Genomic DNA, 452,363 nt, shown 5'->3' with positions numbered 1-452,363 from the left:
GGTGAGGCGCGGTGCCGGCCGCGGTCGCGCGCGTTCGCCGAGCGCCGATCGTGGATGAAGTAGTCGTTACTTGGACCAACTAACTCTTAACACCTCGCCCGTAGTTTTCCTTGGACATCGTCGTTCACCTCCGGCGAGAGTCGTTCCCATCCGCTGAACCGGAATTCGCCGTGATCCCTTCCGTCAAGCCCACTGGCGTTGAAGTGTTCTTCGATGCCGACGATATCATCGTCTCCAAGACCGACCTGAAAGGGCGGATCACCTACGCCAACCGCGTATTCACCGACATCTGCGGCTACAGCGAAGCCGAACTGATCGGACAGCCGCACTCGATCGTGCGTCACCCGGATATGCCGCGCTGCGTGTTCAAGCTGCTGTGGGACACGCTCGCCGAGCGGCGAGAGATCTTCGCCTACGTCAAGAACATGACGAGGCACGGCGATCACTATTGGGTGTTTGCGCACGTCACGCCGTCGTTCGACGCCGCCGGAACGGTGATCGGCTATCATTCCAATCGCCGGGTGCCGGAGCGCCGGATCGTCGCTGCGCTGGAGCCGGTCTATGCCGAGCTGCTGGCGCAGGAGACTCGCCATCGCAACGGCAAGGACGCGCTGGCCGCCGGCTATCGGCATCTGATCGATTTCGTCAAAGCGAAGAACATTTCCTATGATCAGCTCGTCTTCTCTCTCTAAGGCCGGGATCTGCCTCGGCGTCGTCGTCGTCGGGACGTTCGCTGCGGTTGCGGGCCTGGCGCTCGGCGTGCCGCTGCTGCAGCAGATCGGCCTCGGCCTCGCGCTGCTCGGCGCCGCCGGCGCTGCCGCGATGCTGCTGCGGCTGAATCGGATGCTCACGCAGATCGACCAGGTTTGTGGCCGGATCGCCGACGGCGACTTCGAGGCTCGGCTGATCGGATATCGCGACGGCGGGCGCTTGCTCGAGCTGCAGTGCCGGTTCAACGACATGATCGACCGCTGCGACGCGTTCGTGCGCGAGTCCAGCGCCGCGATGGCGGCGATCCGCGACGACAAGTATTACCGCCACATTTTGCCGCAGGGGTTGCGCGGATCGCTGCTGATCGCCAGCCGCACCATCAACGAAGCGATGCAGGCGATCGAGACGCGGGTGGCGGCATTCAACGCCAACACCGCCGAATTCGAGACCGCGATCGGCACGGTGATCGACGCGGTCGGCGCCGCCTCCAGCAACATGGGCGAGACCGCTACCAGCCTCAACCGCGGCGTGATCGCGACGCGCGACCGCACCCTGGCGGTGTCGGCCGCCAGCGAACAGGCGTCGACCAACATGGAGACGGTGGCGGCGGCAACGGCCGAATTGACCGCGTCGGCCAACGAGATTCTCAGCAGCGTCAACAGATCGGCGACAATCGCCCAGGCCGCAGTCGCGGCTTCCGATCACGCCCGCGACACGGTCGGCAGCCTGTCGACCGCCACCGAACGGATCGGCGCGATTGTGCAGTTGATCGAAGAGATCGCCTCGCAGACCAATCTCTTGGCGCTCAACGCCACGATCGAGGCGGCCCGTGCCGGCGACGCCGGCCGCGGCTTCTCGGTGGTGGCGCAGGAGGTGAAGTCGCTCGCCGAGCAGACCGCCAATGCGACGCGCGACATCTCGCGCAGTATCGCCGAAGTGCAGGACACCACCCGTGCCGCGGTCGATGCGATCTCCGGCATCGGCCGCTCGATCGGCGAGGTCGACGACATCACCCATCAGGTGGCGCTTGCGGTCGAAGCGCAGACCGCGGCGACCGGTGAGGTGGCTCGCAACATCGAAGAGGCGTTCGCCGGCATCCGCGACATCTCGGGCAATATCCAGGGCGTCGGCAGCAACATCAGCGAGACCGAGCAACATGCCGAGGTGACGCTGTCGGCCTCGGGCACGCTGGCGCAGCAGGCGCGCACGCTCGGGGATGCGGTGCGCGGCTTCCTGCGCACGTTGCATCGCGACGGTTCCGAGGTGCGCCGCGCCGCCTGAGCGAATCCGGCTGCGCTCCGCGGCGAACCGATTTTGGCCGCACACATTAACGCGAGTTCATCTAGATGAACTCGCTCGTCAGCGCCTGTTCACCTGCAACTTCATAGGATCGAACCGGTTTTTGAGGTTCTCGATCCGAAGGAGGTTGTTCGATGAAGCTGAAACTCGCCGTCGCTGCCGCAGCCGCTCTGAGTGCCGTGGCGCTTGCGCCTGGCGTCGCGTCCGCGGCGATGCCGAACGGCCTTCCCGCCGCCGCGCAGGCGAGCGGCAGCCCGTCCGCGAACGTCGACCAAGTGCGTTACGTTTGTAACGAATGGGGCCGGTGCTGGTGGCGGCCGAACTACTATGGCGCTTACGGCTACTATGGGCCGCGCTTTTACGGCCCGCCTCCGCGCTACTATGGTCCCCGCCATTACGGCCCGCGCGGGTATCGCGGCTGGCACGGACGCCGCTGGTAGGCGACCTGGTTTTCTCCATTGCCTAACAAGCAGAGGGCGGCCTTCGCAGCGAGGCCGCCCTCGATCTTTCTGTGGGAGCAGGATTCAGAGCTGCGCTATTTCTTCACCCCGAAGGTCGCAGGGTCGAGCTTGGCGTAGACCTCGTCGTAGAACAGGTCGCTGAGCTTCTTCGGATCGTTCTCGATCGGAGCGATCAGCTTCTCGTATTTCGCCAGAAGTTCCCTGTACTTGTCGACGAACTCCTGGGCGTTCTCGATGCCTTTCTTCTTGGCGGCATCGACGATGCCGGGCAGATCCTTGTCGACGAAGTCCTTGCGCGCCGCGAGCAGCGCCGGGTCCGGCTGCACCACCGGCACTTTCTTCTCCTTGGCGAGCTCCAGCGCCGCCTTGTCGCCGGCGTGATACTCGTTGACGGTCTTGACCACCGCCACCGGGATCGCCTTGAGGATCCCGGCGCGCTGCGGCGTGGTCATCTTCGACCAGGTGTCGAGATTGAGCGAATACAGATTGCCGGAGCGGAACGAGCCGAGATTGAGCAGCACCACCTGGCCGGCGGTATCGGCGAGGCCGTGGGTCTTGAGCCCGCCGACCGCATAGACCGCGGCGTCGATGATGCCGCGCGACAGCGTCTCGTACATCTCCGAGGACGGCACGTTAACTCCGGTGGCGCCGACCGATTTGGCGAATCGGTCCCACAGTGCGCCGCCGGCGCGCAGCTTCTTGCCTTTGATCTTCTCCAGCGAATTGATGTCGCCCTTGGCGATCAGCACGTAGGGCGCGGTGCTCATGCCGCTGCCGAACAACTGGTTCTGCTTGGTGTATTCGGCGAGGCACGGCTTGCAGTGCAGGTTGAACAGCTCGGTGATGGCCATCGCGGCCGCCATGTCGTTCTCGCCGACCATCGCCAGGTCGTTGAGCATTGAGCCATAGGGATAGTACGACGGCGTGTAGCTCATGGTGGCGAAGCCGACGTCGGCGACCTGATCGCGGATGCCGTCGGAGATCGCCTTGGCGCCGAGCAGCGATTCGGCCGGGAAGATCCGGACGGTGACTTCGCCGTTGGTATTCTTCTTGACCTCTTCGGCGAAGGTCTCGTAGCCGAGTCCGACCGGATGCTTCGGCGACAGATAGTGCACCGCCTTGAGCGTCACCGCCGAAGCGCTGCCGGAGGCGCCGAGTGCGAACGCGAGCGCCAATGCGGTCGCGGCCATCCATTTTGCCTTCATGTCGTTTCTCCCTGTGGTTCAATGTGCGGCTTTTCGCCGTCCTCGGTACGTCCGTGAGCAGCTCCGGCTAGTTGATCAGCGTGGTCAAATAGGTGGCGATCTGCGGGAACGCGACCAGCAGCGCGACGCAGATCAGGTCGGCGACCAGAAACCAGAGAATCCCGCGGAAGATCGTCTCGATCGGAATCGTTTCGCCGACGATGCCCTTGATGACGAAGACGTTGAGCCCGACCGGCGGCGTGATCAGTCCGATCTCCAGCAGCTTGGTCAGCAGGATGCCGTACCAGATCAGGTCGACGTGCAGCTTCTCGACCGCGGGCAGGAACACCGGCAGCGTCAGCAGCATGATGCCGATCGGGTCGAGAAAACAGCCGAGGAACAGCAGCACCGCCATGGTGCCGAGCACCAGCATCATCGGCGAGACCTGGCCGTCGATGACGACGCTGGAAATGAAATCGGTGAAACCGGACAGCGCCAGAAATCGTGTCAGCAACAGGGCGCCGATCGCGATGATGAAGATCGAGCCGGTGGTCACCAGCGTTTCGGTGATCGCGAGTTTGACCTTGTCCCAGGTCAGCGTTCGCTTGGCGAAGCCGATCATGAAGGCCAGCAGCGCCCCGATGCCGCCGGCTTCGGTCGGGGTGAACACGCCGCCGAACAGCCCGCCGAACACGCCGAAGATCAGCACCAGCACCGGCCAGGTGCCGCGGAACGCACCGAAGCGGTCGCTCCAGGAGACGTTCTCGGTGACCCGCGGCGCCAGCGACGGGTTCAGCTTGACGCGGACCACGATCATCGCTGCGTAGAGCGCGGCGGTGAGCAGCCCAGGGCCGATGCCGGCGATGAACAGCTTGCTGATGGGCAACTCGGCGTAGATGCCGTAGATCAGCAGCAGGATGCTCGGCGGGATCATCGAGCCGATAGTGCCGGCGACCGCCACCGTGCCGGCGGCGAGGCCGGGATGATACCTGCTGCGCAGCATTTCCGGGATCGCGATCCGCCCCATCGCGGCCGCGCAGGCGAGCGACGAGCCGGTCACGGCCGAGAAACCGGCGGCAGCGCCGACCGACGCCACCGCGAGGCCGCCCGGCATCCACGACAGCCAGGCGCGGGCCATTCGGAACAGGCCGTCGGTGAGCTGGGAATGGTAGCAGACGTAGCCCATCAGCAGGAACATCGGCACCGAACTCAGGGTCCAGTGCGAGATGAAATCGTAGGGCATCGACGTCAGGGTGCCCCAGGCCACCCGCGGGCCGAGCATCGCCCAGATCCCGGCAAACGACAGTCCGCCGAGAGCGACGCCTACCGGTACCCGCATCAGCAGCGCAACGATCAGCAGGCCGAGCACGATCCCGCTCAGCGTCAGATCATCCATCCTCGGCGTCTCCCCTGCGCTCGGCTTGTTGTTATTCGATCGCTTCGCGCGCGACGTGAGGTTGCAGCACTTTGCGCTCGCCTCTGAACAGTCGGATCGCCTTGTAGACGAGAACCAGCGCGATCATGCCGCAGCCGACCGGCAGGAAGAATCGCGTCGGCCAAACCGTCACCGCGACGGTGCCGAGCGCCTGTTCGCCGATTTCGTACTTCTTGATGGCGTCGCCACCGGTCTGCCAGGCGAAGGCACCGAAATAGGCCGCGGACAGCAGCGCGACCACGCCGATCAGCACGTTCTGTACGGAGCCTGGGAGATGCCGAGTGGCGAGTTCGACGACGATGTGGCCGTTGGCGCGCTCGATCATCGCCAGCGGCAGAAACACCACGGCGACCATATAGTAGGAGGAGACGATCTCAACCGTTCCGTGCAGCGGCGCGTTGAAGACGTAGCGGGCAACGACGTCGGCTGCGATGTGCAGCATCATCATCACCAGCGCGATGCCGCCGATCCAGGCCAGCAACGCCGAAGCGTAACCGAGCAGTCTGCCCAGCATGTGTTTCCCCCGGATGGATCGTGCGGCCGCGGGTTTTCCCGTCTGTTGCGCCACGCGGTCCTTGATCTTGTTCGTTATCGACAGCGTCCAGCGTGCGGCGCTCGATGTCAAGCCTGTCCGCCGGGTGCTTTCACGGGAGGTGGGACGATCGAGCCCGCAACGACGTCGGCGCCGCTGCGCCCCGCGCACTACTCATCGGCGTTGCGCAAGCTGGTGGGGCGCCGAGTGCGCGATCAATCGCGCGCTTCGCAGACGTCGACCCATTCGGCGCCGACCAGTTCGGCCAGCCGCTGCGGTGCGATCCGCGCCGCGCTGTGCGTCGAGCCTGCGGCGGGCACCACGACGTCGAACTGGCGCAGCGACACGTCGCAATAGATCGGCAGCGGCTGCGTCAAGCCGAACGGACAGACGCCGCCGACCTCGTGGCCGGTGAGATCGGCGACTTCGTGAACGCCCAGCATCTTCGGCTTGCCGCCGAGCAGTGCCTTGGCCTTCTTGTTGTCGAGCCGCGTCGTGCCGCTGGTGACGATCAGCACGACCCGATCGCCGACTCGCAGCGACAGCGTCTTGGCGATCTGGGCCGGCGGCACGCCGTAGGCTTCGGCGGCGAGCGGCACCGTAGCCGAACTCATCGCCGATTCCTCGACGATGATGTCGGGGGCGTGTTGCGCGAACCAGGCGCGAACGGATTCCAGACTCATGCGGCTCCTCAGAAGCCGGCATCCCGCGCCGGCAATCCACGGCCGATATGCCGCAAAGGCCCCGCCTGCGCAAATCTCGGCGCTTCGCCGCGATCCCGAACTGCGCGCGATCACGTCGCCAGAGCGAAACCGCGCCGCCCGAATGCCACGGGATGACCGAGTCCTAGAGCCCCAGCAGCTTGCGGGCGTTGTGCTTCAGCACCTTGGGCCGGACTTCGTCGCGGATCTCGAGCTTGGCGAAGTCCGACAGCCAGCGGTCCGGCGTGATCACCGGCCAGTCGGAGCCGAACAGCATCTTGTCCTGCAGGATGGTGTTGATGTAGCGCACCAGGATCGGCGGAAAGTACTTCGGCGACCAGCCCGACAGGTCGATGTAGACGTTGGGCTTGTGGGTCGCGACCGACAGCGCCTCTTCCTGCCAGGGGAAGGACGGGTGCGCCAGAATGATCTTCATGTCGGGGAAGTCGGCGGCGACGTCGTCCATGTACATCGGGTTGGAGTATTTCAGCCGCATTCCCATGCCGCCCGGCATGCCGGAGCCGACGCCGGTCTGGCCGGTGTGAAACAGCGCGATTGCGCCGCCTTCCTGAATCGCCTCGTACAGCGGGTAGGCGAGCCGGTCGTTCGGATAGAACCCCTGCATCGTCGGGTGGAATTTGAATCCCTTGATGCCGTAGTCCTTGATCAGCCGCCGCGCCTCGCGCACGCCGAGCTTGCCCTTGTGCGGGTCGATCGAGGCGAACGGAATCAGCACGTCCGAGTTCTGCCGGGCGATCTCGATCATCTCGTCGTTGTTGTAACGGCGGAAGCCGGTCTCGCGCTCGGCGTCGACCGGGAAGATCACCGCGGCGATCTTCTTGGCCCGATAATACGCCGCTGTTTCGGGGACCGTCGGCGGATGCTTGTTGGGCGAGCCGAAATACTCGGCCATGCGCGCCTGGAAGTCGTCGTAGCCGTCGTCGGCATGGCAGCCGCACGGCTCTTCGGCATGGGTGTGGATATCGATGGCGACCAGATCGTCGGGATTGAGCATCGGGCGTTTCCTTCGGGCGTTGCTCGCCTTCTTGGCGGCGGAGAATTGATTATGGTCTATAATTATTTTGTTGCGCTGTGAAGCGTTGCGGCGTGTCTGCGCGTGCCGCCGGGTCGACCATTTCGGCGATTTCGGCCGCGCCGCCCGTGGATCGGGCCGAATCTCCCAAACAGCTCGGGATTGGTCGGGCGGATCGATTGACAGGCCGGGAGTCGCTGGATAGATAAATCCCCGTCCCGGGCGGTCCGCCGCCGGCGGGCTGTTTTTGTTTTGCATTCCGGCCAGTTGTCACGGCCTTTCAACCAGTCAGGATAGACCCATGAAGGTCCGTAACTCGCTGAAGTCGCTGCTCGCCCGCCACCGCGAAAATCGTCTGGTTCGTCGCAAGGGCCGGCTCTACGTCATCAACAAGACCCAGCGTCGGTTCAAGGCCCGTCAGGGCTGATTGCGACGGGCCGTTCGCGGCTCGCGCTCTATATCTCACGCCGGTGTGACGCGCGCGCTGCTTTGCAGCGCGCTTTGTCGTGTCTAGACTGTCCCGATGGCGTTCGTCCTTCGACATTCCTGCTTCGGCTTCTGCGCGTTGACGCTTGCCACGGTGTTTCTGGGCATGCCTGAGGGGGCGCGCGCCCAAGCCCCCGACGGGCCAAAGCACCCATTGGAGAAGCCGCTCGCTCAGCCGCCGGCGCCGCCGGAGAAGTTGCCGCGGGTGCCGACCGACCGCACCAAGGGGCTCGACTTTCTGTTCGGCGCTCTGAAGGCTGCTCCCGACGAGGCCAGCGCCAAGCACGTCGAGGGGCGGATCTGGGCGCTGTGGAACCAGACCGCCAGCGACACCACGGCGCTGCTGATGGCACGCTCCAAAGTCGCGATGGACGCCAAGAACTTCGACGTCGCGGTGAAACTGCTCGACGCCGTGATCAAGCTCAAGCCGGATTATGTCGAAGGCTGGAATCGGCGCGCCACGATTTATTATTTGCAGAACGACTACATGCACTCGCTCGAAGACATCGAGCAGGTGCTGGCGCGCGAGCCGCGCCATTTCGGTGCGCTGGCCGGCCTCGGCATGATCATGCAGGAACTCGGTGACGACAAACGCGCGCTCGACGCGTTCCGCAGGGCGCTCGCGCTCAATCCGCATCTCGACAAGGTGCCCGACCTCGTCAAGACGCTGTCCGAGAAGGTGGAAGGCCGCGATATCTGACGCGCTTCCGCCACCGTCGAGCTTTGAATCCGGCCGAACCACCCCACATCCAGGGTCCACCGCGAAGATCGCGCCGGCCGGGTGCCGCGCGGTCGATCATCGGCATCAGCACGGGAGATCCCAATGAGCACGACATCCGGTTCGGCGAAGTGGCAGGGCGGCATCAAGGACGGCAAGGGCGCGATCTCGACCAAGAGCGGCGCGCTGTCCGAATATCCCTATGGCTTCGCCAGCCGGTTCGAAGGCAAGCCCGGCTCCAACCCTGAGGAACTGATCGGCGCCGCCCACGCCGCCTGCTTCACCATGGCGTTGTCGCTGATCCTCGGCGAAGCCAAGCTCACCGCCGAGCAGATGGACACCAAGGCCGACGTCACGTTGGAGAAGCAGGGCGACGGTTTCGCTATCACTGCGATCCATCTGACGCTCACAGCCAAGATCCCCGGCGCCGACGACGCCACTTTCCAGGACTGCGCCGCCAAGGCGAAAGCCGGCTGCCCAGTGTCGAAGCTGCTGAATACCAAGATCACGCTGGATGCGAAGCTGGTGAGCTGACGCGCCAATAGACGCATCATTCCGGGGCGCCGCGGAGCGGCGAACCCGGAATCCAGAGGTTGTTGCACCTCAGGCCCACACCATCTCGAGGTTCCGGGTTCGCGCTTCGCGCGCCCCGGAACGACAAGGCTAGGCGGACTTTGACAATCGGACAAAAATGTCCGATATGTTGGTCCTGTCGAGGTTTCGACATGGACAAGCGTGATCGGTTCATCGCGGAATTGCGGGAAGAGGCCCAGGCTCGGGGGCTGCGCTTTCGCGTCGACTACCCAAGGGCAAAGGTGGTCACGCGATGGTGTTCGTCGGCGATCGCCTGACGACATTGCCGAGTCGAGAGATCGATCCCAAGACCGCGAGGAAGATACGAAAACATCTGGGTCTTGCAGACTAGTCGGCCGACGGTGGCCACCGAATGAGGATTTGCTGATGAAAACCTACGCCTACGCGGCAGAATTCGAGCCGGGCGATCGGCGCGGCGTCGTCGTGGTGAGTTTTCCTGATGTGCCCGAGGCGATCACTCAGGGTGACGACATGGCTGACGCCCGCGCGCAGGCGGAGGAAGCTCTCGGTCTGGCCCTTCTGAGCTATCCGCAGCGCGGCCTTCCGCTGCCGAAGGCAAAGACCAAGACCAAGGGGCTTATCATGATCGCAGTTGCCCCCGAGGTCGCTGCGAAACTGGCAGTCCTGGAGGCCTTCGCTGAGGCCGGTATCAACAAAAGCGAATTCGCGCGCCGGATGGGCAAAGACGAGAAGGAGGTTCGCCGAATCCTCGATCCACGGCATCCGACCAAGTTGCCGGCAATGGTCGAGGCGTTACGTGCGCTCGGCAAACGTCTCGTGATCGGAGTGGAAGAGGCGGCTTAAGCCGCCGCCTCACACGTCCGCGTCGCTCGGTCCGACATAGGCGATGCGGACCATGTTGGTCGCGCCGGGGGTGCCGAGCGGCACGCCGGCGACGATGATGACGCGCTGTCCGGACTTGGCGAAGCCGTCGCGGAACGCGATGCGGCCGGCGCGGTCGACCATGTCGTCCTGATCCTTGGCGTCCTCAGCCACCACGCAATGCACGCCCCACACCGCCGACAATTTGCGCCCGGTGTGAAGGCTCGGGGTGATCGCCACCACAGGCACCTTCGGCCGTTCGCGCGCCACCCGCAGCGCGGTCGAGCCCGACGAGGTCCAGCAGATGATCGCTGAGAGATCGAGCGTTTCGGCGATCTGCCGCGCCGCCCCCGCGATCGCGTCGCCCGCTGTCGCTTCCGGATCGGGGCGCTGCGACGTCACCACCGAGCGATAGGTGGCATCGCGCTCCACCTCTTCGCCGATCCGGTTCATCGTCGACACCGCTTCGACTGGATATTTGCCGGCGGCGGATTCGGCCGACAGCATGATCGCGTCGGCGCCTTCATAGACCGCGGTGGCGACGTCGGAGACCTCGGCACGGGTCGGCACCGGGCTCGAAATCATCGACTCCAGCATCTGGGTGGCGACCACCACCGGCTTTCCGGCGCGCCGCGCCATCCGCGTCATCTGCTTCTGCAGGCTCGGCACCCGTTCCAGCGGCATTTCGACTCCGAGGTCGCCACGGGCGACCATCAACGCGTCGGAGACGTCGAGGATGTCCTGCAGCCGGTCGATCGCCTGCGGCTTTTCGATCTTGGCCATCACCGCCGCGCGGCCGCGGATCATCCGCTTGGCCTCGACAACGTCTTCGGCGCGCTGCACGAAGCTCAGCGCCACCCAATCGATCCCGGTCTCGCATGCGGCTTCGAGGTCGGCGCGATCCTTGTTGGTCATCGCCGACATCGGCAGGTCGGTGTCGGGCAGACTGACGCCCTTGCGGTCGCTCATCTTGCCGCCGATCACCACGCGCGTGACCGCGCGGTCGCCTTCAGTCTCCTCGCAGATCAGCCTCACCTTGCCGTCGTCGAGCAGCAGCGCGTCGCCGACCTTGAGAGCCGAGAGGATCTCCGGATGCGGCAGATGCACCCGGGTCGCGTCCCCGGGCTCCTTGACCGAGTCGAGGACGAAGCTCGAGCCGTTGTTGAGCTGCACCGGTCCGTTTGCGAACGAGCCGAGCCGCAACTTCGGGCCCTGCAGGTCGACCAGGATGCCGATCGGCCGTCCGTAGCTGCTCTCGACATTGCGGATGGTCTTGACCAGATCCCGCATCTTGTCGTGCGAGGTGTGGCTCATGTTGATCCGGAACACGTCGGCGCCGGCCTCGAACAGCTTGCGGATCATTGCGCTGTCGGAGGAGGCGGGGCCGAGCGTGGCGAGGATCTTGATCCGTCGCAGCCGTCTCATGGCTTGGTCCCGGCCTCGCCTGGCGTTCCAGGCGTGGCGGGCGCGGTGCGGCCCTGGGACGGTGGGATACCCGGCAAACCGGGCCCCGGCGCACCGGGCAATCCGGGCAGTGTCTGCATGTTCTGTTCGTTGCTTTCGGTCAGTTGCACGGTCCAGGCCCGTTGCTCGCCGGTGTCGACCTCGAAGAAGCCGGTGCGGTCGAAGCCGCGCGCCAAGCAGTTCTCGGTGCCCTTGATGGTGAATTCCTTGTCGCGCGAGCACATGAAGGCCTGCCCCGACCATTCGCCGCCACGGTCGTAATCCAGCGCGTAGATGTAATAATAGCGAGCCACCAGCGCGCCGCGCAGCAGCGTCTCGCAGCTCCGCGACGACACGTTCCACCAGCCCTCGGTGGTCCAGCCGTCGACGTCCTTGTAGCCGAGCGCGATTCCCACCCGGCTCGAGGTGTTGTTGCACAGCCGGAAGTCGGCCGCAGCCGGTGCATGGCCGCAGATCAGCGCGCCGATGGCCAGCGCAGTCGTCGCGGCCACCTTGGACCGTGCCGACCGGGACCAGATACGCTGGAGGAGGGTGGAATCTGTGATGATCATGCAGCCAAGCTATACCAAATTGCTGATGATTTCGCGTGACGGAGCCGGCCTGTCAACGGCCCCGCCGGTCCGGCGCGACGCCGGCGGCATCCGGGATGGTGCGGAGCGGAGTCGGCTGTAGCCGCCAGATGTGGCAAAATCCCAGCCCGTCCCCATCTGGGGAAGATCCGACCAGCCATGGAAGACGAACGCATGGACGACAGCACCCGGACAGAACTGGAAGCGGCGGCGTTTCGCCGTCTGGTGGCGCATTTGCGCGAGCGCACCGACGTCCAGAATATCGACCTGATGAATCTCGCCGGGTTCTGTCGCAACTGCCTGTCGAACTGGCTGAAGGACGCCGCCGAGGCGCAAGGCGTGGCGATGAGCCGGGACGAGAGCCGCGAGGCGGTGTACGGCATGCCGTACGAGACCTGGAAGGCGAAGTACCAGAGCGCGGCGACGCCGGATCAGGTCGAAGCCTTTAAGAAATCGCACCCGCACAGCCACTGACGGGGGCGCCGTCAGGCCGCGCATCAAGGCGCAATTTCGGCGCCGGCGTTTTCCGCTGTGGGTCGCTGTGGATGGGCGCGATGCCCCTTGACGGGAGGCGTCGCGGCGAAGAGTGTCCGGCGCAGATGCGGCGCGCGAGGCGACCGCCCCGCCGCTTTTTCCCAATCATTATCTGCCAGGAGTGCACGATGGCCACCTCCGCTGCCGCCGTCCAGGACGATCCCGCGACCAATTTCGCCAAGGACCAGCTTCGGGCGATCATCGAGCGGATCGAACGTCTCGAGGAAGAGAAGAAGACGATCTCCGACGACATCCGCGACGTCTACGCCGAGGCCAAGGGCAACGGCTTCGACGTCAAGGCGCTGCGCACCATTGTGCGGATGCGCAAGCAGGACGCCAACGAGCGCGCCGAGCAGGAGACCATCCTGGAGACCTATATGCAGGCGCTCGGGATGCTCTGAGGCCGGCCCGGCCGAGGCCAACCAGAACCCTGCGCCGTGCCGGCTACGGTTCGGCGGGCCGGCGAAAGCTGGCTGGAAAAGCAAATGCCCGGGATCACCCCGGGCATCGACAAACTCGTCAGATTGAAGACGCGCTCAGCGCGACGCGTCGCCCGGAAATGCCGTGGTGGTCAGTGTGGCGACCGCCGTGCCGCTGAAGGCGTCGGCATAAAGGCCCGGCTGCGGGTCGTCGGCGAAACCCATTCCCAGAGTCGCGTCCGGCTTGACGAAATATCCCGTCAGCAGGGTCATGTCGGGGTCGCCGATCACGGTGGCGGCGGTGCCCATCGCCCGCGGCATCAGGATCATGGCGCGAATCCAGACGTCGTTGTCGCGGCTGCCCGCTGCGGCGAGTCGCGCAGAGGTCGCGATCACCGTCTTGCCCTGGGCCGACGACTTGCCGATCACGCTGTCGACCTTGTTCGATACCGCCGCATGGCGCGAAGTTTGCCCGCGAATGCTGTGGGGGATCGGTGCGCTTGCGGTCACCACCCGTGAATGCCGGCTCTGCGCGTGCTGCGAAGCGTTGTCCGGAGTCATCGGCGCATAGGCCAGTGCATTCATGGCCGCCTGATCGGATTTGTCGGCCGCGGCAAGAGCCTGGCGCGCGCTGATCGTGGCGACCTGCGCGGGGCTCGCCTGCTTCGGTGCCACCGGGATGTCGTCCCAGAAACCGCGGGCGTTGATGATATCGGCGGGGGTCTGCGGCTTCGGCTCGGCGGATTTGGCGTCGGCCGGTTTGGCTTCAACCTTCGCGGCCTGCGCCGGGCGCGGCGCCGGCAGCACGACGTCGCCGGCGGAAGCGATCTGGATCGCGGCGGCGGGCTTGGCGCGCGGCATCGGTACCGGATCGCTGCTGGTCGCCTCTGCCGGCTTGAGGCCGGCGGCGGCCGCGACGGCATCGGCGGCGGCGACCTTGATGTCGGCCATCGGCTTGGCGCCGGAGGGCTTGGTCTCGGTCGCAGCTTCATCCTCGTCGTCACGCGACTTGCCGCCGAACAGCGACGCGAGGAAATTGGTCTTGGCCGGCGCGGCGCTGCTGCCGTCGCGGCGGTTCTCGATGTCGGCCAGCGCCAGCTCGTAGCCGCGCAGCGGCTTGCCGTTGGACGGCAGGTGCACGGTGCGGCCGTCCGGGAACACGCGGGCGAGCTGGTCGGAGGTCATCCGCGGCCAGTGCCGGACTCCGCCGGTATCGAGGTGGACGAACGGCGACCCGGAGGTCGGATAAAATCCGACGCCGCCACGCTGCAGCCGCAGCCCGGCGAACCGGATTTGCTCCAGCGGAACGCCGGGGATGAAGAAGTCCATCGCGTGCCCCAGCGTATGCTGGCTGTGGCGCGCCACGCCGGAGGAGCGGCGGCGGAGCATGGCGTTGGTGGAGGGGGAGCGGTAGGCGGAAATGATCTGAATCGGCTGTTTGGCGTCGACGTCCCGGTACACTTCCCAAAGGATATCGAACAGACGGCGGTCCATCGTGGTCTTTTCCTGGGATCGCCAGTCGCGCAGGAAGTGGTTGAGCTGCCTCAGCGCGTCTTCGTCATAGCGGCCATTGCGCTTGAAGGTGACGGTGAGGCTCTCGCGGGAATGGGTGTGATGAAACGACAGGGTGCGGCTGTCGCCGACCGCGGACGCATCGTGGACCGAGCCGGCACCGGCGAGCAGCAGGGTCGTGGTCAGGACGGCGCCATAGCCGGCCCTCGACATCGACAGCGATTTGAGACGGCGCGAAAGTGCAGCCAGCACGAAAACAGCCCCACTATTTGTCGACCAACCAACCCTGGCCGCGAACCCCCAGTTCAGCGGGACAGGGTTAACGCGCCGTTGACCCGTACTCAGCGATCCAAAGTTAGCGATCCGGAAACGGCGCCCGTCACCCCAAGTCGATCGTCAACCCTAACCCTCTGACTATGGCGAAATCGAGCCCGTTGCCGCAAACTAGATGGAGGATGGTTAATCTCGGTTAACGCAAACGGCCCGCCTGACGACGGGCCGTGCGTCCATTCGTCGATATTCGGCCGCGCTGTTGCGGCCGAGGCCGGTTCAGCGGGCGTAGACCCGGCGCTGCTGAGCAGCGGCCGGCTGCTGTCGCGGCTGCGGGCCCCCGAACAGATTCTCGAGGAACGAGAACGGGTTCGACGAGGGGCCGGCGGAGCCGGTGTAGTCCCCGGCGATGCTGACGCCGTTGGGCAGTCGGGTCGGGCGGGCGTAGCTCGGCTGGGCGTGCGCCACCACGGCCTCGAGGTTCTTGCCCTTGCCGTTCTTCAGCAGCGCCAGCATGGCGGCGTCACGGCCGTAGATATCCTTGCGCAACTGCAGTTTGCCGTCGTCGTCGACGAATGCCGTCTGATACGTGATGTTGACCGGGATCGGCGTTGCGAATTTCAGGTCGACCTCGCTGCGGCCGTACATCGACCGAATCCTCGCCGGGGTGTAGTTCTTGTCCGGCATCGCGATGTTCAGTAGCGCCGCCGCGTACTGATCCGGGTTCTGCACCCGCATGCAACCGTGGCTGAAGGCACGCTCGTCGCGGCCGAACAGATTCTTGTCCGGCGTGTCGTGCTGATACACCAGGAATTTGTTCGGGAAGTTGAAGCGGATGCGGCCGAGCGCGTTGGCTTCACCCGGAGGCTGCGAGATGTGGATCGAGCCGTCGCGGTTGCGCGACAGCTTCAGGCCCATGCGGTCGAGCACGGTCGGATCCTGCTGCAGCGCCGGCAGATACTCGTTGTTGATGATCGACGGCGGCACGTTCCAGGTCGGATTGACGGTGATGTATTTCATCGTCTCCGTCAGCAGCGGGGTGGCATGCTTTCCGGGCTTGCCGACGACTACGCGGGTCGACCAGACTTGCTCGCCGTTCTGCATCAGCTTCAGCGTGTAGTCGGGGACATTGAGGATCACATAGGCGTCGTCCAGCGCCGGCGCGCCGAGTTGGCGCGGCAGCCAGCGCCAGCGTTCCATGTTGACCAGGATGGTGTCGATGGTGCGATCACGCTTCGGCGTGTTCAGCGCCTTGACGGTGCGGTCGTCGAGTACGCCCGTCGCCTTGAGATCGGCCGAGTGCTGGAATTTGCGCACGGCGGCGGCGACGGCGGCGTCGTAGGTGGCGCTGTCGGTGTTCTCGGTGACGCCGAGGCGGGCGCGGAGCTGCGGCACCCGCGGATCGTCGATCTTCACCTCGGCGCGCTTCTTGCCGGCCGGCTGATAGCGCAGCGTCTCGCCCTCGGCGATCTTGATCACCGGCTTGTCGCTTTCACCGCGCAGCTCGGCGAGCTTCTTCTTCAGCTCGCGATACAGCTTGTGCGGCGGATTATAGCTGTCCAGGGCCGCCGAGGCGTCGGCGGCGGTCGTGACCGTAACGAGTACCTGCGCCGGATCGATCGGGTGCTCCGGATACTGGATGTCGGCCGACACCTGCGACCAGTGCATCCGGCCGCTCTGCGCCTGACGCGCATAATCCATCATGCTCTCGGTGAGACGCAGTTCGGCTTCCGCGAGCGTCTCGGGCGAGGTTGCGGACGCGAAGTTCGGCACTGGATAGTCGTCGGGATCGAGACCGTCTGCGGCGGCGTCCTTCAGTCGGGCGATCACACCCTTGGCCGGCGCAGTGAGTGCACCAGCCTTGGTCCACACCGGCGCGTAGTCGCGCGTCTCGTAGAACTTCTCCACCGCGCTGCGTTCGACCTTGCGTTCGAAATAGCGCGACGCGCTCTTGGCGAGCAGATCGCGAAGCTGATCGGCCACCGGCTGATCGGCGACAGCGACCGTGCTTGCCGGCTGCTGCTGCGGTTCGGCCGGTTTGACGGTCGAAGCCTGATCGGCGGCGGGCTTGGCGGGCTCAGCCACGGGCGCGTTGGCGGTTGCGGCAGGAGCCTCGACCTTCGGTTCGCCGGCGGCGGCCGTCGCAGCGTCCTTCGTTTCAGTGTTCTTCGTTTCGGTGTCCTTCGCTTCAGTGCTCTTCGTCGCTACGTCCTTGGACGGCTCGGTGGAGGAGGGCACGGTTGCGCTCGTCTGGTTCTCGCCAGCTCGGGGCGCGGAAGCGGCCGCAGGCGTGGAATCGGGCTTGAAATCACCGATCGTGGGCGGCGGCAGATCGACCGGACTAGGGACGGGAACGGCGGCATCGATTGCGAGATCCGCAGGCGACCGCGCCGGCGACTGCGCCAGAACGGAGGTCGTCGATACGGTGAGGAAGGTCGCCGCGACGGCCATCAGCACGCCTTCGAAACCGCGGCGTCCAGTCGAGTGATCTCGCATTCGTCTACCTCTTGGGAAAGCTGTCCGGCCGACAGTTCTTGGCTTGCGGTTCGTTCTTCGAGGGGGCGGCCCTTCAACGCGCGAGGGCGTGAATGCCGATTCCTCATTCTCCGTGAAGATACACGGGCCCGGTTCGAGCGGCCAGCATCGGCCGGGCGGACTCACGACAAACTGACCTCGAACGCTCTGGTGGCGAACGCGGTTCTGGCTTGTGCCACGGGTCGCCATGGTTGTCTGTCACCATCGCGCCACGGTTCAAAGGTTCCGCGAATCAGCCGGCTGCAGGATCCCGTCCGGTGGCCGTCTTTCGTCCGCCGCCCCCTCAACACGGAGCGGGGCGGTCATCGGTGCGAGCTACCGCCCGTCGGCCTGGCCGGCGCGTTCGGCTTCGATCTCGTCGAGTTTCCGATACAGCGTCGAGCGGCCGATCTTCAGCCGTCGCGCCACTTCGGACATCTGGCCGCGATAATGCGAGATCGCGAACCGGATGATCTCGCGTTCCATCTCGTCGAGCGTCCGCACTTCATCGTCCGCTGTCAGCATCGACAGGTTGCCGGCGGTCGGCAGCGGCGCGATCGGCACTTCGTTTGCCGCGACGAATTGCGGCTCGCTGCGTTCGATTACCAGCGGCTCGCCGTCGATCCCGTCAGCGGGCACCACCGACGGCGCGCTCGCCAGCGGGAAATCGTCGAGGCCGAGCTGGTCGCCGTCGCTCATCACCACCGCGCGATAAACCGCGTTCTCGAGCTGCCGGATGTTGCCCGGCCAGTCGAGCTGCGCCAGCCGCGCCATCGCCTCGCCGGTGATGCCGCCTATGCTGCGCTTCTCTTCGGCGCAGAACCGCATCAGGAAGTGCCGCAGCAGCGGCGGAATGTCCTCGCGCCGCGCGCGCAGCGGCGGGATCGTGAGCGGCAGAACGTGCAACCGATAGAACAGATCTTCGCGGAATCGGCCGGCCTTCACCCGGTCCAGCAACCGGCGGTTGGTGGCCGAGATGATCCGGACATCGACCTTGACCGGCCGGCGTCCGCCGACCGCTTCGACCGCGCCTTCCTGCAGCGCGCGCAGCAGCTTGACCTGGGCGCTCAGCGGCAGCTCGCTGACCTCGTCGAGAAACAGCGTGCCGCCGGAAGCTTCGACGAACTTTCCGTCGTGGCGTTCGGTGGCGCCGGTGAACGCCCCCTTCTCGTGACCGAACAGAATCGATTCGACCAGATTGTCGGGGATCGCGCCGCAGTTGACGGCGACGAACGGCTTGGCGCGGCGGTCGCTGGAGCCGTGAATGGCGCGGGCGAACAGCTCCTTGCCGACGCCGGATTCGCCTTCGATCAGCACCGGGATCGCAGAGCCGGCGGCCTTCTCGGCGGCGCGCAGCACCGGCACCATCGCGTCGCTGCGGGTGATGATGTCGGAAAACGTCAGCCGGCCTTCGCGGGCATGGCGGATGCGCTGCAGCTCACCCTTCATCGCGCTGGCGTTGAGCGCGTTGCGCAGCGACACCTGCAGCCGTTCGATGCCGACCGGCTTGACGACGAAATCGTGGGCGCCGGCGCGCATCGCCGAAACGACATTGTCGATGCCGCCATGAGCGGTCTGCACGATCACCGGGACGTCGATGCCGCTGGCGCGAATCTTCGACAGAACGCCGAGGCCGTCGAGGCCCGGCATCACCAGATCGAGCACGACGGCGTCGATTGCCGGTGAGTCGGGAGCGGTCAGGGCATCCACCGCGGCGTCGCCGCTATCGACCGTGATCGTCTCGTAACCGCACTTCTGCACCATGTTCTCGACCAGCCGACGCTGCACTGCATCGTCGTCGGCGATCAGAATACGCTCGACCATTACTCGCTACTGCCCCAACCCAAACTGTCCCGAATTGGTGCAGGATTGCGACGAATGCGTTAACGCTTGGTGAAAGCGGCGGCAGTTATCCGCTGTTATCCGAACGCGTGCGGCCAGACCTCGAGCGCGCCGCGGTAGATCATGTCGAGCGATACATAGAGGATGATGGCGAGGCCGATATAGGCGATCCAGCGATGCTTGTGCAGGAGCCTCGCGATGAAGGTCGCCGCCATGCCCATCAGCGCGATCGACAGGCCGAGCCCGAACACCAGAATCACCGGGTGTTCGCGCGCAGCGCCGGCGACGGCGAGCACGTTGTCGAGCGACATCGACACGTCGGCCAGCGTGATCTGCCACACCGCTTGAGCCATCGTCTTGGTGGGGGCTCCGCTCGGCGCGCCGCCCTCGCCGTCGATCGCGTCGACGTCCTCCGGAGGGTTGCGCAGTTCCCGCCACATCTTCCAGCACACCCACAGCAGCAGCACGCCGCCGGCCAGCAGCAGTCCGATGATCTGCAAGAGCTGCACGGTGACGCTGGCGAACAGGATACGCAGCCCGGTGGCGACCAGGATGCCGATCAGGATTGCTTTGCCGCGTTGTTGCTGCGGCAGACCGGCGGCGGCCAGGCCGATCACCACGGCGTTGTCGCCGGCCAGCACCAGGTCAATCATCACGACCTGCGCCAAAGCGGCGAGGCCTTCGGGTGTGAAAATGCTGAGGATGTCAGCCATCGGGCGCTCCATGAGCGTCCAGTCCGACATCGCAGTTCTAACGAACTGCCAGAGGGGCCCGGTCCAGGACGAGGTAGGATAATAATGATGCACGGTCGCGATCGGCCGTGCTGGGTTTGCTTACACGGGACAACACCACTGCGACGCGCTGCGGTCAATTGCCGCTCTGCGTTTTTCAGGGCGGCGGCGGAACCCGTGCCGCGCCGAGGTGTCGTATTCCTGCCGCTCGCCTCGATCAAGCTGGCTGGAACGGTGGCGGAGCGCGCAGTCTTGCCGCGGCGCTATCCCGCCGTAGGAAACTGTGACTTGCGAAGGCGGTGACGGAGCTAGTAGCGTTTCGCAAGGCACATCGCACGCGATCTGAAAGCACCATGGCCAAATCTGCGACCTCCCGAACCGCGAAAACCTCCTCCCGCAAGTCCTCCTCCGCCAAATCAGCACCGCGCAAGGTCGTCCCAGGCAAGGCGAAAGCCGGCAAGACCGCGGCTACGGCGGGTCGGAAGGCGAGCGCCAAGCCGGCGAAGCTGCCGGAGTGGAATCTGACGGATCTGTATCCGGCGATCGATGCGCCGGAGGTCGCTGCCGATCTCGACCGGCTCGATGCCGAATGCACCTCGTTCGAAGCCGACTTCAAGGGGCGGCTCGCAGAAGAGACTGCGAAGGACGGCGGCGCGCTGTGGCTCGCCGGTGCGGTCAAGCGTTACGAGGCGATCGAGGATCTGGCCGGCAGGCTGGGCTCCTATGCCGGGCTGGTCCACGCCGGCGACAGCGTCGATCCGGTGAAGTCGAAATTCTACGGCGACGTTTCCGAGCGGCTGACCGCAGCCTCGGTGCATCTGTTGTTCTTCACCCTCGAACTCAACCGCGTCGACGATGCCGTGCTGGAGCGCGCGATGCAGACGCCGGAGCTCGGCCACTACCGGCCGTGGATCGAGGATCTGCGCAAGGACAAGCCGTATCAGCTCGAGGATCGCATCGAGCAACTGTTCCACGAGAAGTCGCAGACCGGCTACGGCGCCTTCAATCGCCTGTTCGACCAGACCATTTCGTCGCTCCGGTTCAAGGTCGGGGCTAAGGAACTGGCGATCGAGCCGACGCTGAATCTGATGCAGGACCGTGCGCCCGCAAAGCGCAAGGCGGCTGCCGAAGCCTTGGCCAAGACCTTCAAGGCCAACGAACGCACCTTCGCGCTGATCACCAACACGCTCGCCAAGGACAAGGAAATCTCTGACCGCTGGCGCGGCTTCGAGGATGTCGCCGACAGCCGCCACCTCGCCAACCGGGTCGAACGCGAAGTGGTCGATGCGCTGGTCGCCTCGGTGCGCGCGGCGTATCCGAAGCTGTCGCACCGCTACTACAAGCTCAAGGCCGGCTGGTTCAAAAAGAAGAAGCTGCCGTACTGGGATCGCAACGCGCCGCTGCCGTTCGCCGCGACCGGCACGATCGCCTGGCCGGAAGCCCGCAACATGGTGCTGACCGCCTACAAGGCGTTCTCGCCGGAGATGGCACAGATCGCCGAGCGGTTCTTCAACGATCGCTGGATCGATGCGCCGGTGCGGCCGGGCAAGGCGCCGGGCGCATTTTCGCATCCGACCACGCCGTCGGCGCACCCCTATGTGCTGATGAACTATCAGGGCAAGCCGCGGGACGTGATGACGCTCGCCCACGAGCTCGGTCACGGCGTGCACCAGGTGCTGGCCGCCAAGAACGGCGCGCTGATGGCGCCGACGCCGCTGACACTGGCCGAGACCGCCAGCGTGTTCGGCGAAATGCTCACCTTCCGGCGGCTGCTGGCGCAGACCAAGGACCGCAAGCAGCGTCAGGCGTTGCTTGCCGGCAAGGTCGAGGACATGATCAACACGGTGGTGCGGCAGATCGCGTTCTATTCTTTCGAGCGCGCGATCCACACCGAGCGGCGCAGCGGCGAGCTCACCGCGCAGCGGATCGGCGAAATCTGGCTGTCGGTGCAGGGCGAGAGCCTGGGGCCGGCGATCGAGATCAAGCCGGGCTACGAGTGCTTCTGGATGTACATCCCGCACTTCATCCATTCACCGTTCTACGTCTACGCCTACGCGTTCGGCGACTGCCTGGTGAACTCGCTGTATGCGGTCTACGAGCACGCCCAGGAAGGCTTCGCCGAGCGTTACCTCGCGATGCTGGCGGCCGGCGGAACCAAGCATTATTCGGAACTGCTGGCCCCGTTCGGTCTCGATGCCAAGAACCCCAGCTTCTGGGACGGCGGCCTGTCGGTGATCGCCGGCATGATCGACGAGCTGGAGGCGATGGGGTAGGGCGCGGACACGAATACCGTAAAACATCTGTTGAACGATGTGTGCGCCTCCGTTATACGTAGCGTATAACGGAGGCTTTGCCATGAACGACCAAACCAAGATCGATGTCGAATCCGGCCGAGTTCTCGCGACCGTCGAAGTGAAGAAGATCGGCAATTCGTCGGGGCTGATTTTTCCCAAAGAGCTGATGGCCCGACTGAATCTCAATGTCGGCGATCAGCTTTACGCGACCCTGACGCCGGATGGCGGCGTTCGATTTACGCCTTCGAATCCTGATTTCGAGAAAGCGATGGAAGTCGCCCGGCGCGGCATGAAGCGCTATCACAACGCTCTGGCTGAGCTTGCCAAATGACCGAGCCGTTCTGGCTCACGCGGCAAATGATCGTCGCCATACACGACGAGCAGCTTTCGATTCACGGTGGTGCCGCCGGGCTGCGCGACGAGGGCATGCTTGAATCAGCCCTGGATCGACCGCGTAACAAATGGACGTACGAGCAGGCTGAGCTGCCCGAACTCGCAGCCGCCTACGCCTTCGGCATTGCGCGAAACCATCCGTTCGTCGACGGCAACAAGCGAACCTCGCTGCTGGCGCTCTATACGTTCCTTGGCGTGAACGGCATCGACTTCATCGTCTCTGAGGCGGATGCGGCGGCGATGATTCTCTCCCTCGCCGCCGGCGAAGTCAGCGAGGCCAGCCTCACGCGCTGGATACGTGACAACTGGCCGGCCTGACGCGCTGTCGACGGTCGCGTCGCACTTCGATCGCGCGATCATTTCATCATATCGCGCGGCTGCTCCGCGATGCGGAATAATCAGCCAGCGGTTGTTGCAATCGCCTCGTAAGAGCTTGTTCTAATCGTCTGTTGCGATCACACTGCGCCGGCGATCGGTGACGGCGGGCCTAGACTTTGGAATGAACCCAAACTGGCTAGGCTGACAATTGCTGCAGTGCCGTTGCTCTCGCAATAAGATTGCGCTAAGTGCATCCCCCACTTCCCGAAGATGTCGGAGAGACGAATGGCAGAGCACCACGAGTTTGCCTACACGACTGCCGATGGCAACGACTACGCCGCGCATGAGCAGACCTATGAAGGGTTCATCAAGCTGGTGAAGTACGGCACCGCCGCCGTCATCGTGATCGTCGCCCTCATGGGCATTTTCCTGACTTGATCTGTGCTGGAGTGCGCCGTTACACGCGGCGCTCTCTCGGAGAACGTTCCGGCAAAGTGGAGTCCGGTTTGCCGCCTGGACGTTCTCCAAACAAATAAGTAAGCGCGCATCCCGGTCGCAAAACCGGTCCCACTTTTGCGGGGTGCGCGCATATCTCGCTCGCTCACGCGCGTGCTTCGCGCCGCCGGAGGCTCCATGAAGATTGCTGTTGCCAAAGAACAAGATCCCGCCGAGCCGCGCGTCGCGGCGACGCCCGACACGGTCAAGAAGCTGAAAGCTCTCGGCGCCGAAGTCGCGGTCGAGCCGGGCGCGGGCCTCAAGTCCGGCCTGCCGGATTCCGATTTCACTGCCGCCGGGGCCACCGTATCCGCCGACGCTCTGAAGGACGCCGATGTCGTCTTCAAGGTGAAGCGTCCGGAGGCGTCCGAACTCGCCAGCTATAAGCGCGGTGCGCTGGTGCTGGCGATCATGGACCCGTACGGCAATGACGCTGCGCTGAAGAGCATGGCCGATGCCGGCATCGCCGCCTTCGCGATGGAACTGATGCCGCGCATCACCCGCGCGCAGGTCATGGACGTGCTGTCGAGTCAGGCCAACCTCGCCGGCTATCGCGCCGTGATCGACGGCGCCGAAACGTTCGGCCGGGCCATGCCGATGATGATGACCGCGGCCGGCACCGTGCCCGCCGCCAAGGTGTTCATCATGGGCGTCGGCGTCGCCGGTCTGCAGGCGATCGCCACCGCGCGTCGTCTCGGCGCCATCGTCACCGCGACCGACGTGCGCCCCGCCACCAAGGAGCAGGTCGAGAGCTTGGGCGCCAAGTTCCTCGCGGTCGAGGACGAGGAGTTCAAGAACGCCCAGACGGCCGGCGGCTACGCCAAGGAAATGTCGAAAGAGTATCAGGCCAAGCAGGCCGCTCTGACCGCCGAACACATCAAGAAGCAGGACATCGTCATCACCACCGCGCTGATTCCGGGCCGGCCCGCGCCGCGCCTCGTCACCGCCGAGATGGTGAAGTCGATGAAGCCCGGCTCGGTGCTGGTCGACCTCGCGGTCGAACGCGGCGGCAACGTCGAGGGCGCGGTCCCCGGGCAAATCGTCGAGATCGATGGCGTCAAGATCGTCGGCTACACCAACGTCGCCGGCCGCGTCGCGGCGTCGGCTTCGGCCCTTTATGCGCGCAATCTGCTGAGCTTCTTCGAGACCATGGTCAACAAGGAGAAGGCGCTGGCGGTGAATTGGGACGACGAACTGGTGAAGGCCACCGCGCTGACGCGCGACGGCGCCGTCGTTCATCCGAACTTCCAGCCCAAGTCGGCGTGAGCGCGACCGCTTAAGGAGAGTTGCTATGGAGCATATGGTTCAAGCGGTCGATCCGTTCGTGTTTCGGCTGTCGATTTTCGTCCTCGCCGTGTTCGTCGGCTACTTCGTGGTGTGGTCGGTGACCCCCGCGCTGCACACGCCGCTGATGTCGGTGACCAACGCGATCTCGTCGGTGATCGTGGTCGGTGCGCTGCTCGCCGTCGGCGTGTCGCTGGTCGGCGACGACAACGGTCCGCTGTGGGCGCGCGGCTTCGGCTTCGTCGCGCTGATCTTCGCAAGTATCAACATCTTCGGCGGCTTCCTTGTCACCCAGCGCATGCTGGCGATGTACAAGAAGAAGCAGAAGTGAGTAGGGGCCGTCGATGAACGCCAATCTTTCCGCACTTCTGTATCTGATCGCCGGCGTCCTGTTCATTCTGTCGCTGCGCGGTCTGTCGTCCCCGGCCACCAGCCGTCAGGGCAACCTGATGGGCATGACCGGTATGGCGATCGCCATCGCCACCACGCTCGCCGGCCACCCGCCGGCCGACTTTATCGGCTGGATTCTCGTGATCGCGGGCGTCGCGATCGGCGGCGGCATCGGCGCGGTGATCGCCAAGCGCGTGCCGATGACCTCGATGCCCGAACTGGTCGCCGCCTTCCACTCGCTGGTCGGTATGGCCGCGGTGCTGGTCGCCGCCGGCGCGTTCTATGCGCCGGGTGCGTTCGACATCGGCACGCCGGGCAACATTCACGGCGCCAGCCTCGTGGAAATGTCGCTCGGCGTCGCGATCGGTGCTCTGACCTTCACCGGTTCGGTGATCGCGTTCATGAAGCTGTCCGGCCGCATGAGCGGCGCGCCTATCCTGCTGCCGGCTCGGCACGTGGTGAACATCGCGCTCGGCGTGTTGATGGTCGCGGCGATCGTGTATCTGGTCGCAACCGGCGATCCGATCGCGTTCTGGGTGATCACCGGCGTCGCGCTGCTGCTCGGCATCCTGATCATCATCCCGATCGGCGGCGCCGACATGCCGGTGGTGATTTCGATGCTCAACTCCTACTCGGGGTGGGCCGCGGCCGGCATCGGCTTCACGCTCGGCAATTCGGCGCTGATCATCACCGGCGCGCTGGTCGGCTCCTCCGGTGCGATCCTGTCCTACATCATGTGCAAGGGCATGAACCGGTCGTTCATCTCGGTGATCCTCGGCGGCTTCGGCGGCGAGACCGCCGCGGCCGGCGCCGGCGGCGGCGAACAGCGCCCGGCCAAGCTCGGCTCGGCGGACGATGCGGCCTTCATCATGAAGAACGCGCAGAAGGTCATCATCGTGCCGGGTTACGGCATGGCGGTGGCGCAGGCCCAGCACGCGCTGCGTGAAATGGCCGACTCGCTGAAGAAGGAAGGCGTCGAGGTGAAGTACGCAATTCACCCGGTCGCCGGTCGTATGCCTGGTCATATGAACGTGCTGCTCGCCGAAGCCAACGTGCCGTACGACGAGGTGTTCGAGCTCGAGGACATCAACTCGGAGTTCGCGCAGGCCGACGTCGCGTTCGTGATCGGCGCCAACGACGTCACCAACCCGGCGGCCGAAGAGGATCCGACTTCGCCGATCTACGGCATGCCGGTGCTGCAGGTCTGGAAGGCCGGCACCGTGATGTTCATCAAGCGGTCGCTCGCTTCCGGTTACGCCGGCATCGACAACCCGCTGTTCTATCGCGACAACACCATGATGCTGCTCGGCGACGCCAAGAAGATGACCGAGAACATCGTCAAGGCGATGGCGCACTAAGCGCCGACGCCCTGCCAGAAACGAAACGCCCGGCCGCAAGGCCGGGCGTTTTTGTTTGGTCCAGACCCACTATCCACGTCATGGCCGGGCTCGTCCCGGCCATCCACGTCTTGCTGCGCGTCGATGCCGAAAGACGTGGATGCCCGGCACAGGGCCGGGCATCACGGAGGTTGGTGTAAGCCTCACATCCGGTGCATCACGCAGAGCTTGTTGCCGTCCGGGTCGCGCAGGTAGGCGAGGTAGAGCTTCATGTCGCCCATCGCGCGGATGCCGGGCGGGTCTTCGCAACTCGTGGCGCCATTGGCGACGCCGGTGGCGTGCCAGGCGTCGGCCTCTTCCTGGGACTTCGCCACGAACCCGATCGTGCCGCCGTTGGCGGCGGTCGCCGGCTCGCCGTTGATCGGCTTGCTGACTGCGAAAGTGCCGGTCTTGGTGCGATAGAAGATGCGATGACGGTCGACCATCGCCGGCGCGATGCCGAGCGTGCCGAGCAGCTTGTCGTAGAAATCCTTCGCCGCTTCGAGATTGTTGGTGCCGATCATGACGTGTGAAAACATGGCGTTTCCCGTGTGCTCCTTGGCGTTTTCACCCTGAGGGTGCGCGCCGACTATACCGTCAGCCGCCCATCTGGCGATACCGTCCGCACATCGCCGCGCTGATCGTGCGCATGGCCCCGGCGTCGGATCGCCGGATGTCGGGCCGGCCGATCAGTGGTATCGGTCGATTGGTTGGCAGTGCTCTCGCCCGGAGAAAGAACGTCATGACGGTTGCGGCAAAATCCGAAATTCAGATCGATAACGCCGAAGTGCGGGTCACCGAGTGGCGGCTGCCGCCGGGGTCGGCGACTGGCCATCACACTCACGGCATGGACTACGTCGTGGTGCCGATGGCCGATGGCGAGATGACCATCGTGGCGCCGGATGGCACGCGGTCGATCGCTCAGCTCAAGGCCGGCCGGTCCTACGCTCGCAAGGCCGGTGTCGAGCACGACGTTCGCAACGAATCCGCCGCCGAAATCGTGTTTCTCGAGATCGAACTGAAAGCTTGAACTCTCGAAAAGTGGCCGCCCCCGCGGCCCCGTAAACCGCTTGGTGGCGCTCGAGTATACGCGCTCCGGTGCCACCGATCGGTCGCAGTTGATCCCTCAATCAGCCTCAAAGTTCCAGCATCACCTTTGCTGGTAAGAGGCCCGCCATGCTCAAATTCATCACCGAAAAACTTCTCGGGCAGATTCTGCCGTCGGTGGTCGCGACCGTGATCGCTGCTTACGTCGTCAATCAGTATATCGTCGCCAGGCCCGATGCGCCTCCTGCCGCCGCGCAGCAAGACGCCGCCAAGGCGGCCAAGCCGGCCGAGCCGGTCGCCGCCACGATGGCGCCGGAGCCCGCCAGGAGCGAGCCGGTGAAGAGCGAGCCGCTCAAGGTCAAGCTCGGCACCGACAAGGAGAAGCCCGCCAAGAGCGAGCCGGCCCGCGATCCCAATCAGGTGCTGCGCGCCGCTGTCGAGCGGCTGCGTGCGTCCGCCCCGGCCGAGGCCCCGCGCCTCAAGGAAGTGAGCGGTCGCGCCCCGGAGCCGTTGAAATCGCCGGAGCCGCCGCTACGGGCGCAGGAGCTGCCCCGGCTGCAGGAGACGACGCGCGTCGCCGCCCCGGCACTGCCGCCTGCGGTCAACGTCGCGCTCGGCAATTCGTCGATCGTGCCCAATGCCAATGTGTCGGCGACAGCCGCGTCGGTCCCGGTCAGCATCCGTCCGGCCGACGCCGCCGATCTGAGCGACGGCGATCAGCGCCGGCCGACCCCCCCGGCCGATATCCCGGCAGCTCGCGCGGAGTCGTCGGGTGAGGGCGCTGCCGCCCGCAAGCCATCGGTCGCCGAGGATGTGCTGTTCACCGCGAAGTCGGTGATCCACTCGGTGCTGCCGCGGTAAGGACGCAGGCGTTATCCACACCAGGAAATGCCCGGGCTCGTCTCGGGCATTTTGTTGTCTGCGGACCGCAAGATGCGGCGATCGGAGCAGCAACGAAAAACGCGAGCCCGGGGCCCGCGTTCTTCAAATTCAGTTCGGTTCGTCGCTGAAAGGCGCGATTAGCGCGCCGCCGCAGCCGGACGGCGATCCGCGCCGAAAGCCGGCTTCGGCTTGCTCGGCAGCAGGCCTTCGCGCTGCAGCTTCTTGCGGGCGAGCTTGCGGGCGCGGCGTACGGCTTCCGCCTTCTCGCGCGCCTTCTTCTCGGACGGCTTCTCGTAATGTCCGCGCAGCTTCATCTCGCGGAAAATCCCCTCGCGCTGCATCTTCTTCTTCAGCGCCTTGAGGGCTTGATCGACGTTGTTATCGCGAACGAGAACCTGCACGCGGCATCCTCTTCAGAGTGATCGGATCGGAATTTATCGGATTAGGCGGGGCCGACAACGGCCAGGCCCTCCACCTAGAGGGCGCCCATGTACCAGATCGGGCCGGCAATGTCCACCTGACACGACAATTAAGTTCTGCAACGTTGGTCGGTTCCGTCAGCGTTTCGGAGGCTCGACCACAGTGACGTGGCCCATCTTGCGACCGGGGAGCGCGTGACGCTTGCCGTACAAATGCACCGTCGCACCGGGAACTGTCAGCCAGCGACCATAGTCGTGGACGTCGTCGCCGATCAGGTTGGTCATGGTCACCGCACCGTGGCGCACCGGTTCGGCCAGCGGCCAGCCGGCGATCGCGCGGATATGCTGCTCGAACTGCGACACCGAGGCGCCGTCCAGCGTCCAATGGCCGGAATTGTGCACCCGGGGGGCAATCTCGTTGACCAGCACTTTCGTGCCGTCGGCGGCCGGCACCACGAACATCTCGACCCCGAGCACGCCGACATAACCGAGGGCGTCGGCGATCGTCTTGGCGATCTGGCGGGCCTCGTCGGCGACGGCGTCGGCGATTGCGGCCGGGACCTTGGAAACCTTCAGAATGTGGTCGCGGTGCTCGTTCTCGGTGACGTCGTAGCTCACCACCTGACCGTCCGCGCCGCGTGCCGCGATCACCGAGATCTCCCGCTCGAACGGGACAAAAGCTTCGAGAATCGCGGCGCGGGTTTCGAGGCTGGCCCAGGCGGCTTCCGGATCGTCGCCCGGGCGCAGCATCATCTGGCCCTTGCCGTCGTAACCGAACCGCCGCGTCTTCAGCACCGCAGGCAGGCCGAGCCGGGCCACTGCGTCGCGCAGCGTCTGCGGCGAAGTAACGTCGGCATAGGCGGCGGTGCCGATTCCCAGTCTGGTGACGAAGTCTTTCTCTGCCAGCCGGTCCTGGGTGGTCTCCAGGATGGTGTGGCTCGGCAGCACCGGCTTGCGCGCCGCCAGCACCAGCACGGCGGAGGCCGGGACGTTCTCGAATTCATAGGTGATGACGTCGACCTCGGAGGCGAACGCTTCCAGCGCCTCGACATCGGCATATTCGGCGCAGGTGGCGTTCTGCACCACGTCGAATGCCGGCGAATCCGGGTCGGGCGAGAACACCTGGCATTTCAGCCCGAGTCGCGCTGCGGCCAGCGCCAGCATCCGGCCGAGCTGACCGCCGCCGAGGATGCCGATGGTGTCGCCGGGCTTCAGCGGTTCGCGATGGGATTCGCTCACGCTGCGCCCTCCGGACGGGCGGCTACCGAGTCGGTCTGCGCCTTGCGCCAGGCCGCCAGCCGCGTCGCCAGCGCCGCATCGGTCAGCGCCAGCACGCTTGCCGCCAGCAGCGCTGCATTGACGGCACCGGCCCTGCCGATCGCCAAGGTGCCGACCGGGATGCCGGCCGGCATCTGCACGATCGAGTACAGCGAATCCAGTCCCGACATCGTCTTGGACTCCACCGGCACGCCGAACACCGGCAGTTCGGTCAGCGCTGCGGTCATCCCCGGCAGATGCGCGGCCCCGCCGGCGCCGGCGATGACGATGCGGTATCCGGATGCCTTGGCGCCTTTGGCAAAGGCGTAAAGGCGATCGGGTGTGCGGTGCGCGGAAACGATCTGGGCGTCATGGGCGATATCGAGCGCGGTCAGGGTGTCGGCGGCGTGCCGCATCGTCTCCCAGTCCGACTGGCTGCCCATGATGATCGCGACGGGAGCTGTCATTAAATCGAGTCTTTCGAGCGATTCTGTCGAGAATCCAGAAGTATAGGTGGGAATCGGCGAGCCGCCTGCGGATCGCGGCCAACGCGCCGGGAATGCACTATCCTTTCTTGGTGAACAGCGGCAAGTGTTGTGGCGAATCTTCGGCTGATTCTGATGAAAAAGAAGCCCGTTCGCCCTGCAAAGCCCCGCCGCCCCGCCGATCGGCCGGCCGCCAAACCGGTTGCCAAGAAGCGCAAGCTGCCGCCGGCCGGGCCGCGTCAGGCTTCAGCCTTGCCCCGGGCCCGGGTCGCGGAGGGGAGGCTCCCGGCCGATCCGCAGGCCAAGATCCGGCGCCTGAAGGCCCAGCTCGCCGCTGCGTTGGCGGAAATCGACCTGCTGCGCGCCTCGGCCGAAACCGACTTCCTGCTCGGCATCGCCAACCGCCGCGGCTTCGAGCGGGAGCTCGGCCGGGCGCTCGCCTATATCAAGCGCTATGGCGCCAGCGGCGCGCTGATCATGCTCGATGTCGACCGCCTCAAGCCGGTGAACGATTCGCTCGGCCATGCCGCCGGCGACGTGGTGCTGAAGGCGGTGACCGAGGCGCTGCTGAGCCACGTTCGCGCATCCGACCTGATCGGCCGGCTCGGCGGCGACGAGTTCGCCTTGCTGTTGTGGAATCTCGGCGAGGCGGACGCGCATGCGAAGGCGTCTGTGCTGGAGGCCGCGGTCGATGCGCTGGCGATCCGCTACGGCGACCGGACGATCGCGGTCGGGATTTCCGCAGGGGTGGCGATGCTGACGCCGGAGATGGACAGCGCCGCTGCGCTCGAGGCTGCCGACCGTGCGATGTATGCGCGCAAGGCTGAACGCCGGGCCGCCTCCGGCGCGCCGCTCAGGCGATGATGTCGGGCGTGATCTGATCTTCGATGAAGGAGATGCGATCGCGCAGTGCCAGCTTTCGCTTTTTCAATCGCTGCAGCCGCAACAGATCGGGTGCCGGCGAATGATGCAGCGCATCGATCGCGGCGTCGAGATCGCGATGCTCTTGTTGCAGTCTGGCCAGCTCGGCACCGAGGTCGCCCTCGTCTTCGTCGGTCATGATCAGTGTCGGCTTGAACCGGCTCACGAACTGAAGGCCGGTTGCGGAGGAATGTCGATCAGTTCGGCGTCATTATCGCCTTTGCGGCGTTGCGAGCAAGCGGCGCCGTTCCGCATTGCGCCGAGTACGACCTTCGTCAGGTGAATAATCCCGGGATGGGGTCGGTGAATTGCCGAATGCACGCGGTTTGCTCGCATCCTCGGGTGTTTCCGAGGCACATGGACGAGCTCGAATCATTTCAAGTCGGCCGCGAAATTATGACGCGCGTATTTCAAGACCTATCGACAGAAGCCACCAGAGATGTACACTTCTTCGTCCGGATGGAAACTCAGTCTCACCAATAGAGGAGGTTTCGTATGGCAATTCAGGCACATCTCGTCGAACTGGAACGCAAGCACAAGGTTCTGGAGAACGAATTGCACGACGCTCTCGCCCATCCCTCCACGGACGATACGCGTATCGCCGATCTGAAACGCCGCAAGCTGATGGTTCGGGATCAAATCGTGAAGCTGAAGCAGACCACCACCAGCCTCCACTGAACTTCCTCACCGCACTGCAACAAAGCTGAGCCGGCGCTCTTCGTGCGCGATGCACGTCAGGCGCAAGGTACAGCCTGCGGGATTCTCGTTCGCCTCTGACGCCGAAGAGCCTTCCGGGCGGCGCCAGAGGGACTTGAGCGATCCCGATCTGACTGCGATCTGCGCCGGTCATGCCGTCCCGATGAGGCGACGTGATCGGCAATCGCCGAGATGAAGGTCATCTCGTGGTCCAATGCCGCTGATGGACCGAACCCCAAAGCCTCAAAAGAAGCCGAATCCAAATAGGCCGAATGCCGAAAAGGGGGACTGATCACTCATCCCCTTGCGCGCAGGGCGTGGACCTCGCCCCGAAATCCTCACCCCGAAATCCTCATAGTGAAATCATGTATCGACTGAAGCCGATGCGGATCGCTTCGGACGGTCCGCGCCGCCGGTGGCAGACACGATGCCGGCGTCATTTGGTCGACAGCACGTCTTTGAACCGTTCCCACTGCTTGGCGGTGAAGCGCACGAACTGGACCTGCTCGATCGGAAGATGATCGCCCGCCGTGGTCGGACCTTGATGCCCGGCAGCAACATCGGCAGCTCCAGATCCTCGATCGAAAGCGCCAGCTTCATGATGTTGTCCCGACACAGATCGTCGCGCGGATCTCCGATCAGCCGGTGAGATCGGCGACATGGTCGGCAATCGCCAAAGAGGCGGTGAGGCCGGGCGATTCGATCCCGAACAGGTTGATCAGCCCGGCTACCCCGTGCTCGGCCGGGCTTTGCACCACGAAGTCCTGCACGGCGACCGCCGGCGGCACGATCTTCGGCCGGATGCCGGAGTAGCCCGGCGACAACGCGCCGTCCGGCAGATCCGGCCAGTATTTGCGGATCGCCGGATAGAACCGGGCCGCGCGCGCGGGGTCGACCACGTAGTCGACCTCGTCGATCCATTCGACATCGGGCCCGAACTTGGCCTGACCGCCCAGATCCAGCGTCAGATGCACGCCGAGCCCGCCCGGCTCCGGCACTGGATAGATCAGGTGCGTAAACGGCGCACGCGCGCTGCAGGTGAAGTAGTTGCCCTTCGCGAGATACGCCGTCGGCACCAGTTCCGGCGGCATCGTGGCGATCGTGCGCGCCACCGCGGGGGCACCGAGGCCGGCCGCATTGATCAGCAGTCGGCAGCCGAGGGTCATCGGCGTCTCGCCGCCGATCTCGAGCACCAGAGATCCACCTTCGCGGCGCGCCGACAGCAGCGGCGCGTGAAACGCGAACGCCGCGCCGGCCGCTTCGGCGTCGCCACGCAGCGACAGCATGTAACCGTGACTGTCGACGATCCCGGTCGACGGCGACAGCAGCGCCGCGACACAGGCGAGCGTCGGCTCGATCGCCTTCGCTTCGGTGCCGTCGAGCACGCGCATGTCGTCGACGCCGTTGGCGGCGGCGTGGGCGCGGATCGACTCCAATTTGTCGGCTTCCGCCGCGTTGGTGGCGACGATCAGCTTGCCGCAACGCCGGTAGGCGACGCCGTGGTCGGCGCAGTAATCGTACAGGGCGTGCCGGCCGGCGACGCAGAGCCGCGCCATCAGGCTGCCCGCCCGATAGTAAATCCCGGCATGGATCACTTCGCTGTTGCGGGACGAGGTGCCGGTGCCGATCGATTCCGCGGCCTCGACCACGATCACTTCGCGGCCCTGCTGCGCCAGCTTCCGCGCGATCGCCAGACCGACCACGCCCGCGCCGACCACGACGCAGTCAACTTCTTCCATCACTCGCACTCTTGGTTGGTGATCCTGTCCCGAGCGGAGCTTATGACGGGGTTAACCATCCCGGGTCAATTGATGAAAATTGCCGCGTTACCACCCCGCCCGGCCGATGGTGTTTACATGTTCCAAAGGTCTCTTGCATCACACTCCGATTGCAATTTCTGGGTGTTCTATGGTGGCGTGGATTGGGAAGGCGGGTAGGGGCGCAGGATTGGCTGCGGTGACGACCGGTCTTCCTTCGGGTGCGATCGCGGCAGAGAATCTTGCCCCGCCGAGCTATTTGGGGGGGAGCGAGCCGGAGGTCGTCTGGGGACTGCTGATCGGCGGCCTGGTCGTCGCGTCGTTCATGTGCGCGATCGCGCTGTGGGCGACCTCGATGCTGCGCAAGCAGCGCCGCGCCCAGCGCCGCAAGAACATGCTGGTCGATTCGGTGCTCAACAAGCTGCAGCAGGGCGTCGTGATCGCGGACGCATCCGGCCGCATCGTGTTCTGCAACGATCGCTACCTCGAGATGTATCGGCTGACTCGTGCCGAGGTGCCGCGCGGCCTGCACGGCCGCGAATTGCTGACGCTACGCCGCGCTCGCGGCATGCTCGATGTGTCCAACGACGACTTCTACCGGAACGCCGGATTGCCGGGCGGCTACGTGTCCGAGCTTCCCGACGGGCGCTGCATCCAGGTCAAATTCTCCCGGCTCGCCAACGGCGGCACGATCGCCACCCATGACGACTGCAGCGAACTGCGCCGGGTCACCAGGGAGCTCTCCACCACCAAGCAATTCCTGGAATCGGTGATCGACAACATTCCGGTTTGCGTCGCCGCCAAGACCATCGACGACGGTCGCTACATCCTGGCCAATCGCGCGTTCGAGACGTTGTCAGGCCTGAGCCGCGACCGAATCATCGGATCCACCGCCGACGATCTGTATCCGCCGCGTTCGGCCGCAAACATCCGCGAGGCGGACCGGAGCGCGCTGCAATCCAGCGCCGGCTCCGACACCTCCGAACTCACCGTCGAGATCGGGCAAGGCGAGCGCGTTCTCGCCAGCAACCGCGTGGTGGCCCGCAACGAACGCGGAGAGCCGGAATTCCTGATTGCGCTGTTCGAGGACGTCACCAACCGGCGCGCGCTGTCGATCGAACTGGAAAAGACCAAGCGGTTTCTCGAGCTGGTGATCGACAACATTCCGGTGGCGCTGACGGTGCAGAACACCGCGGACGGCCGCTACGTGCTCGCCAATCGCGGCGCGGAGATCATCTTCAATCGTCGCCGCGAAGACGCCACCGGGCTGACCACCGCTGAAATCTTCAACACCAAGGAAGCGCGACTGATCGCCGAGCGCGACGAACTGGCGATCCGCAAGGGCGGCCTGGTGGTCGAGGAGCATCCGATCTCGACCGCCGGCGGACTGCGCCTGTTCGTCACCCGGCGCATGACCGTCACCGACGAGGCCGATCAGGCGCACTATCTGATCAAGACCCATGTCGATGTCACCGACCGACGCCAGACCGAGGCGCGGATGGCCCACATGGCGTACCACGACGGCCTTACCGACTTGCCGAACCGTGATGCGTTCCTCAAGTCGCTGACCCAGATGATCGAGGCGTGCGACAATGCGGTCGACGAATTCGCCGTGCTCAGCGTCGACCTCGACGGTCTGAAGGAAATCAACGACGTGTTCGGCCACGCGATCGGCGACAAGCTGCTGGTCGAGGTGGCGCGGCGGATCGAATGGGCTGCGCGCGGCGGCGTGGTGGCGCGTCTGTCCGGCGACGAATTCGGCCTGATCATCGACGGCCCGCAGCCGGCCGCGGCCCGCGAACTGGCCAGCATGGTGGCGAAGGCGCTGGTCCCGGGCTTCGTCATCGACGGCAAGACGGTTCGGATCGGCGTCACCACCGGCATTGCGCTGTTCCCCGCCAACGGCACCGATGCGGCCTCGCTGCTCGCCAATGCCGGCGCCGCGCTGTTCCGCGCTAAGGCAAAAGCGCGCGGCTCGGTCACGGTGTTCGAGCCGGAGATGGACATGCAGATCCGCGACCGGCGGGTGCTGCATCAGGATCTGTCGAATGCCATCCGTAACGGCGAGATGTCGCTGTACTACCAGCCGCAGGCGTCGAGCACCAAGCGGGTCGGCAACAACGATATCGTCGGCTTCGAAGCGCTGACCCGGTGGCGGCATCCGACCCGCGGCTTCGTGCCGCCGAGCGAGTTCATTCCGCTCGCGGAGGAGAGCGGGCTGATCGTCGAGTTGGGCGAATGGATCCTGCGCGAGGCCTGCCGTCAGGCAGCGTCCTGGGCGCGTCCGTTGCAGGTCGCCGTCAACCTGTCGCCGGCGCAGTTCCTCAACACCGATCTGGTCGCCTTCGTCCATGGCGTGCTGTTGCAGACCGGGTTGGAGCCCGGGCGGCTGGAGCTGGAGATCACCGAAGGCGTGCTGATCGACGACTTTGATCGCGGCCTGTCGCTGCTGCGCCGGCTGAAGGCGCTCGGCGTCCGGGTGTCGATGGACGATTTCGGCAGCGGCTATTCCTCGCTGACCTATCTGCAAGCGTTCCCGTTCGACAAGATCAAGATCGATCGCGCCTTTATCATGAATCTCGGCCGCAATCCGCAATCGGCCGCGATCGTCCGCGCCGTGATCGGGCTCGGACACGGTCTCGGCGTGACGCTGGTGGCCGAGGGCGTCGAGACCCAGGATCAGCTCGACTTCCTGGTCGACGAGGCCTGCGACGCGGTGCAGGGCTATCTGATCGGCAAGCCGGCGCCGATCGATCAGTATCGCTGGCTGGTCGGGCTCGACCCGCTCGAAGACAGCGCTCCGGCGCGCGCACGCGAAGCGGGCTGATCGCCCGCCGTGTGCGGCGCGCTACGCTCGCTTGCCGCCGCTCAGGCGGCGCTGTCACCCGCGCCAGATTTGCCGCCGAACGCCACCGGGGTCTGCGGCCGTTCGTCGACCTGCAGGGTGAACAGATCCGGTCGCGAATAGTGACCGACCGCATCGAAGTCCAGCGTCGCTCCGAGAATGTCGTCGGTGTCGATGTCCGCGGTGAGGATGCCCTCCTCGTCGAGCAGCGGACCCGCCAGGATTTCGCCGAGCGGACCGACGATCACCGAGCGGCCGTGCATCATCCACTCGTCGGGACCGGCCTCGATCCGACTGGCATAGTCGGCCGGGAAGTCCGAGCGCCGCATCACCTGGCAGGCGCCGATCACGAAGCAGCGGCCTTCCAGCGCGATGTGGCGCATGGTGGCGATCCAGGTCTCGCGGTCGTCGGCGGTCGGTGCCGCCCAGATCTGCACGCCCTTGGCGTAGTAGGCGGCGCGCATCAGCGGCATGTAGTGCTCCCAGCAGATCGCGCCGCCGAGCCGGCCGTAGGGCGTATCGACCACCGTCAGGGTCGAGCCGTCGCCGAAGCCCCACACCAGCCGCTCCGAGCCTGTCGGCATGATCTTGCGATGGATGCCGAGCAGGCCGGTCGGGGCCAGATACAATGCCGTGCAATACAGCGTGCCGCCGTCGCGCTCGATCACGCCGACCACGGCGTGGATATCGTGCTCGGCGCAGGCGGCGACGAGCTGGTCGACCTCCGGGCCGGGGATGGTGATGGCGCCGCGGACGTAGCGGGCGAAATCCTCGCGGCCTTCCGGCGTGCGCCGGCCGATAGCGCAGCCGAAATCGAGGCCCTTCGGATAGCCGCCGATGAAGGCTTCCGGAAACACCACGATCTTCGCGCCTTTGGCGGCGGCGTCCCCGAGCAACGCGACGGTGCGGGCGGTCGCGGCCGCGGCGTCGAACGGAACGGTCGTCGCCTGAACTGCCGCGACTTTCAACTTGGCCATTTGATGAGTCCCTATGATGCGGTGGTGGAGATGATCTGCGCGTCCTGCCAGAGCGGACGGTCGAGATCGAACAGGTCGCGGGTGCGGGTGTAGGCGGAGGCGCCGTGCATCCGGCCGACCAGATCGAGCGCGGCGTGGTCGACGCGCGGGCGCTCCGGATCGCCGGTCAGGACGTGCTGAGCGTAGTGCGCGTGCAGCACCTCGCCGACCACCATCACCTGGCCGGGGCCGGTGTCGAGCCAGTGCGTCAGGCGACATTCGAATGCGACCGGAGAGGCGGCGATGCGCGGCGGGGCAATGGCGACGCTCGGCAGCGTCTCCAGCCCCGCGAGATCGAGCTCGTCGATCTCCGGCGGAGCTTCGACGCAGGTCGCGTTCATCGCCTCGACCAGATTGAATGGAACCAGATTGACGACGAATTCGCCGGTGGAGCGGATGTTGGCGGCGGTGTCCTTGGGAGAATCGGGCCGCGCCAGAATACCAAGCGCGACCACGGGGCGGTCGGCGCCGAACATGTTGAAGAACGAGTAGGGCGCGGCGTTGATGCAGCCGCCGGGCGCGCGCGTGACGACCCACGCGATCGGGCGAGGCATGATGGTGGAGGCGAGCAGGCGATAGCGATCAGCGCCGGACATCTGGGCGAAGTCGAAGTGGCGCTGCGGCTGTTCGACGCTGGCGAAGGGCTTGTCGCTCGGCCGATCTAACACATCGACCGGAGATGATATCAGCGTAGTACTCATCACGATCCTGCCACCGCGGCGCTGCGCGGGTGAAAGTCAGTTATCCGTCATGGCCGGGCTTGTCCCGGCCATCCACGTCTATCTTGCGGTCCAAGCTGCAAGGCGTGGATGGCCGGCACGAGGCCGGCCATGACGAGGTTGAGAGATGTACCAAAATCCATTGGCAGAAGGTTCGGACGTGATGTTCGTTCTCAGGCCCGGGTGATCTTCACGCTCTTCGGGTCGAAGCCCTGCGCCGCCGCTTCCTTGTCGACTGCGCTGGCGATCGTGGTGTCGACGAATTTGCTGACCTCCGGCACGCGCGGCAGCAGCTTGTTCTCGACGCCCCATTTGGCGAGCAAATCCATCTTGGCGATTTGCGCCGGAGTCAGCGTCGCCTTGATGTCGGTGAACGACTTGGCGCTCCACGCCGGATCGTAGCTCGACGCCTTCTCCAGCACTTCGACCGGAATGTTCTTGGCGGGCTCCAGGGTGCGGAACCAGCCGTTGACCAGATCGTGGTTCTGGCTGGCGAAGAACAGCGCCTCGGAGTTCGCCTTCAGCATCCGCTTCAGCACCGCGGGGCGATCCTTGAAGAAACGGTTGTTGGCGGCCAGCACGATCACCGGCGTCACGTTCTGCGACACCACCTGGGCGTGGCCGGCGTTTTCGAAGAACGACACGAACGGATCGTAGGTGAAGAACGCGTCGATCCGCTGCGCGCCGACGGCGTCGGCGAGTTCGGCCGGGCCGACATTGACGAAGGTGACGTCCTTGCCCGGGACCAGCCCGGCCTTCAGCACGGCTTCCTGCGCGTTCTGGAATGCGGTGATTCCGAAGGTGCCGTAGATCTGCTTGCCCTTGAGGCCGGCGAGATCGGTGATGCCGGACTTCTTGGTGGTCAGTACCGCGGAGCGGAAGATCGCCTGCGACGACACGGTGGTGACCGGCGCGCCGATCGCTATCGTGGTGACGGCGGCGAAATCGGACAGCGTGCCGATATCGCCGGCGCCGGAGACCAGCGCCTCGGTGATCGCCGGCGAGGCGGCGAGCTGGATCATCTCCATCTTCAGGCCGTTACGCTCCGCGATGTCGGTGCGCATCAGCACATGGGCGATCTGGGCCGAGACGGTGGTGGTGTTGAACCAGCACATCTTGACGACGTCGCCTGCCTGCGCGTGCAGGATCGACGGTGCCGCGAGCGGCATGGTGGCGGCGAAGCCGGCGGCGAGCTGTCCGAAGCGGCGTCGCGATACGATGGTTGTCACGGTCTATTCCCCCTTTTGCCATTCAGGCTTCAGTGTCTCCCAAAGGTCTTTCACGGTGGAGACGAACCATGGATCGGAACGCATTTCGGCGGTGCGCGGCCGCGGCAGCGGCACCAGCACTTCGTCGCGCACCCGGCCGGGGCGCGGGCTCATCACCACGACGCGGTCGGCGAGGAACACCGCCTCGTCGATGCCGTGGGTGACGAAGATCACCGTCTTGCCGGCCTCGGTGGAGATCCGGGCGATTTCTTCCTGCAGCAGCACGCGGGTCTGGGCGTCGAGCGCGCCGAACGGCTCGTCCATCAGCAGGATGTCGGGATCCGGCGCCAGCGCGCGGGCGATCGCGGCGCGCTGCTTCATGCCGCCGGACATCTGGTGCGGATATTTGTCTTCGAAGCCGGCGAGGTGAACGGTCTTGATCAGTGCGCGGGCGACTTCGGCGCGCTCGGCCTTCGGCATGCCCTTCGCCTTCAGGCCGAACTCGACATTCTGCTGCACCGTCATCCAGCCGAACAGCGCGTAGTCCTGGAACACGACAGTTCGCGAGGCGTCGGGTTTGCTGATCGGCTTGCCGTTCTGCAGGATCTGGCCGCTGGAGGCGGACTGGAAGCCGGCGATGATACCGAGCAGCGTCGACTTTCCGCAGCCCGACGGGCCGAGCAGCGAGATGAACTCGCCTTTCTTGATGCGCAGCGATACGCCGTCGAGTGCGATCACCGCCTGATGCGTCGTCTTCGAGTCATAGATTTTGCCGACGTTGCGGATGTCGATCTGGACATCGGCCGCTGCGGCGCGAGCGGCGGGCGCCGGCGCGGCGGCGGGGATGGCGGCGGTGGCCAATGCGATGTTTGCGCTCATGGTGATGCCCTCAGCTACGCTCGGAAGGAGCCCACGCATTCACGCGCCGCTCGATGCGTTCAAGGATCGCGGACATCGCAAATCCGATCAGTCCGATGGTCACCATGCCGGCGACGACGTTGTTGATCTGGAACAGCATGCGCGATTGCTGGATCAGATAGCCGAGCCCGGTCTGGGCGGCGATCAGCTCTGCGGTGACGACGCACATCCAGCCGACGCCCAGCGCGATGCGCAGGCCGGGCAGGATGATCGGCAGCGAGGCCGGGATCAGTACGTCGGTGAAAAGCTGCCAGGGCTTGGCGCCGAGGCAGAGCGCGGCGTTCATCTGGTTGCGGTCGAGGCCACGGATCGCCGTGTAGGTGGCGATGAACACCGGGAACACCGCGCCGAGAAAGACCAGGAAGTAAGAGGCCGCGTCGCCGAGGCCGAACCACAGGATGGTGATCGGGATCCAGGCCAGCGGCGGGATCGGCCGCAGCGCTTCGATCACCGGCCGCACATAGTCCGACACCGTGCGCCACCAGCCGCAGAGCAGACCGAGGGCGAGCCCGACCACGCAGGCGAACAGAAACCCGACCGCAACGCGCTGCAGGCTGGCGCCGAGGTGCACCCAAAGTGAGCCGTCGAGCGCAAGATCCCACAGCGCTTCGGCGATCGCGACCGGCGACGGCAACAGGAAGCCGTCGACCAGATTGAGCTGGGTGATCGCCTGCCAGATCACGAAGAACGCCGTGAGGCCGACTGCGGCCCGCATCGGCCGCCCCGCAAAGATGTCCTGAATCATCGCGTACCGCGGCCTCATCGGTTCGACCGGCAGGCGGCCCGCATCGGCTTCCGCTTCCATCTGCAATCCTCCTTTGGTCGCGCTCTGTCCCTCGCGTGACGATCTACCTTGGAATATGTCGGATAAATCCGTCAATCCAGAAACCGGGCTGTAGCGGTATATAAATCGAGCAGAACCGCAAATTATCAGCTTAACTTGGCGTCATATGCTGGCCGATTGTGCAATGCAGTAGATTTCAGGCCAAAATCATCGGATAAATCCGACAATAGACGTTGCGGCCGAGATCGGACATGGTCGGCGCGCTTCGGCGGTTGGGGGACAATGTTGGATATCGAAGGAAAACTGGCCCGGATCGGCATCACCGGGACGCTGTACAAGCTGTATCTGACCGCTGTCGGCCTTGGCGGTGCCTCGGTGACGGCGGTTGCGGCCAAGGCCGGGTTGCCGCGTACGACCGCACACGATGCGCTCGCCAAGCTGGAGGCCGAGGGGCTGGTCCGGTTCGTCGACCACGGTAAGCGGCGCTTCGTCGTCGCCCAAGAGCCCGGCATCCTGCTGGAGCGGCTGGAAGCGCGTCGGCAGATGCTGGAAGACGTGATGCCGGTGCTGCGCTCGATGTATCACCACGAGAGCGGCCAGCCCAACGTCCGCTTCCATCCCGGCCCCGACGGCATCCGCACCACGCTGTGGGACACGCTGTCCGGCGACGACAAGGTGCTGCGTGCCACGCTGTCGATGCGCGAACTGATGGCCGAGCCGGGGCTGGAGGAAATGGAGCACTATCTGCAGGAGCGCGCCCGCCGCGGCATCTGGCTGCGGGTGATCCGCTCGGTCGAGCGCGACATCGCGCCGATCTGGCCGTCCAGCCAGGAATTGCGCCGCGAGCTGCGCTACGCGCCGCACGAACATACCCTGGCGATGACCTGTTTCATCTATGGCAACAAGGTCTGCCTGATCTCGTCCGCCCGCGAGAGCTACGGGCTGATCATCGACAGTGCGGAATTCGCCGCGTTCCAGGCCTCGATGTTCGACGCGATGTGGAGTCTCAGTACGCCGGATACCCAGCCGGCGATCCTGACGCCCGACGGCGAAGGATGAGCGAAGTACCGGCGTTCGCGACGGTTGAGTAGCGTGCGATAGGCCGCTACAGCTTGCGGTTCTGATCGAACCGGCCCGGAGCTGCAGAGACGCTGAGGAAATGACGGAGCACGCAGGATATCCCGCGCCGGCCGAGGTTGCCGGCGAGCCGCTGTTGCGTATCGAAGCCGTGGAGAAACGGTTCGGCGGCTTCGTCGCCGTCGACCGGCTGTCGCTGGACATCAAGGCGGGCGAATTCTTCGCGCTGCTCGGCCCCAGCGGTTGCGGCAAGACGACGCTGCTGCGGATGCTGGCGGGCTTCGAGACGCCGGATGCCGGGCGTATCCTGCTGAATGGCGTGGATATCGCCGCAGTGCTGCCGCACGAGCGCCCGGTCAACATGATGTTCCAGAACTACGCGCTGTTTCCGCACCTCAACGTCGCGGCCAACATCGCGTTCGGGCTGAAGCGGGCGCGGCTGCCGCGCAAGGAGATCAAGGCGCGGGTCGCCGAGATGCTGGCGCTGGTCAGGCTCGATGGGCTGGGCAAGCGCAAGCCGGATCAGCTTTCCGGCGGCCAGCAGCAGCGCGTCGCGCTGGCGCGGGCGCTGGCGCTGCGGCCGAAGCTGCTGTTGCTCGACGAACCGATGGCGGCACTCGACAAGAAGCTGCGCGAAAGCACCCAGCTCGAACTGATCGCCCTGCAGAAGCGGCTCGGCATGACCTTCGTGATCGTCACCCACGATCAGCAGGAGGCGATGACGGTGGCCGACCGCATCGGCGTGATGCGCGCCGGCAAGCTCGATCAGGTCGCGGCGCCGCGGCAGCTCTACGAGGCGCCGGCCTCGCGCTGGGTCGCGGAGTTCGTCGGCGACGTCAACATGCTGGAAGGCAGCGTCGCCGGCCGCGATCACGGCCGCATCACCGTCGCGACCGGTGGGGCCGGCGAGGTTGTAGTGGCAGAGCCGCGCGAGGCGATCGAGGCCGAAGCGATCTGCGTGGCGATCCGGCCGGAGAAGATCAAGCTGTCGCTGCGCGGACCGGCCGCCGATGCCGGCCATGCCGACGCGATCAATCGGCTCGACGGTACCATCACCGACATCGGCTATGCCGGCGGCATGACCAGCTACAAGGTCCGGCTCGATCACGGCGCTACGCTGCTTGCCGCGATGGCCAACACCACGCGGCTCGACGTCGACGCCTATCATGCCGGCCAGCATGTGGTGGCGTGGTTCTCGCCCGACGATTGCGTGGTGCTGACGCGATGAGCGGTCGCCGGATCTTCACCAAGCCGGCGCGGCTCGCGGCTGTCGCGCCTTACGTTTGGATGCTGCTGTTCTTCCTGGTGCCGTTCGGCTTCGTGGTGAAGATCGGCCTGTCGCACACTGCGATCGCGCAGCCGCCCTATACGCCGGTGTTCGACCTCGCCGCCGGTTGGGCGGCGTTGAAGGCGGCGTTCGGGGCGCTGTCGCTCGACAATTTCAGGCTGATCTTCGGCGACGATCTGTACCTGCTGTCGTATTTGCGCAGCCTGACCGTGGCCGCGGTGTCGACCGCGATTCTGCTTCTGATCGGCTATCCGATCGCGTTTGCGATGGCGCGGCTGCCGCGCGGCTGGCAGCCGCTGGCGATGATGCTGGTGATCGTGCCGTTCTGGACTTCGTTCCTGATCCGGATCTACGCCTGGATCAACATCCTGCAGCACGACGGCCTGCTCAACCAACTCCTGCTGGCGCTGCACATCGTGTCGAAGCCGGTGGTGTGGCTGTCGACCGACACCGCGATGTACATCGGCCTCGTCTACTCCTACCTGCCGTTCATGGTGCTGCCGCTGTACGCGACGCTGGCGAAGCTGCCGCATTCGCTGTCGGAAGCGGCCGCCGATCTCGGCGCCTCGCCGCGCCAGGCATTCTGGCTGGTGACGTTCCCGCTGTCGCTGCCCGGCATCGGCGCGGGCGTGCTGCTGTGCTTCATCCCGATCGTCGGCGAGTTCGTGATCCCGGACCTGCTCGCCGGCTCGACATCGCCGATGATCGGCCAGACGCTGTGGCTGGAGTTCTTCACCAACCGCGACTGGCCGGTCGCCTCGGCCCTCGCGGTGCTGCTGCTCGGCGTGTTGCTGCTGCCGCTCCTGATCTACGAGCGGGCGCAGCGGCGTCAGCTCGAGGGGAGGTCGTGATGGCGTTGCTGATGACAGACCTCACCGCGAGCGTTGCCTTCTCCCTCCCCCCTTGCGGGGGAGGGTCGGGGTGGGGGGGAGCCACGAGGCGAGGCTTCCGTCTTGAACCCCCACCCCCGACCTCTCCCCGCAAGGGGGAGGGGAGCAGAGGGTGCATGCCATGAAGCTCTCCCGTTTCAACCTCGTCTCGCTGACGCTGGGGCTGGCGTTCCTGTATCTGCCGATCGTGATCCTGGTGGTGTATTCGTTCAACGACTCCCGCCTGGTCACGGTGTGGGGCGGCTGGTCGCTGCGCTGGTATCGCGAGTTCTTCCAGGATCAGCCGATGCTCGATGCCGCCTGGATGAGCCTGCGCGTGGCGCTGACGTCGGCCACGGCGGCGGCTGTGCTCGGCACGCTGGCGGCGGTGGCGCTGTCGCGGGCAGGGCATTTCAGGGGCCGCACCCTGTTCTCCGGGATGCTGTACGCGCCGCTGGTGATGCCCGAAGTGATCACCGGCCTGTCACTGCTGCTGTTGTTCGTCGCGATCAGCGCCGAGCGCGGGTTCTGGACGGTGGTGGTCGCCCATACCACGCTGACGATGTGCTTCGTCGCGGTGGTGGTGCAGTCGCGTCTGCATGCGCTCGACCGCAGCATCGAGGAGGCTGCGATGGATCTCGGCTGCTCTCCGGTGGAAGCATTCCTGCGCGCCACCGTGCCGCTGATCTGGCCGGCGATTGCGGCGGGCTGGATGCTGGCGTTTGCGCTGTCGCTCGACGATCTGGTGATCGCCAGCTTCACGACGGGCCCCGGCTCGACCACGCTGCCGATCCGGATCTATTCGGAAGTGCGACTCGGGGTGAAGCCGGAGATCAACGCGATCTGCACGCTCATCATCGCCGCCGTGACGGTGCTGATCGTGGTCGCCTCGCTGGCCGCGAAGCTGTCGAAGACCCAGGCCGACAACGCCGCGCCGATGTGAGGTGCGCAACACGCGCTCAGAATGATCGTCTGATCGTCGGGGGCGTGGCGCGAACTGATCAATTCGCCTTCGGTTCGGCCGGCGCGGCAGCCGGTGCTTCGGCCGGCGGCTCGGCGTCCTGCTTCTTGCCGGTGATGCGTTCGAGCACGGAACGCACTGTGTCGCGGGTCTTGCGGTCCTTCACCGCGTCGAGCAGCGGCGCGGACGCCGGCGAGCGGCGGATCAAGCTTTCCGGGTCGGGGAAAATCAGCGGGTCGTCCCACGGCCCCTGGACGATGAACGGCAGGTCGAAGCCGGGCTTGGCGCCGGAGCCGTTCGCCAGACTGGCGACGCCCTTGAGATCGTATTCCCGGGCAGGCACTGAGGCGGTGCCGCTCAGCGAGATCCGAGCGGTCGGTCCGTCGATCCGGATTTCGTCGGCAGTGGCGAGGCCGTCGGCGAACCGCACCGCCACGGTCAGTTTGTCGAACGGCGTCTTGCCGCTGCGGAAATTGCCGCCGCCGGACAGCGGCCGTCGCTCCAGCCGCTTCAGGAGCTGTTCGACGTTGAAGCCGCTGATCGCCCCGTCGTGGCCGGTCAGCAGCGCCGAGCCGTCGAGCGATTGCGCCAATCCGAACGGTGAGGCGCCCTCGGCTTCCAGCGAGACGCTGAGATTGCCGCGGCCGGACAGGTTGCGGACGCCGAGCAGGTCGGCGGCACATGTCTGCAGATCGACGTCGTTGAACTGGAATTGTGCCTTGACGCTGGCGGCACGGTCGGATCGTGCGATGCCGAACGTGCCCTGGGCGATGCCGCCATACACCTGGGCCTCGCCGACGCTGAGCGCCAGCGCGCCGCCGCGGAGGTTGGCGCTGATCGCGGTGCGGCCGAGCGCGGTGGTGCCGATCGTCACCTTGGCGGCCGACAGCCGCATGTCGAGATCGACCGGGTCGGTCGAGGACAGGTCGAACAATTGCCTGTTCCAGTCGCGCGCGCCGCTCGCCAGCAGGCGGATCGTCGACATATACGGCGTGACGTCGATGCTGCCGGCGGCGAGCGTCGCCTGCAGCCCCTGATGGCCGCCGGCGATGCTGTAGGTCATCACGCCTTCGGCGACGTTCTTGTCCAGTTCGACATTGACGTTGGTAAGGGCCACCGACGGACCCATCAGGTTGGCCCGTGCTTTCAGGGCGAACCGGCCGAACCCGCCGGCACCCGGCGGCTCCTGGCCGGCCCAGCGCAGCGCGTTACGCAGCGAGGCGCTGTCGGCGGTCACCGTTCCGGTCAGCGACAGGGCCGATTTGTTGGCGACAGTGCCGTCGAACGCGATCTTCATCGGCGCTCCGGCCAGACGCAGCTTGATGCCGGAACTGTCGCCGCGGAGCGCGGCGATGAAGTCCGCGATCGTGATCGAGCCGTCGATGCGCTCGCCGCGGAAGTCGAACTGTCCGGTCGCGGCGAAGGTGCGCGAGATCGACGGCCACGCCAGCGACAGGTCGATGTCGCCGATGTGTTCGTGAATCCCGGCAGTGTCGTCGCGATAGCTGAGCTCGCCGTCCTGCAACCGGATCTCGGAGAACGATACCTGGTCGTCGAGGCCTGGCTTCATCGTCCGGGTCAGGCTGGCGATGAACGGCGTCCAGTTGCTGCGGCCATCGGCGTTGCGCACCACGTGGATCGACGGTTGACCGAGCACCACGTCGGCGATCTCGAACCGCCGCAGCAACAGCGGCAGCAGCCGAAGGTTGGCGATCAGCGTCTTGACGCTGAGTGCGGCGTCGCCGCCGCCGTCCCCGTCGCTCGCGAGCCGCACGTCGCTGAACACCACCGTGCTGCGCGGAAAGATGGTGACGTCGATGGCGCCGTCGACCGCGAGCTGCAGGCCGGTGGCGGCGCGAAGCTGCTGCTCCACCGCCTGGCGCAACACGCCGCGATCGATCGTCAGCGACAGCGCGACCGCCCCCGTCAAGGCGGCGGCGACCAGCACCGCGACAGAGATCCCGAGGCGCTTAATTCCTAGGGCCATCGCCAACCAGTTTCCGGAACGTGAGCGTGAATGTCGTGCGCGAGAGGCGGCTCCCAGAGGGCCGGACCTGAAGCCGCAACTTGCTCGGTTTTCTTGGCGCTTTCAAGGCTTTCCGGGTATCGAGGGGGTGGTGCAATTGACGCGTTGCGGGGTTTTTGCCTAATAGTCCTAGTCGCAGCAAAGTCCCCTCACAGGTCCTGCACCATGAACAAGGTATACCCCGACGCCAAGACGGCACTCGACGGCATCTTGCGGGACGGCATGATGATCATGTCCGGCGGCTTTGGCCTGTGCGGCATCCCCGAGACATTGTCCGACGCGATCCGCGACTCCGGCGTCAAGGATCTGACTTTCGTCTCCAACAACGCGGGCGTCGACGGCATCGGCCTCAGCCGGTTGCTCGAGACCCGGCAGATCAAGAAAATGATCTCGTCCTATGTGGGCGAGAACAAGCTGTTCGCGCAGCAGTTCCTGGCGGGCGAACTGGAGCTGGAGTTCGCGCCGCAGGGCACGCTGGCCGAGCGTATCCGCGCCGGCGGCGCCGGCATCCCGGCGTTCTTCACCAAGACCGGCGTCGGCACCCTGGTGGCGGAGGGCAAGGAAGTACGCGAATTCGACGGCGAGAAGTACGTGATGGAACGCGGCCTGTTCGGCGACGTCGCGATCGTCCACGCCTGGAAGGGCGATACCGCCGGCAATCTCGTGTACCGAAAGACGGCGCGCAACTTCAATCCGATGATGGCCACCGCGGCGAAGATCACCATCGCCGAGGTCGAGCATCTGGTGCCGGCGGGCGAGATCGACCCGGATCATATCCACACCCCGGGCATCTTCGTGCAGCGCATCGTCCACGTGCCGAACGCCAAGAAGCACATCGAGCAGCGTACCACCCGCAAGCGCGCCGAATCGGCGGCGAGCTGAGGAGAACCCTGATGGCCTGGACCCGCGAACAGATGGCCGCGCGCGCCGCCAAGGAATTGCGCGACGGCTTCTACGTCAATCTCGGCATCGGCATTCCGACGCTGGTTTCGAACTACATCCCCGACGGCGTCGATGTGGTGCTGCAGAGCGAGAACGGCATGCTCGGCATGGGGCCGTTCCCCTACGAGGGCGAAGAAGATCCGGACCTGATCAACGCCGGCAAGCAGACCGTCACCGAGCTGCCCTCGACCAGTTACTTCTCGTCGGCGGATTCGTTCGCGATGGTTCGCGGCGGCCACATCGATCTCTCCATTCTCGGCGCCATGCAGGTGGCGCAGAACGGCGACCTCGCCAACTGGATGATCCCCGGCAAGATGGTCAAGGGCATGGGCGGCGCGATGGATCTCGTCGCCGGCGTCAAGCGTGTCGTCGTAGTGATGGAGCATTCCGCCAAGGACGGCCCGAAGCTCTTGAAGTCGTGCAATCTGCCGCTGACCGGCGAGCGCGTCGTCGACATGGTGGTAACCGATCTGGCGGTGTTCACCATCGACAAGCACGGCAACGACGGCATGGCGCTGATCGAACTCGCAGACGGCGTCACCCTCGACGAGGTCAAGGCCAAGACCGAAGCCGAATTCCGCGTCGCGCTGAAGAACGCCTGACGTTCGCCGCGACGCCGGCCGTCCCGGCCAGTGCGGCGGCACGCCGCGCTGTGTGCGATGATCTTGAAACCCGTTAGTGTTCCCCTAGATCGACTGGGGTCCGCCCTGTTTTGATGCAGGGCCGGAGCGCGGTTCGATTTGCCCGGCTCGTCAGGTGCATTCCGGCCTGTTCGGGTGTCGCTGCGATCGGCCCGAAGCGGCTGCGACTCCGATCTCAGCGCGTCGTAACGTAGGCGGTCAGGCTGCGAAAGCTGCCACGCGATCTGAGAGGAACGCGGCCGCCGGCTGGGGCGTCTTCAGTCGGACGACAAGGAGCAAGGCTCCCGTCGGGGAGCAAAGCGGGGAGACACCGTCGTGGAGCTCAACAAGAAGACCCAGTTCAATATCGGGTACTGGCTGATCGCGCTGTTCGTCTTGCTCGGCTTTCAATATCTGTTCACCACCGCGACGCTGGTCGCGCAGATCCCCTACAGCCAGTTCGAGACCTATCTGTCCGAGGGCAGGATCGCCGAAGCCGCGGTGTCCGATCGCTTCATCCAGGGGCGGTTCAAGGAGCCGATCGACGGCAAGCCGATGTTCATCACCACCCGGGTCGAACCGGATCTGGCGCGCCAGCTCCAGGACAAGGGCGTCGTCGTCACCGGCCGGATCGAAAGTACGTTCTTCCGCGATTTGTTGTCCTGGGTGGTGCCGGTGCTGCTGTTCGTCGGCGTCTGGGTGTTCATCATGCGCCGGATGGGCGGCGGCGTCGGTGGCGGCTTGATGCAGATCGGCAAGTCGAAGGCCAAGGTCTATGTCGAGTCCGACACCGGCGTGTCGTTCGCCGACGTCGCCGGCGTCGACGAGGCCAAGGACGAGCTGAAGGAGATCGTCGACTTCCTCAAAGACCCGGAGGGCTACGGCCGGCTCGGCGGGCGGATGCCGAAGGGCATCCTGCTGGTCGGACCGCCCGGCACCGGTAAGACCCTGCTGGCGAAAGCCGTGGCGGGCGAGGCCGGCGTGCCGTTCTTCTCGATCTCCGGCTCGGAATTCGTCGAGATGTTCGTCGGCGTCGGCGCCGCGCGGGTGCGCGATCTGTTCGAACAGGCCCGCGCCAAGGCCCCGGCGATCATCTTCATCGACGAGCTCGACGCGCTCGGCCGCGCCCGCGGCATCGGACCCTATGCGGGCGGCCACGACGAGAAGGAGCAGACGCTGAATCAGCTCCTGGTCGAGCTCGACGGCTTCGACTCCTCGACCGGCCTGGTGCTGCTCGCCGCCACCAACCGGCCCGAGATCCTCGATCCGGCACTGCTGCGCGCCGGCCGGTTCGACCGCCAGGTGCTGGTCGATCGTCCCGACAAGGCCGGCCGTATCCAGATCCTCGGCGTGCATCTGACCAAGGCCAGACTGGCGTCCGACGTCTCGCCCGAGCAGATCGCGGCGCTGACGCCGGGCTTCACCGGGGCCGATCTGGCCAATCTGGTCAACGAGGCGACGCTTCTGGCCACCCGTCGCAAGGCCGATGCGGTGACGATGCAGGACTTCAACAACGCGATCGAGCGCATCGTCGCCGGGCTCGAGAAGCGTAACCGTCTGCTCAACGCGAAGGAGCGGGAGATCGTCGCCTATCACGAGATGGGCCATGCGCTGGTGGCGATGGCGCTGCCCGGCGTCGACCCGGTGCACAAGGTCTCGATCATCCCGCGCGGCATCGGCGCGCTCGGCTACACCATCCAGCGGCCGACCGAGGATCGCTTCCTGATGACCCGCGACGAGCTGGAGAACAAGATGGCGGTGCTGCTCGGCGGTCGCGCCGCGGAGAAGATCGTGTTCGGTCATCTGTCGACCGGCGCCGCCGACGATCTGATGAAGGTCACCGACATCGCCCGTGCCATGGTCACCCGCTACGGCATGAGCGAGCGGCTCGGTCACGTCGCGCTGGAAAAGGACCGCCGCTCGTTCCTGGCGACCGACCAGCCATATTACGGGCCGCAGGAGCGTAGCTACTCGGACGAAACCGCGGCGGCCGTCGACGACGAGGTCAAGCGCATTGTCGACGCCACCTTCGACCGCACCGTCAAGCTGCTCGGCGAGCGCCGCGACCAGCTCGAGCGCTCGGCCCGCCGGCTGATGGAAAAGGAGACGCTCGACGAGCAGGATTTGCGGACGTTCGCTGAGCCGTCCACCACGGCGACACCGCGGACGGCGCAGGAGGCGGCGTCGTGAGCATCGCTGGTCCCCGCAGGGGAAGAGGGGGGCGATACCAGAGCGATGCACTGAGCGCAGTGCTCGGCGACCGCATAACGCCTCGGCTCGGCCCCAGAGCGTCTGGCGCCTTGCGCAACATGCGCTCAGCCTGAACAATGAGACGAGTATATGGAGAGATGAGCCCGCGTGCGCTTCCTGACCCTGCGCTATTTCAACGAAGTCGCAAGGCTCGGCTCGATCCGTAAGGCGGCCGATCGCTTGCACGTCGCACCGTCGGCAGTCAGCCGCCAGATCGCGCAGCTCGAACACGAACTCGACGCCGTGTTGTTCGAGCGCTCCAAGGTCGGGGTGCAGCTTACGCCGGCCGGCGAAGTCCTCGCCCGGCAGAGCAACCGGATCTTTCGCGACCTCGACCGCGCGCGCAACGAGATCGACGATCTGCGCGGCCTGCGCCGCGGCGAGGTCTCGCTGTTCGTGATCGAAGGGCTGGTGTCGGGGCTGCTACCCGATCTGCTCGCCAACTTCCACCATCGCTATCCGGCCGTCACCTTCCGAATTCAGACCGGATCGACCGATCGCATCATCGAGGCGCTGCTCGAGGACGAAGCCGATATCGGCATCACCTTCAACGCGACGCCGCGGCCAGAGATCGAAGTGATCGCCGAGCATGTCGAGCCGATCGCCTGTCTGGTGGCGCCGACGCATGAATTCGCCAATCGCGCGTCGCTGACGCTCGACGACATTTGCACACAGACGATCGCGCTGCCCGAGCACAGTTTCGGTCTGCGTCAGGTGTTCGAACGGGCGATCGCCAAGCGGCAGCGCGCGCCGCAGGTGCTGGTGACCACCAACTCGCTGGAGCTCACCAAGCGAATGGCGGCGACCGGACAGGTGATCGCCTTCATGCCGGCGCTGACGGTGATCACCGAGCTGCATTACGACGCGCTCCGGGCAATCCCGATTGCCGATCCGGCGTTCGCTGCCGCGCGCTCCAGCATCAGCATCCACCGTGACCGCCCGCTGCCGCACGCGCCTCAGGAGTTCCTGAAGGCCCTGGCGGAAGCGATCCGCGGCCTGTCGCGGACGAGGCGACCCGGCTGAGGTGTTGCCTTTTCGGCAAGATCACATGACCGAATCTCGACTTTTCGGGACAGTCTCTCCGTCTTTAGTCTGGCCTCCACAGGCCCCAACGGAGGACTCGTCGTGAAATCTGAGCGCAAAGGAACCAAGCTGTTCACCGGCGCCGCCTCACGGCGGACCGTCTTGCTGGGCGCGAGTGCAGCCACCATCGTTGCGGTGTTCGACCGGCTCGGTAGTCCGGCGGCCGCCCAGTCCCTGAATGCCATCAAGGTCTCCGAGGCCATCCACCTCGGCATGTATGTGTCGGTCTACGCAGCCAAGCACGGCGGCTTCTTCAAGAAGCACGGGCTCGACGTCGCCGTCAGCTCGGCGGGCGGCATCGCGCTGGCGCTGCCGGTGGTGCTGTCGGGCAATGCCAGCTTCGCGGTCACCGGCGCGGGCATGTCCGTCAACGCTGTCAACGAGGGCGCCAAGGTCAGCAACATCGCCAAGGTGGTCGGCGGCGTCGCGATGTGGGCGGTCGCCAAGCCTGGCACCAAGGTCGGCAGCATCGCCGACTTCAAGGGCAAGACCATCGCGAGTCTGCGCTTCCCGTCCTCCACCATCCAGACCCCGACCTTCGCCATGAAGGACCGCGGCGGGTTCGATCCGGAGGCTGCCGGCGTCAAATTCTTGCAGCTACCGCAGGGCGCGCAGGCCCAGGCCGTGCTCGACGGCCGCGCCGAGTTCGCCACGATGTTCGAATGGGACGTCTCGATCGCCAAGGAGAAGTTCGGCCTCGAGCCGGTGTTCGCCTTCGCCGACATCATCGGTCCGCTGTCCTGGACCACCGCGATGACGCAGAAGAGCGTGATCGAGAAGGACCCGGCGATGGTGCAGGCGTTCTGCGACGCGCTGGCCGAGGCCCAGGCGGCGCTACAGACCGATCGCGAGCTGTTCGTCAAAGCCTCGGTCGCCGAATTCCCGCAGGTCGGCGAGTCGGTGATCCGCTCCGCGGCCGACAATCTGCTCGGCAACTCCGCCGCCATTCCGAAGAACCCGACCATTTCCAAGGCCGAGTGGGACGCCGACATGGCGTTCGAACTCGCCGGCGGCTCGATCAAGTCCGCCCGGCCCTACGAAGAAATGGTCGACAACAGCTTCGCCGAAAAGGCGACCGCCAAGGTCGGCAAGGCCGGCTGAAAATCGAGAGCATCATGTCCAAGCAATTGTCCGCCCGTCCCGAATCCGTCGATTTCGACGCCGCCGCCACTGCGCTGATCGTCGTCGACATGCAGAACGGTTACTGTTCGCCGGGTGGTTACTTCTCGCATCTCGGCGTCGACCTGACGCCGACCCAGAAGGTCATTCCCGCCATCGCCAGGTTGATATCGATCGCCCGCGGCTCCGGCATCCAGGTGGTGTGGCTGCAGAACGGCTGGGATCCGGCGCTGAAGGAGGCCGGCGGTCCGAATTCGGTCAATCAGCGTAAGGGCAATTCGCTGAAGCTGATGCGCAGCCGGCCCGAACTGGCCGGCAAGCTGCTGACCCGCGGCGGCTGGGACTACGAGCTGGTCCAGGAGCTGAAGCCGCAGCCCGACGATCTGTTGGTGCCGAAGCCGCGCTACAGCGGCTTCGCCGGCACCGCACTCGACAGCCTGTTGCGCAGCCGAAGGATCGACACGGTGCTGGTGTGCGGCGTCGCCACCAATGTGTGCGTCGAGTCGACCATCCGCGACGCGTTCTTCAGGGAATACTTCCCAGTTCTGGTGCGCGACGCCTGCTACCAGGCCGGGCCGGAGTTCTGCCAGCAGGCGACGATCTACAATGTCGAGAGCTTCTTCGGCTGGAGCTCGACCGTCGACGACGTCGCCCAGGCGCTCGCTTCCAGCATCGCCGCCTGAATTTCGCCTTCGACAACCAAGGAGTGTCCGTGCCGTTCGAAGTCATCATTCCGCCGGGCTCGCCGCCGCCGCTCGCGCCCTATAGCCCCGGTACCAAGGCCGGCGGATTCATCTATGTTTCCGGTACGCTGGCGATCGGTCCCAACGGCGAGACCGTCGGCGCCGGCGACGCCACCGCGCAGACCCGGTTCGTGCTGGAGTCGATCAAGTCGGTGGTCGAGGCCGGCGGCGGCACGCTGAAGGACGTGGTGTTCAACCAGATCTTCCTGAAGGACCTCGCCGACTACGCGGCGATGAATGCCGTCTACAAGGAGTACTTCCCGGAGACTCCGCCGGCGCGATACTGCATCCAGAGCCCGTTGGTGCGCCCGGAATTCCTCGTCGAGATCGCCACCACCGCTTACGTCGGAACCTGACCATGGCCAATGCGGAGATCATGGGTCGCATGCCCGAGCAGACAGCCGATCGGAAGCCGGCCAAAGCCTCGCAACGCTCGATCTCCGCGCCGTGGCTTGCGCGGGGCAGGATCTTCTTTCTGCAATTGCTGCTGATCGGCGGCTTCCTGTTGCTGTGGGAGATTGCGATCCGCGCCGAGTGGATCAAGGTCTATCTCTACGGCCAGCCGACCGGTATCTGGCGAGAACTGGCCAAGGGGCTCACCACCGGCTCACTGCTCAACGACACCTGGGTCACCGCCAAGGAATCGATTCTCGGATTCCTGATCGGCAGCATCGCCGGCTCGGCCGCCGGCCTGCTGTTGTGGCTGTCACCGACCGCGGCCGCGGTGCTACGGCCACTCTTGATCGCACTCAACGGCCTGCCGAAGATCGCGCTGGCGCCGCTGATCGTGGTGTGGTTCGGCGTCGGCATCGAATCCAAGATCGCGGTCGCCGCCATCATCACTTTCATCGTTGCGATGATCACCAGCTATGCCGGCACGCAGGAAATCGATGGCGACTATCTGAAGATGCTCAAGGCGCTCGGCGCCAGCCGGTTTCAGATGTTTCGTATCGTGATCGCGCCCGGATCGCTGCCGTGGATCGCCTCCGCGTTTCGACTCAACATCGGCTTCGCGATGATCGGCGCGGTGGTCGGCGAATACATCTCGGCCGATCAGGGGCTTGGCTATCAGATCTACTACGCCGGTACGTTGTACAATCTCAACGCGGTGTGGGGCGGCATTCTCGCATTGATGCTGCTGGCGCTGCTGCTCGACGGCCTCGTCGGCTGGGTCGAGCGCCGGATGAAGTGGCGCTGAGGTTCTGAAGATGCCGATCGCTCAATTGTCGGACATTGCACTACGCTACGAGGTCGTCGGCTCCGGTGAGCCGGTGCTGCTGGTCGCCGGCCTCGGCGGATCCGCCGGTTACTGGGGGCCCAATGTGGACGCCTTCGCGGCGCGTCATCAGGTGGTGCTGCACGATCATCGCGGCACCGGTGGCAGCACCCGCTCCGAGATGGAATATTCGGTCGAGCTGCTCGCTGACGACTTGCTGCGGCTGATGGATCGCCTGGATATCGACAAGGCACATCTGGTCGGCCATTCGACCGGCGGCGCGATGGGTATCGTGCTCGGCGCCAAAGCGCCGGAGCGAATTGCCAGCCTGGTCCTGTACGCGACCTGGGCCGAGCTCGACGCGCAGATGGAGAGTTGCCTCAGTCTGCGCCGGCGCATCCTGAGCGGCATGGGCGAAGCGGAGTATCATCGCGCTACGCCGCTTTTCCTGTATCCGCCCTACTACGTGCGCGACCATCGGGCCGAGCTGGACCGCGAGATCGCGGTTGCCGTGGCCGCGACGCCGTCGCGCAGCATCATGGATGCGCGCGCTGCCGGCATCATGGCGTTCGACGGGCTGCGCTATCTGGACAAGATCCGCTGCCCCACGATGGTACTTGTCGCGCAGGACGACATCCTGACGCCGCCCTATTCGTCGGAACTGATTGCCGCGCGCATCGCGGGCGCCGAGCTCATCCAGGTGCCGCGCGGCGGCCACGCCTTCTCCCGCGTCGAGCCGGTTGCCTTCAACAACCTCACGCTCGACTTCCTGGCCGCCCATCCGATCGGAACCTACGCCCATGTCTGACGCCCATATCGTGCTCAACGCCGAGAACGTCGGCATGACCTTCGACGTCGCCAATGCGGCGCCGGTGACTGCGATCGCCAATATCGGATTTCAGGTCCATCGTGGCGAGATCGTCGCCATCGTCGGCCCGTCCGGTTGCGGTAAGACCACCCTGTTCAACATCATCGCCGGGCTGCTGGAACCGACCGGCGGCCGGGTCGAGGTCAACGGCGAGCCGGTCCACAGCGCCACCGGCCATGTCGGCTACATGCTGCAGAAGGATCTGCTGCTGCCCTGGCGTACCGTGATCGATAACGTGATCGTCGGGCTTCAGGTCCGCAACATGCCGCGCAAGAAGGCCGAGGCGATCGCCCACGAGCTGATCGAAAATTACGGCCTCAAGGGTTTCGAGCACAGTTATCCGTCGGAGCTGTCTGGCGGCATGCGCCAGCGGGTGGCGTTCATGCGCACGCTCGCCTTCAGCCCGGACGTGATCCTGCTCGACGAGCCGTTCTCGGCGCTCGACAGCCAGACCCGCCTGGTGCTGCAAAGCGACGTGTTGCGCATTATCCGCGAGCGGCAGTGCAGCGTCGTCCTGGTCACCCACGACGTCGGCGAGGCGATCACCATGGCGGACCGCATCGTCGTCATCACCAGCCGCCCGGGCCGGGTGAAATCGATCCATCCAGTGCACATCGCGCCGGAGCAGCGCCATCCGCTGAAGATCCGCAAGCTGCCGGAATTCACTGCGCTGTACGAGACGATCTGGTCCGAACTCGGCATCGATCTCGCGGCATGACCGGGCAGCAAGGTTCGATGCTGGCCGCGGAGATCGTCGGGCGCCCCGAGCCGGACGCCCCGACCATCGTGCTGTCGGCCGGGCTCGGCGGCGCTGGCGCTTTCTGGCTGCCACAGATCGAAGCGCTGGCGCAGCAGTATCGCGTCGTGTTGTACGATCATCGCGGCACCGGGCGCAATCCGGCGACACTGCCCGACGGCTACAGCATCGGCGACATGGCCGATGAAGTGATCGCGCTGTTGCAGGCGCAGCAGATCGAACGCTGTCACTTCATGGGCCACGCGCTCGGCGGGCTGGTCGGGCTCGAATTCGCTCTGCGCGCGCCGCAGATGCTTGATCGGCTCGTGCTGGTCAACGCCTGGGCCGCGCCCAATCCGCACACCAAGCGCTGCTTCGACGTGCGCCGAGACCTGCTGCGCGGTGTCGGCGTCGAAGCCTATGTTCGGGCGCAGCCGATCTTTCTGTATCCTCCGGCCTGGATGGTCGCGAACGCCGCGCGGGTGGCGGAAGAGGAAGCTCATGGGGTTCGCCACTTCCAGGGTGCCGACAATATCGAGCGGCGGATCGCGGCTTTGCTGGCTTTCGATGTCGCGGCCCGGCTCGACGAGATTCGTCATTCGACGCTGGTGCTGGCGAGCAAGGACGACACGCTGGTACCGTGGACGTGCTCGCAGCATCTCGCCGCCGGCCTGCCATCTGCTGAATTCGTGCTGATGCCGGAAGGCGGCCACGGCGTCACCGTGACCGAGGCGGATGCGTTCAACCGCGCAGTGCTGGATTTCCTAGCGCCGGCCGCCTGAGAACATCGGCGATTCGCCGGGCAGCAGGTTGGAGCGGATGTCGCTGTCGGTGGTGCCGTTGTACTGGGTGTAGCCGGCCGAGAACGACAGGCTGACATTGGAGGTCGGCTTGATCTCGATCCCGGCGTTGACGCTGGTGGCGGCGGTGTTGCTGCTGGCGAAGCCCGGCGAGGTCAGCGCCGTGAACACGTCCGGCTTGTACTTCAGACTGTCGACGCTGCCGAACAGCGTCACCGGCAGGTCGCCGACGCCTTTGAAGCGGTAACCGTATTGCGAGCCCTCTGCGGCGAGCGAGCCGAAATTGCCGAATGCGCCGGCGCCGCCCGGGCTGTTCCAGCCGAAGCCGCCGGTCAACGGCCCGACCGGGGCGCTGTAGCTGCGGGCAACGAAGCCGCTGCGCGGTTCGCCGTTCTCGTCGGTCTCGGCGGTGAACCCAGGGACGTCGCCCCAGCTCAGTGCGCGCCAGCTCTCGGTGGTGCCGCCGCCGAATCCGAACGGCCCACCGGGGATCCAGTAGCGGATCGGCGCCACCTGCGCCGACGCCGAAGCGGCAGCGCCGAGCGACAAGGCGAGAACGAGGCCGCATCGGGCGGCGGCAGAACAGATCCGAGCTTGCTTCATCGGGCGAATTATACGGTCGCGGACGGGGCAGGGCCAGCCGGTGCTGCGGTTCGCCGCAGCACCGGGGTTCCCGAGCCATGATCCCCGGGATGACGGCGGCAGCGTGGCGCTCCGCTCTTTCCGATAGGTTTCATTCCGGCAGGTCGGAGAACCGCGTCAGCCAGACCACCGGCGGAATGCTGGCGGCAACGATGATCAGGGCCGCCAGCGCGCCGTCCTCGAAGCTGCCGCGGCTGGCGTATTGATAGATCGAGGTCGACAGCGTCTCGACGTTCAGCGGCCGCAGCAGCAGCGTCGCCGGCAGCTCTTTCAGACAGTCGACGAACACCAGGATCGCAGCGCCGACCAGCGCCGGGCGCAGCAGCGGCAGGTCGATCTTCCACAGCGTGATCAGACGGCCGGCACCGGCGGCGCGGGCGGAGTCGTCATAGTCGCGCGGAATCCGATCGAATCCGGCCTTGACCAGTCCGGTCGGCACCGCGAGAAAGCGGATCACATAGGCGGCCACCACGGCGCCCCCGGTGCTCATCAGGATCAGGCCCGGCGACGGATAGCCGAACGCACGGAACAGATTGGCGATGGTGCCGTCGATCACCAGCACCGGCGTCAGCAGCCCGAGCGCCAGCACCAGGCCCGGAAGGGCGTAACCGAGCTGGGTGACTGTGACGGCCGCGCGGGTCGTTCGCTCCTCCCGCCAGCGCGCGGCCAGCACCACGATCAGCCCGAGCGCCAGCGCGATCACGGTCGCCAGAGCGGCCAGCGTCACCGTGTGCAGGGCGTCGCGCCACAGCGCAGGGTCGATCCCGATCGACAGGCTGCGGCGCACGCTCTCGCCGAGCAGAAAGCCGGCGGGCAGCACGAAGCCGAACAGCGGCGGCAACAGGCAGGCCGCGGTGGCGAGGCCGCCTTTCGCGCCGTCCAGCCGGGTGCGCGACCGCAGCCGCGGGCTTTCGGCCGACAGTTCGACGCTGGCGTTGCGTCGGCCGATCCGCTCGATCGCGATCAACAGCGCGGCGAAGCCGAGCAGCACCAGCGAGAGCTGCGCGGCGCCGGCGAGGCTGCCGCGATTCAGCCAGGTGGTGAACACCGAGACGGTGAGGGTGCGGACGCCGAGATATTCCGAGGCGCCGATGTCGTTCAGCGTCTCCAGCGCGGCGAGCGCGACGCCGACTGCAAGCGCAGGCCGCGCCATCGGCAGTACCACCCGGCACAGGATGGTGAAGCGGCCGGCGCCGAGCGTTCGCGCGGCTTCGATCGCGTCGGTGCCCTGGGCCTGAAACACCGCGCGGGCCGACAGATACACGTAAGGATACAGCACCAGCGCCAGCAGCAGCATCGCGCCGGGGAGCGAACGCATCTGCGGCAGCCACTGCACCGCCTCGGCCGGGGGCATCAGCGCCGACAGCGCGCGATGCACCAAGCCGAGCGGTTCGAACAGATCGACATAGACGTAGGCCGACAGATAGGTCGGCACCGAAAGCGGCAGCGGCAGCAGCCAGATCAGCGCCGCGCGGCCGGGAAAATCGTGCGACGACACCAGCCAGGCGGTGCCGGTGCCGATCAGCAGCGTCAGGGTGCCGACGCCGGCGATCAAGAGCGCGGTGTCGCCGACGGCGCGCGGCAGCACGTAGGCGATCAGATGCGACCACACCTCGCCTGCAGGCTGCAGTGCGATCAGCACCAGGCTGATCACGGGCGCGGCGACGAGAAGGGCGGTGAGGAGAGCGAGGACGAGGACGACGAGTTCGGTATCGGACGCACTGGGCGCCGTCCTCATGGTGAGGAGGCGCGCAGCGCCGTCTCGAACCATGAGGACGTGATCTTTGGCTCCATCCTTCGAGACGCCCGGCTTCGCCCTCTGGGCTTCGCCGGTCTCCTCAGGATGAGGGAAATCTGCCTGCGGTGGAGGTGTGATGACGTTCAGTTGTCGAACCCGACCTTGTCGACCAGTGTCGCGGCCGCCTTGCGGTTGGCGGCGATCTGGGCGATCGGCAGCGGATCGGGCTTCAGCTTGCCGTAGCCGGCGATCACCGGGTTCAGCGCGACGCCCGGGCGGATCGGGTATTCGTAGTTGGCGTCAGCGTAGATCTGCTGCGCCTTCTCGCCGGCGAGCCATTCGATCAGTTTCACCGCATTGGCCTTGTTCGGCGCGTTCTTGGTCAGCAGCACGCCAGACAGGTTGACGTGGGTGCCGCCGCCTTCGAACGTCGGCAGCACGACGCGGGTGGCGTCGGCCCAGGCCTTCTTGTCGGGGTCCTTCTGCATCAATGCCCAGTAGTAGGTATTGCCGATGCCGAGGTCGCATTTGCCGGCGGCGACGTCGCGCGCGGTCTCGCGGTCGCCGCCCGACGGCTTCTGCGCCAGATTGGCCTTCAGGCCGCGCAGCCATTCCTCCGCCTTGGCCTCGCCGTGCTTGGCCACATAGGCGGCGAACAGCGCGTTGTTGTAGATGTGCTGGCCGGAGCGGATGCAGATCTTGCCCTTCCACTTCGGATCGGCCAGTTCCTCGTAGGTGATCGTTTCCTGCTTGACGCGGTCCTTCGAGGCGTAGATCACCCGGGCCCGCATCGAGATCCCGGCCCAGTGGCCGTTTGGATCGCGGAACTGGGCCGGTACGATCTCGTCGATCACCGCCGAATTGATCGGCTGGCTGATGCCGGCCGCGACCGCATCGTCGATTCGGCCGATGTCGACCGTCAGCAGCACGTCGGCCGGGCTCTCGGCGCCCTCGGCCTTGATCCGCTGCTCCAGGCCGGAACTGGCCGAGATCACATTGACGGCGATCCCGGTGTCCTTGGTGAAGGCGTCGAACAGCGGCTGCACCAGTTTGGTTTCCCGATAGGTGTAGACATTCACCTGCTCGGCGGCTCCGGCGGCAAACGGCACGACAATGGCGGCAAATGCGAGGGCAGCGGCGCGCAAACGGCTCATACGGCAGGCTCCTGACGAAAATCGAGAACGCCTGTCAGTAGCCCAGCCCAAGGGGGCGGTGCAGCGGCTCAATGTCGCGATTAGAGCGATTCCAAATAGAGCTCTCGGGCTGCTACGAGCCCCGGCTGGAAGACCGCGTAGGGCTCCCGCCAACGGGTCAGATCAGATGATGGCCGTTGCCGCCCTGGCAGGCCGGACACTTGCAGTTGTGGAAATTGATCTCGGCGGCGACGTATTCGGTGCCGCAATGAATGCAGGCGATCTGCAGATGCGGACGTCTGTCGGCGCTGCAACTGGCGGTTCGGGCGACCAGATACTGACCGAGCGCATTCTGGTCGCCTTCGGCGACATGATAGTTCGCACTCACGAGCATCCCCCGGATTGTGCATCTGCGAGATAATCTAGCACACAGCCCATAGGGGATTGCAATTCGAATAGCTGCAATCGAATCGCGTATTTCGCAGGCGTAGCGGTGTTCCAATGCCGAGTGTGAATCAAACCTTGCACAAATGGTATTCAAACCATGGCACCGGGATCCGCGATGGCGTGGCTATCGCCGCGCCGCATGTGCGCCGTTGCCGTTCTCGTCGAGCGCACGGCGCAGGCGCCGAATGATCACGCTGCGCGCGCGTTCGTCGGCGGCGGCTTCGACGCTGGCGTTGATATCGAGCAGCAGCTTTGACATCTCGTTGTGCCAGTCGAGCCTGACGACCGACTCCGGCTCGAGCCGCCGGCGATGTTTGCCGTCGAGCACGGTCGGTACCGGTGCGGCGAGTTCGTAGACGTCGTCGAGCAGCGGCTGAATGATCTTCGCTGCCGGCAGTACGCCACTGCCGAGTCGCTCAGCCAGCGCTGCGATCGCTGTTTCTTCGCCGTGGCTGAGAAACAGCCCGCGGTCGATCGGCCGGCGCTCGGTGATCCAGCGTATCAGTTCGCCGGCATCGGCATGTCCGGAGTAATCGTCGATGCGGCGGATCTTGGCTTTGACGCGGACTTCCTCGCCCATGATCCGAACCGCCTTGGCGCCTTCCTCGAGGAAGCGGCCGAGCGTGCCGTTGGCCTGATAACCGACCAGCAGCACGGTGCCGGTCGAGCGGCACAGCCAGCGCTTGAGATGATGGCGGATGCGGCCGGCATCGCACATCCCGCTGGCGGCGATGATAATGTGGAAGCCGTTCAGCTTGGCGATCGATTTGCTCTCTTCCACCGTCTCGGTGAAGCGCAGATGCGGCGAGGCGAGCAGCCGCTCGACATCGACGTCTTCGTCGAGATCGGCGGCGTGGCGGCGGAATACTTCGGTGGCGCGGATTGCCAGCGGCGAATCCAGGAACACTGGTGCGCTCGGGATGCTGCCCTTCTCCATCAGGTCGATCAGGTCGACGATCAGCTCCTGGGTGCGCTCGACCGCGAACGCCGGAATCACCAGCGCGCCGCGCGCCGCGGCGGCGGCGTTGACTTCGGCGGCGAGCCGTTCGTGCCGGAGTTGCGGTGAAGTCGGCTCGCGCGTCCGGTCGCCATAGGTCGACTCGCAGAGCACGTAGTCGAAATGCGCCGGCGCTTCCGGGTCGGGTTGCAGCAGCTTGCCGTCGGGGCCGATGTCGCCGGAGGCGAGCAGCCGCAGCGCCGACGACGAGCGACCCTCGCCGTCGATCTCGATTTCGATCGAGGCCGAGCCGAGCAAGTGGCCGGCGTTCCAGAACCGCGCGCGCACGCCCGGAACAACGGTGATCCAGCTCTGGTAATCGACCGGATAGAACGACGACAGCGTCGCGATTGCGTCGGCCTGGGTGTAGATCGGGCTGACCTCCGGTCGCCCCCGCGCGGCGTTGCGGCGGTTCAGCATCATCACTTCGGACTCCTGGATGCTGCCCGCGTCGGGCAGCATGTAGGAGCACAGATCAATGGTGCCGCGGGTCGCCAGGATCCGCCCTTTGAATCCCTCGCGCACCAGCTTCGGCAGCAGGCCGCAGTGATCGATATGGGCATGCGTCAGCAGCACCGCGTCGATATCGGACGGGCGGAACGGAAACGCGCCGTAGTTCAGTTCCTTCAGCGTCTTCTGGCCCTGGAACAGGCCGCAATCGACCAGGAAGCGCTTGCCCTTGGTCTCGAACAGATAGCAGGAGCCGGTGACGGTGCGCGCGGCGCCGCAGAACCTGATGGTGACGCTCATGCGCGGGTCTCCTTGATCGTCCTGCCGATCTCGGTGTGCAGGGCGTCGACGAACAGTTCGTCGAGCGTAATCGCATTTGTCGGGTGCGGGACGGTGTGGGTGGAGCGGATGCTGCGGATTCCGGCGGAAGCGAAGTCGCGCAGCATTGCCGGTGGAAACAGCGCGTGGGTGATCACCGCGTCGACCGACGTTGCGCCGGCGCCGAGCAGCGCGCGCGTGCAGGCGATCAGCGTGCCGCCGGACGAGACGATGTCGTCGACCAGCAGCGCCGGCCGGCCCGCCACCGCGCTCGCATCAGTGAACGCGATTTCGACCGATCGGTCGCCATGGCGGATTTTCTGCGCCACTGCCGATCGGGTGCCGATCAGTTCGGCGAGCGCATCAACCCATTGTTGCGACTCGGAGTCCGGTCCGACCACCACGGTGTCAGGATCGAGCGTGCCGCGCAGCGCCGCGGCGATCGCCGGCATCGCCGACAATTCATCGGCTGTGATCCCCGGGAAGACGTCGCTGAGCCGCGGCGTGCGATGCAGATGCGGGTCGACGGTGATGACGCGGTCGACCAAGCCAGCCAGCAGCCGGCCCATCGCTCTCTGGCTGATCGCATCGCCGGGGCGGAACGCGACGTCCTGGCGCATGTAGCAGAGATACGGCGCCAGCAGCACCAGCCGGTTGCAGCCTTCGCGGCGCAGCGCTTCGGCGGCGAACAGGATGGTCACCAGCTTATCGTTGGGCTGGTCGAGCGGCAGATACAGGATGGTGGTCGCCGCCACCGGGCCGACATTGACGGCGAACTCGCCGTCGGGAAAACGGTGCTGCCTGATCAGATGCGCCGGCACGCCGAGCCGCGCTGCGAGCCGGATCGCGTCGTCGGCCGCCGAGGCCAGATAGTGCAGCGCGGCGCTCACGACACCAGGTCCACGTCTGCCGGGGTGTGATGATTGATCGAGAAGCCGGACTCCGCCTGCGCCGCGGCCAGCGCCAGATCGAATTCGGCGCTGTCGGACGCATACACCCGGTACAGTGGCTCGCCTTTTTCGACGCGGTCGCCGATCTTCTTGAACAGGTCGATTCCGGCACCCTTGGCCACCGGGGCGCCGGCGGTGCGGGCGAGGCGGTTGATGCGCAGGCAGTCGATCCCGTTGACCACGCCATCGGCGGAAGCCAGCACGTCGGCGGCGTGCGCGCCGAGGTCGACACGGCAGGGCGACGGCCCCTGCGCGTCGATGATCTGCTGCATCTTCTTCAGCGCAGCGCCGCTGTCGAGCAGCTCTTTGGCGCGGGCATAGCCGGCGCCTCCGCGCAACTTCGGATCATACTCCAAAAGATGCGCCGCGAGCCGCAGCGACTTCTCGCGCAAGTCCGCGGGCGCGTCCGGCTCGTTGCCCAGAACCGCCATCACGTCGCGGGCTTCCAGCACCGGCCCGATGCCGCGGCCGATCGGCTGGCGACCGTCGGTGGTGACCACCTCGACGCCGATGCCGAAATGATCGCCGACGAATTCGAACAGCTTGCGCAGCCGCATCGCCTCGTTGGCGTTCGCCACCTTCGCCGACGGGCCGACCGGGAAGTCGATCAGCAGCCGGGTCGAGCCGGCGGCGAGCTTCTTCGACATGATCGAGGCGACCATCTGCTCGGGTGTATCGAGACTCAGCGGACGTTCGACCGAGATCAGGATGTCGTCGGCGGGCGACAGGTTGACGTGGCCGCCCCACACCAGGCAGCCGCCGCAGGCGTGCACCACTTGTTTCATCTGCTCGACGTCGAGATCGACCCGCGCCAGCAGCTCCATGGTGTCGGCGGTGCCGGCCGGGGAGGTGATGGCGCGCGACGAGGTCTTAGGAATCATCAGCCCGTGCGCAGCGACGATCGGCACCACCACCATGGTGGTGCGGTTGCCGGGAATGCCGCCGATGCAGTGCTTGTCGACGACGATCGGGGTGTCCCATACCAGCTTGGTGCCGACCGAGGCCATCGCGCCGACCAGCGCCAGCAATTCGTCGGTCGAGGTGAACCGTGCGGCGCTGATCAGGAACGCGGCGATCTCCATGTCGGAGTAGCGGAAGTGCGCCAGGTCATCGACGATCGCGGTGATCTCCGTGGCCGACAGCGTGTGGCCCTGGATCTTGGCGCGGACCGCATCCAGGCTGGCCGGTGAGCGCGCCGGCGTCACCGACACCGCGGTGCCGACCGGCTCGTTGAAGCGGCGGAACGCCGGCTCGGACAGGCCGAGTTCGTCGGGGCCGATCAGCGCATCGTCGTCGGTGATCATCAGCGTCGCCAGCAGCACTTTGTCGCCGATCCGCAACTCGACGCGGCTGAAGCCGCGGAACACGTCGGGACGCAACGCATGGGAGCGGCGGGAGATCACCGCGACATTCTCGCGGCCGGTGTCGAGGCTGATCCGCCGGATGGTCAGCGGCGGGCGGGTGAGATCGGGAGCATTCAAGATCGCGCAACTCCGCGCAGCGGCCGGGCGGCCAGTCAGGAGCGCGTGTCGAGGCGCCTGCGGGGCGCGACACGCGATGCGCAAGGCTAGAAGCTCGTGCCTCCGGTCCGTTTGATGCGTGTCAATGTGGTGCGCGGCCTTGGGCCGCGCTCAGATGCCCACCGACGCCATGGCACGGCCCAACTGTTCGCGCAGCCATGCCAGCGGCGCATCCGGTTCGCGCACAAGGCGGAAACCGAGGTGGATTGGCGGTAGCCCGGCCGAGCAGCCGCCGGCCTTGGCGTCGCGGATGAAATCGGACACGTAGGCGCGGTGCCGGCCTTCGGCGACCCGCACCCCGCAATTGGCGGTCCGGGCCTGCGCCCGGCCATCGGCGTCGATCGCGGTGCGGTCGAAGCAGGTCGTGGTCCATTCCCAGACGTTACCGGCCAGATCGAGCAGGCCGCGTTCGTTGGCGCCGAAGCCGCCGAAGCTGCGCAGGCTGGTCGACAGATCGCCGCGATCGGATTCGCGCTCGTAGCGCGCGATCCAGCGCACCGCAGGATCTTCGGTTTCCGCCGCCAGCCCGTCGTCCCTGAACCGGCTGCCGGCCGCAAACGCCCACTCGGCATCGGTCGGCAGCCGGTAGTGTGCGCCTGTCTTGCGCGACAGCCAATCGGCATAGGTCGTCGCATCCTGCCACGACACCTGCACGGCGGGCCGATCGGCGCGGATCGCGGTGCCGGCGGGCACCGGATGGCAGGCGCGATCATCGACGCAGAGTTGGTAGTCGGCCGCGCTGACCTGATGCAGCATGATCGACAGCGGCCGGTCGAACCGCAGGTCGACATGCGGCGCTTCGATCTGGCGGCCGTCGCGGGTGAATTCGCCCGCAAGCCGGTAGCGCATCACGCCCGGCGCGACGTCGACCACCGCCTGCCGGCCGTCGAGCCCCGCATCGCCCTGACCGATCACCAGCGGCGTCACAGCCAAAGGCGTGGCGAACCCGACGAGGGCGGCGAGGGCGATCTTGGCTTTGAAGGCGAGCAGCATGGCGGTGGACCGGATCGTTTCGATCGAATCGAAAGCCGCTCTCCGTCATTGCGAGCCGAAGGCGAAGCAATCCAAAGCCCGCAACGTGGCGCTTCGGGATTGCTTCGTCGGCTTCGCCTCCTCGCAATGACGAAGGCGAGTTAGTTGGTCGGGCCGCCCGGGATCGGGCCGGGGGCGCTGACCTGCTTCATCAGGTCGTCGTTCCACTTGCCGTCGACCTTGAAGTGCGCGGTGGCGCCGAGTTCGACCGCTTCGATCAGGTTGTGGTTGACGTAGGCGTACACGCCCGGCTGCTTGAAGGTGTACAGCGCAGCTCCGGCCGAGCCGCCGCGGATGAACCAGGTTTCCAGATTGGTCTCCGGCGGATTGGCGAACTTGCCGGTCTCCCAGACATAATCGCCGTGGCCGCCGATGATGTGCGGGCGGGTGTCGCGGTTGGCCTGCGAATGCACGATCAACACGGTCTCGCCGACCTTGGCGGTCATCGCGTCCTTGCCGGTCAGCGCGCCCACCTTGCCGTTGAATACCACATGGGTCGGGATCAGCTTGCGCATCACCTCGACCGTGTCGACATAGGACTCGGCCGGTGAGGCGAAGGATTTGTATTTGCCGTGCTCGTCCTTCGGCACGTACATGTCCTGCTCACCGATGTAATAGATGCGGTCGTAGTGCAGCGGCTTGCCGTTCCGATCCTTCAGGCCGTCGCGCGGCAGCACCATCATGGCGCCGTTCATGCCGGAAACGACGTGCCACGGGATCATGTTGCCGCCCGGTGCGCAGTGATACACGAAGGTGCCGGCGCGGTCGGCCTTGAACCGCAGCACCACCTGTTCGCCGGGATTGATCAAGGTCAGCGCGCCGCCGCCGAGCGCGCCGGTCGAGGCGTGGAAGTCGATATTGTGTGGCATGGTGTTGGTGGCGGGATTGACCAGCGTCAGCTCGACGTAGTCGCCCTCGTGCACCACCATCAACGGTCCGGGCATCGAGCCGTTGAATGTCATCGCCTGGAATTTGGTGCCGTCCTCGTCGATCACCACTTCCTTTTCCTGGACAACCAGCTTGAACTCGACGACCTTCGGGCCGTCCTTGGTGGCCTGCTGATGCGCGTGCACGAACGGCGGCGCCACCAGCTCGATCTTCTGGCGCGGCAGTTTGGAGATTTCGTCCTCGGCGGCGAACGCCACGTTCGGCACGGTGCTGAGCAGCAGAGCGGTCGCGGCGGCGCCCAACAGAGTGTCTCGACGGGTCATCATGGTCATCGTCCTTGCGGCTGATTGATAGTCGGCTGGCGCAACCATGCTCCTGCCGTGCCGCTGCTGTTTGTCCCAGCACAAGCTCGGAGATGAATACCTTTCAACTACGGGGGCACCCGCATCCGTCATTCGTCGGATGCGACAACTACGAGGTGTGGGAACCTCCGAAACGTTGTCGCGCGACAAAGAACGCCGCCGCCCCGGGCCTCAGCATTTCGGGTCAACGGAGACAATAATGTCGATTGACCGCACCTTCGTAGTCGAAGACGTGATGCGCCGATGGCCGGCGACGATCCGGGTATTCCTGGATTTCAAGCTCGCCTGCGTCGGCTGCCCGATCGCGACGTTTCACACGATCGAGGATTCCTGTCATGAGCACGGCATTGCCGAGGTGTCGTTCCTGGCGGCGCTGCGCGAGGCTGTGGCGAAGTCTCAGGAGGTCTTGCCGTCGGGCGCCTGATCGGCCAGCACCACGAGCTGATGCGGCTCGCGCAGGACGATCTTCTGCCGGCCGCTTTCGATCAGGCCCTTCTGCTCCCAGCCCGACAGCAGCCGGCTGACGGTGTGCAGCGTGGTGCCGGTCATCTGCGCGATATCCTGACGGCTGATCGGGAAATCGATCTGCACCCCGTTCTCGACCTTGCGGCCGCTCTGCTTGGCGAGCCGCAGCAGCGCATGCGCGACCCGCTGTTCGACCTGCTGGGTCGACATCTCCACCACCCGGGAATGCGTCTCCTGCAGCCGGCCGCCGACGGTGCGCAGCGTGTTGGTGGCGAGCGCCGGATACTGCTCGACCAGCCGCGGCCAGGCCGCGGTCGGCCAGGCCAGCACGATCGAATCGTCGACTGCGGTGGCAGTCGCCGGATAGCGGTTGAGCCCGATCGCCATCGCGACGCCCAGCGTCTCCCCGGGCGCGACGTAGCGCACCACGATCTGCTCGCCGGCCGGCGTCACCTTGCTGGCGCGGACGTGGCCGTGCAGCAGCACGAAGAACGAATGGGCGTCCTCGCCCTGCTCGAACACATGGCCGTTCTTGGGAACCCGGATCGACCGCGCCTCAAGCAGCACGGCGTCGAGCTCCGCCGGGCTCAGCCCCGCAAACAGCGGCAGTTTCGCAACCAGGGAAGTGTCGATCGTCGCCATCGAGGCTCTCGCGCCAGGGTTCGGTCCGCGCCAGCTAAATCGCGATTGCAGGCGGGGAGCAAGGGGTAAGCCCAGGGAGAGATCTACGCGACAAGCGGAATATCGGTCAGCGGAAAGTCGTTGCCCTTGCACAGCAAGGGGGCATTCAGAGCTTTGGCCAGCGCGTAGGCGAAGCAATCTCCGTAGTTGAGAGCTGCTTTGTGGCCGGTCCCTTTCCCGAACCGCAAATGCGCCGAACGCGCGTATCCGGTCTGCTCGGTGGTCACGGGCTCGATCCGGATGCCGGCCGCCGCGATAAAGTCATCAAGCCATCGTTCGGCTTTGGCCGGCTGAACGTCCTTTAGTCCACGGAGAACGATCGCAATCTCCAGCAAATTGCCTGAGGATAGGACCGGTTGATCGTCGGAGGCGATCAGCCGCGCGAACTGGGCTGCCTCCTGCTCCTCGCGAAAGATCGCAATGATCGCCGACGTGTCGATGACGATCACGTGGGCAATCCATTCTCATCGTAGCCGAGAATCTCGTCTGGAGTTCGCCCGGTGTCAGGCAACGCGGCGTAACGGCCCCCGATCTTCAGCAGTCGTTGCGCGATCTGGTCGGTTTGCCGGCGACGATGCTCGCGTGCGAGCTGTTCGCGCAGCGCATTGGTCACCGCCGCAGTGAGGCTCTCCCCGGTCATGCGGGCCAGCTCTGTCGCTAACTGATGAGCTTCGTCGTTCTTGATGTTGAGATGCATGCGATCTCCGATTGGTAGAGAAATAGCATTTGTCTACCGCATCCTGTAATTTGGTCTCGCGGGAGGCGCTTGACAAGGGGGGTGTCCAAGGGACAATATTCCTAGTGTCGCATCCCGCGTCGAAACGCGTTCCGCGACGGTTCTCTCCGGCGATCCGGCGAGGACGGTCGCGGCCACTGATACCAAGGTCGCGCCTTTCGGCGCTCCGCCTCCCTCGGCCTGTTGGACGCCGGGAGGGCCCCCGGGCCGGTCTCTCACGCAATCACTTGCGTGGTAACGCCTACTCATGCCCGGAGCTCAGGCTTCGAGCGCGAGGCCAGATCCGCTCACACCGCCGCAGGTGCGTGGGCGAACACCACTTCGATCAGCGTGCCGGATTGCGGCGCGCTCTTGATGTGGAAGGTGGCGCGGTTGGCTTCGACCAGCGCCTTGGTCAGCGACAGGCTGACGCCGGCCGCTTCGGTGCGGTCACTCGGCGCCGGGGTGCGGAACGGTTGCAGCGCGGCTGCGAGTTCGTCGTCGTTGAGGCGGCTGCCGGTGTCGCGGATGCGGAGCATCACCTCGCCGACGTCGCTGAGCGCGGTCGAGACGATCACCTGGCCGCCGGCATTGGCCAGATGAATCGAGGTACCGATCAGGTTCATGATGATCTGGCGCAGCGCCTGGGCATCGGCCACGACCGCCGGCAGCAGATGCGCCAGCGAGGTACGGATGATGATGCGTTCGCGGTTGGCCCGCGGCTGCATCACTGCGACGCTCTGTTCGACCAGCTCGTTGAGATTGACGCTGGCGAAGGCGAGGTCGAGCTTGCCGGTCTCGATCCGCGACAGGTCGAGCAGGTCGTCGACGATGCCGATGACGCGTTCGCCCGAAGCGCGGATGTCTTTCATGTAGTCGACGTAACGCTCGTTGCCGAGCGGGCCGAACCGCTCCTCGATCATCACTTCGGCAAAGCCGATGATGGCGTTGAGCGGGGCGCGGATCTCGTGGCTGAGCCGCGCCAGCACGTCTGCCTTGGCGCCGGCGGCCCGTTCGGCGAGCCGCTTGGCCTGGCTCAGTTCGGTTTCGGTACGCTGCACCTGCGACAGGTCGCGGAATACGGCGAAGAAATTCGGCCCGTCGGCACGGGTCCGGCCGATCGTCATGGTGAGCGGAAACAGCCCGCCTTCGCGCACCTGGCCGAGCGCTTCGAGGCCGTGGTCGAGCACGCTCTGGGCGCGGCCCCTCTTGATGCTGTCCAAGTAATCGAGTACGGCGGCGCGGCTTTCCGGCGCGAACAGCTCGATCAGATTGTGCGCGACCAGCGCGTCGCCGTCGTAGCCGAACAGCGCTTCCGCGCTGCGGTTGGCGGCGCTGATCTGGCCGGCCTCGTCGAACATCAGTACGCCTTCGGCGGTGGTGTCGAGAATCGCGCCGAGCTCCTCGGCATTCGCGGCACCGACTGCCGAGGGCGCATCCTCGATCGCAGTCGTCGGCGCGAACGGCAATTCGGCCACGGCGGTTGGTGCGGTGGCGGCCGAGCAGATCAACGCCAGCGCCTGATCGCCGTCCCAGGCGATCGTGAACAGCCGCGCTTCTGTCGGCGCCGCGTCGCCGCCTTGCGCGGCGGTGATGGTAATCGGCGTGCCGGTCTCCGAACTGCTACTGGAATCGCCGACGCCGGAGTCGACATACAGCGCATCGAGGCCTCCGGCCTCTTCGAGCGCGGCGACGCTCGGAAAGCCCATCCGCGCCAGGAATGCGGAGTTTGCATAGAGCAGCCGGTCGAGCCGATAGATCAGCACGCCGACCGGCATCAGATCGAGCAGCAGGCGATCGCGCGCGCCGGCGCCGCTCGCCGGTGAAGACGTCGGCGCAACCCGGTCGGCGCTCGGGGCGTCGGGTACTTGGCTCGGCGCCATCTCTGGCTCAAGCGCGGTCTCGTCGTCGACGATGGACGGCGCTTCGGAAGTCGGCGGCGTCTCGCTTGCGAGCCGGGCTGCCAATTGCTGCGCCAGTTCGTGGAAGGCGCTGTTCTCGCCCGGGGTCAGCGACGGCGCGCGCGTGTCGTTGGCGGGCCGGAACGGCAGGACGTTTTTCGGGGTATCCACAGGCGTGTCCAAAGGGTTCAGGAGCGGGTCCAGAGCAGGGGCCTGATCTGACGCGTCGTCGTGCGAAGTGCGATCGGCCGACAGCGGCTGCGGCCGTGGCGACGGTTCGTGGGGAGCATGCCGGCGCAGTGCAGCGAGCTGATCGAGCGCAGCGAGATCGCGGCAGACGCCGAAGCCGCGATAGCCGGCGAAAGCGCCGCCCTGATCCTGCACGGGCAGGCCGGACATTTCGATCGGCAGCCGCAGCGCGGTGCCGTCGGCCGGCCATTGCAAGGTGATGCCGCTCCAGGTGTGACGGGTCGCGAGCGCTGCGGTGACGCGGTGGTCGGGATCAAGTCCGAGTCGGACGGCGGCCTCGCTCCAGCGTTCGCCGAGATTGGCGGCGGTATGCGGTCCGATCAGGCGGAGGAATTCGTCCGACGCGATCGCCAGCCGGCCGTCACGGTCGATCTGCCAGACGAACCGCAGCGGATGCCGTCGCGGCGCGGGCGGTTCTGGCATCGTGTCGACGGCTGATGGAGCTTCGGTTGCCGACGGCTCAGCAGCGGCCGGCTCGGGTGCTGCGGATTGTTCGGTGGCCGGCCGGTGTTCGTTCTCGGCCGCCTGCGGTGATGCCGGCTCGTCGGCAACGGCCTCGATGTAAGGTGAGGGCTCACCGATCGGACCGGGTGCGACAGGCTCATCGGTCGGAACCACCTCGGCGGCGGGCTCTTCGACAGGATCAGCCGGCTGCGATTGCGGTGCGTTCGTGTCGACCTCGTCCACCTGCGGTTCGGGCGGGGCGGGCCGCACTTCGACAGCGGGGGCGACGTCGCCAAGCAGCGTGAATTCGGCAGGCGCTTCGCTGAGGATCGCGAACGTCTCGTAGTCGGGCTCAGCCGATGCCGCCTCGGTTTTGGCCGGCTGCTGATCCGTTGCGGGCGCTGGAATGATCTCCGACTCCACGGACTGCTGCGATTCGCCGGACTCGTCTTTTGCTTCCGTCACAACCACCGTCAGTCGTGAAGCTTCTTCGGTTGCCTGCGGAGCTTCGACAGTCGGCTCGGACTGGGGGGGCGGCTCGACCGGCGTCTCAGCCGCAGCCGGGTGTTCGGTCTCCTGCTGTGGATATGAATCAGTCTGATGCTGCGGCTCTGGAGACTTGCCTTTTGGTTGCGGAGCAGGCTCGGTCGCCGTGCCCGGCGCCAGCAGCGCGATCAGTCCGACATCGGCGCCGCTGCCCACCCGTTGCAACACCAGATGGCCGAGCCCGATCGGGGTCTCGGCCCGGCCGAGCCGCAGCGCGTCGGCGCGGGCCTGGTCGAGTCCTGCCTCGCCCAGGTTGCGGAAGCCGAGCAGGGTTCGCGCGGCGGCGCTGGAGCCGACGAACAGACCATCGCTGGCGAACGCAGCGATCGGGGTGTCGACCCCCTCGACCAGGCCGCGCAGCCGGTCGATCAGCGGCATCGGACGGCCGATCGATTCGGTCGCCGCGACCAGGACGCCGGCGCTGCCGTCGGCGAAGCCGAGTCGGGTGCAGGCGCAGGTCACCAGGGCGCCGAGCGGGGCGCCGAAGCCGCGCAGCCGCTCCAGCCGGGTGGCGCCGTTCGGCGGGAGCTTGACGGCGAGCTGGGCGACCTGACGGCGGTGCGGATCGGCCGGCCGGAAACTGCGGCCGGCGAGCTCCGAGGCATTGGCGGCGCCGAACAGCCGGGCCGCGACCGGGTTCGCCCACAGTACCCGGCTGCCGTCGATCGACCACAGCCACGCCGGCAGCGTCCGGGTCGCGTGCACCGCGAGCCGGGGATCGTCGACCCCTCGCAATTGAAAGTCCCAGTTGCTCATCGCTACTCGTAACGCCGCGGTTCGGCTGCGGTGCGCCTGTGGCCGGATAGGGTGCGGGGCCTGTGAACCTTAACAATTCATTATCGCCAGCGGCCGTCGTTAGGTCCACGATCGAGACCGGCCTATCCCGTCTTAAGCGCGAATAACCTTAATTCGGCCGCTGCCCCGGGACCTGGAAAGCCTCGACGGCGTTGGAAGGTTGCAAAACCAGGACGATCGGTCACGATGCGCTAGTCGACATCCGCCGGTCACACCGGCGATGCGATTGGTCGCTAAGGTCCCGGATGCCGGCAGCGGTTGCAGTCGGGCATCGGCGTAACAGGCGGAAGGAGCTGACGATGGATCAGGAGCAGCGTGACCGGTTCGAGATTCCCCAGGAAATGCGCTCGATGGCAGAGGCCGGGTTCGATCAGGCCCGCAAGGCGTTCGAGCACATGCTGACCAGCGCCCAGCAGACCGCCGCCACCATCGAGGATCGCGGGGCCGCCGCCCGGGCCAACGCCAAGGAGATCACCGGCCGCGCCGTCGGTTTTGCCGAGCGCAACGTTCACGCTGCGCTGGACTACGCCCAGCAGCTCGTCCACGCCAAGGATCTCGGCGAGGTGATGCGGCTGCACACCGAATATGTCCAGGCGCAGATGAAGGCGTTCGCCGAACAGGCCAGCGAATTCGGTCAGGTCGTCACCAAAGCGGCGCAGGACGTCGCCAAGCCGAAGAACTAGATCCGGGGCCCTTCACCAGAATCTCGCGAATTTCAGCCGGGGCCCCAGCCTAACCCTTAGTGCTGCGGCAGATGCAGAATGCGGCAGTGCAATGCAATTTTATGTTGCATTGCACAATTTTTGTGATATCTTGTGGCAATTGGATGACCTTGGTCGTCCCCCTGGCTCGGCGTCCAGCCTGAAGACTGCGCAGGCCGCTCGCGCGGGTCACTTCGATATCCCCACCAGCGAAGGATGCCCTTATGGCCGACTCGAGCGATCCGTTTTCCACCGTGATGCCGTTCCAGCTCCCCGAACAGGTCCGCGCCTTCGCAGAAAAGGGCGTGTCGCAGGCCCGTGAGAGCTATGCCAAGCTGAAGGATGTCGCCGAGACCCAGAACGGCACGATCGAGGCGGTGTTCACCACCGCCAGCAAGGGCGCGACCGATTATTCCGCCAAGCTGTTCGACTTCGTGAAGACCAACACCAGCGCCAGCTTCGATTTCGCGCACAGCCTGATGGGCGCCAAGACCCTGCCGGACATGATGGAATTGTGGACCTCCCACGCCAAGAGCCAGATCGAGACGTTGACCGCGCAGACCAAGGAACTGACCGAGCTGACCCAGAAGGTCGCCGCCGACACGGTCGAGCCGATCAAGGCCAACGCGTCCAAGATCTTCAAGCCGGCCGCCTGATTCAGCACGGTTTTCAATGTTTTCAGGGCCCGGGCCGTGTGCCCGGGCTTTGTCGTCGGCAGGTTGTTGTCGACAGCACCCCCGACATTGGTCTTGCGGTCGATCACGGCCTTGCCAAAGCGCGGCGTTGCACCTAGTTTCCGCCCGTTCGCAGGCCACCTCGGCCGCGCCGGATGCAGTTGTAGCTCAGTTGGTTAGAGCGCCTGTCTGTGGAACAGGAGGTCGGTGGTTCGAGCCCACCCAACTGTACCACCCCTTGAATATTTCCCTCTTCGGAGCCGTTTCCGCCCGCCAACGCTGGCCGGCAGGCCAGTCGTACTGCGGGCCGGAAGCGAGACCGGTGCGGTTACGGTCCTGCGGTCACGGTCCTACAGGTCGCCTTCCCATTTCGTTCTTCTTATTGCGGTTCGCCTGCTGCTTGCGAATCCATCGCGGCTCCCTCACACTCGGTCGACGCAAAAGAGCAAGAATCGGGCGGCAGCGGGGAAACGCCAGCATAGAGGGGCTTCCATGATCTCGATCCATTCGATCTCAGGCGGTCGCCGTCATGCGGTTTTCGTAGCGGTCAGTCTTGGTGTGTCGCTATTGGCGACCGGTGCACTCGCCTATACGGCCGAGCAGCAGCAGGCCTGTACTGGCGACGCGATGCGCCTTTGCGGCGCGTTCGTTCCCGATGTCGACCGGATCACCGTCTGCATGATTCGGAACAAGGCCCAGCTCACCGCGGGATGTCGTGCTCATTTCGGAGCGACGCCGGTGGCGATGCGCTCCGGCAAAGCGGCGCGGTCCAAGCCGCAGTCCCACCGCAAGCCGCAGCAGCGGGCGCAGCGTTAATCTTTGTCTCCTCTCGGGTTTCGTGGATCCGCGCGACAGCTTGCCGCGTTGGTGTCGAAATCGACGCGCATATCTCGCGCCTTGAGGAGGATCTCGTGAACGTCACTGATCATCGCGCCGAGCTCGAACGCCATCTGGCGTGGTTCGAGTCCAAACTCCCGCCGCGCCCGGCGCATTTTGTCGGCTGGCTCCGCAAGCCGTCGTCGCGATACGTCAGGCTGCCGCTCGGCGTCGCACTGATCGGCGGCGGTGTCCTCAGTTTCCTGCCCGTGCTGGGTCTTTGGATGCTGCCGCTCGGCATGGTGCTGGTCGCACAGGATGTGCCGGCGCTGGAAAAACCGACCGCGCGCACGCTGAACTGGATCGAGCGCAAATGGCTCGAGCGGCAGCGGGCCCGCGGCGTCGATCTCACGCCGTTCGACCCGCGCCCGGACGCCGCAGCCGACTCCTCGGTCAAGCCCGCCGCATAGTTCCTTCGTATCAACGATCGGCGCGTTCGACGGGCGACTCAAAAACCGTCTTGGCGACTCAATTTGCGGCCACGGTGCAGCGCACGCAGAGGGCGCCGTGTGCCTCAAAAACACGTTGCTGGCGTAATTTGGCGAAGCAGCGATGATTGCTTGCAATTTTATCTTCCACGAATCAACGAGCTGATTCACCTTCGCCAGCAAGGTCAATCGGGAGGCCAGCGGATGAACGTAATCGTTTTTGCTTCGCGTAAAGGCGGGTCGGGCAAGAGTACGCTCACCGCTCACTTGGCAGCGCAGGTTCACAAATCATCGCGTCCATGCCTGCTGATCGATGCCGATCCGCAAGGCTCGCTGACGTTGTGGCACAAGCTTCGCGGAACTAACGAGCCGCCACTGCGCACCGCGACGCGGTCGGTAAGCGACATCGTCGCTGCTGCCAAGCGTGATGGCGTCGAGTGGGTTTTCGTCGACACGCCGCCAAATCTGTCTGCGGTCGTCGACGACGCGATCCGCAACGCCACCATGGTGATCATCCCGGCGCGGCCCGGCGTGTTCGACGTCAACGCGGTGCAGGACACCATCCAGACCTGCCGGTCGCATCGCAAGCCCTATGCGGTCGTGCTCAACGGCGCTCCGGCGCTGCGCGACGAGGTCGAGAGCCGCATCGTCACCATCGCGCGCGATGCGCTGGCCAAATTCCGCGCGCCGGTGTGGGGCGGGCAAATCACCAATCGCGCCGATCTGCTGATGGCGCTCGGTGAAGGGCAGGGCGCGCGCGAATACGCCGCCGAAGGTCGGGCGGCCTACGAGATCAGCCGGCTGTGGGCGGCGATCGAACGCTCGGTCAAGGCGATCCGAGGCGCCGGGAACTCCGGCATGCACAAGCAGGCGGCGTAGAGCAGACGCGCGTTTCGACGCGTGCGCCGATCGTCAACCTCACGCGCGGTCTCGCCGCGCGTTTCGTTCTGATTGGATGTGGGGCGATCGGCTCCAGAGCGTCGATTGCTCGCCCCTCGGTCAGAAAAAAACCGGGCTCACGCGGAGCCCGGCTAAAGGTCTTGGCCTGATAGGCCGACACAATCACCTTCCAAGAGGGATCACTGAGCCGCCGCGTTACTGGAGGAGGGGGACTGTTTGTAGCGCGGCCCCTCAGCATGGATCTGATTTGATCCGCGATCCGGTGGCGCAGCAAGCGGGGGCCTCGCATGTCAGACATGCGAAGCCACCGGGAGCGGCAAATCAGCCCGGCCAGCGCTGCGCCTTGTTGACGACGAAATCGCGGAACACCTGCACGCGCGCCACCGTCTTCAGCTCCTCCGGATAAACGAAGTAGGTATCGAGCTGGATCGAGTCCTCTTCGCCGAACAACTGCACCAGACGGTTGGTGTCCTCGATCAAATAGTCCGGCAGCGCGGCGATGCCGAGGCCCTGCTGGCAGGCACGCACCAGTCCGAGGATATTGTTGACCTTGAAGTAAGGCTCGCGCGGACCAACGCCGTTGCGGCCTGCCTCGATCAGCCAGCTCCGGTTCTGAAGATGCGGCGGCACCTGACTGTCGCTGAGCATGATCAGCCGATGATCGTCGAGCTCTTCCAGCGTTCGCGGCGTGCCGAAATTCTTGATGTATTCCGGCGAGCAGTAGGCGTGAAAGCCGATCGAGAACAGCTTGCGCTGGATCAGGTCGGGCTGGGTCGGCTTGCGGGTGCGGATCGCGACGTCTGCTTCCCGCATCGACAGGTCGAGCTCTTCGTCGGTCACGATCAGCGAAATCCGGATTTCCGGATACAGCGCGGTGAATTCGCCGAGCCGCGGCACCAGCCAGTGAATGCCGAGGCCCGGTGTGGTGGTGACCTTCAGGTCGCCGCTCGGCCGCTCGCGGCTGTCGGTGAGTTTGGCGCGTGCGGCCTGCAACTGCATGAACACGTCGTGCGCCGTGCGGAACAGCAGGTCGCCCTGTTCGGTGAGGATCAGGCCGCGGGCATGCCGGTGGAACAGCGAGACCGAGAGCTCCTGCTCCAGCGCGCTGACCTGCCGCGACACCGCGGACTGCGACAGCCCGAGCTGCTCGCCGGCATGGGTGAAACTTCCCGCTTCGGCAGCGGCGTGGAAGACCTTCAGCTTGTCCCAGTCCATATCGGTGAACCCGTCACGGTATCGCGCCATCAAAAACTCACTCCGCCGCCTGGCGGTCGCCGGCGCGCAGCGCCAGGAAGCGTTCGGCTTCGAGAGCCGCCATGCAGCCCATTCCGGCGGCGGTGACCGCCTGCCGGTAGGTCTCGTCCGCGACGTCCCCGGCGGCGAACACGCCGGGCACCGAGGTTGCGGTCGAATTCGCCGCCACCTCGACATAGCCCGACGGTTTCAGCTTGACCTGGTCCTTGAACAGTTCGGTCGCCGGGGCGTGGCCGATCGCGATGAACACGCCGTCGGCCTTGATCTCGCTAGTCGCACCGCTCCTGACGTTCTTCAGCCGGACGTGGGTGACCTTGGTCGGGTTCTCGGCGCCGCAGATTTCCTCTACCGCGACGTCCCAGATCACGTTGATCTTCGGATGCTTGAACAGCCGGTCCTGCAGGATTCGCTCGGCCCGGAAATGGTCGCGCCGGTGCACGACCGTGACGCTGGCGGCGAAGTTGGTCAGGAACAGCGCTTCCTCGACCGCGGTGTTGCCGCCGCCGACCACCACGACATCCTTGCCGCGATAGAAGAAGCCGTCACACGTCGCGCAGGCCGAAACGCCGAAGCCCTTGTAGGTCTGCTCGGACGGTATGCCGAGCCAGCGAGCCTGGGCGCCGGTGGCGAGAATCAGGGTATCGGCGAGATAGACGTCGCCACTGTCGCAAGTCAGTCGGAACGGCCGCTGGCTGAGATCCAGATGGACCACAAGGTCGGTCTTGATCTGGGTGCCGACATGGAGCGCCTGCTTCTCCATCTGCTCCATCAGCCACGGGCCTTGGATCACATCGGCGAAGCCTGGGTAATTCTCGACATCGGTGGTGATGGTGAGCTGGCCGCCGGGCTGCATGCCCTGGATCAGGATCGGCTCCAGCATCGCGCGGGAGGCGTAGATCGCGGCGGTGTAGCCAGCCGGCCCTGATCCGATGATGACGACCTTGGCTTGAACCGGACTCGACATGAATCAGTCCCCGAAACTGAGGGCGGCGCGACGCAGGAATTGGCCTGGCTGGGGCATCGCCGATGGGCGGAAGATCAGACAGAAGTCTATGTTATTTGGTGAGCTATGCAAGATTTGCAATACCTCCGTGCAGGATTTCCCACCAAGATTGGAAAACGAGTTGTGAGCATCGCGAAATAAAATTACCCAAATTCCGCGGGGTGCGCTAAGAGAGGCTGTTTGTAAGCCGAATCCGCCTTGCGGGAATAGCGCCAGCGTGACCAAGAGCCTCGACCAGATCGATCTCAAGATCCTGCAGGAAATCCAGGACGACGGCCGAATCACCAATGTCGAATTGGCCAAACGGGTCGGCATCTCGCCGCCGCCCTGTCTGCGGCGGGTGCGGACGCTGGAGGAGGAGGGCTACATCCTCGGCTATCGCGGCCTGCTCGATCCGGCCCATCTCGGTTTCGACGTGACGGTGTTCGCCTCGGTGCACCTGTCGAGCCAGGCAGAGGCCGACCTGCGCGGCTTCGAGGAATTCGTCCGCAACGAGCCGTTGGTTCGCGAGTGCTGGATGCTATCGGGTGAGGTCGACTTCATCCTGAAATGCGTCGCGCCCGATATGGCGACGTTTCAAAATTTCGTCGCCCATCTCACGGCGGCGCCGCACGTCCGCAACGTCCGCACCTCGCTGGTGCTGCGCAATTCGAAATACGCCGCGGCAGTGCCGCTGGAGCTGAAAGCGGCGACGCCCTGACGTCGCCGCACCGCATCAGCGATCGCGCCGCAGCACGCGGTCGAGGCTGACCGGGCCGCCGCCCGCCGTCGCCAGATACAGGCAGGCAAAACACAGTGCGATCGCCAGGGTGCCTCCATTGAGCAGCGGGAGCCACACCGGTGTCGCACCCTTGAAGACGTGGCCGAGGAAATAAGCGAACGCCATCTCGCCCGACAGGATGAACGCCACCGGGCGGGTGAAAAGGCCGAGCATCAGCAGCGCGCCGAGAATCAATTCCAGGCTTCCGGCCGCGCCGTGCAGCGAGAACAGCTCGACCTTGGCGAACATCGGCACCGGGGGGTACTTGAACAGTTTGGCAACGCCGTACTGAAACAGCAGCAAGCCGGTGATGAAGCGGAGCAGGCTCAAGGCGAGCGGTTGCCAGCGCGCAAACGACTGATTCATGAACGATCCGATCTCGAGGGTCAGGCAGTCGCGGCCGGGCAAAAACGTTGCCGACCCTCCGGAACTTTGCCGCAAGAGCGGAAATTCAGCGACTGAATTCGCCGTGAGAACCGTTACACGAGCGCGTTCACGCGAGGTCGACCAAACAGCTCAAGCTCCGGGTGCGGATCCCATCAAAATCGGAAAAAAGCTCCAGGCAACAAAAAGCCGCGGCGACCCCGCGGCTTTTCATTCCATTCGACGAGGCGCCCTGTCAGCGCCATTCGACCTTTTCGATCTCGTAGGCCTTTGCGCCGCCGGGGGCGACGACCTCGACCGAGGAGCCGGCTTTCTTGCCGATCAGCGCCCGCGCCAGCGGCGAGGTGATCGAGATCTTGCCCTTCTTGGCGTCGGCTTCGGCCTCACCGACGATCTGCCACACCGCCTTCTTCTCGGTGTCCTCGTCGATCAGGGTGACGGTCGCGCCGAACTTGACAGTGTCGCCAGACAGCTTGCTGACGTCGATGATGTCCGCGCGCGCCAGCTTGTCCTCGAGTTCGTTGATCCGGCCTTCGTTGTGGGACTGCTCTTCCTTGGCGGCGTGGTACTCGGCGTTTTCCGAGAGGTCGCCATGGGAGCGCGCTTCGGCGATGTGCTCGATGATGCGCGGACGATCCACCGACTGGCGATGCTTCAACTCGTCCGAAAGTGCGGCGTACCCGCTCGCAGTCATCGGTATCTTTTCGACCATCGTGTCTTCATCCTTCAAGAATACGTTGCGGATCGCCGAACCCTGCTCGCCCGCAACGTCGTCGGCTGTTTACGGCGGCGCCGCGCCTCTGCGGCCGCCGAAGTCGGTTCAAATCGGCCCTAGAGCTTTCCGGCAAACGCCGGAGAGAACATTTCCAATGCGGGCGGGTTCCCAGCCTTGCGGCCTGTAGTCGATAGCCGGCCGCGCAGGGCCGGACGACGATCAGCTTTCGGAAAAGTAGCTCTGCAGGGTCCGGACCTCAAGATCCCCATCCAAATAGGCCCGGATGCCCTTTGCGGCGGCGACCGCTCCCGAAAGAGTGGTGTAATAGGGAACTTTATGCAAGAGGGCAGCGCGCCGCAGCGACCGGCTGTCGGCCAGCGCCTGCGGGCCCTCGGTGGTGTTGAACACCAACTGCACTTCGCCGTTCATGATGGCGTCGACGATGTGCGGACGGCCTTCCAGCACCTTGTTGATCTTTTCCGCCGGCACGCCGTGGTCCGACAGATAGCGCTGGGTGCCGGAGGTAGCGATTACCTTGAAGCCGACCGAGTGCAAGAGCTTAACGGCGTCGAGGATTCGCGCCTTGTCGTTCTCGCGGACCGACACGAACACGGTCCCCTTTCGCGGCACACGGGTGCCGCCGCCGAGCTGGCTTTTGGCGAAGGCGATCTCGAACGACCGATCGAGGCCCATCACCTCGCCGGTCGAGCGCATCTCCGGGCCGAGCACGGTGTCGATGCCGGGGAAGCGGGCGAACGGGAACACCGATTCCTTGACGCCGACATGGTCGAGGCTGCGCTTCTTCAGGCCCAGATCGGCGATCTTCTCGCCGGCCATGATTCGCGCCGCCAGCTTGGCGACCGGCATGCCGATCACCTTGGCGACGAACGGCACCGTGCGCGAGGCGCGCGGATTGACTTCGAGCACGTAGATCTCGCCGTCCTTGATGGCGTATTGCACGTTCATCAGACCGACGACATCGAGGCCGAGAGCCAGTTCGCGAGTCTGTCGCTCCAGCTCGGCGATGGTGTTGGCATCGAGCGAATGCGGCGGCAACGAGCAGGCCGAGTCGCCGGAGTGAATGCCGGCCTCTTCGATGTGCTCCATGATGCCGACGATGAAGGTGTCCTTGCCGTCGGACAGGCAATCCACGTCCACTTCCGTAGCGTCCGACAGATAGCGGTCGAACAGCAGCGGATTAGTGCCGAGCACGGTGTTGATCTGCCCGGTCTTGTCGTTCGGATAGCGAGCTTTGACGTCGCCCGGCACCAGCTCCGGCAGAGTGCCGAGCAGGTAGTCGCTGAGCTGGTTGTCTTCACGGATGATCTGCATCGCGCGGCCGCCGAGCACATAAGACGGACGCACCACCAGCGGCAGGCCGAGCTCGGCTGCAACCAGCCGCGCCTGCTCCACCGAATAGGCGATGCCGTTCTTCGGCTGCTTGAGCCGCAGCTTGTCGAGGATGCGTTTGAAGCGGTCGCGGTCCTCGGCGAGGTCGATCGCGTCCGGCGAAGTGCCGAGGATCGGCACGTCGGCAGCTTCCAGCGCCCGCGCCAGCTTCAGCGGCGTCTGGCCGCCGAACTGCACGATCACGCCGCGCAGCGTGCCGTTGGAGCGTTCGGTGTCGATGATCTCGAGTACGTCCTCGGCGGTCAGGGGCTCGAAGTACAGCCGGTCCGCGGTGTCGTAGTCGGTCGACACGGTCTCCGGGTTGCAGTTGACCATGATCGATTCATAGCCAGCGTCGTGCAGCGCAAAGCACGCGTGGCAGCAGCAATAGTCGAACTCGATGCCCTGGCCGATCCGGTTGGGACCGCCGCCGAGAATGATCACCTTCTCCTTGTCCGACGGCCGGCTTTCGTCCGACGCGGGGCCGGCGAACGGCGCCTCGTAGGTCGAATACATATAGGCGGTCGGCGAGGCGAACTCGGCCGCGCAGGTGTCGATCCGCTTGAAGACGGGGCGGACGCCTAGCGCGCGGCGCTTGGCCTTGACCTCCGCCTCGGTGGTGTCGGCGAGAACGGCGAGGCGGGCGTCGGAGAAGCCCATCGCCTTCAGGGTGCGCATGCCGAAGGCATGGTCCGGCAGGCCAGCGTCGCGGACCCGGGCTTCCATGTCGACGATGCCGCGAAGCTGCGCCAGGAACCATGGATCGATCTTGCAGGAGTTGAAGATCTCCTCGTCCGACCAGCCGAGCCGCATCGCCTGCGCGACCTGCAGCAGCCGGCTCGGCGTCGGGGTGCCGAGCGCTGCGCGGATCGCATTCTTGTCGTCGCCGCGGCCGAGACCTTCGATCTCGATCTCGTCCAGGCCGGTGAGGCCGCTTTCGAGGCCGCGCAGCGCCTTTTGCAGGCTCTCCTGGAAGGTGCGGCCGATCGCCATCACCTCGCCGACCGATTTCATTGCGGTGGTCAGCGTGGGTGACGCGCCGGGGAATTTCTCGAAGGCGAAACGCGGGATTTTGGTGACGACGTAGTCGATCGTCGGCTCGAACGAAGCCGGCGTGGCGCCGCCGGTGATGTCGTTGGCGATTTCGTCCAGCGTGTAGCCGACAGCCAGCTTGGCGGCGACCTTGGCGATCGGGAAGCCGGTCGCCTTCGACGCCAGCGCGGAGGAGCGCGACACCCGCGGGTTCATTTCGATCACGACCAGCCGGCCGTCGGCCGGATTGACCGCGAACTGCACGTTGGAACCGCCGGTCTCCACCCCGATCTCGCGCAGCACCGCCAGCGAGGCGTCGCGCATGATCTGGTATTCCTTATCGGTCAGCGTCAGCGCCGGCGCCACGGTGATCGAATCGCCGGTGTGCACCCCCATCGGATCGAGGTTCTCGATCGAGCAAATGATGATGCAGTTGTCGTGCTTGTCGCGCACGACCTCCATCTCATACTCCTTCCAGCCGAGGATCGATTCTTCGATCAGCACCTCGTTGGTCGGGGAGGCGTCGATGCCGCGCTCGACGATCTCGATGAATTCGGCCTTGGTATAGGCGATGCCGCCGCCGGTGCCGCCCATCGTGAACGACGGCCGGATCAGCGCCGGGAAGCCGATCTCGTCGAGCGCACGCAGCGCATCGGGCAGGCTCTTGACCTGGCGCGAGTTCGGGGTCTCCAGGCCGATCTTGGTCATCGCCTCGCGGAACCGCTCGCGGTCCTCGGCCTTGTCGATGGCGTCGGCGGTGGCGCCGATCATCTCGACGTCGAATTTTTCCAGCGTCCCGAGCTTGCGCAAGGACAGCGCGCAGTTCAGCGCGGTCTGGCCGCCCATCGTCGGCAGCAGCGCGAAGCCGCCGGGGATGACGTAGCGCTCCTTCTCGATGATCTTGGCGACGATCTCGGGGGTGATCGGCTCGATATAGGTCGCATCCGCCAGCTCCGGATCGGTCATGATCGTCGCCGGATTGGAGTTGACCAGGACGACCCGATAGCCCTCCTGCTTCAGCGCCTTGACCGCCTGCGTGCCGGAATAGTCGAATTCGCAGGCCTGGCCGATCACGATAGGACCGGCCCCGATGATGAGGATGGTGGAGATGTCGGTTCGTTTGGGCATCAAATCTCGCTGACGCGGGCGGAAATCGCGGGCACAAAAAAAGGGCGCGCAGCCGCGCGTCCCTCAGGTCTTCAAGCGCCGGGCCGTCCCAGGCGCGCGGGAGGTGTCTTAGACCAGTTTCCCGGGCGGCGAAAGGCCTTCGAGTCGCCCGTCAACCGGCAATTTCGGCAAGATCTGGAGGCCCAGCCTGGACTTGAACCAGGAAAAGGAGCGTTGCACCGCTCCCGCGTTAATCTTCCGCCACCGGGCCACGCGCATCTTGGCACTTCACGAAGGGGTGATCCAGCCCGGAGAGCGGCTATCCTTAATGCAATACGGCCTTCCGGCCTTGTCGTTCAGGATTGGGCCGCGTCGATCGGCATGCGGTGGTGGCGTGCGGCCCGGCGCGGTGCAAAAATACCGGGCTGTCTTGCGCTCGCGACGTTGCGGACTCGCTCCTGACAAGAGGTGACAGTCACGAACTCGTGTCTGCGCCTGCGTAACAGCCCGGCGCGAGCCCCGTATCTTGAGCGCAACAGCCAGGACAACGGCCTCGGCTTCAACCTCGCGAGGACAGCTCATGCGCACTTCATTTGATCGTCTTGCTCTCTGCGCCGCCGTCGTGGGGGCGCTGGCGTGGTCCACGCTCGGACCGTCTCGGGCCGCCGAAGAGCCGGTGGTGATTCCGCCGCCGCAGCTCGATGCCAAAGAGGCCGGCGGGATTCAGACCGCTGTATTCGCCGGCGGTTGTTTCTGGGGCGTGCAGGGCGTGTTCCAGCATACGGCCGGCGTGGTGAACGCGTTGTCCGGGTATGCGGGCGGCAGCAAGGCGACTGCAAGCTATCCGCTGGTGTCGACCGGGACCACCAGCCACGCCGAGGCGGTCGAGATCAAATACGACCCGAAGCGTATCTCCTACGGCAAACTGCTGCAGATCTACTTCTCTGTCGCGCACGATCCGACCCAGCTCGACCGCCAGGGCCCGGATGTCGGGCCGCAGTATCGGTCGGCGATCTTCGCCACCAGCGACGAGCAGAAGAAGGTCGCCGAGGCCTATATCGCGCAGCTCGACGCCGCCAAAGTGTTCGGCTCGCCGATCGCCACCAAGGTCGGTCCGCTCGACGGCTTCTATGCGGCGGAGACCTATCACCAAGACTACCTGACGCTGCACCCCAATCAGCCCTATATTGTCTACAACGACCTGCCCAAGATCGAGGCCCTGAAGAAGCTGTTTCCGACGGAGTATCTCGACAAGCCGACGCTGGTGAGCAGCGTCAAGGCCACCAACTGAAGGCGGGGCCCGACGATTTCAGGAGGAACGATGTCCGACACCAAGACCTCTCCCGGCAAGATCGAGAAGAGTGAGGCCGAGTGGCGCAAGGAACTGACGCCGATGCAGTACGCCGTGCTGCGCGAGAAGGCGACCGAGCGGCCGTACACCGGCGAGTATGAATACGAGACCCGGCCCGGCACCTATGTGTGCGCCGGCTGCGGTCAGACGCTGTTCGAGTCCGATGCCAAGTTCGATTCCGGCTGCGGCTGGCCGAGCTTCACGACGCCGGCGCAGGCCGAGGCGATCGACGAAGAACGTGACGTCAGCCACGGCATGATCCGCACCGAGGTGCTGTGCTCGCGCTGCAGCGGCCATCTCGGTCATGTATTTCCCGACGGCCCTGGGCCGACCGGTCTGCGCTACTGCATCAACTCGGCGGCGCTCAAGCTCCAGCCGAAATAGCTGATCCATTCCGTCCGTCAGGATCATGAGCAGAAGCGGGTGCCCTTTGGGACCCGCTTTTCGCATCTTTGGAATCAAAAATATCAGCAGATTCATTCGGATAGCTTTGCAGCCGAGGGCGGCGGGTCGCAAATCCGTGCATCGTGCCTATATAGGGAGGATCGGAATTGAAGCCGCCGGCGCCGATCATGATCGTGTCCCCGTGTGGCGTATCCCCATCTCGAGGAGGCTATTTCGCCATGGCGTTCAGCTACGACACGTCCGCAGAACTGTTTCCCGCAGCGATCCGCAAGAAGCGCCGCACCGGTGTCGCCTATCGCCGCTTTAGCCGTGCGGCGGAAGCGGTGCGCTATGCGATGGAGGAGCTGCCGGCCGATTGTCTGAATGGCGCCTATCTGCAGGTCGACGAGGCCCGCTTCGACCACAAGGGCATCCGGACGCTGTACGAGAGCGAGGAGTATCCGCTCGAGCGCCGCGCTTCGTGATCCCGCGATTTTAAGCGAGTTGGTGCCGACTTCGGCGAACAGACGCGTCCAAACAAGGTTGCAAGTCCGGGTTCGGCCGATCCCGGTTTGACGAGCGCTGGTTCGATCGCGATCTAGAACGCTCTGAAACTCTGCTCGTCGCAGCGGTCGACGATCGCCGCGAACCGATAAGTTTCGAGCTTGCCGGCCTTGTAGAACAGCGCGTAGGTCTGCCGCGTCTGGTCCGGCGCCTTGCTGCGCAGGCAGACGATCCACGGCGTCACCGTGACCGGATCGGCCTCGATCGGCCCTGCGATCTCCCAGGGCTGCGGCAGCTTGGTTTCTTCCCCGACCCGCTTGAGATCGACCGCCGTCACAGTGGCTTTCGGCGCCTTGTCGCCACCATCCGGCAACGCATCGAGAATCGACGAGCAGCCGGTAAGGGCGAAGCCCGCCGCGATGGCTGTTGCGAAACGCAAGATGTAGCCAAGACGTCGAATGGGCCGGTCTCCGTCCGCTGAATCCAGAGCGCTTCCAGGCGGCTCAGGCTGCAGGTGTTCGCACCCTGTAGTCGATATCGGTCGCCAAATCAAAACGCCGGTTCGCAGCCGAGATCGTCAGATCGTCTGATTGTACGCGCCGACTTCGGGATGCTGGCGCAGCACGAGGTTCACGGCTTCGAACATGTCGTGCATCCGCTGCTCGGACACCGGGCTTTCGACCACCACCACCAGCTCGGGCTTGTTCGAGGATGCCCGCACCAGCCCCCAGCTTCCATCGGCGCAGGTGACCCGGACGCCGTTGACGGTGACGAGATCGCGGATCTTCTGCCCGGCGACGAGATCGCCGTTCGCCTGTGCGGCTTCGAAGTGCTTCACGACCTCGTCGATCACCCGATACTTCACCTCGTCGGCGCAATGCGGCGACATCGTCGGCGACGACCAGGTCTTCGGCAGCGCGTCCTTGAGCTGCGACATCGACTTGCCCGGCGCGCGGTCCAGCATCTCGCAGATCGCGATCGCCGAGACGAGGCCGTCGTCATAGCCGCGGCCGAGCGGCGCGTTGAAGAAGAAGTGGCCGGATTTTTCGAAGCCGGCGAGCGCGTTGCTCTCGTTGGTGCGGCGCTTCATGTAGGAGTGGCCGGTCTTCCAATATTCGGTCCTGGCGCCCTGCCGTTGCAGCACCGGATCGGTGGCGAACAGGCCGGTGGATTTGACGTCGACCACGAAGCGCGCGTTGGGGTGGATCGCCGACATGTCGCGCGCCAGCATCACCCCGACCTTGTCGGCGAAGATCTCCTCGCCGGTGTCGTCGACCACGCCGCAGCGGTCGCCGTCGCCGTCGAAGCCGAGGCCGAGATCGGCGTTGTGCTGCAGCACCGCGTCGCGGATCGCGTGCAGCATCTCCATGTCTTCGGGGTTCGGATTGTACTTCGGGAAGGTGTGGTCGAGTTCGGTGTCGAGCGGGATCACCTCGCAGCCGATCGCTTCCATCACCTGCGGCGCGAACGCGCCGGCGGTGCCGTTGCCGCAGGCGACCACCACCTTGAGCTTGCGCTTCAGCCTGGCGTGTTTGGTCAGGTCGGCGATGTAGCGCGCCGGATAGTTCGGGTGAAAGACGTAGGAGCCGCTGCCGGTCTTGAACGCCGCGCCGAGCACGATCTGCTTCAGCCGGTTCATCTCGTCGGGGCCGAAGGTCAGCGGCCGGTTGGCGCCCATCTTGACGCCGGTCCAGCCGTTGTCGTTGTGCGAGGCGGTGACCATCGCGACGCACGGCACGTCGAGATCGAACTGCGCGTAATACGCCATCGGCGTCACCGCCAGCCCGATGTCGTGCACCTTGCAGCCCGACGCCATCAGCCCGGCGATCAGCGCGTATTTGATCGACGCCGAATAGCCGCGGAAGTCGTGCCCGGTGACGATCTCCTGCGGCCGGCCGAGCTCGGCGATCAGCGTGCCGAGCCCCATGCCGAGCGCCTGAACGCCCATCAGGTTGATCTCCTGGCCGAACAGCCAGCGCGCGTCGTATTCGCGGAAGCCGGTGGGCTTGACCATCGGCTCGGATTCGTAGGCGTAGGTATTGGCCGTCAGAAGCGGCTGCGGCGTCGGAAACATCGGCGGACAACTCACACAACGATAGAACAGGGATGCGGGTTTGCGGAAAGCCCGCGCGACGCCGGCCGTCAGGCCCTCCGGTAGTCGTCCTCGATGCGAATGATGTCGTCTTCTCCGAGATAGCTGCCGGTCTGGACCTCGATCAGCTCCAGCGGGATCTTGCCCGGGTTCTCGAGCCGATGGGTCGCCCCGATCGGGATGTAGATCGACTCGTTCTCGTGAACGTTCTTGACCAGATCGTTGACCGTGACCAGCGCCGTGCCGCGCACCACGATCCAGTGCTCGGAACGGTGGTGATGCTTCTGCAGCGACAGCCGGCCGCCGGCCTTCACCACGATGCGCTTGACCTGATGCCGGTCGCCGGTGTCGAGCGACTGGTAGCTGCCCCAGGGACGATGCACCCGCAGATGCTGCTGGGTCACTTCCGGCGCCACCGTCTTGAGTTTGGCGACCAGGCGCTTCAGGCCGTTGGCATCCTTCTGGCGCGACACCAGGATCGCGTCCGTGGTCGCCACCACCACCAGATCGTCGACGCCCTCCAGCGCCACCAGCGCCTTGTCCGAGGTCACGTTGCAATTGCGGCTGTCCTCGAACACCGCCATGCCCTGCGCGGCATTGCCGTGGTCGTCCTTGTCGGACAGCTCCCACACCGCGTGCCACGAGCCGACATCGGACCAGCCGCAATCGACCGGCACCACGGCGGCGCGTGCGGTCTTTTCCATCACCGCGTAGTCGACCGAGATCGCCCTGGCCCGGCCGAACGCCTCCGGCGCGAGCGTCACAAAGCCGAGATCGCGGCCGGCGCCCGTCACCGCCTCGGTAATGCTGGCGATGCTGTCGGGATCATGCTGCCGGTACTCCTCCAGCAGCGAGGCCGCGCGGAACATGAAGTTGCCGCTGTTCCACAGATAGCCTTGCTCGACATAGGTCGCGGCCGTCGCCGCGTCGGGCTTCTCGACGAATGTCCCGACCTTGAACACGCCGTCGGTGATCCGGTCACCCGGGCGAATATAGCCGTAGTCGCTCGCGGGCCGTTCCGGCTTCACCCCGAAGGTCACGATGAAGCCCTCGTCGGCGGCGACCTTGCCGGCGCGGCAGGCCTCGACAAAGCTGCGCGTATCGCGGACCACATGATCCGCCGCCAGCGCCAGAACCACGGCATTCGCATCGCGCTGATCGGCCAGGACCGCACCGGCGGCGATCGCCGGGCCGGAATCCCGGCGCGCCGGCTCCAGCAGGATATCGGCCTCGATGCCCAGCTCGCTGAGCTGCTCCAGGACGATGAAGCGATAGCCCGTATTGGTCATCACGATCGGCCGACCGAACAGCGCAGGATCGGATACCCGCAGCAGCGTCTCCTGAAACGTCGAGCGCTTGCCGAACAGCGGCAGGAACTGCTTCGGACGCACCTCCCGCGACGCAGGCCAAAGCCGCGTCCCCGCGCCGCCGCACATGATCAGGGGAATGATACGGTTGTCCATCGAGTCCTCGTTGATCAAGGTTAGCCTCGGCATCGGGGCAGTGGCAAGAACAGCCGGCTTGCAGACGAGGTGCCCCGGATCGGGGTGGCATCGGCAGGACGGGATGGTCGTGTTACCCGGCCGGTTGCGCGCCGGCAGGGACGTGTCAATACTGAATCCTCATACCCCAGTGGCTGTGGCCGGACTGCCGCCGGGGCGATCGATGATGCGGCACTTGCCTGAACCGTGCATCGCGTTTCCCTTTCAGCCAGTCTGTCCACGCCAGTACTCGAGAACCGAGGCGATGGTGTCTGGCCAGTCGTGGGCCGGGCGCCAATCGAGCCACTCGGCTGCTCGCGCGGCGTTGCCGAAAGCGACCGGCGTATCGTTCGGCCGCAGCCGTTGCGGATCCACCGTCACCTCGATCTTCGACGACGTCAGCGACAGAAGGCTGTCGAGCGCTTCCTGCAGCGGCCGGGCGACGCCGGAGGCGATATTGATTGCCGCGCCGTTCGGCAGGTCGTCGAATCGCAGCAACGCTCGGAGATAGGCGTCGACCACGTCCCGTACATCGAGGAAATCGCGCTGGCTCGACAGGTCGCCGACGCTGATCACCGGCTCCTGCTCGCCGCGTTCGATCCTGGCGATCTGCGAGGCGAAAGCCGGAATGGCGAATTGCGGGGTCTGGCCGGGGCCGGTGTGATTGAACGGACGAAGCCGCAGCACCCGTAGTCCGCTGCGCGCCATCTGGCCCAACATGATGTCGGCGGCCGCTTTCGCTGCGCCATACGGATTGACCGGATCGAGCAAGGCGCTTTCATCGAGCGGCCGGCCAGACTTGAAGCTGGCACCATAGACTTCAGCGCTGCTGCAATAGAGCAGCCGGCAATCCGGCGCGAATGCGGACACCGCGAGCGCGAGATTCTGCGTTCCGCCGAAATTGATCGCCCAGGCGAGCCGTTGATCGGAATTCGCGGCGGTTACCGCAGCCACGGCGGCGAGGTGAACGATATGGGTGGGCTGCTCGGTCCGGATCAGCCGGTCGACCTCATCGGCGTCGCTGACGTCGAGACGCACGAAGCGACGCCGTGAACCGGCGTGGAGCGACGAAGTCTGACGATCGGCGAGCAGGATCTCGCTCTCCGGCAGACGCGCGCCCAATGTGTCGACCAGATGATGACCGACGAACCCCGTGGCGCCGGTGACCAACAGCCGCGCAGGCGTCGACGAGCTCATCGGCGCTAACCGATCTGCTGCCGAACCCGGCGAAGATCGGCTTCGACCATCTCCTGGATCATCTGCTCGAGTGTGATCGTGGGTTCCCAGCCGAGCTTGCTACGCGCCTTGGCCGGATTTCCGAGCAGCACGTCGACCTCCGCAGGCCGGAACAGGTCCGGATCGATCACCAGATGATCGTCGATGTTGAGGTCGACATGCGCGAATGCGATGCGGCACATGTCGCGCACCGTGGTGGTGCGGCCGGTGGCGATGACGTAGTCCTCCGGCTTGTCCTGTTGCAGCATCATCCACATCGCGCGGACGTAGTCCTTGGAGTGGCCCCAGTCACGTTTGGCGTCGATATTGCCGAGTCGCAGCTCGGTCTGCAGACCGAGCTTGATGCGGGCGACGCCGTCGGTGACCTTGCGAGTGACGAACTCGATGCCGCGGACCGGGGACTCGTGATTGAACAGGATGCCGTTGCTAGCGTGCAGACCGAAGCTCTCGCGATAGTTGACCGTCATGCCGTGGGCATAGACCTTGGCGACCGCATAGGGCGAGCGCGGATAGAACGGCGTGGTCTCGCTCTGCACCGGCTCCTGGATCAGGCCGTACATCTCCGAGGACGACGCCTGGTAGAACCGCGCCTGCGGCGCGTCGAGCCGTACCGCCTCGAGCACGTTCACCGCGCCCAGGCCGGTCACCTGGCCGGTCAGAATCGGCTGCATCCAGGACGATTTGACGAACGACTGCGCCGCCAGATTGTAGACTTCGTCCGGCTTGATGTCGCGCATCGCGCGGATCAGGGACGACAGGTCCAGCAGATTGCCGTCGACGAAGCGGACATCGTTGTGAACACCGAGCCAACGCAGCTTGGCGTCGATCACATCGGCCGAGCTCGACCGCCGCACCAGGCCGAAAACCTCGTAGCCTTTTTCCAGCAGCAGTGCGGCCAGATAAGCGCCGTCCTGTCCGGTCACGCCGGTGATCAAAGCCCGCTTCATCTTGCCACTTTCGAACGTTCAGAAAAGACCCGGGATTTCGGGCGCCTGGGCACGGTTAGAAGTCAGACCGGCCCGGAAAGTCAAGAGATGAGCCGGGCCGGGCGTTGCGGACCGGTCCGGATCGAAGCCCGGCGCCGGCCAACTACGTTCCGGCGCGATCACCGAAACGGCGTTTCGATGTCTTGCAGTCGCGGCAGCTTGGCATCCTTGGCCGACAGATGCGGGGCGCCCGGGGGCAGTTTCCACGGAAACCCGATGGTAGGATCGTCCCATCGAACGCCGCCGTCGGATTCCGGCGCATAAAAGCTGGTCACTTTGTAGAGCACTTCGGTATCGGGCTGGAGCGTGATGAAAGCATGCGCGAATCCGACCGGAACGAACAGTTGTTCGCCGTTCTCGGCGGACAGTTCCGCCGCGACCCATTTCGCATAGGTCGGCGAGCCGGCGCGCAGGTCCACCGCGATGTCGACGATGCTGCCACGGACGCAGCGGACCAGCTTGTCCTGGGCATGCGGCGGCGCCTGAAAATGAAACCCGCGGATCGTGCCGGCATGCTTCGAGTAGGAATGATTGTCCTGAACGAACTGCCAATGAATATCGAACTGAGCGAGCGTCTTCTGATTGTAGCTTTCCGAGAACCAGCCGCGATCATCCGAGAATCGTCTCGGCGACAGCAATTTGACGCCGGGGATGTCGAGTTCGCGAATTTGCATGAATAAAGCCTCGAAAATCGGCGCTTTGATGGTTGACCTAGGACGATTCTCACCATGAAAAACAATGTCCGTCTTATGCGCAAACGGCATTGATTGGCAAGGCGCCCTCAGCTTGTGCCAGTGGCTATCTGGTCGGCAACATGCTACGCGGGCGGAATTGTGGATTGGGTACCGTGGGGAGGAATCGCCCGTGAGCACTTATCGAAACCTCGCCGGGCTCGACATTCTCGTAACCGGACACACGGGGTTTACCGGGACTTGGGCTTGTCATTGGCTCCATCGGCTCGGCGCGCGCGTCCACGGGCTTGCTCTTTCCCCGACTACCAAGCCAAATCTTTTCGACGCGACCGATGCGGAAGCCATTCTGGTCAGCCATACGATAGGCGATATTGGCGATCTCGATACCGTACTTGCCTGTGTTGAGGCGTGTCGCCCCAAGCTAATCCTTCACCTTGCAGCTCAACCGCTCGTACTTGCTTCGTATTCGCATCCGGTCGAGACTTACCGGACTAATGTGCTTGGCACGGTTCACGTTCTCGAAGCAGCAAGGCGCAACGATTGTGTCGCGGGTGTTTTGTGTATCACGACCGATAAGGTCTATGAAAACCGCAACTGGATTCATCCCTATCGAGAGAATGATCGAATCGGCGGAGCGGATCCCTATAGCGCGTCGAAGTCGGCAGCCGAGATAGCGATCGCAAGCTATCGCGCTTCACTTCCATCGTGGGGGCGCGCGATGGCGATCGAATGTGCGAGGGGTGGTAACATCATCGGAGGCGGGGACTGGTCGGAGAATCGCCTGGTCCCGGACTATGTCCGAGCGGCAATCGCCGATACGCCGCTTGAAGTCCGAAATCCTTCCGCTACACGCCCTTGGCAGCACGTCCTTTGCCTCGTGGACGGCTATCTTGCTTTGTTGGATCGCATGACCAGTGGCAAGTCCGGGAGTGGCGAAGCTTGGAATTTGGGGCCGGACGTCGCAGATTGTGTGCCGGTGCGTACTCTTCTGGATACCCTTGCTTCGGAATGGAAGGCTGCCAACATCGTCTATGGCAAGGCGGTGCAGCATGAGGCCGAATTGCTCGTGCTCGACAGCACCAAGGCACGCCAAAGGCTGGACTGGCGGCCGCGCTGGGCGCTGGCTGAGACACTGCGCGCGACTGCGGAGTGGTATCGCGAGTTCTATGCAGATCCGAAGATCGCGTCGAAGATCACAATGGAGCAGATCGGTCGCTACTGTGGCGCCTGATCCCTTGTTTTCGACGATTTGGAGCTATGATTAATTCGGTCGAAACTTAGAGGCACGGGCTTGCCTTTGTTGCGTAGGGGCGCTGAACCTGATGAACGTGGTGAACAAAGCCGTCATTCTGGCGGGGGGCATGGGGACTAGGATCGCAGAGGAGACCTCTGTGCGACCAAAGCCGCTGGTCGAAATCGGCGGCCTGCCAATCCTGTGGCACATTATGAAGATATTCCATGCACACGGTATCAAAGAGTTCGTCGTGTGCCTTGGCTACAAGGGGTACCTGATCAAGGAGTATTTCTCGAATTACTTTCTGCATCAATCGGACGTCACATTCAATTTTGCCGACAACTCGATCATATATCAGAAAAAGCGCGCTGAAGACTGGACTATCACGTTGGTGGACACGGGTTCGGAGACGATGACCGGCGGTCGCATCAAACGTGTCGGTGACTATGTCGGCAATGCTCCTTTCTGTATGACCTATGGCGATGGCGTCGCCGACGTCGACATTACGGCATTGCTCAGCTTCCATCGTTCCCATGGCAAGCTCGCGACCATCACCGCGGTCAGCCCGCCGGGCCGATTTGGCGCCCTCAATTTCGACGACAACGACGGTGTCACCAGCTTCCAGGAAAAGCCCGACGGTGAGCTCGGCTGGATCAATGGCGGGTTCTTCGTGCTGTCTCCCGAAGTGTTCAAGTACATCGACGGCGACGCCACGATCTGGGAGCGCGAGCCGCTCGAAGGGTTGGCGCGCGACGGTCAGCTCAGCGCCTACAAGCACCACGGATTCTGGCATCCGATGGATACGCTGCGCGACAAGCAATATCTCGAGCAGCTCTGGACCTCGTCCAAGGCCCCGTGGAAGATCTGGTAGCAGCCGGCCGAGTTCGATCCGGCGGCACACCCCAAGGTATTTTGTTCATGACTGATACGGCAAGCCACGTTTGCAGACATTGCGGGACTCCGCTCCGGATTCTGGTCGCGGATCTCGGCAGCACGCCGATCTCCAACGACTACCTGACCGCATCCAGGGTCGATGGTCCGGAGCCGTTCTATCCGCTGCGCACGTTCGTCTGCGAATCGTGCCGGCTGGTGCAATTGCAGAACTTCTTCCGCTCGGACGACCTGTTCCGTGAGGACTACGCGTATTTCTCCTCGTATTCGACGTCGTGGCTCGCCCACGCCGAACGCTATACCGAGGACATGCGGCGGCGTTTCGCCATCGGCCCGTCCGATCTCGTCGTCGAGATCGCCAGCAACGACGGCTATCTGCTGCAGTACTTCGACAAGGCCGGCGTCCCGGTGCTCGGGATCGAGCCGAGCGCGTCGGTCGCCAAGGTTGCGCAGGAAGAGCGCGGTATTCCGACCATTGTGAAGTTCTTCGGCGCGGCGACCGCGCAGGAACTGGTCGCGAGCGGCAAGCGCGCACGGCTGACCGCCGCCAACAACGTGCTGGCCCACGTTCCGGACATCAACGATTTCGTCAAAGGCTTCTCGATCCTGCTCGCCGCCGAGGGCGTCGCCACCTTCGAATTCCCGCATGTCGCCAACATGCTCGCGCTCAATCAGTTCGACACGATCTATCACGAGCACTTCTCGTATCTGTCGCTGCTGGCTTGCGAGCGCATCTTCGCGGCGCAGGGTCTGCGCGTGTTCGACGTCCAGCAACTGCCGACCCACGGTGGATCACTGCGGCTGTTCGCCTGCCGCAAGGACGCCGGCCACATCGACGGTCCCGGTCTGGCGGAGGTCCGCGAGCTCGAGCGACGGCTCGGCCTCGACACCGACGCGCCGTATCTGGCGTTCGCCGAGAAGGTCCGCGAAACCAAGCGGGCCTTCCTCTCGCTGCTGATCGACCTCAAGCGCCAAGGCAAGACCATCGCCGCCTACGGCGCGCCGGCGAAAGGCAACACGCTGCTGAACTACTGCGGCGTCGGCGCCGACATGATCGACTTCACCGTCGACATGTCGCCGCACAAGCAGGGCATGTTCCTGCCCGGCACGCGTTTGCCGATCCTGGCGCCGCAGGCGATCACCGAGGCCAAGCCGGACTACCTGGTGATTCTACCGTGGAATCTGGAGAAGGAAATCACCGCGCAGATGGCGGCGATCGCCGACTGGGGCGGCAAGTTCATCATCCCGATCCCGACGCCGAAGATCGTCGACGCGGTCCGCGCATGAAGATCGTCCCGACTCCGCTCGACGGCTGCTTCGTGATCGAGCCCGAGCCGTTTCGCGACGAGCGCGGATTCTTCATGCGCACCTTCTGCGCCACGACGTTCCGCGAGCGAGGCCTCAATCCGGAGATCGATCAGTGCAGCTTTTCCTTCAACCAGCGCCGCCATACGCTGCGTGGGATGCATTTCCAGGCGGCGCCGCGGATGGAGGACAAGCTGGTCCGCGTCGTGCAGGGCGCGATCTATGACGTTGCGGTCGATATCCGCCCCGGATCGAAGACGTTCGGGCAATGGTTCGGCCAGGAACTGACCGCGGACAATCATCTGGCGCTGTACATCCCGCAGGGTTTCGCCCACGGCTTTCTGACGCTGAGCGACGAGGCCATGGTGGCGTATCAGATCGCACAGCCTTACCAGGCCGATCTTGCCCGCGGCTTGAACTGGAACGATGCGCAGGTCGGGATCGTCTGGCCGCACCCGCCGGAGGTGATCAGCGCGCGCGACGCGGTTCTGCCTGGCCTGGGCGATCTGGCGCTGACGCCGTAACAGGACGAAGGCTCGACATGCGTGTGCTGGTGACGGGAGCACGGGGGTTCATCGGGCGGCACCTGCTGACCCGTCTCGAGGCCGATGCGGCCGTCACCGAGATTCATGCGACTCATTCACCGGGCGGTGGGGAGCTGCCGCCGACCACTCGGACGAACTGGCACGGCCTCGACCTCACTGCCCCTGGCGCAGCGGGGGCGCTGGTCGCGACGGTGCGGCCCACCCATCTGATCCACGCCGCCTGGATCACCGCTCACAACGATTACTGGGAGAGCCCTGCCAACCTGCGCTGGCTGGCGGCGAGCTGCGATCTGCTCCAGGCCTTTCTGGCCGCGGGCGGCCAGCGTTTCGTCCAGATCGGCACCGCCGCCGAATACGACTGGTCGCACGGATATATGGTCGAAGGTGTCACGCCGGAGCGGCCATCGACGTTGTATGGCGTAGCCAAGAAGTCGTTTCACGACGTGCTTCAGACCGCCGCGGCCAAAGCGGGGTGCTCGGCCGCCACCGGCCGGGTGTTCTTCGGCTATGGGCCCTTCGAAAACGCCGGCCGGTTGATCCCCTATGCGTGCAGGCAACTCGCCTGCGGGGAGCCCGCGGCGTTTTCCTCCGGCTCGGCCTGGCGGGATTTCATGCATATCGACGATCTCGCCGATGCAGCGATCGCCTTGCTGCACGCCTCGTTGCAGGGCGCTGTGAATCTGTCGTCCGGCGTTCCCGTGCGACTCGCCGAGATCGTCACGAAGCTCGGCGAGATCAGCGGCCGCCCGGACCTGGTGCAACTCGGTGCTCGCCCCGATCGCGCCGGAGATCCGCCGCTGCTGGTCGGCGATTCGACGCAGCTCCGCTCCACCGGCTGGCGTCCGGCGCATGATCTGCTGAGCGGTCTGACGTCGACTTATGAATGGTGGGCCGAGCAGCGTGGCTGACGGCGGTCAGGCCGGACTGCCGTCCGGCGGCAGCAGTCGGCTCTGCCAGAACGTGCGGGCATCCTGGAAGCGATACCAGGCGTGACACCCGAACGGGATGCGCCCGCCGGATTGCTGCAGCAGGAAATTCGGATCGTATTCGAACGAGAACCGGTTCGCGACTTCGACCGGCGCGACCCGGAATGACGGGTCGATCAGCGGCGCGAAAACACCCCAATACACGTCTTCAGCCAGCATCTTGTGCTGGACGTAGTTCGACGGCGTCAAATGCTTGCGGTAGCGCAAGAGACGGTTTGCTGCGTCGAGATCGCCTTCCAGCAGCCGGTCGAGCGCGTGACGCAACGTCGGCCGTCGGTTCTCCAGATGGGACATGAAGGCGGATACGCGGCGCAGACTGAAACCGCCATTGCCCGCTCCGATCTTGGCGAATGGCCACGGTTCGCCGATGTATTTCTCGATCAGATGAGGGTACCAGCTTGCGCCGATATAGTCGTAGTCGCTCTCGCACCATTCGGTCAGCTCGTCGCGAAACGCCAGTGCGTCGAGCTGGTAGATCAGGATGTGACTGTGTTGGGCGAAGCGGCGATAGAACGACGGTGAAAGCAGCAGACGATTGTACCCGTGGAGGGATTGAAAGTTCTCATCGGGAAATACTTCGTTGTCCAGCCCTTCGACCGACCAGTCGAGATGTGCAGGTTTTGCCAGCACCAGCCGATAACGGCCGAGAAAGCGTCTCAGATGTCGAAGGGAGGTTCGCGCTTCGGGCTCGTTGTTCTCTTTGTATACGGGAACGACGACGACTGGAGTGACGGCCGGCATCTATTGCTGATTCCACACCGTCTGCATCAGCCAGGCCCGGCCGGTGATACCGGAGGACTTCTCCGACATCAGAAACCCCACCAGTTCGGCGACCTCTTCGGGACTGTTGAAGCGCTTCAGTTCGAGCGGATCGGCGATCTCGGCCTTGAACGCTGCCGCATCGCGTCCCTGCTCGGCGGCGAGGCGATCGATGTCGCTGTTGGTCATTTCGGTGTCGACCCAGCCCGGACATACGGCGTTGACGGTGACGCCGTCGCGGCCGAGCTCCTTGGCCCAGCACTTGGTGAGTCCGATCAGGCCGAATTTCGAGGCGCAATAGGCGCCGTAGCCGGCGCGGCCCTCGACCGAAAGCTGCGACCCGATGGTGACGATTCGGCCGGGCCGCGAAATCCGCGGTAACAGTCCGCGGGTCAGTCGGTAGGGCGCCTCAAGATTGACGGCGAGCACGTCCCGCCAGGGGTCGCGGTCAGAGTCGGCAATGCCCGCCGTTTCGCAGATGCCGGCATTGTGGACAACGCCCCAAAGCGGCTCCCGCCATTCCGCGACGAACGTGCCCAAAGCCGTGGGATCGGCAAGATCGAATGCGACGACGACAGCGTCCGCTTCCGCGACGAAGCGCTCTGCGCGCAGTTTCGAAGCCGAGGCCTCGGTTTTCGTCACCAGCGCCAGTGAAAAACCGTCCCGGGCCAGCACCTGCGCGATCGCGAACCCGATGCCTCGCCCTGCGCCCGTGATGAGAATCCGTCCGGTCAAAGATTTCCCAGCTATCTCAGTTGGATGATGCTGAAAATATATGAGGCAATCGATCCTGCGGCAATCGTCGATTGCGCCCGCGATCCAGACGGTATCCGGTGCGGGGAGCGATCCACCAGGTGAGATCGTCAGCCGGCGGTGTGCGTTCGCCAGATCTCGTCCAGCCGGGTGCGGACCGCCCGCGACGTGGCTTCGCGCGAAAACAGCGCCTCGGCGTGCGCCTTCCCCCGCTGACCGAGCGCACGGGCGGCGTCGGGAGCATCGGCCAGCTCGCGCATCGCGCGGCGGATGTCGGCCACGATCGGATCGGCCCAAACGCAGCCGCGTCGGTAGGGTTCGTCGGTGACCTCGATCTCGGTCAGCCGGTGGGCCAGCGGCCTCGCGACGCCATCGACGACAAAATCAGCCGCCCCGCCGTAAGGCGTGGCGATCACCGGGCAGCCGCTCAGCATCGCCTCGATGATCGTCAGTCCGAGCCCCTCGGAGCGATGCGGCGAAACGTAAGCGAACGTGTGATGCAGCAGGTCGGCCAGTTCCGGGTCTGTCAGCGTGCGGTCCATCAGGAGGATGTTGGTCGCACCGCCGGTGGCACTCGCCACCCGACGCGTGGAGTTGGGATGGCGGTCGGCCATGCCGATTTTCAGCACGAGCTGATAGCGCGGATCGTCGCCGAACTCCTCACGGAAGGCGCGCGCGAGCGCCTCCGGATTCTTGCGATCGATTCGGCTCGACAGATCGCAATTGTAGAAGAACACCAGGCTGTCTTCGTTCAGCCCGAAATGCGATCGGGAGAATTGGCCGGGCGCCACCGGCGGAACCACCGCAGGCCTGAGCAGATTCACCGGTCGCGCCGAGACGACATCGACGGAGCGGGCATTGAACGACGATGCGCACCAGATCTCGTCGAGCAGCGCGACCCACGGCATCCACTCGTGACGGAATGCGGCGAGCTCCCAATACCAGATCCCGATATTGTAGCGGTCGGGGCTGAGAACGCCCGTCTGTCTCAGCCCGTTCGACACCAGATGGAAGATGTCGGCGTTCATATGAATTAGGTTGATCGGCTGAAGCTCAGCGACGCCCTTCAGGCCGCTGTCGACAGTCTCCTGATGTTCGAAACCCTCGGTCCATTCGATCAGATGAACAGGGATATCGGCCGTCTGCAGGGCGTCGACGAAACCGCGTGCGCTGACGCCGAGCCCGGAAATCCGGGACAGCGGCGAGACGAAATTCACTCCCAATGGAACGGAGGTCGGGCGTGTCCATTTGCGCAGCGCCGGCTTCACCGGATCGATGCGGCGCGGCGGCGTGTAGCGCCGCGCCTCCATGTGATCCATCGAGCCGAAGTTCAGAAAATGCCAGAGCGGCGGAACCTTCGCCCCCGAGACCACCGGATAGAGCGTCTGGTAGCGTCGCGGGTCGAACTTCGGATGGGGCTTGAAACCGAGGCGCTCTCCCTCCTGCGCGTAGTGGAGCAGGGGATTCGTCGAGCGGGGGAAGTCGACAAACTGGGAGCGATAGTAGTTCGGATCGAACCATGGGTTGGGTGCGCGCATCTCGCGCGCGCCATACTCGACATAGTGCTGAAGCGGATCGATGCCGGCCGCCTTCACGTCGGAGTAGGCTGCAAGATAGAACTCGCCGTCGAACAGACCGGAACGCGCGATCGCCGACCGCTCGTCGCTGCCTTCTGCACAATTTCGGGTGTGATCGCTCCAGCGCTCCGCGACCTTGGCGATTTCGGCTTGGTCGGAAGCGGCGATATCCGTCTCAGGCATCTCTTTCCACTCTGAAACGCAGCTAGAAGATCAGATCGAGGTTGTCGGAGAGCTTTTCGCGATCGCCAACGAAATTCGGATTCATGTGGGGATCCCGCTGTAGCACCCCCTTCCACCTCGCAACGAAATTGGCGGTGTCGCTGTCATCCGGCGCGTTTCTGGCCGAAGAACTTCGCTCGAAATGGTAGAGCTCGGCATGGGGCGTATAGACGATACGGTATCCCTTCTCGCCGAGTCGAAGGCACAGATCGATATCGTTGTAGTCGATTCTCAGATTCTCGTCGAAACCGCCGACCTCGCGCAGCTTGGACATCGTGGTCGCAAGCACCGCGCCCGTCACGGCAGAGTAGTTTCTGACCAGATGAGTGAAGCCGAGATAGCCCGGCGCGTCGGCGGGACGGTTGTAGAAGATATGACCACAGGGCGAGGTCAATCCGAGCGCGATCCCGGCGTGCTGGATCCGATCGTCGGCGAAGCGCAGACGGCAGCCCACCGCACCGATCTCGGGCTGGCGTGAGAAGCCGAGCAGCGCCTCGATCCAATCCGGGCTGATCACTTCGAGATCGTCGTTCAGAATGATGACGTCCTCGGTCTCGACCTTGTCGATCGAGAAATTGGCCTTGTTGGAGAAGTTGAACGGCGGCTCGAATGCGTAGGAGTGGACACGTACGCCCAGCTTCTCGAACTTGGCGCGGATATCGGCGGGCAGATTGCCGTTGTCGACCACCACGATCTTGAATGCGCGGAAGGTGGATTTTTCGAAGATGCTGTCGATGAAGTGATCGACCATCAGAATGTCGCCGCGGCCAGGAACGTCGCGACGCCGCGAATCCGTCAGGATCAGCAATGTCACCGGATCGGGTCGGCGTCCCGCGCTCCAGTTGAGACGAAACAGTCCGTGCAGTTGGCCGAGGTCGACGGTGGCTTCGGGATCGCGCTGCCGCGCATAGTCCAGCAGCGCCGCCCGCGCGTTGATCAGCGCGGCCGGCTTGGCGTCGACCGCAGCTGCGGCCGAACCGGGGATCTTGCGCCAGTGATACAGAATCTTCGGAATATGCACGATCTTGCGGGCACGACCGCACACCCGAAGCGCGAGATCGTAGTCCTGCGCACCGGCGAATTCGTGCCGCAACATCCCGACGTCGAAGAACAGGCTCTTCCGGACGACGGTGAAATGCAGCACATACATCACCGAAGTCAGATGCTCGGGCGACCAGTCGGGCTTGAAGTAGGGCTCGGTCAGGCTGCCGTCGGGTTCTAGCTTGTCTTCGTCGGTGTAGAGCACGTCAACGTCCGCGTCGCGCTGAAGCACGGCCGCGACTTCCGCGAGCGCGTCAGGCTCCAGGACGTCGTCATGATCGAGGAATCCGACGAACTCGCCGGTCGCTATCTCGGCGCAGAGATTCGTCGCGCGGGAAATGTTGAGATTTGTCGGAGCCCGCACGATCTTGATCCGTCGGTCGGTGCCCTTGTAGCTGTCGAGCACAGACAGGGTTTGCGGGTCCGTCGAGCAGTCGTCGCAAATACAAAGTTCCCAGTCGGAAAAGGTCTGCGCGAGCACCGACTGGATCGTCGCGTCGAGGACGTCCGGTGGCGTGTTGTAGACGGGTACCAGAATGCTGATCAAACAGATGTACGGGTCAGATGCGTCGTGACGAGCGGTTGTCTTCGCGGTGGACATTTCTGACCAATTCAATGCGGCTGAAGGGCCGTCGAGGGGAGAATGAATTTCAACGCAGTGCTTATCACAGCCGGAATCAATGGTCCATCTGTCCTTTAATTAGTTCTAATATCAAGTCCAAAAAACGGGTGCGGATTCAGGGGGGCTCCGGCCAATGCGGTTACGTCGGCGCGTGACCGTCACAGTGCTGACGTAAAGTAGCGCCCGTTGTGACGGACGGCAGTTGACGTGCCGTGCGGGCCCTATGAAGCCGAGGCGCTAGGGCGTCTAGTAGGCGGATCGCAGGCCCGCGCGTCGATTGACTTCGATCGCTTCGAACAGCACCTCACGCGACACCCAGTGCCCGTGCAGTCCGTCCTCGCCGCTGTTGCTCGGAACTCCGACCGTCCGCAGCAGCCCGACATAGGCGCGGTCCCGGAAGAAGTGCTTGTCGTAGCGAACCTTTTCCCAGATGTCGCCGAGCGAGAATTCGTACGGGACCGTGGTCGGCAGGCCGAGCATCGCCAGCGAACGGTAGTGAATGTCGACGGTCTCTTCGTCGGTGACGCCCAGCAGCCGTCCGATCTCCGCCGAAACGCACATTCCGATCGAGATCGCTTCGCCGTGGTAGATTTCGCCTCCCGAGAGGTGTTCGACCGCATGCCCGACCGCATGTCCGTACTGCTTGACCACCTCTTCGCGATCGGAATGCAGGCTCGGCGCCATCATTTCGAGCTTGAGCTTCACCGAACGAACCACCGTCTCCGTCAAGAAGTCGAGTTCGCTCAGATGATTGTGGTGGGACATGATGTAGTTGAGGAAGTCGCTGTCCTGGCACAGCGCGTGCTTCATCGATTCCGCGAGCCCGCACCGGATCAGGCGCGGGTTCAGCGTCCGCAACGCGATCGGATCGATCAGCACGTTGGACGCGGGATAGAAGCTGCCGATCAGGTTCTTGCCGTGACTGAAGTTGAGAGCCTGCTTGAAATCGATCGCGGCGTCGACCTGGGCGAGCAGGCTCGTCGGCAGATGGATCAGTCCGATTCCGCGATACAAGGTCGAGGCGAGAAAGCCTGCGAGATTGTTCACCAATCCTCCGCCCAGGCTGAAGATCACGGAGTACTTGTCGATGCCGTAGTCGAGCGCGGTTTGTACCAGGCGTGCATACACCTCGAAGCTCTTCGACGATTCTTCCGGCGGCACGACGATCGTCCGGACGAGGCGCCCGCTCCGTTCGATGCTTTCCAGAACCGGACGTAGATAGAGCTTTTCGACGTTCTTGTCGGTAATCAGAAGGTGCTTGGAGTCCTTCCGCACATTGTCGAGAACGCCGAGACTATCGAGATTCCAGAGGCCGTTTTGTGCCACCAGAACCCGGGTGTTCATGTGATTGTCCGCACGGAAGCTCGATGCGAGCGAAACGTCGGAAGGCGGATGTTCCATTTTCATCGACTCGAGCTGGATTGAGAGGACGCTCGTGGGCGGCGATGCGGGAGGTTCATGAGCGCCCCCGGCCGCCGGCGAGCACTCGACCGAGAGGCTCCAGGTTCTCCGGAAGCAAATTCCGTAGATTGATGCGGCGCGTGCGGGCCGATGGTGAGTTCCCGCTCAACGCCCGCCTGACGCCCTCCGCAATCGCTTCCTCGGACTTCGGATCGATCGCGATCACCTCGTCGCCGAAATGCTCCGTGGTCCAGTCTCCCTCCGACACCACGATCGGCCGACCGGCCAGATAGGCTTCCATCGCCGACATTCCAGCCGGCTCGAGCGAAGCCTCGAGATAGACGTCGCAATTCTGCAACGCCGATCGCAGCATTTCGGATTTCGGCTGGATGTGCGGGATGAATCTGAAGTGCGACGGAGCGCTGCGCCGGCAGGCCTCGTAATAATGCCGGTCGCGATAGTCTCCGACCAGCACGAGCGGCACCTTGCTGTCACGCAGCGCATGAATGGCCGTCAACTGATTCTTGCGCTCCTCGATGATGCCCAGCCACAGGATGTATCGATCGAGTTGATGATGCGATTTGAACAACCCTGGGTCGGCGGGCTCGGCGTAGCAACGGTCGACGCCCCATGGACAGAGCACGGCCTTGTAATCCGGAAACCCTGCATAGCGGCTGACGTTGTCGCGCTCCGCCGTCGATTTGAAGACGATCTGGTCGGCGAGGCGGAAAAACTCTTCGGCATTCGCCCTGTCGTGGTCGCTCGGTTGCCCGATCCACCACAGGTTGGGGACCAGCACGATGCGCTTTGCGGAACTCTTGAGCGCCCGAAACAGGTTCATTCCGGATTCGACGACCGAGAAATGCAGGACCGTGTCGTAGAACGAGATCGGCTGCGAATTCGGACCGTAGAGATCGACCCTGAAGCCGAGCAGACGGAGATTGTTGGCAAGCTCGACGATTTCGAACTCACCGCCGCCGCGGTGCAGAAACGCCTCGGGATAAGTGGTGATCAATACCCGTGGGTCGCTCATCCGGGGTATCCTCGTGGGGCACTGGCGATGTGGAGGGCCCGTCATACGGATTTCGACCTGCGGGAGCAACCGCAATCGGTGCTTGGAAAGCTCGGTCCTCGTCCCGATCGGAGCGAAAAGTTTCATTTTTCCATATGGATGATCCATAGTGGATGCGAATCGGGGCCCCGGCCCGATCCGACGCCGCGCGCACGCGGCAGACCGGTGCGACGTCACCTCAGATCGCACATCGCCGGTTTGCCAAATACGCTGAACGTCTTTAGCAATGAAGCGCTGATGCTTTCGGATCAACCCGATGAATGTCGACCAACTGTCGGAAGAGCTGTCGCGGCCCGATAGCGCGTATCCGGATTGCTCTCTGGGGTTCGGGCTTCCTAAATCTCTGTTGCTGAAGTGGCAGTCGGCGGGGCCGGATTTTCATCAAAGAGTGCCGATGCGTTCGGCTGCGGACGCCGATGTCCTGCTCGCCTGGTGGTTGACCGCAATCGAGTCGAGTTCGACCGAAGTGGATGCGTTGACCGCCGCCTATCTGCTCGACCGCGGTCCTTTCTGCATCGATCAGGACATCGCAAATGAGGATCGTCTCCCTTACGACTGGCTCGTGCAGTTCTTCGTCTGCGAACGCGAATTCACAGCCGAACGTTTCCGGGTCGCCTTGCCGGCCTCGCTGGCGCTGAGCCGGAAACGTCCCGAGCATTTCCAGTACTGGATCGCGAATATCGAGCGTATCCTGGAAACTCATCCCGCGCTTGCTCCGGGATTGTTCGAACGCATCGCCGCCTACGCAACATCGGTTATTCCGGAATGGCCGCAGGATGGGGCGCTCCCGCCGTTGCGGCTGCTCGGCTTGATTTACGATGCCCGCGCCGAACTGCGGGCAACCTTCGATGTCGGAACAGACGAAGGGTATCTCAATTTCGTCTCCTGGTTCCTCAGATCCGGTTTGCTGGAATATCGTCTGGCATTGCGGATATTCCTGGGCTGGCTGCGGCCGACCGAGCTTGGTTCCGGGACGACCTATTGCGGTGAGAAGACCCTGCATCCGGCTATCGCGCAGGCGGCCATCGGCATCCGTTCGGAACTGGTCCTGATCGAAGACGACGAGGGGCTGCCCGACGCCACGGTGTTCGGCTGGTGGTTGCGGGCCGCGCGAAATTTGGCGGCGCGCCCTGGCTTGCTCGGCGCGAAGCTTCATCTCGTGCGGATAGTTCGAGCGTTCTGGTTCGAGGCGAATTTCGGAGCGCTGTCGGGCGCGGCGCCGGCAGAGATCCCGGGATATCTCGCCCGGCTCCACCGAACTGAGCCCCGGCTGGGCGAAGCCTTCGATCTGGCGACACCGCACGGCCGGTCGGCTTTTCTGTCCTGGTGGGACAAGGGCGGCCGCGTCGAACATGTCGCGTTCGCGATTCTCGAGCGGGAATATCTGTTCGCGCCGACGCTGGCCTATGTGCAGGATGTCGACGTTCCGATCACCAATGCGCTTCTACGGCTGCGCGATGAGCAGCCTGCGTTAGGCTATGACCTGTCTTCGTCTGCCGGGAGGCTGAACTTCTTCGAAAGCCTGTTGGGGCTGTGGTCGTCGGGGCGCCTGACCGGGTTCGAAGAGACCTTCCGCATCCACCGGGGTGAGGTGAAGGAGCTTGATGAAGAGCTGTGCAGGATCGCCCGGCAGATCCAGTCGGACGAGCCGCTCCCGCAATCGTCGTCGGGGCACGTGTCCTGGTGGTGGAGCGAGCAACGCCAGTACATCTACCGGGTCGGATACAAGGCGCAAAACCTGCGCGTGCACCCCGGGATCGAGTCGAGAGCAGCCACAGCCGGGCGTCAGCGGGTCGAGGTTGAAATCGTCGGCTTTCCGCGTGCGGAAAGCGGCCAGGGCGAAGACGCGCGAACTGTGTTCGAGAGTCTGCAGCAGGAAACCTCGCTGAGTCTCAGCCTGTTTCATACCAGGAGGTGGCTTCCGGGCCCGAATAAGGCGGCCGAGAAGTTCGAGCCCTATATTCGGCCCGATCTTCAGGACGCGCAAATCCGGATTTTCGCATTCTCGGCCTTCGACATGCTGGCCGAGCAGCAGTTCGAGGGGCTCGGAGGATTCGCCGCGGACCATGTGATCGGCTACTGGCCTTGGGAACTGCCGCGCTGGCCGCGACGGGTCTCGCTGCCACACCTGATCGTCGATGAAATCTGGTCCTCGACCCGCTTCATCGTCGACAGCCTGTTACCGGTGACCTCGAAGCCCGTCATTCACATGCCGCTCCCGGTGACGGTCGACGCCTCGACGCTGCCTGGGCGTGACGCTGTTCCGGAGCTTCCGCGCGACCGCTTCAACTTCGTCTTCGTGTTCGACGGGTTTTCGTATTTCGCACGAAAGAACCCGCTCGGCACCATACGGGCGTTTCAGCAGGCGTTCCCGAAGGGCGAGCGCCACGATGTCGGTCTGACCATCAAGGCGATGAATGCCGACCGCAACCCGATCCTGCTCGCGCTGAAGATGTTTGCGGCGGAAGATCCCCGGATCAATCTGATCTACGAGACCTGGGATCGGGCCCGGGTGATGCAACTGATCGAGTCCGCCGATGCGCTGGTCTCGTTGCACCGCTCCGAAGGGTTCGGCCGCATCATGGCCGAGGCGATGCTGCTGCGGACGCCGGTGATCGCGTCGAACTACAGCGGCAATCGCGACTTCTGCACCGAGGACACCGCCTTCATCGTTGATGGGCACGTCATCCCGGTGCTCGAAGATCAGTACATCTTCTGGAACGACCAGGAGTGGTTCGAGCCATCGACCGAAATCGCGGCCGCGCACATGAAGGCGCTGTTCGACGATCCGAACATTGCGGCCGCCAAGGTGGAGCGCGCGCGACAGAACATGCTCGATAATTACAGCCTGCAGGCGTGCGGCCGGCGCTATGCACGCCGCATCGACGAAATTCTCAGCCGGAAATAGACTCGGGCGCCGCTTCGCCTGGCCACAAAATGTAAGCTCACCAGATTCTCGATTGTCACCCAAACAAGCTGGCGGCGGCATCGGCGCAGAGCGTCGTGCGACGATTGACAAACGGTCGCCGCGAAAACGGTCGGGCCGCTCGAAAGAACTCAGCGGCCGTCTTTCGACCCGGTGCGCGCACGCCAGCGCTTCCGCGCCTCCGCTATCGCATTGATGATCCGGCGACCGTCGGCGGCCGAACGCAGCTCCTCGAGCTGCCTGGCGCGCCCGCCTGCGAGGTTCGCGCGGACCTGCTCGTCGTTCAGCGCAGCGCCCAGCGCGGCCGCCGTCGCCTCCGGTGTCGGTTCGGCGACGACAATCGCCGCATCGCCCGCCGTTTCGATCATTCCGGGTTCGGCGCGGATCACCAGCGGCTTGCCGAAGAACATCGCGTCGAGCAGCGGAACGCCGAAGCCTTCGTGCCGGCTCATCGAAGCGCACACCGCGGCCTGCTGATACAGCCGCTTCAAATCGTCTTCGCTAATGTCGTGATGGAAGGTGATGCGGCTCGCGATGCCGTGCTCGAGTTCGGCAACGCCGTGCTTCAGTCCCTGTGCGTAGTCCGATTGCGAGGGGCCGCCGACGATAGCGAGGCGGACGTGCTCGTCCGTGCTTGCGAGGCGTGCGAATCCCGCGATCAGATCCTCGATGCCCTTGTGCGGAACCAGCCGTCCGACGAACAGCACCAGGCGCTCGTCGGAGCCGGCGGGCGCATCGGCCGTGGCGATGCTGTCCCAGCGCGCGACGCCGATCACCGGCGGGCAGGGGACGATCTGCGCGAGGTCGATCCCGGCTGCCTGGTCCGCGGGCAGGCCTTCGACCAGCGCTGCCGCCGTCGCGCGCGAATTCGCCATCACGACGTCGAACCGGCTGCACAATCCGCGCTGCGCCAGTCCCTGTTTCACCAGATCGGCGGTGCGGTCGTCGGTCCCGCGAAAGAACCGCTCGGGCGTAATGTTCTGATAGAAGACGATCTTCGGGTTGGGCAGCGCGGCGACCGCCGGGAAGGCCGGATCCTCGGTCGAGAACTGAAAGATCACGATGTCTTCCGGCGCGATCTCCGCCAGCGCCGCCGGCATCGGCCGGATCCGCGCGCGGTCGTCCGGATGGCAGTTATCCGCCGCCAGAACAGCGTCGAAACCGTTGCGCCGAAGCAGCATGCCGACCTGCTCACAGAAGTTTCCGACCGCATCGTTGCGTTGGATGTCACGCGCGATGACGAAAACGCGCTGCGGAGTTGCGCCTGACTGTGATGTGGTGACTTGCATCGGCAACAGATCACATGCCGACCCCGGCATTGCAACCGTTTGGCGGCCGGTGGACCGGACGATGGCTCGCCGGCTTGAAGCGAATCCCGTTTCCAACTAGAACGCCAGCAGTGAAAATGTCGAAGGACGGTTCCTTCGGCGCGTTCAATTTATTGATTTTTTGATTGTTTTCGACGGCGCGCCGGAGCGTGCGAGAGCGAAGCAGGTGCGGGTGGACGCTGAATGACGACGGTTTTCGTGACGGGTGGCGCCGGGTTTATCGGGTCTGCGGTCTGCCGATATCTGATCGAGCGCACCGACGCACAGGTGGTCAATCTCGACAAGCTCACTTATGCCGGCAATCTCCAGTCGCTGAAAACCATCGAAGACAATCCGCGCTATCGCTTCGTTCAGGGCGACATCGGCGATCGTGAACTGGTGAGCGCGCTGCTGCGCGATGCCAGGCCGACGCATGTCATGCATCTGGCCGCCGAGTCCCATGTCGACCGTTCGATCCGCGGCGCCGGAGATTTCATCGATACCAATATCGTAGGCACCTTTCGGCTGCTGGAAGCTGCACGCGCCTATCGCGACGAACTGAGCGGCGAAGCGCGCGACCAGTTCCGGTTTCTGCACGTCTCGACCGACGAGGTCTACGGCACGCTGGGGGACACTGGCTACTTCGTCGAAACGACGCCCTACGCGCCGAATTCCCCCTATTCTGCCTCGAAGGCGGCATCCGATCATCTGGTCCGGGCCTGGTTTCACACCTACGGTTTTCCGGCGTTGATCTCGAACTGCTCGAACAATTACGGGCCGTATCAGTATCCGGAAAAGCTGGTCGGCCGCACCATCACCCGCGCGCTCGCGCGGCAGTCGCTGCCGGTTTTCGGGCAGGGCCTCAATATTCGCGATTGGCTGTATGTCGAGGATCACGCGCAGGCGCTTTGGCTCGTCGTCAGCCGCGGCCGGCTCGGCGAGCAGTACAACATCGGCGGCCGCAACGAGCGTCGGAACATCGATCTGGTCAAGCGCATCTGTACCCTGCTCGATGCCAAAACGTCCGATGCGCCGGCCGGCGGATACGCGTCGCTGATCGAGTTCGTGGTCGATCGTGCCGGCCATGATTTCCGCTATGCGATCGATGCGACCAAGATCGAAACCGAACTGGGGTGGAAAGCCGAACATGATTTCGACTCCGGCATCGAGGCGACCGTCGACTGGTATCTTACCAATGAATGGTGGTGGAAGCCGCTGTTGCACGGCGCGGCCTGAGCGGTCGCAGGCGATGCCGATTGTCTTCAAGCGGTGCACCCGATGACGGTGCTGGTATTCGGCCGCAGCGGTCAGGTCGCCACCGCGCTGGCACGCGAGGCGGCCGCGCGCGGCGTGGCGCTGCAGGCTCTCGGCCGCGCCGATATCGACGTGCTCGACGAGACGGCGCTGGTCGATGCCGTGACCCGGATCGGCGCCACTGCGATTGTCAACGCAGCAGCCTATACGGCGGTCGACAAGGCCGAGACCGACCGCGATGCGGCGTTTGCCCTGAACGCGCAAGCGCCGGGCCTGATGGCCAAGGTTTGCGCCGGACGTGGCCTGCCGTTCGTGCATCTGTCCACCGATTACGTATTCGACGGCACTGCGCATGGTCCCTATGGCGAGCGCGATCCATTGGCGCCGCTCGGCGCCTATGGCGCCTCGAAGGCGGAAGGCGAGCGCCTCGTGATGCAGCAGCATCCGCAGGCGGTCGTGCTGCGCACCGCCTGGGTGTATTACGAGCAGGGGCAGAATTTCGTCCGCACCATGCTGCGGCTCGGTCGCGAGCGCGACGAGGTGCGCGTCGTCGATGATCAGGTCGGCAATCCGACCTATGCGGCCGACATTGCCGAGACCTGTCTGGCGATCGTGGCACAGTTGGGAGCAGGCGCCCGGCACGCGGGGGTATTTCACTATGCCGGCAGCGGGGCCGTGAGCTGGTTCGGCTTCGCGCAGGCGATCTTCGCCGAGGCCGCCCGCGCCGGTCGCCGCGTCCCACGGTCCGTCGTTCCGATCACCACCGCGGAGTATCCGACCCCGGCGAAACGGCCCGCCAACTCGCAACTGTCGTGCGGCCGGCTGAACGACGCTTTCGGCATCGCGCCGAAGCCGTGGGGCGATCGGCTAAAAGTCTGTCTCGAGAGAATCGCCGACTGATTGCGCGGGCTCGCGTGCGATCAGTCGATGGGAGTGCCGGCCGATGCGGGTTCTGTTCAATACCTATCCCTGGGCCTTCGCAACGCCGGGTGGCGGCGAAATCCAGCTCCTCAAATACGCCGAGCATCTTCCGGCGCTCGGCGTCGAGGTGGTGCTGCACGACATCTGGAAGCCCGCCTTCGACCAGGCGTCGTTGGTGCATTTTTTCGGCTGTCTCGGCGGTTCAATCCAGTTTTGTGGCTATGCCAAGAGCCGGGGCATGCCGCTGGTGATCACTTCGTCGCTTTGGATCACCGAGGAGACTGCGCATCGCTATCCGATGGACGAGATCCGCGCGCAGCTCTCGCTCGCCGATCTCGTGATCACCAACTCGAATACTGAATCGGATACGCTAGCGCGGGTGTTCTCGTTGCCGCGCGAACGCTTCACCGCGGTGATGAACGGCGTCGAGCCGCGCTTCGCGGGGCCGCACGATCCGGCGCTGTTCCGCGAGCGTTTCGGGATCGACGGGCCGTTCGTGCTGAATGTCGGCAATGTCGAGGCGCGCAAGAATCAGCTCGGCCTGTTGCGTGCCATGGTGGGGCACGAGTTGCCCGTGGTGGTGATCGGGCATGTACGGGAACCGGACTACGGCAGGCAGATGCTGTCGGAGGGCGGCGACCGGCTGCGCTATCTTGGTCCGCTCGATCACGGCGATCCGCTGCTGGCGTCGGCCTACGCGGCGTGTTCGGCGTTCGTACTGCCGTCGACCTTGGAGACACCGGGCTTGGCCGCGCTCGAGGCCGCCGCCGTCGGCGCGCCGCTGGTCGTCACCTCGGAGGGATCGACCCGCGATTATTTCGGCGCTTATGCGCAATATGTCCGCCACGACGATCCGGCCGATATCCGGCGCGGCATTGATGCGGCCCTGGCAGCCGGGCCGGGGAGCGAACTGCAGTCTCATATTCTGAACAATTTTTCCTGGTCAGCGGTGACCGCAACGCTGGTCGATGTCTATCGCCGGGTAGTCGTCACCTAGCGGAGCGGGGCGCTTGATTGCCTCGCCTCTCCATCGGGTGTAATCAGCAGCGTTGCGGTCGCACCGGCCATTTCGGTTGTTGGGTTCGACGGGGCGCGCACGTTCCCGCCTGCTTGATGTTCGGTCGCAAGACGCGAAATGGGGTCGAGATGCTTCGTCTAGTCGTGAACGGCATGAAGGGGCTGGCTGCCGGTCTGGTCGCCTACCCGATCGCTGAGCGTCTCGAGGGGCGTGATATCAGGTCGAAGCGGCGGCTGTTTGCGGCGGAAATGGCGCTGCCGTTCGCGCAGCGGCGCGCCCACTCGTGGGCGGAGGCGGTCGACATGGTGCGGTTCGCCGCCGCCAACGTTCCGTATTATCGCGACCTGTTCTCCAACATCCGCTTCGATCCCGAGAATCTCCTGCGCGATCCGAAATACTGGATGGATATTCCGCATCTGACCAAGGACATCATTCGGTCGGAGGGCGAGCGGCTGTTGCGCAGCGACCACGCGGGTTTCAAGAAGTTCGACGCCAAGACCGGCGGCTCGACCGGTCCGTCGGCGCACATCTACTACGATCAGGACGGCGCCGACTGGACCTCCGCTGTGGTGCGCTACGCCCGCGCCCGTATCGGCAATCACCACATGCGCTCGGAGCTGCATTTCGCCAGCAAGTTTCCGGACGCGATTCCATGGAAGGCGAAGCTGCGCGAAGACTTCAAGTGCTTCGCGATGAACCGCTACAACATCTTCTTCTCGACCTTCGAGCCGGACGAGCTCGAAACAATCTGGCAGAAGATCCGGTCGATCCGGCCGCATCTGGTCCACGGCCATCCGTCGACGATCTATCAGCTCGCGCTGCACGTGGAGGCGCGGCACGGCGGCGGCAAGGCGTTCAGCATCTTCGAATCCTCTGGCGAGCTACTCGAGAAGAAGCAGCGTGAGACCATCGCGCGCGCGCTCCGCTGCCAGGTGATCGATCGCTACGGCCTCGCCGAAGCCGGCGTGGTCGCGTACCAGACCGACCCGGATCGCTCTGCGCTCGATGTGTTCGATCCCTTGTGCTGGCCTGAAGTGACGCCGGTCGAAGGCGGTGCCGAGCTTGAGGACGTGCCCGGCGCCAGCCGCGGCGAATTGATGATCACCACGCTGAAGAACCGGTTGATGCCGCTGATCCGCTATCGTACCGGCGATCTCGCGGTGCTGAGCGAGACCGCCGACGGTTTCTTCATTCACGAACTGATGGGCCGGGTGCACGACGTCATCCAGATCGCCGGCCGCCAGTTGCCCACCCACTACGTCCAGGACGTGCTCGACCGCGTCGGCGGCATCAAGGAGTTCCAGATCGTGATGCGTGACGGCAAGCCGGTATTCCGCATCGTGCCCGAAGACGGCGCCGACGTCGAAGGCATCCGCGGCCGGCTCAGCGGCTGGTGGGGCGATGCCACCGGCATCGAGTTCATCGCGCCGAGCGAGCTGAAGCTGCAGGGCTGGCGCGGCAAGTTCCGGCACTTCGTGCCGGAAGCGGCCGTATAGCGGCGACGCGCGCATGATCGCCATCATCGATCGATCGGACGACGCTGCCGCGCGCGAGGTCGTGCTCCGCGCCTTCGAGCGTTCGTTCACGCCGGGCCAGGTCCGACTGCTCGACGAGATCGCCGCAGCATCTCGCGCGCAAGCGGTGGTCGTGGTGGTCGCGCCGCGGGAGCAGGATGCGGACTGGATCGAGCCGCTGCTGCGACGGCCGGTGAAGCTGGTGCTCCTCGGCACCATCGGTCCGCGCATCGCCGGTCTCGCCGGCATCACGGTCACCCCCCTCGACGAGCCTGCCGCTGCGTCCGCGGCCTGCGATCCGGCGCCGACCTATGGGCTGACCGAGAGTGCCGCGAGGATCGTCTATGCCGATCAGGGGCTCGGCGCCGCATCGCCGCTGCGGCAGCGCTCGCTGTGCCGGTTCGACTTCACCAACGAATGGAACAATCTCGGCTACGGCCGCATCGGCATCTGCGACGAGGTCTGGTCGATCGCCGTGGCCGCGCGGCCGGTCGATGCCGGCGTAGTCGGCGAACTGCGGATCGGGCCGGACGCGTCCGCCGGCGCGGTGGTCACGCTGCGCGACCTGCCGCACGCATCCGTGCTGTGGTTCGCGCGGCCGGTGGGTCCGGTCGACGGCGCCGATTGGGCGATCGTCGAGCGCTTCGTCGCCGATCATCGCGCGGCGGAGCTGCCGTGCCGGCCGTATCTGCGCGACATCCCACACGGCGTCACCGCGGCGCTGACGATGCGGCTCGACTGCGACGAGGACATCGCCTCGTCGCGGCCGCTGTTCGAACTGTATCGCGGCCGCGGCCTGCCGCTGTCGGTGGCGATCAAGACCGATCAGCCGGACACCGCCGAGCATCTGGCTCTGCTGGCGGATCTCGATCAGGCCGGCGGCTCGATCCTGTCGCATTCGGTGACGCATGCGCCGAACTGGGGCGGCTCCGCCGAGGCCGCCGAGCGCGAGGCCCGTGACTCCAAGGCGTGGCTGGAGAGCCGGGTGCGCGGGCTGAATGTGCGCTATGCGGTGTCGCCGTTTCACCAGAACCCGACCTATGTGCCGGCTGCGCTGGCGCGCGCCGGCTATGACGGCTTCGTCGGCGGCATCATCGCCAACGATCCGGAATATCTGATGGCGCGCGGCGGCGCGGCGCCGTTCGGCCCCGCCGGCTTCGTCTCGCACAGCCAGGCCTGCATGCTGCACGGCGACTGCCTGCTCGCCGGCGACGATCCGACCCGGATCTACAAGCAGGCGTTCCGGCAGGCCAAGGCGTTCGGCCAGTTCTTCGGCTATCTCGATCACCCGTTCTCGCCGCGCTACGCCTATGGCTGGGCCAGCGAAGCCGACCGGGTCGCGATCCACGCCGCCTATCTCGATTTCATCGCCGCCGAATGCGCCGGCGAGGCGACCCTGTTCGTCAACGAGGAGACCTGCCTCGACTTCATGCGCGCCAAATCGACGACGCTGATCGACTACGATTCCACGCGGGACGCCTTCGCGGTGTCTCAGGGCAGTGCTGCCGGCCTGCCGCTGTCGGTCGGCTGGCGTGGACGCATCGAGGCGGCGGCCGACCATGCCTGAACGCGTCATGGTGGTGTTCGGCACCCGGCCGGAATGCATCAAGCTGGCGCCGGTGGTGGCCGAACTGAACCGGCGGCCGGGGGCTTTTTCGACCATCGTCTGCTCGACCGGCCAGCACCGCGAGATGCTGGATCAGGCGCTGGCGAGCTTCGACCTCGTCACCGACCTCGACCTCGGAGTCATGCAGCCCAACCAGACGCTGCCGGGCCTGACCGCCGCGCTGCTGACGGCGTTGTCGGCTGCGATTGCGCAGGCAAAGCCCGACCGCGTGGTGGTGCAGGGCGACACCACAACGGCGTTTGCGGCGGCGCTGGCAGCCTACTATGCGCGGCTCCCCGTCGCTCATGTCGAGGCCGGCCTTCGCTCCGGCGATCGCTACAACCCGTTTCCCGAGGAGATCAACCGCCGCATAGTCGCCTCGCTCGCCGAGCTGCATTTTGCGCCGACCGAGCGCGCCTTTCAGGCGCTGCGCCGCGAAGGCATCGCCGAGGCGACTATTCACCTGACCGGGAATACGATCGTCGATGCGCTGCATCTGCTGAAAGCGCGGCTCGACACGCCGGGCGGGCTCGACCGGATTTCCGCGCCGGTGAAGGCGTTCGGCGCCGACGGCCGCCGCCTGGTGCTCGTCACCTGCCACCGCCGCGAGAATTTCGGCGACGATCTCGCCGCGATCTGTCGCGCCGTGGCGCGGATCGCGAGGGCGCATCCGGACTGCCTGATCGTGTTTCCGGTGCATCTCAACCCGAACGTCCGCGCGCAGGTGATGCCGCTGTTGAGTGGGCTCGGCAACGTCGCGCTGTGCGAGCCGGTCGCCTATGACGATCTGATCTATCTGCTGTCGCGCGCCACGTTGGTTCTGTCGGATTCCGGCGGCATCCAGGAGGAGGCACCGTCGTTCGGCGTGCCGGTGCTGGTGCTGCGGCGGACCACCGAGCGGCCGGAAGGGGTTGACGCGGGCGTCGCCGAACTGGTCGGCGCCGATGAGAACCTGATCGTGGCACGCGCGGCGTTCCGGCTCGGCAGCGAGGCCGGTCTGCTGCCTGTCGGCACCAATCCATATGGCGACGGCCGAGCCGCTGTCGCCATCGCGGACATTCTGGAACGCACCCGATGACGCCTCGCGACGTGGTGATGCTGTCCACGGCTGACTGGAAGGACCGCTACTGGACCAACAAGCAGCACACCGCGAGCCGGCTCGGCGCGCGCGGCTATCGCGTGCTCTATGTCGAGAGCGTCGGCATCCGCCGGCCCGGACTCAACGCGCTCGATCTCGGCCGGATGGCGGCGCGGCTGCGCAGCGGGTTGGCGCCGATCCGCGAGGTGGCCGACAACGTCTGGGTGTTGTCGCCGCTGACGATCCCGCTCGGGCATCGCTACGCGCTGGTCGGCGAGTTCAATCGCTGGCAGTTGCAGAGCCGCATCCAGCGCTGGCTGCGGCGGCGCGGCAGCGCGCGACCGCTGCTGTGGACCTATCATCCCTACATGATGCCGCTGGTCGCCGCGCTCGATCCCGCAGCGCTGGTGTATCATTCCGTCGATGATCTCGGCGCGATTCCCGGCGTCGATCACGACGCCTATGGCCGAGCCGAGGCGCAGTTGCTGGCTCGCGCCGATCATGTGTTCGTCACGAGTCGGGCGCTGTACGATCGCTGCGTGCCGATCAGCGGCGCGCGAACCCACTATTTTGGCAACGTCGCCGACATCGAGCATTTCGCGCAGGCGCGCGGGCCGGGTCCGCTTCCGCCGGATCTGGCGGCGATCCCGTCGCCGCGGATGATCTATGTGGGCGCGCTGTCGGACTTCAAAATCGATTTCGGCCTGATCGGCCGTGTCGCCGCGACGCGGCCGGATTGGCATCTCGTCTTCATCGGCGACGAGCGAGAGGGCCAGCACAGCGAGGAGATCGCCGCGCTGAAGCAGCGGCCGAACGTGCACTTCCTCGGGTGGCGGGCCTATGCGGAGCTGCCTGCATATTTGCGCGGCTGCGAAGTCGCGCTGCTGCCGCAGCTCATCAACGACTACACCCGCTCGATGTTTCCGATGAAGTTCTTCGAGTATCTCGCGGCCGGTCTGAGTGTGGTGGCGACGCCGCTGCCGGCGCTAGCTGAATCCGCCGGCCTGCACCGCATCGCCTCCGGGGCCGATGCGTTCGCGGCGGAAATCCAGGCCGCGCTCGACGCCGGGCGCAGGCCGTTGCCGCTGGATCACCCGGCGCTGCGCGCCAACACCTGGGACGCGCGGCTCGATGCGATGCTGGCCGTGATCGGGACTCAGGCCGCCGGCGGCACCGCGGTCGGCAGCGGTACGTCGGGCTGATATTTCGCCATCACCTCGGCGGGCTTGCCGGAGAACACGATGCGGTGGTTCTCGATGAAGTGGGCCTGGTCGCACAGCGTGGTGACGTCGCCGGCGGAGTGCGACACCAGCACGATGGTGCCGCCGTCGGCGCGGAACCGCTTCATCACCTCGCCGCACTTCGCCTGAAATTTGTAGTCGCCGACCGCGAGCACTTCGTCGACCAGAAGGATCTCCGGATCGAGCTGCGACACCACAGCGAAGCCGAGCCGGGCCAGCATACCGCTCGAATAGAACCGGATCGGCGTGTCGATGTGTTCGGCCAGCTCGGCGAAGTCGATGATGCTGTCGAGCCGCTTGCGGATGTCGCGGCGCGAGAAGCCGAGCACCACGCCGTACAGTTCGATGTTCTCGCGGCCGGACAGATCCGGATGGAAACCGGCGCCGAGCTCGAGCAACGAGGAGACCCGGCCGTTGACCGTCACCTTGCCGCTGTTCGGCTTCATCACCCCGGCGATCAGGCCGAGCAGGGTACTCTTGCCGGCGCCGTTGCGGCCGACGAAGCCGGTGGTCGATCCGCGCTCGACCTCGAACGAGATGTCGTCGAGCACGAGGTGGCTGCGATTGTATTTCGAAGCCTGAAACCCGTTCAGGATGTAATTCTTCAGTCCGCCGGTCAGGAAGGTGTGGTCGGAAAAACTCTTGCTGACGTGTTCGAACTTGATCGCGATGCTCATGGCGCTCGACCTAGATGACTTCGGCGAAACGGTGGACCAGCCGGCGATACACGAACACGCCGATCGCCATCGCGACCGCCCCGTACACATAGGCGAGTCCGATATTGTGCCAGTCGATGATGCCCTTCATGAACAGCGCGCGCCACGCCTCGATCAGGGGCGTCATCGGATTGAGATGCAGCAGCGGCCGATATTGATCCGGCACGCGGTCGATCGGGTAGATCACCGGCGACAGATAGAACATCATGTTCAATCCGATCGCGAGAATCCGCTCCATGTCGCGGAAGAACAGATTCGCCGAGGAGATCGCCAGACCCAGGCCGAGCAGCAGCAGGAACTGCGCGGGAATGATCAGCAGCATTCCCGGTATGATGTCCCATCCGACCGGCAGGCTGTAGGCGAGCAGAAACCCGAGCGTCACGGGCACCGACATCACGTAGTGGAAGGTGTCTTGAAGGTTCAGCGCGATCGGCAGCACGAACCGCGGAAATACCGACTTCTTGATCAGGCTTCCGTTCGCCAGGAAGATGCCGCACGCCCCCATCAGATAGTTGCTGAACCATTGCCAGGCGAACAGCCCGATGGTCAGGAACACGACATAGTTCTCGACATTGGTCCGCATGATCACTTGCAGGGCGAAGTAGAACACCATCGCCGAGGCGAGCGGATTGGCGATCGACCACAGATAGCCGAGCACGTTGTTCTTGTACCGGACCTTCACTTCCTTGTGCGCGAGGGTCAGGATCAGGTCGAGATACTGCTTCAGCGTGAAGCCGCGTTGCAGATGTCTGGTGGGTTTCGGCGCGCCCGGGAGCGGCGCTGCGGCGCTGGAAATGGAATCGGTCATCGGTGCCCGCGCGAGGGATTGGAGCGATGCCGGGACGTGGCCGCTCGGAAAGGCCCGTGCCCGGCGGCATACTGGAGCCTATCGAAATTCAATGTCCGTTTTGGGCGTCGCAAGTCAAGTCTTAGTTTCCCCGCGCGGCGATCGGTTTCGCCTTGATTCGACCGCAAATTCATAGACTTGCCGAACGGAGGATTGGAATACGGATTGCTCGTAGTGGGTCGCGACGCGGCGTCGTCCGGCTTCGCCGAACGCGCCGGCGAGCGCCGGGTCGTCGAGCAGGCGATTGATCGCTGCGGCCAGTCGCGGAGCGTCATGTATTGGCACCGTCAGCCCTTCCTGCCCGTCGCGGGCGATGGTCGGCACGGCGGTCGGCAGCGCGGTATTGACGACGGGAAGCCCGACCGCCATCGCCTCGATCTGAACCAGCCCGAATGCCTCAGCGATAGTGACCGACGGTAGCGTGAACAGCTTGGCGGCGTGGAAGTAAGCCTTGACCTCGTCGCGCGGCAGGAAGCCGGGGAGCTGCAACCGGTCCGAGACGCCGAGCCGGGCGGCGAGACGCTGAAGATTGTCGCGCTCCGCGCCTTCGCCGATGATCACCAGTTCGCCGTCGATCTGCGTCAGGGCCTCCAGAAGGACCGCGAAGCCCTTGTACGGAACCAGACGGCCCATCGCCACGATCAGGCGCGGATGGCGCTGCTTCAACTCCTCGATCCGCCGTTGGAGCGCGGCATCGACATCGGTCCACTCGCTGGTGTCGACGCCGAACGGGATGCTCACGCATTTGGCCGCGAAGGGCTGCAACAGGCTCGAACCGTCGAAGATCGACTGATGCGAGATGATGATCCGATCGGCGCGATCGAGGGTACGGCGGATCAGCGGGGTCAGCAGCGGCATCACAGCGCCGCGGCCGATGATGTCGGCATGCCAGTGCACCACGACGGCGACCTCGTCGGGGATTCCCAAGGCGACGCCGAGGTCGTTGAGCGGAAACGGATAATGCAGCGCCAGCACATCGAACCGCCGTGCAGCGCGACGCAGCGCGAACGGAAAGCCGGGTGCGATCGGCATCGACGAGATCTGGCCGAACGAGCCGACGGCGCGCACCTCGCAGCCGTCGAACACATAGCGGCGTGGCAGACCGCGGTCGCGCGCGACCAGAATCTCGGCCCTGTCACCGCTGGCGTTCGGCCGGGTCAGCTTGGCGATCACCTCTGGGATACCGCCGTCGACGTCCGGGCGATAGACCTTGTAGGCGTGCAGGACGTTCATGGTGGTGCGCTCGGGCAAAGCCGATCGCCTGTCGACCGGCGGTATCGTTTGCGGCTGCTGTGCAGGGCAGGCAGCTCTCAATGCCGAAGCAGATTCAGGATGTATTTGCCGTAGCCGCTGGCGATCAACGGATGCGCCAGTTGCTCCAGTTCCTCGTCGTCAATAAACCCCATCCGCCACGCAATCTCTTCGATGCAGGCGATCTTCTGGCCCTGCCGCTTCTCGATGGTCTGGACGAAATGGCTGGCCTCAAGCAGCGTGTCGTGGGTGCCGGTGTCGAGCCAGGCGTCACCACGGCCGAGCTTCTCGACATTGAGCGCGCCGTTCGCCAGGTAGGTGTTGTTGACGGCGGTGATCTCGAGTTCGCCTCGCTCCGAGGGGCGGACGCCCTTGGCGATTTCGACCACGTCGTTGTCGTAGAAATACAGCCCGGTGACTGCGTAGTTGCTCTTGGGTTTCTCGGGCTTTTCCTCGATCGAGATCGACTTGCCGTTGTCGTCGAACTCGACCACGCCGTAGCGTTCCGGATCGTGAACCCAATAGGCGAATACCGACGCCCCGCGTTCGCGAGCCGAAGCCTTGCGGATGCCGTCGCCGACTCCAGAGCCGTGAAACACGTTGTCGCCGAGCGCCAGGGCCGCATTGGCGCGGCCGATGAATTTTTCGCCGATGATGAAAGCTTCGGCGAGGCCGCGCGCCTCGGCCTGCACAGCATATTCGAATTCCATGCCGATCTGATGACCGTCGCCGAGCAGTTCTTGATACAGCGGCAGCGCGCTCGGCGTGGAGATGATCATCACTTCGCGGATGCCAGCCAGCATCAGCGTCGACAGCGGATAGTAGACCATCGGCTTGTCGTACAGCGGGATGAGCTGCTTGCTGATCGAAATCGTCGCCGGAAACAGTCGAGTTCCCCGTCCACCGGCCAGGATGATACCCTTGTACTTAGGTTTCGCCATGTTCCGTCCGGTTGGTATGCCGCAACTCGCCGAAGAACCGCTTCTCGGTGTCGGCAATTCCGGAGCAGGAAAGCGCTCGGAGGCGACACGAAACTCGCGGGTCACCCGACACCGGCCGCGAACGACGCATGAGCCGGCGACGATGAGGGTGAAGTCGCCGCAACTCTTAGGCTTTTTTGCCGTATATCGTCAATCGGTCTCTTGGCAGTGGGCCGGAAAGCCGTCTAACCTCGACAGGCAGCAACGGAATGAACAGATGCGGTTATTGTTGACCACCTATCATCATGCCTTCCTGGCTCCGGGTGGGGGCGAGACCGAATTTCTGCAGCTCGCCGAGTACATGAACGAGAACGGCGTTCGTGCCGATTTCTACGGCCATGCCTCGCGGCCACTGCGATACTACGATGCCATCGTGCATTTCTCCGCCGTCGGCGGCGGGCAGATCCTGCTGCGCCATGTGCGCGAGCAGGGGAAGCCGATCATTCTGATTCCGAACTACAATTTCTTCAGCCCGTCGGCCGGATCGCTGCCGGTGGTGCAGGAGCATTTCGATCTGGCGGACGTGATCGTGCTGCGCACGCAGGTCGAAGCCGAATTGTGCAAGACTCTGTTTCAAGTCGCGCACGACAAGATCGTGGTGGTGCCGCCGGGGATCAGCGCCGCGTTCGCACGCCCGGTTCCGGATGACCTGTTTCGCTCCGCCTACGGCGTCGGCCGCTTCGTGCTCTGGGTCGGCGTGCTCGACGAGGCCAAGCAGCAATTGCAGGCGATCGAGGCGCTACACGATCTCGACGTCCCGCTGATCTTCATCGGCGGCTATCATGACCGCGCCTACTACGCCAAATGCAAAGCGACGGCGTCGGAAAAGGTGCGTTTCCTGCCCTACCTGCAGCCGGGCTCCGACATCATCCGCTCGGCGATGCAGAGCTGTTCGGTGTATCTCGAACTCGGCGAGGATTTCCCCGGGCATTCGGCGATCGAGGCCGGCCTCGCCGGCGCGCCGCTCGTGCTCCGCGATCATCCCTGGTCGCGCGAGCTGCTCGGCGACGACATCAGCTATGTGGCGTCGTCCGAGCCGGGTGCGATTGTTTCTGCGGTGTCTGCCGCCCTGGATAGCGGCAAGCGCGGCGCTCTGGTCGAGCGCATCAAGCAGCGGCTGGTGCAACCGCAGACGACGGCGCTGCTGATCGAGGACATCGAGCAATACCTCGCTCGCCGGCACGGCGGAGCGTAGCGCCGGCCGTCACAGCCACCGTTTCCGCCGCTTGAAGCTCTTCAGGTTCTTGAAGCTCTTCCTCTGGTTGCCGGCACCGCCGAGGTAGAATTCCTTGACGTCCTCGTTGTCGCGCAGCTCGTCGGCGGTGCCGTCGAGCACGACCTTGCCCTGTTCCATAATGTAGCCGTGGCTGGCGACCGAGAGGGCGGCGCGGGCGTTCTGTTCGACCAGGAGAATGGTGACGCCGAGGTCGCGATTGATCTTCTGAATGATCGAGAACACTTCCTTCACGAGCAGCGGCGACAGGCCCATCGACGGCTCGTCCATCAGGATCATCTTCGGCCGTGCCATCAGGGCGCGGCCGATCGCGAGCATCTGCTGCTCGCCGCCGGACAGGTAGCCGGCCAGCCCGGTTCGCTCCTTCAGCCGTGGGAAATAATCGTAGACCATCTCGATATCGCGACCGACCTCGCGGTCGCTGCGGGTGAAGGCGCCGAGCCGCAGGTTTTCCAGCGACGTCATGTCCGAGACGATGCGACGGCCCTCCATCACCTGGAAGATGCCGCGGCGGACGATCTTGTCGGGATCGACACCGTCGATGCGTTCGCCGTCGAACACGATCTCGCCGCGGGTGACCTCGCCATCCTCGGTCTTCAGCAGGCCGGAGATCGCCTTCAGTGTCGTCGACTTGCCGGCGCCGTTGGCCCCGAGCAACGCCACGATCGCGCCCTGCGGCACCTCGAGGCTGAGGCCGCGCAGCACCAGGATGACGTCGTCATAGACGACCTCGATGTTGCGGACGCTGAGCAGCGGGGCAGCAGCCGGCGACGCGCCGGGGTGCGGACGATGGAGTTCGGCGGTTTCGGTCATGGAGCGTCCTGACGTTGTCGAACCTGCTGCGTCCGGCGTGGGGACAAATCGCCCCGCACCGCCGTCATCACCCGCGTATGCGGGTGATCCAGTATTCCAGTGCACCAGACCTCGATCGCGACGCCGCGGCGTACTGGATCCCCGCCTGCGCGGGGATGACGGTCCTTGGAGCGGAGGCGCCGCGGCTCAAAGCGGATGCGGCGCCTCCAATCGCTCGCGGCTGAGGGCAGCCGTGCGCGGTTTCAGCTCACCAACCGGCCCATTCCGGCTTGCGCGGCAGGTCGACGGTCTTGACCTTTTCGAGCTTGATGGTCCCCTTGGCGATCAGGTCCTTGAGGTCGCCGTCGGTCGGGCCCGATACCTTGGCGCGGTACAGGTCGATCTTCATGGTGCCGCGATGGTCCTTTGCGGTCCAGGTCGACGGGTTGCAGACACCGTCCATGCCGGCCGGCACCCAGTCCTTCTTCTGGTAGAAGCCCTTGGCGACGTTCTCGCCGGTGGCGCCGCCGTTCTTGGCGGCCCAGTCGAGCGCTTCCTTCATGTACATCGCCGAGCACACCGCCGCGACGTAGTGCACCGGCCGATACACGTTGCCGGACGGATCGGACATCTTCGAGATCTCCTCGACCGTCTTCATGCCGGGCGCGTTGCCGCCCCAGGCCACAGCGGTGCGCAGCGGGAAGATCACGCCGTCGGCGGCATCGCCTGCGGTCTTGGCGGCGTTCTCGTCCATGCCCCAGACGTTGCTCATGAACTGCACGTCGACGCCGGCCGCCTTGCAGGCCTTCATCACCGAGATGTTGGAGGCCGCGGTGTTGCCGAGATAGGCGTAGTTGGCGCCCGAGCTCTTCAAGGATAGGCACTGCGCGCTGTAGTCGCCCGGCGCCAGCGCGAACACCAGCGGCGGCAGCACTTCGAAACCGAGCTCCTTGGCCATCGCTTCGCCGGCGGCCTTCGGGGCGTTGGGGTAGGGGTGATTGGCGCCCATATGGACAAATTTCGGTGCGCCCGGCTTACCCTTGGCCTTCCAGTCCTCCGCCGCCCACATCAGCTCGGCGCGCAGCGCGTCGGAGTAGGACGGACCGTAGAAGAAGTTGTAGGGCGCCGGTTTGGCCTTGCCGCTGCTGCCTTCGGGATCAGTCAATGCCGCGGCGTAGGAGCCGGACATATCGGGGATCTTGTCGTTGGCGAGGAAGCCGGTCAGCGCCTCGGTATCGGCCGTGCCCCAGCCCATGATCGCCGCGACCTTGTCGCCGCCGGACCACTTTTTGTAGAGCGCGATCGCGCGCGGCACCTGGTATCCGTAGTCGTTGGTGTCGACATTGAGCTGCTTGCCGCCGATGCCACCGTTCTTGTTGACCCAGGCGAAGGTGTCGGCGACGGCCTGGCCGTAGGGCGTGCCGACGTCCGAAGTGCCGCCGGAATAGTCGGCGAGGTGGCCGATCGCGATCTGCGCCTGGGCGGTCGCAGACGCTCCGGCGAGCATCAGCGCCAGCGAGGCGGTGCCGAGCAGTGTCTTGATGTTCATCTTGGTTGTCCTCCGATCGTTTTGGTCGAGGTCTTGTTGTTGTTCCCCTGCGCCAACCTCAATGCGAGAAGGGGTAGAGTTTCCAGTACGCCTTGATCTGCCGCCAGCGATGCGCCAGCCCATCGGGCTCGAACACCAGGAACGCGATGATGATCAGGCCGATCGCGATCTCGCGCAGGAAGGTCAGGTTGGTGTTGAGCTGCAGCGCGCGGTCGATCGCGCCGCCTTTCAGCGCCTCGCTGAGCCACTCCATCGTCTCCGGCAACAACACCACGAAGGCGGTGCCCATCAGCGTGCCCGAGATCGAGCCGATGCCGCCGATGATGATCATCGCCAGGAACAGAATCGAGCGTTCGATGCCGAAGCCTTCGTTGGACACCACCATCTGATAGTGGCCGTACAGCGCGCCACCGATCCCTGCGAAGAACGCGGCCAGCCCGAACGACAGCGTGCGATATTTGGTGAGATTGATCCCCATGATCTCGGCCGAGAGATAGTGGTCGCGCACCGCCACCAGCGCTCTTCCGTCGCGGCTGCGCATCAGATTGGTCACCAGGATATAGCTGACCAGCAGATACGCCAGCACGACGTAGAAATACTGCTTGTCGCCACGCAGCTCGTAGCCGAACAGCGAGAACGGATTGGCCATCGCCGGCACCGAGCCGCCGGTGAACCATTCGGCGCGGGAGAAGAAGTCGATCAGGATGTATTGCGCCGCCAGCGTCGCGATGACGAGATACAGCCCCTTCAGCCGGGCCGCCGGCAAGCCGAAGACGAGGCCGACCAGCGCGGTGATCACGCCGGCGAGCGGAATCGCGAAGAACACCGGAATCGGAAAGTGGTTGTTGAGATACGCCGAGGTGTAGGCCCCGAGCAGGAAGAACGCGGCGTGGCCGATCGAGATCTGGCCGGTGAATCCGACCAGAATGTTCAGTCCGAGCGCGGCGATGCCGAAGATGCCGATCTGGATCAGAATGCTGAGCCAGTAGCCGGTCAGCACGAACGGCGCGAAACACACCAGCACGATGCCGAGGATCGCGGCGTTGCGACTGGTGCGGGTCGGGAAGATCGTGGTGTCGGCCGCGTAGCTGGTGCGGAAATCGCCGGCGGGGATCAGTGACGGGCTTGCCATGTCAAATGCGCTCGATGTCCTTGGTGCCGAACAGGCCGTAGGGCTTGATCATCAGGATGATGATCAGCACGTAGAACGGCGCGATTTCGTAGAGATTGCCCCAGTGCAGATATTCGCTGTCGATGTACTGGGCGATGTTTTCCAGAAGGCCGATGATGATGCCGCCGAGCACGGCGCCGCCGATCGAATCGAGCCCGCCGAGGATCGCCGCCGGAAACACCTTGATGCCGTAGGCGGACAGGCCCGAGGACACGCCGTTGACCACGGCGACCACCACGCCGGCGACGGCCGAGACCGTCGCCGAGATCGCCCAGGCCATCGCGAACACGCTCTTGACCGAGATGCCGAGCGATTGCGCGACCTGCTGGTTGAACGCGGTGGCGCGCATCGCCAGGCCGTATTTCGACACTTTGAAGAACCACGCCATGCCGATCATCATCGCGACCGACACCACCAGGCTCATCACATAAACGGTCTGCAACTGGAAGCCGGCGAACGACACCGACTGGGTGGTGAACACTTGCGGGAACGGCTGCGGGCTGGTGCCGAAGATCCATTTCAGCGCCGCCTGGAACACGGTCGACAGCGCGATCGTCACCATGATCACCGAGATGATCGGCTCGCCGATCATCGGCCGCAGCACCACGATCTGGATCGCGATGCCGAACACGAACATGAATACCAGCGTCAGCGGCATGCCGAGCCAGAACGGGATCTGATACTTGGCGAGCAGCGCCCAGCACACCCAGGCGCCGATCAGCAGGAGTTCGCCCTGCGCGAAATTGACCACCTGTGTAGCCTTGTAGATCAGCACGAAGCTCATTGCGACGACGCCGTACAGCGTGCCGACGACGAGACCGTTGACGAGAAGCTGGATGAGGAGGTGAGAGTTCATGCGGCGTTACCACCAGCGAGGAATGCTATCTTTCCCTGTCCCCTTGTGGGAGAGGGTGCCCGAGCGCGGCGAGGGCGGGTGAGGGGATACTGCGCTCGATCCCTCACCCGGCTGATCGTGTGGCGGGCGCCTGCGCTGCCCTCTCCCACAAGGGGAGAGGGCGCAGTTATGGGCGCCTCAGCCCGCAATGAAGCGATGATCGCGCTGCGAGAGCGCGCGCTGGCTTTTTGGTCTGGCCTCACCCCGTCATGCCCGGGCTTGTCCCGGGTATCCACGTTTTGCTGCGCGGCCCAGGCGTGGATGGCCGGGACAAGCCCGGCCATGACGGCGGTGGGGGCGCGTGTCATTCCGCCGCCTCCGCATGCACAGTTGCGTGGCCCAGATCCACCACCTTCAGCGACGTCCGGATGCGCTGCGTCGTGCCGTCCTGGAACTGGATGGTGGTGTCGACCGGAATGTCGCTCCTGCCGCCGTAGATGCCGTCGATGATGTCGGCGTATTTGTCGTTGATCACGCTGCGGCGGACCTTGCGGGTGCGGGTCAGTTCGCCGTCGTCGGCGTCGAGCTCCTTGTAGAGCAGCAGGAACCGGGCGATCCGCTGCGCCGGCGGCAGCGTGGCGTTGACGGTTTCGACCTCGCGGCGCAGCAGCTCGTACACCTCGGGGCGGGAGGCGAGGTCGGAATAGGTGGTGAAGGCGATCCGCTTCTTCTCCGCCCATTTCGAGATGATCGAGTAGCGGATGCAGATCATCGCCGCCAGCATGTCGCGGCCGGCACCGAGGATCACCGCCTCGGCGACGTAGGGTGAGAACTTCAGCTTGTTCTCGATGTATTGCGGCGAGAACCTCTCGCCATGCGACAGTTCGGCGAGGTCCTTGATGCGGTCGATGATGACGAGCTGGCCGCTCGCGTTGAAATAGCCGGCGTCGCCGGACTGCATCCATCCGTTCTTGATGTCGGCGGTCGAGGCCTCCGGGTTCTTGTAGTAGCCGAGGAACATGTTGGGGTGGCGGACCACGACTTCGCCGATGCCCTGGACGTCCGGGTTCTCGATCTTGATCTCGATTTCCGCGCCCATCGGGACGCCGGTGGTGTCGGGATCGACCGCATCCGGCCTGTGCAGCGTGTAGGCGCCGAGCAGCTCGGTCTGGCCGTACAGCGTGCGCAGCGGCACGCCCATGGCGCGGAAGAACCGGAACGTGTCCGGTCCCAGCGCGGCGCCGCCGGTCGCGGCCGAGCGCAGCCGCGTGAAGCCGAGCCGGTCGCGCAGCGCGCGGAACAGCACGGCGTCGGCGAACGCCGAGTGCCGGCCGTTCTCCAGCGCCGCGAGGCCGGCTTTCATCCCGGCCTCGTAGAGCTTCTGCTTCAGCGGCGAGGCGTCCATCACCCGCGCCCGCACATCCGCCGCAATGCCTTCCCACACCCGCGGCGCGAACAGCACGAAGGTCGGCGCGATTTCGCGGAAATCGTTCATCATGGTGTCGGGCTCTTCGACGAAGTTGACCTTCATCCGGCACAGCAGCCCTTTGCCGAGCGCGTAGACCTGCTCCATGATCCACGGCAGCGGCAGCACCGAAACGTATTCGTCGTCCGGCCCCTTGGGGTCGAACGACAGATAGGTCGCGCAGTGCTTCAGCACCCGGCCCGCCGCCAGCATCGCCAGCTTGGGATGCGCGGTGGTGCCCGAAGTGGTGCACAGGATCGCGACGTCCTCGCCCTCGGTGGAGTCGACCAGCCGGTCGTACAGCCCGGGCTCGCGCCCGGCCCGGTCGCGGCCCAGCTCGGCGAGCTTGTCGGCCGACAGCAGTCGCGGATCGTCGTATTTCCGCATTCCCCGCGGATCGGAATAGACGATGTGCTTCAGATGCGGCGCGCGGTCGGCGAGGCCGAGCAGTTTGTCGACCTGCTCCTCGTCCTCGGCGAACACCAGCTTGGCCTCGCCGTAGTTGAGCAGGTATTCTGCCTCTTCATCGAGCACGTCGCGATACAGGCCGAGGCTCATCGCGCCGATCGCGTGGCTGGCGATTTCGGCGGCGACCCAGTCGGGCCGGTTGTCGCCGATGATGCCGATCACGTCGCCGCGGCCGAGCCCGAGCTCGACCATCCCGAGCGCGAAGTCGTGGACGCGTGACTGATAGTCGGACCAGGTGACCACCCGCCACAGCCCGAGATCCTTCTCGCGAAGCGCGATGTCGTCCCCGAACTGGCGGGCGTTGAGGCGGAGCAGTTTCGGAAAGGTGTCGGCGGAAGCGACGCGGCCGGCATAGTCCATCATGCCACGCGCTCCTTGGCAGGCGGATGGTCCGGGGCGTCGTCGGGATCGACCAGCACCTCGTCTTCTTCGCCGAGATAGGCGCGCCTGACGTGCGGATCGGCCAGCACCTCGGCGGGGTCGCCCTCGGCGATCTTGCGGCCGAAATCCAGCACAACGACGCGGTTGGAGATGTCCATCACCACGCCCATGTCGTGTTCGATCATCACCACCGTCATGCCGAACTCTTCGTTGAGGTCGACGATGTAGCGGGCCATGTCCTCCTTCTCTTCGAAGTTCATGCCGGCCATCGGCTCGTCGAGCAGGATCAGCTTCGGCTCCAGCGCCATCGCGCGGGCCAGCTCGACGCGCTTGCGCAGGCCATAAGAGAGCGTGCCGGCGGTCGCCTTGCGCACCGACTGCAGGTCGAGAAAGTCGATGATCTCCTCGACCTTTTCGCGGTGCGCGAGCTCCTCGCGGCGGGCGCCGAACCAGTACAGCGCGCCGGTGAGGAAGTTGTTCTTCAGAAGGTGGTGGCGCCCGACCATGATGTTGTCGAGCACGCTCATGTGGTGAAACAGCGCGAGATTCTGGAAGGTGCGCCCGATCCCGAGCGACGCGCGGGCGTTCGGCTTCAGGCCGGTTATGTCGCGGCCGTGATAGAAGAGCTGGCCTTCGCTCGGCTGATAGCGGCCCGAGATGCAATTGACCACGGAGGTCTTGCCGGCGCCGTTCGGTCCGATGATGGAGAACAGTTCGCCGTGATTGACCGCAAAGCTCACCTCGCTCAGCGCGCGGACGCCGCCGAAGCGCAAGGAGACATTGCGCACTTCTAATGCGTGTTCCAAGCCAGGTTTCCTCCCCGGCATCGGCCGGCGCGTTGCTCGCGCCTATTCCAGATACCGTAGCGTTCCTCGAGGCACGCCTTGTTGTCAGGCGTTGCTGCCGCTGGCCAAAGCCTAGCTTGGCCGGCACAGCGACGATATTCGACTATTTGAGTTTGGCAAGAGGGACTTGACGCAAGCCTGCGGACAAAACCGCCTATTGTTACCGTGCGAGCCCGATAACTGATCGGATCCGTCGCCCGAGACGGCTGTGAGACGATCCTTGTCGCACCGCAGCAATCCGGCGATGGCTCAGCGGCGGCGCCAGATCGTCGCCGTGGCTTCGCCGATCGGCAGTGCGTAGCTGTTGCCGCGGAGGTAGCGGGTCTGGTCGGCCATCGCGTCGACGATGCCGACCATCTTGGCGTGGACCCAGCCGAACGACGGGCTTTCGTCGCGGCTGCGGGGCGCATCGATGATCACGACGACATCGGCGGTCGACTGTGCGATCCGTTCGGCCATCGCGTCGCGGGCGGCTTCGTGCGAGGCGACGCCGGCCAGGAAAGGATCCGGCACCAGCATGTGGCAGCGGCAGCGCTCGCGCAGCACCCAGGCGAACAGCTTGCTCATTCCAAAAGTGGTGAACACCGCCACCTCATGGGCGCCGTCGAGTTCGGCCAGGTAGGGGCGGATCAGCTCGAGATCGCTGGGGCCGACGGCGTCCTGCAGCGCGTAGGCCGCGCCGGCCTTCGGCACCGGGGTCAGCAGATGCACGGTCAGCAGCCCGATCGTCAGCACGGCCGCAATTGCACCGCGCCGCAGCGGCGACAGCCAGCGGCCGGTCAGCGACAGCAGCACGCCCGCGCCGACGCCGGCACAGATCCACACTGCGAAAACCCAGGTCGACATGAACCGTCCCTGGTGCTGCGGATGGATGATGACGCCGATCCAGGCCAGCAGCGCGAACAGGAACACTGCACGGGTGCCGGGCGTCAGCCTCGGAATCGCGATCGTGCCGACCAGCGCCAGCACGACGGCCACGGCCGCGAGCCAGTGCGCTTGATGGAAGCCGTCGGCGAACACCGTCGCGTAGAATTGCAGACCCTGCCAGGGTCCGGAATTGGGATCGGTGTTGTTGGCGGGGCCGACGAACCACAGAAATTTCGACAGCCTGTGCGGCAGCAGGAACGAGATCGCGACCGGTGTCAGGTGCCAGTACAGCACCGCCCGCCCTGCCACACCGAGTGTCCGGTCGATCGCGGCGCGATGCCGCCACCAGGTGAGCGACCACCATAGGAACACCAGCGCATAGGCGGCGGTGAGGAGATTCTCCGGCGGATACAGCGACACCGAGCGGCCGAACAGCTCCAGCGTGGTCGGCCCGCGGGCGTACAGGAAAGCCACCAGGCCGGCGACCGCCGCGGCGAGGATCAGCAGCGGCGAGCCGGCAGTCGCCTTCAGCACCGCCCGGCCGCGGGTGGCCGCCCAGACCGGCCGCGCCGCAGCGACGATCCGCGACCAATGCTCGCTGGCATAGGCGATCGCCAGCGGTGCGATCAGCAGTCCCCAGTAATTGCCCTTGTGAAAGAACAGCAGAGTCAGGATCAGCGCCAGCAGCCGCCAGCGCCCGCGCGAATCCGGCTTCGCCTCGGCGCGCAGATACGCCCAAAGCCCGGCAGCAGACAGTCCGGCGCCCAGCCCCTCCAGCATGACGTCGGCACTGATCAGGCGGAACGTCGGGCTGGCGGCGGTGAAGATCGCCGCGATCATGGCGGCGAACAAGCCGCTGGTGCGGTCGGTGAACAGCCGCCGCGCGATCAGCCAGACGAAGGCGATCGTCATGACCCAGCCGATCAGGCTCGGCACGATGCCGAGCCTGTGGTCGATGCCGCCGATCAGCAGGACGGCGCTGAGCACCAGGCCGTGAAGCGGTGGCCACACCTTGGCCTTTTCGAGCTCGCCGAAGAACCAAGCCGGGTCGAAGCTGCGGACCGCCAGCGCCAGATCGAGCCCAAAGCTGTAGTGCGAATTGCGGTCGTGGTGGAAGCCGCGCCACAACAGGTCGGGTGCCGAATAGTACTGCGCGAACATCAGAGCGGCGATCCCGGCCGCCGCTGCCAGCACGATCAGGAACGTCGCGATATCCAGCCAGTCGCGCCCGGCGCGTGGGGCGTTGCCGGGCGCAGGGGGCTGCGCGTTGTCCGGACCCGGCATTGCCGCCGGGCGATCGGCTGTCCGTTTCTGCCCTACGGCATCGATCATCGAGACCTCCAGCGAGGTCTGGTGGTCATCCGAGCGAGTCCCGACCGCCTCGGTCACCCGATAGCATGGCCGCACCGGCAGCGATAAGGCAAAACGTCCCTCCGGTCTCCTCGACCGATCGAGCGACGTCAAACGTCGGATGGCGAGGTGGCCGGTTCTCTGAACAGTCGCGCGAACACCATGCCGATGAAAATCGAGATCATCGCGGCGCTGAACGCGTTCATCGAAAACAGCCCGGCGTATTCTGCGGCCTGATAGATGTGCGGTGGAGGGCCGTAGCGGTCGTGCAGCAGCAGGTAGGCTGCGACGGGAAGCCCGGCCAGCGGCAGCATGATCAGCCGCTCGTTGGGACGAAACAGTACGCTGGCGAGCATGGCGCACGGCAATAGAAACAGTTCGACGCCGGACGGAGCGCCGAGCAGCCAGGTGCAGAACACCGTGTTCCCGGTCGCGATCAGCGACAAGGTGATCCGACCGAGCTGCGAGTGGATGCGGGCGAGCGCCGGCACCGCCAGGAAGCACGGAAACGACAGCAGCGTCAGCAACAGCCACGGCATCCCGCGGCTGCCGGCGACGAGGGCGACGTAGAGCGGATAGAATGGCCCGTTGCTGGCCAGAACCAGCGCCACCAGATTGCCGGTAGCGGCGAGCGGATCGGGATTGTCGGCATAGGCGCGAAACCAGCCGGTGTTTCGCGTCAAAGGTGCGGGCAGCATTCAGGCTCACGGTCGGTGGATGGCGTAGCTTGCCTTCCATGATCGTAGTCCGGAAAGGATCGTTTTGGAAAGCGGATGACGCCCCTGCGCAGCCGTCCCTCGGGCAGGGCCGATTGCGAGCTCGCACCGCCAGCTCGCGGCGAGTCGCCGCTACTGCGAGCGGGCGGCGAACACTTCCTTGGCGGCGAACAGGCCGTTCAGCGCGGCCGGAAAGCCGGCATAGACCGCCATCTGCATGATGATCTCGGTGACCTCGTCGCGGCTCAGCCCGACATTCAGGCCGGCCTCGATGTGGACTTTGAGTTGTGGCACGGCATTGCCCATGGCGGTCAGCGCCGCGATGGTTGCGATCTCTCGGGCGCGCAGGTCGAGGCCGGGGCGGCTGTAGATGTCGCCGAACGGAAACTCGATCAGGTACCTGGCGAAGTCCGGTGCGATGTCGGCCAAAGCGTCGACCACCTTGTGGCCGGCCTCGCCGTCAATTGCCGCGAGCGCGCGCAGGCCGCGTTCGAACCGTTCGCGCGGGTCGGATAGCTGTTGCGTCATCGTCGATCTCCACCTTGCTGGCGCCGGCCGCATAGCCGGCGATCTTGGTGTCGAGGACGGTCAGGCAGGCCTGAAGTTCGGCGATATGCGCCTGCACCTTTTCGCGGTGCTGCTGTAACAGGACGCGACGCGCGTCTTCGGTGGCAGCCCCGCGGGAGCGGAGTTTGGCGTAGCGCAGCATATCCCGGATCGGCATCCCGGTGGTCTTCAGGCGACCGAGAAACGCGATCCATGTCAGGATCGAGGCGTCGTAGTCACGCTGCCCCGAGGTATCGCGCAATGCGCGCGGCAACAGCCCGATGCGCTCGTAATAGCGCAGCGTGTGAGCCGTCAGTCCGGTCCGCTTGGCGAGATCCCCGATCTTCATGGCCTGCTCTGTCCGTCACGACGCCCTGTTGCTACAGGTTAGAGCGCGCTCGAAGTCAAGCGCGATCTCGTGAGCAGATTCAGCGCCTCGGGGGTGGTCGGCGGCTCACACCTCCAGCCATTCCTTGCGGACGGCGGCGTTGCTCTTGAGGTCGTCGGGAGTGCCTTCGAATACGATCTTGCCGTGGCCCATCACATAGACCCGGTGCGAGATCCGCATTGCGATCGACAGCTTCTGCTCGACCAGCAGGATGGCGACGCCGCGGCGGGCGATTTCGGCGATCAGATCGCCGACCTGCTGCACGATCAGCGGCGCCAGCCCTTCGGTCGGCTCGTCGATCATCACCAGCTCGGGATCGCCCATCAGTGTGCGGCAGATCGTCAGCATCTGCTTCTCGCCGCCGGACAGCACGCCGGCCGGCGTGTCGGCGCGTTCCTTCAGGTTGGAGAACATGTCGAGCATGTCCTCGAGCCGCCATTTGCCCGGGTTGCGCGGGTTCTTGACGCCGAGCATCAAGTTCTGCCGGACGGTCAGGCCGGGGAAGATATCGCGATGCTCGGGCACGTAGCCGAGTCCGAGATGCGCGATCTTGTAGCTCGGCAGGCCGGCGATGTTCTTGCCTTTGAACAGGATGGTGCCGTGCGGCGGCACCTCGCCCATGATCGCCTTGACGGTAGTGGAGCGGCCGACGCCGTTGCGGCCGAGCAGGCTGACCACCTCGCCGGCGCCGATCTGCATCTCGACGCCTTGCAGGATGTGGCTCTTGCCGTAATAGGCGTGCAGATCCTTGACCTCGAGCATCAGGCCGCCTCCTCGCCGAGATAGGCTTCCTTGACCTTCGGATTACCGCGGATTTCGTCCGGCGTGCCCGAGGCGATCACCTGGCCGTACACCAGCACCGAAATGCGGTCGGCGAGGCCGAACACCACGCTCATGTCGTGTTCGACGATCAGCAACGTCCGGCCCTCGGTGAGGCGGCGGATCAGCATCACGGCGCGCTCGGTCTCGGCGTGGCTCATGCCTGCGGTCGGCTCGTCGAGCAGGATCACGTCGGCCCCTCCGGCGATGGTGATGCCGATCTCCAGCGCCCGCTGCTCGGCGTAGGTGAGAAGCCCCGCCGGCACGTCGCGGCGCGAGGTGAGGTGGATGTCCTCGAGGATCTGCGCGGTGCGCTCGCGCACCTCGGGCAGGTTGTCGACGTTCTTCCAGAACGCGTAGCGGTGCCCGGTCGCCCACAGCACCGCGCAGCGCAGATTCTCCCACACCGTCATGTTGGCGAACACGTTGGTGACCTGGAACGAGCGCGAAAGCCCGCGGCGATTGATCTGGAACGGCTTCATGCCGGCGATTTCCTCGCCGCGCAGCAGGATGCTGCCGGTGGTCGGGCGCATATAGCCGCTGATCAGGTTGAACGTGGTCGACTTGCCGGCGCCGTTAGGGCCGATCAGCGCGTGGCGTTCGCCCTGGGCGATGGTCAGGTTGATGTTCTGGATCACCTTGGTGACGCCGAAGCTCTTTTCGACGCCGCGGAGTTCGATCGCGGTGCTCATAGGGCGTGGACCTTGGCGCGGGCAGCGGTCAGCGTGGCGTCCCAGGTCTGCGCGACCCGGCTCCAAGCCATCCGTGCGAGAATGAAGCCGACGACGACCAGCACCGCCGAGGCGGCCCAGGTCAGCGGGCTGGCGGCATTGAACGGGATACCGAACGCAACCCGATTCGGATCCTCGTGCGGGTTGACGGTGTAGTGCACGGTGGTTTCGATCATCAGCATCAGGCCGATCAAAAGCGCCAGCGTGGGCAGTGCCGCAATCAGATAGCTCGGCAGCATCCGCATCAGCATTCCGGCGCGCAGCAGCGGCCGATGCATCATCAGCACCCCGGTGATCCCGCCGGGCGCGAACAGCACGACGATGATGAAGAACAGGCCGAAATACAGTTGCCAGACCTGGGTCAGGTCGCTCAGCGCCAGCGACAGCACGGTGACGAAGATCGCCCCCACGATCGGCCCGATGAAGAAGCCGATGCCGCCGATATAGGCCGCGAACAGCACCGTGCCGGACTGCACCGCGCCGAGATAAGCGGAGTTGGCGATCTCGAAATTGATCGCGGCGAGCGCACCCGCAATACCGGCGAAGAAGCCGGAGAAACAGAACGCCAGGTAGCGAACCACGTGCGGATCGTAACCGACGAACTGCACCCGCTCCGGATTGTCGCGCACCGCGTTGCACATCCGGCCCAGCGGGGTACGGGTGAGCGCGTACATCGCGATGATCGCGATCAGGGTCCAGGCGGCCACCAGATAATAGATTTGGATCTGCGGGCCGAACGACAGGTCAAACACCCTGAACAGCTTGGTGCGGTTGGCCGAGATGCCGGCTTCGCCCCCGAAGAAGCTGCGCAGGATCAGCGCCGAGGATGCGACCAGCTCGGCCAGACCCAGCGAGATCATCGCGAACGCGGTGCCGGAGCGCTGCGTCATCACCCAGCCGATCAGGGCTGCGAAGAACAACCCGGCGACGCCGCCGATCAGCGGCACCAGCGGCAGCGGGATCGGGAATTTGTTCCCGGCCAGGATGTTGATGATGTGGATCGCGAGGAAGCCGCCGAGACCGTAATACACCGCATGACCGAACGACAGCATGCCGGTCTGGCCGAGCAGGATGTTGTAGGACAACGCGAAGATGATCGAGATGCCGACCAGGCTGAACGTCGTCAGCGAGCCGCCGGAGGCAAACACCTTCGGCAACAGCAGCAACGCCAGCGCGGTGGCGATCCAGATGGCGTAAAATTTGGCACGGTCGGACAGCGTCGGCCGGGGCGGCGCGGCGCTGGAGGCGAGGTCGGTCATGTTTCTCGGGTTCCCAACAGCCCCATCGGCCGGAAGATCAGGATCAGCACCAGCAGCAGGTACGGCATGATCGGCGCGATCTGCGCGATCGTGACGTTCCAAATGTCGCTGAGCCAGGTTTGCGCCAGGTCGGGACCGAGCGGGCCGAACACCGAGGCGAGCGAGCCGTTCACCGACACCGCGAAAGTCTGCAGCAGGCCGATCAACAGCGAGGCGATGAACGCACCGGGGAGCGAGCCGAGGCCGCCGACCACGACGACGACGAACAGGATCGGGCCGAGCAGCGCAGCCATGTTGGATTGCGTGACCAGCGACGGTCCGGCGATCACGCCGGCGACGGCGGCGAGTGCGGTACCGACACCGAACACCAGCATGAAGATGCGTTCGACGTTATGGCCGAGATGCGCGACCATATGCGGGTGCGTGAGCGCCGCCTGCACGATCAGGCCGATCCGGGTCTTTTTCAGCACGACCAGGAGGCCGACGAAGATCACGATCGACACCGCCAGCATGAACATCTTGTAGGCGGGATAGTTGGTCGAGAAGATCGTGAAGGCCGGGAAGTCGAGCAGTGCCGGGACGCGGTAGTCGACCGGAACCTTGCCCCAGATGATCGACACTACCTCTTCGATCGCGAAGGCGAGGCCGAAGGTGAACAGTAGTTCGGCGACGTGGCCGTTGCGGTGGACGCGGCGCAGGCCGAAGCGTTCGACGGCGGCGCCGATCGCGCCGGCAAGCAGCGGTGCGACGATCAACGCCGGCCAGAATCCGGTCCAGCGGCTGATCTGATAGCCGAAGAACGCGCCGAGCATATAGAAGCTGGCATGGGCGAAATTCAGAACGCCGAGCATGCTGAAGATGACGGTCAGACCGCTCGCCATCAGAAACAGCAGCATTCCGTACAGAACACCATTGAGGGTGGAGATGACGATCAGTTCGAGCACTGTGACTGCCTGCGACTGAGGGGGAGGGCGTCTCGTCACCTCTCCCCGCTTGCGGGGAGAGGTCGGATTGCGCAACAATCCGGGTGAGGGGGCGTCTCGGCGGAACCGCGGATTCCACGTCTTGTGGAAGGCGCCCCCTTACCCCATCCCCTCTCCCCGCAGGCGGGAAGAGGGAGAAGTCGGCAGCGCGGCTTACGGCCGGTCCATCTTGCAGGTGGTCGGCAGCATGGTCTGGGCGGTTTCGATCTTGGCGACCTGCTTCCAGCCCCAGCCGGTCTTCTCTTCGTCGAACTGACCCGCAGCGATGTCGCCGAACGAGGAGATGTAGATCGGCTGGAAGAACTGGTGATCGTCCTTCCGCATTTCGCCTTCGCCGCCGCTGAACACCTCGAACTTCATGCCTTCGAGCGCCTGGGCGACCTTCACCGGATCGAGCGACTTGGCCTTCTCGGCGGCGGCCGCGAACATCCGCATCTCGTTCACGGCGCGCGGGTACCACAGACCGAGATCGACCTTGGCGCGGAACGCCTTTTCGAAGTCCTGGGACTGCTTGTGGTCGACGTTGGCGAAGCCCTCGGTGACCTGGAACACCTGGTGGTTCAGCCCGGTCTGCTTGATCGCGGTCGGGCCGCCGGCGCCGCCGGCATAATAAGTGTACCAGCTCACCTTGAGGCCGGCGTCGGCAGCGGCCTTCAGCAGCAGGGCGATGTCCTGGCCCCAGTTGCCGGTGACGACGGTGTCGGCGCCCGACGCCTTGATCTTAGCGACGTAGGGGGCGAAATCGCTGATCTTCAGCAGCGGATGCAGCTCGTCACCGACGATCTCGACGTCCGGACGCTTCTTGGACAGCATCGCCCGGGCCTGGGTGCGGACCGACTGGCCGAAGGAGTAGTCCTGGTTGATCAGATAGACCTTTTTGATCGCAGGCGTATCCTTCATGTAGTTGGTCAGCGCCTCCATCTTGATGTCGGAGTTCGCATCCCATCGGAAATGCCAGAAGCTGCACTTTTCGTTGGTCAGCACCGGATCGACCGCGGCGTAATTGAAGTACAGCACTTCCTTGCCGGGGTTGCGCTCGTTGTATTTGGTGAGGAAGTCCGACAGCGCGCCGGCGACCGAGGAGCCGTTGCCCTGGGTGACGTAGCGCACGCCGGAGTCGATCGCCTTCTGCGCCTGGATCAGACTCTCTTGCGGATTGGTCTTGTTGTCGAGCGGAACGATCTCGACCTTCTTGCCGAGGATGCCGCCCTTGGCGTTGAGCTCGTCGGCGAGATACTGGAAGGTCTTGAGTCCGCCTTCGCCGACACTGGCGCCGCCGCCCGACAACGGGTCGATGTAGCCGATCTTGACGGTCTCCTGCGCGATCGCTGTGGAACCGAACATCGGCAGCACGAGTGCGGCCGCTAGAAGTGCTTTACGCATATATCAGTCCTCCCTGAATCCTTGACCGGATCGTTTGTTGCTATGGTGTTAGCGCAGATCAGATGCGCGTTTCAACCGCCGTGTGATGATTACTTCGGATGTGGTGAACTTCTTTGCAGTCTGATCGTCTGTCGTGCGGACGTCGCGTCCGCATGTCGGACGTCGACAGATCGCAATTCCGTCAAATGGAATGATCTGCGGGTGTTTGCTTCGGTGCGTTGGGCTCGGAGGTCGTCCGCGCATCGAGCAGGTTCCGCATCACCGGACTCAAACGCCGCCGGAGTCGCATCGCGCCTGGCGTCGTCGTTCGAACGCACCGATCATCGCGACGATCAGGGGCTTCATGAAGAACGCATCGTTCGCCGGCATGATCGTCGGGGCGAAGCCGTGTGCGGCGAGTTCGTCGGTGACCACCGGGCCCACCGATGCGATCGGGGTCGCGCGCAGAGCGTCGCGCAGCCGCTGCTCGCAGCCGTGGGCGCGCGCCACGTCGAACAGCCGGCGCACCTGTCCGGAACTGGTGAGCGCCAGCGCATCGACGCGGCCTTGCGCCATCTCGTCGATCGCGTTGACCACGGTCTGTTCGGCCGCGCCGGCGTCGTAGGTGTAGGGCAGTACCGCATCGACCGTCGCGCCGCGCGACGTGATGGCGTCGATCAGCGCCGCGTGATCGCGCTCGGGATAGAGCTGCAGGCCGACGCGGCGACCGGCGAGATCGTAGCGTCGCAGCGTCGCGGCGATGCCGTCCGAGGTCGGTGCGTCGGCGGTCACGGCCGGCTCGAGTCCGATCTCGCGCAGCGCGCGGCCGGGCTTGGGACCGCGAATGAAGGTGCGCGCCTCACCGACCGCGGCGACGAAGGCCTGCTCGCACCCGGTGGCGCGGGCGAGCCTGGTCAGCCGGCGCAGCCCTTCCCCGGTCAGCAGCACCAGATCGTCGAACGGCGCAGCGATCAGCCGGTCGATCCAGGCCGAGACAGGTGCGGGATCCGGCGCGTCGCGGATCTCGAACATCGGACATTGCAGGACGTCCGCCCCCTGTTCGGCGAGCAGCCTGGCGAACTGGGCCTCCTCGCGGGTCTCCAAAATCAGAATCCGCGTGCCATCGAGCCGACCGGGCATCACCATGTTCCGCTATTCGTCCTTCGTCGGGGCATCTTGCGCCGGTGGGCGGGATTGGCGCAAGCGACCCGGCGGTGCTAGAGCAGGGCACCGCAACGAGTTCCAGCGCTCGGCGCTGCTATCAAGAACGCCATGCCCCATCATCAATACGTCCTGACCCTGTCCTGTCCGGATCGCGCCGGCATCGTCTCCGCCGTCAGCACGTTCCTGTACGAGAATGGTCAGAACATTCTCGACGCCCAGCAATACAACGATACCGAGAGCGGTCACTTCTTCATGCGGGTGGTGTTCAACGCCGCCGCAAAGGTGATTCCGCTGGCGTCGCTGCGCACCGGCTTCGGCGTCATCGCCGCCAAGTTCACGATGGGCTGGCACATGCGGGACCGCGAGACCCGGCGCAAGGTGATGCTGCTGGTGTCGCAGTCCGACCATTGCCTCGCCGATATCCTGTATCGCTGGCGGGTCGGCGACCTGCACATGATCCCGACCGCGATCGTCTCCAATCACCCGCGCGAGACCTTCAGCGGCTTCGATTTCGGCGACATCCCGTTCTTCCATTTCCCGGTGAACAAGGACACGCGGCGGCAGCAGGAGGCGGCGATCACCGCGCTGATCGCCCAGACCCACACCGATCTGGTGGTGCTGGCGCGCTATATGCAGATCCTGTCGGACGAGATGTCGGCGCGGCTGGCGGGGCGCTGCATCAATATTCACCACTCGTTCCTGCCCGGCTTCAAGGGTGCGAAACCTTACCACCAGGCGTTCGACCGCGGCGTCAAGCTGATCGGCGCTACTGCGCATTACGTCACCAGTGCGCTGGACGAAGGTCCGATCATCGATCAGGACGTCGAACGCATCAGCCATCGCGACACCCCGGCCGATCTGGTGCGCAAGGGGCGCGATATCGAGCGCCGCGTGCTGTCCCGGGCGCTGCATTATCACCTCGACGATCGGGTGATCCTCAACGGTCGCAAAACGGTGGTGTTCACCGACTGACCGCGCTCACAGCGCTCCGTCCGGCGGCCGCAGCGCTTCAGGTTCGTCCGGCTCCCGCCTAACGCGCCGGCCCGCCAGGGGCCGGCTGCCCGGTCTCCGCCGCCCGCGCCGCTTCGAGCTTCTGCCGCTCGGCTGCCGGCATCTTCCGCAGCCGTTCCTGCTCCTGCATGTAGGCGTCGTACCGGGCGGTACCGGGGCGCGGCGGGGCGTCCGCCGGCAGGCCGCCTGCCCATTGCGGCACATAGTCGGCCATGCCTGTGGTCAATGCGCTGTTGATGCTGCCGCAGCCCGTCAGCGCGCCCAACATCCCCACCGCGCCCGCCACCCGCAGCCCCCGAACCAACCAAACTCGCATCGACAGATCTCGCTTCGTCGCCACCGGCAGAAGACGCCGGAGCGGGTGTTTACCGCATCCGGGCGACCGCACCAAACCCGCGACGCTATCGGATAACAGCATACCTGATATCGCACCATCATTTCAGTTTCCGTGGCAATGATATGGTCGAGCCTGCCACGGAACCGAGGTCGGTGCGTCGGATCGTCGGCGAAGATCGCCGCCGTCGCCCGGGAATCTTGCCGAACCTTTGTTCGTTCCGCGCCTGTCGTGAGACAGCGCGGCGCCGCCCCGCTAACGTAGGACGGGCCATAAGCCTCGACCAAGAGGCAAGGGAAAAGGAAACGTTCATGCGGATACGCAGAAGAATGCTGATCCAGGCCGCCTGCATCGCTGTGGCGGTCGCGGCGCCGATGACGGTGGCGGGCGCCCAGGAGACCGTGAAGATCGGCCTGATCTTGCCGATGACCAGCGGGCAGGCCTCGACCGGCAAGCAGATCGACAACGCCATCAAGCTGTACATCAAGCAGAACGGCGACACCGTCGCCGGCAAGAAGATCGAAGTGATCCTGAAAGACGACGCCGCGGTCCCCGACAACACCAAGCGGTTCGCGCAGGAACTGATCGTCAACGACAAGGTGAGCGTGATTGCCGGCTTCGGCATCACCCCGGCGGCGTTGGCCGCGGCGCCGCTGGCGACCCAGGCGAAGGTGCCCGAAGTGGTGATGGCGGCCGGCACCTCGATCATTACCGAGCGTTCGCCCTACATCGTGCGCACCTCGTTCACTCTGCCGCAGTCCTCCACCGTGATCGGCGACTGGGCGGCGAAGAACGGCATCAAGAAAGTGGTGACGCTGACCTCCGACTACGCGCCCGGCAACGACGCGCTGGCGGCGTTCAAGCAGCACTTCACCGCCGGCGGCGGCCAGATCGTCGAGGAGGTCAAGGTGCCGCTGGCGAACCCGGACTTCGCCCCGTTCCTGCAGCGCGCCAAGGACTCCAAGCCGGATGCGATGTTCGTGTTCGTGCCGGCCGGGCAGGGCGGCAACTTCATGAAGCAGTTCGCCGAGCGCGGCCTCGACAAATCCGGCATCAAGGTGATCGGTCCCGGCGACGTGATGGATGACGACCTGTTGAACAGCATGGGCGATGCCGCGATCGGCGTGGTCACCGCGCACATCTATTCGGCGGCGCATCCGTCCGAGAAGAACAAGGCGTTCGTCGCCGCCTACAAGAAGGAATTCGGCCAGCGTCCCGGCTTCATGGCGGTCGGCGGCTATGACGGCATCCACCTGATCTACGAAGCGCTGAAGAAGACCGGCGGCAAGGCCGACGGCGATTCGCTTGTAGCCGCGATGAAGGGTATGGCCTGGGAGAGCCCGCGCGGCCCGATCTCGATCGATCCCGACACCCGTGACATCGTCCAGAACGTCTACATCCGCAAGGTCGAGAAGGTCGACGGCGAGCTCTACAACGTCGAGTTCGACAAGGTCGACGCGGTGAAGGATCCGGGCAAGACGAAGAAGTAAGCGACTGCGCGCTCCGATTTGGCTTTCGTCATTCCGGGGCGCGCGCAGCGCGAGCCCGGAATCTCGCTCAACAACCTCTGGATTTCGGGTTCGCTCGCTGGCGCGAGCGCCCCGGAATGATGACAGCGAAGTGATGCGAGCCCATGACCCTGCTCACCATTCTTTTCGACGGTGTCGCCTACGGCATGTTGCTGTTCGTGCTCGCGTGCGGGCTTGCGGTGACGCTCGGGCTGATGAATTTCGTCAATCTCGCGCACGGCGCATTCGCGATGGCCGGCGGCTATGTCTGCGCCGTGCTGGTCAATCAGGCCGGCTGGCCGTTCCTCGCCGCGCTGCCGCTCGCCTTCCTCGCCAGCGCAGCGATCGGCGCGGTGCTGGAGCGGCTGCTGTACCGGCACCTCTACGCCCGGTCGCATCTCGACCAGGTGCTGTTCAGCGTCGGGCTGGTGTTCATGTCGGTCGCCGCGGTCGATTACATCATGGGCTCGTCGCGGGTGTTCATGCAGTTGCCGGAAGCGCTGCAGGGCCAGATCGACCTGTTCGGCGTCGGCATCGGCCGCTACCGACTGATGATCATCGTGATCTGCGGTCTCCTGACCGTCGGCCTGCAACTGACCCTGGCGAAGACGCGGTTCGGCAGCCGGCTGCGCGCCGCGGTCGATGATCCGCGCGTCGCATCCGGCCTCGGCATCAACGTGCCGCAGGTATTCGCGCTGACCTTCGCGTTCGGCTGCGGGCTGGCCGGCTTCGGCGGCGCGCTGAGCGCCGAGATCCTCGGGCTCGATCCGTACTTTCCGCTGAAGTTCATGATCTACTTCCTGATCGTGGTCACGGTCGGCGGCTCGTCGTCGATCACCGGGCCATTCCTCGCCTCGCTGCTGCTCGGCATCGGCGACGTCGCCGGCAAATACTATCTGCCCAAGCTCGGTCCGTTCGTGATCTACACCATCATGATCGTGATCCTGATCTGGCGACCCAACGGCCTGTTCGGCCGCACCGCGGCGCGCTGATGACCATGTCGACTCCTCCCGAAATCGTCGGCTTCCACGCCCGCCGCACCGCACGCTGGCACTGGGCCGAATTCGTGTTCTGGGCCGTTCTGATCGGCTGCGGCCTGCTGTTTCCGTCGCGCTATCTGATCATGACCGAGATCGTCCGGCTCGGCCTGTTCGCGCTGTCGCTCGATCTGATCCTCGGCTATGCCGGCATCGTCTCGCTCGGCCACGCCGCGTTCTTCGGCGTCGGCGCTTATTGTGCCGGCCTGCTGGCGCTGCATGGCATCGTCGGCGAGCCAGTGCTGGCGCTGCTGGTCGCCGGTCTCGTCGCTGCGGTGCTCGGCTTCGCCACCAGCTTCCTCGTGATCCGCGGCGTTGACCTCACCCGGCTGATGGTGACGCTCGGCATCGCGCTGCTGCTCGAAGCGCTGGCGGAGCGGTTCTCCGACATCACCGGCGGCACCGACGGCCTGCAGGGCATCGTGATGCAACCGCTGCTCGGCATCTTCGAGTTCGACATCTTCGGCAAGGTCGGGTTCTGGTACACCGTCGCGGTACTGTTCGTGCTGTTCCTGCTGGCGCGCCGGGTGGTGCATTCGCCGTTCGGCCTGTCGTTGCGCGCAATCCGCAACAATCCACTGCGGGCCTCGGCGGTGGGCATCCCGGTCAACACCCGTCTGGTCGCGATCTACACCTTCGCGGCGTTCTACGCCGGCATCGCCGGCGCGCTGTTTACCCAGACCACCCAGCTCGCCTCGCTGGACGTGTTTTCGTTCGAACGCTCGGCCGATCTGATCCTGGTGCTGGTGCTGGGCGGCACCGGCTATCTGTACGGCGGGCTGATCGGCGCGGTGGTGTTCAAGTTGCTTCAGGAGACGTTCTCGATCCTCACGCCGCAATATTGGCTGTTCTGGATCGGCCTGGTGCTGGTAGTGATCGTGATGATCGGCCGCGAGCGGCTGCATCGCTGGGTGCTTTTCCTGCCGCGTGCGGTGATGCGCGCGCTGCGGGGGCGCAACACCAATGCGGGGGCCGCCGAATGACGTTTGCGCTGCAGACCATCGGTCTGGAAAAGCACTTCGGCGGGCTCAATGTCACCCGCAATCTCTCGCTGAGCGTCGAAGCCGGCGCACGCCACGCGTTGATCGGTCCGAACGGCGCCGGCAAGACCACGGTGATCAACCAGCTCACCGGTGTGCTCAAGCCGAACGGCGGCCGCATCCTGCTCGAAGGCAACGACATCACCCACATGCCGGTCCACAAGCGGGTGCTGCGCGGGTTGTCGCGTACTTTCCAGATCAATCAGCTCTATGCCGACCTGACGCCGCTCGAGACCATCGGTCTTGCGGTGTCGGAACGCTCCGGTCATGGCGGCGACTGGTGGCGGCGGATGGGCACCCGCGCCGACATCAATGCCGAGATCGCCGATAACCTCGAGCGCTTCAAGCTGCTCGACGTGATGAACGAGCCGACCGGCACGCTGCCCTATGGCAAGCAGCGCCTCTTGGAGATCGCGGTGGCGATCGCCACCAAGCCGCGCGTGCTGCTGCTCGACGAGCCGGCCGCCGGCGTGCCGGAGAGCGAGCGCCATGACATTCTCGCCGCGGTCGCCGGCCTGCCGCGCGAGGTGACGGTGCTGCTGATCGAGCACGACATGGACCTGGTGTTTTCGTTCGCCGACCGCATCTCGGTGCTGGTCTCCGGTGCGCTGCTGACAGAAGGTACGCCGGAAGAGGTGGCGCGCGACCCGCAGGTCAAGGCGGTGTATCTCGGCGAGGATGCCCATGTTTGAGCGTGTCAATGTCTGACTTGCTGACGATCGACAAGCTCCGCGCCGGCTACGGCGAGGCGGTGGTGATCCCCCAGATGTCGCTGCGCCTCACCGAAGGCGAGGTGCTGGCGCTGCTCGGCCGCAACGGCACCGGCAAGACCACGCTGATCAACTCGATCGTCGGCGTTACCCGCCGGTTCTCCGGCACGATCGCGGTCGGCGGCGTCGATGTCACCGCACTGCGGCCTGATCAGCGGGCGCGTGCCGGTATCGGCTGGGTGCCGCAGGAGCGCAACATCTTCAAGTCGCTCACCGTCGAGGAGAACTTGACTGCGGTAGCGCAGCCGGGACCGTGGACGGTGGCGCGGGTGTACGAGATGTTTCCGCGGCTCGAGGAGCGGCGCAGCAATTTCGGCAACCAGCTCTCCGGCGGCGAACAGCAGATGCTGGCGATCGGCCGCGCGCTGACCCTCAATCCCAAGGTGCTGCTGCTCGACGAGCCGACCGAGGGGCTGGCGCCGATCATCGTTGACGAATTGCTAACCGCGCTCGGCACCATCACCCGCTCCGGCGGCATCTGCTCGATCATCGTCGAGCAGAACGCGCGAAAAATCCTCCAGCTCGCCGATCGGGTTGTGATATTGGAACGCGGCGCGATCGTGCATGATGCGGCGAGCGCGGCGCTGAAGGACGATGCCGCGACGTTGGAGCGCTATCTGGGCGTCTCCGGCGGAGCCAAGAGCTGACCCTGGGGAGTTGAAATGACGCAAAGGACAAAGCCACCGTTCCGCGCCGACGAGGTCGGCAGCCTGCTGCGGCCTCAGAAGATCAAGGAAGCCCGCGCCAAGCTGGAGAAGGGCGAGATCACCGCGGCCAACTTACGCGAAATCGAGGACATGGAGATCGAGAAGGTCGTCCATAAGCAGTCGGCGATCGGCCTGAAGCTCGCCACCGACGGCGAGTTCCGTCGCTCGTGGTGGCACTTCGACTTCCTGAGCCATCTCACCGGCTGCGAGCTCTACCATCCCGACACCGGCATTCAGTTCGCCGGCGTGCAGACCCGCAACGATTCGATCCGGGTGATCGGCAAGCTCGACTTCCCCGACGATCATCCGATGCTCGATCACTTCCGCTTCCTGAAGAAGCACGCCGATATTGCACATGTGACGCCGAAGATGACGATTCCGTCGCCGGCCGTGCTGCACTTCCGCGGCGGCCGCAAGGCTATCTCCAGCGAGGTCTATCCGGATCTCGACGGCTTCTTCCAGGATCTCGCCAAGACTTATCGCAAGGCGGTGAAGGCATTCTACGACGCCGGCTGCCGCTATCTGCAGTTCGACGACACCGTGTGGGCGTATCTGTGCTCGCAGGACGAATTACAGAAGGCGCGCGACCGCGGCGACAATCCGGACAATCTGCAGCAGATCTATGCGCGAGTGATCAATTACGCGATCGCCGATCGTCCGGCCGACATGGTGATCACCACCCACGTCTGCCGCGGCAACTTCCGTTCGACCTGGATTTCGTCCGGCGGCTACGAGCCGGTCGCCGAGACGCTGCTCGGCGGCATCAATTACGACGGCTATTTCCTGGAATACGATTCCGAGCGCGCCGGTGGCTTTGAGCCGCTGCGGTTCCTGCCCAAGGGCAACAAGGTTGTGGTGGTCGGGGTCATCACCTCGAAGTTCGGCGAACTGGAGAGCAAGGACGCGATCAAGCGCCGGCTCGAAGAGGCGTCGAAATTCGTGCCGCTCGACCAGCTCGCGCTGTCGCCGCAGTGCGGCTTCGCCTCGACCGAAGAGGGCAACATCCTGTCCGAGCAGGAGCAGTGGGACAAGCTGCGCCTCGCGGTGGAAGTGGCGCAGGAAGTCTGGGGAAAGTAAGCGCCTCGCTCGAGCTTGTTGGATCTGCGTGATGGCCGGGCTCGTCCCGGCCATTTGCATATCAAAAGAGCCCCCGTCATTCCGGGGCGCTCGCGAAGCGAGCGAACCCGGAATCTGGAGATATTGAAGCGAACCGGGTGCACCACAACCGCGGGATCGTAAGTCTCGGGTGACCTCGGGATAGTCTAAGAGGTCATCGGGGCGGGCGTAACGAGTTCTCGGGAAGGTCGTTGGCGACCGTCGGAATCTCGTTCCCCGCCTCGTTTGGTCGAAAAGGCCGGACACCCGGACGGTAGTAAGTGCTGGCCGCACGATAGACGATCCAGGCGCCGGCCTTGCCTCGTGGAACAAGGCAGGGACATCATGACAGCCTCCTCTTCGTCGGACAACATCTTCATCGGCATCGACGTCGGCGGCGCGAGCCTCGACGTGGCATGGCATCGAGGCGGTCGCGCTCATTACGCGAACCGCCCGGACGCGATCTCAGAGCTGGTTCAGCGTCTTGGCGCCGGGCCGCAGTTGACGCGGATCGCGGTCGAACCGACCGGCGGCTATGAGAAGCCGCTGGTCAAGGCGCTGCGCCAAGCGGGTCTGCCGGTCGAGATCGTGCACACGTCGCGGTTCGCAGCCTATCGCACGCTGATCGGCCAGAACGCCAAATCGGATACGTCGGACGCGCGCCTGCTCGCGGCATATGCGGCGAGCCCCGACGAAATCCGAGGCCGCAAGCCCGATCACGTCGAACTCGAGGAAAATCCGGTCCGGGAGGCGCTTCATGAATGCGCCAGCCGCCGCGACCAGCTCAAACAGATGATCCACGCCGAGAGTTGCCGGCTGGCGACGACGCGGCTCGCCGAGATCCGGCAGGCGATCGAGCAGCACCTCGACATGCTTCGGGCCGAAGACAAATCACTCCAGCAGAGGATGCAGACCCTGCTCCGCCAGAGCGCCGACCTGGTCGCGGCCCAACGCCTGCTCACCACCATCAAAGGCATCGGCGTCACCTCGGCGATGACCCTGATCGCCATGGTGCCCGAGCTCGGCCGCGTCGACAACAAGGCCGCCGCAGCGCTGGTCGGCGTGGCGCCGTTCGTTCGCCAAAGCGGTACGATGACCGCTCCGGCCCGCATCCGCGGCGGCCGTGCGGCCGTCCGACACATCCTCTACATGGCGGCCGTCGCCGCCAGCCGGCACAATAAAATCCTGCGACCGTTCTACGAACGCCTGATCGCCGACGGCAAGCCAGTGAAGGTTGCACTCATCGCTGTGCTCCGCCGGCTCGTCGTGTTCGCCAATGCTGTTCTGAGGTCCGGACAGCCCTGGAAAGGCGCATCACTGACTTGACAGGAGACACGGTAGATTCCGGGTTCACGAGCTGGCGCTCGCGCCCCGGAATGACGGTGTAGGGTGGAATGAGGCGTCCCTGATCGATCGCCTTCAGTCGATCCCCAAATAAGCCGCCTTCACCTTCGGATCGGTGAGCAGCTCCGCCGCGGGCCCGGTGTGGACGATGCGGCCGGTTTCGATCACGTAGCCGCGGTCGGCGATTTCGAGTGCGGCAACGGCGTTCTGTTCGACCAGCAGGATGGTGATGCCGCTCTTCCGCATCGCCGTCACGGCGTCGAGGATCTGGTCGACCAGGATCGGCGACAGTCCGAGCGACGGCTCGTCGAGCAGCAGCAGCTTCGGTTTGCCCATCAGCGCGCGGCCGATCGCCAGCATCTGCTGCTGGCCGCCGGACAGGCCGCTGGCCTGCTGGTCGCGCTTGTCCTTCAGGATCGGGAACATCGCATAGACCCGCTCGCGGTCGACTTCGATGCCGTCGTCCTTGCGCAAATAGGCGCCGAGCCGCAGATTGTCGGCGACGCTGAGCGGCCCGAAAATCTGCCGGCCCTCCGGCGACTGGGTGATGCCGAGGCCGACGCGCTTGTGCGGCGGCAGCTTGTCGATCCGCTGGCCTAGGAAGCGTATTTCGCCGCCGGAGACCGGCTGCACGCCGGACAGCGCGCGCAGCAGCGTGGTCTTGCCGGCGCCGTTGGAGCCGATCAGCGCCACCACCTCGCCTTCGCGCACTTCAAGGCCGATGCCTTTCAGCACGTCGATCCGGCCGTAGCCGCTGTGCAGATCCTTGACCTCAAGCACGCGCCGCCTCCCGCGCGCCGTGACGGCCCAGATAGGCTTCCGCCACCAGCGGATTGTGCCGCACCTCGTCGGGCGTGCCTTCGACCAGCATCCGGCCCTGATTGAGCACCAGGATGCGATGCGAGATCTTCATCACCAGCTTCATGTCGTGTTCGACCAGCACCACCGCGATGCCCTGGTCGGCGACGCGGCAGATCAGCCGGTCGATCTCTTCGGTCTCGACCGAATTGCACCCGGCGGCCGGCTCGTCGAGCAGCAGCACCCGCGGCTCGGCGGCGAGCGCGCGGGCGATCTCCAGCCGCTTGCTTGCGCCGTAGGACAGCGATCCGGCGGCGACGTCGGCGACGTCGCGGAGGCCGACCTGATCGAGCAGCGTCAGCGCGGCCGCGCGGGTGGCACGGTTCTGGCGCGTCACCGAGGGCAGGCGCAGCAGGTCGGCGAACAGGCTGCAGCGCTCCTGCAGGTGCCGACCGACCATGACGTTTTCGGCAGCGGTCATGCGGTGGAAGATCTGCAGGTTCTGGAAGGTCCGCGACAGCCCGCGCGCAGCGAGCTCGTCGGGCGGCAGGCCGGTGACGTCGTTGCCGTCGAGTTCGATCCGGCCGTGGTCGGCGGCGTACATCCCGGAGACGACGTTGAACAGCGTTGTCTTGCCGGCGCCGTTGGGGCCGATGATCGATAGGATTTCGCTCGGCGCTACCGAGAACCCGACGCCGTCGATCGCCTTGACGCCGCCGAACGAGATGCCGACATCGCTGACCTTCAGAAGCGTCATCGCCGCGCCCTCATGGTCAGCTTTGCCAGCATCGGCACCATGCCGTCGCGCATGAAGATCATCGACACGATGATGATCAGACCGAGCAGAAAATGCTCGTAGTCCTGAAACACCGTCAGCAATTGCGGCAGCACCACCAGCACTGCGGCGCCGACGATACTGCCGACGATCGAGCCGAGGCCGCCGAGCACCACCATCGTCACCAGTTCGACCGAATGCAGGAATCCGGCCTGATCCGGATTGACGAAGCCGTTCATCATCGCCAGCGCCGAGCCGGCGATCGAGGCGTACACCGCGGCGATGACGAACGCCTGCAGCTTGAAGCGCTCGACATGCACGCCCGCGGTGCGCGCGGCGATCTCGCTGTCGTGCAGCGCCCGGAAGGCGCGTCCGGTGGGCGTGTCGTCGAGGTTGAGCGCGAACCAGGTGCCGATCAGCAGCAGTCCCGCCGTGATCCAGTACCAGGTGGTCGAGCCGGAGACGCGCCAGCCGAACAGGCTGAGCTTCGGCACCGGCATGCCGTCCGGGCCGCCGGTCCAGCCGCTCTCGGTGGTGATCACCATTGCCACCAGCACGCCGAGCCCGAGGGTGGCGATCGCCAGATAGTGTCCCTTCAGCCGCAGAATCGGCCGGCCGACCAGAAAGGCGAGCATAGCGGAGAGAAGGGCGCCGACCAGCACCGCGAGCAGGGCATGCAGCCCGAAATGCGCCGGCCCGATCGCCACTGCATAAGCGCCGATGCCGAAGAAGCCGGCATGGCCGAGGCTGACCTGGCCGGCCTTGCCCATCAGGATGTTCAGCCCGATCGCCGCCAGCGCCGAGACCCACACCAGGGCCGCGACGCGGAAGTAGTAGCTCGATGGAAACAGCAGCGGCAGCACCGCCATCACCACGGCGAGCGCGATCAGAATGGCGGACCGTCGGCCGAGCAGGTTCAGCATCACTCAGACCCGCTCGACGGTGCGACGGCCGACCAGCCCCTGCGGCGCGACGAACAGCACGGCGAGGATGACGATGAAGGCGATGGCGTCCTTGTAGGTCGACGACACATAGCCGGCGCCGAACGACTCCAGCAGGCCGAGCAGCAGCCCGCCGATCACTGCGCCGAGCGGATTGCCCATGCCGCCGAGCATCGCGGCCGCAAAGCCTTTCAGCGCCAGCAGCGTGCCGACGTCGTAGCTGGTCAGGGTGATCGGGGTGATCAGAATGCCGGCGATCGCGCCGATCGCCGCCGAGCCGCCGAATGCCAGCGCCATCACGGTGGTGACGTTGACGCCGACCAGCCGCGCCGCCAGGCGATTGGCGGCGGTCGCGACCACCGCTTTGCCGATCAGGGTGCGCTCCATCACATAGTACAGCGTCAGCACCACCAGTGCGGCGCCGCCGAGTACCCACAGGCTCTGCGGCTGGATCACCGCGCCGAGCAGGTGGATCGGCGTATCGCCGGAGAACGCCGGCAGCTTGTGGAATTGCTTGTCGAACACGATCTGCGCCGCGCCGCGCAGCAGGATCGAAGCGCCGATGGTGATGATGATCAGCGACACCGCCGAGGCGCCGCGGGCCGGCGCGATGGCCAGCCAATACAGCAACAATCCGACCACGACCGCGACGATCACCGCCAGCAAGGCCGCCAGCGGCAGCGGCACGCCGGCCGCATAGGCGAACACCGTGACCATGCCGCCGAGCATGACGAATTCGCCCTGGGCGAAATTGACGACGTCGGCAGCGTGATAGACCAGCGTGAAGCCGAGCGCGACCAGCGCATACACCGCCCCGACCGTCAGCCCCGAGATCAAGAATTGCAGCAGTTCGGACATGGTGCCGGAGTGACTTTCAGATCGATTGAACGCGCGGCAGACCGCTCAGGACACTCGTCATTCCGGGGCGCGCGTGAAACGCGCGAACCCGGAATCTAGAAGTTGTCAGGTCTAGATTCCGGGTTCGCGGGCTGGTGCCCGCGCCCCGGAATGACTCCCGACTTGCTCAGCTTCCCGGCTGCACCAGCGTCCAGTCGCCGTTCTTGACTTCCAGCATCTTGAACGCCGACAGGTCGAGGCCGAGGTGATCGGTCGGTGACATCGTGACGATGCCGCCGGTGCCGACGAAGCCCTTGGTCTTTTCGATCTCGTCGCGGACCTTCTTCGGATCGGTCGACTTCGCCCGCTGCATCGCCTCGACCAGGATGGTGAGGCCGTCATAGGCGTGGCCGCCGAAGGTCGAGACCGGCTGCTTGGTGGTGTCCTCGTAGGTCTTCTTGTACTCGGTCACGACCTTCTTCTGCGGATCGTTGTCGGGCAGCTTGTCGGCGACGAGCAATGCCGCGGCCGGCAGCCGCACGCCTTCCGCCGCCGGGCCGGCGAGCTCGATGAAGCTCTTCGAGGCGACGCCGTGGCTCTGGTACAGCGGCGTCGACGACATGCCGAGCTGGGCGTAGTTGCGGGTGACGATCGCCGGGCCCTGGCCGAAGCCGGGATTGACCACCGCTTCGACGCCGGGGGCGGCCTTGATCTTGGTGAGCTGGGCGGTCATGTCGCTGTCGCGCGGCCCGTAGGTTTCCTCGGCCACGATGCTGACGCCGTAGGCCGGGGCGACCTTCAGGCACTGCGCCCGCATCGACGAGCCGAAGCCGTCGGTGCCGGAGATCATCGCCACCTTGGTGAATTTGCGCGCCTTGATGTTCTCGAAGATCTTTTCGCACGCCATCTTGTCGGTGTGCGGGGTCTTGAACACGTATTTGCGCACCGGCTCGATGATCTCGACCGCGCCTGCGAAGGAGATGAACGGGATCTGCGCTTCCTCGAACACCGGGATCATCGCCATCGTGGTGCCGGTGGTGGAGCCGCCGATCATCGCCACCACCTTGTCGTCTTCGACCAGGCGGGTGGCGAAGGTGCGTGCCTTGTTGGCGTCGCCGCCGTCGTCATAGACGACGAGCTCGATCTTCTTGCCGTCGACGCCGCCCGCGGCGTTGAGCTTGTCGACGTACATTTTCAGCGTCTTGTCCTCGGGATCGCCGAGAAACGACGCCGGGCCGGTGATCGACAACACCGAACCGAGCTTGATGGTCGAGGCGGCCAAAGCGGTGTGCATCAGCGAAAAGCTGGACAGCGCCAGGGCCGTCGCACCGACGGCGACGCTGCGCAGGACATGCGTATAGTGAGCCATGAATCCGTTTCCTCCGTTGCAGGCCGCGCGCTTCTTCCGAGCGTCTTCGGCCTGATCCAATCCCGGTGCCTTATACGACGCCGACCGCGCCGATCGCACCTTATGCTTTCTGCTGATCGTAATGCTTAACCGAACGGTCGGTCAATAGTGTTGCGCAGGCGCGCGATCGCGGCCGCTGGTGCGGCGCGATCGGCAAGCAGGATAGAGATCGGAGAGCGGGGCCTTGCGGCGGCGACCGGCGCTACGAAATCAGCAGCGCCGGCGGGCAACTACGCGTCGCCGCGGCCGACGCTGTGATAGCTGAAGCCATGCTCGGCCATTTCGGCGGGGCGGTAGATGTTGCGCAGGTCGACCACGATCGGCTGCGCCATCGCGGCCTTCAGCCGCGGCAGGTCGAGCGCGCGGAATTGCACCCATTCGGTGACGATCACCAGCGCGTCCGCGCCCTTGGCGCAGTCGTAAGCATCTTCGCAATAGGTGATGTCCGGAAGTTCGGACTTGGCGTGGTCCATGCCGGCGGGATCGAATGCTTTCACCTTGGCGCCCATGTCGGTGAGGCTGGTCACCAGCGGGATCGACGGCGCCTCGCGCATGTCGTCGGTGTCCGGCTTGAAGGTGAGGCCGAGCACCGCGACGGTCTTGCCGCGCATGTTGCCGCCGAGCGCCGCCGATACCTTGCGGGCCATCGCGCGCTTGCGGTTGTCGTTGACCGCCATCACCGCCTCGACGATACGCAGCGGCGCCTCGTAATCGAGGCCGATCTTCACCAGGGCGCGGGTGTCCTTGGGGAAGCACGAGCCGCCGAAGCCCGGGCCGGCGTGCAGGAATTTGGCGCCGATCCGGTTGTCCATTCCGATGCCGCGGGCGACGTCCTGGACGTCGGCGCCAACCTTTTCGGCGAGGTCCGCCATCTCGTTGATGAAGGTGATCTTGGTCGCCAGGAACGCGTTGGCGGCGTATTTGATCAGCTCGGCGGTGCGCCGCGCGGTGTACATCAGCGGGCCCTGATTCAGCGACAGCGGGCGGTAGATCTCGCCCATCACCTTGCGGGCGCGCTCGTCGGCCGTGCCGATCACGATCCGGTCGGGGAACTTGAAATCGCGGATTGCCGCGCCCTCGCGCAGGAACTCCGGATTCGAGGCGACCGCCGCATCGGCCGCCGGATTGGTCTCGCGGATCAGCCGCTCGACCTCGTCGCCGGTGCCGACCGGCACCGTCGACTTGGTCACCACGACCGTGAAGCCCTTTAGGGCAGCGGCGATTTCCTTCGCGGCCGCATACACATAGGACAGGTCCGCATGGCCGTCGCCGCGCCGCGACGGGGTCCCGACCGCGATGAACACCGCATCCGCTTCGCCCACCGGGGCGGTCAGGTCGGTGGTGAAGTCGAGCCGTCCGGCCTTGACGTTGGCCGCGACCAGTTCGTCAAGCCCCGGTTCGTAAATCGGAATTTCGCCCCGATGCAGGGCCGCAATCTTGGCCTCGTCCTTGTCGACGCAGGTCACCTGATGGCCGAAGTCCGCAAAGCACGCCCCGGACACCAGCCCCACATAACCCGTCCCGATCATCGTGATACGCATCGCTCGACCGTCCTGTAAGCCGCCCGGACTCGCCGGACTCGCGCGCCTCTTAGCAGATCGAGTGCTGTTTCCCAATGACAGTTACGTGGCTGCGCACTGGAGTTTGTAGCCATTTATCTGTGGTATTCGTCCGATCGTTGCGCTTCCGGAGGTGGGAAATCCGTGTTATGGGGCTTCATCAATCCGGAATTGCCCACCCGCCCGCATGAATAACGACCAGCTTCTCAACCGGATATCGGACTATTGCCGTCAGGCCGGGATGGCCGAGACGACGTTCGGCCGGCGGGCGGTGAACGACGGCAAGTTGGTGTACCGGCTGCGCGAGGGGAAGCGGATCACGCTGGATACGCTGGAGCGGATCGAGGCGTTTGTTGCTGCTGGGCTGGGCGTTGCGCCGCCGCCGCGGGGGCTGGTGGTGCCGCTGGAGCGGCGGGACCCGCGCAGCAACTTCCGGTTCTTCGAGAACCGCCAGAAATATCTATTGTTCGTCCACACTTGCGGGGAAAAGCGGGTGGTGGCGGACCGCGTCGCGCTGGAGCTCGCCAACATCCACCCGCGCCCGCCCGCGCTGCGCGTGTTCGATGCGGGGTGCGGGGACGGTACGGTTTTGGCGCGCGTGTTGCGCGCGATGCATGGGCGGTTCCCCCAGATACCGTTCTACGTCTCCGGCAAGGAGCTCAGCGTCGAGGATCTGCGGCTGACGCTCGACAAGGTGCCGGACCGGCTGTTCGAGCACCCGGCCTCGGTGTTCGTGTTCACCAACATGAACTACGCCGAGGCGCCGTGGCTGACGCCGGCCTCGTCGGCCGCCGCCGCCGGGATGATCTGGCACGAGGTGGCGCTGCGCGGCGGCTCTTCGGGCGAATTCGAAACCCAGATCGCCGAGCTGGCGCCGTTCCTGCAGGACAATTGGCGCGCCAATGTCAGCCCGCGTACCGGGATGCCGGTGTACGAGCGCCCGGTCGCGATCGTGCTGTACCGCGAGGACCACCGCTTCCTGCTCGACGCGGTGATCCCGCGCGCCGGCCGCACTGAGGCCAATTTCGACCTGATCATCGCCTCGCAGCCCTACCGCGCGAAATCATCCGTCAACTTCCGGGCCAAGCGGATCATCGCGCCGCTGGCCCGGGCGCTGCGCCCCGGCGGCCGGCTGATCGGCATCCACTCGCACGGCGACGATCCCGGATTGGAAATCGTCCAATCGATCTGGCCGGACGAGAACCCGTTCTCGGTCAGCCGCCACGAATTGTTGCGCGCGGTCAAATACGAGCTCGGCTCGGCTGGTAGAGACCTGAACTTCAATGCCTACGCCGATAACCGCTCGATCTTTCGCTACGATATGGAGGCTTTGCCCAATGAGGTCACCGGACCGATCGGCAATTCGACGGCCTTTGCAGCATGGAATGCCGCGGTGTATGTCGCGCAGATCGAGGACGACCGGCTCACGGAAGTGACCCGGGACGGCCAGTACTTGGAAGCCACCAGAGAAGTTCTGCGCAAGCACAGCGGTCTCTGGTTCAACGACGAATCCTACGTCATCTCGCGCAGGCGCGACTGACATCTCTCAGGATAGGTATCTTTCACGAAAACACCGCCGGGGTCCGGCGGACAAGGGGTTGGTGATGCGCGCGTCTTATATGTTCACGAGTGAGTCCGTGTCCGAAGGCCATCCGGACAAGGTCTGCGACCGGATTTCCGACGAGATCGTCGATCTGTTCTACCGCGAAGGGCCGAAGGCCGGGATCGATCCGTGGGCGATCCGTGCCGCCTGCGAAACGCTCGCGACCACCAACAAGGTGGTGATCGCCGGTGAGACCCGCGGCCCGGCCTCGGTCACCAACGAGCAGATCGAGCACGTCGTCCGCGAAGCCATCAAGGACATCGGCTACGAGCAGGACGGCTTCCACTGGAAGACCTGCGATATCGAAATCCTGCTGCATCCGCAGTCGGCCGACATCGCGCAGGGCGTCGACGCGCTGCAGCCCGGCACCAACAAGGAAGAGGGCGCCGGCGACCAGGGCATCATGTTCGGCTACGCCACCAACGAGACCCCCGACCTGATGCCGGCGCCGATCTTCTACGCCCACAAGATCCTGCGGCTGATCTCGGAAGCCCGTCACTCCGGCAAGGAGAAGGTGCTCGGCCCGGACAGCAAGAGCCAGGTGACGATCCAGTACGAGAACGGCAAGCCGCAATACGTCCGCGAGATCGTGGTGTCGCATCAGCACCTGATCGAGGACCTGAGCTCCAACCAGATCCGCGACTGCGTCGAGCCCTATGTGCGCCAGGCGCTGCCCGCCGGCTGGATCACCGACAAGACGATCTGGCACATCAACCCGACCGGTAAGTTCTACATCGGCGGTCCGGACGGCGACACCGGTCTCACCGGCCGCAAGATCATCGTCGATACTTACGGCGGCGCGGCCCCGCATGGCGGCGGTGCGTTCTCCGGCAAGGATCCGACCAAGGTCGACCGCTCGGCGGCTTACGCGGCGCGCTACCTCGCCAAGAACGTCGTCGCCGCCGGCCTCGCCGACAAGTGCACCCTGCAGCTCGCCTACGCGATCGGCGTGGCGCGCCCGCTGTCGATCTACATCGACACCCACGGCACCGGAAAGGTCGCCGAGGACAAGCTCGAGACCATCGTGGCCGAGGTGATGGACCTGACCCCGCGCGGCATCCGCACCCATCTCGATCTCAACAAGCCGATCTACGCCCGGACCTCGTCCTACGGCCATTTCGGCCGCACCCCGGACGCCGATGGCGGCTTCTCCTGGGAGAAGACCGATCTTGCCGACGCCATGAAGCGTGCGGTGTAAGTGAGAAAGTAAGCCCACAGCCGGCGCCTTCACCTCTCCCCGCACGCGGGGAGAGGTCGGCCCGGCGAAGCGCAGCGAAGTCGGGCCGGGTGAGGGGGCGCTTCAGCGCAGCCGAGCCTCCCGGCCTCGCGGCGACGCCCCCTCACCCCGGCCCTCTCCCCGCGAGCGGGGAGAGGGAGCGCCGATGCACTGCCTCAAACTGCCCGATTCAGTTCGTAGTGCTCAGTTCGACTGACACAGACATCAGGAAACCCATCCGCATGACCGCCAAGTTCACCGATTACATCGTCAAGGACATCGGCCTCGCCGAGTTCGGCCGCAAGGAGATCTCGCTGGCCGAGACCGAAATGCCCGGCCTGATGGCGACCCGCGAGGAATACGGCCCCAAGCAGCCGCTGAAGGGCGCGCGGATCGCCGGCTCGCTGCACATGACGATCCAGACCGCGGTGCTGATCGAGACGCTGGTGGCGCTCGGGGCCGATGTGCGCTGGGTGTCGTGCAACATCTACTCGACCCAGGACCACGCCGCCGCCGCGATCGCCGCTGCCGGCATTCCGGTGTTCGCCGTCAAGGGCGAGAGCCTGAAGGACTACTGGGACTACACCGCCAAGCTGTTCGACTGGTCGGACGGCGGCACCCCGAACATGATCCTCGACGACGGCGGCGACGCCACCATGTTCGTGCATCAGGGCCTGCGCGCCGAGAACGGCGACACCATGTTCCTCGATCAGCACAATTCGGAAGAAGAAGAGATCTTCTTCGCGCTGATCAAGCGCATCCTGAAAGAGAAGCCGAAGGGCTACTTCGCCACGCTCGCCAAGAACATCAAGGGCGTGTCGGAAGAGACCACCACGGGCGTGCATCGTCTGTACGACATGGAGAAGGCCGGCAAGCTGCTGTTCCCGGCAATCAACGTCAACGACTCGGTGACCAAGTCGAAGTTCGACAACCTCTATGGCTGCCGTGAATCGCTGGTCGACGGCATCCGCCGCGGCACCGACGTGATGCTGTCGGGCAAGGTCGCGATGGTCGCCGGCTTCGGCGACGTCGGCAAGGGTTCGGCCGCTTCGCTGCGCCAGGCCGGCTGCCGCGTGATGGTGTCGGAAGTCGATCCGATCTGCGCGCTGCAGGCGGCGATGGAAGGCTATCAGGTGGTGACCATGGAAGACGCGGCGCCGATCGCCGACATCTTCGTCACCGCCACCGGCAACAAGGACATCATCACCATCGACCACATGCGCGCGATGAAGGATCGCGCCATCGTCTGCAACATCGGCCACTTCGACAACGAGATTCAGGTCGCCACCCTGAAGAACATGAAGTGGGACAACATCAAGCCGCAGGTCGACGAGATCACCTTCCCGGACGGCAAGCGGATGATCCTGCTGTCGGAAGGGCGCCTGGTGAACCTCGGCAACGCGATGGGGCACCCGAGCTTCGTGATGTCGGCGTCGTTCACCAACCAGACGCTGGCGCAGATCGAGCTGTTCCAGAACCAGGGCAAGTACGACAAGAAGGTCTACGTGCTGCCGAAGACGCTGGACGAAAAGGTCGCCCGCCTGCACCTCGCCAAGATCGGCGTCAAGCTCACCGAGCTGCGCAAGGACCAGGCCGACTACATCGGCGTCAAGGTCGAGGGGCCGTTCAAGGCGGATCATTATCGGTATTGATGGGAGGAGGCGGCGGTCGCGTTATGCGGCCGCTGCTATCTGCTCAGGCTGTCATGGCCGGGCTTGACCCGGCCATCCATCGGAACAACGAAGCCCCGGAGCGACGCTCCGGGGCCTCGCTTTATGTGGCGATATTCCGCCACTCCCTCAGTCCGAAGTGTCCCGACTTACGGGGGCAGCTCGTAGGGCGGATTAGCGCAGCGTAATCCGCCGCTACACAAAGACAAGCCGGCGGCTGTTAGACCGGAGAATGTCCCGCGCCTCGTCCTCCACCGAGCGGCCATTGACGGCTGCGCGGAGGCGAAGCCGCCTTTCCATGGCGTCGTCGATGTTGCGGATCGGCAGCACCGCCATGGTCGCCTCCATCGTCGATGGGTGCAGGTTAGTCTTTGACGGAAGGACATCAAGTTCGTTCGTCCGCTCACCCAAACTGCGCCACGCCCCCTCCCACCGACCAATTCACCCCCGGCGCATCATACACATTGATGAACACATCCTCCGGCCGCAGTCCCGGGCTCTCCGCGAGTAGCTCCGCGATCCGCCGATACAGCGCCTTTTTCTGCTCGGGCGTGCGGGTGTCGAAGACGGTGATCTGGATGTAGACGAGATCGGCGCTGCGGGCGACGCCATAGGCGTTGCCGAAGCGGAAGTTTGCGGGGGCGTGTTCGGTCAGGGTGATGAACTGATCGTCGTCGGGCACGCCCAGCGTCTCGCGTAGTGCGCGGTAGAGATTGTCCAGGATGGCGGTGCGATAGGCGTCGGGCTTTCCGGCGAGCATCGAGACGGTGAGGCGCGGCATGGCGGGCTCCGGGGGCGAGGGCTGTGGCGGGCTTGACGCTATCCGGCGCCGATCTATTCTGGAAAGCAGTTGTCGGACATTTCAGCGATAACGGTTTGAAATGATGAGCGCGGCTCTCGATCTCGATGCCGTCCGGGCGTTCGTGCTCATCGTCGAGCACGGCAGCTTCACGCGCGCCGCCGAGGCGCTGGAGACCACGCAGGCCGCTGTCAGCCTGAAGCTGAAGCGCCTCGAAACGCGGCTCGGCCGACGGCTGGTGGAGCGGACGCCGCGCTCGGTGCAGCTGTCCGCGCACGGTGCCGATTTTCTCGGCCACGCCCGCGCGCTCTTGGAGGCGCACGACCGGGCGATGCAGGCCTTCGGCGCGGCGCCGCAGCGCCTCGCACTTGGGATCAGCGATCATGTCGCCGGGCCGGAGCTGCCCGGCCTGATCGCCCGGATGAACGCGCGCGATCCGGCGCAGGCGATCGCCGTGCGCGTCGGCTCGTCGGGCGAGCTGCTGCAGAGCTTCGACCGGCGCGAGCTCGACGCCGTGCTGCTGCGCCTGCACAGCGAGCGCCGCGACGGCAAGGTGGTGGCGCGCGAGCGGTTCGGCTGGTTCGCCGCGCCCGCCTGGCAGCCCCGCGCCAGCGCGCCGCTGCCGATCGTGACGATGGGCGAGCCCTGCGGTGTGCGGGCGCTGGCGGTGCAGCTGCTCGAGCGCCACGGCGCGGCCTATGCCGAAGTCTTCGTTGGCGGCGGCGTGCTGGCGGTGGCGGCTGCGGCGATGGCCGGCCTCGGTATCGCGGCGCTGTCGCCGCGCATGCTGCCGATGGACGCGGTCGATGTCGGGCCAAAGCTCGGGCTGCCCGAGCTGCCGCTTTTGCCGATCGTGCTGCACAGCCGCGTCAAGACCAGTCCCGGCCGCGACGCTGTCGCGGCGCTCGCCGCTGCCTACAAGCAGGCCGTGCGCGGTTGATTGACAAGCGGGCACCTCGACAAGTTGTCGAAAAGGATTCTAGTCCTGCGGGCTGCGATGCGATCGCCGTGTGTGACGACCGCCCATCGTGAGACCGCAATTCAGCCATCGGCGCCGGTCGTTATGGATTCCGGGTTCGCGCTGTGCGCGCCCCGGAATGACAAAGGGGGGGCGGGGCGCGATGCGGCCAAGCCGTCGCCAATCTCACCGCCACCTGTTCACCACCCAGATCGCCCCCCATGCTCCCGCCAGCGTGACGATCATCGTCCCCGCGAGCGCTATGGCCATCACCGGGCCGCCGGCGGCGGCGAGGGACGACGAGCCCTGCACGAACGGGGCGAGCAGCATGGCCACGGCCATGCCGCCGAGCGGGGCGGAGAGGAAGGCGCCGGTGAGGGCGACCGCGATGCTGACGATCCAGCCGAGCGGGCCGCGTTGCCTAGTTTTGGCGTCGTGGATGCCGACCGCCAAGGCGCCGAGCAGGAAGGCCAGTGCGATCGTCATCGGCCCGCCGACGCTGCTCGGCGGAATCGCGCCGGTCGCTTGCAGAAACAGGATGCCGATCACGGCAATCAGCATGATGGTGGGCATGCGGCGCGTCCCGGCTGCTGGGCAGCGCCGCGCAGCTCGCGGCGGCCCATCGGCATGATCAGAATGGGGGCGGAGCCGGTTACGGCGGCGTCCGTCAGCTTCCCACTTTGTCCAGCACGGGGGCACCGGAGTTCAACGCGGCGCGCGCGCGACGCGGAGCGCGGGCGAGTGGCGTGGCAGCCAGGTCTCAGGGGCAGGGTCCGCCGGCCCGGACGTCGCCGCGGCCATTCAGGTCACGGATCGCTGCAGGGAAGCGGCGTTGCGATCTCGGTCTTGATCGTGGCGGTAATGGCTTTCCGGGTTCGTGTCGCTATCCGACGCGAACCGGAATGACGAACGAGCGGCACGGTTCGCGGCCGCGGTGGTTGCGGCCGGCGTTACTTCTTCTTGCCGGTCCCGCCTTGGGTCGGCTGCCAATTGCCGGTCTTCTGGCTCGGCGCGGCGGCGATGGTCTTGACCTTTTCCTTCTTGGGTTTCTTGGCTTCGCGATTACTCTTCTGTTCGCCTTTGGCCATCGTGGTCTCCTGCTGGATGGGGATACGGAAGTGACTTGGTGGCCAGCGCGGAGGCGCGGCATCGCGTGGGCGACTCAAAGCAGCACGCCCGGCGCCGGTCGCTGCACCGTGCGCCTGTTAGGCCCGCCAATCCATCGATTTCGTGCATCAGGCACGATGAGCGCGCAGCCGGTCGTGCCAATCGGCAAAGCTTGAGCCGCCACTACCCATGGAGTCCTGTCATGGCGGTGATGACGATGCGGCCTCCGATGATGCCATCAAGAAGCCGCTCCGCGTCGTCACATTGCAGCTCTCGGCAGGGGGCAGGGCCGCGCAGCGATACCTTGGCTTTTGGCGAAACCGATCCCGACGCGGCCCTGCCACGGCGCCGGCGGTCCGGCGGCCCGCGAATCTACGACCGGAGAAACTGCGCGAACGCCTTCAGCGTGGTTTCCGAGCAGTGGTGCTCCATGCCCTCGGCGTCGGCTTCCGCAGCTTCGGGCGGGACGCCGACGGCGCGCAAGAGATCGACCACCAGCCGATGGCGGGCGTGGGACCGTTCCGCCAGCGCCTGGCCCTGCTCGGTGAGAAACACGCCGCGATAGGGGCGCGAGGTCGCCAGCCCGGCCTTCTTCAATCGCGAAATGGTCTTGATCGCGGTGGCGTGCGAGACGCCGAGGCGGCGTGCAATGTCGGTCGGCCGCGCTTCGCCGGTGCCGGCCAACAGGTCGGCGATCAGTTCGACATAGTCCTCAAGGATCGCGGTCGACTGCGCCGACCGGGCCTTGCCGAAGCGGCGGGCCTGCACCAGTTCGGTCGGCAGATCGGCCGGGGGAGCGTCGTTGCGCTGGGCTTTCCGCGGGACGGCAGGGCTCATTGATTCACGCTCGCGATTGCTGCGATCCGGAAAGCACGAATTCTCGTCGGCGTCAAAATGTAGCCGAGGCAACAATCGGGCATTGACAGTTGCGACTCGTTCTCTACGATGTAGCCAAGGCTACAATATCGGGATTGTGCACCACCGTCGCAAGGCCGGCCGGTGCAGGATGAAACTGCGCGCCGCTCGGCCGCGCTCGGAAGTAAAGGAACGCAGGTGAGACTTCGGATCGACACGGCGAAGCGGTCGCCGGCTCGGACATCGTCATGGGGGCGGATGGTCGTGGCGACCGCATTCGCGGCCGGTGCCGCCGCGGAGATCTCACCGGCCGCCGCGGAGGACGCGCCGTCCTGGCTGTCGTTGCCCGCATCGTCGCTCTTGAGCTTCGCGATGCAGCGCCCCGCGACGGTGCCGGGCACGCACCACGCCGAAGGCGTCGACACCGAGCACATCTTCGGCTTTTCGATGGGCTCCGATATCGGCCAGAAGGGCGAGATCGAGGTCGAGATGGAGAACGTCGGCGGCTTCGGCAAGCGCGACGGCCGCTACGCCACGCTGGGGACGCTGGCCCAGGTCAAGTACACACTCACCGATCGGATTCGCATCGCACCGGGGCTGTCGTTCGGCGGGCAGCGGATCGACGGCGTGTTCGGCCACGACGACCGCCATCACTTCACCTTCAACGGTGCCGCGCTCGAGTTCCGCTACAAGCTGGTCGATCGCAAGGCGGCGCCGTTCGGGCTGACGCTGCACGCGCAGCCGAACTGGTCCCGCGTCGACGAGGCGACAGGCGGCCGGATCGAGCAGTACGGCGGCGAGTTCGCGGCGCTGTTCGACCGCGAGCTGATCGCCGAGCGGCTGTTCGCCGTCTTCAACGTCTGGTACGGCACCGGCGCCACCCGCGAGCGCGCGACCAATCTCTGGGGGCACGACTCCGAACTGCAACTGCACGGCGGCCTGTCCTACGCGTTCGTGCCCGGATTCCTCGCCGGTCTCAATGTCCGCTACCTGCGCGCCTATGACGGCGGCGGGCTCGACCGTTTCGTCGGCGATGCCGTCTATCTCGGGCCGACCTTCTCCTACAACGTCTCGCCGGCATTCGGCATCTCCGGCACCTGGCAGTTTCAGGTCGCGGGCGGCGCCCTGGGCGACCGGCGGCCGCTGAACCTCGATCAGTTCGAGCGCCAGCAGGCGATGCTCCGGCTCAACTGGCACTTCTAGCGACGGGCCCCGCGACGAACACCCGAGCCGCGGCGCGCGACTGCATCAGGATGGACACGGATGAAACTGAAACAGATCGGCAGCGGCTGGGTGCGCAGCGTGGTCGCGGCCGCAGTCGCGGGCGTGCTGCTCGCCGGCCCGTGCCAGGCGCAGGCCCGCAAGCCGTTTCGCGTGGTGACGACCTTCACGGTGATCCAGGACATCGCCCAGAACGTCGCCGGCGACAAGGCGGTTGTGGAATCGATCACCAAGCCCGGCGCCGAGATCCACGACTACCAGCCGACCCCGCTCGACATCGTGCGGGCGCAGGCGGCCGATCTCGTGCTGTGGAACGGCTTCAATCTCGAACGCTGGTTCGAGCGGTTCTTCGAGAATGTGAAGGATGTTCCGAGCGTCGTGGTCACCGAAGGCATCGCCCCGATGGGGATCGCGCAGGGGCCGTACAGCGGCAAGCCCAATCCGCACGCCTGGATGTCGCCGTCCAACGCGCTGATCTATGTCGAGAACATCCGCAAGGCGCTGGTGAAATACGACCCCGCCAACGCGGCCGCCTACGATCAGAACGCCGCCGACTACGCGGCCAGGATCAAGGCGCTCGACGAGCCGCTGCGGCGCCGGCTCGCCGCGATCCCCGAGGACCAGCGCTGGCTGGTGTCGAGCGAAGGCGCGTTCAGCTACCTGACGCGCGATTACCAGATGAAGGAGGCGTTCCTCTGGCCGATCAATGCCGACGAGCAGGGCACGCCGCAGCAGGTGCGCAAGGTGATCGACCTGATGCGCAAGAACAAGATTCCGGTGGTGTTCAGCGAGAGCACGATCTCGGACCGCGCCGCCAAGCAGGTCGCCCGCGAGAGCGGCGCGCGCTACGGCGGCGTGCTCTATGTCGATTCGCTCAGCGCGGCGGGCGGTCCGGTGCCGACCTATCTGGACCTCCTGAAGGTGACCGTCGAAACCATCGCCAAGGGGTTCGGGACATGATCCGGTTCGACCCGGCCGAGGCCCGCGGAGCGGGCGACGCGGTCCCCGGCATCGCGGTGCGCGGTCTCGACGTGACCTATCCGAACGGCTACACGGCCGTGCGCGACGCCTCGTTCACGCTCGGCGCCGGGACGATCTGCGCGCTGGTCGGCGTCAACGGCAGCGGCAAGTCGACGATCTTCAAGGCGATCATGGGGTTCGTGCGGCCGTCGGCCGGCAGCGTGGAGCTGTGCGGGATGCCGGTCGCGCGGGCGCTGAAGCGCAACATCGTCGCCTACGTCCCGCAGAGCGAGGACATCGACTGGAATTTTCCGGTGCTGGTCGAGACCGTGGTGATGATGGGCCGCTACGGCCACATGAACTTCCTGCGGATTCCGTCGCAGGCCGACCGCCGCGCGGTCGACCAGGCCCTGGAACGCGTCGGCATGACGGCCTATCGCGACCGCCAGATCGGCGAGCTCAGCGGCGGCCAGAAGAAGCGTGTGTTTCTCGCCCGCGCGCTGGCGCAGGGCGGCCGGATCGTGCTGCTCGACGAGCCGTTCACCGGCGTCGACGTCAAGACCGAAACCGCGATCATCGATCTGCTGCGCGAGCTGCGCGACGCCGGCCAACTGATCCTGGTCTCGACCCACGATCTCGGCAGCGTTCCGCAGTTCTGCGACCAGGTCGTGCTCGTCAACCGCACCGTGCTGGCGGCCGGGCCGACCGCCGAGACCTTCACCCAGCGCAATCTCGAGCTCGCCTTCGGCGGCGTGCTGCGCAACTTCCAGCTCGGCGGCGCCGACCTGCACAGCGACGACGATCAGCGCCGGCTGACGGTGATCACCGACGACGAACGGCCGCTGGTGTTCTACGACGCCCGGCCCAACCAGCGGCAGGATCAGGAGAGCTGAGATGGCCGAGGGTTCGCTGCTCGCCGAACTGCTGGTGCCGTTCGCCTACGGCTACATGCTGAAGGCGATGTGGGTGAGCGCCCTGGTCGGCGGCGTGTGCGCCTTTCTGTCGGCCTATCTGATGCTGAAGGGCTGGTCGCTGATGGGCGACGCCCTCGGGCACGCGATCGTTCCGGGCGTCGCCGCCGCCTATATCCTCGGCGCGCCCTTCGCGCTCGGCGCGTTCTTCGCCGGCATCCTGGCGGCGGCCGGCATGCAGTTCGTCAAGCTGAAGTCGCGGCTGCGCGAGGACGCGGTGATCGGGCTGGTGTTCACCACGTTGTTCGCGCTCGGTCTGCTGATGGCCTCGATCTGGCCGATGTCGGTGAGCGTGCAGACCATCGTGCTCGGCAACATCCTGGCGATCTCCGATGCCGACGTCGTCCAGGTGGCGATCATCTCCGCAGTGTCGCTGGCGATTCTGGCGCTGAAGTGGAAGGATCTGATGGTGACGTTCTTCGACGAGAGCCACGCCCGCAGCATCGGGCTCGATCCGCGGCGGCTCAAGATCGTGTTCTTCACCCTGCTCAGCGCCTGCACGGTCGCCGCGCTGCAGACGGTCGGCGCCTGTCTGGTGATCGCGCTGGTGGTGACGCCCGGCGCCACCGCCTATCTGCTCACCGATCGGTTCGGCCGGTTGATCCTGATCAGCGTCGCGCTCGGCGCCGTCACCAGCTTCGTCGGCGCCTATCTCAGCTATTTTCTCGACGGTGCCACCGGCGGCGTGATCGTCACGCTGCAGACCCTGCTGTTTCTGGCGGCGTTCTACTTCGCGCCGAAGCACGGGGTGATCGCGGCGCGCCGGCGGCGGCATGCGGCGGCGGGGGTGACGCCGTGAGCGAGGTCGCCGACTGGATCACCGGGCCGCTGGCCTACCCGTTCATGCAGCGCGCGCTGATCGCGTCCGTGATGGTGGCTGCGGTCTGCGCGGTGCTGTCCTGCTATCTGGTGCTGAAGGGCTGGTCGCTGATGGGCGACGCCGTCTCTCACGCGGTGCTGCCCGGCATCGTGGTCGCCTATGTGCTCAACCTGCCGCTGGCGGCCGGGGCGTTCGTGGCCGGCCTGTCCTGCGCGGTGGTCACCGGCTATCTGAAGGAAAACAGCCGCGTCAAGGAAGACACGGTGATGGGCATCGTGTTCTCCGGGATGTTCGGCTTCGGCCTGGTGCTGTTCACCAGGATCGAGACCGACCAGCACCTCAACCACATCCTGTTCGGCAACGTGCTCGGCGTCACGCCGCGCGACCTGATCGAAATCGCGATCGTCGCCGGTGGGACGCTGCTGGCGGTGCTGCTCAAACGCCGCGACCTCTTGCTGTATTGCTTCGACCCCCACCACGCCCGATCCATCGGCCTGCCGGTGAGGGCGCTGTACTACGGACTGCTGGTGCTGCTGGCGTTGACGATCGTCGCGTCGCTGAAGGCGGTCGGCATCATCCTGGTGGTCGCGATGCTGATCGCGCCCGGCGCCACCGCCCATCTGCTCACCGACAGCTTCGAGCGGATGCTGCTGATCGCCGCTGCGGTCGCGACCGGCTCGGCCGCGGTCGGCACGCTCGTCAGCTTCCACATCGACGGCGCCACGGGCGCCTGCATCGTGCTGACGCAGGCGCTGGTGTTCTGCGCGGCGTTCCTGTTCGCACCGAAGCGCGGAATGCTGCGCACCAACCGGGCCGAGGGAGCAAGCCGGTCTGGGCCGGCGGGGTGAGATGCGCGATCATCCGGCCGCCGGCGCTACAGCGCTTCGTATTGCTGATAGATCGCGCGGGCGATGCCGAGCAGGTGGTCGCGGTCGGTCTGCGCCACCACGGCGTAGGACAGCTGGGCGTCGATCCAGGAGAACGCCGCCAATTCTCCGGCGCGTTCGAACCGGAACGAACTCGGCTCGGCGTCGCCGCCCGGCCGCACATACACCGTGACCCGGCGGCCCTGCGCGTCCTCGTACATGAACTGCGCCGCCGGTCCGTTGGTGGCCGGCAGCAGCCGGCCGCCGATCAGCTTCAGCCCGAGCGCGTCGAGCTTCGGCGCGGTCAGTTTTCGGCCGAGCCGGCGCGACAGCCATTGCACCAGATGGGCTTCCTGGTCGGCCGCGACCTCGACCGGATGCGCGACCTCGACCGCATAGGTCCGCCACGCCACCATCGCGGCGTCGGCGACGGGGGCGGCCGCGACGACCGTGGGCACGCGGTGCCAGCGCTCGGACGCCAGCCAGCCGCCGGCGCCGCCGATCACCAGGCACGCCAACGCTGCCGCCACCGCGCCGAACCGCTGGCCGATCCAGGCGCGGCGCTCGCCGCGCAGATGCGCGATGCGGAGCCGTGCCGGGATCGGCTCGGAGGCCACCGCCGACAGCCGGGCGCGCAGATCGTCGCGATCGGCGATCTGGCCGGCGATGCGGCGGGCGGCCTCGGCGTCGGACTCCAGATAGGCTTCGACCTCGGCGCGCCGCGCGGCATCGAGCCGGCCGTCGACATAGGCCTGCAGATCGTCCTCGCTGAGAGGGCGACGGACGGTCATTTCACTCTCCTCAACATGGTGGTGCGGCCCGCCTCGACGCTGTGGCGCAGCGCCTCGCGGGCGCGGCTGAGCCGCGACATGATGGTGCCGACCGGCACGTCGAACACCCGCGCGGCCTGCTCGTAGCTCAATTCCTCGACGCCGATCAGCAGCAGCAGCGAGCGCTGATCTTCCGGCAGATCGTCGAGCCGCGCCAGCGCATCGCGCGCGATCAGGCTGCGCTCCGGGCCGGCGGCGCCGTCGGGAATCGGGCTGCGCGAGTCGAGATCGACCGCGCTTCCGCGCCGGATCGCGCGGCGGCGCTGGTCGAGATAGAGATTGCGTTCGATCGCAAACAGCCAGGCGCGCAGGTCGCCGCCCTGCCGCCGCAAGCGCCAGCGCGTCAGCGCCCGCTCCAGCGTGCTCTGGACGAGATCGTCCGCGGCGTCGCGATCGTGCAGCAGCGCCCGTGCGTAGCGGCGCAGGCTCGGTATCAGCGGCTCGATCTCGGCGGCGATCTCGTCCAAAGCGGTCTCGTGGGATCAGGGCTTGGCGATGTGCCAGGCGCCGTTGAGGAAGCCGTCGCCGGTGGTGTCGCCCGGCTTGGTGTCCTTGGTCCAGGCATACAGCGGCTTGCCCTTGTAGGCCCACTGCTTGGCGCCGTCGTCGCGGGTGATCACGGTCCAGTCGCCGGAGGCCTGCGCGCTCGCCGCAGCCATCAGCGGCGGCCAGTTGGTGGCGCACGGGCCGTTGCAGGCCGACTTGCCGCCGGCGTCCTTGTCGAAGGTGTAGAGTGTCATGCCCTTGTCGTCGACCAGCGCCTTGCCTTTGGCGGTGTCGGCGACCTTGGCAGGTGCGGGCGCTTGCGCGAATGCGGCGGCGGCAAGCACGAGAGCGGATACCAGCGTGAACGTGCGGATCATGTTTCCTCCTTCGGGGTGGGTGGATCCGCAAGCAGAGACGCCACCGCGCGGCGGTTATTCCCGAAGTCTCGGTCACGAGCGCGTGAGGACGAGGCAGCCTGCTATCGTCGGCTCACCGCCACCGGCCGACCAGCGCCAGCGCGCCGATGAACAATGTCTGGCTCGAGCGGCGCTCAGGCGGCGCGACTTCGCGGCGCCGCGGGGGCGCGATCGATCCGGCTGCGATGTTGCAGCCACAGCAGCGCCGCGCCGAACAACGGGATGATGATGTCGGTGTAGAACACAACGCCGGCGTTGCCCGGGGCGAAGTTGTGGTGCGTCACCATCTGATTGATATGACCAACGGCGGCGCCGAGCGTGAACAGGCTGGGGCCGACGATCGCAGCGAGGCGGAGGTCGAAGCTGCGGAAGGCGGCGAGGAAGCCGACGGCGGAGAACCCGAGACTCGCGGTGGCGACTTCGAACTGAAACGGACTGTCGGCCCATCCGATGAACGCCGCCGACATCTTGCCGAAGAAACCGTGCATCACGAAGTTGTAGAAGTAGCAGACGCCGATCGACCAGAACAGGTGCCAGGCCAGCAGCCGGTCGATCACGTCCGGGAATCGCAGCGGCTTCGGCGCGCGCGCGATCGCGACCAGGGCGAACAGCAGGCCGATGACGAGGAAGCTCAGGGAAAAATTCGACAACACGAAGACGATGCTCGCCTTGATCAAGTCCGCCATGCCTCGTTCTCCGTTTGGTGATGAGCGCCGCCGCGTAGCTGACGCGGTTGGATCGGAGCGATGGTAGCACTCATTCGGACAGCAGCCATCAAGCGCGACGACCCGCCGGACGATCACGGGGCGAGTGCGCGTTGCTACGCGGGGAACCGTTCGACGTGGAGTTCGGCGGATCGTTATGATTGCCTCGTCAACTATCGCGCGTGGCGTACGGCGGAGATGATTTTTCGCAATGCGGGATTAGGTTCGCGTTCTGTTTTAAACGCAGTTCGATCAAGACAACCCGGCGGGTTCGTGTCTATAACCCTTGCGCGGCCGTCCGCCCGGGACGGCTGCCAACGACGCCAAGAAACGCAACCAAGAAAAGCCACGAGGAGCACGCCCGCATGCAGACGGCCTACGTCCCCCGCCAGACCCCTTACACGCTCACGCCCGAAGACGCGCTCAACGATCTGCGGATGAGCGAGGCCGTCCGGCCGCTGTACGACCATGTGAAGAAGTTCATCGCCGAGACCGTCGAGCCGATGCAGCACGAGTTCGATATCGCGGAAGCGAAGAATCCGAACCGCTGGTCGTTCAGCCAGGAGCAGCTCGATCTGCTCGGCAAGGCCAAGGCCAAGGCCAAGGAAGAGGGGCTGTGGAACTTCTTCCTGCCCGACGCCGAAACCGGCGAAGGCCTCAGCAATCTCGACTACGCCTATATTGCGGTCGAACTCGGCAAGGCGCCGCTCGCCTCCGAAGTGATGAACTGCTCGGCGCCCGACACCGGCAACATGGAAGTGCTGGAGCGCGTCGGCACCCCTGAGCAGAAAGAGAAGTGGCTCAAGCCATTGTTGAACGGCGAGATCCGCTCCGCCTATGTGATGACCGAGCCGAACGTCGCCTCATCCGACGCCAAGAACGTCTCGACCTCGGCCGTGCTCGACGGCAACGAGTGGGTGATCAACGGCGAGAAGTACTACATCTCCGGTCTCGGCGATCCGCGCTGCAAGATCATGATCGTGATGGTCAAGACCGATCCGACCGCCGCGCCGAGCAAGCAGCAGTCGCAGATCCTGGTGCCGGTCGACACCCCCGGCGTCGAAGTGCTCGGCCCGATGCACGTGTTCGGCCACGACCACGCGCCGCGCGGCCACATGCATATGCGCTTCAACAATGTCCGGGTGCCGAAGGAGAACATCCTGCTCGGCGAAGGCCGCGGCTTCGAGATCTCGCAGCTTCGGCTCGGCCCCGGCCGCATCCATCACTGCATGCGCACCATCGGCAAGGCCGAGAAGGCGCTCGACCTGATGGTGGCGCGCGGCCTGACCCGCGAGGCGTTCGGCAAGAAGCTGGCGCATCTCGGCGGCAACATGCAGATCATCGCGCAGGCGCGCTGCGAGATCGAGGCGATGCGCCTGATGGTGCTGAAGGCCGCCAAGGCGATGGACGTGCTCGGCAACAAGGAAGCGCGCGTCTGGGTCAGCATGGTCAAGGCGATGGTGCCTGAGCGCGCCTGTAAGATCATCGACCAGGCGATCCAGATGCACGGCGCCACCGGCATCTCGCAGTGGACCCCGCTCGCCGAGATGTACACCGACGTCCGCCACCTCCGCTTCGCCGACGGTCCGGACGAAGTGCACTGGATGGTGGTCGGCCGCCACGAGCTGACGCTGTAAGCCACTGCTATCAGCTGAACGACATCAGGGCCGCGGCATTGTCCCCGGCCTTGTTATTTGTGGGATGCGCGGCGCGAGGCCGGCGTCACGACGAACTCACGCCTCAGCGAAACTTCTTCTTCGCCTTCTTCTTGAACGGCGGGTTCTTGGCCGACGGATCGGCGCGGCGGGCCTTGCTGACGTAAGCCGGCTTGTCGCCCTTCGCCTTGCCCGCCTTGAAGCCGTCTTTCTTGAACGGCTTGGCTTTGAAATCGCCCTCGAACGACTCTTTGCCGCGCGGCTTGAAGCCCTTGTCGCTGAAGCTCTTGTCCTTGAATCCCTTGTCCTTGAACCGCGCCGGCTTGCCGCCGCGCGGAGCCTCGTCCTGCGGCGCGCGCTTGCCCGGACGCGGCGCGTCCTGCTCGCGCGGATCGGGCAGCGGTTCGCCGGACAGCGGCGACCACGAGTCGGGGCGCTTGGCGCGGCGCGCCTCGCGATCCGGCTTGCGGTCCGCATCCGGCCGCGGCGGACGCTTGTCCTCGCGCGGCGGGATCGGCTTGGCGCCGATCAGCGGCTCGATCCGGATGTTGTCGTCGTGATCCGGCCGCTTGATCTGCGCCGCGAAGGCGTCCGCGGCGGCGGGCGAGATCTCGAACTCGGTGGTGGTGTCGAGGATGCGGATCGCGCCAATGTCCTGCCGGGTGATGCCGCCGCGGCGGCAGATCATCGGCAGCAGCCAGCGCGCCTCGGCGTTCTTGCGCTTGCCGATCGCGGCGCGAAACCACACGCCGCCCGCCATCGCGTGCTTCTCGCCGGCCTTGGCCGAGCGCTTCCGCGGTGCCTTGTCGCGCGCCTCGTGATCGCGCGGCTCGCGCACCGCCTTGCCGCCGCGCTCGTCGCGGCCGCGGGCCGGCCGTTCGCCGGGATCGAGAATGTCCTCCGGCGCCGGCATCCGCGCCCGCACCACCCTGGCCAGCGCCACCGCGATCTGCTCGGGCGAGCGCTCGGCGAGCAGCGCCTGCGCCAGTGCCTGATCTTCGGCGGTCGGCTCCTCGGTGAACAGCGGGTCCTGCAGCATGCGCTGTTGATCCAGGCTGCGGATCTCGTCGGCCTGCGGCGCGGTGCCCCAGTTCGCTTCGATGCCGGCGAGCTGCAGCAGCAGCTCGGCGCGTCGCCGCCGCGCCGGCGGAACTAACAGGACGCTGATGCCCTTGTTGCCGGCCCGCCCGGTGCGGCCGGAGCGATGCTGCATCACTTCGGCGTCGTTCGGCAGCTCGGCGTGAATAACCAGGCCGAGGTTCGGCAGATCGATGCCGCGCGCCGCGACGTCGGTGGCGACGCAGACCCGGGCGCGGCCGTCGCGCAGCGCATTCAGCGCGCCGGTACGTTCATTCTGGGTGAGTTCGCCGGACAGCGACACCACGGCGAAGCCGCGCTCCAGCAGCGCGGTCTGCAGATGGTTCACCGCGCTCCGGGTGTTGCAGAACACGATCGCGGTCGGGGATTCGACGTAGCGCAGCACGTTGACGACGGCGTGCTCGACGTCGCCCGGCGCAATGCGGATGGCGCGATACTCGATGTCGGCGTGGCCGCCCTCGGCGCCCTCGACCTCGATCCGCATCGCGTCGTGCTGATAGGTCTTGGCCAGCGCGATGATGCCGCGCGGCAGCGTCGCGGAGAACAGCAGCGTGCGGCGGGTCTCGGGCGTGGTCTCGAGGATGAACTCCATGTCCTCGCGGAAGCCGAGATCGAGCATCTCGTCGGCCTCGTCGAGCACCACGGCCTTGAGCTGCGAAACGTCGAGCCGGTTGCGGCGCAGATGGTCGCACAGCCGCCCCGGCGTGCCGACCACGATGTGGGCGCCCTCCGCCAGCTCGCGCTGCTCGCGACGCGGGTCCATGCCGCCGACGCAGGAGACGATGCGGGCGCCGGCGTGGCGATACAGCCAGCTCAGCTCGCGGTGCACCTGCAACGCCAGTTCGCGCGTCGGCGCCACGATCAGCGCCAGCGGCGCCGCGGCGGGCTCGAACTGTTCGGCATCGCCGAGAAGATCGCGCGCGATTGCGAGGCCATAGGCCACGGTCTTGCCGGAGCCGGTCTGCGCCGACACCAACAGGTCGCGGCCAACCGTGTCAGGCGCCAGCACCGCGCTCTGCACCGGCGTCGCCTGGAGATAATTGCGCTCCGCCAGAGCTCGGGCGAGCGGCGGGGGACTGGTCGGGAATGTCACGAACGACGACCTTCTGGGCGATCACGCCGAATGGGAAAATCCCGTCCTGGCTCTTCTGTTTGAGCCTTCGAACGATGCGCCGCCGCGCGCGGCGGGCAATGACGGGAGACCGGCACGCTTTAAGCCATGCCGGGCCAAAGCGCCAATCTTTCGTGCGGGTGGAGACTTGCCGCGCCCGCTGCGACGTTTACGGGGCGTTAACGACACCCCGTAATTGCCCTGGGGGCATTCAGGAGTTGTTGTCTGCCGCTGTGCAACTCATGGTGTAATTCAGTCGCTGGCGCGTCGCGGAGATCGTGACAATGCACAAGAGACGAACCGAGGAAACGTACCCCTGCGCGGGACCGCCGGATGATCCGGGGGAGAGCGCACAGCTACAGCGCGAGCTGGCCGAGGCCAGGCAAGCGCTGGAGACTCTGTACGCCGCGCTCGACAATGTCGACGCAGGCCTCTTGATCCTGAACGAAGAACTGCGTGCGGTTTACAGCAATCCGGTGCTGCACGTGATGTTCAGGGCCAACAGCGCCGAGGAAATCCGGCAGAACCGGCCGCTCTATGCCGAGATGCTGGCGGCGTCCGCACAGGCGGTGGCGGTCGATCTCGACGACTACGTGTCGCGGCGGCTGGCCTGGGTGCAGTCCGGCGATCCGAAGCCGATGGATCTGGCGATGACCGACGGCAAAGCGCTGCGCTGCCATCTCGCGGTGCTGCCGAGCGGCGGCCGGATGCTGATCTACAGCGACGTCACCGACATCGTCCGCAACGCCGAGGAGCTGGAACGGCTGGCGACAACCGACGGCATGACAGGGGTTTACAACCGCCGCCATTTCCTGACGCTGGCCGACCGCGAATGGGCGCGCGCCCGCCGCTACCAGCGGCCGATGTCGTTTCTGATGATCGACATCGATTACTTCAAGGCGATCAACGACGGCTTCGGCCATCAGGTCGGCGACGAAATGATCGTTCACCTCGCCAGGCTGGCGCGCGACTGCAAGCGGGATTGCGACGTGCTGGCGCGGCTCGGCGGCGAGGAGTTCGCGCTGCTGCTGCCGGAGACTGATCTGGCGCAGGCCCAGGTTGTGGCCGAGCGCCTGCGCCGCGAGGTCGCCGCCAACGCGCTGGTGGTGGCGTCGCGCAGCATTCCGGCCACCGTCAGCATCGGCGTCGCCACCGCGCTGCCGGGGATGGACGACGTCTCCGAGCTGATGAAGGCCGCCGACCAGGCGCTGTACGACGCCAAACATGCTGGCCGCAACCGCGTCATCTGCCGCGCCGCGCACGACGCCGCACCGAGCCTGGTGCCGGACCTTCCAGCTCACTGCCGGCCGCCGGTGACCGGGAACGGCGACATTGTCACAAGCTCGAGGCTCGCGCGTTCTCGATAGCCTCCTGAAGACGCTCTCGCGATGGAGCCGCCAGCCGCTCGATGTCGAGAAGCCGGGCATAGACCAGCGGCGGGTCGTCTTCATCGAGGGCGTGCGCGTGCGTCAGGATAAAATCGACCAGCTCCGCCAGCGCGATTTCGGCCAGAGGTCGGCGGTGATCCGGCCCGTGAGGTCTTCGAAACGCGAGACGCTCGGCCACCGTGCCGGGCAGCCACAAAAACGAACCGGGCGTTTCGTCCGTCCGATGGTAGTTCTCAAGGTGACGTGACACCTGATCGCGAATTCGTGCGCCCGTCCGCGACCAGCCGTGCGCCCTTGCGATTCGCTGCGCCAGCACGTCCTCCCGCACCGGAGCTTCGGCGGCCATCACCGCGTCGATCATCGCCTCGATCGTCGGTCGGTACGAGAATTCGAAAAACCGTTCCGCCTCTGCCTTGAAGCCTGACAGGTCGACGATACGAAACGTCGCGCGCACCTCGGGGAAGGGGGCAAGCGAGGCAATCCGTACCTCGCCCGCTGACCCCGCCGGCGGTCGAGGCACAGGGCTCTCGGTTCCGCCGGAGGCCTCGTTGTCACCGTCCGCCGGACTGCCAGCTTGCTGCGGGGCCGGGGTGCTCGCAACAAGGTCGATACCTTCCGGGAAATCGGTCTCCGTCTCGCTCTCCGAATTGTCGGAGTTTGCGGTCGCTGCGCCATCGGAACGGCTTGCCGCCAAAAGATCGTTCAAGGCCGCATGGATACGCTCGATCGCATCGGCAGCGCTGAACCACCAGTCGGTCGACCAGATCCGCAGGATATTCCAGCCCAAACCGCGCAGCACCTGCTCGCGCACCTTGTCGCGATCGCGGGCGGTGGCTGAACTATGATAGGTGGCGCCGTCGCATTCGATGCCGGCGAGATACAGCCCGGCGTGATCGGGATGGCGGATGCCGAGGTCGATACGGAATCCGGAGACGCCGACCTGCGTCGCCACCTGCCAGCCGCGCGCTTGAAGCGCGGTTGCCACCGCTTGCTCGAACGGAGACTCGACGCCGCCGAGCGATCCCTCATCCTGAGCGGGCAGGGCGATCGCACCGCGCGACGCGTAGTCTAGAAACGCCTTGAGGTGACGTACACCGACCGCCTTGCTGCGATCGAGATCGATGTCGTCGGCACGGATGCCGGAGAATACTCTCAGTTCGGTTCGCGCGCGTGTGACCGCGACGTTCAGCCGCCGCTCGCCGCCGTCGTTGTTGATCGCACCGAAATTCATCGGCAGCTTTCCGGCCGCATCGCGGCAGAAGGTGATCGAGAAGTAGATCACGTCGCGCTCGTCGCCTTGGATGTTCTCGAGGTTCTTGACGATCACCGGCTCAATCCGGTCATCAGAGAAGAACCATTCGAGGTCGGGCTCCGCGCGGCAAACTTCGTCGAGCAGATCCTGAATCAGCGCCTGTTGTTGGGCATTGAACGTAATCACTCCTATGGTCGGGCGCTCGGCCTCCGGCAAGGCGAGCCAGCTCTTCAGCTTGATGCGGATGTCGGCGGCGATCGCGCGAGCCTCTTCGCGATTGGTCCGGCTCTTGCCCCGATCATAGATTCCGGTCGGAACCAAGTTCAGCGAGACTGCGCGATCCTCCGTCACCGGACTCGGGAAGGTGACGAGATGATTGTCGTAGTAGTGCCAGTTGGAGAACGCGATCAAGGACTCGTGACGGCTTCGATAGTGCCATCGCAGGTGACGGACAGGAAGCCCTGAGGCGCGTGTCTCGTCGAGAATGCTCTCGAGGTCCCGATCGAATTCGGGCACGCTGTCGTCCTGATCGTCGGCGCGGCCAAAGAAGTTCGTTGGCGGCAGTTGCTTGGGATCGCCGACGATGATGGTCTGCCGGCCGCGGGCAATCGCTCCGACCGCGTCCCAGGTGGCGATCTGCGACGCCTCGTCGAAGATCACGATGTCGAACAGCGCCTGATCGGGTGGCAGATACTGCGCGATCGAAAGCGGTGACATCAGCACGCACGGCGCGAGCCTGCTGAAGCTCTCCGGCATCGCGGCGATCATCTCCCGGATCGAGCGACTGGGGCGCTTCAGGCCCATCTGGTGGCGCAATTGCCCAAGCTCCGACTGCCGCGGCACTGCCTCCGACGCCGGAAGGCCGTGCGCCAGTGTGCTGACGATCTTGTCGCTGGCGTGCGCGCGGACCAGATCGTCGACGGCTCTGAAGTCTTCGACCGCATTCTCGTGGGCGAAGCGGCGGAAACTCCGCAATTCCTTGCTATCGTCGATCGCCAGCGGAAGCCACCAGCGGGCGTAGCCGAGCCGGAAGGCTGATACGCTGCGGTCGGTCGGCACCGCGCCGTTCTCGATGTCTTCCACCAAGGGAAGCAGCCCGCGCGCGATGGCGCGCTTGCGAACCGAACACCACGAAGACCAGTCGCGAAACAGCGAGCGGGCCTGCTGAATTTCATCCATCTGCCGAACGATGGTGCCGAGACAGTCCTCGTGCTCGCGTTCGAGCGGAACGCCGGCAATCGCCTCGAAGCCGACGATGCATTCCTGAAGCTCGTGGTAGCGGGCCAGATAATCCTTGGCGGCCGAAAGTTGCGGCTGGTTGACTTGTCCCTTCAGATTGGCGGCGATGCTGGCCGCAACCCTCTGCACGTCGCCTGCGAACTCCCCGAGCTGAACCAGCGAAGTGCGCAGGCGCTCCGCTTTCTCCAGATGGTTCGTCAGCGCCTTGCAGTCGGTGTCGAGGCCGTTGAAGGCCAGCGGAGTCTCGGCGACGGCATTGCCGCGGATCGATTGGAGCCTTGCTTGTAGATCGCGGAGCAGCCCGATGTCGGTGCCTGGGTCCGCCGTCTTGGTGCCGGCGTAGGATCCGAGCAGCCGCTTCACGCGTCGCGTTCCGAGCCAGGATTTCGGCCACATGGCGGCCTTCGCTTCGTGCCAATCGCGCTCGATATCGGCGATCGGAATGCGGGCCACGGTGTCTGGTGCGTAGCGGGCCGACAGCTTGGTTTCACTGTGGCGGTAGGCCGAGATCGCCGTTTCGAGCTCGGCCAGCGCGCGTGCCAGCGCGGAGAAGTCGCGATGCAGAATGATCGTGTGATCTTCGCCTGACGTCGCGATCAGATCCTTCGCGAGTTCAGCGAAGTACTTCAAGCCGTCCGCGCGGCAGTCCTTGAGATTGTCGAGCCCGAGGCGGGGACTGATTGCCGTCAGTGCAGCGTGTGCCGCTGCCGCCGCCGTCGCGAGGGCTCGTGCTGCCCCGAGCAGTTTTTCCTGCCAGGCATTGGTCCACTCCTCGACATGCAGCAGGCGCAGGACGGGCCGGACCTTCACGGCTGAATAGGTCCGCCCGAGTTCGGTGGCCAGATCTTCCAGCTCGCGGTAGCCCTGAGCGTCGTGAGCGTTCTTGCTTGGCCACTCGAACTTCGGCGCGTAGTCGTCTTGTCCGAGAGTCGCGATGCCGATTGCGGCGTAGGGCGTCAGTCCATTCGGCGACTGGCGATGCAGCGCGTCGACATAGGCGTTCAACTCGTCGCGACGGATTTGCAGACGATGATTGAGCGTCACCCATTCGGTTTCGCGTTTGGCCGCTCGCTTTTCCCACGAGTTCTTCAGTTGGCCGAAGAAGTGCTTGCGGTCCGCCTTGCTGGAATGCAGCTCGAGGCAGTGGTCGCCGAGCCGATGTTCGCGCAGCCGTCGATACACGACGTCGAGAGCCGCTGTCTTCTCGGCGACGAACAGCACGGTCTTGCCGGCCGCCAGGCACATCGCGATCATATTGGCGATCGTTTGGCTCTTGCCGGTGCCGGGCGGTCCGATGATGACGAAGTCCCGCCCCTGTGCGGCAGCGAGGCATGCGGCGATTTGAGACGAGTCCGCCGGAAGCGGCAGCACCAAATCGGCCGAGGCGAATTGCCGGTCGATATCGGCTGCATCCGGAAATGGCTGGTCAGCGCCGTCGAGAATCCGATCGGGATTGTCGATCAGGTGTTTGACAACACGATTCTGCCGCAGCGCCGCGACGCGGTCGGTGAGATCCTTCCACATCAGGTACTTGGCGAACGAGAAGGTCGACAGCGCGATATCATCGACGACTTCGAAGCCCGGAACGTCGCGGACCGCGCGGCGGATGCTGTCGAGTACCTTGGAGACGTCGATGCCCTTGTCGTCCTGCGGGAGTCCGCCGCGAAAATCCGGAAGCGAAAGGTCGAAATCCCGCTTCAGAAACTGCAGCAAGGTGGCGTTCAGTTGGGGCTCGTCTTCGTGGAATTTCAGGCGGAAGCGGTCGGATGCTCCCGACCGCTCGAGCTTCACCGGCAGCAACAGCAGCGGGGCGCGATAGACCCTCTCGTCGGTCGGCGTCTTCTTCCATTTCAGGATTCCGACCGCGAGATACAGCGTATTGGTGCCACCTTCGGTGAGATCGTTCCTGGCTTGGCGATACAGATCAGTCAGGCGGGCGGAGAGCTCCTTGGCTTCGAGCTTCGACGAGAGTTCGTCTCGCTTCAGTGCTTCGGCCGCGAAGGTCCGGTGCAGGTCGTCGCCGCGCCGATCGCGATGCAGCGAAGGGTCTCGATCGCCTAGCGGATTTTGCTGCGGAAGCGAGATGATCTTGATCGCGGTCCCTTCGGCGAGTCGATCTTCAAGGTCGGCGACGTCGGGGCAAAGGAAGGGGATGGCTCGTTTGCCTTCCGAGAAGTTCAACAGTCGGTTGCGCAGCGACAGATCGAGTAGCCGTGATCGCCACCGCTCGATGCGTCCCTCGGGCGTGGTCGGCTTCTCGTCGGCCAGATCGGTCGGCATGAGAATGTCGGGCTCGGCCGGTAGAGGGAGTTCAGCGGGCGTATCCGTCTCGTCGGCCGCTGTTTCCATGCGCGGCGCGTGCGAGGCCAATGGCAGGATGCCGGAAGAGCGCGATCGCGCGACGTCGACTGCCGCGGCGAAGGCTTGGGGCGAATCTTCCTTGAGTTTGTCCTCGCCTACTTTCCTGGCCTGCTCGAACGTCATGGCAGGTCGGTGCGTGACTCCTGTCGTTTCGAATACGACGAGCTCATGCGCGGCGATGGCTTTGCGAAGCTCGCTAACGTCGCCTTCGATCGTGTTCGGCAGAGTTCGCTTGACCAGCCACACGCCGGCAAACGCATGTCCGTCGAGCAATACGGTCACCGCATTCAGCCCGACCGCTTCCAGCGCCGCGGCGAACAGAAGTGTGAAGTCCAGGCAGGTCCCGAGCTGATCCTGGATCAGCTTGCTGGGCCCACGGATCTTCTGCCCCCGTCTTTCGAAACTGGCGGGCGGCTCGGCGTAGTGAATTCCGAGTGCCGCGATTGCCGAATAAACTGCTGCCGCCAGCATGTAGGCGCGCTTCGGATCGTTGCTTTGGTACCCGTCCAGGGCCGAGGAGTGGCCGTGCGAGGCAAGGCGCTCGGCGGCCGATCGCAGCACCCTGTGGATGGCCGGATCGTTCGGCATGACGAACGCCGGAAGTAGCTGTGCCATGTCGGACACGCCGCCCCATTCGTCACGAGCCAGCAGCCGCACCGGCACGATGGTCTCGGCGACCACGGCGTCGGCTTGCAGGAGTCGCAATCTGATGTCGCCGGCTTCGGCTTCATCGAGCCCCGCCAGATAAGACGGGTCCAGATCCACGCGCCTGTCGCCGAGCGCGTGGTTGTCGCCCGCGAAGACCCGGTCGATCGTCCAGGTCTTCGCCCGGAGGAACGCGGGACTCGAGGTCAGCTCCAGACGAAGATTCTCGATCGGGTCCGGGCTCGCATTGGCGATCGATATCGCCCGGATCACCGGGATCGAGTTCTGATGCGAGGCGAACGTGAATTTCTCCGCCAGATTGGCCACGATCTCGATCGCTGCGGCTTGCGCTCGCGAACACACATTTTCAGCCGCTGGATCGGCCAAGTCACCTTCAGACGTCATCACAAAACACCGCTCTTTAGTGCAATCATTGCGGCACCAAAGTCCGATCACAAGCAGAGATTGAAGAGCAAGTCTATTTGCTGTGCCCCGATCGGCGGATTTTCCAGAGCATTTGCCGGCCGATCCAGTCCCGAACAGCGGCCGTGGCGTGCCGCTGGCTGCTGTCGCGATCACCACGACCGACTGAAGAAGCATCGACCGCTCCGGCCTCGTCACGTGATCAGCCGCCACACCTGGCGGGCCATTGCTGCTATGCAGCCGTCATGGACAGCAGCGAATCGTAACCGGCGCCCTCGGCGGGCGGATTGTTGGAGCCGTAATGACCCGACCGCAGCCTTTCGTGATCGGCGCCACCGGGATGGTCGGCGGTGCGATTCTTCGGCGGTTGATCGCGGAGGGCGCGCAGCCGGTGGGGCTGTCGCGTCAGGAGCGGCAGCCGGGGGATGGCGTGCGCTGGGTTGCGGGGGATCTTGCCGATCTCGGCGGCGTCGCGCTGCCGCCGATCGATGTGGTGTTCGCGACCGCGCCGGTCGGGCGGGTGGCAGATGCGGTGCCGGCGCTGGCGGCAGCCGGGATGAGCCGGCTGGTGGTGTTCACCTCGACCAGCATCGAAACCAAATGGGATACGCCCGATCCCGACGAGCGCGCCTTCATTCGCGATTGGGGCGCCGGCGAAGCGCGCGTGATCGCGGCCTGCGCGGCCCATGGTGTGGGTTGCACGGTGCTGCGGCCGACGCTGATCTATCTCGAAGGCCGCGACCGCAATGTCAGCCGTATCGCCGGGCTGATCCGGCGCTTCCGGTTCTTCCCGCTGATGGCGGGCGGCGAAGGGCTGCGACAGCCGGTGCATGCCGACGATCTTGCCGCCGCCGCGGTCGCCGCCGCCGAGCGGCCGCAAGCGATCGGCAAGATCTACAATCTGCCGGGCGGCGAGACCCTGAGCTATCGCGAGATGGTCGGCCGGATCTTCGACGGGCTCGGGCTGCCGCGCATCATCGTGCCAGTGCCGGATTGGGTATGGCGGATGATCCTGCCGGTTGCGGTCAAGGTGCTGCCCGGGCTGTCGGCCACGATGGCGACCCGGATGGCCAAGGACATGACCTTCGACGCCGGCCCGGCTGCCGCTGACCTCGGCTTCCGGCCCCGTCCGTTCCGTCCGCGGTTTCGATCCTGAACTACTGATTGGCGGCGTTTGCGGCGATTGCGATCGGTGGCTGGCCGCGCCAGCTCAGGCCGCCGGCATTCTGTGCGGTGGCCAGAAACACCACCATCGCGATCCACACCAAAAGATATCTTCCAAGGTCGGACATCATGGCGGCAGCTCCCGATCAGCTCCGCCTGATATTCCCGATTTATGGTTAATAGCCGGCTAACGCCGATCCGACGAGCCGGTCAGGCCGGCTGGCCGATGGTGACGTCGAGCGTGCCGATGCCGTCTACGCCGCAGGCGATGGCATCGCCCGGCGACAGCGCCGCGACGCCGGCCGGTGTGCCGGTCATGATGATGTCGCCGGCGGCGAGTTCGACCTGCGCCGACAGCTTGGCGATGATTTCCGGCACGTTCCAGATCATCTCGGACAGATCGCCGGTCTGTCGCTCGGTGCCGTTGACCGACAGCCAGATCTTGCCGGTGGCCGGATGGCCGATCTCGGAGGCCGGGCGCAGCGCTCCGCACGGCGCCGAGGCGTCGAACGACTTGCCGATCTCCCAGGGCTGCTCCTTCTTGCGCGAGGCGATCTGCAGGTCGCGGCGGGTGAGGTCGATGCCGACCGCATAGCCACAGACGTGATCGAGTGCCTTCTCGACTGGAATGTTCAGCCCGCCGCTCTTCAGCGCCACCACCAGCTCGACCTCGTGGTGCAGGTCCTTGGTCAGCGGCGGATACGCGATGGTTGCACCATCGGGCGCGACCATGTCGGCGTGCTTGGCGAAGAAGAATGGCGGCTGGCGCTCGTCATTGCCCATCTCGCGGACGTGTTCGAGGTAGTTGCGGCCGACGCACCAGATCCGGCGCACCGGAAAGCGGTCGCTCGTCCCGGCAACGGCGAGACTGGGCTGCGGCGGCAGGGCGATCACGAAACCAGCGTTGCTCATGAGTGTCTTTCGCAAGCTAAGGAGGCAGGGCGGAGGGGCGGTATCAGGTCCGATCAGGCTAGGCAGTGGCAGCGGCCGGCGCCAGCGGTGCGGCGTGGCGCTGCTGCAGCCGGAAGAACGAGGCGTAGCGGCCGCCGCGGCGCAGCAGGTCGTCGTGCCGGCCCTGCTCGACGATCTCGCCGGCCTCGACCACCAGGATGGAGTCGGCGTGCATGATGGTGTGCAGCCGGTGCGCGATCACGATGGTGGTGCGGCCACGGGCGAGATGATCGATCGCCTCCTGCACCAGTTTCTCCGACTCCGAATCCAGCGCCGCGGTGGCCTCGTCGAGCAGCACGATCGGCGCGTTGCGCAGCAACGCGCGCGCGACCGCGATGCGCTGGCGCTGACCGCCGGACAGTTGCGCGCCGTGCTCGCCGACCGGAGTATCATAGCCGAGCGGAAAGCTCATGATGAAGTCGTGCGCGCAGGCCGCCTTGGCGGCGGCGACGATCTCGTCGTCGGTGGCGCCGAGCTTGCCGAACGCGATGTTGGCGCGGACGGTGTCGCGGAACAGATAGACGTCCTGGCCGACATAGGCGGTCTGCTGCCGCAGCGACTCGCGCGATACGTTCGCGGTCGACTGTCCGTCGATCCGGATTTCGCCGGACTGGACTTCGTACAACCGCAGCAGCAGCGCCAGCACCGTCGACTTGCCGCCTCCGGACGGGCCGACCAGCGCCGTCATCTTGCCGGGCTCGGCGACGAAGCTCATGCCGTTGAGCACCGGTTCGTCGGGCCGATAGGCGAACGAGACGTCGTCGAACTCGACCCGCGCCTCGCTGAGCTGCAGCGCCGGCTTGTGGCCGTCGGCGGGCTCGCTCGGAGGACTGTCGATCACTTCGAGCAGCATCCGCGCGCCGACCAGACCGCTGTTGAGCTCGATATTCAGCCGCGCCAGCCGCTTGGCGGGCTCGTATGCGAGCAGGAACGCGGTCAGGAACGAGAAGAACTCGCCGGGTGTGGCGCCGGTCGCGACCACACGATAGCCGCCGTACATCAGCGACGCCGCCACCGCGAAGCCGCCGAGCGTCTCCATCAGCGGGCTGGCGCGGTTCGACACCCGCGCCATCTTGTCGGCATTGGCCTGCACCGCGGAGATGTTGGCGTCGATCCGGTCGCTCATGGTTTTTTCGAGCGAGAACGCCTTCACGGTGCGGATGCCCTGCAGCGATTCCTGCATCGTCTCCAGGATCTGGGCGTTGCCGGTGAACTGCGTCAGCGCCAGCCCCTTCACCCGCTTCACCAGCTTGCGCACCACGAACGCCGCGGGCGGCGCGATCAGAAGCCCGAACAGAGCCATGAACGGATCCTGGATCACCATCACGGTGACCAGACCGATCAGCGACAACAAATCGCGGCCGATCGCGTTGATCAGCAGGTTGAGCACCTCGGTGACCGAATTGGCACCGGCGGTGAGGCGGGCGAGGAATTCCGAAGAGTGCCGCTTGGCGAAGAAGCCGATGCTCTCGTTCATCAGCTTGTGGAACATCCGCCGCTGATTGTTGGCGAGGATCGCGTTCTTGATCTGGGTGAGGATCACCGACTGGCCGTAGGTCGCCGCGCCCTTCAGGCTGAACACCGCCAGGGTGACGATCGACCAGAACATGATGCCCTGCAGATCGCGATCGACATAGGCCTGGTTGATCACCTTGCCGAGCAGGAAGGCCGAGCCGGAGGTCGCCGCGGCGGCGATCGCCATCAGGCCGAAGGCCAGCGCATAGCGTCGCCAGTAGGCTGACGCCTGTTCCATCACCAGGCGGCGGATGAGCTGCCACGCGCCATACGGGTCGTCAGTGATCTTGCGTGGGGCTTCGGTCATTCCCGCGTTCCATCGACGGCGTCGAACCAGGGTCGCGCGCGAGGAAGGCGTGCGTCTTGCCGGAGTCCTTGCCCCCGCTGGACCGGATTTTCAAGCCAAAACGATGGAACCAGCGCCGCGGTCAGGCTGGAATGGCTTGCAATTCAACCGCTTGGCGCTCGCGCAGCAGCTTTTCCTCCCACGCCAGAGCGTGCGCCGCGATGCTGTCGAGATCGTCGTATCGTGGGGTCCAATCCAGCGTGCGGCGAATCCGGCTGGTGTCGGCGACCATCGTCATGATGTCGCCCGGCCGACGCGGCGCCGAGGCGACCGCGAAATTGCGACCTGCGACGCGTTTCACCGCATTGATGGCTTCGAACACCGAATAGCCGTGGCCGTAGCCGCAGTTCAGCGTCACCGGCCCGCCGCCGGCGCGCAAGTAACCGAGCGCGGCGCCGTGCGCCTCAGCGAGGTCGGTGACGTGAATGAAATCGCGGATGCAACTGCCGTCCGGCGTCGGATAGTCGGTGCCGTAGACGTCGATCCGGCTGCGCTGCCCGGTCGCCGCTTCTACCGCGATCTTGAGCAGATGGGTTGCGCCGACGGTCGCGAGCCCGAGCCGGCCCAGCGGATCGGCGCCGGCGACGTTGAAGTAGCGCAGCGCCACGTAGTTGACACCGTAGGCCTCCGCCGCGTCGTGCAGCATGATCTCGGTCATCAGCTTGGAGCGACCGTAAGGAGACAGCGGCCGTGTCGGCGCGTCTTCGCCGACCGGAACGCGGTCCGGATTGCCGTACACCGCCGCGGTCGAGGAGAAGATGAATTTCTTCACGCCGCGCCGCACTGCGGCACTCAGCAGACTGCGCGAGGTCGAGGTGTTGTTGCGATAGTAGCCGAGCGGGTCGCGCATCGAGTCCGACACGATCACCGAACCGGCGAAATGGATGATGGCGTCGACGCGGTGCGAGGCGATCACGCCGTCGATCAGGTTTTCATCGCCGGCGTCGCCGATGAACAGCGGCACGCCTTCGGGCACGAACTGCGAAAAGCCGGTGGAGAGATTGTCGATCACCACCACGCTTTCGCCGGCCTCGACCAGCGCCAGAACCGTGTGGCTTCCGATGTAGCCGGCGCCGCCGGTAACGAGTACGGTCATCGTGGTTTCCGTCCGAGCTGCTGGTCGGTTCCGCGCATTTGCGCCAGCCTGTCGACAAACAATGGAATTGGGGTATAGCGGGGCCGCTTCGGGGGCGAATTGCCAGCGTTTTTGCCGGGGATTCGACTCTATGGTTGTCAATCCTGTAACGAGGACCGCGCAATTGCGGGCCTTTTGCGTCAATGTCGGACATCCTCATCATCAAGACCTCTTCGCTCGGCGATGTGGTGCACCAGATGCCCGCGATCGCCGACGCTGCGCGCGCCCAACCCGGCCTGCGCATGAGCTGGGTGGTGGAGGAGGCGTTCGCGCCGCTGGCACGGTTGCATCCATCCGTCGCCGAGGTGATCCCGGTGGCGACCCGGCGCTGGCGGTCGCATCTGACGAGCCGCGCCACCTGGCGGGAGATCGGCGATTTCAACACGCGATTGCGTGAGCCCGAATTCGACAAGGTGATAGACACTCAGGGCCTGATCCGCTCGGCGATCATCGCGCGGCTCGCGCAGGGCGAGCGCCACGGCTACGACGCGCAGAGCATTCGGGAGCCCTTGGCGTCGCGGTTCTACGATGTCCGCCACAGCGTCAGCCGCTCGCTCCACGCGGTGGCGCGCAATCGCACGCTCACCGGCCAGTCGCTCGGCTATCAGCCGCCGGACCAGATCGACTACGGGCTGATCAAACCGGCGCGCGGCGCTGAAGCGCCTTACGCGCTGCTGCTGCACGGCACCTCGCGGGTGTCGAAGGAATGGCTCGCCGAAGACTGGATCGAGACCGGCCGCTGGCTGCAGGGCCGCGGGTTGCAGCCGGTGCTGCCGTGGGGCACCGAGACCGAACGGCAGACCGCCGAACGGCTGTCGAGCGCGATCCCCGGAAGTCGCGTGTTGCCGCGTCAGTCGCTCGATCTCACCGCGGGCGTGATCGCGGGCGCCGCGGTGGTGATCGGCGTCGACACCGGCCTTTTGCATCTGGCCGCCGCCTATCGGGTGCCGCTGGTCGGGATCTATGTTGCGACCGATCCGGGACTGACCGGCCCGGTCGGCAGCGGTCCGCTGCGGGTGCTCGGCGGCAACAGCGGTGGCCCCTCGGCGCGGCAGGCGATCGAGGCGGCGGAGCAGCTACTCGGTTAGTTGAATGCAGCGGTGCGTTGCATCTCGGCGAGCACCTGGTTGACGAAGCCGTCGATGTCTTCGCCTTCGAAGCGAAAACCGCGAATGCGGGCAGCCTGGGCCGCTTCGATATCGCTTGCGCTGTCGCCGATCACGAAGCTGCGCGCCATGTCCACCGGCCAGGCTTTGGCCAGATCCAGGATCATGCCGGGGCCCGGCTTGCGATGCTCGCAGGCCACCCGATAGGCGTCGATCGTTCCTTCGACATGATGCGGGCAGAACCGCACATCGTCGATCCGCGCACCTTGCGCATTCAGCTCATTCAGCATCCAGCGATGCAGAGCACGGACGTCGTCTTCGCTGAACATGCCGCGGGCGACGCCGGACTGGTTGGTGATGATGAAGACGTAATAGCCGGCCGCGTTAAGTTGCCGGATCGCCGCCGCGATGCCCGGCATCCAGCGAAGGCGCTCGCGGGTGCCGACATAGTGGTCGTTGTAGTTGATGACGCCGTCGCGATCGAGGAAGGCGGCGGGCCGGCGCGGCGCGGACGCGGTCATGGCGCCGGCTTGCCCAGCGCGACCTCGATCTCGTCGCAGATCGCATGCGCGGCCATCAGATGGATCTGCTGAACCAGCGCGGTCTCGGGGCCCGGCGCAATCAGAAGATGATCGCACAGCGCGCCCATCGATCCGCCGCTCGGGCCGGTCATGCCGACGGTGACCAGGCCGCGCTGCCGCGCGACCTCGAGCGCCGCCAGGATGTTCGGCGAGCGGCCCGACGTGGTGATGCCGATGAAGACGTCGCCTTGCTGGCCGAGCCCTTCGACCTGCCGGGCGAATACCCGCTCGAAGCCATAGTCGTTGGCGATCGCGGTGAGCGCCGAGGTGTCCGTGGTCAGCGCCACCGCCGGCCAGGCGCCGCGCTCGCGCTTGTAGCGGCCGATGATTTCGGCGGCGATGTGCTGGGCGTCGGCGGCGCTGCCGCCATTGCCGGCGAGCAGGATCTTGCGGCCCTGACGCAGTGCCGCGATCGACGCTGCGGCGATCGCCCGCGATGTTTCCAGCAGCGCTGTGTCGCTGGCCGCGGCCGTCATCGCGGCAAGCGAAAGCTGGAAATGGGCGGCGATCTTGTCCTGGCTCACGTCACACCTGAAGGCTGAAACTCGAAGCCCTGGTAAAGCGCAGGGCCGGGTCCGGCGCAAGCCGAAGGGCTCACACCGCGGGCGCGATGCCGGCGGCCTGCAGCGCGCGCAATGCCGCGGCGGTCACGTCCTCGACGGCGATGTCGCGCATGCAGCGGTGGTGCTCCATCCGGCAGATCGGCTTGTGGCAGGGCCGGCACGGAATCTCGCCCGGCGCCTGGATCACCGTCTCGATCGGATTGAGCGGGGCATAATGCCAGGGGCTGGTCGGTCCGAAGATGCCGATGGTCCGGCTGCCGATCGCCGCCGAGACGTGGAGCAGGCCGGAATCGTTGGAGATCACCAGGTCGGCTGCCGCCAGCGCCAGGATGCCGTTGCGCAGGTCGGTGCCGGTGAGATCGCGGACCTGCGGGCCGCCGGCCGCGACGATTTCCTGGGCCTTGGCGGTTTCGCCCGGGCCGCCCACCACCCAGACCTCGAAGCCGCGCTCGGCGAGTGCCTTGCCGGCCTCGACATAATAGGTCCAGCGCTTCGCCGGCCCGACGGCGCCGGGTGCCAGCGCCACCACGGTCCGGCCGTGCAGCCCATTGGCCTGCCGCCATGCCGCGATCTCGGCCTGCGGCACCTGAAGCTGCGGTTCGGGCCAGTCCAGCGGCAATTCGGGCAGCGGCGGCAGCGCCAGCGCGGCGCAGCGGTCGATCATCCGCGGCAATGCCTTCTCGCCGCGCCGCCAGTCATTGAGCAGGCCGAACCGGACCTCGCCGATGAAGCCGGTGCGTTTCGGGATACCGGCAAGCCAGGGCGCGATGGTGGATTTGAAGGTGCGCGGCATCACCACCGAGGCGCCGTAGCCTTCCTGTCGCAGCCTGGCTGCCAGCGCCCGCTCCTGAGGCAGCGAGATCTTGCTGCGCGGCAGATCCCAGACGATCCCCTGGCGCACGCCGGGCATATAGTCGACCAAGGGCGCGCACAGTGTGGTGGTGAGGACGTCGACCGGCCGGTTCGGCCAGCGATCCTTCAGCACCCGCACCACGGTGTGGCAGCGCACGAAATCGCCGATCCACATATACGGGACCAGCAGTACCGGGCTGGTTTCGCTACGGTCGGGCGCTGTCGCCAGGCTGGCTTTGAGTGATTCGTAATTCATCGCTTGTTCTGCGTGCCCTGCCTGGCAGGGACTGGTCGGCCCAGCCGGTTAGCGTCTGCTGCGGCCGGCGTCCAGCCGGCATTTCGCGCGCCAGACGTGCTCCATGCACAGCAAGTCAGGGTAGAAAGTTGCCTGCTTGGGCGGAGTGGGGCAAAGCTGGCCGCGCAAATCGAGGCGGAGAAGTCATGCTGCTGGTCACCGGGGGCGCCGGGTTTATTGGATCGAATCTGGTCGCGGCGCTGAACGACGCCGGGCGGGCCGATGTGGCAGTGTCCGACTTTCTCGGCCATGACGGCAAGTGGAAGAACCTCGCCAAGCGGCAGCTTGCCGATTTCGTGCCGCCGGCGGAACTGGCCGGCTGGCTCAAGGGACGCAAGCTCGACGCTGTGTTCCACATGGGCGCGATCTCCGCGACCACCGCCACCGACGGCGATCTGGTGATGGAGAACAATTTCCGGTTGTCGCTGCGGCTGCTCGACTGGTGCACCGAGACCGGCACGCCGCTGATCTACGCCTCATCGGCAGCGACCTATGGCGACGGCGAACACGGCTTCGATGACGATTTCTCGCTGGCCGCGCTGAAACAGTTGCGGCCGATGAACCTGTACGGCTGGAGCAAGCACCTGTTCGACCTGGTGGTGGCCGAGCGCGCCGCCAAGGGCGACAGGCTGCCGCCGCAGTGGGCCGGGCTGAAGTTCTTCAACGTGTTCGGCCCGAACGAATATCACAAGGACACCATGGCCAGCGTGCTGGCGCGGCGGTTCGACGACATCAAGTCGGGCCGGGTGGTCCAATTGTTCAAGTCGCATCGCGAAGGCATCGCCGACGGCGACCAGCGCCGCGACTTCATCTATGTCGACGACGTGGTGCGGGTGATGATGTGGCTGTTCGCTTCGCCCAGCGTCAGCGGCATTTTCAATGTCGGCACCAGCCATGCCCGCAGCTTCCGCGACCTGATCCTGGCGGCTTATGCCGCGCTCGGCACGCCGCCGAAGATCGAGTACATCGATATGCCGGAGCAGATTCGCGGCAGTTATCAGTACTTCACCCAGAGCGAAGGCGACCGGCTGCGCGCGGCGGGCTATAATGGCGGCTTCACGCCGCTGGAAGAAGCGGTCGCGTCTTACGTCACTGGCTACCTCGACCGCAGCGATCGCTTCCGCTGATCGCGCGCAACAATTTGGATTTGGATGTTGAGCTTCGACGCCCTGCTGCAAGCGATCGCCCGTCAGACCGTCCTGTGCGTCGGCGACTTGATGCTCGACGAGTTCGTCTATGGGGAGGTGTCGCGGATTTCCCCGGAGGCTCCGGCGCCGGTGATCGCGGTCCAGCGCAGCGAGACCAATATCGGCGGCGCCGGCAACGTCGCCCGCAACATTGCGGCGATCGGCGCGCGCTGCATTTTCGTCGGCCTGGTCGGTGACGATGCCACCGGGAGAATGCTCGCCGCCGAACTCGGCAGCGAGCCGAAGATCGAGCCGGTGCTGGTGCGCGATCCCTCGCGTCCGACGACCCGCAAGGTGCGGTTCGTGTCCGAGCATTTCTCCACTCACATGCTGCGCGCCGATTGGGAGATCGCAGCGCCGGCGACCGGCGAGGTCGAACAGCGGCTGCTCGATTCGATCCTGCCGCAGCTCGCGCGCGCCGATATCGTGCTGCTGTCGGACTACGCCAAAGGCGTGCTGACGGCGCGAGTCATTCGCGAGACGATCGATACCGCCAACAAACTCGGCAAACGCGTCATCGTCGATCCGAAAAGCGCCAACTTCGCGATCTATCGCGGCGCCACGCTGCTGACGCCAAACCGCAAGGAATTCGCCGCGGCGACACGGAGCGCTGCCGAGACCGATGACGAGATCGCCGCGGCGGCCCAGGATGCGATGACGCTGGCCGAGTGCGAGGCGATGCTGGTGACCAAGAGCGAGCACGGAATGACGCTGGTGCCGCGCGGAGGCGAGCCGATCCACGTGCCGGCGCAACCGGTGAAGGTGCGCGACGTCTCGGGCGCCGGTGATACCGTGGCGGCGGTGCTGGCGGTGGTACTGGCGTCGGGGGCGGATTGGGGCACGGCGATGCGGGCGGCCAGCGCCGCCGCAGCCGTGGCGGTCAGCAAGAATGGCACCGCGGTGGTGACGCCGAGCGAACTGCGCCGGCGCGTCCTGCCACACGCTGAACTCGCCGCCGAAGACAAGATCATGGCCAGCGACGCCGACCTCGACGCGCGGCTGAAGGAATGGCGCCGCGAGGGTCTGCGGGTCGGCTTCACCAATGGCTGCTTCGACATCCTGCACCCCGGCCACGTCAAGGTGCTGACTGCGGCGCGCGGTGCCTGCGACCGGCTGATCGTGGGACTCAACAGCGATGCGTCGGTGCGGCGGCTGAAGGGCGAGAGCCGGCCGGTGCAGCACGAACGCGCCCGCGCCGAAGTGCTGGCGGCGCTGGAGGCGGTCGATCTGGTGGCGATCTTCGAAGAGGATACGCCGATCCGGCTGATCACCCGGATCGAGCCGAGCGTGCTGGTCAAGGGCGGCGACTACACCCGTGAGCAGGTGGTCGGGCACGAGATCGTCGCGGCCAAAGGCGGCGAGGTGATGCTGGTCGACGTGCTGCCCGGATTCAGTACCACCTCGCTGGTGGCGCGCGCGCGCGAGGGGCAGTCCTGATCATGCGCGGGATTGGCGACCACCGCTGGCAGGTGCAATGTTGACGCCGATCACGTCGTTCACGCCCCGCAACTGGCTGATCGCCCTCCACGATCTGCTCGCGACCGCGGCCGCCGTGCTGCTCAGCTTCTATCTGCGGTTCGACGGCGAGAATCTGCTGGACCGTCTGCCGCTGCTGCTGAAGGTTCTGCCTTACTTCGTCGTCTTCAGCTTCTTCGTCTGCTACCTGTTCCAGCTCACCACCACCAAGTGGCGGTTCATTTCGATCCCGGATCTGCTGAACATCCTCCGGGCGGCGAGCGTGCTGACGATCGCGCTGCTGGCGCTCGATTACGTCTTTCTGGCACCGAACATGTACGGGACGTTCTTCCTCGGGAAGACGACGATCGTGCTGTACTGGTTTCTGGAGGTGTTCTTCCTGGCCGGTTCGCGCCTCGCCTACCGCTATTTCCGCTACACCCGCACGCGCAACAAGGCGCGCCGGATGGATGCGGCTCCGACGTTGCTGATCGGTCGCGCCGCCGACGCGGAGGTGTTCCTGCGCGGAGTTGAAAGCGGCGCGGTGCAGCGGCTGTGGCCGGTGGGCATTCTGTCGCCCGCGTTCTCGGATCGCGGCCAGACCATTCGCGGCATTCCGGTGCTGGGCGGCACCGACGATCTGCACAACGTGATCGCCGACTTCGCGCATCGCAACAGGCCGATCGAGCGGGCGGTGATGACGCCGTCCGCGTTCGAGGCCGATGCCCAGCCGGAAGCGGTGCTGATGCGTGCCCGCAAGCTCGGGCTGACGGTGAGCCGGCTGCCGTCGCTCGAAGAAAGCCGCGACACGCCCAGGCTGGCACCGGTCGCCGTCGAAGACTTGTTGCTGCGTCCGAGCGTCAAGATCGATTACGACAGGCTCGAGGGGCTGCTGAAGGGCAAGTCGATCGTCGTCACCGGCGGTGGCGGATCGATCGGATACGAGATGTGCGACCGCGTCACCACGTTCGGTGCGGCGCGTCTGTTGGTGATCGAGAATTCCGAACCGGCCCTCTACGCCGCGATGGAGAAGCTGAACGCCAAGGACTCCAGGACGACGATCGTCGGCCACATCGCCGACATCCGCGATCGCGAGCGGATCTTCGATCTGATCGGCGGGTTCAAGCCGGACCTGGTGTTCCACGCTGCTGCGCTGAAACACGTGCCGATCCTCGAGCGCGATTGGGGCGAGGGCGTCAAGACCAACATCTTCGGCTCGGTCAACGTCGCCGACGCCGCGCGCGCGGCCGGTGCCGGCGCGATGGTGATGATCTCCACCGACAAGGCGATCGAGCCGGTATCGATGCTCGGCCTCACCAAGCGGTTCGCCGAACTGTATTGTCAGGCGCTCGATCGCGAACTTGCCGGCACCTCCGGTGACAAGCCACCGATGCGGTTGATCTCGGTGCGGTTCGGCAACGTGCTGGCGTCGAACGGCTCGGTGGTGCCGAAATTCAAGGCCCAGATCGAAGCCGGCGGACCGGTGACGGTGACGCATCCGGATATGGTGCGCTACTTCATGACCATCCGCGAAGCCTGCGACCTCGTCATCACCGCCGCGACTCATGCGTTGGGCTCGCAGCATGCCGACGCGTCGGTGTTCGTACTCAGCATGGGCCAGCCGGTGCGCATCGTCGATCTCGCCGAGCGGATGATCCGGCTGTCCGGACTGCAGCCCGGCTACGACATCGAGATCGTGTTCACCGGTGTTCGTCCGGGCGAGCGGCTGCACGAGATCCTGTTCGCCGAGCACGAACCTTCGACCGAGATCGGCATTCCCGGGATTGTGGCGGCACGTCCGCACGAACTGCCGCTGCCGACGCTGCAGCAGGGCCTCGCCGCACTCGAAGCCGCGATCGCAGCGGGGCGTCATGACGAGGTGGTGGCCATCCTGAAGAGCGCCGTTCCGGAATTCCGGATCGAAGCTGCGGCGCCGGCTGCGCAGCGTCGTCTGCAATAACCGCTCAGGCGCGGGGGCGGGTGAAACGCCTCAGCACTGCGGCGACCAGCATGGCGCCGATGCCGAGCAGCAGGAGATCGGTCGCCGCCGATCGCAGGGCGATCGAGGCGCCTGCCAGCCCGGCCAGGGCGAGATTCAGAAGACACACTTGGCCGACCACCGCCCGGACCGGGAATCCGTTGTCAGTCGCCCGCTGATAGAAGTGCGTGCGATGGGCGAGCCAGAACCTCTCGCGGCGGATCATTCGCCGCAGCAGCGTCAGGGTGCTGTCGGCCAGATAGTACAGCGGCAGCAGCAGCGCCGCGGCGGCGTGGCCCTGGAGCGCGAGTTGCAGCAGGCACCAGCCGAGCAGGAGCCCGATCGGCAGGCTGCCGACGTCGCCGAGAAAGACCTTCGCCGCACCCGGGCGGTTGAACGGCGCGAAGCCGAGGATCGCGCCGCCCAGTGCCGCTGCCAGCAGCATAGGGGATTGCGACAACGCGCCGAGCAAGCCGAACACCACCAGGGTGGCCGTTACCGGCACGCCTTCGGCAACCGTCATCCAGTCGAGCCCATCCATGAAGTTGACGAGGTTGACGAACCACAGGCCGCCGATCAGCAACGCGGCGCGCTCCAGCCACAATGGCAGGGCAGGGACGATCTGCTGGTCTGCGGGCAGCGTGAGAACGACCGCGCCGACGCAGAGTGCCTGAAGGGCGAGGCGCGGCAGTACCGGAATCGGCCGGATATCGTCGACTGCTCCGACGATCCCGATCACGACCGCGGCGGCGAACAACGGGAGCAGTGCCAGCAGCGCCGGAGCGGTCGGGCCGAGCGCGAATGTGGTGACGATCAACGTCGCGGCGATGACGGCGATGCCGGCGCCCTGCGGGGTCGGAACCTTGTGCGACGAGCGCGCATTGGGGCGCGCCAGCGCATATCTCCTCAGCAGCGGCATCAGCGCCCAGGTGAGAACGGCACAGAGAATGACGGCGGTCAGCGCCGCGATCATGGATGCGAAGCCGATGGCCGGATTCATCCGCGCCAGCCCGACCGGACGGTCGCGACATCGACCATGGCTGAATTCATCAGGCTACTCCGGCACCTTGATCTCTGCGTCTCCCTTGGCCGCCTTCTCTGCGCTGAAGATCCAGACCAGGCCGCCGAACCCGCCCAAAAGGAAGTACACCGCTCCGAACAGCAACGAGACGGCGACGCCGTCACCGGCATCGAGGCCGGCATAGCCGAACGCCAACCCCATGCTGGCCTCCCGAACGCCCCAGCCCGCGATCGAGATCGGGATCATCGTGATCAGCATGGTCGGGGGAACGAGAAACAGCAACTGCGTGAAATCGGTCGGCGACGCGATCGCGCGCGCGACGCACCAGGCGACCACGACTGCCAGGACGTGAATCGACAGCGAGATCAGCGCCAGCCATGGACCGCTCCGGCTGCGAAACAGCAAGTCGCTGGCAATCTGCGAGCACGTGTGGAAATGGCGGGTCGCCCAGATCCGGGTCAGCAGGTCGAACGGCAGCAGATGCAGCGCCAGAAATACCACGCCCGCGCCGAGCGCGACGGCATCGATCAGCACCAGCCCGAGCCGTCCCTCGGGATTGCCGATCAGCGTCAACGACCAAGGAAGGGTGCACATGATCAGCACCGCCAGCGCGATGAGACCGATCGCGCGGTCGACGAAGACCGAATAGGCGGCGGTCCGCCATCCGGCTCCGGCGCGGGCCACCAGCCACAACCGCATCGCATCGCCGCCGATGGCCGATGGCAGCGTCTGGTTGAAGAACGCGCCGATCATATTGTAGCGGAACGCCTGCGGCAGACCGAGCGGTGCGCCGCTGCCCGCACTGATCGTCCGCCAACGCAACGTGCCGACGAAAACCTGAAACAGGGCAACCGCCAGCGCCAGCGCCAGCCACCCGACGCTGGCGGCGTCGATCCGCGCGGCGAGCGCGGCGAAGTCGGCTTTGCGGAGCGCGAAATACAGCAGCGCCGCCGAAACCAGAATCTTCGCGGCTGAGAATACAATCCGGCGCATGGGGGGTCGCAGAACAGAGGTTAACAGATCGTCAAGAACGAGCGGCGCGCCCGACCATCGCGAAAGCCGCCGCCTTGGTAGGGACTTGCTCCCGATCTGGCAAGAGCGCGGCGGTTCCGCTTGCCGCTGGTGTCGGCTGCTGGCTAAACAGGCGCGCGCAGAGGGTCGCGAATGGCGGGCAGGAACGACATGACAGAGCAAGCGGTCCTGGTCACCGGAGCGGCCGGCTTCATCGGCTTTCATGTGGCGCGCGAACTGCTGGAGGCGGGACGCTCGGTCGTTGGTCTCGACAGCCTCAACCACTATTACGATCCCGCGTTGAAGCAGGCCCGGCTCGATCTGCTGACGCCTTATCCCGGTTTCAGTTTTGTCCGCGGCGACCTCGCCGACCGTTCGGCGACGGCGGAGCTGTTCGCAACACGCCGTTTTCCGGTCGTGATTCATCTCGCCGCCCAGGCCGGGGTGCGGCATTCTCTGAGCCATCCGCACGACTATGCCGACTCCAACCTCGAGGGGTTCCTCAACGTGCTGGAAGGGTGCCGGCACCATGGCTGCGAGCACCTGATCTACGCGTCGTCGTCGTCGGTCTATGGCGCCAACACCAAGCTGCCGTTCTCGGTGGATGATCCGACCGACCACCCGATCAGCCTGTACGCCGCGACCAAGAAGGCCAACGAGCTGATGGCGCACTGCTATAGCCATCTGTACCGGCTGCCGACCACCGGGCTGCGGTTCTTCACCATCTATGGGCCCTGGTACCGGCCGGACATGGCTCTTTATCTGTTCGCCAAGGCAATCACCGAGGGCCGTCCGATCAAGCTGTTCAATCACGGCCAGATGCGGCGCGACTTCACCTATGTGGACGACGTGACCCGGGTCGTGACCCGGCTGATCGATCTGGTTCCGACCGGCCGCGACGGCCACGCCCCCGCCAGGGTGTACAATGTCGGCAATCACAGCCCGGAAGAGCTGATGCATGTCGTGGCGCTGCTCGAGCGCGCACTCGGGCGCCCGGCGGTCAGGGAGATGCTGCCGATGCAGCCCGGCGACGTGCTGGCGACCTTTGCGGATGTCGAGGCGCTGGTGCGGGATGTCGGCTTCCGGCCGTCGACCCCGATCGAGGACGGGATCGGGGCCTTCGTCGCCTGGTTCCGCCGCTATCATCAGGTGTAGCTTCTTGCGTCTAATTCGCGTCTTGGCTGTTTGGTGTAATTAACTGAATCAAAACGTGTTTGGGAAAGTTTCCCGAACGTTCGCCACATCTGTGGCCGCGTGCTAGGAAGCCGCACCTTCAATTTCCAAGGCGCGCCGCCATGACTTCCAGCACTGCATCGGCCAAGACTCCCTCGCTCCGAATCGGCGTGATTGGCGCTGGGGTGATGGGCACCAACCATGGGCGTGTGCTTGCTGGGCTACCGGGCGTTTCGCTGGTCGGGATCGTCGATCCGCTGCCGGAGCACCGCGACCGCGCGGTCGAGCTGATCGGCTGCAAGACGTTCGCAACGCTCGATGAATTGCTGCTGGCCGGGGTCGACGCCGTGACCATCGCGGCGCCCACCCATCTGCACCACGAAGTGGCGCTGACCTGTATCGGTCGCGGTATCCACGTGTTGGTCGAGAAGCCGATCGCCTCGACCGTGGCGGAAGGACGCGAGATCGTCGCAGCCGCCGAAAAGGCCGGCGTGACCCTGATGGTCGGCCATGTCGAGCGCTTCAATCCTGCGGTCGCGGCGATCAAGCAGGCGATTCGCGACGAGGACATCCTGTCGATCGGCATCACCCGGGTCGGCCCGTTCCCGCCGCGGATGTCGAATGTCGGCGTGGTGATCGACCTTGCGGTCCACGACATCGACCTGATCCGCTGGTTCACCGATTCGGAAATCACTGAGGTGCAGCCGCAGCTCTCCAGCGCGGTCGCCGAGCGCGAAGACATCGCGCTGCTGCAGTTCCGCACCGCCTCCGGCGTGCTCGCCCACATCAACACCAACTGGCTGACGCCGTTCAAGGCGCGCACCGTCACGGTCGCGACCCGCGGCAAATACGTGATGGGCGACCTGCTGACCCGGCAGGTCACCGAGTGCTTCGGCTTCAAGGCCGACGGCAGCTATTCGATGCGGCATCTGCCGGTCGGCCACGACGAGCCGCTGCGCGCCGAACTGATCGCCTTCGTCAACGCGGTGCGCAGCAACGGCACCCCCGCCGTCACCGGCCAGGAGGGCGTCGCCAGCCTGGAAATCGCGATCCAGTGCCTCGAACAGCCGGCCCGGCCCGCCGCGACGGCGTCCGCCGCGCCGCTCCGCGCTGCCGGCTAGGCCGAAGACGTCACGACACTCCCGAGCGCCCTTTCATCCGAACCCGGCAAGGTCTCATGAACCAGCATCTCCGCAACGATCCGGTGCCTTTCATCGACGTCGGCGCGCAGCGCCGCAGGCTGGGTGCCGGAATCGACGAGGCGGTCGCGCGCGTTCTCAACCACTATCAGTTCCTCAACGGCCCTGAAGTCATCGAACTCGAAGCGGTGCTGGCGAAGTTCAGCGGCGCCCGCCATGTGGTGACCTGCTCCAGCGGCACCGACGCGCTGCTGATGGTGTTGATGGCCAAGGGCATCGGCCCGGGCGACGCGGTGCTGTGTCCGTCGTTCACGTTCTGCGCGACCGGCGAAGCGGTGGCGCTGACCGGCGCGACCCCGCTGTTCGTCGATGTCGACGAAGTCACTTTCAACATCGACATCGCCTCGCTGAAGCGCGGCATCGGCTCCGCCAGGAAGCTCGGCCTCAAGGCCCGCGCGATCATTCCGGTCGATCTGTTCGGCCAGCCGGCTGATCACGCCGCCGTCGCGGCGGTCGCGGCCGACGAGGGGCTGTTCGTTCTCGACGATGCGGCGCAGGGCTTCGGTGCGAGCTATCGCGGCAAACGGCTCGGCACCTTCGGCCTCGCCACCGCCACCAGCTTCTTCCCGGCCAAGCCGCTCGGCTGCTTCGGCGACGGCGGTGCGATCTTCACCGACGACGCCGAACTCGCCGAGGCATTGAAGAGCGTCCGCGTCCACGGCCAGGGCAGCGATAAATACGACAACGTCCGGCTCGGCCTGACCGGCCGGCTCGACACCATCCAGGCGGCGATCCTGCTGCAGAAGCTGTCGATCTTCGAGGACGAGATCGCCGCGCGCAACGTGGTGGCCGAGCGCTATTCCAAGGCGCTGGCGGATGTCGTCACCGTTCCGCGGCTCGCGGAGGACTGCACCTCGGTGTGGGCGCAGTACACTATTCGCCTGCCGCACGGCGTCGATCGCGATGGCTTTGCCGCAGCGCTGAAGGCGCAGGGCATTCCGACCGCGATCTACTATCCGAAGTCGATGCATCAGCAGACCGCGTATCGCGGCTTCCCGGTCGCCGACAGCGGCCTGCCGGTGTGCGAGCGGTTGTCGCGCGACGTCATCGCCCTGCCGATGCACGCCTATCTCGATGCGCCGACCCAGGACCGCGTGATCCAGGCGGTGCGCGGCGCGGTTGGACGCTAACCACCGTCATTCCGGGGCGCGAACGAAGTTCGCGAACCCGGAATCTCGTGGTTGCCGATAGGGTGTTCCCACCACCTCGGGATTCCGGGTTCGCACCCTCACGGGCGCGCCCCGGAATGACGTGCGGATGCTGGGGCGGCCGATCGGTGCCCATTCCTGTTTTGCGGTGGCGCGACTTCCTGTAAAAGCGCCCCATGCTCAAGCGCATCTTCACCGTCGGCGGCTTCACTTTGCTGTCGCGCCTGACAGGTTTCGCCCGCGACATCATCCTGGCGGCGATCCTCGGCGCCGGTCCGGTGGCAGATGCGTTCTTCGTCGCGCTGCGGCTGCCCAATCATTTCCGGGCGATTTTCGCCGAGGGGGCGTTCAACGCCGCCTTCGTGCCGGCCTATGCGCATGTCCACGGCGAGAAGGGCGAACAATCCGCCAAGCTGTTCGCGAACCGCATCTTCACGCTGCTGTTCGTCTCGCAGCTCGTGCTGCTCGCGGTCGCGCTCGCCTTCATGCCGCAGATGATGAGCATCCTGGCGCCGGGCTTCACCGACGAGCCGGAGCAGCGGGGGCTCGCGATCGAGCTGACGCGGATCACTTTCCCTTATTTGCTGCTGATTACGTTGGTGACGCTGTATGGCGGCATCCTCAACGTGATGCAGCGCTTCGCCTCGGCGGCCGCCGCCTCGATCTTTCTCAACATCTCGATGATGGCGACGCTGGCGCTCGCGGCGTTCTTCCCGAGCGCCGGCCATGCGGCCGCCTGGGGCGTGCTGATCTCCGGCGTGCTGCAGTATCTCCTGCTCGCCGGCGACCTGTCGCTGCACGGCGGCCTGCCGCGGTTCGCCAGGCCGAAGCTCGATGAGGACGTTCGCGGATTCTTCCGCGCGCTCGGGCCGGCGACGATCGGCTCGATGGGTACCCAGATCGCGATGTTCGCCGACACGATCATCGCCACCTTCTTGCCGGTCGGAGCGCTGTCGGCGCTGTACTACGCCGACCGGCTGTACCAGTTGCCGATCGGCGTCATCGGCATCGCGATCGGCACCGTGCTGCTGCCGGAGATGTCGCGCCAGCTCACCGCCGGAGACGATTCCGGCGCAAGGGCGTCGCAGCGCCGCGCCTTCGAGTTCGCGCTGCTGTTCTCGGTGCCGTTCGTCGCGGCGTTCCTGACCGTGCCGGACGTGATCATGCGGGCGCTGTTCGCCCGCGGCGCGTTCTCCAGCGCCGATGCGCTGGCGGCCGGGGCGACGCTGGCGGCCTATGCGGCGGCGCTGGTGCCCGCGGTGATGATCCGCAGCGCGGTGGCGCCGTTCTACGCCCGCAAGGACACCGCGACACCGGTGAAGGCGGCGCTGATCGGCATCGGCGTCAATGTGGTGCTGAAGTTCCTGCTGATGGGCCCGCTGGCGCAGGTCGGCCTCGCGCTCGCCACTGCCGCCGGCACCTGGATCAATCTGCTGCTGGTGATGGGCTTCTCGATCCGCGCCGGCTATTTCGTGTTCGATCGCGAGCTGGTGCGCGCGGTGCTGAAGTTCGCCGTCACCGGCCTCGTGCTCGCCGCCGGGCTGTGGCTGGCCGCGTGGCTGTCGGCACCGCATCTGGCGCAGCTCCCGGCGCTGCGCAGCGAGGCCGCGCTGGGGCTGCTGATCGGCGTCGGCGCCGTGACCTACGGCGCCGCGCTGCTGATCCTGTTCGGGCCGCGCGCGATCAAGCGGCTGCTGCGCGGCTGATCACGCCGCGGTGGTCGATCGCACCAGATTGGTGACGTCGGAATACACCTGCAGCACCGGATTGATGAAGCGGTGCGCCTTGTTCTTCGACACGATGGTGTCGTGCATCACCAGATGGTCGATGCCGGTGGTCAGGAAGCAGGCCATCGCGTCGCGCGGCGTCTCGACGATCGGCTCGCCCTTGATGTTGAACGAGGTGTTGACCAGCACCGGGACGCCGGTCAGCGCTTCGAACTCCTTCAGGATGTAATAGAGGTCGGGCGCGGTCTCTTCGTCCACCGTCTGCACCCGGGCCGAGCCGTCGACGTGGACCACCGCCGGAATCCTGTCGCGCCACGCCGGCGCCACCGGTTTGGCCATCAGCATGAACGGCGAGTCGCCCTTGCCCTCGAAGATCTCGTCGGCGCGCTCCTTGAGGACGATCGGCGCGAACGGGCGGAACGGCTGGCGATGCTTCACCCGGCTGTTGAGAATGTCCTTCATTTCGGCGTTGCGCGGATCGGCCAGCAGGCTGCGATGGCCGAGCGCGCGGGGGCCGAATTCCGAGCGGCCCTGGAACCAGCCGATCACCTTCTGGTCGGCGAGCAGCCGCGCGGTCTCCTTGTAGACCTCGCTGGAGCGGACGATGTTGATCTGCGGCTTGACGAAGAACCGCTGCGTCGCTTCCTCGACCTCGGCGTCCGAATACGGCCGGCCGATATAGGCGTGCTTCATTTCGAAGCCGCGCTGTTTCTGCTGGATCACCAGATGGCCGTAATAGGCACAGCCGATCGCGATGCCGTCATCGCCGGCGGCCGGCTGAATCCACACGTTCTCGAAGCCGGCTTCGCGCGCGATCCGGCCATTGGCGACGCAGTTCAGAGCAACGCCGCCGGCGATGCACAGGTTCTTGGCGCCGGTGGTCTCGCGCAGCCAGCGCGCCCGTTCCAGCAGCACGCGCTCGGTGTCGTCCTGCACCCGCCAGGCGAGGTCTTCCCAGTGCCGCATCGACGGGTTGTCTTCCCATTTGCCGGCGCTGTCCATGATGTAGGGCTGGTTCAGCTCGGGCGTCCAGCGCGGCACCGTGAGCTTGCCACCCTCGAACTGCAGCATCGGCGGCATCGCGCCGGGGCGGCCGTAAGGCGCCAGTCCCATCAGCTCGCCGCATTTGTTCCAGTCGCCGAACACGTAAGTCGAGGCGCGGCTGTAATACGCCCCAAGGCCCGGCATGTTGTAGAACTCGTCGCTGAGGAAGCCGCGCTCCGGCTCCATCCAGACCTTCTTCAGGCATTCCAGTTTGGTGCCTCTGAATTTGTAGTAGCTCTCGGATTCGCGGGCGAGCGGCGAGGCATCGTCGCCGGGAAAGGGTTCGTCGACATCGGCCCGGTAGCTGCCGACGCCGTCGACGATCATCACCACGCCTTCCTCGAACGGGCACGGCGCGAACGCGCTGTAGGCGTGCGCGAGGTGGTGCGAGATCGTCGCGACCTTGTTGGTGTGGTTGCGGAACAGCGGATGCCTGGTGGCCTCGCCGCGCTCGTATTCCGGCAGAAAGCCCGGCATGTCCTGAAACACCAGCCGGTCCTCCATCTCCGGCACCGGCAGGATGTAGCAATTGCGCACCACCAGATCGACGTCCGCCATGGTGATGCCTTCGGCGTTCAGGCAATAGTCGATCACTTCCCTGTAGAAGCCTGATGCGTGCTTCTCGCGGGTGATGCGCTCCTTGGCGATGCCGAAGGCGATTTCGCCGTCGCGGAGCAGGCAGGCGCTGACGTCGTGATCGTAGGTGTTGAGGCCGAGGACGTAGGTGTGCTGACGGGACATGGGCTGCTTTTCTAAAGGCGCGGCGGGGCCGCGGACGAGGCGCGGGACGTCACTTCTGACAGTCGACCCACGGCGGCGTGCGGTTCACATCGATTGCATGGATAGCTTGTGCGTGGAAGTTGGACATTGCCGAGGCGTTGCACGGCATATTCCACCTTGTCTTCAAACACGGCCGTTTTCGCACTGCACACTCGCCGAGAGTGCACCGTTCGGCCACCTGGGGAACAACTTTCGCCGTTAATGGTTGGCCCCGTCGATTCGCGTCTGATGCAGCCGCGGCTTGACCGAAACCGCTGCTTGATCATAAGCTTGCCGGTGAAATTCGCTCATGGGCTCAATCCGCCCCGCGCATTTGAACCGTCATCATGATGTCGTGCACCAACAACCGGGTATGACGGTAACGTGCCCAACGACTGGGAGAAACTCAATGGCTCAAACTGCCTCCAAGCCACGTAAGGGATTGACGACGCGCGTTCTCGCGGCCGTGACGTTGACCGTGATCTATGGCTTCAGCCTCGTCGGCACCTCGGCGCTGTTCCTGACCGCCAGCACCAGCAAGGCCGAAGCTCAGCGTGGGCGCGGCCGGGGCCGCGGTCGTGGTCGCGGCTACTATCGTGGCCGCGGTCGTGGCCGTGGCTACTACCGTGGGCGCGGTCGTGGCTATTACGGCGGCTGCGTGTTCAATCCGGTGTACGGCCGGGTGATCTGTTACTGAGATCGTTTCGGCGGGCGGCGACGCCCGGTCTCTTCGAGACGGCTCGCATTGAAAGGCGTATCGGGCGACCGATGCGCCTTTCTGTTTGGCCGTTCACTATTGCTTCCAGTGGACCGCAGCGAGGCGTCAAATCGTGGCGCTGCCGTTTCGCTGGTCGGGTCGCCGCAGCTTTCGCTCGCGTCATAATTAGGTGTTCGCGGTCTTTGGTTCGGTCTGCGCGTTTGCTCCGGTGAGCGATCCGCTGCAAGATGGTGCCAACTCGCATCGGAGGTGACGGTCCCATGGCTCCCACCAAGTTGGCTCCCACCAAGTTCGGCGTCGGCCAGAGCGTGCTGCGCAAAGAGGACGATCCGCTGATCCGCGGCAAGGGCCGCTACACCGACGACGTGGCTCCGGTGTCGTCCGCGCACGCGCTGATGCTGCGCTCGCCGCATGCCCATGCCACCTTCAAGCTCGATGCGAGCGCAGCCCGCGCGCTGCCCGGCGTGCTGGCGATCCTGACGGCGGACGACGTCGCCGATCTCGGCGGCCTGCCGTGCCTGTTCAATCTGCCGGACAGGCCGTTCAAGGGACCGGACTATCCGATCCTGGCGCGCGACGAGGTTCGCCACGTCGGCGACGCGATCGCGTTCGTGGTCGCCGACACGCTGGCCCATGCCCGCGATGCACTGGAGGCGATCGCGGTCGAGTGGACGCCGCTTCCCGCAGTGGTCGGCGCCGCCAATGCGGTCAAGCCCGGTGCCCCGCAGGTATGGCCGGATCATGCCGGCAACGTGCTGTTCGATGCCGGCATCGGCGACAAGACCGCGACCGAACAGGCGTTTGCCAAGGCCCATGCGATCGCCGAAATCCGCATCGTCAATCCGCGCATCGTCACCAACTACATGGAAACCCGCGCGGCGGTCTGCGAATACGACGCCAAGCGCGATCACTTCACGCTGACGGTCGGCAGCCAGGGTAGTCACCGGCTGCGCGATATCCTGTGCCAGACCGTGTTGAAGATCCCGGTCGAGAAGATGCGGGTGGTCTGTCCGGATGTCGGCGGCGGTTTCGGCACCAAGCTGTTTCCGTATCGCGAATACGCGCTGCTCGCGGTCGCCGCCAAGAAGCTGCGCAAGACGGTGAAGTGGACCGCCGATCGCGGCGATCATTTCGTCGGCGACTCGCAGGGGCGCGACAACGTCACCACGGCGCGGATGGCGCTCGCCGAAGACGGCAGGTTTCTCGGGATGGATGTCGACCTGATCGGCGACGTCGGCGCCTATCTGTCGACCTTTGGACCCTACATTCCCTACGGCGGTGCCGGCATGCTGCCGGGGCTGTACGACATCCAGGCGTTCCACTGCCGGATCCGCACCGTGTTCACCCACACCGTGCCGGTCGATGCCTATCGCGGTGCGGGCCGTCCCGAAGCGGCCTATGTGGTCGAGCGTCTGGTCGATGCCTGCGCGCGCAAATTGGCGATGTCGCCGGACGCGATCCGGCGCAAGAACTTCATCCCTCCGCGCAAGCTCCCCTACAAGACCGCGACCGGCAAGGTGTACGACTCCGGCGACTTCGCCGCGCATCTGAAGCGTGCGATGGAGATCGGCGACTGGAAGGATTTTGGCAAGCGCGCCAAGGCTGCCAGGAAGCAGGGGCTGGTCCGAGGCATCGGGCTCGCCTCTTATGTCGAGGTCTGCGGCACCATGGGCGAGGAAACCGCCAAGGTGGTACTGGATCCGGACGGCGACATCACCGTGCTGATCGGCACGCAGTCGAGCGGTCAGGGCCACCAGACCGCCTATGCGCAGATCGTCGCCGAGCAGTTCGGCGTGCCGCAGGAGCGGGTGCGGGTGGTGCAGGGCGACACCGATCGGATCGCGACCGGGCTCGGCACCGGCGGTTCGGCCTCGATCCCGTCCGGCGGCGTCAGCGTGCAGCGCGCCACCCATCAGCTCGGCGAGCAGCTTCGCGAGATCGCGGCCGACGCGCTGGAGACCAGCGCCGCCGATCTCGAAATCAGCGACGGCACGATCCGGATCGCCGGCACCGACCGCTCGATCAGCTTCGCCGATCTCGCCAAGCGGCCCGGCGTCGATCCGGCCAAACTCGACGCCAGCGCAACCTTCTCCAGTGCCGACGGCACCTATCCGAACGGCACGCATCTGGTCGAGATCGAGCTCGATCCGGCGACCGGCAGGATCAGGATCGTCAACTACGTGATCGTCGACGATTTCGGCGTGACGCTGAATCCGCTGCTGCTCGCCGGCCAGGTTCACGGCGGCACCATTCAGGGGATCGGTCAGGCGCTGATGGAGCAGGCTGTTTACAACGCCGAGGACGGCCAGCTCGTCACCGGCTCGTTCATGGACTACGCGCTGCCGCGCGCGGCCGATGGCGCGCCCATCACCTTCGAGACCCACAACGTGCCGTGCGCCACCAATCCGATGGGGGTGAAGGGCGCGGGCGAAGCCGGCGCGATCGGCTCGTGCCCGGCGGTGATGAACGCGATCATCGACGCGCTGTGGCGGGAATACCGGATCGAGCACATCGACATGCCGGCGACGCCCGAGCGAGTGTGGATGGCGATCCGCGAGCACGAGCGCCTGCATCGTCTGTGATGCGGCCGGCTGTCGGAACGGATCGACAAGAGTGGCGTCAAGCCACCGATGAAAGGCTGCCGAACCGGCGGCGCATGACCGAGTTGAAAACAACCAAGCGGGAGGACGTCTGGATGTTACGAACTGTGATCGTTGCCGGAGCCCTGGTGCTGACGGCGAGCGCCGTGATGGCGCAGCAGGATCTGGTCGACAAGACCCAGAAACTGATGAAGGACAACGGACGGAACATGATGGTGCTCGGCGCCATCGCCAAGGGCGAGAAACCTTACGATCAGGCCGCAGTGGATGCGGCGCTCAAGCAGTTCGACGAGACCGCCAAGGATCTGCCCAAGCTGTTTCCGGACAGCGTCAAAGGCCTGAGGGCGTTCGACAGCAAGTACAGCGCCTCGCCGAAAATCTGGACCGAGCGCGCCAAATTCGACACCGAGATCGCCGACTTCGCCAAGGCGGTCGACGGCGCCAAGGGCAAGGTCAAGGACGTCGACACCTTGAAGGCGGCGATGCAGCCGATCGGCAAAGCGTGCGGAAGCTGCCACGAGAACTTCCGCCAGAAGGAAGGCTAACGCGGCGAGCGCCGTCGGCGGCGGAGATCGGCTGTGGCCAGGACAATCGGAGCTGTCATTCTGATTGCGGCGATCATCGCGGTCGCTGCGTTCTGGCTGCTCACCATGCCGGCCACGGTGCCGGCCGACCGTCTGCCGGCGCGCACCGCCAATCTGGAGAACGGCCGCACCGCGTTCTACGCGGGCGGCTGTGCCGAATGCCACGCCACCCCGCAGCAGGACGATCGCACGAAGCTCGGCGGCGGGCTGGGGCTGAAGTCCGAGTTCGGCACATTCTACGTGCCGAACATCTCGCCAGATCCGAACGACGGCATCGGCAAATGGACCGAGGCGGAATTCGTCAGCGCGGTGATGCGGGGCACGGCGCCGGGCGGCGTACATCTTTATCCGGCGTTTCCGTATCCGTCTTACGCGCACGCGCGGCTCGACGACGTCCGCGACCTGTTCGCCTACATCAAAACGCTGCCCGAGGTGGCCGGCCGGGCGCCGCCGAACGAGGTGCCGTTCCCGTTTAACATCCGCCGCGCGGTCGGGCTGTGGAAACTGCTGTTCTTCGACGACACGCCGTTCACGCCCGATCCGGCGCAATCGGCGCAGTGGAATCGCGGCGCTTATCTCGTCAATAGCTTCGGCCACTGTGCCGAGTGCCACAGCCCGCGCAATGCGCTCGGCGGCATCGTGGCGTCGCAGCGTTTCGCCGGCGGGCCCGATCCCGAAGGCAAGGGCTGGGTGCCGAACATCACCCAGAAGGGGCTCGGCGACTGGAGCGCCGGCGACATCGCCTATTTCCTCGAGACCGGCATGACGCCGGAAGGCGACAGCGCCGGCGGCTCGATGGCGCAGGTGATCCGCAACACCTCGCAGCTCGGCAAGGACGACCGCGAGGCGATCGCGGCCTATCTCAAGTCGCTGCCGCCGGTGCAGGGGCCGGTCCGGTCGCCGCGCAAGGCCAAAGCCGGGTGAACGGCGATCACTTCGGGCCGAATGCCTTGAAGGTGATGATGGTGTGGGTGTCCTTGATGCCGGGGACCACCTGGACCTTGTCGGCGACGAAATGGCCGATATCGGTCGAGCGGTCGACGTAGAACTTCACCAGCAGGTCGTAATCGCCGGCGGTGGAATAGATCTCCGAGGCGATCTCGGCTTCGGCGATCGCGTTGGCGACGGCGTAGGACTGGCCGAGCTGGCATTTGATCTGGACGAAAAACGGCACCATCGCGGGTCTCTCCGGCAGCTTGATTTGCGCCATCAAGCCCAAAACCCCCTGCCGGCGCAAGCTCTTGCCGCTGCGGCGCGGGCACGCTACGACCGCGATCGGCGCCGCCGGTCCACACCCTTCTCAATCGAGCATGTTGATGGCCATTCCGATCGCACTCACCATCGCCGGCTCCGACTCCGGAGGAGGCGCCGGCATTCAGGCCGATCTCAAGTCGTTTTCCGCGAACCGGGTCTATGGCGCCTCGGTGATCACCGCGCTGACGGCGCAGAACACCCGCGGCGTCACCGCGATCCACGACGTGCCGGCCGATTTCGTCACCGCGCAGATCGATGCGGTGTTCAGCGATCTGGCCGTCGCCGCCACCAAGATCGGGATGGTGGCGCAGCGCGGCGTGATCGCGGCGATCGCCGACGGGCTGGACCGCTGGCACGCCGCCAACGTCGTGCTCGATCCGGTGATGGTTGCGACCTCCGGTGACCGGCTGATCGCCGACGACTGCGTCGAGGCGCTGCACACGGCGCTGATCCCGCGCGCCCGCATCATCACGCCGAACCTGCCGGAAGCCGCCGCGCTGCTCGACGAGCCGGTCGCCACAGATCCGGCCGCGATCGAGGGGCAGGGACGGCGGCTGCTCGCGCTCGGCTGCGAAGCGGTGTTGATCAAGGGCGGCCATGGAACCGGCCCGACCAGCACCGATTACCTGTTTGTTGGAACCGAGGTGCAGGCGCTCGCCGCGCCGCGGATCGTGACGAACAACACCCACGGCACCGGCTGCTCGCTGTCATCGGCGATCGCCGCCAACCTCGCCAAAGGCCAGTCATTGCAGGCCGCTGTGGCCGATGCCAAGCAATGGGTCAGCGCCGCGATCGCGGCGGCGGATCGGTTGTCGGTCGGGCACGGCCACGGCCCGATCCATCATTTCCACGGCTTCGACTAAGGCCCAAACCGGACGACCGTGTGCTGTCGTCCAGTCGTCGTACTCGGCTGATAATCCGAATTCGTAAGTAATTTACGATTCGAACGGAACCGATGACGCCCGATCTCGACAAGTCCCTGATTGAAACCGCCTACGCCCGCTGGGCTCCGATCTACGACGCGGTGTGCGGACCGGTGATGGTGAAGGGACGGCGTGCGGCGGCTGCGGAAGCGCGCGCGCACGGTGGTAAGATCCTCGAGGTCGGTGTTGGTACCGGACTGTCGTTCGACGACTACGACGCCTCGACCGAAATTACCGGTATCGATCTGTGCGAGCCGATGCTGGAGAAGGCGCGTGCCAAGATGGCGTCCGGCCGCTATCCGTGGGTCAAGGACGTGCGCCAGATGGATGCGCACGCGATGGAGTTCGACGACGCGACGTTCGATTGCGTCGTGGCGCAGTTCGTCATCACGCTGGTGGCCAATCCGGAGCAGGTACTTTCGGAGTGTCATCGCGTGGTCAAGCCCGGCGGCCGCATCATCCTGGTCAATCATCTGTACTCTGAAGTCGGCGTGGCCGCCGCGGTCGAGCGCTGGGCGGCGCAGAAGACCCGCGCGCTGGGTCTCCGTCCTGAATTTCCGTTCGCGCGGCTGCAGGCCTGGGCACAGGCCACCTCCGACGCGATCCTGGTCGAGCGGCGTAAGCTGAAGCCGTTCGGCATCTACACGCTGGTGTGTTTCGAGCGGACTGTCACGCCGATGGCGGCCTGAGGCCGGACTCGAGACGTCGCCGCCCGCGGGCGGCCTTGGATGGGACACGACCGATGAGCGATGACGGTCCGGAACGGCGCTTTCGCACCCTATTCATTTCCGATGTTCATCTCGGTGCACGAGGATCGCAGACCAACCTGCTGCTCGATTTTCTCCGCGTCCATGATGCCGACACCATCTATCTGGTCGGCGACATCATCGACGGCTGGGCACTGAAGTCGAACTGGTACTGGCCGCAGTCGCACAACGACTTCGTGCAGAAGCTGCTGCGCAAGGGCCGCAAGGGCGCGCGCATCATCTACGTGCCGGGCAACCACGACGAGTTCCTGCGCAACTACTACGGCACCCATTTCGGCGGCATCGAAGTCGTCGAGAACGCGATCCACACCGGCGCCGACGGCCGGCGCTATCTGGTGATCCACGGCGATATCTTCGATCTGGTGGTGCAGAACGCGCGCTGGCTCGCCCATGTCGGCGACAAGGCCTACGACCTCGCGATCCGGCTCAACCGCATCGTCAATGCGTTCCGCCGCTGGTTCGGTGTGCCGTATTGGTCGCTGTCGCAATGGGCCAAGCACAAGGTCAAGAACGCGGTGAACTACATCGGCGCGTTCGAAGAGACGCTGGCGCAGGAGGCCCGCCGCCACGGCACCGACGGGGTGATCTGCGGCCACATCCACACCGCCGCGATCCGCGACTTCCACGGCATCAATTACATGAACTGCGGCGACTGGGTCGAAAGCTGCACCGCGCTCGCCGAGCACGAGGACGGCCGGTTCGAGATCATCACCTGGACCGATTTGCTGAAGCGCAATCTGCCGGTGCCGACGGTCGCGGCGCGGGCCGCCTGATGCGTATCCTGATCGCGACGGACGCCTGGCACCCGCAGGTCAACGGCGTGGTGCGGACGCTGACGATGATGGCCGAGGCGGCGAAATCGCTCGGCGTCGAGGTCGTGTTCCTCACGCCCGAGACGTTTCCGACGATGGCGCTGCCGAGCTATCCAGACCTGCGGATTGCGATCCCCAATCCGATCCGCGTCGCGCGTCTGATCAACGCTGCGCAGGCCGATTGCATCCACATCGCCACCGAAGGGCCGATCGGGCTGGCGGCGCGGCGCTATTGCCGCAAGCGCGGCCTGCGCTTCACCACCAGCTTCCACACCCGCTTCCCCGAATACGTCTCGGCGCGGGCGCCGATCCCGGAGTCCTGGGTGTGGTCGCTGCTGCGCCGGTTTCACGGCGCCAGCCATGCGGTGATGGCGGCGACGCCGGCGCTCGCCGACGAGCTCCGCGGCCGCGGCTTCCGCAATGTCGTGCTGTGGCCGCGCGGCGTCGACGGGCATCTGTTTCACCCGCGCGAGGGCGCCGATCTCGGCCTGCCGCGGCCGGTGTTCCTGTCGGTCGGCCGTGTCGCGGTCGAGAAGAACCTCGAAGCCTTCCTGTCGCTCGATCTGCCCGGCACCAAGGTGGTGGTCGGCGACGGCCCGGCGCGGGCGGCGCTGGAGCGCGACTTTCCGAATGCGGTGTTCCTCGGCGCCAGACAGGGCGACGCCCTGGCGCAGGTCTATGCCGCCGCCGACGTGTTCGTATTTCCGAGCAAGACCGACACCTATGGGCTGGTGCTGCTCGAAGCGCTCGCCAGCGGCGTACCGGTCGCGGCCTATCCGGTGACCGGGCCGCGCGATGTGATCGGCGACGAGCCGGTCGGCGTGCTCAGCGAGGATCTGCACGCGGCGTGCCTCGGCGCGCTGGAGATCTCGCGGGAGGCGTGTCTCGGCTTTGCGGCCGATCACACCTGGGAAGCCTCGGCGCAGGCCTTCATCGACAACGTGCGCTGCGTGTCGATGCTGGATGCGGCCCGGGCCAACCCGGAAGGCGCCAAGCCGCACTGTCTGGTGGCCTGAGCCGAACGTATCATCGCACCTTGTCGGCGCGCGCCGCTGCGCGTTAGATGGCGGTCATGATCAATCCCGCTGTGCTGCCCGTTTCCGTCGCCGATATCGATGCGGCTGCCGAAGTGCTCGCGCCCGTCGCGGTGCGGACGCCGTTGCTGACTTCGCCGGCACTCGATGCCGCCACCGGCGGCCGCGTCTTCCTCAAGCCGGAAGTCCTGCAGCGCACCGGCTCGTTCAAGTTTCGCGGCGCCTACAACAAGCTGGCGTCGCTCACGCCGGAGCTCCGGCGCGCCGGCGTGGTCGGATTCAGCTCCGGCAACCACGCCCAGGGCGTTGCGGCGGCGGCGCAACTGCTCGGCGTTCACACCACCATCGTGATGCCGTCGGACGCACCGGCCTCGAAGCGCGAGCGCACCGCGGGCTATGGCGCCGAGGTGGTGCTGTACGATCGCGACCGCGAGGACCGCGAGGCGATCGCCCGCGACATCGCGGGGCGCAGCGGCGCGACGCTGGTGCGGCCGTTCGACGATCCGATGGTGATCGCCGGGCAGGGCACTGTCGGCCGCGAAATCGCCGAAGACCTCGCCGCGCTGGGTGTCGAACCCGACCTGGTGGTGGCGCCGGCTTCGGGCGGCGGGCTGGTGGCCGGCACCGCGCTCGCCGTCAAGGCGCGTTTCCCGCAGGCGCTGGCGATGTCGGCCGAGCCTGAGGGCTTCGACGATCACGCCCGCTCGCTGGTGGCGGACCGCCGCGAGTCGAATCCGGCGGGCGGCCGGACCATCTGTGATGCGCTGATGATGTCGATCCCGGGCGAGGTCACCTTCGCGATCAACCGGGTGCTGCTCGCCGGCGGCGTCGCGGCGTCGGATGCCGAGGTCGGCCGCGCGGTCGGGTTCGCATTCCGGGAACTGAAGCTGGTGGTGGAGCCGGGCGGCGCGGTGGCGCTGGCGGCGCTGCTGGCCGGCAAGCTGGACGTGCGCGGCAAGACCGTCGCGATCGTGCTGTCGGGCGGTAATGTCGATGCCGACCTGTTCAGCCGCCTGATTGCCTGATTTCGAGCCTGATTTCGAGGACGCGTTCGCGCCGCAGCCACTGCTTACGAGAAGAACGCGATCTTCTCGGCCTGGCTCATCCGCCGGATCGGCACTAGCGCGTCGCTGCGCATCGGCGGCGGGGCCGCAACCGCGCCGCTGGCAATCGCCGCGGCGCCGAGCGAGGTCGGAGCCGCGGGGGTGACTTCGTCGGCGCCAGCCGCGGTGGCGATCGCTACCGGCGCAGCGGCGGAATGCACGGCGATCGGCTCGGCCGAAGCCACCAAGGGCGCCGCTTCACCGATCTCGCCGACGGGATCGAAGGCCGGCTCGGCCTCCGGCGGCGCCGCGAACGGATCGTCGACGGACGGCGGAGCGTCGCCGCGAGCGATCGGTTCCGGCGCAAGCTCGATCTCTTCGCTCAGCGCCTGCTGCAGCGCGACGATGTCGGACTCGATCTCCTCGGCGGTGCTGGCCGCAGCCGCCGCGTAGGCGTTGTCCTCGGGCCGGTACGGCGCCGAGACGTCGGGCGCCGACATCTCGCGGGCGACCAGGTCGAGCATGGCGTCGTCTTCGGAGCCTTCGGCGTCCAGAGCCACCACTTCGTCGAGCAGATCCTCGGCGTCGCTCTGCTGGGTGATCCGGCCGGTGACAGCCGGCGTTTCGAGCTCTGCGACCTCCGCAGCCGCAACTTCCAGTTCTGCCGCCGGGGCCGCGGTGGCCGTCGGGGCGTCGGTCGCCGTGGTCTCGTCCGCCGGTTCGACGAACTCGAGTTCGTCAGCCGCAGTGCCGGTCACCACCGTGAATCCGGTCTCAGCCTCGGCCGCCGGCGCGACTGCCTGCAAGGCGTCAGGCTGCGGCGGGAGAGACTGTGTCGGGAGAGACTGCGGTGAGACTGGCTGAGATGAGACCGGCTGCGGTGGCACATCGGAGGGCGCGGGGGGCTCGGCAGCAGCGGCCTGAGGTGCCGGCTGCTGCAGTTCGGCCACCGGAGCCGGCATGGTGTCGGTCGCGGATGCGGGCGTCGCCGCCGCGGGGGCCGGCTCGGGCGCCGCCGCGTCGGGCGCAGCACCCGAGATCGCCGCGACATGCTGCAGCATCCGGTCGAACGCAGCTTCGATCGCCGTGCGATCGATCGCCGCCACCAGCCGGTGACCGCCGTCGATGGCGGCGACCTGCTGGTCGAGCAGATCGCAGATCCGGGAGTCGGCGCCGCATTCGCGCAAAGTGGCAGCGACCTCGCTGATCGCCCGGCTGCCGCGATGCGCCGCCGCCAGCGTGGCCGTATCGTCCAGCGCCGCGACCGCCCGGGCGACGTTGGCGCGCGCCTCGCCGATCACCGCGCGCAGCGCCGCCAGCGTCTCGGCCGCTGAATCGGATTGCGCCTGCTTCTGTGCGGCGAGCGTCTGTTCGATCCGCGCCACCGCGTCGAGCACCATGCTGGTGTCGGCATTGCGGTTGCGCTTGGCGTATTCGGTGAGGAACCAGCGGCCGCGCGAGGTCTCCATGAAGGCTTCGCGGATCGCGTCGTAGTCCGCATCACTCGGCATCGCCGGTCGGGCGGAGATCGGCGAAAGGGCGAATGCTTCGTCAGCCATCATGGACTCGTTGCACAAATCACTGCGCGTCACGATAACGATCACCACGATCCGCGTCGAATCGCAATTGAATTGATGTCTTTCGAATCACAAATCCCCACCCCATCGCCGGCCGCGACGCGATTCGCATCCCGGCTCGCGTTGTTCTACGCGACCACCTTCGCGGTCACCGGCACCTACCTGCCGTTCTTCACGGTGTGGCTGAAAGCCGTTGGAATCGAGGCTTCCTGGATCGGCGTGATCGTCGCGGCGCCGGCGGTGACGCGCTTCACGCTGCTGCCTTTCATCACCGCGGCGGCCGAACGGCGCAATGCGATTCGCGTCGCAATGATCATCACCGCACTGATCACAGCGCTCGGTTTCACCCTCCTCGGAATCATACGTGGGCCGTTGCTGATCTTCGTGGTGTTCGTGCTCACCGCCTGCGCCTGGACGCCAATCGTCCCGCTCACCGACGGCTACGCGCTGAAGGCGGTGGCGCGCTACGGGCTGAACTACGGGCCGCTGCGGCTGTGGGGCTCCGCCGCCTTCATCGCCGGTGCGCTGGTCAGCGGCGTGCTCGCCGAGGTGGTGGCGCCGGAGCATCTGATCTGGCTGATCGCCGCCGCCGCCTGGTTCGGCGCGGTGGCGGGCTTCGGCCTGCGGCCGCTCGATGCGCCGGCCAAATCGGCGACGCCGCAGCGCGGCGCGGCGCTGCTGCGCAATCCGACCTTCCTGGCGATCATTATCGCGGCGGCGCTGATCCAGGGCAGCCACGCCGCATACTACACTTTCGCGTCGATCGTCTGGCAGGACGCCGGCCTCGGCGGCGCGACGATCGCGGTGCTGTGGGTGCTCGGCGTCGTCGCCGAGATCGTGGTGTTCGCGCTGTCGCCGCGGTTCACCTGGTCGCCGATGTGGCTGATGCTGGGCGGCGGGCTGAGCGCGGTGCTGCGCTGGCTGGTCACCGCGCAGGATCCGTCGCTGGCGCTGCTCACCGCGGTACAGTTACTTCACGGTCTGACCTTCGGCCTCACCCAGGTCGGCACCATGGGGCTGCTGGTCCGCCACGTGCCCGGCCATGTAATCGCGCGCGGGCAGGGCTACTACACCGCGGCGACCGGGCTGGTGATGAGCTGCGCGTCGATTGCCTCCGGCGCGGTGTTCGCCCGCTACGGCCTCGCGGTCTATGACATGATGGCGGCGATGGGCCTCGCCGGTGCGGTGGTGCTGGTGCTGATGCGCCGACGATTGCTGGCGCCGGCGGGCGCCGCTCAGCCCCACAGCGCCGCGTCGGGCGGATAGACCGTGCTGCCGTCGTAGCGCAGGCCGTCGTCGCGGTCGCGCGCCAGCAGCAGCGGGCCGTCGAGATCGACGAAGCGGGCGAACGGCGTCAGCAGCATTGCGGGCGCCATCGCCAGCGAAGTCGCCACCATGCAGCCGACCATGATCTGCAGGCCGAGCGCCTGCGCCGCCTCGGCCATCGCCAGCGCCTCGGTGAGTCCGCCGGTCTTGTCCAGCTTGATGTTGACCGCATCGTAACGGCCGCGCAGCGCGGCGAGCGAAGCGCGGTCGTGGACGCTCTCGTCGGCGCACACCGCGATCGGGCGAGCGATTTCGCTCAGTGCATCGTCGCGGCCGGCCGGCAGCGGCTGCTCGACCAGAGTCACGCCGGCGTCGGCGCAGGCGTTGAGGTTGCGGGCGAGATTGTCCGGCGTCCACGCTTCGTTGGCATCGACGATCAGTTCGGAATTCGGCGCGGCGCGGCGCACCGCAGCGATCCGTGCATCATCCCCGTCGTCGCCGAGCTTGATCTTGAGCAGCGGCCGCGCTGCGGCCTTCACGGTGGCCTCGGCCATCGCTTCGGGCGTGCCGAGCGAAATCGTGTAGGCCGTCGTCGCCGGGCGCGGCGGCGCGCTGCCGAGCAACTCCCAGGCCCGCCGGCCGCTCGCCTTCGCTTCCAGATCGACGAGGGCGCAATCCAGCGCATTGCGGGCGGCGCCGGGCGGCATCGCGGCCTGCAGCGCGGCGCGATCGAGGCCATCGGCGAGCGGCCCGCGCATCGTTTCCAGCGCGGCGAGCGCGCCCTCCGGCGTCTCACCGTAGCGCGCATAGGGCACGCATTCGCCGCGGCCGACATGGTCGCCGCAGCGCAGTTCGGCCACCACGACGATCGCTTCGGTCTTGGCTCCACGGCTGATGGTGAAAGCGCCGGCGATCGGCCAGCGTTCGATGCGCCCGGTCAGTTCGGGCGCTATCAGGGAGTTCATTTGCAGGCCTTGTCAGCTCAAACCGAGGGTTGCCCGGAGCTGACAAGTATGGCTGGTAAAGCGCTTGTCCCGCAAGGTGACGGTCGAACCCGGATTGGCTCAAAATGACACAGCAGATAGCGTTGGAGGGCGGACCGTCGCTCGAACGGATCGCGCGTGCCGAAGGGCTGGCGCTGTGCGCCTCGGGATCGTGGACGGCGCGGTTCGCGCCGGTACTGGAGCGGCTGGTCACTGAAGCGGAACGGCTCGGCGGCAGCAAGCCGGACGTCTTCATCGACGTCTCCGGCATCGCGCGGCTCGACACCTTCGGCGCCTGGCTGATCGAACGGCTGCGGCGCAATCTCGGCCAGGCCGGCGCCGAGGCACGGATTGCCGGGCTGTCGGCCAACTATGCCAGCCTGGTCGACGAGGTCCGGCAGGTCAGTGAAACCGGGCCCGCGCCGAAGCGAGGCGGGGCGCTGCGCGCGCCGATCGAGCGCCTCGGCCGCACCATGTATGCGTTCTTCGACGACATCGTCGCGCTGATCAGCATGATGGGAGCGGTTCTGGCCGGGCTGGGCCGGATCGTGATCCGGCCGACCTCGTTCCGGCTGACCTCGACCGTCCACCACCTCGAACAGGTGTGCTGGAATGCGGTGCCGATCATCCTGCTGATCACCTTCCTGATCGGCTGCATCGTGGCGCAGCAGGGCATCTTCCATTTCCGCAAGTTCGGCGCCGATGTCTTCGTGGTCGACATGCTCGGCGTCCTGGTGCTGCGCGAACTCGGCGTGCTGCTGGTGGCGATCATGGTGGCGGGCCGGTCGGGAAGCGCCTATACGGCCGAACTCGGCTCGATGAAGATGCGTGAGGAGATCGACGCGCTGCGCACCATGGGGTTCGATCCGATCGACGTGCTGATCGTTCCGCGGCTAATCGCGCTGGTGCTGGCGGTACCGATCCTCACCTTCCTCGGCGCGATGGCGGCGCTGTATGGCGGCGGCCTGGTCGCCTGGCTGTACGGCGGCGTCGATCCGGAGGCGTTCCTGCTGCGGCTGCGCGATGCGATCTCGATCGATCATTTCACCGTCGGGATGATCAAGGCGCCGGTGATGGCGGCGGTGATCGGTATCGTCGCCTGCGTCGAGGGGCTGGCGGTGCAGGGCAGCGCCGAGTCGCTCGGCCGCCACACCACCGCCTCGGTCGTGAAGAGCATCTTCTTCGTGATCGTGATGGACGGCGTGTTCGCGATCTTCTTTGCGGGAATTGGAATCTGACGATGACGGCAGCGGCCGATCCGATCATCCGGGTGCGCGACGTCACCGTGCAGTTCGGCGCCACCAAGGTGCTGAACGGCCTCGATCTCGACGTGCGCCGCGGCGAGATCCTCGGCTTCGTCGGCCCGTCCGGCGCCGGGAAGTCGGTGCTGACCCGCACCATCATCGGCCTGGTGCCGAAGCTCAGCGGCAGCATCGAGGTGTTCGGCATCGACCTCGACAAGGCCGGCAAGGCCGAGCGCCGCGGCGTCGAGCGGCGCTGGGGCATCCTGTTCCAGCAGGGCGCGCTGTTCTCGTCGCTCACCGTGCGGCAGAACATCCAGTTCCCGGTGCGGGAATATCTCAAGCTGTCGCAGCGGCTGCTCGACGAGATCACCATCGCCAAGCTGGTGATGGTCGGGCTGAAGCCGGAAGTGATCGACCGCTATCCGTCGGAACTGTCCGGCGGCATGATCAAGCGCGTGGCGCTGGCGCGCGCGCTCGCGCTCGATCCGGAGCTGGTATTTCTCGACGAGCCGACCTCGGGCCTCGACCCGATCGGGGCCGGCGACTTCGACGAGCTGGTGCGGACGCTGCAGCGCACTTTGGGCCTGACGGTTTTCATGGTAACCCACGACCTCGACAGCCTGCATACCGCCTGCGACCGCATCGCGGTGCTGGGGGACGGCAAGGTGATCGCGGCCGGAACCATCGCCGACATGCAGGCCTCGCAGCATCCGTGGCTGCGTTCTTATTTCCACGGCAAGCGTGCCCGTGCGGTGGTCGGTTCGCCATGATCGGGCTGCGCCTGGAAATTTCGATCGTCGCACCGTGGGTGCGTCGTTTTGCTTCCGCAATCTGCGCTCAAAGCCTGCTGCGCGACGCGGCGGCCCGCGAGCCGGCGGCGCCGCGAACTGGTGTGGAGTAGAGGCGAATGGAAACGCGTGCGAATTACTTCCTGATCGGGACGTTCACCCTCGCGGTGATCGCCGCGGCGCTCGGGTTCGTGCTGTGGTTTCAGAGCCTGCACACCACCAAGGCGCGCAGCCCGCTGCGGGTGGTGTTCGAGGGCGCGGCATCGGGCCTGCGCAACGGCGGCAGCGTCAACTTCAACGGCGTCCGGGTCGGCGAGGTGGTGTCGGTGAAGCTCGACAATCCGCGCCGGGTGGTGGCGCTGGCGATGGTCGAGAACACCGCGCCGATCCGCAAGGACACCCAGGTCGGTCTGGAATTCCAGGGCCTGACCGGCGTCGCCGCGATTTCGTTGAAGGGCGGTTCGGAAACCGCCCCGCCGGTGCCGCTCGACGACGACGGCACTCCGGTGCTCACCGCCGATCCCGAACTGCTTCAGGACATCTCCGAGTCGATCAAGGCGACGCTGCGCAACGTCAACCGCCTGGTTGCAGACAATCAGGAGTCGGTGAAGACCTCGCTGGAGAATTTGCAGACCTTCACCTCGGGGCTGGCGCGCAGCTCCGACAAGATCGACAGTATCGTGTCGCGGGTCGACAGCGTGATCGCCAAGACCGACAGCGTGATGCAGGGCATCGACGCGCTGGCCGGCGGCAAGGACGGCGGCGAGCTGTTCCAGGCCGTGAAGTCGTTCCGCGAACTCGCCGACAACCTCGACAAGCGCTCGGCCACGCTGATCCTCGACGGCCGCCGCACGCTGGCCGACATCAGCCGCGCGGTGAACAATTTCGACCGCAACCCGACCCGGGTGCTGTTCGGCCCGAGCAACACCGCGCAACAGGCCCCACCGGACGCCCGCGCCGAGCAGCCACGTCCGCCGCGGCGACGGGCGCAGTAGCAACCGCAGCGAACACCGGTATCATCGATCGGGCCGCACGCATGTGCCTGATGTCGATGCATGGCATCAGAGCATACAGGCTCGGTTCTCGGCGGGATCACGACTCCGCATTCCGAATGCTGACAACAGGCTCGAGCTCCCGGTGAGGTGGCGCGTAGCGCCGTCTCGAACCATGCGCCGCCGGCCGGTCAGGACTTGGCGCCGCCCGTAGGCGGGTTCGGTCTTGCGGAGCGCCTCCGCCGGGACGTCGTCTTGGCGGCCGGTGCGTCGATCGGTTTCAGGCGAATCCGCATCGAGTGGCCGTTCTGCTGCTCCAGCTCGAACGCGTTGGTCTTTCGCACCAGGTCGCTCAGCTTGCGGAAGCCGAAGGTTCTCGGATCGAAGTCGGACGCCAGATTGGACAGGCGCTTGCCGACTTCACCGAGCGACACCCAGCCGTCTTCGCTTTCCATCTGCTTGATCACCCGTTCGATGATCGGTGTGGCTGCGCTCGGCGGCTGAAGCGGTTTCGCAGCCGACGCCGTGCCCTTGCTGTCGGCCGCTCCGGCGATCAAGTTCTCGGTGTAGACGAAGCGCCGGCACGCCTGCCGGAAACTCTCCGGGGTTTTCTGTTCGCCGAAGCCGAACACGTCGACGCCTTGCTCGCGAATCCGGGAGGCGAGACGGGTGAAGTCGCTGTCGGACGAAACCAGGCAGAAGCCATCGAAACGGCCGCTGTGAAGCAGGTCCATCGCATCGATCACCAGCGTGATGTCGGATGCGTTCTTCCCCGTCGTGTAGGCGAACTGTTGCTGCGGAATGATGGCGTGTTTCGCCAGAATATCGGCCCAGCCCTTCGAGCGCTGGGTGGAGAAGTCGCCGTAGATCCGGCGAACGCTGGCTTCACCGATCTTCGCGATCTCTTCGAACAGCCCGTCGGCGATCTTGGCGGATGCGTTGTCGGCATCGATCAGAACGGCGAGGCGAGGTGAGCGGGGTTCGGAAGGCATGGTGTGTCCCAGACTTGATGCGGGCCAGAAACTGGGGAGCGTCTCGACGTGAGATAGCGGTGCTACACCGCTTCCACAACGCCAAACGAAAAGCGGGGACCACCGGCCCCCGCTCTGCTCGTTGATAGCTGACCCCGCTGCCCGAGCCGCGGGCAGGCGCTGTCTTATCCCAGCCGCCCCGCCGCGTGAGCCAGCAGCGTGTAGACCAGACCGGTCTCGGAGGCGAGGTGGCCGCGCAGCGCCTGCGGGGCGTTGTCGTCGCGGGCGACCTCGTCGAGCAGGCGCTCGAACTCGGCGATGTAGCGGTCGACGGTCTGCTTGAAGCTGCGGTCGCTGCGATACTTGCGGGCGACCTCGTCGAACGCCTTCTGGCCGGCCGGGGTGTACAGCCGCTTGGTGAAGGACTTCGCCTCACCGCGCTGATAGCGCTCCCACATTTCCAGCGCGAGGTTGCGGTCCATCAGCCGGCCGATGTCGAGCGACAGCGATTCCAGCGGATTGCCGCTCATCGCAGCCTGGGATTGCTGGGCGGCGCGGCTGCGCGGCGGTTCGCGCTCGGCGCTGGTGTCGGCGCGGTTCAGCAGCTCCGACAGCCAGCCGTCACGGCCCTGGTCGGCGTTGCCGGGCGCGACCGGCGGCGCTTCGGTGCGGCGCGGCCCGGCCGGCAGGCCGAGGTCCGGCGGCGGCAGCGTCGCGGCGCTGGAGTCGCGGCCTCGTGAAGCCGGGCGGGCGGCGACCGTTTCGGCTCGTCCGCTGCCGGCGGCGGCCAGCACCGGCTCCGCCTCGCGGGGGGCGGCGGCGGCGCGGGTCGGCGTCACCACATCCATGCCGCGGCCATGGCGGGCGACGATGCGGTTGAGTTCGGCCAGCGCTTCGATCTGGTCGACGATCACCTTGCGCATCTGCGCGGTGCTCTCGGCTGCCTCCTGCGGGATTTCCAGCACGCCGCGGCGCAGCTCCTCGCGGGTGGATTCGAGCTCGTGGTGCATCTCGGCGGCCATCTGCTTGATGCCCTGGACGATCGAGGTGAAGCGATCGGCCGATTGCTTGAACAGCGCGTCGGCTTCCTGCGTGCCCTGCTGATACACCTGATGCATCGCCTCGACGGTGAGGCGGCGCTCGTGCTCGGCGGCGCTGCGCACCGCTTCGAACTGCTGCGAGATGCTGGCCGAGCCGGCGCCGGCGGTTTCGGCGACGATCCGCGCGATGTCGCGGGCGCGCTCCTCGGCGGCGGCGAGCGATTCATCCAGCAGGCTGGTGAACCGGCCGAGCCGCTGGTCGAGATCGGTGGTGCGCAGATCGAGGGTGGTCACCAGCGATTCCAGCGCCTCCCTGCGATCGCTCACCGAGCTCGACGCCGCACGGTTGCTGTGCTCGAGCAGGTCGGCCGCCTCGGCCAAAGCGTGGCCGTGAGCCTCGAACTGCGCCGACAGCGCGCCGAGATCTTCCAGCGCCTTGGCGGTCTTAGCGTGGAAGCCGGTGAGCTGGTCTTCCAGCGTCTGAGTCGCGGCACCGCTGCGGGCGTTGACCTCGTTCATGGTGGTGACGAAGTCGGCGACCCGGGTGACCAGCGCGCGCTCCAGCGAGTTGAGGTTCTCGTGGGCGCCGGTCAGCACTTCCTGCAACAGGATGTTGCCTTCACGCAGCCGCTCGAACAGCGCCACCGTGTCGGTGCGCAGGATCTTGCTGGTCTCCTGCATTTCGGTGACGGCGGTGACCGAGACCTGGCGCGACTGTTCGATCGCCGACCGCGACGCGAGGTCGAGATCCTTGAGCGATTTGTTGATCGCGTTGGTGGCCAGATCGCCCGCGCCGGTGATCGAGCGGGCAACTTCGGTGCCATTGGTCAGGATCGAGTTCGAGAAGGTCTTGCCGCGGACCTCGATGGCGTTCAGCGCATCGGCGGTGACGCGGTCGATCTCGACGGTGAGCTGGCTGGTCTTGCCGGTGATGGCTTCGACCAGCACGCCGCGCTTGCCGTCGATGATCTGCGACAGCCGTTCGGCCTGCTGCTGCACGTAGCCGACGATCTCCTCGCTCTTGGCCGAAATCGTCGATCCGAAGCTGCCGCTGGCGGCGAACACAGACCGTTCGACGTCGGCCGAGGTCGACTTGATCTTGGCGCTGACCTCGTTGGACATCGCCACCAGCGTGGCCTGGGCTGCGGACGCACTGGCCTGGATGTGGTCGGTGGTGTTGCTGGTGACGTTCGACAGCGTCTGCTCGATCTCGGCGGAGATCGCCTTGATCTGGCCGGCGGCGTCGACCGTGCTCGAGGTCAGCGCGGCCTGCACCTGGCGGGCGCTGTCGAGGATGGTGGATGCAGTCGCGGCGCCGACGCCGGTCAGCGTGCGCTCGACGTCGACCGCCAGCGACTTGACGTGGTTGGCGGCTTCGCCCGATGCGGCCGCCAGCGTGGTCTGGGCCTCGCGGGCGCCGGCCAGGATGGAGTCCGCGGTGCTGCGGCCGGTGGCGACGAGGGTGCGCTCGACATCGGCGGCGATCGAGCGGACCTGGTCGGCGGATTCGGTCGCGGTCGAAACCAAGGTGGTCTGGACTTCGCGCGCACTGGCGAGCAGGGCACCGGCGGTCGCGCTGCCGGCAGCCGTGAGCGTGCGCTCGACGTCGCTGGCCAGCGACTTGACCTGGTTGGCGGCCTCGGTCGAGGTCGCCACCAGGGTGTTCTGCGCTTCACGCGCACCGGCCAAGATGGTCTCGATCGTGCTGGCGCCGGAGGCGGATAGCCGGCGTTCGACGTCTGCGGTCAGCGTCGTCACCTGGCTGGTGGTTTCCGACGACGCGGCGACCAGCGTGGACTGTGCCTCGCGGGCACCGGCGACGATCGCATCGGCGGTCGTGGTGCCGGCTTCGAGCAGCGTGCGCTGAACCTCCGCACTCAGCGCCTTGACCTTGTCGGAGGTCTCTTCCGAAGCCGAGACCAGGGTCGACTGCGCGGCGCGCGCGCCGCTGAGCACGGCTTCGGCGGTGGCGTTGCCGGCTGCGTAAAGTGTGCGTTCGATGTCGGTCGACAGCGAACGGATCTGGCCGGTGACCTCGGACGATGCCGACACCAGGGTGGCGTGGGCTTCGCGGGCGCTCGCCAGCACCGAGGCCGAGGTGGTGTCGCCGGCACCGGTGAGGGTGCGTTCGATGTCGATGGCCAGCGACTTCACCTGATTGGCGACTTCGGTGGAGGTGGTGGTGAGGGCGGATTGCGCCTCGCGGGCGCTGACCAGCACCGATGCCGCGGTGGAGCCGCCGGCCTCCGTCAGGCTGCGCTCGATCTCAGAGGCGAGCGACTTCACCTGGGCAACGACGTCGGTCGACGTGGTGGTAAGCGTGCTCTGCGCCTCGCGGGCACTGCCGAGCAGCGACGCCGCGGCGTTGCCGCCGACCTCGCTCAGGGTGCGCTCGATGTCGGACGTCAGCGACTTCACCTGGTTGGTGACATCGGTCGAGGTCGCGACCAGCGTGGTCTGGGCCTCGCGGGCGCCGGCCAGCACGGTCGCGGCGGTCGCGGTGCCGGCCGCCGACAGGGTGCGTTCGATATCGTCGGACAGCGAGCGGAACTGCATCGCTGCTTCGGTCGACACCATGGTCAGCTTGGCCTGGGCCTCGGTCGCGCTCGACACCACGGTCGCGGCGGCGGTGGTACCGACCGAGGTGAGGGCACGCTCGATCTCCGCCGAAGTGACCTGCAACTGGGCGCCGACGTCGGTCGACACCGACAGCATGGATTCGCGGGCCGACTGGGTGCTGCTGCGGATGGTGTCGCCGGTGCTGACCACCAGGCTGGTGAGCGTGCGTTCGGCGTCGGCGACGTTGGTCTTGATGCCGAGCGACAGCTCTTCGGCGCGGGCCATCAACAGCTCGCTGGCCTCGCGTCCGCTGCTCTCGAACCGGCCGGCGACGGCTTCGATCCGCGAGCCGAGCAGGTCCTCGAACTGCGACACCCGGAGGTCGACGTCGTTGATCACCGCGGTGACGCGGTTTTCGAGGCCGTCGTGGATCTCCTGGAAGCGCGCGCTGACGGTGGCGCTGAGATTGGCGGTGCGGCTGTCGATGGTCTCGGTGACCGCGCCGATGCGGTGATCGATCGCGTCGATCGCCTGGGCGGTGCCGTCGGTGAGCGAGTGGGTGAGGTGGGTCAGCCGCGAGTCGATCGCCTCGATCGCCTGCACCGCGCCGGTCGACAGCGTCGTGGTGAGCGTGGTGATGCGGTCGTCGATCAGTTCGGCTGCGTTCGCCGCGCCGGTCGACAGCGTGGTGGTCAGCGTCGCGATCCGGCCGTCGATGATCTCGGCGGCGCTCGACGTACCGGTCGACAACGTGGTGCTGAGCTGCACGATCCGCGAGTCGATCGCCTCCACCGCATTGGCGGCGCCGGTCGACAGCGTCGAGGCGAGCTTCTCGATCCGGCCGTCGATGTTGCCGGAGACCGCTTCGGTGCGGGTGTCGAGGATGCGTTCGAGCGAGTTGAGGTGATTGCCGACGGTGTCGTCGAGCGCCTTGAGGCGGTTGTCGATCGCGCCGTCGAGGCTGCCGACGCGGGTGTCGAACAGGGTTTCGAACTGGTGCAGGCGATCGTCCAGCCGCGCGGTGATCTCGCCGGAGCCGGTTGCGACGCGCTGGTCGAAATTGTCGACGTAGGTCTTCAGGGTGTCGTTAATGTCCTGGGTGCGCTGGCCCATCCGCTCGACGATCTCGCCGCCGAACGTCTTCACGGTGCGGTCGAATTCGGAGATGTGACGGGTGATCAGCGCGCCGAGCGTGCCGCTGTCGCGCGCGAACTTCTCGGCGAGCTCGGTGCCCTGCTGCTTCACCAGATCGTCGAACGCGCTGATCTGGATGCTGAGCGTGTCGTGGGTGGCTTCGGTCTGGCTGACCACCTTGGAGACCAGGGTGTTGACGGTGACGTCGAGCGCTTCGCTCGCCTTGTCGCCGCTGGTCAGGATCTGGTCGGCGAGGCGATGGCCGGCGTCGTCGATCTTGCTGACCAGATCGGTGCTGCGCAGCTCGAGTTCGAGCAGCAGCGAGTCGCCGGAGTTCTTCAGAGAATCCTGCACCTGCTCGGTGCGCTCCGAGATGCCGTCGATGATGGTTGACGAACGCTGCTCGAAGTCGGTGGTGATGCGGTCGAGCCGCTCGTTCATCATGTCGTGGACGCGATCGGCGAGTTCGACGAACTCGGCGTGGACGTGGCCGGTCTTGAAGTTGAGGCTGGTGGTCAGCCGCTCGCTGGCGTCGAGCACCGCGCGGGTGGTCTCGGCACTGGCCTCCTCGAGGCGGTCGAGCAGTTCGCCGCCGCGCTCGCCGAGCGCCAGAATCATGTTGTCACCGGCGTGGCCGAGCGCGCTGGTGATGTGGGCGCCGCGCTCTTCCAGCGCGCTGGTGATGCTCTTGGCGACTTCGTCGACGCGGCTGGCGATCGCGTCCGAAATCAGCGCGATGTCGTGGCGCAGGTCGATCTGCACGCCGGAAATCGCGCTGCGGACCTGCTCGGCCTGGCCGACCAGATTGTCGCGCTGATGCGCGATGTCCTGCAGCAGCGCGCGAATGCGCACTTCGTTGTCCGAATAGGCGCGCTCCAGCGCCGACACTTCGTTGGCGACCAGGGCTTCGAGTTCGCTGGCACGCGCGATCGCGCGCTCGACGCCGTCGCCCATCGCGGCGACCTCGCGGCGGATCGCCTGACCGACGGTCACCACCGAGTCGCTGGCGGCGATTTCGGGTTCGGAAAACCGGATCGCGACCTGCGCCATCGACTGGGCGATCATCCGCAGTTCCTGGCCGCGCCAGGCGAGGCTGGCGAGGAAATAGAACAGCATCACCGGGGCGAAAAACAGCGCGAGCAGGCCGGCCAGCGCCAGCACGCCGCCGCTGCCCTGGCCGATCACGGCCTGCAGCGACGGCAGGAAGCTGATGGTCAGCACGATGCCGCCGAACACCCAGACGCCGGCGAAAATCGACGCGATCGTGTAGACGTTGCGGGTGGTGCGGCCCTTTTGCAGCGACTGCAGCAATTGGCCGATGGTTTCGCGGTCGTCGTTGGCGGGGCGGCTGGCGAAATTGCGTTCGGCGGCCGGCTCGAAGCTCGGCGCCGGCGGCGCGATCCGAGGCTCGGCGGCCAGCTCGGGCAGATCGGAGAAGCTGGGCTCGGTGTCCGAAACTGGCACACTTTCCTTGGGCCGGTCGCCCTGATCGTCACCGGCCGGCGGCGCATCGGGGATATTCAGGGCTTCCTGAATCGCCGACAGCGCGACTTCGGTCGGATCTTTGATCTTCTTGGGATTGTTCGCCATCTTGATTTACGCCCTTGTTACGCATCCGGGGACGTCGGTTCAGTGGAGACCGCAGACAGGCCCCTCGGTGCTCCCCCAGCACGGCGAAGTTGAACCCCATTCCCACCGCGCTTTTGTCCGCCACTTCCTGAAACATCCTATTGGCTGGATGCCGCGAATGAAATGGTTCGGATTAAGACTTTCTTAATCATCGTTAACGGCATCGGGGGCTAAGCCCTTCGGAGAACGGAAAAATCCTACCTGGCCGAACGGTAACGGTGGCATTTTAGCGACATCAGAGCGGCAAATTCGCGACGTTGTCCCAAAACGGTGCACCTGCACCGGCAAGAATGCGTTAACCAGACTCGTGGTTCGCTTCCCGGCCTGGATTGCCCAGATGTGGAAAACCGCAATTCTGTCCCGAGGTGAGACGTGCCACTACAGGTCGAACGGATCGAATGGATGCCATCGCCGCCGCTGGTTCCGGATTTCGAGCCGATCGACGACGCGCATCTCCAAAAGATGACGCTCGGCGACGCCGCGCTCGAGCGTGAAGTGCTGTTGCTGTTCACCGCCCAGGCCGCCAGCCTGATGGCGCTGCTGGCGTCGTGGCCGGCCGATGCCGCGGCACTCGCCCACACGTTGAAAGGCTCGGCCCGCTCGATCGGCGCGTTCGCAGTGGCGGACGCCGCCGCCGGTGTCGAAGATGCACTGCGCCGCGGCGAGGACGCCGCGGAACCGCTCGCCGTGCTGGAAGCTGCGGTCGACCACGCCCGCGCCGCGATCGACGACCGCGTCAAGCCGTCCCGCCCCGGCTTTTGAAAGGCGCGACGGCTGGCGGAACGCCGGCCGAGACGCTATAGGACTGGCGCGTCAGTCCATAATTCATAAAACGAGCAAAGCGTCCGACGAGCAATCATGGCCAAGATTCACTTCGTTGATCACACCGGTGAAACCCGCACTGTCGAAGTCGAGGAAGGCGCGACGGTGATGGAAGCGGCGATCCGCAACGCCATTCCCGGCGTCGAGGCAGAATGCGGCGGCGCCTGCGCCTGCGCGACCTGCCACGTCTATGTCGACGAAGCCTGGCGCGAGAAGGTCGGCGGCCCGTCCCCGATGGAAGAGGACATGCTCGATTTCGGCTACGATGTCCGCCCGAATTCTCGGCTGTCGTGCCAGATCAAGGTTTCGAACGAGCTCGACGGGCTGATCGTCACCACGCCCGAACGCCAGGCCTGAATTCAGCTATCTGCTATAAGAGAGCCGTCGCGCGGACTGCTGCGCGGCGGCTCTCTTATTGATCGGCGTCTTCGTTGTGAGCACGCCGAAGCGCGGTCCCGATCCGATTCGAGGTAGGACCGCTCGAGTATCAGTCGTGTTCGATGCCGCGGCGCCACCACGGCGCCAGATTGGCGATGATCTGTTCGGTCAGCGGCGCCGGCTTGCGGCTGGTCTCGTCGACCAGCACGGTGACGGCGCGCGCCGAGGCGACGCAGACGCCTTCTGAGAACACCACCTGATCGAAATGCGTCGAGGTGCGCCCCAGTTTGACCAGGCCGAGCCCGAGCTCGATCTTGCCCGGCCAGTGCAGTTCGCTGCGGAAGTGAATGTCGAGCCGGACCAGCACCCAGGATAGTCCGGGCGGGATCAGTCCGTGGTTCGGATCCTTCATCAGCGTGACCCGGCCGGTCTCGAAATAACTGGCGTAAACCGCGTTGTTGACGTGGTTGTTCGGATCGAGGTCGGCGAAGCGGACGTTGTCCGCGAGGCGGAACGGGAAGTCGGCGAGCTGCGGCAGCGCGTGGTCACGAGATCGTGCGGTCAAGGGCCATTCTCCGGGCTTTTTAGAACCATTGAACGCAAATCTTGCGCTAGAACAAGATACCAATAGTCTTTTATGGCTTTTCTCCCCCGCCGGGCTTGGTTAGACAGGCCGCGACCGGACCGCCCGCGTCCGAACATCTTCAACCGACAAAGAAACCAAGATGACCGAAACGATCAAAACCGACGTGCTGATTGTTGGCGCGGGTCCGTGCGGACTATTCGCCGTGTTCGAGCTGGGCCTGCTGGACGTCAAGACTCACCTCGTCGACATCCTCGACAAGGTCGGCGGTCAGTGCGCCGAGCTGTATCCGGAGAAGCCGATCTACGACATTCCCGGCATACCGATGATCACCGGCCACGGACTCACCGAAGCGCTGATGGAGCAGATCAAGCCGTTCAACCCGACCTTCCATCTCAGCGAGATGGTGGAGAACGTCGAGAAGATCGGCGACCCCGGGTTCCGCGTCACCACCAACGCCGGCACCGTGTTCGAATGCACCGTGCTGGTGGTGGCGGCCGGCGGCGGCTCGTTCCTGCCGAAGCGTCCGCCGGTGCCCGGTGTCGAAGCCTACGAGGGCAAGTCGGTGCACTACGCAGTGCGCAAGATGGAAGACTTCCGCGGCAAGGACATCCTGATCGTCGGCGGCGGCGATAGCGCGCTCGACTGGACGCTGAACCTCAACCCGATCGCCAAGAGCATGACGCTGGTGCACCGCCGCGACGAATTCCGCGGCGCGCCGCATTCGGTCGAGCAGATGCGCCAGCTCGTCGCCAGCGGCAAGCTAGATCTCAAGATCGGCCAGATCACCGAGCTGCAGGGCGACAACGGCCAGCTCTCGGGCGCGACCGTGAAGCTCAACGACAACTCGGTGTCGCAGATCACGTGCGACGCGATGCTGCCGTTCTTCGGTCTCACCATGAAGCTCGGCCCGGTGGCGAACTGGGGCCTCGAGCTCGAGAACAACCTGATCCCGGTCGACACCGGCACGTTCGAAACCAACGTCCCCGGCATCTTCGCGATCGGCGACATCAACACCTATCCGGGCAAGCTGAAGCTGATCCTGTCGGGCTTCCACGAGGGTGCGCTGATGGCGCAGAAGGCCGTCAAGTACGTCTACCCGGACAAGCGTGTCGTGTTCCAGTACACGACCTCGTCGACCAATCTGCAGAAGAAGCTCGGCGTGAACTGAGAACGCCGGCTTGTTCGATTTTCGAAAGAGCGCGTCCGTTCAGGCGCGCTCTTTTGTATTTGGGGCGTGCCCGCGCAGGTCACGTCAAAGTGACGCCGGTTCGCGCTGGACTCGCTCGAGCGATGCGCGTCAAGAAAGACGTCTCATTCAAGCCTGCCTGAGCTGCTGATCACGGCGATGAAGTTTGCTCTGTCCCACCGCCACAAGCGCATCCTGATCATCGCGTCGACGCGGTCGCGGCGGCGGGCGATCTTTCTGCTCGGCGGCGTCGTGGTGGGCGCTGCGGCGGCGGCGCTGGCGCAGCTCGCCGACTGGGCGCAACTGCTGTTCGCTGGCCTGCTCGGCCACTCGCGCTACCTGCCGCTGCTGGTGACGCCGCTCGGCTTTCTGCTGTCGGTGTACCTCACCAATCGCTTCTTCCAGAACGCGCAGGGCAGCGGCATTCCGCAGGCGATCGCCGCGCGCCGCCTCACCGATCAGACGGCGCGAGCCAGGCTGGTGTCACTGCGGATCGCGATCGGCAAATTTCTGCTGACGCTGTTCGGTCTGCTGGCCGGCGCCTCGGTCGGCCGCGAGGGGCCGACGGTGCAGATCGGGGCCTCGATCATGTTCGCGCTCGGCCGCTTCTCGCCGCGCCGCCAGCCCGGCTTGATCCTGGCCGGCGCCTCGGCCGGCGTCGCCGCGGCGTTCAATACGCCGCTGGCCGGGATCATCTTCGGCATCGAGGAAATGAGCCGCTCGTTCGAAACGCGGTCGAGCACGCTGATCATTGCGGCGGTGGTGGCTGCGGGCCTGACGTCGATCGCGCTGCTCGGCAACTACACGTATTTCGGCACCAGCGCGATGGGATTGCACGGTGGCATCGACTGGCTGGCGATTCCGGCCTGCGGGATCGTCGGCGGGGCGGCCGGCGGTCTGTTCATCCGCCTCGTCGTCGCAGCCGGCGCATCCGCCGTGTTCAATCGCTGGCCGCTGATCGTGGCCCTGGTCTGCGGATTGGCGGTCGCGATCTGCGGTCTAGTGTCCGGCGACACGATCTACGGCACCGGCTACACCCAGGTGAAGTCGGCGCTGGAGAGCGGCACGGCGCTGCCGGAGGATTTCGGGGTGCTGAAGTTCCTCGCGACCACGCTATCCTCGGTCAGCGGCTTGCCCGGCGGCATCTTCTCGCCCTCGCTCGCCGTCGGCGCCGGGCTCGGCAGCAACGTCGCGGCATTGTTTCCGGCGACGCCGATCGCGGCGATCATGCTGCTCGGGATGGTGGCCTATTTTTCCGGCGTGGTGCAGGCTCCGATCACCGCCTTCGTCATCGTGATCGAGATGACCGACAACCACGCGATGGTGATTCCGCTGATGGCCACCGCCCTGATCGCCTACGCGACCTCGCGGCTGATCGCCGAGGAGGGGATCTATCACGCGCTGGCCAGGCGTTTCGTGCAGCCGGGTCGGGCCGCGACGTAGTCCGATTGCGCCCGAAGGCGTTCGCCAATTACTTCGCGATCAGTAACTTGGCCGCCTTCAAGGGGCCGAGCCTGAGCAGCAACCAGTACAGCTTCGCGCGCGAAAGCTCGGGCGCATCGTGGTGCCGGCGCAGCAGGTTGAGCAGCGCGGCTCGTGCGAATTTGCGTTCACCGGCGGTCAGACCCGCAAGTTGTGAGGTGATGGCGTCGAGATCGATCGCCGCGGCGGAGGTCTTGGCTGCAACGGCAGGATCGGCCAGTTCCAGCACTCGGAACAGCAGCGAGCTCTCGCGCTCGAACGGACCGGGGGACGGGTCGTGCCAATCGGGCGGGGCGAAGAGTGCAGCCGACGGGTCGGGCCGCCCGGCCCGCCGCTCCGCCGCGGCGAGCTTGGCGAGCCGGGCGGAGTAGATCTGGCGCAGTTGTCTTGTCCGGGTGACGCTGCCGCCATGCTCGCGATACCGGATCAGCGGCTCCGGCAGGATCGCCACCTCGCCGATATCGGCGAGGCGCAGCCAGAAATCGTAGTCCTCGCCGGCCTCGAACGCCGCATGATAGCCGCCGACCCGGCGCGCCGCCTCGGCGCGGAACGTCACGGTCGGATGAATGAACGGGCTCTTCTTCAGTAGCGTCGCCTGCAGATTCTTCGGGCTCGGCCGCATGTCTCGCCCATTGGGCCGGCCGTGCTCGTCGATGACCGTCGCCCAGCCGCCGAGCAGCACGACGTCGGGATGCGCTGCCATGTAGTCGACCTGCCGCGCCAGCCGGTCGGGCAGCGCGACATCGTCGGCGTCGAGCCGGGCGATCAGCGGGGCACGGGCCGCGGCCAGACCGCGGTTGAGCGCGGCCACCAGCCCGTCACGTTGCTGCTTCAGCACGACGATCCGCGGGTCGCCGGCCGCCGCTTCGGCCAGAATCGCGGGCGTGGCGTCAGTGGAACCGTCGTCGATCACCAGCAGTTCGAGACCGGTCAGCGTCTGATTCCGGATGCTGCAGATCGCCTCGCCGAGCCAACGCTCGCCGTCGCGGACCGGCATGATCACCGAGACCTGGGGTTGCTCCGGCGGCACGCCATTCCCTCATCGCTCTGGCCGACCTTCGCGGGCGGCAGAGGAACTTAGACTCCGCCGGAGAAGGCAATGCAAGCGGCCGGCATTGACGCTGCGGACTCCGACCCGCTAGACCCGCGTCCCAGCCAGCGCTTCCGGCGCGGCCGGATCAACAAACGACGGACAGCACCTTGGATCAGACTGCCGACCGGCACGATCAGCCCTGGCTGTGGATGGACGTCTCGACCAGCGCGCGGGCGCGCTCAGGCCAGATGAACGGCACGCTCCGCGTTGAACAAAGTTACATCCGTGCGCTGTCGGCCGAAATGGCGGCAACGCTCAGGTTCTGCCGCTTCGACCCGCTGCGGCGCGATTACGTCGCGGTGGCGGCGCCGCCCGATCTGAGCGGCAAGCCGGTCGCGAGCAAGCCGAAATCCAGGTCGAGCAGCGGGATCGCCGCCACCCTGAAGCCGATCGGCAAGTCGGTCGAGCGGGCGGTCAAGACGGCGGTGCGAGGCGCGACCGCCTCGTTGCTGCGCAAGACCAGCCACACCGAGCCGCTGCCGAAACTGGGCGGGGGCGGGCTCGGTGAGGTGCTGTTTCTCGCCGGCGAGAACTGGTCGCGGGTGGATTTCGCCGCCGTCGCGCGGATGCGCCGCGAGCGCGGCACCAGGGTCGCGGCGCTGTGCCAGGACTTCATCCCGGCGGTGGCGCCGCAGTTCTTTGCCGGCGGCGATTTCGTCGCGAAGTTCGATGCCTATGCACAGTTCCTGATTCAGGAAGCCGATCTGGTGGTGTCGATTTCGGAGGCGACCAAACGCGACATCCTCGGCTATGCGCAGCGCCACGGCGGGATGCGCGGCGATGTCGAGATCGTGCATCTCGGCGCCGATATTCCGGCGCCTCAGACGGCGCGGCGCCCTGCGGCTCTCACCGGCGCCCAGGCCGCACGCTTCGTGATCAGCGTTTCGACGATCCAGTCGCGCAAGAATTTCGACCTGTTGTACCACCTCTGGCGCCGGCTCACCGAGCAGAACACGCCGAATCTGCCGACGCTGGTGATCGTCGGCCAGCCGGGATTCGGCAGCACCGATCTGCTGTGGCAGATCGCCAATGATCCGGTCACCGCGAACTCGATTCTGCACCTGCCGCGCGCCGGCGACGACGAACTGGCGTGGCTGTATCAGCAATGTCTGTTCACGCTGTACCCATCGTTCTACGAGGGGTGGGGGCTGCCGGTCTCGGAGAGCCTCGCTTTCGGTAAATACTGCCTTGCCTCGGACTCATCGTCACTACCGGAAGCCGGTGCCGGCCTGGCGCGCCATCTCGATCCGCTCGATTTCGTCGCCTGGCGAGACGCCGTTCTTGACCTGATCGCGGCGCCCGAGCAACTTGCCCGTTACGAAGCAGCGATCCGCGCCGGCTATCGCCCGGTGACCTGGGCTCAATCGGCGACGCGGCTCACCGAGGTGTTGCGCGGTCTGGCCGCGACGGGGTCTGCTACTCACCCCAGATAGAGGTTACATGGTAACTACCGTCGCCCATCCGTCGCCGAATTCGGCGTTCGACCGGAGCCGTGCCTGGCTGTCGGCAGTCAGAGCGCCGGAGCGGCTGTTCGTATTGGCGATGTGCCTGATGTATGTGATGCACAGCATCTGGCTGGCACGCACCGTGCTGTGGTTCCTGGTGCTGCCGACGCTGCTGATCACGGCGCTGCCGCTGCGCAACTTCCTGCCGATCGTGAAGTCCGGCGTGTTCGTCGCCTCGGCAGGGTTTCTCGCGGTGATCATCGTCACCTCGCTGCTCGGCGACGGCGTTTCGGGCGCGCTGTTGTGGAAGAACCTGCGCTACGTTGCGGCAGTGTTGGTGTTCGTCGCCATCGTGACCTATCTCGCCAGCCGCCGCGATGGGGATTTTCTCAGATTGCTGTTTCTCTGGTTGGCGCCGGTGGCGGCCTTTGCCGCGATCCGCGATATCGGCTCGTTCAGCAATTGGTCGCTGTCCGCGATGCTCTCGATGCGGCTGGAGGGCACCAAGGGGCTGAGCCTGTACTACAATTCCAACGTCGTCGGCCTGATCTACGCGATGCCGTGTGTCGGTGCGGTGGCGATCATGGCGACGCGCCGGCTGCGTTTCTGGCAATTTGTGTTGCTGTTTGTTTCTGCACTGGTGCTGCTGGCCGCAGTGCTGCTTTCGGGCAGCCGAGGTTCGCTGATGGCAGCGCTGGCCGGTATCGGCGTCGCAGTGCTGCTCGCGGCCAATTGGCGGGTCGCTGCGGCGGTCGCCGCACTGCTGGCGATCGCGCTGGTTGCCGCGCTGCTCACGCCGCTCGCGGGTGAATTGGTGCAGCGGAGGGACAGTCTGCGCTTCGAGCTGTGGCCAGTCTATCTGCACATGGTGACGTTGAAGCCGTGGCTCGGCTACGGTCTTGCCTTCGACACCCGAGTGATCTTGCCGAGCGGCACCGAAGTGATGAACGGCCACAACATCTTCATGTGTGCAGCGGTCCGCGGCGGCGTCGTCGCGGCTCTGGCGCTGGCAGCGGTTGTTGTGGCTTCGACGGCGAGCGGGTGGCGGGCATTTCGCAGGTCGGGAGAAGTCACCGCGCTGGCGCTGCTCGCGGCCGCTCTGGCGGCGAGTTCAGTCGATTACGAGATTCTCCCGAGCGATCTCAGCTATCTCTACATCCTGTTCTGGTTGCCGGTGGCGATCTGCCTCGGCGCTGCGCTGGCGACGACGGTGCGAGTTCCCTCCCGACGCGCTGCGGACCCGCCCCTCGACATCGCCGCGTCATAAAATCGATCGCGATCCGCCGCGCTCTGCTCACTGGATTGCCGGATCGATCCGCCATATTGTGGTCTCATCGCGATGTTTCAGGTGTTGCTATGATCTCACATCGACCGACTACACATCGACCGATCCGATTAGTCGCGCGGGCCGCTGCTGCTGCCTTCGCACTGTTGCTATCCGCGGCCGCCCCGTCGGTCGCCGCGGAACCGACCGCCGCCGGCCTGTGGCAACGCACCGACACCGGCAAGCCCGGCGGCAAGCCGGTGGTCTGGGTGCTGATGCTCGATCGCGGCAACAACATGTACGAGGGCGTCGTCGCCAAGAGCTTTCCGCAGGCCGGACAGCCCAACCTGACGGTCTGCGAGGAGTGCGAGGACGACCGCAAGAACCAGCCGATTCTCGGTATCTCGCTGATCCGCGATATGAAGCGGAAGGGCCGTGTCTATGAGAACGGCAACATCCTCGATCCGCGCAACGGCGATGTGTGGAAGGCGATGCTGACGGTCAGCCCCGATGGCCAGACCCTGACACTGCGCGGCTATCTGATGACGCCGGCGCTCGGCCAGGACGAGGACTGGTTCAGGCTGCCCGACGCTGCGATCTCGCAGCTCGATCCGGAGATCGTCGCCAAGTTCATGCCCGAGCAGGCCGCCACCCAGGCGGCGCAAGCCGGCAAACCGGCCGCCGCGCCGGGAACGGCCGGGAAGGCCAAGGCTCCGCCGGCCCCAGCCCCGAAGGGCGGCGCAATGGCGCCGGCCCCGGCGAAGTGAAGCGCAAGCCAAACGACGTCTGTTTCTGAGGATTGCGGCGAACAAACAAAAAAAGAGCGCTCTCGGAATGAGGGCGCTCTTTTTTGTTGGATGCTGTCCTGCTCGGACCCACGGGAGCCCGAGTCGATCATTTCAGGTCTGAACCATCCGAAGCTGAGCGCTTCTACTCGGTGGTCGCCGGAGCCGTCACCGCCGGCGGCGGCAGCGGCTGGCTCACCACGTCGGGGCCGCCGGGCTGCAGCGACAGCACCGCCTCGACCGCCGGCACCGCAGCGTCGGCCATCGCGGCGTGGCCTTCGGCGGTCGGATGAATCGCGCCGCCGTACACCGCCGAGACCACGCCCCAGGTCGCGTCATGGATGTCGGCCGGCTGGATCGCTGCGGCGAGACCCTGCGGATAGGTCATCGCGGCGAAGTAACTGTCGTTGGCGTCGCGGATCCAGCGGGCACGCGGCAGGTAAGCACGGTAGTTGCTGGCGCCGGCGCCGCAGGTCATCGGCGAGTTGCCGGCGGTGACGATGTCGGCGTTGAAGCTGGTGCCGTTCTGCGAGAAGCAGGCGCGATCGAATTCGGGATCGGTGGCGGCGCGGGCGCAGAAGCCGTGATCGGCGAATGCCCGCTGATGGCTGTCGACGAAGGTCATCCGATCCGACGACGGATCGCGGCACAGCACCCCGTTGGAGCATTGCGCCAGATCCTTCAGCCGCGGCAGGAATTCGTTGTCGACGAACGAGGAGACCGCTCCGAGCCGGGTCGGATCGGCGTTGAACGAGGGATGGATGTCGAAGCCGGCCGGGCCGCCCGGGCACGGCGTGCCGCGATTGGATAGTGCGGGGTTGCCGTAGGCGACATAGACCACGCGCGATAGATCCCCGACCATCGGCTTCAGCGCCTCGCGCAGCCGCGCGAAATCCCGTGGCAGGGTGCGGGCCAGCGCGGTGCGCGATTCCTCGACCGAGCCGATCACGCCGGAGCGGCGGAACAGCGCCCGCTCGGTCGGCGAGTCGACGATGACGTCGGCCACGAGGCCCGAGAAGTTGATGTCGTTGGCGCCGATCGACAGCAGCACCAGGTCGAGATTGCGGTCCGGCTGACGGCGGTGCACCGCGGTGAGCGCGGCCCGCAGTTCGCCGAGCTGGCCGTCGACGCTGCCGGGACACGAGGTACCGGATTTGGTGCGGATGCACTCGCGGGCGCGCTGCGAGCCGAACAGCCCGTCGGTGATGGTGGCGCCGGTGCAGGCGAGCGGCAGATAGGTGACCGCGATGTGCGGATGCCGCACCGCCAGCGCCAGCGCGGTGCGGGTCTGGTAGCTGTACAGCGAGCGGTGGCAGGCGGCGTTGAACCAGGTCGCCGAATAACGCTGCCAGTTCGCCAGTGTGTCGGGCGCCTCGCAGGCGCGGCCGCCTTTGAAGCCGGCCCGGCTCGGCCGGTAGAACTGGCCGATGCCGCTGCCGAGATACGACTTGAAGCAGAAGCCCTCGTCCGACAGCGCGATGGCGCGGTCCGGATTGCCTTCGCCGGAGCCGATCGAGTCGCCGAGGCCGGCGATGAAGAAATCCCGCACCATGATCTGGGTGGTGACGCGCAGCGGCGCATCCGCACCGCTGGTAATGTCGACGGAGGCGATCGTCGGCTTGCCGTAGCGGGCGCGGAAATTGATCGGCTCGGCGCAGTCCTGGGTGGCGTTGCGCGGACCGTCGCCGTCGTCGAACGTCCAGGCGCAGATCGCACCGACCGGGATCGCGCCGGCGAGCCGCACCGTCACCGGATGCTCGGTCGGGGTGAGGTAGCTTTCCTTGACGCCGTCACGGGTGCAGGGCTCGTTGACCCGGCCGGCGAGATCGATGCACAGCCGGTTGACGACGTTGCGGGCCCAGCCGCGGCCTTCGCTCTGCCGGCCGAGGGTCTGCTCGGACGCCAGCACCGTCAGGCCGGACAGCGCCTCGACCTGCTCGCGGAAGTCGCGCTCCTCGCGAAACAGCCGGAAGCGGTTGCGCACCTCCCAATCGATCTGGATCGAGCCGTCGGTGACCGGCACCGCCGCGATCGGCGGTGCTGCCGGCTGAGCCGCGACCGGCGGGGCGGAAGCCGCGGGGTCGGAGCCGCCGAGCAACGGCGCCTGGGCGAGGGCGGGAGCGATCGGGGCGCCTGCCGTGCCGGTCAGCAGCAGCAGCAACGCCAGTGAGCGGATACGAGACATCGTGAACACGCGGCCATGAGCGATTTCGGTCAATGACGCTGCGGTTGAGGCCAAAATATGGGGCCCCGGCTGCTGCGACGAGCGAATTTCGCGGTCAGAGCTTGGACGAACGCTGGGCCACCTGCCCGACCGGCGCGTGCGCCGGTGCAGCGGCGGTTGCGGCGTGACCGTTGCCGTTGCGGCGCTCCTGCCACGGCTTGATCACGCTGAGCCAGATCTCGCGCAGCCCCATGATCGAGATCGCGATCCCGAACGGCAGCAGGAAATACAGCACGCGGTAGATCAGCAGCGTGGCGATGATGTCCTCGCGGGCGAACATCGGCAGCGCAACCAGCATCGCGGCGTCGAACACGCCGAGGCTGCCGGGGGCGTGACTGGCGAAGCCGAGCAGGGTCGCAAGGATGAACACCACCGCCAGCGACACATAGTCGATATAGGGCTCGGCCGGCATCAACAGGTACATCGCCAGCGCGCAGAACCCGAGATCGACCACGCCGATCAGCACCTGCACCAGCGTCAGCTTGGCCGACGGCAGCACCACCTTCCAGCCGTTCTGGCCGAGTTCGCGGCGCTTCTTGCCGGTCGCCAGCCAGACGAAATAGGCGGCGATGCCGGCCAGACAGGCGACACCGATCAGCCGGTTGATCTGGTCGGGCAGCAGGTCCATCGCGCTCGCCGCGGCCGGGTGCCAGATCATGCCGATGCCGAGCACGAACAGATTGCCGAGCCAGAACGTCAGGCCGGAGATGAAGCAGATCTTGGCGACATCGATCGCCGACAGACCGTAGTCCGAATAGATCCGGAACCGGATCGCACCGCCGGTGAACACCGTGGCGCCGAGATTGTGACCGATGACGTAGGAGGTGAACGACGACAGCGCCGCGATGCGGTAAGGCACGTGCAGCTTGCCGATCGTTCGCAGGGCGAAGAAGTCGTAGAACGTCAGGGTGCAGAACGCCCCCACCACGCACAGCGCCGCCAGCCCGATCTGGGTCGGGCTCTTCTCGGTCAGCGCGGTCAGAATGATGGTGTGATCGACCCCCTTGAGGGTACGGATCAGCGACGTAATCGCGAAGCCGATAATCAGGATGCTGGCGACGATACCGACCCGTTTCCAGCCGATATACGTCTTGAAGCCACGCCCCAGCGCGCTCAGCAGTCGATGCATTCGTCCTCCCGGCGGGGCGGCAACGCGACGGACACCGCCCGCAGCACCACATTGCTACCGGCATCCGACTTACTCATCCGCGCAATTCCTTAGGGCATAAATACCCCGTCGTGCAATCCGCCGTACTGTCACGCGCGGATCGCCACATCGATGAGACGACCGGCAGGATGCGCCCTTGACGTGACGCAAATGAGCCGGTCGACGGCTGCATGGCCGCCCCGAAGAGCCGCCATATCGGCCGCCCGCTGCCATATAGGCGCCTCGCCCGGTGCGCGCCATTGCGACGGCTTGCCCGGTCTGATCCGGAACGAACGTTCGCTGTCGCTGGTTAACGCCCCGACGGCCGCGGCAGGGCTTGCCCAGCGCCCGCCGGGCGCAACGAGAGAGGATCGGCAATGGGACTTTTCACTAAAGACATCAAGACGATGGATGATCTGTTCGTGCATCAGTTGCAGGACATCTACTACGCCGAGAAGCAGCTTCTGAAGGCGATTCCCAAGATGGCCGACAAAGCCTCGGATCCGATGCTGAAACAAGGGTTCCTGACGCATTTCGACGAGACCAAGGGCCACGTGAAACGGCTCGAGCAGGTGTTCGAAATGCACGGTGTCCAGCCCAAGGCGGTCGATTGCCCGGCGATCGACGGCATCATCGAAGAGGCCGATGAGACCGCCGGCGAAGTCGAGGACAAGAAGGTGCTCGACGCGGCGCTGATCAACGCCGCCCAGGCGGTCGAACACTACGAAATCGTGCGCTACGGCAGCCTGGTTTCGTGGGCCAAGCTGCTCGGACGCAACGATTGTGCAGCGGTGCTGCAAAAGACGCTGGACGAAGAGAAGGCGACCGACAAGAAGCTGAACACCCTGGCGGAGAGCCAGATCAATCTGCGGGCTGCCGGTTGAGTTACGACGGCGATGTGACGCTTCGATGAGGCCAAAGGCCGCGCGGATCTCCGGGCGGCCTTTGGTGATTCCGGCTGCCCGAGCCGGGCCTTGATGCTTAGGTTTTGCGCAAGGCGAAATATGCGCCGCAGAATGCCATCGCGGCGCCCAGCAGCAGGGTCGCCAGGCCGGCGATCACGCCTGCCGCGCTCGGTACCGCCGATGGCGCCGATGCGGCCCGGCCGGCGGCCGCGAGCACCAGCACCCCGACCGCAATCAGGAACTGGCGCAGCTTCGGCGGGATCTGGCCGGCGACCGCATGGTCCATCAGCCGCGCCGTGAAGTAACCGCCGGCGAAGCCGCCGGTCGCCACCAGCCACCAGGCCAGCGCGGCGCTCGCCGGCATCAAGCTGCCGGAATCGCTGCGCCACAACCCGCCGAGATCGAGGCCGACGCTCTGCCCGAGCATGTGCAACGCCAGCGCCAGCAACAGGCCGGAGACCAGCGCGCCGGCGAGGATCAGGCGGCGGGGATATGGGGTGGCTTCGGTATTCGGCATGGTTCGGTCCGGCGTGAGGCCGGATTGTAGAAAACCCGGCCTTTGCCGACAAGTTGCCGTTCCCGCTTCGATCGCGGTGGGCTGAACGCCGCATTGCGTCGCCGCCCGCGCTCCGGCAATGACGGCGAACCGGCAGGGGGCTTTCAGCGTGACGTCACGATCCGACCCGAGCAGCGACCACGGCGAACGCGGCACGGCTTACGCCTACAAGGCGTCGCTGATCGGTGCTGCGCGGCAATTCGAGCTCGGCGACGATGGCCTGATCTGGCGGGTCGGACCCAAGGCGGGGATCTGGCCCTATGCGACGATCACCAAGGTGCGGCTGAGCTATCGGCCGGTGTCGATGCAATCGCGCCGCTACCGCGCCGATATCGAGGACGGCTCCGGCGCACGGCTGCGGATTCTGTCGACCACCTGGCAGACGGTGGCGCTGATGGCGCCTCAGGACCAGGCCTACCGCACCTTCATGCTCGATCTGCACCGGCGGATGCGCGACGCCGGCAGCCACGCCGAACTGATCGGCGGATTGCGGCCGGCGGTGCATACTGCGGCTCTGGTGCTGATCGCCCTGGTCGCGGCGGCGCTCACCGGTCTGCTGGCGCGCGCGGTGGCGGTGGGGTCGTGGTCCGGGGCGCTGTTTCTGGCCGGCTTTGCGGTGTTGTTCGGCTGGCAGATCGGCGGCTTCATCCGCCGCAACCGCCCGCGTCGCTACACTTTCGACGACGTGCCGAAGGATCTGCTGCCGTAGCCGCGCCGGCTGGCGAGAGCCGGGCTATTTGCCTTCCCGTACCACCAGCACCGAGCACGGCGCGTAGCGCACCACGTGGCCGGCGTTGGAGCCAAGGAAGTAGCTGCGCATCGCCGGTCGGTGCGAACTCATCACGATCAGATCAGCGCCGATCGCCGCGACCTCTTCGAGGATCTCGTGATAGATTCCGCCTTGGCGGACGCTGGTCGACAGCCGCTGTGGCGGGATGGCGGAGGTGCGGGCGATCTCGGTCAGCGCCGCTTCGGCGGATTGCCGCTGCTGATCGTCGAAATCCGCCGGGACGTATTCGGCCAGCATCACCGGGGTCATCGCCAGCACGTGCAGCAGCCGGACTTTGCCGTCGTAGCTGTCGGCGAGCTTCGCGGCGGTCGTGATCGCCGGCCCGGCGAGCGCCGGATCGACCAGATCGATCGGCACGAGGATGGACTTGAACATCGCCGGAACCTCCTGATCAGCGGCAGGCGGCGCCATCGTCCTCCGTCAGCTCGCCTCGCGCAACGCTTTCGGGCTGACGAAATGCTGCAGCTTGCCGGTCCCGAACGAGGCGTCCGCCCAGTCGGCGATCGGAAAGTCGATCACCACCGCCGCCGCGGTCGGCATGCTGCCGGAGAGGTGCCGCCGCTCGGCCTCGTTGCAGGTGCAGGTGAGCGCCAGCGCCAGCTCGTGCAGGCCCGGATTGTGTCCGATCAGCATCAGGCGGTTGATGCCGGCCGATACCTCGTGGATGGCTTGCAGCAGTTGCGAGGCGCTCGCGCTGTATAGCTCAGGCAGGTACTCGACCTGCGGTTCGCTGCTCGCCGGAAACAGCTCGGACAGCACATCCCATGTCTGCCGGGTCCGGGTCGCGGTCGAGATCAGCACCTGGTCGGGCACCAGATGCTCGGCGGCGAGCCAGGCGGCGATCTCGGCGGCATCGCTCCGGCCGCGATCCTCCAGCCGCCGGTCATGGTCCTTGCCGCTCGGCGCGTCCCTTTCGGTTTTGGCGTGTCGAAGCAGGATCAGGCGGCGCATGAGTTCTTTCCAGCGGGCGGAGCTTTCGGATTAATCGGCAAGGGCGGACAGGACAAGGTGACAACCGTCCGTGCTGTCCGTATTGAACGCGTATCTCGCAAAATCGGCCCCTCGCTTGCGGATGCGCTCTTTAGGAAACGGCATGGATTTGCTCCCGACAAGTGCGACCAATGGACCGGGTGGTTTCGCTCCCGACCCCGGTGCGGAACCGCACGCGCGGCTGACCTTCGATCTCGATGTCGATCTGTGCGTGATCGGCGCCGGCCTCGCCGGTCTGTCGGTCGCGCTGGAGGCCGCGCAGGCCGGCCTCAGCGTCGCCGTGCTGGAGAGCGGGCGGATCGGCGGCGGAGCCTCGGGGCATCATCTCGGCACGGTGATGCCGGGCTATGGGGTGCCGATCGCAGATATGATCGCCCGCGTCGGCCTCGCGCACGCCAGTGCGCTGTGGGCGCTGTCGCGCGAAGGCATGGAGATCGTCCGCGCCCGTGCCACGGAAGACGCGATGCCCGGCATCGCGCTGTCGGCGGGCGCGCTGGAGGTCTCCAATGTGGATCTCGGCGACCGCCTGGTCGAGCGGTTGCAGACGCTCGGCGTCGACTTCGGTTCGGAGGTCGAGGGCTGGGCGATCGACAAGGTCCGCGACGTGCTGCGGACCGACCGCTATTTCCACGGCATCCACTACCCGACCGCGTTCCAGCTCGACGGCCGTTGTTATTTGTACGGGCTGGAGCGGCTGGCGCGGCAGGCGGGCGTGCGGATCTTCGAGGAAACTCCGGCGGTCGGCATCGACTTCTCCGGCATCCGCAAGCGGATCTTCACCCCACACGCCCGGCTGCGCGCTTCCGACATCGTGCTCGCCGGCAGCGTTCATCTCGGTGCGCCGTCGCGGCGGGTCACTGAAACATTGCTGCCGGTGTGGCGCGCAGCGGCGCTGACCGCGCCGCTCGGCGAACGCCTTGCCGAGGCGATCGCGTTCGCCGGATCGATCGCCGACACCGATGGTGTCGATCACTACCGCATCGTCGGCGGCGACCGCCTGCTGTGGGCGAGCGGCGAGACCACTTTCGAGGTCGCACCGCAGCGGCTGGCGGGGATCGTCCGGCGTCGGATTCGCGCGGTGTTCCCGCAGCTCGGCGAGGTCGAGATCGCGCACTGCTTCAGTGCGGCGGTGGGGATGACGGTGCACGGCATGCCTCAGATCGGCGAGCTGCGCCCCGGTCTTTGGGTTGCAAGCGGTTTCGGCCGTCAGGGGCTTGCCGCCACAGCGATTGCCGGACGGCTGATCGCCCGGGGGCTGACCGATAACGACGAGCGCTGGAAGCTGTTTTCTCCGTTCGATCTGGTGTGGGCCGGCGGCACCATCGGTCGCATCGTCGGGCAGGGGGTGTATTTCGTCACCCGGGAGAGCGCGCTCGCAGCCGGCGCGCTGGCGCGCTATCGCGAGCGCGCCGCCGCCCGGACCCGGATCCGGGACACCCGCGCCGCGGCCAAGCGGGAGGAGCGGCGGGCCCGGGTGGCGCTGTTGCGGGCTGCCGAATCTGCGAATGCCGCGCCCCCGAACGCGCCGTCGCGCCGTCCGGTCCCGCCGCCATCGGGCGAATAGCTCCCGGCAGCGGCGCGGCCATGTCGCGACGCGGCCATCTCGCGACAATGTGAGCGGGCGAAAGGACTGCCGGTGTAACCTGAGACGCGGCCGCTTCGTATCTGACGACAGTGCCGTCGGGGCGCCCGCGCCCGTCACGCAGGGAACACCACCATGATCGATCGCCGCATGCTGCTCGCTTCCGCCGCCCTTGCCGCCTTCTTCGGCTTCCGCTGGCTGCGGCCGGACGCCGCCCGCGCGGCCGAGAAGTTCGAGATCGAAAAGACGCCGGAGGAATGGCGCAAGCAACTTACGCCGATGCAGTATCACATCCTGCGCGAGGAGGGCACCGAGCGGCCGTTCTCCAGCCCGCTGCTCAAGGAGCACCGCAAGGGCACCTTCGCCTGCGCCGGTTGCGATCTACCGCTGTTCTCGTCCGATACCAAGTTCGACAGCGGCACCGGCTGGCCGAGCTTCTGGCAGCCGCTGCCGAATGCCGTGGGGGAGCGTACAGATACCACGCTCGGGATGACGCGGACCGAGGTGCACTGCCGTCGCTGCGGCGGCCATCTCGGTCATGTGTTCGATGACGGACCGAAGCCGACCGGGCTGCGCTATTGCATGGACGGCTACGCGCTGACCTTCCACCCGGCGACGCCGAACCCGAGCTGACGGGCAACGGGGCGTGACAATCGCGTGAAAGACTTGCTTCCGCGTCTCAAACACTGCGGCTGGCGCGGGGAAGTCGGCCGCCTTCGGTTGACAATCCGAGCGTCGCTCCCGCATATCCCGGGCACATTAACATTCGGAAATGTGGCGGCCGGCCCTGATGCAACCTGTGGTGTCGCAGCCGGGGGGCTCCCGTAGCCTGCTGGCCATTCTCGCGGCGGCGATCGTTCTGCCGGTGGTTCTCGCAGCGATCGTATTTCCGACGCCGCTCTACGACACCCGTGAGCTGGTCGCGTGGGGGCGCCACTTCCCGCTGATCACGCCGGTGCATCCGCCGATGATGGTGTGGGCCGGCGGCTTGGTCGACCGCCTGTTCGGTCCGTCCGGTACCGCGATCGTCGCCGCCAATCAGGTGCTGATGGTGATCGGGTTCGCGTATCTCTACGCGATCCTGCGGCTGCTGGTCGAACGCACGATGGCGATCTATCTGATCGTGCTTGCCGGCACCTCGTTCTATGCGGTGTCGGCGCCGCTGTCCTGGGCGCTCAACGCCGATATCCTGCAGCTCACCTCGTGGCCGGCGGTGATCTATCACTTCCTGCGCGCGCGGCAGAGCGACCGCTGGTCGCATTGGATCCTGCTCGGGATCTGGGCGGCGGTCGCGGCGCTGACCAAGTACAACGCCGCGGTGCTGTTTCTGGCGATGGCGATCGGCCTCGTCGCAGTGCCGTCGTTCCGGCGCTGCCTGGCGCGGCCAGGATTGTATGTGGCGGCGTTGATCGCCACGCTGCTGCTGCTGCCGCACGTCATCACCGCGCTGAAGTTCGGCAGCACCCTGGCTTATGGCGAACGCCACTTCACCGGGTTCGGCTCGTTCAGTGACAGCGCCCGACGGGTCGGACTGTTGGCGGCCGGCTATCTGCTGCTGCTGCTGCCGGGCGCGGTGATCGTCGCGGTGTCGAGCGCGCGGCGCATGATCACGGTGCGGCTACCGCGGTTCGCGGACGCAAGCGACGATCTGAAATTCATCGTGATCGTCAACGTCGCGATGCTGCTGATTCTGCTCGGCCTGATCCTCGTCCTCGGGCTGGAATACATCGCCCGCTATGGCGCGCCGTTCTCGCTGCTGGCGGTGCCGGCGCTGGCGCCGCTGCTGCGCTGGAACGAGCCGCGCCGCCAGACCTGCGAGCGGCAGACCGGCTGGACGCTGGCGGGGCTGTACGCGGTGCTTACCGCCGCAGCGGCGATCGCCTACCTCGGGCCGGCCTCGCACAGCGGGCTGCAGGAGCCGACCGCCGATGCGGCACGCCTGATACTCGACGATTGGCGCAGCCAGTACACCTGCGGCCCGGGCTATTTCCTCGGCGACCGCCAGACGGTGTACGGCATCGGCATCGCCGCCGGTCCCGACGCCGACTCCACCACCATCCACTTCATCCCGGCGACGCGCTGGTTCGATCAGCGTAAGTTCGACGACAGGGGCGCCGTGCTGGTCTACACACTGCCACAGGTGCCGGCGCAATTCGCGGCCGCCTATCCGGGACGGGCGATGTCGGAGGAGAAACGCATCGACGTGCCGGTGCTGCGCACCCGCAACGGCAAGACCAAAGAGTACTACTACCGGTTCGTCGCACCCAAAGCGTGTGGCAAGTAGCGTCTCGGAAAACGTTTCGGAATGGCGGGGATCAGATTTGGCCGGCGCGTCAGCCCGCCAGCGCCCGCCATTTTTCGGCGGCGTCGATCGCTGCCGGACGCAGCCCGTCGGCGGGCAGACCGCGATGCAGGGCCTTGGCGTATTCGCAGATCGCCATGAAGGTCGAAGAGCGGGCCTCGTCGACCTCGCAGGAGTGAACGTTGCCGGCGCCGTGGATGTAGCTGATCAATCCCTTCAGCGTCGACACTGCGGAACGCGGTTCCGCCGATTCGGTTTGGTGCAGGCAGGACAGCACCTGCTGGGCGATCTCGATCTCGGTCATGGTACGCTCTTGGGCAACGCTCGCGGACAAACATGCTCGGGCCGGAATGAGGGCCTCGATGCCACGCCCGAATGTCGGGAGAAATGATCTGGCTCAATGCGATAGCCCAACGTTTGCGAGCCGGCGATCACATTGACGCGAACGCAGCGTCCGCCGCGCAATTGCCCGCCGCAGCCCGCCGATCAGGCCCGTTCGGCCATCGCCTTGCGAAGGATTTTCGACAGATCCTCGACCGAATATGGCTTGTGCAGCAGCTCGAAGCCGTGGTCCTCCTCGGCGAGCATGTGGGCGTAGCCGGAGTTCAGGACGACCGGCAGTTCCGGCAATCGCTTCTTGATCTCACGGCCGAGCGTCACCCCGTCCATCCCCGGCATCGCGACATCGCTGAGCACCAGATCGAACCTGCGGGCGTTATCGCCGAGCAGCGCCAGCGCCTGCTCGCCGGACGAGGCCAGCACCGTCTGGTAGCCGAGATCCTGCAGCAGTTGCGTGGAGAATTCGCCGACCTCCGTGTTGTCCTCGACGACCAGGATGCAGCCGCGCTGCCGGCCGTCGACGGCGTCGCTGCCGGTTCCGTTGCGGCGTTGGACCGGCTTGTCGCTCAGCGGCAACCGCAGCGTGATGGTAGTGCCGCGTCCGATGTCGCTGTCGACGTGGATGCTGCCGCCTGATTGCTGCACGAAACCGTAGACCTGCGACAATCCGAGCCCGGTGCCGCGGCCGATGTCCTTGGTGGTGAAAAACGGCTCGAAGATTCGTTCAATCTGCTCGCGCGGAATGCCGCAGCCGGTGTCGGCGATCGACACCGCAACGAAGCCGCCATGTCCGGCTGCGGTCTCTTGCGGCGTCGGCGCAGACCGGATCAGCGACACTGTGAGCCTGCCGTGGCCGTCCATCGCGTCGCGCGCATTGGCCACCAGATTGACCAGCGCCGCATCGAACTGATTGGGGTCGGCCTCGACCGGCAACGGGCGCTCGGTGATGTCGAGATGGAACGCCGCGCGCGAGCCCAGCGCCGTCCGCAGCATGTCGGCGATTTGCTCGAGATGTGCGGCCGCATCGAATACTTCGCGGTTCTGCGCGTGGCGGCGCGCGAAGGTGAGAAGCTGGCCGGTCAGCTTGGCGGCGCGATCGGCGGTGTCGGAGATCGCATCGACGTAGCGGCGAATCCGCTCCGGCGGAAGCTCGCGCCGGCGCAGGAGATCCGCCGACGAACGGATCACCGTCAGCATGTTGTTGAAGTCATGGGCGACCCCTCCGGTGAGCTGGCCGATCGCCTCCATCTTCTGCGCCTGCCGGAACGCTTCTTCGGCCTTGCGCCGCTCCGTGATGTCGACCGCCTCGGGAACGATCGCGATCACCTTGCCTTGCGGATCGTGTACCGGGCGCATCTGGTAATCGAACCAGCGCCAGCCGCCGACCGGCAAGTTGATGTGAAGTTCGCGCCGAACCGGATTGCCGGACGCGACGGCAGCGACGTCGCTGCGGATCTGCTCCGCCATGCCTGGCGTGGCGGCGAACCACGGGGTGTCCCATACCGGTTTGCCGATGACCGCGTGGGGCTCGGTGCCGATGCCGGCCAGCGAGGTGCGATTGGCGTCGAGCACCACGCCGTCGATGTCGAGCAACGCCTGATAGGTGTAGCTCGCGGCGAAGATGGTGCGGAGTCGCGCCTCCTTCTGCTGCAGCTCGGCGGTGCGCTCCGCCACCTGCTCCTCGAGCTGTTCGTTGATGTCGCGCAGCGCCGCCTCGGCTTTCTTCTGCTCGGTGACGTCGCGAAAGTACACCGAAATGCTGTTGCCGTTGGCCGGCGTCACCCGCAATTCGAACCAGCGCCTGCTCGGCGGATCGTAGCTTTCGAACTCGCAAGCGACGCGCTCGGTCATGGCGCGGCGATAGGCTCGCTCGATTTCTGTCCCGAGCAGCATCGGGTAGACGTCCCAACACACCTTGCCGATCAGCTCGCCGGCGCTGCTCCGGATCAGCCGCTCAGCGGCGGCATTGACGTAAGTGAAGCGGTACTCCTCGTCGAGCGCGATGAAACCGTCGCTGATCGACGCCAGAATGCCCTCCGCTTGCTTGCGCGCCGCCTGCGCCTCCTGGCGCAGCGCGTACTCGGTGCGCAGCGCGGTCCGCCGCAGCGCGGCGGTGTCGAGATTAGCGCGGACCCGCGTGAGCAGTTCACGGGCGCTGAACGGCTTGCTGAGATAGTCGTCGGCGCCTGCCTCCAATCCCTCTAGCCGGGCCTCCTCTCCGGCGCGCGCTGACAGGAAGATCACCGGCAGGTCGGCGAGCGCCGGGTCGCTGCGCAGTGCTTTCAGCAGGCCGAGACCGTCGAGCCGCGGCATCATCACGTCGCTGAGCACCAGATCCGGCCGGCGCTGCTTCACGGCCTCGAGCGCCGCAGCGCCGTCGCCGACTGCTTCGACCACATAGGCGTCGCCGAGCAGCCGGGCGACGTAGTCGCGCATGTCGTGATTGTCGTCGGCGAGCAGGATGTGCGGCCGATCGGTTGCCGGGGTGGTGACGAATCCGAGATCCTGCGCCCCGGAGGCTGCCGGCAGATCCTCGTTGCGGCCGTCGCCGAGCCAGCCGATCGCCTCGTCGAGATAGGCCTGGGCGCGGACATTGGTCGAGACCTGCAGCGCGGCGTGACGGGGGCGGTCGGCCGGAAGGTGGGCGGCGCCGAATGGCAGCGTGACGCGGAAGATCGAGCCGCGGCCGATCTTGCTGTCGACGCTGATCGAGCCGCTGTGCAGCTTGATCAACTCCTGCACCAGTGCGAGCCCGATGCCGCTGCCTTCGATCGAGCGGCCGCGCGCGCCCTCGACCCGGCGGAACCGCTCGAACAGATGCGGAATCTCGGTGGGCGGGATGCCGGTGCCGGTGTCCCGGACCTCGACGACCGCGTGGCGGCCGTCGGCCGCGGCGCGGACGCTGATCGCAATCTCGCCGTCGAAGGTGAACTTGAAAGCGTTCGACAGCAGGTTGAGGACGATCTTTTCCCACATGTCGCGGTCGACATGGACCGGCTGCGGCAGCGGCGGCGCATCGATCACCAGGCGCAGGCCGGCGCGGTCGAGCGCGGAACGGAAATTCGACGCCAGTTCGGCCGTGAACGACGACAGATCGACCGGAGTGAAATGCGCGGTGACCCGGCCGGCCTCGATCCGGGCGAAATCGAGCAGGGTGTTGACCAGCTTCAGCAGGCGCAGACCGTTGCGGTGGGCGACGCCGAGCAGCGAGCGCTGTTCGTCCGGGATGGCGTCGCGGCCGAGCGCTTCTTCCAGCGGACTCAGCATCAGCGTCAGCGGCGTGCGGAACTCGTGGCTGACATTGGAGAAGAACGCGGTCTTGGCGCGGTCGATCTCGGCCAGCGCTTCGGCGCGGCGGCGCTCCTCCTGATAGGCGTCGGCATTTGTGATCGCAGCCGAGATTTGCCCGGCCGCCAGAGCGAGAAAGTCCTGATAGGCGGTGTCGTACAGCCGAAACGGGTTCAGCCCCGCGATCAGGAAGCCGGAGCGGCCGGTGTCGCCGCTTGCAGGAATCGGCAGCACGACCGCGCGGTTCGGCGGCTGGCGCCAGCCGCCGGTCGGAAACACGACGCCGAACCGGGCGTCGAGATCCGGCACCAGAACCGGCGCGTTGAGGCGGCTGGCTTCGGTGACCGGCCAGAATTCGTCGCCGTCGGCGAGCGACAGCGCCTGCTTGACCGCCGGGTGGCTCGCATCGATTCCGGCGGAAGCGGCAAGCTCGGCGCGGCTGCCGCCGGGTGCGGTGAGATAGATCAGCGCGAACGGCAGGTCGCGGGAATCGGTGGCGAGCGCCACCGCGCTGCGCTCGCAGGCCTGGGTCACGCTGCGGGATTCGGCGGCGCTGGCGGCGAGGTCGCGCAGCAGCGACAGTTGACGTTCAGTGATGACACGCTGGGTGTCGTCGGTGTTGGCGCAGAAGATGCCGCCGGGGGAGCCGTCGTCGGTCGGAATCGGGCTGTAGGAGAAGGTGTAGTAGGTCTCCTCGGGAAAGCCGTTGCGCTCCATGATCAGGAGCTGGGCCTCCACATAAGTGCCCTCGTGGCCGCTGGTCGCCTTGGCGAGCAGGGGGGCGATGTCCTGCCAGATCTCCGACCAGACGTCCGAGGTCGGGCGGCCGAGCGCCCATGGGTGCTTGCCGCCGATGATCGACTTGTAGGGATCGTTGTACAGGTAGGTCAGCTCCGCACCCCAGCCGATCCAGATCGGCTGCTGCGACGTCAGCATGATACGGACGGCGGTCTTCAGCGCCTGGGGCCAGCTCTCCGGCGGGCCGATCGGGGTCGACTCCCAATTGAACGCGCGCATCAGTGACGCGAGTTCGCCGCGGCCCAGAAACAGACTGTCTTGGCCCGCGTCTGTGCGGCCCGAGCGCCCTCCGGGCGTGTCTTCAGCCAAGTGATCCCCCGATCAACCCCTGCTGTCCCGGTTTGAAACGCGCCGGTTCGGGTTTGGTTCCCTTGGCATCCAGGTGGGGCGAATTTCGCCGGACGATCCCGGCAATTGTTGCCCGACCCGGCAAAACCGCCCTGGCACGAGCCGCCATGGTGACGGTCAATCGTTTGAAATTGTTCGGTTTTGTTCGTTGGCATGAGGCTTGCGGGAAGCGTTGCTGGATTTTGCTGTCAACAGCCGCCACGGGCGGCCGCATCGGGAGAAGTCAGTAATGGGTATTTTCGGCGCTCTCACCACGTCGGTCGCCGGCCTGCGCGCCAACTCCTACGCGCTGGAGAACATCTCCGGAAACATCGCGAACTCGCAGACCACGGCCTTCAAGCGCATCGACACCTCGTTCCTCGATCTGATCCCGCAGACGGGCAACAACCAGCAACTCGCCGGCTCGGTGAACGCTGAATCGCGGTTGACCAACACGCTGACCGGCTCGGTGCAGTCGGCCGCCGTGTCGACCTACATGGCCATTAATGGTGAGGGATTCTTCGTCGTCCAGAAGCCCGCTTCGTTCACCGACAACAATCCGATCTTTGCAGGCGTCAACAACTACACCCGCCGCGGCGACTTCTCGCTCGACAAGAACGGTTATCTGGTGAACGGCGCCGGCTATTATCTGCAGGGCGTGCCGATCGATCCGAGTACCGGCAACCCGGCCGGCAGCGTGCCGCAAATTCTGAAATTCCAGAACGACTTCCTTCCGTCGCAGGCGACCACCAAGATCGACTATCGCGCCAACCTCGCCAGCTATCCGCTCACGACCAAGGCCAACAAGTCGGTGGTCGGCTCTGAATTGCTGCGCCCGGCCGATTTCGTGTCCAATCCGCGGCCACTTGGCACGCCTGCGGCTCCCTATACAAACACCAGCATTCTCGGCTCCGCGCGGACCAACTTCCAAACCCCCGCTGTGGCAGTGACCGGCGCCACCCTGCTGAAGTCCGCCAGCGGCACCGACTCGCTGCAGGCCGGCTTCACCGCGAGCGATACCATCACGGTGAAGACGACGACGGGCGGCGTCACCACCGACAAGACCGTCGCGTTCTACGATTCCAGCGCCGGCGGCAGCGCCGGTTCGGCTCCCGACACCGCCTATGTCGATCTCAATGGCGGCAGCATCTCCACCCTGCTGGCGGCGATCGACGGTCTGACCGGCAACGCCGCGCCGAACCTGTCCAACGTCGCGAGCGGCGTCGTCACCATCAACAGCGGCCTCGCCAACGACATTCAATTGTCGTCGTCGAGTTCGACCGCATGGAATGCGCTCGGCTTCACCGGAACCATCACCGCGCTTCGCGGCGGCGGCGGCACGGCGGGTACCGGCGTGGTGATCGGCTCGGACAACCAGACCTTCCTGGACGAGTCGATCGCCGGCGGTGCGCTGACGGCCTACGACGGCAACGGCGCTCCGGTCAGCCTGCAGTTCCGCTGGGCCAAGGTCGCGTCGGCTGCGGTCGGCGGCACCGACACCTGGAACCTGTTCTATCAGACCAATCCTAATGCGACCGGATCGGACGTCGCCTGGGTGAACGTCGGCACCAACTTCACCTTCGGCAGCACCGGCCAGATGCAGCCGGTGGTCGGCCAGGTCACTCTGCCGGGCGTCACGGTGAACGGCATCAGCCTCGGCAACCTGACGATGGCGATCGGCACAGGCGGTCTGACCCAGTTCTCCGACAGCAACGGCAACGTGCAGGTCAACCAGTTGAAGCAGGACGGCTACGCCGCCGGCCAATTGGTGAGCGTTTCGGTCAGCAACCAAGGTCGCGTCGTCGGCAGCTATTCGAACGGCAGGAATATCGATCTCGCCGAGGTCAGCGTGGCCACCTTCAACGGCGCCAATTTCCTGAAGCGCATCGACGGCGGTGCGTTCGAAACCACCAACGAGTCCGGCGAGGCGCTGTTCGGCAAGGGCGGCAGCATCTCGGGCGCGTCGCTGGAGTCCTCCAACACCGACATCGCCGACGAGTTCACCAAGCTGATCGTCACCCAGCAGGCGTACTCGGCCAACACCAAAGTCATCACCACCGCCAACACCATGGTGCAGGACCTGCTCAACGTGATGCGTTGAGCGGTCGCGCGGCGTCGACCTCGAACCCGGGTAGCCAGTCATGAGTCTCGGAGACGCACTTTCGATCGCAATGGCCGGCCTGCGCGTGAACCAGGCCTCGATGTCGCTGGTGTCGTCGAACGTCGCCAACGCGGAGACCCCCGGCTACGTCCGCAAGACCGTCAACCAGGGCGTCACCGTCTCCGGCCAGACCGGGACCGGGGTCCAGGTCAACGGCATCAACCGCCAGCTCGACGACTACGTGCTGGCGCAGCTTCGCACCGAGATCTCGGGCGCCTCCTATGCGTCGCTCCGATCCGATTTTCTCGGTCAGCTTCAGGGGTTGTTCGGCGACCCGAACTCCACCGGCACGCTGGAAAGTTCGTTCAACGGCCTGACCACGGCGATGCAGGCGCTGGCGACCAGCCCCGACAGCACGTCGGCGCGGATCGGGGTGCTGAACGCGGCCCAGGCGCTGGCGGCCGGTTTGAACGCGATGTCGAACGGCATCCAGACGCTGCGCTCCGGCTGCGAGGCCGGGCTGACCGACGCGGTCGGAACGGCGAACAATCTGCTGAAACAGATCGCCACCATCAACACCCAGATCCGGACCAATCCGCAGGGCGGCACGTCGACCGACGCAGCGACTGCGGCGCTGCTGGACCAGCGCGATCAGGCGATCAATCAGCTCTCGCAACTGATGGATATCCGGATCGTGACCAACGGCGCCAACCAGGTCTCGGTGTTCACCGGGTCCGGTGTCCAGCTCGCCGGCATGGAAGCGGCCACGCTGTCGTTCGACGCGCAGGGGACGGTCAATCCGGGGACCACCTGGTCGTCGAACAGCATGCTCAGCGAGCTCGGCTCGGTTACGGTGAGCTATGCCAGCGGTTCGACGATCGATATCACCAGCTCGCTGAAATCCGGCAAGATGGCCGCCTATATCGAGCTGCGCGACAACACGCTGGTGACGGCGCAGACCCAGCTCGACCAGTTCGCCGCCACATTGTCCAGCTCGCTGTCGGACAAGACCACCGCCGGCACGCCGGTGACCTCCGGCGCCTCGGCCGGGTTCGCGCTCGATCTCTCGGGCATGAAGAGCGGCAATACCATCAACATCGCCTACACCGACGTCGCCACCGGACTACAACACACCGTCACCGTCGTTCGGGTGGACGATCCCAGGCTGCTGCCTCTGCCGCAGACCGCGACCAACGATCCCAACGACTACGTCGTCGGCATCGACTTCTCCGGTGTGTCCGGCTCGGTGGAGTCTCAGCTCAACGCCGCGCTGTACGGCCGCAACCTGCAGTTCACCGGCACTTCGCCGAACATCAACGTGCTCGACAACGCCGGCTTCTCGACGGTGAATTCGGCCTCGGTGACGACGACGGTGACCGGGCTGGCCGGCGGCAGCGTCGAGGTGCCGCTGTTCAACGACAACGGCTCTCCCTATTCCGGATCGATCAACGTCGCCGGCAATCAGATGACCGGCTACGCGCAGCGGATCTCGGTCAATGCCGACCTCGTGAAGGACAATTCCAAGCTGGTGGTCTATTCGACCTCGCCGGCGACCGCCGCCGGCGACACCGCCCGCCCGGACTTCATGATCAAGCAGATGATGAATAGTAAGTACTACTATTCGGCTGCCACCGGCATCGGCTCCGACACCGCGCCGTTCAAGGGGTCGCTCCAGAGCTACCTCCAGCAGTTCGTCAGTCAGCAGGGCTCCAACGCGGCCGCCGCCAAGCAATTGTCGGAGGGGCAGAACGTGGTGCTCAACACCTTGCAGCAGAAGTTCTCGGCGTCCTCCGGCGTCAATATGGACGAGGAGATGGCGCATCTGCTGTCGCTGCAGAACGCCTACGCGGCGAACGCGCGGGTGATGTCGACCATCAATCAGATGTACCAGTCCCTGATGCAGGCGATTTGAGGCGAGCCATGGCGATCGACGGCGTAAGCGGGCGTACCTCCTACATCGGAACCGGGATCCTCAATCTCCGCAGCCAGCTCGAGACCTTGACTCAGCAACTCTCGAGCGGGCGGATTTCGAACGACTATGCCGGCGTCGGGACCGGGCGCAGCCTGGCGATCGGGCTGCGCGCTCAGATGGCCAATATCGCCAGCTACAGCGACACGATGACCAACATTACCACCCGCATCAGCGTGGCGAATCTGTCGCTGCAGCGGATGGCCGAGATCAGCAGTGAGGTGAAGGGCGCGGCGGTCAGTGCCGGTTCGACACTCGACAACACCGGCCAGACCCCGGGACAGCGGACCGCGGCGCTCGACTTCTTCGATTCCGTCGACATGCTGAACGCGCAGGTCGGCGACCGCTATCTGTTCGGCGGACGGGTCACCGACACCGCTCCGGTGACGGCCGCCGACAAGATCATGGACGGTGACGGGGCCGCGATCGCCGGTCTGAAACAGGTGGTCAGGGAGCGCCACGACGCCGACGTCGGCACCGACGGCATGGGCCGGACCATCGTGTCGGCCGGTGCGACGGCGACCGCGGTGCAGATCGGCGAGGATTTCGCCGCCAACCCGTATGCGCTCCCCGATCCGATCGGGCCGTCGCCGTTCGGGATGAAGCTGAACGCGATCTCGACCACGATCAGTGGCGCGGTGGTGACGCAGCCGACCGAGACGCCGCCGACCACGCCGCCGGCTGCGCCGAATCCGAAGGCGATGACGGTCGATCTCAACGGCGTGATCCCGAACGACGGCGACGTGGTGAAGTTCACCTTCGACATGCCGGACGGGACGCAGGAGACCATCACCCTGACGGCGTCGTCGAAGACCCCGCTGCCGGACGGCTGTTTCGCGATCGATCAGGGCTCGCCGACGGCGGTGCCGCCGGTGGCGCCGTCGTCCTCGGTCACCGCGACCAATCTGCAGACTGCGCTCACCGCAGAGGTGAAGAAGCTCGCCAACGGGCCGCTGGCTGCGGCCTCCGCCATCAAGGCCGGTGACGACTTCTTCAGCAACACCCCGCCGCTGCGGGTCGCCGGCACCGCGCCGTTCGGCGCCGCCACCTCGCAGGTCGCGGGCACCAAGGCCAATACCATCTTCTGGTACAATGGCGAACCGGACTCCGCGAGCGATCCAGCGCGTGGAACGGCGGTCGCCAAGATCGACGACGCCATCACGGTGCAATACGGCGCCCGCGCCGACGAACAGGCGCTGCGCAAGCAATTGCAGACCGTGGCGGTGTTCGCGGCCGTCACGACGTCGGCGACCGATCCCTACAGCTCCGGAAAGATCGCGGGGTTGAACCAGCGCGTCGCCGCCAATCTCGCGGTGGTGCCGGGCGAGCAGTCGATCCAGAACATGCAGGCCGAACTGGCCGGCGCCCAGGCTTCGATCAAGGCGACCAGCAATCGGCAGGTCCAGGGCAAGGCGCTGGCGCAGACCATGCTGAGTTCGATCGAGGGCATCAACAACGACGAGGTCGCGACCAAGATCCTGGCGCTGCAGACCGCGTTGCAGGCGTCGTATCAGACGACGTCGCAACTCTATCAGCTCAGCCTCGTCAAGTTCCTCTAGTTAATTATCTCTGAACGGCGGGCCGCCGCTCCGGCGGCCCTGCGGCGACCGGTTTGGTGTCGCTTAGCTGCCGCATGTGCAGCACAAGTCCTCCTAAACGCTCACGGATCACGACCAACCACGTAGTCTTGCGAGGCTGTGTGAGCCGTCTCGCGGCGCGTGTCATTTTGCACAAACCAGTGATTTTACGGGCGATTCCTTCCATCAAAGCCGCTGTTCCCACTTTACAGAATTTTAGACTCTGCCGGTCAAGGTGCCGCGGCCGATCAAGAAGATCGCGTTAGCACACCAGGAAGGTAGCTTTAATATGTCCGGTATCGTTCTATCCAACGCCGTCCGCCAGAACCTCTCGTCGCTTCAGGCCACGGCCGACTTGCTCGCCACCACCCAGAGCCGCCTGTCGTCCGGCAAGAAGGTGAACACGGCGCTCGACAATCCGACCAACTTCTTCACCGCCACTTCGCTCGACAGCCGCGCCAGCGACATCAACAACCTGCTCGACGGCATCGGCAACGGCGTGCAGATCCTGCAGGCCGCCAACACCGGCATCACCTCGCTGAACAAGCTGGTGGACAGTGCCAAGTCGATCGCCAACCAGGCGCTGCAGACCACCTCCGGCTATTCCACCAAGTCGAACGTGTCGGCGACCATCTCCGGCGCCACCGCTGACGACCTGCGCGGCACCCAGAGCTTCAGCAACGCGGTTGCGACTTCGAACGTGATCTTCGATGGTACCGCCGGCGGCACCACCGCGGCCTCCTCGACCGACACGCTCGGCGGCGCGATCGTCAGCATCGCGTCCGATCCCAGCACGCCCGTCGTGGTCGCGGCAGCCGTCGATAACTCCGCGGCGGGAAGCGCTCTCACTGTCGGCACTGCCGGTGCGACCGCGGCCGGCACCAACCTGATCAGTGAGCTGACCAACGGCGCGACTTCGACGGCGACCGGTCCGGCCTCGGGTGACTCGATCACCGTCAACGGCAAGACCATCACCTTCACGACCGCCGGCGCTGCCAGCAAGGACAGCGAAGGCAACTACACGATCGGTATCGACCAGACCGTCAACTCGCTGCTCGACACCATCGACACCATCAACAACAACTCCGGCCTGACCTCGACCGTCACCGCAGGTGCGATCACCCTGCACACCGGCACCAACAGCCCGCTGACGATCGGTGACAACTCTGGCGGTACCGTTCTCACCAAGCTCGGGTTGACCGCTCAGACCATCAACACCACCGCGGCCGCGACATCGACGCAGCAGATCTCGTCGACGACCCAGTTGTTCAACACCAACGGTGGCCTGACCAGCACGTCGATCTCTGACGGCACTCAGCTCACGGTGAACGGCAAGACCATCACCTTCAAGACTGCCGATGCGCCGCAGGGCAACAACATCGCGTCCGGCACCGGCGTCCTCGGCCGCATCGGTACCGATGGCAACGGCAACTCGACGATCTATCTCGGCAACCAGACCAACTTCACCAATGCCACGGTGGGCGATCTGTTGACCGCGATCGATCTCGCCAACGGCGTCAAGTCGGCGACGATCTCCAATGGCGTCGCCACCATCAGCACCAACTCGGGCCAGACGGCGTCGACCTCCACCGGCGGCGTCACCACGATCCAGAGCTCGACCGGCGCTGACTTGAACATCACCGGCTTCACCGATCTGTTCAAGAACCTCGGTCTGACCACCGCCTCCGGCACCGGTCCGTTGACGCTGACCAAGCAGCGCACCACCAGCGCCTCGACGCTGGGCACGCTGATCCAGGACGGCTCGACCCTGAACGTGAACGGCAAGACCATCACGTTCAAGAATGCCGGCACCCCGGCCGCCTCATCGAGCCACACCGGCATCAGCGGCAACATCGAAACCGACGGCGCCGGCAACTCGACCGTGTACCTGCAGAAGGGTACGCTCGATGACGTGCTGAAGGCGATCGACCTCGCCACCGGCGTGCGGACCGCGACCCTCGGCAACTCCGGTGCGGTGATCTCGACCGCGCAGGGCACCGCCAACTCGACGATCTCCAGCGGCTCGCTGAAGATCTCGACCGGTCTGGCCTCTGATCTCAGCATCAGCGGCGGCACCGGCAACGCCCTGTCGGCGCTCGGCCTCACCGGCTCGAGCGGCACCTCGGACTCGTTCAAGGCGGCCCGCGGCACTGCGGCCGGCAGCCTGAACGGCAAGACGCTGACCTTCACGTCGTTCAACGGCGGCGCGGGCGTCAATGTCACCCTGGGTGACGGCACCAACGGCACCGTCAAGTCGCTGGCCCAGCTCAACACCGCGCTGTCGGCCAACAACATGTCGGCGTCGATCGACAACGCCACCGGCAAGCTGACGATCTCGGCGTCGAACGACTACGCTTCCCACACCCTGGGTGGCGCGGACGGCGGTGTGATCGGCGGCACTCTGGCCTCGACCCTGACCTTCTCGGTGCCGACCGCACCGGTGGCGGACGTCAACGCCCAGAACACCCGCGCCGGTCTGGTCAAGCAGTTCAACGACGTGCTCGAGCAGATCAAGACCACGGCGCAGGATGCCTCCTTCAACGGTGTCAACCTGCTGAACGGCGACACCCTGAAGCTGGTGTTCAACGAAACCGGCAAGTCGACGATCTCGATCCAGGGCGTCACCTTCAACCCGACCGGCCTCGGCCTGTCGAGCCTGACCTCGGGCGTCGACTTCATCGACAACAAGGCCACCAACGCGGTCCTGGACAAGCTGAGCACGGCCTCGACCTCGCTCCGCTCGCAGGCCTCCGCGTTCGGTTCGAACCTGTCGATCGTGCAGGCCCGTCAGGACTTCTCGAAGAACCTGATCGCGGTGCTGCAGACCGGCTCGTCGAATCTGACGCTGGCCGACACCAACGAGGAAGCGGCGAACAGCCAGGCGCTGACCACCCGCCAGTCGATTGCGGTGTCCGCTCTGTCGCTGGCCAACCAGTCGCAGCAGAGCGTGCTGCAGCTCCTCCGCTAATCGCGGCGTAGCCGATCGAACGACCGAAGGCGGCGGGGGCGACCCTGCCGCCTTTTTTCTGCCCGGCTGGCGCTGCCCCGAGGTTCGTGTTGCGGGCGGCGATGCAGTAAGGTGCAGGTGATTCGGGTTCTCCTGGAAACGGCGCCGTTGCATGACCGACACCGCCCCGACGGCCGATTTCGTCGCTGCGCCTTCGGGCGCGCCGGTGCCGTGCGCACCGGCTCCCGACCAGATCCTCGCCGACATCATCGCCGCGCTGCCCGAGCTGGCGCGGCATCACGCCCCTGGCGGTGCCGCCTACACGGCGCTGGCTTCGGCGGCGCGTAGCGCCGTGGTGGCGCTGTTCGGGCGCGGCGGCCGCGACGTGCGGTTCGGGCCGTTCGGGCCGATCAGCTTTCCCTATCACCGGATGGGTGCGGTGGACTCGCTCGACCTGTTCGGGCTCGACGAACTGATCCTGTTTTCGTTCTACTGGCAGAACCGCGGCCGCTATCGGCGCGTCGCCGACATCGGCGGCAATATCGGCTTGCACAGCCTGATAATGGCTCGCTGCGGCTTTGCGGTCGAAACCTACGAGCCGGACCCGGAGCACGTCGCGCTGTTTCAGGCCAATATGCGCGCCAACGGCGTCACCACCGTCCACGTCAACGAAGCGGCGGTGTCGGCACAAGCCGGCGAGGCCGAGTTCCTCCGACTGCGCGGCAACACCACCGGCAGCCACATCGCCGGCGCCAAGCTCGATCCCTATGGCGAGATCGACCGCTTCAAGGTCCGCCTCGCCGCGTTCGACGACATCGCCGCAAACGCCGACTTCGCCAAGATCGACGCCGAAGGCCACGAGGCGGTGATCATCACCTCGCTGCCGCGCGAACGCTGGGCGACGATCGACGTCATGCTCGAGATCGGCAGCGACGCCAATGCCGCGGCGATCTTCGACTATGCGCGCGGCGCCGGTGTGCACCTGTTCACGCAGAAGACCGGCTGGCGCCGGGCGGAGACGCTGGCTGATCTGCCGACCTCCTACAAACAGGGCAGCGCGTTCCTCACCGCCGGGGATGCGATCCCCGGGTTGTCGCCGTCATGACCCTTCGTGCCTGCCAGGTAGTATTCCGAGGCGCGGGACGCTGCGCGGCGGCGGCCGGTCATGATTTACACATTGCTAACGAATCACGCGCAACCGTGATGGTTCGGAATGCCGAGGACGCCGATGACGCAGTCGCGTAACAGCACCGCTCCCGTTCCCGACGACGTGGCTGACGACGTCGCCGCGACGCCGCTGCTGTCGAAACGGCAGATGCTCGGCTATTACGACCACCTCCGGGCGACGCTCGCCGCCGCGCAGGCCTCCGACTGCGAAGGCCGCCCGTTCGCGCAGGAAGTCGCCGCCTCGCTGGTGATCGCCTGGGCCCGCGAAGTGCATGCCGATGGCCGCAAGCTGATGTTCATCGGCAATGGCGGCAGCGCCGCGATCGCCAGCCACATGGCCACCGACTATTCCAAGAACGGCGGCATGCGGGCGCTCTGCTTGAACGACGGCGCGATGCTGACCTGCCTCGGCAACGACTACGGCTACGAGCAGGTGTTCGCCAAGCAGATCGAGCTGTTCGCGCAGGAAGGCGATCTGTTGATCGCGATTTCCTCGTCCGGCCGATCCCCGAACATCCTCAACGCGGTGGCCGCGGCCCGTGTGCGCGGCTGCCGGGTGATTACCTTGAGCGGATTTTCGGCGGACAATCCGCTGCGCCGCGAGGGCGATATCAATTTCTATCTGGCCTCCGACCAATATGGCTTCGTCGAACTGGGCCATCTGACGATCTGCCATGCCATCCTCGATTTCGCCTGCGGCCAGCGCGTGCCGCTGCCCGCGGCCGGCTGACCGGCCGGGCCGGGCGGCGATCTGCGCGGCCCTATCAGGGCATGCAAAAATGCGTGTATCTCTTGCATTCAGAGCTGAGTTGATTCGCCCGCGTCCCGATTCGGCGCGCTGTGGGGCTGGCTTATCGGTGGGAACGACACGATGAAGATCCTGGTGACCGGCGCCTGCGGCTACGTCGGAACCACGCTGGTGCCGAAGCTATTGGCGCGCGGCGACGAGGTGGTGGCGTTCGACATCATGTGGTTCGGCAACGATCTGCCGCCGCATCCCGCGCTCACCGTCGTGCGCGGCGACGTCCGCGATACCAGCTCGATCGATCTCTCCGGGATCGACGCGATCGTGCATCTCGCTTCGGTCGCCAACGATCCGTGCGGCGATCTCGATCCCAAGCTGACCTGGGAGATCAGCGCGCTCGCCACCATGCAGCTCGCCGACCGCGCCGCGCGCGCCGGCATCCAGCGCTTCGTCTACGCCTCGTCCGGCAGCGTTTACGGCATCAAGGACGAGGAGCAGGTCACCGAGGATCTGACGCTGGAGCCGATCTCCGAATACAACAAGACCAAGATGGTGGCCGAGCGGGTGATGCTCAGCTATGCCGGCGACATGGCGGTGCAGATCGTGCGGCCTGCGACGGTGTGCGGGCCGTCGCCGCGGATGCGGCTCGACGTCTCGGTCAACATGCTGACCATGCAGGCGCTGACCAACGGCGAGATCACCGTGTTCGGCGGCAATCAGGTTCGCCCCAACATCCACATCGACGACATCACCGACCTGTATCTGATGTTGCTCGACCGGCCCGAACTGCGCGGCATCTACAATGCCGGGTTCGAGAACATCTCGATCCTGGACATCGCCAGGATGGTCGATGCGCAGGTGCCGACCAAAATCACCGTCACCGCCTCGAACGATCCGCGCTCCTACCGGATCAACTCCGACAAGCTGCTGGCGACCGGCTTCAAGCCGAAGAAGACGGTCAACGACGCGATCCGCGAGATCATCGTCAAGTTCCAGCGCGGCGAATTGAAGAACGAGGACCGTCACTACAATCTGCGCTGGATGCAGCGGAGCCTGCAGGCGTGACCGGTATCGTTCCCGCGTCCGCGCCGTGTGCAATGGCCCGCGCGGGCTTCGACAAATATCTGGTGATCGGTTCGAACTCGTTCACCGGCGCTTCGATGGTCAGCTATCTGCTCGACCAGGGCGCCGAGGTCGTCGGCATCAGCCGCTCCGACGAGCCGCACCCGGCGTTCCTGCCGTATCGCTGGAAGAATGCCGACCGCTTCCGGTTTCACAGGCTCGACCTCAATCACGATCTCGACGCGATCATGCAGATGGTGACCGCCGAGCGGTTTCCCTGCATCATCAATTTCGCAGCTCAGAGCATGGTCGGCGAGAGCTGGGCCAACCCGGATCATTGGTTCATGACCAATGTGGTGTCGACGGTGCGGCTGCACGAGCGGCTCCGGACTTGCGACTTCCTCGAGCGCTACGTCCACGTCACCACGCCGGAAGTCTATGGCAACGCCACCGGCACGCTGACCGAGGACGCGGTGTTCGATCCGTCGACGCCCTATGCGGTGTCGCGCGCGGCCGGCGACATGAGCCTGCGCTCGTATTTCCGTGCCTACGGCTTTCCGGTGCTGTTCACCCGCGCCGCCAATGTCTACGGCCCCGGGCAGCGGCTGTACCGGATCGTGCCGCGCACCATCCTGTTCATCAAGCTCGGCCGCAAACTGCAACTGCACGGCGGCGGCACCTCGGAGCGTTCGTTCATCCATGCCGCCGATGTCGCCGACGCCACGCGGCGGATCGCCTGCAACGGCAAGCTCGGCGACAGCTATCACATCTCCACCGACCGCATCGTCACCATCCGCGCTCTGGTCGAGATGATCTGCACGATGATGGGGGCGCGGTTCGAGGACCAGGTCGAGATCGTCGGCGAGCGGCTCGGCAAGGACGCCGCCTACAAGCTCGACAGCAGCAAGCTGCGCAGCGAGCTGGGTTGGAGCGACCAGATCACGCTGGAGCAGGGCATCGAACAGACGATCGCCTGGATCGATCGCTGGTTCGAGGAACTGAAGAGCCAGCCGTTCGACTACGCGCACAAGCCTTGAGGACCGCGATGGGTCAGGAAATCGATCTGCTCGTCAATTATCCGCGTACCAAGCGCAATGTCGACGAGCGCGGCCAGACCAAGTCCGAAGAAGACCGTGCGATCGCGCGCAAATTCGGCAAGGAGTTCTTCGACGGCGACCGCCGCCACGGCTATGGCGGCTTCAACTACATGCCGCGGTTCTGGCAGCCGGTGATCCCGACCTTCCAGCAGCATTTCGGCCTCGACGCATCGTCCTCGGTGCTCGACGTCGGCTGCGCCAAGGGCTTCATGTTGCACGACATGGCCGAACTGATCCCCGGCATCACCGTGAAGGGCGTCGACGTTTCGGAATACGCCATCGCCCACGCGATCGACGACATGAAGCCGCATGTCGGCGTCGCCAGCGCGGTGAAGCTGCCGTTCGCCGATAAGTCGTTCGACGTGGTGATCTCGATCAACACCGTGCACAATCTCGTCCGCGACGACTGCGCGACCGCGCTGCGGGAGATCGAGCGGGTCGCGCGCAAGGGCGCGTTCATCACCGTCGATGCCTATCGCGACGACGAGGAGAAGCGCCGGATGACGGCGTGGAACCTGACCGCGCAGACCATCATGCATGTCGACGAGTGGAAGGCGTTCTTCGCCGAGGTCGGCTACACCGGCGACTACTACTGGTTCATCCCATGAACCCCGAGACGTCGCGCCGCCTGCTGTTCGACATGCTGCGGATCCGCAGCGTGGAGGAGACCATCGCGGCGCGTTACGGCGAGCAGAAGATGCGCTGCCCGACGCATCTGTCGGTCGGGCAGGAGGCGGTCGCCGCGGCGGCAGGTGCGGTGCTGAGGCCGACCGATCTTGCGGTCAGCGGGCATCGCGCCCACGCGCATTATCTCGCCAAGGGCGGATCGCTGAAGGCGATGATCGCCGAGATCTACGGCAAGGTCACCGGCTGCGCCCGCGGCAAGGGCGGCTCGATGCATCTGATCGACGAGAGCGTCGGCTTCATGGGCTCGACCGCGATCGTCGGCGGCACCGTGCCGGTCGGCATCGGACTGTCCTACCCGATGAAGCTGAACGCCACCGGGCAGATCGCTTGCGTGTTCCTCGGCGACGCGGTGCCGGAGACCGGCGTGTTCTTCGAGTCGGTGAACTTCGCGGTGGTGAAGCAGCTCCCGGTGTTGTTTCTGTGCGAGAACAACGGCTACTCGGTGTATTCGCCGCTGAGCGTGCGACAGCCGCCGGGGCGTAAGCTGTCCGAACTGGTCGCCGGCTTCGGCCTGACCACCCATCACGGCGACGGCAACGACGCGCGCGCGGTCTATGCCGCGCTGAGCGAAGGGGTGGCAGCGATCCGGTCCGGCGAGGGGCCGCGGTTCTACGAGTTCGAGACCTATCGCTGGCGCGAGCATTGCGGCCCGAACTATGACAACGAAATCGGCTATCGCAGCGTTGCCGAGTTCGAGGCGTGGAAGCTGCGCGATCCGGTGCCGGCGCTGCAGCGCGCGCTGATCACCGAAGCCATCGTCACCGACGCCGACGTCGCCGACATGCAGGCGGAGATCGATGCCGAGATCGAGGAGGCGTTCGCCTTCGCAAAAAGCTCGCCGTTCCCGCCGCCCGAAGACGCCTTCACCGACGTCTATGCGTCGACCGCAGGCTGAGGAGGGCGGAATGGCAACAAGCTTCGCCGCCGCGATCCGGGATGGGCTGGCCACCGCGCTGGCGGCCGATCCGAACGTGATCTGCTTCGGCCTCGGCACCGACGATCCCAAGGGCGTGTTCGGCACCACGCTCGATCTGCACAAAGAGTTCGGCTCGGACCGGGTGTTCGACATGCCGACCTCGGAAGCGGCGATGACCGGCTTTGCGATCGGCGCGGCGCTGAACGGGATGCGGCCGGTGATGACGCATCAGCGGCTCGACTTCGCGCTGCTGTCGATCGATCAGCTCGTCAACAATGCCGCCAAATGGCGCTTCATGTTCGGCGGCAAGCGCGGCGTGCCGATCACCATCCGGATGATCATCGGCCGTGGCTGGGGTCAGGGCCCGACGCATTCGCAGAGCCTGCAATCCTGGTTCGCGCACATTCCCGGGCTGAAGGTGGTGATGCCGACCACCGCGGAGGACGCCAAGGGCCTGCTGCTCGGATCGATTTTCGACGACGACCCGGTGATCTTCCTGGAGCATCGCTGGCTGCACAATATGCAGGGCGAGGTGCCGACGGGCGATGTCCGCACCCCGCTCGGCAAGGCGCGTGTGGTGCGCCAGGGCGATGCGGTGACGATCGTGGCGATGAGCTATATGACGGTCGAAGCGCTGCACGCGGTCGATCATCTGGCGGCCCAAGGCATTGCCTGCGATCTGATCGATCTGCGCAGCATTCGTCCGCTGGATTGGCCGACAGTGATTGCCTCGGTGCAGAAGACCGGGCGGCTGCTGGCACTGGATTCCGGGCATCTGACCGGCGGCGTCGCCGGCGAGATCGTGGCGCGGATCGCGACCGATCACTTCGCCAGCCTGAAATGCGCGCCGCAGCGGCTCGCGGCGCCGGACGTGCCCGAGGCCACCAGCCCGGCGCTGACGAAGACTTACCACGTCCGTGCCGAGCACATCGCCGAGGCCGTCGGTGACATGCTGGGACGCGAGGTCGAAACCGCCTCGCTGATCGCCCAGCGCAGTTTCCCGCACGACGTGCCGGGCACCTGGTTCTCGGGACCGTTTTGAGGGCGCGATGATGGCACGATCTCTCACCGTCATTGCGAGGAGGCGAAGCCGACGAGGCAATCCACTGGCTCAGTGCACGGAGCTCCTGGATTGCTTCGCTTCGTTCGCAATGACGGGGCGAGGGCGGGACTCGAATAGGCGGAGGCCGTCATGTCCGTGACCTTTCGTGCCGCGGTGCTGACCGAGCTGAACCAGCCGCTCTCAATCGAGACGGTCGAGGCGCCGCCGCTCGCGGCCGGACAGGTATTGGTCAAGCTGGCTTACTCCGGCGTCTGCCACAGCCAGGTGATGGAAGCGCGCGGCGGACGCGGGCCGGATCGCTATCTGCCGCATATGCTTGGGCATGAAGGTTCGGGCGTCGTCGTCGAGATCGGCACCGGCGTCACCAAGGTCGGGCGCGGCGACCGTGTCATTCTCGGCTGGATCAAGGGGCAGGGCGCCGACACCCAGGGCGTGCGCTATCCCAGCGGGGAGCGCGTCATCAACGCCGGCGCCGTCACCACCTTCAACGAATACGCCGTGGTCGCGGAAAACCGTCTCACGCCGCTGCCGGCCGGGCTGCCGATGGATGTCGCGGTGCTGTTCGGCTGCGCGCTGCCGGTCGGCGCCGGCATCGTCATCAACATCGCCAAGCCGCAGCCCGGTTCGACGCTGGCGGTGTTCGGCCTCGGCGGCATTGGGCTCGCGGCGCTGATGGCCTGCAAGCTGTTCGCCTGCAAGCAGGTGATTGCGGTCGATGTCGAAGCCGCCAAGCTGAAGATGGCGACAGAACTGGGCGCGACCACGGTGATCGACGCCTCGCGAAGCGATCCGGTCGAGGAGATCCGCAAGCTCACCGGCGGCCTCGGCGTCGACATCGCGATCGAGTCCGCCGGCCTCACCCGCGTGATCGAGCAGGCGTTCGACGCCACCCGGCGGTTCGGCGGACTGTGCGTGTTCGCCTCGCATCCGCGCAGCGGCGAGAAGATCGCGCTCGACCCGTTCGAGCTGATCTGCGGCAAACGGATCCTCGGCACCTGGGGAGGCGATGCCAAGCCGGAGCGCGACATCGAATTGCTGGCCGGCCTTTATCGCGACGGCAAGCTGCCGCTCGATGCGATGTTCACCCGGCGCTACACACTCGACGAAATCAACGAGGCGCTGGACGATCTCGAACATCGCCGCAGCGTGCGCCCGCTGATCGAAATCGACCCGTCGTTGAGGTGACGACGATGCTGCATCCCGAGACCGGCACCACGCTCGCGGAGATCCGGAAGAAAGCCGGGCGCCGCCGCAGCATCGTGTTCGTGTCGGGCAATTTCAACATCGTCCACCCCGGCCATCTGCGGCTTCTGAAATTCGCCGCCGATTGCGGCGACTATCTGGTGGTCGGCGTCACCGCCGATCCCGGCTACGACTGGATGCTGCCGGCCGAGCTGCGGCTCGAAGGCGTGCGCGCGATCGGCGTGGTCGACCACGCCTTCCTGCTGCACGATGCTGCGGAGGATTTCATCGCGGCGCTGCAGCCGAATGTCGTGGTGAAAGGCAAGGAGCACGAGGGCGCCGACAATCCCGAAAAGGCGGTGCTCGATGGCTATGGCGGCCGCCTGGTGTTCTCCTCCGGCGAGGTTGCGTTTTCGTCGCTCGATCTGATCAAGCGCGAGTTCCGCGAATTCAATCCGTCGTCGATCGTCAAGCCGCTCGACTATCCGCGTCGGCATCGCTTCGAGCTGCTTGAACTGAAGAACGTGCTGGCCGGATTTCCGAAGCTGCGCGTGCTGGTGATCGGCGATCTGATCGTCGACGAATACATCGCTTGCGATCCGCTCGGCCTGTCGCAGGAAGATCCGACCATCGTGGTGACTCCCGTGCTGCGCGAATTGTTCGTCGGGGGCGCCGGCATCGTCGCCGGTCATGTGGCCGGCATGGGCGCGCAGGTCGGCCTGCTCACCGTCGGCGGCGGCGACGCGATGGCGGATTTCGCCCGGGAGCGGCTGGCCTCCTACAACGTCGATGCCACCATCCTCACCGACGAGAGCCGGCCGACCACCACCAAGCAGCGGTTCCGCGCCGGCAACAAGACGCTGCTGCGCGTCAGCCATCTCAAGCAGCACGACGTCGATGCCGATCTGCAGACGCGGATGCTGGAGACGATCGAGCATCGGCTGCCGACGACTGATCTGGTGGTGTTCTCCGATTTCAACTACGGCTGCCTGCCGTCTCGGCTGGTCGAGGCGATCGGGCAGGCGTGCCGCGCCCGCGGCGTCCCGATGGTGGCGGACAGCCAATCATCGTCGCAGGTCGGCGACATCTCACGCTTCACCGAGATGCTGCTGATCAAGCCGACCGAGCGCGAGGCGCGGCTGGCGATGCGCGATTTCGATTCCGGTCTGGTCGTGCTGGTCGAAGGCTTGCGCGAAAAGGCACGCGCCAAGAACGTGATCCTGACGCTGGCGGCCGAGGGCCTGCTGGTGCACGCCGAGACCGGCAGCGCCGGCACGGTGGTGACCGACCGGCTGCCGGCGTTCAACACCGCGCCGAAGGATGCGGCGGGCGCCGGCGACTCGTTCTTCGTCTGCGCCGCGCTGGCGCTGGCGATCGGCACCGACATCTGGCGCAGCGCCTATCTCGCCTCGATCGCCGCCGCCTGTCAGGTCGGCCGGATCGGCAACATCCCGGTCACCGCGCGCGACATCATCCGGGAGCTCGACACGTGAGCGGGAGTGCCAAGGCGCTGCTGGTCGCGGCCGGCCTCGGCACGCGGCTCGCGCCGCTCACCGACGTGCTGCCGAAATGCCTGATGCCGATCGCAGGGCGCCCGCTGCTCGGGCTGTGGCTGCAGATGCTGAGCGAGGCAGGGTTCTCGGAGATCGTCGTCAATCTGCACCATCACGCCGAGCTGGTGAGCGAGTACATCCGCCGCAGCCCGTGGTCGGGGCGGGTGATCCTGGCGCCCGAAGCCACGCTGCTCGGCACCGCCGGCACGCTGCTGCGGCATCGCGAGAGGTTCACGGAGGGGCCGACGCTGTTCGCCCATGCCGACAATCTCAGCCTGTTCGGTCCGCGCGCCTTCCTCGCCGCCCATGCGCAGCGCCCCGCCGATACGGCGATGACGATGATGAGCTTCGTCACCGATCAGCCGCAGAGCTGCGGCATCCTCACGCTCGACTCCGCCGGCCGCGTGCTGGAGATGGACGAGAAGCCGCAGCATCCCAAGGGCAACCTCGCCAACGCCGCGGTTTATCTCGTCGAGCCCGAGGTGATCGACTTCATCGCTTCGCTCGGCAAGCCGGTAGTCGATTTTTCGACCGAAGTGCTGCCTGTGTTCATGGGGCGGATCTTCGCGTTCCACAATGGCAGCTATCATCGCGACATCGGCAATCCCTCCAGCCTGGCGCTGGCGCAGCTCGATTTTCCGCTTGCGGCTATTCAGTTCGAAAACTCTGCCCGCCATTGCGAGGAGGCGCCGCCGACAACGCAATTCAGCCCCGCGCATGGCGCCTCTGGATTGCTTCGCCTTCGGCTCGCAATGACGGAGACCAATAGCGACGATCCCTGGTATGGCCTGATGACCGACAACAACGGCGCTCTCGCCACAGCCTTCGCGCAGGCTGCGGCAAAGACCTATGGGGGCCAGCGATGAGCGGCAGTGTCGTCATCGCGGCGATCTCCAGCGACATCGGCGTCAGGCTGGCGCAGCTCTATCGGGCGCGGGGCTACGATGTCATCGGCACCTATCGGTCCAGCGAGAATCTGGACGAGCTGAAGGCCGATGCCGGCATCCATCTGGTGCGTTGCGATCTGACCGATCCCGGCAGCGTCCGCAGCGCGGCGGCGGAGATCGCATCGCTCGGCAAACCGTGGGAGCGGCTGATCAGCGCCGCCGGGCAACTGTCGCCGATCGGCGATTTCTTCGGGCGCGATTTCGAGGATTGGGCGGCGTCGCTGTCGCTGAATTCGGTTGCGCAGATCCGGCTGCTGCATGCGCTGCATCCGCTCCGTGCACAAGCATCGACCGCGAAGGTCGCATTCCTGGTCGGTGGCGGCATCAACGGCCCGTTCCGCAACTACTCGGCCTATTGCCTCGGCAAGGTGATGCTGGTGAAGCTGTGCGAATTGCTCGACGACGAATATGCTGACGTGCACGCGATCGCGGTCGGCACCGGCTGGGTCAACACCAAGATCCATCGCCAGACCGTCGAGGCCGGTGACGACGCCGGCGTCAATCTCCGCCGCACCCTGGAGTTCCTCGACAGCGGCGCGCAGGGAACGTCCTACGAGGACATCTTCGGCTGCATCGAATGGGCGTTCGAGGCGGGCCGCGCGGCGACCGGCGGGCGCAATTTCTCGGTGGTGCACGATGCCTGGCGCGGCGGCGGTGCGGCGCTGACCGAACGGCTCGCCGCCGATCCGAACATCTACAAGCTGCGCCGCCACGGCAATTGATCGGCCGCGCAAGGAGGACAAGCGTGAAGCTCTCCGACTATGTCATCGACTTCCTGGCGCGGCGCGGCGTCACCCATGTGTTCGGGATTTCCGGCGGCGCCGCGGTGCACATGTTCGATTCCGCCCAGCGCCATCCGGACGTCACCCCGATCTTCCCGCAGCACGAGCAGGCCGCTGCGATCGCTGCCGACGGCTATGCGCGCGCCACCGGCAAGCTCGGCGTCGCCATCACCACCTCGGGGCCCGGCGCCACCAATCTGCTGACCGGGGTGTGCTGCGCCTACTACGACTCGGTGCCGACGCTGATGATCACCGGGCAGGTCGCCACCCATCGGCTGAAGGGCAAGAATCAGATCCGCCAGCTCGGTTTTCAGGAGACCGACGTCACCTCGATCTTCGCCACCGTCACCAAATACGCGGTGCAGATCTCCGATCCCACCACCATCCGCTATCATCTGGAGAAGGCGTACTACCTCGCATTCGAAGGCCGGCCCGGTTCGGTGCTGATCGATCTGCCGGACGATCTGCAACGCGCCGAGATCGACCCCGACGCGCTCGCTGGCTTCACGCCGGAACCGGCAACCGCATCCAGCGATCTCGACGCAGAGATTGCGGCGCTGCTGCCGCTGATCGCGCGCGCGAAACGTCCCGTGCTGGTTCTCGGCGGCGGGTTGTCGACGCCGCGGATCGGGTCGATGCTGGATCAGCTCGTCGACCGCCTCGGCATGCCGGTGCTGACTACCTGGGCGGCGACCGATCTGATCGCAGCCGATCATCCGCTGCGGGTCGGGCCGTTCGGCGTCTATGGGCCGCGGCTCGGCAATTTCACGGTGCAGAACGCCGACCTGATCCTGTGCCTCGGCAGCCGTCTGTCGCAGAACGTCACCGGCGGCATCCTGCCGTCGTTCGCCCGCGAGGCGACGATCGTGATGGTCGACGCCAGCCGCGGAGAGATGGACAAGTTCGACGACCGCGGCATCCGCATCGCGACCCGGATCGCGGCGCGGCTCGATGACTTCGTGCCGAAGCTGCTCGCCGCGATCGAGGCGGCGCCGCCGCGAGACGCGTGGCTGAGTACAATCGCGCATTGGCGCAGCGCGCTGCCGGACGATCGGCCCGGCCCCGCGCCCGACAATGCCGGCTTTGTCGACGCCTACGACTTCATCGACAAGCTCAGCGACGCCGCGTCCGCCGATGAACTGCTCTATGTCGACACCGGCGGCAACCTGACCTGGACCTGCAACGGCTTTCGCATCAAGCGCGGGCAGCGGCTGATCTCGGACTGGAACAACACCGCGATGGGCTACGCGCTGGCGGCGTCGATCGGGGCTGCGGTACAGACGAAAGGCGGCGTCACCTGCATCATCGGCGACGGCGGGCTGATGCTGTCACTCGGCGAGTTGGCGCTGCTGAAGCGGCACCAACTGCCGGTGCGGCTGATGCTGTTCAACAATCACGGTCACGGCATCCAGAAGCAGACGCTGGAGACCTGGCTCGACGGCCACTATGTCGGCGTCGATGCGCCGAGCGGATTGTCGTTCGTGGATTTCCACAAGGTTGCCGAGGCGATGGATCTGCCGGTGGTCACGATCAGCCGCAGCGCCGACATCGCCGGCCAGCTCCGCGAGGTCTATGCCCGCAACGGGCCGGTTTTCTGCAACGTCGAAATCAATCCGGCGCAGAAGCTGTATCCGGTGCTGAAGTTCGGCGCGCCGCTGGAAAGCCAGTTGCCGGCGATCGACGACGAGCTGATCAAGCGCGAGATGCTGATCGCGCCGTTCGTCGCCGGCACCGCGCCGAAGCACAGCGGCGGCGCGGGGGTGTAGTGCGAAATGGGCTCAGCGCCCGCGGCGCAGCGCCCGGTCCTTGGCTTCGTCGAACGGGGTGGCGCACCAGCGCTTCCACATCGTCCGGTAAGCGTCCTCTACCGCGCGGGTGTAGGCGGCCGGGCCGCAGCGCTCCAGGATGAAGCCGCGCAGGCCGCGCCGGATCGAGCGCAGCCGCTCCAGGTCCGGTTTGCTGGCGATCTCGATGTAGCGCGCATCGTCGGCCGCAATGAAATCCGGCAGCCCGGCGGCGGCGAGCACCGCACAGCCGACCCGGCTGGAGACGGCGTTGCCGAGCCGGCTGACGACCGCGACGCCCATGTACAGCGCTTCCCAGGTCGAGACGCCGCCGGCCTGCGGGAACGGGTCGAGGCAGAGATCGATCTGTTTGAGGGTTTCGAGGTGGTCCTGGCGCGAACTGGATCCGAGCAGGGTGATCCGGTCCGCCGCGATGCCGCGCGCGGCAAACTTCTCCAGCAGCGTCTGTCGCACCGCCGGATCGTCGATCTGGTGATCCTTCAGGATCAGCCGTGACGTCGGCACCGCCGCGAGCAACTGCGCCCACACCTCGATCGCCGCGTCCGACATCTTGGAGATCCGGTTCAGCGAGCCGTAGGTCAGATAGCCGTTGCGGTCGAACGGCAGGTTCTGCGAGCGCCACTCGTCGGGCAGCGGCTCGACGATCACGATCGACGGCAGGTCGTAGATCGCCTCGGCATAGAAGTGCCGGTCTTCGACCGGGATCGCCACCGGGTCGCCGAGCAGATAGTCCATCACCGGCAGGCCGGTGCCGGTGGCGTGGCCCCAGGCGGTGACCTGGACCGGCGCCGGCTTGCGGGCGAACACGCGCAGCCGGTTGCCGCCGGAATGGCCGGAGAGATCGACCAGCACGTCGACCTTGTCCTGCTTGATCTGGTCGGCGAGCTGCTGGTCGGTCATGTGGGTCATGTCCCGCCATTTGTCGGCGGTCGCCTCGAACGCCCGCGTGACGTCGTCGGGGATCACCACGCCCGAGTACAGCACCACTTCGAATTGGCTGCGGTCGTGATGCTCGATCACCGGGCGGAACGAAAACGCCGCCGAGTGCGCGCGGAAGTCGGCCGAGACGTAGCCGACCACCAGACGGCGGTCGGGATCGCGGTCGTTGGCCGGCGGCACCGCGCAGGCCCGGTAGATCGGCGCGCCGACTTGCGTCCACCAGGTCTTGCGGGTCGCCTGCTGGGCCTCGATGGTCGAACCGGCGCAGAAGTCCATCGAGAAGATCTTGCTCGAGATCGCCGCTTCGAAGTTCGGGCGCAGCTCCAGCGCGCGGCTGTGCAGGGTGGTGGCGGTCTCGGCGTCGCCGAGCGCGGCCATGCAATTGCCGAGCAGCGTCAGCGCCGGCACCGAGTTCGGCTCGACCTGCAGCACCGCGGTGCAGGTCGCCAGCGCATCCTTCACGTTCTTCATGAACAGCAGCGTCTCGGCGCGGGCGATGCCGGCCTCGACCGGCCGCTTGCCGATCGACAGCGCGCGGTCGTAGCACGCCAGCGCCTGGGCGAACTGCTTCAGTTCCTTGAACGTCGTGGCGCGGTTGATGAAGGCGATGTCGTTGAGCGGGTCGATTTCGATCGCCCTGGCGTAGCTCGCCAGCGCCTCGTCGTAGCGGCCGAGCTTGTGCAGCGCGTTGCCGCGATCGTTCCAGCTATCGGTGCGGCCGGGAAGCAGTTCGATCGATCTGTCGAAGCTCTCGATCGCCTCGGCGTGGCGGGCGAGGCTGGCCAGTGCGATGCCGCGATTGGCGTATGCGAGCGCAAGGGCAGGATCGAGCGCGAGCGCCTTGTCGCAGGCCGCGACGGCTTCGGCGAACCGCGCCGAGGCGATCAGCATGATGCCCATGTCGGAATGCGCCTGGGCAGATCCCGGCTCGATCAGCAGCGCGCGCTTCAGCGACCGGATGCCGATCTCGAGATTGCCGCTCTGATATTCGGCGAGCGCGTAGAAGTGCAGCGCGGTGAAATTGTCCGGCGCCTTTTTCAGCACCTTCTTGTAGGCGGAGCGCGCTTCGTCGAGCTGGCCGTGCTGATGCAGGACCCGGGCACGCATCAGCAGCACCACCGGCTCGTACGCCTTGTCGGTCCGGTTGCCGGTGGGAATGGCCTTGCTGCGTCCGGGCTGCATTCTGATGATCCGAATCTGACGGAGTGAGCGTACCTCTTCCGGTCCTGAGACGCACCTCAGAGAGACCCGCAGGCGAGGCATCCTCTGCCGGTCGCGTGAATAATTCATTAACCATCGCGCCTCACCCCGGCAAAAGCCGTGCCTCATGCTGCGTGGCGACGATACCGCACGGATTCGGGGGCGGGGCAGGCGCGAATCAGCCCGCGGAATTTCCCGAACGACCCACCAGCAGCGCATCTGAGCTGGTGTCGAGTATTGATTCAATTGGAGTTTTTCTCCTTAAGATGCTGTTAACCATATTTTAAATGGCCCCGGCCATAGTCCCCGGTGCTCAGGAAGAAGGTAGGCCGAGAATCGGCCGCGTTGATCCGGTGCGCACGTGTGTCGTGCAGCCGAGGTCCCTCTCCAGAACAGGCGTCTAAACACAACCGGCGAGCGTCGCAGCGGCAACGATCCGTTCGACGCGAGCAGCGACGTGCGACTGAAGGTCGACGTCCAGCGCGGATCAGGAAGGTTTGCATCATGGCTGATGTGGTTCTCTCAGCAGCGGTTCGCCAGAATCTGCTATCGCTGCAGTCGACGGCCGATCTGTTGGCGACGACGCAGAACCGGCTTGCCTCCGGCAAGAAGGTCAATACCGCGCTCGACAATCCGACAAACTTCTTCACCGCAGCAGGGCTCGACAGCCGCGCCAGCGACATCAACAATCTGCTCGACGGCATCGGCAACGGCGTCCAGATCCTGCAGGCGGCCAACACCGGCATCACCTCGCTGAACAAGCTGATCGACACCGCCAAGTCGATCGCCAATCAGGCGCTGCAATCGAACGTCGGTTACAGCACCAAATCCAACGTTTCGACCACGATTGCCGGCGCTACGCCGAACGATCTGCGCGGCACCCAGACCTTCGCCAGCGCGATCGCGACCAGTAACGTGATTTACGACGGCACCGTCGGCGGTACCAACGGGGTGTCGGCGACCGATACGCTCGGCGGCGGCATCGGCAGCGTGTCGTCGCTTGCTGCCGTGACCAAGAACGTCGCCACCGACGCCACCGCGACCGGCGCCGTGCTGTACACCGGCACTGCGACTGCGACCGCGACCGGCACCGACCTGATCTCGTCGCTGACCAACGGCTCGACCACGACGCCGACAGGCCCGCAGGCCGGCGACGTGCTGGTGGTCGACGGCAAGACCATCACCTTTACCGCGACCGGCACGCCGACGATCGACAGCAACGGAAACTATACGCTCGGCGTCAACCAGCCGATCAACGCGCTGCTGGCGACCATCGACACCATCAACGGCAACACCTCCAACGCGTCGGTGGTCAACGCCGCCGGCCGGCTCGAGCTTCACACCGGCACCAATCGCGAACTGCAGATCTCCGACACCACCGGCGGCACCGTGCTGGCCAAGCTCGGTCTTGGCTCCTCGGTGACGGTGCCGCTCGGCAGCGCCGCTGCCACCGCGATCAACGCCAGCACCAAGCTGTTCAATTCCGTCGGCGGTCTCGGCGCGGCGATCGCCGACGGCACCACGCTGACGGTGAACGGCAAGACCATCACCTTCAAGGCTTCCGACCCGCCGTCGCCGTCGGGCCTGCTGGTCGGTTCCGGCGTGCTCGGCAACATCGTCGCCGACTCCCAGGGCAACTCGACGATCTATCTCGGCACCAGCAACACTTTCACCAACGCCACGGTCGGCGACGTGCTGACGGCGATCGATCTCGCCAGCGGGGTCAAGTCGGCGACGATTGCCGGCGGTGTCGCGACCTTCGCCGCCAACGGTACGCCGTCCTCGATCAGCGCCGGCGGCGTGGTGACACTGAACTCCTCGACCGGCGCGGACCTCCACGTCACCGGCCCGGCCGACTTCCTGAAATCGCTGAACCTCACCACCTCGACCGGATCCGGCCCGACCACGATCGACGTTCCCCGCATCACGGGGGCGGGCACCATCGGCACGCTGATCGAAGACGGGTCGATCCTGACCGTCAACGGCCAGACCATCACCTTCAAGAACGCACCGGTGCCGCTGCCCTCGGCGACCCACACCGGCGTGACCGGCAATGTCGAAACCGACGGCCTCGGCAATTCGACCGTCTACCTGCAGGGCGGCACCATCGCCGACGTGCTGAAGGCGATCGACCTCGCCACCGGCGTGCAGACCGCGACGCTGTCGCAGACCGGCGCGACGCTGACGACGCAGACCGGCGCCGCGAACTCGTCGCTGTCGAGCGGCTCGCTGAAGATCTCGACCGGCAGCGCCTCGGACCTCACCATCAGCGGCACCGGCAACGCGATGCTGGCGCTCGGCCTCGCCGGCAACACCGGCACCTCGACCGTGTTCCAGGCGTCGCGCGCCTCCGGCGCCGGCGGCGTCTCCGGCAAGACCATGACCTTCACCGCCTTCAAGGGCGGCACCCCGGTCAGCGTCACCTTCGGCGACGGCACCGGCGGCACGGTGAAGACGCTCGCCCAGCTCAACGCCAAGCTGGCGCCGAACAATCTGATCGCGCAGATCGACGCCAACGGCGTGCTGACAATTTCGTCGAACAACGACTACGCCTCGTCGACGCTCGGCTCGGCGGAGGACGGCGGCGTGCTCGGCGGCTCGATCACCTCGACGCTGACCTTCACCACGCCGAATCCGCCGGTCGCCGATCTGAATTCGCAGACCGCGCGCGCCAAGCTGGTCGAGCAGTACAACAACGTCATTGCGCAGATCACCACCACGTCGCAGGACGCGTCGTTCAACGGCGTCAACCTTCTGAACGGCGACACGCTGAAGCTGGTGTTCAACGAGACCGGCAAGTCGACGCTGACCATCGTCGGCACCGCACTGTCGCCGGCGGCGCTGGGCCTGCCGACGCTGGTCGCCGGCGTCGACTTCATCGACAACGCCGCGACCAACAAGACGCTCGCCGCGCTCAACACCGCGTCGACCACGCTGCGCTCGCAGGCGTCGTCCTACGGCTCCAACCTCTCGATCGTGCAGATCCGTCAGGAATTCGCCAAGAACCTGATCAACGTGCTGCAGACCGGCTCGTCCAACCTGACGCTGGCCGACACCAACGAAGAAGCAGCCAACAGCCAGGCGCTGTCGACCCGGCAGTCGATCGCCGTGTCGGCGCTGTCGCTGGCCAACCAGTCGCAGCAGAGCGTCCTGCAATTGCTGCGGTGATCGCGGCGCCCCCGGCCTCGCGCCGGGGCGGCGAGGGCGGGCCATCCGCGGTCCGGACGTCGGCGCGATTCGGCGCCGCGCAAATGGCCGTTGCATTTTTCCCCGGAAACGACGCTGCGTTTGTGCTGGATCGATTCGGAAACCCTGCGCATAAGAAAAAACGGCTCGAGCACGAGTCGGTTTTGGCCCGGTGACCGTATGCGAAGGGAGAGACGATGCCTCTGCGAGTCGAATTGAAGCCGTTCGAGCGGATTGTGATCGGCCAGAGCGTGATCACCAACTCCGACACCCGCACGACATTTCTCATCGACGGCGACGCGCCGATCCTGCGCGAGAAGGACATCCTGACCGCGGAGACCGCCAACACGCCGGTCAAACGCATCTATCTCTGCGTGCAGATGATGTATCTGCAAAACGACATACCGGCGTATCAGGATTTGTATCTAGGTTTCATCAAAGACCTGCTCGAGGCGGTTCCGAGCTTTCGCGAAACGATCGAAGCAACCAGTAATCATATCTTAAGCGGCAATCTCTATAAGGCACTCAGAGAGCTGCGCCCCCTCATCAAGCGTGAAGAAGAATTGTTGTCGAGGTAGACGATGTCGAGTGCCGCGCAAGCTTACGCCAGAACCGCGCAAAGAACCGCATCTCCCCGCGAGATCGAAGCGCAGGCGTTGCTGAAGGCGGCCAAGCAGCTCCAGGACGTCGTCACCAACTGGGACGAGAAGGGCGCGATCGGACTTCAGGAAGCGCTGATGTTCAATCGCAAGCTGTGGTCGATCTTCGTCTCCGAAGCGATGCGCGACGACAATCCGCAATCGATCGAGATCCGGCAGAACATCGCCAACATCGGCGTGTTCGTGCTCAGCCAGTCCAGCGCGTTGCAGATCAAGCCGGAAGTCGAGCGCCTGCAGGCGCTGATCGACATCAACCGCAACATCGCCGCGGGCCTCAGCGGTCGCGCATGAGCAGACGCGCGGTGCCGTGTCCGGTGCGATCGGTTCGGTCAGCACGAAGCGCCCGCGCCTGCAACCGGCAGGCCGGGGAGTTCGCGACGAACGATCCGAGCAGGCGTCAGACGACGCGGTCGGTCGTGAGCGAGCCGGTACGCTCGGGCTTCGAATGCTCGAGTTCGCGGAAATAAGCGCGTGCCTTGAGCTGCCAGGATTCAGGATACTGGCTGATCACCGCCTGAGTGTCCTGATCGACGGCGACGTACACCATCTGCGCCGCGGCCCGATCGAAGATCACCTGACGGGAGACCGACGGCGCTGGATCGCTCCCGGGCTTCGCCGGGGGCATAGCCGATCCGGCCTCCGCTGCGGTGACGCTCCGAGGCGCCGGCAGATCGGTCGGTACGGCAGCTCGCGCCGCATCAGGCTCCGGCCTGAGGATCGGCGTCATGACCGGCGCCCCCACCGGCTTTGTGGCGAAATCGATACTCATGTCAGCCTCCTGGCCTCCATCAGGTCAATCCCACACCTCCGCCAGCATCGTGGCAAACAGTTCTGAAATTCCTCCTGCAAAGACTCCGATGATTTGAATCGAAAGCGGTGCTTACCGGAGGCGTGCACGACTCGGCGCCACTGCGCGCCCGCTTCGCAGCGATCGATCGGAGGGAGGCGTCCTACAGCGACCGGCTGACCGCGATCGGCGTGAGCTGGCGCGGGCTCGGGCCGGTGTGACGGCCGTAGGCGGTGTAGGTCTGCGGCGAGTTGCGCTTCTGCACCTCGGCGTTGACGCCGCGGACGATGCCTTCCGAGACGGCATGAGCGGTTGCGAGGACGGTGAGGTTGACCTGCAACATCGCCCTGAACACTTCGTGGTGCCGATGCAGCGTGGCGAGCAGATCCGGCGTCGCTTTGGCCATGTAGGGCTGGCTGGCGCGCACCAGCGTGATCGCAGCGATGTAACGCCGGGTGCCTTCGGTCTTGTCGCCCTCGAGCCGCATCGCGTCGGCGATCTGACCGGCGCGCACAAGCTCGGTTTCGCGCTCGATCACCTTCAGAAGCGATTCCATCACCTCGATCAGGCCCGCGGCGAGGGTGCGGGCCGCCGCCGGCGTGGTGACGGGCTGTACGGCAGCGGGCTGAACTTGCTGGCTTTGCGTCGCGGTCATGGCGTCGTCCTTTGCGGTCTCAGGAGCGGGCTGCCTGTTGCAGGATCAGGGAGCGGTACACGTCGCTGGCGATGCCGACGCCGCCGGCCTTGGCGATCGCCTGCGAATGCTGTTCGGTCAGCATCGAGCGCCAGACGCCGGTTCCGACCGTGTCGCCGAACGGTCCGTCTCCCTTCAGTCCGGTGGTCATCTGCGAAAACATGGTGTTGAGGAACATCGCTTCGAAGTCTTTGGCGGTCGCTTCGGCCTTCTTCTTGACCTGAGCCGGCAGCTTCGACAGCGCCTCGGCGAGGGTGAAGTCGGGCCGTCCGTTGTAGGTCGGAAGGGTCGGGCCGTAGGCGTTGGAGAGCGGCATCACATCACCTCGATGTCGGCTTCGATCGCACCGGCGGCCTTGATCGCCTGCAGGATGCCGATCAGGTCGCGCGGACCGATTCCCAGGCTGTTGAGGCCGTCGACGAGCTGCTGTAGCGAGACGCCGTCCTTGACCACGGCGAGCTTCTTGCCGTCCTCGGTGACGCCGATGCGCGAATTCGGCGTCACGACGGTGCGGCCGCCTCCGAGCGGATTGGGCTGGCTGACCTGCGGGCTTTCGGAGATCGACACCGTCAGATTGCCCTGGGCCACCGCCACGGTGGCGACCCGAACGTCGCGTCCCATGACGATGATGCCGCTGCGCTCGTCGATGATGATCTTGGCAACCTGATCCGGCTCGACCTGCAATTGCTCGATTTCGGTCAGCAGCGCCACCGCGTTGCCCTTGAATTCGGCCGGGATCGAGAGCTGGACGGTCGAAGGATCGAGCGGTTCGGCGCATTTGATGCCGAGATAGTCGTTGACCGCGGCGGCGATCCGCTTGGCGGTGGTGAAATCGGAGTTGCGCAGCGCCAGCCGCACGTTCGGCAGCCGGTTCAGGGCGAATTCGATTTCCCGCTCGATGATCGCGCCGTTGGCGATCCGGCCGACCGTCGGCACGCCGCGGGTGATCTTGGCGGCTTCGCCCTCGGCCTGGAAACCGCCGATCGCCAGCGAGCCCTGCGCGACCGCATAGACGTTGCCGTCGGCGCCGAGCAGCGGGGTGACCAGCAGGGTACCGCCTTGAAGGTTCTTGGCGTCGCCGAGAGCGGACACGGTAACGTCCATCCGGGTACCCTGGGTGGCGAACGCCGGCAGATTGCCGGTGACCATCACGGCCGCGACGTTGCCGGTCCGGATGGTGGCGCCGCGGATGTTGACGCCCATCCGCTCCAGCATCGCCTGCAGCGACTGCTTGGTGAACGGGATGTTGTTGAGGGTGTCGCCGGTACCGTTGAGGCCGACCACCAGACCGTAACCGATCAACTGGTTCTGGCGGATACCTTCGATATTGGCGAGATCCTTGATCCGCGAGGTCGCGCCCGCCGCCACGCCGGACAGCAGCAGCGCACACAGGGCGGCCGCGGCCAGTTTCAGCAGGTGGGTGGGTACGCGCGGCATCGTCGGCTCCTGTCGATCCATCGCTGCTGTCGCGGGCGATGTGGTCGGTCTTTCCTTGCCAGTCCTGTGCCACCCGGAAAATTGAAGCAACCTGTTGAATTTGCGAGGCGAAAATCCATCGTCCAAGGTTCCGGACGGGTTCCAGACGCGGCGAAACTGCCGTCGCCGGCAAATCTTGCCGAGCTGTTTACCCATCGTTAACCATAAACCGGTTTGCTGCGGGTCGGGGGCCTCAGCCCTGTTGCCGCCCTGGGTGTAAGCTGTTCCGCGGCGAGCCTGGACACGGCGAGAGACACGATGCGCATTTACGGTCCGAACGGCACCACCACCTCGACCGGCTCCGGCACTGTCCGGCGCTCCGGATCGAGCACGTTTTCACTGCCCACCGCCCCGACACCCTCCGAAGCCAAGCCGATCAGCGCGCCGCGCCCGCCGGCCGGTCTCGATGCGCTGCTGGCGATGCAGGGGGTGGAGGATGCCACCGAGCGGCGCAAGCGTTCGGTGCAGCGCGGCCGCACAGCCCTGGATGCGCTCGACGATCTGAAGATCGGGCTGTTGTCCGGCTCGCTGGACGGCGCCACGGTGGCCCGGTTACGCGCTGCCGCGGCCGAACTGAAGAACTCCTCCGGCGACCCCGGCCTCGATGCGGTGCTCGCAGAGATCGAGCTGCGGGTCGAGGTCGAACTCGCCAAGGCCGGCCAGGCCTGAGCCGGCCAATCCTGTTCCCCAGCTATTCCGGCGTTCCGGTGCGATCGGTGCGGACGATATTGTCTGTCACAACCCGGCGCTATATAAGCTGCCGCGCAGGCGGGGTGCTTACCGTCTGATGTGAATCATGGATTGCCCTTGGAAAAGTTGAAAGACTATCGACCATCCGAGAAAGAGCCGTTCATGAACGAGCGGCAGCGCGAGTATTTTCGCGCCAAATTGTTGGCTTGGAAGGACGAGATCCTGCGTGAAGCCAAACTCACGCTCCAGGCACTACAGGAAGAGAACGTCAATCATCCCGACTTGGCCGATCGCGCCTCTTCCGAAACCGACCGCGCGATTGAACTGCGCGCTCGCGACCGTCAACGCAAGTTGATCGCCAAGATCGACGCAGCGCTGCAACGTATCGAAGACAACACCTACGGCTATTGCGAAGAGACGGGCGAACCGATCTCGCTGAAGCGGCTCGAGGCGCGCCCGATTGCGACGCTCTCGGTCGAAGCCCAGGAGCGCCATGAGAAGCGCGAAAAGGTGTATCGCGACGAATAGGTCGGTCGCCTGATTGAAGTTTTACGGCGTCGCTCCCGGTTGGAAGCGGCGCCGTTGTTTTTTCGAGCATGGCCTTCGCTGTACCGCTCCGGGAGCGAACGAACGCGCAGGCTCAGTATCGGCGCTGACGCTGACGAGGCTGTTGCTGCGGCGGCGGAACGTCCTGCGGCTCGGCGGCCTGCTGGCGTGCGCCGAACGCGACCACAGGATTGATGTCACAATAGGCCCGGGTGCCGGAGGCCGTCACCATGCACTGCTGGTAGGAGTCGAACTGGCAGTTGCCGGGGTAACCCCATTCGCCGCCTTGCAGGCAATAAGGGAAATCGCGGGCCGAGGCCGGAGCCGCCGCCAGGGTGAGGATGGTCGCTGCCGCCAACAACGCGGCGCCGGTCTTGGTCATCTGAATCTCTCCATTGGGCCCGATGGTTCGACGAGGAATCATCGAGCGCTGGGGAACGTAGCGTCCTCCGGACGCGATACAACTACGATCCCGGGATGCCGTCGATGCGCCGGATCATGTCCGCCGATGTCCGGACCGAGGAGTTGTGATCGGCCGTGATCCGGCGTGTCCGCAACGGGCCCGGGCTTTTCGCGCCTCAGTCTTTCCGCGTCATCGCCAGCAGCCGCGCCAGCAGTTTCTTGCGGTCCATCCGGAGATCGGGGGCGAGGTGGGTGAGGTCGGCGAGCCAGGCACCGTCGGCGGCGAGCCGGACGATCTCCAGCGCCGGCGCGGAGTCGGTCTTCTTGTGCGTCGCCAGCCATGCCCGCATCCTGGCCGACCAGCGCGGCCGCAGCACCGGATCGGTCATCATCGACACCGCCAGCGCGCCGCCGCACTGGCTGTGGTCCTGGTCGCTGAGGTTGAAGGTGGCTCGGACATAGGCGCGGGTGAAGCAGCCGTAGCTGGAATCGTCGGCCTGCAGCGCCTCGTCGACGGCGGCGCCGAACACGTCGAGCTGGGCGTCGAACACCGCCTCGATCAGTTTGTCCTTGGTCGGGAAGTGATGAAACAGGCCGCCTTTGGTGACGCCGGCCGCGGCGGCGACGGCCTGCACCGTCACCGCCTGCAGCCCCCGCTCCAGCGCCAGGGCGGCTGCGCAATCGATCAGGGCGCGCCGGACGACTTCCGGTTGTTTCTTTCGCTCATAGGCGCTGCTCATCGCGGCGAGAGGCTCTCCCTGTGACGTTGCGGTGAATCTAGACGGAGGGCGGTTGTCATTGTCAATCAGATAATATACCAACCGGCCGGTATCTTTTGAGCGGTTGCGGCGAGGCTGGGGAGCCCTGCGGCCGCGCCGAGCAAAGGTGATGACCGTGACGACGAAGACGATTGCCGCTCTCCGGGCCGCTTGCGCGTTTGGCATGATGGTGGGCCTGGCCGGCTGCGGCGAAGACAAGCAGGCCGGCGCAGCGGAGAAGCAAGCGCCGCCGGTCGTGGTGAGCGTGGTGACGGTCGCGCCGGAAACGCTGCGCATCGTCAGCGATCTGCCGGGGCGGATCGCGCCGACCCGGATCGCCGAGGTGCGTCCGCGGGTCTCCGGCATCATCATCGAGCGGGTGTTCAAGCAGGGCACCATCGTCCAGCAGGGCGACGTGCTGTACCGGCTCGACCCGGCGCCGTTTCAGGTTCGCGTCGCCAGTGCCAAGGCGGCGCTGCAGCGCGCCGAGGCGACGCGCGCCCTCGCCGCGCAGCAGGCCGAGCGCCAGACCAAGCTCAAGGACCGTGATGCGACCACCGGCCAGCTCTACGACAAGGCGGTCGCCGAACTGGCGCAGGCGGAGGCCGACGAGGCTTCGGCGCGTGCCGGACTGCAGGCGGCCGAGCTCGATCTGCAATACACCGAGGTGCGCGCGCCGATCACCGGCCGCATCGGCCGCGCGCTGATCACCGAAGGTGCGCTGTTCACCGTCGGCGGCAGCGAGAGTCTGGCGACGATCCAGCAGCTCGATCCGGTCTATGCCGACTTCACTCAGTCGGCCAACGAGATGCTGGCGCTCAAGCATGCCGCGCAGCGCACCGCAAAACCCGGCGACGCAATCGAAGCCGAGGTGCGCTTGCGGTTCGACAATGGTACCAACTACCCGCATCGCGGCCGGTTGCTGTTCTCCGAAGCCTCGGTCGACGCGACCACCGGGCAGGTGACGCTGCGCGGCGAGTTTCCCAACCCGGACGGCGATCTGCTGCCCGGCATGTACGTCCGGGTGCAACTGGTGCAGGGCGAGGAGGCCGGTGTGCTGGCCGTGCCGGACCGTGCGTTGCGCCGCGATCCCGGCGGGCAGGCGCAGCTCTACGTGGTCACCGCCGATCGCAGGGCGGAGTTGCGGCCGGTGACACCGACGCGCCTGGTCGATGGCCGCTGGATCATCGCCAGCGGGTTGAAGGCCGGCGATGCGGTGATCGTACAAGGCTTCCAGGCGCTGTCGCCGGGGGCCTCGGTCGATCCTAAGCCGTGGTCCGGGATCGCGGCGGCCGGCACGGCCAGCGCCTCGCGCGCGAAGTGAGGCCCGGCGATCATGCCTGATTTCTTCATCTCGCGGCCGGTGTTCGCCTGGGTCGTCGCCATCTTCATCATGATCGCCGGCGCGCTGGCGATTCCGTTTCTGCCGGTCGCGCAATATCCGAACATCGCGCCTGCGAAGATCTCCGTCACTGCCAACTATCCGGGCGCTTCGTCGGAGGAGATCTATCAGGGCGTCGTCCGGCTGATCGAGGATCAGCTCGCCGGCATTCCCGGCCTGATGTACTTCGAGTCGACCACCGACGCGACCGGCCAGATCTCGATCGAGGTCTCGTTCCAGCCAGGCACCTCGCTGGCGCAGGCCACGGTGGACGTGCAGAACCGCATCCGGCGTGTCGAGTCGCGGCTGCCGAGCGCGGTGACGCAGCGCGGCATCCTGGTCGACGAAGCCTCCAGCACCTTCCTGATGTTCATCTCGGTGCAGACCACCGACGGTTCGCTCGATAGCATCGCGGTCGGCGACTACATCACGCGCAATATCATCAGCGAGATCCGGCGGGTCGAGGGCGTCGGCAAGGCGCAGTTGTTCGGCACCCAGCGGTCGATGCGGGTCTGGATCGATCCGGACAAGCTGTTCGGCGTCGGATTGACCGTCAGCGACGTCTCGGCGGCGATCGCGGCGCAGAACGCGCAGGTCGCGGCCGGGCGGGTCGGCGCGATGCCCAATCCGGTGTCGCAGGAGGTCACCGCGCCGGTGCTGGTCAAGGGCCAGCTCGGCACGCCGGAGGAATTCGGCGGCATCGTGCTGCGTGCCAATCGCGACGGCTCGTCGGTGCGGCTGCGCGACGTCGCCCGGGTCGAGGTCGGCGGCGAGGACTACAATTCGGAGAGCCGGCTGAACGGTCAGCCCGCGGCTTCGATCGGCGTCCAGTTGTCGGCGACCGCCAATGCGCTCGCCACCTCCAGGGCCGTCACCGCCAAAATGAAGGAACTCGCGCAGTATTTCCCGAAAGGGATGACCTACGAGATTCCTTACGACACCACGCCGTTCATCAAGGCGTCGATCGAGAAGGTGCTGTACACGCTCGCCGAAGCGGTCGCGTTGGTGTTCGTGGTGATGTTCCTGTTCCTGCAGAACATCCGCTACACCCTGATACCGACCCTGGTGGTGCCGATCGCGCTGCTCGGCACCTGCGCGGTGATGTTCGCCACCGGCTTCTCGATCAACGTGCTGACGATGTTCGCGATGGTGCTGGCGATCGGCATCCTGGTCGACGACGCCATCGTGGTGGTCGAGAACGTCGAGCGCCTGATGGCGACCGAAGGGCTGTCGCCGCGGCAGGCGACCATCAAGGCGATGAGGCAGATCAAGGGCGCGATCGTCGGCATCACGCTGGTGCTGACCGCGGTGTTCCTGCCGATGGCGTTCTTCCCCGGCGCGGTCGGTATCATCTATCGGCAGTTCAGCCTGACGATGGTGGTGTCGATCCTGTTCTCGAGCTTCCTGGCGCTGACCCTGACGCCGGCGTTGTGCGCCACCTTCCTGAAGCCGGTGCCGGACGATCACCACGAGAAGGCCGGTTTCTTCGGCTGGTTCAACCGCAGCTTCGCGCGCATCGCCGGCCGCTACCGTAACGGCGTCCGCTGGGCCACGGGGCGGACCGGACGGCTGATGGTGGTGTATCTGGCGCTGCTGGCCGGCCTCGGCTGGGCTTACTTGCGGCTGCCCGCGGCGTTCCTGCCGACCGAGGATCAGGGCTATCTGATCGTCGACATGCAGGCGCCGACCGAAGCGACCCAGACCCGCGCGATGACGTCGATCGAACAGGCCGAACGCGTCTTCCTCGCCGACCCCAGCGTGTCGCAAGTGTTCACCGTCGCAGGCTTCAGCTTCTCCGGCAATTCGCAGAGTGCCGCGGTGGCCTTCGTGACGCTGAAAGACTGGAGCGAACGCGGCCATGATAGCGCCGCGATGATCGCCCAGCGCGCCAATGTCGAACTGGCGAAGATCGGCGATGCCGCCGTCATGGCATTCGAGCCGCCACCGATCGACGGTCTCGGCAACTTCACCGGCTTCACCTTCCGGCTGCAGGATCGCGGCAGCCGCGGCAATGCGGCGCTGGATGATGCCGCGACGCGTCTGACCGCGGCCGGCGCCGCCAGCCCGGTACTGGCCGGTGTCCGGGTCGAGGGCCTGGCCAATTCCGCCCAGCTCCATCTGGTAATCGACCGTGAGAAGGCGAACGCGCTCGGCGTGTCGTTCGCCGATATCAACGCCACCATCACCGGCAGCCTCGGCTCGGCCTACGTCAACGACTTCCCCAACGCCGGCCGGATGCAGCGCGTCACCATCCAGGCGCAGGACGATCGCCGGATGCACGCGGACGATCTGCTCAAGCTGAATGTCCGCAATGCCGCAGGCGGCATGGTGCCGCTGTCGGCGTTCGCGCGGACCGAATGGTCGAAGGGACCGATTCAGGTGATCGGTTTCAACGGCTATCCGTCGGTGCGCTTCGCCGGCGACGCCGCGCCCGGGCATTCATCGGGCGAAGCGATCGCCGAGATGGAACGGCTGGCGAAACAATTGCCGCGCGGCTTCGGCTTCGAATGGGCCGGGCAGTCGCTGCAGGAGATCCAGTCCGGCAATCAGGCGCCGTTCCTGCTCGGCCTCAGCGTGCTGTTCGTGTTCCTGCTGCTGGCGGCGCTGTACGAGAGCTGGTCGATCCCGCTGTCGGTGATGCTGGTGGTGCCGCTCGGCATCATCGGCGCGCTGCTCGCGGTGATGCTGCGCGACATGCCGAACGACATCTACTTCAAGGTCGGCCTGATCGCGATCATCGGTCTGTCCGCCAAGAACGCGATCCTGATCGTCGAATTCGCCAAGGATCTCCATGCCGATGGCAAGCCGCTGCGCGAGGCGGCGATCGAGGCGGCCGGCATCCGCTTCCGTCCGATCATCATGACCTCGCTCGCGTTCATTCTCGGCGTCACGCCCCTGGCGTTCGCCAGCGGTGTCAGCGCCGGCAGCCAGAACGCGATCGGCACCGGTGTGTTCGGCGGCATGCTGTCCGCCACCGTGCTGGCTGTGCTGTTCGTGCCGGTGTTCTACGTCTTCGTGCTGCAGAAGGTGGAACGGCGGAAGGCGGGAGGCAGCAAGGGCGCGGCAGGCGAGGGCGAGCTGCCGTCGACGACGGTCGTGCGGTCATAGGTGCTGTCGGCTGCTCGTCAGGCCCGGCCATGGCGGAAGTCACTCAGCGACCAGTTCACGTTCAGCGACGCCCACACTGCTTCAAAACGACCGCGGCCTCCGTCCGGAGGGAGAGCCGGAGGAGGCCGCGTTGGAACACCTGACCGCGCCTAGGTTCGTGGTCGGGTGTGGGAGCTCGTTGTCGGGGTTCGACGATCAGAACGGCAGCAGCACGTCCATCACCTGCTGGCCGTAGCGCGGCTGTTGCACGTCGGTGATCTGGCCGCGACCGCCATAGGCGATGCGGGCCTGCGCGATCTTGCTGCTGTCGATGATGTTGTCGCTCTGGATGTCCTCGGGCCGCACGATGCCGGCGACGATCAGTTCGCGGATCTCGAAATTGACCCGGATTTCCTGCTTGCCCTCGACCACCAGATTGCCGTTCGGCAGCACCTGCGTCACCACCGCGGCGACCGTGGTCTGCAACGCTTCCTGACGCTGCACCGAGCCCTTGCCGTCGGTCGAGGAGGTCGAGTCCGTCGTCAGTATGCGGCCGGGCAATACCGCGGTGGCGGTATTGGTGATCGTCTTGCTGCCGATGAAATCGGTGACGCCTGAGTCTTCCTTGCTGGATCGGCTGCGCTGGGTCTGGTTGGCGATGTTGGCCTTGTCGGTGAAGTTCACCGTCACGGTGAGAATGTCGCCGACCTTGGCGGCGCGCTGGTCCTTGAAGAACGCGCGGCTGCCGTTCCGCCACAGCGAATTGGCGTTGTAGGACGCCACCTCGGGTTTGGGCATCGGCATCTGCACCGGCTTGTAGCCGGGCTGTGTGGTCGGGTTCTCGATCGGAGTGAGCGCCGGCCGTTCGCCGATCGCGGCGAGACGATCGATCGAGGAGCACCCCCCGGCGAGTCCGCCGGTCGCCATCAGGGCGGCGATCAGAACGATGCGTTGAAACGGCACTGACTTGGACATGAACGTTACTCGGGTTTCGCTGCGCTGGCGATGATGCGCGGGGAGACGGCGGTGATCGAGACTTGGCCGCGTCCGATCACCGTGCCGGCGATGGTGCGCTTGGATTGCAGGTTGAGGACGTTGACGACGTCGCCCTCGGCGCCGGTTTCGAGCGCCTTGCCGCGCGCCGTGAGATAGATGCCCGCGGTGCGATAGATCAGCGTGACGCTTTGATCGCGCGTCACCAGATCCGGCTTTGCGAGATCGGCGTTGCGCAGGATCTGGCCGCTGCGCAGCGGCTGCCGCGCCTGCATGCCGATCGCGCCATCGCGCGAGGCGGCATCGGAGGCGACCTCGCTCTTCGGCCGGCGTTCGGTCGCAATGTCGGACGTCTTGATCACTTCGTTGCGCTGCACCGGGCGGGTCAGCACCGTGGCGACGACGGTTTCGATCGCGGTGCCGGTGAGCCGCAGCCGTTCCGGCGCCGCGCCGCTCCCGCCGGCGATCTCGTAGCTGACGTCGAACCGACCGCTGCGCAGGTCGAAACGCTCGCTGACGAGTTGCAGCTTGCCGGAATAGCTCGCCGGCAGCGTCTTGGTTTCGATGTCGCGATCGAAATTCACCGTCAGGTCCTCGGCCTCGCCGAGACCGTGGCGCTGCTGCAGCGTCTGAATCAGTTGCTGCTCGATCTCCTTGGCCGGCAGTGTGCGGGCGAGCCGGGTCACCGTGACTTCGGAGATGTCGCGGGTGTCGACGCCGATCACCTGGTGGGCGCGCAGCGCGGCCAGCACCGTCGCGGTCGGCAGCGCACCGGTGGTGCCGAGGTCCGGCGAGCGATAGATCGCGATGTTGGCCGCGGTGCCTGCGTTCTCGATCACGTCGCCGATCCGCACCAGTTCGCCGGTGACTTCGACATGCGGGCGCAGCACTGGCGACTTCAGCACGTCGCTGGGGCGCGCGCCGTCGTCGGGCTGGGCGGACGGCGCGGCGGCCTGGCCGGCGGCACCGCCTGCAGCCGCGGCGATCAGTGTCGTGGCGAGAAGGAGCGTGCGGATCATCAGTCGCCTCCCTCAGCGGAACATGTTGGCAGTGGATTGCAGCATCTGGTCGGCGGCGCTGACGACCTTGGCGTTCATCTCGTAGGCGCGCTGCGCCGAGATCAGGTCGGAGATTTCCGTCACCACTTCGACGTTGGCCTGCTCCAGCGTCTTCTGCATGATGTCGCCGAGGCCGTCGGCGGTGGCGATGCCGTCCTGCGGGGTGCCCGACGCCGGCGTTTCGACGAACAGGTTGTCGCCCTGCGGCTGCAGGCCGGCCTTGTTGATGAAGCGCGTCAGGCCGATCTGGCCGAGCACGGTCGGGGTGGTCGAGCCGGAGATCGTCACCGAGACTTGGCCGTTGGTGGCGACGGTGATGCTGGTCGCGCCGTTCGGGATGGTGATGGTGGGCTGCACCGGGTTGCCGCCGGCGGTGACGATGCGGCCGGTGTTGTCGGTGGTGAACGAGCCGTCGCGGGTGTAGGCGAAGGTGCCGTCCGGCATCTGGATCTTGAAGAAGCCTTCGCCGCGCACCGCCATGTCGAGGTCGTTGCCGGTCGGCGACAGCGTGCCCTGGGTCATCAGCCGCGGCGTGCCGACGGTCTTGACGCCGCCGCCGATGTCGACGCCGACCGGCAGGATCGTGCCCTGGTCCGAAGCCTGCGCGCCGACGCGGCGGACGTGATCGTAGATCAGATCCTGGAACTGCGCCGTCTGCTTCTTGAAGCCGGTGGTCCGCATGTTGGCGATGTTGTTGGAGATCACCTGAACGTTGAGCTCCTGGGCCGCCATCCCGGTCGCCGCGGTGTAGAGTGCACGCATCGTCGGTCTCCGTTAGGCCGGCACTTCGCCGAGTTTCTCGATCGCGGCTTTGCGCAGCTCGCTCTGCTGCTGCAGCATCGCCGAGATCTGGGTGTAGGTGCGGGTGACGTCGATCATCCGGGTCATTTCCAGCACCGAGTTGACGTTCGACTTCTCGACGTAGCCCTGGCGCAGCATCGACTTGATGTCCGGCGTGCCCTGATCCGACGTCGGCGCGAACAGATTGCCGCCCTGTTTCATCAGGGTCTGCGGCCGGTCGAACGACACCACCCGCAGCTTGCCGCGCAGCGAGTCGATGATCGAGGTGCCTTCCAGCACGCTGACGCGGCCGTCCGGCGAGATCGACAGCTCCTTGTCGGTCGGCTGGATCACGATCGGACCGCCGGTGCCGAGCACCGGAAAGCCGGAGCTGTTCACGAGTTGGCCCTGGGCGTTGATCTTCAGCGACCCGTCCCGGGTGAAGCGCTCGCCCTGCGGCGTCTGCACCACCAGAAAGCCCGGTCCGTCGATCGCGATGTCGAGCGGGTTCTTGGTCTGCTGCAAGGAACCGGTCGACAGATCGTGATAGGTGGCGCGGTCCTGCACGAAGCTGACGCGCCGATCCGGCCGCGGGAAATTGTCCTCGTGCGCGCCGGTGTTCAGAAATTCCTGAAACATCGACCGCTCGGCCTTGAAGCCGTTGGTGCTGATGTTGGCGAGGTTGTTCGCGACGACATCCATCTGTCGTTCGAGCACGACCTGCCGTGACAGTCCGACGAGAAGTGCATTCTCCATCGGTGGTTCTCCCTTGAATGATCCGCCGCCAAGCCCTCCCAGACCGTCGGCGCATCGTGCGAACCCCAGGTGCTCTCCCAAGCGCGGGGCTCGACGGAGATCCAGCGAGGATCGTGCCAATTCGAAAGATGACGATATTTCAGTTATTTGACCGATTTTATGGGCGCGGCAGGGCGGCAATAAAGGTCTTGTTGACCATACCGGCCGGCAAATTCTTCCTACCCGCGACCGCCGTGGAAAGGTTCCGTTAACCATTGCGCCATAGCGTCGTCTGATCAGAGCCTTGGGCGCTGGCGGCGTTAGTCTCGCGTTTACGGTTCGCCTCGGCCGCGGCTCGCTTTTGCAACACACGGGCGATTCGGCCGATGGCGGACCCAGAGAAACCGGATGAAGGCGCAGCGGCCGAAGGCGCAGCGCCGAAGAGCAAGAAGAAGCTCATCATCATCGGCGCCGCCGCAGCCCTGGTGCTGATCGGCGGCGGCGGTGGCGCATGGTTCTTTCTGTCTGCCGGTCACCATAAAGAGGCGGAACACGCCGAAGCCGCCAAGGCGGTCAAGCCGCCGAGCTTCATCGAGGTGCCGGAGATCATGGTCAACCTGGCCGGCACGCCGGGTGAACGGGTGCAGTATCTCAAGGCCAAGGTCGTGCTCGAGGTGAAGGACGAGAAGCTGGTCGAGCAGATCAAGCCGAACATGCCGCGCATCACCGACCTGTTTCAGACCTACTTGCGCGAGCTGCGTTCGGGCGACCTCAACGGTTCGGTCGGGATGTTTCGGATGAAGGAGGAACTGACGCGCCGGGTCAACATGGCGATCGCGCCCTCGCAGGTGACGGCCGTGTTGTTCAAGGAAGTGCTGGTGCAGTGAGCTGACCATGGCGGGCCAGGACCAACTCGACCAGGACGCAATTGCCGCCCAATGGGAAGCCTCCATGGCGTCGGAGGATCCCGAGGCCGCGGCGAAGGCGGCAGCGGAGAACGAACTCACCGGGACGATGGCGGAGCAATGGGCCGCCATGGTCGAGGACGGCGGCCGCGATCTCGGCGGCAGCAAGAACGGCGGCGAGCGGGTGCTGTCGCAGGAGGAGATCGACAATCTCCTCGGCTTCAGCGTCGGCGAAGTGCATCTCGACGAGAACTCCGGCATCCGGGCGATCATCGACTCGGCGATGGTCTCCTACGAGCGTCTGCCGATGCTCGAAATCGTGTTCGACCGCCTGGTGCGGTTGATGACGACCAGCCTGCGCAACTTCACCTCCGACAACGTCGAAGTCTCGCTCGATCGCATCACCTCGGTGCGTTTCGGCGACTACATGAACTCGATTCCGCTGCCGGCGGTGCTGTGCGTGTTCAAGGCCGAGGAGTGGCAGAACTTCGGGCTCGCCACCGTCGATTCCAGCCTGATCTATTCGATGATCGACGTGCTGCTGGGCGGCCGTCGCGGCCAGGCCGCGCTGCGGATCGAGGGACGTCCCTACACCACGATCGAAACCAATCTGGTGAAGCGGCTGCTCGAGGTCGTGCTTGCCGACGCCGAGCAGGCGTTCCGTCCGCTGTCGCCGGTGTCGTTCTCGATCGACCGGCTCGAGACCAATCCGCGCTTCGCCGCGATCAGCCGGCCGGCCAACGCCGCGATTCTGGTCCGTCTGCACATCGACATGGAAGACCGCGGCGGCAACATCGAGCTGCTGCTGCCCTACGCCACGATCGAGCCGATCCGCGGCGTGCTGATGCAGATGTTCATGGGCGAGAAATTCGGCCGTGATCAGGTCTGGGAAGGCCACCTCGCCACCGAGATCGTGCAGGCCGACATTTCGGTCGACGCGGTGCTGTACGAAGCCGAGCTGCCGCTGCGGCAATTGATGGCGCTGCAGGTCGGCGACACCCTGCCGCTGGAATTGCGCGCCGACGCCACCGTGGCGGTACGCTGCGGCAGCGTGGTGCTCACCGAAGGCCGGATGGGCCGGGTCGGAGACCGCGTCGCCATTCGCGTCACCAAGCCGTTGCGCAGACCGCTCACCACCTACGCGATGTTCGAGCGCACCGACGAGCAGAGCAAAATGATGGAGGCACAATGAGCCACACCTTCGCAATCGTGATCGAAAGTCTGGTCGCCGTGCTGCTGCTCGTCACCATCGGCTATTGCTGGATGCTCAACAAGCGCCTGCTGCGCCTGAAGGCGGACGAAGCCTCGTTGAAGGCGACGATCGGCGAGTTGATCACCGTCACCGAGATCGCCGAGCGCGCAATCGGCGGTCTCAAGCTCACCGTCCGTGAGGTCAACGAGAATCTCGGCCGCGACATCGCCGCCGCCTCCGCGCTGTCCGATCAGTTGAAGAAGCAGCTCGGCGAAGGCGACAACGTGCTGCGGCGGCTGTCGAAGATCGTTGCGGCGGCGCGGCCGGCGGGCGACCTGCCGGCGGTGTCGGCGGCGCAGGCCAACGCGGCGGCGGCGCAGGCGTTCGCGGAGCGCAGGCGACACGACGGCTTGGCTGCATGAACGCATTCCGGGATATCCGCATCCTGCCGGTGGTGTTGGTCGCGATCTTCGGCCTCGCGGTGCTGAAGATCGCCGGACTGGCGCTCGATGGCGGCTACGTGTTCGACTACGACCCGAACGCGACCAAGCCGTCATGGGCCCAGGACAACCTCAACTTCCCCGGCCGCAAGCAGATCGATCCCGACATCACCGGCTCGGTGCCCAGCGAGCCGAAAAAAGAAGAACCCAAGCCCGCCGTCGCGGCTCCGGAGCAGACCAAGCCGGCCGAGGCCGAGCCGGAAACGCCGCCGATTTCCGCCTCGGAACGCGCCATCCTGGAGCGCCTGCAGGCGCGTCGCCAGGAGATCGAGGCGCGCGCCCGTGAAGTCGAGATTCGCGAGAGCCTGCTCAAGGCCGCGGAGAAGCGGATCGAGGCCAAGGTCCAGGAGATGAAGGAGACCGAGGGGCAGATCGGCAAGGCCAGCGAAGAGAAGTCCGAGGCGGAGACGGCGCGCTTCAAGGGCATCGTCACGATGTACGAGTCGATGAAGCCGAAGGACGCCGCGAAGATCTTCGATCGTCTGGAAATGCCGGTGCTGATCGAGATCGCTACCCAGATCGCGCCGCGCAAGATGTCCGACATCCTCGGGCTGATGACGGCGGAAGCCGCCGAAAAGCTGACCGTGGAAATGGCGCGCCGCGCCACCGGCAAGGCGGCGGTGGCCGCATCGGTTCAGGTGTTGCCGAAGATCGAAGGCCGGCCGGCGCCGCGGCAGTGATCGGCGCGGCGGACTACCCGCTGATCCGCGTCAGCAATGCCTTGAAGCCGAGCGACGGGGCTTCTGCCGCCATGCCTTCCACCTGCGCGTAGTCGCCGATCGTCGAGCCGTGGAAGTCCACCCGTACCTCGTCGATCCCGAACACCGACTGAATCGCCGGATCGCCGGTGTGCCTGCGCGCCGTGACGGTACCGTGGATCGACTGGCCGTTCTGTTCGTAGGCGCCGATATAGGCGAACGCCGAACTGCCGCCGTGCAGCCGGCCGTCGGATGCGAAGATCACGCCGACGGCTTTGCGGCGCGGCGTTTCGAACTCGACTTTATAAAGTCCCTTCAGCAGCATGGTGGTGGTCGGCTTGCCAGTGAGGTCTGTGAGCGCGCCGCGTCGGCGGGCAGTGCAGGTTCGATCGTTTGCGACGGTTCGTCGTCAGAACGCGTCAGGGCGACCGGAAGCGGCGTGGCGGGACGGGCATCGCGATCACAATCGCTCGTGAGGATGGTTCGGGCGTTCGTGCTCGCCGCGGGAGTCGATGCTACCAAAAACGTGTTTATTTCGACAATCTAAATCTCAGATTGTGTTGGCGGTAGCTTGGTGCCGCAGCCGGGCCGCAATGGCTGCGGCCGCCGATGGTTAAACCACCGTTAACGGCTTTTGTGCCCTAGTGGGGCAGGCTGCGGTTCTGTGCGCTTCCGCCGCGCCCACGCGCATGCGCGAAGCGCATCATCATGGACGGCGGCGAGACTGCCGAGGGCCGGCAGACGACAGGGTCGTTGACCGAAAGACACGACGGATGGCGCGGATGGCTGCCGCTGGAGTTTGGTCGCAGGCGCTGGTCGGGCGCGTCGCAAGGCTCTGCCTTGCGCTCGCGCTGCTGATCGCTGCCGGGCTGAGCGCGCAGCCGGCCGCAGCACAGGTGCGCGGCGAAGCCAGCTTCGAAACCAAGGGCGGCTATGGCCGGCTGCTGATCAAGCTCGCCGAAGACGTCGAGTCCGACGTCGCCACCGCCGGACTGATCGTGGTGATCCGTTTCAAGCGCCCGGTCGACATTCCGGTCGACAAGCTCGCCGACTCCGCGCCGGGTTACATCGGTTCGGCGCGGGCTGATCCGGACGGCTATGCGATCCGCATGGCGATGACGCGCAAGCTCACCGTCAACGCGATGGCCGCGGGTGAGCGGCTGTTCGTCGATCTGCTGCCCGAAAGCTGGACCGGTGCGCCGCCGGGGCTGCCGGCGGACGTCGTCAAGGAGCTGGCCGAGCGGGCGCGCGCCGCCGAGCGGGCGTTGCGGGCGCAGCGTGCCACGGCCGAGCTGAAGAAGCGGCCGCCGATCCGGGTGCGGACCTCGGTGCAGCCGACCTTCGTCCGCTACGTGTTCGAGGTGCCGCAGGACGTGCGGGTGGCATCGACCCTCACCGACCGCAAGCTCTCGGTGCAGTTCAACACGCCGCTGACTTTCGATCTCGCCGATGCGCAGCTTGCATCGCCGCCGAGCGTCGCCTCGATCGCGCAGAAGATCGACGGCGAGAATTCGACCGTGGATTTCGCGCTGATCGGCGGCGCCGACGTGCATTCGTTCCGCGAGGAGAAGAACTTCATCATCGATGTCGGGTTTCAGCCGTCGACCGCCGATGCGCCGCAAACCATGGGACCGTCGGCGCTGAAGCTGCCGGAGCTCGTGCCGTTCGACCCGAGATTGCTGCAGGCGGAATTGCAGGCGCAGAAGCCGGACAGCAGCGTCAGGCCGGAGGCGGACCGCAACAAGGTCGAGCCCAAGCCGGCGCAGTCCACGCCTGCGCCGTCCAAGCCCGCGACGGACGCGGCCGAGACCCAGGCCGCGAAGCCGGCGCCGCCCGCAGTGCCGCCGCCCGTCGCACCTCAGCCCGCAGCGCCGCAGCCGGCGCCTGTGGCATCATCCGTGGCGCCAGTGCCGCCGCCATCGGCAGCCGGTCCGGCGGCGACGCCGTCTCCCGCCGGACCGCCGGCCAGCCAAAGTCCGCTTGCGGCCGCGCCCGCCGGACCTGCCGTCGCAGCCGCGGCCCCGCGCGTCACAGCCCCGCAGACCGCCCCTGCCGCAACCGGTCCTGCTCCGGCGGAGCCCGCCGCCGCTGCGAAGCCTGCGGTGCCGAACCTGGCGCGGCCGGTCGAGGTGCGGATGCACAATGACGGCCTGCATCTGTCCTTCGCGTTCGCAGCTCCGACGCCGGCGGCGCTGTTCCGTCGCGGCGAGGTGCTGTGGCTGGTACTCGACAACACCGCGCCGTTCGACCTTTCGGCGATCCGCCGCGAGGGCAGCTCGGTGGTTGCCGATGCCAGCCGGGTGCCGCTCGCCGACGGCCAGGCGATCCGGATTCGGCTCGGTCGCCCGCAGATCGCGACGTTGAGTGACGAAGACGGCTCCGGCAAAAGCTGGATGGTGATCCTTGCCGATGCCGGTCGTGCGGCCTCGCAGCCTTTGTCCGCGGTGCGCAACATTGCCGATCCTGCCCGCGCCAGCGTCTCGGTGGCGCTGCCGGCGCTGGGCCGGGTGCAGCGGCTTCCCGATCCCGATGCCGGCGACACGCTGACGGTGGTGACGGCGCTGCCGCCGCCGCGCGGCTTCATCAAGCGGCAGAACTTCGTCGAGTTCAATCTGCTGGAGTCGATCCACGGCGTCGTGGTCGAGCTGAAATCCGACGACGTCGCTGTCGAGACCACCTCCGATGCGGTGGTGCTGACCCGGCCCGGTGGATTGACGCTGTCGTCCGCGGCGGAGCCCAGCGGCGATGTCTCCGTCCAGCGGCCGTTCTTCGATATTCGGCAATGGACCAAGGATCAGGCCGGCGACTTCAAGGAGTCGCTCGACGATCGCCTCAATGCCGCATCGACCGCGAGCGGCGACGACAAGCTGCCGGCCCGGCTGGATCTGGCCCGGTTCTACATGGCGCGCGGCCTGTATCCGGAAGCCAAGGGCGTGCTCGATCTGGCGCTGTCGACCAGCAAGCCGGGGCAGGAAGATGCCGCGGCGATGCTGGGACACGCCGCGGCCAGCGCGCTGATGGGGCGATCGGAACAGACCCTCAAGGACATCGCCAATCCGGCGATCGCCTCGACCTACGACGCGCAGATGTGGCGGGGGGTGGCGCTGGCGCGGCAGGGCAAATGGGCCGAAGCCCGCGAAAAGCTGAAGAGCGTGCAGTTCGCCATCACGGCACTGCCGCTCGACATCCAGCGCGCCGTGCTGGCCGCCGCGATGCGCGCCTCGCTCGAGGTTCGGGACTACTCCGGCGCAGCAAAGCTGAGTTCGGATTTCGATCTGGTCGGACTGTCGCCGGAGATCAGGCCGCAGGTCACGGTGATGCGCGGCTGGCTCGACGAGGCGCTCGGCCGCGAGCCGGACGCGCTGAAGAAGTACAAGGAGGCGATGGCCTCGCCCGATCGGCAGGCTGCCGCCGAGGCGTGGTTTCGCGACATCGTGCTGCGGCTGAAGCGCGACGAACTGACGCCCGCCGAGGCGCTGCCCGACCTCGAGCGGCTGTCGGTGAACTGGCGGGGCGACCAGCTCGAGGTGAACACTCAGCAGTTGCTGTCGAAGATGTACGCCGATGCCGGGCGCTATCAGGACTCGCTGCAGGCGGCGCGGATCGCGACCCAGCTCGCGCCGAACTCGGAAGCAGCCCGCAAGGCCCAGGACGATTCCCGCGCGCTGTTCTCGCAGCTCTTCCTCGGCAGCAAGGGCGACGACCTGCCGCCGATCGAGGCGCTGGCGATGTTCTACGAGTATCGTGAGCTGACGCCGATCGGCCGGCGCGGCGACGAGATGATCCGCCGGCTCGCCGAGCGGCTGGTCGCTGTCGATCTGCTCGATCAGGCCAGCGAACTGCTGCAGTATCAGGTCGACAAGCGGCTCGAAGGCGCGGCGCGGGCGCAGGTCGCCGCCAAGCTGGCGATGATCTATCTGATGAACCGCAAGCCGGACCGCGCGATCGGCGCACTGCATTCGTCGCGGATCGCCGACCTCGCCGGCGAATTGCGCCAGCAGCGGCTGCTGCTGGAGGCGCGGGCGCAGAGCGACATCGGCCGCCACGATCTGGCGCTGGACATCATCAGCAACATCGTCGGCCGCGAAGCGCTGCGGCTGCGCTCGGACATCTATTGGGCGGCGCGGCGCTGGCGCGAAGCCTCCGAGCAGATCGAGCTGTATCTGGGCGATCGCTGGAAGGATTTCACGCCGCTGTCGTCGGGCGAGAAGAGCGACGTGGTCCGAGCCGTGGTCGGCTACGCACTCGCCGAAGACGCCCTCGGGCTCGATCGCTTCCGCGAGAAATTCGCGCCGCTGATGACCGACCCGGCCGATCGCGCCGCGTTCGACATTGCCAGCCAGCCGAGCGCCGGCGACAGTGCGGCGTTCGCCGCAATCGCCAAGATGGCGGCCAGCGTCGATACGCTGGAGGGCTTCCTGCGCGAAATGAAGCAGCGCTTCCCCGATGCCTCGGCCCGCCTCACACCGCCCGGCGCCGACCTCACCTCGACCGGCACGCTGCCCCAGGTACTGCCCCAGGTACTGCCCCAGGTACCGCCCCAGGTGCCGCCGAAGATCCGCACCATTCAGGCGACGCGGTAGCAATCCTCGCCGTCTTCCACGGTCATGCCGGGGCGCTCGCAAGGCGAGCGAATCCGGAATCCCAGGGTTGTTGTGCGTAGCCGAGGTTCCGCGTTCGCGCGTGACCCGGAATGCCCCGTGGAGAGGAGGGCGAATCCGCAGCTTCGATGTCGGCGGACTACCCGCCGCCCGAATAGCTCTGCACCAGCGAGCCTGCGACCAGCGACCAGCCGTCGACCAGGACGAAGAAGATCAGCTTGAACGGCAGCGACACCACCACCGGCGGCAGCATCATCATGCCCATCGACATCAGGATCGAGGCGACCACCAGGTCGATGATCAGGAAGGGCAGGAACAGCAGGAAGCCGATCTCGAACGCGCGCTTCAGCTCCGAGATCAGGAACGCCGGCATCAGGATGCGCAGCGACAGATCCTCCGGCGTCGCCGGCGGCGGTTCGCCGGACAGGTCGAGAAACAGCTTCAGATCCTTCTCGCGGACGTTCTTCTGCATGAACACCCGCATCGGCCCGGATGCCCGCACCAGCGCGTCGTCGACCCCGATCTCGTTGGCGATCAGCGGCTTGATGCCGTCGTCATAGGCTTTCTGCAGCGTCGGTCCCATCACGAAAGCGGTCAGGAACAGCGCCAGCGCGATGATCACCGCGTTCGGCGGTGCGGTCGCGGTACCGAGCGCGGTGCGCAGCAACGACAGCACCACCACGATCCGGGTGAACGACGTCATCATGATCAGGATCGACGGTGCGATCGACAGCACGGTGAGCAGCGCGATCAACTGGATCGCGCGCTCGGTGACGCCGGGGCCGCCCTGGCCGCCGAGATTGATGCTGATGTCCTGCGCCTGCGCAGGCGCAATCGTCGCGAGAGCCGCGACGATCCAGACCGATAGGATGATGAAAACTCTACGCGGGGTGGTCGAGGCGCTCACGAAGGCGACTTCGGTCGGCCGAGCAGGGCCGCCATCTCGTCTTCGAGGCTTTCGAAACCGGTCTTGCCGGCAGCCGGTTCGGCCGCGGCCGGCGCTTCTTCGGCCGGTTCGGCAGCGCGCGGGGCCGGTGTGGTCGGCCGCGGCGGTTCGGGAGCGACCGGCGGCGCGGGCTCTGCCGGCGCCGTTGGCGGTCGGCGGAGCGCGGCTTCCAGCCGGTTGGCCATCTCCGCCAGATTCTGGTCGGCGGTGGACAGCGCTGCGACTGCGGGGGCCGCGGCTGCCGGAGCGGCGGTCGCAACCGGAGCGGCCGACGGAGCAGGAGGCGGCGGCGGCGCCGGACGTTCTGCGCGCGGCGCGGGGGTCGGTTTCGGTTCGGGCCGCGGCGGGCGCGGCATCGCCGGCTCGGCGCGCGGACGCGGCGCCGGCTCCATCCGCGGTTCCGGGCGGGGCTCCGGACGCGGCGGCTCAGGGCGCAGGATCGGCGGGTCGGCCCGCATGATCGGCGGCTCGGCGCGCATCACAGGCGGCTCGGCGCGCATGACGGGCGGCTCGGAACGCATCACCGGCGGTTCGGCGCGGAGGATCGGCGGCTCGGCGCGCTGCAGTGGAGGCAGCGGCGGCTCCGGGCGGGCGAGCGGCTCGGGCACCAGACCTGCGAACGGATCGCTCGGTCGCCGTTCCGGCATCGCCGGTGGTGCAGGACGCGGTGCGGGACGCGGCGGCATCGGCGGCAATTCCGGCTCAGCGGGCTCGGCGGCGACCTCGGCCTCCCATTGGCCCAGGTCGGACGGCGTCATCCGCGGTTCGACGCCGCCGCGGGTCGGCAGCGGATCCCGTGCCGGGGTGGCGCGAACGATGTTCGGCTCGATGACGATGTCGCTGGGCCCGCCGATCATCAGCAGGTGCTCGACATTGTCGCGGCGGACCAGCACCAGCCGCCGGCGGCCGTCGACCGCTGCGGCGTCGATCACCGCCAGCCTCGGCATTCGGCCGCGGCTGGCATTGGTGCCGAGCCGGTTGCCGGCGAAGCGGCGCACCAGCCACGCGGCCGCGCCGATCAGCGCCAGAACGGCCAGAAATGCGAGAAAGAACATCAATGGCTGCGATGACATGCTGTATCCCCGGCAAACAACGCTGGCGCTCCGGCGCAATCCGGAAGCGCCCTTTCCGGAGTGCGAACGCGACCAGTTGCGGTGACGCGCGGCGGACCGCCTTGGACCTTCTTAATAATCCCCGGCAAGAACTGCCATCCGATTCTTCTCATAATCCACCAATCATGCCGGGCAAAACCGGCTTTTGCGGGCGTGACGGCGATTGGGCGCGGCCGAGCGCGAGGGGCGCCCCGCGACTCTTAACCAGTCGTTAACCATAGAGGCGGCAAATTCTGCCTACCCGGCGGATTCGCGTAGCGGCAAGACCGGGGCGGAGGCGGTCATGCCGATCAACGATCTTCCCACACTGGCGGCGCTGCGGACCCGGATGCAATGGCACCAGCAGCGGCAGCGCGTGCTGGCGGACAATATCGCCAATTCAGACACGCCCGGCTTCAAGCCCCTGGATCTGGTCGCCCCAACCTTCGACCCCTCCGGCCGTCCGACTGCGGGCTCCCCGGTCGGCTCGCTGCCGATGATGCGAACCAGCGCCGTGCATATCGCGCCGTCGGGCGGAACCGAGAGTTTCTCGCAGGACCGCAGGGGCGGCATGCAGACCCGGCCTGCCGGCAACGCGGTCAATCTGGAAGACGAGATGCTGAAGGTGTCGTCCAACCAGGGTGGCTACGCAGCCGCCACCGCGCTCTACACCCGAAGTCTCGGTGTGCTGAAGACCGCCATCGGCAAGCGCTGATCCTCGCCAAAGGGAGAATGAAGATGGCCGACGATGCAATGGATTTTTCGAGGTCGATGGCTATCGCGACCTCCGGCCTGCGCGCCCAGGCCGGCCGGATGCGGGTGATCTCGGAAAACATCGCCAACGCCGATTCCACCGCGCAGACGGCCGGCGGCGACCCGTATCGCCGCAAGGTGCCGACCTTCACCTCGGCGCTCGACCGGTCGCTCGACGCCCGGGTGGTGGCGCTCGGCCGGGTCAAGCCCGACACCTCGGCGTTCCGCGTCAAATACGAGCCGACCAATCCGGCGGCCGACGCCAACGGCAACGTCAAATACCCGAACGTCAATCCGGTGATCGAAATGACCGACATGCGGGATGCGCAGCGGTCCTACGAGGCCAACCTCAACGTCATCAGCGCGACCCGCCGGATGATCCAGCGCACCCTCGACATTCTCAAAGCCTGATCCGCTTCTTCAGCATCGCACCAGGAACTGACCCATGGCCTCCCCGATTTCAGCAGCCAACGCCTATGCGAGCCTTGCCCGTCTGTCCAAGCCGGCCGGCATCGACAAGGGAGCCGAGGACAGCGTCCCGTCGTTCGGCAATCTGGTCAAACAGGCGATGGGAAGCGTGCTCGACGCCGGCCGGCAGTCCGACGCCCAGTCGATGGCGATGGCCTCGGGCAAATCCAACGTGATGGATGTGGTGACCGCGGTCGCCGAGACCGACGTCGCGGTGTCGACGCTGGTGTCGGTGCGCGACCGGGTGATCCAGTCCTACGAAGAAATCATGCGGATGCCGATCTGACATCGGCGCCTTGCCGCCAGGCATCGTCATTGCGAGCGAAGCCAAGCAATCCAGGGCCCAGCGCACTGCGCTCCTGGATCGCTTCGTCGCTCCGCTCCTCGCGATGACGGTGGCGAGACCGAACACCACCACTGCCGCAATCGCCGACACAAGGATTTGCTCATGACCGGTCCCGAAACTCTCGACGTCGCCCGCGACGCGATCTGGACCATCGTGGTGGTGTCGGCGCCGCTGATGGTGGTCGGTCTGGTGGTGGGCGTCGCAGTGTCGCTGGTGCAGGCGCTGACCCAGATTCAGGAGCAGACGCTGGTGTTCGTGCCGAAAATCCTGGCGATGTTCATCACGCTGGTGCTCGCATTGCCGTTCATGGCCGACGCGCTGCATGCCCAGATGCTCCGGATATCGTCGCGAATCATCGGCGGTTGACGCATGATCGGAGCCCGCGCCGCTTCGCTGGTCGCGTCTGCCGTCGTCGCCCCGGGCGGACGATGCGTGGACGGGATCTGCGCGCGCCGCTCCGAGCCAGATTGCCGCGATGCGCATCGACCTGACCTTCCTTCCGGCGCTCGCCGCCACCTTCATGCTGGTGTTCGCACGCATCGGCGCGATGGTGATGTTGATGCCGGCGCTCGGCGAGAGCAACATCCCGACGCGGATCAAGCTGTCGATCGCGCTGTTGCTGACGATGATCATGTTGCCGCTGCACCGCTCGGCCTATCAGATCGACATGTCGTCGCTGACGCCGCTGTTGGTGCTGATGGTTCAGGAGATCGCGATCGGTATCGTGCTCGGCGCCACCGCGCGGGTGACGCTGTCGGCGCTGCAGGTCGCCGGAGCGGTGATCGCCCAGCAGCTCGGCCTCGGTTTCGTCTCGGCGGTCGACCCGACGCAAGGTCAGCAGGGCGTTCTGGTCGGCAACTTCCTGACGCTGCTCGGCGTCACGATGCTGTTCGCCACCGACATGCACCATCTGGTGATTCAGGCGCTCAGCGACAGCTACAAGGTGTTCGCGCCGGGCGAGCTGCTGAACACCGGCGACGTGGCGGCCTTGGCGACCCAGGCGTTCGCGGCCGCCTTCAAGCTCGGCCTGCAATTGGCCGCGCCGTTTCTGGTATTCGGCCTCGTTTTCAACATCGGCCTCGGCGTGCTGGCGCGATTGATGCCGCAGATGCAGGTGTATTTCGTCGGCGTGCCGCTGTCGATCGTGATCGGCTTCATCGTGCTCGCGGTGGTGCTGACCACAATGATGGGCGCCTTCCTCGGCTATTTCGGCAGCGTGATGCACGACCTGATGCCACGCTGACGTTCGGCATCGTTCGGAGTTGAGCGATGTCGGACGACAGTGACGAGAAGACAGAAGAGCCGACACAAAAAAAGCTCGACGATGCGTTGAAACGCGGCGACGTCGCCAAGAGCCAGGAGGTCAACACCTGGTTCCTGATCGCCGGCGGCACGCTGGTGCTGTCGTCGTTTCACGGCTCGATCGGCGCCGGCATCCTGGGGCCGCTGCGCAGCCTGATCGAAAAATCGTGGATGTTGCGGGTCGACGGCGACGGTCTCATCGCGCTGACCAAGAGCCTGATGTACGCCACCGTCGCCGCGATCGGAGTTCCGCTGTTCCTGGTGATGATCACCGCGGTGATCGGAAACCTGATCCAGCATCGTCTGGTGTTTTCCGCCGAAGGGTTGACCCCCAAGCTCAGCAAGCTGTCGCCGCTCCAGGGCGCCAAGCGGGTGTTCGGCAAGCAGGCGCTGGCGAACTTCCTCAAGGGCCTGTTCAAGGTGGTGGCGCTCGGCATCGTGATGGTCGCGGTGCTGTATCCGGAGCACGACCGCCTCGACGCATTGTTGACCATGGACGTCGCGGCGCTGCTCGGCGTCACGGTGACGCTGACGCTGAAGCTGCTGGGCGCCGTGGTGGCGATGCTCGCCTTCGTCGCGGTCGCCGATTATTTCTTCCAGTATCGGCAGTGGCACGAGAAGCAGAAGATGTCGCTGCAGGAGATCAAGGACGAGTACAAGCAGTCCGAAGGCGATCCGCACATCAAGGGCCGGCTGCGGCAGCTCCGCTATCAGCGGATGAAGAAGCGGATGATGGCCGAGGTGCCGGGCGCCTCGGTGGTGATCACCAACCCGACCCACTTCTCGGTGGCGCTGAAATACGAGCGCGGCATGCCGGCACCGATCTGCGTCGCCAAGGGCGTCGACGCGGTGGCGTTCAAGATCCGGGAAGTGGCAAAGGAAAACAACGTGCCGATCGTCGAGAACGTGCCGCTGGCGCGCGCGCTGTACGCCACGGTCGAGATCGACGAGGAGATCCCGGTCGAGCACTACCAGGCGGTCGCCGAGGTGATCGGTTACGTCATGAACCTGAAGCGGGCGTGGTCCGGCCGCAGCAATTGAGCGGGGCGATGCATCAGCAGCGAGGAGCGGGGCGGGCGGCGCGCCGCCCTGGTGCGGGAAGCCGGAGCGGAATGTCCTTGATGGCCTGCGGACGGGCCGGAGGATGGTCTTGCGTTTCCGGCCGCGATTCAGGCAGTTGGAGCCGCGCCGCTGCGTGCCCGGCGGGCAAGGGACCGGTTCGGTGACCATGACCATCAACGATCAACAGGCTTCGTCCGAGCCGCGCCCGGCGTCGCCGGAGCCGGTCCGTCGCGGCGGCAGTATTGCGCTGGTGCTGCTGCTGGCAGGCGCCATCGTCGCCGCTGCCGTGGCGTTCATGACGCTCGGCCGCGCCGGCGCCCAGCCCTACATTCTCGTCCTGCTGGCATTGCTGGCGATGGTCGGACTGTTCATGCTGTTCGCCTTCGCGGCCGGCATCATCGGCTTTGCCGACCGCGCCGCCGAGGATCCGATTCTGCGGGCGATTCCCGAAAACGCCTTCGACGGCATCGCGGTCACCGACGCCGGCGGCCACGTGGTTTATGCCAACTCGACCTATCTGGCGCTGACCGGGGCTGCGACGATGCAGGACGTCCGCCCGGTGGAGCGGGTGTTCATCGGCAATCCCGATGTCTCCGAGGCGGTGTTCCGGCTGCTCAAGGCGGCGCGCGAGGGGCGGCGGTTGCAGGAGGAGGTGCGGGTCGCCGGCGCCGACGGCAGCCAGGGGCGCTGGATGCGGCTGCGGGTGCGCCCGCTCGGCACCAGCAAGCGCGAAGCACGGCAGACGGTATGGTCGATCGCGGACATCACCCGTGACCGCGAGCGCCAGGAGGATGTGTTCCAGACCCTGCAACACGCCATCGAATACCTCGACCATGCCCCTTGCGGGTTCTTCTCGGTCAATCCGGCCGGCAACCTGGTCTATGTCAACGCCACGCTGGCCAACTGGCTCGATCACGACCTCGCCGAGATCGGCTCCGGCGGCCTGAAACTGTCCGACGTTGTGTCCGGCGACGGCGCCGCGCTGCTGACCTCGATCGTGCCGGAGCCCGGCGAGGTGAAGACCGAAGTCTTCGACATCGACCTGAAGAAGCGCGGCGGCCAGACCGTGCCGGTGCGGCTGTATCACAAGCTGGCGTTCGGGGCCGACGGCACGCCCGGCCCGTCGCGCACGCTGGTGATCAGCCGTGCCCGCGACGACCGGCTCGATCCGCAGCGCGCCGCCGAAATCCGCTTCATGCGGTTCTTCGACCAGACCCCGATGGCGATCGCCACCGTCGACAAAACCGGCGCGGTGGTGCGCGCCAACGCTCGGCTGGCCAAGCTGGCGCAGAGCCTCGATCCGGCCGGTTCGGCGGGATCGAAGTCGATCCTCGCCGCGGCCTCGGCGCGTGACCGCGCGGTGCTGGCCGGCGCGATCGAGCAGGCCGCCAGGGGCCAGGCCGATATCGCCCCGGTGGAAGTGATGCTCGACAGCGCCAAGGAGCGCTGGGGTCAGTTCTTCGTCACCGCAGTCAGCGACGAGACCGACAACGAAGCGGCGATCGTCTACATGCTCGAGACCACCGAGCGCCGCGCGCTGGAAAACCAGGTCAACCAGGCGCAGAAGATGGACACCATCGGCCAGCTCGCCGGTGGCATCGCGCACGACTTCAACAACGTGCTGTCGGCCATCATGATGGCCAACGATTTCCTGCTGAACGCGCACAAGCCGACCGATCCGTCGTTCCAGGACATCATGCAGATCAAGCAGAACGCCACTCGCGCCGCGACCCTGGTGCGGCAGCTCCTGGCGTTCTCGCGCAAGCAGACGCTGCGGCCGCAGGTGCTCGATCTCGGCGAGGCGCTGACCGACATCGACCGGCTGCTCAAGCGGCTGATCGGCGAGAAGATCGCGCTGGAGATGCAGCACGGCCGCGATCTGTGGCGGACCAAGGCCGACGTCTCGCAATTCGAGCAGGTGATCGTCAATCTCGCCGTCAACGCCCGCGACGCGATGCCCGACGGCGGCAAGCTGACGATTCGCACCGCCAACGTCACGGCGTCCGCGGCCGCGCAACTCGGGCACAACGGCATGCCGGCGGCGGACTATGTCTGCGTCGAAGTCTCCGACACCGGGACCGGCATTCCGCCGGAGATCGTCGACAAGATCTTCGAGCCGTTCTTCTCGACCAAGGAAGTCGGCAAGGGCACCGGGCTCGGGCTGTCGACGGTGTACGGCATCATCAAGCAGACCGGCGGTTTCGTTTACGTCGATTCGGAAATCGGCAAAGGCACCAGTTTCCGCATCTATCTGCCGCGCCACGAACAGGCCGCCGAGCCGCAGGTCGAGGCGCCTGCAGTCACTCCTGGCGGCGCACCGTCCGAGCCCGCGCCGGCGGCGCCAAAGCCGCGCGCCGACATGACCGGGCAGGGCACGATCCTGCTGGTCGAAGACGAAGAGGGCCTTCGCTCGCTCAATGCCCGCGGCCTGCGCTCGCGCGGCTATCAGGTGATCGAAGCATCGAACGGCGTCGAAGCGCTGGAGGAGTTCGACGCGCACGGCGGCGAAGTCGATCTCGTCGTCTCCGATGTCGTGATGCCGGAGATGGACGGCCCGACGCTTTTGAAAGCGATGCGCGGCCGCAATCCGGATCTGAAGATCATCTTCGTCTCCGGCTACGCCGAAGACGCGTTTGAAAAGAGCCTGCCGGAAAACGAGCAGTTCGCCTTCCTGGCCAAACCGTTCGCGCTCAGCGCGCTGGTGGCGAAGGTGAAGGAGACGATGGAGTCGGACTGAAATACATTGGTGAGATGACGTATTTGATTTCTGAGATGGTTCGATCAGTCCCGGTGTAGGGGGAGCTGCTCGATGAGCAGTGACGACAAGCGATCTAAGCTCACCCCACAGGCGTTGGCGGGCAAAAAGAGGCTTGAGGTCTGGGCGCGCTTTCTGGAGTGGCTTGACGGCCACGCCGATAGCGGTTGGGTTTTCCGCGGGCTGGGAGATCCAGGGTTCGAACTGCTGCCGGGTATCGGGCGCGGAAAGTACTCGCTCGCCAAGGAGCGGACGCTTATCGAAATATTCGAGCGGCGAGCTGCCGAGTTCACGGATTTGTCTCGGCTGAGCCGGTGGGAGCGACTTGCCCTTGCTCAGCATCATGGTCTGCCCACCCGGCTGCTCGACTGGACGACCAATCCTCTGGTCGCGGCCTATTTCGCCGTTACGGCGTCTCCCAAGAGTGTATCGGTCCGGATCACGAGACCGCGCTCGCCCTCGTTTCAGGCGGTGCCTGCCGCCGGCGAGGTCGGCGCGCGTATCGTCGCTTACAGAGTGAGGACGCGACAGATCATCGATCAAACGGCGGACGAGGACCCCTTCGCAAGGAGCGAGGTTGGATTTCTGCTTCCGCGTGCGGTGGCTACGAGGATCGTGAATCAAGGCGGGTTGTTCAGTTCTCATCCTGCACCGAACGTGCCGTGGGCGGCACCGCTGGACGATGCGGCTCACGTTTTCGATATTCCGGCTGCCCTGCGCGGCTATTTTCAGCGGCGGCTGTTCTATTTTGGTATGGATTCGCAGCGGATCATGGGAGGATTGGACGGCTTGGGCGCGCGCCTTGCCTGGCAGTACAATGCTGGTATCGGATTGGGAGCGGTCAGATGACGGTCACCGGCGCTCATCAGGTTCCGAAGTTGAAGCCGGTCGAAGACCGGAAGCTGCTTCGAGCGATCATCGATGCGGTCAGCGAATACGATCTGGCCTCTTCGCCGGAATGGGATCAACTCGATCAGTTGTCGACCCACACCGAATTCGAGTCGATCGACGCGAATCCTGACGGTATTTTCGAGGGGCCGGACAATTCGTTCGAGGCTGTGGGCGACGTGTATGTGACTTTGAATTACGGCGATCGTCGCGACTCGACGGCCGTCTCCGACGCCTTTCCGGTGCAAGTGGCGGGGACCTTTGACAGGCAGACCGGCAAAGTCGTCGTCGAATCTGTCACCATCGACACTTCTTCCTTCTACAATTAGGGTTCCTTCTACAATTAGGCTGTCGATTCAGGCCTCCCGCGACCGAGCGCCGCAGGCGTGCGACGACGCGCCCGCTTTCTTTTTGATCGGCGCTGCCCATTTTTACTAGGCTTCCCCCTGCCGGGGATTGAGGGAGTGACATGAATTTCTTGCATCGCACGCGCGGCGTTATCGCTGCTCTTGCCGTGACCATGGCTTTGGCCCTGCCGATGGCGATGGTGCTGTCGTCGGCCGCCGACGCCCGTGCCGGTCGCAGCGGCAGCATGGGCTCGCGCGGCTCGCGCAGCTTCGCGGCGCCGCCGAGCACCACCACCGCACCGGGGGCCGCCCAACCGCTCAACCGCACCTACAGCCAGCCGGGCAGCCCCGGCATGAACGCACCCGCCGCAGGCGCTGCCAACAAGGGCGGCTTCTTCAACCGTCCGGGCATGGGCATGCTCGGCGGCCTCGCAGCCGGTTTCCTCGGCGCCGGCCTGCTCGGCATGCTGTTCGGCGGCGGCTTCCTGTCGGGTCTCGGCAGCTTCGCCTCGATCATCGGGCTGATACTGCAGGTGGCGCTGGTCGTGATCCTGGCCCGTCTGGCCTGGGGTTGGTGGCAGCGCCGCAACAACCAGCAGGCAGCCTATGCGGCTGGTCCGGCGGCAGGCCAGGGCCCGCGGCCCGATGGAGCAGACGCCACGGGCCCGATGGGCAGGGCCACGCATGCCATGGACCAGAGTGCGGCCCAAGGTACTGCCCAAGGTACCGCGCAGGCGTCGCAGTCCGGTTATCGCTCCGGCTTTGGTTTCGGCGGCGGCGCGCGCAACGATCGGCCGCTCGAGATCAAGCCGGACGACTACGAGGCGTTCGAGCGGCTGCTCGGCGAGGTCCAGGCCGCCTGGTCGAACGAAGATATCGATCGGCTGCGTGAGCTCGCTACGCCGGAAATGGCTTCGTACTTCGCCAAGGATCTGGAGGAGAACAAGGCCGCCAACGACATCAACAAGGTGTCGGACGTGAAGCTGCTGCAGGGCGATCTCGCCGAAGCGTGGACCGAGGGTGAAACCGATTTCGCCACCGTGGCGATGCGGTTCTCGCTGGTCGACAAGACCCTGGAGCGCGGCACCGACCGGCTGGTCGCCGGCAGCGAGACGCCGATCGAGGCCACCGAGATCTGGACCTTCACCCGGCGTCCCGGCGCGAGCTGGGAACTGGCGGCGATCCAGCAGACCAACTGACGCTCTTCGCCAGAGCGATCCCTCATCGAAGCGCCGCGGACCTTCCGCGGCGCTTTTTTGTTAGGCTCCGGAGGAGACCGGCCGCAATGCAGGCCGTGCGGCGCTCACCACAGGGGCCGAACCGATGGCTTACGAATTATACTACTGGCCGACCATTCAGGGTCGCGGCGAGTTCGTGCGGCTGGCGCTGGAAGAGGCTGGTGCCGGCTATGTCGATGCCGCCCGCCGCGGCAAGGCCGGCATGGCGACCATGATGAAGCTGATGCAGGCCGATCAGGGCACGCCGCCATTCGCGCCGCCGTTTCTGAAAGCCGGCAAGCTGACCATCGGCCAGACCGCCAATATCCTGCTGTATCTCGGCAGCCGCCACGGTCTCGCACCCGCCACCGAATCGGGACGGCTGTGGGTGCATCAGCTCCAGCTCACCATCGCCGACCTGGTGCAGGAGGTGCACGACACCCATCACCCGATCGGCACCATGCTGTACTACGACGACCAGCGGAAGCCGGCGAGGAAGCGCAGCGCCGAATTCTGGGACAACCGTGCCCCGAAATTCCTCGGCTATTTCGAGCGCCTGATCGCCGGCGGTGGCGGTGCGTATCTGACGGGGCGCAAGCCGAGCTACGCCGATCTGTCGCTGTTCCAGATCGTCGAGGGCCTGCGCTACGCGTTTCCGAAGCACATGAAGGCATTCGAGCGCGACATTCCCAAGCTGGTCGCGTTGCACGACCGCATCGCCGAGCGCCCGAACATCGCCGCCTACCTCACCAGCGACCGCCGCATTCCGTTCAACCAGGACGGCATCTTCCGGCACTACAAGGAGCTGGATAAGTAACAGCTTGTCCGGTGGCGCTCGATCTCTCCCCAAGTCATTCCGGGGCGCGCCGACAGGCGCGAACCCGGAATCTGATCCGAGCACATTAGCTCGAGATTCCGGGTTCGCCCGCTGACGCGAGCGCCCCGGAATGACGGTGGAAGATGTGGCCGCCGCCTACCTGTGACGGCCGTCGATCGGGGTCATCGTCAGTTGCGACAGTTCGATGCCGTCGATGCACGAGACGTTCAGCGCCACCACTTCGGTGCCGTCGGGCTTGGTGCCGCGCGCGAACACTTCGACGCCGCATTCGCCGCAGAGCTGGTGGCTGATCGCGCGCTTGTTGAACAGGTATTCCTTCAGGCTGTCCTCGCCGGCGCGGAGCTGAAAGCTCTTCGGCGGCAGGAAGGTGAAGTGCAGTCCCTTCTTGGTGCAGATCGAGCAGTTGCAGGCCGTGACCATCGCCAGGTCCGTGGTGCATTCGAACCGCACCAGGCCGCAATGGCAGCCGCCGGTCATGACTCTGACGTCGCTCATCAGCGCTACTCCGCTATCCACCCACGGAGTCTAGCAGAGCGTGGGCCGCATGCCAGCGGCCCTCCGCGTGTCGGCACCGAAACGACAAAGCCCCGCGCGCGGCGGGGCCAGTCGTCCTGCGCGCGGTCCCTGTTTCGGCAGCTACGCGATCTGGTCGATGCGCGTGCCCTGGCCGGGCGGCAGCGCCGCCTTCGGCGGCTGGATGCTGGTGGTGTCCTTGTCGTCCTTCGGCGGCGGCGGGGGCGGCGGCGGGCTCGCCTGCGTCGTCGGTTTGGCGACCTGGGTCGACGACACGCTCGAAATGCTGCTCATCAGTCTTTCCTCGTGTTGGCCAACGTCCCCCGATGACATGGTGCGTCGGTGGCGGCTTGCCATCGGCCGCGCCCAGGGAGGCATCGGATCACAGGCGATGATCGCGCCGTCCGGTGAAGTTTGCGCGCATTTCTGCGCCGGCATTTGCTTCAAATGCGTGATGTCGCCTCGGGAAAGAAGCGGGGCCGGTTTGCGGCTATTCGCTGCTGTCGCGGCTGATCGAGATCGAGGAGTCGGTCTTGGTCCGGGCGCAGCGCATGTCGAGCCGGCGGAACCGGGTCTTGATGTCGTTGCCGCGCAGGAGTCCGACCCGCCCGAAGCAGCGCTTGACGCCGCGCAGCGTGTCCGGCTTCGGGATGGTGAACACGATCGCGGCGGCGCTGGCGATCAGTTCGACGAATGCCGGCGACGGTTTTCGCGCCGGTGCTTGCCCGTAAATCTCGTTCTTGACCGTCCGGCTCGGACACCCCAGCCGCAGCGCCTTCGCGGCCGGATGCGACAGATAGATCGTATTGGCGGCGGTCTTGCCGATGCCGACCCCGCCGATCTGGGCCTTGAGCTGCTTGGCGAGATCGTCGCAATGATCGGCCCGGGCGGGGGAGGCGAGGGTGAGGGCAGCGAGCGCGAGGGCGAGGCCGACCAGCCAAGCGGTATGGTGCTGGATGCGGGACGAACGGTCGGCAACGGTGATCATCAACCCCTCCGCGATCAATACAGGCCGATTTCCATAGCGGAGGCGGAGGAAAATGCAAAATCCGAGACACGCCGGGGCAATCGGAAGTGGCGGACGGAGGGACGAAGTAGTAGTCTTTCCCTATGACCGAACTCCTTCAACAGGCACTGCAGCAGGTCGCCAAGCTCTCGGAATCCGAGCAAGATGCAGCCGCGGTTGCGCTGCTGGACTACGTCCAGCAGATGCATGGTTTGCGCCTGACCGAAGCGCAGGTTGCTGAAGTCCGCCGACGCCGAGCCGATCCGAACCGCAAGCTGGTTACTCACGAGGATGCTCGGCAGCGGATTGCACGGTTAGGTTCGCAGCCTCGGCAATGAGGCTGGTCTTCGACGATCGCGCGCTTGATGATCTCGAACAGATATTCAATTGGATCGCCAGCGATAGCCCGGTTAACGCGAAACGCGTAGTGGGACGGCTGTTCAGCAGTGCAGAATTGCTGCTCTCGTTCCCCTTGATGGGACGGCTGGGGCAAGATCCGGGAACGCTGGAGTGGGTCGTCCCTCGATTGCCCTACATTCTTGTCTACGAAGTGGATGAGACGGAGCAACGGGTGATCGTGACCGCAGTGCTCCATTGCGCACGGGATCGCAAGGTCTGAAGCCTGCCCACTTCCTGCCGCCCTCCCTCCCGTTTTGAACCCTTCAAAATCCCGCCGAAACCGCCTAGACAGGGCCGCGAATTTCCCCATTCGAGGCCTTGTCCATGAACGCTCCCACGCCGATTCCGTCCGCCGCCACGCCGGTTCCGCCCTACAGGCACACCCCGCTGTTCCCGCTGGGCAAGGACGACACCGTCTACCGCAAGATCACGTCGGAGGGCGTGCGGGTCGAGAAGGTGCTCGGGCGCGACATGCTGGTGGTGGAGCGCGAGGCGCTGCGGGCGCTGTCGGAGGCCGCGTTCGGCGAGATCAACCATTATCTGCGGCCCGGCCACCTCAAGCAGCTCCGCGCCATCCTGGACGACCCCGAGGCGAGCCCGAACGACAAGTTCGTCGCGCTCGACTTTCTGAAGAACGCCAACATCGCCGCCGGCGGCGTGCTGCCGATGTGCCAGGACACCGGCACCGCGATCATCATGGGCAAGAAGGGCTCGAACGTCATCACCGACGGCGATGACGAGGCGGCGCTGTCGGAAGGCGCGCGCGACGCTTACTTGCGCCGTAACCTGCGCTACTCGCAGGTCGCGCCGCTGTCGATGTTCGAGGAGAAGAACACCGCCAACAACATGCCGGCGCAGTGCGAGATCTACGCCGAGGGTGGCTCTCCTGAAACAGATTCGGCCTACAAGTTCATGTTCATGGCCAAGGGCGGCGGCTCGGCCAACAAGAGCTTCCTGTTCCAGGCGACGCCGTCGCTGCTGACCCGCGACCGGCTGCTGGCGTTCCTGAAAGAGAAGATCATGACGCTCGGCACCGCGGCGTGCCCGCCCTATCACCTGGCGATCGTGATCGGCGGCACTTCGGTCGAGACCACGATGAAGACCGTGAAGCTCGCATCCGCACGCTATCTCGATGCGCTGCCGACCCAAGGCTCCGAACTCGGCAACGCCTTCCGCGACGTCGAGATGGAGCAGGAAATCCACAAGATGACGCAGAGCCTCGGCGTCGGCGCGCAGTTCGGCGGCAAGTATTTCTGCCACGACGTCCGCGTCATCCGGCTGCCGCGCCACGGCGCCTCGCTGCCGATCGGCCTCGGGGTGTCGTGCTCGGCCGATCGCCAGATGCTCGGCAAGATCACCAGGGACGGCGTGTATCTGGAGGAGCTGGAGCACAATCCGGCGCAGTATCTGCCCGAGGTCGAGCAGGCGCTCGGCGATGAGGTGGTCAAGATCGACCTCAATCAGCCGATGAAGGAGATCCTCGCCACGCTGACCAAGTATCCGACCAAGACCCGGCTGTCGCTGACCGGCACCATGATCGTGGCGCGCGATGCTGCCCACGCCAAGCTGCGCGATCGGCTGGAGAAGGGCGAGCCGCTGCCGGACTATTTCAAGAACCATCCGGTGTACTACGCCGGCCCGGCCAAGACCCCGGACGGCTACGCCTCCGGCGCGTTCGGCCCGACCACTGCGGGGCGCATGGATTCGTTCGTCGATCAGTTCCAGGCGGCCGGCGGCTCGATGGTCATGGTCGCCAAGGGCAACCGCGCCCCCGCGGTGCGCGAGGCCTGCAAGAAATACGGCGGGTTCTATCTCGGCTCGATCGGCGGCGCCGCGGCGAACCTCGCCGAGCACTGCATCAAGAAGGTCGAGGTACTGGAATATCCCGAGCTCGGCATGGAGGCGATCTGGAAGATCGACGTCGTCGACTTCCCGGCCTTCATCATCGTCGATGACAAGGGCAACGACTTCTTCAAAGAACTGAACCTGGGCTGAGGCGAAGCTTCAGTCGCGAAAGACCTCGCACCGTCATTCCGGGGCGCTCACGCAGTGAGCGAACCCGGAATCCAGAGGTTGTTGCGACCGGGTGCCTAATCACTTCGAGATTCCGGGTTCGCGCGTTCCGCGCGCCCCGGAATGACTCCCTCGGAGGAGTTAGCCTAAGTTATCGTCAAGAGTAGTCATGGCCGGGCTTCGACCCGGCCATCCATTTTGTGCAGACAAAAAACACCGGGCCACGGCGATGACGCCGGCCCGGTGATGATGTCTTTGTGTGAAGCCTTACGCCCGCGTTCCGGTGAACGGGAACGAGCCCATCGGGCCGATGCCCATCTCGCCGGAGATGCTGTCGCTCAGGATATGGTACGTCAGCTCCCCCTCGAAAAGCGAACGTCGTATTGCGTCTCTACCGACTATTCAGCAGCCTTCGGTTGATGGCGGGCTGAATGCAGGAGCGGGGCATGTCGGTTTGGCGGTATGTGATTGTGAACGATGATGGGGCCGCTCCAAATTATGGTCGGCCTCGTTTGACGCTCGCGATCTGCAAGCCGAGAATTCGGAAGAATGCTGAAGTTGATGACATCATCTTGGCCTTCGAGAGCAAGATCTTGGCCGAGAAGAACAGAACAATTCACCGGCCCAATCGCATCGTCTGGGCTGGCTTGGTCGGCGAGCGGATAAGCTTTGCAGAGTATTGGGTGGATAAACGATTTTGGAGAAAGAAGCCCGACCAATCGCGATGCCCGGACAACATCTATCGTCCCTGCGGTCGCGCATACAGGCAGGTTAGCAATTCGGTGCACGGCCCCTGCGATGCGAGTCGAGATTTATCCGGCCAGTATGTTTTGATCATGAAAGAGGCTTGGCGTTTCCGCGAGCAAAATTGCGAGCTGCCAGTAGGATTAGCTGAGTTCAATATCGTCTCGCGTACTCGCCAAGGCCACCGCAGGAGTGCTCCGGACGCCAAGGTGGCTGCGCGCTTGTTAACTTGGTTGAGGCGAAACGGTACCGATGCAGTCGGTTGGAAAGCACCGCGGAACATCAATACGCAGTGCGGCAGGGGGCGCTCTCAGAATGTATCGCCTTGTCGACAAGGGAGCCGTTGGCCGAATCTGTCAAAGACGAGCTGTTAGCACGACCGCACTCGGATAGCTTCCTGAGCGGATGATCGAACTTCGCACCGTCATTCCGGGGCGCTCACGCAGTGAGCGAACCCGGAATCTCGCCGTTCAGGGCCCTCAATCGGTTCAACGCAGAACATCTCGGGATTCCGGGCTCGCCCGCTGACGCGAGCGCCCCGGAATGACCGCTTGGGGCAGGGGCGCTGCCGCGGAGGCGGGGCGCCTTACGCCCGCGTTCCGGTGAACGGGAACGAGCCCATCGGGCCGATGCCCATCTCGCCGGAGATGCTGTCGCCGCTCACCTTGCCGGTGTAGCTCAGCGTCAGCGGCATCGGATTGGTGATCGACAGCTTCCAGGCGACGTCGTCGCCGTTCACGGTGCCGTCGAAGATCTCGCCGGCATCGCCGTCGGCGGATTGCGTGCCGGTGAGCGTGCCGCCATCGGCCTTCAGCGTCAGGTCGGCCTGCCGCTCGCCCATCGGCGTGCTCATGGTGAGTTTCCAGTTTCCGTCGACTGCCATGTGTTTCTCCCCTTGGTCCCGGCCCTCGTGAGTTCACCGGGCCGCCCCTCTTAGTATGGGGCGGGAGCGGCGAACAAGCCCGAAGGTGCGGCATGGCTGCGGCCAGGGGCCGCGACAGCGGTGGACATTGGATCAGGTGGTGTTCTGCTCCGCCTGCCGCGCATGCAGATACCTGTGGTGCGGTGCAAACGTCATGCTATCTTATGTTAACTTTCGGAGGACGCCTCGAGGTTTCCCACGCGTTTGAAGGTGGAGACCCGACATGCGTTTGTCATCTGCCAATGCCGTGCTCGCCGCCGCAGCGCTGGTCTTCGGATTGAGCAGCGGTCCTGCTGCCGCGCAGATCGAGGTGGTGTCCGAGGCCACCACGATCCGGCTCGACGTCACGTCGCAGCCGGTTCCTGGACGGTTTCTCCTCAGTGCCACACTCACCACCGGCTTCGGTCACGGCGTCGCCGATGGCCGCATCGTGTTCCACGATCTGACCACCGGCACCGTGCTGGGCTGGACCGAGGCCGGCCGGCCGAGCCTGATGGTCGAGGGCCTCGTGCCGGGCCGGCATCGACTGCGCGCCGACTACGCCGGCAGCGCCAGCCGGTTGCCGCTGATCGTGCTGCCGAGCCAGTCGGCCGAGGTCGCGCTCGATGTGCTCGCCGTGCCGCGCGTGACGCTGTCGTCATCGGATTCGTCGCCGCCGCCCGGCGCGGTGGTGACGCTCACCGTGGCGGTCACCGGCGCTCTCGGGCCACCGGTCGGCACGGTCAGCTTTCGCGACGGCGAGCAGGTGATTGCCGCAAATGTGCCGCTCGACCGGGCCGGCCTCGCCACGTTCACCACCTCGGCGCTCGACAACGGGATCGGCGGCATTGTGGTCAGTTACGAAGGCGATCGCCGCTATGCGCCGGCCTCGGCGCGACTCGAAGCGACCGGCGACGGCGCGCTGACGCTGGCCGACACGCCACGGATGTGAGGGATCAGGATTCGGCGGCGATCGGTTCGGCGCCCGGCTGCACATTGGCAGCCCGGCTGCGGCTGCGGATCGCCGCCCGGAACACCAGATATTGTGCGGCGAGCGCGACCACCTTGAACGCCGGCGCGATCACCATGACGTAGAACGTCCAGAGCTTGATGTCGCCGGTCAGCGCCGCGGCGATCACCCCGGCACCGAGCAGCAGCATCAGCGCCGCCCACAGATAGCCGGCGACCCGCACATAGTCCGGAATCGCGGCTGCGATCCTCGGCGTCACATAGCGCGCCATCCAGTCGCGGCGCAGCATCAACACGCCGACCGCGATATGGCCGATGCTCGGTTTGATCAGCATGAAGAACGGGTCGTCGGTGAGCAGCGTCGCGCCGCCGAGCACCACCACCATCGCGACGCTGGCATAGGCCATCACGTCGAGCCGCAGGCCCTTGATCCGCGCATATCCGAACTGCGCCGCCGCGCCGAGCACCGCGACGATCGTCGCCAGCGCGACGTTGCCGGTGGAGAAATACAGCACCACGAAGATGATGGTGGAGAAGAAGTCGCTGCCGAGCTTGGCGAACACCGCCTTCATTACACGTCTCTCCAGCTCGCGCCGCTGGCGGCCAGCCACGGCGGCGCGACGTCGGCCCCGCGCGATTGTGCGGGCCCCGTCTGGGGAAGTAAACCGCGGCGGCCCGGCGGCAAGGGCCGGGCACCCACTTTAGAACGAGTTCAGTTTGGCGCGGCCAGCGCGGTGGCCCGGCCGGGCGTGCCGAACGGCCTGGGCTTGTCCTTGCCGCAGGCAAAGCCGCGCGCCAGCTCATCCGCGGCTTGCCGCGCCACCTCGTTGGCGTTGCGGTTGGCGGCGACGTCCACATAGGCGACATGGCATACCGGCCCTGGCGGCAGCCGTGTCACCACCAGCATCTGCTTGGTGGTGGGCCGACCGCCTTTGCCGAGATCATCGTTGTCGGCGAGGTGCCAGCGCTGGATGATGGCGAACGGCTTGCCGGCGCCGTCGAGCCGCCACTCGACCGTGTCGGTGGTGGAGTTGAAGGGGCCGAAAGAGGCGCTGGCCGCCGGCTCATCTTTGGCGTCCTTGTAATTGCGGCCGACGCTGACGGTCTGGCGCAGGTCCATCTCGGACACCCTCACCACCAGCCCGCCTTGGCCCGGACACAGCCACTCACCGCTATCCTCGGGCGCACCGCCCGGGCGAGCGACCTTGCAGGCTTTCGGCGCTGTCGAACTGTAGACGCTGCTGACGCCCTCCGCCTTCCCCGGCGTCGCCAGCGCGACCGGGAGGGTGATCGGGAACAGCACGGCGAGGGCAGGGAGCAGTCGCATCGGGGAGACTTGCATTGCAGAGCCTTGCATCACAGCGAGAACCTTGATCGATCGGTCGCCGTCCGGCTGGGGAAGGTTCGAGCAATTTCCGCTCAGGCACTGCCCTTTGCGGCGGAATCGCTCTAGAACGGCGGCTTGATGTGTCCTTTAGCCGCGTTCGAATCGAAGAACCATGCCGCTGTTGTCGAATGACCATTACCGCGTCGGCCGCTCCAAGACCGGACTCGGCCTGTTCGCCGTCAAGCCGATCAGGAAGGGCGCCAAGATCATCCGCTATTTCGGGCCGCTGCTCGACGCGCACAACAAGAAGCACGACGGCATCGAGAACAAATATCTGTTCGAGCTGAACAAGCGCTGGACTATCGACGGATCGGTGCGCAAGAACGTCGCCCGCTACATCAACCACGCCTGCAAGCCGAACGCCGAGTCCGACGTCAATCCGCGCAAGAAGCGCGTGATCATCCGCGCCATCAAGAACATCGAGCCGGGCGAAGAGATCAACTACGACTACGGCACCGACTACTTCAAAGCCTATCTGAAGCCGATCGGCTGCAAATGCGTCTCCTGCGAGAAGAAGCGCAAGAAGAAGGCCGCCGAAGCCCGCGCCGAAAAGGCCAGGCTGAAGCTGAAGGCCGAGCGCAAGGCGCAAGCCGAAGCCGAGAAGGCCGCCCGCAAGGCCGCGAAGGCAGCCGGCAAGGCGAAGCCGGAAAAGCCGTCGAAGCCGGAGAAGCTCGCCAAATCGAAGGCGCCGAAAGCGGTGAAGGCTAAGACGAAGGCGACGACGAAGGGCACCAGCAAGGTGGTGAAGACGAAGGTCGTGACGGCAACGGCCGGCAAGACCAAAGCGGCGAAGCCGGCCAAGACCACGTCGTCCCGCAAGACGTCTGCGAGCAAATCCAAGAGCAAATCCAAGGCCGCCTGATCGTCGGCACAGCCTCTCGTCGCGTCATTGCGAGGAGGCGAAGCCGACGAAGCAATCCAGACCCGTGCACGAAGCTGGATTGCTTCGCTTCGCTCGCAATGACGGCGGAAGCTTTGGTGCTAACTGGCCAAGGCTGCCTCACTCCGCTTCAGCCCGATGAACTGCAACTCGGCGAAGATCCCGACCACCGTCGCCTGCAGCAGCACGAAGGCGATGCCGAGCGCGTTCGGGGCTACTGACCCGCTGAGCAGCAGGGCGACGCTGCCGAGCGTCCATAGCGCGTTGCCCGCAATCACAATCAGAACCAGCGCGCGCGGCAGCACGGCGCGGGTGCCGAGCCATCCGACCAGGGCGGCGTAGCCGATCAGGAACAGTCCGGTTTCCAGCAGCAGCGGCTGCGGCAGGGCGAGAAGGCGCGAGAGTGTGCCGGCCGCCAAGCTCAGCAGCAGCGCCATCGCGCCGCTGACCATGGCGTCGGCCTTGGAGCGCGCGGCGGAGCAGCGTCGAGGGGCGGGTCATGGAGAGGTGGATCATGGAATATCTCCTTCGGTTGCAGCGATGAGCCGAAGGATGCCGGTCAGGGCGGCGCAATTCGATTACCTGGCAGGTTCAGAGACGCTTTACCTCGGAGGTCATGGATGCTGTGAGGTGAGCGTGCTAGCGTTCGCGGATGAACACCATCGTCTCCTCGATCAACGCCGCCGCCGGCGCGCAGCCGGTCCGGATCGGCGATTACTTGCGGCAGTGGCGGCAGCGCCGCCGGCTCAGCCAGCTCGATCTCGCGCTCGATGCGGAAATCTCGGCGCGGCATCTGTCGTTCGTCGAGACGGGCCGCGCGTCGCCATCGCGCGAGATGGTGCTGCGGCTCGCCGAACGGCTCGACGTGCCGCTGCGCGAGCGTAATGTGCTCTTGGTCGCGGCCGGCTTCGCACCGGCGTTCCCGCAGCGCTCGCTGGACGATCCGGCGCTCGCCGCGGTGCGGACCGCGGTCGATCAGGTGCTTGCCGCGCACGAGCCGAACCCGGCACTGGCGGTCGATCGGCATTGGAACCTGGTGTCGGCCAACCGCATGGTCGCGCCGATGCTCGACGGCGTTGCGCCGCATCTGCTGGCGCCGCCGCTCAACGTGCTGCGGCTGTCGTTTCATCCCGAAGGCTTGGCGGCACGCACCGCCAATCTGGGCGAGTGGTGCGCGCATCTGCTCGAGCGCCTACATCGGCAGTGCGAGACCAGCGCCGATCCGAAGCTGATCGCGCTGTATGAGGAACTGAGGACCTATCCGGTGCCGGCCCGCGCAGCGCCGATTGCACTGGATGCGGTTGCGGTGCCGTTCCGGCTAAGGCTCGGCGACGAGGTGCTGAGCTTCATTTCCACCACCATGGTGTTCGGCACGCCGATCGACGTCACGCTGTCGGAGATCGCGATCGAGACCTTCTTCCCCGCCGATGCGATCACGGGGACGCGATTGCGCGAGCTGGCTACGCGGCTCTGATCCGCCTTGTCCGGCGTTGCCTGCGCCCCATCTGTGTGGGAGGGTGCCGGCAACGACAACGAGGAGGCGCCGATGAGCACGCTGAAGCCGCTGACGATCGACGTGGTGTCCGATGTGGTCTGTCCCTGGTGCTACATTGGCAAGAAGCGCATCGAGCAGGCGATCGCGCTGGCGCCGGAGGTGCCGGTCGAGCTGATCTATCGGCCGTTCTTCCTCAATCCCTGGGTGCCGCGCGAGGGTATCAGCCGCGACGAGTATCTGACCAAGAAGTTCGGATCGCCGGAGCGCTACAAGGAAATCGCCGGCCGCATCGCCGAGACCGCCGCCCAAGAGGGACTGGAATATCACCCCGATCGCGTGCAGCGGCAGCCGAACACGATCGACTGCCATCGCCTGATTCACTGGGCGAGCGCGGTCGGCCACGGGCCGGCAATGAAGCAGCGCCTGATGGAATTGTACTTCCGCGACGGCGGCGATCTCACCGACCCTGAGGTGCTGGTGCAGGCGGCGGCGGAATGCGGGCTCGATGCCGATGACATCCGCGCCAGGCTCGCCACCGATCAGGATATCGAGGAAGTCTCGGCGCAGGCGCAGGAGGCCGCTGAGAAGGGCATCTCCGGGGTGCCGACCTACGTGTTCATGCACCAATACGCGGTGTCCGGCGCGCAGGAACCGGCCTTGATCGCCCGTGCCATCCGCAAGCTGTCGGCGGAGCTGAACGCGGAAGCTGCGGAGTAATCAGCGCTTCAACAGCCGCTTGGCGAGGTGCCGCAACCGGTCGCGCGCGGCCAGCGCTGCGACGATCGGTGCGAACAGCGGATCGCGCTTGCGCAGCGGCAGCACCAGATCGCCGACCGCGAACCGGCCGCGCCAGATCGGATCGATCATCGGATGCCGGGCGCTGGCGGTGGAGTCGGCGAAGCGGATGTTCGGATCGGCGCACAGGTGTCGGGTCAGCCCCACGGTTAGCAATACGCCGGGCGAGCAGCGCGCAAAACTCTCGTCGATTCCGAGCTTGAAGAAATAGGCGCGATCGGCGTGGCGCAGCACGACGCCGGCGGCGACCGGTGTGGTGCCGGCCGACAATGTGATCACTTCGCATTGGCCGCGCGAGGTCAGCGCCACCGCGGCGCTGCGCAGCCGGGCGGCCAGCTCCGGCTGCCGCTTCAGCGAGCTGCCGCCGCGGCCTTTCCAGCCGCTGTCTTCCAGAGCAAGAAACACGTCGAAGGCGCGTGCCGCCTCGTCCGCGCTGCGGGCGACGGCGAACCGCACCTCGCCGTGTTCGCCGAGACGCCGCTCCAGCCGGCGCAATTCCTTCAGCTTCTTTGCGCCGAGGCCGTCGCGCAGCAATTCCTCGGCGTCACGCGTGGCGTCGAGGCTGGCGCGGGTCCAGCCGCGGATCAGCCGCGGGCGAAGGCCGTCCGCGGCGAGCGCGCGGGTGAAGGCCGCCACCGCTTCGCCGTCGCGGGCGACGTCGCGCAGCACCAGCGCGCGGGCCGCGGTGGCACGAGCCTGCGCCAGCAATTTCGCAGCGGCGTCGGCGGCGGCATCGCGGTCGAGCAATGGCGTGTCGAGCGAACGGAACGGATCGGCCGAAACCAGCGCCGGCAGCGGCAGGCGGAACGCATGCCAGCACGAGATCACCGGCACGAGGCCGATCAGCCGGCCCACGGAATCGTGCGCGGTCAGCGCACGCGGTGCGGCATGATCGCCATTGGCTGCAATCACCCATTCCGGCAGGTAGTAGCCGTTCGGTTCGATCACCCGTGTCGCCAGATCACACCAGGCCGCCTGGTCGATCGCAGTGATGCCGGGCAACGCGCCCGGCGCGGACGACGTCGTCACGGCGGCGCCGGCGCGGCGATGCATCATCGGCGAGGCGGGAAAGGTGTCGGCCAAAGCGTCGGTTCCTGCGTGGTGGAACGCGCCGGCGATCGGAACGGCCGGCGCGCAGGTCATCAGCCTAATCGCGCGCCCTCAACATCGCCTTGGTTCGGCGGCGCAATCTGCCGACAATGTTAACCGCAGCTTTCCGGACGATAGCTGCGACCGCGAATTGCAGCCCGGCAGAACTGAACCCGATCGCACCTGCGCGCGACCAACAGCCGAGATCGGCTCGGGCAAGGGAGGCTTCATGCGACGCGCGATGCTGGGAACGGCTGCGATCGCCGCCGTCTTGCTGTTCGGAGCTGCGGCTGCCGCGGCGGAAAGCCGGGTCGCACTGGTGATCGGGCAATCCGCGTATCGGGCGGTGCCGGCACTGCCCAATCCGGTGAACGACGCCAAAGCGATTGCCGCGCTCCTCGGCGAGGCCGGCTTCGAGGTCACCGAGGCGTCTGATCTCGGCCAGACCGAGCTGCGCGCCAAGGTCGGCGACTTCGCCGCCACGGTCGCGGCGAAAGGGCCCGAGACCGTGGCGCTGATGTTCTATGCCGGCCATGGCATCCAGGTCGATGGCGAGAACTATCTGATCCCGGTCGACGTCGATCCCAAGCGCGAGGCCGACATCCCGTTGCAGGCGGTGCGGCTCGACGACGTGCTCAACACGCTGAGTTCGGTGCCGAGCAAAACCCGGATCATCATGCTCGACGCCTGCCGCAACAATCCGTTTCCGAGCATCAACAAGACCACAGGGCAGGGGCTGGCGCTGGTCGATACCAAGGCCGGCGCGCCGGGCACGCTGCTGTCCTATTCCACCTCGCCAGGCGCGGAAGCCGAGGACGGAGGCGGCAGCAACAGTCCGTACACCACCGCGCTGCTGAAGGCCGGGCGCGAGAACGGACTCAAGATCGAGGACACCTTCAAGCGGGTGCGGCTCGCGGTCAATCAGGCGACCGAGGGCCGCCAGACGCCGTGGGAAAGCTCGTCGCTGGTCGACGACTTCCACTTCTTCGCGCCGGCCGCGGCGGAGGCGACGGCTGCGCCGGGCGATAGCGCAGCACCGAAGCCCCGCACCGTCGAGGAATGGCGCGGCTTCCTCAAGGGCAAGCCAGTCGATCAGGCCAACGCGCTGATCGTCTCCGATGGCTCGGCCGACGCCTACGAGGCGTTCGTGTCGCTGTACGCCGAGCCGCCGTTCGCGCCGGATGCCAAGCGCTGGCTCGACCGCCATCGCCGAATGCAGGCTTGGAACCGGGCGGTCCTCGCCAACACCGGATCGGCCTACACCGCATTCCTGGCCGAATACCCCGCCAGCGATCTGACTGCGACCGCGCGCAAGCTCGCCGAACGGCTGCGCTACCGGCCGGACAACGCGGTCGTCGTGCCGACGGCTGCGCTCGCCACCCCGGTGGCCGCCGCGGCGGCGCTGACCTGCCCGTGCGGACCGAGGCCGCCGGCGCTGCAGAAGGTGGAACCGAAGAAGACCAAGAGCCGGGCCGAACGCGACGACCCGGCCAAGCGCAGCGGCAAGAAGGCGTCGCGCAGCCGGGTCTATGTCGAGGAAGAGGACGACGTCGTGGTGGTCCGCCGGCCGCCGGTCTACGTGGTGCCGCCGGGGCCGGTGATCCAGTTCGGCGGCGGCTTCCGCGGCGGCTATGGCGGTGGCCCCAGCCGCGGCGGGGACAATTACGGCCCGAGTCGCGGCCGGTACTGAAGTGCTGTCTGGAACCATTGCGAGGCCGGCTCGGGGGAAGCCACCCAGAGCCGGCGCCCGCGCGTTCACAGCATCGCGAACGCGCTCGACACCATTGCGACCGGTTTCTGATCGGCCGCGCTGAGCAGCGTGACCCGGCCGAAGCTCATGGTGCGGCCGAGCCGGACCAGCCGGGCGTCGGCGATCACATCGGTCGCGGCCACCGCTTTCAGGAAATGCGTGGTCTGATCGACCGTGGTCATCGGGCGGAACCCGCGGTTACCGGCACAGACCGCGAAGACCATCGCGGTGTCGGCCAGAGCCATCAGCGCCTGGCCGCAGACCACGCCGCCGCTGCGGCACAGCCGCTCGGAAAACGCCATCCGCAGGGTGGCGCCGGGTTGCCAGTCGGCCGGGCTGGCGGCTGGCGGATCAAGCTCGAGCCGCTCGACCGACAGGCCGAGGTCCAGCACCCAGGGCGCGAACGCCTCCCGCAGCATCCGCTGCGCCTCGTCGAGGCTGAACTCCGCCGTCTGCTGGCCTGCCATGCGTCTCTCCCTGACCCGTTGATTGTCCGCGTGTTTCGCGACGTTTCGCAGCATCCCACCCGATTCGGCACGGCTTGAAAACGACACCGTCGATCCCTTAAGTTCGGCGGCATCCGAGGGGGCACGATGGTCAGACGAGTGGCGTTGGTGGTCGGCCTGGTGGTCACGGCGATCATGGTGAGCGGGTGCACCAAATGCGGTCCGATCTGGGAGGACTGGCAGTCGCCGAAGTCCTGCCGGTCCGATCGCCTGTAGCGCGGCGGCCGGGCGCGGCCTGCGGCGAGAGGGAGTTTGCGATGAAGATTCTGCACGGCGTCGCCGTCCTGGCCCTGCTGGCCGGCCCGGCCTTTGCCCAGAGCGAGGGGCCGCACGTCAATCTGGTGCCGGAGATCCAGCACAAGACCCCGGAAGAGAAGGCCCAGGACGCGATCCGGCAGAAGGCCTACCAGGAATCACTGCGTAAGATTCCGGATGCCCAGGGGCCCAGCGATCCCTGGGGCGGCGTCCGTGGCGCCGAGGCGACCCAGCCGAAAGCCAAGCGCAAGACCGGACAGACCAACTAGGCCCGTCGAACGGACGCTGCCGCTGAGTTGGGCAGGTGGTCAAAACGGCACAGATTTTTTCTGCGATTTGAGGATGATGCGCGGCGGAGTTCCGGCATGGCCAGTTTGGGGCGTGCCGAATCCGACTGACTCAATCGTTTTCGTTCGCAGGATATCACGTGACGTCGCGCGAGGTGCCGTTCGATCCAAAGGTCTTTCTTCGCAGTGCAGGCACGGGGCGCACCGTTCTGCAATTTCGAACCAACCAGACCATTTTCACGCAGGACGAAGCCGCCGACTGCGTGATGTACATCCAGCACGGCCGCATCAAATTGTCGGTGATGTCGGAACAGGGCAAAGGCGCAGTCGTAGCCATCCTCCAGCCCGGGCAGTTCTTCGGCGAGAGCGGTCTGCTCGACCATCGGCGCCGCGCCACAGCGATCGCACTGGAAGATTGTACCGTCACCACCATCGCTAACGCGACGATGATGACGACGCTGCAACGCGAGCCGGCGCTTTGCGAACTATTCACCCGCCACCTCGTCGCCCGCAACACGCGGGTCGAGGACGACCTGATAGATCAATTGTTCAACAACAGCGAGAAGCGTCTGGCGCGGCTGCTGCTGCTGCTTGCCGACGCTGTCGAGGCTTCGCGTCCGGTGCCGATTGAAATTAGTCAGGAGACGCTGGCGGAGATGATCGGCACGACACGCTCGCGCGTCAGCTACTTCATGAACAAGTTTCGTAAGGCTGGGTTCATCGACTACAACGGCCGGATCGAAGTGCACCCGACGCTGCGCAATGCCGTTTTGCCCGATCGTCCGCGCGCCGTGGAGCTCGCCCGCAAACCGGAATAACCGGGCGCGGTCTTGCGATCGACTATTTGGTCTTGGTCTTGTCGCCGAGCAGGCTACCGGTGCGGCGGTCGACGAAGTGCATCTGGGCACAGGCCGGGCAGTGCACCAGCTCGAAAGTCGTTTGCGCCGAGCTTCCGGGGTCTTCCTGCAGCCAAGCCTGGACCTTCATCCCGGTCCGGGGACATTGATAAAGCAAATGCGCCATTGGGAAGGCCAGGTCCGCCTTAAGTTCTGTAGACGAATTGCCGGGGTTGGCCGTTCGGGCGCTTGATCTAGATCAATTAGCGTATTATTTTACCATTATTTTGGGGCTGAATCGGTCGCAAGCCGAAACCGTCTGGATCGGCCGGTAATCAGGTGGTGGCCGATCAGGGGCCGTTCTCTGATCGGAGTCGCACCGGCATGCAAAAGGCCGCCAGAGTCGATCTGGCGGCCTGAGCTGTATTGCTCACTCGGTTGGGCCGGGAAGCTACTTGCGGGCGCAGCTCACCTCGATCCGCACCGAGCTGGGTCCGCAGCGCGCCGTCATCACGCCGCCTTCGACCGAGATATTGTCGCTGAATCGGGCCGAGCCGTTGCCGACACACAGCGCTGAGACGAGCGTCTCGCTCGGCTCGCAGGTGGTCGGGCAGCCATTGGCCGAACAGCTCGTCGATGACACGGTGCGGATGCTGGAGATCGACGCACCGTCCTTGCCGGCGGGGCCGGCCGGTCCGGCGGGGCCTGCCGGACCTTGCGGGCCGGGCTCGCCTTGCGGCCCTTGGTCGCCTTCGCCGCAGCCCGCCAGCGCGATCGCCGCGCCTGCCAGCGCGATCAGCGCGCCCATCCGAAATCTGTGCATGCCCAAACGGCGCATTCCTGTCTCCTTGTCGGTTGAACCGGGTGCCGGATGGCACGCGGCGATCACGAGCCTGACGTTGACGAGCGAGCCGCCGCGATGGCGGCGCCCGGAGCAAAGCTAGTCATACTGAGAGAGCGTTTTCGAGCTGAATCCATACAGGATTGTGCGAGAAAACCGCGTCGAAGCGAAAACCGAAAGCAGGGGGCGAGCGCAAACGGAGAGATTGACTCCCGTGCTCATCGACGTGGCGCGCGCCACAGCCCCGCACCTGATTGGGCGCCACTCCCGCCCGTTCCGCGCAATCGCCGTAGGCGGTCTTGGCCGCGAAACGGGGCCTGAGCGGAGGGCTCCTGCGAAAGGAAGGAGCCCCGAACGAGGCCGTGTTCGGGGCTCCGGTCAAGGTCGAAACTCCCCACCTCTAGAAAGCTCGGCAATGACGGGCGTTACGCTAGCGGCGGGCGCTCGGAATTGCCTTTGCGGAAAATCAAATACCGTCGGCGCTAAGAGCCGCCGAAACTGTGGTGAGGATCCCGCTCAGAGAGTTGGGCGATCAATTGCTTCAACACCCTGCGGCGGTCCTCGTCGTGGGTCTCCGCCAGCAGCCGGCGGTACAATTTCAGGTTCTCGTCGCGGAGGAATTTGTCCAAGACGCTCTCCTGTTGTTTGCTCCCGTTGGACGCGGCGGCCATCGCAACATACGCGCCCGTTGTTTGCGCTTTCCTGTGGAACCTGATGGCAGGGCAAAGTTAATACGCGCCAAAATGTCTGTCGATCCGAATTGCTGTCCGAAAGTTGCAGGCAAATGCCGTGTGATGTCAGGAAAAATACTGACACTCCGAGGCTGGCCGAGCAGGTCGTCCGACCTCATCCGAAGGAATGGATGGTGAGGTGATTGGGCTGCGGTAAAGCTGGCGCATGGTCACTTCACAGGACGAGGGACGATGAGTTTTTGGTATGTGGTCGACGCCGTCGCGGTCGGGATCATCTTGCCCTGGATCGTCGCGACCTATCGGCTGCTCGAGGCTTTCAAGCGTGGTATCGGTGTCGGCGTCGCCAAGTGGGCGATCTATGCTGCACTCTGCATCCCGGCTATGTTGCTGGTGATGTGGGGCATCCAGAACCTGCGCTGAGTCGATCCCGCGGCGTCACAGCCCTTCGGCATCGTTCCCGTAAACCGCCGACACCGAGGCGCCGTTGCGGATCCGCCGCGCCTCGGTCATCGCCCGCTGCACGCCGAGATCGGCTGAGTCGCTGGAGAAGGTGATCAGCCGGCCGCAATTCGGGCACTGGGTCTGAAACCCCTCCCGCATGTTCTTGACCTTCTCCCGGAACGGCATCCGGCAGCGGCTGCACAGCACGCGCACCTTGTCAGGGATTGAGGGAGTGGCAAGAAGGCTGTCCATCGTTCCATTGTGGCGAAGGACGGTTGAGAAAGCGTGAAGGGCCGCTGACACACCTCATTTCGGTGACGATATCTGGCTAAGCCGGCACGCTGCCGGATCTCGCTGTCGGTCGCCGTTGCAGATAGGAAATCCCGATCGCCGCCAGAAGAACATATTGCGAACTGAGAACAAATAGAGTACATTGAATTTGCCGGCTGAGACCGGTGCCTGTTTGTCCGTTTGGCGAATCCGTCCATAAGGAGCACGTTGATGGCTGCCCCCACCGCATTGCGTATCGTCGAAGGTTCTTCCATGGACAAATCCAAGGCGCTCTCCGCCGCGCTGTCCCAGATCGAACGCCAGTTCGGTAAGGGCTCGGTGATGAAGCTCGGCAAGAACGACCGCGCGATGGAGATCGAGACGATTTCCTCCGGGTCGCTCGGGCTCGATATTGCGCTCGGCGTCGGCGGTCTGCCGAAGGGCCGGATCGTCGAGATCTACGGCCCGGAATCCTCGGGCAAGACCACGCTGGCGCTGCATTGTGTCGCCGAGGCGCAGAAGAAAGGCGGCATCTGCGCCTTCATCGACGCCGAACATGCGCTCGACCCGGTCTATGCCCGTAAGCTCGGCGTCAATGTCGACGACCTGTTGATCTCGCAGCCCGACCACGGCGAGCAGGCGCTGGAAATCGCCGACACGCTGGTGCGCTCCGGTGCCATCGACGTGCTGATCGTCGATTCGGTGGCGGCGCTGGTGCCGCGCGCCGAACTCGAGGGCGAGATGGGCGACGCGCTGCCCGGCCTGCAGGCCCGGCTGATGAGCCAAGCGCTGCGCAAGCTCACCGCCTCGATCAACAAGTCGAACACCATGGTGATCTTCATCAACCAGATCCGGATGAAGATCGGTGTGATGTACGGTTCGCCGGAGACTACCACTGGCGGCAACGCGCTGAAGTTCTACGCCTCGGTCCGGCTCGACATCCGCCGCATCGGCGCGATCAAGGAGCGCGACGAGGTGGTCGGCAACCAGACCCGCGTCAAGGTGGTGAAGAACAAGTTGGCGCCGCCGTTCAAGCAGGTCGAGTTCGACATCATGTACGGCGAGGGCGTGTCCAAGATGGGCGAGATCCTCGATCTCGGCGTCAAGGCCGGCATCGTCGAGAAGTCCGGTGCCTGGTTTTCGCACGACAGCCAGCGGCTCGGTCAGGGCCGCGAGAACGCCAAGGCATTTCTGCGCGCCAATCCGGACATGACCGCCAAGATCGAAGCGGCGATCCGTCAGAATTCCGGCCTGATCGCCGAACAGATCCTCGCCGGCTTGCCGGAGCGCGATGCCGACGGCGAGGAGCCGGCGGAGGATTGATCGCGGATGCGGCCGGCTCGCACCGGCCGCATGAGGTGAAACCGGCGCACGCTCGCGCCGCTGCGGACAAAGCATTTGAAAACGGCGAGTTCTGCGCCTCCCTGTTACAGGGGGGCAGTAGTGCTCGCCGGTCTGGTTTTCGCAGTGGGCGACGACGGGTCCTTCAGCGAGCAACAATGGAATTCGCCGTCCTGAGGGCGCGCCGCGAGCCTCGAAGGATGATTGCTTGGCGCTAATCCACGTCCGCCGATATTCTCCGCTCACCCTTACTCAGCGGCTCGTGCGTAGTCCGCCGCCAGCGCGTAGTCCTCGACCGGCGGGCACGAGCAGATCAGGTTGCGGTCGCCATAGACGTTGTCGACCCTGCCGACCGGGCTCCAATACTTATCGGTGCGCGAGTTCGCCGCCGGGAAGCAGCCCTCGGTCCGAGGATAGGGCCGGGTCCACTCCGCCGCGGTGACGTCGTGCGCCGTGTGCGGGGCGTGGCGCAGCGGCGACTGTTCGATCTTGTAGCGGCCATCCTCCACCTGTGCGATCTCGCGGCGGATCGCGATCATGGCGTCGCAGAATCGGTCGATCTCGGCTTTGGATTCCGACTCGGTCGGCTCGATCATCAGCGTGCCGGGAACCGGGAAGCTCATGGTCGGAGCGTGGAAGCCGTAGTCGATCAGCCGCTTGGCGATGTCGTCGACGGTGACCCCGGCGGTGGTCTTCAGCGACCGCGGATCGACGATGCATTCATGCGCGACCCGGCCGCGCTGATTGCGATACAGCACCGGGAAATGCGGCTGCAGCCGTGCGGCGATGTAGTTGGCGTTGAGGATCGCGATCTCCGTGGCGCGCTTCAGGCCGGCCGCGCCCATCATCAGGATATAGATGTAGGAGATCGTCAGGATCGACGCCGAGCCCCACGGCGCGGCAGATACCGTGCCGCCGCCGTGCAGGCCGCCGTTCAGCGGCTCTCCTTCCGCCGGATGGCCGGGCAGGAACGGCGCCAGATGCGCGCGGACGCCGATCGGGCCCATCCCCGGGCCGCCGCCGCCGTGCGGGATGCAGAACGTCTTGTGCAGATTGAGATGGCTGACGTCGGCGCCGTAATCGCCGGGGCGGGCGAGGCCGACCTGAGCGTTCAAATTGGCGCCGTCGAGATAGACCTGACCGCCATGGGCGTGGACGATGTCGCAGATGTCGCGGATGTGCTCTTCGAACACGCCGTGGGTCGACGGATAGGTTATCATCACCGCGGCGAGGTTTGCCGAATGCGCCTCGGCCTTGGCGCGAAGGTCATCGACGTCGACGTCGCCATGGGCATCGCAGCCGACCACCACCACGTCCATGCCGGCCATCGCGGCGGAGGCCGGGTTGGTGCCGTGCGCCGACGACGGGATCAGGCAGACTTTGCGATGCGGCTCGCCGCGCGACAGATGATAGCCGCGGATCGCCAGCAGGCCGGCATATTCGCCCTGCGCGCCGGAATTCGGCTGCAGCGACACCGCATCATAGCCGGTGATCTCGGCGAGCCAAGTTTCAAGCCTGGCGAACAGCGCGTGATAGCCGGCGGCCTGCGCTTTCGGCACGAACGGATGAAGGCTGCCGAATTCGGGCCAGGTCAGCGGCATCATCTCGGTGGTGGCGTTCAGCTTCATGGTGCAGGAGCCGAGCGGGATCATGGCGCGGTCGAGCGCGAGATCTCGGTCGGACAGCTTGCGCATGTAGCGCAGTAGTTCGGTTTCCGAACGATAGTCCTGGAACGCGGCTTGCGTCAGATAATCGCTGGTCCGTTTCAGCGCCGCCGGCAGCGCGCCGCCGAGCGAGTCGCCGGCGTCACGTTCCTCAGCGGCGTAGTCGAGCGATCCGCCGAAGGCTCGCCACAGCGCTTCGACGACCGCCGGCGTGGTGGTCTCGTCGAGCGAAATGCCGAGCGAAGACGCGTTGATCCGCAGGTTGATCTTTTCGACCTCCGCTCGCGCCACGATGGCGTCGCGGCGATCACCGACTTCGATGGTCAGCGTATCGAAGTATGTGCCGTGGGTCGGTGCAAAGCCGAGTTGCCGAAGGCCGGCCGCCAGCACGGCCGTGCGCCGGTGGACGCGGCGCGCGATCGCGGCCAAGCCGTCGGGGCCGTGATACACCGCGTACATCGCGTTGATCACCGCCAGCAGCACCTGCGCGGTACAGATGTTGGAGGTCGCCTTTTCGCGGCGGATGTGCTGCTCGCGGGTCTGCAGCGCCAGCCGATAGGCCGGCTGGCCATGGCTGTCGATCGACAGCCCGACAATCCGGCCGGGCAGGCTGCGCTTGAGGCTGTCGCGCACCGCCATAAAGGCGGCGTGCGGCCCGCCATAGCCCATCGGCACGCCGAAGCGCTGCGCCGAGCCGATCGCGATATCGGCGCCGAGTTCGCCCGGCGGGGTGATCAGCGTCAGCGCAAGCAGATCGGCGGAGACCACGGCCAGCGCGCCCTTCTGGCGCAGCGCCGCGATCACCGCGCGCGGATCGCTCAAACGCCCCGACGATCCGGGATATTGCAGCAGCGCGCCGAACACGTCGGCGCCTTCCAGCTCGGTCTCGGGATCGCCGACGATGATCCGCCAGCCGAGCGGTTCGGCCCGGGTGCGCAGCACCGCGATGGTCTGCGGATGGGTATCGGCATCGACGAAGAACGCCTTGGCGCTCTTGGCGGCGGCGCGCTCGGCCAGCGCCATCGCTTCTGCCGCGGCGGTACCTTCGTCGAGCAGCGACGCGTTGGCGACGTCCAGCCCGGTGAGGTCGCAGATCATGGTCTGGAAGTTGAACAGCGCTTCCAGCCGGCCCTGACTGATCTCGGGCTGATACGGCGTGTAGGCCGTGTACCAGGCGGGGTTTTCGAGAATATTGCGCTGGATCACGGTCGGCAGGATGGTGCCGTAATAGCCTTGACCGATCAGCGAGGTGAACACTTGGTTCTGGGCGCCGAGCTCGCTCATATGCGCCAACGCTTCGCTTTCGGTCAGCGGTGCGCCAAGCTTCAGCGGCTCGCGATGCCGGATCGCATAAGGCAGCGTCTCGGCGACGAGCTGCTCCAGACTGCCGGCGCCGGCCGTCGCCAGCATCGCCGCGATGTCCTGCGGCGACGGCCCGATATGCCGACGCACGAAGTCGTTGGCGGCGTCGATCGGTCGGCGATGCGGCATGCTCTGGTCCTCGTCAAATGCAACGGCCCGCAAAAGCGGGTTGCTCGGGAATCTCAACTGCGTCATTGCGAGGAGTGAAGCGACGAACCAATCCAGAGACTCAGCAAGCTGGAACTGGATTGCTTCGCTTCGCTCGCAATGACGAATTCACGCGAACGGACGATCCGTCAGGCCGTGTGAGCCTTGTAGGCGGCCTCGTCCATCAGACCGTCGAGTTCACTCTTGTCGGCGATCTTCAGTTTGAAGAACCACGCCGCACCGCCGGCGTCGGAATTCACCAGGCCGGGCTCGGTGCCGAGCGTCTCGTTGACTTCGAGCACTTCGCCGGTGATCGGTGCGTAGACGTCGGAGGCGGCCTTCACCGATTCCACCACGGCGGCGGCTTCGGCCTTCTTCACGGCGCGGCCGACCTTCGGCAGCTCGACGAACACCACATCGCCAAGCTGTTCCTGGGCGTAGTCGGTGATACCGATCGTGGCGACATCGCCCTCGATCTTCAGCCATTCATGATCGGGGGTGTAGAGCGTGGTCATAACAAGTCCTCAGCGCTTGTAGGTGTTCGGAACGAACGGCATTGCCACGACGCGCAGCGGCAGACGCTGGCCGCGCACTTCGGCGAAAACGACAGTGTCGCGCACGGCCAGCGCGGCCGGCAGGTAGCCCATCGCCACTGGTGCATTCAGGCTCGGCCCGAAGCCGCCGGAGGTGACGGTGCCGATCGGCTCGGCGGAAACGGCGCTGGCGAATAGAGGCGCGTTTTCGCGCACCGGGGCGCGGCCTTCAGGCCGCAGGCCGACGCGCAGCCGCGCGGTGCCGCTGTCGAGTTGACCAAGAATCGCCGCGGCGCCGGGGAAGCCGCCGGGGCGGGCGCCCCCACCGCGGCGGCTCTTCTGAATCGACCAACTCAGCGCCGCTTCGACCGGTGTGGTGGTGGTGTCGATGTCGTGGCCGTAAAGGCAAAGCCCCGCTTCCAGCCGCAGGCTGTCCCGGGCTCCGAGTCCGATCGGCAGCACGTCCGGGTTGTCGAGCAGCGCGGTCGCAAGCCGTTCGGCGCCGTCAGCCGGCACCGAGACCTCAAAGCCGTCTTCGCCGGTGTAGCCGGAGCGCGACACGATGCAGGCAAGGCCGTCGAGGCTGAGCTCGGCGACATCCATGAACTTCATCGTGGTGACGTCTGCACAGATTTTCGCCAGCGCGGCTTCGGCTTTCGGGCCCTGCAGCGCGATCAGCGCCCGATCGGTCAGCGCGGTGATGTCGCAGGCGTCCGCCAGATGCGCCCGCAAATGCGCTTCGTCGGCGTCCTTGCAGGCGGCGTTGACCACCAGAAACAGCCGGTCGCCGAGATTGGTGACCATCAGGTCGTCGAGAATCCCGCCGGATTCATTGGTGAACTGCGCGTAGCGCTGGCGGCCGGGCGGCAGCGCCACGATGTCCTGCGGGATCAGCGCTTCGAGCGCGCGTGCGGCGTCTTCGAGCTTGCCGGACTTCGCCCGCAGTTCGATCTGGCCCATATGCGAGACGTCGAACAGGCCGGCGGCGCTGCGCGTGTGGAGATGTTCCTTCAGCACGCCAAGCGCGTACTGCACCGGCATGTCGTAGCCGGCGAAGGGCACCATCTTGCCGCCGCGCGACACATGCAGCGCATAGAGGGGCGTGCGTTTCAAAGATTGGGTGTCGTCACCCGCCAGCATTTCCAGGCTCCCAAGGTTCCCGAGACCGATTTCTCGTCACCATTCGAGCCCCATCTGTCGCTGTGCCTGAGAGCATTATCCCGTCGGCGGACCCGTCCCGGCATCGCCGGCAGGGTCTCTTTCCAGATGTCATCAAGTCGCACGGTCCGTTTGCCTGAGAGTTTCCGGGGCGGTTGCTCCTTCGGCGCCGGCCCCCCTTCACTGAAGGATTGGGCCGATCTCTCCCGACGCGACTTAGTCTTAGGTAGGTAGGACACAAACACGGCTTCAGCAAGGCTGTCAACGCGGGTCAGCGAGCTATCAACGGGTCTTCGTAAAGGTCCGTGGAATGGGGCCCCGCCGGCTGGCAAACAACTGAATCCATGCCCACTTTCTAGACAGCGCGCGCCCCCGCGTCTAAAAGGCATGACACCGGAAGAGGTGGGTTCGGCGGGCGTTTCGCGGGCATTCCGGGTGATTGGACGAACATGAGCGGCGTTAACGAAATTCGGTCTACGTTTCTGAACTACTTCGCCAAGAACGGCCACGAGATCGTGTCGTCGTCGCCGCTGGTGCCGCGCAACGACCCGACCTTGATGTTCACCAATGCCGGTATGGTGCAGTTCAAGAACGTGTTCACCGGGCTGGAGAAGCGCTCCTATCAGCGCGCCACCACCTCGCAGAAATGCGTGCGCGCAGGCGGCAAGCACAACGACCTCGATAATGTCGGTTATACCGCCCGACATCTCACTTTCTTCGAAATGCTCGGCAATTTCTCGTTCGGCGATTACTTCAAGGAGCGTGCGATCGAACTCGCCTGGGAGCTGATCACCCGCGATTTCGGCCTGAACAAGCACCAGCTTCTGGTCACCGTCTATCACACTGATGACGAGGCGGCCGGCTACTGGAAGAAGATCGCAGGCTTCTCCGACGACCGCATCATCCGGATTCCGACCTCCGACAATTTCTGGGCGATGGGCGACACCGGCCCGTGCGGCCCATGTTCGGAGATTTTCATCGATCGCGGCGAGCATATTTTCGGCGGCCCGCCCGGCAGCCCCGATGAGGATGGCGACCGATTCCTGGAATTCTGGAATCTGGTGTTCATGCAGTACGACCAGGTGACGAAGGACGAGCGCGTGCCGTTGCCGCGTCCGTCGATCGACACCGGCATGGGCCTGGAGCGGATGGCGTCCATCCTCCAGGGCGTCGACAGCGTGTTCGACACCGACTTGTTCCGCAGCCTGATCGACGCGACCGCGTCCGCGCTCGGCCGCGGCCCGACCGAACAGGACGCCGCGTCGTTCCGCGTCATCGCCGACCACCTGCGCTCGTCGTCGTTCCTGATCGCCGACGGCGTGCTGCCGTCGAACGAAGGCCGCGGCTACGTGCTGCGCCGGATCATGCGCCGTGCGATGCGTCACGCGCAGCTGCTCGGCGCCAGCGAGCCGCTGATGTGGCGGCTGGTGTGGGCGCTGGTGCGCGAGATGGGCCAAGCCTATCCGGAACTGGTGCGCGCCGAGGCGATGATCGAAGAGACGATGCGGCTGGAAGAGACCCGCTTCCGCAAGACGCTCGATCGCGGTCTCGCGATCCTCGACGAGAAGAGCGCCGGCCTGAAGAAGGGTGACATGTTCGACGGCGAGACCGCGTTCACGCTCTACGACACCTACGGCTTCCCGCTGGATCTGACCCAGGATGCCCTGCGCAACCGCGGCATCAATGTCGATATCGCCTCGTTTACCGACGCGATGGACCGCCAGCGTGCCAAGGCACGCGCCTCGTGGGCTGGCTCGGGCGAGGCCGCGACCGAGGCGGTGTGGTTTTCACTTCGTGAGAAGTTCGGCGCCACCGAGTTCCTCGGCTACGACACCGAGATCGCCGAGGGGGTGGTGATGGCGCTGGTCAAAGACGGCGCCGAGGTCGACGTGCTGAAGGCCGGCGATGCCGCTGCGATCGTGATGAACCAGACGCCGTTCTACGCCGAATCCGGTGGTCAGGTCGGCGACACCGGTGTGCTCACCGCCGATGGTGTGCGCTTCCTCGTCACTGAAACGTTGAAGAAGGCCGGCGATCTGTTCGTGCATTTCGGTACCGTCGAGCAGGGGACGATCAAGCTCGGCGACGCGCTGGCGCTCGACGTCGATCACGCCCGCCGCTCGGCGATCCGCGCCAATCACTCGGCGACGCATCTGCTGCACGAGGCGCTGCGCCAGGTGCTCGGCGATCACATCGCCCAGAAGGGGTCGCTGGTCGCGCCCGACCGGCTGCGCTTCGACTTCGTGCATCAGAAGCCGATTACCCAGGACGAGCTGCGTAAGGTCGAGGACATCGCCAACGATATCGTTCTGGAGAACGATGAAGTCGTGACCCGGCTGATGGCGGTGGACGACGCCCGCGAGGCCGGCGCCCGCGCGCTGTTCGGGGAGAAATACGGCGACGAAGTCCGCGTGGTTTCGATGGGGAGGGCGGCGCGCGAGCACGGCTCCAACGCGCTCGGCTGGTCGGTCGAACTGTGTGGCGGCACCCACGTCAAGCGCACCGGCGACATCGGCCTGGTGTCGATCACTGCCGAGAGTGCGGTGGCGTCGGGCGTCCGTCGCATCGAGGCGCTGACCGGCCGTGCGGCGCGGCACAATGCCAACGCGGCGATCTCCACCGCCAAGACGGCGGCTGCCGAGCTGCGGACCACGCTCGACGACATGCCGGCGCGGATCGCCGCGCTGATGGACGAGCGCAAGAAGCTGGAGCGCGAACTCTCCGAGGCGCGCAAGAAGCTGGCGATGGGCGGTTCGGCCTCCGGAGACGGTGCAGCGGCCTCCGACGTCCGCGAAATCGGCGGCGTCAAACTGATGGCGCGGACAGTCCAGGGCATCGAGATCAAGGATCTCAAGGGGCTGGTCGACCAGGGCAAGAAGCAGATCGGCTCCGGTGTGATCGCGCTGGTGGCGACCAGCGAAGACGGCAAGGGGTCGATCGTGGTCGGCGTCACGCCGGATCTCGTGTCGCGGTTCTCGGCGGTCGATCTGGTCCGCAAGGCGTCCGAAGTGCTCGGCGGCAAGGGCGGCGGCGGCAAGCCCGACATGGCGCAGGCCGGCGGTCCCGACGGCTCCAAGGCCGGCGCCGCACTGGAAGCGATCGCGGCCGCCATCGGCGGCTGAGGTGGATCACGCATTGGCGTGGCAGGTCGAACAGGCCTGCCACAACGCATGGCCGTCGTTGCGGTGCGCGCTGATCGGCGACTGGCTGCTGCGGTTCGGCGACGGCGTGTCGCGCCGGATCAATTCAGCCAATCCGCTGCATCCGGGCATCACCACGATCGCGCCGCAGCTCGATGCGTTCGATCGGCTCTATCGCGCGCAAGCGCTGCCGCTGATCGTGCGGCTGGTCTCGCTGCTGCCGCCGCAGGTGGAGCGCGAACTCGATACTCGCGGCTTCACGGCCGAGGGTGAAGCCTGCACGCTGTATCGCAACCTGACACGCGAGAGGTTGGCCGACGCAACACCGGACGTGACTGTCGCTCCACGCGCCGATGCCGAGTGGCTCGCGGCCATCGCGCGGCTGCAGGCGCAGTCGCCGTCGCATGCGTCGGTCTACGCCCGTGTGGTCGATGCGATCCCACTACCGACCGGTTTCTTCGCGCTCCGCCAGGACGGTCGCATCGTCGCCACAGCCTGCGGTGTGCTGCACGGCGATCTGGTGGTGATCGAGTCGGTGGTGGTCGACGAAGCGCTGCGCGGCCACGGCCTTGGCAGGCACCTGATGACCGCGCTGCTCGCCTGGGCGTCTGCACAAGGCGCCACCGGCGCCTGCCTGCAGGTCGTGGTCGACAACTCCGCTGGCCGTGCGCTGTACGCCGGCCTCGGGTTCGACCAGGAGCTCTACCGCTACCACTTTCGCCGCGCACCAACGAAGTAACTGCTTCGCCCCGTCACGCCGGGCGCGAGCGATGGTTCGCGAACCTGGAATCTCGGTCGGTTGAGCACTGAGCAAAATATCCTGAAGATTGCGGATCGTTGCTGCTCGGCGTCCGGAATGACGAACGAGAGAATGGGTACCGGAACCGGAGACCATTCGTCCTAGTCCGCCGTGACGCCTTCGCGGACGCGCTTCTTCCGGATGTCGCGCTCCTCGTGGATCGCAGCGATCACTTTGCCGGCCGGCACGCCGAGCGACTGCAGCACGGTGGAGGCGATCTCGAAGCTGGCTTCGAGCACTTCGCGGATCACTTCGGTGGCGCCGAGGCTGAACAGCCGGGTGGCGTGGTCGGCGTCGCGAGCGCGGACGATGATCGGCAGATCGGCGCGCTCGGCACGGGTCGCGGCGACGACGTGTTCTGCGGCTGCGGCATCGTGCATCGTCACCACCATCGCCGGCGCGTCGCCGAGCCCGCATTTGCGCAGAAACGCGCGCTGGGTGGCGTCGCCGTAGACGACATTGACCCCGGCCTTGCGCGCCCGTGCCACCGCTTCGGGATCGACATCGATGCCGATGAACGGCTTGCCCTGCTTGCTTAGGATGTCGCCGACGATGCGGCCGACCCGGCCATAGCCGACCAGGATGATGCGTGGGGAATCGCCCGGGGTGGGATCGGTGTGGCCGGCGGCTACCGCTACTGCGTTGCGGGCCCGCGCGCTGGCCTTGCGGCTGAGCCGCGCCAGATACGGCGTCATCATCATGGTGCCGGACGACACCAGCAGCATGAATTGCTCGACCTCGCGAGTGACGAGACCGCTGGAACTGGCGAGGCCGAGTACCAGGAACGCGAACTCGCCGCCGCCGGCGAGCAGCAGGCTGGCCTCGGCGATCACCGGTCGAGACAGCCGGAACATCCAGGCCAGGCCGGCGATCACCATCGCCTTCAGCGCCGTCATGCCGATCACCGAGGTGACCACCATCGCCGGATAGCGAGCCACTTCGGCCAGATCAATCCGCATTCCGACCGAGATGAAAAACAGCCCGAGCAGCATGCCCTTGAACGGTTCGATATCGACCTCGACCTGGCGGCGGAATTCGGTTTCCGCCAGCACCAGCCCGGCCAGGAACGCGCCGAGCGCCATCGACAGTCCGGCGACGTGGGTGACCAGCGACGTGCCGACGACCACGAACAGGATCGTCGCCATGAACAATTCGCGGTTATTGGTCGAGGCGACCATCCGGAACAGCCGCCGTAGCACCAGGCGGCCGAAGCCGATAATCAGCAGGATTGCGGCGGCGGCCTGCACCAGCGCCATCGCCAGGCCGAGCCACACCGCGCCTGTACTGCCGCCGCCCGCCGCGTCGCCGGCCGCCTTGCCGAATACCACGATCAGAAACAGGATCGGCACCACCGCAAGATCCTGCGCGAGCAGCACAGCGAAGATGCTGCGGCCGGCGACCGTCGCCAGTCGCTTCTGTTCGGCGAGGAGCTGCAGCACGATCGCGGTCGAGGACAGCGCCAGACAGGCGCCGATCACCAGACTGGATTCCACCGTGTTGCCGAACGCCAACGCTATGCCGCTGATCGCCGCAGTGGTCAGCACCACCTGCGACATGCCGAGTCCAAACACCAGGCGGCGCATCGTCCACAGCCGGTCGAACGACAGTTCGAGGCCGATGGTGAACAGCAGAAAGGCGACACCGAGCTCGGCGAGCCGGTCGACGGCCTCCTGCGACGTGATGGTGACGTAGCTCAGCCAGTGCACGTCGGCACCGATTCGGCCCAGGCTGTGCGGGCCGAGCACCAAGCCGGCGACCAGGAAGCCGAGCACCGGGCTGACGCGAAACCGCGTCATCACCGGGATCAAGACGCCTGCGGTCCCGAGAAACACCAGGGCTTCGCGGTAAACTCCGACACCGTTTTCGACTGCCATCGATCCATCAATCACGTGAGGTAGCGGGGGGCGACGACATCGATCAAATCGTCGCAGTCTGCGGCAATAGATCGCGATTCGCGGTTAAAGGCGGGTTCCATCTGGCGCGCGCACTGCGGCGATCGGTAGCCCTCGTTCGGGTGGACGGTCGCGGCGTCATGCCGCACAACGGCACGATGGAGCACAACACCCCTCTGATTTCCACCATTGTGGCCGGCTTGGTGCTGGCATTCGCCTTCGGCGTCGTGGCGCAGCGACTGAAAATCTCGCCGCTGGTTGGTTATCTGCTCGCCGGGGTTGTGATCGGTCCGTTTACGCCGGGCTACGTCGCCGACCAGAAACTCGCCAACGAACTCGCCGAGATCGGGGTGATCCTGCTGATGTTCGGCGTCGGTCTGCACTTCTCGCTGAAGGATCTGCTCGAGGTCAGGGCGATCGCAATTCCAGGCGCGGTGGTGCAGATCGGAGCCGCGACGTTGCTCGGGCTCGGGCTGGGGCACGCGCTCGGCTGGCCGTTCGGCGCCGGCCTGGTGTTCGGCCTGGCGTTGTCGGTGGCGAGTACCGTGGTGCTGTTGCGCGCCCTGCAGGAACGCCGCCTGATCGACAGCGAGCGCGGCCGGATCGCGGTCGGCTGGCTGATCGTCGAAGACATCGCGATGGTGTTGACGCTGGTGCTGCTGCCGGCGGTCGCAGGGCTGCTCAAGGGTGAGGCGAACAGCGCCGATTGGCAGTCGGTGCTGTGGCAGGTGGCCCTGACGCTCGGCAAGGTCGCCGCCTTCATGGTGTTCATGCTGGTGGTCGGCCGCCGGATCATTCCGAGAATGCTGCACTACGTCGCGCATACCGGCTCGCGCGAGCTGTTTCGGTTGGCGGTACTGGCGATCTCGCTCGGCGTTGCGTTCGGCGCGGCGATCTTGTTCGACGTGTCGCTTGCCCTGGGCGCGTTCTTCGCCGGCATGATCCTGTCGGAGTCCGAGCTCAGTCACCGCGCCGCCAACGAGACGTTACCGCTGCGCGACGCGTTCGCGGTTCTGTTCTTCGTCTCGGTCGGCATGCTGGTCGATCCCGCCATCGTCGTCCGCGAGCCGCTGCCGTTGATCGTCACCGTGCTGATCATCGTCTTTGGAAAATCGATCGCCGCGTTCTTGATCGTGCGGTTGTTCGGCCATCCCAACATGACGGCGCTGACGATCTCCGCCTCGCTGGCGCAGATCGGTGAATTCTCCTTCATCCTCGCCGGGCTCGGCGTCGCGCTCGGCCTGATGCCCGAGCGCGGCCGCGATCTGGTGCTGGCAGGCGCGATCATCTCGATCATGCTCAATCCGCTGATGTTCGTTCTACTCGATCGTTTCAGCGCCAAGGTCGCGGCGGCCGCGGAAGCTGCCAAGCAGGCGGCGAAACTGGCGGCGGCGGCCGCTGCCCCGCCGCCGCCGCGCGGCCACATCGTGCTGGTCGGGTACGGCCGGGTCGGCTCCAACGTCGGCACCGTGCTGCGCTGCGCCGGGGTCGATCTGGTGGTGATCGAGAACGACGACGAACGGGTGATGCGGCTGCAGCGCGAGAGCGTCACTGCGATCAACGGCAACGCCGCCGCCCAGGAGATCCTCGACGAAGCCGATGTTGCTCATGCACGCGGTTTGGTCGTGGCGATCCCCAACGCGTTCGAGAGCGGTCAGATCGTCGGCAAGGCGCGCGCAGTCAATCCCGGCCTCCTGATCGTCGCCCGGGCGCATTCGGCCGAGGAAGTGGCGCATCTGAAAAGCAACGGCGCCAATCTGGTGATCATGGGCGAAGACGAAATCGCCCGTGCGATGATCGCCAAGCTCGGCTTCGATGCCGCCAGCAGCGATGCAGCGACCAGCGCCATCGCGATCAATAGCGCCACGGCCCCGGCTTCGGCCGGCGCAGCGGCCTGATCGAGACGGCTACGGGTATCCGCAGGGACTTAGCCGTTCCGCCGGCGCCATATCCACAACCACAGCCCGGTCGCGTACAGCGCCGGCAACGCCATGCCGCAGATGAACACGACGGCCTGTCCTAGCAGGCCGAGCCGCAGATCGGTGTGCAGTGGGTTCAGCCACTCGCGCCGGAGCGCGGAGTCGGTTTCAACCGTTTCCACCACAGGCGTGGCACATCCTGTTCTGACCTCGACGGTCAGGTCGCTGGGGATCGATGCCGGTGAACGCAACCTGATTTGATAAGCGCCGGCGGGGCCTCGCGGTAGAAACACTCCGACAATCTGCCTGCCGGGCTGAGCCCGCGCCGCAGCGCTCAACGCGCCGCTCAGGTCATTGCCCGCAGCACAGGACGGGGGTGTCGCCTGGGACGTTGGTTTGGCCGGTGCCGGGCCGGGCAGTCCCAGCCACTGCGGCTTGGTGAGAGCCACTCCAGTTGCAGCCAGCACCAGCATCGGCGCCAGCAGATATGCGGCCGACACGCCATGCCATTCGATGAGATGCCGCCGACCGGCAGCCGATGAGCCGATAGAGAATGATCGCCACCATTTTCGCTGCCGCGGCCACCACAGATACACGCCCGACAGCAGCGACAGCGCAAGGCCGATGCCGCACCAAGCGACCACGTCGGCGCCTAGCGAACTCAGCAGCAGCAATCGGCGATGCAGATTCACCACCGCTGCGAACCACGATTGATCGAACGCGAACAGCCCGAGCGGCTCGCCGCTCTGGGGATGCACGAACACCACGCCGAGATCGCCCGGCGGCTGGCGACCGAATACGATCGCCGCGTTGCCGGGCAGGAAGCCTGCGCCCGGCGCGTTGGCTCCCATCACCCTCAGCTCGGGATAGTGCTCGCTCGCCCGCGCGATCCACATGTCGGCGTCTGCGTCCGGCCGCCCCGGCATGCGGGGCGGTTTGACGACCTCTCGTCCGACTTCAAGTGTAAGCAACGGCTCCTTCAGGACCAGCATCGCGCCGCTCGCCCCGATCAGTGCAAACGCAGCGCCGACGGTGAGGGCGAGCGAGAGGTGCAGCATGCGCCAGATACGGCGGGCCGACAGCCGCCGCACGGAGCGATCCGGGCGCGTCATCACCGCGACAGCAGCTTCAATGCCCCGTTGCGATAGACGGGCCCTTGTACCTTGCCGCCGGTGACCACGTTGGTCTGATATTGCTGGCTGACACCGTCGAGGGTGTTCGACAGTTCGGCACGAAAGCTTGCGAAACCAGCCGAGTCGATCTGCTTCGGCACTTCTCCGTTCGCGAATAGGCGTTGCTTGGCCTCGTCCGGAGCCTGCGCGCGAACTCCGCCGCTGACCATGAGATCGACGATCAAGCGGTCGCCCCGCCACCGAGCAGAGCCGCCGGCGCCGAGTTCGGCGTCGTCGAGCATCAACGAGCCGGCGACCAGATAATCGCCGCTCGGCAGCGCGGTGAAGCCGAGGCGCAAGGTGCCGGTCTCGCCGTCCTCCGACCGCCACGCCCAGCGATGCTCGCCGCGATAGGTAACGTTGGTTTGGGTAAGCTCGGGCCGCAGCTCTTGTGCCGAAGCGGGGCACGGCATGGTTGCCGCCCACGCCGCAACGATCGCGGTCCGGGCCACGTAAGTCATGAAGCGCATTGTATTTCTCCTAAAAGCTCACCAGCGGTAGCGAAGGCTGGCTATGACCGAGCGGTCGAAGCCGGCGTTGCAGCTCGTGGTGGAGCAGCTCACGTAGTACTGCTTGTTGGTGAGGTTGGTGGCGTTGATGGCGAGCCGCATCCCCTTCAAGTCGCGGTGAAGTTGGCCGAGGTCGTAGTGCAGCGCTGCGTCGAACAGCACGTAGGACGGCACGCCGATGGTGTTGGCGGCATCGGCGAACGTCTCCCCGACGTAGCGCGTTCCGAAGCCAGCACCGAAGCCGGTGAGTGCTCCACTTTGGAAAGTGTAGTCTCCCCACAATGATGCGGTGTCCGCAGGCAGCCCGGTTGGGCGGTTGCCGAGCTCAACCAGGTTATTGCTCTTCGTCACGGTCAGGTCGGTGTGCGTGTAGGAGGCCACCAGATTGAGGCCTGCGATCGGATTGGCGACGCCCTGCAGTTCAAATCCGCGGGACCGCACCTCTCCGACCTGAAGACGATTGAGCGAGTTGTTCGGATCGGTTGTCTGCACGTTCTCTTGATAGAGGTCGAACACCGACATGGTGACGAAGCTGGTCGCTCCCGCCGGCTGGTACTTGACGCCGACCTCCGCCTGCCGCCCGGTGGTCGGCTTGTACGGCTGCCCGTAGAAGTCGGTGCCGAGCAACGGGCTGAACGAGGTTGAATAGCCGATATAGGGCGCGAGGCCGACGTCGCTGAGATAGACCAGCCCGGCCCGGTAGGTGAACGCTTTGTCGTCCTGCGTCGCAGTCGAGCTCTTGAGGCGGTTATCTGTGGCGGTGTTCGACCAGTCCTGCCGGCCGCCGAGGCTCAACACCCAGCGTCCGTCGAATTTGATCTGTTGTTGGCCGTAAATGCCGACCTGGTCGGAGGTCTGCCACGTCGAGGCGTTTGGTGTGGCTGCCACGCCGATCGGTTGATCGTAGACGGGATTGAAGATGTCGATCGACGGAGCGCGACCGCTGTTGAGATAGTAGTCCTCGGTCGAACGGCGATAGTCGACGCCAGCCAGTGACACGAACTGCGTCGAGCCCATCCACCAGTCGGCCTGGATCTGATTGTCAGACGCGTAGGTGTCGCCGACGATGCGGAATTGATACAGCGCACGGTTGAGCGTCCGCTGGTCGGCCGCAAGGTTCATGCCCGACGCGGTGTTGGTCAAAAGGTCGACGTGGCCGTAGCGGAAATTCGACCGCATCGTGAAGGTGTCGTCGAGATGCCGCTCGAATAGGTATCCGGCCGAGTATTGCGTGCGATCGTTGGCGAGCCCGGGCTGGTCGAGGAACTGGTTGCGCGGCAATTGCCCGTTCTTGTTCGGAAGCAGCGTGCCCTGGATCGGAATGTACGGGCGCGGCGGACCAAACTTCTCGTAGCTGTAGTCGGTCAGAATGGTGAACGTGGTGTCGATATCCGGCCGCCAGGTGAACGCCGGTGCGATGAACAGCTTGTCGTCCGGGATCGCCTTGAACTGTGTATTGCTATCCCGCGCCAGTCCGGTCAGCCGGTAGAGAAACTGGCCGTCCTTGTCGATCGGTCCGCTCAGATCGAACTGCCCCTGCAGCCGGTCGAAGCTGCCGCCCTGCAGCATCACTTCGTTAACCGGTGTGTCGAGCGGTCGCTTGGTGATGAGGTTGACCAGGCCGCCCGGCGTGCTCTGACCGTACAGCACCGAGCTCGGCCCGCGCAGGATCTCGACGCGTTCGAGACCGTAAGGCTCGGTCTTCGGCCAGGCTTGGGCGGTCGTGCCGCGCAGGCCGTCGCGGAGAATTCCGGTGCTGCTGGCATCGAAACCGCGAATGCTGAACGTGTCGAAACGCTGCGAGATCGCCGGTGTGGTCGCTACGACGCCGGCCGAGTAACGCAAGGCATCGGTCACCGACTGAACGTTCTGCGCGTCCATCTGTTGGCGGTTGATCACCGAGACCGACTGTGGCGTTTCGATCAGCGGCGTATTGGTCTTGGTTCCCGTCGTGCTGGCCCTAGCCACATAGCCTGGTCCGTCTGCAACACGTGCAGTGCTTGGGCGAGACGTCTGGCGGGGAGGCGCTACCGGCGCGGCGATCGCTGCCGGTCGAGCAGCGGCCCGCTTCGGCTTGCTGCGCTTCGGTGCGCTCACGACCACCGGAGGCAGCGCGCTCGCCGTCGGGACGGCGGGCGTCGGTGTAGTAGCCTGAGCCCGTGCATCCTCGATGACGGCGCCGACCAACAGCAGCGCGCTCATCGGCAACGAGGCGGCGAGTCTGCTGCCTCGGCGTATCGCGAGCTGTCGTGAATTGTGTAGTTCGGCGGAGCGGCGCTGTGTCGTCATCTTGATATTCCTCCAGGACGCGGCACAGAAGCGTGACTGTGAGGAATGCGACAAGCCGTCGGACTTTTGATTTCCGGACGAATTCTTAAGATTACAAAGGTTCTACGCCGGCGGCGGGATCAGGCGTTCGCTGAATGGAATTACAGCAGGTCGCGCGGAGAAATCCCGAAGCGCTTTCTGAAAACTGCCGAGAAGTAAGCTGGCGTGTAGCCGACGCGATGCGCAGCCTCCGAGACGTTGGTGGCGCCGCTCGACAGCAGCCGATACGCTTCGTTCAAACGTGCGTCTTGCAGGAAATCGTTCACGGTGGTCCCGAAAGCCGCCTGGAAACCGTCCGTCAGCTTGCGGGTGTTCAATCCCACCGCCGCGGCCAATGCCGGCAAATTCGGTGGAGCCCCGAGCCGCTCCAGAAGGATGGTGCGGGCTTTCTTCAAGCGTTCGACATCGCCAAGTGACGGTCTCGGGGGCTCGATCGCGGAGTTGGTCTCGATCGCTTCGCAGGCCAAGGCGAGGATCTCGAGTGCCTTGGCAGAAAGGAACAGGTCCCGCGCTGCGCCGACGAAGGGGCAAACTTCGAGCTGCGTGCACAGCGCCTGCAGCGCGCGGGGCGCCGCGATGTATTGCAGGCTGGGCCGATCGATCGGGATCAGCGACGCCAACGGATCGCTTGCGGACTCGGCCTTGCTGCCGGGTTCAAGGGTCGCCTTGACCATCACGTAATGCAGTGGCTCGTCGGGGCTCACCATCTGCCGACCGCAGGCATCGGCCGGCGAGCGGATGACGCAGACCGTGGGGCCGGCGATGCTGAACTCGTCGGTGCAACCGTCGATCCGTGCCCGCATCGCGCCGCGCAGGATGACGACCACCTTGGTGCCGTGATGCAATTGTTCGTCGACCCAATCCCCATCGGGCTGTTGCAGAACGCCGCTAGCCAGATCGAGCTGCGAGATCGCGCCCGTCCACCTGTGCTCCAATGTCATGCTTCCGCCGTTGAACACCACTGGTGACAATGAGCAACACTATGACACCGAAGCCCGGCGACGACACCGCCACGACGCGGCGTGGAGTCGAGAAAAGCTCGAAGTTCGCTGTGCGGAATGAAATGCAAGCTGCGTCAGGGTCGAGAAGCGGCCTACGCCGGCAGCGAGCGCGGTCCGAACAGGATCACGCTCATGCCGACCAGGCAGATCGCGGCGCCGATCACGTCCCATGGGTCGGGGCGGTTGCCTTCCATCGCCCAGCCCCACAACAGCGCGCTGGCAATGTAGATGCCGCCATAGGCCGCATAGGCGCGGCCGGCGAGGGGACTGTCGGCCAGCGTCAGCAGATAGGCGAACAGCGCCAGCGCAAGCATGCCGGGGATCAGCCACAGCGGCGACTGGCCCAGCCGCAGCCAGGCCCAGAACGCGAAGCATCCGGCGATCTCCATTAGCGCAGCAGCGCAGAACGTGAGGAGTGAGGTCATGGGCGTTGGCCGTGGCTTTCGGTGAAGCTGCGCATTGATCGATGCTCCGAACCATAGATGAACTGCGCCGCCAACGAAAAAGGCGCGGGAGTCGTGCCCGCGCCTTTCGCTTGTTCAGTCGCTGCGCCCGATCAGGCTGCCTTGGTCTCGCTCATCGCCTTGTGCAGGTTCTGCGCGACCTTGTCGAGGAAGCCCTCGGTCGACAGCCAGCGCTGGTCGGCACCGACCAGCAGCGCGAGGTCCTTGGTCATCGCGCCGGCTTCCACCGTCTCCACGCAGACCTTTTCCAAGGTGTCGGCAAAGCGAGCCAGCTCTTCGTTGCTGTCCAGCTTGGCGCGATGCGCGAGGCCGCGGGTCCAGGCGAAGATCGAGGCGATCGAGTTAGTCGAGGTCGCCTTGCCCTTCTGGTGCTCGCGATAGTGCCGGGTGACGGTGCCGTGCGCGGCCTCGGCTTCTACCGTCTTGCCGTCCGGCGTCATCAGCACCGAGGTCATCAGGCCGAGCGAGCCGTAGCCCTGCGCCACGGTGTCGGACTGGACATCGCCGTCGTAGTTCTTACAGGCCCAGACGTAGCCGCCCGACCACTTCAGCGCCGAGGCGACCATGTCGTCGATCAGGCGGTGCTCGTAGGTCAGGCCCTTGGCGTCGTACTCGGCCTTGAATTCGTTGTCGAAGATCTCCTGGAAGATGTCTTTGAAGCGACCGTCGTACACCTTCATGATGGTGTTCTTGGTCGACAGGTAGACCGGATAGTTGCGGATCAGGCCGTAGTTCAGCGAGGCGCGGGCGAAATCCTTGATCGACTCGTCGAGGTTGTACATCGACATCGCGACGCCGGCGCCGGGCGCCTTGAACACTTCGCGCTCGATCACCGAGCCGTCTTCGCCGACGAACTTCATCGTCAGTGTGCCCGGGCCGGGGAACTTGATGTCGGTCGCGCGATACTGATCGCCATAGGCGTGGCGGCCGATCACGATCGGCTTGGTCCAGCCCGGCACCAGCCGCGGCACGTTCTTGCAGATGATCGGCTCGCGGAAGATCACGCCGCCGAGGATGTTGCGGATGGTGCCGTTCGGCGACTTCCACATGCTCTTGAGGCCGAATTCCTTCACCCGCGCTTCGTCCGGGGTGATGGTGGCGCACTTCACGCCGACGCCGACCTGCTTGATCGCGTTCGCCGCATCGATGGTGACCTGATCATCGGTTTTGTCGCGGTGCTCCATCCCGAGGTCGAAATACATCAGCTCGACATCAAGGAACGGGGTGATGAGCTTGTCCTTGATCATCTGCCAGATGATCCTGGTCATCTCGTCACCGTCGAGTTCCACGACGGGATTCTTCACCTTGATTTTCGCCATGCGGGATCGGGCCTTCTTGTGATTCTGCGCTTAAAGGGGCGGGAATTGGACTAAAGCCGCGCCCGCTATAGCACCGCGCCGGACCGGCCGAAAGGCGATTGCGGAAGCAATTTGGACGGATTCGCAGCGCGGCTTCGCATGGCTCGGCAACGCCGCGATCGCAAGGCGTGCCGCGACCGGAGGCGGGTAGGGCGCGCGCCGTGTCAAGCGCACTTCACACCGCCCAAATCGCGCCGGCAAAACCACTATTTGCTTGAGAAATCGCCGCCGCCTTGGCAACGGAAAGGCGCGGCGGCCGCCGCTGTCCGGCCCGCCCCGCCGCGGCTTCCCCCGATCCTCCCGCGCCGCCTCGGATCACTCCGAGGGACGCCCGTTTTTGAAAGACCACGCCCATGTCCGGTTCCGGTACCGACCGATCCAAGCCCCCGGCCGCGCTCGACGGCCCGGTGGTGATTCTGGTCGAACCGCAGCTCGGCGAGAACATCGGGATGTGCGCCCGCGCGATGGGCAATTTCGGGCTGACCCGGCTGCGGCTGGTGAAGCCGCGCGACGGCTGGCCGAACATCGCCGCGACGCGCGCCTCGGCGGGCGCCGACCACATCCTGAACGCGGTGGAACTGTTCGACAGCGTCGCCGACGCGATAGCCGATTGCGCGCTGCTGTTCGCCACCACCGCCCGTGCCCACGACCAGGCCAAGCCGGTGCGCGGGCCGGAGGCCGCCGCGCAGGAGATCGTCGCCTCGATCGCGACCGGCGTCACCGCCGGCATCCTATTCGGCCGCGAGCGCCACGGCCTGGAGAACGACGAGGTCGCGCTCGCCAACCGGATCGTCACCTTCCCGGTCAACCCGGCGTTCGCCTCGCTCAATCTGGCGCAGGCGGTGCTGCTGATGGGCTACGAATGGTTCAAGCACGCCACGGGGGGCGCGCTGCCGTTCGCGATGCCGGAGCGCTCCGAGCCGGCGTCGCAGCACCAGATGCAGGCGTTCTTCGACAACCTCGTGGCCGAGCTCGACCGCGTCGAATTCCTCCGCCCGCCGGAGAAGCGCGACACCATGCTGGTGAACCTGCGCAACATCTTTACCCGGATGGATCCCACCAAGCAGGACATCCACACCCTGCACGGCGCCATCATGGCGATCGCCGAGGGCCGCAAGGGCCCGGCCAAGGGCGGGGTGCTCGACGGCGAACAGGCGACGCGGCTGCGCGCGCTGCTGGCCGAGCGCGCAGCGGCCGGTGGTCCCGACGCCGAGGGCGGCTCGCTGCGCGGGCTCGCCCGCATGCTCCGCCGCAACCCGACCGACGCCGAGCGGCTGCTGTGGGAACATCTGCGCAAGGACCGCCGCTTCGCCGGCACCTTCAAGCGCCAGACCCCGGTCGGCCGCCACATTCCGGACTTCGTCTCGTTCCCGCACCGCATCGCGATCGAGCTGGTCAATCCGGACGAGAGCGACGCGATCGTCCGCGACCGGGCGATGCGCAAGGAGTGGCTGGAAGCGCGCGACTATCGCGTCGCGCTGGTCGCGGCGACCGACGTCACCGGCGACATCGCCGCCGTGCTGGCGCGGCTGGAGGCGGTGCTGGCGCGCGCCTGATTGACTTCACGCCCCGGCTGAGATTCGCTTCGTACCAAGCGGCGGCTCGCCGCAGCACAGGCAATCGGGAGGGGACATGACAACGACATCGACGATGCGCCGCGCGGGATGGCTCACCGGCCTCGGCCTGCTCGCCGCAGCGCTGGCCACCACAGGCGCCCGCGCCGACGACGTCGGCGGCACCTGGCTGCGCGAGACCGGCGCCTCCAAGGTCAAGTTTGCGCCCTGCGGCGGCGCGGTGTGCGGCACGCTGGTGTGGCTCAAGCCGGGCATCGAGACCCCTGCCAAGGTCGGCCAGAAGATATTCTTCGATATGAAGCCGACCGGCCCGGGCGCCTGGGCCGGCAGTGCCTTCAATCCGGAGGACGGCAAGACCTACACCGGCAAGATGAACCTGTCCGGCAGCACGCTGACCACCCAGGGCTGCGCGATGGGCGGGCTGATCTGCAAATCCGCCACCTGGACGCGGGCGAACTGAGTGGAGGAGGCGCGCCAGCAAGGTCAGGTGAGCTTGCCCAAAGTCATCTTGCCTGACGTTCTGCAGCGCGGCCTCAAAGTCGTGTTCTGCGGCACCGCCGCCGGCCGTGCGTCGGAGAAGGCGCAAAGCTATTATGCGCACGGCCGGAACAAGTTCTGGAGCGTCCTCAGCGAAACGGGCCTCACCGATCGAAAGCTGGCGCCGCACGAGTTTCGCGAAGTGACGACATTCGGCATCGGCCTGACCGACCTGTGCAAGGATGTCGCCGGAAGCGATCATGAGGTTCGGCCGCGGCCGGAACATCGGGTGGTTCTCAGACGGAAGATCGAAGAAAACCATCCCGACTTTCTCGCCTTCACCAGTATGGAAGCTGCGAAGCGGTTCGTCGGCCGCAGGGTCGGCCTCGGGCGGTATGAGGAGAGCATCGGAACGACATCGATCTATGTGCTGCCATCGACCTCGCCGATGGCGGATTGGAATTGGATGGCGAACAAGATCCACTGGTGGGAGTTTGCCGAACGGGTCCGCGCCTCCTGATCGAGAAGCGCCGTGTCGTTGCGTCAGGTCGCCGTCCGGCGACCGTCAATGGAGTTCAACTTGAGCGTCGCTTTCACCAAGGAAGATAGCGCCGAGACCGCCTCGGAGACCGTGCTGCCGGATCGCCCGATCTCGCCGCATCCGAACCTCGTCACCGCAGCCGGCTTGGCCGCGCTGGAGGCGCAGTTGGCGCAAGCCCGCGCCGCGCTCGAAGCAGCCGGTACGATCGAGGACGTCAACGAGCGCCGCCGTGCCGAAGCCATCCCGCTGCGCGACGCCCGTTACTACGCAGCCAGGGTGCGCAGCGCGCAAGTGATGCCGGATCCGCCCTCGACCGACGAGATCGCGTTCGGCTCCACCGTCACCTTCCGCCGCGCCGACGGCCGCGTCCAAACCTATCGCATTGTCGGCGAAGACGAAGCCGATCCGAAGCAGGGCACGATCTCGTTCGTATCGCCGGTGGCGCGCTTGCTGATGGGCAAGAGCGTCGGCGACGTGGTGGGGAAGGGCGCGCAGGAGTTGGAGGTGGTGGGGATTGGGTAGTGACAAGTTTCGAAATCGTGATGATAGGTGGCTTCATTTATTAGAAATTCTTTGATCGGAGAGTGCTTATGTCGCGAGGCCAGACGGCAAAGATCGCCCAGCCAATATCAGGAGATAAGCTCTACCAGGATCGCGCGCGGCAGGCCTTTCCTTTGCTTGTCCGACAAGCTGAGGCACATCAGCCCATCTGCTATTCAGATCTTGCTGAGGAGCTTGGGATGCCAAACCCGCGCAACCTCAATTATGTTTTGGGAAGTATTGGGCAAACGATCGAGAATCTATCCGCGGTTTGGAAAGAGCCTGTCCCGCCGATCCAATGTCTGGTGATCAATAAGAGTACCGGCTTGCCGGGCGAAGGTATCGGGTGGTTTCTGGTCAAGAAAGAACAATTCGCAAAGCTTCCGCAATCTAAGCGGCGAGAGATAGTCCACGGGGAGCTTGCTAGGATTTGGGCTTACCCAAAATGGCCTGCTGTGCTCGAAGCGGTAGATTTGTCGCCGACAACCATCACCTTCAAAGATAACAATAGGGCTGCTGCTGCTATTGGTGTCGGCGGTGGTGAGGGGGATGCGCATCGCGCCTTCAAGGTTTTTGTTGCAAAGAATCCGGAGCGTTTTGATCTTCCTGGCAGTACTCGTTGTGGGAGTGTTGAGTTGCCTTTGCCGTCAGGAGATTCCCTCGATGTATCATTTCAAACAGGTTCGGAGTGGGTGGCGGCGGAGGTTAAGTCGTCGATTTCATCGGACTCAGATATCGTTAGAGGGCTTTATCAATGCGTGAAGTATCAGGCGGTGATGCAAGCCGTTGAGGCTGCTGAGAATCGTGAAAGAACCGGAAGAGCTATTCTGGTTCTTCAGGGTAAGTTCCCCCGTCAGCTGGTCGCGCTTAAGAACATTTTGGGTGTCACCGTTTTTGATGGAGTTGAAGCTTAGCGAGCGTAGATGGGGTAACGGGCCGGCCAGGCCGAGCAGGTCGCTTGGCGAATTGGCGGAAGGGTGGTCGTCCCTCAAACTGATGGTGTCAATCAACGGAGTCAGGGCGAGCCCGCTCCAAGCATCATCGAGGAACGACCATGTACCACTATGCCGGAATCGACGTGTCTTTGGAACAGTCTGCGGTTTGTGTCGTCGACGGGAGCGGGCGGATCGTGCGGGAGGCGAAGGTGGCGAGCGAGCCGGCGGCGCTGATCGCCTGGTACGGTTCGCTGGCGACGCCGCTGGAGCGGATCGGTCTGGAGGCTGGACCGTTGTCGCAATGGCTCTACGCGGCCTTGCGCGAGGCCGGGCTGGCCGTCGAACTGCTGGAGACGCGGCACGTTCGTGATGCCTTCAAGGCGATGTCGGTGAAGACCGACCGCAACGACGCCCGCGCCATCGCGCAGCTGATGCGGCTCGGCTGGTTCCGGCCGGTGCATTGTAAATCGATCGAGGCGCAGGAAGTCCGTGCCGTGCTGACGGCGCGCAAGCTGCTGCAGACGAAGTTGCTCGACGTCGAGAACAGTCTTCGCGGGATTCTGCGCGGCTTCGGCCTGAAGGTCGGCAAGACGACCGAGCGGAGCTTTGCGGCGCGGATCGAAGAATTGACGAAGGGCCACGCGGCACTGGCTTCGATCGCCAAGGCAATGCTCGCGGTGCATGCCGTGCTGCTGCGCGAGTTCAAGGGGCTGGACAAACAGGTGCTACAGATCGCTAAGGCGCAGCCGCAGGCGCGCCTGCTGATGACGACGCCGTCGGTTGGTCCGATCGTGGCGCTCACTTACGCCAATGCGATCGACGATCCGGCCCGGTTCAAGTCTTCGAAGGCAGCCGGCGCCCACTTCGGTCTGACGCCGAAGAAATATCAATCGGGGCAGACCGATTACACCGGTCGCATCACCAAGATCGGCGACGCTTCGGTGCGCGAGGCGCTGTATCAGGCGGCGCACATCATGCTGACAAAGCCGATCAAGAATTGCACCGAGTTGAAGAGCTGGGCGATGCGGATTGCCAAGCGGGCCGGCCTACGCAAGGCGAAGGTGGCGCTGGCGCGCAAGCTGGCGGTCGTGCTGCACCGGATGCTGGCCGACGCCAAGCCGTTTAACCCCAACGCCAAGCTGGCGACGACCTGACGAGGAGAAATCACGGATTCGGGGAAGGCCAAGGCACCAAGCCATCCTTGAGCGAGGTCCCTTCGCCGGGACGATGGATCCGGTCAGGCCGCCACCCGGGAAGTCGGTTCACAACCACGCTTCCGTAGATTGGTCGGCCGGTTCCTCTACGCACCCCAAAAGGTGACGGCCACCGCGCCGATCCCGGACAGAAGCAAGTCACCGGCGACAGGACCACGCAAAAGGGATTGACTAACCGAGGCCCGTTACAGAAGCCCGGGTGAGCGCAGCGATACCCGGGACGTTTGGTATCTCCTGCATATCGCTTCGCTCATGCAGGCTACCGTCCGCAATTATTTGTCACGCCGCTGGCTTCACCACGCGCCATTCCACTGTCAGCCGCGCCGCCGTCGCCAGCAGCATCAGGGCGTCGAGGCTGAATTTGTCGATCCGTCCCCGGAGCAGATCATTCATCCGCGGCTGCGTCACACCGAGGCGTTTGGCTGCTTCGGCTTGCGTGAGCTTGCAATCGTCGACCACATCGCGGATCGCGATCATCAGCGCCGATCGAGCCTTCATGTTGGCTGCATCTGCAGGGGAATCTTCCGACGCATCTCAGACGCTATCGAACCGTTGCTCGCTCATGGTCTTTGTCTCCGCATCAGCGGTTCGATGCGGTCGGCTCACGCCCGCCGCGCCTTACTCACCTTCAGCTCCAACCCCGCGCGATCTTGCAGATAGCCGATCACGCTGAACAGGTTTTTCGCCTGCGGGTTGCCGCTGGGGCCGAACATTCGGATCAGGCTTTTGGGGGGCAGATCAGTCGCGGCGCCGAGTTGTTCGAATCCGACGGTGGCCTTGATGTAGTCGCGCAGGACGGCTTTTCCGGTCTCGATATCGCCCTTGAGCATCACCTCGATCGCTTCCCGCAACAGGGCGTCGCCGAATGCCGGGTCTTTCGCCACGCGGTTTTGGACCAACTCTTTGAAGCTCTTCGTATTAGCCATTGCTCAGTCCTGATCGCCGCTTTTTGCTCTGCTTGTAGTCGCGCCAATACACGATGGCTCGCGCGATATCGCTGCGTTGTCGCTTCTTGGTGCCACCGCAAAGCAGAATGACCAACGTATCGCCGTCACGACCGAAATAGATCCGATAGCCGGGCCCGAAATCGATCTTGGTTTCGAGGACGCCTTCGCCGACCGACTTAACGTTGGAAAAATTGCCCAGGGACAGCCGAGTCACGGCCGTCGTGACCTTGGCGGCCGCCATGACGTCGAGCCCGTCGAGCCAATCCGCGAATGGGCTTTGCCGATCAGCCGAATAGTAGCGAATATCCAGCATGATCAACGGTAACATATGTGTTACTTTACGTCCAGTGCGCGCTCTATTCGATTGCGATCCGAGGTGGCCTGTACGGCCGCATCTTGGCCTGCTTGCCGGGCCAGAGGGCCTGCCGGACGGTGTCCCGCCGTTAACGTTCTGCGCCTTCGCCGCCTTCGTCCAGCGCTCACCCAGGTCCATCCCTGGTGTGGTGGCGCTCGCCTCCGCGCGAGATGCAGCTCGCGGCTTCTCGCGCGACCTGATTCGCTGTGATTCGTCACCGCTTTGTTCCGGCTGCGTTCGGAACGTTAAGACGCGCGGTGGCGGCTGTCGCAGGGTGGGACACTTCGGCTGTCATCGGCAGCTTCGACGCCGCGACTGGCGCCGTGCTAGCGTCCGGCCAACAACAACAGCAGACACCCCAGGGAGATCGCCGATGATCAGCACCGCCGCCAAGCGGGCCACGTTTCGCAAGCTGCACGAGGCCGGCTGCTTCGTGCTGCCGAATCCGTGGGATGTCGGCTCGGCGCGGGCGCTGGCGTCGTTTGGATTTCAGGCGCTGGCCTCGACCAGTGCCGGCTTTGCGTGGTCGGCGGGGCGGGCGGACAATCAGGTCAGCTGCGACGACGTGCTGGCGCATCTGACCACGCTGTGCGCGGCGGTGGATCTGCCGATCAATGCCGATTTCGAGAACGGCTTTGCCGACAGTCCCGACGGCGTCGCCACCAATGTCACGCGCGCGATCGCCACCGGCATTGCCGGGCTGTCGATCGAGAATACGACCACCGATCCGGCGCGGCCGTTTTACGACGACGCGCTCGCCGCCGAGCGCATCAAGGCGGCGCGGGCGGCGATCGATGCGTCGGGTGAGGACGTCGTGCTGGTGGCGCGCTGCGAGGGTTTCTTCAAGGGCGAGCGCGATCTCGCCAAGACCACCGCGCGGCTGGTGGCGTTCGCCGAGGCCGGTGCCGATTGCCTGTACGCGCCGGGCGTCACCACCGAGGCCGAGATCACCACGCTGGTGAAGGCGGTGGCGCCGAAGCCGCTCAACGTGCTGATCGCGCAGCCGAGCATGACGGTGCCGATGCTCGCCGACCTCGGCGTCCGCCGCATCAGCGTCGGCGGCTCGCTGGCGCGCTGCGCCTGGGCCGGCTTCCTCGGCGCCGCACGCGAGATCGCCGAGCAGGGCACCTTCACGGCATTCGCCGGGGCGACCAAGGGCGCGGAGCTGAACGGGCTGTTTGCGGGGAAGTAGTAGCTGCGATCAGCGCACGATTCATGTATTATGAGGGCCGGCCCTGACTACGTGCGCGTTGAAGGTCGGACCATGGTTCTTAAGGTCCAGGATTGTGTGACCTGACGATGAGGTTGACCATGGCTACGTTGAGCATAAGCAGAGGCGCGGCAGCCGAGATCACCCGCGGCAGCGGCAATGTGTTTGTGGACCTGGGCATGGCCGACGCGGAGGAGAGGCAGACCAAGCTCAGGCTTGCCTACGCTCTGAACGCGGTAATCGACCGGGCTCGCCTGAGCCAAGCCGCTGCCGCCGAGCGGCTCGGGATCAATCAGCCCAAGGTCTCGGCCCTGCGCAATTACAAACTGGAAGGCTTTTCGGTCGAGCGGCTGATGACGTTGCTCAACGCGCTCGATCAGGACATCGAAATTGTCATCCGCAAAAAGCCACGCTCGCGCGCGGCGGCGCGGATCAGCGTAGTGGCGGCGTGAACGCGTAGGGTGCAGTCGCGGCGCCTATTGCACCTCCACCCGGTCAGCAAGCGTAGCCCGCATGAGCGAAGCGGGGGCGTGTCGATGTGCTCCCGCATTTCGCTGCGCTCATACGGGCTACTCGCTGTCGCGGGCAAATGTACTTGACCGACTACTTCCTCCTCCTCGGTCCCCGCCGCACCACCTCCCGCTCCGGCGGGGTGTAGGCGTCGTCCAGCAGTGCCATGGCTTCGGCGGGGATGCAGGTGGTGAAGACGCCGTTGTGACGCATGTCGGTCAGGGCCTTGCGGATCGCGCTTTCGCGGTCGAGCCAGTCCTCTTCGGTGCGGGGCGCCGGGCCGGGTTTGCCGGGGCGGCCGCGACCTTTCTGGGTGAGCCGCGCCATTTTCAGCACCTCCATCGCCTCGATCAGCCGGTTGAGGTCGACCGACGGCGCCTGCCACAGCTCGTCGACATAGCGTTCAGCGAGCTGCTGCAGTTTGCTGCTGAGCATCCGCAGCTTCAGCCGGCGGCCGGCGCGCTCGGTCGGCACGGTGTCGCTGGCGCGCGGCGCCAATGGGTGACGCGTCCAATTGAACTCACGCTTCCAGCGCCCGACGGTGCCGGCGCTGACGCTCGTCTTCGCTTCGATCTCCTTGTAGGTCAGCGAGGTCTGTTCGATCAGCCGGCGCACATGGGCGACCTTGGCATTGGTGTGCAGCCGCTTGCAGCCCTTCGGACGGCCGCCAGGGACCGGCGGCGGTCCGTCGTCGAGCGTGGCTAGCACCAGCCGGTCGAGGGAGGAGTCGAGCACACGAATGGGGGAGCGAAAAACCGGGAAGGGCATGTTGGGCTCCGGTCAAAGCAGGGCATCAATCCAATATAAGAATATATACCTAAATAGTGACAGGGCAAGGACGACGTCGCCGCGAGCGCTTCCGCAGGAGCCACGCCCCGGCTCTGACGGGGGATCATGTGGGGAGGCCGCCGTCGCGGCCGTCGCCCCGCGCCGCGTCCAGATCGTTCGACTGGAATGTTAACCCTTCCGCCCCGTTTCACCGCCTTAAGCGAGGGGACGCTTCCAGCATTGGTGTGAGTGGGAAGGCGGACGCACAACTTGCAGCGTTAGCCGCGCCGGCAAGCCCGATTCGCAGCGATTCGTCGCCGCTTTGTTCCGCCTGCGTGCCGAACGTTAATCCGCGCCAGGCGGGCTGTCGCAGAGCGGGACACCTCCGCCGTGCTTGGCCCGGCGCCCGGCGCCGAAAACAAAAATGCCCGGGACAGGCCCGGGCATTCGAAATTCGATTAGGCAATCAGGCGGGCCGCCGTGGCGGCCGGCGGGAACCCGTCAGGTTCCGGCCTTCACCTCTTGGACCGCCTGGGCGTACAGTTCGGTCATCTTGGCGCGCAGCTCGGTTTCCGGCAGCGTGATGCCCTTGTCGGCGAGATCCTTGGTGACTTTGCGCACCACGTCGGCGTCGCCGGCTTCTTCGAGGTCGGCCACTACCACTTCTTTGGCGTAGGCGGCAGCGGCATCGCCGGACAGGCCGAGCTTGTCGGCGACCCAAAGGCCGAGCAGCTTGGAGCGCCGCGCCTCGGCCTTGAACTTCTGCTCTTCGTCGAGCGCGAACTTCCTCTCGAAGCCTTCCTCGCGCTTGTCGAAAGTGGTCATGTCTGCGGTTCCGATCATGTAGGCCGACCAACGGCCGGTTTGCGGTGGGCGGGTTCGATGCCTAGATATCCAGAGCCGCCGGTGAAGACAACTGCCACAATGGCGCACGGCGAGGGGTAAAACTCCCGGGCCACCCGGCCGGATCGATTGTATCGGGGGGGCCAATCAGCTAGGTTGCAGCGAGGCTGGGTTCTCGTTCTGTTTCCTGTTCCTGGCCTTTTCGGCAGCTCCGCCGTGGGCCGCTTTCGTCAGACGGAGCCCACCACCCGATGGATTTCAACAAAACACGGTACATCCCCATGAGCCGGCGACGTCGCATTTACGAAGGCAAGGCCAAGGTGCTGTATGAAGGTCCGGAACCCGGAACGCTGATTCAGCACTTCAAGGACGACGCCACCGCGTTCAATGCCAAGAAGCACCAGGTGATCGAGGGCAAGGGCGTCCTCAACAACCGGATCTCCGAGTACCTGTTTCAGCACCTCAACGACATCGGGGTGCCGACTCATTTCATTCGCCGCCTCAACATGCGCGAGCAACTGATCCGCGAAGTCGAGATCGTGCCGCTCGAGGTGGTGGTGCGCAACGTCGCCGCCGGCAGCCTGTCGCAGCGGCTCGGGATCGAGGAGGGCACCCAACTGCCGCGCTCGATCATCGAGTTCTACTACAAGAACGACCAGCTTAACGACCCGATGGTTTCGGAAGAGCACATCACCGCGTTCGGCTGGGCGACGCCGCAGGAGATCGACGACATCATGGCGCTGGCGATCCGCGTCAATGATTTCCTCACCGGTCTTTTCCTCGGCATCGGCATCCGGCTGGTCGACTTCAAGATGGAGTGCGGCCGGCTGTTCGAGGCCGAGATGATGCGCATCATCGTCGCCGACGAGATCTCGCCGGATTCGTGCCGACTGTGGGACATCAAGTCGAACGAGAAGCTCGACAAGGACCGCTTCCGCCGCGATCTCGGCGGCCTGCTCGAGGCCTACACCGAAGTCGCCAAGCGTCTCGGCATCCTGATGGAAAACGAGCGCCCGATCGGCTCCGGCCCGGTGCTGGTGAAGGGCTGAGGCTCAGGGCGGCGGGCGCAAGCGCGTTTCCAAGCGATGTCATTCCGGGGCGCGCGCCAGCGCGAACCCGGAATCCAGAAGTCATAGAACGATCGAGATTCCGGGTTCGCTCGCTGGGCGCGAGCGCCCCGGAATGACGGATGGGGCGGAGGCTCTGCCCGGCATGACGAGGGGATCATCGAGGCGACCATGAAGGCACGAGTCACTGTTACCTTGAAGAACGGGATCCTGGATCCGCAAGGCAAGGCGATCGAGGGCGCGCTGAAGTCGCTCGGCGTTGCCGGCATCGCCAGCGTGCGCCAGGGCAAGGTGTTCGACATCGAGCTCGACGGCGCCGCCGACAAGGCCAAGGCCGAAGCCGCCCTCAAGGACGCCGCCGACAAGCTGCTGGCGAACACCGTGATCGAGAATTATGCTATCGAGGTAAAGGGTTAGTCTCCGGAGACTAGGTCATGGCCGACGTGAGCAACGAGTTGATTTTCGAAGTGCTCAAGCAGGTTCAGCAGAGATTGGACAAGGTCGACCACAAGGTCGACGAGCTGAAATCTGAAATGAACGCCATGCGTGGCTATCTGATCTCCATGCAACAGGACGTCCAGAACGTCTATGGAATCCTCGGTCGCTATGACGGCCGGCTCGAACACATCGAGCGTCGTCTCGAATTGAACGACGCGCCGACGATGTCCGCGTGATCATCGCCATCGACGCGATTGTCCACTGCCCCTCCACGCGCTAACGGAAACCGCATGAAATCCGCCGTCCTCGTCTTCCCCGGCATCAATCGCGAGCGCGACATGGCGCGTGCGCTGAAGCTCGTCTCCGGCAACGACGCCGCGATGGTGTGGCACGCCGAAACCGAGTTGCCGAAAGGCACCGATCTCGTGGTCGTCCCGGGCGGGTTCTCCTACGGCGATTATTTGCGCTGCGGCGCGATCGCGGCGCGGGCGCCGGTGATGGACGCGGTGCGCAAGTTCGCCGCTGATGGCGGCCTGGTGCTCGGCGTCTGCAACGGCTTTCAGATCCTGTGCGAGTCCGGCCTGCTGCCGGGCGTCTTGATGCGCAATGCGCGGCTGAAGTTCATCTGCCGCGACGTGCATCTGCGCGTCGAACGCAACGACACCCCGTTCACCCGCGGCTACACCGCCGGCCAGGTGATCAAGGTGCCGGTGGCGCACGGCGAGGGCAATTACGAAGCCGACGAAGACACCGTGAGGCGGCTCGAGGGCGACGGCCGGGTGCTGTACCGCTATTGCTCGCCGGAAGGCGAAGTCAGCGAGAGCCACAATATCAACGGCGCCGCCGCCTCGATCGCCGGCATCGTCTCCGAGCGCGGCAACGTACTCGGCATGATGCCGCATCCGGAAAATCACGTCGAAGACATCATGGGCTGCACCGACGGCCGCGGCCTGTTCGCCGGCCTCGCTCAGCACTTCGCCAAGGCTGCGTAAGCGGCGGCTCTTTGCTGATCTTCGTCATGGCCGGGCCTTGCCCCGGCCATCCAGGTCTTTCTTGCACATCGGCCTGAAGACGTGGATGCCCGGCACAAGGCCGGGCATGACGTGGCGAGGTCTGCACCAGATCTCGGTGCTCGAGCGGGCGGCCGGCCCCGTAAGTATCAGGCTTGCTGCAGCCATAAAAAAGCCCCCGCAAACCGGGGGCTTTTTCGTTGCGCGCGCTGTCGGCGCCGCGGCTCAGCTCTCGCCGAACACCCGCTTGAAGATGGTGTCGACGTGCTTGTGGTGATAGCCGAGGTCGAACTGCTCTTCGATTTCGGCGTCGGTCATGTACTTCTTCATGTCCGGATCCTTCTTCAGCAGCGTCAGGAAGTCGCCTTCGCCGCGCCACACCGGCATCGCGTTGCGCTGCACCAGTCTGTAGCTCTCCTCGCGCGAGCAGCCCTTCTGGGTCAGCGCGGTGAGCAACCGCTGCGAATGCACCAGGCCGCCGAGGCGGTCGAGGTTCTTGGTCATGTTCTCCGGATACACCACCAGCTTCTCGATCACGCCGGCGAGGCGGTTGAGCGCGAAGTCCAGCGTCACGGTGGCGTCGGGCGCCAGCATCCGCTCGGCCGAGGAGTGCGAGATGTCGCGCTCGTGCCAAAGCACCACGTTCTCCATCGCCGGCATCACATAGGCGCGCACCATGCGGGCGAGGCCGGTGAGGTTCTCGGTCAGCACCGGGTTGCGCTTGTGCGGCATCGAGGACGAGCCCTTCTGGCCTTGCGAGAAATACTCCTCGGCCTCGAGCACTTCGGTGCGCTGCAGATGGCGGATCTCGGTGGCGAGCCGCTCCATCGACGAGGCGATCACGCCGAGCACGGCGAAGAACATCGCGTGGCGGTCGCGCGGGATCACCTGGGTCGACACCGGCTCCACCGCGAGGCCCATCGCCTTTGCGACGTGCTCTTCGACCCGCGGATCGATATGCGCGAAGGTGCCGACCGAGCCGGAGATCGCGCAGGTGGCGACCTCCTTGCGGGCGGCGACCAGGCGGTCGCGGGCGCGGCTGAATTCGGCATAGGCGTAGGCCATCTTCAGGCCGAACGTCACCGGCTCGGCGTGGATGCCGTGCGAGCGGCCGATCGACGGCGTCATCCGGTGCTCGAAGGCGCGAGCCTTCAGCGCCGCCAGCACGCGGTCGAGGTCGGCCAGCAGGATGTCGGCGGCGCGGGTGAGCTGGACGTTGAAGCAGGTGTCGAGCACGTCCGACGAAGTCATGCCCTGGTGCACGAAGCGCGCATAGGGGCCGACGAACTCGGCCAGATGGGTCAGGAAGGCGATGACGTCGTGCTTGACCTCGCGCTCGATCTCGTCGATCCGCGCCACGTCGAACGCGGCGTCCTTGCCGCCCTTCCAGATCGCCTCGGCGGCCTCCTTTGGGATCACCCCGAGCGCAGCCTGCGCGTCGGAGGCATGGGCCTCGATCTCGAACCAGATCTTGAAACGGGTCAGCGGCTCCCAAATGGCAGCCATTTCCGGACGGGTATAACGCGGGATCATCGCAAACTCGTGGGTTTTGGGGATTACGCCGCGCTTTAGCAGATCGGCGGGGCAGGGGCTAGGGACGGGGAAGGTGGCAGTCGGTGGGGGCGCCGCCCCAGGGCTTCAGGCCCGGCTGGGCGAAGCCCGAATTCCGCGATTGGCAGGACCTGTCTTTTCACCGCGTCATTCCGGCCTGCGCGCTCCGGGCGCCCCGGAATGACGAACGAGGGGGAGTGACAGCTGCAAGGGGGGACCGATTATGTGGCCCAGTCGCAGCCACATTCACTCCCGTCATGCGCGGGCTTGACCCGCGCATCTATCGCGCGCGCCAGCGCGCCATCTTGCGGAGAGTGATGGATTGCCGGGTCAAGTGTTCAGCCCGGAGACATAGTCGACACGTGTTCGGAGACATAGTCGACGCATCATAGTGGCTGGATTTGGCGATTGGAGGCCAAGTCCATGCCCTGGCGTGAGGTGTCGGCAGTGGATCAGAGACGCGAGTTCGTACGGCTTGCGATGCAGGAGGGGGCGAACCGGCGCGAGCTGTGCCGGCGGTTCGGCATTCATTGGACGACCGGCTACAAATGGTTGGAGCGATGGGCGGCCGGAGGTGATCTCGCCGACCTGTCGCGGCGGCCGCAGGACAGCCCGCGGCAGACCTCGGCGGCGTGTGAGGCCCAGGTGCTGGCGGTTCGTGATGCGCATCCGGCATGGGGCGCGCGCAAGATCGCCAGCTCGATGGACCGGTCCGGACAGCACGCTCCGGCGGTGTCGACGATCCACGAGATCCTGCGCCGGCACGGCCGGATCAAGCCTGCCGCCGGCGGTCCACCGGCGACGCTGCGGTTCGAGATGCCGGCGCCGAACATGCTTTGGCAGATGGACTTCAAAGGCTGGGTTCGGCTCGGCAACGACGTCCGCTGCCATCCGCTGACCGTGGTGGACGATCACTCACGCTACGATCTGTGCCTCCAGGCTTGCGCCGATCAGCGCGGCGAAACCGTGCAGGACAGGCTGCAAACGACGTTCCGGCACTACGGCTTGCCCGACACGATCTTCGTCGACAACGGCTCGCCGTGGTCGGACAGTTCCGGCGAGCGCTGGACATGGCTCTCTGTGTGGCTGCTCAAGCTCGGCATCAGGGTGATCCGTAGTCGTCCCTATCACCCGCAGAGCCGCGGCAAGAACGAGCGTTTTCATCGCACGCTGGACGACGAGGTGTTTGCGCTGCGGCCCTTGCGCGACCTCGCCGAGGCGCAACGTGCCTTCGATTCCTGGCGCGAGGTGTACAACTTCGAGCGCCCTCACGAGTCGCTAGGCCAGCTGGTGCCTGCTGATCGCTACCAGCCGAGCCGGCGTTCTCTGCCGGACCGCCTGCCGGCTCCAGAATACGATGAGCGCGACATCGTCCGCTCCGTCTCGAAAACCAAGGCCTATGTCAGCTTCAAAGGTCGTTTGTGGAAGGTGCCGCAAGCCTTCGCCGGAGAGCGCTTGGCCATCAGGCCGCTCTCCACCGACGGCAAATACGGCGTGTTCTTCGCTGCCCACCAAGTCGCCACCATCGACTTGACGGGCGTGGAAAGTGTCGGTCATGTCTCCGAACACGTGTCGACTATGTCTCCGGGCTGAACATCAAGCCCGGCAATGACGGTGATGTAAGCGAGCGGCCGCTAGATGAACGCAGTGATACTCGTGTAAGTCGAAATGGAGGCAGAGTGTCTCAGGTGGTGCTACATCATCAGTCCCACCTGGCACGGTGCTACGCACTTCTGCCTGTCGTCAGTTTCGACGAGTTTGGTCTGAACGGTCCTTAAACCGCCTCGCCCCGCGCCTGTAGTGCGGCGTTGCGGATGCCGGCGATATTCGCCTTGTACGCCTCCAGCGTGCCGCCCTTGAACACGGCGGAGCCGGCCACGAAGGCGTTGGCACCTGCTGCGGCGAGTTCGCCGGCGACCTTGTCGGAGACGCCGCCGTCGACTTCGATGTCGATCGGACGATCCGCCACCATGGCGCGGATCTGGCGGATCTTCTGGACTGCGCTCGGGATGAAGGCCTGGCCGCCGAAGCCGGGGTTCACCGACATCACCAGCACCAGATCGATGTCATCGAGCACGTATTCGATCGCGCTCGGATGCGTGCCCGGATTGAGCGAGACGCCGGCCTTCTTGCCGAGGCCGCGGATCGCCTGCAGCGAGCGGTGCAGATGCGGGCCGGCTTCGGCGTGCACGGTGATGATGTCGCAGCCGGCCTTGGCGAAGGCCTCGAGATACGGATCGCACGGCGCGATCATCAGATGGGCGTCGAACACCTTCTTGGTGTGCGGCCGCATCGCCTTGATCACGTCCGGGCCGTAGGAAATGTTCGGGACGAAATGGCCGTCCATCACGTCGAGATGGATCCAGTCGCAGCCGGCGGTATCGACCGCGCGGACCTCTTCGCCGAGCTTGGAAAAATCCGAGGCGAGGATCGAGGGCGCGATGGCGAGCGGACGGAGCGCGAAGGAGGACATCAGGGCTTCCAGGTGCGTGTGGGGTGGATCAACTTCGCTACCACGCCGCGCCGGTCTCTCGCAAATCCAGAGCGCAACAACGGGCCGTGCAGGCCCGGCAGGTTGTGCCGAAGGGGCAGAAATTGCCGTCCCGGCGCCCTCGCCGAATCCGAAAAAGTCAGCAATTTCGGGCGCTTCGCGGCTGGCACGGCGATTGCTCGGAGACAGCCGGAATAATCCGTGGGTAGTTGCCGGCCGCGGCCAGCGGTGTGTGATGCGGAGTTTCTGTGATGCTGCCTGCCCTTGGCGCGCTCGGCGCGCTGTCCGGACTGCTCAATACGCTGAGCGCGTCGACGTCGAAATCGTCGAAGCAGACCACCGGCTTCACCAATCCGTTCGAGAGCTCAAGCGGCAGCAACGGCACGTCGTCGTTTCCGGGCCTGCCGACCGGCAACGGCTCGTTGCCGTCGAGCGGTCTGTCGCCGCAGACGATGCAGGCGCTGCTCGACGCGCAGAGCGCACAGTCCACCGGTAATTCCAGCTCGACCGCATCCAAGTCCCGCGATGCTGCGCTGAAGGATCTGTTCAAGCAGATCGACGGCAACGGCGACGGGGCGATCAGCAAGGGCGAATTCGAGGACGCGCTTGGAGCAGGCGGCACCAACATCGCCAATGCCGACAAGGTGTTCTCCAAGCTCGACAGTGACGGCGACGGTTCGGTCACCGCCGAAGAGCTGGCTTCGGCGTTGATGCCGCGCAAGCAGCACAATCGTAGCAGCGAGGAAGCCCGCAAGTCCGGCCGCGGCGGCGGTTCGAGCGATCCGTTGCTGCAGGCGTTGTCCGGCTCGTCCTCGACCAGTGTGGCCAATTCCGACGGCAGCGTGACCACCTCGATCAGCTATGCGGACGGCACCAAGGTGACGATGACCTCGGCGGCGACCGGCTCGTCGTCGAGCGGTGCGACCTCGTCCTATAATTTCATCGAGCAACTGATCCAGCGCCAGGCGGCGCAGATCCAGGCGGCTTCGGGCTCGTCGCTGTCGGTCAGCGCCTGAACCGATCGCGCCACGCCGGCTGCGCGTCCTTGAACGGCAGCGTGGTGGCCTCATAGACGCCGCGTGCGATCGCCCGTGCCACGGTATTGGCCGCGATGGTGCCGAGCTCGGTCAGCCCGGCCAGCGGCTCGACCGGCTTGACCCCGGTCGCCGCGGCGAACACCACGTCGCCGTCGAGCGGCGCGTGCACCGGATAGATTGCGCGGGCAAATCCGGTCTGCGCCAGCATCGCCAGCCGCTTCACCTGGGTCTTGGTGAGCGCGGCGTCGGTCACCACCGCGACCAGCGTGGTGTTCTCGACCGCGCTCGGGGTCGCGGCGCCTTTCAGCCGCACCTTCAGCATCTCCGGCGTGAAGCTCTCGGGCATTCCTAGCCCGCCGAACTCGTCGCCAACTTCGAACGGCGCCGACCAGAACCATGGGCCGTCACCGATCGTTGCGCTGCCGATCGCGTTGACCACCGCGATCGCGCCGACGGTGACGCCGTCCGGCGTGGTCGCCGAGGCCGAGCCGAGCCCGCCCTTCAGCGTCGCGGTGGTGGCGCCGAGGCCGGCGCCGACGCTGCCGAGCGCGAAGCTGTCGCCGGCTGCGTCCGCGGCGGCGTAGCCGAGATCGCGGTACGGCGAGAACCGGCCCCAGGCCTTGTCACCGCCGTTGATCATGTCGAACACCACCGCGCCCGGCACGATCGGGATCGTGGCGTCGCCGATCGCAAAGCCGCGGCCGCGCTCGGCGAGCCATGCCTGCGCTCCGCCGCCGGCGTCGAGTCCGAACGCCGAGCCGCCCGACAGCGTGAAGCCGTCGACCTGCTCGACGGTGTTGACCGGTTCCAGCAGCACGCCGTCGCGAATCCCGGGACCGCCGCCGCGGACGTCGATCGAGGCGACCGCAGGCTTGTCGAACAGGATCGCGGTGACGCCGGAAGCGAGCTTGGCGTCGTCGGCGTTGCCGACGCGAACGCCGGGGACATCGGTGATGAGGTTTCGCAAGATGGGCCTGTCCGTAGCTGGCTGAGAGGGAACATTCTCGGCATAAACAATTGGTCGAAGCAATCCCTCACGCTGCGATCACAAGGCGCGGAACCTTGACGCAGCGGCTTGCGCCTGTGCGAAGCGCGGGTGCATGTAGCCGGCCATGATCCATGACGTCTCGATCCCCGCCGCCCTGATCGCCGGTCTGGTCAGCTTCCTGTCGCCCTGCGTATTGCCGCTGGTGCCGCCGTATCTGATCTATCTGACCGGTGCGACCATCGAGCACGTCGCCGCCGACGAAGCCGAGCGCAGCTCGAAGCGTGCGGTGATGATCTCGGCGGCGATGTTCGTGCTCGGTTTCTCCACCGTGTTCGTCGCGCTCGGCGCCAGCGCCAGCCTGGTCGGCGGCCTGATCCGCGCCTGGTCGGCGGAACTGGCGATCGTCGCCGGTATCGTCATCATCCTGATGGGCCTGCACTTCCTCGGGCTGACGCGGATCAACATCCTGATGCGGGAAGGGCGGCTGCCGATCCCCAAGCCGGTCGGGCTGTGGGGCGCCTATGTGATGGGGCTGGCGTTCGCGTTCGGCTGGACCCCGTGCATCGGCCCGATCCTCGCCGCGATTCTGTCGGTCGCCGCCGCCGAAGCGACGGTGGCGAAAGGCGCCGGCCTGCTGGCGGTGTATTCGCTCGGCCTCGGCGTGCCGTTCCTGCTCGCAGCGCTGATGATCGAACAGTTCTCCGGCCTGTTCGCCCGCATCAAGAAACACCTCGCCACCATCGAGCGGGTGATGGGCGTGCTGATGATTTTCACCGGCATCGGCTTCCTCACCGGCGCGATCAGCGACGTCAGCATCTGGCTGCTGAACACGTTCCCGGCGCTGGGGAATATCGGGTAGTTTGTCTCTGAAGCCGCGATGCTGGCCTCAGCCTGAGGAGCGGTCCGTTAGAGCGGTTCATCATTTGACTGAAACGATCCGACCTTTCCGAAGGCACTGAGTCCTCATCCTGAAGAGCCCGGCGAAGCCGGGCGTCTCGAAGGATGGGGCAACGCATTCCCTGAGTCATATGGTTCGAGACGGCGCTACGCGCCTCCTCACCAGGAGGTTGTGCGTGTGGCAGGCGATGCGGACTAGCTCTGGTTCTATAAAAAACAGAACTGCTCTAGGACCGCGTCTCGAAGGATGGCAGCGCACGATGCGTCGCCTCATGGTTCGAGACGCGTCGCTGACGCGATGCTCCTCACCATGAGGAGCAGAAGCTGTGCTTGTGCGGATCAAGTTGGATGCAGCAGAGCGCTCATCACCGTGAGCGCTCTGGAGTACTGGGCCGCCCGGTCGAGCCGGGCGGTGACGGTTTGTAGGCGAGGCGAGGGCGCGCGCAGCGCAAGAGGGCGGATCGGAAGATCACGTCGGCTCAGTTGCCGATCTCCGCGTAGTTGCCCTTGGCGTCCCATTTGTAGACGACGTAGTCGATCGCCTTGATGTCGCCCTTGGCGTCGAAGGCGAGCTTGCCGAGGACGGTGTCCCACTCGCCGGCCTTGATGGTTTCGATCACCTTCTTCGGATCGGTCGATTTGGCCTTCTCGACGGCCTGCGACCAGATCTGGAACGCCGCGTAGGTGTAAAGCGTGTAGCCTTCCGGATCGATGCCCTTGCCCTTGAACTTCTCGACGATCGCCTTGGCGGTCGGCTTGTTGCGCGGATCGGGGCCGAAGGTGAACAGCGTGCCTTCCGCGAGCGGGCCGGTGATCGAGGCGAACTCCTTGTCGTTCATCGCGTCGCCGGCCATCATCACGGTCTTCAGGCCCTGGTCGCGCATCTGGCGCAGGATCAGGCCGGCTTCCTGATGATAGCCGCCGATATAGACCAGATCGATGGCGTCGCGCTTCAGCCGCGAAACGATGGAATTGAAGTCCTTGTCACCCTTGTTGTAGGACTCGAACATCTTCTCCTGGAAGCCGGCCTTGTTCAGCGCCTTCTTGGTCTCGTCGGCGAGCCCCTTGCCGTAGGTGGTCTTGTCGTTGAGGATCGCGACGTTCTTGCCCTGATAGTTCTTCAGGATGTACTCGGCGGCGATCAGTCCCTGCTGATCGTCGCGGCCGCAGACCCGCAGTACGTTCCACAGCTTGCGCTCGGTGAACAGCGGGTTGGTCGAGGCCGGAGTGATCTGCAGCGTGTTGCCGTCCGCATAGGCTTCCGACGCCGGGATCGACGACGACGAGCAGAAGTGGCCGGCGACGAACGGGATGCCGTCGCCCGCGATCTTCTCGGCGATCGAGCGCGCCTGTTTCGGATCGCAGGCGTCGTCGCCGGTTTGCAGCTTGAGCTGCTTGCCGAGCACGCCGCCGGCGGCGTTGAGATCGGCGACGGCCTGATCGGCGCCGTTCTTCAACTGACGGCCGAATGCCGATTCGCCGCCGGTCATCGGGCCGGCGACCGCGACCGTGATGTCCTGCGCCAGCGCCGTGGTCGACAGCGCCAGCGAGGCGCCGAAAGCCAAACCGAGAAGCTTTAGTTTCATGGAGTGATCCCTGCGGTGAGACTGCGATAGGTCAGCCGCGCCCGAACCGGATCGCGGCGCGGCAATGCCGGCATTGTTGGCTGATTTTCACGTCAAGTCATCGACAAAATGCCGCATCGGTTGCGACGCACTGGCACATTCTGCCGCAGGCGGTAACGAGAGAGGTCAGGCCTTGCGGCCGCCTTCCAGATAAGCAGCACGGACTTCCGGGCGAGCCAGCAGTTCGGTGCCGCTCCCGCTCATCGTGATCAGTCCGTTGACCAGCACGTAGCCGCGGTGCGCCAGCTTCAGCGCGTGGTTGGCGTTCTGTTCGACGATCAGCACCGTCAGCCCGTCCTGCCTGTTCAGGGTGCGGATCGCTTCGAAGATCTGGCGGGTGATCAGCGGCGCGAGGCCGAGCGAGGGTTCGTCCAGCAACAGCAGTCGCGGCCGGCTCATCAGCGCCCGGCCGATCGCCAGCATCTGCTGTTCGCCGCCGGACAGCGTGCCGCCACGCTGGCCGAAGCGTTCGCGCAGCCGCGGGAATAGCGTCAGCACCCGCTCCAGCGAGGCGGCGCGGTCCTCGTCGCTGCCCTGGCCGGCGTCGGCCCCCATCTGAAGATTCTCGGCCACGCTCATCCGCGGGAAGATGCGGCGACCTTCAGGCGACTGCGCGATGCTCATGCGCGCGATCTGGTAGGTCGGCATCGCGGTGATGTCGACGCCGTCGAACACGATGCGGCCGGTCTTGGCGCGCGGCCTGCCGAAGATCGACATCATCAGCGTCGACTTGCCGGCGCCGTTGGCGCCGATCAGGGCGACGATTTCGCCGGGCTGGATGGCGAGATCGACGCCCTTCAGCGCCTCGATCTTGCCGTAGGCGGCGCGGAGGTTTTCGATTTCGAGCAGAGGCGCGGCGGTGGTGTTTGTCATCGCGCGGCCTCGCCACGCTTACCTTCGTCATGGCCGAGCTTGACCCGGCCATCCACGGCCACAGGCGAGGTCGTGCTCGTTTCCGTGGATGGCCGGGTCAAGCCCGGCCATGACGGTGGACTATGTAGCAACGTCCTCACAGCCCGAGCTCCTGCTCGACGGCCTCGACCTCGTCGTCCTCGACGCCGAGATAGGCGGCGATGACGCGGGGATCGTCGCGGATCTCGGCCGGCGTGCCGCCCGCGATCTTGACGCCGTAGTCGAGCACCACGACGGCGTCGGAAATTTCCATCACCACGCTCATGTCGTGTTCGATCAGCAGGATCGAGGTGTCATGCTGGTCGCGGATCGACAACAGCAATTCGCTGAGTTCGGCGCTCTCGCGCGCATTGAGGCCGGCGGCGGGCTCGTCCAGGCACAGCAGCACCGGCTCGGTGCACATCGCCCGCGCGATTTCGAGCCGGCGCTGGTCGCCGTAAGGCAGGTTGCCTGCTGCGTCGTCGGCGCGGCCGTGCAGCCCGATCTGCTCCAGCCAGAACCTCGCGCGGTCGATTGCGGCGCGCTCTGCCGCACGCCACGACGGCGCGCCGAACAGGCCAAGAAACGTGAAGCCCGAGGCGCGTAGCAGCGCGTTGTGCTGCGCCACCATCAGGTTTTCCAGCGCGGTCATGCCGGGAAACAACCGGATGTTCTGAAAGGTGCGCGCCACCTTGGCGATCTTGGTGATGCGGAAGTCGTTGAGCTTGTCGAGCCGGTGCGTGTCGCCGCCGCGATGCTGGAGCCGGATCGCGCCGGCGGTCGGCCGGTAGAAGCCGGTGATGCAATTGAACACCGTGGTCTTGCCGGCGCCGTTGGGGCCGATCAGCGCGGTGATCTTGCCCCGCTGCGCGTTGAACGACAGGGCGTTGACCGCGATGATGCCGCCGAACTGCATCGTCAGGCCGTCGACCTCGAGGATGTCGGAGGCGTCGTTCATCCGTGGCCTTCCTTGACGAGGTCGGACGAGATCGCCTGCTTGTGCTGAAGATACACGGTCGGCGCTCGGTGGCCGATCAGGCCGCGCGGCCGCCAGATCATCAGCAGCACCATCGCCATGCCGAACACCAGCATGCGGAACTGATCGAGGCCGCGGAACAGCTCGAAGCCGCCGATCAGCGTGACCGCGGCGAGCGCGACGCCGAGCTGCGAGCCCATGCCACCGAGCACGACGATCGCCAGCACCAGCGCCGATTCCTGGAAGGTGAACGATTCCGGCGAGATGAAGCCCTGCCGGGTGGCGAAGAACGCCCCGGCGAATCCGCCGAACATCGCGCCGATCGCGAAAGCCGTCAGCTTGGTCGTAGTGGTGTTGATGCCGAGCGCGCGGCAGGCGACCTCGTCCTCGCGCAGCGCCTCCCAGGCGCGGCCGATCGGCAACCGGCGCAGCCGGATCGTCGCCCAGTTGGTGATCAGCGCCAGAATTAGGATCAGATAGAACAGGAACACCAGCCGTTGCGATGGCGAGAACGGAATCCCCAGCATGGCGGCGAGGCCGTTCTCGCCCGGCGTCAGCGGAATGCCGAACACGGTCGGCCGCGGAATGCCGCTGATACCGTTCGGGCCGCCGGTCAGAGTCTGCCAGTTGATGATGACGAGGCGGATGATCTCGCCGAAGGCGAGGGTGACGATGGCGAGATAATCGCCGCGCAGCCGCAGCACCGGAAAGCCGAGGATCACGCCCCAGAACGCCGCGAGGATGCCGGCGAGCGGCAGGCAGATCCAGAACGACAGCCCGAAATTGGTGGCGAGCAGCGCGTAGGAATAGGCGCCGACGGCGTAGAACGCCACGTAACCGAGGTCGAGCAGGCCGGCGAGGCCGACCACGATGTTCAGCCCCCAGCCCAGCATCACGTAAGTCAGCACCAGGATGCCGAGGTCGAGAATGTAGCGCTGATCGTAGAAGATCACCGGCACGAGCACAGTGAAGATCAGCAGCGCCGGGGCGACGATGCGGCCGGCCAGACCGAGCGTCTTGCGGGCGCTCGCCGGCATCATCTTCGAGGTGTCGACCGGACCCCACCACATCCGCAGCAGCTCGACCACGATCGAGCCGACGAACACCGCGCCGACCATGCCGGCGAGGTCGCCGAATCGCGTCCAGTAGATCAGCCCGCCCTCCGGACCGGCCTCGGTTCGCACGCCGATCATCAGCGAAAACAGAACCAGCGCCACCAGGGCGCTGATCAGGGCTTTCTTGACGATGAATCCCGCGCCGGTTCCGGCGGTGGCGGTCGGGGCTACGGCGTGCGCGAGTTTGGCCACGTCGTCGCCCGCTCAGACTTTTTCGACTTCCGGCCGGCCGAGCAGGCCGGTCGGCATGAAGATCAGCACCACGATCAGGATCGAGAACGCCGCGACGTCCTTGTACTCGACCGAGAAATAGGCCGACCAGAACGTCTCGATCAGGCCGATCAGGAGGCCGCCGAGCATTGCGCCGGGCAGCGAGCCGATGCCGCCGAGTACGGCTGCCGTAAACGCCTTGATGCCGGCGACGAAGCCCATGAAGAAGTCCACCAGGCCATAGTACAGCAGATACATCATGCCGGCGACCGAGGCGAGCGCGGCGCCGATCACGAAGGTCATCGAGATGGTGCGGTCCACGTTGACGCCGAGCAGTGCCGCCATGGTCTGATCCTGCTCGCACGCGCGCATGTCGCGGCCGAGCCGGGTCTTCGCCACAAGCCAAGTGAATATCGCCAGCAGCACGATGGTGGATACCACGACCAGAATCTGCACGTTGGACAGCCGCACGACGAAACCGTCGGCGCTCTCGTGCAGCGTGTAGCCGCCGGTGATGATCGGCGGAACCGGCTTGACGCGGGCGCCCTGCGAAACCTGGGCGAAGTTCATCAGCACGAACGACATGCCGATCGCCGACAGCATCGGGGCGAGGCGGAACGAGTGTCGCAAGGGTCGGTAGGCGATGCGCTCCACCGTCCAGCCGTACAGTGCGGTGATCGCCATCGACACCAACAGCACCACCAGCAGGATCAGTGGCACGAAGGTGAGGCCGAACGACACCAGGATCAGGAAGCTGATGAGAGCGATGAAACCGCCGATCATGAAGATGTCGCCATGGGCGAAATTGATCATGCCGACGATGCCGTAGACCATCGTATAGCCGATCGCGATCAGGCCGTAGATGGAGCCGAGGACGAGACCGTTGATGAGCTGCTGGGCGAAGTAGTCCATGCGCTGCCGTGGTCAGAGGACTCGAAGGATCAGGACTCGAGAAAGCGGATATTGCGGTGCAAACGATCCGGATCGGCTTTCGCTGCACACACGATGCGGCGAGGGCCCCGGCAGCCGGAACGTCGCTTCGCTTTTCGATTTTCTAACAGTGGGTCGCGATCGCGGCAACAGCGGCCGGTTACAACCTTCTTCCCTGTGGACGACGATGCCGCAGTTAGCGGTTCCATTCGCCGCGATGAGTTGGCGGTGAAGTCCGGCGCTATGCGACGGGTGAAATCGGGCGTGCCGCGTCGGTCGCCGGTTCAGGTCCGCGGTGGGGTCGTGGTCGGATGAAAGCGGCATTCCAACGTTCCACCTTCGCCGTTCGACCGGCACCGGGCCGGGCGTCGCGGCTATTCGGTGGGTGCGGCCCGGGAACGCTGCCGAGGCGCGGGGCGGGGTGAGAACAGGCATCATGTGGACTGCTGACGCAAATTTCATGCCGATTTCGCGGTGGAACCTGCCGCAGACGTCGTCCACAGCCGAAAGCCGAAGTTAACCTTAACAAGACGTTTCCATTGCCGTGCCGCGTTAACCTGAAGTTAGCTTCGTTGGCGCGGCCAGAAGATTCGGCGCGCTCTGGCTGGCGGGACACGGCGATGAAGACGGATTGGCGGATCAGCTCGGTGAACGGCGTTCTGCTGGCGGCCTATATCGCGCCGACATGGTTGATCGTGGCGTACCGGCTGATCGTGTCGCCGATCAACGCGCTGTACGACCGGCCGAACATCTCGGTGGCGATCTTCATCAGCGATCATCTGCATCTTGGCGCGATCGCGACGATGAAGATGGCGTGGCTGCTGGCGCTGGCCAAGCTGACGGTCGCCGGTTTCCTGCTGGTTTTTTCGGCGCTGCTGACGCGGCCGTCGGTGCGTCTGTCGGGCGGCTGCAACGAGGCGCTGGCGTTCGCGCTGACGCTCGGCAGCCTGGTGTCGTTCGTCAGCATGGTGATGGCCTCGCAGGTCGCCGAGCCTGAGGCGATGCGGCTGCATGCCACCGAGCTGCTGCTGTTTCTGAGCACCGCGATCCTGATGCTGGTCGAGCCGTCGAAGCGGCCTGCGGCCGCCGTGCGCCCGCGCGCGGCGTTCGAGCCGAACTACCCGGCCGCCGCGCAACGCTCCTGATCGCAGGTCCGACTGTCCTGTTTGCTTGACGCTGGCGCTCGGGCCGGGCGCCACCTATCTCAAAAGCTGCATAACTGTTATCGCCGCCGATCATTCGGGGCGGTGTCGCGATACTTTTTCTTTGCCGCCCGGCGTGCTTAAGTAGTCGCAATGCCGCTGTCCGAGGCGGCCGCCGATCCGGGAGGAAATATCCATGGCCATGACGATGAACGGCGAAGTCCAGTTGGACGCGCCGAAAGATTTGGTGTGGAGCAAGCTCAACGATCCGGAAGTGCTGAAGGTCTGCATTCCCGGCTGCGAGGAGCTCGAAAAGACCGAAGACGACAGCGGTTTTCGCGCGGTGGCGAAGTTGAAAGTCGGCCCGGTATCGGCCCGCTTCAAGGGCAAGGTGACGCTGTCCGATCTCGATCCTCCGAACGGCTACAAGATCACCGGTGAAGGCGAGGGTGGTGTCGCCGGCTTTGCCAAGGGCGGCGCCACGGTCGGCCTGTCCGACAAGGACGGCGGCACGCTGCTGTCCTACGATGTCGAAGCGCATATCGGCGGCAAGCTGGCCCAGCTCGGGCAGCGACTGATCAACGGCTCGGCCAAGAAGCTCGCGGACGAGTTCTTCGCCAACTTCTCCAAGGCGGTGCAGAACGGCAACGGCGCGGCCTGATGGCGCCGCGGGGTTCGATCACGCGGATGTCATTACACGGCAGCGGGTCCGGCACGGCCAGAGCCGTTCGCGGTTGCCGATCCTGGGGTTGCCTCGTAAGATCGGTTCAAGAAACACAACTAAAAGACGAGTGATCGCCGTGCAACGCGGCGGTGCGCATTGAAGAGAGGGCCGATGGCCAAGATTTCCCTGATCGTCAATGGCAAGCCTGTGACCGCGAACGTCGATCCGCGCACGCTGCTGGTGCAGTTTCTGCGCGAGAACCTGCGGCTCACCGGCACGCATGTCGGCTGCGATACCTCGCAGTGCGGCGCCTGCGTCGTGCATCTCGACGGCAAGGCGGTGAAGTCCTGCACCACGCTGGCGGTGATGGCCGACGGCCACGAAGTGACGACGATCGAAGGGCTCGCTGCCGACGGCGCGCCGCTGCATCCGATGCAGGAAGCCTTCCGCGAGCATCACGGCCTGCAGTGCGGCTTCTGCACCCCGGGCATGATCATGACCGCGGTCGACATGGTGCATCGCAAGGGCCACGAGCTCTCCGACGAGACGATTCGCGAAGAGCTCGAAGGCAATCTCTGCCGCTGCACCGGCTATCAGAACATCGTGGTGTCGATCGCGGCCGGCGCCAAGGCGATGGCGAACTCCGACCGCACCTGACCGGCTCTGCGCCGGCCCGCTTCAACGAGGCCGCGCGGCACGCCCAACGAGACGCAGGAAGCTCAGGGAAGCGCAATGTACGAATTCAAATATCACCGCCCCGGGACTGTTCGTCAGGCCGCCAATCTGCTGCTGAAGAACGAGGACGCCAAGCTGATCGCGGGCGGCCACACGCTGCTGCCGGTGATGAAGCAGCGCTTCGCGGCGCCGCCGCATCTGGTCGACCTGTCGCATATCGAAGGCCTGAGCGGCATCGAGATGAAGGGCCGCTCGCTGGTGATCGGCGCCACCGCAACCCATGCCGAGGTCGCGAATTCGGCGATCGTCGGCGAGGCGATTCCGGCGCTGGCCGAGCTGGCGTCGCTGATCGGCGATCCGGCGGTGCGCCACAAGGGCACCATCGGCGGCTCGCTCGCCAATAACGATCCGACCGCGGACTATCCGGCGGCCGTGCTGGCGCTCGGCGCCACCGTGGTCACCAACAAGCGCAAGCTGAAGGCCGAAGAGTTCTTCCAGGGGATGTACTCGACTGCGCTCGAGCCGGACGAGATCATCACCAAGGTGCAGTTTCCGCTGCCGAAGAAGGCCGCCTACATCAAGTTTCGCAACCAGGCGTCGCGCTACGCGCTGGTCGGCGTGTTCGTCGCCCGCCGTCCGTCGGACGTCCGCGTCGCGGTCACCGGGGCAGGCGCCGATGGCGTGTTTCGTGTCACTCAGTTCGAAGAGGCGCTGAAGGCGCGGTTCAATTCCAAGGCGCTCGACGGCCTGCACGTCTCCGCCGACGGGCTGAACAGCGATCTGCACGGCAGCGCCGAATATCGTGCGCATTTGATCGGCGTGCTCACCAAGCGTGCGGTCGACGCCGCCAACGGCAAGGCGTGAGCCTGCAACCGGATCGGCCATGACCGCAACCGCGCCTCCCGCCTCCGTCGACGCCACGCTCGAATTGCTGACGAGCCGCGGCTATCTCGCCGAGCGGTCGCTGGCGACGGTGGTGTTTCTGGCGCTGCGGATGGGCCGGCCGTTGTTTCTCGAAGGCGAGGCCGGCGTCGGCAAGACCGAGATCGCCAAGGTGCTGTCGGCCGCGCTCGGCCGCCGGCTGATCCGGCTGCAGTGCTACGAGGGTCTCGACGTCGCTTCCGCGGTGTATGAGTGGAATTCGTCGGCGCAGATGATCGCGATCCGGCTGGCCGAAGCCGCCGGCGACACCGACCGCGATCAGCTCTCCAGCGACATCTTCTCCGAGCGCTTCCTGATCAAGCGGCCGCTGCTGCAGGCGCTGGAGCCGGACACGGCGGGCGCGCCGGTGCTGCTGATCGACGAGCTCGACCGCGCCGACGAGGCGTTCGAGGCGTATCTGCTCGAAGTGCTCAGCGACTTCCAGGTCACCATTCCGGAGTTCGGCACCATCAAGGCGCCGGCGCCGCCGATCGTGATCGTCACCTCGAACCGCACCCGCGAAATCCACGACGCGCTGAAGCGGCGCTGCCTGTATCACTGGGTCGACTATCCGAACGCCCAGCGCGAATTGGCGATCGTGAAGTCGCGCGTGCCGGGGATCTCGGCCAAGCTGTCGCAGCAGGTGGTGAACTTCGTCCAGGCGCTGCGCGAGCAGGATTTCTACAAATCGCCGGGCGTCGCCGAAACGCTCGACTGGGCGACCGCGCTGACCGAACTCGACGCCCGCGCGCTGACCGCCGAAGTCGTCGGCGACACCCTCGGCGCGCTGCTCAAGTACCAGGACGACATCGCCCGGATGCAGGGCGACACCGTGCAGAAACTGGTCAAGGACGCGACCGAAGGGAAGTAATAGGCCTCTTTAGCCGGGTTCTCTGGTTTGTTGCCTGCTTCGTCTTCCGCCGCACCGGCAGCGCGCCCCCTCTCCCGCTTGCGGGGGAGGGTTGGGGTGGGGGAGCCCCAGGCACCGTGCTCGCGTCGCCCTCACCCCACCCCTCTCCCGCAAGCGGGAGAGGGAGCAGGCCGCCCGAGCGGCGAGGGCGTGGACTGACTAGAGTTCGTCATTCCGGGGCGCGAGCGAAAGCTCGCGAACCCGGAATCTGAAGCCGGCACTGACGTCGAGATTCCGGGTTCGCGCCTTCGGTGCGCCCCGGAATGACAAGTTGAGAGAGCGTGGCAAACGATGCAGCGTAATCCGACCGCGATGATCGATCATCTCAATCCGCCGACCGGCAAGATGGCGGACAATGTGGTCGGCTTTGCGCGGGCGCTGCGGGCGGCGGGGCTGCCGGTCGGGCCGGGCGCGGTGATCGACGCGCTGGATGCGCTGCAACTGATCGAGATCGGCCAGCGCGACGATCTCTACGCCACGCTGGAAGCGATCTTCGTCAAGCGCCGCGAGCATCTGTTGATCTTCGACCAGGCGTTCGCGCTGTTCTTCCGTGCCGCCGAAGACTGGCAGCACATGCTGGATTCGATCCCGCTGCCGGATGCCGCCAAGAAGAAGCCGCCGCCGGCCTCGCGCCGGGTCCAGGAGGCGATGGCGCCCGCCGCGACGCGCGACATGCCGTCGGCCGAGGAGCAGGAGCTGCGGCTTGCCGTCTCCGACAAGGAGATCCTGCAAAAGAAAGACTTCGCGCAGATGAGCGCCGCCGAGATCGCCGAAGTCACGCGTGCGATTGAGCGGATGCGGCTGCCGCAGGCCGAGCTGCGCACCCGCCGTGTCAGGCCGGATCGCCGCGGCCTGAAGCTCGATCTGCGCCGCACGCTGCGCGCCTCGTTGCGCACCGGCGGGGAGGTCGTCGACATCAAGCGGCTCGGCCTGATCGACAAGCCGGCGCCGATCGTGGCGCTGCTCGATATCTCCGGCTCGATGAGCGAATACACCCGGCTGTTCCTGCATTTCCTCCATGCCATCACCGACGACCGCAAGCGGGTGTCGACCTTCCTGTTCGGCACGCGGCTGACCAACGTCACCCGCGCGCTGCGCCAGCGCGATCCGGACGAAGCGCTCGCGAGCTGCACCTCCTCGGTCGAAGACTGGGCCGGCGGCACGCGGATCGCGACCTCGCTGCACAGCTTCAACAAGCTGTGGGCGCGGCGGGTGCTCGGCCAGGGCGCGATCGTGCTCTTGATTTCCGACGGGCTGGAGCGCGAAAGCGACGCCAAGCTGGCGTTCGAGATGGACCGGCTGCATCGCTCCTGCCGGCGGCTGATCTGGCTCAATCCGCTGCTGCGCTACGACGGTTTCGAGCCGCGCGCCCAGGGCATCAAAATGATGCTACCTCACGTTGACGAATTCCGTCCGGTGCATAATCTGACCTCGATGCACACGCTGATCGCGGCGCTGTCGTCGGTACCGCCGCCGCACCATTTCAGCACGCTCCGTTCCGTCGCCTGACCGATGCCCAGCATCAAGTAAGAGGAGACGCCTCCATGCAGCTCGACCGCGACGAAGACATCCTGCGGGCCGCCGAAGCCTGGCGCAAAGCCGGCCGCGGAGTGGCGCTCGCCACCGTGGTGGAAACCTGGGGATCGGCGCCGCGCCCGGCGGGCTCCAGCCTGGTGATCAATGACGAGGGCACCTTTCTCGGCTCAGTGTCGGGCGGCTGCGTCGAAGGCGCGGTCGTCACCGAAGCGCTCGACGTGATCGACAGCGGTACGCCGAAACTGCTCGAATTCGGCGTCGCCGACGAGGCCGCCTGGAAGGTCGGGCTGAGTTGCGGCGGCACCATCCGGGTGTTCGTCGAAAAGGTTGATTAGTTCGCGCGGCGAGGAAGTGGGGCGTAGCCTGTGAAGTTCGAGATCCTGCAGCAACTCAACGCCGAGCGCGCGGCGCGGCGCCCTGCGATCGTGGTCACCGACACCGCGACAGGCGCGCAGCGGCTGGTGAAAGCCGCCGACATTGCCGCTGATCCGCTTGCCGCCGAGCTCGACAAGCAGCTCCGCATGGGCAAGAGCGCGACCGTCGACGCAGGCGGCCAGAAGCTGTTTCTCAACGTCTATGCGCCGACCGCCAAGCTGGTGATCGTCGGCGCGGTGCATATCAGCCAAGCGCTGGCGCCGCTGGCGCGCTCGCTCGGCTACGACGTCACCGTGGTCGATCCGCGCACCGCATTCGCCAGCCCCGAGCGCTTCCCCGACGTGCCGTTGATCGCCGAGTGGCCCGACGTCGCGCTGCCGCCGCTGAACATCGATCACTACACCGCCTTCGTGGCGCTGACCCACGATCCCAAGATCGACGATCCGGCGCTGCTGCACGCCTTCGCGCGCGATTGCTTCTACATCGGCGCGCTCGGCTCGAAGAAAACCCATGCCAAGCGGCTGGAGCGGCTGAAGGGGCAGGGAGCCTCCGACGCCGACCTCGGCCGCATTCACGCGCCGATCGGGCTGGCGATCGGCGCGGTGTCGCCGTCCGAGATCGCGGTGTCGATCATGGCGGAAATCACCGCGGCGCTGCGGCTGCCGGCATCGTCCAAGGCGGCTGCGGCATGAAGTTCGGTCCGCGCCGCCCGGCCGATGCGATCGGCGGCGTCACCGTGCATTCGCTGCGGCAGAACAGTCTGCTGCTGAAGAAGGGCACGACGATCGGTCCGGCCGAAGTCGCTGCCTTGGAGAAGGCGGGCATCGCCGAGATCGTGGTGGTGCAGCTCGAACCCGGCGACGTATCCGAGGATGTCGCGGCCGGGGATGTGGCTGCGGCCGTCGCCGGTGACGGCGTCAATGTCGATCGCGCCTTCACCGGCCGCGCCAATCTGTTCGCGGCGCGGGCCGGGGTGCTGGCGATCGATCGCGCGGCGGTCGATCGTATCAATGCGGTCGACGAAGCGATCACGTTGGCGACGCTGCCGGCGTTCAAGCCGGTGGTGGAAGGTGAGATGGTGGCCACCGTCAAGCTGATCCCGTTCGGTGTCGAAGGCCGCCTGCGCGACGCCGCGGTGGCGGCGGCGCAGGGCGGCGCGCTGCGGGTCGCGCCTTACGTGATCAAGCGCGTCGGTGTCGTGTCGACGCTGCTGCCCGGTCTCGCCGCCAAGGTGATCGACAAGACGCAGCGCGTCACGGCCGAGCGGCTGGCGCCGGCGGGTGCAGCGATCATCGCCGAGCGCCGCGTCGCGCATGAAGAGGCTGCGCTGTCGGCTGCGATCCAAGAGCTTGTTGGGCTCGGCGCCGAGATGGTGATCGTGTTCGGCGCCTCGGCGATCGCGGACCGCCGCGACGTCATCCCGGCGGCGATCGGCGCGGTCGGCGGCACGATTTCGCATTTCGGGATGCCGGTCGACCCGGGCAATCTGCTGCTGGTGGGCTCGGTCTCGGGCGTACCGCTGCTCGGCGCGCCGGGCTGTGCGCGCTCGCCGGTCGAGAACGGCTTCGACTGGGTGCTGATGCGGCTGCTCGCGGGGCTGAGCGTCACCCGCGCCGACATCACCGCGATGGGCGTCGGCGGACTGCTGATGGAAATCGTGACACGGCCGCAGCCGCGCGTGCCGGTCGCCGAGAGCGGCCGCAACGTCGCTGCGATCGTGCTGGCCGCAGGGCGCGGCACGCGGATGCGCGGGCCGAATAAGCTGCTGGCCGACCTCAACGGCAAGCCGCTGGTGCGGATCGTCGCCGAGCAGGTGCTGGCCTCGCAAGCTGCGCGCACCATCGTCGTCACCGGTCATCAGTCCGGCGAGGTCGAAGCGGCGCTGCATGGGCTAGATCTCACCTTCGTGCACAATCCGGATTTCGCCGAAGGCATCGCCTCGTCGGTCAAGGCCGGCATCGCGGCGCTCGGCGAGGATGCCGACGGCGCGATCGTCTGCCTCGGCGACATGCCGCTGATCGACGCTGCCTTGATCGACCGGATGATCACCGCGTTCGATCCCGATCGCGGCGCGCTGATCGTGGTCCCGGTCGCCGAGGGGCGCCGCGGCAATCCGGTGCTGTGGTCGCGGCGGTTCTTCGCCGAGCTGATGACGCTCGGCGGCGACGTCGGCGCCCGCCACCTGATCGCCAAGCACGGCGAAGCGGTGGCCGAACTGGCGGTCGAAGGCGACGCGGCGTTCCTCGACATCGACACCCCGCAAGCGCTCGATCAGGCGCGTCGCGGCTGATCGGCTGCGCGTCAGGCTCGCGCCTGCAGCCGCGTCGCGAGCTTCGCCGCAGCCTTGGCGCCGGCAGGCTGTTTCCAGATCAGCGTGACTTCGCGCTGCAGCGTCAGTCCGCCGACGTCGAGTGCTCGCAAGTTCGCGCTGCCCCAGCTCGTCGGCGCCAGCGTGCAGCCGACCCCCGCGGCGACCAGCAAAGCCGCGGTGGATTCCTGCCGCGTCTTGGCGACGATACGAAACCGCACGCCTGCTGCGTTGAGCAGCCGCCGGCCTGTGCCGACGCGTTCGCAGCCCTGACGCAACACGAAGGGCTGGCCATCGAGTTCGGCGAGCGCCACGGTGCGGCGGCCCGCCCACGGATGATCCGGCCCCACGAACAGCCGGAACGGCTCGCTCAGCAGCAGCTTGCGGTGCAGATTACGATGCGGCGCGATCGACAGCGCCAGATCGAGGCTGCCGGTCGCGACCAGCTTTTCGAGCTCGTCGGCCGGTGCTTCGATCAGTTCGATCGTACCGTCCTCGGCGGGCAGCAGTTTCGGCAGCCAATCGGCAGCGAGGCTGGGTAGGACGCCGAGCTTCAGCCGGGCCGGCGCCGGTCCGCTCAGCTCGCGCTTCGCCTCCGCCAGCGTCTGCAGCGCCGTGCGCACTCTGCCTTCGAGGCGCTTGGCGCTCGGCAGCGCGCGGATGCCGCGGCCGTCGGGCGCGAACAGCGGCGCGCCGAACTCGCGCTCCAGCCCTTTCAGGGCCTGCGACAGGGTCGGCTGGGTAATGCCGAGTTCACCGGCGGCGCGTGACACCGAGCCGGCCTGCATCACGGCCAGAAAATAGCGCAGGTGCTGCACATTCATTGGAAAATCCAATTAATCTTTGCGAACGATTGATTTTACCAGATCCAGCCTGGGCGGCTAGATCGTCGCTGGCATCGCGGCAGTCAGGGAGAAGCCGTTATGGTGGTGGCAATTGATCGTCAGGGAGCCGTCGGCATCGTCACGCTGAATCGGCCGCGGGCCCGCAACGCGCTGTCGCGGGAGCTGATCACAGCGCTGGCCGCCGCGCTCGATGAGCTGGAGCGAGACGCGGCGATCGCAGCGGTCGTGCTCACCGGCCGGGACGTGTTCTGCGCCGGCGCCGATATCGCCGAGATGCACGGCATCGATCTGGCGACGGCGCTGGCCGAAGACTTCTCCGGCTGCTGTGACCGGCTGGCCTCGTGCACCAAGCCGCTGATTGCGGCGGTCGAAGGCTACGCGATCGGCGGCGGCTGCGAGTTGATCGAGATGTGCGACCTGGTGATCGCCGGCGTCGGCGCCAAATTCGGTCACCCGGAGATCGCGCTCGGGACGCTGTCCGGCGGTGGCGGCACGCAAAGGCTGGCGCGCGCGATCGGTCGCGCCCGCGCGATGGATCTGGTGCTCACCGGCCGGCTGATTTCGGCTGTCGAAGCGGAGCGGATCGGGCTGATCAGCCGGACGGTCGAGGACGGCACTGCGCGCGCAGCCGCGTGCGAGGCCGCAGCGCAGATCGCGGCGCATCCGATCCATGCGGTGCGATTCGCCAAGCAGGCGGTCGACCGCGCCGTATCGGTCGGACTCGCCGACGGACTGGCGCTCGAGCGGCGGCTGTTTCATCTCAGTCTCGCCGCCGGTGAATTTCACCCGCGTCTCGAACAGTTTCTGGCGCGGCGCGGCCCGGGCGGCTGATTGCTGTCGCCGTGTCTGGCGGTCTTTGTGGTTCGTTCACCAAGTTGAAACGGCCGCCCAGATAATTTGGAACCCGGGTTGAACCTCGGGGGAGGGGACGTTGGATTCATCGAATTCCGCGTGGCGCAAGGCTGCGCTGGTTGCTGCTGTCTGGGGCGCGTGTTTGCATTTTGCTGCGCCGCTGAATGCTGCCGGAGCGTTGGCGGTGGGCAAATGCGGCGCCTATGGTCAGGCCTACGACTATCCGGCCGAGGCGGCCGCGATCGCCGCTGCGCGGCAGCGCTGCAAGGGCGATTGCACCACGGTGACGATGCGACGTGCCTGCGCGGCGCTCGCCATCGACATGAGCAATCCGTGCGGGGCTCACGGCTATGCGGTGGAGTCGAAGATCTCGTCGTCGCTCAACGCAGCGACGCGCCGGTGCTACGAGTACGGCGGCAAGGAATGTGTGATCCGGGCCTGGGCCTGCGACGCCAAGGGCTGAGCTTCACGATCTTGGCTGCCGAAGCGATGTTCACCGCTGGCCGGCCTCGCCATCCGGCCGATCGCAAGGCGGTCGACGAGACTCTCGACGACCTCAAGTTCCACGCCTGATCCGGGACGGCTATTCCGGCATCGGCCGCGGCCGTTCCTTGCGATCTTCCGCGCGGTAGTTTTCCGTCGCCGCCGTCTCGGTCATCTGCTTCTCGGCGGCCGTACGCGTCCGATTCCGCATCAGGGCGTAGGCGATCGCGATGCCAAGCACGATAATTCCGATTCCCCACAGCCATTCCGTCGACATCTGCTCTCTCCCTGAATGTTCGCGTCGGGACAATCCCGGGCATTGTCGGCCGTTCCCGATCGTTCGCCTCGTAGGAAGCGGTTTAGTCGGTCGTTAGGCATTGCTCACGGAAACCGTGGGCGGCAGTACTGCATCAACGCGTCGTAAGTGCATGAAGGTCCAATAGGAGAACGGCGAAGTCGCCCGTTCTGCGGACCAAAGCGTGACCGATCAGTTCCTCCTCGACAACGACCGCCGGGCGTCAGACGCGGCGGACCCCGAGCATCCGATGCGTGGCTCCGGGGCGCGTCGACGCTTCCTGCTGGGGACGCTGATCGTCAACATCGCCGCACTCTCGATCGACGTCGCCGTGCTGGACCCGCAGCACTTGACGCTGGCCGCCGGGCTGCGTCTGCTGGTGGTGACGCCGCTGGTGCTGGTTGCGCTCGCGCTCAATCGCCGGCCAGCCGATCGGCCGCTGCAATCGGCCGTTCAGGCGACCGCAGTGGTCGCCTTCGCGCTGTCGGTGACGGCGATCGGCCAATTCGCGCCGGAGCCGTTCGCCGGGCGCTACATGATGGCGGCGCTGTTCGTCATCTTCGCCGGCGCGCTGGTGTCGGCGCTGTCGTGGGGCGCCACCAAGATCATGACCGTCACTGCCACGGTGCTGTACATGCTGATCACTGTGACCGGCCTGCGCTGGCCGCCGGCATGGACCAACATCGATCTGGTCGGACTCTGCATCATCACCTGTGTGATCGCATTGCGCGCCCGGGAGCGAAAGGATGCGCAGATCGCCGAACTGGAGGCGATCCGCCGCAGCGACGCCCGGCTGAAGCGCGATCTGCGCCGGGCCAACGCGGCGCTGGAGCGGTTATCGGCGACGGACGCGCTGACCGGCGTGTTCAACCGGCGCTACCTGGACGAACTGATCGAGCAGGAGACCGCCTCGATCGTGCCGTCACTCGGGCAGAGCGTGCTGATGATCGACGTCGATCACTTCAAGCTGTTCAACGACCATGGCGGCCACGCCGCCGGCGATCGCTGCCTGCAGCAGATCGTCGCCGCCGTCCGCCGCAACCTGCGCGCCTGCGACGTGGTGGTGCGCTACGGCGGCGAGGAGTTCGCCGTTGTGCTGCCCGGGCTCGACCAAGCCGAGCTGCAGGAGACCGCCGAGCGGCTGTGCCATGCGGTCAAAGAGCTGAAGATCGCGCATCCCGGCCTCGGCGAGGCGGAGATCGTCACCATCAGCGTCGGCATTGCGCCCGCCGTGCCTGCCGAGACGCTGGCGGACGCGATCCAGCGGGCCGACCAATCGCTTTATCGCGCCAAACGCGGCGGACGGAATCGAGTCAGCGTCTGAACCGCCGCTGTCCAAAGGGCGTAACGCAGAGATCTTGATTATGACTGACCAGTCAGTCATAATGTTAAGATGAAGCGTGCCTCAAGCAATCCGCCGGTTTCTGCTCCCGCCGCTGCGAAGCAAGCTGCTGCGGCCCGCGGCTCCACGTCAGCGGCCAAGCCAGCTTCGGAAGCCGAGGCGCTCTCGACCCGTGCTGCCAAGGCGGCGGAACGACGCGCCGCCATCATCGAGGCGGCGCTCGACGAGTTCACCGCGCGCGGTTTTGCGGCGACCCGGATCGACGATGTCGCCAAGCGTGCCGGCGTCGCCAAGGGCACGATCTATCTGCACTTCACCGACAAAGAGGCGATGTTCCAGGAGCTGGTGCGAACCGCACTGGTGCCGACGATGCAGCGGCTGACGGCGCAGCCGGCATCCGGCGTATCGGCGCGGCAGTTGCTGGAGACCTTCGCCGAGACCTTCGTGCGCGAAGTCGCGCAGACGCGGCGCGGCGACATTCTGCGGCTGGTGATGGCGGAGGGCACGCGGTTTCCGTCGCTGGCCGAATTCCACTACCGCACCGTGGTCGAGCCCGGCATCGCCGGCATCCGCCGCATCCTGGAGATCGGCGTCGCCCGCGGCGAGATTCGCGCCGCGGCGCTGGCGCAGTTCCCTCAGCTCGCGGTCGCCCCGGTGGTGCTGTCGGTGATCTGGCAGGGGCTGTTCGGCCGGTTCGCGCCGCTCGACGTCCAGGCGATGCTGCGCGCGCATCTCGATCTGATCTTCGGCGAAAGGACGGCGCCATGACGCGACCCTCGCTCGTTCTGCGCGGCTGCGCCGCAATCCTTCTCGCGATGGTGCTCGCAAGCTGCGGCAAGGGCAACGATCCCGGCTATCAGGGCTGGGTCGAGGCCGATCTGATCTTCGTCAGTCCCGATGAATCCGGCCGCGTTACCAAGCTCACGGTGCGCGAGGGCGACGAGGCCAGGACAGGCGCGCTGATCTACACGCTCGACGACGATCTGCAGCAGGCCGACCTCAATCAGAATCTCGCCACGCTCGCCAACGCCAAGCAGAGCTTCGACCGCGCCCAATCGTTGTCGAAGACCGGTTCCGGCACCCAGGCCAATCTCGACTCCGCGATCTCGGCCCTGCGGGTCGCCGAAGCCAGGGTCGAGACCTCCAAGACCCGGCTGGCGCGTCGTGAAATCCGCGCACCGGTTACCGGCACGGTGCAGCAGATCTACTTCCGCGAAGGCGAGATGGTGGCGGCGCAGAAGCCGGTGCTGTCGATCCTGCCGCCGGGCAACATGAAGATCCGTTTCTACGTGCCGGAGCCGGAGCTGCCGAAGCTCGCGATCGGCGACAAGGTGCGGGTCAGTTGCGACAATTGCGCGCCGGATCTGTCGGCCGAGATTTACTTCATCTCGACGACGGCGGAGTACACCCCGCCGGTGATCTATAGTCTCGATGAGCGCAGCAAGCTCGTCTATCTGATCCAGGCGCGGCCGAACAAGCCGGCCAGCCTGCGGGTCGGCCAGCCGGTCAGCGTCTATGTCGCGCCGAAGGCTGCGCCTTCCCCGGTGGCGACCGGCCGGTCATGACCGGCGCGCCGACCATCGCGGCCGATACCCGCGACATCGCGATCGATGTCCGCGGCCTCACCAAGTCGTTCAACGGCCGCGAGGTCGTGCACGACCTGTCGATGCAGGTGAAGCGCGGCTCGATCTACGGCTTCCTCGGCCCCAACGGCTCCGGCAAGACCACCACGATCCGGATGCTGTGCGGCCTGCTGACGCCGGATCGCGGCGAGGGCACCTGTCTCGGCTTCGACATCCGCACCGAGGCTGACAAGATCAAACGCCGCGTCGGCTACATGACGCAGCGCTTCAGCCTGTATCAGGATTTGTCGGTGCGGGAGAATCTCGAATTCGTCGCGCGGCTGTACGGCGTGCCCGATGCGCGCGGCGCGGCGCGCGAAATGATCAAGCGGCTCGGGCTGTCGGGCCGCGAGGAGCAGCTTGCCGGCGAACTGTCCGGGGGGTGGAAGCAGCGGCTGGCGCTCGGCGCCTGCACGCTGCCGAGCCCGCAACTGCTGCTGCTCGACGAACCGACCGCCGGCGTCGACCCCAAGGCGCGCCGCGATTTCTGGAACGAGATTCACGCGCTCGCCGCCGAAGGTCTCACCGTGCTGGTCTCGACCCACTACATGGACGAAGCCGAGCGCTGTCACGAGATCGCCTACATCGCATACGGTTATCTGCTCGCACACGGCACCGTCGATCAGGTGATTGCCGGCTCGCAGCTCACCACCTGGGTCGCCACCGGCGAAGGCCTCGGCGCGTTGGCGCATGAACTCGCCGGCAAGCCGGGCGTCGACATGGTGGCGCCGTTCGGCACCAGCCTGCACGTCTCGGGCCGCGATCAGGCCGCGCTCGATCGGACGCTCGCGCCGTATCGCAGCGATCCGCGACAGACCTGGCAGCACGGTGCGCCGTCGCTCGAGGACGTGTTTATCGAGCTGATGAGCCGGTCGAAGGACAACTTCCGATGACCGCCGCAGACGACGCTCCGAGGCGTGACCCGCCGCTGAAAGAACGGCGGTTCGGCTTCCTGCGCCGCAGCTACGCGATGCTGGTCAAGGAGCTGATTCAGCTCAAGCGCGACCGGCTGACCTTCGCGATGATCATCGTGATCCCGGTGATGCAGCTTCTGCTGTTTGGCTACGCCATCAACACTACGCCGCGGCATCTTCCGACCGCGGTGCTGCTGCAGGAAGATTCCGACCTCGGCCGCTCGATCCTGAAGGCGCTGGAGAATACCGCGTACTTCAAGTTCACCCGCGAGGTGCACAGCGTCCGCGAGTTCGACGATCTGTTGCTGTCCGGGCGCGTGCTGTTCGGCGTCGAAATCCCGCGCGGGTTCGAGCGCGCGGTACGGCGCGGCGAGAAGCCCGCGATCCTGGTCGCCGCCGACGCCACCGATCCGGTGGCTGCCGGCTCGGCGTTGTCGGCGCTCGGCCAGATCGTGCAGAACGCGTTGATCCACGACCGGGTCGCCGGCGATCCCGCCAATCCGCCGTTCGAAATCCGGGCCCATGCCCGCTACAATCCGGCCGCCTCGTCGCGCCTCAACATCGTGCCCGGTCTGGTCGGTACGATCCTGACCATGACCATGCTGATCTTCACCGCGCTGTCGGTGACCCGCGAGATTGAGCGCGGCACCATGGAGAACCTGCTGTCGATGCCGATCACCCCGGTCGAGGTGATGCTCGGGAAGATTCTGCCGTATGTCGGCGTCGGCTTCATTCAGGCGTCGCTGATCATCGGCATCGGCGTATTGCTGTTCGGGGTGCCGCTGCTCGGCAGTCTGGCGCTGCTGGCGCTGTTGTCGACGCTGTTCATCACCACCAATCTGGCGATCGGCTACACCTTCTCGACGCTGGTGCAGAACCAGCTCCAGGCGATGCAGGCTTCGATGATGTTCTTCCTGCCGTCGATCCTGTTGTCCGGATTCATGTTCCCGTTCGCCGGGATGCCGGTGTGGGCGCAATATATCGGCGAATGCCTGCCGCTGACGCATTACTTGCGGATCGTCCGCTCGATCATGCTGAAGGGCTCGTCGCTGGAAAATCTGCACTACGACGCGATCGCGCTGGTGGTGCTGATGCTGGTGGCGATGACGATCGCAGTGACGCGCTTCCGCCGCACGCTCGATTGACTGCGCCCGCCGAACCATGCTGCGGCGTCACTGCCGCAGCATGACCCCGAGGCGGGTATAGACGCCTCCGCGGCCGAAGCTGTCGCGGACGTAACCGGCGGCCGCCGACCATTCCAGTACCGCGAGCTGGAGGCCGGTGAGATGCAGTCCGATCCGGGTCTGGCGGCTGAATTCGTCGGACGAGCCGGACATTTCCGGTCCCACCCAGAACCTGTCGAGCATTCGCCAGCCCGCGGCCAGCCGTGCGCCGTAGCTCCCGGCGATGGTGGTGGCGTAGAACGATGCCGACAGCATGGTCTCAGGCGTCGGCTCGGCCCAGCCGTCCAGCGCGATCCGGGCGCCGCCGTGGCTGCCGCGCCAACGTTTGTCGCGGACGTCGGGCATCGATGCGCGATGCTCCAGATCGGGGCCGGCGAGGATCTTCAGTTCGAAAGCGCCGAGCTTGAAGCGCCATCCCGCCAGCACCGAAGCTCTGGAGATGTCGCTGACATAAGTGAAGCGCTCCGACTGATAGCGCTCGAGCGCTTCCGACGCGAACAGCCGAATGACGAAGCCGTTGTCCGCCGCAGTGTCGCCGAGAAATTCGACCCCGCCGTATAGTGCGATGCCGTTGCGCCACAGATCGTGGCCGCCGAACAGCAGCCCTTGGGCAGCCTGTCCGCCGCTGAGCGTTGCCGGTGCCAGCGCGGCCAAAGGAGAGGCGTGCTGGCCGACCGGCAGGTCGCCCGCCAAGCCGTCCTCATCGTCGGAATCGAGCCCCGCCATGTCGGCTGCCGTGCTGGCGCGGAGGTCGAATGCGCCGGGGTCGGGGAGGTCGAACTGCGGTTGGTCGAGGGGATCGAACGTTTGGGCGGAGGTGCATGCGGTGCTCGCGATCAACGACGCGATCATGCCGAACACCCCCATCCACGCGACGCAACGCATCACTAAAATACCCAAACAGAGATTTAATGCGCGAAGAATGTTGCTTATTAAATCTCTGGTTGTGGGTGTTGTCTAGTGCGTCAGAAAAGCCGGCGTTCAATCCGGCTGCGGATCATGCTGGTCGCGCGCTGCAATCGCATGCTCGAGGGCGACTGCGAGCTGGCGATTGATGTCGGCCATGCCGTCGATATAGGCTTCGGAGAGAGATAGGCCCTGTGGGGCGTTCGGGGCGGCGCGGGCTTTCGTTTCGAAATTGTGGCGCAGGATCGCCGGCGACGGATGCGACTTGATCAGCGCGTTGGCGAAGTTGAGCAGAGCCTTGATCTGCCCGTTCATGAAGTCGATCTTGTCCATCCGAACCCGGACCCTTTTGTTGATGTAGTACATGCGCCCGAGGGTATTGGGCGCGTCCTATGAACCCATTGATCGGCCGCAAGGCTTTGCGGTGGCGCAATGTCGCGCGTCACGACCGCTCACTTGCCGCATCGCGCCACAGTTTAGCCGATGAGTTCGATCAGTTCCATCGCCGCGGCGGGCGCGCGCACTTTGCCTTCGTGGATCACGTAGGCGAACACGTCGCGCTGTTGCCGCCTGGTGCGTGCCCCGTCCACCTTCGGCAGATCGTCCGGCTCGCTGCCATCCGCCCAGAGCTGCAGTCGCTTCGCCCATTCCGACAGCGCCTTCGGCGGATAGCCGGTGGCGATCTCGTCCTTGCCCTTCTGCAGCCGCACATAGACGAAGTCGCCGGTGACGTCCGCGATTTCCGGATAGCTGGCGTGCTCGGAGTACACCACCGGAATGCCGTGCTGGCGCAACAGCGCGATGAACGCCGGCGTCTTGAAACTGTCATGACGGACTTCGACGGCATGACGCAGCGTGCGGCCGTCGAGTGAGCGCGGCAGCAGTTCGAGAAAGCGGCCGAAATCCGCTTCGTCGAACTTCTTGGTCGGCGCGAACTGCCACAGCACTGGCCCGAGCCGGTCACCGAGTTCGAGCACGCCGGAATGATAGAATCGTTCGATGCTGTCGCCGGCTTCCGCCAGCACCTTGCGGTTGGTCGCAAACCGCGGCCCCTTCAGCGAGAACACAAAGCCGTCGGGCACTTCGCTTGCCCATTTGCGGAAGCTCTCCGGCTTCTGCGAGCCGTAGAAGGTGCCGTTGATTTCGATCGAGGTCAGCTTCGAGGCGGCGTATTCCAGCTCGCGCCGCTGCGGCAGCTTGTCCGGATAGAACACCCCGCGCCACGGCGCGAAGGTCCAGCCGCCGATCCCGATGCGGATATTGCCCGCCTGACCTTTCTTCATCTCTCCCCCTTGCGAATGCTGCATCCCGTTCCTATCTTGGTTGCAACGGCGACGTCGATGCTCCGAGCAGGAGCGTGCGACGCCGAGACGACCACTGAATAGTAGGGAGCGCCGGATGCACGCGCACCTGTTGTTCGTGGTCGTTCACCTTTTTGGGCGGCCGAAGCCACCCGATTTCAGTACATTTCTGCCCCAGAACGGCCGGTACTCGCCTTGGCAGCGCCCGGGTGCGCCGCTATACGCATGGCGCGATGATCGAAGCCAGCCCAGCCGAGGTCGCGACCCGTGCCCAGCCCGCGGCGGTTCCGCTGCAGCTCTCGGTGGTGGTCCCGACCTTCAATGAACGCGACAATGTCGAGGTGCTGTTCCGTAAATTGGAAGCAGCACTCGTCGGCGTGGCGTGGGAAGTCATCTACGTCGACGACAACTCCCCCGACGGGACCTGGCAGGTGGTGCGCGACATGGCGCAGCGGGATCCGCGCGTGCGCTGCATCCGCCGGATCGGCCGGCGCGGACTGTCGGGCGCCTGCATCGAAGGCATCCTGGCGTCCGGCGCCCCGTTTGCCGCGGTGATGGATGCCGATCTCCAGCACGACGAGACCCAGCTCGCCAAGATGCTGTCGCTGTTGGAGAGCAACGCCGCCGATCTGGTGATTGGCAGCCGCTATGTCGAAGGCGGCAGCGCCGACAGCTTCAACAGGCAGCGCGCCGGCATCAGCGCGCTCGCCACCCAGGTCGCCCAGAAAGCCCTGAAGATCGATGTCGCCGACCCGATGAGCGGCTTCTTCATGATCCGCCGCGATCGCTTCGAGCAGTTCGCTCCGGAGCTTTCGACCCAGGGCTTCAAGATCCTGCTCGACGTCATCGCCACCGCGCGCGGCAGTCTGCGCATCGTCGAGGTGCCGTTCACGTTCGGCTCGCGGCTGCACGGCGAGAGCAAGCTGGATTCGATGGTGGCTCTGGACTTCCTCGGCCTGGTGCTGGCGAAGTTCAGCCACGACGTGCTGTCGCTGCGATTCATCCTGTTTGCGCTGGTCGGCTCCACCGGCGTGGTGGTGCACTTCGTCACGCTGTACGTGGTGCTGAAGCTGTTCGAGCAGCCGTTCGCCGAGGCGCAGGGCATCGCCGCGCTGGTGGCGATGACCAGCAATTTCATCCTCAACAACTTCCTGACCTATCGCGACCAGCGGCTGAAGGGTTTCGCCATCCTGCGCGGCCTGCTGCTGTTCTATCTGGTGTGCAGCGTCGGTCTGCTCGCCAATGTCGGCGTCGCCTTCGCGGTCTACAACGAGCACATCACCTGGTGGCTGGCGGGCGCCGCCGGCGCGCTGATGGGCGTGGTGTGGAATTACGCGATGTCCGGCCTGTTCGTCTGGCGCAAGCGATGAGCGCGTGATGAGCGAGGCGATGCGGCGTCCGGTCGTCGCCACGATCCTGGTCGTCGCCGGCCTCGTCGCGCTGCGTCTGCTCGCCGCGGCGCTGACGCCACTGACGTTCGACGAGGCCTATTACTGGACCTGGTCGAAGAATCTCGCGCTCAGCTATTTCGACCACCCGCCGATGGTGGCGGTGGTGATCAGGCTCGGCACGCTGATCGCAGGCGACACCGAATTCGGCGTCCGCCTGGTGTCGATCCTGTTGGCGGTGCCGATGAGCTGGGCGGTGTGGCGGGCTGCAGTCCTGTTGTTCGAGGGCGAACGGATCGCCGCCACCGCCACGCTGCTGCTCAATGCGACGATGATGGTGTCGGCGGGGACCACCATCGTCACCCCCGATGCCCCGCTGCTGGTGGCGTCGAGCTTCGTGCTGCTCGCTTTGGCGAAGGTCGCCGCAACCGGCAGGGGCGTGTGGTGGCTCGCGGTCGGCGTCGCGGTCGGGCTGGCGCTGCTGTCGAAATACACCGCGCTGTTCTTCGGTCCGGCGATCCTGATCTGGCTGTTGTGGGTGCCGTCGCTACGGCGCTGGCTGATCTCGCCGTGGCCGTATCTCGGCGGCGTGATCGCGTTCGCGCTGTTCTCGCCTGTGGTGATCTGGAACGCGGAGCACGACTGGATTTCCTTCGTCAAGCAGTTCGGCCGCGCCAAGCTCGGCGGGTTCGAGCCGAAGTTTCTCGCCGAGCTGATCCCGACCCAGTTCGTGCTGGCGACCCCGTTCGTTTTCATCCTCGGCGTGGTGGGGCTGATCGCGCTCGGCAAGCGCGGCACCGGGCCGGCGGCCTCGCGCGTGCTGGTCGGGGCCACGGTGTGGACGATCGCGCTGTATTTCGCCTGGCAGGCGCTGCACGACCGGGTCGAGGCCAACTGGCTGAGCCCGCTGTATCCGGCATTCGCGCTCGCCGCCGCGGTCGGGGCCGCCTATCCGCATTGGAAGCCTGGCGTCGCCCGCCTCGTCTCGTTCTGCCGGCGCTGGGCGGTCTCGACCGGCGCGGTGCTGTTCGCGCTGGTGGTGGTGCAGGTCAACACCGGCACGCTGACCGGCTATCGCCGCGACGCCACGGTGCGCTCGGTCGGCGTCGGTGTCGCGGAGATGGTGGCGCAGATCGATCAGGTGCGCCGGCGGGTCGGCGCCACCTGCGTGCTGACGGATGATTACGGAACCACGGGATGGCTGGCGTTCTATCTGCCGCCGGGCACCTGCGTGGTCCAGCGCGGCGAGCGGTTTCGTTGGCTTGCCGCTCCGGCGCCGACGCCCCGGCAACTCGCCGGTCCGCTGCTGCTGGTCGGCGTCGACAACGCCGCGGCGCGGCCGGATCTGCAGGCTGCATTTGGGAGCATCGAGCGGGTCGGCGCGGTCACCCGGTCGCGCGGTCCGTTGCTGGTCGACGCGGTGGCGCTGGATGCGCTGTCGGAGCCCAAGGGGCCGATCCTCGATTTCAGGCCGCCGATCTACTGAGGCGGCGGGGCAGGGCGTCGGCAAACGTGCTGACCTGCGGTGACCGAGTATGCTAGAGGCTGGGACCGATCCCCCACCTCCCGCGCGTCCGCGCGCCGTTTCCTCAACTCAACGAGCTCAACTATGAACGACACGGTCTTGATTGCTGGAGCCGGACATGCCGGATTTCAGGTCGCCGTATCGCTGCGCCAGGCGAAGTATGCCGGGCGTATCGCGCTGATCAACGACGAGAAGCATCTGCCGTATCAGCGCCCGCCGCTGTCGAAGGCCTACTTGAAGAGCGGCGGCGATCCGAACTCGCTGATGTTTCGCCCGGAGAAGTTTTTTCAGGATCAGGCGATCGAGCTGATCTCCGACCGCATGGTTTCGATCGACCGCGAAGGGCGCAAGCTGCTGCTCGCCTCCGGCACCGCGATCGAGTACGGCCACCTCGTGCTCGCCACCGGCGCGCGCAACCGGATGCTCGACGTGCCCAACGGCTCGCTGCCGGACGTGCTTTACCTGCGCACGCTCGATGAGAGCGAAGTGCTGCGGCAGCGGATGCCGGACAGGAAGCACGTCGTGGTGATCGGCGCCGGCTTCATCGGCCTCGAATTCGCCGCCACGGCGCGGGCCAAGGGGCTCGAGGTCGACGTCGTCGAACTGGCGCCGCGGGTGATGGCGCGCGTGGTGACGCCGGAGATCTCCAGCTACTTCCACGACCGCCACTCCGCGGCCGGCATCCGGATGCACTACGGCGTCCGCGCCACCGAGATCGCGGCCGAGGGCGGCCGTGTCACCGGCGTCGTCCTGAGCAACGGTCACACATTGCCCTGCGATCTCGTGGTGGTCGGCGTCGGTGTCATCCCGAACGTCGAGATCGCCGCCGCCGCCGGTCTGCCGACCGCGGCCGGCATCATCGTCGACCGACAGCTTCTCACCCGCGACCCGCACATCTCGGCGATCGGCGATTGCGCGCTGTTCGACAGCGTCCGGTTCGGCGAGACGATGCGGGTGGAGTCGGTGCAGAACGCTACCGACCAGGCGCGCTGCGTCGCCGCGCGTCTCACCGGCGACGCCAAACCGTATGACGGCTATCCGTGGTTCTGGTCCGATCAGGGCGACGACAAGCTGCAGATCGTCGGCCTCACTGCCGGCTTCGATCAGGTGGTGATCCGCGGCAGCGTCGCCGAGCGCTCGTTCTCGGCGTTCTGCTACAAGGCCGGCAAGCTGATCGGCATCGAATCCGTCAACCGCGCCGCCGATCACGTCTTCGGCCGCAAGATCCTGCCGCTCGACAAGTCAGTGACGCCGGACCAGGCGGCCGATCTCGGCTTCGACCTGAAGAAGGCGGTCGCGTAGGGCAGAGACCAAGCCCCGTCATTGCGAGCGAAGCGAAGCAATCCAGAGGCACTGGATACTGAACTGAATTGCTTCGTCGCTTCGCTCCTCGCAATGACGCTGCTGAGCTTCACGCGACTGCCGCGACAAACTCGCGCTTGACGGCTTCGATATCGGCGACCGTGGGCAGGCCGGCCTCGTTGCCGAGGCGCTGGATCTTGAAGGTCGAGGCGGCGCGGGCGAATTCGAAGTGGTGCTGCCAGCTTTGCTCCGGGCTGTTCAGATAGGAGAACACGTAAGCGCCGTGAAACACGTCGCCGGCGCCGTTTGTGTCGATCACCCGTTCGCGCGGGATCGGCAGCGCCGGCAGGGTCCGCACCGTGCCGGCTTCGTCGTACCAATACAGCCCGCGCTCGCCGAGCGTGACGCCGCCGACCCGGCAGCCGCGTGACTTCAGATAGTCGAGCATCTTCTCCGGCGTCATGTCCATCTGTTCGCACAGCCGTTCGGCGACGATGGCGACGTCGATATATTCCAGCAGTTCGTGGGTGTTGGTGCGCAGGCCGCCGCCGTCGAGCGAGGTCAGGATGCCGGCCTCGCGGCAGAGTTTCGCGTAGTGGATCGCGGCGTCCGGCTGGTGGCCGTCGACGTGCAGCGCGCGGCACTGGCCGAGATTGAGCAGCGGGAACGGGTGGATGTGCTCGTCGTCGCGGCAGCGCACGATGGCGCGCTTGCCGTCCTTCGGCATGATGAACGACAGCGACGAGGTGGCGACTTTGCGCGGATGCACCGAGATGCCGTACTTCGCGCTCATGTCCATGAACATCCGCCCCAGCCAATCGTTGGCGATGGTGGCGATCAGGTCGGGCACGATCCCGAGCTTGGCGCAGCAGAACGCCGCGGTCACCGCGTTGCCGCCGAACGACACCGCGTAGTCGGACGCCACGTGCTTTTCGTCGCCGGTCGGCAGATGGTCGGTGATGAAGGTGACGTCGATATAGGTCTGTCCGATGAAGAGTGCGTGCATGAGAGTCCCGAGGCTGCGACCGGTTCCGGCGCGGTCAGCATAGCATTGAGGCCGCGGCCGCATTCGCTAAAATTTTCCGCAGCGCCACAACTGATACGACAGCGGTTTCGCCGAAAATCCAGTCACAACGACGCGCGCGCTGCCTTGTTCCGGGCAGGCCCGGTCAGGGGAGGCGAGAGTGAGGAGCGCTCGGGATCGAACTCCGCGGGAGGACGGCCGCTGGTCGGCGCCCTCGGCATTGTCCGGGGATTGCACGTCCATCAACAGGTGCGGCAAACGCGATAACATCGCGCCGCAAATCACCGCCGGGAGCGCTGCGCATGCAGGGGGAACGTTCATGATCACCGCGATCGATCACCTCGTCGTTCTGGTCAGCGATCTGGCCGAGACGGTCGCGACCTACGAGACGCTGCTGGCCCGCGCGCCGGCCTGGCGCGGCGGCGACGACGGCTCCGACCACGTTCTGTTCACCCTGGACAACATGTCGGTGGAATTCATGGCGCCGTCAGGTCCGGGGCCGAACGCCGAGCGGCTACGCACGCTGATCAAGCTGCAAGGCGAGGGAATCGCCAGCCTGTGCTTCCGGGTCGCCGACGTCGCGGCGACGCGCAACCGGCTGGAGCGGGTGGCGCTGCAGCCGACGCCGGTCGCAGACGTCGAAGGCCGCGACCGCATCACCGGCGCCACGCTGGCATGGAAGCGCACCCGGACCGCGACCGAGACCACCCGCGGGGTCCGGATGTTCTTCCTCGAACTCGGCTCCGAACGACCGCATTCACAGGTAATCGGGACGGCGCCGGTGGTCGGCCTCGATCATCTGGTGATCTCGACCTCCGATCCCGAGCGCGCCGCAGCGCTGTACGGGGCGCGGCTCGGGCTCGCCATGGCGCTGGACCGCACCCGGCAGGACTGGGGGCGGCTGATGTCGTTCCATTGCGGCGATCTCAGGATCGAAGTGGTCCACCGGCCGGTCGCCGGCTCGGACGCCGAGCATGACAAGCTGTGGGGCGTGGGCTGGCGTGTCGACGATGTCGAGGCGGCGCGCGAACGGCTGATCGCCGCCGGCCTGATCGTCACCGCGTCGCGAGCCGGCCGTCACGCCGACACCCGCGTCGTCACGGTGCGCAGCGGAACCCGCCGGATTCCGACTCTGCTGGTGCAGCGGACGCCGGCCCAATCTCTCGACGGCGTGGCGGTGGATGGCGCGTAGCGCCGGCCGCTACCACCAGGTCGATTGCGGCTGATAGTAATAGCCGCCGCGGCGGCTGGGGACGACGCGGGGCTCCGTGCGGCGGGAGAAGCCGTCATTCGACCAGCCGCTGTCCCAGCCGTTGTTGTCCCAACCGCCGTCACCCCAGTCGTCGTTGCTCGCGATCGGCGGTTCGCGGGTCGGCCTGCGGGTGATGAAACCGCCCTGCGGCTGATCGCTCAGCACCGCGACGAACTCGGTGCGGTAATTCGTCTCCGCGCTCAGCGGCTCGTCCGACACGACGATCGAGGAACGCGGCAGCGCGGTCGGGCCGATCTGGTCCAGCACCTCCGGCGGAATCGTGACACGGTCGAGCGCGCTTCTGGCATCGTCGGCGCTCTCGATCGTCACCGCGCTCCAGCGCAACCCGGCGTCGTTGCGCGCCATCGCGGTGAAGATATGCGTGCCGATCGGCCGGTCGGGATCGCGGATCGTCACCGGCACCTCGATCGAGGAGTCGAACAGCTCTCCGCCGTCCGGCAAGGGCTTGCGGGTGTTGCGCCGAACGTAGAGCTTCTGCGTCGCCCGGCTGATGTAGATCGACACCGGCTCCTGTGCCAGCCTGGCGTCGGTCGCGAGCTTCGCGGTCTCGGCTTTCTTCGCAGCGGCGGCCTTGGCGGCTTCCTTGGTGGCGGCTGCGGCGGCGTGCTTGGCGTCGGCATCGGCCTTGGCGGTTTCGAGCTGGGTGGTGACCTCGCCGAGCTGCTGCGCGGCCTGCTGCTGCCGCTGTTCCGCCTTGGCCCTGGCTTCGTCGGTGGCGGCGGCAACCAGCACCTTGTCGGCCGCCTTCAGCGCCGCTTCGGCCCGCGTCCGGGCGCGCTCCAGTTTGCGCAAGCTGTCCTTCAGCGGCTTCACCGCGCGGGCGGCTGCGGCGGCGGCGGCCTTGGCCTCGTCGGCCGCCTCGGCCGCCTGCTCGGCCGCGCGTGCCGCGGTTTCGGCGCGCGCCGGCGCTGCGGCGAGTGCCTCGGCGCTCGGCGAGAACAGCACCGGATGGCTGATGTCGACCGGCGCCGCGTCCTCCGGCGACACGATCACCCGCATGCCGATCCTGGTCCTGTCGAAGATCCGTTCGGCGAAACCGTAGGGCATCCGCACGCAGCCGTGCGACGCCGGGTAGCCGGGCAGCGGACCGCCGTGCAGCGCGACCCCATTCCAGGTGATGCGCAGCATGTGCGGCATCCAGGCGTCGTCGTACATCGTCGAGCGGTGGTCCTTGTCCTTCTCGACCACGGTGAACACGCCCGCCGGGGTTTCGCGCCCGGTGGTGCCGGTCGAGACCGGCGCGCGATAGATCCAGCCATCGGCGTCGTACAGCGTTACCCGCTGCTCCTTGATCGACACGATCGCCATCACCGGCTCGCCGGCTTCGCGGGGAGCGATCGCCTCGGTGGTCGCCGCGGGGCGGGCCCGCTTGGCGTCCGCGTCGGGCGCCGGCGTGGCCGCGGCAAGCAGCGTCGCAAGGGCAAGGAGGACGGGGCGCCGGTAGCGACGCGGGGCGCCATGCTTCGTCGTCGGTCGATTCACTGGGCCTCGCTCGTGAAAGGGCCCGCTCGGGCCGGACGAATCTCTGCCGCCCATGATCTCCGAAATCACCGAGCGCCGCCACCGGTTGGGCGCCGAGGCTGGGCAACGAGGAGGCGGTTCGCGCACAGCCGTCGCAGCACAATGCGGCGGTGCGATGGAGCCGGCCTGCGCTAACCGAGCCGGCAAGGAACGCTGAGATAACCGCGGAACCGGACCCGGCCACCACGCTGCGGCGCTCCGTCGAGCGCGTAGTCCGGAAAGCGGGCGAGAAACCGCGACAGCGCGATTGCGCCTTCCAGCCTTGCCAGCGCCATGCCGGCGCATTGATGCGGCCCGGAGGCGAAGGCGAGATGCCGGTTCGGGCTGCGCGCCACGTCGAACCGGTCGGGGTCGGCAAACTGCGCCGGATCGCGGTTGGCGGCGCCGATGCACAGTGTCAGCGAAGTGTTCGCCGGCATCGTCACGCCGCCGATCTCGACCTGTGCGGTGGTGATGCGGTTGCCGAGCTGGTTGGAGCTCTCGTAGCGCAGGATTTCCTCGACCGCGGTCCTGATCAGTCCTGGCTCGGCGATCAGGCGCTGCTTTTGCGCAGGGTTGTCGGCCAGCGTCACCAGCCCGTTGCCGATCAGATTGGTGGTGGTCTCGTGGCCGGCATTGAGCAGGAAGATGCAGTTGTGCAGCAGCTCCTTGGCGGAGAGCTTCTCGCCGCCGGCCTCGCCCAGGATCAGCCGGGTCAGCACGTCGCGCTCCGGATCGCCGGGCTCGGCGGTGCGGCGCGCGATCAGGGTCTCGAGATAGCCGAGAAATTCGCGTACCGCCTCGTTGCCGCGGTCGAACGCTTCCGGTCCGATCACCGGCTCCAGCGCTCCGAGAATAGCCAGCGACCAGCCGCGCAGCGGCGCGCGCTCGTCCTGCGGCACGCCGAGCAGATTGCCTATCACCTCGATCGGGATCGCGGCGGCGAAGTCCTCGATCAGGTCGACCTTGTCCTTGCTCGCCATGGCGTCGAGCAGCCGGTCGACCAGCGCGATCAGGTCCGGCTCCATGCCGGCGATCGCCCGCGGCGTCAGCGCGCCCATGATCAATCGTCTGACTCGGGTATGCGAGGGAGGGTCGTTGAACACCAGGCTGGTGGTGTGATGCTCGAACAGCAGGGACTCGCCGTATTTCGGCGCGAACTCACGCTTCTTGTCCGACGAGAACAGCGTGGTGTTCTTGTAGACCGCGATCAGGTCGTCATAGCGGGTGAGGAAGTAGCCGCCGCCCGCCAGCCGCTTGACCGGCTGATGGGTCCGCAGCGCCTGATAGGTCGGGTAGGGGTTGTCGTAAAAGTCGGGCGTCAGACGTGCAAGATCGAACGCTTCCGCGAGCTCTGCTGGGGCCGTTTCCATGTCATTCCTGTTTTGAATCTCTATAGGCGATTTACGACGTTGCCGAAACGTCCGGGAAATCCGCGTCGAGGCCCTTGCGGATGGAACCGGCCAGCCGCATGTCAGGCGCCGGCTCGTCTCCCGCCTTCGGCGAGCCGGACCGCCTTGGCCGGCGGGTGCGCTTGTCCGCCCCGCTTCCGCCAATCTCGACCCTCACGATTTAGTGCGTTGCAGCGATCCTGATTGACAATTGCCAAAGTGAGTGCCTACTCACAAAATGACTTCACTGCGCATGACCAGCGACTTGCGCCGGGAACTGATCCTGGGCGCAGCCAAGCGTTGCTTTGCCCGGAACGGCTTTGCAGGGACCACCACCAAGAGCGTCGCGGCCGCCGCGTCGATCTCGGAGGGGTTGCTGTTCAAGCATTTCCCGAGCAAGGCGGCGCTGTATGCCGAGATTCTGGCCTGCGAGCGCGAGGCCGATCCGGCGCTGATCGAGCTGCTCGGTGCCGAGCCCTCGACCCAGACGCTGGTGGTGCTGGTCCGGGAGATGGTGCTGCACTTCCTGCACGCCTCCGATCATCCGGAGCAGGAGGAGGATCAGCGGCTGCGCCTGCTGGTGTCGAGCCAGCTCGACGACGGCGAGTTCGCCCGTCTGGTGTACGAGAAGGTCACCGGTCTGATCGGGCGAACCTTCGTGATGTCGCTGGAGCGGGCGGTGGAGGCGGGCGATGCGGTCAGGATCGGCGAGGAGCCGATGAACCTGTTCTGGTTCGCCCACCACACCTTGCTGATGGCGGCGCTGGCGCGGCTGCCGTCGGTGCCGTGCCTGAGCTACGGCAACCCCGCCGGTCTCGAGCGCCAGATGTGCGAATTCATCCTACGTGGAATTGGTCTGAACGAAGCCGTAATTGCCGTCCATCTCGACCGCGAATTTTCGCAAGATCGGATGCAGGCGGAAACGACAGGAAGTGCATGACATGACGCTTGCGACAGAAACTCCGCCGTCGTCGCGGAGCTCCAGCGAGAATCCGCGCCCGCGCCCGGTGCGGAAGGTCCGCTGGTTCATCATCGTCGGGTTGCTGCTGGGGCTGCTGGTCGCCGTGCTGGTCGGCTTCAACGCCTTCCGCAATCATATGATTGCGCAGTTCTTCGCCAACAACAAACCGCCGCCGATCACCGTCACGGTCGCAGAGGCGAAGTCCGAAGTGCTGCCCAACCTGCTGACCGCGGTCGGCAATCTGGCCGCCGTGCATCAGGTCAACGTCACCTCGGACGTCTCGGGCCGCATTACCGACATCCTGTTTCAGGCCGGCTCCGAGGTGAAGCAGGGCACTCCGCTGGTGAAGCTGTTCGACGAGACCGAGCTGGCCGATCTCGCGAACTTCCGCGCGCAGGCCAAGGTCGCCGAACTATCGCTCGACCGCGCCAAGCAGCTCGCCGCGCGGCAGTTCGGCCCGCAGGCGACGGTGGATTCGGCGCAGGCGGCGTTCGATCAGGCCAATGCCGGAATCGCCAAGACCGAAGCGCTGATTTCGCAGAAGACGGTGCGGGCGCCGTTCGACGGCGTGCTCGGCGTGCGGCAGGTCGAAGTCGGCCAGTATCTGAGCGCCGGCACCCAGATCGTGTCGCTCACCGACCTGTCGCAGGTTTACGACAACTTCACCGTGACGGAAAAAGACTCCGGCACGTTGGCGGTCGGTCAGGCCGTCCGCGTCACGGTCGACGCCTATCCGGGGCGGGTGTTCGACGGCAAGATCACCACCATCGAACCGCAGATCTCGACCGACACCCGCAACATCCGGGTGCAGGCGACCCTGGTCAATCCGGGCCGGGTGCTGCGGCCGGGCATGTTCGCGACCACCACCGTGGTGCTTCCCGACAAGCCGGCGGTGATCACCGTGCCGGAGACCGCGGTCGACTACACGCTGTACGGCGACTCCGTTTTCCTGATCAAGGACGAGAAGGGCGAGGACGGGAAAAGCAATCTGTCGGCGGTGCGGACTTTCGTTCGCACCGGCGACCGGATCGACGGCCGCGCCGTGATCCTGACCGGGGTGAAGCCGGGTGACCGCGTCGTCGCGGTTGGTCAGCTCAAGCTGCAGTCGGGCGCCGCGGTGGCGATCTCGACCGATCCGCCTCCGCCGCAGCCGAAGACGAGCCGCGTTACTGACGGTCGAAAGCGGCCCTCGTATCGAACAGGTCCGGCCGGCGATCGGCGCCGTCCGGAAGACAACTCAACCGCAGCCTCGCCGCGCGCCGCGCGAGAGCCGTGCGCCACGGAGCGTCCGTATGGTCCTCACCGACATCTTCATCAAGCGCCCGGTGCTGTCGCTGGTGGTCAGCATGCTGATTCTGCTGATCGGCTTCCGCGCCGCGATGACGCTGCCGATCCGGCAATATCCGAAGCTGTCCAACACCGTGGTGACCATCACCACGTCGTATCCGGGCGCCTCGCCGGACCTGATGCAGGGCTTCATCACCACGCCGCTGGAGCAGGCGGTCGCCTCGGCCGAAGGCGTCGACTACATCACCTCGGCCTCGACGCAGGGCCAGAGCCTGATCACCGTCTACGTCAAGCTGAACTTCGATCCCAACCAGGCGCTCACCGAAGTGCTGGCGAAGGTGAATTCGGTCAAATACCTGATCCCCAAGGAAGCCAACGATCCGGTGATCGTCAAATCCACCGGCCAGACCACGGCGGTGATGTATATCGGCTTCTCGAGCAACGAATTGTCGGGATCGGCGATCTCCGACTATCTGACGCGCGTGGTGCAGCCGGTGCTGTCGACGGTCGACGGCGTCGCCTCCGCCGACATTCTCGGCGGCCAGACGTTCGCGATGCGGATATGGCTCGATCCGTTGCGGATGGCGGGCCGCGGCGTGTCGGCGAACGACATTTCGGCGGCGATCCAGGCCAACAACTTCCAGGCGGCGGCGGGCCAGACCAAAGGCTATCTGACCGTCTCCAACATCACGACCAACACCGACCTTCAGAACGTCGACCAGTTCAAGCGGATGATCGTCAAGGCCAAGGACGGCGGCTTCGTGCGGATGGAGGACGTCGCTACCGTCGAACTGGCGGCGCAGAGTACCGACAGCAGCGTGGCGTTCTCCGGCGAGCGGGCGATCTTCATCGGCGTGCAGGCCACCCCGCAGGGCAACCCGCTCAACATCGTCACCGGCGTGCGCGCCCTGTTCCCGGAAATCGAGCGCAATCTGCCGCCCTCGATGCACATGAAGGTCGCCTACGATTCGACCAAGTTCATCCGCTCGTCGATCGACGAGGTGGAGAAGACGCTGATCGAAGCCGTCGGCATCGTGATCGTGGTGATCTTCCTGTTCCTGGCCTCGTTCCGCTCGGTGATCATCCCGGTGGTGACGATCCCGCTGTCGCTGATCGGCGTCTGCACCGCGATGCTGGCGATGGGATTCTCGATCAACCTGCTGACGCTGCTGGCCATGGTGCTGGCGATCGGCCTCGTGGTCGACGACGCCATCGTGGTGGTCGAGAACATCCACCGCCATCTCGAGGAAGGGAAGAGTCCGGTCCAGGCCTCGTTGATCGGTGCCCGCGAGATCGTCGGCCCGGTGATCTCGATGACCATCACGCTGGCCGCGGTGTATGCCCCGATCGGCTTCCTCGGCGGCCTCACCGGCGCGCTGTTCCGCGAATTCGCGTTCACGCTGGCCGGCGCGGTGATCGTCTCGGGCATCATCGCGCTGACGCTGTCGCCGATGATGTGCTCGGTTCTGCTCAAGCATCAGGACAGCCAGGGCTGGTTCGCCCGCAAGGTCGATTCCGTGTTCAGCTCGGTGACGCGGTGGTACGGCCGGCAGCTCGACCGCTCGCTCGACTACCGGCCGATCACCGGGATGTTCGCCGTGGTGATCCTCGGTCTGGTCGGCTTCATGTACATGAATACGGCCAAGGAGCTGGCGCCCGAAGAGGATCAGGGTATCGTGTTCGCGGTGACGAAAGCGCCGAAATACGCCAATATCGACTACGCCAACTACTACGGCGAGAAGCTCGACAAGGCCTATGCCAGCTTCCCGGAGACCGACCTGCGCTTCATCCTCAACGGCACGTCGGGCCCGAACAACGGCATCGCCGGCATGCTGCTGAAGCCGTGGGACGAACGCAAGCGCACCGCGATGCAGCTCAAACCGCTGGTGCAGGCCGAGCTCAGCAAGATCGAGGGCGTCAACGCCTTCGCCTTCAACCTGCCGCCGCTGCCCGGCGGTCCGGGCGGTCTGCCGATCCAGATGGTGATCAACTCGACCGCCGGCTTCCGCGCGGTGTTCGAAGAAATGGTCAAGCTGAAGGATGCTGCGCGCAAGAGCGGGCTGTTCATCGTTGCCGACAGCGACCTCGACTTCAACCAGCCGGTGGTGCGGGTGACGATCGATCGCACCAAGGCGAGCGACCTCGGGATCAACATGCAGCGGCTCGGCACCACGCTGGCGACGCTGCTCGGCGGCAACTACGTCAACCGCTTCAATCTCGAAGGCCGGTCGTATCAGGTGATCCCGCAGGTGCCGCGCGCCGACCGGCTGACGCCGCAGTCGCTCGACGGCTTCTACGTGCCGAGCGCCAGCGGCCAGCAGGTGCCGTTGTCGACGCTGGTGACGATCGAGACCGCGACCGATCCGAACGCGCTGTCGCACTACAACCAGCTCAACTCCGCGACCTTCCAGGCGGTGCCGATGCCGGGCGTCACCGTCGGCAAGGCCGTGGAATTCCTCGAACAGCAGGCCAAGAATCTGCCGTCCGGGTTCGGTCACGACTATCTCGCCGATGCGCGGCAATACGTGCAGGAGGGCAACCAGCTCGCCATCACATTCGGCTTCGCGCTGATCATCATCTTCCTGGTGCTCGCCGCGCAGTTCGAGTCGCTGCGCGACCCGCTGGTGATCATGATCACCGTGCCGATGGCGATCTGCGGTGCGCTGATTCCGCTGTTCTTCGGCGCGGCGACGATCAACATCTACACCCAGGTCGGTCTTTTGACGCTGGTCGGCCTGATCAGCAAGCACGGCATCCTGATGGTCGAGTTCGCGCGCGAGCTGCAGATCAAGGAGGCGCTCGACAAGCGCACCGCGATCGAACAGTCGGCGCGGGTGCGGCTGCGGCCGATCCTGATGACCACCGCCGCGATGGTCACAGGCCTGTTGCCGCTGCTCACAGCCTCGGGCGCCGGCGCCGCGAGCCGGTTCTCGATCGGCCTCGTCGTCGTCTCCGGCATGATGATCGGCACGCTGTTCACGCTGTTCGTGCTGCCGGCGGTGTATGTGGCGATCGGCACCGATCACCGCGCCGCGCTGGAGTCCGATCGCACCAAGCAGATCGAGGACTACGAGATGGAGCACGGCTCGCCGGCGCTGAAGCCGAGCTGAACCGAGGGCTGCGACATTCCGACCAAAAGTGGCGGGCCGATCGGCCCGCCATTTTCTTGACGCGCGCGATTCGTCATCGTCCCGACATCCGGACTTTGCAGAGCGGCGGCGCCGGTCGTCGCGATGATACGAAATGCAGCGGATTGCCCGGCGTTTGAGCTGCCGGTGACGCGCCCCTTTGCAGCGCGCGGCCCGAGTTGCGATGCGCCGTTATGGCACCATTGCAAACGCGGTTTGGCGTTTGCGATTCCTCAGCGATGCGCTTAACTCGGAGCCATGAAGCGGAACGAGACCGATGTCGTGGTGCTCGGCGCGGGCATCGTCGGTGTCTGCGCTGCGTTACATCTCCAGCGCCGCGGGCGCGACGTGGTGCTGGTCGATCGCAACGGCACGGCGGGCGACGAGACCAGCTACGGCAATGCCGGGCTGATCGAATGCGCCTCGGTGTTTCCCTACATGTTTCCGCGCGATCCCGGTCACCTGCTGCGCTATGCGCTGAACGGCTCGGCCGACGCGCACTATCAGCTTTCCGGCATTCCCGAATTCCTGCCCTGGCTGGTGCGCTATTTTCTCGCCTCGTCGCCGCGCCGCGCGGCCGAGACCGCGCAGGCCGCGTTGCCGCTGATCCGGCGCAGCCTCGCCGAGCACGAGGCGCTGATTGCGGATGCCGGCGTGCCCGAGTTGCTGCGCAAGACCGGCTGGATCAAGCTGTTCCGTTCGCCCAAGAGTTTTACCAAGGCGCTCGGCGATCTCGAACGGGCGCGGCAGTTCGGCGTCGTCGCCGACGTGCTCGATCGTGCCGGCATCGCTGAACGCGAACCGAACCTCACCGGCGATTTTGCCGGCGCAATCCATTGGCTCGAGCCCGGCTCGATCCCCGATCCCGGCGGGCTGGTCAAAGCCTACGCGGAGCTGTTCTCCCGGCGCGGCGGCCGCTTCGTCCAGGGCGACGCGCGCACGCTGCAGCAGGAGGAGGGCGGCTGGCGGGTCGCGACCGAGCTCGGAATCGTCACCGCTCGCGAGGCGGTGGTGGCGATGGGGCCGTGGTCGGACCTGGTGTTCAAGCCGCTCGGCTATCGTTTCCCGCTCGGCGTCAAGCGCGGCTACCATATCCATCTGTCTCCGCGCGGCAACGCCAGCCTGCAGCACGCGGTGCTCGACGCCGATCGCGGCTATCTGCTGGCGCCGATGAATCGCGGCATCCGCCTGACCACCGGTGCCGAGTTCGCGCGCCGCGACGCGCCGCCGTCGCCGGTGCAGATCGCGCAGACGCTGCCGGTGGCGCGCTCGCTGTTCCCGCTCGGCGAGACCATCGAGCAGAAGCCGTGGATGGGGTCGCGGCCTTGCTTTCCGGATATGCTGCCGTTGATCGGCCGCGCGCCGCGGCATCCCGGCCTGTGGTTCGATTTCGGCCATCAGCATCACGGGCTGACGCTCGGCCCGGTCACCGGCCGGCTGCTCGCCGAAATGATGACCGGCGAACAGCCGCTGACCGATCCGCGTCCGTTCTCCGCCGAACGCTTCGGTTGAAGCCGCGCGCGATCCTGTCGGATCGCTTGCATCGCGGCACCAGTCGCGGCGATACTGGCACCGCGTCAATGCAGGACTGTGGAGCGGCCATGAAAGTCAACGTCGAGATCGATTGCACGCCGGAAGAAGCGCGGCAGTTCTTCGGGCTTCCCGACGTGCAGCCCATGCAGACCGCGGTGATGGACAAGCTGCAGGAGCAGATGCTGTCGAACATCGAGAAGGTCTCGCCCGAGGCGTTGATGAAGACCTGGTTCACCTTCGATCCGAAGCTCGCCGAACGATTCGGCGAGATGTTCATCTCGATGACCGGCCTCGGCAGCGCGCTGACCAAGGACAAGAAGTAACCGATCATTGGAGACGCGATGCCTGTCGACAGCGGCGCCGGCGTGACGCGCGAGCGGCTGAAGCCGCCGAGCGTGGCGCTGCTGCTCGCCGAGGCGCGCAGCTTGTTCGAATTCAACGCCAGCCTGCTGCTGTCGCCGCTGCTGCTGCAGGCGCCGCGCGGCGACGGCCATCCGGTGCTGGTGCTGCCGGGGCTGCTCGCCAGCGATCTGTCGACCGCGCCGCTGCGGCGCTATCTGCGGCTGCTCGGCTATCAGGTGTTCGCCTGGGAGCTCGGCCGCAATCTCGGCGGCATCTACCGGATGCGCGCCAGGCTGCGGAGCCGGCTCGCCGCGGTTCACGAGGCGACCGGCCGCAAGGTCAGCCTGGTGGGCTGGAGTCTCGGCGGCGTTTACGCTCGTGACCTCGCGCTGCACGCGCCCGGGATGGTGCGCGACATCATCACCCTCGGCAGCCCGTTCACCGGCGACGTCACCGCCACCAACGCCAGGCGGATCTACGAGAAGCTGTCCGGCGAGGAGCTGAGCGAGGTCCAGCTCGAAGATCTCGAACCGCTCGGCGGCGAGATGCCGGTGCCGGCCACCTCGATCTATTCGCGCACCGACGGCATCGTGAACTGGCGCACCTCGCACCTGACGCCGTCGCCGCGCGCTGAGAACATCGAGGTGGTGCTCGCCAGCCATATCGGTCTGGTGGTCAATCCGGCGGTGCTGTGGGCGATCGCCGACCGACTGGCGCAGCCGGAGGGCGCTTTCACCCCGTTCGATCGTTCCGGTCCATTTGGCTTCGCCTACGCCGCGCCGAGTCGCTAAAACGTCGTCGCGCGGCATGCCGCGCAGGACAACGAGGGAGACGGCAATGGCCGACAAGGACAACGATCCGGCAGCGGCGTGGCAGGCGATGTTCGGCGAGATGAGCAAGGGTTTTGCGGCCTTCGCCAATCAGGCGCTGGCGTCGCCGGAGCTCGGAAAAGTTGCGCAGCAGGTCGGCGGCGTTTCCGCCGAGGCCCACAAGCAGTTCGCCGAGATGATGGACAAATATCTCGCCGGTATGAATCTGCCGTCGCGCGCGCAGATGCAGGAGTTCAATGCCCGGCTGGCCGAGGTCGAGCGCCGGCTCGACGAGCTCGCGGCTGCGGTGCAGCCGGCGAAGTCTGACCGACCGAAAGGATCAGCTTGAGTCTTGAAGGCGATGTACATCCCACAAGAAGCACGCGCTGATTGTGGTTGGTGTCTGAAAAATTACAGTTAAATCAGCGATATAGGCCAATCTCCGTGTTGCATTGCAACATCAATGTTGCAATGCAGCATGATTTATGTCATATTTTACCTGCCCGGGCCGCATGGTCGGACGGGAAGACCATGGCTCAGACGACGAGGATGGAGATTTCAGATGACCGATGCTGCTAACCACGAGAGCTACACCAAGGCGGCCGAGACGGTGGCCGACAGCGTCAAGCAGGCGTTCCAGCCGGTGACCGACGCGTTCAAGAACTTCCAGACCCTCGAGGTTCCGGAAGCCGCCCGCGACTTCGTCAAGCGTGCCGCCGGCACCGCCAAGGACAAGGTTGCCGACTTCCACGCCGGTTCGGAGAAGGTGACCTCGGCGATCGAGGAAACCGTGGCCAATTCGGTGAGCGAAGCCGCCAAGATCACCCGCAACATTCAGCAGGCGATCTATCAGGACACCGAAGCGTTCTTCACCGGCATCGACAAGCTGGCGTCGGCGAAATCGGTGAACGAGGCGTTCCAGATCCAGTCCGACCTTGCACGCTCGCAGGGCGAAGTGATGGTGTCGCGCGCCAAGTTCGCCACCGAGTATTTCGGCAAGCTGGTCAGCGACGGCGCCAAATCGGTGCAGGACAACTTCACCAAGACCTTCAGCAAGTCGGCCTAACCGCCGCTGCTGACGACCCCGGGCCTCTGACGATCGAGGCTCGACGTTCCTCCCGACCTCGGCCCGCTCGCGCGGGCCTTTCTTTTTTGGGGCAGCGTCCGGCCTCGCCTCCGTCATTCCGGGGCGCTCGCAGAGCGAGCGAACTCGGAATCCCGAGGTTGTTAGTAATGAGAGAGATTCCGGGTTCGCGCTTCGCGCGCCCCGGAATGACAATTGGAGAGTCCGTACGACCTACGCCCGCCGCGCCACGGGCACGCGCTCGCTCTTCTTCCGCGGTGCGCGCTCGGCTTTGGTCGGCTCCGTGATCGCGTCGATCGCCTGTTCGGCGCCGGCGATCATCAGCGTGGTGACCATCTGCGCGTAAGTCTCACGCGACAGGCCCTTGCCTTCGCGGAACCAGAGGTAGTGCCAGTTCAGCATGCCGAACAGCGACATCGTCAGCGGCTTCAGCAGCTCCGGCTTGGCGGCCGCGGCCGGGATCGCGGCGGCGATCGCATCCGACATCGAGACGACCAGCTTCCGCTCCAGCGCCTTCAACACGTCCTGCTGCTCCGGCGGCAGCAGCTTCAGGCTGGATATCTGCACCTGATGTTCGGCATCGGCGCCGCGATAGGCCTCGAGCAGTGCCGCCGAAATCGCAAACAGCCGGTCACTCGGATCGCTTTCGCCCTGCGTTGCGGCGTCGACGACCGTGACCAGGTGCTGCAGGTGATCTTCGAGCAGATCGAACAGCACCGCATCCTTCGACGGGTAGTAGTGATACATCAGCGCCTTCGAGACGCCGCAGGCATCGGCGATCATGGTGATCGAGGTGCCGGTGTAGCCGTGTTCGGCGAACAGCCGCGCGGAACGGCTGAGAATGCCGCGGCGTTTATCGTCGTAGTCGGTGGCTCGCGTGCGCGCCATGGGCGGTCGGAATCCTGCTGGCGGACAGTGCGTTGCGACGCACCATCGGTGATTGGTTCCGACACTTGCATTGACCGTCCAATTGGTCAATTATATTTCCAACAACGCCGGAGGAGATCGCCATGTACACCCAGGCACTGAACGTGTCCGACGGTGACGAACGGAACATCGAGGACGCCGAACGGGCGGCGCGGTTCCAGGCGCGGATCGACGCCGAGGAGCGGATCGAGCCGAACGACTGGATGCCGGCCGCGTACCGCAAGACGCTGGTGCGTCAGATCTCCCAGCACGCGCATTCCGAAATCGTCGGCATGCTGCCGGAAGGTAATTGGATCACCCGTGCGCCGACCCTGCGCCGGAAAGCGGCGCTGCTCGCCAAGGTCCAGGACGAGTGCGGCCACGGCCTGTATCTCTACGCCGCCGCCGAAACCCTCGGCGCCTCGCGCGAGGAACTGGTCGATCAGCTCCTCAGCGGCAAGGCCAAGTACTCGTCGATCTTCAACTACCCGACCCTGACCTGGGCCGACATCGGCGCGATCGGCTGGCTGGTCGACGGCGCCGCGATCATGAATCAGATCCCGCTGTGCCGCTGCTCCTATGGGCCGTATGCACGCGCGATGATCCGCGTCTGCAAGGAAGAGTCGTTCCACCAGCGCCAGGGCTACGAGATCATGCTGACGCTGGCGAAGGGGTCTGCCGAGCAGAAGGCGCTGGCGCAGGACGCGCTGAACCGCTGGTGGTGGCCGTGCCTGATGATGTTCGGCCCCCCGGATCAGGCCAGCCAGCACAGCGACACGTCGACCAAGTGGAAGATCAAGCGGTTCTCCAACGACGAACTGCGCCAGAAATTCGTCGATGCCACCGTGCCGCAGGCGCACTATCTCGGTCTGACGCTCCCCGATCCGGATCTGAAGAAGAACGACGCGACCGGGCACTGGGAGTACGGCGAAATTCCTTGGGACGAGTTCAAGCAGGTGCTCGCCGGCAACGGCCCGTGCAACCGCGACCGCATGGCGGCGCGGCGCAAGGCGCACGACGACGGCGCCTGGGTGCGCGAGGCTGCTGCCGCCTACGCCGAGAAGCGCAAGAACAGACTGGCGGCATAATCGCCGCGACGATCCTCCGGGAGGACATCACGATGACCACGCCGAATACGCTGCTGTGGGAGGTCTTCATCCGCAGCCGCAACGGGCTGGCGCACAAGCACGTCGGCTCGCTGCACGCCGCAGACGCCACGCTGGCGCTGCAGGCCGCGCGCGACATCTACACCCGCCGTGGCGAAGGCCTGTCGATCTGGGTGGTGCCATCGAACGCGATCACCGCCAGCGACCCGGCCGAGGCCGGCATGTTGTTCGAACCGGCGGAGAGCAAGATCTATCGCCATCCGACGTTCTACGAAGTGCCCGACGAAGTCGGGCATATGTAAATCGTTGATGTGGGAATAAGCACGCCGACCCGGACTCTACGTCGTCATGCCCGGGCTCGTCCCGGGCATCCACGCCTTCCGGCATGTGCGGCAAACAAGACGTGGATGGCCGGGACAAGCCCGGCCATGACGGAAGGCTCGACAAATCTCAGCGAGACGCGTGCATGTCCCTCACCACTACTGACACCCCGCTCTTCACCTTCGCGCTGCGCCGCGCCGACGATGCGCTCATGCTCGGGCATCGGCTGTCGGAATGGTGCGGGCATGCGCCGATGCTCGAAGAGGACATGGCGCTGTCGAACATCGCGCTCGACCTGATCGGCCAGGCGCGTGAACTCTATAGCTATGCCGGGCAGGTCGAGGACCAGGGCCGCGGCGAGGATCAGCTCGCTTACTTGCGCGAGGAGCGGCAATACCAGAATCTGCTGCTGGTCGAGCAGCCGAACGGCGACTTCGCCCGCACCATCGCCCGGCAATTGTTCTATTCGGCGTTCGCCGATCCGTATTGGCGGGCGATGATGCAATCGTCCGATGCCACGCTCGCCGCAATTGCCGCCAAGTCGGAAAAGGAAAGCGCCTATCACCTCCGCCATGCGGCCGAATGGATGATCCGGCTCGGCGATGGCACCGATGAAAGCCACGCCCGCGCGCAGGATGCGGTGGATGCGCTGTGGGCGTTCACCGGCGAGCTGTTCGAGACTGACGATGCCGAACGAAAGCTGATCGAGACCGGCGTTGCGGTCGATCCGGCGAGCCTGCGCGGCACCTGGCAAAGCACGATCGAGACCGTGCTGCGTGAAGCGCCCCTGACGGTGCCGAGCAATTCGTGGATGCAGCAGGGTGGCCGGACCGGCCGACACACCGAGCATCTCGGCCGGCTGCTCGCCGAGTTGCAGCACATGCAGCGGACCTATCCGGGGCTGAAATGGTGACGCTGACGGGGAGCGACGCCGAGCTGCGGCAGCGCGCCTGGGATGCCGCCGCCACGGTGTGCGATCCGGAAATCCCGGTGCTGAGCATCGCCGATCTCGGCGTGCTGCGCGAGGTCCGCGTCGAGCAAGGCCGCGTCGAGGTTGCGATCACACCGACCTATTCGGGGTGTCCGGCGATGAACATGATCGCGCTCGAAATCGAGACCGCACTGGCGCGCGCCGGAATCGCGGATGCGCGGGTCAAGACAGTATTGGCGCCGGCCTGGACCACCGACTGGATGAGCGAGGCCGGCCGCGCCAAGCTGAAGGATTACGGCATCGCGCCGCCGCAGGCGACCGGCTCGCGCCGGGCGCTGTTCGGCGCTCTCGAAATCGCGTGCCCGCAGTGCGGCTCGACCGACACCGAGCAATTGTCCGAATTCGGCTCGACCTCGTGCAAGGCGCTGTGGCGCTGCAAGAGCTGCCGCGAACCGTTCGATTACTTCAAATGCCATTGAGCGCCGCCATGAACATCTCTGCCAGCATTCCGCGCTTTCATCCGCTGATCATCGCCGATCTGCGCCGCGAGGGTCGCGACGCGATTTCGCTGAGCTTTGCGATTCCGCCGGAGCTTACGGGCGCCTATCAGTTCGTGCCGGGCCAGTATCTGACACTGCGCACCACGATGGACGGCGAGGAAGTGCGGCGTTCCTATTCGATCTGCTCCGGCCCGGACGACGGCGAACTGCGCATCGCGGTGAAGAAGGTCGACGGCGGCGCGTTCTCGGTGTGGGCGACCGAGGAGCTGAAGGCTGGCGATACGATCGAGGTGATGACGCCGACCGGCCGGTTCGGCGCGCTGCACGCGGCGGAAGACACGCGCACCTATGTGGGCTTTGCCGCCGGCAGCGGCATCACGCCGATCCTGTCGCTGATCAAGGGCGTGCTGGCGCGCGAGCCGGGCAGCCGGTTCTTCCTGTTCTACGGCAACCGCACCACCGATCAGATCCTGTTTCGCGCCACGTTGGAGACGCTGAAGGACCGCTACCTCGACCGGTTCGCGGTGTTTCATGTGCTGTCGCAGGAAGAGCAGGACGTGCCGGTGATGCAGGGCCGGCTCGACCGAGACAAGGTGCGGCTGCTGCTCACCGCGATGGTGCCGGCCGCAAGCGTCGATCACGTCTTTGTCTGCGGTCCGACCGGCATGAGCGACGAGGTCGAGACCACCTGCCGCGACCTCGGCATCGCTGCCGAGCGCATCCACGTCGAACGGTTCGTGTCGGGGCTCGGTGGCAAGCCGCGGCCAAAGGCGGTGGTCGAGCCGGGCGCCCCACCGAAGGCGATGGCGTCGCTGATCATCGACGGCAAGCGCCGCGAGGTGCCGGTGGCCGAGGGCGAGGCGATCCTCGACGCCGCGCTGCGCGCCGGCGTCGACCTGCCGTTCGCCTGCAAGGGCGGCATGTGCTCGACCTGCCGCGCCAAGCTGGTCGAGGGCGAGGCCAAGATGGACCTGAACTACTCACTGGAGCCCTGGGAGCTCGCCGCCGGTTTCGTGCTGACCTGCCAGGCCAAACCGACCACCGACCGGGTGGTGGTGGACTACGATCATCTGTGAGCAGAGGAGGGGCGCACTCCCGTCTCCACTCGTCATTCCGGGGCGCCGCGTGCCGTCATTGCGAGTCGACAGGCGAAGCAATCCAGCGCCATGCTCCGTGAAGCTGGATTGCTTCGTCGCTGCGCTCCTCGCAATGACGTTGATGATACCGGTCATTCCGGGGCGCGCGTAGCGCGAACCCGGAATCCAGAGGTTGTGGAACGATAAGGCTGAACAGCTCGAGATTCCGGGTTCGCTCACTTCGTGAGCGCCCCGGAATGACGACGGGGCGGGCTTACGGCTTCGCCGGATGGATGAACGGCCAGGGACTGGCTTCGCTGTCGCGCGGCACGTCGATGGCGATCAGTTGCGGGCCGCCGGCGGCGACTGCCTTTTCCAACGCAGGGCGGAAGTGGTCGGGCGAGGTGACGCGTGCTGCACCGACGCCGAATGATTCCGCCAGCTTGACGAAATCCGGATTGACCAGATCGGATGCCACCACGCGGCCGTCGAACAGATTGACCTGGTCGCGGCGGACATTGCCATAGGCGGAATTGTCGAACACCAGCGTCACCACGCCGATGTTGTACTGAACCGCGGTGGCGAGTTCCTGCACACCGAACATGAAGCCGCCGTCGCCGGTGATCGCCACCACCGGCCTGTCCGGGCAGGCGACCTTGGCGCCGAGCGCAGTCGGGAAGCCGGAGCCGAGCGTGCCCTGATAACCGGAGGTGAGGAAGGTGCGCGGCTGATAGATCGGGAAGCCGTACCAGGAGGCGAAGCCGACCTGCGACAACTCGTCGGTGACGATGGCATCGTCCGGCAGCACATCGCGCAGAATCTTCAAATACGACATCTGCGGCTGGATCGCCTGGATCGCTTCGTTGGTCTTCGCGGTGGCGGCGCGGATCTCGTCGCGGCGGCCTTTCGTCTTGGAATAGCCGGCCTTGCTCACCGCATCGGCGAGCGCGCGGGCGCCGGCTTTCGAATCCGACACGATCGCCGCGTCGGGCGCGAACCGCCGCATCTCGGCCGGATCGATGTCGATCCGCACCGACTTCAGCCCCTCGGGGCGGAACGGCCAGCGGAAGGTGGTCGGCAGCTCCATCCGGGTGCCGATGCCGATGATCAGGTCGGTCTGCGGCCAGAGCTGATAGGCGGCCGCGAAGGTGAGGCCGAGTTCGTGCCGGTTGCTGACGATGCCACGCCCCGACCGGAACGCCACCACCGGCGCGTCGATCATCTCGGCGAGTTCGAGAATCTCGTCGCCGGCCTCCAGCGCACCGGCGCCGACGAAGATCATCGGCCGCTTGCTCGCTGCGATCAGCTTCGCCGCAGCGGCGACGCGATCCGGATCAGGCGCGGGCGCTGCGATCGGATCGAGTTGCTGCGCAGCGCCGGTTTCGGTCGCCTGCGTGAATACGTCCCACGGCATCTCCAGCGCCACCGGACCGCGGCGTCCGCTCATCATCTCCTGAAACGCGCGCGCCACCAGCGCCGGCGCGTTGCCCGGATATTCGATCCGTTCGGCCCATTTGATGAAGCTACGCAAGGTCGCGAGCTGATCCGGCATCTCGTGCAGATGGCCGCGGCCCTTGCCGAGATACGCGCTCGGCACCTGGCCGGTGAGGCACATCACCGGCTCGTTGCAGCCGAATGCGGTGAGCAGCGCCGCCGAGGCATTCAGGACGCCGGGGCCGGGCACTACGCTGAACACGCCCGGTTTGCCGGATGCGCGAGCGTAGCCGAACGCCATGTAGCCGCAGGCCTGCTCGTGCCGGGCGCCGATCACTTTCAGTTGCGCTTTGGCGAAGCCGTCGAACAGGCCGTAAATCTGCGCGCCGGGCAGGCCGAACACGGTATCGACGCCGTGCGCGACGAGGCCCTGCACGATGGCTTCGCCGCCGGTCATGATGCTCATCTGGATATCCACTGCTTGCTGGGAAGAATCACTCGGCTTCGTCGATCACGCCGTTGCGCAAGATGCCGATGCCGTCGGCCTCGACCTCGATGACGTCGCCCGGCTTCAGATACACCGGGGGCTCGGCGCGGGCGCCGGCGCCGGCCGGGGTGCCGGTGACGATCAGGTCGCCCGGCACCAGCGTGGTGAAGGTCGAAATATAGGCGATCAGATAGCGGAAGCCGAAGATCATCCGCGAGGTGCGGTCGTCCTGTCGGGTCTCGCCGTTGACGCGCGTCGTCAGCCGGATGTCGGCGATCTGCGACTCATCGGTGTATGGCACCAGCCACGGTCCCAGGCTGCCCGTGTGATCGAAGTTCTTGCCTTGGGTCACGTTGAACTTGGCGTGGCGGACCCAGTCGCGGATCGTGCCTTCATTGCACAGCGTGATCGCGGCGATGTGGTTCAGCGCGTCGGCTTCCTTGATGTGACGGCCGCCCTGGCCGATCACCAGTGTCAGCTCGCCTTCATAGTCGAGCAGCTTCGAGGCCTTAGGCCGCACCAGCGGCGCGCCGTGGCCGACGAAGGAGCGCGGCGTGCGCATGAACATCGACGGGAATTTCGGCGCCTCGCTGCCGTCTTTGTATTCGGCGTTGCGGTCCGGATAGTTGACCCCGACGCAGATGATCTTTTCCGGCTGCGGAATCGGCGGCTGAAACACCACCGCGTCGCGGGCAAAGTCAGGCGCGGTGTGATCGGCTTCGTCGACGATCCGCTGCAGGGCGCCGGCCGCGATCACCTCGCGCAGGGTCGGATAGTCGTTGGCATGGCGGGCCGACAGATCGACCACCCCATGATCACACACCGCACCGTAGCGGGTGAGGCCGTTGACGGTGAAGGTTGCGAGGCGAGGGGTGGGCATGGTGATCAACCTTTGATGCCGTCATTCCGGGGCGCGCCGTCAGGCGCGAACCCGGAATCCCGAGGTGCTCTGAACTTCTGGATTCCGGGTTCGCTCGCTTTCGCGAGCGCCCCGGAATGACGAGTTTCATGGTTCGAGTGTGCGCATCCGAGGTTCAATCCGCAATCACCACATCGGCTACGAAGGCCGGCTCGCGGACCTCTTGGCCGAGGAACGGCGAGCCCTGTTCGAACCAGGAGCGCGGGGCGGGCGCCCCCCACAGCGTCTGGCGGCGCGGGTCGCGCAGCGACCAGCGCAAAGGCTCGTGGTCGTGGTCCATGGTCTGGTAGTCGCTGCAATACAGCTCGACGCGGTGGCCATCGGGATCGCGAACGTAGAGGAAGAACGCGTTCGAGATGCCGTGCCGGCCGGGGCCGCGTTCGAGAGCCAGCCCGCTCGATGCCATCACGTCGCAGAGGTGGATGATGTTGAGCGGACCGGGCACCCAATAGGCGAAATGGTGCAGCCGCGGCCCGCGGCCGTTGGTCAGTGCGAAGTCGTGAACGTTGCCCTTGCGGTGCATCCACGCTGCGGCGATGCGCCCGCCTTCGCCGTCTTCCTCGGCGTATTCGGTGAGGCGGAAGCCGAGCCGCGCATAGAAGTCGACCGTATCCTGGGTCTCGGCCGCGAATACGTTGAAATGGTCGAACCGCTGCGGATGGCAGCCCTTATAGCGCTCGTAGCGGCGCAGCAGATGCGGCCGCTTTTCCATCGTCGCATAGAGTTCGAGCCGATAGCCGAACGGATCGGTGACGTGCAGGGTGCGGCCCTGATAGGGGCGGTCGACGAAGCTGTAGATCAGCCCGTTCTCGGCGAAGAAGCTGCCTGCCTTGTCGAGATCGTCCTCAGTGCCGACCTTGAATCCGAGCCGCGCCGCGGCGGGCGCGTCGGCTTTCCGCAGCACCAGCGAGTGATGCTGATGCTCCTCGCAGCCGCGCAAATACGCGGTGGCGTCGTCGCGGTCCTCGACGTGAAGGCCGATGATCTGGTCGTAAAACGCGACGCTCTTGTCCAGATCGACGACGTCCAGCACCACATGGCTGGCGCGGACGATGTTGAACGGCGGGTCGAACACGTGTTGCGGCACCGGCATTAGCGAGGTCCCCAGTACTGGATGTTAGTTCTGCAACGTCATTCCGGGGCGCGCCGTAAGGCGCGAACCCGGAATCCCGAGATCGTGGACATGAACTGTGCTCGTGGCGAGATTCCGGGTTCGCTCGCTTTCGCGAGCGCCCCGGAATGACAAGTGGAGAGGCTTCGCACTACACCACCCCCAGCTTCTGAATCTTGTGGGTGCCGCGGGCCAGCGAGACGTGCTTGGTCTCCATGTAGAACTCGAACGAGTAGTCTCCGCCGTCGCGGCCGATGCCGGATTGCTTCATGCCGCCGAACGGCGTCGGCAGATGGCGGACGTTTTCCGAGTTCAGCCAGATCATGCCGGCTTCGAGCGCATCGGCGACGCGCAGTGCGCGGCCCATGTTGCCGGTCCAGACATAGCCGGTGAGGCCATAGCGGACGTCGTTGGCGATTTGAACCGCCTCGGCCTCGTCCTTGAACGGGATTACCGTGAGGAACGGGCCGAAAACCTCGTCCTGCGCCACCTGCATGTCGCTGCGGGCATTCGTCACCAGCGTCGGCTGCACATAGTGGCCGCCGCCGGGGCCGTCGTAAGGCGCGCCGCCGACCGCGATGGTTGCGCCGTCCTTCCGGGCGACGTCGGCATAGGAGCAGACCTTGTCGAGATGGCGCTGATGGATCAGCGGGCCGACTTCGGTGGCCGGATCGAGCGGGTGGCCGACTCTCAGCGCACGCACGCGCGCCGCGAGCTTTTCGATGAACTGATCGGCGATCGACGCCTGCACCAGCAGCCGGCTCGACGAGGTGCAGCGCTCGCCGTTGAGCGAGTAGATCATGAACACCACGGCATCGAGCGCGCGGTCGAGATCGGCATCGTCGAACACGATCACCGGGTTCTTGCCGCCGAGTTCGAAATGCACCCGCTTCAGCGTCGGTGCGCCCTGCGCCATGATGGCGGCGCCGGTGGCGGTTTCGCCGACGAAAGCGATTGCCTTGATGGCCGGATGTTCGGTCAGCGCCTTGCCGGCTTCTTCGCCGAAGCCGTGCACGGTGTTGAGCACGCCGTCCGGCAGGCCGGCGTCCCTGCAGATCCGCGCCAGCAGGTCGGCCGTCACCGGCGACCACTCGGCCGGCTTGTGCACCACGGTGCAGCCGGCCGCGAGCGCGGGCGCGATCTTCCAGGTCGACAGCATGAACGGCGTATTCCACGGCGTGATCACGCCGACCGTGCCGATCGGCACCCGGGTCGAGACGTTCCAATGCTCGTCGCTCGGCGTGTTCAGCCCGTCGCGGGCCTCGGTGCATTTGTCGGCGAAGAACCGGAAGTTCTCGGCGGCGCGCATCGCGGCCTTGGCCATGAAGCGATGCGCCTGGCCGGTATCGATGCATTCCAGCACCGCGATGTCGTCGGCGCGCGCTTCGATCGCATCGGCGATCCTGTGCAGCAGTTTGCGCCGCCTGGCCGGCGCCATGTCGCGCCACGCCGGAAACGCGGCCTTGGCGGCCTTGGCGGCGCGGTCGATGTCCGCCGCCGTGCCGCGCGCCACCTGCGCCAGCACCGCATTGTCGATCGGCGAGGCCGTCTCGAACACCTCGCCGGATGAGGCCGCAACGATTTCGCCGCCGATCAGATGGCCGATGCCATCGGCCTCGAGTTGCTTCAGCAGCGGTGCGGCGCGGTCGAGATTGGCCTGGAATCCGGAAGTGTTGGTGGCGGCATCAGCCATGGCGGGCCTCGGCGATCAACAGGTCGTGGATCGAATTGCGCTTCCAGCTCGTCTCCCGGTCGTTCACCACCATGTCGAACGACAGTGCGAATCCCTCGTCGCCGAACAGCGGATCAAGATAGTGCGAGAGCTGGGCGAAGATGTGGTCGCCGGCGCGCTTGCGGGCGGCGAGGTCGCGGCCTTCGCCGAGCCGCAGCAGCATCGCCATGAAGGCGAAGCCAGGCCGGCCGTCGGCGATCGCGTAAGCCTCGCAGCGGATCGCGCGGACCCGCACGCCGCCGACCGGAAACACGCCGGTTTCGATCGCAGCAACGCGGACCAGTTCGACGATGTCGGCGATGTCGACGCGGTCGTCGAGATTGGCGGAATACTCGATGGTGAAATGCGGCATGGATCCCTCGCCTCGGTCTGTCGTCCGAAGTAACAATTCACGGGGCCGTCGCCGGCCCGGATTCCGGTACGGTCCATCCAACAAAACCGTCGCGCGCCTACTGGTTAACATGTTAAATGATGACGCTCAAACCGAAACCGCGTCTGCTGCGATGCGAAAGAATTCACCGCCGTCATTGCGCGCCAAACGGAGCAATCCGGCCGCGCGCCCGAAGTCGGGCTTGCTGCGCGATGCGCCTCGCAAGGGCGGGGACGTGCGCGGTGAAAGCAAGCCGCCGATGCGCGAGTTCTCGCGCTCGCTGCCGATGCTGTTGCTGCGCGGCCGCGAGGCGGTGATGCGGCACTTCCGGCCGCTGCTGCGGGCGCATGGACTCAGCGAGCAGCAATGGCGGATCTTGCGCGTGCTCGCCGCCGCCGAGGCGATCGAAGTGACGGAACTGGCGGAGCGCGCCTTCCTGCTCGGCCCGAGCCTGTCGCGGATGCTGCGGGATCTCGAGGCGCGCAAGCTGCTGGCGCGCAAGCTGGTGAAGGACGACCAGCGCCGCAGCACGGTGTCGATCACCGCCAAGGGGTCGAAGCTGATCGCGGCGGTGGCGCCGTTCTCCGAAGCGATCTATGCCGAGATCACGCGGCGGACCGGTGGCGATCGTCTCGCCGAACTGCAGGACCTGCTGCGGGTACTGGAGGCGAGTCTGATCGCGATGCCGGTGCGCCATGCCGGGAGCGCGGTGGACAGCGAAGCCGAATTTCGCTCAACTCGCGCCACACAAAAACGACCGAGGGCGAAGTCCGCGGCGCCGGGAGGAGACGACGAATGACGCAACAGCCCATGACCGCTGGCCGGCGGAGTGCGCCGGAATGGTGACGGTGCAGGTGAAACGGCTGATCGATTTCGTCGCCCAGGTGTTCGAACGCGCCGGCTCGTCGAAGGAAGAGGCGCTGCGGATCGGTTCCTATCTCACCACCGCCAATCTCACCGGCCATGACAGCCACGGCGTCATCCGAGTGCCGGTCTACATCCGCTGGCGCAACGCCGGCGCGGTGCATCCGGATCAGACCATCGACGTCCCGGTCGATCTGCCGTCGCTCGCGGTGGTCGACGGCAAGTTCGGCTATGGCCAAACGGTGGGACCGCAGGCGGTGCGGATCGGCATCGACAAGTGCAAGGCGCAGGGGCTGTCGGCGATCGCGCTGAAGAACTCCGGCCATATCGGCCGGATCGGCGATTGGGCCGAGATGGCCGCCGCCGAAGGGCTGGTGTCGATCCACTTCGTCACCGCCGCGGGCTCGATCCTGGTGGCGCCGTTCGGCGGCGTCGAACGCCGATTGTCGACCGCGCCGTATTGCGTCGGCATTCCGCGCCCCGGCGCGACGCCGGTGGTGCTCGATCTTGCCACCTCGATCGTCGCGGAAGGCAAGGTGCTGGTCGCGGCGCGCGGCGGCAAGAAGCTGCCGCAAGGCGCGCTGATCGATGCGGACGGTTCATTGAGCGAAGATCCGGCGACGTTGTATGGCCCGCACGAGAAGGACGGCCCGATCAACCACGCCAACGGCACCGGCGCGATCCGCGCGTTCGGCGAGCACAAGGGCTCGGGGCTGGCGCTGATCTGCGAACTGCTCGGCGGCGCGCTGACCGGCAATGGCGCCACCGGCCCGAACCGGCCGTTCGCCAACGGCATGTTCTCGATCTATGTCGATCCCAAGCGGATCGATCCGGCGCATGTGTTCGACGCCGAAGTGACGCGCTACGTCGATTATTTCAAGAGCGCCAAGCCGATCGCCGGCGTCGACCAAGTGCTGATTCCCGGCGACCCGGAAACGCGCACCCGCGCCGAGCGCACCAAGAACGGCGTCCCGCTCCCCGACGATACCTGGGCCGCCATCGTTGCCACGGCCCGCGAGGTGGGTGTCGACGAAGTCGCGATCCAGGCGGCGACGGCGTGATGGATCGCGACCAGCACGACCTCATCCTGAGGAGCCGCGCGCAGCGCGGCGTCTCGAAGGATGGGCTGCGGCGCGCGCTATCCACGCAGCCCATGGTTCGAGACGGCGCTACGCGCCTCCTCACCATGAGGGATTCTGCTTGGCCAGGTCACATGGCGTCATGCGCGGGCTTGACCCGCGCATCCATCGTTCTTCGCAAGATGGATCGCCGGGCCTTCGCCGCGCCGAAGGGCTTCGGCCCCGCAGGCGGGTCTAGCCCAGCGATGACGATCGTTTGATAAGTGAGTCCGCGGATCAACAACGCACTTCGGGGAGCAACAATGGCCAACAAAGTCAAACAACTCTGGGCCGACGGCAAAGTCGTGGTCAATGGCTGGCTGGCGATTCCGTCGGGGTTCTCGGCCGAAGTGATGGCGCAGTGCGGGTTCGACAGCGTCACGGTCGATATCCAGCACGGCGTGCAGGATTATCAATCGATGGTCACCTGCTTCCAGGCGATGCAGGCGCATCCGGTGACGCCGATGGTGCGGGTGCCGTGGAACGAGCCGGGCATCATCGGCAAAGTGCTGGACGGCGGCGCCTATGGGGTGATCTGCCCGATGGTCAATACCAAGGAAGAGGCGGAGAATTTCGTTCAGTATTGCAAGTACCCGCCGCGCGGCACCCGCAGCAACGGCCCGATCCGCGCCGGCCTGTACGGCTCGTCGGGGACTTATCAGGCGACCGCGAACGACGAGACGCTGTGCATCCCGATGATCGAGACCCGCACCGCGGTCGAGAACATGGAAGCGATCCTGGACGTCGAGGGCATCGCCGGCGTCTATATCGGCCCGTCCGACCTCGGCTTCTCCTACGGCCTGGTGCCGAAGCTCGATCGTGACGAGCCGGAGATCCTGAAGATCTACGACAAGCTGCTGAAGGAATGCGACAAGCGCGGCCTGTATCCGGGCATCCATTGCTCCAGCCCCGAAGGCGCCGCCCGCAACATCGCGCTCGGCTTCAAGCTGGTGACGCTGCTCAACGACAGCGGCATCATGGCGATCGGGGCGCGGAACTGGGTCGCCGAGACGCGGAAGAACTCGGGCGGGAAGGCGTAAGGGCCGGCGTCCATCTCCATTCTCCACCGACGTCGTCTTCCAGAGCCACCGCCTTCAATCCCCACTCACCGTCATCCTCCGCGAAAGCGGAGGATCCAGTATTCCAGAGCATTGGTGTTCGGTTGCAAACGCTCTGGGATACTGGATCGCCCGCCTACGCGGGCGATGACAGCAGTGTGTGAGGGGCCAGACGCCTTCCGCTTGTGCACCCCTTGCCCTTTGTTCGCACTTGATCGCCCCGAGTTCCGGTGTTCTGCTCAAATTCAATGCCGGAGCTGCCCTCGTGTCGATCTACGTCGCCCTTCATCACGTCACGCATTACAAATACGACCGCCCGGTCGACATCGGCCCCCAGACCATCCGGCTGCGTCCGGCGCCGCATACCCGGACGCCGATTCTGTCGTATTCGCTGAAGGTCACGCCGGCCAACCACTTCATCAATTGGCAGCAGGACCCGCAGGGCAATTGGCTGGCGCGGTTCGTGTTTCCGGAGAAGGCCGACGAACTCAAGATCGAGGTCGATTTCACCGCGGCGATGACGGTGATCAACCCGTTCGACTTCTTCGTCGAAAGCTACGCCGAGAGCTTTCCGTTCTCATATACCGCCGACCTGCAGCACGAGCTGGCGCCGTATCTGGCGACGATCGAGCCGGGGCCGTTGTTCAAAGCCTATCTCGATTCGATTCCGCGCGAGGCCGAAAGCACCGTCAACTTCCTGGTCGACCTCAACGCCAAACTGCGCGAGCGGGTCAATTACATCATCCGGATGGAGCCGGGCGTGCAGACGCCGGAGGAGACGCTCGCCAAGAGCGCCGGCTCGTGCCGCGACTCGGCCTGGCTGCTGATCCAGACGCTGCGGCATCTCGGTCTCGCGGCGCGGTTCGTGTCCGGTTATTTGATCCAGCTCCGCCCCGACATCGAATCGCTCGACGGCCCGAAGGGCGCCGCGCACGATTTCACCGATCTGCACGCCTGGGCCGAAGTCTATCTGCCCGGCGCCGGCTGGGTCGGCTTCGACGTCACCTCGGGTCTGCTCGCCGGCGAGGGTCACATCCCGGTCGCCGCCACGCCGCATTATCGCACGGCGGCGCCGATCTCCGGCGTGGTCGGCTTCGCCAATGTCGATTTCAAGTTCGACATGCGGGTCGAGCGCATCCGCGAAGTGCCGCGCATCACCATGCCGTTCTCCGACGAATCCTGGGCGCGGCTCGATGCGCTCGGCGAAAAGGTCGACGCCGATCTGACCGCGCACGATGTGCGGCTGACGATGGGCGGCGAGCCGACCTTCGTGTCGATCGACGACATGGAATCGCCGGAGTGGAACGTCGCCGCGGTCGGCGGCGCCAAGCGCAAGCTTGCCGACGATCTGATCCGGCGCCTGCGCACGCGGTTTGCGCCGGGTGGCCTTCTCCATTTCGGCCAAGGCAAATGGTACCCGGGTGAAAGCCTGCCGCGCTGGGCCTTCGGTCTGTATTGGCGCAAGGACGGCGTGCCGATCTGGAACAATGCCGATCTGATCGCGCCGGTGGTTGGCCAGCGCCCGGCCAAGGTCGAGGAGGCCGAGCAATTCGCGATCGGCACGGCGAAGAGGCTCGGCATCGACACCGACTACGTGCTGCCGGCGTTCGAAGATCCGACCCACTGGCTGCAGAAGGAAGCGACGCTGCCGCCGAACGTCGATCCGCACGACAACAAGCTCGCCGATCCGGAAGAGCGCGCGCGGATGGCGCGGGTGTTCGACACCGGGCTGAATACGCCGCGCGGTTTCGTGCTGCCGATCCAGGCGTGGAATGCGGAAGCGACGGCGGCGCAGAAGAAGCGCTGGCGCAGCGAGCGCTGGAAGCTGCGACGCGGCAATCTGTTCCTGCTGCCCGGCGACTCGCCGCTCGGCTTCCGGCTGCCGATCTCGTCGCTGCCGCACATCCCAGAAGACGACTATCCGTTCATCGTGCCGCGCGATCCCTTGGAGCCGCGCGGTGCGCTGCCTCTGTTCGCGCCGCCGCCGGCGGACGAAGCCGAGCCGGAGCGCGAGCAGATGGCGGTGTTCGAACAGTCGGCCGAGGCGACGACAAGTCAGCCGGTCGAGGAGCAGAAGCTGCGTAAGGGAGGTGTGCGCACCGCGATGTCGATCGAGCTGCGCGAGGGCGTGCTGTGCGCCTTCATGCCGCCGACCGAGACCATCGAGGACTATCTTGAACTGATCGCCGCGGTCGAAGCCACTGCCGAAGAGATGCAGATCCGCGTGCACATCGAGGGCTATCCGCCGCCCTACGATCCGCGCATCGACGTCATCAAGGTGACGCCCGATCCTGGCGTCATCGAGGTCAACATCCAGCCGGCGCAGAATTGGCGCGAGGCGGTGCGCACCACTTTCGGCCTCTACGAGGACGCCGCCCAGGTGCGGCTCGGCGCCAATCGCTTCCTGATCGACGGCCGCCACACCGGCACCGGTGGCGGCAATCATGTCGTGGTCGGCGGTGCCAGCCCGGCGGATTCGCCGTTCCTGCGCCGGCCCGATCTGTTGAAGTCACTGGTGCTGTTCTGGCAGCGGCATCCGTCGCTGTCCTATCTGTTCTCCGGGATGTTCATCGGCCCGACCAGCCAGGCGCCGCGGATCGACGAGGCGCGGCACGATTCGCTGTACGAGCTGGAGATCGCGCTGGCGCATGTGCCGCCGCCGGGCGTGAAGGGGCCGCTGTGGCTCGCCGACCGGCTGTTCCGCAACATCCTGGTCGATATCACCGGCAACACCCATCGGGCCGAGATCTGCATCGACAAGATGTACTCGCCGGATAGTCCGACCGGCCGGCTCGGCCTGGTCGAATTCCGCGCGCTGGAGATGCCGCCGGATCCGCGAATGTCGCTCGCGCAGCAGCTTCTGATCCGTGCGCTGATCGCGATGCTGTGGCGCGAGCCGCTCTCCGGCAAATTCGTGCGCTGGGGCACTGCGCTGCACGACCGCTTCATGCTGCCGCATTATCTGTGGGAGGATTTCCGCGACGTGCTCGGCGAGTTGGCGCGCGCCGGCTACGCATTCGAGCCGGAGTGGTTCACCGCACAGCTCGAGTTTCGTTTTCCCGTATTCGGCAGCGTGTATCACGGCGGTGTCACATTGGAGCTGCGGCAGGCGCTGGAGCCGTGGCACGTGCTCGGCGAAGAGGGCACCGCGGGCGGCACGGTGCGCTATGTCGACAGTTCGGTGGAGCGGCTGCAGGTCAAGGCCGAAGGCTTCGTCGAAGGCCGCCACGTCGTCACCTGCAACGGCCGCCGGCTGCCGATGACGCCGACCGCGCGTGCCGGCGAGGCGGTGGCGGCGGTGCGGTTCAAGGCCTGGCAGCCGGCTGCCGGGCTGCATCCGACGATTCCGGTGCATGCGCCGCTGGTGTTCGACATCGTCGACACCTGGAACGGCCGCTCGCTCGGCGGCTGCGTCTACCACGTCGCCCATCCGGGCGGACGCGCCTACGAGACCAAGCCGGTGAACTCGTACGAAGCCGAGGCGCGTCGGCTGGCCCGGTTCCAGGATCACGGCCACACCCCGGGGCGGATCGATCCGCCCCGGGAAGAACGCACACTTGAATTCCCGCTGACCCTCGACTTGCGCACGCCGCTGCTGCATTGAATCATTCCGCATGGGGGATGAGACGATGGCGCAGCAAGGCGGCCCGGCCCGAAAGGCACGACCGCGCGACCGCAAGGTTGCGCAGTGGACCCGCGACTACACGCGGCTGCCCGGCATCCCCGACGAATTCATCGGTGCCGACGGCCAGCCACGCGCGGTGTGGAGTCGTTATTTCGACGCGTTCGCAGCTCTGTCCGCCGACGAAATCGAGCGCCGCTTCGCCGCCGCCGATCGGCATCTGCGCGACGCCGGCGTCACCTATCGGGCGCCGGGCGATGCGGTCGATCGCGCCTGGCCGCTCAGCCATGTGCCGCTGCTGATCGGCGAGACCGAATGGCAGCAGATCGCCGCCGGCATCGCCCAGCGCGCGACGCTGCTGGAGAGCGTGCTGCAGGACATTTACGGCGACGGCCGGCTGATCGCCGACGGCGCGCTGCCCGCCGCCGCGATCGCCGGCAGCGCCGACTATCTGCGGCCGATGGTCGGGGTGAAACCACCGGGCGGCCGCTATCTTCACTTCTATGCTGCCGACATCGGCCGCGGACCGGATGGGCAGTGGTGGGTGCTGGGCGATCGCACCCAGGCGCCGTCCGGTGCGGGCTATGCGCTGGAAAACCGGCTGGTGCTGTCGCGCGCCTTCAACGATCTCTACAAGTCGATGAATGTCGAGCGCGTCGCCTCGTTCTTCGAAGCGTTCCGTGACAGCCTGCGCGCGATCGCCGACCGCGACGAGCCGCGGATCGGGCTGCTGACCCCCGGCCGGTTCAGCGAGACCTATTTCGAGCACGCCACGCTGGCGCGCTATCTCGGCTTTCTGCTGGTCGAAGGCGACGATCTCGCGGTCGCCGACGACCGTCTGCACATCCGCACCGTCGCCGGCCTGAAGCGGATCGACGTGCTGCTGCGCCGGATCGACGCCAACTCGCTCGATCCGCTGGAGCTCGACGCCTCCTCGCAGCTCGGTGTCGCCGGGCTGGTCGACGTCGTCCGCAAGGGCGGCGTCGTGGTCGCCAACATGCCGGGCTCCGGCGTGCTGGAAGCGCGCTCGCTGCTCGGCTTCCTGCCGCCCTTGGCGCGCCGGCTGCTCGGCGAGGATCTGAAAATGCCGCACATCGCCACCTGGTGGTGCGGCCAGGCGGCGGCGCGCGAGGAAGTGCTCGACCGGCTGGACGAGTTCGTGATCGAAGGCGCTTACGGCCAGAGCGTGCCGGGCTTCTCGCATCACGGTCCGGTGCTGCCCGGCGAATTGCCGCCGGTGGTGCGCGATCATCTGCGCGACGCCATCGCGGCGCGCGGCCTCGACTATGTGGCCCAGGAGCAGGTCCGGCTGTCGACCACGCCGGTGTGGGACGACGGCAAGCTGGCGCCGCGGCCGTTCGTGCTACGGGTGTTCGCCGCCGCCACCGAACAGGGCTGGGCGGTGATGCCGGGCGGGTTCTGCCGTATCGCCGACCGCCTCGATTCGCGGGCGGTGTCGATGGGCGCGGGCGCCCGTGCCGCCGACGTCTGGGTGGTCGCCGATCACGCGGTGGCGCCATCCTCGCTGCTGCCCGCGGTCGACAGCGTTCGCATCCGTCGCATCACCGGCGTGCTGCCGAGCCGCGCCGCCGACAATCTGTTCTGGCTCGGCCGCTATCTCGAACGTGCCGAGGCGACGCTGCGGCTGCTGCGTGCGCTGAGCGCGCCGCAGCGCGATCCCGGCAAGGGGCCGCTGCACCACGCCATCGAGAAGATCCAGCGGCTGCTGATCGCCTGGGGCGCGACCTCGCTCGGCCCCCGCGCGCACACCGCCAAGATCGCCGCTGAGGCCTTGCAGAGCCCGGACGAGTTCGGCTCGGCGCTGTCGCTGATCCGCGCCGCCCAGCGCAACGCCTCGTCGCTGCGCGAGCGGCTGTCGCCGGATGCCTGGCACGTCATCACCCAGATGGAAGCGCGTCTCGCGGTGCCGGTCGAGGGCGAAGAGGCGGTGATCCAGGCCGCCGATGTGGCGCTGCAGGAGCTGGCAGGCTTCTCGGGCCTGTCGAACGAGAACATGAACCGCGCCGCCGGCTGGCGCTTCCTGCGGATCGGCCGCCGCGTCGAGCGCGCCGTCAACACCGCGCGGTTCGCCCGGCAGTTCTCCTGCGACGGCGCTACCGCCGAAGACCTCGACGTGCTGCTGACGCTGGTGGACTCGCAGATCACTTACCGGTCGCGCTATCTGCTGGCGCCGCTGCTGGCGCCGGTGCGCGATCTCGCGGTGCTCGATCCTTACAATCCGCGCTCGGTGGCGTTCCAGGTCGAAGAGCTCAACGACCACATCGCCAGCCTGCCGGCGCTGCACGAAGGCGGGTTGATCGAGCGGCCGCAGCGGCTGGCGGTGTCAGTGCTGGCGAAATTGACGGCGGCCGAGGTCGAAGCGATCGACGCGCCGTGGCTGTTCGCGCTGGAGCAGGATCTGCTCAGCCTCGCCGAGGCGGTCGGCGCGCACTACTTCCCGCACGGCGCCAGCGCGATGCGGCCGGAAAAGCTGACGGGGCTGGCGTGATCTACGACATTCGCCATGTCACGACCTATTCGTACGGCAGTCAGGTCAGCTTCGCCCGCTGTTCGCTGCGGCTGAAGCCGCTCGCCGATTTCGGCCAGACGCTGTTGTCGCATGCGATCGAGATCAAGCCGCGACCGGCGGCGCGCACCGTCCGCACCGATTACTTCGGTACGCTGACCGAAAGCATCGTGATCGAGGCGCCGCACAAGGTGCTGCGGATCGACAGCCGGTCGCGGGTCGAGGTGACGCGGCAGCCGCCCGCGCGCGGCGACGGCAGCCAGCCCTGGGAGCCGGTGCGCGATGCCGCGCTCACCAGCCGGAGCCTCGGCGCGTCCTCGCCGGTCGGCTACGTGTTTTCCAGCCCGCTGGTGCCGATCCTGCCGGCGGTGACGCGCTATGCGGCGCACAGCTTTCCCCCTGGTCGCGGCGTGCTCGCCGGCGCCGCCGAACTGATGCGGCGGATCCGCACCGAATTCCGCTACGACCCCAAGGCGACGGTGATCTCCACCCCGCTGGCCGAAGTGTTCGAGAAGCGCCACGGCGTCTGCCAGGACTTCGCCCATGTGATGATCGCCGGCCTGCGCGGGCTCGGGCTGCCCGCCGCCTATGTCAGCGGTTACTTGCGGACCTATCCGCCCGAAGGGCAGGAGCGGCTACAGGGCGCCGACGCCACTCACGCCTGGGTCTCGGTGTGGTGCGGCAACGAACTCGGCTGGATCGGATTCGATCCGACCAACGACCTGTTGGTCGGCACCGACCATATCGTCCTGGCGGTCGGCAGGGACTTCTCGGACGTCTCGCCGGTGGATGGCGTGATCGTCGGCTCGCGCCGGCAGAAGCTCTCGGTTGCGGTGGACGTGATACCGATCGAGTAACCAATCGGACAGCCGTTGGTCGTCTCGCAGGTTCGGTCTCGATCCGACTGCTGCAAAAATGGCAACTATGCCAGTTAGTTATGGATTCTCCCGTCGACCGACTGGTAACAACCCGAGGTGGTTGTTTAACACTACGTTCGCGTTTGAGCGTCAGGGTGATTGCGTCAGGAAGCCCCGAGCCCTTCTCAGGAGGACATACTCCATGAACAAGCACATCATCGCTATCGCCGCCGCGACCGTCACGGCTTTCGCCGCCGCTCCCGCGATCGCCGAAGCCAGCAAGGATGATGCCGTCGCGATGGTCAAGAAGGCCGTGGCCGCGATCAAATCCGACGGTGCGGACAAGACTTACCCGGCAATCAGCGATCGCGCCGGCCCGTTCGTCAAGGACGACCTCTACGTCGTGGTCTATCAGCTCGACGGTAAGGTGCTGGCGCACGGCGCCAACGCCAAGTTCATCGGCAAGGACATGATCGAAGCGCAGGATGTCGACGGCAAGCTCTACGTCAAGGAGCGCGTCGAACTCGCCGCCAAGCAGCCGTCGTTCTGGCAGGATTACAAATTCGTCAATCCGGTCAGCAAGAAGGTCGAACCCAAGGAGATGTACTGCGAACGGCTCGACAACACGGCCGTCTGCGCGGGCGTCTACAAGATGTGACGTCTACCCACGTCACCGTCGAACGCTGCTGAATCGATATCGGGACATCGTTGATGAGAAGCTGGATCAAACACATCGGTTTGTCGTGGAAGGTCCAGCTTGCTCCGGCATTTCTCGTCGTGGTGATGATTGCCATCGGGGCGTTCGCGCTGCAGTCGCTGCGCACCAACCAGCAGAACGTCGACAGGCTGGTGTCCGGGCCGGTCAGGCTGTCGGAGCTCGCCGCCGATCTCAACAATATCGCCTGGACCGCGCACGCCAAGCTGTACCGGATGGCCGCGACTGCGGCGAACGAGACCGACGCGGCCAAGCTGACCACGGTCATCAAGGAAGCCGCCGCCGGAATCGGCCAGATTCCGGCCGCGCTCGGCGAGGTCGAGAAGGCGATCGGCGCCGACGCCGCCAAGCCGGCGTTCCAGAAATTGAAGGCGGCGGTCGCCGCCTATCAGAAGCAGGCCAGGAACGCGATCGAGATGGCTGACGGTGACGCCGGCTCGGCGATGCTGTTCATCAAGAGCGCGGAGAAGAGTTTCGGCGAGATCGACCGGCAGATCAGCGATCTCATTCTGTCGACGGCCGACATGCGCGACCGCGAGATCGCCCAGACCGGCATCGCGCTCGATCGCGAGCAATGGGTGCTCGGCAGCGTGCTGGCGGTGGCGTCATTGGTCGGTGTCGCGTTCTCGTTCCTGATCGGCCGCGGCATCGCCCGCCCGGTGGTGGCGATGAGCGGCGCGATGCGCGAGCTGGCGTCCGGTAATTTCGAGGTGCAGTTGCCCGGGCTCGAACGCGGCGACGAGGTCGGCCAGATGGCCCGTGCGGTGGAGGAGTTCAAGGTTCAGGCGGTCGCCAAGGCGGAGCGCGAGCAGGTCGAACGCCAGCGTCAGGATCGCGAGGCCGCCGATGCCCGGCGCGCCGAGCTGCGTCAACTCGCCGACAGTTTCGAGGCCGCGGTCGGCCAGATTGTCGAGCAGGTCGGCATCGCGTCGCAGGCGCTGGAAGCCTCCGCCGGCGCGCTCGCCAAGGGTAGCGCCGAGACCCAGCAGCTTGCCACCACGGTGGCGGCGGCATCGTCGCAGACCTCGAACAACGTGCAGTCGGTGGCCTCCGCCACCGAACAGATGACCGCTTCGGTCGAGGAGATCAGCCGCCAGGTCAGCGAGTCCCGTAAGATTGCCGACCAGGCGGTGCAGCAGGCCGAACAGACCGATGCCCGGATCGCCAAGCTGGCGCAGGCCGCCGCCCGGATCGGCGACGTCACCCAGCTCATCACCACGATCGCCGGCCAGACCAATCTCTTGGCGCTCAATGCCACCATCGAATCCGCCCGCGCCGGCGAGGCCGGCCGCGGCTTCGCCGTGGTGGCGCAGGAGGTCAAGGCGCTGGCCGAGCAAACCGCGAAAGCCACCGACGAAATCAGCGCGCAGATCGCCGAGATGCAGGCCGCAACCCAGGAGTCGGTGGTGGCCATCAAGGAGATCGGCGGCACCATCGGCAAGATCGCCCATATTTCGTCGACCATCGCGGCGTCGGTCGGTGAGCAGGGCTCTGCCACCCAGGAGATCGCCCGCAGCGTGCAGCAGGCCGCGATCGGCACCAATCAGGTTGCGGCCAGTATCGGCAACGTCAACCGCGGCGCCGCCGACACCGGGGCGGCATCGGACGAGGTGCTGACCTCGGCACAGATGCTGTCCGGCGAGAACAACCGGCTACGCGCCGAGGTGGCTAAATTTCTCGCAACCGTGCGGGTCGCCTGACGCGCACGGCTTTGCTAGCCTCCGGCCTGCGCTGCGCTCGCAGCACCCGCGCCGGGAACGCCATGATCTATCGCCACAGCATCGGCAACGTCTCGTTCGTGTTCGAGGATCTGCGCGACCTGCTCGCCAAGGCGAGCCCGCCGCGCTCCGGCGATCGTCTCGCCGGCATTGCCGCCGACAGTGCCGAGCAGATGGTTGCGGCGCGGATGGCGCTGGCGAACCTGCCGCTGCGGCAATTCCTGTCCGAAATGGTGATCCCTTACGAAGCCGACGAAGTGACGCGGCTGATCGCCGACCGTCACGACGCGACGGCGTTCGCGCCGGTGGCCTCGCTCACCGTCGGCGGCTTCCGCGACTGGCTGCTGTCGGACGCCGCGACGCCGGCGGCGCTCGCCGCGCTGGCGCCTGGGTTGATGCCCGAAATGGTCGCCGCGGTGTCGAAGCTGATGCGCAATCAGGATCTGATCCTGGTGGCGAAGAAGTGCAGCGTGGTCACGCGTTTCCGCAACACCATCGGGTTGCCGGGACGGATGAGCGTCCGGCTGCAGCCCAACCATCCGTTCGACGATGCCCGCGGCATCACCGCATCCATTCTCGACGGCCTGCTGCTCGGCGCCGGCGACGCCTGCATCGGCATCAATCCGGCCAGCGACGATCCGGCGGTGCTCGGCCAGTTGGTGCGGCTGCTCGACGACATCATCGCGCGATTGGCGATCCCGACGCAGGGCTGCGTGCTCACCCACGTCACCACCACGCTGCGGCTGATCGAGCAGGGCGCGCCGGTCGATCTGACGTTCCAGTCGATCGCCGGCACGGAGGCGGCCAATCGCAGCTTCGGCATCGATCTGGCATTGCTCGCCGAAGCGCATCAGGCGACGCTGGCGCAGAAGCGCGGCACGCTCGGCGACAACGTGATGTATTTCGAGACCGGCCAGGGCTCGGCGTTGTCGGCGAACGCCCATCACGGCGTCGATCAGCAGACCTGCGAGGCGCGCGCCTACGCGGTGGCGCGGGCGTTCTCGCCGCTGCTGGTCAACAGCGTTGTCGGCTTCATCGGCCCGGAATATCTTTACGACGGCAAGCAGATCGTGCGCGCCGGCCTCGAGGATCATTTCTGCGGCAAGCTGCTCGGCCTGCCGCTCGGCGTCGACATCTGCTACACCAACCATGCCGAGGCCGATCAGGACGACATGGACACGCTGCTGACGCTGCTCGCAGCCGCCGGCGTCAATTTCATCATGGGTGTGCCCGGCGCCGACGACGTCATGCTGAACTATCAGTCGACGTCTTTTCACGATGCGCTCTATGTCCGCGATCTGCTCGGATTGAAGCGCGCGCCGGAATTCGACGACTGGCTGGTGCGCGCCGGTTTCGCCGGCCCCGATCGTCGCCCGTTGACCGATGGTGCCCTGCTGCCGGAAATCGCCGCACGGCTGATTGCCTGATCGTGTCCTCGACCGAAAACCGGTCAAGAAACGCTGGCCGCTCGATTGCGGTCGTGGTTAGATCGCGCATCGCGCGCCTGATCCGGGCGAGATTTTTGCAGCCGCGGGGAACCGGTCGGAAGTCGCGCAGTTGTATTGGACTTGCCGTTTTGGGGCCGGCGGTCGAACCGTGCCGACGATCGCCGCAACCAACACGGACAGCGTGTCGTTCGCGGGGAAAGTTCGATGAAAGCCGAATCCGGGCAGACCAGTCGTCGTATTCTGTGTGTCTTCCCGCGTTACACCAAGTCGTTCGGTACGTTCCAGCACTCCTATCCGTTGATGGACGGCGTCGCGGCGTTCATGCCGCCGCAGGGGCTGCTGCTGATTGCCGCCTATCTGCCGGAGGAATGGTCGGTCCGCTTCGTCGACGAGAACATCCGCCCTGCCAGCGACGACGATTTCGCCTGGGCCGATGCGGTGTTCGTCAGCGGCATGCATATCCAGCGGCAGCAAATGAACGACATCTGCAATCGGGCCCACGCCTTCGATCTGCCGGTGGCGCTCGGCGGCCCGTCGGTCAGCGCCTGCCCGGACTACTATCCGAATTTCGACTATCTGCATGTCGGCGAACTCGGCGACGCCACCGATCAACTGATTGCCAGGCTGGCGCACGACGTGGCGCGGCCGAAGCGGCAGATCGTGTTCACCACCGAAGACCGCCTCGACATGGCGCTGTTTCCGATCCCCGCCTACGAGCTGGCGGAGTGCAGCAAATATCTGCTCGGTAGCATCCAGTATTCGTCGGGCTGCCCGTATCAGTGCGAATTCTGCGACATTCCCGGTCTGTACGGCCGCAACCCGCGACTGAAGACGCCGGAGCAGATCATCACCGAACTCGACCGTATGGTCGAGTGCGGCATTCGCGGTTCGGTGTATTTCGTCGACGACAATTTCATCGGCAACCGCAAGGCGGCGCTCGACCTCTTGCCGCATCTGGTCGAATGGCAGAAGCGCACCGGCTTCGCGTTGCAACTCGCCTGCGAGGCGACGCTGAACATCGCCAAGCGGCCCGAGATCCTCGAACTGATGCGCGAAGCGTATTTCTGCACGATCTTCGTCGGCATCGAGACGCCGGACCCGACCGCGCTGAAGGCGATGCACAAGGACCACAACATGATGGTCCCGATCCTGGAAGGCGTGCGCACCATCGGCAGCTACGGGATCGAGGTGGTGTCGGGCATCATTCTCGGGCTCGACACCGACACGCCGCAGACCGGCAACTTCCTGTTGAAATTCATCGACCAGTCGCAGATCCCGCTGCTGACGATCAATCTGCTGCAGGCGCTGCCGAAGACGCCGCTGTGGGACCGGCTGGAGCGCGAGGGCCGGCTGGTGCACGACGAGTCCCGCGATTCCAATGTCGACTTCCTGATGCCCTATGACGACGTAGTGTCGATGTGGAAGACCTGCATGACCCGCGCCTACCAGCCGGCGGCGCTATTGGCGCGTTACGACCATCAGATCCGCAACGCCTATACGCACCGGCTGAAGCTGCCGGCGACGCCGCAGCGGGCCTCCAAAGCCAATATCAAGCGCGCCCTGGTGATGTTCAGGAACATCGTCTGGCGGATCGGCATCAAGGGCGACTACAAGGCGTCGTTCTGGAAGTTCGCGCTGACCCGGCTGGTCCGCGGCGAGCTCGAATATTTCCTGTCGGTGATGGTGGTGGCGCACCATCTGATCATCTACGCGCGCGAGGCCTCGCACGGCAACGCCAACGCTTCGAACTACTCGCTGCGCCTGCGCGAAGCTGCGGTGCCGGCCGAATAGACCGCGATGAACTCTCCCGCCACGCCACCGCGCTCGCTCGCCGAGTTGCGCTCTCTCACTCCGGCCCGCGTCGCGCTCGGCCGCGCCGGCGCCAGCCTGCCGACCGAGGCGCTGCTCGATTTCACTCTGGCCCACGCTCGCGCCCGCGACGCGGTCCATGCCGTATTCGACGCCGGTGCCATGGTGAGCGAGTTGCAGGCGCTCGGCTTGCCGGCGCTCCAGGTCGCCAGCCGTGCCGGTGATCGGCGAGAGTACCTTGCCCGGCCCGACCTCGGCCGACAGCTCGATCCGGCGTCGCGCGCAGTCCTGGACGGAGCGGCGAAGGCCGCCGATGTCGCGCTGGTGATCGGCGACGGCCTGTCGCCGGTCGCGGTGGCGGCGCAGGCGGTCGCGGTGGTGCGGCATCTGCTGCCGCGGCTGGCCGCGGCACGGATCGGCATCGGGGCTGCGGTGGTGGCCACCGGCGCCCGGGTGGCACTCGGCGACGAGATCGGCGCCGCGCTCGGCGCCCGGCTGGTGGTGGTGCTGATCGGCGAACGCCCCGGCCTGTCGGCGCCGGCCAGCCTCGGCGCCTATCTGACGTTCGGCCCGCGGCCCGGTCTCACCGACGCCGACCGCAACTGCGTGTCGAACGTGCACGCCGCCGGGATTTCGCCGGACGAGGCGGCGCACAAGATCGCCTGGCTGGTGCGCGAGGGACTGGCCCGGCAGGCGACCGGCATTGCGCTCAAGGACGAAAGCGGTGACCCGGTGCCGTCACTGCCGCCGCCTTGATCAGCCGGCGGGAAAACTCGCCTCTGCGCCGCGAATCTGGTGCATTCCGGTTCCAAGCCGCGACCGCAACGGCAAATTGCCGTCGCGAGCTTCTGCGCAGGGTGAACTGCCGTTGTCTTCCGGACAAATCGGCGGTCGGGCGACCGTGTCGCATTGGTGCCGGGAAGTTTCGCTACGACGGCGAGCGATCGACAGGACGGATAGCGCATGCTGGATAGAAACGTGAACCACGCCGAAGCCGCGGCCTCGAAACGGCAGCGGCTCAGCATCGCATTCGGCATCGAACGACTCGGGCTGATCCCGCTGCGCGCGCCGGTGGTGTCCTGCATCGTCTTGCTGGCGCTGATCGTCGGTGCGGTGTTCGGCATCGAGCGGATCAAGATCGACGATTCACTCAGCCAGTTGTTTCGCTCCGATACCAAAGAGTTCAAGCAATACGAGGAGGTCACCCAGCGCTTCCCCTCGACCGAGTTCGACGTACTGCTGGTGGTCGAAGGCAAGGAGCTGCTGGCGCGTGACAATCTGGAAAAGCTGCGCGACACCGTCACCGATCTGCAACTGATCGACGGCGTCCGCGGGCTGATCTCGCTGTTTTCGGCCAGACAGGCGCCCGAGCCCGGCAAGCTGCCGGCGGCGCTGTTTCCGCCCGATCTGCCCGAAGGCGAAGCCTACGATCAGTTAGTCAAGACGGTGAAGACCAACGAGATCATTCGCGGCAAGCTGTTGTCCGAGGACGGAACGCTGGCGCTGGTGGTGCTGTCGCTCGATCCCAAGGTCGTGGCGGACAACACCAGGCTGCGCGCCACCATCGGCGAAGTCCGTAAAGTCATGGCCGACGATCTCGACGGCTCGGGGCTCAGCCGGCAATTGTCCGGCGTGCCGGTGATGCAGCTCGAAATCCGCAACGCGGTCGAGCGCGACGGGCTGATCTACAACATCGCCGGCATCCTCGCCGGCTGCGTGATCGCCATCCTGTTCTTCCGCAAGGTCTCGTTCATGATCGCGGCGGCGTTTCCGCCGCTGCTGGCGATTCTGCTCGCGCTCGGCGTGCTCGGCTGGGCCGGTTTCAGTCTCAACATGTTCCTCAACGTGATGACGCCGCTGATCATGGTGATCAGTTTTGCCGATTCGATGCAGCTCACCTTTGCGGCACGGGACCGGTTGATCGCCGGCGAGGACAAATACACCGCATTCAAGAACGCGGTGCTGGTGGTCGGCCCGGCCTGCGTGCTGACCCATGCCACCGCCGGCATTTCCTTCATCGCGCTGCAGTTCTCCAGTTCCGATCTGATCCGCGCGTTCGGTGAGGCCGGCCTGCTCGCCACCGTGCTGGCGCTGGTGGCGGTGCTGACGCTGGTGCCGGTGTTCGGCGTGCTGCTGGTGCGCCACGAGGAAGCCTTCGCGGCCAAATTCCAGAGCGCGGATCTCGGCGTCAACGTGCTGCGGCGGTTCTGCGCCTTCATCGCGGTGCGGATGGTCGGCCGCCCCGGGCTGTTCAGCCTGCTGGCACTGCTGGTGGTCGGCGGGCTGTCGGTGATCTACGCCAATCTGGAGCCGCGCTACCGTCTGGCCGATCAGGTGCCCGACAAGGAGCAGGCGATGCAGGCCAGCGATCGGCTCGACGCCAAGCTCACCGGCGCGAATCCGATCGACGTGCTGATCGAATTCCCCAAGGGCGAGACGCTGTATTCGCCCCGGACCCTGCAGATCATCGCCGAGGTTCACGCCACCGTCGAAAAGCAGGCGGGCGTCGGCAACGTCTGGTCGATCGAAACGCTGCGCCGCTGGCTTGCCGAGAAGGCGCATACCACCAGCGTCGACACGCTGAAGGAATATGTCGACCTGCTGCCGCCGAACCTGGTGCGTCGCTTCCTGTCCGAGGATCAAACCGCGGTGGTGGTCTCGGGCCGCGTGCCGGATCTGGATTCCAGCGAAATCCTCCCGGTGGTGCAACGGCTCGATCACGCGCTCGACGCGGTCCGCGCGGCCAATCCGGGTTACGAGGTCGCGGTCACCGGCTTGTCGGCGATCGCCGCGCGCAACAGCGCCGATATGATCTCCAAGCTCAACCATGGCCTCACCATCGAGTTCGTGATGGTGGCGGTGTTCATCGGCCTCGCGTTCCGCTCGGTCGTGGTGATGCTGGCCTGCCTGCTGCCGGGCATCTTCCCGGTGGTGCTGTCCGGCACGCTGCTGTGGCTGATGGGGGAGGGGCTGCAATTTGCCAGCGTGGTGGCACTGACGGTGTCGTTCGGCCTCGGCCTGTCGGCCACCATTCACTTCCTCAACCGGCTGCGGCTGGAGAGTACGCCCGGCGTCAGCGCCGGGCTTGCGGTCGAGCGCGCCACCGTGCTGGTCGGTCCGGCGCTGATCCTCACCACGGTGGTGCTGGCCTGCGGGCTCGGCGTCACGGTGTTCTCGGACCTGCCGTCGCTGCGGCTGTTCGGCTGGCTCAGCGCGTTCGCGATGGTGGCGGCGCTGATCGCCGACTTGTTCATCCTGCGCCCGACCGCGATGTGGCTGATCAGTGTCGCGCACCGGCTGCGCGGCGGCAGCCATCGCGCCGGACCCGTTGTGTAGACTAGCTTCAGCCGCGCTGCCCAAACCGAAGCCCCCGGATCGCACGATCCGGGGGCTTCGTCGATTGGATCTGTGTCGTGGGTGTCGTCAGCCGCGAGTCATCGAGATGTTGACGCCGCGGATCTCGCCCTTCGAGCTGATGCCGACCGACTGCTTGTTACCGCGGGTGGTCAGCGAGATGCTGGCGGCGAAGCCGGCGGCTTCGACGAAGACTTCAATGTGGCCGCCGCCGGCCTTGCCCTGCAGGCTGCCGTTGACGTTGCGGCTGGCCTCGCTCCAGTTGCCGGAGATGCGGTCGCCGCTGGAGACCACGTTACTGGACAGGTCGAACTTGTAGCTGTCGCTGGCGCAGCGCAGCGTCTGGGCCAGTTCGTTGCCGCCGCCGGCGACCCGATAGGTCGCCTTGCAGCGGATCCGCTCCTTCGAACCGTCGGACAGCGCCACGGTGCCGGTACCCGACCACGATCCTTCGAACCCGGCGAACGGCCCTGAGTCGGCCGACGCCGCCGATGCCGACAGCATCAGCGCGGCGCCGATGCCGGCTGCCTTCAACGCGTGCAGGGAGGAAGTGGTGGAACGAAGCAGGCTCATTCTGGCCATCCTTGGAAATCGCTGTGGTGACGGCGTCGCGTCACGTCCGCTGGTTAGTGTGTTCGCCTCACGGCAGGTTCAATTCAAATAGTAACGCCGCGCCCGCACACCAAGGCGCGTCCTCGCGCTGTTCCGCCCGCGCTGCCGCGGAACTATCGCATTTGCATCAAATCGGCAACGATCGGCAAAAAAGCGGCAGGTATTTCAGGCTTTCTCCACGCCCGCGCGGACGGCAGGTGCGCCGGCGCTAATTTGGCCGTATTTGTCACCTTGATCGACACATCATGCCGTTGTGCCGATCGAGCGCCGCTCTTGTCAGATGGCGCGGTTGATGTGATCGAGAACGGGTTTCGACCCCCAGCCCATATCGAAGGAAGACAATGCAAAAGACCTTGGTTGCGCTCGCGTTGCTGCTGGTTTCGATGTCGTCCGGCGCCAATGCCCAGCAACAACAGCGCAGCGGCACCGATGCCGAACAGAAGGCCTGTTCGCGCGATGTGTCGCGTTTCTGCCGCTCCGTGATGGAGCAGAGCGATCTGGTGATCCTGTCCTGCCTGCAGCAGAATCGCGAGAAGATCAGCAAGGCCTGCAACCAGGTGTTGGTCAGCCACGGCCAGTAGGCGCGGGGACGACCGTCCGGCCGGCGCGTTGCCGGTTCATCCGGGCGGTGCGAGAGCGACCGGGGCGGATCTGCCGCGCCGACATCGCCCGTCAAGATCGTTGGTTTAACCGGCGATTTCCCTGTATATGGCGTCGCGAACGCTGCGCCCGGCCCGGCCGGGTGCGGGCGTTCGCCTTTTTTCGTCTTCAAACCAAGTGTTTAGCCAGCCGATGACGTCTGCGAGCGAACTCCGATCGGGCAAGACCCACCGGGACGAGAATTTCCCGGTCGCGTCGTGGATCATCCATCCGCGGCACCGCGACCTGATTCTGGCGTTCTACAATTTCGTCCGGACCGCCGACGACATCGCCGATCATGCGATGCTCGATGCCGGCACCAAGCTGGAATATCTCGACCTGCTCGAGGCCGAACTGCTCGGCCGCGGCGAGACCCAGGCCGAGGCGTTGCATCTGAGACGGGCGCTGGCCGAGCGCGGTATGCCGCCGCGCCATGCGCTCGATCTTCTGACCGCGTTCCGGATGGACGTCACCAAGCTGCGCTACGAAGATTGGGACGAAGTCATCCACTATTGCCGCTACTCGGCGATGCCGGTCGGTCGCTTCATGCTCGATGTGCATGGCGAAAGCACCGCGACCTGGCCGGCGTCCGACGCGCTGTGCGCGGCTCTTCAGATCAACAATCACCTGCAGGATTGCGGCAAGGATTATCGCACGCTCAATCGCGTCTATCTGCCGCGCGACGTGCTCGACGCCGTCGGCGCCAAGGTCGAAGAGCTCGGACTGCCCAAGGCGTCGCCGGCGCTGCTGAAGTGCCTGCACGGGCTGGCGGCGCGCACCGCCTCGCTGCTCGGCGACGGCCGGCCGCTCGCCGCCGAGATCAAGGATTTCCGGCTCGGCCTCGAAGTCTCGGTGATCCAGGCCTATGCCGATCGCATCGTGCAGATGCTGCAGACCCGCGATCCGCTCAGCGAGCGCGTGCATCTGAAACCGATCGAGTTCTCGACCGCCAGCTTTGGGGCGATCGGTGCGGAGATCGTCCGCCGCAGCTTCCGAAAGGGGCCGGTGTCGCATCCGGCGCCGCGCGCATGACCGTTCACGCCACGCCGGAGCCGGCCGCGCATCAAGGCGTCGCGCTCGGCAGTTCGTTCTACGCCGCGATGCGTATCCTGCCGCGTCCGCAGCGCGAGGCGATGTTCCAGGTCTACAGCTTCTGCCGCTTCGTCGACGACATCGCCGATTCCGATCGGCCGCGCGAGCAGCGGGTCGCCGAATTGCAGCAATGGCGCGAGGACATCGCCGCGCTGTATCGCGGCGCGCCGCCGCCGCGGCTGGCCGACTACCAGCAGTCGCTGCGCACCTTCGGGCTGAAGCGCGAGGACTTCGAGGCGATCATCGACGGCATGGAGATGGATGTCGATGCCGACATCCGGGCCCCCGACGAAGCGACGCTCGATCTGTATTGCGACCGCGTCGCCAGTGCGGTGGGGCGGCTGTCGGTAAGGATCTTCGGCCTACCCGAGGACGACGGCATCGAGCTGTCGCACCATCTCGGCCGCGCGCTGCAGCTCACCAACATCCTGCGCGACATCGACGAGGATGCCGGCATCGGCCGGCTGTATCTGCCGAGCGAGCTGCTGCACAAGGCTGGTATCACCGCGACCGATCCGCGCGTGGTCGCGGCGCATCCGGCGCTGCCGAGCGTCTGCGCGCCGCTGGTGAATCGAGCGCTGGCGCATTTCGCCGCGGCCGACAAGGTGATGAACCGCAATCCGCGCCGGCTGGTGAAGGCTCCCCGCATCATGGGCAAATACTACTATTCGATCCTGCAGCTTCTGATCGCGCGCGGTTTCGCAGCGCCGCGCACGCCGGTGAAGCTCGGCAAGGCGTCGAAGATCGCCATCCTGCTGCAATACGCGATCGTGTGATGTCGAAAACAGTTCACGTCATCGGTGCGGGAATTTCCGGGCTTGCGGCCGCGACCCGGCTCGCCCGCGCCGGCCTCACCGTCCAGGTTCACGAAGCGATGCAGCAGGCCGGCGGCCGCTGCCGCTCGTATTTCGACGCCCAGACCGGGCTGGTGATCGACAACGGCAACCACCTGCTGTTGTCGGGCAATCACGCCGCGCGCGACTACGCCCGTGCGATCGGCACCGAGGCCGGCCTGGTCGGCCCCGAGCGCGCCGAGTTCGACTTCATCGATCTGCCGGCCGAGTCGCGCTGGCGGCTCGATCTCGGCACCGGCAAGCTGCCGCTGTGGCTGTTCGATGCGGGCCGCCGCGTGCCGGACACCTCGATCGCTGACTACCTCGGCCTGATGCCGCTGCTGTGGGCGCCGACCGAGAAGCTGATCGGCGACACCATCAAGTGCTACGGCCCGCTGTATGACCGGCTGGTGGCGCCGCTGCTGCTCGCCGCGCTCAACGTCGATCCGCCGGAAGGCTCCGCCGGCCTCGCCGGCGCGATCGTGCGCGAGACCCTGCTGGCCGGTGGCCAGGCGTGCCGGCCGCTGATCGCCCGCGACGGGCTGTCGGCCGTCCTGGTGGAACCGGCGGTGGCCCAGCTCGCCGCCGGCGGTCGCGCCGTGCGGTTCGGCCACGAATTGCGGGCGCTGACCACCTCCGGCGACCGCGTCGGCGCGCTGCAATTCGGCGGCGACGATGTCGTCACCCTCGGGCCCGACGATGCGGTGGTGCTGGCGGTGCCGCCGCGTCCCGCCGCCTCGCTGCTGCCCGGGCTGAAGACCCCGCAGGAATACCGCGCCATCGTCAACGCGCATTTCAATTACGCGCCGCCGCCCGGGATACCGGCCCTGACCGGGGTGATCGGCGGGGTGGTGGAGTGGCTGTTCGCCTTCCCGAACCGGCTGTCGGTGACCATCAGCAACGGCGACCGGCTGGTCGATGCGCCGCGGGAACAGCTCGCCGCCGAGATCTGGGGTGAAATCTGCAAGATCGCCCGGATCTCGGCCGATCTGCCGCCGTGGCAAATTGTCCGCGAGCGCCGCGCCACCTTCGCGGCTACACCGGCGCAGAATGCCCTGCGCCCCGGTCCGGTCACCCAATGGAAAAACCTGTATCTCGCAGGCGATTGGACTGATACGGGGTTACCGGCGACGATCGAAGGATCGGTCCGGTCCGGCAACCGCGCCGCAGACCTGGTGCTGGCCGCCGGCCGCGCCTGATCCACCCCCACAACGGAGACTCAGCAGATAAAATGGATTCCGGCAGCTACGATACCGGTGTCGGGCGCAATGCGCTCGAAGCTTCGATCGATGCGGCGCGCAGCGCGCTGCTGAACTATCGTCGCGACGACGGCCATTGGGTGTTCGAACTCGAGGCCGATTGCACCATTCCTGCCGAATACGTGCTGCTGCGGCATTACCTCGGCGAGCCGGTCGATGCCGAGCTCGAAGCCAAGATCGCGACCTATCTGCGCCGGATCCAGGGCGCCCACGGCGGCTGGCCGCTGGTCCACGACGGCGATTTCGACATGAGCGCCAGCGTGAAGGGCTACTTCGCGCTGAAGATGATCGGCGACAGCATCGACGCGCCGCACATGGTGCGGGCCCGCGAGGCGATCCGCTCGCGCGGCGGCGCGATCCACTCCAACGTCTTTACCCGGTTCCTGCTGACGCTGTACGGCGTGACCACATGGCGCGCGGTGCCAGTGCTGCCGGTCGAAATTATGCTGCTCCCGAGCTGGTCGCCCTTCACGCTGACCAAGATCTCGTATTGGGCGCGCACCACGATGGTGCCGCTCTTGGTGCTGTGCGCACTGAAGCCGCAGGCCAAGAATCCGAAGGGCGTCGGCATCGACGAACTGTTCCTGCAAGACCCGAAGACGATCGGGATGCCCGCCAAGGCGCCGCATCAGAACTGGGGGCTGTTCAAGCTGTTCGGGTCGATCGATGCGGTGCTGCGGGTGATCGAGCCGTTGATGCCGAAATGGCTGCGGCAGCGCGCCATCGACAAGGCGCTGGCCTTCATCGAGGAGCGGCTCAATGGCGAGGACGGCATGGGGGCGATCTATCCTCCGATGGCCAACGCCGTGATGATGTACGAGGCGCTCGGCTATCCCGAAGACTATCCGCCGCGCGCCAGCCAGCGCCGCGGTATCGACCTGTTGCTGGTCGATCGCGGCGACGAGGCCTATTGCCAGCCCTGCGTCTCGCCGGTGTGGGATACCGCGCTCGCCAGCCATGCCGTGCTCGAGGCCGATGGCCACGACGGCGCCAAGTCGGTTCGCCCGGCGCTCGACTGGCTGTTGCCGCGGCAGGTGCTCGACCTCAAGGGCGACTGGGCCGTGAAGGCGCCGAACGTTCGACCCGGCGGTTGGGCGTTCCAGTACAACAACGCCCATTATCCTGATCTCGACGACACCGCGGTGGTGGTAATGGCGCTCGACCGCGCCCGCAAGGACGAGCCGAACCCAGCCTATGATTCGGCGATCGCCCGGGCCCGTGAGTGGATCGAGGGGATGCAGAGCGATGACGGCGGCTGGGGTGCCTTCGACATCAACAACACCGAGTATTATTTGAACAATATCCCGTTCTCGGACCACGGCGCGATGCTCGATCCGCCGACCGAGGATGTCACCGCACGCTGCGTCTCGATGCTGGCGCAGCTCGGCGAGACGGTCCACAGCAGCCCGGCGCTGGCCCGCGCGGTCGGCTATCTGCGCGACACCCAGCTCGCCGAAGGTTCATGGTACGGCCGCTGGGGAATGAATTACATTTACGGCACCTGGTCAGTGCTGTGCGCCCTCAACGCCGCCGGCATCGCGCACTCCGATCCGATGATCCGCAAGGCGGTCGCGTGGCTGGAGTCGGTGCAGAATCGCGATGGCGGCTGGGGCGAGGACGCGGTCAGCTACCGGCTGGATTATCGCGGCTACGAAAGTGCACCCTCGACCGCGTCGCAAACGGCATGGGCCTTGCTTGCTCTAATGGCTGCAGGAGAGGTCGATAATCCTGCCGTGGCACGGGGCATCGAGTACCTGAAAACCACACAGACCGAAAAAGGACTGTGGGACGAGCAACGTTACACGGCGACGGGCTTTCCGAGGGTGTTTTATCTGCGGTATCATGGCTATCCGAAGTTCTTTCCG

The 452,363-nt window shown here is 65.8% G+C and carries 414 protein-coding genes, 2 tRNA genes, 3 pseudogenes and 1 riboswitch (1 of these 420 only partly in view); of the genes and pseudogenes, 237 read left to right on the top strand and 182 right to left on the bottom strand.

Annotation, left to right across the window (positions count from 1 at the left end; genetic code table 11):
* The first annotated feature begins 170 nt into the window (after positions 1-170).
* From FLL57_RS16255 to FLL57_RS16245, 3 genes are all read left to right on the top strand, one after another.
* Positions 171-692 carry a PAS domain-containing protein gene (locus FLL57_RS16255; RefSeq protein ID WP_013504074.1) on the top strand — a complete coding sequence of 174 codons (522 nt, stop codon included), beginning with the start codon at positions 171-173 and terminating at the stop codon, positions 690-692.
* On the top strand, positions 667-1,992 hold the full coding sequence (locus tag FLL57_RS16250; RefSeq protein WP_142883411.1) for a methyl-accepting chemotaxis protein: 1,326 nt from the start codon (positions 667-669) through the stop codon (positions 1,990-1,992). The genes FLL57_RS16255 and FLL57_RS16250 overlap by 26 nt, the downstream gene beginning before the upstream one ends.
* 152 nt (positions 1,993-2,144) lie before the next feature.
* A complete protein-coding gene (locus FLL57_RS16245; protein ID WP_013504072.1) occupies positions 2,145-2,450 on the top strand; it encodes a hypothetical protein in 306 nt (101 codons plus the stop codon).
* Between the two features lie 95 nt (positions 2,451-2,545).
* Here the strand turns inward: FLL57_RS16245 and FLL57_RS16240 are convergent, their stop codons facing one another.
* The 5 genes from FLL57_RS16240 to FLL57_RS16220 form a co-directional block, all read right to left on the bottom strand.
* Positions 2,546-3,676: a C4-dicarboxylate TRAP transporter substrate-binding protein gene (locus FLL57_RS16240; RefSeq protein WP_013504071.1), complete on the bottom strand. Its 1,131-nt coding sequence runs from the start codon at positions 3,674-3,676 to the stop codon at positions 2,546-2,548.
* A 67-nt stretch (positions 3,677-3,743) separates the two neighbouring features.
* Complete coding sequence (locus FLL57_RS16235) at positions 3,744-5,051, bottom strand: TRAP transporter large permease (protein WP_013504070.1); 1,308 nt, start codon at positions 5,049-5,051, stop codon at positions 3,744-3,746.
* Positions 5,052-5,082: 31 nt separating this feature from the next.
* Positions 5,083-5,604, bottom strand: a complete 522-nt coding sequence (locus FLL57_RS16230) for a TRAP transporter small permease (protein WP_013504069.1) — start codon at positions 5,602-5,604, stop codon at positions 5,083-5,085.
* A 233-nt stretch (positions 5,605-5,837) separates the two neighbouring features.
* Entirely contained in the window at positions 5,838-6,305 is a 468-nt protein-coding gene (locus tag FLL57_RS16225) for a YbaK/EbsC family protein (protein ID WP_142883410.1), read from the bottom strand.
* Positions 6,306-6,468: 163 nt separating this feature from the next.
* On the bottom strand, positions 6,469-7,338 hold the full coding sequence (locus FLL57_RS16220) for an amidohydrolase family protein (protein WP_142883409.1): 870 nt from the start codon (positions 7,336-7,338) through the stop codon (positions 6,469-6,471).
* A gap of 319 nt (positions 7,339-7,657) precedes the next feature.
* Here FLL57_RS16220 and ykgO point away from each other — a divergent pair, with 319 nt between their 5' ends.
* From ykgO to FLL57_RS16200, 5 genes are all read left to right on the top strand, one after another.
* Positions 7,658-7,783: a type B 50S ribosomal protein L36 gene (gene ykgO, locus FLL57_RS16215; RefSeq protein WP_013504065.1), complete on the top strand. Its 126-nt coding sequence runs from the start codon at positions 7,658-7,660 to the stop codon at positions 7,781-7,783.
* A 165-nt stretch (positions 7,784-7,948) separates the two neighbouring features.
* Positions 7,949-8,542: a tetratricopeptide repeat protein gene (locus FLL57_RS16210; protein WP_433962622.1), complete on the top strand. Its 594-nt coding sequence runs from the start codon at positions 7,949-7,951 to the stop codon at positions 8,540-8,542.
* A gap of 123 nt (positions 8,543-8,665) precedes the next feature.
* The gene (locus tag FLL57_RS16205; RefSeq protein WP_013504063.1) at positions 8,666-9,094 is read left to right on the top strand and encodes an OsmC family protein; all 429 of its coding nucleotides are present in this window, start codon (positions 8,666-8,668) and stop codon (positions 9,092-9,094) included.
* Between the two features lie 191 nt (positions 9,095-9,285).
* On the top strand, positions 9,286-9,411 hold the full coding sequence (locus FLL57_RS23625) for a hypothetical protein (RefSeq protein WP_013504062.1): 126 nt from the start codon (positions 9,286-9,288) through the stop codon (positions 9,409-9,411).
* Between the two features lie 109 nt (positions 9,412-9,520).
* Positions 9,521-9,958, top strand: a complete 438-nt coding sequence (locus tag FLL57_RS16200) for a type II toxin-antitoxin system HicB family antitoxin (protein ID WP_047308342.1) — start codon at positions 9,521-9,523, stop codon at positions 9,956-9,958.
* Positions 9,959-9,967: 9 nt separating this feature from the next.
* On the opposite strand, the gene pyk is transcribed toward FLL57_RS16200, so the two are convergent.
* Together pyk and FLL57_RS16190 are read right to left on the bottom strand one after the other, a co-directional pair.
* Positions 9,968-11,401, bottom strand: a complete 1,434-nt coding sequence (pyk, locus tag FLL57_RS16195; protein WP_013504059.1) for a pyruvate kinase — start codon at positions 11,399-11,401, stop codon at positions 9,968-9,970.
* Entirely contained in the window at positions 11,398-11,991 is a 594-nt protein-coding gene (locus tag FLL57_RS16190) for a DUF1036 domain-containing protein (protein WP_047308343.1), read from the bottom strand. The genes pyk and FLL57_RS16190 overlap by 4 nt, the downstream gene beginning before the upstream one ends.
* Before the next feature lie 192 nt (positions 11,992-12,183).
* Between FLL57_RS16190 and FLL57_RS16185 the strand changes: the two genes are divergently transcribed.
* Together FLL57_RS16185 and FLL57_RS16180 are read left to right on the top strand one after the other, a co-directional pair.
* The gene (locus tag FLL57_RS16185) at positions 12,184-12,483 is read left to right on the top strand and encodes a DUF1244 domain-containing protein (RefSeq protein ID WP_142883407.1); all 300 of its coding nucleotides are present in this window, start codon (positions 12,184-12,186) and stop codon (positions 12,481-12,483) included.
* Between the two features lie 188 nt (positions 12,484-12,671).
* Entirely contained in the window at positions 12,672-12,944 is a 273-nt protein-coding gene (locus FLL57_RS16180; RefSeq protein ID WP_013504056.1) for a DUF2312 domain-containing protein, read from the top strand.
* 135 nt (positions 12,945-13,079) lie between these two features.
* Here the strand turns inward: FLL57_RS16180 and FLL57_RS16175 are convergent, their stop codons facing one another.
* The 4 genes from FLL57_RS16175 to FLL57_RS16160 all read right to left on the bottom strand — a co-directional run bounded on the left by FLL57_RS16175 (position 13,080) and on the right by FLL57_RS16160 (position 19,813).
* Positions 13,080-14,687, bottom strand: a complete 1,608-nt coding sequence (locus FLL57_RS16175; RefSeq protein WP_142884237.1) for a DUF882 domain-containing protein — start codon at positions 14,685-14,687, stop codon at positions 13,080-13,082.
* Positions 14,688-15,023: 336 nt separating this feature from the next.
* On the bottom strand, positions 15,024-17,240 hold the full coding sequence (locus tag FLL57_RS16170) for a L,D-transpeptidase family protein (protein WP_142883406.1): 2,217 nt from the start codon (positions 17,238-17,240) through the stop codon (positions 15,024-15,026).
* Positions 17,241-17,594: 354 nt separating this feature from the next.
* Entirely contained in the window at positions 17,595-19,082 is a 1,488-nt protein-coding gene (locus tag FLL57_RS16165; protein WP_047308346.1) for a sigma-54-dependent transcriptional regulator, read from the bottom strand.
* Between the two features lie 95 nt (positions 19,083-19,177).
* The gene (locus FLL57_RS16160; protein ID WP_013504052.1) at positions 19,178-19,813 is read right to left on the bottom strand and encodes a TerC family protein; all 636 of its coding nucleotides are present in this window, start codon (positions 19,811-19,813) and stop codon (positions 19,178-19,180) included.
* 371 nt (positions 19,814-20,184) lie between these two features.
* On the opposite strand from FLL57_RS16160, the gene FLL57_RS16155 reads away from it, so the two are divergent.
* From FLL57_RS16155 to FLL57_RS16125, 7 genes are all read left to right on the top strand, one after another.
* On the top strand, positions 20,185-22,104 hold the full coding sequence (locus FLL57_RS16155) for a M3 family oligoendopeptidase (RefSeq protein WP_142883405.1): 1,920 nt from the start codon (positions 20,185-20,187) through the stop codon (positions 22,102-22,104).
* Between the two features lie 82 nt (positions 22,105-22,186).
* A complete protein-coding gene (locus FLL57_RS16150; RefSeq protein WP_013504050.1) occupies positions 22,187-22,456 on the top strand; it encodes an AbrB/MazE/SpoVT family DNA-binding domain-containing protein in 270 nt (89 codons plus the stop codon).
* Positions 22,453-22,836, top strand: a complete 384-nt coding sequence (locus FLL57_RS16145) for a type II toxin-antitoxin system death-on-curing family toxin (protein ID WP_013504049.1) — start codon at positions 22,453-22,455, stop codon at positions 22,834-22,836. The genes FLL57_RS16150 and FLL57_RS16145 overlap by 4 nt, the downstream gene beginning before the upstream one ends.
* A 285-nt stretch (positions 22,837-23,121) precedes the next feature.
* Positions 23,122-23,274: an aa3-type cytochrome c oxidase subunit IV gene (locus FLL57_RS16140; protein WP_011159718.1), complete on the top strand. Its 153-nt coding sequence runs from the start codon at positions 23,122-23,124 to the stop codon at positions 23,272-23,274.
* A 195-nt stretch (positions 23,275-23,469) separates the two neighbouring features.
* Complete coding sequence (locus FLL57_RS16135) at positions 23,470-24,597, top strand: Re/Si-specific NAD(P)(+) transhydrogenase subunit alpha (RefSeq protein ID WP_047308348.1); 1,128 nt, start codon at positions 23,470-23,472, stop codon at positions 24,595-24,597.
* Between the two features lie 25 nt (positions 24,598-24,622).
* On the top strand, positions 24,623-24,946 hold the full coding sequence (locus tag FLL57_RS16130) for a proton-translocating transhydrogenase family protein (protein WP_013504047.1): 324 nt from the start codon (positions 24,623-24,625) through the stop codon (positions 24,944-24,946).
* A gap of 13 nt (positions 24,947-24,959) precedes the next feature.
* On the top strand, positions 24,960-26,363 hold the full coding sequence (locus FLL57_RS16125) for an NAD(P)(+) transhydrogenase (Re/Si-specific) subunit beta (protein ID WP_013504046.1): 1,404 nt from the start codon (positions 24,960-24,962) through the stop codon (positions 26,361-26,363).
* A gap of 182 nt (positions 26,364-26,545) precedes the next feature.
* Here FLL57_RS16125 and FLL57_RS16120 read toward each other — a convergent pair whose 3' ends face one another.
* Positions 26,546-26,920 carry a VOC family protein gene (locus FLL57_RS16120; RefSeq protein ID WP_013504045.1) on the bottom strand — a complete coding sequence of 125 codons (375 nt, stop codon included), beginning with the start codon at positions 26,918-26,920 and terminating at the stop codon, positions 26,546-26,548.
* Positions 26,921-27,123: 203 nt separating this feature from the next.
* Here FLL57_RS16120 and FLL57_RS16115 point away from each other — a divergent pair, with 203 nt between their 5' ends.
* A complete protein-coding gene (locus FLL57_RS16115) occupies positions 27,124-27,411 on the top strand; it encodes a cupin domain-containing protein (RefSeq protein ID WP_013504044.1) in 288 nt (95 codons plus the stop codon).
* Between the two features lie 146 nt (positions 27,412-27,557).
* A complete protein-coding gene (locus tag FLL57_RS16110) occupies positions 27,558-28,289 on the top strand; it encodes a hypothetical protein (RefSeq protein WP_142883404.1) in 732 nt (243 codons plus the stop codon).
* 158 nt (positions 28,290-28,447) lie between these two features.
* Here the strand turns inward: FLL57_RS16110 and rpsU are convergent, their stop codons facing one another.
* The 3 genes from rpsU to purE form a co-directional block, all read right to left on the bottom strand.
* Complete coding sequence (rpsU, locus tag FLL57_RS16105) at positions 28,448-28,711, bottom strand: 30S ribosomal protein S21 (RefSeq protein ID WP_013504042.1); 264 nt, start codon at positions 28,709-28,711, stop codon at positions 28,448-28,450.
* 156 nt (positions 28,712-28,867) lie between these two features.
* A complete protein-coding gene (locus FLL57_RS16100) occupies positions 28,868-29,968 on the bottom strand; it encodes a 5-(carboxyamino)imidazole ribonucleotide synthase (protein ID WP_047308350.1) in 1,101 nt (366 codons plus the stop codon).
* On the bottom strand, positions 29,965-30,453 hold the full coding sequence (purE, locus tag FLL57_RS16095; RefSeq protein ID WP_013504040.1) for a 5-(carboxyamino)imidazole ribonucleotide mutase: 489 nt from the start codon (positions 30,451-30,453) through the stop codon (positions 29,965-29,967). The genes FLL57_RS16100 and purE overlap by 4 nt, the downstream gene beginning before the upstream one ends.
* Positions 30,454-30,606: 153 nt before the next feature.
* Here purE and FLL57_RS16090 point away from each other — a divergent pair, with 153 nt between their 5' ends.
* Positions 30,607-31,335: a diguanylate cyclase domain-containing protein gene (locus tag FLL57_RS16090; RefSeq protein WP_013504039.1), complete on the top strand. Its 729-nt coding sequence runs from the start codon at positions 30,607-30,609 to the stop codon at positions 31,333-31,335.
* Here the strand turns inward: FLL57_RS16090 and FLL57_RS16085 are convergent.
* On the bottom strand, positions 31,325-31,531 hold the full coding sequence (locus FLL57_RS16085) for a YdcH family protein (protein WP_041808064.1): 207 nt from the start codon (positions 31,529-31,531) through the stop codon (positions 31,325-31,327). The two genes, FLL57_RS16090 and FLL57_RS16085, sit on opposite strands and share 11 nt — an antisense overlap.
* A gap of 356 nt (positions 31,532-31,887) precedes the next feature.
* On the opposite strand from FLL57_RS16085, the gene FLL57_RS16080 reads away from it, so the two are divergent.
* On the top strand, positions 31,888-32,070 hold the full coding sequence (locus FLL57_RS16080) for a YdcH family protein (RefSeq protein WP_013504037.1): 183 nt from the start codon (positions 31,888-31,890) through the stop codon (positions 32,068-32,070).
* Positions 32,071-32,726: 656 nt separating this feature from the next.
* Here the strand turns inward: FLL57_RS16080 and FLL57_RS16070 are convergent.
* On the bottom strand, positions 32,727-33,827 hold the full coding sequence (locus FLL57_RS16070; RefSeq protein WP_142883403.1) for an NAD(P)/FAD-dependent oxidoreductase: 1,101 nt from the start codon (positions 33,825-33,827) through the stop codon (positions 32,727-32,729).
* A gap of 169 nt (positions 33,828-33,996) precedes the next feature.
* On the opposite strand from FLL57_RS16070, the gene FLL57_RS16065 reads away from it, so the two are divergent.
* On the top strand, positions 33,997-36,672 hold the full coding sequence (locus FLL57_RS16065; RefSeq protein WP_185966223.1) for a sensor domain-containing protein: 2,676 nt from the start codon (positions 33,997-33,999) through the stop codon (positions 36,670-36,672).
* Positions 36,673-36,713: 41 nt separating this feature from the next.
* Here the strand turns inward: FLL57_RS16065 and FLL57_RS16060 are convergent, their stop codons facing one another.
* The 5 genes from FLL57_RS16060 to FLL57_RS16040 form a co-directional block, all read right to left on the bottom strand.
* On the bottom strand, positions 36,714-37,667 hold the full coding sequence (locus tag FLL57_RS16060; RefSeq protein WP_142883402.1) for a carbon-nitrogen hydrolase family protein: 954 nt from the start codon (positions 37,665-37,667) through the stop codon (positions 36,714-36,716).
* A gap of 11 nt (positions 37,668-37,678) precedes the next feature.
* Positions 37,679-38,407 (bottom strand): flavin reductase family protein, encoded by a 729-nt coding sequence (locus tag FLL57_RS16055; RefSeq protein WP_235677157.1) that lies wholly within the window; start codon positions 38,405-38,407, stop codon positions 37,679-37,681.
* A 191-nt stretch (positions 38,408-38,598) separates the two neighbouring features.
* Entirely contained in the window at positions 38,599-39,654 is a 1,056-nt protein-coding gene (locus tag FLL57_RS16050) for an ABC transporter substrate-binding protein (protein WP_142883401.1), read from the bottom strand.
* Between the two features lie 3 nt (positions 39,655-39,657).
* Positions 39,658-40,512 (bottom strand): ABC transporter ATP-binding protein, encoded by an 855-nt coding sequence (locus FLL57_RS16045; protein WP_142883400.1) that lies wholly within the window; start codon positions 40,510-40,512, stop codon positions 39,658-39,660.
* A 10-nt stretch (positions 40,513-40,522) separates the two neighbouring features.
* Entirely contained in the window at positions 40,523-41,356 is an 834-nt protein-coding gene (locus FLL57_RS16040; protein WP_142883399.1) for an ABC transporter permease, read from the bottom strand.
* A gap of 261 nt (positions 41,357-41,617) precedes the next feature.
* Here FLL57_RS16040 and FLL57_RS16035 point away from each other — a divergent pair, with 261 nt between their 5' ends.
* The 4 genes from FLL57_RS16035 to FLL57_RS16020 all read left to right on the top strand — a co-directional run bounded on the left by FLL57_RS16035 (position 41,618) and on the right by FLL57_RS16020 (position 45,512).
* Positions 41,618-42,394: a TrmB family transcriptional regulator gene (locus tag FLL57_RS16035; protein WP_142883398.1), complete on the top strand. Its 777-nt coding sequence runs from the start codon at positions 41,618-41,620 to the stop codon at positions 42,392-42,394.
* 100 nt (positions 42,395-42,494) lie between these two features.
* A complete protein-coding gene (locus tag FLL57_RS16030) occupies positions 42,495-43,640 on the top strand; it encodes an ABC transporter ATP-binding protein (RefSeq protein WP_013504028.1) in 1,146 nt (381 codons plus the stop codon).
* The gene (locus tag FLL57_RS16025) at positions 43,637-44,551 is read left to right on the top strand and encodes an ABC transporter permease (protein ID WP_013504027.1); all 915 of its coding nucleotides are present in this window, start codon (positions 43,637-43,639) and stop codon (positions 44,549-44,551) included. The genes FLL57_RS16030 and FLL57_RS16025 overlap by 4 nt, the downstream gene beginning before the upstream one ends.
* Positions 44,552-44,711: 160 nt before the next feature.
* On the top strand, positions 44,712-45,512 hold the full coding sequence (locus tag FLL57_RS16020) for an ABC transporter permease (protein WP_047308683.1): 801 nt from the start codon (positions 44,712-44,714) through the stop codon (positions 45,510-45,512).
* Between the two features lie 58 nt (positions 45,513-45,570).
* On the opposite strand, the gene FLL57_RS16015 is transcribed toward FLL57_RS16020, so the two are convergent.
* Positions 45,571-47,517, bottom strand: coding sequence for an AsmA family protein (locus FLL57_RS16015; protein ID WP_142883397.1), 1,947 nt, complete (start codon positions 47,515-47,517; stop codon positions 45,571-45,573).
* A 204-nt stretch (positions 47,518-47,721) separates the two neighbouring features.
* Between FLL57_RS16015 and FLL57_RS16010 the strand changes: the two genes are divergently transcribed.
* The 11 genes from FLL57_RS16010 to rutD all read left to right on the top strand — a co-directional run bounded on the left by FLL57_RS16010 (position 47,722) and on the right by rutD (position 57,915).
* Positions 47,722-48,438 (top strand): CoA transferase subunit A, encoded by a 717-nt coding sequence (locus FLL57_RS16010; protein ID WP_013504024.1) that lies wholly within the window; start codon positions 47,722-47,724, stop codon positions 48,436-48,438.
* Between the two features lie 11 nt (positions 48,439-48,449).
* Positions 48,450-49,100: a CoA transferase subunit B gene (locus FLL57_RS16005; RefSeq protein ID WP_013504023.1), complete on the top strand. Its 651-nt coding sequence runs from the start codon at positions 48,450-48,452 to the stop codon at positions 49,098-49,100.
* A 354-nt stretch (positions 49,101-49,454) separates the two neighbouring features.
* Positions 49,455-51,308, top strand: a complete 1,854-nt coding sequence (ftsH, locus tag FLL57_RS16000; protein WP_142883396.1) for an ATP-dependent zinc metalloprotease FtsH — start codon at positions 49,455-49,457, stop codon at positions 51,306-51,308.
* A gap of 168 nt (positions 51,309-51,476) precedes the next feature.
* Positions 51,477-52,391, top strand: a complete 915-nt coding sequence (locus FLL57_RS15995) for a LysR family transcriptional regulator (RefSeq protein WP_142883395.1) — start codon at positions 51,477-51,479, stop codon at positions 52,389-52,391.
* A 102-nt stretch (positions 52,392-52,493) separates the two neighbouring features.
* Positions 52,494-53,552: an ABC transporter substrate-binding protein gene (locus FLL57_RS15990; RefSeq protein WP_142883394.1), complete on the top strand. Its 1,059-nt coding sequence runs from the start codon at positions 52,494-52,496 to the stop codon at positions 53,550-53,552.
* A 14-nt stretch (positions 53,553-53,566) separates the two neighbouring features.
* Positions 53,567-54,253 (top strand): isochorismatase family protein, encoded by a 687-nt coding sequence (locus FLL57_RS15985; protein ID WP_142883393.1) that lies wholly within the window; start codon positions 53,567-53,569, stop codon positions 54,251-54,253.
* A gap of 29 nt (positions 54,254-54,282) precedes the next feature.
* The gene (gene rutC, locus FLL57_RS15980; RefSeq protein ID WP_013504018.1) at positions 54,283-54,669 is read left to right on the top strand and encodes a pyrimidine utilization protein C; all 387 of its coding nucleotides are present in this window, start codon (positions 54,283-54,285) and stop codon (positions 54,667-54,669) included.
* 29 nt (positions 54,670-54,698) lie between these two features.
* Positions 54,699-55,511 carry an ABC transporter permease gene (locus FLL57_RS15975; RefSeq protein ID WP_041808062.1) on the top strand — a complete coding sequence of 271 codons (813 nt, stop codon included), beginning with the start codon at positions 54,699-54,701 and terminating at the stop codon, positions 55,509-55,511.
* Between the two features lie 73 nt (positions 55,512-55,584).
* On the top strand, positions 55,585-56,337 hold the full coding sequence (locus tag FLL57_RS15970) for an alpha/beta fold hydrolase (protein WP_185966151.1): 753 nt from the start codon (positions 55,585-55,587) through the stop codon (positions 56,335-56,337).
* Positions 56,330-57,115: an ABC transporter ATP-binding protein gene (locus FLL57_RS15965; protein ID WP_013504015.1), complete on the top strand. Its 786-nt coding sequence runs from the start codon at positions 56,330-56,332 to the stop codon at positions 57,113-57,115. The genes FLL57_RS15970 and FLL57_RS15965 overlap by 8 nt, the downstream gene beginning before the upstream one ends.
* Positions 57,116-57,132: 17 nt before the next feature.
* Positions 57,133-57,915, top strand: coding sequence for a pyrimidine utilization protein D (gene rutD / locus FLL57_RS15960; protein WP_142884234.1), 783 nt, complete (start codon positions 57,133-57,135; stop codon positions 57,913-57,915).
* Here rutD and FLL57_RS15955 read toward each other — a convergent pair.
* The 9 genes from FLL57_RS15955 to nirK all read right to left on the bottom strand — a co-directional run bounded on the left by FLL57_RS15955 (position 57,898) and on the right by nirK (position 68,374).
* The gene (locus FLL57_RS15955; protein WP_013504013.1) at positions 57,898-58,536 is read right to left on the bottom strand and encodes a hypothetical protein; all 639 of its coding nucleotides are present in this window, start codon (positions 58,534-58,536) and stop codon (positions 57,898-57,900) included. The genes rutD and FLL57_RS15955 overlap by 18 nt on opposite strands.
* Positions 58,537-58,666: 130 nt before the next feature.
* Positions 58,667-60,313, bottom strand: coding sequence for an ABC transporter permease (locus FLL57_RS15950; RefSeq protein ID WP_142883391.1), 1,647 nt, complete (start codon positions 60,311-60,313; stop codon positions 58,667-58,669).
* Positions 60,314-60,456: 143 nt separating this feature from the next.
* The gene (locus FLL57_RS15945) at positions 60,457-61,467 is read right to left on the bottom strand and encodes a Fe(3+) ABC transporter substrate-binding protein (RefSeq protein ID WP_013504011.1); all 1,011 of its coding nucleotides are present in this window, start codon (positions 61,465-61,467) and stop codon (positions 60,457-60,459) included.
* 157 nt (positions 61,468-61,624) lie between these two features.
* Entirely contained in the window at positions 61,625-61,840 is a 216-nt protein-coding gene (locus tag FLL57_RS15940; protein WP_047308076.1) for a hypothetical protein, read from the bottom strand.
* Positions 61,841-62,017: 177 nt separating this feature from the next.
* Positions 62,018-63,640: an MBL fold metallo-hydrolase gene (locus FLL57_RS15935; RefSeq protein WP_142883390.1), complete on the bottom strand. Its 1,623-nt coding sequence runs from the start codon at positions 63,638-63,640 to the stop codon at positions 62,018-62,020.
* Positions 63,637-64,548, bottom strand: a complete 912-nt coding sequence (locus tag FLL57_RS15930) for a ribose-phosphate pyrophosphokinase (RefSeq protein ID WP_142883389.1) — start codon at positions 64,546-64,548, stop codon at positions 63,637-63,639. The genes FLL57_RS15935 and FLL57_RS15930 overlap by 4 nt, the downstream gene beginning before the upstream one ends.
* A complete protein-coding gene (locus tag FLL57_RS15925) occupies positions 64,545-66,089 on the bottom strand; it encodes a thymidine phosphorylase family protein (RefSeq protein ID WP_142883388.1) in 1,545 nt (514 codons plus the stop codon). Before FLL57_RS15925 ends, FLL57_RS15930 begins: the two co-directional genes overlap by 4 nt.
* A gap of 150 nt (positions 66,090-66,239) precedes the next feature.
* A complete protein-coding gene (locus FLL57_RS15920) occupies positions 66,240-67,121 on the bottom strand; it encodes an SUMF1/EgtB/PvdO family nonheme iron enzyme (protein WP_142883387.1) in 882 nt (293 codons plus the stop codon).
* A 140-nt stretch (positions 67,122-67,261) separates the two neighbouring features.
* Complete coding sequence (gene nirK / locus FLL57_RS15915) at positions 67,262-68,374, bottom strand: copper-containing nitrite reductase (protein WP_142883386.1); 1,113 nt, start codon at positions 68,372-68,374, stop codon at positions 67,262-67,264.
* A 235-nt stretch (positions 68,375-68,609) separates the two neighbouring features.
* Here nirK and FLL57_RS15910 point away from each other — a divergent pair, with 235 nt between their 5' ends.
* Complete coding sequence (locus FLL57_RS15910) at positions 68,610-68,834, top strand: DUF1858 domain-containing protein (protein WP_142883385.1); 225 nt, start codon at positions 68,610-68,612, stop codon at positions 68,832-68,834.
* Here FLL57_RS15910 and FLL57_RS15905 read toward each other — a convergent pair.
* The 4 genes from FLL57_RS15905 to FLL57_RS15890 all read right to left on the bottom strand — a co-directional run bounded on the left by FLL57_RS15905 (position 68,807) and on the right by FLL57_RS15890 (position 74,167).
* Positions 68,807-69,517, bottom strand: a complete 711-nt coding sequence (locus FLL57_RS15905) for a Crp/Fnr family transcriptional regulator (RefSeq protein ID WP_013504003.1) — start codon at positions 69,515-69,517, stop codon at positions 68,807-68,809. The two genes, FLL57_RS15910 and FLL57_RS15905, sit on opposite strands and share 28 nt — an antisense overlap.
* Before the next feature lie 83 nt (positions 69,518-69,600).
* Positions 69,601-70,005 (bottom strand): type II toxin-antitoxin system VapC family toxin, encoded by a 405-nt coding sequence (locus FLL57_RS15900; RefSeq protein WP_142883384.1) that lies wholly within the window; start codon positions 70,003-70,005, stop codon positions 69,601-69,603.
* Entirely contained in the window at positions 70,002-70,253 is a 252-nt protein-coding gene (locus FLL57_RS15895; RefSeq protein ID WP_011159676.1) for a type II toxin-antitoxin system VapB family antitoxin, read from the bottom strand. Before FLL57_RS15895 ends, FLL57_RS15900 begins: the two co-directional genes overlap by 4 nt.
* Positions 70,254-70,579: 326 nt before the next feature.
* Complete coding sequence (locus tag FLL57_RS15890; protein WP_142883383.1) at positions 70,580-74,167, bottom strand: PAS domain-containing protein; 3,588 nt, start codon at positions 74,165-74,167, stop codon at positions 70,580-70,582.
* 338 nt (positions 74,168-74,505) lie between these two features.
* Here FLL57_RS15890 and FLL57_RS15885 point away from each other — a divergent pair, with 338 nt between their 5' ends.
* The 6 genes from FLL57_RS15885 (at position 74,506) to FLL57_RS15860 (ending at position 77,764) form a co-directional block, all read left to right on the top strand.
* Positions 74,506-74,889, top strand: a complete 384-nt coding sequence (locus FLL57_RS15885) for a phasin (protein ID WP_013504000.1) — start codon at positions 74,506-74,508, stop codon at positions 74,887-74,889.
* Positions 74,890-75,131: 242 nt separating this feature from the next.
* The gene (locus tag FLL57_RS15880) at positions 75,132-75,563 is read left to right on the top strand and encodes a phasin (RefSeq protein ID WP_013503999.1); all 432 of its coding nucleotides are present in this window, start codon (positions 75,132-75,134) and stop codon (positions 75,561-75,563) included.
* A gap of 175 nt (positions 75,564-75,738) precedes the next feature.
* Positions 75,739-75,815: transfer RNA gene (locus FLL57_RS15875), tRNA-His, on the top strand.
* A gap of 258 nt (positions 75,816-76,073) precedes the next feature.
* Complete coding sequence (locus tag FLL57_RS15870) at positions 76,074-76,397, top strand: hypothetical protein (RefSeq protein ID WP_142883382.1); 324 nt, start codon at positions 76,074-76,076, stop codon at positions 76,395-76,397.
* A gap of 95 nt (positions 76,398-76,492) precedes the next feature.
* Positions 76,493-76,867, top strand: coding sequence for a hypothetical protein (locus FLL57_RS15865; RefSeq protein WP_047307348.1), 375 nt, complete (start codon positions 76,493-76,495; stop codon positions 76,865-76,867).
* A gap of 222 nt (positions 76,868-77,089) precedes the next feature.
* Positions 77,090-77,764, top strand: coding sequence for a ParA family protein (locus FLL57_RS15860; protein ID WP_013503996.1), 675 nt, complete (start codon positions 77,090-77,092; stop codon positions 77,762-77,764).
* Positions 77,765-78,106: 342 nt separating this feature from the next.
* Here FLL57_RS15860 and FLL57_RS15855 read toward each other — a convergent pair whose 3' ends face one another.
* Together FLL57_RS15855 and trxB are read right to left on the bottom strand one after the other, a co-directional pair.
* Positions 78,107-79,030, bottom strand: a complete 924-nt coding sequence (locus tag FLL57_RS15855) for a LysR family transcriptional regulator (protein WP_013503995.1) — start codon at positions 79,028-79,030, stop codon at positions 78,107-78,109.
* Between the two features lie 7 nt (positions 79,031-79,037).
* On the bottom strand, positions 79,038-80,003 hold the full coding sequence (gene trxB, locus FLL57_RS15850; protein WP_142883381.1) for a thioredoxin-disulfide reductase: 966 nt from the start codon (positions 80,001-80,003) through the stop codon (positions 79,038-79,040).
* Between the two features lie 256 nt (positions 80,004-80,259).
* Here trxB and FLL57_RS15845 point away from each other — a divergent pair, with 256 nt between their 5' ends.
* Complete coding sequence (locus tag FLL57_RS15845) at positions 80,260-80,742, top strand: Lrp/AsnC family transcriptional regulator (RefSeq protein WP_013503993.1); 483 nt, start codon at positions 80,260-80,262, stop codon at positions 80,740-80,742.
* A gap of 15 nt (positions 80,743-80,757) precedes the next feature.
* Here the strand turns inward: FLL57_RS15845 and FLL57_RS15840 are convergent, their stop codons facing one another.
* From FLL57_RS15840 to FLL57_RS15825, 4 genes are all read right to left on the bottom strand, one after another.
* On the bottom strand, positions 80,758-81,168 hold the full coding sequence (locus FLL57_RS15840; RefSeq protein ID WP_142883380.1) for a DoxX family protein: 411 nt from the start codon (positions 81,166-81,168) through the stop codon (positions 80,758-80,760).
* 253 nt (positions 81,169-81,421) lie between these two features.
* On the bottom strand, positions 81,422-81,898 hold the full coding sequence (gene greA, locus FLL57_RS15835; RefSeq protein WP_013503991.1) for a transcription elongation factor GreA: 477 nt from the start codon (positions 81,896-81,898) through the stop codon (positions 81,422-81,424).
* Between the two features lie 222 nt (positions 81,899-82,120).
* Positions 82,121-85,450, bottom strand: a complete 3,330-nt coding sequence (carB, locus tag FLL57_RS15830) for a carbamoyl-phosphate synthase large subunit (RefSeq protein WP_013503990.1) — start codon at positions 85,448-85,450, stop codon at positions 82,121-82,123.
* Between the two features lie 175 nt (positions 85,451-85,625).
* Positions 85,626-85,700, bottom strand: a tRNA-OTHER gene (locus FLL57_RS15825).
* A 309-nt stretch (positions 85,701-86,009) separates the two neighbouring features.
* Here FLL57_RS15825 and msrA point away from each other — a divergent pair.
* The 3 genes from msrA to FLL57_RS15810 all read left to right on the top strand — a co-directional run bounded on the left by msrA (position 86,010) and on the right by FLL57_RS15810 (position 87,649).
* Positions 86,010-86,720 (top strand): peptide-methionine (S)-S-oxide reductase MsrA, encoded by a 711-nt coding sequence (gene msrA, locus FLL57_RS15820; RefSeq protein WP_013503989.1) that lies wholly within the window; start codon positions 86,010-86,012, stop codon positions 86,718-86,720.
* A gap of 30 nt (positions 86,721-86,750) precedes the next feature.
* The gene (msrB, locus tag FLL57_RS15815) at positions 86,751-87,164 is read left to right on the top strand and encodes a peptide-methionine (R)-S-oxide reductase MsrB (RefSeq protein WP_013503988.1); all 414 of its coding nucleotides are present in this window, start codon (positions 86,751-86,753) and stop codon (positions 87,162-87,164) included.
* 239 nt (positions 87,165-87,403) lie between these two features.
* Positions 87,404-87,649 carry a hypothetical protein gene (locus FLL57_RS15810; RefSeq protein WP_047307350.1) on the top strand — a complete coding sequence of 82 codons (246 nt, stop codon included), beginning with the start codon at positions 87,404-87,406 and terminating at the stop codon, positions 87,647-87,649.
* A 113-nt stretch (positions 87,650-87,762) separates the two neighbouring features.
* On the opposite strand, the gene FLL57_RS15805 is transcribed toward FLL57_RS15810, so the two are convergent.
* The 6 genes from FLL57_RS15805 to rfbC (FLL57_RS15780) form a co-directional block, all read right to left on the bottom strand.
* Positions 87,763-88,107 carry a hypothetical protein gene (locus FLL57_RS15805; RefSeq protein WP_013503986.1) on the bottom strand — a complete coding sequence of 115 codons (345 nt, stop codon included), beginning with the start codon at positions 88,105-88,107 and terminating at the stop codon, positions 87,763-87,765.
* Between the two features lie 138 nt (positions 88,108-88,245).
* The gene (locus tag FLL57_RS15800; RefSeq protein WP_142883379.1) at positions 88,246-89,742 is read right to left on the bottom strand and encodes a phosphomannomutase/phosphoglucomutase; all 1,497 of its coding nucleotides are present in this window, start codon (positions 89,740-89,742) and stop codon (positions 88,246-88,248) included.
* Positions 89,743-89,810: 68 nt separating this feature from the next.
* Positions 89,811-91,223: a mannose-1-phosphate guanylyltransferase/mannose-6-phosphate isomerase gene (locus FLL57_RS15795; RefSeq protein WP_142883378.1), complete on the bottom strand. Its 1,413-nt coding sequence runs from the start codon at positions 91,221-91,223 to the stop codon at positions 89,811-89,813.
* 243 nt (positions 91,224-91,466) lie between these two features.
* Positions 91,467-92,438: an NAD-dependent epimerase/dehydratase family protein gene (locus tag FLL57_RS15790; RefSeq protein ID WP_142883377.1), complete on the bottom strand. Its 972-nt coding sequence runs from the start codon at positions 92,436-92,438 to the stop codon at positions 91,467-91,469.
* Positions 92,439-92,443: 5 nt separating this feature from the next.
* Complete coding sequence (gene gmd / locus FLL57_RS15785; protein ID WP_013503982.1) at positions 92,444-93,424, bottom strand: GDP-mannose 4,6-dehydratase; 981 nt, start codon at positions 93,422-93,424, stop codon at positions 92,444-92,446.
* Positions 93,425-93,582: 158 nt separating this feature from the next.
* A complete protein-coding gene (rfbC, locus tag FLL57_RS15780; protein ID WP_349627434.1) occupies positions 93,583-94,335 on the bottom strand; it encodes a dTDP-4-dehydrorhamnose 3,5-epimerase in 753 nt (250 codons plus the stop codon).
* On the opposite strand from rfbC (FLL57_RS15780), the gene rfbG reads away from it, so the two are divergent.
* The 5 genes from rfbG to FLL57_RS15755 all read left to right on the top strand — a co-directional run bounded on the left by rfbG (position 94,328) and on the right by FLL57_RS15755 (position 99,038).
* Positions 94,328-95,386 (top strand): CDP-glucose 4,6-dehydratase, encoded by a 1,059-nt coding sequence (gene rfbG / locus FLL57_RS15775; protein ID WP_210244232.1) that lies wholly within the window; start codon positions 94,328-94,330, stop codon positions 95,384-95,386. The two genes, rfbC (FLL57_RS15780) and rfbG, sit on opposite strands and share 8 nt — an antisense overlap.
* A 91-nt stretch (positions 95,387-95,477) precedes the next feature.
* Positions 95,478-96,260, top strand: coding sequence for a glucose-1-phosphate cytidylyltransferase (gene rfbF, locus FLL57_RS15770; RefSeq protein ID WP_142883375.1), 783 nt, complete (start codon positions 95,478-95,480; stop codon positions 96,258-96,260).
* Positions 96,261-96,307: 47 nt separating this feature from the next.
* Positions 96,308-97,567: a class I SAM-dependent methyltransferase gene (locus FLL57_RS15765; protein WP_142883374.1), complete on the top strand. Its 1,260-nt coding sequence runs from the start codon at positions 96,308-96,310 to the stop codon at positions 97,565-97,567.
* Entirely contained in the window at positions 97,564-98,109 is a 546-nt protein-coding gene (gene rfbC, locus FLL57_RS15760; protein WP_142883373.1) for a dTDP-4-dehydrorhamnose 3,5-epimerase, read from the top strand. The genes FLL57_RS15765 and rfbC (FLL57_RS15760) overlap by 4 nt, the downstream gene beginning before the upstream one ends.
* 17 nt (positions 98,110-98,126) lie before the next feature.
* Positions 98,127-99,038: an NAD-dependent epimerase/dehydratase family protein gene (locus tag FLL57_RS15755; RefSeq protein ID WP_142883372.1), complete on the top strand. Its 912-nt coding sequence runs from the start codon at positions 98,127-98,129 to the stop codon at positions 99,036-99,038.
* Between the two features lie 6 nt (positions 99,039-99,044).
* Here the strand turns inward: FLL57_RS15755 and FLL57_RS15750 are convergent, their stop codons facing one another.
* The 6 genes from FLL57_RS15750 to FLL57_RS15725 all read right to left on the bottom strand — a co-directional run bounded on the left by FLL57_RS15750 (position 99,045) and on the right by FLL57_RS15725 (position 106,650).
* Positions 99,045-99,857: a DUF5672 family protein gene (locus tag FLL57_RS15750; RefSeq protein ID WP_142883371.1), complete on the bottom strand. Its 813-nt coding sequence runs from the start codon at positions 99,855-99,857 to the stop codon at positions 99,045-99,047.
* Positions 99,858-100,610: an SDR family NAD(P)-dependent oxidoreductase gene (locus FLL57_RS15745; RefSeq protein ID WP_142883370.1), complete on the bottom strand. Its 753-nt coding sequence runs from the start codon at positions 100,608-100,610 to the stop codon at positions 99,858-99,860. It lies immediately after the preceding gene.
* Positions 100,611-100,738: 128 nt separating this feature from the next.
* Complete coding sequence (locus tag FLL57_RS15740; protein ID WP_142883369.1) at positions 100,739-102,388, bottom strand: glycosyltransferase family 4 protein; 1,650 nt, start codon at positions 102,386-102,388, stop codon at positions 100,739-100,741.
* Between the two features lie 22 nt (positions 102,389-102,410).
* Positions 102,411-104,015 (bottom strand): glycosyltransferase family 2 protein, encoded by a 1,605-nt coding sequence (locus FLL57_RS15735; protein ID WP_185966150.1) that lies wholly within the window; start codon positions 104,013-104,015, stop codon positions 102,411-102,413.
* A gap of 321 nt (positions 104,016-104,336) precedes the next feature.
* Positions 104,337-105,434, bottom strand: a complete 1,098-nt coding sequence (locus FLL57_RS15730; protein WP_235677155.1) for a 2-deoxy-scyllo-inosose synthase — start codon at positions 105,432-105,434, stop codon at positions 104,337-104,339.
* 112 nt (positions 105,435-105,546) lie between these two features.
* Entirely contained in the window at positions 105,547-106,650 is a 1,104-nt protein-coding gene (locus tag FLL57_RS15725) for a glycosyltransferase family 4 protein (RefSeq protein ID WP_210244231.1), read from the bottom strand.
* A gap of 169 nt (positions 106,651-106,819) precedes the next feature.
* On the opposite strand from FLL57_RS15725, the gene FLL57_RS15720 reads away from it, so the two are divergent.
* The gene (locus FLL57_RS15720; RefSeq protein WP_142883366.1) at positions 106,820-109,471 is read left to right on the top strand and encodes a glycosyltransferase; all 2,652 of its coding nucleotides are present in this window, start codon (positions 106,820-106,822) and stop codon (positions 109,469-109,471) included.
* Between the two features lie 149 nt (positions 109,472-109,620).
* Here FLL57_RS15720 and FLL57_RS15715 read toward each other — a convergent pair whose 3' ends face one another.
* Positions 109,621-110,670 carry a glycosyltransferase family 4 protein gene (locus tag FLL57_RS15715; protein WP_142883365.1) on the bottom strand — a complete coding sequence of 350 codons (1,050 nt, stop codon included), beginning with the start codon at positions 110,668-110,670 and terminating at the stop codon, positions 109,621-109,623.
* Positions 110,671-111,000: 330 nt separating this feature from the next.
* Here FLL57_RS15715 and rfbB point away from each other — a divergent pair, with 330 nt between their 5' ends.
* The 7 genes from rfbB to FLL57_RS15680 all read left to right on the top strand — a co-directional run bounded on the left by rfbB (position 111,001) and on the right by FLL57_RS15680 (position 119,389).
* Positions 111,001-112,032, top strand: a complete 1,032-nt coding sequence (gene rfbB, locus FLL57_RS15710; RefSeq protein ID WP_142883364.1) for a dTDP-glucose 4,6-dehydratase — start codon at positions 111,001-111,003, stop codon at positions 112,030-112,032.
* Between the two features lie 42 nt (positions 112,033-112,074).
* Complete coding sequence (rfbD, locus tag FLL57_RS15705) at positions 112,075-112,950, top strand: dTDP-4-dehydrorhamnose reductase (RefSeq protein ID WP_142883363.1); 876 nt, start codon at positions 112,075-112,077, stop codon at positions 112,948-112,950.
* A 43-nt stretch (positions 112,951-112,993) separates the two neighbouring features.
* Positions 112,994-113,968 (top strand): glycosyltransferase, encoded by a 975-nt coding sequence (locus FLL57_RS15700; protein WP_142883362.1) that lies wholly within the window; start codon positions 112,994-112,996, stop codon positions 113,966-113,968.
* 149 nt (positions 113,969-114,117) lie between these two features.
* On the top strand, positions 114,118-115,485 hold the full coding sequence (locus tag FLL57_RS15695) for a phenylacetate--CoA ligase family protein (protein WP_235677154.1): 1,368 nt from the start codon (positions 114,118-114,120) through the stop codon (positions 115,483-115,485).
* Between the two features lie 13 nt (positions 115,486-115,498).
* Complete coding sequence (locus FLL57_RS15690; protein ID WP_142883361.1) at positions 115,499-117,070, top strand: hypothetical protein; 1,572 nt, start codon at positions 115,499-115,501, stop codon at positions 117,068-117,070.
* Positions 117,063-118,187, top strand: coding sequence for a non-hydrolyzing UDP-N-acetylglucosamine 2-epimerase (gene wecB, locus FLL57_RS15685; RefSeq protein ID WP_185966149.1), 1,125 nt, complete (start codon positions 117,063-117,065; stop codon positions 118,185-118,187). The genes FLL57_RS15690 and wecB overlap by 8 nt, the downstream gene beginning before the upstream one ends.
* Positions 118,184-119,389 carry a glycosyltransferase gene (locus FLL57_RS15680; protein WP_142883360.1) on the top strand — a complete coding sequence of 402 codons (1,206 nt, stop codon included), beginning with the start codon at positions 118,184-118,186 and terminating at the stop codon, positions 119,387-119,389. Before wecB ends, FLL57_RS15680 begins: the two co-directional genes overlap by 4 nt.
* Here FLL57_RS15680 and FLL57_RS15675 read toward each other — a convergent pair.
* From FLL57_RS15675 to rfbA, 4 genes are all read right to left on the bottom strand, one after another.
* Complete coding sequence (locus FLL57_RS15675; RefSeq protein ID WP_013503968.1) at positions 119,344-120,105, bottom strand: ABC transporter ATP-binding protein; 762 nt, start codon at positions 120,103-120,105, stop codon at positions 119,344-119,346. The genes FLL57_RS15680 and FLL57_RS15675 overlap by 46 nt on opposite strands.
* Positions 120,106-120,115: 10 nt before the next feature.
* On the bottom strand, positions 120,116-120,952 hold the full coding sequence (locus tag FLL57_RS15670; protein WP_142883359.1) for an ABC transporter permease: 837 nt from the start codon (positions 120,950-120,952) through the stop codon (positions 120,116-120,118).
* A gap of 114 nt (positions 120,953-121,066) precedes the next feature.
* On the bottom strand, positions 121,067-122,224 hold the full coding sequence (locus tag FLL57_RS15665; RefSeq protein ID WP_142883358.1) for a glycosyltransferase: 1,158 nt from the start codon (positions 122,222-122,224) through the stop codon (positions 121,067-121,069).
* A gap of 77 nt (positions 122,225-122,301) precedes the next feature.
* Positions 122,302-123,183 carry a glucose-1-phosphate thymidylyltransferase RfbA gene (gene rfbA / locus FLL57_RS15660; protein WP_013503965.1) on the bottom strand — a complete coding sequence of 294 codons (882 nt, stop codon included), beginning with the start codon at positions 123,181-123,183 and terminating at the stop codon, positions 122,302-122,304.
* Positions 123,184-123,439: 256 nt separating this feature from the next.
* On the opposite strand from rfbA, the gene FLL57_RS15655 reads away from it, so the two are divergent.
* Positions 123,440-124,417: a glycosyltransferase family 4 protein gene (locus tag FLL57_RS15655; RefSeq protein WP_235677153.1), complete on the top strand. Its 978-nt coding sequence runs from the start codon at positions 123,440-123,442 to the stop codon at positions 124,415-124,417.
* Between the two features lie 9 nt (positions 124,418-124,426).
* On the opposite strand, the gene FLL57_RS15650 is transcribed toward FLL57_RS15655, so the two are convergent.
* The 16 genes from FLL57_RS15650 to FLL57_RS15575 all read right to left on the bottom strand — a co-directional run bounded on the left by FLL57_RS15650 (position 124,427) and on the right by FLL57_RS15575 (position 142,123).
* Positions 124,427-125,269, bottom strand: coding sequence for an ABC transporter ATP-binding protein (locus FLL57_RS15650; protein WP_142883356.1), 843 nt, complete (start codon positions 125,267-125,269; stop codon positions 124,427-124,429).
* 247 nt (positions 125,270-125,516) lie between these two features.
* Complete coding sequence (locus tag FLL57_RS15645) at positions 125,517-126,797, bottom strand: ABC transporter substrate-binding protein (protein ID WP_142883355.1); 1,281 nt, start codon at positions 126,795-126,797, stop codon at positions 125,517-125,519.
* Positions 126,798-126,855: 58 nt separating this feature from the next.
* Positions 126,856-127,929, bottom strand: coding sequence for a branched-chain amino acid ABC transporter permease (locus FLL57_RS15640; protein WP_013503961.1), 1,074 nt, complete (start codon positions 127,927-127,929; stop codon positions 126,856-126,858).
* Between the two features lies 1 nt (position 127,930).
* Positions 127,931-128,824, bottom strand: coding sequence for a branched-chain amino acid ABC transporter permease (locus FLL57_RS15635; protein WP_013503960.1), 894 nt, complete (start codon positions 128,822-128,824; stop codon positions 127,931-127,933).
* Positions 128,825-129,167: 343 nt separating this feature from the next.
* Positions 129,168-131,099 (bottom strand): long-chain fatty acid--CoA ligase, encoded by a 1,932-nt coding sequence (locus tag FLL57_RS15630; protein ID WP_142883354.1) that lies wholly within the window; start codon positions 131,097-131,099, stop codon positions 129,168-129,170.
* On the bottom strand, positions 131,096-131,923 hold the full coding sequence (locus tag FLL57_RS15625) for an ABC transporter ATP-binding protein (RefSeq protein WP_013503958.1): 828 nt from the start codon (positions 131,921-131,923) through the stop codon (positions 131,096-131,098). Before FLL57_RS15625 ends, FLL57_RS15630 begins: the two co-directional genes overlap by 4 nt.
* A gap of 288 nt (positions 131,924-132,211) precedes the next feature.
* Positions 132,212-134,161, bottom strand: coding sequence for a glycosyltransferase family 39 protein (locus tag FLL57_RS15620; protein WP_142883353.1), 1,950 nt, complete (start codon positions 134,159-134,161; stop codon positions 132,212-132,214).
* A gap of 128 nt (positions 134,162-134,289) precedes the next feature.
* Positions 134,290-134,877 carry a hypothetical protein gene (locus tag FLL57_RS15615; RefSeq protein WP_142883352.1) on the bottom strand — a complete coding sequence of 196 codons (588 nt, stop codon included), beginning with the start codon at positions 134,875-134,877 and terminating at the stop codon, positions 134,290-134,292.
* Between the two features lie 150 nt (positions 134,878-135,027).
* On the bottom strand, positions 135,028-135,423 hold the full coding sequence (locus tag FLL57_RS15610) for a carboxymuconolactone decarboxylase family protein (protein ID WP_047308083.1): 396 nt from the start codon (positions 135,421-135,423) through the stop codon (positions 135,028-135,030).
* The gene (locus FLL57_RS15605; RefSeq protein WP_142883351.1) at positions 135,356-135,790 is read right to left on the bottom strand and encodes a MerR family transcriptional regulator; all 435 of its coding nucleotides are present in this window, start codon (positions 135,788-135,790) and stop codon (positions 135,356-135,358) included. Before FLL57_RS15605 ends, FLL57_RS15610 begins: the two co-directional genes overlap by 68 nt.
* Before the next feature lie 105 nt (positions 135,791-135,895).
* Entirely contained in the window at positions 135,896-136,591 is a 696-nt protein-coding gene (locus FLL57_RS15600; RefSeq protein WP_013503953.1) for an ABC transporter ATP-binding protein, read from the bottom strand.
* On the bottom strand, positions 136,591-137,340 hold the full coding sequence (locus tag FLL57_RS15595) for an ABC transporter ATP-binding protein (RefSeq protein ID WP_013503952.1): 750 nt from the start codon (positions 137,338-137,340) through the stop codon (positions 136,591-136,593). Before FLL57_RS15595 ends, FLL57_RS15600 begins: the two co-directional genes overlap by 1 nt.
* On the bottom strand, positions 137,337-138,638 hold the full coding sequence (locus FLL57_RS15590; RefSeq protein ID WP_013503951.1) for a branched-chain amino acid ABC transporter permease: 1,302 nt from the start codon (positions 138,636-138,638) through the stop codon (positions 137,337-137,339). Before FLL57_RS15590 ends, FLL57_RS15595 begins: the two co-directional genes overlap by 4 nt.
* The gene (locus FLL57_RS15585; protein ID WP_013503950.1) at positions 138,635-139,582 is read right to left on the bottom strand and encodes a branched-chain amino acid ABC transporter permease; all 948 of its coding nucleotides are present in this window, start codon (positions 139,580-139,582) and stop codon (positions 138,635-138,637) included. The genes FLL57_RS15590 and FLL57_RS15585 overlap by 4 nt, the downstream gene beginning before the upstream one ends.
* Positions 139,583-139,774: 192 nt before the next feature.
* Positions 139,775-141,004 (bottom strand): branched-chain amino acid ABC transporter substrate-binding protein, encoded by a 1,230-nt coding sequence (locus FLL57_RS15580; protein ID WP_142883350.1) that lies wholly within the window; start codon positions 141,002-141,004, stop codon positions 139,775-139,777.
* A gap of 267 nt (positions 141,005-141,271) precedes the next feature.
* Positions 141,272-142,123 carry a uroporphyrinogen-III synthase gene (locus tag FLL57_RS15575; protein WP_142883349.1) on the bottom strand — a complete coding sequence of 284 codons (852 nt, stop codon included), beginning with the start codon at positions 142,121-142,123 and terminating at the stop codon, positions 141,272-141,274.
* A gap of 132 nt (positions 142,124-142,255) precedes the next feature.
* On the opposite strand from FLL57_RS15575, the gene purU reads away from it, so the two are divergent.
* Positions 142,256-143,119, top strand: a complete 864-nt coding sequence (gene purU / locus FLL57_RS15570) for a formyltetrahydrofolate deformylase (protein WP_013503947.1) — start codon at positions 142,256-142,258, stop codon at positions 143,117-143,119.
* Between the two features lie 58 nt (positions 143,120-143,177).
* Here the strand turns inward: purU and FLL57_RS15565 are convergent, their stop codons facing one another.
* Complete coding sequence (locus FLL57_RS15565; RefSeq protein ID WP_013503946.1) at positions 143,178-143,474, bottom strand: hypothetical protein; 297 nt, start codon at positions 143,472-143,474, stop codon at positions 143,178-143,180.
* Positions 143,475-143,803: 329 nt separating this feature from the next.
* On the opposite strand from FLL57_RS15565, the gene FLL57_RS15560 reads away from it, so the two are divergent.
* The 7 genes from FLL57_RS15560 to FLL57_RS15530 all read left to right on the top strand — a co-directional run bounded on the left by FLL57_RS15560 (position 143,804) and on the right by FLL57_RS15530 (position 150,975).
* Positions 143,804-144,982: an ABC transporter substrate-binding protein gene (locus FLL57_RS15560; RefSeq protein WP_142883348.1), complete on the top strand. Its 1,179-nt coding sequence runs from the start codon at positions 143,804-143,806 to the stop codon at positions 144,980-144,982.
* A gap of 143 nt (positions 144,983-145,125) precedes the next feature.
* On the top strand, positions 145,126-145,992 hold the full coding sequence (locus FLL57_RS15555; RefSeq protein WP_013503944.1) for a branched-chain amino acid ABC transporter permease: 867 nt from the start codon (positions 145,126-145,128) through the stop codon (positions 145,990-145,992).
* On the top strand, positions 145,992-147,020 hold the full coding sequence (locus FLL57_RS15550; RefSeq protein WP_185966148.1) for a branched-chain amino acid ABC transporter permease: 1,029 nt from the start codon (positions 145,992-145,994) through the stop codon (positions 147,018-147,020). Before FLL57_RS15555 ends, FLL57_RS15550 begins: the two co-directional genes overlap by 1 nt.
* Positions 147,017-147,769, top strand: a complete 753-nt coding sequence (locus FLL57_RS15545) for an ABC transporter ATP-binding protein (RefSeq protein ID WP_142883347.1) — start codon at positions 147,017-147,019, stop codon at positions 147,767-147,769. Before FLL57_RS15550 ends, FLL57_RS15545 begins: the two co-directional genes overlap by 4 nt.
* 8 nt (positions 147,770-147,777) lie before the next feature.
* Entirely contained in the window at positions 147,778-148,494 is a 717-nt protein-coding gene (locus FLL57_RS15540; RefSeq protein ID WP_142883346.1) for an ABC transporter ATP-binding protein, read from the top strand.
* 15 nt (positions 148,495-148,509) lie between these two features.
* Positions 148,510-149,631 carry a cobalamin-independent methionine synthase II family protein gene (locus FLL57_RS15535; RefSeq protein ID WP_142883345.1) on the top strand — a complete coding sequence of 374 codons (1,122 nt, stop codon included), beginning with the start codon at positions 148,510-148,512 and terminating at the stop codon, positions 149,629-149,631.
* Between the two features lie 363 nt (positions 149,632-149,994).
* A complete protein-coding gene (locus tag FLL57_RS15530) occupies positions 149,995-150,975 on the top strand; it encodes an IS110 family transposase (RefSeq protein WP_142884228.1) in 981 nt (326 codons plus the stop codon).
* A gap of 93 nt (positions 150,976-151,068) precedes the next feature.
* Here FLL57_RS15530 and FLL57_RS15525 read toward each other — a convergent pair whose 3' ends face one another.
* The 6 genes from FLL57_RS15525 to FLL57_RS15500 all read right to left on the bottom strand — a co-directional run bounded on the left by FLL57_RS15525 (position 151,069) and on the right by FLL57_RS15500 (position 157,293).
* Entirely contained in the window at positions 151,069-151,773 is a 705-nt protein-coding gene (locus tag FLL57_RS15525) for an ABC transporter ATP-binding protein (RefSeq protein WP_142883344.1), read from the bottom strand.
* Positions 151,766-152,548 (bottom strand): ABC transporter ATP-binding protein, encoded by a 783-nt coding sequence (locus FLL57_RS15520; RefSeq protein ID WP_013503938.1) that lies wholly within the window; start codon positions 152,546-152,548, stop codon positions 151,766-151,768. The genes FLL57_RS15525 and FLL57_RS15520 overlap by 8 nt, the downstream gene beginning before the upstream one ends.
* Positions 152,545-153,489 (bottom strand): branched-chain amino acid ABC transporter permease, encoded by a 945-nt coding sequence (locus FLL57_RS15515; RefSeq protein WP_013503937.1) that lies wholly within the window; start codon positions 153,487-153,489, stop codon positions 152,545-152,547. The genes FLL57_RS15520 and FLL57_RS15515 overlap by 4 nt, the downstream gene beginning before the upstream one ends.
* Before the next feature lie 3 nt (positions 153,490-153,492).
* The gene (locus FLL57_RS15510) at positions 153,493-154,365 is read right to left on the bottom strand and encodes a branched-chain amino acid ABC transporter permease (RefSeq protein ID WP_142883343.1); all 873 of its coding nucleotides are present in this window, start codon (positions 154,363-154,365) and stop codon (positions 153,493-153,495) included.
* Between the two features lie 166 nt (positions 154,366-154,531).
* Positions 154,532-155,713, bottom strand: a complete 1,182-nt coding sequence (locus tag FLL57_RS15505; RefSeq protein ID WP_142883342.1) for an ABC transporter substrate-binding protein — start codon at positions 155,711-155,713, stop codon at positions 154,532-154,534.
* A gap of 269 nt (positions 155,714-155,982) precedes the next feature.
* A complete protein-coding gene (locus FLL57_RS15500; RefSeq protein WP_142883341.1) occupies positions 155,983-157,293 on the bottom strand; it encodes a UDP-glucose dehydrogenase family protein in 1,311 nt (436 codons plus the stop codon).
* Positions 157,294-157,498: 205 nt separating this feature from the next.
* Here FLL57_RS15500 and FLL57_RS15495 point away from each other — a divergent pair, with 205 nt between their 5' ends.
* The 3 genes from FLL57_RS15495 to ahcY all read left to right on the top strand — a co-directional run bounded on the left by FLL57_RS15495 (position 157,499) and on the right by ahcY (position 161,782).
* Complete coding sequence (locus FLL57_RS15495; protein WP_142883340.1) at positions 157,499-158,851, top strand: hypothetical protein; 1,353 nt, start codon at positions 157,499-157,501, stop codon at positions 158,849-158,851.
* A 64-nt stretch (positions 158,852-158,915) separates the two neighbouring features.
* Positions 158,916-160,112, top strand: a complete 1,197-nt coding sequence (metK, locus tag FLL57_RS15490) for a methionine adenosyltransferase (RefSeq protein WP_142883339.1) — start codon at positions 158,916-158,918, stop codon at positions 160,110-160,112.
* Between the two features lie 260 nt (positions 160,113-160,372).
* On the top strand, positions 160,373-161,782 hold the full coding sequence (gene ahcY / locus FLL57_RS15485; RefSeq protein ID WP_142883338.1) for an adenosylhomocysteinase: 1,410 nt from the start codon (positions 160,373-160,375) through the stop codon (positions 161,780-161,782).
* Positions 161,783-162,022: 240 nt separating this feature from the next.
* Here the strand turns inward: ahcY and FLL57_RS15480 are convergent.
* Positions 162,023-162,136: pseudogene (locus FLL57_RS15480) on the bottom strand (FitA-like ribbon-helix-helix domain-containing protein); the annotation flags it as partial.
* A 67-nt stretch (positions 162,137-162,203) separates the two neighbouring features.
* Positions 162,204-162,581: a tautomerase family protein gene (locus tag FLL57_RS15475; protein ID WP_013503929.1), complete on the bottom strand. Its 378-nt coding sequence runs from the start codon at positions 162,579-162,581 to the stop codon at positions 162,204-162,206.
* A 100-nt stretch (positions 162,582-162,681) separates the two neighbouring features.
* Between FLL57_RS15475 and FLL57_RS15470 the strand changes: the two genes are divergently transcribed.
* Entirely contained in the window at positions 162,682-163,539 is an 858-nt protein-coding gene (locus FLL57_RS15470; RefSeq protein ID WP_013503928.1) for a LysR family transcriptional regulator, read from the top strand.
* Positions 163,540-163,743: 204 nt separating this feature from the next.
* Here the strand turns inward: FLL57_RS15470 and FLL57_RS15465 are convergent, their stop codons facing one another.
* The 3 genes from FLL57_RS15465 to mntR all read right to left on the bottom strand — a co-directional run bounded on the left by FLL57_RS15465 (position 163,744) and on the right by mntR (position 165,501).
* Positions 163,744-164,130, bottom strand: a complete 387-nt coding sequence (locus tag FLL57_RS15465) for a hypothetical protein (RefSeq protein WP_013503927.1) — start codon at positions 164,128-164,130, stop codon at positions 163,744-163,746.
* Between the two features lie 377 nt (positions 164,131-164,507).
* Positions 164,508-164,645, bottom strand: a complete 138-nt coding sequence (locus FLL57_RS23375; RefSeq protein WP_013503926.1) for a hypothetical protein — start codon at positions 164,643-164,645, stop codon at positions 164,508-164,510.
* Positions 164,646-165,036: 391 nt separating this feature from the next.
* Positions 165,037-165,501 (bottom strand): manganese-binding transcriptional regulator MntR, encoded by a 465-nt coding sequence (mntR, locus tag FLL57_RS15460; RefSeq protein WP_013503925.1) that lies wholly within the window; start codon positions 165,499-165,501, stop codon positions 165,037-165,039.
* Between the two features lie 276 nt (positions 165,502-165,777).
* On the opposite strand from mntR, the gene FLL57_RS15455 reads away from it, so the two are divergent.
* From FLL57_RS15455 to FLL57_RS15435, 5 genes are read left to right on the top strand one after another with little or no spacing between them, the layout of a single operon-like run.
* Positions 165,778-166,722 (top strand): hypothetical protein, encoded by a 945-nt coding sequence (locus tag FLL57_RS15455; protein ID WP_142884227.1) that lies wholly within the window; start codon positions 165,778-165,780, stop codon positions 166,720-166,722.
* 60 nt (positions 166,723-166,782) lie between these two features.
* Entirely contained in the window at positions 166,783-167,700 is a 918-nt protein-coding gene (locus tag FLL57_RS15450; protein WP_142883337.1) for a metal ABC transporter substrate-binding protein, read from the top strand.
* Entirely contained in the window at positions 167,697-168,593 is an 897-nt protein-coding gene (locus tag FLL57_RS15445; protein WP_142883336.1) for a manganese/iron ABC transporter ATP-binding protein, read from the top strand. The genes FLL57_RS15450 and FLL57_RS15445 overlap by 4 nt, the downstream gene beginning before the upstream one ends.
* A gap of 1 nt (position 168,594) precedes the next feature.
* Entirely contained in the window at positions 168,595-169,470 is an 876-nt protein-coding gene (locus tag FLL57_RS15440; protein ID WP_142883335.1) for a metal ABC transporter permease, read from the top strand.
* Positions 169,467-170,339: a metal ABC transporter permease gene (locus FLL57_RS15435; RefSeq protein ID WP_142883334.1), complete on the top strand. Its 873-nt coding sequence runs from the start codon at positions 169,467-169,469 to the stop codon at positions 170,337-170,339. The genes FLL57_RS15440 and FLL57_RS15435 overlap by 4 nt, the downstream gene beginning before the upstream one ends.
* A 26-nt stretch (positions 170,340-170,365) precedes the next feature.
* On the opposite strand, the gene FLL57_RS15430 is transcribed toward FLL57_RS15435, so the two are convergent.
* The 4 genes from FLL57_RS15430 to FLL57_RS15415 form a co-directional block, all read right to left on the bottom strand.
* Positions 170,366-171,148 (bottom strand): anti-sigma factor family protein, encoded by a 783-nt coding sequence (locus FLL57_RS15430; RefSeq protein WP_142883333.1) that lies wholly within the window; start codon positions 171,146-171,148, stop codon positions 170,366-170,368.
* Positions 171,145-171,654, bottom strand: a complete 510-nt coding sequence (locus tag FLL57_RS15425) for an RNA polymerase sigma factor (RefSeq protein WP_047308535.1) — start codon at positions 171,652-171,654, stop codon at positions 171,145-171,147. The genes FLL57_RS15430 and FLL57_RS15425 overlap by 4 nt, the downstream gene beginning before the upstream one ends.
* A gap of 15 nt (positions 171,655-171,669) precedes the next feature.
* Positions 171,670-172,050 (bottom strand): COG4315 family predicted lipoprotein, encoded by a 381-nt coding sequence (locus tag FLL57_RS15420; protein ID WP_142883332.1) that lies wholly within the window; start codon positions 172,048-172,050, stop codon positions 171,670-171,672.
* A 173-nt stretch (positions 172,051-172,223) separates the two neighbouring features.
* Positions 172,224-172,775: a DUF6790 family protein gene (locus FLL57_RS15415; RefSeq protein ID WP_142883331.1), complete on the bottom strand. Its 552-nt coding sequence runs from the start codon at positions 172,773-172,775 to the stop codon at positions 172,224-172,226.
* 383 nt (positions 172,776-173,158) lie between these two features.
* On the opposite strand from FLL57_RS15415, the gene FLL57_RS15410 reads away from it, so the two are divergent.
* On the top strand, positions 173,159-174,430 hold the full coding sequence (locus FLL57_RS15410; protein WP_142883330.1) for an acyl-CoA dehydrogenase family protein: 1,272 nt from the start codon (positions 173,159-173,161) through the stop codon (positions 174,428-174,430).
* 103 nt (positions 174,431-174,533) lie between these two features.
* Here FLL57_RS15410 and FLL57_RS15405 read toward each other — a convergent pair whose 3' ends face one another.
* Positions 174,534-176,639: a DEAD/DEAH box helicase gene (locus tag FLL57_RS15405; protein ID WP_142883329.1), complete on the bottom strand. Its 2,106-nt coding sequence runs from the start codon at positions 176,637-176,639 to the stop codon at positions 174,534-174,536.
* Positions 176,640-176,941: 302 nt separating this feature from the next.
* Between FLL57_RS15405 and FLL57_RS15400 the strand changes: the two genes are divergently transcribed.
* Positions 176,942-178,024 (top strand): sensor domain-containing diguanylate cyclase, encoded by a 1,083-nt coding sequence (locus tag FLL57_RS15400; protein ID WP_142883328.1) that lies wholly within the window; start codon positions 176,942-176,944, stop codon positions 178,022-178,024.
* On the opposite strand, the gene FLL57_RS15395 is transcribed toward FLL57_RS15400, so the two are convergent.
* The gene (locus FLL57_RS15395; RefSeq protein ID WP_013503912.1) at positions 177,993-183,947 is read right to left on the bottom strand and encodes a DUF3320 domain-containing protein; all 5,955 of its coding nucleotides are present in this window, start codon (positions 183,945-183,947) and stop codon (positions 177,993-177,995) included. The two genes, FLL57_RS15400 and FLL57_RS15395, sit on opposite strands and share 32 nt — an antisense overlap.
* Positions 183,948-184,266: 319 nt before the next feature.
* Here FLL57_RS15395 and FLL57_RS15390 point away from each other — a divergent pair, with 319 nt between their 5' ends.
* Positions 184,267-185,121: an NAD-dependent epimerase/dehydratase family protein gene (locus FLL57_RS15390; protein ID WP_013503911.1), complete on the top strand. Its 855-nt coding sequence runs from the start codon at positions 184,267-184,269 to the stop codon at positions 185,119-185,121.
* Position 185,122: 1 nt separating this feature from the next.
* On the opposite strand, the gene FLL57_RS23370 is transcribed toward FLL57_RS15390, so the two are convergent.
* From FLL57_RS23370 to galE, 4 genes are all read right to left on the bottom strand, one after another.
* Complete coding sequence (locus FLL57_RS23370) at positions 185,123-185,260, bottom strand: hypothetical protein (RefSeq protein ID WP_013503910.1); 138 nt, start codon at positions 185,258-185,260, stop codon at positions 185,123-185,125.
* 79 nt (positions 185,261-185,339) lie between these two features.
* Positions 185,340-186,041 carry a fumarylacetoacetate hydrolase family protein gene (locus tag FLL57_RS15385; protein ID WP_013503909.1) on the bottom strand — a complete coding sequence of 234 codons (702 nt, stop codon included), beginning with the start codon at positions 186,039-186,041 and terminating at the stop codon, positions 185,340-185,342.
* A 58-nt stretch (positions 186,042-186,099) separates the two neighbouring features.
* Complete coding sequence (locus tag FLL57_RS15380; protein ID WP_013503908.1) at positions 186,100-187,902, bottom strand: ABC transporter ATP-binding protein; 1,803 nt, start codon at positions 187,900-187,902, stop codon at positions 186,100-186,102.
* A gap of 121 nt (positions 187,903-188,023) precedes the next feature.
* Complete coding sequence (galE, locus tag FLL57_RS15375; RefSeq protein ID WP_013503907.1) at positions 188,024-189,037, bottom strand: UDP-glucose 4-epimerase GalE; 1,014 nt, start codon at positions 189,035-189,037, stop codon at positions 188,024-188,026.
* Between the two features lie 182 nt (positions 189,038-189,219).
* Between galE and waaC the strand changes: the two genes are divergently transcribed.
* Positions 189,220-190,164: a lipopolysaccharide heptosyltransferase I gene (gene waaC, locus FLL57_RS15370; protein ID WP_142883327.1), complete on the top strand. Its 945-nt coding sequence runs from the start codon at positions 189,220-189,222 to the stop codon at positions 190,162-190,164.
* Here the strand turns inward: waaC and FLL57_RS15365 are convergent.
* From FLL57_RS15365 to waaF, 3 genes are all read right to left on the bottom strand, one after another.
* Positions 190,161-190,703, bottom strand: coding sequence for an HAD family hydrolase (locus FLL57_RS15365; protein ID WP_142883326.1), 543 nt, complete (start codon positions 190,701-190,703; stop codon positions 190,161-190,163). The genes waaC and FLL57_RS15365 overlap by 4 nt on opposite strands.
* The gene (locus FLL57_RS15360; protein WP_142883325.1) at positions 190,700-191,287 is read right to left on the bottom strand and encodes a D-sedoheptulose 7-phosphate isomerase; all 588 of its coding nucleotides are present in this window, start codon (positions 191,285-191,287) and stop codon (positions 190,700-190,702) included. Before FLL57_RS15360 ends, FLL57_RS15365 begins: the two co-directional genes overlap by 4 nt.
* A gap of 70 nt (positions 191,288-191,357) precedes the next feature.
* On the bottom strand, positions 191,358-192,434 hold the full coding sequence (gene waaF, locus FLL57_RS15355) for a lipopolysaccharide heptosyltransferase II (RefSeq protein ID WP_142883324.1): 1,077 nt from the start codon (positions 192,432-192,434) through the stop codon (positions 191,358-191,360).
* 185 nt (positions 192,435-192,619) lie between these two features.
* Between waaF and rfaD the strand changes: the two genes are divergently transcribed.
* The 3 genes from rfaD to FLL57_RS15340 are packed head-to-tail and all read left to right on the top strand — an operon-like array spanning position 192,620 to position 197,075.
* Positions 192,620-193,600: an ADP-glyceromanno-heptose 6-epimerase gene (gene rfaD, locus FLL57_RS15350; protein WP_142883323.1), complete on the top strand. Its 981-nt coding sequence runs from the start codon at positions 192,620-192,622 to the stop codon at positions 193,598-193,600.
* A gap of 24 nt (positions 193,601-193,624) precedes the next feature.
* Entirely contained in the window at positions 193,625-195,097 is a 1,473-nt protein-coding gene (gene rfaE1 / locus FLL57_RS15345; RefSeq protein ID WP_142883322.1) for a D-glycero-beta-D-manno-heptose-7-phosphate kinase, read from the top strand.
* 37 nt (positions 195,098-195,134) lie between these two features.
* Positions 195,135-197,075, top strand: a complete 1,941-nt coding sequence (locus FLL57_RS15340) for a polysaccharide biosynthesis protein (RefSeq protein WP_142883321.1) — start codon at positions 195,135-195,137, stop codon at positions 197,073-197,075.
* A gap of 4 nt (positions 197,076-197,079) precedes the next feature.
* On the opposite strand, the gene FLL57_RS15335 is transcribed toward FLL57_RS15340, so the two are convergent.
* Together FLL57_RS15335 and FLL57_RS15330 are read right to left on the bottom strand one after the other, a co-directional pair.
* Positions 197,080-198,093, bottom strand: coding sequence for an MraY family glycosyltransferase (locus FLL57_RS15335; RefSeq protein WP_142883320.1), 1,014 nt, complete (start codon positions 198,091-198,093; stop codon positions 197,080-197,082).
* 54 nt (positions 198,094-198,147) lie between these two features.
* Positions 198,148-199,107, bottom strand: a complete 960-nt coding sequence (locus FLL57_RS15330; RefSeq protein ID WP_013503898.1) for a lysylphosphatidylglycerol synthase transmembrane domain-containing protein — start codon at positions 199,105-199,107, stop codon at positions 198,148-198,150.
* 189 nt (positions 199,108-199,296) lie between these two features.
* Between FLL57_RS15330 and FLL57_RS15325 the strand changes: the two genes are divergently transcribed.
* From FLL57_RS15325 to murJ, 4 genes are all read left to right on the top strand, one after another.
* On the top strand, positions 199,297-200,280 hold the full coding sequence (locus FLL57_RS15325) for an NAD-dependent epimerase (protein ID WP_142883319.1): 984 nt from the start codon (positions 199,297-199,299) through the stop codon (positions 200,278-200,280).
* 140 nt (positions 200,281-200,420) lie between these two features.
* A complete protein-coding gene (locus FLL57_RS15320; protein WP_013503896.1) occupies positions 200,421-201,419 on the top strand; it encodes a Gfo/Idh/MocA family protein in 999 nt (332 codons plus the stop codon).
* A gap of 56 nt (positions 201,420-201,475) precedes the next feature.
* The gene (locus FLL57_RS15315) at positions 201,476-202,627 is read left to right on the top strand and encodes a DegT/DnrJ/EryC1/StrS family aminotransferase (RefSeq protein ID WP_142883318.1); all 1,152 of its coding nucleotides are present in this window, start codon (positions 201,476-201,478) and stop codon (positions 202,625-202,627) included.
* A gap of 194 nt (positions 202,628-202,821) precedes the next feature.
* Complete coding sequence (gene murJ / locus FLL57_RS15310) at positions 202,822-204,351, top strand: murein biosynthesis integral membrane protein MurJ (RefSeq protein ID WP_142883317.1); 1,530 nt, start codon at positions 202,822-202,824, stop codon at positions 204,349-204,351.
* Here murJ and FLL57_RS15305 read toward each other — a convergent pair whose 3' ends face one another.
* Entirely contained in the window at positions 204,352-206,157 is a 1,806-nt protein-coding gene (locus tag FLL57_RS15305) for a carbamoyltransferase family protein (protein ID WP_142883316.1), read from the bottom strand. It abuts the gene before it with no gap.
* A gap of 427 nt (positions 206,158-206,584) precedes the next feature.
* Here FLL57_RS15305 and FLL57_RS15300 point away from each other — a divergent pair, with 427 nt between their 5' ends.
* The 4 genes from FLL57_RS15300 (at position 206,585) to FLL57_RS15285 (ending at position 211,001) form a co-directional block, all read left to right on the top strand.
* Positions 206,585-206,872, top strand: coding sequence for a hypothetical protein (locus FLL57_RS15300; protein WP_013503892.1), 288 nt, complete (start codon positions 206,585-206,587; stop codon positions 206,870-206,872).
* 281 nt (positions 206,873-207,153) lie between these two features.
* Positions 207,154-209,475, top strand: a complete 2,322-nt coding sequence (locus FLL57_RS15295; protein WP_142883315.1) for a xanthine dehydrogenase family protein molybdopterin-binding subunit — start codon at positions 207,154-207,156, stop codon at positions 209,473-209,475.
* 113 nt (positions 209,476-209,588) lie between these two features.
* Positions 209,589-210,038: a c-type cytochrome gene (locus FLL57_RS15290; protein ID WP_013503890.1), complete on the top strand. Its 450-nt coding sequence runs from the start codon at positions 209,589-209,591 to the stop codon at positions 210,036-210,038.
* Between the two features lie 33 nt (positions 210,039-210,071).
* On the top strand, positions 210,072-211,001 hold the full coding sequence (locus FLL57_RS15285) for a c-type cytochrome (protein ID WP_142883314.1): 930 nt from the start codon (positions 210,072-210,074) through the stop codon (positions 210,999-211,001).
* Between the two features lie 7 nt (positions 211,002-211,008).
* Here the strand turns inward: FLL57_RS15285 and FLL57_RS15280 are convergent, their stop codons facing one another.
* Positions 211,009-211,254, bottom strand: coding sequence for an Lrp/AsnC ligand binding domain-containing protein (locus FLL57_RS15280; protein WP_013503888.1), 246 nt, complete (start codon positions 211,252-211,254; stop codon positions 211,009-211,011).
* A 139-nt stretch (positions 211,255-211,393) separates the two neighbouring features.
* On the opposite strand from FLL57_RS15280, the gene thiD reads away from it, so the two are divergent.
* From thiD to FLL57_RS15255, 5 genes are all read left to right on the top strand, one after another.
* A complete protein-coding gene (gene thiD / locus FLL57_RS15275; RefSeq protein WP_142883313.1) occupies positions 211,394-212,194 on the top strand; it encodes a bifunctional hydroxymethylpyrimidine kinase/phosphomethylpyrimidine kinase in 801 nt (266 codons plus the stop codon).
* Between the two features lie 92 nt (positions 212,195-212,286).
* The gene (locus FLL57_RS15270) at positions 212,287-212,943 is read left to right on the top strand and encodes a class I SAM-dependent methyltransferase (protein ID WP_013503886.1); all 657 of its coding nucleotides are present in this window, start codon (positions 212,287-212,289) and stop codon (positions 212,941-212,943) included.
* 53 nt (positions 212,944-212,996) lie between these two features.
* On the top strand, positions 212,997-213,794 hold the full coding sequence (locus FLL57_RS15265) for a UDP-2,3-diacylglucosamine diphosphatase (RefSeq protein WP_013503885.1): 798 nt from the start codon (positions 212,997-212,999) through the stop codon (positions 213,792-213,794).
* A complete protein-coding gene (locus FLL57_RS15260; RefSeq protein ID WP_142883312.1) occupies positions 213,794-214,849 on the top strand; it encodes a glycosyltransferase family 4 protein in 1,056 nt (351 codons plus the stop codon). Before FLL57_RS15265 ends, FLL57_RS15260 begins: the two co-directional genes overlap by 1 nt.
* 47 nt (positions 214,850-214,896) lie before the next feature.
* Positions 214,897-215,892 carry a threonine/serine dehydratase gene (locus FLL57_RS15255; protein WP_142883311.1) on the top strand — a complete coding sequence of 332 codons (996 nt, stop codon included), beginning with the start codon at positions 214,897-214,899 and terminating at the stop codon, positions 215,890-215,892.
* Positions 215,893-215,936: 44 nt separating this feature from the next.
* Here FLL57_RS15255 and FLL57_RS15250 read toward each other — a convergent pair whose 3' ends face one another.
* On the bottom strand, positions 215,937-217,469 hold the full coding sequence (locus FLL57_RS15250) for a hypothetical protein (protein ID WP_142883310.1): 1,533 nt from the start codon (positions 217,467-217,469) through the stop codon (positions 215,937-215,939).
* 75 nt (positions 217,470-217,544) lie between these two features.
* Here FLL57_RS15250 and FLL57_RS15245 point away from each other — a divergent pair, with 75 nt between their 5' ends.
* Positions 217,545-218,753: an MFS transporter gene (locus FLL57_RS15245; protein ID WP_142883309.1), complete on the top strand. Its 1,209-nt coding sequence runs from the start codon at positions 217,545-217,547 to the stop codon at positions 218,751-218,753.
* On the opposite strand, the gene dgcA is transcribed toward FLL57_RS15245, so the two are convergent.
* The gene (dgcA, locus tag FLL57_RS15240) at positions 218,723-219,718 is read right to left on the bottom strand and encodes an N-acetyl-D-Glu racemase DgcA (protein ID WP_142883308.1); all 996 of its coding nucleotides are present in this window, start codon (positions 219,716-219,718) and stop codon (positions 218,723-218,725) included. The two genes, FLL57_RS15245 and dgcA, sit on opposite strands and share 31 nt — an antisense overlap.
* A 104-nt stretch (positions 219,719-219,822) precedes the next feature.
* Here dgcA and FLL57_RS15235 point away from each other — a divergent pair, with 104 nt between their 5' ends.
* Genes FLL57_RS15235 through FLL57_RS15225 form a run of 4 tightly spaced genes read left to right on the top strand, consistent with a single transcriptional unit; the run spans position 219,823 to position 222,763 of the window.
* The gene (locus FLL57_RS15235) at positions 219,823-220,974 is read left to right on the top strand and encodes an ABC transporter permease (RefSeq protein WP_142883307.1); all 1,152 of its coding nucleotides are present in this window, start codon (positions 219,823-219,825) and stop codon (positions 220,972-220,974) included.
* A gap of 2 nt (positions 220,975-220,976) precedes the next feature.
* On the top strand, positions 220,977-221,750 hold the full coding sequence (locus FLL57_RS15230) for an ABC transporter ATP-binding protein (protein ID WP_013503878.1): 774 nt from the start codon (positions 220,977-220,979) through the stop codon (positions 221,748-221,750).
* Complete coding sequence (locus tag FLL57_RS23620; protein ID WP_283805246.1) at positions 221,747-221,881, top strand: hypothetical protein; 135 nt, start codon at positions 221,747-221,749, stop codon at positions 221,879-221,881. The genes FLL57_RS15230 and FLL57_RS23620 overlap by 4 nt, the downstream gene beginning before the upstream one ends.
* 6 nt (positions 221,882-221,887) lie before the next feature.
* Positions 221,888-222,763 (top strand): MlaD family protein, encoded by an 876-nt coding sequence (locus FLL57_RS15225; protein WP_013503877.1) that lies wholly within the window; start codon positions 221,888-221,890, stop codon positions 222,761-222,763.
* 188 nt (positions 222,764-222,951) lie between these two features.
* Here the strand turns inward: FLL57_RS15225 and FLL57_RS15220 are convergent, their stop codons facing one another.
* Together FLL57_RS15220 and FLL57_RS15215 are read right to left on the bottom strand one after the other, a co-directional pair.
* Positions 222,952-223,752 carry an NYN domain-containing protein gene (locus FLL57_RS15220; protein WP_142883306.1) on the bottom strand — a complete coding sequence of 267 codons (801 nt, stop codon included), beginning with the start codon at positions 223,750-223,752 and terminating at the stop codon, positions 222,952-222,954.
* A 164-nt stretch (positions 223,753-223,916) separates the two neighbouring features.
* Positions 223,917-230,054, bottom strand: a complete 6,138-nt coding sequence (locus FLL57_RS15215; RefSeq protein ID WP_142883305.1) for a negative regulator of septation ring formation — start codon at positions 230,052-230,054, stop codon at positions 223,917-223,919.
* A gap of 441 nt (positions 230,055-230,495) precedes the next feature.
* On the opposite strand from FLL57_RS15215, the gene FLL57_RS15210 reads away from it, so the two are divergent.
* Together FLL57_RS15210 and FLL57_RS15205 are read left to right on the top strand one after the other, a co-directional pair.
* On the top strand, positions 230,496-230,855 hold the full coding sequence (locus FLL57_RS15210; RefSeq protein WP_142883304.1) for an Hpt domain-containing protein: 360 nt from the start codon (positions 230,496-230,498) through the stop codon (positions 230,853-230,855).
* A 96-nt stretch (positions 230,856-230,951) separates the two neighbouring features.
* A complete protein-coding gene (locus tag FLL57_RS15205; RefSeq protein ID WP_013501171.1) occupies positions 230,952-231,272 on the top strand; it encodes a 2Fe-2S iron-sulfur cluster-binding protein in 321 nt (106 codons plus the stop codon).
* Between the two features lie 130 nt (positions 231,273-231,402).
* Here FLL57_RS15205 and FLL57_RS15200 read toward each other — a convergent pair whose 3' ends face one another.
* On the bottom strand, positions 231,403-231,858 hold the full coding sequence (locus tag FLL57_RS15200; RefSeq protein ID WP_047308622.1) for an acyl-CoA thioesterase: 456 nt from the start codon (positions 231,856-231,858) through the stop codon (positions 231,403-231,405).
* 160 nt (positions 231,859-232,018) lie between these two features.
* Here FLL57_RS15200 and FLL57_RS15195 point away from each other — a divergent pair, with 160 nt between their 5' ends.
* Positions 232,019-233,047, top strand: coding sequence for an NAD(P)/FAD-dependent oxidoreductase (locus tag FLL57_RS15195; protein ID WP_142883303.1), 1,029 nt, complete (start codon positions 232,019-232,021; stop codon positions 233,045-233,047).
* Between the two features lie 177 nt (positions 233,048-233,224).
* Positions 233,225-234,508: a chloride channel protein gene (locus FLL57_RS15190; protein WP_047308624.1), complete on the top strand. Its 1,284-nt coding sequence runs from the start codon at positions 233,225-233,227 to the stop codon at positions 234,506-234,508.
* A 28-nt stretch (positions 234,509-234,536) separates the two neighbouring features.
* Here the strand turns inward: FLL57_RS15190 and FLL57_RS15185 are convergent, their stop codons facing one another.
* Positions 234,537-235,577, bottom strand: coding sequence for a glycosyltransferase family 2 protein (locus tag FLL57_RS15185; protein WP_142883302.1), 1,041 nt, complete (start codon positions 235,575-235,577; stop codon positions 234,537-234,539).
* Between the two features lie 170 nt (positions 235,578-235,747).
* On the opposite strand from FLL57_RS15185, the gene FLL57_RS15180 reads away from it, so the two are divergent.
* The 3 genes from FLL57_RS15180 to FLL57_RS15170 all read left to right on the top strand — a co-directional run bounded on the left by FLL57_RS15180 (position 235,748) and on the right by FLL57_RS15170 (position 239,116).
* Positions 235,748-237,073 carry a glycosyltransferase family 4 protein gene (locus FLL57_RS15180; RefSeq protein ID WP_047308626.1) on the top strand — a complete coding sequence of 442 codons (1,326 nt, stop codon included), beginning with the start codon at positions 235,748-235,750 and terminating at the stop codon, positions 237,071-237,073.
* A gap of 7 nt (positions 237,074-237,080) precedes the next feature.
* A complete protein-coding gene (locus FLL57_RS15175) occupies positions 237,081-238,352 on the top strand; it encodes an O-antigen ligase family protein (protein ID WP_047308627.1) in 1,272 nt (423 codons plus the stop codon).
* A gap of 89 nt (positions 238,353-238,441) precedes the next feature.
* A complete protein-coding gene (locus FLL57_RS15170) occupies positions 238,442-239,116 on the top strand; it encodes a DUF2147 domain-containing protein (RefSeq protein ID WP_047308628.1) in 675 nt (224 codons plus the stop codon).
* Between the two features lie 163 nt (positions 239,117-239,279).
* Here the strand turns inward: FLL57_RS15170 and FLL57_RS15165 are convergent, their stop codons facing one another.
* Positions 239,280-241,319 (bottom strand): hypothetical protein, encoded by a 2,040-nt coding sequence (locus FLL57_RS15165; RefSeq protein ID WP_047308637.1) that lies wholly within the window; start codon positions 241,317-241,319, stop codon positions 239,280-239,282.
* A 94-nt stretch (positions 241,320-241,413) separates the two neighbouring features.
* Complete coding sequence (locus FLL57_RS15160) at positions 241,414-242,487, bottom strand: UPF0104 family protein (protein WP_013501180.1); 1,074 nt, start codon at positions 242,485-242,487, stop codon at positions 241,414-241,416.
* A gap of 395 nt (positions 242,488-242,882) precedes the next feature.
* Between FLL57_RS15160 and FLL57_RS15155 the strand changes: the two genes are divergently transcribed.
* On the top strand, positions 242,883-243,389 hold the full coding sequence (locus tag FLL57_RS15155) for a ferritin-like domain-containing protein (RefSeq protein WP_013501182.1): 507 nt from the start codon (positions 242,883-242,885) through the stop codon (positions 243,387-243,389).
* A gap of 97 nt (positions 243,390-243,486) precedes the next feature.
* On the opposite strand, the gene FLL57_RS15150 is transcribed toward FLL57_RS15155, so the two are convergent.
* Entirely contained in the window at positions 243,487-243,927 is a 441-nt protein-coding gene (locus FLL57_RS15150) for a hypothetical protein (RefSeq protein WP_013501183.1), read from the bottom strand.
* A gap of 118 nt (positions 243,928-244,045) precedes the next feature.
* Between FLL57_RS15150 and FLL57_RS15145 the strand changes: the two genes are divergently transcribed.
* Positions 244,046-244,675 carry a hypothetical protein gene (locus FLL57_RS15145; RefSeq protein ID WP_052960640.1) on the top strand — a complete coding sequence of 210 codons (630 nt, stop codon included), beginning with the start codon at positions 244,046-244,048 and terminating at the stop codon, positions 244,673-244,675.
* A 24-nt stretch (positions 244,676-244,699) separates the two neighbouring features.
* Here FLL57_RS15145 and FLL57_RS15140 read toward each other — a convergent pair whose 3' ends face one another.
* Positions 244,700-245,131 (bottom strand): universal stress protein, encoded by a 432-nt coding sequence (locus FLL57_RS15140; protein ID WP_047308639.1) that lies wholly within the window; start codon positions 245,129-245,131, stop codon positions 244,700-244,702.
* A gap of 45 nt (positions 245,132-245,176) precedes the next feature.
* Positions 245,177-245,707, bottom strand: a complete 531-nt coding sequence (locus FLL57_RS15135) for a SixA phosphatase family protein (protein ID WP_047308629.1) — start codon at positions 245,705-245,707, stop codon at positions 245,177-245,179.
* Positions 245,708-245,849: 142 nt separating this feature from the next.
* Here FLL57_RS15135 and FLL57_RS15130 point away from each other — a divergent pair, with 142 nt between their 5' ends.
* From FLL57_RS15130 to FLL57_RS15120, 3 genes are all read left to right on the top strand, one after another.
* A complete protein-coding gene (locus FLL57_RS15130) occupies positions 245,850-247,310 on the top strand; it encodes an NAD(P)/FAD-dependent oxidoreductase (protein WP_142884226.1) in 1,461 nt (486 codons plus the stop codon).
* Between the two features lie 153 nt (positions 247,311-247,463).
* Positions 247,464-247,961, top strand: a complete 498-nt coding sequence (gene msrB, locus FLL57_RS15125; RefSeq protein WP_142883301.1) for a peptide-methionine (R)-S-oxide reductase MsrB — start codon at positions 247,464-247,466, stop codon at positions 247,959-247,961.
* 157 nt (positions 247,962-248,118) lie between these two features.
* Positions 248,119-249,612: a glycosyltransferase family 39 protein gene (locus tag FLL57_RS15120; protein WP_142883300.1), complete on the top strand. Its 1,494-nt coding sequence runs from the start codon at positions 248,119-248,121 to the stop codon at positions 249,610-249,612.
* 49 nt (positions 249,613-249,661) lie between these two features.
* On the opposite strand, the gene FLL57_RS15115 is transcribed toward FLL57_RS15120, so the two are convergent.
* Both FLL57_RS15115 and FLL57_RS15110 read right to left on the bottom strand, forming a co-directional pair.
* Positions 249,662-249,934, bottom strand: coding sequence for a hypothetical protein (locus FLL57_RS15115; RefSeq protein WP_013501190.1), 273 nt, complete (start codon positions 249,932-249,934; stop codon positions 249,662-249,664).
* A gap of 182 nt (positions 249,935-250,116) precedes the next feature.
* Positions 250,117-254,274, bottom strand: a complete 4,158-nt coding sequence (locus FLL57_RS15110; protein WP_234713341.1) for an ATP-binding protein — start codon at positions 254,272-254,274, stop codon at positions 250,117-250,119.
* Between the two features lie 358 nt (positions 254,275-254,632).
* On the opposite strand from FLL57_RS15110, the gene FLL57_RS15105 reads away from it, so the two are divergent.
* From FLL57_RS15105 to FLL57_RS15030, 16 genes are all read left to right on the top strand, one after another.
* Positions 254,633-256,483, top strand: a complete 1,851-nt coding sequence (locus FLL57_RS15105; protein WP_047308632.1) for a flagellar hook protein FlgE — start codon at positions 254,633-254,635, stop codon at positions 256,481-256,483.
* Between the two features lie 40 nt (positions 256,484-256,523).
* Positions 256,524-258,395: a flagellar hook-associated protein FlgK gene (flgK, locus tag FLL57_RS15100; RefSeq protein ID WP_047308633.1), complete on the top strand. Its 1,872-nt coding sequence runs from the start codon at positions 256,524-256,526 to the stop codon at positions 258,393-258,395.
* Positions 258,396-258,403: 8 nt separating this feature from the next.
* Positions 258,404-260,011 carry a hypothetical protein gene (locus FLL57_RS15095; protein WP_013501193.1) on the top strand — a complete coding sequence of 536 codons (1,608 nt, stop codon included), beginning with the start codon at positions 258,404-258,406 and terminating at the stop codon, positions 260,009-260,011.
* Positions 260,012-260,318: 307 nt separating this feature from the next.
* Entirely contained in the window at positions 260,319-262,997 is a 2,679-nt protein-coding gene (locus FLL57_RS15090) for a DUF1522 domain-containing protein (protein ID WP_013501194.1), read from the top strand.
* Between the two features lie 151 nt (positions 262,998-263,148).
* On the top strand, positions 263,149-264,081 hold the full coding sequence (locus tag FLL57_RS15085; RefSeq protein ID WP_142883299.1) for an FkbM family methyltransferase: 933 nt from the start codon (positions 263,149-263,151) through the stop codon (positions 264,079-264,081).
* 123 nt (positions 264,082-264,204) lie between these two features.
* Positions 264,205-264,873 carry an SIS domain-containing protein gene (locus tag FLL57_RS15080; RefSeq protein ID WP_013501196.1) on the top strand — a complete coding sequence of 223 codons (669 nt, stop codon included), beginning with the start codon at positions 264,205-264,207 and terminating at the stop codon, positions 264,871-264,873.
* A gap of 141 nt (positions 264,874-265,014) precedes the next feature.
* Positions 265,015-265,953 (top strand): NAD-dependent epimerase/dehydratase family protein, encoded by a 939-nt coding sequence (locus tag FLL57_RS15075; protein ID WP_013501197.1) that lies wholly within the window; start codon positions 265,015-265,017, stop codon positions 265,951-265,953.
* Positions 265,950-266,987 (top strand): GDP-mannose 4,6-dehydratase, encoded by a 1,038-nt coding sequence (locus FLL57_RS15070; protein WP_142883298.1) that lies wholly within the window; start codon positions 265,950-265,952, stop codon positions 266,985-266,987. Before FLL57_RS15075 ends, FLL57_RS15070 begins: the two co-directional genes overlap by 4 nt.
* Before the next feature lie 8 nt (positions 266,988-266,995).
* Positions 266,996-267,655 carry a class I SAM-dependent methyltransferase gene (locus FLL57_RS15065; RefSeq protein ID WP_142883297.1) on the top strand — a complete coding sequence of 220 codons (660 nt, stop codon included), beginning with the start codon at positions 266,996-266,998 and terminating at the stop codon, positions 267,653-267,655.
* Positions 267,652-268,629 (top strand): thiamine pyrophosphate-dependent dehydrogenase E1 component subunit alpha, encoded by a 978-nt coding sequence (locus FLL57_RS15060; protein WP_142883296.1) that lies wholly within the window; start codon positions 267,652-267,654, stop codon positions 268,627-268,629. Before FLL57_RS15065 ends, FLL57_RS15060 begins: the two co-directional genes overlap by 4 nt.
* 10 nt (positions 268,630-268,639) lie before the next feature.
* Positions 268,640-269,692, top strand: coding sequence for an alpha-ketoacid dehydrogenase subunit beta (locus FLL57_RS15055; RefSeq protein WP_142883295.1), 1,053 nt, complete (start codon positions 268,640-268,642; stop codon positions 269,690-269,692).
* Positions 269,693-269,842: 150 nt separating this feature from the next.
* Positions 269,843-270,898: a zinc-binding dehydrogenase gene (locus tag FLL57_RS15050; RefSeq protein WP_142883294.1), complete on the top strand. Its 1,056-nt coding sequence runs from the start codon at positions 269,843-269,845 to the stop codon at positions 270,896-270,898.
* Positions 270,899-270,903: 5 nt separating this feature from the next.
* Complete coding sequence (locus FLL57_RS15045) at positions 270,904-272,388, top strand: PfkB family carbohydrate kinase (protein WP_142883293.1); 1,485 nt, start codon at positions 270,904-270,906, stop codon at positions 272,386-272,388.
* Positions 272,385-273,314, top strand: a complete 930-nt coding sequence (locus FLL57_RS15040) for a nucleotidyltransferase family protein (RefSeq protein ID WP_142883292.1) — start codon at positions 272,385-272,387, stop codon at positions 273,312-273,314. Before FLL57_RS15045 ends, FLL57_RS15040 begins: the two co-directional genes overlap by 4 nt.
* Positions 273,311-274,117, top strand: coding sequence for an SDR family NAD(P)-dependent oxidoreductase (locus tag FLL57_RS15035; RefSeq protein WP_142883291.1), 807 nt, complete (start codon positions 273,311-273,313; stop codon positions 274,115-274,117). Before FLL57_RS15040 ends, FLL57_RS15035 begins: the two co-directional genes overlap by 4 nt.
* A gap of 23 nt (positions 274,118-274,140) precedes the next feature.
* Entirely contained in the window at positions 274,141-275,943 is a 1,803-nt protein-coding gene (locus FLL57_RS15030; protein ID WP_142883290.1) for a thiamine pyrophosphate-binding protein, read from the top strand.
* 12 nt (positions 275,944-275,955) lie between these two features.
* Here FLL57_RS15030 and FLL57_RS15025 read toward each other — a convergent pair whose 3' ends face one another.
* Positions 275,956-278,103, bottom strand: a complete 2,148-nt coding sequence (locus FLL57_RS15025) for a tetratricopeptide repeat protein (RefSeq protein ID WP_142883289.1) — start codon at positions 278,101-278,103, stop codon at positions 275,956-275,958.
* 522 nt (positions 278,104-278,625) lie between these two features.
* Here FLL57_RS15025 and FLL57_RS15020 point away from each other — a divergent pair.
* From FLL57_RS15020 to flaF, 3 genes are all read left to right on the top strand, one after another.
* Positions 278,626-281,289, top strand: coding sequence for a DUF1522 domain-containing protein (locus FLL57_RS15020; protein ID WP_142883288.1), 2,664 nt, complete (start codon positions 278,626-278,628; stop codon positions 281,287-281,289).
* Between the two features lie 215 nt (positions 281,290-281,504).
* The gene (gene flbT / locus FLL57_RS15015; RefSeq protein ID WP_013501210.1) at positions 281,505-281,885 is read left to right on the top strand and encodes a flagellar biosynthesis repressor FlbT; all 381 of its coding nucleotides are present in this window, start codon (positions 281,505-281,507) and stop codon (positions 281,883-281,885) included.
* Positions 281,886-281,888: 3 nt separating this feature from the next.
* On the top strand, positions 281,889-282,257 hold the full coding sequence (flaF, locus tag FLL57_RS15010) for a flagellar biosynthesis regulator FlaF (RefSeq protein ID WP_013501211.1): 369 nt from the start codon (positions 281,889-281,891) through the stop codon (positions 282,255-282,257).
* A 106-nt stretch (positions 282,258-282,363) separates the two neighbouring features.
* Here flaF and FLL57_RS15005 read toward each other — a convergent pair whose 3' ends face one another.
* The 4 genes from FLL57_RS15005 to FLL57_RS14990 form a co-directional block, all read right to left on the bottom strand.
* A complete protein-coding gene (locus FLL57_RS15005) occupies positions 282,364-282,735 on the bottom strand; it encodes a hypothetical protein (RefSeq protein WP_013501212.1) in 372 nt (123 codons plus the stop codon).
* 181 nt (positions 282,736-282,916) lie between these two features.
* Positions 282,917-283,408: a hypothetical protein gene (locus tag FLL57_RS15000; RefSeq protein ID WP_013501213.1), complete on the bottom strand. Its 492-nt coding sequence runs from the start codon at positions 283,406-283,408 to the stop codon at positions 282,917-282,919.
* Between the two features lie 19 nt (positions 283,409-283,427).
* The gene (gene flgJ, locus FLL57_RS14995) at positions 283,428-283,763 is read right to left on the bottom strand and encodes a flagellar assembly peptidoglycan hydrolase FlgJ (RefSeq protein ID WP_013501214.1); all 336 of its coding nucleotides are present in this window, start codon (positions 283,761-283,763) and stop codon (positions 283,428-283,430) included.
* On the bottom strand, positions 283,763-284,884 hold the full coding sequence (locus FLL57_RS14990; protein WP_013501215.1) for a flagellar basal body P-ring protein FlgI: 1,122 nt from the start codon (positions 284,882-284,884) through the stop codon (positions 283,763-283,765). The genes flgJ and FLL57_RS14990 overlap by 1 nt, the downstream gene beginning before the upstream one ends.
* Positions 284,885-285,181: 297 nt before the next feature.
* Between FLL57_RS14990 and FLL57_RS14985 the strand changes: the two genes are divergently transcribed.
* Together FLL57_RS14985 and dksA are read left to right on the top strand one after the other, a co-directional pair.
* Positions 285,182-285,592, top strand: coding sequence for a flagellar assembly protein FliX (locus FLL57_RS14985; RefSeq protein WP_013501216.1), 411 nt, complete (start codon positions 285,182-285,184; stop codon positions 285,590-285,592).
* A gap of 138 nt (positions 285,593-285,730) precedes the next feature.
* Complete coding sequence (dksA, locus tag FLL57_RS14980; RefSeq protein WP_013501217.1) at positions 285,731-286,141, top strand: RNA polymerase-binding protein DksA; 411 nt, start codon at positions 285,731-285,733, stop codon at positions 286,139-286,141.
* 112 nt (positions 286,142-286,253) lie between these two features.
* Here the strand turns inward: dksA and FLL57_RS14975 are convergent, their stop codons facing one another.
* Together FLL57_RS14975 and FLL57_RS14970 are read right to left on the bottom strand one after the other, a co-directional pair.
* Positions 286,254-286,541, bottom strand: a complete 288-nt coding sequence (locus FLL57_RS14975; protein ID WP_013501218.1) for a DUF3551 domain-containing protein — start codon at positions 286,539-286,541, stop codon at positions 286,254-286,256.
* Positions 286,542-286,737: 196 nt separating this feature from the next.
* On the bottom strand, positions 286,738-287,301 hold the full coding sequence (locus FLL57_RS14970) for a TetR/AcrR family transcriptional regulator (RefSeq protein WP_047309225.1): 564 nt from the start codon (positions 287,299-287,301) through the stop codon (positions 286,738-286,740).
* 148 nt (positions 287,302-287,449) lie between these two features.
* Here FLL57_RS14970 and FLL57_RS14965 point away from each other — a divergent pair, with 148 nt between their 5' ends.
* Positions 287,450-288,643 carry an efflux RND transporter periplasmic adaptor subunit gene (locus FLL57_RS14965; protein ID WP_142883287.1) on the top strand — a complete coding sequence of 398 codons (1,194 nt, stop codon included), beginning with the start codon at positions 287,450-287,452 and terminating at the stop codon, positions 288,641-288,643.
* Positions 288,644-288,655: 12 nt separating this feature from the next.
* The gene (locus FLL57_RS14960) at positions 288,656-291,808 is read left to right on the top strand and encodes an efflux RND transporter permease subunit (RefSeq protein ID WP_142883286.1); all 3,153 of its coding nucleotides are present in this window, start codon (positions 288,656-288,658) and stop codon (positions 291,806-291,808) included.
* Positions 291,809-292,003: 195 nt separating this feature from the next.
* On the opposite strand, the gene flgH is transcribed toward FLL57_RS14960, so the two are convergent.
* Genes flgH through flgF form a run of 4 tightly spaced genes read right to left on the bottom strand, consistent with a single transcriptional unit; the run spans position 292,004 to position 295,374 of the window.
* A complete protein-coding gene (gene flgH / locus FLL57_RS14955; protein ID WP_013501222.1) occupies positions 292,004-292,762 on the bottom strand; it encodes a flagellar basal body L-ring protein FlgH in 759 nt (252 codons plus the stop codon).
* A 5-nt stretch (positions 292,763-292,767) separates the two neighbouring features.
* Positions 292,768-293,799 (bottom strand): flagellar basal body P-ring formation chaperone FlgA, encoded by a 1,032-nt coding sequence (gene flgA / locus FLL57_RS14950; RefSeq protein WP_047309228.1) that lies wholly within the window; start codon positions 293,797-293,799, stop codon positions 292,768-292,770.
* A gap of 12 nt (positions 293,800-293,811) precedes the next feature.
* Entirely contained in the window at positions 293,812-294,600 is a 789-nt protein-coding gene (flgG, locus tag FLL57_RS14945) for a flagellar basal-body rod protein FlgG (RefSeq protein ID WP_013501224.1), read from the bottom strand.
* A gap of 12 nt (positions 294,601-294,612) precedes the next feature.
* Positions 294,613-295,374: a flagellar basal-body rod protein FlgF gene (gene flgF / locus FLL57_RS14940; RefSeq protein WP_013501225.1), complete on the bottom strand. Its 762-nt coding sequence runs from the start codon at positions 295,372-295,374 to the stop codon at positions 294,613-294,615.
* Between the two features lie 365 nt (positions 295,375-295,739).
* Here flgF and fliL point away from each other — a divergent pair, with 365 nt between their 5' ends.
* The 4 genes from fliL to FLL57_RS14920 are packed head-to-tail and all read left to right on the top strand — an operon-like array spanning position 295,740 to position 298,630.
* Positions 295,740-296,240 (top strand): flagellar basal body-associated protein FliL, encoded by a 501-nt coding sequence (fliL, locus tag FLL57_RS14935; RefSeq protein ID WP_013501226.1) that lies wholly within the window; start codon positions 295,740-295,742, stop codon positions 296,238-296,240.
* A 7-nt stretch (positions 296,241-296,247) separates the two neighbouring features.
* Positions 296,248-297,450 carry a flagellar motor switch protein FliM gene (gene fliM / locus FLL57_RS14930; protein ID WP_013501227.1) on the top strand — a complete coding sequence of 401 codons (1,203 nt, stop codon included), beginning with the start codon at positions 296,248-296,250 and terminating at the stop codon, positions 297,448-297,450.
* Positions 297,447-297,872 carry a DUF6468 domain-containing protein gene (locus tag FLL57_RS14925; protein WP_013501228.1) on the top strand — a complete coding sequence of 142 codons (426 nt, stop codon included), beginning with the start codon at positions 297,447-297,449 and terminating at the stop codon, positions 297,870-297,872. The genes fliM and FLL57_RS14925 overlap by 4 nt, the downstream gene beginning before the upstream one ends.
* Positions 297,869-298,630 carry a MotE family protein gene (locus FLL57_RS14920; protein WP_013501229.1) on the top strand — a complete coding sequence of 254 codons (762 nt, stop codon included), beginning with the start codon at positions 297,869-297,871 and terminating at the stop codon, positions 298,628-298,630. The genes FLL57_RS14925 and FLL57_RS14920 overlap by 4 nt, the downstream gene beginning before the upstream one ends.
* Positions 298,631-298,643: 13 nt before the next feature.
* On the opposite strand, the gene FLL57_RS14915 is transcribed toward FLL57_RS14920, so the two are convergent.
* A complete protein-coding gene (locus FLL57_RS14915; protein ID WP_142883285.1) occupies positions 298,644-298,973 on the bottom strand; it encodes a hypothetical protein in 330 nt (109 codons plus the stop codon).
* A gap of 448 nt (positions 298,974-299,421) precedes the next feature.
* Between FLL57_RS14915 and FLL57_RS14910 the strand changes: the two genes are divergently transcribed.
* The gene (locus tag FLL57_RS14910) at positions 299,422-303,231 is read left to right on the top strand and encodes a tetratricopeptide repeat protein (protein ID WP_142883284.1); all 3,810 of its coding nucleotides are present in this window, start codon (positions 299,422-299,424) and stop codon (positions 303,229-303,231) included.
* 157 nt (positions 303,232-303,388) lie between these two features.
* Here the strand turns inward: FLL57_RS14910 and fliP are convergent, their stop codons facing one another.
* Together fliP and FLL57_RS14900 are read right to left on the bottom strand one after the other, a co-directional pair.
* The gene (gene fliP, locus FLL57_RS14905) at positions 303,389-304,156 is read right to left on the bottom strand and encodes a flagellar type III secretion system pore protein FliP (protein ID WP_142883283.1); all 768 of its coding nucleotides are present in this window, start codon (positions 304,154-304,156) and stop codon (positions 303,389-303,391) included.
* Entirely contained in the window at positions 304,153-305,268 is a 1,116-nt protein-coding gene (locus FLL57_RS14900; RefSeq protein ID WP_142883282.1) for a flagellar biosynthetic protein FliO, read from the bottom strand. The genes fliP and FLL57_RS14900 overlap by 4 nt, the downstream gene beginning before the upstream one ends.
* A gap of 322 nt (positions 305,269-305,590) precedes the next feature.
* Here FLL57_RS14900 and flgB point away from each other — a divergent pair, with 322 nt between their 5' ends.
* From flgB to FLL57_RS14845, 11 genes are all read left to right on the top strand, one after another.
* On the top strand, positions 305,591-306,001 hold the full coding sequence (flgB, locus tag FLL57_RS14895) for a flagellar basal body rod protein FlgB (protein ID WP_013501234.1): 411 nt from the start codon (positions 305,591-305,593) through the stop codon (positions 305,999-306,001).
* A gap of 23 nt (positions 306,002-306,024) precedes the next feature.
* The gene (flgC, locus tag FLL57_RS14890) at positions 306,025-306,450 is read left to right on the top strand and encodes a flagellar basal body rod protein FlgC (RefSeq protein ID WP_013501235.1); all 426 of its coding nucleotides are present in this window, start codon (positions 306,025-306,027) and stop codon (positions 306,448-306,450) included.
* A 34-nt stretch (positions 306,451-306,484) separates the two neighbouring features.
* Positions 306,485-306,793 carry a flagellar hook-basal body complex protein FliE gene (fliE, locus tag FLL57_RS14885; protein WP_013501236.1) on the top strand — a complete coding sequence of 103 codons (309 nt, stop codon included), beginning with the start codon at positions 306,485-306,487 and terminating at the stop codon, positions 306,791-306,793.
* A 162-nt stretch (positions 306,794-306,955) separates the two neighbouring features.
* Positions 306,956-307,219 carry a flagellar biosynthesis protein FliQ gene (gene fliQ / locus FLL57_RS14880; protein ID WP_013501237.1) on the top strand — a complete coding sequence of 88 codons (264 nt, stop codon included), beginning with the start codon at positions 306,956-306,958 and terminating at the stop codon, positions 307,217-307,219.
* Between the two features lie 109 nt (positions 307,220-307,328).
* Positions 307,329-308,096 (top strand): flagellar biosynthetic protein FliR, encoded by a 768-nt coding sequence (gene fliR, locus FLL57_RS14875; RefSeq protein ID WP_041807113.1) that lies wholly within the window; start codon positions 307,329-307,331, stop codon positions 308,094-308,096.
* A gap of 26 nt (positions 308,097-308,122) precedes the next feature.
* Entirely contained in the window at positions 308,123-309,196 is a 1,074-nt protein-coding gene (flhB, locus tag FLL57_RS14870) for a flagellar biosynthesis protein FlhB (protein ID WP_013501239.1), read from the top strand.
* 187 nt (positions 309,197-309,383) lie between these two features.
* On the top strand, positions 309,384-311,954 hold the full coding sequence (gene cckA, locus FLL57_RS14865) for a cell cycle histidine kinase CckA (protein WP_235677279.1): 2,571 nt from the start codon (positions 309,384-309,386) through the stop codon (positions 311,952-311,954).
* Between the two features lie 72 nt (positions 311,955-312,026).
* Positions 312,027-312,821 (top strand): FRG domain-containing protein, encoded by a 795-nt coding sequence (locus FLL57_RS14860; protein WP_142883280.1) that lies wholly within the window; start codon positions 312,027-312,029, stop codon positions 312,819-312,821.
* Complete coding sequence (locus FLL57_RS14855) at positions 312,818-313,189, top strand: hypothetical protein (RefSeq protein WP_013501242.1); 372 nt, start codon at positions 312,818-312,820, stop codon at positions 313,187-313,189. Before FLL57_RS14860 ends, FLL57_RS14855 begins: the two co-directional genes overlap by 4 nt.
* Before the next feature lie 140 nt (positions 313,190-313,329).
* Positions 313,330-314,406, top strand: a complete 1,077-nt coding sequence (locus FLL57_RS14850; RefSeq protein ID WP_013501243.1) for a Tim44 domain-containing protein — start codon at positions 313,330-313,332, stop codon at positions 314,404-314,406.
* Positions 314,407-314,530: 124 nt separating this feature from the next.
* Positions 314,531-315,241, top strand: a complete 711-nt coding sequence (locus FLL57_RS14845) for a glutathione S-transferase family protein (protein ID WP_142883279.1) — start codon at positions 314,531-314,533, stop codon at positions 315,239-315,241.
* A 156-nt stretch (positions 315,242-315,397) separates the two neighbouring features.
* Here the strand turns inward: FLL57_RS14845 and FLL57_RS14840 are convergent, their stop codons facing one another.
* The 3 genes from FLL57_RS14840 to FLL57_RS14835 all read right to left on the bottom strand — a co-directional run bounded on the left by FLL57_RS14840 (position 315,398) and on the right by FLL57_RS14835 (position 316,763).
* Positions 315,398-315,757 carry a GFA family protein gene (locus tag FLL57_RS14840; protein WP_047310013.1) on the bottom strand — a complete coding sequence of 120 codons (360 nt, stop codon included), beginning with the start codon at positions 315,755-315,757 and terminating at the stop codon, positions 315,398-315,400.
* Positions 315,758-315,898: 141 nt separating this feature from the next.
* On the bottom strand, positions 315,899-316,069 hold the full coding sequence (locus FLL57_RS23365) for a hypothetical protein (RefSeq protein ID WP_013501246.1): 171 nt from the start codon (positions 316,067-316,069) through the stop codon (positions 315,899-315,901).
* A 196-nt stretch (positions 316,070-316,265) separates the two neighbouring features.
* Positions 316,266-316,763, bottom strand: a complete 498-nt coding sequence (locus tag FLL57_RS14835; RefSeq protein WP_142883278.1) for a hypothetical protein — start codon at positions 316,761-316,763, stop codon at positions 316,266-316,268.
* A 122-nt stretch (positions 316,764-316,885) separates the two neighbouring features.
* On the opposite strand from FLL57_RS14835, the gene FLL57_RS14830 reads away from it, so the two are divergent.
* The 4 genes from FLL57_RS14830 to FLL57_RS23705 all read left to right on the top strand — a co-directional run bounded on the left by FLL57_RS14830 (position 316,886) and on the right by FLL57_RS23705 (position 320,311).
* Entirely contained in the window at positions 316,886-317,119 is a 234-nt protein-coding gene (locus tag FLL57_RS14830; RefSeq protein WP_013501248.1) for a hypothetical protein, read from the top strand.
* Positions 317,116-317,400, top strand: a complete 285-nt coding sequence (locus FLL57_RS14825) for a type II toxin-antitoxin system RelE/ParE family toxin (RefSeq protein ID WP_142883277.1) — start codon at positions 317,116-317,118, stop codon at positions 317,398-317,400. The genes FLL57_RS14830 and FLL57_RS14825 overlap by 4 nt, the downstream gene beginning before the upstream one ends.
* A gap of 104 nt (positions 317,401-317,504) precedes the next feature.
* Entirely contained in the window at positions 317,505-319,175 is a 1,671-nt protein-coding gene (locus FLL57_RS14820; RefSeq protein WP_013501250.1) for a fumarate hydratase, read from the top strand.
* A 449-nt stretch (positions 319,176-319,624) separates the two neighbouring features.
* A complete protein-coding gene (locus FLL57_RS23705) occupies positions 319,625-320,311 on the top strand; it encodes a hypothetical protein (RefSeq protein WP_433962601.1) in 687 nt (228 codons plus the stop codon).
* Between the two features lie 212 nt (positions 320,312-320,523).
* Here the strand turns inward: FLL57_RS23705 and FLL57_RS14815 are convergent, their stop codons facing one another.
* Complete coding sequence (locus FLL57_RS14815) at positions 320,524-320,820, bottom strand: hypothetical protein (RefSeq protein ID WP_013501252.1); 297 nt, start codon at positions 320,818-320,820, stop codon at positions 320,524-320,526.
* Positions 320,821-321,082: 262 nt separating this feature from the next.
* Here FLL57_RS14815 and FLL57_RS14810 point away from each other — a divergent pair, with 262 nt between their 5' ends.
* Positions 321,083-321,790: an Ig-like domain-containing protein gene (locus FLL57_RS14810; RefSeq protein WP_013501253.1), complete on the top strand. Its 708-nt coding sequence runs from the start codon at positions 321,083-321,085 to the stop codon at positions 321,788-321,790.
* 4 nt (positions 321,791-321,794) lie between these two features.
* Here FLL57_RS14810 and FLL57_RS14805 read toward each other — a convergent pair whose 3' ends face one another.
* A complete protein-coding gene (locus FLL57_RS14805; RefSeq protein WP_013501254.1) occupies positions 321,795-322,379 on the bottom strand; it encodes an inner membrane-spanning protein YciB in 585 nt (194 codons plus the stop codon).
* A 140-nt stretch (positions 322,380-322,519) separates the two neighbouring features.
* Positions 322,520-323,149: a hypothetical protein gene (locus FLL57_RS14800; RefSeq protein ID WP_013501255.1), complete on the bottom strand. Its 630-nt coding sequence runs from the start codon at positions 323,147-323,149 to the stop codon at positions 322,520-322,522.
* A 157-nt stretch (positions 323,150-323,306) separates the two neighbouring features.
* Here FLL57_RS14800 and FLL57_RS14795 point away from each other — a divergent pair, with 157 nt between their 5' ends.
* A complete protein-coding gene (locus FLL57_RS14795) occupies positions 323,307-324,056 on the top strand; it encodes an SET domain-containing protein (protein ID WP_013501256.1) in 750 nt (249 codons plus the stop codon).
* Between the two features lie 119 nt (positions 324,057-324,175).
* On the opposite strand, the gene FLL57_RS14790 is transcribed toward FLL57_RS14795, so the two are convergent.
* Entirely contained in the window at positions 324,176-324,526 is a 351-nt protein-coding gene (locus FLL57_RS14790; protein WP_013501257.1) for a hypothetical protein, read from the bottom strand.
* A gap of 200 nt (positions 324,527-324,726) precedes the next feature.
* Between FLL57_RS14790 and FLL57_RS14785 the strand changes: the two genes are divergently transcribed.
* Positions 324,727-325,548: a helix-turn-helix domain-containing protein gene (locus tag FLL57_RS14785; RefSeq protein ID WP_013501258.1), complete on the top strand. Its 822-nt coding sequence runs from the start codon at positions 324,727-324,729 to the stop codon at positions 325,546-325,548.
* 72 nt (positions 325,549-325,620) lie between these two features.
* The gene (locus tag FLL57_RS14780; protein WP_142883276.1) at positions 325,621-326,286 is read left to right on the top strand and encodes a DsbA family oxidoreductase; all 666 of its coding nucleotides are present in this window, start codon (positions 325,621-325,623) and stop codon (positions 326,284-326,286) included.
* Here the strand turns inward: FLL57_RS14780 and FLL57_RS14775 are convergent, their stop codons facing one another.
* Positions 326,287-327,507: a GNAT family N-acetyltransferase gene (locus FLL57_RS14775; RefSeq protein WP_235677150.1), complete on the bottom strand. Its 1,221-nt coding sequence runs from the start codon at positions 327,505-327,507 to the stop codon at positions 326,287-326,289.
* A 175-nt stretch (positions 327,508-327,682) separates the two neighbouring features.
* Between FLL57_RS14775 and FLL57_RS14770 the strand changes: the two genes are divergently transcribed.
* Positions 327,683-329,143, top strand: a complete 1,461-nt coding sequence (locus FLL57_RS14770; RefSeq protein WP_013501261.1) for a caspase family protein — start codon at positions 327,683-327,685, stop codon at positions 329,141-329,143.
* A 65-nt stretch (positions 329,144-329,208) separates the two neighbouring features.
* On the opposite strand, the gene FLL57_RS14765 is transcribed toward FLL57_RS14770, so the two are convergent.
* Positions 329,209-329,670, bottom strand: a complete 462-nt coding sequence (locus FLL57_RS14765) for a PaaI family thioesterase (RefSeq protein ID WP_013501262.1) — start codon at positions 329,668-329,670, stop codon at positions 329,209-329,211.
* A 126-nt stretch (positions 329,671-329,796) separates the two neighbouring features.
* Between FLL57_RS14765 and FLL57_RS14760 the strand changes: the two genes are divergently transcribed.
* From FLL57_RS14760 to FLL57_RS14750, 3 genes are all read left to right on the top strand, one after another.
* Positions 329,797-329,925 carry a peptidylprolyl isomerase gene (locus tag FLL57_RS14760; protein WP_142883275.1) on the top strand — a complete coding sequence of 43 codons (129 nt, stop codon included), beginning with the start codon at positions 329,797-329,799 and terminating at the stop codon, positions 329,923-329,925.
* Positions 329,926-329,966: 41 nt separating this feature from the next.
* Positions 329,967-330,233, top strand: coding sequence for a hypothetical protein (locus FLL57_RS14755; protein ID WP_013501264.1), 267 nt, complete (start codon positions 329,967-329,969; stop codon positions 330,231-330,233).
* Positions 330,234-330,391: 158 nt separating this feature from the next.
* Positions 330,392-331,069: a Crp/Fnr family transcriptional regulator gene (locus tag FLL57_RS14750; RefSeq protein ID WP_013501265.1), complete on the top strand. Its 678-nt coding sequence runs from the start codon at positions 330,392-330,394 to the stop codon at positions 331,067-331,069.
* 22 nt (positions 331,070-331,091) lie between these two features.
* Here FLL57_RS14750 and FLL57_RS14745 read toward each other — a convergent pair whose 3' ends face one another.
* The 3 genes from FLL57_RS14745 to FLL57_RS23355 form a co-directional block, all read right to left on the bottom strand.
* Entirely contained in the window at positions 331,092-331,238 is a 147-nt protein-coding gene (locus tag FLL57_RS14745; protein WP_234713413.1) for a hypothetical protein, read from the bottom strand.
* A gap of 300 nt (positions 331,239-331,538) precedes the next feature.
* The gene (locus tag FLL57_RS14740; RefSeq protein ID WP_013501267.1) at positions 331,539-331,925 is read right to left on the bottom strand and encodes a hypothetical protein; all 387 of its coding nucleotides are present in this window, start codon (positions 331,923-331,925) and stop codon (positions 331,539-331,541) included.
* Positions 331,926-332,410: 485 nt separating this feature from the next.
* The gene (locus tag FLL57_RS23355) at positions 332,411-332,557 is read right to left on the bottom strand and encodes a hypothetical protein (RefSeq protein WP_185966147.1); all 147 of its coding nucleotides are present in this window, start codon (positions 332,555-332,557) and stop codon (positions 332,411-332,413) included.
* A 294-nt stretch (positions 332,558-332,851) separates the two neighbouring features.
* On the opposite strand from FLL57_RS23355, the gene FLL57_RS14735 reads away from it, so the two are divergent.
* On the top strand, positions 332,852-333,040 hold the full coding sequence (locus FLL57_RS14735; protein ID WP_013501269.1) for a hypothetical protein: 189 nt from the start codon (positions 332,852-332,854) through the stop codon (positions 333,038-333,040).
* Between the two features lie 15 nt (positions 333,041-333,055).
* Here the strand turns inward: FLL57_RS14735 and FLL57_RS14730 are convergent, their stop codons facing one another.
* Positions 333,056-333,313 (bottom strand): hypothetical protein, encoded by a 258-nt coding sequence (locus FLL57_RS14730; RefSeq protein ID WP_142883274.1) that lies wholly within the window; start codon positions 333,311-333,313, stop codon positions 333,056-333,058.
* 249 nt (positions 333,314-333,562) lie between these two features.
* Between FLL57_RS14730 and recA the strand changes: the two genes are divergently transcribed.
* Positions 333,563-334,654 carry a recombinase RecA gene (recA, locus tag FLL57_RS14725; RefSeq protein ID WP_013501271.1) on the top strand — a complete coding sequence of 364 codons (1,092 nt, stop codon included), beginning with the start codon at positions 333,563-333,565 and terminating at the stop codon, positions 334,652-334,654.
* 266 nt (positions 334,655-334,920) lie between these two features.
* On the opposite strand, the gene gcvP is transcribed toward recA, so the two are convergent.
* The 3 genes from gcvP to gcvT form a co-directional block, all read right to left on the bottom strand.
* Positions 334,921-337,827: an aminomethyl-transferring glycine dehydrogenase gene (gene gcvP / locus FLL57_RS14720; protein ID WP_013501272.1), complete on the bottom strand. Its 2,907-nt coding sequence runs from the start codon at positions 337,825-337,827 to the stop codon at positions 334,921-334,923.
* 167 nt (positions 337,828-337,994) lie between these two features.
* Positions 337,995-338,360 (bottom strand): glycine cleavage system protein GcvH, encoded by a 366-nt coding sequence (gcvH, locus tag FLL57_RS14715; protein WP_013501273.1) that lies wholly within the window; start codon positions 338,358-338,360, stop codon positions 337,995-337,997.
* 9 nt (positions 338,361-338,369) lie between these two features.
* On the bottom strand, positions 338,370-339,518 hold the full coding sequence (gcvT, locus tag FLL57_RS14710; protein ID WP_013501274.1) for a glycine cleavage system aminomethyltransferase GcvT: 1,149 nt from the start codon (positions 339,516-339,518) through the stop codon (positions 338,370-338,372).
* Positions 339,519-339,650: 132 nt separating this feature from the next.
* Positions 339,651-339,756: riboswitch (glycine riboswitch) on the bottom strand.
* 229 nt (positions 339,757-339,985) lie between these two features.
* Between gcvT and alaS the strand changes: the two genes are divergently transcribed.
* Together alaS and FLL57_RS14700 are read left to right on the top strand one after the other, a co-directional pair.
* Positions 339,986-342,658 carry an alanine--tRNA ligase gene (gene alaS / locus FLL57_RS14705; protein ID WP_142883273.1) on the top strand — a complete coding sequence of 891 codons (2,673 nt, stop codon included), beginning with the start codon at positions 339,986-339,988 and terminating at the stop codon, positions 342,656-342,658.
* Position 342,659: 1 nt separating this feature from the next.
* A complete protein-coding gene (locus FLL57_RS14700; protein WP_041807121.1) occupies positions 342,660-343,415 on the top strand; it encodes a GNAT family N-acetyltransferase in 756 nt (251 codons plus the stop codon).
* A 161-nt stretch (positions 343,416-343,576) separates the two neighbouring features.
* Here the strand turns inward: FLL57_RS14700 and FLL57_RS14695 are convergent, their stop codons facing one another.
* Positions 343,577-345,349, bottom strand: a complete 1,773-nt coding sequence (locus FLL57_RS14695; RefSeq protein ID WP_013501277.1) for a cation:proton antiporter domain-containing protein — start codon at positions 345,347-345,349, stop codon at positions 343,577-343,579.
* Between the two features lie 158 nt (positions 345,350-345,507).
* On the opposite strand from FLL57_RS14695, the gene ybaL reads away from it, so the two are divergent.
* Entirely contained in the window at positions 345,508-347,265 is a 1,758-nt protein-coding gene (gene ybaL / locus FLL57_RS14690; RefSeq protein WP_185966146.1) for a YbaL family putative K(+) efflux transporter, read from the top strand.
* Between the two features lie 29 nt (positions 347,266-347,294).
* Here the strand turns inward: ybaL and FLL57_RS14685 are convergent, their stop codons facing one another.
* From FLL57_RS14685 to FLL57_RS14660, 6 genes are all read right to left on the bottom strand, one after another.
* Positions 347,295-348,377 carry a PepSY-associated TM helix domain-containing protein gene (locus FLL57_RS14685; protein ID WP_235677149.1) on the bottom strand — a complete coding sequence of 361 codons (1,083 nt, stop codon included), beginning with the start codon at positions 348,375-348,377 and terminating at the stop codon, positions 347,295-347,297.
* Positions 348,378-348,397: 20 nt separating this feature from the next.
* A complete protein-coding gene (locus FLL57_RS14680) occupies positions 348,398-348,919 on the bottom strand; it encodes a hypothetical protein (RefSeq protein WP_235677278.1) in 522 nt (173 codons plus the stop codon).
* 27 nt (positions 348,920-348,946) lie between these two features.
* The gene (locus FLL57_RS14675; RefSeq protein ID WP_235677148.1) at positions 348,947-350,935 is read right to left on the bottom strand and encodes a TonB-dependent siderophore receptor; all 1,989 of its coding nucleotides are present in this window, start codon (positions 350,933-350,935) and stop codon (positions 348,947-348,949) included.
* Between the two features lie 461 nt (positions 350,936-351,396).
* Positions 351,397-352,257, bottom strand: a complete 861-nt coding sequence (locus FLL57_RS14670; RefSeq protein WP_235677147.1) for a helix-turn-helix transcriptional regulator — start codon at positions 352,255-352,257, stop codon at positions 351,397-351,399.
* Positions 352,258-352,388: 131 nt separating this feature from the next.
* Positions 352,389-352,721, bottom strand: coding sequence for a YnfA family protein (locus FLL57_RS14665; RefSeq protein ID WP_013501283.1), 333 nt, complete (start codon positions 352,719-352,721; stop codon positions 352,389-352,391).
* 131 nt (positions 352,722-352,852) lie between these two features.
* Positions 352,853-354,079, bottom strand: a complete 1,227-nt coding sequence (locus tag FLL57_RS14660) for an NADP-dependent isocitrate dehydrogenase (protein WP_142883270.1) — start codon at positions 354,077-354,079, stop codon at positions 352,853-352,855.
* A gap of 392 nt (positions 354,080-354,471) precedes the next feature.
* Between FLL57_RS14660 and FLL57_RS14655 the strand changes: the two genes are divergently transcribed.
* The 6 genes from FLL57_RS14655 (at position 354,472) to FLL57_RS14630 (ending at position 359,339) form a co-directional block, all read left to right on the top strand.
* Positions 354,472-355,674: a TrmJ/YjtD family RNA methyltransferase gene (locus tag FLL57_RS14655; protein ID WP_142883269.1), complete on the top strand. Its 1,203-nt coding sequence runs from the start codon at positions 354,472-354,474 to the stop codon at positions 355,672-355,674.
* A gap of 76 nt (positions 355,675-355,750) precedes the next feature.
* Positions 355,751-356,152 carry a DUF2147 domain-containing protein gene (locus FLL57_RS14650; RefSeq protein ID WP_013501286.1) on the top strand — a complete coding sequence of 134 codons (402 nt, stop codon included), beginning with the start codon at positions 355,751-355,753 and terminating at the stop codon, positions 356,150-356,152.
* A gap of 48 nt (positions 356,153-356,200) precedes the next feature.
* Positions 356,201-356,689 (top strand): mismatch-specific DNA-glycosylase, encoded by a 489-nt coding sequence (locus FLL57_RS14645; protein ID WP_235677146.1) that lies wholly within the window; start codon positions 356,201-356,203, stop codon positions 356,687-356,689.
* A gap of 60 nt (positions 356,690-356,749) precedes the next feature.
* Positions 356,750-357,232 carry a transcription elongation factor GreA gene (gene greA / locus FLL57_RS14640; protein WP_142883267.1) on the top strand — a complete coding sequence of 161 codons (483 nt, stop codon included), beginning with the start codon at positions 356,750-356,752 and terminating at the stop codon, positions 357,230-357,232.
* Positions 357,233-357,300: 68 nt separating this feature from the next.
* Positions 357,301-358,164 carry a hypothetical protein gene (locus tag FLL57_RS14635; protein WP_142883266.1) on the top strand — a complete coding sequence of 288 codons (864 nt, stop codon included), beginning with the start codon at positions 357,301-357,303 and terminating at the stop codon, positions 358,162-358,164.
* A 140-nt stretch (positions 358,165-358,304) separates the two neighbouring features.
* Positions 358,305-359,339: an IS110 family transposase gene (locus FLL57_RS14630; protein WP_142883265.1), complete on the top strand. Its 1,035-nt coding sequence runs from the start codon at positions 358,305-358,307 to the stop codon at positions 359,337-359,339.
* A 339-nt stretch (positions 359,340-359,678) separates the two neighbouring features.
* Here the strand turns inward: FLL57_RS14630 and FLL57_RS14625 are convergent.
* The 3 genes and pseudogenes from FLL57_RS14625 to FLL57_RS14615 all read right to left on the bottom strand — a co-directional run bounded on the left by FLL57_RS14625 (position 359,679) and on the right by FLL57_RS14615 (position 360,674).
* A pseudogene (locus FLL57_RS14625) lies at positions 359,679-359,963 on the bottom strand (helix-turn-helix domain-containing protein).
* A gap of 38 nt (positions 359,964-360,001) precedes the next feature.
* Positions 360,002-360,325 (bottom strand): transcriptional regulator, encoded by a 324-nt coding sequence (locus FLL57_RS14620; protein WP_142883264.1) that lies wholly within the window; start codon positions 360,323-360,325, stop codon positions 360,002-360,004.
* Entirely contained in the window at positions 360,318-360,674 is a 357-nt protein-coding gene (locus FLL57_RS14615) for a type II toxin-antitoxin system RelE/ParE family toxin (protein WP_235677145.1), read from the bottom strand. Before FLL57_RS14615 ends, FLL57_RS14620 begins: the two co-directional genes overlap by 8 nt.
* Before the next feature lie 400 nt (positions 360,675-361,074).
* On the opposite strand from FLL57_RS14615, the gene FLL57_RS14610 reads away from it, so the two are divergent.
* Positions 361,075-361,893 carry an isocitrate lyase/PEP mutase family protein gene (locus FLL57_RS14610; protein ID WP_142883263.1) on the top strand — a complete coding sequence of 273 codons (819 nt, stop codon included), beginning with the start codon at positions 361,075-361,077 and terminating at the stop codon, positions 361,891-361,893.
* A gap of 119 nt (positions 361,894-362,012) precedes the next feature.
* Positions 362,013-362,363, top strand: coding sequence for a helix-turn-helix domain-containing protein (locus FLL57_RS14605; RefSeq protein ID WP_142883262.1), 351 nt, complete (start codon positions 362,013-362,015; stop codon positions 362,361-362,363).
* A gap of 151 nt (positions 362,364-362,514) precedes the next feature.
* Here FLL57_RS14605 and FLL57_RS14600 read toward each other — a convergent pair whose 3' ends face one another.
* A complete protein-coding gene (locus FLL57_RS14600) occupies positions 362,515-363,189 on the bottom strand; it encodes a hypothetical protein (RefSeq protein ID WP_142883261.1) in 675 nt (224 codons plus the stop codon).
* 501 nt (positions 363,190-363,690) lie between these two features.
* Positions 363,691-364,014, bottom strand: a complete 324-nt coding sequence (locus FLL57_RS14595) for a DUF1476 domain-containing protein (protein WP_142883260.1) — start codon at positions 364,012-364,014, stop codon at positions 363,691-363,693.
* A 299-nt stretch (positions 364,015-364,313) separates the two neighbouring features.
* Here FLL57_RS14595 and purC point away from each other — a divergent pair, with 299 nt between their 5' ends.
* From purC to purQ, 4 genes are all read left to right on the top strand, one after another.
* Positions 364,314-365,081, top strand: a complete 768-nt coding sequence (gene purC / locus FLL57_RS14590) for a phosphoribosylaminoimidazolesuccinocarboxamide synthase (protein ID WP_181902418.1) — start codon at positions 364,314-364,316, stop codon at positions 365,079-365,081.
* A gap of 189 nt (positions 365,082-365,270) precedes the next feature.
* Positions 365,271-365,516, top strand: coding sequence for a phosphoribosylformylglycinamidine synthase subunit PurS (purS, locus tag FLL57_RS14585; RefSeq protein WP_107345551.1), 246 nt, complete (start codon positions 365,271-365,273; stop codon positions 365,514-365,516).
* A 17-nt stretch (positions 365,517-365,533) separates the two neighbouring features.
* Positions 365,534-365,773, top strand: coding sequence for a hypothetical protein (locus FLL57_RS14580; protein WP_142883259.1), 240 nt, complete (start codon positions 365,534-365,536; stop codon positions 365,771-365,773).
* Between the two features lie 54 nt (positions 365,774-365,827).
* The gene (gene purQ, locus FLL57_RS14575) at positions 365,828-366,529 is read left to right on the top strand and encodes a phosphoribosylformylglycinamidine synthase subunit PurQ (protein WP_142883258.1); all 702 of its coding nucleotides are present in this window, start codon (positions 365,828-365,830) and stop codon (positions 366,527-366,529) included.
* Between the two features lie 243 nt (positions 366,530-366,772).
* Here purQ and purB read toward each other — a convergent pair whose 3' ends face one another.
* Positions 366,773-368,080: an adenylosuccinate lyase gene (gene purB / locus FLL57_RS14570; RefSeq protein ID WP_142883257.1), complete on the bottom strand. Its 1,308-nt coding sequence runs from the start codon at positions 368,078-368,080 to the stop codon at positions 366,773-366,775.
* Positions 368,081-368,521: 441 nt separating this feature from the next.
* Here purB and FLL57_RS14565 point away from each other — a divergent pair, with 441 nt between their 5' ends.
* A complete protein-coding gene (locus tag FLL57_RS14565; RefSeq protein ID WP_142884222.1) occupies positions 368,522-369,691 on the top strand; it encodes an IS481 family transposase in 1,170 nt (389 codons plus the stop codon).
* 181 nt (positions 369,692-369,872) lie between these two features.
* Here the strand turns inward: FLL57_RS14565 and rpe are convergent, their stop codons facing one another.
* Positions 369,873-370,571, bottom strand: a complete 699-nt coding sequence (rpe, locus tag FLL57_RS14560; protein ID WP_142883256.1) for a ribulose-phosphate 3-epimerase — start codon at positions 370,569-370,571, stop codon at positions 369,873-369,875.
* Positions 370,572-370,840: 269 nt separating this feature from the next.
* Between rpe and FLL57_RS14555 the strand changes: the two genes are divergently transcribed.
* Entirely contained in the window at positions 370,841-371,605 is a 765-nt protein-coding gene (locus tag FLL57_RS14555; protein WP_142883255.1) for an EF-hand domain-containing protein, read from the top strand.
* Here the strand turns inward: FLL57_RS14555 and FLL57_RS14550 are convergent.
* Positions 371,595-372,593 (bottom strand): P1 family peptidase, encoded by a 999-nt coding sequence (locus tag FLL57_RS14550; RefSeq protein ID WP_142883254.1) that lies wholly within the window; start codon positions 372,591-372,593, stop codon positions 371,595-371,597. The two genes, FLL57_RS14555 and FLL57_RS14550, sit on opposite strands and share 11 nt — an antisense overlap.
* Before the next feature lie 145 nt (positions 372,594-372,738).
* Here FLL57_RS14550 and FLL57_RS14545 point away from each other — a divergent pair, with 145 nt between their 5' ends.
* Positions 372,739-373,473 (top strand): cytochrome c biogenesis CcdA family protein, encoded by a 735-nt coding sequence (locus tag FLL57_RS14545; RefSeq protein WP_013501303.1) that lies wholly within the window; start codon positions 372,739-372,741, stop codon positions 373,471-373,473.
* Between the two features lie 517 nt (positions 373,474-373,990).
* On the opposite strand, the gene FLL57_RS14540 is transcribed toward FLL57_RS14545, so the two are convergent.
* The 5 genes from FLL57_RS14540 to FLL57_RS14520 form a co-directional block, all read right to left on the bottom strand.
* Positions 373,991-375,097, bottom strand: a complete 1,107-nt coding sequence (locus FLL57_RS14540) for a branched-chain amino acid ABC transporter substrate-binding protein (RefSeq protein ID WP_013501305.1) — start codon at positions 375,095-375,097, stop codon at positions 373,991-373,993.
* Positions 375,098-375,262: 165 nt separating this feature from the next.
* On the bottom strand, positions 375,263-376,009 hold the full coding sequence (locus FLL57_RS14535) for an ABC transporter ATP-binding protein (RefSeq protein ID WP_047307254.1): 747 nt from the start codon (positions 376,007-376,009) through the stop codon (positions 375,263-375,265).
* Positions 376,010-376,145: 136 nt separating this feature from the next.
* Positions 376,146-376,985 (bottom strand): ABC transporter ATP-binding protein, encoded by an 840-nt coding sequence (locus FLL57_RS14530; protein ID WP_013501307.1) that lies wholly within the window; start codon positions 376,983-376,985, stop codon positions 376,146-376,148.
* Positions 376,982-378,310 carry a high-affinity branched-chain amino acid ABC transporter permease LivM gene (gene livM / locus FLL57_RS14525; RefSeq protein ID WP_142883253.1) on the bottom strand — a complete coding sequence of 443 codons (1,329 nt, stop codon included), beginning with the start codon at positions 378,308-378,310 and terminating at the stop codon, positions 376,982-376,984. Before livM ends, FLL57_RS14530 begins: the two co-directional genes overlap by 4 nt.
* A 12-nt stretch (positions 378,311-378,322) precedes the next feature.
* The gene (locus tag FLL57_RS14520; protein ID WP_013501309.1) at positions 378,323-379,240 is read right to left on the bottom strand and encodes an ABC transporter permease subunit; all 918 of its coding nucleotides are present in this window, start codon (positions 379,238-379,240) and stop codon (positions 378,323-378,325) included.
* 638 nt (positions 379,241-379,878) lie between these two features.
* Between FLL57_RS14520 and FLL57_RS14515 the strand changes: the two genes are divergently transcribed.
* The 9 genes from FLL57_RS14515 to FLL57_RS14475 all read left to right on the top strand — a co-directional run bounded on the left by FLL57_RS14515 (position 379,879) and on the right by FLL57_RS14475 (position 387,771).
* On the top strand, positions 379,879-380,403 hold the full coding sequence (locus FLL57_RS14515; protein WP_047307252.1) for a hypothetical protein: 525 nt from the start codon (positions 379,879-379,881) through the stop codon (positions 380,401-380,403).
* Positions 380,404-380,596: 193 nt separating this feature from the next.
* Positions 380,597-381,061: a CoxG family protein gene (locus tag FLL57_RS14510; RefSeq protein ID WP_011159342.1), complete on the top strand. Its 465-nt coding sequence runs from the start codon at positions 380,597-380,599 to the stop codon at positions 381,059-381,061.
* Positions 381,062-381,235: 174 nt separating this feature from the next.
* A complete protein-coding gene (locus tag FLL57_RS14505) occupies positions 381,236-381,721 on the top strand; it encodes a (2Fe-2S)-binding protein (RefSeq protein WP_013501311.1) in 486 nt (161 codons plus the stop codon).
* Between the two features lie 75 nt (positions 381,722-381,796).
* Entirely contained in the window at positions 381,797-382,603 is an 807-nt protein-coding gene (locus tag FLL57_RS14500; protein ID WP_142883252.1) for an FAD binding domain-containing protein, read from the top strand.
* Between the two features lie 19 nt (positions 382,604-382,622).
* Positions 382,623-383,531 (top strand): AAA family ATPase, encoded by a 909-nt coding sequence (locus tag FLL57_RS14495; RefSeq protein WP_142883251.1) that lies wholly within the window; start codon positions 382,623-382,625, stop codon positions 383,529-383,531.
* A 330-nt stretch (positions 383,532-383,861) separates the two neighbouring features.
* Complete coding sequence (locus tag FLL57_RS14490) at positions 383,862-385,079, top strand: vWA domain-containing protein (protein ID WP_142883250.1); 1,218 nt, start codon at positions 383,862-383,864, stop codon at positions 385,077-385,079.
* A gap of 35 nt (positions 385,080-385,114) precedes the next feature.
* On the top strand, positions 385,115-385,441 hold the full coding sequence (locus FLL57_RS14485; RefSeq protein WP_142883249.1) for an XdhC family protein: 327 nt from the start codon (positions 385,115-385,117) through the stop codon (positions 385,439-385,441).
* Positions 385,442-385,471: 30 nt separating this feature from the next.
* A complete protein-coding gene (locus FLL57_RS14480; protein ID WP_142883248.1) occupies positions 385,472-386,173 on the top strand; it encodes an XdhC family protein in 702 nt (233 codons plus the stop codon).
* Positions 386,170-387,771, top strand: coding sequence for an NTP transferase domain-containing protein (locus FLL57_RS14475; RefSeq protein ID WP_142883247.1), 1,602 nt, complete (start codon positions 386,170-386,172; stop codon positions 387,769-387,771). The genes FLL57_RS14480 and FLL57_RS14475 overlap by 4 nt, the downstream gene beginning before the upstream one ends.
* Positions 387,772-387,782: 11 nt before the next feature.
* On the opposite strand, the gene FLL57_RS14470 is transcribed toward FLL57_RS14475, so the two are convergent.
* Positions 387,783-388,613, bottom strand: a complete 831-nt coding sequence (locus tag FLL57_RS14470) for a LysR family transcriptional regulator (RefSeq protein WP_142883246.1) — start codon at positions 388,611-388,613, stop codon at positions 387,783-387,785.
* 99 nt (positions 388,614-388,712) lie between these two features.
* On the opposite strand from FLL57_RS14470, the gene FLL57_RS14465 reads away from it, so the two are divergent.
* A complete protein-coding gene (locus tag FLL57_RS14465) occupies positions 388,713-389,465 on the top strand; it encodes an enoyl-CoA hydratase-related protein (RefSeq protein WP_142883245.1) in 753 nt (250 codons plus the stop codon).
* Between the two features lie 136 nt (positions 389,466-389,601).
* Positions 389,602-389,949 carry a DUF4189 domain-containing protein gene (locus FLL57_RS14460; protein WP_235677276.1) on the top strand — a complete coding sequence of 116 codons (348 nt, stop codon included), beginning with the start codon at positions 389,602-389,604 and terminating at the stop codon, positions 389,947-389,949.
* A gap of 120 nt (positions 389,950-390,069) precedes the next feature.
* On the opposite strand, the gene FLL57_RS23350 is transcribed toward FLL57_RS14460, so the two are convergent.
* Positions 390,070-390,246: a hypothetical protein gene (locus FLL57_RS23350; protein WP_013501322.1), complete on the bottom strand. Its 177-nt coding sequence runs from the start codon at positions 390,244-390,246 to the stop codon at positions 390,070-390,072.
* Positions 390,247-390,448: 202 nt separating this feature from the next.
* Here FLL57_RS23350 and FLL57_RS14455 point away from each other — a divergent pair, with 202 nt between their 5' ends.
* From FLL57_RS14455 to FLL57_RS14435, 5 genes are all read left to right on the top strand, one after another.
* Positions 390,449-391,588, top strand: coding sequence for a GGDEF domain-containing protein (locus tag FLL57_RS14455; protein WP_142883243.1), 1,140 nt, complete (start codon positions 390,449-390,451; stop codon positions 391,586-391,588).
* Between the two features lie 69 nt (positions 391,589-391,657).
* Positions 391,658-392,374 (top strand): TetR/AcrR family transcriptional regulator, encoded by a 717-nt coding sequence (locus tag FLL57_RS14450; protein ID WP_142883242.1) that lies wholly within the window; start codon positions 391,658-391,660, stop codon positions 392,372-392,374.
* Entirely contained in the window at positions 392,371-393,171 is an 801-nt protein-coding gene (locus tag FLL57_RS14445) for an HlyD family secretion protein (RefSeq protein WP_013501325.1), read from the top strand. The genes FLL57_RS14450 and FLL57_RS14445 overlap by 4 nt, the downstream gene beginning before the upstream one ends.
* Positions 393,168-394,121 (top strand): ABC transporter ATP-binding protein, encoded by a 954-nt coding sequence (locus tag FLL57_RS14440; protein ID WP_142883241.1) that lies wholly within the window; start codon positions 393,168-393,170, stop codon positions 394,119-394,121. The genes FLL57_RS14445 and FLL57_RS14440 overlap by 4 nt, the downstream gene beginning before the upstream one ends.
* On the top strand, positions 394,118-395,287 hold the full coding sequence (locus tag FLL57_RS14435; protein WP_013501327.1) for an ABC transporter permease: 1,170 nt from the start codon (positions 394,118-394,120) through the stop codon (positions 395,285-395,287). The genes FLL57_RS14440 and FLL57_RS14435 overlap by 4 nt, the downstream gene beginning before the upstream one ends.
* 27 nt (positions 395,288-395,314) lie before the next feature.
* Here the strand turns inward: FLL57_RS14435 and bcsS are convergent, their stop codons facing one another.
* The 3 genes from bcsS to FLL57_RS14420 all read right to left on the bottom strand — a co-directional run bounded on the left by bcsS (position 395,315) and on the right by FLL57_RS14420 (position 397,515).
* Positions 395,315-396,211: a cellulose biosynthesis protein BcsS gene (gene bcsS / locus FLL57_RS14430; RefSeq protein ID WP_142883240.1), complete on the bottom strand. Its 897-nt coding sequence runs from the start codon at positions 396,209-396,211 to the stop codon at positions 395,315-395,317.
* Positions 396,212-396,307: 96 nt separating this feature from the next.
* Positions 396,308-396,565, bottom strand: coding sequence for a hypothetical protein (locus FLL57_RS14425; RefSeq protein ID WP_041807126.1), 258 nt, complete (start codon positions 396,563-396,565; stop codon positions 396,308-396,310).
* A gap of 143 nt (positions 396,566-396,708) precedes the next feature.
* Positions 396,709-397,515, bottom strand: a complete 807-nt coding sequence (locus tag FLL57_RS14420; protein WP_142883239.1) for a DUF72 domain-containing protein — start codon at positions 397,513-397,515, stop codon at positions 396,709-396,711.
* 251 nt (positions 397,516-397,766) lie between these two features.
* Between FLL57_RS14420 and FLL57_RS14415 the strand changes: the two genes are divergently transcribed.
* The 3 genes from FLL57_RS14415 to FLL57_RS14405 all read left to right on the top strand — a co-directional run bounded on the left by FLL57_RS14415 (position 397,767) and on the right by FLL57_RS14405 (position 401,748).
* On the top strand, positions 397,767-398,903 hold the full coding sequence (locus FLL57_RS14415; protein ID WP_142883238.1) for a glycosyltransferase: 1,137 nt from the start codon (positions 397,767-397,769) through the stop codon (positions 398,901-398,903).
* A 7-nt stretch (positions 398,904-398,910) separates the two neighbouring features.
* Positions 398,911-400,407: a glycosyltransferase family 39 protein gene (locus tag FLL57_RS14410; protein ID WP_142883237.1), complete on the top strand. Its 1,497-nt coding sequence runs from the start codon at positions 398,911-398,913 to the stop codon at positions 400,405-400,407.
* 123 nt (positions 400,408-400,530) lie between these two features.
* On the top strand, positions 400,531-401,748 hold the full coding sequence (locus FLL57_RS14405) for an NAD(P)/FAD-dependent oxidoreductase (RefSeq protein WP_142883236.1): 1,218 nt from the start codon (positions 400,531-400,533) through the stop codon (positions 401,746-401,748).
* 109 nt (positions 401,749-401,857) lie between these two features.
* Here the strand turns inward: FLL57_RS14405 and FLL57_RS14400 are convergent, their stop codons facing one another.
* Positions 401,858-402,754: a sugar kinase gene (locus tag FLL57_RS14400; RefSeq protein WP_142883235.1), complete on the bottom strand. Its 897-nt coding sequence runs from the start codon at positions 402,752-402,754 to the stop codon at positions 401,858-401,860.
* 337 nt (positions 402,755-403,091) lie between these two features.
* On the opposite strand from FLL57_RS14400, the gene FLL57_RS14395 reads away from it, so the two are divergent.
* Positions 403,092-403,964, top strand: a complete 873-nt coding sequence (locus FLL57_RS14395; protein ID WP_047307199.1) for a VOC family protein — start codon at positions 403,092-403,094, stop codon at positions 403,962-403,964.
* Positions 403,965-403,973: 9 nt separating this feature from the next.
* Here FLL57_RS14395 and FLL57_RS14390 read toward each other — a convergent pair whose 3' ends face one another.
* Together FLL57_RS14390 and FLL57_RS14385 are read right to left on the bottom strand one after the other, a co-directional pair.
* The gene (locus FLL57_RS14390; RefSeq protein ID WP_142883234.1) at positions 403,974-405,527 is read right to left on the bottom strand and encodes a L,D-transpeptidase; all 1,554 of its coding nucleotides are present in this window, start codon (positions 405,525-405,527) and stop codon (positions 403,974-403,976) included.
* Positions 405,528-405,697: 170 nt separating this feature from the next.
* Complete coding sequence (locus FLL57_RS14385) at positions 405,698-406,918, bottom strand: cytochrome P450 (RefSeq protein ID WP_047307201.1); 1,221 nt, start codon at positions 406,916-406,918, stop codon at positions 405,698-405,700.
* A gap of 256 nt (positions 406,919-407,174) precedes the next feature.
* On the opposite strand from FLL57_RS14385, the gene FLL57_RS14380 reads away from it, so the two are divergent.
* The 8 genes and pseudogenes from FLL57_RS14380 to FLL57_RS14345 all read left to right on the top strand — a co-directional run bounded on the left by FLL57_RS14380 (position 407,175) and on the right by FLL57_RS14345 (position 416,062).
* Positions 407,175-407,876, top strand: a complete 702-nt coding sequence (locus FLL57_RS14380) for a TetR/AcrR family transcriptional regulator (RefSeq protein ID WP_013501338.1) — start codon at positions 407,175-407,177, stop codon at positions 407,874-407,876.
* A gap of 1 nt (position 407,877) precedes the next feature.
* Positions 407,878-409,070, top strand: a pseudogene (locus FLL57_RS14375) (efflux RND transporter periplasmic adaptor subunit).
* A 119-nt stretch (positions 409,071-409,189) separates the two neighbouring features.
* Positions 409,190-412,294, top strand: coding sequence for a MexW/MexI family multidrug efflux RND transporter permease subunit (locus FLL57_RS14370; RefSeq protein ID WP_013501340.1), 3,105 nt, complete (start codon positions 409,190-409,192; stop codon positions 412,292-412,294).
* A gap of 276 nt (positions 412,295-412,570) precedes the next feature.
* A complete protein-coding gene (locus tag FLL57_RS14365; protein ID WP_142883233.1) occupies positions 412,571-413,824 on the top strand; it encodes an NAD(P)/FAD-dependent oxidoreductase in 1,254 nt (417 codons plus the stop codon).
* An 89-nt stretch (positions 413,825-413,913) separates the two neighbouring features.
* A complete protein-coding gene (locus FLL57_RS14360; RefSeq protein ID WP_011159311.1) occupies positions 413,914-414,168 on the top strand; it encodes a DUF6489 family protein in 255 nt (84 codons plus the stop codon).
* Positions 414,169-414,186: 18 nt separating this feature from the next.
* Positions 414,187-414,978 (top strand): alpha/beta fold hydrolase, encoded by a 792-nt coding sequence (locus FLL57_RS14355; protein ID WP_013501342.1) that lies wholly within the window; start codon positions 414,187-414,189, stop codon positions 414,976-414,978.
* 46 nt (positions 414,979-415,024) lie between these two features.
* The gene (locus tag FLL57_RS14350) at positions 415,025-415,345 is read left to right on the top strand and encodes a poly(R)-hydroxyalkanoic acid synthase subunit PhaE (RefSeq protein WP_142883232.1); all 321 of its coding nucleotides are present in this window, start codon (positions 415,025-415,027) and stop codon (positions 415,343-415,345) included.
* A 213-nt stretch (positions 415,346-415,558) separates the two neighbouring features.
* Positions 415,559-416,062, top strand: coding sequence for a phasin (locus FLL57_RS14345; RefSeq protein WP_142883231.1), 504 nt, complete (start codon positions 415,559-415,561; stop codon positions 416,060-416,062).
* Between the two features lie 231 nt (positions 416,063-416,293).
* Here FLL57_RS14345 and FLL57_RS14340 read toward each other — a convergent pair whose 3' ends face one another.
* Positions 416,294-416,968: a TetR/AcrR family transcriptional regulator gene (locus FLL57_RS14340; protein ID WP_142883230.1), complete on the bottom strand. Its 675-nt coding sequence runs from the start codon at positions 416,966-416,968 to the stop codon at positions 416,294-416,296.
* A 122-nt stretch (positions 416,969-417,090) separates the two neighbouring features.
* Between FLL57_RS14340 and paaA the strand changes: the two genes are divergently transcribed.
* The 5 genes from paaA to paaE all read left to right on the top strand — a co-directional run bounded on the left by paaA (position 417,091) and on the right by paaE (position 420,920).
* Positions 417,091-418,074, top strand: coding sequence for a 1,2-phenylacetyl-CoA epoxidase subunit PaaA (gene paaA / locus FLL57_RS14335; protein ID WP_047307205.1), 984 nt, complete (start codon positions 417,091-417,093; stop codon positions 418,072-418,074).
* Between the two features lie 32 nt (positions 418,075-418,106).
* Positions 418,107-418,394 carry a 1,2-phenylacetyl-CoA epoxidase subunit PaaB gene (paaB, locus tag FLL57_RS14330; RefSeq protein WP_142883229.1) on the top strand — a complete coding sequence of 96 codons (288 nt, stop codon included), beginning with the start codon at positions 418,107-418,109 and terminating at the stop codon, positions 418,392-418,394.
* A 164-nt stretch (positions 418,395-418,558) separates the two neighbouring features.
* On the top strand, positions 418,559-419,326 hold the full coding sequence (gene paaC, locus FLL57_RS14320) for a 1,2-phenylacetyl-CoA epoxidase subunit PaaC (RefSeq protein WP_142883227.1): 768 nt from the start codon (positions 418,559-418,561) through the stop codon (positions 419,324-419,326).
* Entirely contained in the window at positions 419,320-419,823 is a 504-nt protein-coding gene (gene paaD, locus FLL57_RS14315; protein ID WP_142883226.1) for a 1,2-phenylacetyl-CoA epoxidase subunit PaaD, read from the top strand. Before paaC ends, paaD begins: the two co-directional genes overlap by 7 nt.
* A gap of 8 nt (positions 419,824-419,831) precedes the next feature.
* The gene (gene paaE / locus FLL57_RS14310) at positions 419,832-420,920 is read left to right on the top strand and encodes a 1,2-phenylacetyl-CoA epoxidase subunit PaaE (protein WP_142883225.1); all 1,089 of its coding nucleotides are present in this window, start codon (positions 419,832-419,834) and stop codon (positions 420,918-420,920) included.
* A 274-nt stretch (positions 420,921-421,194) separates the two neighbouring features.
* Here the strand turns inward: paaE and FLL57_RS14305 are convergent, their stop codons facing one another.
* The 5 genes from FLL57_RS14305 to FLL57_RS14285 form a co-directional block, all read right to left on the bottom strand.
* Positions 421,195-422,820, bottom strand: a complete 1,626-nt coding sequence (locus tag FLL57_RS14305) for a thiamine pyrophosphate-dependent enzyme (RefSeq protein ID WP_142883224.1) — start codon at positions 422,818-422,820, stop codon at positions 421,195-421,197.
* Between the two features lie 28 nt (positions 422,821-422,848).
* On the bottom strand, positions 422,849-423,721 hold the full coding sequence (locus tag FLL57_RS14300; protein WP_142883223.1) for a fumarylacetoacetate hydrolase family protein: 873 nt from the start codon (positions 423,719-423,721) through the stop codon (positions 422,849-422,851).
* Positions 423,722-423,875: 154 nt separating this feature from the next.
* Positions 423,876-424,853 (bottom strand): 3,4-dihydroxyphenylacetate 2,3-dioxygenase, encoded by a 978-nt coding sequence (hpaD, locus tag FLL57_RS14295; protein WP_142883222.1) that lies wholly within the window; start codon positions 424,851-424,853, stop codon positions 423,876-423,878.
* Between the two features lie 169 nt (positions 424,854-425,022).
* A complete protein-coding gene (gene hpaE, locus FLL57_RS14290) occupies positions 425,023-426,564 on the bottom strand; it encodes a 5-carboxymethyl-2-hydroxymuconate semialdehyde dehydrogenase (protein ID WP_142883221.1) in 1,542 nt (513 codons plus the stop codon).
* Positions 426,557-426,955, bottom strand: coding sequence for a 5-carboxymethyl-2-hydroxymuconate Delta-isomerase (locus FLL57_RS14285; RefSeq protein WP_047308486.1), 399 nt, complete (start codon positions 426,953-426,955; stop codon positions 426,557-426,559). Before FLL57_RS14285 ends, hpaE begins: the two co-directional genes overlap by 8 nt.
* Positions 426,956-427,232: 277 nt before the next feature.
* Between FLL57_RS14285 and hpaR the strand changes: the two genes are divergently transcribed.
* The 12 genes from hpaR to FLL57_RS14220 all read left to right on the top strand — a co-directional run bounded on the left by hpaR (position 427,233) and on the right by FLL57_RS14220 (position 446,045).
* Positions 427,233-427,772, top strand: a complete 540-nt coding sequence (gene hpaR, locus FLL57_RS14280) for a homoprotocatechuate degradation operon regulator HpaR (RefSeq protein ID WP_142884221.1) — start codon at positions 427,233-427,235, stop codon at positions 427,770-427,772.
* Positions 427,773-427,812: 40 nt separating this feature from the next.
* On the top strand, positions 427,813-428,898 hold the full coding sequence (locus tag FLL57_RS14275; RefSeq protein WP_142883220.1) for a malate/lactate/ureidoglycolate dehydrogenase: 1,086 nt from the start codon (positions 427,813-427,815) through the stop codon (positions 428,896-428,898).
* Between the two features lie 320 nt (positions 428,899-429,218).
* Positions 429,219-429,995, top strand: a complete 777-nt coding sequence (locus FLL57_RS14265) for an HpcH/HpaI aldolase family protein (RefSeq protein WP_142883218.1) — start codon at positions 429,219-429,221, stop codon at positions 429,993-429,995.
* Positions 429,996-430,278: 283 nt separating this feature from the next.
* Positions 430,279-433,617 carry a DUF2126 domain-containing protein gene (locus FLL57_RS14260; protein ID WP_142883217.1) on the top strand — a complete coding sequence of 1,113 codons (3,339 nt, stop codon included), beginning with the start codon at positions 430,279-430,281 and terminating at the stop codon, positions 433,615-433,617.
* A 25-nt stretch (positions 433,618-433,642) separates the two neighbouring features.
* Positions 433,643-436,144: a circularly permuted type 2 ATP-grasp protein gene (locus FLL57_RS14255; protein WP_142883216.1), complete on the top strand. Its 2,502-nt coding sequence runs from the start codon at positions 433,643-433,645 to the stop codon at positions 436,142-436,144.
* Entirely contained in the window at positions 436,141-437,019 is an 879-nt protein-coding gene (locus tag FLL57_RS14250) for a transglutaminase family protein (protein WP_047307553.1), read from the top strand. The genes FLL57_RS14255 and FLL57_RS14250 overlap by 4 nt, the downstream gene beginning before the upstream one ends.
* 202 nt (positions 437,020-437,221) lie before the next feature.
* Positions 437,222-437,677, top strand: coding sequence for a cache domain-containing protein (locus tag FLL57_RS14245; protein ID WP_013501364.1), 456 nt, complete (start codon positions 437,222-437,224; stop codon positions 437,675-437,677).
* A 53-nt stretch (positions 437,678-437,730) separates the two neighbouring features.
* Positions 437,731-439,434, top strand: coding sequence for a methyl-accepting chemotaxis protein (locus FLL57_RS14240; protein ID WP_142883215.1), 1,704 nt, complete (start codon positions 437,731-437,733; stop codon positions 439,432-439,434).
* A 62-nt stretch (positions 439,435-439,496) separates the two neighbouring features.
* Positions 439,497-440,879, top strand: coding sequence for an ethanolamine ammonia-lyase subunit EutB (locus FLL57_RS14235; protein WP_142883214.1), 1,383 nt, complete (start codon positions 439,497-439,499; stop codon positions 440,877-440,879).
* A gap of 225 nt (positions 440,880-441,104) precedes the next feature.
* On the top strand, positions 441,105-442,691 hold the full coding sequence (locus FLL57_RS14230) for a B12-binding domain-containing radical SAM protein (RefSeq protein WP_142883213.1): 1,587 nt from the start codon (positions 441,105-441,107) through the stop codon (positions 442,689-442,691).
* A 6-nt stretch (positions 442,692-442,697) separates the two neighbouring features.
* Positions 442,698-443,465 carry an ethanolamine ammonia-lyase subunit EutC gene (eutC, locus tag FLL57_RS14225; protein WP_142883212.1) on the top strand — a complete coding sequence of 256 codons (768 nt, stop codon included), beginning with the start codon at positions 442,698-442,700 and terminating at the stop codon, positions 443,463-443,465.
* 207 nt (positions 443,466-443,672) lie between these two features.
* On the top strand, positions 443,673-446,045 hold the full coding sequence (locus FLL57_RS14220; RefSeq protein ID WP_142883211.1) for an efflux RND transporter permease subunit: 2,373 nt from the start codon (positions 443,673-443,675) through the stop codon (positions 446,043-446,045).
* Between the two features lie 87 nt (positions 446,046-446,132).
* Here the strand turns inward: FLL57_RS14220 and FLL57_RS14215 are convergent, their stop codons facing one another.
* Positions 446,133-446,636 carry a hypothetical protein gene (locus FLL57_RS14215; protein WP_013501370.1) on the bottom strand — a complete coding sequence of 168 codons (504 nt, stop codon included), beginning with the start codon at positions 446,634-446,636 and terminating at the stop codon, positions 446,133-446,135.
* 380 nt (positions 446,637-447,016) lie between these two features.
* On the opposite strand from FLL57_RS14215, the gene FLL57_RS14210 reads away from it, so the two are divergent.
* From FLL57_RS14210 to shc, 5 genes are all read left to right on the top strand, one after another.
* Positions 447,017-447,256 (top strand): hypothetical protein, encoded by a 240-nt coding sequence (locus FLL57_RS14210; RefSeq protein ID WP_013501371.1) that lies wholly within the window; start codon positions 447,017-447,019, stop codon positions 447,254-447,256.
* Positions 447,257-447,467: 211 nt separating this feature from the next.
* Complete coding sequence (hpnC, locus tag FLL57_RS14205; RefSeq protein ID WP_142883210.1) at positions 447,468-448,346, top strand: squalene synthase HpnC; 879 nt, start codon at positions 447,468-447,470, stop codon at positions 448,344-448,346.
* Positions 448,343-449,182, top strand: coding sequence for a presqualene diphosphate synthase HpnD (hpnD, locus tag FLL57_RS14200; protein WP_013501373.1), 840 nt, complete (start codon positions 448,343-448,345; stop codon positions 449,180-449,182). Before hpnC ends, hpnD begins: the two co-directional genes overlap by 4 nt.
* A complete protein-coding gene (hpnE, locus tag FLL57_RS14195; protein ID WP_047307547.1) occupies positions 449,182-450,438 on the top strand; it encodes a hydroxysqualene dehydroxylase HpnE in 1,257 nt (418 codons plus the stop codon). The genes hpnD and hpnE overlap by 1 nt, the downstream gene beginning before the upstream one ends.
* 32 nt (positions 450,439-450,470) lie before the next feature.
* Positions 450,471-452,363 carry the 5' portion of a squalene--hopene cyclase gene (shc, locus tag FLL57_RS14190; protein WP_142883209.1) on the top strand. It continues 69 nt past the right edge of the window, so only the first 1,893 of its 1,962 coding nucleotides appear in the window; it begins with the start codon at positions 450,471-450,473; its stop codon lies off the right edge, out of view.

This window comes from Rhodopseudomonas palustris (assembly GCF_007005445.1).
In the GTDB taxonomy this organism is placed as follows: Bacteria; Pseudomonadota; Alphaproteobacteria; order Rhizobiales; family Xanthobacteraceae; genus Rhodopseudomonas; species Rhodopseudomonas palustris_G.
The sequence above is the reverse complement of the archived record's forward strand: the minus strand, read 5'-3'. Positions and strand labels throughout refer to the sequence as shown.

What these genes read in the sequence shown, in the direction of transcription:
- FLL57_RS16080 (WP_013504037.1), top strand. Translation starts at nt 31,888, where the DNA reads ATGGCAATTCAGGCACATCTCGTCGAACTGGAACGCAAGCACAAGGTT.
- FLL57_RS15905 (WP_013504003.1), bottom strand. Translation starts at nt 69,517, where the DNA reads ATGGCGACGATCGACACTTCCCTGGTTGCGAAACTGCCGCTGTTTGCG.
- bcsS (WP_142883240.1), bottom strand. Translation starts at nt 396,211, where the DNA reads ATGCGTTGCGTCGCGTGGATGGGGGTGTTCGGCATGATCGCGTCGTTG.
- FLL57_RS15690 (WP_142883361.1), top strand. Translation starts at nt 115,499, where the DNA reads ATGATCGCCATCATCGATCGATCGGACGACGCTGCCGCGCGCGAGGTC.
- FLL57_RS16030 (WP_013504028.1), top strand. Translation starts at nt 42,495, where the DNA reads ATGACGGAGCACGCAGGATATCCCGCGCCGGCCGAGGTTGCCGGCGAG.
- FLL57_RS14805 (WP_013501254.1), bottom strand. Translation starts at nt 322,379, where the DNA reads ATGAAGGCGGTGTTCGCCAAGCTCGGCAGCGACTTCTTCTCCACCATC.
- FLL57_RS16225 (WP_142883410.1), bottom strand. Translation starts at nt 6,305, where the DNA reads ATGAGTCTGGAATCCGTTCGCGCCTGGTTCGCGCAACACGCCCCCGAC.
- FLL57_RS14615 (WP_235677145.1), bottom strand. Translation starts at nt 360,674, where the DNA reads ATGTTACCGTTGATCATGCTGGATATTCGCTACTATTCGGCTGATCGG.
- FLL57_RS16025 (WP_013504027.1), top strand. Translation starts at nt 43,637, where the DNA reads ATGAGCGGTCGCCGGATCTTCACCAAGCCGGCGCGGCTCGCGGCTGTC.
- rutD (WP_142884234.1), top strand. Translation starts at nt 57,133, where the DNA reads ATGCTGGCCGCGGAGATCGTCGGGCGCCCCGAGCCGGACGCCCCGACC.
- FLL57_RS16180 (WP_013504056.1), top strand. Translation starts at nt 12,672, where the DNA reads ATGGCCACCTCCGCTGCCGCCGTCCAGGACGATCCCGCGACCAATTTC.
- mntR (WP_013503925.1), bottom strand. Translation starts at nt 165,501, where the DNA reads ATGAGCCCTGCCGTCCCGCGGAAAGCCCAGCGCAACGACGCTCCCCCG.
- FLL57_RS16220 (WP_142883409.1), bottom strand. Translation starts at nt 7,338, where the DNA reads ATGCTCAATCCCGACGATCTGGTCGCCATCGATATCCACACCCATGCC.
- greA (WP_013503991.1), bottom strand. Translation starts at nt 81,898, where the DNA reads ATGGTCGAAAAGATACCGATGACTGCGAGCGGGTACGCCGCACTTTCG.
- FLL57_RS14360 (WP_011159311.1), top strand. Translation starts at nt 413,914, where the DNA reads ATGAAAGTCAACGTCGAGATCGATTGCACGCCGGAAGAAGCGCGGCAG.
- murJ (WP_142883317.1), top strand. Translation starts at nt 202,822, where the DNA reads ATGCTCAAGCGCATCTTCACCGTCGGCGGCTTCACTTTGCTGTCGCGC.
- FLL57_RS15340 (WP_142883321.1), top strand. Translation starts at nt 195,135, where the DNA reads ATGTTGACGCCGATCACGTCGTTCACGCCCCGCAACTGGCTGATCGCC.
- FLL57_RS14420 (WP_142883239.1), bottom strand. Translation starts at nt 397,515, where the DNA reads ATGAAGAAAGGTCAGGCGGGCAATATCCGCATCGGGATCGGCGGCTGG.
- FLL57_RS15605 (WP_142883351.1), bottom strand. Translation starts at nt 135,790, where the DNA reads ATGAAGATCGGGGATCTCGCCAAGCGGACCGGACTGACGGCTCACACG.
- FLL57_RS15975 (WP_041808062.1), top strand. Translation starts at nt 54,699, where the DNA reads ATGCCCGAGCAGACAGCCGATCGGAAGCCGGCCAAAGCCTCGCAACGC.
- FLL57_RS14485 (WP_142883249.1), top strand. Translation starts at nt 385,115, where the DNA reads ATGCAGCTCGACCGCGACGAAGACATCCTGCGGGCCGCCGAAGCCTGG.
- FLL57_RS15450 (WP_142883337.1), top strand. Translation starts at nt 166,783, where the DNA reads ATGAAACTGAAACAGATCGGCAGCGGCTGGGTGCGCAGCGTGGTCGCG.
- fliE (WP_013501236.1), top strand. Translation starts at nt 306,485, where the DNA reads ATGGCCTCCCCGATTTCAGCAGCCAACGCCTATGCGAGCCTTGCCCGT.
- FLL57_RS16150 (WP_013504050.1), top strand. Translation starts at nt 22,187, where the DNA reads ATGAACGACCAAACCAAGATCGATGTCGAATCCGGCCGAGTTCTCGCG.
- FLL57_RS16010 (WP_013504024.1), top strand. Translation starts at nt 47,722, where the DNA reads ATGAACAAGGTATACCCCGACGCCAAGACGGCACTCGACGGCATCTTG.
- FLL57_RS14350 (WP_142883232.1), top strand. Translation starts at nt 415,025, where the DNA reads ATGGCCGACAAGGACAACGATCCGGCAGCGGCGTGGCAGGCGATGTTC.
- FLL57_RS14465 (WP_142883245.1), top strand. Translation starts at nt 388,713, where the DNA reads ATGGTGGTGGCAATTGATCGTCAGGGAGCCGTCGGCATCGTCACGCTG.
- FLL57_RS15465 (WP_013503927.1), bottom strand. Translation starts at nt 164,130, where the DNA reads ATGCCCACCATCATGCTGATTGCCGTGATCGGCATCCTGTTTCTGCAA.
- purC (WP_181902418.1), top strand. Translation starts at nt 364,314, where the DNA reads ATGAGCCGGCGACGTCGCATTTACGAAGGCAAGGCCAAGGTGCTGTAT.
- flgK (WP_047308633.1), top strand. Translation starts at nt 256,524, where the DNA reads ATGAGTCTCGGAGACGCACTTTCGATCGCAATGGCCGGCCTGCGCGTG.
- FLL57_RS15390 (WP_013503911.1), top strand. Translation starts at nt 184,267, where the DNA reads ATGACCCGACCGCAGCCTTTCGTGATCGGCGCCACCGGGATGGTCGGC.
- FLL57_RS15535 (WP_142883345.1), top strand. Translation starts at nt 148,510, where the DNA reads ATGACGCAAAGGACAAAGCCACCGTTCCGCGCCGACGAGGTCGGCAGC.
- FLL57_RS15440 (WP_142883335.1), top strand. Translation starts at nt 168,595, where the DNA reads ATGGCCGAGGGTTCGCTGCTCGCCGAACTGCTGGTGCCGTTCGCCTAC.
- FLL57_RS14820 (WP_013501250.1), top strand. Translation starts at nt 317,505, where the DNA reads ATGAACGCTCCCACGCCGATTCCGTCCGCCGCCACGCCGGTTCCGCCC.
- FLL57_RS15645 (WP_142883355.1), bottom strand. Translation starts at nt 126,797, where the DNA reads ATGAACATCAAGACACTGCTCGGCACCGCCTCGCTGGCGCTGATGCTC.
- FLL57_RS14855 (WP_013501242.1), top strand. Translation starts at nt 312,818, where the DNA reads ATGACGGTCACCGGCGCTCATCAGGTTCCGAAGTTGAAGCCGGTCGAA.
- FLL57_RS15455 (WP_142884227.1), top strand. Translation starts at nt 165,778, where the DNA reads ATGGTCGTGGCGACCGCATTCGCGGCCGGTGCCGCCGCGGAGATCTCA.
- FLL57_RS16185 (WP_142883407.1), top strand. Translation starts at nt 12,184, where the DNA reads ATGGACGACAGCACCCGGACAGAACTGGAAGCGGCGGCGTTTCGCCGT.
- FLL57_RS16210 (WP_433962622.1), top strand. Translation starts at nt 7,949, where the DNA reads ATGCCTGAGGGGGCGCGCGCCCAAGCCCCCGACGGGCCAAAGCACCCA.
- flbT (WP_013501210.1), top strand. Translation starts at nt 281,505, where the DNA reads ATGCCTCTGCGAGTCGAATTGAAGCCGTTCGAGCGGATTGTGATCGGC.
- FLL57_RS15555 (WP_013503944.1), top strand. Translation starts at nt 145,126, where the DNA reads ATGACCCTGCTCACCATTCTTTTCGACGGTGTCGCCTACGGCATGTTG.
- FLL57_RS14300 (WP_142883223.1), bottom strand. Translation starts at nt 423,721, where the DNA reads ATGCCCACCCCTCGCCTCGCAACCTTCACCGTCAACGGCCTCACCCGC.
- FLL57_RS15560 (WP_142883348.1), top strand. Translation starts at nt 143,804, where the DNA reads ATGCGGATACGCAGAAGAATGCTGATCCAGGCCGCCTGCATCGCTGTG.
- hpnD (WP_013501373.1), top strand. Translation starts at nt 448,343, where the DNA reads ATGACCGTTCACGCCACGCCGGAGCCGGCCGCGCATCAAGGCGTCGCG.
- FLL57_RS15695 (WP_235677154.1), top strand. Translation starts at nt 114,118, where the DNA reads ATGCTTCGTCTAGTCGTGAACGGCATGAAGGGGCTGGCTGCCGGTCTG.
- FLL57_RS15890 (WP_142883383.1), bottom strand. Translation starts at nt 74,167, where the DNA reads ATGAGCAACTGGGACTTTCAATTGCGAGGGGTCGACGATCCCCGGCTC.
- FLL57_RS15665 (WP_142883358.1), bottom strand. Translation starts at nt 122,224, where the DNA reads ATGAACGTCCTGCACGCCTACAAGGTCTATCGCCCGGACGTCGACGGC.
- FLL57_RS15095 (WP_013501193.1), top strand. Translation starts at nt 258,404, where the DNA reads ATGGCGATCGACGGCGTAAGCGGGCGTACCTCCTACATCGGAACCGGG.
- FLL57_RS16120 (WP_013504045.1), bottom strand. Translation starts at nt 26,920, where the DNA reads ATGTTTTCACACGTCATGATCGGCACCAACAATCTCGAAGCGGCGAAG.
- FLL57_RS14745 (WP_234713413.1), bottom strand. Translation starts at nt 331,238, where the DNA reads ATGAAGGTCCAGGCTTGGCTGCAGGAAGACCCCGGAAGCTCGGCGCAA.
- FLL57_RS15680 (WP_142883360.1), top strand. Translation starts at nt 118,184, where the DNA reads ATGACGCCTCGCGACGTGGTGATGCTGTCCACGGCTGACTGGAAGGAC.
- FLL57_RS15470 (WP_013503928.1), top strand. Translation starts at nt 162,682, where the DNA reads ATGATGAGCGCGGCTCTCGATCTCGATGCCGTCCGGGCGTTCGTGCTC.
- FLL57_RS14605 (WP_142883262.1), top strand. Translation starts at nt 362,013, where the DNA reads ATGGCTACGTTGAGCATAAGCAGAGGCGCGGCAGCCGAGATCACCCGC.
- FLL57_RS14435 (WP_013501327.1), top strand. Translation starts at nt 394,118, where the DNA reads ATGACCGCCGCAGACGACGCTCCGAGGCGTGACCCGCCGCTGAAAGAA.
- FLL57_RS15175 (WP_047308627.1), top strand. Translation starts at nt 237,081, where the DNA reads ATGGTAACTACCGTCGCCCATCCGTCGCCGAATTCGGCGTTCGACCGG.
- flaF (WP_013501211.1), top strand. Translation starts at nt 281,889, where the DNA reads ATGTCGAGTGCCGCGCAAGCTTACGCCAGAACCGCGCAAAGAACCGCA.
- FLL57_RS15170 (WP_047308628.1), top strand. Translation starts at nt 238,442, where the DNA reads ATGATCTCACATCGACCGACTACACATCGACCGATCCGATTAGTCGCG.
- FLL57_RS15840 (WP_142883380.1), bottom strand. Translation starts at nt 81,168, where the DNA reads ATGAATCAGTCGTTTGCGCGCTGGCAACCGCTCGCCTTGAGCCTGCTC.
- FLL57_RS15510 (WP_142883343.1), bottom strand. Translation starts at nt 154,365, where the DNA reads ATGTCCGAACTGCTGCAATTCTTGATCTCGGGGCTGACGGTCGGGGCG.
- FLL57_RS15115 (WP_013501190.1), bottom strand. Translation starts at nt 249,934, where the DNA reads ATGACCGAGATCGAGATCGCCCAGCAGGTGCTGTCCTGCCTGCACCAA.
- flhB (WP_013501239.1), top strand. Translation starts at nt 308,123, where the DNA reads ATGTCGGACGACAGTGACGAGAAGACAGAAGAGCCGACACAAAAAAAG.
- FLL57_RS14235 (WP_142883214.1), top strand. Translation starts at nt 439,497, where the DNA reads ATGATCTATCGCCACAGCATCGGCAACGTCTCGTTCGTGTTCGAGGAT.
- FLL57_RS14555 (WP_142883255.1), top strand. Translation starts at nt 370,841, where the DNA reads ATGCTGCCTGCCCTTGGCGCGCTCGGCGCGCTGTCCGGACTGCTCAAT.
- FLL57_RS14620 (WP_142883264.1), bottom strand. Translation starts at nt 360,325, where the DNA reads ATGGCTAATACGAAGAGCTTCAAAGAGTTGGTCCAAAACCGCGTGGCG.
- FLL57_RS15730 (WP_235677155.1), bottom strand. Translation starts at nt 105,434, where the DNA reads ATGAACACCCGGGTTCTGGTGGCACAAAACGGCCTCTGGAATCTCGAT.
- FLL57_RS14515 (WP_047307252.1), top strand. Translation starts at nt 379,879, where the DNA reads ATGAAGACGGATTGGCGGATCAGCTCGGTGAACGGCGTTCTGCTGGCG.
- FLL57_RS14440 (WP_142883241.1), top strand. Translation starts at nt 393,168, where the DNA reads ATGACCGGCGCGCCGACCATCGCGGCCGATACCCGCGACATCGCGATC.
- FLL57_RS16090 (WP_013504039.1), top strand. Translation starts at nt 30,607, where the DNA reads ATGAAAAAGAAGCCCGTTCGCCCTGCAAAGCCCCGCCGCCCCGCCGAT.
- FLL57_RS14380 (WP_013501338.1), top strand. Translation starts at nt 407,175, where the DNA reads ATGACTTCACTGCGCATGACCAGCGACTTGCGCCGGGAACTGATCCTG.
- FLL57_RS15920 (WP_142883387.1), bottom strand. Translation starts at nt 67,121, where the DNA reads ATGCTGCTCGCCTTCAAAGCCAAGATCGCCCTCGCCGCCCTCGTCGGG.
- FLL57_RS15090 (WP_013501194.1), top strand. Translation starts at nt 260,319, where the DNA reads ATGTCCGGTATCGTTCTATCCAACGCCGTCCGCCAGAACCTCTCGTCG.
- FLL57_RS14910 (WP_142883284.1), top strand. Translation starts at nt 299,422, where the DNA reads ATGGCGCGGATGGCTGCCGCTGGAGTTTGGTCGCAGGCGCTGGTCGGG.
- FLL57_RS23350 (WP_013501322.1), bottom strand. Translation starts at nt 390,246, where the DNA reads ATGTCGACGGAATGGCTGTGGGGAATCGGAATTATCGTGCTTGGCATC.
- FLL57_RS15145 (WP_052960640.1), top strand. Translation starts at nt 244,046, where the DNA reads ATGACGGCGAACCGGCAGGGGGCTTTCAGCGTGACGTCACGATCCGAC.
- FLL57_RS14740 (WP_013501267.1), bottom strand. Translation starts at nt 331,925, where the DNA reads ATGCGCCGTTTGGGCATGCACAGATTTCGGATGGGCGCGCTGATCGCG.
- FLL57_RS15495 (WP_142883340.1), top strand. Translation starts at nt 157,499, where the DNA reads ATGAATAACGACCAGCTTCTCAACCGGATATCGGACTATTGCCGTCAG.
- FLL57_RS14665 (WP_013501283.1), bottom strand. Translation starts at nt 352,721, where the DNA reads ATGACCTCACTCCTCACGTTCTGCGCTGCTGCGCTAATGGAGATCGCC.
- FLL57_RS14985 (WP_013501216.1), top strand. Translation starts at nt 285,182, where the DNA reads ATGCGCATTTACGGTCCGAACGGCACCACCACCTCGACCGGCTCCGGC.
- FLL57_RS14850 (WP_013501243.1), top strand. Translation starts at nt 313,330, where the DNA reads ATGAATTTCTTGCATCGCACGCGCGGCGTTATCGCTGCTCTTGCCGTG.
- FLL57_RS15610 (WP_047308083.1), bottom strand. Translation starts at nt 135,423, where the DNA reads ATGACGCAACAGCTATCCGACCCGCGCGAACGGTTCGAACGCGGCCTG.
- trxB (WP_142883381.1), bottom strand. Translation starts at nt 80,003, where the DNA reads ATGTCGAGTCCGGTTCAAGCCAAGGTCGTCATCATCGGATCAGGGCCG.
- flgF (WP_013501225.1), bottom strand. Translation starts at nt 295,374, where the DNA reads ATGGAGAATGCACTTCTCGTCGGACTGTCACGGCAGGTCGTGCTCGAA.
- hpaE (WP_142883221.1), bottom strand. Translation starts at nt 426,564, where the DNA reads ATGGCTGATGCCGCCACCAACACTTCCGGATTCCAGGCCAATCTCGAC.
- FLL57_RS15135 (WP_047308629.1), bottom strand. Translation starts at nt 245,707, where the DNA reads ATGCGCCGCCTGATCCTGCTTCGACACGCCAAAACCGAAAGGGACGCG.
- FLL57_RS16205 (WP_013504063.1), top strand. Translation starts at nt 8,666, where the DNA reads ATGAGCACGACATCCGGTTCGGCGAAGTGGCAGGGCGGCATCAAGGAC.
- FLL57_RS15720 (WP_142883366.1), top strand. Translation starts at nt 106,820, where the DNA reads ATGAATGTCGACCAACTGTCGGAAGAGCTGTCGCGGCCCGATAGCGCG.
- paaB (WP_142883229.1), top strand. Translation starts at nt 418,107, where the DNA reads ATGACCACGCCGAATACGCTGCTGTGGGAGGTCTTCATCCGCAGCCGC.
- FLL57_RS15575 (WP_142883349.1), bottom strand. Translation starts at nt 142,123, where the DNA reads ATGCCCGGTCGGCTCGATGGCACGCGGATTCTGATTTTGGAGACCCGC.
- FLL57_RS15945 (WP_013504011.1), bottom strand. Translation starts at nt 61,467, where the DNA reads ATGAGCCGTTTGCGCGCCGCTGCCCTCGCATTTGCCGCCATTGTCGTG.
- ybaL (WP_185966146.1), top strand. Translation starts at nt 345,508, where the DNA reads ATGCCGCACAACGGCACGATGGAGCACAACACCCCTCTGATTTCCACC.
- FLL57_RS15765 (WP_142883374.1), top strand. Translation starts at nt 96,308, where the DNA reads ATGACTGATACGGCAAGCCACGTTTGCAGACATTGCGGGACTCCGCTC.
- FLL57_RS14990 (WP_013501215.1), bottom strand. Translation starts at nt 284,884, where the DNA reads ATGCCGCGCGTACCCACCCACCTGCTGAAACTGGCCGCGGCCGCCCTG.
- FLL57_RS15330 (WP_013503898.1), bottom strand. Translation starts at nt 199,107, where the DNA reads ATGCGCCGGATTGTATTCTCAGCCGCGAAGATTCTGGTTTCGGCGGCG.
- FLL57_RS16055 (WP_235677157.1), bottom strand. Translation starts at nt 38,407, where the DNA reads ATGAGTACTACGCTGATATCATCTCCGGTCGATGTGTTAGATCGGCCG.
- FLL57_RS15130 (WP_142884226.1), top strand. Translation starts at nt 245,850, where the DNA reads ATGGATTTGCTCCCGACAAGTGCGACCAATGGACCGGGTGGTTTCGCT.
- alaS (WP_142883273.1), top strand. Translation starts at nt 339,986, where the DNA reads ATGAGCGGCGTTAACGAAATTCGGTCTACGTTTCTGAACTACTTCGCC.
- FLL57_RS14230 (WP_142883213.1), top strand. Translation starts at nt 441,105, where the DNA reads ATGAAAGCCGAATCCGGGCAGACCAGTCGTCGTATTCTGTGTGTCTTC.
- FLL57_RS23375 (WP_013503926.1), bottom strand. Translation starts at nt 164,645, where the DNA reads ATGGCCAAAGGCGAACAGAAGAGTAATCGCGAAGCCAAGAAACCCAAG.
- FLL57_RS14970 (WP_047309225.1), bottom strand. Translation starts at nt 287,301, where the DNA reads ATGAGCAGCGCCTATGAGCGAAAGAAACAACCGGAAGTCGTCCGGCGC.
- FLL57_RS15395 (WP_013503912.1), bottom strand. Translation starts at nt 183,947, where the DNA reads ATGACGTCTGAAGGTGACTTGGCCGATCCAGCGGCTGAAAATGTGTGT.
- FLL57_RS15265 (WP_013503885.1), top strand. Translation starts at nt 212,997, where the DNA reads ATGAGCGATGACGGTCCGGAACGGCGCTTTCGCACCCTATTCATTTCC.
- rfaD (WP_142883323.1), top strand. Translation starts at nt 192,620, where the DNA reads ATGCTGCTGGTCACCGGGGGCGCCGGGTTTATTGGATCGAATCTGGTC.
- FLL57_RS15245 (WP_142883309.1), top strand. Translation starts at nt 217,545, where the DNA reads ATGTCTTTCGAATCACAAATCCCCACCCCATCGCCGGCCGCGACGCGA.
- FLL57_RS15420 (WP_142883332.1), bottom strand. Translation starts at nt 172,050, where the DNA reads ATGATCCGCACGTTCACGCTGGTATCCGCTCTCGTGCTTGCCGCCGCC.
- FLL57_RS14505 (WP_013501311.1), top strand. Translation starts at nt 381,236, where the DNA reads ATGGCCAAGATTTCCCTGATCGTCAATGGCAAGCCTGTGACCGCGAAC.
- FLL57_RS14770 (WP_013501261.1), top strand. Translation starts at nt 327,683, where the DNA reads ATGCGACGCGCGATGCTGGGAACGGCTGCGATCGCCGCCGTCTTGCTG.
- FLL57_RS15335 (WP_142883320.1), bottom strand. Translation starts at nt 198,093, where the DNA reads ATGAATCCGGCCATCGGCTTCGCATCCATGATCGCGGCGCTGACCGCC.
- FLL57_RS15280 (WP_013503888.1), bottom strand. Translation starts at nt 211,254, where the DNA reads ATGGTGCCGTTTTTCGTCCAGATCAAATGCCAGCTCGGCCAGTCCTAC.
- FLL57_RS14650 (WP_013501286.1), top strand. Translation starts at nt 355,751, where the DNA reads ATGACAACGACATCGACGATGCGCCGCGCGGGATGGCTCACCGGCCTC.
- hpnC (WP_142883210.1), top strand. Translation starts at nt 447,468, where the DNA reads ATGACGTCTGCGAGCGAACTCCGATCGGGCAAGACCCACCGGGACGAG.
- FLL57_RS23370 (WP_013503910.1), bottom strand. Translation starts at nt 185,260, where the DNA reads ATGATGTCCGACCTTGGAAGATATCTTTTGGTGTGGATCGCGATGGTG.
- FLL57_RS15325 (WP_142883319.1), top strand. Translation starts at nt 199,297, where the DNA reads ATGACAGAGCAAGCGGTCCTGGTCACCGGAGCGGCCGGCTTCATCGGC.
- FLL57_RS16135 (WP_047308348.1), top strand. Translation starts at nt 23,470, where the DNA reads ATGAAGATTGCTGTTGCCAAAGAACAAGATCCCGCCGAGCCGCGCGTC.
- FLL57_RS15190 (WP_047308624.1), top strand. Translation starts at nt 233,225, where the DNA reads ATGAAGTTTGCTCTGTCCCACCGCCACAAGCGCATCCTGATCATCGCG.
- FLL57_RS15520 (WP_013503938.1), bottom strand. Translation starts at nt 152,548, where the DNA reads ATGACGCTTCTGAAGGTCAGCGATGTCGGCATCTCGTTCGGCGGCGTC.
- FLL57_RS15500 (WP_142883341.1), bottom strand. Translation starts at nt 157,293, where the DNA reads ATGCGTATCACGATGATCGGGACGGGTTATGTGGGGCTGGTGTCCGGG.
- FLL57_RS15400 (WP_142883328.1), top strand. Translation starts at nt 176,942, where the DNA reads ATGCACAAGAGACGAACCGAGGAAACGTACCCCTGCGCGGGACCGCCG.
- FLL57_RS15615 (WP_142883352.1), bottom strand. Translation starts at nt 134,877, where the DNA reads ATGCTGCCCGCACCTTTGACGCGAAACACCGGCTGGTTTCGCGCCTAT.
- FLL57_RS15940 (WP_047308076.1), bottom strand. Translation starts at nt 61,840, where the DNA reads ATGCTCGTGAGTGCGAACTATCATGTCGCCGAAGGCGACCAGAATGCG.
- FLL57_RS14580 (WP_142883259.1), top strand. Translation starts at nt 365,534, where the DNA reads ATGGCCGACGTGAGCAACGAGTTGATTTTCGAAGTGCTCAAGCAGGTT.
- waaC (WP_142883327.1), top strand. Translation starts at nt 189,220, where the DNA reads ATGTCGGACATCCTCATCATCAAGACCTCTTCGCTCGGCGATGTGGTG.
- gcvH (WP_013501273.1), bottom strand. Translation starts at nt 338,360, where the DNA reads ATGACCACGCTCTACACCCCCGATCATGAATGGCTGAAGATCGAGGGC.
- purQ (WP_142883258.1), top strand. Translation starts at nt 365,828, where the DNA reads ATGAAATCCGCCGTCCTCGTCTTCCCCGGCATCAATCGCGAGCGCGAC.
- FLL57_RS16115 (WP_013504044.1), top strand. Translation starts at nt 27,124, where the DNA reads ATGACGGTTGCGGCAAAATCCGAAATTCAGATCGATAACGCCGAAGTG.
- ahcY (WP_142883338.1), top strand. Translation starts at nt 160,373, where the DNA reads ATGACCGCCAAGTTCACCGATTACATCGTCAAGGACATCGGCCTCGCC.
- FLL57_RS14400 (WP_142883235.1), bottom strand. Translation starts at nt 402,754, where the DNA reads ATGCACGCACTCTTCATCGGACAGACCTATATCGACGTCACCTTCATC.
- FLL57_RS14565 (WP_142884222.1), top strand. Translation starts at nt 368,522, where the DNA reads ATGCCCTGGCGTGAGGTGTCGGCAGTGGATCAGAGACGCGAGTTCGTA.
- FLL57_RS16040 (WP_142883399.1), bottom strand. Translation starts at nt 41,356, where the DNA reads ATGGAAGCGGAAGCCGATGCGGGCCGCCTGCCGGTCGAACCGATGAGG.
- thiD (WP_142883313.1), top strand. Translation starts at nt 211,394, where the DNA reads ATGGCCATTCCGATCGCACTCACCATCGCCGGCTCCGACTCCGGAGGA.
- FLL57_RS15595 (WP_013503952.1), bottom strand. Translation starts at nt 137,340, where the DNA reads ATGAGCACCGCGATCGAACTCCGCGGCGTCGAAAAGAGCTTCGGCGTC.
- FLL57_RS15505 (WP_142883342.1), bottom strand. Translation starts at nt 155,713, where the DNA reads ATGGCTCACTATACGCATGTCCTGCGCAGCGTCGCCGTCGGTGCGACG.
- FLL57_RS15590 (WP_013503951.1), bottom strand. Translation starts at nt 138,638, where the DNA reads ATGACCGACCTCGCCTCCAGCGCCGCGCCGCCCCGGCCGACGCTGTCC.
- hpnE (WP_047307547.1), top strand. Translation starts at nt 449,182, where the DNA reads ATGTCGAAAACAGTTCACGTCATCGGTGCGGGAATTTCCGGGCTTGCG.
- rfbA (WP_013503965.1), bottom strand. Translation starts at nt 123,183, where the DNA reads ATGGCGAAACCTAAGTACAAGGGTATCATCCTGGCCGGTGGACGGGGA.
- FLL57_RS14925 (WP_013501228.1), top strand. Translation starts at nt 297,447, where the DNA reads ATGAGCCACACCTTCGCAATCGTGATCGAAAGTCTGGTCGCCGTGCTG.
- FLL57_RS15530 (WP_142884228.1), top strand. Translation starts at nt 149,995, where the DNA reads ATGACAGCCTCCTCTTCGTCGGACAACATCTTCATCGGCATCGACGTC.
- FLL57_RS15950 (WP_142883391.1), bottom strand. Translation starts at nt 60,313, where the DNA reads ATGAGGACGGCGCCCAGTGCGTCCGATACCGAACTCGTCGTCCTCGTC.
- purU (WP_013503947.1), top strand. Translation starts at nt 142,256, where the DNA reads ATGCCCCATCATCAATACGTCCTGACCCTGTCCTGTCCGGATCGCGCC.
- FLL57_RS16200 (WP_047308342.1), top strand. Translation starts at nt 9,521, where the DNA reads ATGAAAACCTACGCCTACGCGGCAGAATTCGAGCCGGGCGATCGGCGC.
- FLL57_RS16230 (WP_013504069.1), bottom strand. Translation starts at nt 5,604, where the DNA reads ATGCTGGGCAGACTGCTCGGTTACGCTTCGGCGTTGCTGGCCTGGATC.
- FLL57_RS15225 (WP_013503877.1), top strand. Translation starts at nt 221,888, where the DNA reads ATGGAAACGCGTGCGAATTACTTCCTGATCGGGACGTTCACCCTCGCG.
- FLL57_RS14860 (WP_142883280.1), top strand. Translation starts at nt 312,027, where the DNA reads ATGAGCAGTGACGACAAGCGATCTAAGCTCACCCCACAGGCGTTGGCG.
- FLL57_RS15260 (WP_142883312.1), top strand. Translation starts at nt 213,794, where the DNA reads ATGCGTATCCTGATCGCGACGGACGCCTGGCACCCGCAGGTCAACGGC.
- FLL57_RS16250 (WP_142883411.1), top strand. Translation starts at nt 667, where the DNA reads ATGATCAGCTCGTCTTCTCTCTCTAAGGCCGGGATCTGCCTCGGCGTC.
- FLL57_RS16015 (WP_142883397.1), bottom strand. Translation starts at nt 47,517, where the DNA reads ATGGCCCTAGGAATTAAGCGCCTCGGGATCTCTGTCGCGGTGCTGGTC.
- FLL57_RS15290 (WP_013503890.1), top strand. Translation starts at nt 209,589, where the DNA reads ATGTTACGAACTGTGATCGTTGCCGGAGCCCTGGTGCTGACGGCGAGC.
- FLL57_RS15910 (WP_142883385.1), top strand. Translation starts at nt 68,610, where the DNA reads ATGTCGATTGACCGCACCTTCGTAGTCGAAGACGTGATGCGCCGATGG.
- wecB (WP_185966149.1), top strand. Translation starts at nt 117,063, where the DNA reads ATGCCTGAACGCGTCATGGTGGTGTTCGGCACCCGGCCGGAATGCATC.
- FLL57_RS14960 (WP_142883286.1), top strand. Translation starts at nt 288,656, where the DNA reads ATGCCTGATTTCTTCATCTCGCGGCCGGTGTTCGCCTGGGTCGTCGCC.
- gcvP (WP_013501272.1), bottom strand. Translation starts at nt 337,827, where the DNA reads ATGCCGCATCGCCGACCGATCGACGCCGCCAACGACTTCGTGCGTCGG.
- FLL57_RS16045 (WP_142883400.1), bottom strand. Translation starts at nt 40,512, where the DNA reads ATGAGCGCAAACATCGCATTGGCCACCGCCGCCATCCCCGCCGCCGCG.
- FLL57_RS15210 (WP_142883304.1), top strand. Translation starts at nt 230,496, where the DNA reads ATGCCATCGCCGCCGCTGGTTCCGGATTTCGAGCCGATCGACGACGCG.
- FLL57_RS14385 (WP_047307201.1), bottom strand. Translation starts at nt 406,918, where the DNA reads ATGGAAACGGCCCCAGCAGAGCTCGCGGAAGCGTTCGATCTTGCACGT.
- FLL57_RS15255 (WP_142883311.1), top strand. Translation starts at nt 214,897, where the DNA reads ATGGCGGTCATGATCAATCCCGCTGTGCTGCCCGTTTCCGTCGCCGAT.
- FLL57_RS14450 (WP_142883242.1), top strand. Translation starts at nt 391,658, where the DNA reads ATGAAGCGTGCCTCAAGCAATCCGCCGGTTTCTGCTCCCGCCGCTGCG.
- FLL57_RS15005 (WP_013501212.1), bottom strand. Translation starts at nt 282,735, where the DNA reads ATGAGTATCGATTTCGCCACAAAGCCGGTGGGGGCGCCGGTCATGACG.
- FLL57_RS14540 (WP_013501305.1), bottom strand. Translation starts at nt 375,097, where the DNA reads ATGAAACTAAAGCTTCTCGGTTTGGCTTTCGGCGCCTCGCTGGCGCTG.
- FLL57_RS14395 (WP_047307199.1), top strand. Translation starts at nt 403,092, where the DNA reads ATGATCACCGCGATCGATCACCTCGTCGTTCTGGTCAGCGATCTGGCC.
- msrB (WP_142883301.1), top strand. Translation starts at nt 247,464, where the DNA reads ATGATCGATCGCCGCATGCTGCTCGCTTCCGCCGCCCTTGCCGCCTTC.
- FLL57_RS14545 (WP_013501303.1), top strand. Translation starts at nt 372,739, where the DNA reads ATGATCCATGACGTCTCGATCCCCGCCGCCCTGATCGCCGGTCTGGTC.
- FLL57_RS15545 (WP_142883347.1), top strand. Translation starts at nt 147,017, where the DNA reads ATGACGTTTGCGCTGCAGACCATCGGTCTGGAAAAGCACTTCGGCGGG.
- rfaE1 (WP_142883322.1), top strand. Translation starts at nt 193,625, where the DNA reads ATGTTGAGCTTCGACGCCCTGCTGCAAGCGATCGCCCGTCAGACCGTC.
- FLL57_RS16240 (WP_013504071.1), bottom strand. Translation starts at nt 3,676, where the DNA reads ATGAAGGCAAAATGGATGGCCGCGACCGCATTGGCGCTCGCGTTCGCA.
- FLL57_RS14695 (WP_013501277.1), bottom strand. Translation starts at nt 345,349, where the DNA reads ATGGCAGTCGAAAACGGTGTCGGAGTTTACCGCGAAGCCCTGGTGTTT.
- FLL57_RS14660 (WP_142883270.1), bottom strand. Translation starts at nt 354,079, where the DNA reads ATGGCGAAAATCAAGGTGAAGAATCCCGTCGTGGAACTCGACGGTGAC.
- FLL57_RS14635 (WP_142883266.1), top strand. Translation starts at nt 357,301, where the DNA reads ATGTCGCGAGGCCAGACGGCAAAGATCGCCCAGCCAATATCAGGAGAT.
- FLL57_RS15755 (WP_142883372.1), top strand. Translation starts at nt 98,127, where the DNA reads ATGCGTGTGCTGGTGACGGGAGCACGGGGGTTCATCGGGCGGCACCTG.
- FLL57_RS14630 (WP_142883265.1), top strand. Translation starts at nt 358,305, where the DNA reads ATGTACCACTATGCCGGAATCGACGTGTCTTTGGAACAGTCTGCGGTT.
- FLL57_RS15670 (WP_142883359.1), bottom strand. Translation starts at nt 120,952, where the DNA reads ATGACCGATTCCATTTCCAGCGCCGCAGCGCCGCTCCCGGGCGCGCCG.
- purB (WP_142883257.1), bottom strand. Translation starts at nt 368,080, where the DNA reads ATGATCCCGCGTTATACCCGTCCGGAAATGGCTGCCATTTGGGAGCCG.
- FLL57_RS15475 (WP_013503929.1), bottom strand. Translation starts at nt 162,581, where the DNA reads ATGCCGCGCCTCACCGTCTCGATGCTCGCCGGAAAGCCCGACGCCTAT.
- FLL57_RS15750 (WP_142883371.1), bottom strand. Translation starts at nt 99,857, where the DNA reads ATGCCGGCCGTCACTCCAGTCGTCGTCGTTCCCGTATACAAAGAGAAC.
- FLL57_RS16235 (WP_013504070.1), bottom strand. Translation starts at nt 5,051, where the DNA reads ATGGATGATCTGACGCTGAGCGGGATCGTGCTCGGCCTGCTGATCGTT.
- FLL57_RS15235 (WP_142883307.1), top strand. Translation starts at nt 219,823, where the DNA reads ATGACACAGCAGATAGCGTTGGAGGGCGGACCGTCGCTCGAACGGATC.
- FLL57_RS23705 (WP_433962601.1), top strand. Translation starts at nt 319,625, where the DNA reads ATGCAGGAGCGGGGCATGTCGGTTTGGCGGTATGTGATTGTGAACGAT.
- FLL57_RS15315 (WP_142883318.1), top strand. Translation starts at nt 201,476, where the DNA reads ATGAACCAGCATCTCCGCAACGATCCGGTGCCTTTCATCGACGTCGGC.
- FLL57_RS14975 (WP_013501218.1), bottom strand. Translation starts at nt 286,541, where the DNA reads ATGACCAAGACCGGCGCCGCGTTGTTGGCGGCAGCGACCATCCTCACC.
- FLL57_RS15025 (WP_142883289.1), bottom strand. Translation starts at nt 278,103, where the DNA reads ATGCAGCCCGGACGCAGCAAGGCCATTCCCACCGGCAACCGGACCGAC.
- FLL57_RS23365 (WP_013501246.1), bottom strand. Translation starts at nt 316,069, where the DNA reads ATGAGCAGCATTTCGAGCGTGTCGTCGACCCAGGTCGCCAAACCGACG.
- FLL57_RS16165 (WP_047308346.1), bottom strand. Translation starts at nt 19,082, where the DNA reads ATGGTCGAGCGTATTCTGATCGCCGACGACGATGCAGTGCAGCGTCGG.
- FLL57_RS14425 (WP_041807126.1), bottom strand. Translation starts at nt 396,565, where the DNA reads ATGGACAAGATCGACTTCATGAACGGGCAGATCAAGGCTCTGCTCAAC.
- FLL57_RS14405 (WP_142883236.1), top strand. Translation starts at nt 400,531, where the DNA reads ATGAACGACACGGTCTTGATTGCTGGAGCCGGACATGCCGGATTTCAG.
- flgG (WP_013501224.1), bottom strand. Translation starts at nt 294,600, where the DNA reads ATGCGTGCACTCTACACCGCGGCGACCGGGATGGCGGCCCAGGAGCTC.
- galE (WP_013503907.1), bottom strand. Translation starts at nt 189,037, where the DNA reads ATGACCGTACTCGTTACCGGCGGCGCCGGCTACATCGGAAGCCACACG.
- FLL57_RS15215 (WP_142883305.1), bottom strand. Translation starts at nt 230,054, where the DNA reads ATGGCGAACAATCCCAAGAAGATCAAAGATCCGACCGAAGTCGCGCTG.
- paaA (WP_047307205.1), top strand. Translation starts at nt 417,091, where the DNA reads ATGTACACCCAGGCACTGAACGTGTCCGACGGTGACGAACGGAACATC.
- FLL57_RS15165 (WP_047308637.1), bottom strand. Translation starts at nt 241,319, where the DNA reads ATGTCTCGTATCCGCTCACTGGCGTTGCTGCTGCTGCTGACCGGCACG.
- FLL57_RS15000 (WP_013501213.1), bottom strand. Translation starts at nt 283,408, where the DNA reads ATGACCGCGACGCAAAGCCAGCAAGTTCAGCCCGCTGCCGTACAGCCC.
- FLL57_RS14790 (WP_013501257.1), bottom strand. Translation starts at nt 324,526, where the DNA reads ATGGTCAGCGGCGCGATGGCGCTGCTGCTGAGCTTGGCGGCCGGCACA.
- FLL57_RS16170 (WP_142883406.1), bottom strand. Translation starts at nt 17,240, where the DNA reads ATGCGAGATCACTCGACTGGACGCCGCGGTTTCGAAGGCGTGCTGATG.
- dgcA (WP_142883308.1), bottom strand. Translation starts at nt 219,718, where the DNA reads ATGAACTCCCTGATAGCGCCCGAACTGACCGGGCGCATCGAACGCTGG.
- FLL57_RS15105 (WP_047308632.1), top strand. Translation starts at nt 254,633, where the DNA reads ATGGGTATTTTCGGCGCTCTCACCACGTCGGTCGCCGGCCTGCGCGCC.
- fliM (WP_013501227.1), top strand. Translation starts at nt 296,248, where the DNA reads ATGGCGGGCCAGGACCAACTCGACCAGGACGCAATTGCCGCCCAATGG.
- FLL57_RS15065 (WP_142883297.1), top strand. Translation starts at nt 266,996, where the DNA reads ATGGGTCAGGAAATCGATCTGCTCGTCAATTATCCGCGTACCAAGCGC.
- FLL57_RS16175 (WP_142884237.1), bottom strand. Translation starts at nt 14,687, where the DNA reads ATGTCGAGGGCCGGCTATGGCGCCGTCCTGACCACGACCCTGCTGCTC.
- FLL57_RS16005 (WP_013504023.1), top strand. Translation starts at nt 48,450, where the DNA reads ATGGCCTGGACCCGCGAACAGATGGCCGCGCGCGCCGCCAAGGAATTG.
- FLL57_RS16020 (WP_047308683.1), top strand. Translation starts at nt 44,712, where the DNA reads ATGAAGCTCTCCCGTTTCAACCTCGTCTCGCTGACGCTGGGGCTGGCG.
- FLL57_RS14965 (WP_142883287.1), top strand. Translation starts at nt 287,450, where the DNA reads ATGACCGTGACGACGAAGACGATTGCCGCTCTCCGGGCCGCTTGCGCG.
- FLL57_RS14220 (WP_142883211.1), top strand. Translation starts at nt 443,673, where the DNA reads ATGCTGGATAGAAACGTGAACCACGCCGAAGCCGCGGCCTCGAAACGG.
- rfbF (WP_142883375.1), top strand. Translation starts at nt 95,478, where the DNA reads ATGAACGTGGTGAACAAAGCCGTCATTCTGGCGGGGGGCATGGGGACT.
- FLL57_RS14610 (WP_142883263.1), top strand. Translation starts at nt 361,075, where the DNA reads ATGATCAGCACCGCCGCCAAGCGGGCCACGTTTCGCAAGCTGCACGAG.
- FLL57_RS15870 (WP_142883382.1), top strand. Translation starts at nt 76,074, where the DNA reads ATGATCTCGATCCATTCGATCTCAGGCGGTCGCCGTCATGCGGTTTTC.
- FLL57_RS15515 (WP_013503937.1), bottom strand. Translation starts at nt 153,489, where the DNA reads ATGCTGAACCTGCTCGGCCGACGGTCCGCCATTCTGATCGCGCTCGCC.
- gcvT (WP_013501274.1), bottom strand. Translation starts at nt 339,518, where the DNA reads ATGCTGGCGGGTGACGACACCCAATCTTTGAAACGCACGCCCCTCTAT.
- cckA (WP_235677279.1), top strand. Translation starts at nt 309,384, where the DNA reads ATGACCATCAACGATCAACAGGCTTCGTCCGAGCCGCGCCCGGCGTCG.
- FLL57_RS14815 (WP_013501252.1), bottom strand. Translation starts at nt 320,820, where the DNA reads ATGGCAGTCGACGGAAACTGGAAACTCACCATGAGCACGCCGATGGGC.
- FLL57_RS14595 (WP_142883260.1), bottom strand. Translation starts at nt 364,014, where the DNA reads ATGACCACTTTCGACAAGCGCGAGGAAGGCTTCGAGAGGAAGTTCGCG.
- FLL57_RS14265 (WP_142883218.1), top strand. Translation starts at nt 429,219, where the DNA reads ATGGCCAACAAAGTCAAACAACTCTGGGCCGACGGCAAAGTCGTGGTC.
- FLL57_RS15430 (WP_142883333.1), bottom strand. Translation starts at nt 171,148, where the DNA reads ATGACCGTCCGTCGCCCTCTCAGCGAGGACGATCTGCAGGCCTATGTC.
- eutC (WP_142883212.1), top strand. Translation starts at nt 442,698, where the DNA reads ATGAACTCTCCCGCCACGCCACCGCGCTCGCTCGCCGAGTTGCGCTCT.
- FLL57_RS15120 (WP_142883300.1), top strand. Translation starts at nt 248,119, where the DNA reads ATGCAACCTGTGGTGTCGCAGCCGGGGGGCTCCCGTAGCCTGCTGGCC.
- flgH (WP_013501222.1), bottom strand. Translation starts at nt 292,762, where the DNA reads ATGTCCAAGTCAGTGCCGTTTCAACGCATCGTTCTGATCGCCGCCCTG.
- FLL57_RS14275 (WP_142883220.1), top strand. Translation starts at nt 427,813, where the DNA reads ATGGTGACGGTGCAGGTGAAACGGCTGATCGATTTCGTCGCCCAGGTG.
- FLL57_RS14760 (WP_142883275.1), top strand. Translation starts at nt 329,797, where the DNA reads ATGGTCAGACGAGTGGCGTTGGTGGTCGGCCTGGTGGTCACGGCGATC.
- hpaD (WP_142883222.1), bottom strand. Translation starts at nt 424,853, where the DNA reads ATGCCGGTGCCGCAACACGTGTTCGACCCGCCGTTCAACATCGTCCGC.
- FLL57_RS14490 (WP_142883250.1), top strand. Translation starts at nt 383,862, where the DNA reads ATGCAGCGTAATCCGACCGCGATGATCGATCATCTCAATCCGCCGACC.
- FLL57_RS14520 (WP_013501309.1), bottom strand. Translation starts at nt 379,240, where the DNA reads ATGGACTACTTCGCCCAGCAGCTCATCAACGGTCTCGTCCTCGGCTCC.
- FLL57_RS14510 (WP_011159342.1), top strand. Translation starts at nt 380,597, where the DNA reads ATGGCCATGACGATGAACGGCGAAGTCCAGTTGGACGCGCCGAAAGAT.
- FLL57_RS14210 (WP_013501371.1), top strand. Translation starts at nt 447,017, where the DNA reads ATGCAAAAGACCTTGGTTGCGCTCGCGTTGCTGCTGGTTTCGATGTCG.
- FLL57_RS15650 (WP_142883356.1), bottom strand. Translation starts at nt 125,269, where the DNA reads ATGACCGAAACCGCCGAACTCCATCGTCCGCACCCCGGCGCGTCGCCG.
- FLL57_RS14780 (WP_142883276.1), top strand. Translation starts at nt 325,621, where the DNA reads ATGAGCACGCTGAAGCCGCTGACGATCGACGTGGTGTCCGATGTGGTC.
- FLL57_RS15985 (WP_142883393.1), top strand. Translation starts at nt 53,567, where the DNA reads ATGTCCAAGCAATTGTCCGCCCGTCCCGAATCCGTCGATTTCGACGCC.
- FLL57_RS14240 (WP_142883215.1), top strand. Translation starts at nt 437,731, where the DNA reads ATGAGAAGCTGGATCAAACACATCGGTTTGTCGTGGAAGGTCCAGCTT.
- FLL57_RS14795 (WP_013501256.1), top strand. Translation starts at nt 323,307, where the DNA reads ATGCCGCTGTTGTCGAATGACCATTACCGCGTCGGCCGCTCCAAGACC.
- FLL57_RS15220 (WP_142883306.1), bottom strand. Translation starts at nt 223,752, where the DNA reads ATGCCTTCCGAACCCCGCTCACCTCGCCTCGCCGTTCTGATCGATGCC.
- FLL57_RS15580 (WP_142883350.1), bottom strand. Translation starts at nt 141,004, where the DNA reads ATGCGTAAAGCACTTCTAGCGGCCGCACTCGTGCTGCCGATGTTCGGT.
- FLL57_RS16140 (WP_011159718.1), top strand. Translation starts at nt 23,122, where the DNA reads ATGGCAGAGCACCACGAGTTTGCCTACACGACTGCCGATGGCAACGAC.
- FLL57_RS16035 (WP_142883398.1), top strand. Translation starts at nt 41,618, where the DNA reads ATGTTGGATATCGAAGGAAAACTGGCCCGGATCGGCATCACCGGGACG.
- FLL57_RS15955 (WP_013504013.1), bottom strand. Translation starts at nt 58,536, where the DNA reads ATGAAGCAAGCTCGGATCTGTTCTGCCGCCGCCCGATGCGGCCTCGTT.
- pyk (WP_013504059.1), bottom strand. Translation starts at nt 11,401, where the DNA reads ATGAGACGGCTGCGACGGATCAAGATCCTCGCCACGCTCGGCCCCGCC.
- FLL57_RS15640 (WP_013503961.1), bottom strand. Translation starts at nt 127,929, where the DNA reads ATGGCAAGCCCGTCACTGATCCCCGCCGGCGATTTCCGCACCAGCTAC.
- paaD (WP_142883226.1), top strand. Translation starts at nt 419,320, where the DNA reads ATGGTGACGCTGACGGGGAGCGACGCCGAGCTGCGGCAGCGCGCCTGG.
- FLL57_RS15620 (WP_142883353.1), bottom strand. Translation starts at nt 134,161, where the DNA reads ATGATCGATGCCGTAGGGCAGAAACGGACAGCCGATCGCCCGGCGGCA.
- FLL57_RS14345 (WP_142883231.1), top strand. Translation starts at nt 415,559, where the DNA reads ATGACCGATGCTGCTAACCACGAGAGCTACACCAAGGCGGCCGAGACG.
- FLL57_RS16060 (WP_142883402.1), bottom strand. Translation starts at nt 37,667, where the DNA reads ATGGCCAAGTTGAAAGTCGCGGCAGTTCAGGCGACGACCGTTCCGTTC.
- FLL57_RS14475 (WP_142883247.1), top strand. Translation starts at nt 386,170, where the DNA reads ATGAAGTTCGGTCCGCGCCGCCCGGCCGATGCGATCGGCGGCGTCACC.
- FLL57_RS14655 (WP_142883269.1), top strand. Translation starts at nt 354,472, where the DNA reads ATGTCCGGTTCCGGTACCGACCGATCCAAGCCCCCGGCCGCGCTCGAC.
- FLL57_RS16065 (WP_185966223.1), top strand. Translation starts at nt 33,997, where the DNA reads ATGGTGGCGTGGATTGGGAAGGCGGGTAGGGGCGCAGGATTGGCTGCG.
- FLL57_RS15295 (WP_142883315.1), top strand. Translation starts at nt 207,154, where the DNA reads ATGGCTCCCACCAAGTTGGCTCCCACCAAGTTCGGCGTCGGCCAGAGC.
- gmd (WP_013503982.1), bottom strand. Translation starts at nt 93,424, where the DNA reads ATGAAGCGGGCTTTGATCACCGGCGTGACCGGACAGGACGGCGCTTAT.
- FLL57_RS14800 (WP_013501255.1), bottom strand. Translation starts at nt 323,149, where the DNA reads ATGCAAGTCTCCCCGATGCGACTGCTCCCTGCCCTCGCCGTGCTGTTC.
- FLL57_RS15855 (WP_013503995.1), bottom strand. Translation starts at nt 79,030, where the DNA reads ATGGCGCGATACCGTGACGGGTTCACCGATATGGACTGGGACAAGCTG.
- FLL57_RS15700 (WP_142883362.1), top strand. Translation starts at nt 112,994, where the DNA reads ATGCGGGTTCTGTTCAATACCTATCCCTGGGCCTTCGCAACGCCGGGT.
- FLL57_RS14370 (WP_013501340.1), top strand. Translation starts at nt 409,190, where the DNA reads ATGGTCCTCACCGACATCTTCATCAAGCGCCCGGTGCTGTCGCTGGTG.
- FLL57_RS15020 (WP_142883288.1), top strand. Translation starts at nt 278,626, where the DNA reads ATGGCTGATGTGGTTCTCTCAGCAGCGGTTCGCCAGAATCTGCTATCG.
- fliL (WP_013501226.1), top strand. Translation starts at nt 295,740, where the DNA reads ATGGCGGACCCAGAGAAACCGGATGAAGGCGCAGCGGCCGAAGGCGCA.
- FLL57_RS14410 (WP_142883237.1), top strand. Translation starts at nt 398,911, where the DNA reads ATGAGCGAGGCGATGCGGCGTCCGGTCGTCGCCACGATCCTGGTCGTC.
- FLL57_RS15075 (WP_013501197.1), top strand. Translation starts at nt 265,015, where the DNA reads ATGAAGATCCTGGTGACCGGCGCCTGCGGCTACGTCGGAACCACGCTG.
- FLL57_RS15810 (WP_047307350.1), top strand. Translation starts at nt 87,404, where the DNA reads ATGGCGTTCAGCTACGACACGTCCGCAGAACTGTTTCCCGCAGCGATC.
- FLL57_RS14835 (WP_142883278.1), bottom strand. Translation starts at nt 316,763, where the DNA reads ATGATCACCGTTGCCGACCGTTCGTCCCGCATCCAGCACCATACCGCT.
- FLL57_RS14365 (WP_142883233.1), top strand. Translation starts at nt 412,571, where the DNA reads ATGAAGCGGAACGAGACCGATGTCGTGGTGCTCGGCGCGGGCATCGTC.
- FLL57_RS15300 (WP_013503892.1), top strand. Translation starts at nt 206,585, where the DNA reads ATGGCTCAAACTGCCTCCAAGCCACGTAAGGGATTGACGACGCGCGTT.
- FLL57_RS14810 (WP_013501253.1), top strand. Translation starts at nt 321,083, where the DNA reads ATGCGTTTGTCATCTGCCAATGCCGTGCTCGCCGCCGCAGCGCTGGTC.
- purE (WP_013504040.1), bottom strand. Translation starts at nt 30,453, where the DNA reads ATGACAGCTCCCGTCGCGATCATCATGGGCAGCCAGTCGGACTGGGAG.
- FLL57_RS14735 (WP_013501269.1), top strand. Translation starts at nt 332,852, where the DNA reads ATGAGTTTTTGGTATGTGGTCGACGCCGTCGCGGTCGGGATCATCTTG.
- rfbB (WP_142883364.1), top strand. Translation starts at nt 111,001, where the DNA reads ATGACGACGGTTTTCGTGACGGGTGGCGCCGGGTTTATCGGGTCTGCG.
- FLL57_RS15195 (WP_142883303.1), top strand. Translation starts at nt 232,019, where the DNA reads ATGACCGAAACGATCAAAACCGACGTGCTGATTGTTGGCGCGGGTCCG.
- FLL57_RS15205 (WP_013501171.1), top strand. Translation starts at nt 230,952, where the DNA reads ATGGCCAAGATTCACTTCGTTGATCACACCGGTGAAACCCGCACTGTC.
- FLL57_RS14920 (WP_013501229.1), top strand. Translation starts at nt 297,869, where the DNA reads ATGAACGCATTCCGGGATATCCGCATCCTGCCGGTGGTGTTGGTCGCG.
- FLL57_RS15320 (WP_013503896.1), top strand. Translation starts at nt 200,421, where the DNA reads ATGACTTCCAGCACTGCATCGGCCAAGACTCCCTCGCTCCGAATCGGC.
- FLL57_RS15140 (WP_047308639.1), bottom strand. Translation starts at nt 245,131, where the DNA reads ATGTTCAAGTCCATCCTCGTGCCGATCGATCTGGTCGATCCGGCGCTC.
- FLL57_RS15415 (WP_142883331.1), bottom strand. Translation starts at nt 172,775, where the DNA reads ATGGCGGACTTGATCAAGGCGAGCATCGTCTTCGTGTTGTCGAATTTT.
- FLL57_RS14600 (WP_142883261.1), bottom strand. Translation starts at nt 363,189, where the DNA reads ATGCCCTTCCCGGTTTTTCGCTCCCCCATTCGTGTGCTCGACTCCTCC.
- FLL57_RS15380 (WP_013503908.1), bottom strand. Translation starts at nt 187,902, where the DNA reads ATGACCGAAGCCCCACGCAAGATCACTGACGACCCGTATGGCGCGTGG.
- FLL57_RS15935 (WP_142883390.1), bottom strand. Translation starts at nt 63,640, where the DNA reads ATGAGCGTCACCATCAGGTTCTGCGGCGCCGCGCGCACCGTCACCGGC.
- FLL57_RS14245 (WP_013501364.1), top strand. Translation starts at nt 437,222, where the DNA reads ATGAACAAGCACATCATCGCTATCGCCGCCGCGACCGTCACGGCTTTC.
- FLL57_RS15795 (WP_142883378.1), bottom strand. Translation starts at nt 91,223, where the DNA reads ATGGACAACCGTATCATTCCCCTGATCATGTGCGGCGGCGCGGGGACG.
- FLL57_RS15885 (WP_013504000.1), top strand. Translation starts at nt 74,506, where the DNA reads ATGGATCAGGAGCAGCGTGACCGGTTCGAGATTCCCCAGGAAATGCGC.
- FLL57_RS15410 (WP_142883330.1), top strand. Translation starts at nt 173,159, where the DNA reads ATGCAGACGGCCTACGTCCCCCGCCAGACCCCTTACACGCTCACGCCC.
- FLL57_RS15740 (WP_142883369.1), bottom strand. Translation starts at nt 102,388, where the DNA reads ATGCCTGAGACGGATATCGCCGCTTCCGACCAAGCCGAAATCGCCAAG.
- FLL57_RS15715 (WP_142883365.1), bottom strand. Translation starts at nt 110,670, where the DNA reads ATGCTGCTTCGGCGCAACGGTTTCGACGCTGTTCTGGCGGCGGATAAC.
- FLL57_RS15230 (WP_013503878.1), top strand. Translation starts at nt 220,977, where the DNA reads ATGACGGCAGCGGCCGATCCGATCATCCGGGTGCGCGACGTCACCGTG.
- flgC (WP_013501235.1), top strand. Translation starts at nt 306,025, where the DNA reads ATGGCCGACGATGCAATGGATTTTTCGAGGTCGATGGCTATCGCGACC.
- msrB (WP_013503988.1), top strand. Translation starts at nt 86,751, where the DNA reads ATGTCCGACACCAAGACCTCTCCCGGCAAGATCGAGAAGAGTGAGGCC.
- FLL57_RS15880 (WP_013503999.1), top strand. Translation starts at nt 75,132, where the DNA reads ATGGCCGACTCGAGCGATCCGTTTTCCACCGTGATGCCGTTCCAGCTC.
- FLL57_RS14305 (WP_142883224.1), bottom strand. Translation starts at nt 422,820, where the DNA reads ATGAGCATCATGACCGGCGGCGAAGCCATCGTGCAGGGCCTCGTCGCG.
- FLL57_RS15365 (WP_142883326.1), bottom strand. Translation starts at nt 190,703, where the DNA reads ATGACCGCGTCCGCGCCGCGCCGGCCCGCCGCCTTCCTCGATCGCGAC.
- FLL57_RS16245 (WP_013504072.1), top strand. Translation starts at nt 2,145, where the DNA reads ATGAAGCTGAAACTCGCCGTCGCTGCCGCAGCCGCTCTGAGTGCCGTG.
- FLL57_RS16070 (WP_142883403.1), bottom strand. Translation starts at nt 33,827, where the DNA reads ATGGAAGAAGTTGACTGCGTCGTGGTCGGCGCGGGCGTGGTCGGTCTG.
- FLL57_RS15895 (WP_011159676.1), bottom strand. Translation starts at nt 70,253, where the DNA reads ATGCATCTCAACATCAAGAACGACGAAGCTCATCAGTTAGCGACAGAG.
- FLL57_RS14765 (WP_013501262.1), bottom strand. Translation starts at nt 329,670, where the DNA reads ATGGCAGGCCAGCAGACGGCGGAGTTCAGCCTCGACGAGGCGCAGCGG.
- FLL57_RS14355 (WP_013501342.1), top strand. Translation starts at nt 414,187, where the DNA reads ATGCCTGTCGACAGCGGCGCCGGCGTGACGCGCGAGCGGCTGAAGCCG.
- FLL57_RS14840 (WP_047310013.1), bottom strand. Translation starts at nt 315,757, where the DNA reads ATGAGCGACGTCAGAGTCATGACCGGCGGCTGCCATTGCGGCCTGGTG.
- FLL57_RS14470 (WP_142883246.1), bottom strand. Translation starts at nt 388,613, where the DNA reads ATGAATGTGCAGCACCTGCGCTATTTTCTGGCCGTGATGCAGGCCGGC.
- paaC (WP_142883227.1), top strand. Translation starts at nt 418,559, where the DNA reads ATGTCCCTCACCACTACTGACACCCCGCTCTTCACCTTCGCGCTGCGC.
- FLL57_RS16130 (WP_013504047.1), top strand. Translation starts at nt 24,623, where the DNA reads ATGGAGCATATGGTTCAAGCGGTCGATCCGTTCGTGTTTCGGCTGTCG.
- FLL57_RS15055 (WP_142883295.1), top strand. Translation starts at nt 268,640, where the DNA reads ATGGCAACAAGCTTCGCCGCCGCGATCCGGGATGGGCTGGCCACCGCG.
- FLL57_RS15675 (WP_013503968.1), bottom strand. Translation starts at nt 120,105, where the DNA reads ATGAGCATCGCGATCAAGTTCGAACACGTCAGCAAGAGTTTTTCCGAC.
- FLL57_RS14445 (WP_013501325.1), top strand. Translation starts at nt 392,371, where the DNA reads ATGACGCGACCCTCGCTCGTTCTGCGCGGCTGCGCCGCAATCCTTCTC.
- msrA (WP_013503989.1), top strand. Translation starts at nt 86,010, where the DNA reads ATGCGCACTTCATTTGATCGTCTTGCTCTCTGCGCCGCCGTCGTGGGG.
- FLL57_RS15725 (WP_210244231.1), bottom strand. Translation starts at nt 106,650, where the DNA reads ATGAAACTTTTCGCTCCGATCGGGACGAGGACCGAGCTTTCCAAGCAC.
- flgB (WP_013501234.1), top strand. Translation starts at nt 305,591, where the DNA reads ATGCCGATCAACGATCTTCCCACACTGGCGGCGCTGCGGACCCGGATG.
- nirK (WP_142883386.1), bottom strand. Translation starts at nt 68,374, where the DNA reads ATGATGACCCGTCGAGACACTCTGTTGGGCGCCGCCGCGACCGCTCTG.
- FLL57_RS15385 (WP_013503909.1), bottom strand. Translation starts at nt 186,041, where the DNA reads ATGAGCAACGCTGGTTTCGTGATCGCCCTGCCGCCGCAGCCCAGTCTC.
- FLL57_RS15860 (WP_013503996.1), top strand. Translation starts at nt 77,090, where the DNA reads ATGAACGTAATCGTTTTTGCTTCGCGTAAAGGCGGGTCGGGCAAGAGT.
- FLL57_RS15250 (WP_142883310.1), bottom strand. Translation starts at nt 217,469, where the DNA reads ATGGCTGACGAAGCATTCGCCCTTTCGCCGATCTCCGCCCGACCGGCG.
- FLL57_RS15155 (WP_013501182.1), top strand. Translation starts at nt 242,883, where the DNA reads ATGGGACTTTTCACTAAAGACATCAAGACGATGGATGATCTGTTCGTG.
- rpe (WP_142883256.1), bottom strand. Translation starts at nt 370,571, where the DNA reads ATGTCCTCCTTCGCGCTCCGTCCGCTCGCCATCGCGCCCTCGATCCTC.
- FLL57_RS15550 (WP_185966148.1), top strand. Translation starts at nt 145,992, where the DNA reads ATGACCATGTCGACTCCTCCCGAAATCGTCGGCTTCCACGCCCGCCGC.
- FLL57_RS14415 (WP_142883238.1), top strand. Translation starts at nt 397,767, where the DNA reads ATGATCGAAGCCAGCCCAGCCGAGGTCGCGACCCGTGCCCAGCCCGCG.
- metK (WP_142883339.1), top strand. Translation starts at nt 158,916, where the DNA reads ATGCGCGCGTCTTATATGTTCACGAGTGAGTCCGTGTCCGAAGGCCAT.
- FLL57_RS15150 (WP_013501183.1), bottom strand. Translation starts at nt 243,927, where the DNA reads ATGCCGAATACCGAAGCCACCCCATATCCCCGCCGCCTGATCCTCGCC.
- FLL57_RS14215 (WP_013501370.1), bottom strand. Translation starts at nt 446,636, where the DNA reads ATGAGCCTGCTTCGTTCCACCACTTCCTCCCTGCACGCGTTGAAGGCA.
- fliR (WP_041807113.1), top strand. Translation starts at nt 307,329, where the DNA reads ATGCGCATCGACCTGACCTTCCTTCCGGCGCTCGCCGCCACCTTCATG.
- FLL57_RS15445 (WP_142883336.1), top strand. Translation starts at nt 167,697, where the DNA reads ATGATCCGGTTCGACCCGGCCGAGGCCCGCGGAGCGGGCGACGCGGTC.
- FLL57_RS15790 (WP_142883377.1), bottom strand. Translation starts at nt 92,438, where the DNA reads ATGAGCTCGTCGACGCCTGCGCGGCTGTTGGTCACCGGCGCCACGGGG.
- carB (WP_013503990.1), bottom strand. Translation starts at nt 85,450, where the DNA reads ATGCCCAAACGAACCGACATCTCCACCATCCTCATCATCGGGGCCGGT.
- FLL57_RS15800 (WP_142883379.1), bottom strand. Translation starts at nt 89,742, where the DNA reads ATGTTTCCGACGCCGCAGCCGCTTCTGACGGCCAATACCTACGCCTAC.
- FLL57_RS15060 (WP_142883296.1), top strand. Translation starts at nt 267,652, where the DNA reads ATGAACCCCGAGACGTCGCGCCGCCTGCTGTTCGACATGCTGCGGATC.
- hpaR (WP_142884221.1), top strand. Translation starts at nt 427,233, where the DNA reads ATGCGCGAGTTCTCGCGCTCGCTGCCGATGCTGTTGCTGCGCGGCCGC.
- FLL57_RS16190 (WP_047308343.1), bottom strand. Translation starts at nt 11,991, where the DNA reads ATGATCATCACAGATTCCACCCTCCTCCAGCGTATCTGGTCCCGGTCG.
- FLL57_RS14825 (WP_142883277.1), top strand. Translation starts at nt 317,116, where the DNA reads ATGAGGCTGGTCTTCGACGATCGCGCGCTTGATGATCTCGAACAGATA.
- FLL57_RS15565 (WP_013503946.1), bottom strand. Translation starts at nt 143,474, where the DNA reads ATGCGAGTTTGGTTGGTTCGGGGGCTGCGGGTGGCGGGCGCGGTGGGG.
- FLL57_RS16160 (WP_013504052.1), bottom strand. Translation starts at nt 19,813, where the DNA reads ATGGCTGACATCCTCAGCATTTTCACACCCGAAGGCCTCGCCGCTTTG.
- FLL57_RS15965 (WP_013504015.1), top strand. Translation starts at nt 56,330, where the DNA reads ATGTCTGACGCCCATATCGTGCTCAACGCCGAGAACGTCGGCATGACC.
- FLL57_RS14340 (WP_142883230.1), bottom strand. Translation starts at nt 416,968, where the DNA reads ATGGCGCGCACGCGAGCCACCGACTACGACGATAAACGCCGCGGCATT.
- paaE (WP_142883225.1), top strand. Translation starts at nt 419,832, where the DNA reads ATGAACATCTCTGCCAGCATTCCGCGCTTTCATCCGCTGATCATCGCC.
- FLL57_RS15045 (WP_142883293.1), top strand. Translation starts at nt 270,904, where the DNA reads ATGCTGCATCCCGAGACCGGCACCACGCTCGCGGAGATCCGGAAGAAA.
- FLL57_RS15655 (WP_235677153.1), top strand. Translation starts at nt 123,440, where the DNA reads ATGCGGTTATTGTTGACCACCTATCATCATGCCTTCCTGGCTCCGGGT.
- FLL57_RS15635 (WP_013503960.1), bottom strand. Translation starts at nt 128,824, where the DNA reads ATGAACTCTCACCTCCTCATCCAGCTTCTCGTCAACGGTCTCGTCGTC.
- FLL57_RS15630 (WP_142883354.1), bottom strand. Translation starts at nt 131,099, where the DNA reads ATGATGGACTATGCCGGCCGCGTCGCTTCCGCCGACACCTTTCCGAAA.
- ykgO (WP_013504065.1), top strand. Translation starts at nt 7,658, where the DNA reads ATGAAGGTCCGTAACTCGCTGAAGTCGCTGCTCGCCCGCCACCGCGAA.
- FLL57_RS15035 (WP_142883291.1), top strand. Translation starts at nt 273,311, where the DNA reads ATGAGCGGCAGTGTCGTCATCGCGGCGATCTCCAGCGACATCGGCGTC.
- FLL57_RS14535 (WP_047307254.1), bottom strand. Translation starts at nt 376,009, where the DNA reads ATGACAAACACCACCGCCGCGCCTCTGCTCGAAATCGAAAACCTCCGC.
- rfbD (WP_142883363.1), top strand. Translation starts at nt 112,075, where the DNA reads ATGACGGTGCTGGTATTCGGCCGCAGCGGTCAGGTCGCCACCGCGCTG.
- FLL57_RS16085 (WP_041808064.1), bottom strand. Translation starts at nt 31,531, where the DNA reads ATGACCGACGAAGACGAGGGCGACCTCGGTGCCGAGCTGGCCAGACTG.
- fliQ (WP_013501237.1), top strand. Translation starts at nt 306,956, where the DNA reads ATGACCGGTCCCGAAACTCTCGACGTCGCCCGCGACGCGATCTGGACC.
- rfbC (WP_142883373.1), top strand. Translation starts at nt 97,564, where the DNA reads ATGAAGATCGTCCCGACTCCGCTCGACGGCTGCTTCGTGATCGAGCCC.
- FLL57_RS14255 (WP_142883216.1), top strand. Translation starts at nt 433,643, where the DNA reads ATGGCGCAGCAAGGCGGCCCGGCCCGAAAGGCACGACCGCGCGACCGC.
- FLL57_RS15540 (WP_142883346.1), top strand. Translation starts at nt 147,778, where the DNA reads ATGTCTGACTTGCTGACGATCGACAAGCTCCGCGCCGGCTACGGCGAG.
- FLL57_RS14915 (WP_142883285.1), bottom strand. Translation starts at nt 298,973, where the DNA reads ATGCTGCTGAAGGGACTTTATAAAGTCGAGTTCGAAACGCCGCGCCGC.
- FLL57_RS15110 (WP_234713341.1), bottom strand. Translation starts at nt 254,274, where the DNA reads ATGCGCGCGTTCAATTGGGAGTCGACCCCGATCGGCCCGCCGGAGAGC.
- FLL57_RS14680 (WP_235677278.1), bottom strand. Translation starts at nt 348,919, where the DNA reads ATGACTTACGTGGCCCGGACCGCGATCGTTGCGGCGTGGGCGGCAACC.
- FLL57_RS15050 (WP_142883294.1), top strand. Translation starts at nt 269,843, where the DNA reads ATGTCCGTGACCTTTCGTGCCGCGGTGCTGACCGAGCTGAACCAGCCG.
- FLL57_RS16155 (WP_142883405.1), top strand. Translation starts at nt 20,185, where the DNA reads ATGGCCAAATCTGCGACCTCCCGAACCGCGAAAACCTCCTCCCGCAAG.
- FLL57_RS15270 (WP_013503886.1), top strand. Translation starts at nt 212,287, where the DNA reads ATGACGCCCGATCTCGACAAGTCCCTGATTGAAACCGCCTACGCCCGC.
- FLL57_RS14900 (WP_142883282.1), bottom strand. Translation starts at nt 305,268, where the DNA reads ATGTCATCGCAGCCATTGATGTTCTTTCTCGCATTTCTGGCCGTTCTG.
- FLL57_RS15080 (WP_013501196.1), top strand. Translation starts at nt 264,205, where the DNA reads ATGACGCAGTCGCGTAACAGCACCGCTCCCGTTCCCGACGACGTGGCT.
- FLL57_RS16125 (WP_013504046.1), top strand. Translation starts at nt 24,960, where the DNA reads ATGAACGCCAATCTTTCCGCACTTCTGTATCTGATCGCCGGCGTCCTG.
- waaF (WP_142883324.1), bottom strand. Translation starts at nt 192,434, where the DNA reads ATGAATTACGAATCACTCAAAGCCAGCCTGGCGACAGCGCCCGACCGT.
- FLL57_RS16145 (WP_013504049.1), top strand. Translation starts at nt 22,453, where the DNA reads ATGACCGAGCCGTTCTGGCTCACGCGGCAAATGATCGTCGCCATACAC.
- recA (WP_013501271.1), top strand. Translation starts at nt 333,563, where the DNA reads ATGGCTGCCCCCACCGCATTGCGTATCGTCGAAGGTTCTTCCATGGAC.
- FLL57_RS14785 (WP_013501258.1), top strand. Translation starts at nt 324,727, where the DNA reads ATGAACACCATCGTCTCCTCGATCAACGCCGCCGCCGGCGCGCAGCCG.
- FLL57_RS14775 (WP_235677150.1), bottom strand. Translation starts at nt 327,507, where the DNA reads ATGACCTGCGCGCCGGCCGTTCCGATCGCCGGCGCGTTCCACCACGCA.
- flgA (WP_047309228.1), bottom strand. Translation starts at nt 293,799, where the DNA reads ATGATCCGCACGCTCCTTCTCGCCACGACACTGATCGCCGCGGCTGCA.
- FLL57_RS23625 (WP_013504062.1), top strand. Translation starts at nt 9,286, where the DNA reads ATGGACAAGCGTGATCGGTTCATCGCGGAATTGCGGGAAGAGGCCCAG.
- FLL57_RS15160 (WP_013501180.1), bottom strand. Translation starts at nt 242,487, where the DNA reads ATGCATCGACTGCTGAGCGCGCTGGGGCGTGGCTTCAAGACGTATATC.
- FLL57_RS15085 (WP_142883299.1), top strand. Translation starts at nt 263,149, where the DNA reads ATGACCGACACCGCCCCGACGGCCGATTTCGTCGCTGCGCCTTCGGGC.
- FLL57_RS14730 (WP_142883274.1), bottom strand. Translation starts at nt 333,313, where the DNA reads ATGGACAGCCTTCTTGCCACTCCCTCAATCCCTGACAAGGTGCGCGTG.
- FLL57_RS14500 (WP_142883252.1), top strand. Translation starts at nt 381,797, where the DNA reads ATGTACGAATTCAAATATCACCGCCCCGGGACTGTTCGTCAGGCCGCC.
- FLL57_RS14845 (WP_142883279.1), top strand. Translation starts at nt 314,531, where the DNA reads ATGGCTTACGAATTATACTACTGGCCGACCATTCAGGGTCGCGGCGAG.
- FLL57_RS14530 (WP_013501307.1), bottom strand. Translation starts at nt 376,985, where the DNA reads ATGAACGACGCCTCCGACATCCTCGAGGTCGACGGCCTGACGATGCAG.
- FLL57_RS15600 (WP_013503953.1), bottom strand. Translation starts at nt 136,591, where the DNA reads ATGCTCGAGGTCAAGGATCTGCACGCCTATTACGGCAAGAGCCACATC.
- FLL57_RS15305 (WP_142883316.1), bottom strand. Translation starts at nt 206,157, where the DNA reads ATGTCCCGTCAGCACACCTACGTCCTCGGCCTCAACACCTACGATCAC.
- purS (WP_107345551.1), top strand. Translation starts at nt 365,271, where the DNA reads ATGAAGGCACGAGTCACTGTTACCTTGAAGAACGGGATCCTGGATCCG.
- FLL57_RS14830 (WP_013501248.1), top strand. Translation starts at nt 316,886, where the DNA reads ATGACCGAACTCCTTCAACAGGCACTGCAGCAGGTCGCCAAGCTCTCG.
- FLL57_RS23620 (WP_283805246.1), top strand. Translation starts at nt 221,747, where the DNA reads ATGATCGGGCTGCGCCTGGAAATTTCGATCGTCGCACCGTGGGTGCGT.
- FLL57_RS16110 (WP_142883404.1), top strand. Translation starts at nt 27,558, where the DNA reads ATGCTCAAATTCATCACCGAAAAACTTCTCGGGCAGATTCTGCCGTCG.
- FLL57_RS14495 (WP_142883251.1), top strand. Translation starts at nt 382,623, where the DNA reads ATGACCGCAACCGCGCCTCCCGCCTCCGTCGACGCCACGCTCGAATTG.
- FLL57_RS14285 (WP_047308486.1), bottom strand. Translation starts at nt 426,955, where the DNA reads ATGCCGCATTTCACCATCGAGTATTCCGCCAATCTCGACGACCGCGTC.
- flgJ (WP_013501214.1), bottom strand. Translation starts at nt 283,763, where the DNA reads ATGCCGCTCTCCAACGCCTACGGCCCGACCCTTCCGACCTACAACGGA.
- FLL57_RS14755 (WP_013501264.1), top strand. Translation starts at nt 329,967, where the DNA reads ATGAAGATTCTGCACGGCGTCGCCGTCCTGGCCCTGCTGGCCGGCCCG.